This window comes from Massilia sp. CFBP9012, assembly GCF_034045115.1.
GTDB lineage: Bacteria > Pseudomonadota > Gammaproteobacteria > Burkholderiales > Burkholderiaceae_D > Telluria.
In genome coordinates this window covers 1-459,707 of the sequence record NZ_JAXCWM010000003.1, presented here as the reverse complement: position 1 = coordinate 459,707, position 459,707 = coordinate 1, and the positions used below count along the sequence as shown (strand labels likewise).

At 65.3% G+C, this 459,707-nt stretch carries 401 protein-coding genes, 9 tRNA genes and 1 riboswitch (1 of these 411 running past the window's edge); of the genes, 177 read left to right on the top strand and 233 right to left on the bottom strand.

All coding sequences use genetic code 11. The features are described from left to right. The 3 genes from SOM61_RS06965 to SOM61_RS06955 all read right to left on the bottom strand — a co-directional run. Nucleotides 1–2,280: the 5' portion of a DEAD/DEAH box helicase gene (locus SOM61_RS06965; RefSeq protein WP_320473395.1), read on the bottom strand. Its footprint begins 828 nt before the window's first position; the window shows 2,280 of its 3,108 coding nt (coding positions 1–2,280); its start codon is at nt 2,278–2,280; the stop codon falls past the left edge of the window. A 123-nt stretch (nt 2,281–2,403) separates the two neighbouring features. Then, nucleotides 2,404–3,495: a redox-regulated ATPase YchF gene (gene ychF / locus SOM61_RS06960; RefSeq protein WP_147936429.1), complete on the bottom strand. Its 1,092-nt coding sequence runs from the start codon at nt 3,493–3,495 to the stop codon at nt 2,404–2,406. A gap of 149 nt (nt 3,496–3,644) precedes the next feature. Beyond that, nucleotides 3,645–4,730 (bottom strand): patatin-like phospholipase family protein, encoded by a 1,086-nt coding sequence (locus SOM61_RS06955; RefSeq protein WP_320473394.1) that lies wholly within the window; start codon nt 4,728–4,730, stop codon nt 3,645–3,647. Between the two features lie 95 nt (nt 4,731–4,825). Here SOM61_RS06955 and SOM61_RS06950 point away from each other — a divergent pair, with 95 nt between their 5' ends. Then, complete coding sequence (locus tag SOM61_RS06950) at nt 4,826–6,706, top strand: DUF3857 domain-containing transglutaminase family protein (protein WP_320473393.1); 1,881 nt, start codon at nt 4,826–4,828, stop codon at nt 6,704–6,706. Between the two features lie 24 nt (nt 6,707–6,730). On the opposite strand, the gene pth is transcribed toward SOM61_RS06950, so the two are convergent. From pth to SOM61_RS06915, 7 genes are all read right to left on the bottom strand, one after another. Further along, a complete protein-coding gene (gene pth, locus SOM61_RS06945; RefSeq protein ID WP_320473392.1) occupies nt 6,731–7,315 on the bottom strand; it encodes an aminoacyl-tRNA hydrolase in 585 nt (194 codons plus the stop codon). A 124-nt stretch (nt 7,316–7,439) separates the two neighbouring features. After that, entirely contained in the window at nt 7,440–8,027 is a 588-nt protein-coding gene (locus tag SOM61_RS06940) for a 50S ribosomal protein L25/general stress protein Ctc (protein ID WP_320473391.1), read from the bottom strand. A gap of 323 nt (nt 8,028–8,350) precedes the next feature. Continuing rightward, on the bottom strand, nt 8,351–9,301 hold the full coding sequence (locus SOM61_RS06935) for a ribose-phosphate pyrophosphokinase (protein WP_109345370.1): 951 nt from the start codon (nt 9,299–9,301) through the stop codon (nt 8,351–8,353). A gap of 145 nt (nt 9,302–9,446) precedes the next feature. Beyond that, nucleotides 9,447–9,523: transfer RNA gene (locus tag SOM61_RS06930), tRNA-Gln, on the bottom strand. Between the two features lie 65 nt (nt 9,524–9,588). Further along, nucleotides 9,589–10,488, bottom strand: coding sequence for a 4-(cytidine 5'-diphospho)-2-C-methyl-D-erythritol kinase (gene ispE, locus SOM61_RS06925; protein WP_320473390.1), 900 nt, complete (start codon nt 10,486–10,488; stop codon nt 9,589–9,591). A gap of 3 nt (nt 10,489–10,491) precedes the next feature. Then, nucleotides 10,492–11,085 carry a lipoprotein insertase outer membrane protein LolB gene (gene lolB, locus SOM61_RS06920; protein WP_320473389.1) on the bottom strand — a complete coding sequence of 198 codons (594 nt, stop codon included), beginning with the start codon at nt 11,083–11,085 and terminating at the stop codon, nt 10,492–10,494. 242 nt (nt 11,086–11,327) lie between these two features. After that, on the bottom strand, nt 11,328–13,205 hold the full coding sequence (locus SOM61_RS06915; RefSeq protein ID WP_414674942.1) for a tetratricopeptide repeat protein: 1,878 nt from the start codon (nt 13,203–13,205) through the stop codon (nt 11,328–11,330). A 108-nt stretch (nt 13,206–13,313) separates the two neighbouring features. Between SOM61_RS06915 and mutM the strand changes: the two genes are divergently transcribed. The 3 genes from mutM to mutY are packed head-to-tail and all read left to right on the top strand — an operon-like array spanning nt 13,314 to nt 17,208. Then, the gene (gene mutM, locus SOM61_RS06910) at nt 13,314–14,147 is read left to right on the top strand and encodes a bifunctional DNA-formamidopyrimidine glycosylase/DNA-(apurinic or apyrimidinic site) lyase (protein WP_320473387.1); all 834 of its coding nucleotides are present in this window, start codon (nt 13,314–13,316) and stop codon (nt 14,145–14,147) included. 19 nt (nt 14,148–14,166) lie between these two features. Continuing rightward, complete coding sequence (locus SOM61_RS06905) at nt 14,167–16,065, top strand: dynamin family protein (protein ID WP_320473386.1); 1,899 nt, start codon at nt 14,167–14,169, stop codon at nt 16,063–16,065. An 18-nt stretch (nt 16,066–16,083) separates the two neighbouring features. Further along, a complete protein-coding gene (gene mutY / locus SOM61_RS06900) occupies nt 16,084–17,208 on the top strand; it encodes an A/G-specific adenine glycosylase (protein ID WP_147936438.1) in 1,125 nt (374 codons plus the stop codon). A 69-nt stretch (nt 17,209–17,277) separates the two neighbouring features. Here mutY and SOM61_RS06895 read toward each other — a convergent pair whose 3' ends face one another. From SOM61_RS06895 to SOM61_RS06845, 11 genes are all read right to left on the bottom strand, one after another. Further along, nucleotides 17,278–17,916 (bottom strand): NAD(P)H-dependent oxidoreductase, encoded by a 639-nt coding sequence (locus tag SOM61_RS06895; protein WP_320473385.1) that lies wholly within the window; start codon nt 17,914–17,916, stop codon nt 17,278–17,280. A 28-nt stretch (nt 17,917–17,944) separates the two neighbouring features. After that, nucleotides 17,945–18,733 carry an SDR family NAD(P)-dependent oxidoreductase gene (locus tag SOM61_RS06890; protein ID WP_320473384.1) on the bottom strand — a complete coding sequence of 263 codons (789 nt, stop codon included), beginning with the start codon at nt 18,731–18,733 and terminating at the stop codon, nt 17,945–17,947. Between the two features lie 128 nt (nt 18,734–18,861). Further along, complete coding sequence (locus SOM61_RS06885) at nt 18,862–19,743, bottom strand: LysR family transcriptional regulator (RefSeq protein WP_320473383.1); 882 nt, start codon at nt 19,741–19,743, stop codon at nt 18,862–18,864. Nucleotides 19,744–19,755: 12 nt separating this feature from the next. Next, a complete protein-coding gene (locus SOM61_RS06880) occupies nt 19,756–20,901 on the bottom strand; it encodes a deoxyguanosinetriphosphate triphosphohydrolase (RefSeq protein ID WP_320473382.1) in 1,146 nt (381 codons plus the stop codon). 10 nt (nt 20,902–20,911) lie between these two features. Further along, entirely contained in the window at nt 20,912–22,522 is a 1,611-nt protein-coding gene (gene aroKB / locus SOM61_RS06875; RefSeq protein WP_414674945.1) for a bifunctional shikimate kinase/3-dehydroquinate synthase AroKB, read from the bottom strand. Nucleotides 22,523–22,627: 105 nt separating this feature from the next. Beyond that, nucleotides 22,628–24,541: an Ig-like domain-containing protein gene (locus tag SOM61_RS06870; RefSeq protein WP_320473380.1), complete on the bottom strand. Its 1,914-nt coding sequence runs from the start codon at nt 24,539–24,541 to the stop codon at nt 22,628–22,630. A 28-nt stretch (nt 24,542–24,569) separates the two neighbouring features. Continuing rightward, nucleotides 24,570–26,777: a type IV pilus secretin PilQ gene (locus SOM61_RS06865; RefSeq protein ID WP_320473379.1), complete on the bottom strand. Its 2,208-nt coding sequence runs from the start codon at nt 26,775–26,777 to the stop codon at nt 24,570–24,572. Between the two features lie 12 nt (nt 26,778–26,789). Further along, on the bottom strand, nt 26,790–27,326 hold the full coding sequence (locus SOM61_RS06860; RefSeq protein WP_320473378.1) for a pilus assembly protein PilP: 537 nt from the start codon (nt 27,324–27,326) through the stop codon (nt 26,790–26,792). Further along, on the bottom strand, nt 27,323–28,027 hold the full coding sequence (locus SOM61_RS06855; protein WP_320473377.1) for a type IV pilus inner membrane component PilO: 705 nt from the start codon (nt 28,025–28,027) through the stop codon (nt 27,323–27,325). Before SOM61_RS06855 ends, SOM61_RS06860 begins: the two co-directional genes overlap by 4 nt. Beyond that, nucleotides 28,024–28,668, bottom strand: coding sequence for a PilN domain-containing protein (locus tag SOM61_RS06850; RefSeq protein WP_320473376.1), 645 nt, complete (start codon nt 28,666–28,668; stop codon nt 28,024–28,026). Before SOM61_RS06850 ends, SOM61_RS06855 begins: the two co-directional genes overlap by 4 nt. Continuing rightward, a complete protein-coding gene (locus SOM61_RS06845; RefSeq protein WP_320473375.1) occupies nt 28,668–29,690 on the bottom strand; it encodes a pilus assembly protein PilM in 1,023 nt (340 codons plus the stop codon). Before SOM61_RS06845 ends, SOM61_RS06850 begins: the two co-directional genes overlap by 1 nt. 362 nt (nt 29,691–30,052) lie before the next feature. Here SOM61_RS06845 and SOM61_RS06840 point away from each other — a divergent pair, with 362 nt between their 5' ends. Then, nucleotides 30,053–32,386: a penicillin-binding protein 1A gene (locus SOM61_RS06840; protein ID WP_320473374.1), complete on the top strand. Its 2,334-nt coding sequence runs from the start codon at nt 30,053–30,055 to the stop codon at nt 32,384–32,386. Nucleotides 32,387–32,446: 60 nt separating this feature from the next. Here the strand turns inward: SOM61_RS06840 and SOM61_RS06835 are convergent, their stop codons facing one another. Beyond that, nucleotides 32,447–33,538 (bottom strand): acyltransferase family protein, encoded by a 1,092-nt coding sequence (locus tag SOM61_RS06835; RefSeq protein WP_320473373.1) that lies wholly within the window; start codon nt 33,536–33,538, stop codon nt 32,447–32,449. A gap of 211 nt (nt 33,539–33,749) precedes the next feature. Then, nucleotides 33,750–34,079: an iron donor protein CyaY gene (gene cyaY / locus SOM61_RS06830; protein ID WP_320473372.1), complete on the bottom strand. Its 330-nt coding sequence runs from the start codon at nt 34,077–34,079 to the stop codon at nt 33,750–33,752. Nucleotides 34,080–34,120: 41 nt separating this feature from the next. On the opposite strand from cyaY, the gene lptM reads away from it, so the two are divergent. Both lptM and lysA read left to right on the top strand, forming a co-directional pair. Beyond that, nucleotides 34,121–34,312: an LPS translocon maturation chaperone LptM gene (lptM, locus tag SOM61_RS06825; RefSeq protein ID WP_320473371.1), complete on the top strand. Its 192-nt coding sequence runs from the start codon at nt 34,121–34,123 to the stop codon at nt 34,310–34,312. Next, complete coding sequence (gene lysA, locus SOM61_RS06820; RefSeq protein WP_320473370.1) at nt 34,312–35,589, top strand: diaminopimelate decarboxylase; 1,278 nt, start codon at nt 34,312–34,314, stop codon at nt 35,587–35,589. Before lptM ends, lysA begins: the two co-directional genes overlap by 1 nt. 28 nt (nt 35,590–35,617) lie before the next feature. On the opposite strand, the gene SOM61_RS06815 is transcribed toward lysA, so the two are convergent. The 5 genes from SOM61_RS06815 to SOM61_RS06795 form a co-directional block, all read right to left on the bottom strand. Next, the gene (locus SOM61_RS06815) at nt 35,618–36,247 is read right to left on the bottom strand and encodes a protein-methionine-sulfoxide reductase heme-binding subunit MsrQ (protein ID WP_320473369.1); all 630 of its coding nucleotides are present in this window, start codon (nt 36,245–36,247) and stop codon (nt 35,618–35,620) included. Next, nucleotides 36,247–37,227, bottom strand: coding sequence for a protein-methionine-sulfoxide reductase catalytic subunit MsrP (gene msrP / locus SOM61_RS06810; RefSeq protein ID WP_320473368.1), 981 nt, complete (start codon nt 37,225–37,227; stop codon nt 36,247–36,249). The genes SOM61_RS06815 and msrP overlap by 1 nt, the downstream gene beginning before the upstream one ends. 74 nt (nt 37,228–37,301) lie before the next feature. Beyond that, on the bottom strand, nt 37,302–38,480 hold the full coding sequence (gene ccsB / locus SOM61_RS06805; protein ID WP_320473367.1) for a c-type cytochrome biogenesis protein CcsB: 1,179 nt from the start codon (nt 38,478–38,480) through the stop codon (nt 37,302–37,304). Nucleotides 38,481–38,504: 24 nt separating this feature from the next. After that, nucleotides 38,505–40,598, bottom strand: coding sequence for a cytochrome c biogenesis protein ResB (locus SOM61_RS06800; RefSeq protein ID WP_320473366.1), 2,094 nt, complete (start codon nt 40,596–40,598; stop codon nt 38,505–38,507). A gap of 119 nt (nt 40,599–40,717) precedes the next feature. Continuing rightward, the gene (locus tag SOM61_RS06795; RefSeq protein WP_320473365.1) at nt 40,718–41,392 is read right to left on the bottom strand and encodes a c-type cytochrome; all 675 of its coding nucleotides are present in this window, start codon (nt 41,390–41,392) and stop codon (nt 40,718–40,720) included. A gap of 144 nt (nt 41,393–41,536) precedes the next feature. On the opposite strand from SOM61_RS06795, the gene yihA reads away from it, so the two are divergent. From yihA to SOM61_RS06760, 7 genes are all read left to right on the top strand, one after another. Further along, the gene (yihA, locus tag SOM61_RS06790; RefSeq protein ID WP_320473364.1) at nt 41,537–42,280 is read left to right on the top strand and encodes a ribosome biogenesis GTP-binding protein YihA/YsxC; all 744 of its coding nucleotides are present in this window, start codon (nt 41,537–41,539) and stop codon (nt 42,278–42,280) included. 19 nt (nt 42,281–42,299) lie between these two features. After that, nucleotides 42,300–43,310: a porphobilinogen synthase gene (gene hemB, locus SOM61_RS06785; RefSeq protein ID WP_320473363.1), complete on the top strand. Its 1,011-nt coding sequence runs from the start codon at nt 42,300–42,302 to the stop codon at nt 43,308–43,310. A gap of 10 nt (nt 43,311–43,320) precedes the next feature. After that, complete coding sequence (locus tag SOM61_RS06780; protein ID WP_320473362.1) at nt 43,321–44,223, top strand: AraC family transcriptional regulator; 903 nt, start codon at nt 43,321–43,323, stop codon at nt 44,221–44,223. 133 nt (nt 44,224–44,356) lie between these two features. Further along, entirely contained in the window at nt 44,357–44,968 is a 612-nt protein-coding gene (locus SOM61_RS06775; protein WP_320473361.1) for a (2Fe-2S)-binding protein, read from the top strand. 2 nt (nt 44,969–44,970) lie between these two features. Beyond that, complete coding sequence (locus tag SOM61_RS06770; RefSeq protein WP_320473360.1) at nt 44,971–45,990, top strand: FAD binding domain-containing protein; 1,020 nt, start codon at nt 44,971–44,973, stop codon at nt 45,988–45,990. Continuing rightward, nucleotides 45,987–48,167, top strand: coding sequence for a xanthine dehydrogenase family protein molybdopterin-binding subunit (locus tag SOM61_RS06765; RefSeq protein WP_320473359.1), 2,181 nt, complete (start codon nt 45,987–45,989; stop codon nt 48,165–48,167). Before SOM61_RS06770 ends, SOM61_RS06765 begins: the two co-directional genes overlap by 4 nt. An 11-nt stretch (nt 48,168–48,178) precedes the next feature. Continuing rightward, nucleotides 48,179–48,907: an MBL fold metallo-hydrolase gene (locus SOM61_RS06760; protein WP_320473358.1), complete on the top strand. Its 729-nt coding sequence runs from the start codon at nt 48,179–48,181 to the stop codon at nt 48,905–48,907. Here the strand turns inward: SOM61_RS06760 and SOM61_RS06755 are convergent. The 5 genes from SOM61_RS06755 to SOM61_RS06735 all read right to left on the bottom strand — a co-directional run bounded on the left by SOM61_RS06755 (nt 48,904) and on the right by SOM61_RS06735 (nt 56,601). Then, nucleotides 48,904–49,749, bottom strand: a complete 846-nt coding sequence (locus SOM61_RS06755; RefSeq protein ID WP_229493855.1) for a hypothetical protein — start codon at nt 49,747–49,749, stop codon at nt 48,904–48,906. The genes SOM61_RS06760 and SOM61_RS06755 overlap by 4 nt on opposite strands. A 303-nt stretch (nt 49,750–50,052) precedes the next feature. Further along, entirely contained in the window at nt 50,053–53,187 is a 3,135-nt protein-coding gene (locus tag SOM61_RS06750; protein ID WP_320473357.1) for an efflux RND transporter permease subunit, read from the bottom strand. Next, complete coding sequence (locus SOM61_RS06745; RefSeq protein ID WP_320473356.1) at nt 53,184–54,377, bottom strand: efflux RND transporter periplasmic adaptor subunit; 1,194 nt, start codon at nt 54,375–54,377, stop codon at nt 53,184–53,186. The genes SOM61_RS06750 and SOM61_RS06745 overlap by 4 nt, the downstream gene beginning before the upstream one ends. A 137-nt stretch (nt 54,378–54,514) precedes the next feature. Further along, the gene (locus SOM61_RS06740; protein ID WP_320473355.1) at nt 54,515–55,876 is read right to left on the bottom strand and encodes an ATP-binding protein; all 1,362 of its coding nucleotides are present in this window, start codon (nt 55,874–55,876) and stop codon (nt 54,515–54,517) included. After that, nucleotides 55,873–56,601, bottom strand: a complete 729-nt coding sequence (locus SOM61_RS06735) for a response regulator (RefSeq protein WP_109345397.1) — start codon at nt 56,599–56,601, stop codon at nt 55,873–55,875. Before SOM61_RS06735 ends, SOM61_RS06740 begins: the two co-directional genes overlap by 4 nt. A gap of 196 nt (nt 56,602–56,797) precedes the next feature. Between SOM61_RS06735 and SOM61_RS06730 the strand changes: the two genes are divergently transcribed. After that, the gene (locus SOM61_RS06730; RefSeq protein WP_320473354.1) at nt 56,798–57,331 is read left to right on the top strand and encodes a Spy/CpxP family protein refolding chaperone; all 534 of its coding nucleotides are present in this window, start codon (nt 56,798–56,800) and stop codon (nt 57,329–57,331) included. Between the two features lie 71 nt (nt 57,332–57,402). On the opposite strand, the gene dsbD is transcribed toward SOM61_RS06730, so the two are convergent. The 30 genes from dsbD to SOM61_RS06580 form a co-directional block, all read right to left on the bottom strand. After that, complete coding sequence (gene dsbD / locus SOM61_RS06725) at nt 57,403–59,238, bottom strand: protein-disulfide reductase DsbD (protein ID WP_320473353.1); 1,836 nt, start codon at nt 59,236–59,238, stop codon at nt 57,403–57,405. A 127-nt stretch (nt 59,239–59,365) separates the two neighbouring features. Continuing rightward, nucleotides 59,366–59,761 carry a 50S ribosomal protein L17 gene (gene rplQ, locus SOM61_RS06720; RefSeq protein ID WP_005663400.1) on the bottom strand — a complete coding sequence of 132 codons (396 nt, stop codon included), beginning with the start codon at nt 59,759–59,761 and terminating at the stop codon, nt 59,366–59,368. 179 nt (nt 59,762–59,940) lie between these two features. Beyond that, on the bottom strand, nt 59,941–60,918 hold the full coding sequence (locus tag SOM61_RS06715; RefSeq protein WP_159627930.1) for a DNA-directed RNA polymerase subunit alpha: 978 nt from the start codon (nt 60,916–60,918) through the stop codon (nt 59,941–59,943). Nucleotides 60,919–61,203: 285 nt separating this feature from the next. Next, nucleotides 61,204–61,827: a 30S ribosomal protein S4 gene (gene rpsD, locus SOM61_RS06710; RefSeq protein ID WP_123069949.1), complete on the bottom strand. Its 624-nt coding sequence runs from the start codon at nt 61,825–61,827 to the stop codon at nt 61,204–61,206. Nucleotides 61,828–62,088: 261 nt separating this feature from the next. Then, a complete protein-coding gene (gene rpsK / locus SOM61_RS06705) occupies nt 62,089–62,493 on the bottom strand; it encodes a 30S ribosomal protein S11 (RefSeq protein WP_005663404.1) in 405 nt (134 codons plus the stop codon). Nucleotides 62,494–62,507: 14 nt separating this feature from the next. Continuing rightward, nucleotides 62,508–62,873, bottom strand: coding sequence for a 30S ribosomal protein S13 (rpsM, locus tag SOM61_RS06700; protein WP_320473352.1), 366 nt, complete (start codon nt 62,871–62,873; stop codon nt 62,508–62,510). A gap of 14 nt (nt 62,874–62,887) precedes the next feature. Continuing rightward, on the bottom strand, nt 62,888–63,001 hold the full coding sequence (gene rpmJ, locus SOM61_RS06695; RefSeq protein ID WP_005663407.1) for a 50S ribosomal protein L36: 114 nt from the start codon (nt 62,999–63,001) through the stop codon (nt 62,888–62,890). Nucleotides 63,002–63,038: 37 nt separating this feature from the next. After that, nucleotides 63,039–63,257, bottom strand: coding sequence for a translation initiation factor IF-1 (gene infA / locus SOM61_RS06690; RefSeq protein WP_005663428.1), 219 nt, complete (start codon nt 63,255–63,257; stop codon nt 63,039–63,041). A 21-nt stretch (nt 63,258–63,278) separates the two neighbouring features. Continuing rightward, nucleotides 63,279–64,613: a preprotein translocase subunit SecY gene (secY, locus tag SOM61_RS06685; RefSeq protein ID WP_005663430.1), complete on the bottom strand. Its 1,335-nt coding sequence runs from the start codon at nt 64,611–64,613 to the stop codon at nt 63,279–63,281. Nucleotides 64,614–64,641: 28 nt separating this feature from the next. Next, complete coding sequence (gene rplO / locus SOM61_RS06680; protein WP_123069948.1) at nt 64,642–65,073, bottom strand: 50S ribosomal protein L15; 432 nt, start codon at nt 65,071–65,073, stop codon at nt 64,642–64,644. A 28-nt stretch (nt 65,074–65,101) separates the two neighbouring features. After that, the gene (gene rpmD / locus SOM61_RS06675; RefSeq protein WP_123069947.1) at nt 65,102–65,281 is read right to left on the bottom strand and encodes a 50S ribosomal protein L30; all 180 of its coding nucleotides are present in this window, start codon (nt 65,279–65,281) and stop codon (nt 65,102–65,104) included. Between the two features lie 11 nt (nt 65,282–65,292). Next, nucleotides 65,293–65,811: a 30S ribosomal protein S5 gene (gene rpsE / locus SOM61_RS06670; RefSeq protein ID WP_005663437.1), complete on the bottom strand. Its 519-nt coding sequence runs from the start codon at nt 65,809–65,811 to the stop codon at nt 65,293–65,295. Between the two features lie 12 nt (nt 65,812–65,823). After that, nucleotides 65,824–66,186 (bottom strand): 50S ribosomal protein L18, encoded by a 363-nt coding sequence (gene rplR / locus SOM61_RS06665; RefSeq protein ID WP_123069946.1) that lies wholly within the window; start codon nt 66,184–66,186, stop codon nt 65,824–65,826. An 11-nt stretch (nt 66,187–66,197) separates the two neighbouring features. Further along, on the bottom strand, nt 66,198–66,731 hold the full coding sequence (gene rplF, locus SOM61_RS06660; protein ID WP_137172336.1) for a 50S ribosomal protein L6: 534 nt from the start codon (nt 66,729–66,731) through the stop codon (nt 66,198–66,200). 10 nt (nt 66,732–66,741) lie between these two features. Beyond that, entirely contained in the window at nt 66,742–67,137 is a 396-nt protein-coding gene (rpsH, locus tag SOM61_RS06655) for a 30S ribosomal protein S8 (protein WP_123069944.1), read from the bottom strand. 14 nt (nt 67,138–67,151) lie between these two features. Next, nucleotides 67,152–67,457 carry a 30S ribosomal protein S14 gene (gene rpsN, locus SOM61_RS06650; RefSeq protein WP_123069943.1) on the bottom strand — a complete coding sequence of 102 codons (306 nt, stop codon included), beginning with the start codon at nt 67,455–67,457 and terminating at the stop codon, nt 67,152–67,154. 4 nt (nt 67,458–67,461) lie between these two features. Continuing rightward, nucleotides 67,462–68,001, bottom strand: a complete 540-nt coding sequence (gene rplE, locus SOM61_RS06645) for a 50S ribosomal protein L5 (protein ID WP_123069942.1) — start codon at nt 67,999–68,001, stop codon at nt 67,462–67,464. A 6-nt stretch (nt 68,002–68,007) separates the two neighbouring features. Then, complete coding sequence (gene rplX, locus SOM61_RS06640; protein WP_091877211.1) at nt 68,008–68,322, bottom strand: 50S ribosomal protein L24; 315 nt, start codon at nt 68,320–68,322, stop codon at nt 68,008–68,010. Nucleotides 68,323–68,331: 9 nt separating this feature from the next. Continuing rightward, nucleotides 68,332–68,700 carry a 50S ribosomal protein L14 gene (gene rplN, locus SOM61_RS06635; protein ID WP_005663451.1) on the bottom strand — a complete coding sequence of 123 codons (369 nt, stop codon included), beginning with the start codon at nt 68,698–68,700 and terminating at the stop codon, nt 68,332–68,334. 236 nt (nt 68,701–68,936) lie between these two features. Then, nucleotides 68,937–69,212 (bottom strand): 30S ribosomal protein S17, encoded by a 276-nt coding sequence (rpsQ, locus tag SOM61_RS06630; RefSeq protein ID WP_123069941.1) that lies wholly within the window; start codon nt 69,210–69,212, stop codon nt 68,937–68,939. Further along, entirely contained in the window at nt 69,209–69,400 is a 192-nt protein-coding gene (gene rpmC, locus SOM61_RS06625; RefSeq protein ID WP_123069940.1) for a 50S ribosomal protein L29, read from the bottom strand. The genes rpsQ and rpmC overlap by 4 nt, the downstream gene beginning before the upstream one ends. A gap of 12 nt (nt 69,401–69,412) precedes the next feature. Beyond that, nucleotides 69,413–69,832, bottom strand: coding sequence for a 50S ribosomal protein L16 (gene rplP, locus SOM61_RS06620; RefSeq protein ID WP_005663456.1), 420 nt, complete (start codon nt 69,830–69,832; stop codon nt 69,413–69,415). Nucleotides 69,833–69,834: 2 nt separating this feature from the next. Beyond that, the gene (gene rpsC / locus SOM61_RS06615) at nt 69,835–70,662 is read right to left on the bottom strand and encodes a 30S ribosomal protein S3 (RefSeq protein WP_123069939.1); all 828 of its coding nucleotides are present in this window, start codon (nt 70,660–70,662) and stop codon (nt 69,835–69,837) included. Between the two features lie 11 nt (nt 70,663–70,673). Then, on the bottom strand, nt 70,674–71,006 hold the full coding sequence (rplV, locus tag SOM61_RS06610; protein ID WP_170976705.1) for a 50S ribosomal protein L22: 333 nt from the start codon (nt 71,004–71,006) through the stop codon (nt 70,674–70,676). Beyond that, entirely contained in the window at nt 71,003–71,278 is a 276-nt protein-coding gene (rpsS, locus tag SOM61_RS06605; RefSeq protein WP_123069938.1) for a 30S ribosomal protein S19, read from the bottom strand. Before rpsS ends, rplV begins: the two co-directional genes overlap by 4 nt. Before the next feature lie 9 nt (nt 71,279–71,287). Then, complete coding sequence (rplB, locus tag SOM61_RS06600; protein WP_147936467.1) at nt 71,288–72,115, bottom strand: 50S ribosomal protein L2; 828 nt, start codon at nt 72,113–72,115, stop codon at nt 71,288–71,290. Continuing rightward, nucleotides 72,115–72,432 carry a 50S ribosomal protein L23 gene (gene rplW, locus SOM61_RS06595; protein WP_123069936.1) on the bottom strand — a complete coding sequence of 106 codons (318 nt, stop codon included), beginning with the start codon at nt 72,430–72,432 and terminating at the stop codon, nt 72,115–72,117. Before rplW ends, rplB begins: the two co-directional genes overlap by 1 nt. Continuing rightward, complete coding sequence (gene rplD / locus SOM61_RS06590) at nt 72,429–73,049, bottom strand: 50S ribosomal protein L4 (RefSeq protein ID WP_005663467.1); 621 nt, start codon at nt 73,047–73,049, stop codon at nt 72,429–72,431. The genes rplW and rplD overlap by 4 nt, the downstream gene beginning before the upstream one ends. Nucleotides 73,050–73,051: 2 nt before the next feature. Beyond that, entirely contained in the window at nt 73,052–73,708 is a 657-nt protein-coding gene (gene rplC / locus SOM61_RS06585; protein WP_320473351.1) for a 50S ribosomal protein L3, read from the bottom strand. A 274-nt stretch (nt 73,709–73,982) separates the two neighbouring features. Then, nucleotides 73,983–74,059, bottom strand: a tRNA-Val gene (locus tag SOM61_RS06580). Nucleotides 74,060–74,464: 405 nt separating this feature from the next. On the opposite strand from SOM61_RS06580, the gene ggpS reads away from it, so the two are divergent. Together ggpS and SOM61_RS06570 are read left to right on the top strand one after the other, a co-directional pair. Then, entirely contained in the window at nt 74,465–76,783 is a 2,319-nt protein-coding gene (gene ggpS, locus SOM61_RS06575; protein WP_320473350.1) for a glucosylglycerol-phosphate synthase, read from the top strand. Nucleotides 76,784–76,819: 36 nt separating this feature from the next. Beyond that, nucleotides 76,820–77,923: a mechanosensitive ion channel family protein gene (locus SOM61_RS06570; RefSeq protein WP_320473349.1), complete on the top strand. Its 1,104-nt coding sequence runs from the start codon at nt 76,820–76,822 to the stop codon at nt 77,921–77,923. Nucleotides 77,924–77,929: 6 nt separating this feature from the next. On the opposite strand, the gene SOM61_RS06565 is transcribed toward SOM61_RS06570, so the two are convergent. Next, entirely contained in the window at nt 77,930–78,643 is a 714-nt protein-coding gene (locus tag SOM61_RS06565) for a type 1 glutamine amidotransferase domain-containing protein (RefSeq protein ID WP_320473348.1), read from the bottom strand. Nucleotides 78,644–78,823: 180 nt separating this feature from the next. On the opposite strand from SOM61_RS06565, the gene SOM61_RS06560 reads away from it, so the two are divergent. Next, entirely contained in the window at nt 78,824–79,714 is an 891-nt protein-coding gene (locus SOM61_RS06560; RefSeq protein WP_320473347.1) for an AraC family transcriptional regulator, read from the top strand. 12 nt (nt 79,715–79,726) lie between these two features. Here SOM61_RS06560 and SOM61_RS06555 read toward each other — a convergent pair whose 3' ends face one another. Next, on the bottom strand, nt 79,727–80,191 hold the full coding sequence (locus tag SOM61_RS06555; protein ID WP_320473346.1) for a DUF2721 domain-containing protein: 465 nt from the start codon (nt 80,189–80,191) through the stop codon (nt 79,727–79,729). Between the two features lie 29 nt (nt 80,192–80,220). Further along, entirely contained in the window at nt 80,221–80,976 is a 756-nt protein-coding gene (locus tag SOM61_RS06550) for an SDR family NAD(P)-dependent oxidoreductase (RefSeq protein WP_320473345.1), read from the bottom strand. Nucleotides 80,977–81,263: 287 nt separating this feature from the next. Here SOM61_RS06550 and SOM61_RS06545 point away from each other — a divergent pair, with 287 nt between their 5' ends. The 9 genes from SOM61_RS06545 (at nt 81,264) to SOM61_RS06505 (ending at nt 89,833) form a co-directional block, all read left to right on the top strand. Further along, nucleotides 81,264–81,839: a TerD family protein gene (locus tag SOM61_RS06545; protein WP_123069930.1), complete on the top strand. Its 576-nt coding sequence runs from the start codon at nt 81,264–81,266 to the stop codon at nt 81,837–81,839. A 94-nt stretch (nt 81,840–81,933) separates the two neighbouring features. Further along, the gene (locus tag SOM61_RS06540) at nt 81,934–82,953 is read left to right on the top strand and encodes an ATP-grasp domain-containing protein (RefSeq protein WP_320473344.1); all 1,020 of its coding nucleotides are present in this window, start codon (nt 81,934–81,936) and stop codon (nt 82,951–82,953) included. Then, nucleotides 82,950–84,137, top strand: coding sequence for a phosphoribosyltransferase domain-containing protein (locus tag SOM61_RS06535; RefSeq protein WP_320473343.1), 1,188 nt, complete (start codon nt 82,950–82,952; stop codon nt 84,135–84,137). The genes SOM61_RS06540 and SOM61_RS06535 overlap by 4 nt, the downstream gene beginning before the upstream one ends. Then, nucleotides 84,115–84,879, top strand: coding sequence for a hypothetical protein (locus SOM61_RS06530; RefSeq protein ID WP_320473342.1), 765 nt, complete (start codon nt 84,115–84,117; stop codon nt 84,877–84,879). Before SOM61_RS06535 ends, SOM61_RS06530 begins: the two co-directional genes overlap by 23 nt. After that, a complete protein-coding gene (locus SOM61_RS06525) occupies nt 84,876–85,979 on the top strand; it encodes a cysteine protease StiP family protein (protein WP_320473341.1) in 1,104 nt (367 codons plus the stop codon). Before SOM61_RS06530 ends, SOM61_RS06525 begins: the two co-directional genes overlap by 4 nt. Further along, nucleotides 85,972–86,886, top strand: a complete 915-nt coding sequence (locus SOM61_RS06520) for an HpcH/HpaI aldolase/citrate lyase family protein (RefSeq protein ID WP_123069925.1) — start codon at nt 85,972–85,974, stop codon at nt 86,884–86,886. The genes SOM61_RS06525 and SOM61_RS06520 overlap by 8 nt, the downstream gene beginning before the upstream one ends. Then, complete coding sequence (locus SOM61_RS06515; protein WP_320473340.1) at nt 86,883–88,205, top strand: TerD family protein; 1,323 nt, start codon at nt 86,883–86,885, stop codon at nt 88,203–88,205. The genes SOM61_RS06520 and SOM61_RS06515 overlap by 4 nt, the downstream gene beginning before the upstream one ends. A 405-nt stretch (nt 88,206–88,610) precedes the next feature. Continuing rightward, nucleotides 88,611–88,970 (top strand): transposase, encoded by a 360-nt coding sequence (locus SOM61_RS06510; RefSeq protein ID WP_320473339.1) that lies wholly within the window; start codon nt 88,611–88,613, stop codon nt 88,968–88,970. Continuing rightward, nucleotides 88,898–89,833, top strand: a complete 936-nt coding sequence (locus tag SOM61_RS06505) for an IS3 family transposase (protein WP_320473426.1) — start codon at nt 88,898–88,900, stop codon at nt 89,831–89,833. Before SOM61_RS06510 ends, SOM61_RS06505 begins: the two co-directional genes overlap by 73 nt. A 267-nt stretch (nt 89,834–90,100) precedes the next feature. Here SOM61_RS06505 and rpsJ read toward each other — a convergent pair whose 3' ends face one another. The 6 genes from rpsJ to SOM61_RS06475 form a co-directional block, all read right to left on the bottom strand. After that, nucleotides 90,101–90,415 carry a 30S ribosomal protein S10 gene (gene rpsJ / locus SOM61_RS06500; protein ID WP_136219921.1) on the bottom strand — a complete coding sequence of 105 codons (315 nt, stop codon included), beginning with the start codon at nt 90,413–90,415 and terminating at the stop codon, nt 90,101–90,103. A gap of 190 nt (nt 90,416–90,605) precedes the next feature. Further along, nucleotides 90,606–91,796: an elongation factor Tu gene (gene tuf / locus SOM61_RS06495; protein ID WP_320473338.1), complete on the bottom strand. Its 1,191-nt coding sequence runs from the start codon at nt 91,794–91,796 to the stop codon at nt 90,606–90,608. Nucleotides 91,797–91,870: 74 nt separating this feature from the next. Beyond that, complete coding sequence (fusA, locus tag SOM61_RS06490; protein WP_320473337.1) at nt 91,871–93,976, bottom strand: elongation factor G; 2,106 nt, start codon at nt 93,974–93,976, stop codon at nt 91,871–91,873. Between the two features lie 129 nt (nt 93,977–94,105). Then, the gene (gene rpsG / locus SOM61_RS06485) at nt 94,106–94,576 is read right to left on the bottom strand and encodes a 30S ribosomal protein S7 (protein WP_137172371.1); all 471 of its coding nucleotides are present in this window, start codon (nt 94,574–94,576) and stop codon (nt 94,106–94,108) included. 137 nt (nt 94,577–94,713) lie between these two features. After that, entirely contained in the window at nt 94,714–95,097 is a 384-nt protein-coding gene (gene rpsL, locus SOM61_RS06480; RefSeq protein WP_005663517.1) for a 30S ribosomal protein S12, read from the bottom strand. Between the two features lie 275 nt (nt 95,098–95,372). Then, complete coding sequence (locus tag SOM61_RS06475) at nt 95,373–96,254, bottom strand: LysR family transcriptional regulator (RefSeq protein ID WP_147936211.1); 882 nt, start codon at nt 96,252–96,254, stop codon at nt 95,373–95,375. Between the two features lie 104 nt (nt 96,255–96,358). Between SOM61_RS06475 and metE the strand changes: the two genes are divergently transcribed. Then, the gene (metE, locus tag SOM61_RS06470; protein ID WP_320473336.1) at nt 96,359–98,638 is read left to right on the top strand and encodes a 5-methyltetrahydropteroyltriglutamate--homocysteine S-methyltransferase; all 2,280 of its coding nucleotides are present in this window, start codon (nt 96,359–96,361) and stop codon (nt 98,636–98,638) included. Between the two features lie 5 nt (nt 98,639–98,643). On the opposite strand, the gene SOM61_RS06465 is transcribed toward metE, so the two are convergent. From SOM61_RS06465 to SOM61_RS06445, 5 genes are all read right to left on the bottom strand, one after another. Further along, nucleotides 98,644–99,606 (bottom strand): alpha/beta hydrolase, encoded by a 963-nt coding sequence (locus SOM61_RS06465; protein WP_320473335.1) that lies wholly within the window; start codon nt 99,604–99,606, stop codon nt 98,644–98,646. Continuing rightward, complete coding sequence (locus SOM61_RS06460) at nt 99,603–99,833, bottom strand: hypothetical protein (RefSeq protein WP_320473334.1); 231 nt, start codon at nt 99,831–99,833, stop codon at nt 99,603–99,605. The genes SOM61_RS06465 and SOM61_RS06460 overlap by 4 nt, the downstream gene beginning before the upstream one ends. A 21-nt stretch (nt 99,834–99,854) precedes the next feature. Beyond that, nucleotides 99,855–100,346, bottom strand: a complete 492-nt coding sequence (locus tag SOM61_RS06455; RefSeq protein ID WP_320473333.1) for a hypothetical protein — start codon at nt 100,344–100,346, stop codon at nt 99,855–99,857. Between the two features lie 80 nt (nt 100,347–100,426). Continuing rightward, on the bottom strand, nt 100,427–101,476 hold the full coding sequence (locus SOM61_RS06450) for an AraC family transcriptional regulator (RefSeq protein ID WP_320473332.1): 1,050 nt from the start codon (nt 101,474–101,476) through the stop codon (nt 100,427–100,429). After that, nucleotides 101,473–102,336, bottom strand: coding sequence for a GGDEF domain-containing protein (locus SOM61_RS06445; RefSeq protein WP_320473331.1), 864 nt, complete (start codon nt 102,334–102,336; stop codon nt 101,473–101,475). Before SOM61_RS06445 ends, SOM61_RS06450 begins: the two co-directional genes overlap by 4 nt. A gap of 290 nt (nt 102,337–102,626) precedes the next feature. On the opposite strand from SOM61_RS06445, the gene SOM61_RS06440 reads away from it, so the two are divergent. Both SOM61_RS06440 and SOM61_RS06435 read left to right on the top strand, forming a co-directional pair. After that, nucleotides 102,627–105,158, top strand: coding sequence for a TonB-dependent receptor (locus SOM61_RS06440; protein ID WP_320473330.1), 2,532 nt, complete (start codon nt 102,627–102,629; stop codon nt 105,156–105,158). After that, nucleotides 105,158–106,996, top strand: a complete 1,839-nt coding sequence (locus SOM61_RS06435; RefSeq protein ID WP_320473329.1) for a phytase — start codon at nt 105,158–105,160, stop codon at nt 106,994–106,996. The genes SOM61_RS06440 and SOM61_RS06435 overlap by 1 nt, the downstream gene beginning before the upstream one ends. A gap of 135 nt (nt 106,997–107,131) precedes the next feature. Here SOM61_RS06435 and SOM61_RS06430 read toward each other — a convergent pair whose 3' ends face one another. Continuing rightward, on the bottom strand, nt 107,132–108,712 hold the full coding sequence (locus SOM61_RS06430; RefSeq protein ID WP_320473328.1) for a MutS-related protein: 1,581 nt from the start codon (nt 108,710–108,712) through the stop codon (nt 107,132–107,134). 222 nt (nt 108,713–108,934) lie between these two features. On the opposite strand from SOM61_RS06430, the gene SOM61_RS06425 reads away from it, so the two are divergent. From SOM61_RS06425 to SOM61_RS06390, 8 genes are all read left to right on the top strand, one after another. After that, nucleotides 108,935–110,713: a YbhB/YbcL family Raf kinase inhibitor-like protein gene (locus SOM61_RS06425; protein ID WP_320473327.1), complete on the top strand. Its 1,779-nt coding sequence runs from the start codon at nt 108,935–108,937 to the stop codon at nt 110,711–110,713. Nucleotides 110,714–110,884: 171 nt separating this feature from the next. Further along, nucleotides 110,885–112,153 carry an efflux RND transporter periplasmic adaptor subunit gene (locus tag SOM61_RS06420; RefSeq protein ID WP_147936222.1) on the top strand — a complete coding sequence of 423 codons (1,269 nt, stop codon included), beginning with the start codon at nt 110,885–110,887 and terminating at the stop codon, nt 112,151–112,153. A 27-nt stretch (nt 112,154–112,180) separates the two neighbouring features. Beyond that, nucleotides 112,181–112,894: an ABC transporter ATP-binding protein gene (locus tag SOM61_RS06415; protein ID WP_005663539.1), complete on the top strand. Its 714-nt coding sequence runs from the start codon at nt 112,181–112,183 to the stop codon at nt 112,892–112,894. 9 nt (nt 112,895–112,903) lie between these two features. Next, on the top strand, nt 112,904–114,211 hold the full coding sequence (locus SOM61_RS06410; protein ID WP_320473326.1) for an ABC transporter permease: 1,308 nt from the start codon (nt 112,904–112,906) through the stop codon (nt 114,209–114,211). A gap of 31 nt (nt 114,212–114,242) precedes the next feature. Then, a complete protein-coding gene (locus tag SOM61_RS06405; protein ID WP_320473325.1) occupies nt 114,243–115,475 on the top strand; it encodes an ABC transporter permease in 1,233 nt (410 codons plus the stop codon). Between the two features lie 25 nt (nt 115,476–115,500). Next, on the top strand, nt 115,501–116,832 hold the full coding sequence (locus tag SOM61_RS06400; RefSeq protein WP_320473324.1) for a sigma-54-dependent transcriptional regulator: 1,332 nt from the start codon (nt 115,501–115,503) through the stop codon (nt 116,830–116,832). After that, nucleotides 116,829–118,199, top strand: coding sequence for a sensor histidine kinase (locus SOM61_RS06395; protein WP_320473323.1), 1,371 nt, complete (start codon nt 116,829–116,831; stop codon nt 118,197–118,199). The genes SOM61_RS06400 and SOM61_RS06395 overlap by 4 nt, the downstream gene beginning before the upstream one ends. Nucleotides 118,200–118,249: 50 nt before the next feature. After that, nucleotides 118,250–119,020: a spermine/spermidine synthase domain-containing protein gene (locus SOM61_RS06390; protein WP_320473322.1), complete on the top strand. Its 771-nt coding sequence runs from the start codon at nt 118,250–118,252 to the stop codon at nt 119,018–119,020. On the opposite strand, the gene SOM61_RS06385 is transcribed toward SOM61_RS06390, so the two are convergent. Both SOM61_RS06385 and SOM61_RS06380 read right to left on the bottom strand, forming a co-directional pair. Further along, on the bottom strand, nt 118,983–119,492 hold the full coding sequence (locus SOM61_RS06385; RefSeq protein ID WP_320473321.1) for a hypothetical protein: 510 nt from the start codon (nt 119,490–119,492) through the stop codon (nt 118,983–118,985). The genes SOM61_RS06390 and SOM61_RS06385 overlap by 38 nt on opposite strands. After that, nucleotides 119,493–119,690, bottom strand: a complete 198-nt coding sequence (locus SOM61_RS06380) for a hypothetical protein (RefSeq protein WP_147936230.1) — start codon at nt 119,688–119,690, stop codon at nt 119,493–119,495. It abuts the gene before it with no gap. Nucleotides 119,691–120,039: 349 nt separating this feature from the next. Between SOM61_RS06380 and SOM61_RS06375 the strand changes: the two genes are divergently transcribed. Further along, the gene (locus SOM61_RS06375; protein ID WP_320473320.1) at nt 120,040–122,475 is read left to right on the top strand and encodes a TonB-dependent receptor plug domain-containing protein; all 2,436 of its coding nucleotides are present in this window, start codon (nt 120,040–120,042) and stop codon (nt 122,473–122,475) included. On the opposite strand, the gene SOM61_RS06370 is transcribed toward SOM61_RS06375, so the two are convergent. From SOM61_RS06370 to SOM61_RS06315, 12 genes are all read right to left on the bottom strand, one after another. Beyond that, nucleotides 122,463–123,419, bottom strand: coding sequence for an AraC family transcriptional regulator (locus SOM61_RS06370; RefSeq protein WP_320473319.1), 957 nt, complete (start codon nt 123,417–123,419; stop codon nt 122,463–122,465). The two genes, SOM61_RS06375 and SOM61_RS06370, sit on opposite strands and share 13 nt — an antisense overlap. A gap of 17 nt (nt 123,420–123,436) precedes the next feature. Beyond that, a complete protein-coding gene (locus tag SOM61_RS06365) occupies nt 123,437–124,450 on the bottom strand; it encodes an AraC family transcriptional regulator (protein ID WP_320473318.1) in 1,014 nt (337 codons plus the stop codon). Between the two features lie 151 nt (nt 124,451–124,601). Continuing rightward, nucleotides 124,602–126,137, bottom strand: coding sequence for a hypothetical protein (locus SOM61_RS06360; protein WP_320473317.1), 1,536 nt, complete (start codon nt 126,135–126,137; stop codon nt 124,602–124,604). After that, a complete protein-coding gene (locus SOM61_RS06355; RefSeq protein ID WP_320473316.1) occupies nt 126,134–128,236 on the bottom strand; it encodes a hypothetical protein in 2,103 nt (700 codons plus the stop codon). The genes SOM61_RS06360 and SOM61_RS06355 overlap by 4 nt, the downstream gene beginning before the upstream one ends. Beyond that, on the bottom strand, nt 128,220–129,203 hold the full coding sequence (locus SOM61_RS06350; RefSeq protein WP_320473315.1) for a BatA domain-containing protein: 984 nt from the start codon (nt 129,201–129,203) through the stop codon (nt 128,220–128,222). The genes SOM61_RS06355 and SOM61_RS06350 overlap by 17 nt, the downstream gene beginning before the upstream one ends. Before the next feature lie 3 nt (nt 129,204–129,206). Then, nucleotides 129,207–130,091: a DUF58 domain-containing protein gene (locus tag SOM61_RS06345; protein WP_320473314.1), complete on the bottom strand. Its 885-nt coding sequence runs from the start codon at nt 130,089–130,091 to the stop codon at nt 129,207–129,209. A 14-nt stretch (nt 130,092–130,105) separates the two neighbouring features. After that, nucleotides 130,106–131,110, bottom strand: a complete 1,005-nt coding sequence (locus SOM61_RS06340; RefSeq protein ID WP_320473313.1) for an AAA family ATPase — start codon at nt 131,108–131,110, stop codon at nt 130,106–130,108. A 3-nt stretch (nt 131,111–131,113) separates the two neighbouring features. Further along, nucleotides 131,114–131,737, bottom strand: a complete 624-nt coding sequence (locus SOM61_RS06335; RefSeq protein WP_320473312.1) for a DUF4159 domain-containing protein — start codon at nt 131,735–131,737, stop codon at nt 131,114–131,116. A 15-nt stretch (nt 131,738–131,752) separates the two neighbouring features. Then, nucleotides 131,753–133,090 (bottom strand): TldD/PmbA family protein, encoded by a 1,338-nt coding sequence (locus SOM61_RS06330; RefSeq protein ID WP_320473311.1) that lies wholly within the window; start codon nt 133,088–133,090, stop codon nt 131,753–131,755. A 10-nt stretch (nt 133,091–133,100) separates the two neighbouring features. Further along, nucleotides 133,101–134,738, bottom strand: a complete 1,638-nt coding sequence (locus SOM61_RS06325) for a TldD/PmbA family protein (RefSeq protein ID WP_320473310.1) — start codon at nt 134,736–134,738, stop codon at nt 133,101–133,103. Between the two features lie 184 nt (nt 134,739–134,922). Next, on the bottom strand, nt 134,923–136,257 hold the full coding sequence (locus tag SOM61_RS06320) for a TldD/PmbA family protein (protein ID WP_320473309.1): 1,335 nt from the start codon (nt 136,255–136,257) through the stop codon (nt 134,923–134,925). Between the two features lie 13 nt (nt 136,258–136,270). Beyond that, nucleotides 136,271–137,905 carry a TldD/PmbA family protein gene (locus SOM61_RS06315; protein WP_320473308.1) on the bottom strand — a complete coding sequence of 545 codons (1,635 nt, stop codon included), beginning with the start codon at nt 137,903–137,905 and terminating at the stop codon, nt 136,271–136,273. Nucleotides 137,906–138,235: 330 nt separating this feature from the next. On the opposite strand from SOM61_RS06315, the gene SOM61_RS06310 reads away from it, so the two are divergent. Both SOM61_RS06310 and SOM61_RS06305 read left to right on the top strand, forming a co-directional pair. Further along, nucleotides 138,236–139,021, top strand: a complete 786-nt coding sequence (locus tag SOM61_RS06310) for a class I SAM-dependent methyltransferase (RefSeq protein WP_320473307.1) — start codon at nt 138,236–138,238, stop codon at nt 139,019–139,021. A gap of 122 nt (nt 139,022–139,143) precedes the next feature. Next, a complete protein-coding gene (locus SOM61_RS06305) occupies nt 139,144–140,751 on the top strand; it encodes a S1C family serine protease (RefSeq protein ID WP_320473306.1) in 1,608 nt (535 codons plus the stop codon). Between the two features lie 193 nt (nt 140,752–140,944). On the opposite strand, the gene SOM61_RS06300 is transcribed toward SOM61_RS06305, so the two are convergent. Both SOM61_RS06300 and SOM61_RS06295 read right to left on the bottom strand, forming a co-directional pair. Further along, complete coding sequence (locus tag SOM61_RS06300; RefSeq protein ID WP_320473305.1) at nt 140,945–142,558, bottom strand: serine hydrolase; 1,614 nt, start codon at nt 142,556–142,558, stop codon at nt 140,945–140,947. Beyond that, on the bottom strand, nt 142,555–144,411 hold the full coding sequence (locus tag SOM61_RS06295) for a M1 family metallopeptidase (RefSeq protein WP_320473304.1): 1,857 nt from the start codon (nt 144,409–144,411) through the stop codon (nt 142,555–142,557). The genes SOM61_RS06300 and SOM61_RS06295 overlap by 4 nt, the downstream gene beginning before the upstream one ends. 184 nt (nt 144,412–144,595) lie before the next feature. Between SOM61_RS06295 and SOM61_RS06290 the strand changes: the two genes are divergently transcribed. Further along, nucleotides 144,596–145,171, top strand: a complete 576-nt coding sequence (locus SOM61_RS06290; protein WP_320473303.1) for a TMEM165/GDT1 family protein — start codon at nt 144,596–144,598, stop codon at nt 145,169–145,171. Here SOM61_RS06290 and SOM61_RS06285 read toward each other — a convergent pair. Then, nucleotides 145,168–146,778, bottom strand: a complete 1,611-nt coding sequence (locus tag SOM61_RS06285) for a CehA/McbA family metallohydrolase (protein ID WP_320473302.1) — start codon at nt 146,776–146,778, stop codon at nt 145,168–145,170. The two genes, SOM61_RS06290 and SOM61_RS06285, sit on opposite strands and share 4 nt — an antisense overlap. 138 nt (nt 146,779–146,916) lie before the next feature. On the opposite strand from SOM61_RS06285, the gene SOM61_RS06280 reads away from it, so the two are divergent. The 4 genes from SOM61_RS06280 to SOM61_RS06265 all read left to right on the top strand — a co-directional run bounded on the left by SOM61_RS06280 (nt 146,917) and on the right by SOM61_RS06265 (nt 151,764). Next, complete coding sequence (locus SOM61_RS06280) at nt 146,917–147,819, top strand: LysR family transcriptional regulator (protein WP_320473301.1); 903 nt, start codon at nt 146,917–146,919, stop codon at nt 147,817–147,819. Between the two features lie 62 nt (nt 147,820–147,881). Then, nucleotides 147,882–148,292, top strand: a complete 411-nt coding sequence (locus SOM61_RS06275; RefSeq protein WP_320473300.1) for a RidA family protein — start codon at nt 147,882–147,884, stop codon at nt 148,290–148,292. Nucleotides 148,293–148,424: 132 nt separating this feature from the next. After that, the gene (locus SOM61_RS06270) at nt 148,425–150,764 is read left to right on the top strand and encodes a GH92 family glycosyl hydrolase (RefSeq protein WP_320473299.1); all 2,340 of its coding nucleotides are present in this window, start codon (nt 148,425–148,427) and stop codon (nt 150,762–150,764) included. 16 nt (nt 150,765–150,780) lie between these two features. Further along, the gene (locus SOM61_RS06265; RefSeq protein ID WP_320473298.1) at nt 150,781–151,764 is read left to right on the top strand and encodes a LacI family DNA-binding transcriptional regulator; all 984 of its coding nucleotides are present in this window, start codon (nt 150,781–150,783) and stop codon (nt 151,762–151,764) included. Nucleotides 151,765–151,768: 4 nt separating this feature from the next. On the opposite strand, the gene SOM61_RS06260 is transcribed toward SOM61_RS06265, so the two are convergent. Together SOM61_RS06260 and SOM61_RS06255 are read right to left on the bottom strand one after the other, a co-directional pair. Next, nucleotides 151,769–159,910, bottom strand: a complete 8,142-nt coding sequence (locus SOM61_RS06260; protein ID WP_320473297.1) for a GH36-type glycosyl hydrolase domain-containing protein — start codon at nt 159,908–159,910, stop codon at nt 151,769–151,771. A gap of 176 nt (nt 159,911–160,086) precedes the next feature. Then, nucleotides 160,087–161,637: an aminotransferase class V-fold PLP-dependent enzyme gene (locus SOM61_RS06255; protein ID WP_320473296.1), complete on the bottom strand. Its 1,551-nt coding sequence runs from the start codon at nt 161,635–161,637 to the stop codon at nt 160,087–160,089. Nucleotides 161,638–161,789: 152 nt separating this feature from the next. On the opposite strand from SOM61_RS06255, the gene SOM61_RS06250 reads away from it, so the two are divergent. From SOM61_RS06250 to SOM61_RS06240, 3 genes are all read left to right on the top strand, one after another. After that, the gene (locus SOM61_RS06250; protein ID WP_123071687.1) at nt 161,790–162,275 is read left to right on the top strand and encodes an Lrp/AsnC family transcriptional regulator; all 486 of its coding nucleotides are present in this window, start codon (nt 161,790–161,792) and stop codon (nt 162,273–162,275) included. Between the two features lie 86 nt (nt 162,276–162,361). Continuing rightward, nucleotides 162,362–163,489: a branched-chain amino acid ABC transporter substrate-binding protein gene (locus tag SOM61_RS06245; protein WP_320473295.1), complete on the top strand. Its 1,128-nt coding sequence runs from the start codon at nt 162,362–162,364 to the stop codon at nt 163,487–163,489. A gap of 20 nt (nt 163,490–163,509) precedes the next feature. Beyond that, nucleotides 163,510–165,321 carry a DUF885 domain-containing protein gene (locus tag SOM61_RS06240; RefSeq protein ID WP_320473294.1) on the top strand — a complete coding sequence of 604 codons (1,812 nt, stop codon included), beginning with the start codon at nt 163,510–163,512 and terminating at the stop codon, nt 165,319–165,321. A gap of 180 nt (nt 165,322–165,501) precedes the next feature. Here SOM61_RS06240 and SOM61_RS06235 read toward each other — a convergent pair whose 3' ends face one another. The 4 genes from SOM61_RS06235 to SOM61_RS06220 are packed head-to-tail and all read right to left on the bottom strand — an operon-like array spanning nt 165,502 to nt 170,342. Beyond that, the gene (locus tag SOM61_RS06235) at nt 165,502–167,193 is read right to left on the bottom strand and encodes a M14 family zinc carboxypeptidase (protein WP_320473293.1); all 1,692 of its coding nucleotides are present in this window, start codon (nt 167,191–167,193) and stop codon (nt 165,502–165,504) included. A 5-nt stretch (nt 167,194–167,198) separates the two neighbouring features. Next, a complete protein-coding gene (locus SOM61_RS06230) occupies nt 167,199–168,740 on the bottom strand; it encodes a sensor histidine kinase (protein ID WP_320473292.1) in 1,542 nt (513 codons plus the stop codon). Further along, nucleotides 168,737–169,687 (bottom strand): hypothetical protein, encoded by a 951-nt coding sequence (locus SOM61_RS06225; protein ID WP_320473291.1) that lies wholly within the window; start codon nt 169,685–169,687, stop codon nt 168,737–168,739. Before SOM61_RS06225 ends, SOM61_RS06230 begins: the two co-directional genes overlap by 4 nt. Before the next feature lie 4 nt (nt 169,688–169,691). Next, complete coding sequence (locus SOM61_RS06220) at nt 169,692–170,342, bottom strand: response regulator (protein WP_123071681.1); 651 nt, start codon at nt 170,340–170,342, stop codon at nt 169,692–169,694. A 399-nt stretch (nt 170,343–170,741) separates the two neighbouring features. Here SOM61_RS06220 and SOM61_RS06215 point away from each other — a divergent pair, with 399 nt between their 5' ends. From SOM61_RS06215 to SOM61_RS06200, 4 genes are all read left to right on the top strand, one after another. After that, nucleotides 170,742–171,401, top strand: a complete 660-nt coding sequence (locus SOM61_RS06215; RefSeq protein ID WP_320473290.1) for an energy transducer TonB — start codon at nt 170,742–170,744, stop codon at nt 171,399–171,401. A 123-nt stretch (nt 171,402–171,524) separates the two neighbouring features. After that, nucleotides 171,525–173,768, top strand: coding sequence for a M28 family peptidase (locus tag SOM61_RS06210; RefSeq protein WP_320473289.1), 2,244 nt, complete (start codon nt 171,525–171,527; stop codon nt 173,766–173,768). Nucleotides 173,769–173,839: 71 nt separating this feature from the next. Continuing rightward, nucleotides 173,840–175,456, top strand: a complete 1,617-nt coding sequence (locus tag SOM61_RS06205; protein WP_320473288.1) for a M28 family peptidase — start codon at nt 173,840–173,842, stop codon at nt 175,454–175,456. A 170-nt stretch (nt 175,457–175,626) separates the two neighbouring features. Next, the gene (locus tag SOM61_RS06200; protein WP_320473287.1) at nt 175,627–176,475 is read left to right on the top strand and encodes an alpha/beta fold hydrolase; all 849 of its coding nucleotides are present in this window, start codon (nt 175,627–175,629) and stop codon (nt 176,473–176,475) included. A gap of 51 nt (nt 176,476–176,526) precedes the next feature. On the opposite strand, the gene sodC is transcribed toward SOM61_RS06200, so the two are convergent. After that, a complete protein-coding gene (gene sodC / locus SOM61_RS06195; RefSeq protein WP_320473286.1) occupies nt 176,527–177,048 on the bottom strand; it encodes a superoxide dismutase [Cu-Zn] SodC in 522 nt (173 codons plus the stop codon). Nucleotides 177,049–177,351: 303 nt separating this feature from the next. On the opposite strand from sodC, the gene SOM61_RS06190 reads away from it, so the two are divergent. The 3 genes from SOM61_RS06190 to SOM61_RS06180 all read left to right on the top strand — a co-directional run bounded on the left by SOM61_RS06190 (nt 177,352) and on the right by SOM61_RS06180 (nt 179,990). After that, a complete protein-coding gene (locus tag SOM61_RS06190; RefSeq protein WP_320473285.1) occupies nt 177,352–178,287 on the top strand; it encodes a class I SAM-dependent methyltransferase in 936 nt (311 codons plus the stop codon). Between the two features lie 159 nt (nt 178,288–178,446). Next, complete coding sequence (locus SOM61_RS06185; RefSeq protein WP_320473284.1) at nt 178,447–178,950, top strand: tlde1 domain-containing protein; 504 nt, start codon at nt 178,447–178,449, stop codon at nt 178,948–178,950. 668 nt (nt 178,951–179,618) lie between these two features. Continuing rightward, the gene (locus SOM61_RS06180; protein ID WP_320473283.1) at nt 179,619–179,990 is read left to right on the top strand and encodes a hypothetical protein; all 372 of its coding nucleotides are present in this window, start codon (nt 179,619–179,621) and stop codon (nt 179,988–179,990) included. Nucleotides 179,991–180,217: 227 nt separating this feature from the next. Here SOM61_RS06180 and rpoC read toward each other — a convergent pair whose 3' ends face one another. The 17 genes from rpoC to SOM61_RS06095 all read right to left on the bottom strand — a co-directional run bounded on the left by rpoC (nt 180,218) and on the right by SOM61_RS06095 (nt 200,490). Next, nucleotides 180,218–184,465 (bottom strand): DNA-directed RNA polymerase subunit beta', encoded by a 4,248-nt coding sequence (gene rpoC / locus SOM61_RS06175; RefSeq protein WP_320473282.1) that lies wholly within the window; start codon nt 184,463–184,465, stop codon nt 180,218–180,220. 227 nt (nt 184,466–184,692) lie between these two features. Further along, complete coding sequence (rpoB, locus tag SOM61_RS06170) at nt 184,693–188,799, bottom strand: DNA-directed RNA polymerase subunit beta (protein WP_320473281.1); 4,107 nt, start codon at nt 188,797–188,799, stop codon at nt 184,693–184,695. 296 nt (nt 188,800–189,095) lie between these two features. Continuing rightward, complete coding sequence (gene rplL / locus SOM61_RS06165) at nt 189,096–189,470, bottom strand: 50S ribosomal protein L7/L12 (RefSeq protein ID WP_123070150.1); 375 nt, start codon at nt 189,468–189,470, stop codon at nt 189,096–189,098. A 65-nt stretch (nt 189,471–189,535) separates the two neighbouring features. Next, nucleotides 189,536–190,069: a 50S ribosomal protein L10 gene (gene rplJ, locus SOM61_RS06160; protein ID WP_123070149.1), complete on the bottom strand. Its 534-nt coding sequence runs from the start codon at nt 190,067–190,069 to the stop codon at nt 189,536–189,538. A 308-nt stretch (nt 190,070–190,377) separates the two neighbouring features. Continuing rightward, complete coding sequence (rplA, locus tag SOM61_RS06155) at nt 190,378–191,079, bottom strand: 50S ribosomal protein L1 (RefSeq protein WP_320473280.1); 702 nt, start codon at nt 191,077–191,079, stop codon at nt 190,378–190,380. Further along, nucleotides 191,079–191,510, bottom strand: a complete 432-nt coding sequence (gene rplK, locus SOM61_RS06150; protein ID WP_123070147.1) for a 50S ribosomal protein L11 — start codon at nt 191,508–191,510, stop codon at nt 191,079–191,081. Before rplK ends, rplA begins: the two co-directional genes overlap by 1 nt. Before the next feature lie 183 nt (nt 191,511–191,693). Then, complete coding sequence (gene nusG, locus SOM61_RS06145) at nt 191,694–192,326, bottom strand: transcription termination/antitermination protein NusG (protein ID WP_147936280.1); 633 nt, start codon at nt 192,324–192,326, stop codon at nt 191,694–191,696. A 1-nt stretch (nt 192,327) separates the two neighbouring features. Then, nucleotides 192,328–192,714, bottom strand: a complete 387-nt coding sequence (secE, locus tag SOM61_RS06140) for a preprotein translocase subunit SecE (RefSeq protein WP_005663637.1) — start codon at nt 192,712–192,714, stop codon at nt 192,328–192,330. A gap of 36 nt (nt 192,715–192,750) precedes the next feature. Further along, nucleotides 192,751–192,826: transfer RNA gene (locus SOM61_RS06135), tRNA-Trp, on the bottom strand. 117 nt (nt 192,827–192,943) lie between these two features. Continuing rightward, nucleotides 192,944–194,134, bottom strand: a complete 1,191-nt coding sequence (gene tuf, locus SOM61_RS06130; RefSeq protein ID WP_159628094.1) for an elongation factor Tu — start codon at nt 194,132–194,134, stop codon at nt 192,944–192,946. An 86-nt stretch (nt 194,135–194,220) separates the two neighbouring features. Then, nucleotides 194,221–194,295: transfer RNA gene (locus SOM61_RS06125), tRNA-Thr, on the bottom strand. A gap of 33 nt (nt 194,296–194,328) precedes the next feature. Further along, a tRNA-Gly gene (locus tag SOM61_RS06120) sits at nt 194,329–194,402 on the bottom strand. A 37-nt stretch (nt 194,403–194,439) separates the two neighbouring features. Next, nucleotides 194,440–194,524, bottom strand: a tRNA-Tyr gene (locus SOM61_RS06115). Between the two features lie 351 nt (nt 194,525–194,875). Next, on the bottom strand, nt 194,876–196,420 hold the full coding sequence (locus SOM61_RS06110) for an HDOD domain-containing protein (protein WP_320473279.1): 1,545 nt from the start codon (nt 196,418–196,420) through the stop codon (nt 194,876–194,878). A 14-nt stretch (nt 196,421–196,434) separates the two neighbouring features. Beyond that, entirely contained in the window at nt 196,435–198,081 is a 1,647-nt protein-coding gene (locus SOM61_RS06105) for a response regulator (RefSeq protein WP_320473278.1), read from the bottom strand. Between the two features lie 165 nt (nt 198,082–198,246). Further along, a complete protein-coding gene (locus tag SOM61_RS06100; RefSeq protein WP_320473277.1) occupies nt 198,247–199,209 on the bottom strand; it encodes a J domain-containing protein in 963 nt (320 codons plus the stop codon). 132 nt (nt 199,210–199,341) lie between these two features. After that, complete coding sequence (locus SOM61_RS06095; protein ID WP_320473276.1) at nt 199,342–200,490, bottom strand: class I SAM-dependent methyltransferase; 1,149 nt, start codon at nt 200,488–200,490, stop codon at nt 199,342–199,344. A gap of 57 nt (nt 200,491–200,547) precedes the next feature. On the opposite strand from SOM61_RS06095, the gene SOM61_RS06090 reads away from it, so the two are divergent. From SOM61_RS06090 to SOM61_RS06060, 7 genes are all read left to right on the top strand, one after another. Further along, on the top strand, nt 200,548–201,345 hold the full coding sequence (locus SOM61_RS06090) for an SDR family oxidoreductase (RefSeq protein WP_320473275.1): 798 nt from the start codon (nt 200,548–200,550) through the stop codon (nt 201,343–201,345). Between the two features lie 9 nt (nt 201,346–201,354). After that, the gene (locus tag SOM61_RS06085; protein ID WP_147935116.1) at nt 201,355–201,753 is read left to right on the top strand and encodes a dihydroneopterin aldolase; all 399 of its coding nucleotides are present in this window, start codon (nt 201,355–201,357) and stop codon (nt 201,751–201,753) included. Next, nucleotides 201,750–202,697, top strand: coding sequence for a tRNA 2-thiocytidine(32) synthetase TtcA (gene ttcA, locus SOM61_RS06080; protein ID WP_320473274.1), 948 nt, complete (start codon nt 201,750–201,752; stop codon nt 202,695–202,697). Before SOM61_RS06085 ends, ttcA begins: the two co-directional genes overlap by 4 nt. Nucleotides 202,698–202,775: 78 nt before the next feature. Then, complete coding sequence (locus tag SOM61_RS06075) at nt 202,776–202,934, top strand: hypothetical protein (protein WP_320473273.1); 159 nt, start codon at nt 202,776–202,778, stop codon at nt 202,932–202,934. Between the two features lie 129 nt (nt 202,935–203,063). Further along, on the top strand, nt 203,064–204,275 hold the full coding sequence (locus tag SOM61_RS06070; protein ID WP_320473272.1) for an acetyltransferase domain-containing protein: 1,212 nt from the start codon (nt 203,064–203,066) through the stop codon (nt 204,273–204,275). A 79-nt stretch (nt 204,276–204,354) separates the two neighbouring features. Further along, nucleotides 204,355–204,891 (top strand): SixA phosphatase family protein, encoded by a 537-nt coding sequence (locus SOM61_RS06065; protein WP_320473271.1) that lies wholly within the window; start codon nt 204,355–204,357, stop codon nt 204,889–204,891. Nucleotides 204,892–205,029: 138 nt separating this feature from the next. Next, nucleotides 205,030–206,250, top strand: a complete 1,221-nt coding sequence (locus SOM61_RS06060) for a helix-turn-helix transcriptional regulator (protein ID WP_320473270.1) — start codon at nt 205,030–205,032, stop codon at nt 206,248–206,250. Between the two features lie 14 nt (nt 206,251–206,264). Here SOM61_RS06060 and SOM61_RS06055 read toward each other — a convergent pair whose 3' ends face one another. The 3 genes from SOM61_RS06055 to SOM61_RS06045 all read right to left on the bottom strand — a co-directional run bounded on the left by SOM61_RS06055 (nt 206,265) and on the right by SOM61_RS06045 (nt 213,539). Next, the gene (locus SOM61_RS06055; protein WP_320473269.1) at nt 206,265–208,034 is read right to left on the bottom strand and encodes a M14 family metallopeptidase; all 1,770 of its coding nucleotides are present in this window, start codon (nt 208,032–208,034) and stop codon (nt 206,265–206,267) included. Nucleotides 208,035–208,164: 130 nt separating this feature from the next. Then, the gene (locus SOM61_RS06050) at nt 208,165–209,790 is read right to left on the bottom strand and encodes a S41 family peptidase (RefSeq protein ID WP_320473268.1); all 1,626 of its coding nucleotides are present in this window, start codon (nt 209,788–209,790) and stop codon (nt 208,165–208,167) included. 134 nt (nt 209,791–209,924) lie between these two features. Next, complete coding sequence (locus tag SOM61_RS06045; protein WP_320473267.1) at nt 209,925–213,539, bottom strand: indolepyruvate ferredoxin oxidoreductase family protein; 3,615 nt, start codon at nt 213,537–213,539, stop codon at nt 209,925–209,927. 170 nt (nt 213,540–213,709) lie between these two features. On the opposite strand from SOM61_RS06045, the gene SOM61_RS06040 reads away from it, so the two are divergent. After that, nucleotides 213,710–214,219: an Lrp/AsnC family transcriptional regulator gene (locus SOM61_RS06040; protein ID WP_320473266.1), complete on the top strand. Its 510-nt coding sequence runs from the start codon at nt 213,710–213,712 to the stop codon at nt 214,217–214,219. A 39-nt stretch (nt 214,220–214,258) separates the two neighbouring features. On the opposite strand, the gene SOM61_RS06035 is transcribed toward SOM61_RS06040, so the two are convergent. The 6 genes from SOM61_RS06035 to SOM61_RS06010 all read right to left on the bottom strand — a co-directional run bounded on the left by SOM61_RS06035 (nt 214,259) and on the right by SOM61_RS06010 (nt 221,470). Further along, nucleotides 214,259–214,909, bottom strand: coding sequence for a GNAT family N-acetyltransferase (locus SOM61_RS06035; RefSeq protein WP_320473265.1), 651 nt, complete (start codon nt 214,907–214,909; stop codon nt 214,259–214,261). A 33-nt stretch (nt 214,910–214,942) separates the two neighbouring features. Next, nucleotides 214,943–216,469, bottom strand: a complete 1,527-nt coding sequence (locus SOM61_RS06030; protein WP_320473264.1) for a diguanylate cyclase — start codon at nt 216,467–216,469, stop codon at nt 214,943–214,945. Nucleotides 216,470–216,660: 191 nt separating this feature from the next. Beyond that, the gene (locus tag SOM61_RS06025) at nt 216,661–217,764 is read right to left on the bottom strand and encodes a multifunctional CCA addition/repair protein (protein WP_320473263.1); all 1,104 of its coding nucleotides are present in this window, start codon (nt 217,762–217,764) and stop codon (nt 216,661–216,663) included. 2 nt (nt 217,765–217,766) lie between these two features. Further along, nucleotides 217,767–218,486 carry a glutathione S-transferase family protein gene (locus tag SOM61_RS06020; protein ID WP_320473262.1) on the bottom strand — a complete coding sequence of 240 codons (720 nt, stop codon included), beginning with the start codon at nt 218,484–218,486 and terminating at the stop codon, nt 217,767–217,769. 16 nt (nt 218,487–218,502) lie between these two features. After that, on the bottom strand, nt 218,503–219,465 hold the full coding sequence (locus SOM61_RS06015; protein WP_320473261.1) for a complex I NDUFA9 subunit family protein: 963 nt from the start codon (nt 219,463–219,465) through the stop codon (nt 218,503–218,505). A 16-nt stretch (nt 219,466–219,481) separates the two neighbouring features. Further along, a complete protein-coding gene (locus SOM61_RS06010; RefSeq protein WP_320473260.1) occupies nt 219,482–221,470 on the bottom strand; it encodes a lytic transglycosylase domain-containing protein in 1,989 nt (662 codons plus the stop codon). Nucleotides 221,471–221,583: 113 nt separating this feature from the next. On the opposite strand from SOM61_RS06010, the gene SOM61_RS06005 reads away from it, so the two are divergent. After that, nucleotides 221,584–222,192 carry a 5-formyltetrahydrofolate cyclo-ligase gene (locus SOM61_RS06005; RefSeq protein ID WP_320473259.1) on the top strand — a complete coding sequence of 203 codons (609 nt, stop codon included), beginning with the start codon at nt 221,584–221,586 and terminating at the stop codon, nt 222,190–222,192. 30 nt (nt 222,193–222,222) lie between these two features. Here the strand turns inward: SOM61_RS06005 and metF are convergent, their stop codons facing one another. The 4 genes from metF to metK form a co-directional block, all read right to left on the bottom strand. Next, nucleotides 222,223–223,053 carry a methylenetetrahydrofolate reductase [NAD(P)H] gene (metF, locus tag SOM61_RS06000; protein ID WP_320473258.1) on the bottom strand — a complete coding sequence of 277 codons (831 nt, stop codon included), beginning with the start codon at nt 223,051–223,053 and terminating at the stop codon, nt 222,223–222,225. Beyond that, nucleotides 223,040–223,396, bottom strand: a complete 357-nt coding sequence (locus tag SOM61_RS05995) for a phage holin family protein (RefSeq protein WP_273027587.1) — start codon at nt 223,394–223,396, stop codon at nt 223,040–223,042. The genes metF and SOM61_RS05995 overlap by 14 nt, the downstream gene beginning before the upstream one ends. Before the next feature lie 113 nt (nt 223,397–223,509). After that, a complete protein-coding gene (gene ahcY, locus SOM61_RS05990) occupies nt 223,510–224,922 on the bottom strand; it encodes an adenosylhomocysteinase (protein WP_320473257.1) in 1,413 nt (470 codons plus the stop codon). 29 nt (nt 224,923–224,951) lie between these two features. Then, nucleotides 224,952–225,046: riboswitch (S-adenosyl-L-homocysteine riboswitch) on the bottom strand. Nucleotides 225,047–225,258: 212 nt separating this feature from the next. After that, nucleotides 225,259–226,425 carry a methionine adenosyltransferase gene (gene metK, locus SOM61_RS05985; protein ID WP_320473256.1) on the bottom strand — a complete coding sequence of 389 codons (1,167 nt, stop codon included), beginning with the start codon at nt 226,423–226,425 and terminating at the stop codon, nt 225,259–225,261. A 179-nt stretch (nt 226,426–226,604) separates the two neighbouring features. Between metK and SOM61_RS05980 the strand changes: the two genes are divergently transcribed. Genes SOM61_RS05980 through dapF form a run of 3 tightly spaced genes read left to right on the top strand, consistent with a single transcriptional unit; the run spans nt 226,605 to nt 229,200 of the window. Beyond that, a complete protein-coding gene (locus tag SOM61_RS05980) occupies nt 226,605–227,462 on the top strand; it encodes a lysophospholipid acyltransferase family protein (protein ID WP_320473425.1) in 858 nt (285 codons plus the stop codon). Then, nucleotides 227,459–228,322, top strand: a complete 864-nt coding sequence (locus SOM61_RS05975; protein ID WP_123068278.1) for an LpxL/LpxP family acyltransferase — start codon at nt 227,459–227,461, stop codon at nt 228,320–228,322. Before SOM61_RS05980 ends, SOM61_RS05975 begins: the two co-directional genes overlap by 4 nt. Nucleotides 228,323–228,339: 17 nt before the next feature. Then, nucleotides 228,340–229,200 carry a diaminopimelate epimerase gene (gene dapF, locus SOM61_RS05970; RefSeq protein WP_320473255.1) on the top strand — a complete coding sequence of 287 codons (861 nt, stop codon included), beginning with the start codon at nt 228,340–228,342 and terminating at the stop codon, nt 229,198–229,200. 84 nt (nt 229,201–229,284) lie between these two features. Here dapF and SOM61_RS05965 read toward each other — a convergent pair whose 3' ends face one another. Beyond that, nucleotides 229,285–230,973, bottom strand: a complete 1,689-nt coding sequence (locus SOM61_RS05965; protein ID WP_320473254.1) for a tetratricopeptide repeat protein — start codon at nt 230,971–230,973, stop codon at nt 229,285–229,287. A gap of 503 nt (nt 230,974–231,476) precedes the next feature. Between SOM61_RS05965 and SOM61_RS05960 the strand changes: the two genes are divergently transcribed. From SOM61_RS05960 to SOM61_RS05900, 13 genes are all read left to right on the top strand, one after another. Next, nucleotides 231,477–232,526 (top strand): porin, encoded by a 1,050-nt coding sequence (locus SOM61_RS05960; protein WP_320473253.1) that lies wholly within the window; start codon nt 231,477–231,479, stop codon nt 232,524–232,526. A gap of 175 nt (nt 232,527–232,701) precedes the next feature. Further along, nucleotides 232,702–233,982: a porin gene (locus tag SOM61_RS05955; protein WP_320473252.1), complete on the top strand. Its 1,281-nt coding sequence runs from the start codon at nt 232,702–232,704 to the stop codon at nt 233,980–233,982. 119 nt (nt 233,983–234,101) lie between these two features. After that, on the top strand, nt 234,102–234,767 hold the full coding sequence (locus SOM61_RS05950; RefSeq protein ID WP_320473251.1) for a DUF484 family protein: 666 nt from the start codon (nt 234,102–234,104) through the stop codon (nt 234,765–234,767). A gap of 10 nt (nt 234,768–234,777) precedes the next feature. Then, nucleotides 234,778–235,698 (top strand): tyrosine recombinase XerC, encoded by a 921-nt coding sequence (xerC, locus tag SOM61_RS05945; protein ID WP_320473250.1) that lies wholly within the window; start codon nt 234,778–234,780, stop codon nt 235,696–235,698. A gap of 154 nt (nt 235,699–235,852) precedes the next feature. Beyond that, entirely contained in the window at nt 235,853–236,917 is a 1,065-nt protein-coding gene (locus SOM61_RS05940; protein ID WP_320473249.1) for a CobW family GTP-binding protein, read from the top strand. A gap of 263 nt (nt 236,918–237,180) precedes the next feature. After that, entirely contained in the window at nt 237,181–237,630 is a 450-nt protein-coding gene (dksA, locus tag SOM61_RS05935) for an RNA polymerase-binding protein DksA (protein WP_123068270.1), read from the top strand. A 213-nt stretch (nt 237,631–237,843) separates the two neighbouring features. After that, nucleotides 237,844–239,103 carry an STAS domain-containing protein gene (locus tag SOM61_RS05930; protein WP_320473248.1) on the top strand — a complete coding sequence of 420 codons (1,260 nt, stop codon included), beginning with the start codon at nt 237,844–237,846 and terminating at the stop codon, nt 239,101–239,103. A gap of 423 nt (nt 239,104–239,526) precedes the next feature. Then, nucleotides 239,527–240,063 carry an ATP-dependent protease subunit HslV gene (gene hslV / locus SOM61_RS05925; RefSeq protein ID WP_137172479.1) on the top strand — a complete coding sequence of 179 codons (537 nt, stop codon included), beginning with the start codon at nt 239,527–239,529 and terminating at the stop codon, nt 240,061–240,063. Nucleotides 240,064–240,076: 13 nt separating this feature from the next. Next, nucleotides 240,077–241,417, top strand: a complete 1,341-nt coding sequence (hslU, locus tag SOM61_RS05920) for an ATP-dependent protease ATPase subunit HslU (RefSeq protein ID WP_320473247.1) — start codon at nt 240,077–240,079, stop codon at nt 241,415–241,417. A 20-nt stretch (nt 241,418–241,437) separates the two neighbouring features. Then, nucleotides 241,438–241,641, top strand: coding sequence for a hypothetical protein (locus tag SOM61_RS05915; protein ID WP_320473246.1), 204 nt, complete (start codon nt 241,438–241,440; stop codon nt 241,639–241,641). Between the two features lie 132 nt (nt 241,642–241,773). Beyond that, nucleotides 241,774–241,923: a type II toxin-antitoxin system HicA family toxin gene (locus SOM61_RS05910; protein WP_414674936.1), complete on the top strand. Its 150-nt coding sequence runs from the start codon at nt 241,774–241,776 to the stop codon at nt 241,921–241,923. Nucleotides 241,924–241,991: 68 nt separating this feature from the next. Then, on the top strand, nt 241,992–242,405 hold the full coding sequence (locus SOM61_RS05905; protein WP_320473245.1) for a type II toxin-antitoxin system HicB family antitoxin: 414 nt from the start codon (nt 241,992–241,994) through the stop codon (nt 242,403–242,405). A 201-nt stretch (nt 242,406–242,606) separates the two neighbouring features. Beyond that, nucleotides 242,607–243,338 carry a helix-turn-helix domain-containing protein gene (locus SOM61_RS05900; RefSeq protein WP_320473244.1) on the top strand — a complete coding sequence of 244 codons (732 nt, stop codon included), beginning with the start codon at nt 242,607–242,609 and terminating at the stop codon, nt 243,336–243,338. A 36-nt stretch (nt 243,339–243,374) separates the two neighbouring features. Here SOM61_RS05900 and SOM61_RS05895 read toward each other — a convergent pair whose 3' ends face one another. The 16 genes from SOM61_RS05895 to gpmA form a co-directional block, all read right to left on the bottom strand. Next, nucleotides 243,375–244,124 (bottom strand): hypothetical protein, encoded by a 750-nt coding sequence (locus tag SOM61_RS05895; RefSeq protein WP_320473243.1) that lies wholly within the window; start codon nt 244,122–244,124, stop codon nt 243,375–243,377. Between the two features lie 19 nt (nt 244,125–244,143). Continuing rightward, nucleotides 244,144–245,364, bottom strand: a complete 1,221-nt coding sequence (gene gspF, locus SOM61_RS05890) for a type II secretion system inner membrane protein GspF (protein ID WP_320473242.1) — start codon at nt 245,362–245,364, stop codon at nt 244,144–244,146. A gap of 42 nt (nt 245,365–245,406) precedes the next feature. Then, on the bottom strand, nt 245,407–246,828 hold the full coding sequence (gspE, locus tag SOM61_RS05885; RefSeq protein WP_320473241.1) for a type II secretion system ATPase GspE: 1,422 nt from the start codon (nt 246,826–246,828) through the stop codon (nt 245,407–245,409). A gap of 9 nt (nt 246,829–246,837) precedes the next feature. Then, a complete protein-coding gene (gspD, locus tag SOM61_RS05880; protein WP_320473240.1) occupies nt 246,838–249,246 on the bottom strand; it encodes a type II secretion system secretin GspD in 2,409 nt (802 codons plus the stop codon). Next, nucleotides 249,246–250,019, bottom strand: coding sequence for a type II secretion system protein N (gene gspN / locus SOM61_RS05875; protein ID WP_320473239.1), 774 nt, complete (start codon nt 250,017–250,019; stop codon nt 249,246–249,248). Before gspN ends, gspD begins: the two co-directional genes overlap by 1 nt. Beyond that, nucleotides 250,016–250,534 carry a type II secretion system protein M gene (locus tag SOM61_RS05870; protein WP_320473238.1) on the bottom strand — a complete coding sequence of 173 codons (519 nt, stop codon included), beginning with the start codon at nt 250,532–250,534 and terminating at the stop codon, nt 250,016–250,018. The genes gspN and SOM61_RS05870 overlap by 4 nt, the downstream gene beginning before the upstream one ends. Then, the gene (gene gspL, locus SOM61_RS05865; RefSeq protein WP_320473237.1) at nt 250,531–251,793 is read right to left on the bottom strand and encodes a type II secretion system protein GspL; all 1,263 of its coding nucleotides are present in this window, start codon (nt 251,791–251,793) and stop codon (nt 250,531–250,533) included. Before gspL ends, SOM61_RS05870 begins: the two co-directional genes overlap by 4 nt. 16 nt (nt 251,794–251,809) lie before the next feature. Further along, a complete protein-coding gene (gspK, locus tag SOM61_RS05860; protein WP_320473236.1) occupies nt 251,810–252,787 on the bottom strand; it encodes a type II secretion system minor pseudopilin GspK in 978 nt (325 codons plus the stop codon). After that, nucleotides 252,787–253,449 carry a PulJ/GspJ family protein gene (locus SOM61_RS05855; RefSeq protein WP_320473235.1) on the bottom strand — a complete coding sequence of 221 codons (663 nt, stop codon included), beginning with the start codon at nt 253,447–253,449 and terminating at the stop codon, nt 252,787–252,789. The genes gspK and SOM61_RS05855 overlap by 1 nt, the downstream gene beginning before the upstream one ends. Beyond that, nucleotides 253,446–253,826 (bottom strand): type II secretion system minor pseudopilin GspI, encoded by a 381-nt coding sequence (gspI, locus tag SOM61_RS05850; RefSeq protein WP_414674944.1) that lies wholly within the window; start codon nt 253,824–253,826, stop codon nt 253,446–253,448. Before gspI ends, SOM61_RS05855 begins: the two co-directional genes overlap by 4 nt. Before the next feature lie 14 nt (nt 253,827–253,840). Beyond that, nucleotides 253,841–254,332, bottom strand: a complete 492-nt coding sequence (locus SOM61_RS05845) for a GspH/FimT family pseudopilin (protein ID WP_320473233.1) — start codon at nt 254,330–254,332, stop codon at nt 253,841–253,843. A 12-nt stretch (nt 254,333–254,344) separates the two neighbouring features. Continuing rightward, nucleotides 254,345–254,782, bottom strand: a complete 438-nt coding sequence (gene gspG, locus SOM61_RS05840) for a type II secretion system major pseudopilin GspG (protein ID WP_313166910.1) — start codon at nt 254,780–254,782, stop codon at nt 254,345–254,347. A 194-nt stretch (nt 254,783–254,976) separates the two neighbouring features. Beyond that, nucleotides 254,977–255,735, bottom strand: coding sequence for a HesA/MoeB/ThiF family protein (locus SOM61_RS05835; RefSeq protein WP_320473232.1), 759 nt, complete (start codon nt 255,733–255,735; stop codon nt 254,977–254,979). A 165-nt stretch (nt 255,736–255,900) separates the two neighbouring features. After that, a complete protein-coding gene (locus tag SOM61_RS05830) occupies nt 255,901–257,367 on the bottom strand; it encodes a S41 family peptidase (RefSeq protein ID WP_320473231.1) in 1,467 nt (488 codons plus the stop codon). A 17-nt stretch (nt 257,368–257,384) separates the two neighbouring features. Beyond that, nucleotides 257,385–258,815, bottom strand: a complete 1,431-nt coding sequence (locus SOM61_RS05825; protein ID WP_320473424.1) for a murein hydrolase activator EnvC family protein — start codon at nt 258,813–258,815, stop codon at nt 257,385–257,387. Nucleotides 258,816–258,857: 42 nt separating this feature from the next. After that, nucleotides 258,858–259,604, bottom strand: coding sequence for a 2,3-diphosphoglycerate-dependent phosphoglycerate mutase (gpmA, locus tag SOM61_RS05820; protein WP_320473230.1), 747 nt, complete (start codon nt 259,602–259,604; stop codon nt 258,858–258,860). A 91-nt stretch (nt 259,605–259,695) separates the two neighbouring features. Here gpmA and SOM61_RS05815 point away from each other — a divergent pair, with 91 nt between their 5' ends. From SOM61_RS05815 to SOM61_RS05795, 5 genes are all read left to right on the top strand, one after another. Then, a complete protein-coding gene (locus tag SOM61_RS05815) occupies nt 259,696–260,097 on the top strand; it encodes a rhodanese-like domain-containing protein (RefSeq protein ID WP_320473229.1) in 402 nt (133 codons plus the stop codon). 47 nt (nt 260,098–260,144) lie between these two features. Further along, nucleotides 260,145–260,408, top strand: coding sequence for a glutaredoxin 3 (gene grxC, locus SOM61_RS05810; RefSeq protein ID WP_005663754.1), 264 nt, complete (start codon nt 260,145–260,147; stop codon nt 260,406–260,408). A 154-nt stretch (nt 260,409–260,562) separates the two neighbouring features. Further along, nucleotides 260,563–261,024, top strand: coding sequence for a protein-export chaperone SecB (secB, locus tag SOM61_RS05805; protein WP_159628228.1), 462 nt, complete (start codon nt 260,563–260,565; stop codon nt 261,022–261,024). Between the two features lie 125 nt (nt 261,025–261,149). Next, nucleotides 261,150–261,563, top strand: a complete 414-nt coding sequence (locus tag SOM61_RS05800; RefSeq protein ID WP_320473423.1) for an SH3 domain-containing protein — start codon at nt 261,150–261,152, stop codon at nt 261,561–261,563. A 17-nt stretch (nt 261,564–261,580) separates the two neighbouring features. Beyond that, a complete protein-coding gene (locus SOM61_RS05795; RefSeq protein WP_320473228.1) occupies nt 261,581–262,612 on the top strand; it encodes an NAD(P)H-dependent glycerol-3-phosphate dehydrogenase in 1,032 nt (343 codons plus the stop codon). Between the two features lie 193 nt (nt 262,613–262,805). Here SOM61_RS05795 and SOM61_RS05790 read toward each other — a convergent pair whose 3' ends face one another. Genes SOM61_RS05790 through mscL form a run of 4 tightly spaced genes read right to left on the bottom strand, consistent with a single transcriptional unit; the run spans nt 262,806 to nt 265,524 of the window. After that, complete coding sequence (locus tag SOM61_RS05790) at nt 262,806–263,183, bottom strand: cupin domain-containing protein (protein ID WP_320473227.1); 378 nt, start codon at nt 263,181–263,183, stop codon at nt 262,806–262,808. A gap of 11 nt (nt 263,184–263,194) precedes the next feature. Then, entirely contained in the window at nt 263,195–263,893 is a 699-nt protein-coding gene (locus SOM61_RS05785) for a DUF2461 domain-containing protein (RefSeq protein ID WP_123069257.1), read from the bottom strand. A gap of 27 nt (nt 263,894–263,920) precedes the next feature. Then, complete coding sequence (locus tag SOM61_RS05780) at nt 263,921–265,066, bottom strand: Do family serine endopeptidase (protein ID WP_320473226.1); 1,146 nt, start codon at nt 265,064–265,066, stop codon at nt 263,921–263,923. Between the two features lie 38 nt (nt 265,067–265,104). Then, on the bottom strand, nt 265,105–265,524 hold the full coding sequence (gene mscL / locus SOM61_RS05775; RefSeq protein ID WP_320473225.1) for a large conductance mechanosensitive channel protein MscL: 420 nt from the start codon (nt 265,522–265,524) through the stop codon (nt 265,105–265,107). A 224-nt stretch (nt 265,525–265,748) separates the two neighbouring features. Here mscL and petA point away from each other — a divergent pair, with 224 nt between their 5' ends. The 6 genes from petA to SOM61_RS05745 all read left to right on the top strand — a co-directional run bounded on the left by petA (nt 265,749) and on the right by SOM61_RS05745 (nt 270,038). After that, complete coding sequence (gene petA, locus SOM61_RS05770; protein WP_320473224.1) at nt 265,749–266,363, top strand: ubiquinol-cytochrome c reductase iron-sulfur subunit; 615 nt, start codon at nt 265,749–265,751, stop codon at nt 266,361–266,363. 1 nt (nt 266,364) lies between these two features. Beyond that, nucleotides 266,365–267,777, top strand: coding sequence for a cytochrome b (locus SOM61_RS05765; protein WP_320473223.1), 1,413 nt, complete (start codon nt 266,365–266,367; stop codon nt 267,775–267,777). Between the two features lie 28 nt (nt 267,778–267,805). After that, the gene (locus tag SOM61_RS05760) at nt 267,806–268,570 is read left to right on the top strand and encodes a cytochrome c1 (protein ID WP_320473222.1); all 765 of its coding nucleotides are present in this window, start codon (nt 267,806–267,808) and stop codon (nt 268,568–268,570) included. 119 nt (nt 268,571–268,689) lie between these two features. Continuing rightward, the gene (locus tag SOM61_RS05755; protein WP_005663771.1) at nt 268,690–269,301 is read left to right on the top strand and encodes a glutathione S-transferase N-terminal domain-containing protein; all 612 of its coding nucleotides are present in this window, start codon (nt 268,690–268,692) and stop codon (nt 269,299–269,301) included. Nucleotides 269,302–269,434: 133 nt separating this feature from the next. Next, a complete protein-coding gene (locus SOM61_RS05750; protein WP_320473221.1) occupies nt 269,435–269,935 on the top strand; it encodes a ClpXP protease specificity-enhancing factor in 501 nt (166 codons plus the stop codon). 27 nt (nt 269,936–269,962) lie between these two features. Continuing rightward, a tRNA-Thr gene (locus tag SOM61_RS05745) sits at nt 269,963–270,038 on the top strand. A 76-nt stretch (nt 270,039–270,114) separates the two neighbouring features. On the opposite strand, the gene SOM61_RS05740 is transcribed toward SOM61_RS05745, so the two are convergent. Both SOM61_RS05740 and SOM61_RS05735 read right to left on the bottom strand, forming a co-directional pair. Next, nucleotides 270,115–270,699 (bottom strand): acyltransferase, encoded by a 585-nt coding sequence (locus tag SOM61_RS05740; RefSeq protein WP_320473220.1) that lies wholly within the window; start codon nt 270,697–270,699, stop codon nt 270,115–270,117. A gap of 128 nt (nt 270,700–270,827) precedes the next feature. Beyond that, nucleotides 270,828–272,027, bottom strand: a complete 1,200-nt coding sequence (locus SOM61_RS05735; RefSeq protein WP_414674934.1) for a cation:proton antiporter — start codon at nt 272,025–272,027, stop codon at nt 270,828–270,830. A 268-nt stretch (nt 272,028–272,295) separates the two neighbouring features. Between SOM61_RS05735 and SOM61_RS05730 the strand changes: the two genes are divergently transcribed. From SOM61_RS05730 to SOM61_RS05690, 9 genes are all read left to right on the top strand, one after another. Next, nucleotides 272,296–273,546: an ABC transporter substrate-binding protein gene (locus tag SOM61_RS05730; RefSeq protein WP_320473218.1), complete on the top strand. Its 1,251-nt coding sequence runs from the start codon at nt 272,296–272,298 to the stop codon at nt 273,544–273,546. Between the two features lie 4 nt (nt 273,547–273,550). Next, the gene (locus SOM61_RS05725) at nt 273,551–274,444 is read left to right on the top strand and encodes a carbohydrate ABC transporter permease (protein ID WP_320473217.1); all 894 of its coding nucleotides are present in this window, start codon (nt 273,551–273,553) and stop codon (nt 274,442–274,444) included. 32 nt (nt 274,445–274,476) lie between these two features. Continuing rightward, nucleotides 274,477–275,337: a carbohydrate ABC transporter permease gene (locus tag SOM61_RS05720; RefSeq protein ID WP_320473422.1), complete on the top strand. Its 861-nt coding sequence runs from the start codon at nt 274,477–274,479 to the stop codon at nt 275,335–275,337. Between the two features lie 13 nt (nt 275,338–275,350). Beyond that, a complete protein-coding gene (locus SOM61_RS05715) occupies nt 275,351–276,397 on the top strand; it encodes an ABC transporter ATP-binding protein (protein ID WP_320473216.1) in 1,047 nt (348 codons plus the stop codon). 79 nt (nt 276,398–276,476) lie between these two features. Then, a complete protein-coding gene (locus tag SOM61_RS05710) occupies nt 276,477–277,538 on the top strand; it encodes a LacI family DNA-binding transcriptional regulator (RefSeq protein WP_320473215.1) in 1,062 nt (353 codons plus the stop codon). A gap of 127 nt (nt 277,539–277,665) precedes the next feature. Then, nucleotides 277,666–279,030 (top strand): GH1 family beta-glucosidase, encoded by a 1,365-nt coding sequence (locus SOM61_RS05705; RefSeq protein ID WP_320473214.1) that lies wholly within the window; start codon nt 277,666–277,668, stop codon nt 279,028–279,030. A 50-nt stretch (nt 279,031–279,080) separates the two neighbouring features. Continuing rightward, a complete protein-coding gene (locus SOM61_RS05700; RefSeq protein WP_320473213.1) occupies nt 279,081–281,603 on the top strand; it encodes a glycoside hydrolase family 3 protein in 2,523 nt (840 codons plus the stop codon). Between the two features lie 8 nt (nt 281,604–281,611). Continuing rightward, nucleotides 281,612–282,580, top strand: coding sequence for a glucokinase (locus SOM61_RS05695; RefSeq protein ID WP_320473212.1), 969 nt, complete (start codon nt 281,612–281,614; stop codon nt 282,578–282,580). A gap of 13 nt (nt 282,581–282,593) precedes the next feature. Beyond that, the gene (locus tag SOM61_RS05690; protein ID WP_320473211.1) at nt 282,594–283,898 is read left to right on the top strand and encodes a sugar MFS transporter; all 1,305 of its coding nucleotides are present in this window, start codon (nt 282,594–282,596) and stop codon (nt 283,896–283,898) included. 51 nt (nt 283,899–283,949) lie between these two features. Here SOM61_RS05690 and SOM61_RS05685 read toward each other — a convergent pair whose 3' ends face one another. The 3 genes from SOM61_RS05685 to SOM61_RS05675 all read right to left on the bottom strand — a co-directional run bounded on the left by SOM61_RS05685 (nt 283,950) and on the right by SOM61_RS05675 (nt 288,828). Continuing rightward, entirely contained in the window at nt 283,950–284,963 is a 1,014-nt protein-coding gene (locus SOM61_RS05685; RefSeq protein ID WP_320473210.1) for a cupin-like domain-containing protein, read from the bottom strand. After that, entirely contained in the window at nt 284,947–285,666 is a 720-nt protein-coding gene (locus tag SOM61_RS05680) for a SapC family protein (RefSeq protein ID WP_320473209.1), read from the bottom strand. Before SOM61_RS05680 ends, SOM61_RS05685 begins: the two co-directional genes overlap by 17 nt. Nucleotides 285,667–285,792: 126 nt before the next feature. Beyond that, nucleotides 285,793–288,828 carry a TonB-dependent receptor gene (locus SOM61_RS05675; RefSeq protein ID WP_320473208.1) on the bottom strand — a complete coding sequence of 1,012 codons (3,036 nt, stop codon included), beginning with the start codon at nt 288,826–288,828 and terminating at the stop codon, nt 285,793–285,795. 527 nt (nt 288,829–289,355) lie between these two features. Here SOM61_RS05675 and SOM61_RS05670 point away from each other — a divergent pair. The 3 genes from SOM61_RS05670 (at nt 289,356) to SOM61_RS05660 (ending at nt 292,368) form a co-directional block, all read left to right on the top strand. After that, complete coding sequence (locus SOM61_RS05670; RefSeq protein WP_320473207.1) at nt 289,356–290,225, top strand: polysaccharide deacetylase family protein; 870 nt, start codon at nt 289,356–289,358, stop codon at nt 290,223–290,225. 20 nt (nt 290,226–290,245) lie between these two features. Beyond that, nucleotides 290,246–291,064, top strand: coding sequence for a glycoside hydrolase family 16 protein (locus tag SOM61_RS05665; RefSeq protein WP_320473206.1), 819 nt, complete (start codon nt 290,246–290,248; stop codon nt 291,062–291,064). A 212-nt stretch (nt 291,065–291,276) separates the two neighbouring features. After that, the gene (locus tag SOM61_RS05660) at nt 291,277–292,368 is read left to right on the top strand and encodes an NADH:flavin oxidoreductase/NADH oxidase (RefSeq protein ID WP_320473205.1); all 1,092 of its coding nucleotides are present in this window, start codon (nt 291,277–291,279) and stop codon (nt 292,366–292,368) included. On the opposite strand, the gene SOM61_RS05655 is transcribed toward SOM61_RS05660, so the two are convergent. From SOM61_RS05655 to SOM61_RS05605, 11 genes are all read right to left on the bottom strand, one after another. Continuing rightward, nucleotides 292,359–293,417: a LytR C-terminal domain-containing protein gene (locus tag SOM61_RS05655; RefSeq protein WP_320473204.1), complete on the bottom strand. Its 1,059-nt coding sequence runs from the start codon at nt 293,415–293,417 to the stop codon at nt 292,359–292,361. The two genes, SOM61_RS05660 and SOM61_RS05655, sit on opposite strands and share 10 nt — an antisense overlap. Nucleotides 293,418–293,430: 13 nt before the next feature. After that, complete coding sequence (locus SOM61_RS05650; protein WP_320473203.1) at nt 293,431–294,366, bottom strand: type II secretion system F family protein; 936 nt, start codon at nt 294,364–294,366, stop codon at nt 293,431–293,433. 7 nt (nt 294,367–294,373) lie between these two features. Continuing rightward, the gene (locus SOM61_RS05645; RefSeq protein WP_320473202.1) at nt 294,374–295,366 is read right to left on the bottom strand and encodes a type II secretion system F family protein; all 993 of its coding nucleotides are present in this window, start codon (nt 295,364–295,366) and stop codon (nt 294,374–294,376) included. Between the two features lie 47 nt (nt 295,367–295,413). Continuing rightward, a complete protein-coding gene (locus SOM61_RS05640; RefSeq protein WP_320473201.1) occupies nt 295,414–296,766 on the bottom strand; it encodes a TadA family conjugal transfer-associated ATPase in 1,353 nt (450 codons plus the stop codon). Between the two features lie 42 nt (nt 296,767–296,808). After that, entirely contained in the window at nt 296,809–297,984 is a 1,176-nt protein-coding gene (locus SOM61_RS05635) for a CpaE/TadZ family protein (RefSeq protein ID WP_320473200.1), read from the bottom strand. Between the two features lie 40 nt (nt 297,985–298,024). Then, nucleotides 298,025–298,294: a hypothetical protein gene (locus SOM61_RS05630; RefSeq protein WP_320473199.1), complete on the bottom strand. Its 270-nt coding sequence runs from the start codon at nt 298,292–298,294 to the stop codon at nt 298,025–298,027. A gap of 14 nt (nt 298,295–298,308) precedes the next feature. Then, entirely contained in the window at nt 298,309–299,946 is a 1,638-nt protein-coding gene (locus SOM61_RS05625) for a type II and III secretion system protein family protein (protein ID WP_320473198.1), read from the bottom strand. An 18-nt stretch (nt 299,947–299,964) separates the two neighbouring features. Next, nucleotides 299,965–300,813 carry a Flp pilus assembly protein CpaB gene (gene cpaB, locus SOM61_RS05620; RefSeq protein ID WP_320473197.1) on the bottom strand — a complete coding sequence of 283 codons (849 nt, stop codon included), beginning with the start codon at nt 300,811–300,813 and terminating at the stop codon, nt 299,965–299,967. Next, nucleotides 300,810–302,258, bottom strand: a complete 1,449-nt coding sequence (locus SOM61_RS05615; RefSeq protein ID WP_320473196.1) for an ATP-binding protein — start codon at nt 302,256–302,258, stop codon at nt 300,810–300,812. Before SOM61_RS05615 ends, cpaB begins: the two co-directional genes overlap by 4 nt. Nucleotides 302,259–302,374: 116 nt before the next feature. Further along, nucleotides 302,375–302,923 (bottom strand): A24 family peptidase, encoded by a 549-nt coding sequence (locus tag SOM61_RS05610; protein WP_320473195.1) that lies wholly within the window; start codon nt 302,921–302,923, stop codon nt 302,375–302,377. Between the two features lie 65 nt (nt 302,924–302,988). Continuing rightward, a complete protein-coding gene (locus SOM61_RS05605) occupies nt 302,989–303,177 on the bottom strand; it encodes a Flp family type IVb pilin (RefSeq protein WP_109345586.1) in 189 nt (62 codons plus the stop codon). Between the two features lie 394 nt (nt 303,178–303,571). On the opposite strand from SOM61_RS05605, the gene SOM61_RS05600 reads away from it, so the two are divergent. Continuing rightward, a complete protein-coding gene (locus SOM61_RS05600) occupies nt 303,572–304,606 on the top strand; it encodes a GGDEF domain-containing protein (RefSeq protein ID WP_320473194.1) in 1,035 nt (344 codons plus the stop codon). 4 nt (nt 304,607–304,610) lie between these two features. Here SOM61_RS05600 and SOM61_RS05595 read toward each other — a convergent pair whose 3' ends face one another. From SOM61_RS05595 to SOM61_RS05575, 5 genes are all read right to left on the bottom strand, one after another. Next, nucleotides 304,611–304,733 (bottom strand): hypothetical protein, encoded by a 123-nt coding sequence (locus SOM61_RS05595; RefSeq protein WP_320473193.1) that lies wholly within the window; start codon nt 304,731–304,733, stop codon nt 304,611–304,613. 5 nt (nt 304,734–304,738) lie between these two features. Then, nucleotides 304,739–305,785 (bottom strand): MFS transporter, encoded by a 1,047-nt coding sequence (locus tag SOM61_RS05590; protein ID WP_320473192.1) that lies wholly within the window; start codon nt 305,783–305,785, stop codon nt 304,739–304,741. Nucleotides 305,786–305,902: 117 nt separating this feature from the next. After that, on the bottom strand, nt 305,903–306,832 hold the full coding sequence (locus tag SOM61_RS05585; RefSeq protein WP_320473191.1) for a LysR substrate-binding domain-containing protein: 930 nt from the start codon (nt 306,830–306,832) through the stop codon (nt 305,903–305,905). Continuing rightward, nucleotides 306,823–307,416 carry a 2-hydroxychromene-2-carboxylate isomerase gene (locus SOM61_RS05580; protein WP_320473190.1) on the bottom strand — a complete coding sequence of 198 codons (594 nt, stop codon included), beginning with the start codon at nt 307,414–307,416 and terminating at the stop codon, nt 306,823–306,825. Before SOM61_RS05580 ends, SOM61_RS05585 begins: the two co-directional genes overlap by 10 nt. Before the next feature lie 123 nt (nt 307,417–307,539). Next, the gene (locus SOM61_RS05575; RefSeq protein WP_320473189.1) at nt 307,540–308,769 is read right to left on the bottom strand and encodes an HD-GYP domain-containing protein; all 1,230 of its coding nucleotides are present in this window, start codon (nt 308,767–308,769) and stop codon (nt 307,540–307,542) included. 222 nt (nt 308,770–308,991) lie between these two features. Between SOM61_RS05575 and icmF the strand changes: the two genes are divergently transcribed. The 5 genes from icmF to SOM61_RS05550 all read left to right on the top strand — a co-directional run bounded on the left by icmF (nt 308,992) and on the right by SOM61_RS05550 (nt 317,346). Continuing rightward, a complete protein-coding gene (gene icmF, locus SOM61_RS05570) occupies nt 308,992–312,279 on the top strand; it encodes a fused isobutyryl-CoA mutase/GTPase IcmF (RefSeq protein WP_320473188.1) in 3,288 nt (1,095 codons plus the stop codon). A 30-nt stretch (nt 312,280–312,309) separates the two neighbouring features. Beyond that, complete coding sequence (locus SOM61_RS05565; protein ID WP_320473187.1) at nt 312,310–312,639, top strand: hypothetical protein; 330 nt, start codon at nt 312,310–312,312, stop codon at nt 312,637–312,639. Between the two features lie 169 nt (nt 312,640–312,808). Then, entirely contained in the window at nt 312,809–315,586 is a 2,778-nt protein-coding gene (gene prsT, locus SOM61_RS05560; protein ID WP_320473186.1) for an XrtA/PEP-CTERM system TPR-repeat protein PrsT, read from the top strand. A gap of 240 nt (nt 315,587–315,826) precedes the next feature. Next, nucleotides 315,827–316,426 (top strand): GNAT family N-acetyltransferase, encoded by a 600-nt coding sequence (locus SOM61_RS05555; RefSeq protein WP_320473185.1) that lies wholly within the window; start codon nt 315,827–315,829, stop codon nt 316,424–316,426. Between the two features lie 41 nt (nt 316,427–316,467). Next, complete coding sequence (locus tag SOM61_RS05550; protein WP_320473184.1) at nt 316,468–317,346, top strand: ThiF family adenylyltransferase; 879 nt, start codon at nt 316,468–316,470, stop codon at nt 317,344–317,346. 119 nt (nt 317,347–317,465) lie between these two features. Here SOM61_RS05550 and pepA read toward each other — a convergent pair whose 3' ends face one another. From pepA to SOM61_RS05525, 5 genes are all read right to left on the bottom strand, one after another. Then, nucleotides 317,466–318,266 carry a flocculation-associated PEP-CTERM protein PepA gene (gene pepA, locus SOM61_RS05545; protein ID WP_320473183.1) on the bottom strand — a complete coding sequence of 267 codons (801 nt, stop codon included), beginning with the start codon at nt 318,264–318,266 and terminating at the stop codon, nt 317,466–317,468. 180 nt (nt 318,267–318,446) lie between these two features. Then, nucleotides 318,447–319,112: a class I SAM-dependent methyltransferase gene (locus tag SOM61_RS05540; RefSeq protein WP_320473182.1), complete on the bottom strand. Its 666-nt coding sequence runs from the start codon at nt 319,110–319,112 to the stop codon at nt 318,447–318,449. A 79-nt stretch (nt 319,113–319,191) separates the two neighbouring features. Further along, nucleotides 319,192–319,920 carry a GNAT family N-acetyltransferase gene (locus SOM61_RS05535; protein WP_320473181.1) on the bottom strand — a complete coding sequence of 243 codons (729 nt, stop codon included), beginning with the start codon at nt 319,918–319,920 and terminating at the stop codon, nt 319,192–319,194. Between the two features lie 311 nt (nt 319,921–320,231). Further along, complete coding sequence (locus SOM61_RS05530; protein WP_320473180.1) at nt 320,232–320,837, bottom strand: XrtA/PEP-CTERM system exopolysaccharide export protein; 606 nt, start codon at nt 320,835–320,837, stop codon at nt 320,232–320,234. 191 nt (nt 320,838–321,028) lie between these two features. Then, nucleotides 321,029–321,796: a S1 family peptidase gene (locus SOM61_RS05525; protein WP_320473179.1), complete on the bottom strand. Its 768-nt coding sequence runs from the start codon at nt 321,794–321,796 to the stop codon at nt 321,029–321,031. A 401-nt stretch (nt 321,797–322,197) separates the two neighbouring features. Between SOM61_RS05525 and SOM61_RS05520 the strand changes: the two genes are divergently transcribed. Genes SOM61_RS05520 through SOM61_RS05475 form a run of 10 tightly spaced genes read left to right on the top strand, consistent with a single transcriptional unit; the run spans nt 322,198 to nt 335,231 of the window. Beyond that, a complete protein-coding gene (locus SOM61_RS05520) occupies nt 322,198–323,730 on the top strand; it encodes an XrtA system polysaccharide chain length determinant (protein WP_320473178.1) in 1,533 nt (510 codons plus the stop codon). Between the two features lie 26 nt (nt 323,731–323,756). Then, nucleotides 323,757–324,668, top strand: coding sequence for an XrtA-associated tyrosine autokinase (locus SOM61_RS05515; protein WP_320473177.1), 912 nt, complete (start codon nt 323,757–323,759; stop codon nt 324,666–324,668). After that, nucleotides 324,649–326,277 (top strand): TIGR03016 family PEP-CTERM system-associated outer membrane protein, encoded by a 1,629-nt coding sequence (locus tag SOM61_RS05510; RefSeq protein WP_320473176.1) that lies wholly within the window; start codon nt 324,649–324,651, stop codon nt 326,275–326,277. The genes SOM61_RS05515 and SOM61_RS05510 overlap by 20 nt, the downstream gene beginning before the upstream one ends. Before the next feature lie 27 nt (nt 326,278–326,304). Next, nucleotides 326,305–327,330, top strand: coding sequence for an XrtA/PEP-CTERM system-associated ATPase (locus tag SOM61_RS05505; protein WP_320473175.1), 1,026 nt, complete (start codon nt 326,305–326,307; stop codon nt 327,328–327,330). A gap of 36 nt (nt 327,331–327,366) precedes the next feature. Beyond that, a complete protein-coding gene (locus SOM61_RS05500; protein ID WP_320473174.1) occupies nt 327,367–328,251 on the top strand; it encodes an XrtA system polysaccharide deacetylase in 885 nt (294 codons plus the stop codon). After that, nucleotides 328,248–329,351 (top strand): FemAB family XrtA/PEP-CTERM system-associated protein, encoded by a 1,104-nt coding sequence (locus tag SOM61_RS05495; RefSeq protein ID WP_320473173.1) that lies wholly within the window; start codon nt 328,248–328,250, stop codon nt 329,349–329,351. Before SOM61_RS05500 ends, SOM61_RS05495 begins: the two co-directional genes overlap by 4 nt. A 4-nt stretch (nt 329,352–329,355) precedes the next feature. Next, nucleotides 329,356–330,549, top strand: coding sequence for a TIGR03087 family PEP-CTERM/XrtA system glycosyltransferase (locus SOM61_RS05490; protein WP_320473172.1), 1,194 nt, complete (start codon nt 329,356–329,358; stop codon nt 330,547–330,549). Further along, nucleotides 330,540–332,117, top strand: coding sequence for an exosortase A (gene xrtA, locus SOM61_RS05485; protein ID WP_320473171.1), 1,578 nt, complete (start codon nt 330,540–330,542; stop codon nt 332,115–332,117). The genes SOM61_RS05490 and xrtA overlap by 10 nt, the downstream gene beginning before the upstream one ends. Nucleotides 332,118–332,128: 11 nt before the next feature. Further along, nucleotides 332,129–333,313 (top strand): TIGR03088 family PEP-CTERM/XrtA system glycosyltransferase, encoded by a 1,185-nt coding sequence (locus SOM61_RS05480; RefSeq protein ID WP_320473170.1) that lies wholly within the window; start codon nt 332,129–332,131, stop codon nt 333,311–333,313. 22 nt (nt 333,314–333,335) lie between these two features. Continuing rightward, on the top strand, nt 333,336–335,231 hold the full coding sequence (locus tag SOM61_RS05475) for an XrtA/PEP-CTERM system amidotransferase (protein WP_320473169.1): 1,896 nt from the start codon (nt 333,336–333,338) through the stop codon (nt 335,229–335,231). A 39-nt stretch (nt 335,232–335,270) separates the two neighbouring features. Here the strand turns inward: SOM61_RS05475 and SOM61_RS05470 are convergent, their stop codons facing one another. Genes SOM61_RS05470 through SOM61_RS05460 form a run of 3 tightly spaced genes read right to left on the bottom strand, consistent with a single transcriptional unit; the run spans nt 335,271 to nt 338,546 of the window. After that, the gene (locus SOM61_RS05470; protein ID WP_320473168.1) at nt 335,271–336,173 is read right to left on the bottom strand and encodes a hypothetical protein; all 903 of its coding nucleotides are present in this window, start codon (nt 336,171–336,173) and stop codon (nt 335,271–335,273) included. Between the two features lie 13 nt (nt 336,174–336,186). Beyond that, nucleotides 336,187–337,182, bottom strand: a complete 996-nt coding sequence (locus SOM61_RS05465; protein ID WP_320473167.1) for an NAD-dependent epimerase/dehydratase family protein — start codon at nt 337,180–337,182, stop codon at nt 336,187–336,189. After that, a complete protein-coding gene (locus SOM61_RS05460; RefSeq protein ID WP_320473166.1) occupies nt 337,182–338,546 on the bottom strand; it encodes a UDP-glucose dehydrogenase family protein in 1,365 nt (454 codons plus the stop codon). The genes SOM61_RS05465 and SOM61_RS05460 overlap by 1 nt, the downstream gene beginning before the upstream one ends. A gap of 351 nt (nt 338,547–338,897) precedes the next feature. On the opposite strand from SOM61_RS05460, the gene SOM61_RS05455 reads away from it, so the two are divergent. After that, entirely contained in the window at nt 338,898–340,247 is a 1,350-nt protein-coding gene (locus SOM61_RS05455; RefSeq protein WP_320473165.1) for a putative O-glycosylation ligase, exosortase A system-associated, read from the top strand. Here SOM61_RS05455 and SOM61_RS05450 read toward each other — a convergent pair. Beyond that, a complete protein-coding gene (locus SOM61_RS05450) occupies nt 340,244–341,491 on the bottom strand; it encodes a pyridoxal-dependent decarboxylase, exosortase A system-associated (protein ID WP_320473164.1) in 1,248 nt (415 codons plus the stop codon). The genes SOM61_RS05455 and SOM61_RS05450 overlap by 4 nt on opposite strands. A 33-nt stretch (nt 341,492–341,524) precedes the next feature. Beyond that, nucleotides 341,525–343,096 (bottom strand): acyl-CoA ligase (AMP-forming), exosortase A system-associated, encoded by a 1,572-nt coding sequence (locus SOM61_RS05445; RefSeq protein ID WP_320473163.1) that lies wholly within the window; start codon nt 343,094–343,096, stop codon nt 341,525–341,527. Nucleotides 343,097–343,310: 214 nt separating this feature from the next. Between SOM61_RS05445 and SOM61_RS05440 the strand changes: the two genes are divergently transcribed. Both SOM61_RS05440 and SOM61_RS05435 read left to right on the top strand, forming a co-directional pair. Further along, nucleotides 343,311–344,519, top strand: a complete 1,209-nt coding sequence (locus tag SOM61_RS05440) for an aminotransferase class I/II-fold pyridoxal phosphate-dependent enzyme (RefSeq protein WP_320473162.1) — start codon at nt 343,311–343,313, stop codon at nt 344,517–344,519. Continuing rightward, nucleotides 344,516–345,538: a GNAT family N-acetyltransferase gene (locus SOM61_RS05435; protein WP_320473161.1), complete on the top strand. Its 1,023-nt coding sequence runs from the start codon at nt 344,516–344,518 to the stop codon at nt 345,536–345,538. The genes SOM61_RS05440 and SOM61_RS05435 overlap by 4 nt, the downstream gene beginning before the upstream one ends. A 31-nt stretch (nt 345,539–345,569) precedes the next feature. Here SOM61_RS05435 and SOM61_RS05430 read toward each other — a convergent pair whose 3' ends face one another. Then, nucleotides 345,570–346,613 carry a polysaccharide deacetylase family protein gene (locus SOM61_RS05430; protein ID WP_320473160.1) on the bottom strand — a complete coding sequence of 348 codons (1,044 nt, stop codon included), beginning with the start codon at nt 346,611–346,613 and terminating at the stop codon, nt 345,570–345,572. Between the two features lie 462 nt (nt 346,614–347,075). Between SOM61_RS05430 and SOM61_RS05425 the strand changes: the two genes are divergently transcribed. Continuing rightward, nucleotides 347,076–349,397, top strand: coding sequence for a hypothetical protein (locus tag SOM61_RS05425; protein ID WP_320473159.1), 2,322 nt, complete (start codon nt 347,076–347,078; stop codon nt 349,395–349,397). A 78-nt stretch (nt 349,398–349,475) separates the two neighbouring features. On the opposite strand, the gene SOM61_RS05420 is transcribed toward SOM61_RS05425, so the two are convergent. Continuing rightward, on the bottom strand, nt 349,476–350,465 hold the full coding sequence (locus SOM61_RS05420; RefSeq protein ID WP_320473158.1) for a hypothetical protein: 990 nt from the start codon (nt 350,463–350,465) through the stop codon (nt 349,476–349,478). A gap of 224 nt (nt 350,466–350,689) precedes the next feature. On the opposite strand from SOM61_RS05420, the gene SOM61_RS05415 reads away from it, so the two are divergent. From SOM61_RS05415 to SOM61_RS05390, 6 genes are all read left to right on the top strand, one after another. Continuing rightward, a complete protein-coding gene (locus SOM61_RS05415; RefSeq protein WP_320473157.1) occupies nt 350,690–351,661 on the top strand; it encodes a hypothetical protein in 972 nt (323 codons plus the stop codon). A 16-nt stretch (nt 351,662–351,677) separates the two neighbouring features. Beyond that, nucleotides 351,678–353,822, top strand: a complete 2,145-nt coding sequence (locus SOM61_RS05410) for an RIFT barrel domain-containing protein (protein WP_320473156.1) — start codon at nt 351,678–351,680, stop codon at nt 353,820–353,822. A gap of 296 nt (nt 353,823–354,118) precedes the next feature. After that, nucleotides 354,119–355,585 carry an oligosaccharide flippase family protein gene (locus SOM61_RS05405; protein WP_320473155.1) on the top strand — a complete coding sequence of 489 codons (1,467 nt, stop codon included), beginning with the start codon at nt 354,119–354,121 and terminating at the stop codon, nt 355,583–355,585. 11 nt (nt 355,586–355,596) lie between these two features. After that, entirely contained in the window at nt 355,597–355,860 is a 264-nt protein-coding gene (locus tag SOM61_RS05400) for an acyl carrier protein (RefSeq protein WP_320473154.1), read from the top strand. Beyond that, the gene (locus SOM61_RS05395; protein ID WP_320473153.1) at nt 355,857–356,708 is read left to right on the top strand and encodes a hydrolase 2, exosortase A system-associated; all 852 of its coding nucleotides are present in this window, start codon (nt 355,857–355,859) and stop codon (nt 356,706–356,708) included. The genes SOM61_RS05400 and SOM61_RS05395 overlap by 4 nt, the downstream gene beginning before the upstream one ends. Nucleotides 356,709–356,727: 19 nt before the next feature. Next, nucleotides 356,728–357,606, top strand: a complete 879-nt coding sequence (locus SOM61_RS05390) for a hydrolase 1, exosortase A system-associated (protein ID WP_320473152.1) — start codon at nt 356,728–356,730, stop codon at nt 357,604–357,606. A gap of 4 nt (nt 357,607–357,610) precedes the next feature. Here the strand turns inward: SOM61_RS05390 and SOM61_RS05385 are convergent, their stop codons facing one another. The 6 genes from SOM61_RS05385 to SOM61_RS05360 all read right to left on the bottom strand — a co-directional run bounded on the left by SOM61_RS05385 (nt 357,611) and on the right by SOM61_RS05360 (nt 366,155). Next, complete coding sequence (locus SOM61_RS05385) at nt 357,611–359,050, bottom strand: right-handed parallel beta-helix repeat-containing protein (RefSeq protein ID WP_320473151.1); 1,440 nt, start codon at nt 359,048–359,050, stop codon at nt 357,611–357,613. Between the two features lie 24 nt (nt 359,051–359,074). Further along, nucleotides 359,075–360,439 carry a PEP-CTERM-box response regulator transcription factor gene (gene prsR, locus SOM61_RS05380; protein WP_320473150.1) on the bottom strand — a complete coding sequence of 455 codons (1,365 nt, stop codon included), beginning with the start codon at nt 360,437–360,439 and terminating at the stop codon, nt 359,075–359,077. A gap of 14 nt (nt 360,440–360,453) precedes the next feature. Next, complete coding sequence (prsK, locus tag SOM61_RS05375; protein WP_320473149.1) at nt 360,454–362,562, bottom strand: XrtA/PEP-CTERM system histidine kinase PrsK; 2,109 nt, start codon at nt 362,560–362,562, stop codon at nt 360,454–360,456. 90 nt (nt 362,563–362,652) lie between these two features. Then, nucleotides 362,653–364,056, bottom strand: coding sequence for a TIGR03013 family XrtA/PEP-CTERM system glycosyltransferase (locus SOM61_RS05370; RefSeq protein WP_320473148.1), 1,404 nt, complete (start codon nt 364,054–364,056; stop codon nt 362,653–362,655). A 647-nt stretch (nt 364,057–364,703) separates the two neighbouring features. Continuing rightward, nucleotides 364,704–365,807, bottom strand: coding sequence for an acyltransferase family protein (locus tag SOM61_RS05365; protein ID WP_320473147.1), 1,104 nt, complete (start codon nt 365,805–365,807; stop codon nt 364,704–364,706). Between the two features lie 272 nt (nt 365,808–366,079). Next, nucleotides 366,080–366,155 (bottom strand) — tRNA-Arg (locus SOM61_RS05360). A 174-nt stretch (nt 366,156–366,329) separates the two neighbouring features. Here SOM61_RS05360 and SOM61_RS05355 point away from each other — a divergent pair. Then, nucleotides 366,330–367,232, top strand: coding sequence for a c-type cytochrome (locus tag SOM61_RS05355; protein ID WP_320473146.1), 903 nt, complete (start codon nt 366,330–366,332; stop codon nt 367,230–367,232). Nucleotides 367,233–367,334: 102 nt separating this feature from the next. Here SOM61_RS05355 and SOM61_RS05350 read toward each other — a convergent pair whose 3' ends face one another. Further along, a complete protein-coding gene (locus tag SOM61_RS05350; RefSeq protein ID WP_320473145.1) occupies nt 367,335–367,976 on the bottom strand; it encodes a PEP-CTERM sorting domain-containing protein in 642 nt (213 codons plus the stop codon). A 556-nt stretch (nt 367,977–368,532) separates the two neighbouring features. On the opposite strand from SOM61_RS05350, the gene SOM61_RS05345 reads away from it, so the two are divergent. After that, a complete protein-coding gene (locus SOM61_RS05345) occupies nt 368,533–369,978 on the top strand; it encodes a right-handed parallel beta-helix repeat-containing protein (RefSeq protein WP_320473144.1) in 1,446 nt (481 codons plus the stop codon). Between the two features lie 117 nt (nt 369,979–370,095). Here the strand turns inward: SOM61_RS05345 and SOM61_RS05340 are convergent, their stop codons facing one another. Together SOM61_RS05340 and SOM61_RS05335 are read right to left on the bottom strand one after the other, a co-directional pair. After that, nucleotides 370,096–372,171, bottom strand: coding sequence for a M13 family metallopeptidase (locus SOM61_RS05340; RefSeq protein WP_320473143.1), 2,076 nt, complete (start codon nt 372,169–372,171; stop codon nt 370,096–370,098). Nucleotides 372,172–372,248: 77 nt separating this feature from the next. After that, on the bottom strand, nt 372,249–374,339 hold the full coding sequence (locus SOM61_RS05335) for a M13 family metallopeptidase (protein WP_320473142.1): 2,091 nt from the start codon (nt 374,337–374,339) through the stop codon (nt 372,249–372,251). Nucleotides 374,340–374,907: 568 nt separating this feature from the next. On the opposite strand from SOM61_RS05335, the gene SOM61_RS05330 reads away from it, so the two are divergent. Continuing rightward, entirely contained in the window at nt 374,908–376,344 is a 1,437-nt protein-coding gene (locus SOM61_RS05330; RefSeq protein ID WP_320473141.1) for a S41 family peptidase, read from the top strand. Between the two features lie 120 nt (nt 376,345–376,464). Further along, complete coding sequence (locus SOM61_RS05325; RefSeq protein WP_320473140.1) at nt 376,465–377,586, top strand: beta-ketoacyl-ACP synthase III; 1,122 nt, start codon at nt 376,465–376,467, stop codon at nt 377,584–377,586. Between the two features lie 194 nt (nt 377,587–377,780). Here SOM61_RS05325 and SOM61_RS05320 read toward each other — a convergent pair whose 3' ends face one another. The 7 genes from SOM61_RS05320 to SOM61_RS05290 all read right to left on the bottom strand — a co-directional run bounded on the left by SOM61_RS05320 (nt 377,781) and on the right by SOM61_RS05290 (nt 385,486). Further along, complete coding sequence (locus SOM61_RS05320) at nt 377,781–379,826, bottom strand: NADPH-dependent 2,4-dienoyl-CoA reductase (protein WP_320473139.1); 2,046 nt, start codon at nt 379,824–379,826, stop codon at nt 377,781–377,783. 56 nt (nt 379,827–379,882) lie between these two features. After that, on the bottom strand, nt 379,883–380,338 hold the full coding sequence (locus SOM61_RS05315; protein ID WP_320473138.1) for a hypothetical protein: 456 nt from the start codon (nt 380,336–380,338) through the stop codon (nt 379,883–379,885). A gap of 20 nt (nt 380,339–380,358) precedes the next feature. Continuing rightward, nucleotides 380,359–380,844, bottom strand: coding sequence for a DUF2721 domain-containing protein (locus SOM61_RS05310; protein ID WP_320473137.1), 486 nt, complete (start codon nt 380,842–380,844; stop codon nt 380,359–380,361). Between the two features lie 79 nt (nt 380,845–380,923). Next, the gene (gene pip, locus SOM61_RS05305; protein ID WP_320473136.1) at nt 380,924–381,880 is read right to left on the bottom strand and encodes a prolyl aminopeptidase; all 957 of its coding nucleotides are present in this window, start codon (nt 381,878–381,880) and stop codon (nt 380,924–380,926) included. 57 nt (nt 381,881–381,937) lie between these two features. After that, nucleotides 381,938–383,281 (bottom strand): amino acid deaminase, encoded by a 1,344-nt coding sequence (locus SOM61_RS05300; protein WP_320473135.1) that lies wholly within the window; start codon nt 383,279–383,281, stop codon nt 381,938–381,940. A 196-nt stretch (nt 383,282–383,477) separates the two neighbouring features. Continuing rightward, nucleotides 383,478–384,218 carry an acetoacetyl-CoA reductase gene (gene phbB / locus SOM61_RS05295; RefSeq protein ID WP_320473134.1) on the bottom strand — a complete coding sequence of 247 codons (741 nt, stop codon included), beginning with the start codon at nt 384,216–384,218 and terminating at the stop codon, nt 383,478–383,480. Between the two features lie 89 nt (nt 384,219–384,307). Then, nucleotides 384,308–385,486 carry an acetyl-CoA C-acetyltransferase gene (locus SOM61_RS05290; RefSeq protein WP_320473133.1) on the bottom strand — a complete coding sequence of 393 codons (1,179 nt, stop codon included), beginning with the start codon at nt 385,484–385,486 and terminating at the stop codon, nt 384,308–384,310. A 332-nt stretch (nt 385,487–385,818) separates the two neighbouring features. Here SOM61_RS05290 and minC point away from each other — a divergent pair, with 332 nt between their 5' ends. From minC to SOM61_RS05270, 4 genes are all read left to right on the top strand, one after another. After that, nucleotides 385,819–386,613, top strand: coding sequence for a septum site-determining protein MinC (minC, locus tag SOM61_RS05285; RefSeq protein WP_320473132.1), 795 nt, complete (start codon nt 385,819–385,821; stop codon nt 386,611–386,613). Between the two features lie 36 nt (nt 386,614–386,649). Next, on the top strand, nt 386,650–387,465 hold the full coding sequence (gene minD / locus SOM61_RS05280) for a septum site-determining protein MinD (RefSeq protein WP_123070085.1): 816 nt from the start codon (nt 386,650–386,652) through the stop codon (nt 387,463–387,465). Nucleotide 387,466: 1 nt separating this feature from the next. Further along, nucleotides 387,467–387,718: a cell division topological specificity factor MinE gene (minE, locus tag SOM61_RS05275; RefSeq protein WP_005663943.1), complete on the top strand. Its 252-nt coding sequence runs from the start codon at nt 387,467–387,469 to the stop codon at nt 387,716–387,718. Nucleotides 387,719–387,925: 207 nt separating this feature from the next. Beyond that, nucleotides 387,926–388,462 carry a carboxymuconolactone decarboxylase family protein gene (locus SOM61_RS05270; RefSeq protein ID WP_320473131.1) on the top strand — a complete coding sequence of 179 codons (537 nt, stop codon included), beginning with the start codon at nt 387,926–387,928 and terminating at the stop codon, nt 388,460–388,462. Nucleotides 388,463–388,506: 44 nt separating this feature from the next. Here SOM61_RS05270 and SOM61_RS05265 read toward each other — a convergent pair whose 3' ends face one another. Continuing rightward, on the bottom strand, nt 388,507–389,121 hold the full coding sequence (locus SOM61_RS05265; protein ID WP_320473130.1) for a hypothetical protein: 615 nt from the start codon (nt 389,119–389,121) through the stop codon (nt 388,507–388,509). Between the two features lie 224 nt (nt 389,122–389,345). Between SOM61_RS05265 and SOM61_RS05260 the strand changes: the two genes are divergently transcribed. The 9 genes from SOM61_RS05260 (at nt 389,346) to SOM61_RS05220 (ending at nt 399,558) form a co-directional block, all read left to right on the top strand. Further along, on the top strand, nt 389,346–390,035 hold the full coding sequence (locus SOM61_RS05260) for a response regulator transcription factor (protein WP_123070088.1): 690 nt from the start codon (nt 389,346–389,348) through the stop codon (nt 390,033–390,035). A 74-nt stretch (nt 390,036–390,109) separates the two neighbouring features. Continuing rightward, complete coding sequence (gene hemA, locus SOM61_RS05255; RefSeq protein WP_320473129.1) at nt 390,110–391,384, top strand: glutamyl-tRNA reductase; 1,275 nt, start codon at nt 390,110–390,112, stop codon at nt 391,382–391,384. Nucleotides 391,385–391,492: 108 nt separating this feature from the next. Further along, nucleotides 391,493–392,569, top strand: coding sequence for a peptide chain release factor 1 (gene prfA / locus SOM61_RS05250; protein WP_320473128.1), 1,077 nt, complete (start codon nt 391,493–391,495; stop codon nt 392,567–392,569). 294 nt (nt 392,570–392,863) lie between these two features. Further along, on the top strand, nt 392,864–393,346 hold the full coding sequence (locus tag SOM61_RS05245) for a disulfide bond formation protein B (RefSeq protein ID WP_320473127.1): 483 nt from the start codon (nt 392,864–392,866) through the stop codon (nt 393,344–393,346). Beyond that, nucleotides 393,343–394,164, top strand: coding sequence for a peptide chain release factor N(5)-glutamine methyltransferase (gene prmC, locus SOM61_RS05240; RefSeq protein WP_320473126.1), 822 nt, complete (start codon nt 393,343–393,345; stop codon nt 394,162–394,164). The genes SOM61_RS05245 and prmC overlap by 4 nt, the downstream gene beginning before the upstream one ends. A 58-nt stretch (nt 394,165–394,222) precedes the next feature. Beyond that, nucleotides 394,223–396,277: a DUF885 domain-containing protein gene (locus tag SOM61_RS05235; RefSeq protein ID WP_320473125.1), complete on the top strand. Its 2,055-nt coding sequence runs from the start codon at nt 394,223–394,225 to the stop codon at nt 396,275–396,277. 77 nt (nt 396,278–396,354) lie between these two features. Continuing rightward, nucleotides 396,355–397,950 carry a glutamate--cysteine ligase gene (gshA, locus tag SOM61_RS05230; protein ID WP_320473124.1) on the top strand — a complete coding sequence of 532 codons (1,596 nt, stop codon included), beginning with the start codon at nt 396,355–396,357 and terminating at the stop codon, nt 397,948–397,950. Between the two features lie 49 nt (nt 397,951–397,999). Continuing rightward, nucleotides 398,000–399,052, top strand: a complete 1,053-nt coding sequence (locus SOM61_RS05225) for a histone deacetylase family protein (protein ID WP_320473123.1) — start codon at nt 398,000–398,002, stop codon at nt 399,050–399,052. Nucleotides 399,053–399,090: 38 nt separating this feature from the next. Continuing rightward, nucleotides 399,091–399,558, top strand: coding sequence for a GNAT family N-acetyltransferase (locus SOM61_RS05220; protein ID WP_320473122.1), 468 nt, complete (start codon nt 399,091–399,093; stop codon nt 399,556–399,558). A 12-nt stretch (nt 399,559–399,570) separates the two neighbouring features. Here the strand turns inward: SOM61_RS05220 and SOM61_RS05215 are convergent, their stop codons facing one another. From SOM61_RS05215 to SOM61_RS05175, 9 genes are all read right to left on the bottom strand, one after another. Continuing rightward, nucleotides 399,571–399,927 (bottom strand): hypothetical protein, encoded by a 357-nt coding sequence (locus SOM61_RS05215; protein ID WP_320473121.1) that lies wholly within the window; start codon nt 399,925–399,927, stop codon nt 399,571–399,573. Between the two features lie 93 nt (nt 399,928–400,020). Further along, nucleotides 400,021–401,364 (bottom strand): sensor histidine kinase, encoded by a 1,344-nt coding sequence (locus SOM61_RS05210; RefSeq protein WP_320473120.1) that lies wholly within the window; start codon nt 401,362–401,364, stop codon nt 400,021–400,023. Continuing rightward, the gene (locus tag SOM61_RS05205; RefSeq protein WP_320473119.1) at nt 401,361–402,035 is read right to left on the bottom strand and encodes a response regulator transcription factor; all 675 of its coding nucleotides are present in this window, start codon (nt 402,033–402,035) and stop codon (nt 401,361–401,363) included. Before SOM61_RS05205 ends, SOM61_RS05210 begins: the two co-directional genes overlap by 4 nt. Nucleotides 402,036–402,214: 179 nt before the next feature. Then, nucleotides 402,215–404,278 carry a PEP-CTERM sorting domain-containing protein gene (locus SOM61_RS05200; RefSeq protein WP_320473118.1) on the bottom strand — a complete coding sequence of 688 codons (2,064 nt, stop codon included), beginning with the start codon at nt 404,276–404,278 and terminating at the stop codon, nt 402,215–402,217. A 150-nt stretch (nt 404,279–404,428) separates the two neighbouring features. Beyond that, on the bottom strand, nt 404,429–404,623 hold the full coding sequence (locus SOM61_RS05195) for a hypothetical protein (protein ID WP_320473117.1): 195 nt from the start codon (nt 404,621–404,623) through the stop codon (nt 404,429–404,431). Nucleotides 404,624–404,758: 135 nt separating this feature from the next. Further along, entirely contained in the window at nt 404,759–405,193 is a 435-nt protein-coding gene (locus SOM61_RS05190; protein WP_320473116.1) for an FKBP-type peptidyl-prolyl cis-trans isomerase, read from the bottom strand. 143 nt (nt 405,194–405,336) lie between these two features. After that, nucleotides 405,337–406,824, bottom strand: coding sequence for an asparagine synthetase B family protein (locus tag SOM61_RS05185; protein WP_320473115.1), 1,488 nt, complete (start codon nt 406,822–406,824; stop codon nt 405,337–405,339). Nucleotides 406,825–406,925: 101 nt separating this feature from the next. Then, complete coding sequence (locus SOM61_RS05180) at nt 406,926–407,861, bottom strand: glycosyltransferase (protein ID WP_320473421.1); 936 nt, start codon at nt 407,859–407,861, stop codon at nt 406,926–406,928. A gap of 440 nt (nt 407,862–408,301) precedes the next feature. Continuing rightward, nucleotides 408,302–410,179, bottom strand: coding sequence for a potassium transporter Kup (locus tag SOM61_RS05175; RefSeq protein WP_320473114.1), 1,878 nt, complete (start codon nt 410,177–410,179; stop codon nt 408,302–408,304). Nucleotides 410,180–410,346: 167 nt separating this feature from the next. Here SOM61_RS05175 and rarD point away from each other — a divergent pair, with 167 nt between their 5' ends. The 3 genes from rarD (at nt 410,347) to SOM61_RS05160 (ending at nt 413,724) form a co-directional block, all read left to right on the top strand. Then, a complete protein-coding gene (rarD, locus tag SOM61_RS05170) occupies nt 410,347–411,228 on the top strand; it encodes an EamA family transporter RarD (RefSeq protein WP_320473113.1) in 882 nt (293 codons plus the stop codon). A 107-nt stretch (nt 411,229–411,335) separates the two neighbouring features. Beyond that, a complete protein-coding gene (gene ettA / locus SOM61_RS05165; RefSeq protein WP_147934926.1) occupies nt 411,336–413,003 on the top strand; it encodes an energy-dependent translational throttle protein EttA in 1,668 nt (555 codons plus the stop codon). A 175-nt stretch (nt 413,004–413,178) separates the two neighbouring features. Beyond that, nucleotides 413,179–413,724, top strand: coding sequence for an REP-associated tyrosine transposase (locus tag SOM61_RS05160; RefSeq protein WP_320473112.1), 546 nt, complete (start codon nt 413,179–413,181; stop codon nt 413,722–413,724). Between the two features lie 139 nt (nt 413,725–413,863). Here SOM61_RS05160 and SOM61_RS05155 read toward each other — a convergent pair whose 3' ends face one another. After that, on the bottom strand, nt 413,864–414,436 hold the full coding sequence (locus SOM61_RS05155) for a porin family protein (protein ID WP_320473111.1): 573 nt from the start codon (nt 414,434–414,436) through the stop codon (nt 413,864–413,866). Between the two features lie 176 nt (nt 414,437–414,612). Beyond that, nucleotides 414,613–415,209 carry an alpha-ketoglutarate-dependent dioxygenase AlkB family protein gene (locus SOM61_RS05150; RefSeq protein WP_320473110.1) on the bottom strand — a complete coding sequence of 199 codons (597 nt, stop codon included), beginning with the start codon at nt 415,207–415,209 and terminating at the stop codon, nt 414,613–414,615. A 63-nt stretch (nt 415,210–415,272) separates the two neighbouring features. Between SOM61_RS05150 and SOM61_RS05145 the strand changes: the two genes are divergently transcribed. Further along, nucleotides 415,273–415,857, top strand: a complete 585-nt coding sequence (locus tag SOM61_RS05145; protein ID WP_320473109.1) for a putative pterin-binding protein — start codon at nt 415,273–415,275, stop codon at nt 415,855–415,857. A 1-nt stretch (nt 415,858) separates the two neighbouring features. Here SOM61_RS05145 and SOM61_RS05140 read toward each other — a convergent pair whose 3' ends face one another. The 7 genes from SOM61_RS05140 to SOM61_RS05110 form a co-directional block, all read right to left on the bottom strand. Further along, nucleotides 415,859–416,221: a hypothetical protein gene (locus SOM61_RS05140; RefSeq protein ID WP_320473108.1), complete on the bottom strand. Its 363-nt coding sequence runs from the start codon at nt 416,219–416,221 to the stop codon at nt 415,859–415,861. A gap of 120 nt (nt 416,222–416,341) precedes the next feature. Continuing rightward, a complete protein-coding gene (locus SOM61_RS05135) occupies nt 416,342–416,719 on the bottom strand; it encodes an MAPEG family protein (RefSeq protein ID WP_320473107.1) in 378 nt (125 codons plus the stop codon). Nucleotides 416,720–416,743: 24 nt separating this feature from the next. Continuing rightward, nucleotides 416,744–417,574 carry a Rossmann-like and DUF2520 domain-containing protein gene (locus SOM61_RS05130; RefSeq protein ID WP_320473106.1) on the bottom strand — a complete coding sequence of 277 codons (831 nt, stop codon included), beginning with the start codon at nt 417,572–417,574 and terminating at the stop codon, nt 416,744–416,746. A 1-nt stretch (nt 417,575) separates the two neighbouring features. Then, nucleotides 417,576–418,154, bottom strand: coding sequence for a DUF924 family protein (locus SOM61_RS05125; RefSeq protein ID WP_320473105.1), 579 nt, complete (start codon nt 418,152–418,154; stop codon nt 417,576–417,578). A gap of 80 nt (nt 418,155–418,234) precedes the next feature. Next, complete coding sequence (locus SOM61_RS05120; protein ID WP_208279008.1) at nt 418,235–418,978, bottom strand: MgtC/SapB family protein; 744 nt, start codon at nt 418,976–418,978, stop codon at nt 418,235–418,237. A gap of 30 nt (nt 418,979–419,008) precedes the next feature. After that, nucleotides 419,009–419,269 (bottom strand): hypothetical protein, encoded by a 261-nt coding sequence (locus SOM61_RS05115; RefSeq protein WP_320473104.1) that lies wholly within the window; start codon nt 419,267–419,269, stop codon nt 419,009–419,011. A 1-nt stretch (nt 419,270) separates the two neighbouring features. Continuing rightward, complete coding sequence (locus SOM61_RS05110; protein ID WP_320473103.1) at nt 419,271–421,088, bottom strand: aminopeptidase P family protein; 1,818 nt, start codon at nt 421,086–421,088, stop codon at nt 419,271–419,273. A gap of 129 nt (nt 421,089–421,217) precedes the next feature. Here SOM61_RS05110 and SOM61_RS05105 point away from each other — a divergent pair, with 129 nt between their 5' ends. Next, nucleotides 421,218–421,802: a hypoxanthine-guanine phosphoribosyltransferase gene (locus SOM61_RS05105; RefSeq protein ID WP_320473102.1), complete on the top strand. Its 585-nt coding sequence runs from the start codon at nt 421,218–421,220 to the stop codon at nt 421,800–421,802. 3 nt (nt 421,803–421,805) lie between these two features. Here the strand turns inward: SOM61_RS05105 and SOM61_RS05100 are convergent, their stop codons facing one another. Together SOM61_RS05100 and SOM61_RS05095 are read right to left on the bottom strand one after the other, a co-directional pair. Further along, complete coding sequence (locus tag SOM61_RS05100) at nt 421,806–422,759, bottom strand: NAD(P)H-dependent flavin oxidoreductase (protein WP_320473101.1); 954 nt, start codon at nt 422,757–422,759, stop codon at nt 421,806–421,808. Between the two features lie 90 nt (nt 422,760–422,849). Next, a complete protein-coding gene (locus SOM61_RS05095; RefSeq protein ID WP_320473100.1) occupies nt 422,850–423,044 on the bottom strand; it encodes a DUF1289 domain-containing protein in 195 nt (64 codons plus the stop codon). Nucleotides 423,045–423,193: 149 nt separating this feature from the next. On the opposite strand from SOM61_RS05095, the gene SOM61_RS05090 reads away from it, so the two are divergent. Next, complete coding sequence (locus SOM61_RS05090) at nt 423,194–423,673, top strand: hypothetical protein (RefSeq protein WP_320473099.1); 480 nt, start codon at nt 423,194–423,196, stop codon at nt 423,671–423,673. Nucleotides 423,674–423,771: 98 nt separating this feature from the next. Further along, entirely contained in the window at nt 423,772–424,830 is a 1,059-nt protein-coding gene (locus SOM61_RS05085; protein WP_320473098.1) for an extracellular catalytic domain type 1 short-chain-length polyhydroxyalkanoate depolymerase, read from the top strand. A gap of 4 nt (nt 424,831–424,834) precedes the next feature. On the opposite strand, the gene SOM61_RS05080 is transcribed toward SOM61_RS05085, so the two are convergent. Continuing rightward, nucleotides 424,835–425,023, bottom strand: a complete 189-nt coding sequence (locus SOM61_RS05080) for a cysteine-rich CWC family protein (protein WP_320473097.1) — start codon at nt 425,021–425,023, stop codon at nt 424,835–424,837. A 121-nt stretch (nt 425,024–425,144) separates the two neighbouring features. Between SOM61_RS05080 and argB the strand changes: the two genes are divergently transcribed. The 5 genes from argB (at nt 425,145) to pabB (ending at nt 429,454) form a co-directional block, all read left to right on the top strand. Continuing rightward, entirely contained in the window at nt 425,145–426,074 is a 930-nt protein-coding gene (gene argB, locus SOM61_RS05075; protein WP_320473096.1) for an acetylglutamate kinase, read from the top strand. 40 nt (nt 426,075–426,114) lie between these two features. Then, nucleotides 426,115–426,189, top strand: a tRNA-Thr gene (locus tag SOM61_RS05070). Between the two features lie 104 nt (nt 426,190–426,293). Further along, on the top strand, nt 426,294–427,040 hold the full coding sequence (locus tag SOM61_RS05065) for a pyrimidine 5'-nucleotidase (protein WP_320473095.1): 747 nt from the start codon (nt 426,294–426,296) through the stop codon (nt 427,038–427,040). Between the two features lie 7 nt (nt 427,041–427,047). After that, nucleotides 427,048–427,626 carry a nucleoid occlusion factor SlmA gene (slmA, locus tag SOM61_RS05060; protein ID WP_320473094.1) on the top strand — a complete coding sequence of 193 codons (579 nt, stop codon included), beginning with the start codon at nt 427,048–427,050 and terminating at the stop codon, nt 427,624–427,626. A 10-nt stretch (nt 427,627–427,636) separates the two neighbouring features. Continuing rightward, complete coding sequence (gene pabB, locus SOM61_RS05055) at nt 427,637–429,454, top strand: aminodeoxychorismate synthase component I (protein ID WP_320473093.1); 1,818 nt, start codon at nt 427,637–427,639, stop codon at nt 429,452–429,454. A gap of 206 nt (nt 429,455–429,660) precedes the next feature. Here the strand turns inward: pabB and SOM61_RS05050 are convergent, their stop codons facing one another. Next, entirely contained in the window at nt 429,661–430,272 is a 612-nt protein-coding gene (locus SOM61_RS05050) for an OmpW/AlkL family protein (protein ID WP_147934944.1), read from the bottom strand. A 173-nt stretch (nt 430,273–430,445) separates the two neighbouring features. Between SOM61_RS05050 and SOM61_RS05045 the strand changes: the two genes are divergently transcribed. Continuing rightward, nucleotides 430,446–430,883, top strand: a complete 438-nt coding sequence (locus SOM61_RS05045) for an acetyltransferase (RefSeq protein WP_320473092.1) — start codon at nt 430,446–430,448, stop codon at nt 430,881–430,883. Between the two features lie 4 nt (nt 430,884–430,887). Here the strand turns inward: SOM61_RS05045 and SOM61_RS05040 are convergent, their stop codons facing one another. Continuing rightward, entirely contained in the window at nt 430,888–431,472 is a 585-nt protein-coding gene (locus SOM61_RS05040; protein ID WP_123068518.1) for a glutathione peroxidase, read from the bottom strand. 69 nt (nt 431,473–431,541) lie between these two features. Continuing rightward, complete coding sequence (locus tag SOM61_RS05035; RefSeq protein ID WP_320473091.1) at nt 431,542–431,964, bottom strand: CoA-binding protein; 423 nt, start codon at nt 431,962–431,964, stop codon at nt 431,542–431,544. A gap of 111 nt (nt 431,965–432,075) precedes the next feature. Here SOM61_RS05035 and SOM61_RS05030 point away from each other — a divergent pair, with 111 nt between their 5' ends. Further along, on the top strand, nt 432,076–432,702 hold the full coding sequence (locus SOM61_RS05030; protein ID WP_320473090.1) for a peptidoglycan recognition protein family protein: 627 nt from the start codon (nt 432,076–432,078) through the stop codon (nt 432,700–432,702). A gap of 36 nt (nt 432,703–432,738) precedes the next feature. Here the strand turns inward: SOM61_RS05030 and SOM61_RS05025 are convergent, their stop codons facing one another. The 3 genes from SOM61_RS05025 to SOM61_RS05015 all read right to left on the bottom strand — a co-directional run bounded on the left by SOM61_RS05025 (nt 432,739) and on the right by SOM61_RS05015 (nt 437,602). Next, the gene (locus SOM61_RS05025; RefSeq protein WP_320473089.1) at nt 432,739–434,433 is read right to left on the bottom strand and encodes a serine hydrolase; all 1,695 of its coding nucleotides are present in this window, start codon (nt 434,431–434,433) and stop codon (nt 432,739–432,741) included. Between the two features lie 80 nt (nt 434,434–434,513). Further along, a complete protein-coding gene (locus SOM61_RS05020) occupies nt 434,514–436,544 on the bottom strand; it encodes a DUF4214 domain-containing protein (RefSeq protein ID WP_320473088.1) in 2,031 nt (676 codons plus the stop codon). 89 nt (nt 436,545–436,633) lie between these two features. Continuing rightward, complete coding sequence (locus SOM61_RS05015) at nt 436,634–437,602, bottom strand: IS1595 family transposase (RefSeq protein WP_320473087.1); 969 nt, start codon at nt 437,600–437,602, stop codon at nt 436,634–436,636. 255 nt (nt 437,603–437,857) lie between these two features. On the opposite strand from SOM61_RS05015, the gene SOM61_RS05010 reads away from it, so the two are divergent. From SOM61_RS05010 to corA, 4 genes are all read left to right on the top strand, one after another. After that, nucleotides 437,858–438,715 (top strand): TonB C-terminal domain-containing protein, encoded by an 858-nt coding sequence (locus tag SOM61_RS05010; RefSeq protein ID WP_320473420.1) that lies wholly within the window; start codon nt 437,858–437,860, stop codon nt 438,713–438,715. Continuing rightward, nucleotides 438,712–439,527 carry a shikimate dehydrogenase gene (aroE, locus tag SOM61_RS05005; protein ID WP_320473086.1) on the top strand — a complete coding sequence of 272 codons (816 nt, stop codon included), beginning with the start codon at nt 438,712–438,714 and terminating at the stop codon, nt 439,525–439,527. Before SOM61_RS05010 ends, aroE begins: the two co-directional genes overlap by 4 nt. A gap of 2 nt (nt 439,528–439,529) precedes the next feature. Further along, a complete protein-coding gene (mtgA, locus tag SOM61_RS05000) occupies nt 439,530–440,246 on the top strand; it encodes a monofunctional biosynthetic peptidoglycan transglycosylase (protein WP_320473085.1) in 717 nt (238 codons plus the stop codon). 108 nt (nt 440,247–440,354) lie between these two features. Next, nucleotides 440,355–441,320 carry a magnesium/cobalt transporter CorA gene (gene corA, locus SOM61_RS04995; RefSeq protein ID WP_123072015.1) on the top strand — a complete coding sequence of 322 codons (966 nt, stop codon included), beginning with the start codon at nt 440,355–440,357 and terminating at the stop codon, nt 441,318–441,320. 216 nt (nt 441,321–441,536) lie between these two features. Here the strand turns inward: corA and hemL are convergent, their stop codons facing one another. Further along, complete coding sequence (gene hemL / locus SOM61_RS04990; protein WP_147933333.1) at nt 441,537–442,835, bottom strand: glutamate-1-semialdehyde 2,1-aminomutase; 1,299 nt, start codon at nt 442,833–442,835, stop codon at nt 441,537–441,539. A gap of 48 nt (nt 442,836–442,883) precedes the next feature. After that, nucleotides 442,884–443,693 (bottom strand): bifunctional hydroxymethylpyrimidine kinase/phosphomethylpyrimidine kinase, encoded by an 810-nt coding sequence (gene thiD, locus SOM61_RS04985; RefSeq protein ID WP_320473084.1) that lies wholly within the window; start codon nt 443,691–443,693, stop codon nt 442,884–442,886. A 98-nt stretch (nt 443,694–443,791) separates the two neighbouring features. Between thiD and SOM61_RS04980 the strand changes: the two genes are divergently transcribed. The 6 genes from SOM61_RS04980 (at nt 443,792) to SOM61_RS04955 (ending at nt 453,039) form a co-directional block, all read left to right on the top strand. Continuing rightward, nucleotides 443,792–443,944, top strand: a complete 153-nt coding sequence (locus SOM61_RS04980; protein ID WP_123072063.1) for a rubredoxin — start codon at nt 443,792–443,794, stop codon at nt 443,942–443,944. A 163-nt stretch (nt 443,945–444,107) separates the two neighbouring features. Then, nucleotides 444,108–444,503 (top strand): response regulator, encoded by a 396-nt coding sequence (locus SOM61_RS04975; protein ID WP_292031837.1) that lies wholly within the window; start codon nt 444,108–444,110, stop codon nt 444,501–444,503. 25 nt (nt 444,504–444,528) lie between these two features. Then, the gene (locus SOM61_RS04970; RefSeq protein WP_320473083.1) at nt 444,529–444,915 is read left to right on the top strand and encodes a response regulator; all 387 of its coding nucleotides are present in this window, start codon (nt 444,529–444,531) and stop codon (nt 444,913–444,915) included. After that, entirely contained in the window at nt 444,912–445,457 is a 546-nt protein-coding gene (locus tag SOM61_RS04965) for a chemotaxis protein CheW (protein ID WP_320473082.1), read from the top strand. Before SOM61_RS04970 ends, SOM61_RS04965 begins: the two co-directional genes overlap by 4 nt. 48 nt (nt 445,458–445,505) lie before the next feature. Beyond that, nucleotides 445,506–447,773 (top strand): methyl-accepting chemotaxis protein, encoded by a 2,268-nt coding sequence (locus SOM61_RS04960; RefSeq protein ID WP_320473081.1) that lies wholly within the window; start codon nt 445,506–445,508, stop codon nt 447,771–447,773. A gap of 7 nt (nt 447,774–447,780) precedes the next feature. Continuing rightward, nucleotides 447,781–453,039, top strand: coding sequence for a hybrid sensor histidine kinase/response regulator (locus SOM61_RS04955; protein ID WP_320473080.1), 5,259 nt, complete (start codon nt 447,781–447,783; stop codon nt 453,037–453,039). Nucleotides 453,040–453,219: 180 nt separating this feature from the next. Here the strand turns inward: SOM61_RS04955 and SOM61_RS04950 are convergent, their stop codons facing one another. Next, complete coding sequence (locus SOM61_RS04950; RefSeq protein WP_320473079.1) at nt 453,220–454,695, bottom strand: cryptochrome/photolyase family protein; 1,476 nt, start codon at nt 454,693–454,695, stop codon at nt 453,220–453,222. Between the two features lie 223 nt (nt 454,696–454,918). On the opposite strand from SOM61_RS04950, the gene SOM61_RS04945 reads away from it, so the two are divergent. Genes SOM61_RS04945 through SOM61_RS04920 form a run of 6 tightly spaced genes read left to right on the top strand, consistent with a single transcriptional unit; the run spans nt 454,919 to nt 459,501 of the window. Then, nucleotides 454,919–455,542: a YqgE/AlgH family protein gene (locus SOM61_RS04945; protein WP_414674943.1), complete on the top strand. Its 624-nt coding sequence runs from the start codon at nt 454,919–454,921 to the stop codon at nt 455,540–455,542. A 14-nt stretch (nt 455,543–455,556) separates the two neighbouring features. Next, nucleotides 455,557–455,961, top strand: a complete 405-nt coding sequence (gene ruvX / locus SOM61_RS04940) for a Holliday junction resolvase RuvX (RefSeq protein ID WP_320473078.1) — start codon at nt 455,557–455,559, stop codon at nt 455,959–455,961. Further along, the gene (gene pyrR, locus SOM61_RS04935) at nt 455,948–456,478 is read left to right on the top strand and encodes a bifunctional pyr operon transcriptional regulator/uracil phosphoribosyltransferase PyrR (RefSeq protein ID WP_320473077.1); all 531 of its coding nucleotides are present in this window, start codon (nt 455,948–455,950) and stop codon (nt 456,476–456,478) included. Before ruvX ends, pyrR begins: the two co-directional genes overlap by 14 nt. Then, nucleotides 456,459–457,433, top strand: coding sequence for an aspartate carbamoyltransferase catalytic subunit (locus tag SOM61_RS04930; protein WP_320473076.1), 975 nt, complete (start codon nt 456,459–456,461; stop codon nt 457,431–457,433). The genes pyrR and SOM61_RS04930 overlap by 20 nt, the downstream gene beginning before the upstream one ends. After that, on the top strand, nt 457,430–458,713 hold the full coding sequence (locus SOM61_RS04925) for a dihydroorotase (protein ID WP_320473075.1): 1,284 nt from the start codon (nt 457,430–457,432) through the stop codon (nt 458,711–458,713). Before SOM61_RS04930 ends, SOM61_RS04925 begins: the two co-directional genes overlap by 4 nt. Before the next feature lie 56 nt (nt 458,714–458,769). Beyond that, the gene (locus tag SOM61_RS04920; protein WP_320473074.1) at nt 458,770–459,501 is read left to right on the top strand and encodes a lysophospholipid acyltransferase family protein; all 732 of its coding nucleotides are present in this window, start codon (nt 458,770–458,772) and stop codon (nt 459,499–459,501) included. Nucleotides 459,502–459,707: the final 206 nt, after the last annotated feature.

The window sequence follows — 459,707 nt, the reverse complement described above, 5'->3', positions numbered from 1 at the left end:
GATCTGGAAGGTGTCGCCGACCACCATCGCGCGCCGCGCCAGGGCGAACATCGGCGCGCCGATATCGGGCGAAACCTGCCCTGCCTCGTCCACCACCAGCAGGTCGATCGTGTTCCAGAACGGCATGTCTTCGCCTTCCCAGGCGGTGAAGAACGACGGCGCCATGTGGAAGTTCGACACCAGGCAGGGAGAGAGCTTGGCGAAGCGGCGGTACTTCGCTTCGAGCTTGCTGCGACCCTTCGTATCCTTGATGCCGCTCCTGATACGGTGCCGCACTTCGAGGATCCACTGGCCCGACCAGTACCAGTCGGCGACGGCGAACATGCGTGAGCGTACCTTCTTGTCCAGGTGCTCGTTCAGGTTGGCCAGGCTGGCGTCGAGCAGTTCCGGATCGTCGCCGGCCACGTCGCGCCAGGCGGCGAAGGCGCTGGTGATGCGTGCGCGCTCCGTCTCGGCCCGCGCCATCTCCTGCTTGACCTCGTCCCCCTGGCGCGCGAGCTCCCCTTTCAAGGCGAGCAGCTCGGCCGCGGTATTGTTCTTGTGCTGCAGCGCTTCCTTCTTGAGCGTATGGAAATGCCCCGGCACGCCGTCGGCGCGGTGCTGGAGGTCGGCGGTCAGCGGATGCGCCATCAGCACCTGGCGGTCGCGCGCCATGCGGCGCCGGCGCACGGCCGGCACGAAACTGAAGAGATCGAGCCAGATCGAGGCGTCGGCGAGGTAGGCCGCCCATGCCTTCTCGGCCTGCATGATGTCGTCGCGGCGCGCCTCGTAGGCGCGCAAGGCGGCATCGGCGGCCTGTTCGCTCTCGTCCAGACGCGCGCGCAGCTGCGCCAGCTGTTCACGGCAACGCGTGAGTTCCTCGTTCAAGGTCGCCAGCAAGGCACGGTAGAAGGCGACGGCGCCGTCGTCGACATCCTGGCCGAGCGCATGGAACAGGGTATGGCGCGCCGCCACCAGCGTATCGAGGCGGGCGGCCAGCGCTTTCAGTTGGGCGTGCAGGTCGTGGACCACAGTGCCGACGCCATCGCCGCGCCGCCTGAAGTGCATCGCCGCGCAGTCGAGGTAATGGCGCTCCGCCGCCGCCAGCATTTCCGGCGTCTCGAATTCCTCGAAGGGGTGGCTCTTGCCGGTGCAGACCGGATGCTCGGTCTGGCGCGATTCGGACGCCAGGAACAGCCCGAAGCCGCGCCCGTAGGGATGCCAGCGCCGATGCCCGGTCTCGGCCGAAATCTTCGCGAAGCTGTCGAGCACGTTCTCGACCGCCTTCACATTGGTCGAGGCGACCACGATCAGCGGACAATCGCCGCCGGCCAGGGCCGCATCGACCCAGAGCTGGGCCACCACGCTGTGCAGCAAGGTGGTCTTGCCGGTGCCGGGCGGACCGTTCACCGCCAGGATCTGTCCCTCGCCCAGGCGCTGCAATTCGACCATCGCCGTGCGCTGGGACGGCGACAAGTGGTGCAGCGGATGCATGTGGCCGACCGTCTGGCCGTCGTACGGCGCGGTCTGCTGCAGCGGCAGCGGCGCGCGCGCCGGCCGGTCGGCGACGGTGCGCAAGGTGTCCAGCAGCGGCGTGGGCGGCCCCTCGGCGATGATCCGGTCGTACAGCTTCAGGAGATGCCGCGCGACGACCGGCGGCTCGTAGGGCATGCCGTGCCAGCCCGAGACCAGGCGGTGCTCGTCCAGCGCGAAGTCCGGCAGCCGCTGGCCTGACTCGGCCGGCGCCATTGCGCAAAGCCCGGGCAGCCCGGCGCCCGTCACGGCTTCGAACAGGCGCGCCGCCACGTGGAAGGTATCGCCCATGCCGCTGGCTTGTTCCGGCAGCGCGCCGATGAATGCGTCGACGCTGGCCAGCGCGCCGACCGACGTGCGCTGCAGGGTCGGCTCCAGCAGCTCGCGCGGAATCCACGGCATGCGCTCGGGGTCGGGCGACAACACGCCCTGGCGGTCGAGCAGGCACGGGATGCACAGCACCGAGGCGCCCTTGTGCAGCTCGGCGCCATCGTGCTTGGCGCCATGGCTCGCTTCCAGCGCCAGCCGGGCCGGGATCAGCACGAAGGGGATGCGGCCGGCCCGTTCCAGCTTGCTGGCACTGAACTGTGCCTCGATCCAGCTTGCCAGGTCGGGCGCGGCTTGCGCGACCCGCCACGCGCCGTCGTTTTGCGCGAGCACGATCGGTTTGCTGTCGGGTGCTACCTCGGGATGCAGCAGGCTGACTTCGGCCAGCGCGGCGCGCCAGTACGGCAACGGCAGCAAGCGGTTCTGGACTGTATCGTTCATGTTTTCCTGTAGCTCAACCGTATCCAGACGGCATGCCTTATTGTTTTTGTATAAGCCAAAAAGCAACAAGCCCTTCGGAAGGAAGGGCTTGCGTAGTATTGGGCGCAGCGCGCGCCCGGTGGATCAGACGTTGAACAGGAAGTTCAGCACGTCGCCATCCTTGACGATGTATTCCTTGCCCTCGGCGCGCATCTTGCCTGCCTCTTTCGCGCCCGACTCACCCTTGTAGGTCAGGAAGTCGTCATACGAAATGGTCTGCGCGCGAATGAAGCCGCGCTCGAAGTCGGTGTGGATCACGCCCGCAGCCTGCGGCGCGGTGGCGCCGATCGCCACGGTCCAGGCGCGCACTTCCTTCACGCCGGCGGTGAAGTATGTCTGCAGGCCCAGCAGCTTGAACGCCGCGCGGATCAGGCGATCCAGGCCCGGCTCGTCCATGCCCATATCGCCCAGGAAGTCGGCCTTGTCGGCATCGTCCATCTCGGCGATCTCGGATTCGATCGAAGCGCAGATGGCGACGATCGGGGCGTTCTGCTTGTTGGCGAACTCGGTCAGCTGGTCCAGCAGCGGGTTGTCCTTGAAACCGGTATCCGACACGTTGGCCACGAACATCGCCGGCTTGGCGGTGATCAGGTGCAGCGGATAGATGATCGCCATCTCTTCGGCATCCAGGCCGATGGTGCGCACCGGCTGGCCTTCGTTCAGGTGCGGCAGCACGCGTTCGAGCAGGGCGACCAGCTTGGCCGCGTCCTTGTCGCCCGAGCGCGCTTTCTTTTGCTCGCGGTGGATGGCTTTCTCGACGGTGCCCATGTCGGCCAGCGCCAGTTCGGTCTGGATGACTTCGATGTCGTCGATCGGGCTGACCTTGCCGGCCACGTGGATCACGTTCGGGTCTTCGAAGCAGCGCACCACGTTGACGATGGCGTCGGTTTCGCGGATGTGCGACAGGAACTGGTTGCCCAGGCCCTCGCCCTTCGACGCGCCGGCCACCAGGCCCGCGATGTCGACGAATTCGACGATGGCCTTGACCACGCGCTCCGGCTTGACGATGGCGGAGAGCGCGTCGATGCGCGGATCCGGTACCTCGACCACGCCCACGTTCGGCTCGATGGTGCAGAACGGGTAGTTTTCAGCCGGGATGCCGGCCTTGGTCAGGGCGTTGAACAGGGTGGATTTGCCAACGTTGGGCAGGCCGACGATGCCGCATTTGAGGGTCATGGATACTATTCCTAATTCGGTAAGCGCGAGCGATCGATCAACCGCCCTAAACCCTGCATTGTAACCCGGACCGGGCCGGCTGCTGCAAAAAACGGCGCTTTCCATGTCCGCCGCAACGGTCGGGTTTTCACTATGGCAAGCTGAATCAGCTAGATCGGCTTGATGCGCTCCAGGTCCGGCCGCAGGGCGAATTCGGCCAGCTCGTCGCGCAACCGCTCCCCTTCCCCGATCGCCCGCTTCCAGGTGCGCGCGCGCTCATCGTGATCCAGGCCGTAGAAGGAGAAATCGGCGCGGTCCGGCAGCTTTCCACGCGGCAGCGTGCGCAGGAATTCGTCGGACGGCGCCACCAGCAGCACGTTGTCGAGCCAGCCACGATTGGCGCCGCGCGCCGCCCTTCTCCACGGGAATCCCTTATCCAGCCAGCCCGGCACGATGTGCTCGGTGAAGTGCGGGTACAGCACCAGCTCGCCCTTGGCGCGCGAATACGGCAGCGCCAGGTGATAGTCGATGATGCCGCCGTCCCAGTAGCTGCCGGCGGGCGCCTCGGCGATGCCGGTCACCGCCTTCATGATCAGGGGCAGCGTGCCCGAAGCGAGCAGTCCGGCCGCCAGGTTGTCGCGCGTGAGCGTCGAGAAATGCGTATTGAAACCGTCAAAGCGCTGGCGCAGCCATGGCGCCGCGCTGCGCGCATCGCCAATCACCACCCGCTCCATCAGGCGCCCCAGCCAGGCGCGCGAGCCGGCGTTGTGCAGCGCCGCCGACAGGAAGCCGCGCATCTCGGCATAGCGGTGCGCCGGCGCCGCCAGCGAACGCAACCCGCGCACGGTCAGCAGGTGCAGCCGGTAATGCTCGTGGTTGACGATGTCGTCTTCATGCCCGCGCACCAGTTCGCCCAGCAAGGCTTGCACGACCTCGTCGATATCCTGCGGCGTAGGCTTGAGGCGCGTATAGCGCTGGCCCGCATACAGCTCGCCCAGCAGGGCAAATGCCTTGGCCGGATCCTTCTGGCAGGCGGCTGCCATGCGCCAGGCACCGATCGAGGCGCCGATCAGCGTGCGTTCGCGCGGGGCCGAAGGGAACCATTCGCCGAACATCCATTGGTCGAGCGACTGGAAGATCAGGCCCTTGGGGCCGCCCGCCGCGGCCGGGACGATGGCCACGTCCCGGGCCCGCAAGCCGTGTTCTGCAATCTGCGCCATGGCCAGCGGCCCGGCATGAAAAGTGAGCGCCTTCATGCCGAAATTATCGCAGGAAGCATGCACTTGCGCCCGATCAATCCTGTCACCGTACTGCTGCGTAACATGGGCCGGTCGCGTGTCCGGAGAGTGCCATGCCCCTGCGCTTCGTCGTCATGCTGTGTCTGCTTCTATGTCCAATGCTGTGCCTGCCTGCGTCTGCCAGCGCGCTCGAGGCCGACAGCGGCACCGATCGCTCGGTGGTGGTGGACCGTCACGTCCAGCATTTCGTCGTCGACGCCAGCGGCGGCTACACGCTCACGGTCGAGCAGGCCAAGACCATCGTCAACCGCGCGGCGCTGCACGAACACGCCCAGTTCTACATCGGCTACAACCAGTCGCTCGACGAAGTCGTCTCCGTCGAGGCGCATACCGAGAAGGCCGACGGCCGGCGCCTGGCGGTGCAGCCGCACCAGATCCGCGACCAGCAAGAAGCCGCCTCGCTCGACGCTCCGATGTTCCAGGATACGCGGCTCAAGATCGTCGTCTTTCCCGACGTCGAAGCGGGCGACAAGGTCGCGGTGCGCTACGTCGTGCGGCGCCACACGCCGCTGTTTCCCGGCCACTTCGAAGACCTGACGTCAGCGCGCTTCCAGCGCCAGCGCGACTTCCGCCTGATCTACGACATGCCGGCCTCGATGCCCCTGCATGCCGACGCGGTTGGCTTCGAGGCGATTGCCACCACAAGCACGCCCGCCCCTGCGCCCGGCAAGCGCCGCTATGCCTGGCGCTACGTCGACGGCGACAATGCGCGGCTGGAGGCCGATTCGGTCAGCTATCTCGACTACGGCAGGCGGCTCGCGGTCTCGACCTTCGCCGACTATGCCGCCTTCGCGCGCGCCTACCAGGAGCGCGCCGCCGGCAAGGCGCTGCCCGACGACACGGTGGCGGCGCTGGCGGCCAGCATCACGGGCGCCACCGTCGACCGCCGCACGCGCGCGATCGCCCTCTCCGACTGGGTGCGCAAGAACGTGCGCTATGTTGGCGTCTATCTCGGTCCCGGCGGCGTGGTGCCGCATGCGGCCTCGAGCGTGCTGGCCAACCGCTATGGCGACTGCAAGGACCACGCGACCCTGCTCGAGGCGCTGCTGGCCAGCTCCGGCATCGACAGCACGGTAGCGCTGGTCAATAACGGCGACGCCTATCGCCTGCCCGACGTGCCCACGCTCGGCGTGCTCAATCACGCGATCGTCTACATTCCTTCGCTGCAGCTGTATCTCGACCCCACCGCCGAATCGGTGGCGGGCGGCTTTTTGCCGGCGTCGCTGCTCGGCAAGCCGGCGGTGCTGGCGCGCTCGGGAGAATTCGCGATGATTCCCTTCTTCCAGCAAGCGCGCAGCCACACCTTTACCCAGTTCGACATCCAGCCCGACGGCGGCAGCCGCTTCAAGGTCACGCGCACCAGCAGCGGCGCCCAGGCCGAGCCTTACCGGCGCGTGGTGCGCGCAACGCCGGCGGCCGAACGCGACCGCTTTGTCGAACGGATGCTGCAAGGGCTGGGACAACAGGGGGGTGGCGTTCTGGAGCCGGGCGACACCGAAGGCGTGGCCGACGATTACACCCTGTCGTTCCGCGGCGCCAGCAGCGGCTTCACGCAACTGCCTGGCCCGGCAGGGCTGGCTACCACCTACAATTTCTGGGGAGGATTAGGCGACGCCGTGTTCGCATTCACGCAGGAGCCCGAGCGGCGCCAGGAGTTCGTGTGTCCGGCGATCGATGCCGAGGATGAACTACGCTTCCACCTGCCCAAGCGTGCACAGGTGCTGGCCCTGCCGCGCGCCGTCAAGGTGATCGACGCTAACTTCGCCTACCGCTCGCATTACCAGCGGCGCGGTGCGCTGGTGACGGTCAAGCGCCAGCTCAAGTTCAGGCACACAGCGGCCACCTGTTCGCCCGACGACTACCGGCGCATGCGGCCGGCGCTCGAACGCATGCTGCGCGACCTGCGCTCGCAGGTCGTGGTGCGGGGAGGATGAGCTGGAGAAGTGACGATCGCGGCGTCAGGCCGTATGCAACTGCATCGTCGCCACATCGAGCTTGCCTTCGCAGACGAGCGGGATGATGCGCAGGCTCTTGTCGATCGATTCCTCGATCAGGCTTTGTTCTTCCTTGCGCGGGCGGTGCAGCACGAAGTCGGCCACGCCCTGTTGCAGGCTCAGGCTGCGCGGATGGCCGATGCCGAGGCGCAGGCGCCAGTATTCCTGGGTGCCGAGGGCCGCGGTGATGTCTTTCAGGCCGTTGTGGCCGCCGGAGGAACCGCCCTTCTTGAGCTTGGCGACGCCGGGCATCAGGTCGAGTTCGTCGTGCACGACGAGGACTTCGTCCGGATTGATTTTATAGAAGCGCGCCAGCGCGCCGACCGACTGGCCCGAACGGTTCATGAAGGTCTGCGGCTCGAGCAGCCAGACGTCGTTGCCCGAGATCGAGGTCTTGGCCACCAGGGCGTTGAAGCGCGATTCACGCTGCAGGCGGCAACCCGGCAGGCTGTTGGCCAGGTTGTCGACCAGCCAGAAGCCGGCGTTGTGGCGGGTTTGTTCGTATTCCGGGCCAGGGTTGCCGAGGCCGACGATCAGACGGATAGACATGCGTGGGTCTTCTAGGAAAAACGCGATTATCGCTCAAACCTGCCGAGCACAAAAAACAAAACCCGCCGGGCAAGCCGCGGCGGGTCTTTTCGATGCGCCACCGAAGCGGCGCGATCAGCCGATATTACTCAGCAGCGGTTTCAGCAGTAGCTGCGCCGCGTGGGATCGAGGTGGTGGCGATGGTCAGGTTCTGGCCATGGGTCAGCACGGTCACGCCTTCTGGCAGGACCAGGTCGCCGGTGTGGATCGATTGGCCGGCTTCCAGCTTCGACAGGTCGACTTCGATGAACTCTGGCAGTTGACCTGGCAGGCAGGACACTTCGATTTCGTTCAGCACGTGCGACACGATGGCGCCGCTCAGCTTGACTGCTGGCGAGACTTCGGCGTTCACGAAGTGCAGGGTGACCTTGGTGTGGATCGCCTTCGAGGTGTCGACGCGCTGGAAGTCAGCGTGCAGGACCAGTTGCTTGAATGCGTGCATCTGGAAGTCACGCAGCAGCACTTGCTGGGTCTTGCCGTCGATTTCCAGGTCCAGCACGGAACCGTGGAATGCTTCTTTCTTGAGCGCGTGGTACAACGCGTTGCCGTCCAGGGCGATCAGTGCCGGGGCTTCGGTGCCGCCGTAGATGATGCCTGGGGTCTGGCCAGCGTTGCGCAGGCGGCGGCTCGCTCCGGTGCCCTGTTGAGTGCGGTTAAATGCGACTACTTTCATTTGAAACTCCAAAAAATAAATCGGGCCCGAATGTCGGGAAAAACGTTTCCCGGCCCGGTTGCCCAAGTGGCGACCATCCCCGCGACCAGGGATGGTCAAGAAAGAGCGCCAGGTTGCGCGCTCAAGAAAATCGATACTTCAGCACTACCACAACGTCGTTCCCGCGAAGGCGGGAACCCAAGTACTGCAAGCGATGTCGAGACGCTCGATAAATTAGGTTCCCGCCTGCGCGGGAACGACGTGCTTGGTGTAACTTATTCTGATACGGCAACGGCGCGCCGGCTGTGAGCCAGGCGCGCCGCGAATTTCAGCGACTAAAAAACTTAGTCGACGAACAGCGAAATCACCGAGTCGCCCTTGACGATCCGCTTGAAGGTCTCGGCCAGCAGCGGTGCGCAAGTCAGCTGGCGGATCTTGCCGCAAGCGGCGCCGGCTGGGCTCAGCGGGATGGTGTCGGTGACGACCAGTTCGTCCAGCGGCGAGTTCGCGATGCGATCGATCGCCGGGCCGGACAGGACCGGGTGCGTGCAATATGCAACAACTTTCTTGGCGCCGCGCTCCTTGAGCACTTCGGCGGCCTTGCACAGGGTGCCTGCGGTGTCGACCATATCATCCATGATCACGCAGTTGCGGCCTTCGACTTCGCCGATGATGTTCATCACTTCCGACACGTTCGCCTTCGGGCGACGCTTGTCGATGATCGCCAGGTCGCAGCCCAGGCGCTTGGCCAGGGCACGTGCGCGCACCACGCCGCCGACGTCAGGCGACACGACCAGCAGGTCGTCGTAGTTGCGCTTCTGCAGGTCGCCCAGCAGGATTGGCGATGCGTAGATATTGTCGACCGGGATGTCGAAGAAACCTTGAATTTGGTCGGCGTGCAGGTCCATGATCAGGACGCGCTCGACGCCGGCTTCTTCCAGCATGTTCGCAACGACCTTGGCCGAGATCGCGACACGCGCCGAACGCGGGCGGCGGTCTTGGCGGGCATAGCCGAAGTAAGGAATGGCGGCGGTGATACGGCCGGCCGAGGCGCGCTTGAGGGCGTCGACCATCAGCATGATTTCCATCAGGCTGTCGTTGGTCGGGGCGCAGGTCGATTGCAGGACGAAGACGTCCTTGCCACGCACGTTCTCGTTGATCTCGACCATGACTTCGCCGTCGGAGAACTTGGAAACGACGGCTTTACCGAGAGGAATGCCGAGGCTTTTTGCGACCCCCTCTGCTAGTGCCGGATTGGCATTGCCGGTAAAAACCATCAGGTTTTCGTAAGCCATGGGAGTCCTAAAGGGTAAAAAGCGTTTGAACGGTAGAAAAACAATCAGCCGGATTAACCGGCTGATTAGCTTGCTGACGCGGCGCACGGCACCGTATCGCGATTTTCTTGCTGGACGCCAAGGCATCGACAGAACAAGAAAACTTTGGCAGGGGAACAAGGATTCGAACCTTGGTATGCCGGAATCAAAATCCGGTGCCTTAACCAGCTTGGCGATTCCCCTACACGATCTTTACTGCTTGCCGCCAGCATTTTAACTTGCTGCTCAACGCTGCGACAGGCAGTATTTTATTCTACAACTCCCTGATTTTGCAAGAGCGATTTCATCAGCGGGTGTGTCTTCAGCGACTTCGCTTTCCATGCCGTCCACTTGCCCGGCACTTGCGCCAACACCTGGTCGGCAGCGTCTTCGCTGGAAAACGCGCAAAACACGCACGCCCCTGAGCCAGTCATCCTGGCATCGCCGTGGCCGCTCAACCATTCAACCGCCTCTGCTACCGGCGGGAACAGGCGCATCGCCACGTCCTGCAAATCATTTTTCCCAAAACCAACCGTACTGCATAAATCGGTGTGGCTGGAAAAGTCCGCTATTTTGACGGGCTTTGAATCCCTTGTCAAATCCGGCGCAGAAAAAATTGCGGGCGTTGGCACCGCGACACCCGGTTCGATCACCAGATACCAGCAATCCGGCCCCGGCACCGCCTGCAAGGCCTCCCCCACGCCCTCCGCGAACGCGGTTTCGCCGAACAGGAAAAACGGGATGTCGGCGCCCAGCGGCAAGCCCAGCGCCATCAATTCTTCGCGGCTCAAGCCAGCTTGCCAGAGCGCGTTGGCCGCCATCAAGGCGGTGGCCGCATCCGACGATCCCCCTCCCAGCCCGCCGCCCATGGGCAAGACCTTGTCCACCCTGACGGAGATGCCGGGTGGCAGCCGGCCATGGCGGCGCGCAAACTCGGCTTGCAGCAGGCGCAGCGCGCGCACGACCAGGTCCTGGTCTTCGGGAACGCCCGGCACGTCGTTGGTGCGGCGAATCTGCTCGTCGTCGCGCAAGTCGAAATGCAGGCGGTCGGCGCGGTCGATCAGCTGGAACACACTTTGCAGCAGGTGGTAGCCATCGGCGCGGCGGCCCGTGACGTGCAGGAACAGGTTGAGCTTGGCCGGCGCCGGGCAATCGTGCAGCGAACGCATGGATCAAGCCGCCGGCAGGATGACAATGCGGATCGCCAGGTCCGTGATATCGCCCGAGGCGGCGCGCTCGGCCTGGATCAGACGCGGCACCGGCTGGCTCGCCGCCGAATCTTGCCATTCGACGAAGCGCAACCGCCAGCCATCCTTGGTCGTGACGCTGTTATTGGCTGGCGAGGCGCGGAAGCGCTGCCCCTGCGCGTCCAGCGCATAGCCCTGCAACCAGTCACGCAGGCCGGAGACCGGCAGCGGCCAGCCCAGGGTTTCCTGGGTCAGGCTGTCGATGTCGCTCGCCGTGCGTTCCTGGCCGCCCTGGACCAGGGTCGCGGCCGTCGGCGTGACATTGATCGTGGCCACGGTCTGGCCCAGCGGAGAAATCAGGGCGACGTCGATCGCCTCGGGCCGCTGGTCCCAGTTGAAATTGCCGGTGATCGACTCTTGCCTGCCATCCTTCTGGTAATTGACCGACAGCTTGCCCGACAGGTCGATGGTGTCGCGGTAGTCGCCGACCGTGGCGGTGGACAGGTTGGCGGTGCTGGTGGCGCAGCCGGCCAGGATGGCGGCGCAGGCGAGCAGGGTGAGACGTCGGGTCAGCGGCATAGAAGAATGTCTGGAGTGCAGTTAAGAAAAAACATGAACGTAGCCAACAGCCTGATTGCTGTCAGCGAGTGCGGAAACGTCGTCCCCGCGAAGGCGGGGACCCAAGTTTTTCGCTCTGCCGCTTCGATTAAACACAGTGGCAGCGCATGCAACTTGGGTCCCCGCCAAGGCGCCCGGCGAGGGCGGGGACGACGTGCCTGTGCAGCTTACCTAAGCTGCACTACCCGCAAGAACGGATTATTTCACAAGGCAGGCCGCAACCGCGCCAGCGTGGTGCGCAGCGTGTCGTTTTGCGGATCCTTGGCGCGCGCCTCGCGCCACAGCTTCTCGGCCGCCGACTTATCGCCCTTCTGCCACAGCACCTCGCCCAGATGGACGGCGATCTCGGGGTCCTTGCGCAAATCGTAGGCGCGGCGCAGGAATTTCTCGGCTTCCACCAGATTGCCCATCCGATAATGGATCCAGCCCATGCTGTCCATGATGAAGGGGTCGTCCGGCGCCATGTCGAGCGCCTTGGCGATCAGGCCGTAGGCTTCCTGCAGGCGCACATTGCGCTCTGCCAGCGAATAGCCGAGGGCGTTATAGGCATGGTGGTTGTCGGGCGCTTGCGCCATCACTTCACGCAATTGCACTTCCATCACGTCGACCTTGCCCAGTTTTTCGGCCAGCAGCGCGAAGTCGTACAGCAGGTCGGGATTCTTCGGGAAGCGCTTGGTGGCCGCGTCCATGACCGTATAGGCTTCCTGCAGCTGGTTGGCTTCGCGCAGCAGTTGCGCCTCGGCCGCCATGAGCTGGGCCTGGCGCGCCGGATCGTCGGTCTTGATCTCGGTAAGCAAACGCCGCGCGCTGTTCAAGTCGCCACCCTTGCCGACCAGGTGGGCGCGGTGCAGCTGGACATTGAAGCTGGTTTGCGGATCCGTGCCCTCCGGCACCTTGTCCAGCCATTGCAGGGCGCCGACCAGGTCATTGCGCTCTTCCGCCAGTTGCGACAGGATCAGGAGCGCGCGCGAAGGATCGCGTTCGTCGTCCGGATTGCGCCCCAGCACTTCCACGAAGCGCGTGAAATATTGTTCGGCGCCGGGCGCATCGTTCATTTGCGTGGCCAGAATGCCCAGCGCATACAGATGGGCGACGTTGTCGGGCTGGGCCTTGACCAGCAGCTCGAACTCGCGCCGCGCGGCCGGATAATCCTTGCGGTTGACCAGCACCCGCGCATAGGCGGCGCGCACATCGTTCGCCTTCGGATAGCTCTTGAGGAATTTCTGCATCAAGGCCACCACTTGCGCCTCGTCCTCGGTCACCTGCGCCAGCATCAGGAGGGCGATCTCGGCATCGGGCTTGGCCGCCAGGGCCGCCTGGGCCTCGCTGCGGGCCAGCGCCTTGTCGCCCTTCACCAGCGCGATCTGGGCGCGCACGACGCGGGCTTCCATCGTCTTGTCATAGGGCGCGATCAGGCGCTCGAGCATGGCGATCGCCGCTTCCTTGTCCTTCGCACGGCCCAGCAATTGCTGGACCTGGAACAGCAGCACGCCGCGCCGGGCCGGGGTCGCTTCGCGCAGGCGCTGCTCGAAGATCGGCTCGAGTTCGGAGATCTTGTCGGACGTGACCGCCATGCCGACGAAATACTGGGTCGCTTCGTCGGATTCCGGGTCGAGCCGGTACCACAGGCGCACCGCAGCCAGGGTGTCGTCGGCCTGCTTGGCCGCCACCGCCATCTCGGCCGCGCGGCGCGCCAGGCGCGGATCGCGGGTGCGCTGGGCCAGGTTGTAGACGGTCAGATAAGGCCCCTGCCAGTCGCCGTTACGAAACGCGAATTCCGCCTTCATCAGCTGCTCGAGCATGACGGGCGTGAGCTCGACCTTGGGCAGGCGCGCTTCTTCCTCGGCCTTTTGCTTGGCGGCCAGCTCTTCTTCGTCCAGCTCAGGCTCTGCCTCTTGCTGTGCGGATTGCTGCTGGCCGAACTCGGCCTGCTCGCCGGCGGCGAGCGACTGCTGTTGCGGGGAGGCAGCACATCCTGAGAGCAGGCCTGCAAGCAGCCCGGAGACGGTTACAATGGCGAAAGCGTTTTTCAAAGCAAGTCCAAAATCCGAGTTGATGTTTTGATTTGATTCTACGCTCATGCGCAGGCGCCTGCCGCGCATGAGCTGCGTCAGGATTCCTGGCGCCAGCCCGGCCCACAGGCTGCCCAGCCGCGACGGCAACCCGACTTTACACGATTCGTCTCCCCCATGCCTGAACTGCCAGAAGTAGAAGTCACCCGGCGCGGTGTCGCGCCCCATATCGAAGGCCGCGTGGCCCTGCAGGTCGTCTGCCGCCGCGACGGCCTGCGCTGGCCCTTCCCGCCCGGCTTGTCCGCTCTGCTGGCAGGCCGCCGCATCCTGGCCACCGGCCGGCGCGGCAAATACCTGTTGATTCATTTCGAGCACGGCACGCTGATCGTCCACCTGGGCATGTCCGGCCACCTGCGCGTGCTGCCGCCAGGCATCGAACCACGCAAGCACGACCATTTCGACCTCGTCGTCAATGGCCCCGAAGGCGTGCAGGTGCTGCGCCTGCACGATCCGCGCCGCTTCGGCGCCGTGCTGTGGCATGCCAACGAGGATGGCGACCTGGAAGAACACATCCTGCTGCGCGGCCTGGGCGTGGAACCGCTCGGCGAGCATTTCAATGGCGCCCTGCTGCACCGGGAAACGCGGCGCCGCAGCGCGCCGATCAAGCAGGTGCTGCTGGCCGGCGATATCGTGGTGGGCGTCGGCAATATCTACGCCTGCGAGAGCCTGTTCCGGGCCGGCATCAGCCCCAAGACGGCGGCTTCGCGCATCAGCCGCGCGCGCTACGACCGGCTGGCCGAAGCGATCCGCGAGATCCTGGCCGCCGCCATCGTCCAGGGCGGCAGTACCCTGCGTGACTTTATTGCTGTAAACGGGCAGTCTGGATATTTCCAACAGACATATTTCGTCTATGATCGTGCTGGTGTGCCCTGCCGCCAGTGCGAGGCGCCGGTCCGCCAGATCAAGCAGGGCCAGCGCTCGACTTTCTATTGCGCGCAGTGCCAGCGCTAAGAATATAACGGGCTGAACGATGCAGGATCTACAACAGTATGGAGCGTGGCGGGCCGGCGTTGCCGCCAGCCTCGCGGGCTACGGCGCTGCCCTGCGCGAAGCCGGACTGATCGATGCCGCCGGCGAACAGGTGCTGGCGCGCGCGCTCGGACGCCTGCGCGACGACCGGCTGTCGGTCGCCTTCGTGGCCGAGTTCTCGCGCGGCAAGACCGAACTGATCAACGCCCTGTTCTTCGCCGACTACGGCCAGCGCATCCTGCCGTCCAGCGCCGGCCGCACCACCATGTGCCCGACAGAACTGCTGTGGGATGCCCAGCTGCCGCCCTGCATCCGCCTGCTGCCGATCGAGACCCGCGCGGGCCAGCTGTCCACGGGCGACTACCGCGACGATCCCGGCGCCTGGACCGTGTTGCCGCTCGACCTGGACGACCCGGGCGCGATGCACGAGACGCTGCGCCAGGTCAGCCAGACCCGCCATGTGGCGGCGAGCGAGGCCGAGCGCTACGGCCTGTTCGATCCGGAAGATCCCGACCTGGCCGCCAGCGCCGATGCGGACGGCCGTATCGAGATCCCGCGCTGGCGCCACGCCATCATCAACCTGCCGCACCCGCTGCTCAAGCAGGGCCTGGTGATCCTCGACACCCCGGGCCTGAACGCGATCGGCACCGAGCCGGAACTGACGCTGAACCTGATCCCGAACGCGCACGCGGTGCTGTTCGTGCTGGCCGCCGATACCGGCGTGACGCGCAGCGACATCGAGGTCTGGCGCACCCATATCGGCGCCGGGCCGGGCCGGCTGGCGGTGCTGAACAAGATCGACGCCATGTGGGACGAGCTCAAAAGCCCGGTCGCCGTGCAGGCCGAGATCGCGCGCCAGCAGCACGACGTCGCGCGCCTGCTCGGGCTGGACGCCGGCCAGGTCTATCCGGTCTCGGCCCACAAGGCGCTGGTCGGACGCATCGGCGGCGACATGGACTTGTTCGAGCACAGCCGCATGGGAGCGCTCGAATCGGCCCTGTTCCACCAGCTGATCCCGGCGCGGCGCGCGATCAATGCGCGCCAGTTGCGCGCCGACCTCGAGATTTTGGCGGCCGGCCAGCACGTGCTGGTGGCGGCGCGCCTGCGCGAACTGGTCGAGCAGTTGCAGGAGCTGCGCAGCCTGCGTGGCAAGAACCAGGGCATGATCGCCCACATGGTGCGCCGGGTGGAGGCCGAGAAGAAGGAATTCGACGCCGGCCTGTTCAAGCTGCAGGGCACGCGCGCCGTGTTCACACGCCTGTCGACCGAGCTGTACACCCTGGTCGGCATGGACGGCCTGCAGGACCGGACCGAGACCGTGCGCGCCGCAATGGGCGCCGCGCGCTTCGCCACCGGCATGCGCGCGCCGGTGCGCAACTACTTCGCCGGCGCGCGCGCCGGCCTGCTCGACGCCTGCGCCAAGGTCGACGAGATCAAGTCCATGATGGACGCCATGCACCGCCGCTTCGCGGCCGAACACGGCCTGTCGCTGGCGCTGCCGCAAGCCTTGTCGCTGACGCGCCACGTCGACGAGATCGACGCCATCGAAATGCTGTTCGAGCGCCAGTTCGGCACCGCGACCCTGTTGATGACCAGCCGCGCGACCTTGCTCGAACGCTTCTTCGACTCGATCGCCTCGCGCGTGCGGCGCGTCTACCGCGCCGCCAATGCGGACGTGGAGGCCTGGCTGAAGGTCGCCAACGCGCCGCTGGAAGCGCAGATCCGCCAGCACCGCGATAACCTGCGCCAGCGCCAGGCCACGGTCCAGCGCATCCACGACGCCAGCGACAGCCTGGAACAGAAGATCGGCGCCTTCGAGCACGGCCAGGCCGAACTCGAATCCACGCGCCAGCGCCTGGCCGCCATCGCGGCCGGCGTCACCATCACACTAGAGGCCTAGCGCCCCATACGACACCGCATGAAACGCCTCACCGAATTCGACCAGCTGGCCGATCCGACCTTCTCGAAGGCCGTGATCGACTGGCAGCGCAGCCATGGCCGCCACACCCTGCCCTGGCAAAACACCACTGACGCCTACCGCGTCTGGCTGTCCGAGATTATGCTGCAGCAGACGCAAGTGGCCGCGGTGCTCGGCTATTACGCCCGCTTCCTGGAGCGCTTCCCGACCGTCCACGCGCTGGCCGAGGCGCCATCGGAAGACGTGATGGCGCACTGGAGCGGACTCGGTTACTACACCCGCGCGCGCAACCTGCACGCCTGCGCCAAACGGGTGGTGCAGGATTACGATGGCGTATTCCCGAGCGACCCGGCGCTGCTGGCCGACCTGCCCGGCATCGGCCGCTCGACGGCGGCGGCGATCGCGGCGTTTTCCAGCGGCGTACGCGCCGCCATTCTGGACGGCAACGTCAAGCGCGTGTTCGCGCGCGTATTCGGGATCGACGCCTATCCGGGCCTCAAGCCCATCGAGGATGCGCTGTGGCGCCGCGCCGACGCCTTGCTACCCGAGGTGGCCGGCAACCCGGGCGCCATCGAGGCCTATACCCAGGGCCTGATGGACCTGGGCGCCACCCTGTGCACCCGTTCGCGGCCCGACTGCGGCCGCTGCCCGCTGCAGGCGCGCTGCGTGGCCTTCGCCACCGGCCGCACCGCCGAACTGCCGGTGCGCAAACCGAAGAAGGCGACGCCGGAAAAGCGCACCGCGCTGCTGGTCGTCATCGACCGCGGCGAAGTGCTGCTGGAACAGCGCCCGCAAACCGGCATCTGGGGTGGCCTGCTGTCGCTGCCGGAGGTGGGCGGGCATGTGCCGATGGATGAGGATGAAGCGCCGGTCTGTACCTCGGACGTCGCTGCTGCGGCCGGGCCGTTCGGCACGATCGACGAAGTGCGGCCATTGAGCCCGCTGGTGCATGTGTTTACTCACTACAAGCTGCACATTGCGCCGTTCGCGGTGACGCTGGCGACGCGCGCGGCCCTGCCGCCAGGCCACGTCTGGTGGAAACTCGATACGATCGGCGAGGCGCCGCTGCCGGCGCCGGTCAAGAAGTTGTTGCTGGATTTGGCAAGGCCAAGTTTGTTCGGATGATTCGCTTTCAATTTTTTCCGATTTTCACGGGCCGTGAAAATCAAAAATTATTGAAACGATCGGCGAACCTCAGCCAAAAGCGAGAACGAAGTCCTCGCGCGAACGCCGCACCTTCTTGAGCTTCACCAGCCAGTCGCCATCCGCATCGCGGTGGCCCAGCGCCAGCATGCTGACGCTGCGCAGGCCCATCGCTTCGAGTCCCAGCACCCGGTCCACGCCGGCCGGGTCGAAACCTTCCATCGGCGTCGCATCCACCCCTTCCATGGCGGCGGCCACGATGCCGGTGCCCAGGCCGATATAGGCCTGGCGCGCGGCGAACTCGAAATTGGCTTGCCTGCCTTGCGCCGCATGCTTGCTCAGCAACACCTTGCGATAGGCCTCCCAGCCCTCGTTGACGAAGCCGCGTTCGGTGTTCACCAGGTCGAACATCTTGTCGATGCGGGTCGGCGTCATGTCGTCCCAGGCCGCGAACACCAGCAGGTGCGAGCAGTCGGCGATCTGCTGCTGGTCGTTGGCGACCGGCTTGATGCGCGCGCGCAGCGCGGGATCGCTCACCACGATCAGGTCATACGGCTGCAGGCCGCTGGAGGTCGGCGCCAGGCGGATCGCCTCGACGATGCGGTCGACCTGTTCCTGGGCCGCCGGCCGCGCCGGATCGAATTTCTTGGTGGCGTAGCGCCATTCCAGGCGCGAGAGTAGTTGGTTCATCTTCCTGTTTCCTTCGGTAGTAGTTGGATTACGCGATGGTGTCGACCGTTCCACCGTCGACGCGCAGCGCGGCGCCGGTCGTGGCCGACGCCTGTTGCGAGCAGACGTAGACGACCATGTTCGCCACCTCGTCGGGCGTGGCCACGCGCTGCAGGATGGATGAGCTGCGGTGCTCTCTCACGAATGCGTTCGCCGCCGCCAGCGCGCTGGCATGGTCGCCGCCCGGCGCCACCATCTGCTGCACGCCTTCCGACAGGGTTGGCCCCGGCAGCACCGCATTGACCGTGATGCCGGTGCCGGCCATGCTCTTGGCCAGGCCGCGCGAGATGGCCAGGTTGCTGGTCTTGGTGAAGCCGTAGTGGATCATGTCGGCCGGGATGTTCAGCGCCGACTCGGACGAGATGAACACGATGCGGCCCCAGTCTTTCTCTTGCATGCCGGGCAGGTAGGCGCGGCTGGCGCGCACGCCGGACATCACGTTGATCTCGAAGAAACGGGTCCACTCTTCATCCGGGATCTCGGCGAAGGGTTGCGGGTTGAAGATGCCAACGTTGTTGACGAGGATGTCGGCGTGCGGCTCGGCCGCCTTGAGCGCCGCGACACCCTGGGCGGTGCCGAGATCGGCGGCGACGCCGCGCACCTGGGCGGCGGGGACGGCCGCGCGCAGCTGCGCCAGCGCCCGGTCGACCTGGTCCTGCTTGCGTCCGGTGAGCACCACGGACGCGCCGGTGCGCGCCAGTCCTTCGGCGATCGCGTAGCCGATGCCGCGGGTCGAGCCGGTCACGATGGCGGTCTTGCCGGTCAAGTCGATGTGCATGATGATTCCTCCTGTTCAGTAAGAAGAAATCATCTTAGACCTCGTCCGGCGGTGGAAACATCGGCCAAAGGACAAATCACCTTTCGAGATCCGGCGCGAATCAGCGCCGGGTTGCGCCGGCTTGCGCCCTACCCTGCCAGCGCCGTCGCCAGGTAATCGACCAGCGCCGCCACCCGCCGGCTGGGCGGGCTGACCGGGTACACGGCATACAGGTCGACCGGCCCCGCCAGAAAGTCGTCCAGCACGGCTTCGAGGCGCCCGGCGTCGAGGTCGCGCTGCACGTCCCAGCGGTTCTTGAAGGTCACGCCCCTGCCCTCCAGCGCCCAGTCGCGCAGCACCTCGCCATCGCTGGCCTGGCGGTCGCCGCTCACCTTGACGTTGAACGGCTTTCCGTCGGCCTGGAAATTCCAGGCGGCCAGCGGCGCATCGGGCCGCGCCAGCACCAGGCAGTTATGCCCGGCCAGCTGTTCGGGATGCGTCGGCCTGCCGGCGCGCTCCCAGTAGGCCGGCGCGGCGCATACCAGGCGGTCGCCGCGCACCAGCAGGCGCGCATGCAGGCCGGAATCCGGCAGCGGGCCGCTGCGCAAGGTCAGGTCGATGTTTTCGTGGATCAGGTCGACCGTGCTGTCGCTGAGCAGCAGGGTCAGGCGCAGGCCGGGGTGGAGCGCCTGGAAGGCGTCCAGCAAGGGGCGCAGTTGCTTGCGGCCGAAGTCGTTGGTGGCGCCGATGCGGATCGGCCCGGACAGCGGCCCGTCTTCCTTCAGCGCGGCCAGCAGGCCATCCCATTCGCCCACCAGGCGGCGCGCGTCCGCCACCAGTTGCTCGCCCTCATGCGTCAGGGCCAGGCGGCGCGTCGAGCGCTTGAGCAGGGCGATGCCGAACTCCTGCTCCAGCTGGTCGACCGCCAGGGTGACGGTGGAGATGGCGACGTTGCGCTGGCGCGCCACGCCCGAAAAGCTGCCGGTGCTTGAAACGTCGAGCAGCAGGCGCAGCGCATCGATCCGGTCCATGGCGGCCCGGGATCAGAAGTGATCGAGCGAAAAGATGCGCCGATGCTCGCGGATCGCGTAGCGGTCGGTCATGCCGGCGATGTAGTCGGCGATCTTGCGCGCCTGCTTGATCGGGTCGCCCTCGACCTGGTAGTCGTTCGGCAGCAGCACCGGATCGTCCAGGAAGGCCTGGAACAGCTCGCGCACGATGCGGCTGGCCTTCACCCGCATGCGGTTGACCTGGAAGTGGCGGTACAGGTTGGCGTACAGGAAGCGCTTGAGGGCCGTGGTCTCGGCCCGCATGGTGTCCGAGAAGCGGATCAGCGGCGGGCCCGCGCGCACGTCGTCGATGGTCTGCGGGTTGGCGTCCAGGATCCGCTGGGCCGAGGTCTCGACCAGGTCGGCCGTCATCGCCGTGATCATCAGGCGGATCGTCTCGTAGAGCGCGCGCCGTCCCGCCAACCCGGGGTATTGCTGTTCGACCTGCCTGCGAAGGCGCGCGAACAGCTCCACCTCTTCCATCTGCTTCATGGTCAAGAGGCCGGAGCGAAGGCCGTCGTCGATGTCGTGGTTGTTGTACGCGATTTCGTCGGCCAGGTTGGTCAGCTGCGCTTCCAGGCTGGGCTGGCTGCGGTCGATGAAACGCTGGCCCAGCTCGCCCAGCTGGCGCGCATTGTTGAGCGAGCAGTGCTTGAGGATGCCCTCGCGCGTTTCGAACGTCAGGTTCAGGCCATCGAAGGCGCCGTAGTGCTCTTCCAGATGATCGACCACGCGCAGGCTTTGCAGGTTGTGCTCGAAGCCGCCGAAGTCCTTCATGCAGTCGTTGAGCACGTCCTGGCCCACGTGGCCGAAGGGCGTGTGGCCCAGGTCGTGCGCCAGCGCGGTGGCTTCGACCAGGTCTTCGTTCAGGCGCAGGCTGCGCGCCAGGGTGCGGCCGATCTGCGCCACCTCAATGCTGTGGGTCAGCCGGGTGCGGAACAGGTCGCCCTCGTGGTTCAGGAACACCTGGGTTTTATATTCGAGCCGGCGGAAGGCGGTCGAGTGGATGATGCGGTCGCGGTCGCGCTGGTATTCGCTGCGCGAACCCGGACCCGGCTCGATGTGGCGCCGGCCGCGCGACTGCGACGAGTGCGCAGCAAAGGGAGCCAGGCTGGCGTCGAAGCTCCACGTAGCGTTCATCGTGTGCCCCTCAGCCGCTGCACGCCGCCAGGGTCGAGCGCAGGATGTCCAGCGGGGCCGTGGTGATCGACGGGCTGCCGAGCGGCTTGAGCAGGATGAAGCGAATCTCACCGCCCTCGTTCTTCTTGTCGACTTCCATCAGCTCGATCCAGCGCGCCTCGCCCAGATCGGGCGCCACGGCCGGCAGGCCGGCGGCGCGCACCAGGGCGCGCACGCGCTCGACGGCGGCGGGCTCGATCAGGCCCAGGCGCGCCGACATATCGGCTGCCATCACCATGCCGCAGCCGACCGCCTCGCCGTGCAGCCACTCGCCGTAGCCCAGGCCATTCTCGATCGCGTGGCCGAAGGTATGGCCGAAGTTCAGCACCGCGCGCAGGCCGCCCTCGCGTTCGTCCTTGCGCACCACCTCGGACTTGATCTCGCACGAGCGCGCGATCGCATAGGCAAGCGCTTGCGGCTCGCGCGCAAGCAAGGCCTCAACATTGGCCTCGATCCAGTCGAAGTAGGCAGCGTCGAGGATGGCGCCATGCTTGATCACCTCGGCCAGGCCGGCCGACAGCTCGCGCGCCGGCAGGGTGTCGAGCGTCGCGGTGTCGGCGATGACGGCGCGCGGCTGGTAGAAGGCGCCGATCATGTTCTTGCCCAGCGGGTGGTTGATGCCGGTCTTGCCGCCCACCGAGGAATCGACCTGGGACAGCAGGGTGGTCGGGATCTGCACGAAGGGTACGCCGCGCATATAGCTCGCCGCGGCGAAGCCGGTCAGGTCGCCGATCACGCCGCCGCCCAGTGCCACCAGCGTGGTCTTGCGGTCGCATTTGTGTTGCAGCAGCGCGTCGTACACCAGGTTGAGCGACTGCCAGTTCTTGTGCTCTTCGCCGTCCGGCAGCACGATCTCGAGCACGTCGCGGCCCGCGGCGCGCAGGTGGCCGGCCACCTTGGCCAGGTAGAGCGGCGCTACGGTGGTGTTGGTGACGATGGCCACCTTGTTGCCGCCGATGTGGCGCGCCAGCAGCGCCGCGTCGTCCAGCAGGCCGGGGCCGATCGCGATCGGATAGCTGCGTTCGCCGAGGTCGACGTTGAGGGTGATGTGGTCCTGTTCGTTCATCGATGTCCTTGCCAGCCGGCGCGCGCGCGCTGTTTCCTGCGCCGCCAGCTGATCCAATATGGTCTGTACCATCGATTGTACGTTAGGACGGCCGGTGTCGATGACGAGGTCCGCAATCTCGCGGTACAGCGGATCGCGCTCGGTCCACAGTTCTTCGAGTTTCGCGCGCGGGTCGGCCGTCTGCAAAAGCGGACGGTTCTTGTCGTGGGCGGTGCGTTGCAGGATGCTGCCGATCGAGGCTCGCAGGTAGATCACGGTGCCGCGCTCGGCCAGGAAGGCGCGATTCTGCGGGTTCAGCACGGCCCCGCCGCCGGTGGCCAGGACCAGACCCTGCTGGCCGGTGAGGTCGCGGATCACGTCCGCCTCGCGCCGCCGGAAGCAGGCCTCGCCCTCGATCTCGAAGATCCAGGGGATGGTGGCGCCGGTGCGCGCCTCGATCTCGTGGTCGGAATCGACGAAGCGGCGATTGAGCTTGCGTGCAAGCAATCGGCCGATCGTGGTCTTCCCCGCCCCCATCAGGCCAACAAGGAAGATATTGTCGTTCTTGGGATGTGGCACTACCAAACCCGCTCTGATAAAAAGACGGCCAGTATAGACTGGCCGCCTGTCAATCCGCCAATTTTATGGGCGGGAGCACGTGAAGGCCAGCTTGAACGGGATCGAGGTGATCTTGCCGCGTGGCGTAGTAGCCCGCACGTTGAAAGTGGCCGCGCTGGAGGTCGTGCACGGCTTTTCGCCGGTCGCGGCCACGGTGATGGTGTGGCTCGACCCGACGGCGCCCGTGCCGCCGCTGACGAAGATGCTCGGCACGGTTTCGGGGATGACTTCGACGCCGCTGGCATTGACCGCGCCGCTGACCGAGATCGTGGTGCCGGCCGGCAGCGGGTTGTCGTTCAGGTCGGTCAGCTTCAGCGTGAACACCTTCGATTCGTTGGCGTTGGCGCTGCCCAGGTCGATCGGCATGGTGGTCGCCGGCCGCGTCGCGTTATCGAGGTAGACGTTCGCCACATCGGCGTCGCTGAAGGTGATCGTGGTCTTGGCGAACTGGGTGTTGGCGCCGTCGGTCGTGCTGGCGCAGATCGTGGCCACGCCCCGGCGGTTGGTGTCCGACGTGGCGCCGGCACCAGTATTGCATGGGGTTGCCGGGGTATTCGGGATCGCCACGCGCGGCGCCTGGGTGCGGAACGGGACCGAGCAGCCGCCGTTGACGGTGGTGCAGCCGCCCTTGTCCGACGAGCCGATGGCGCCCATATTGGTCTGGAACACGACCGGGGTGCCGTCGGCGACCGGGTTGCCGAAGGCGTCGGCCAGCAGCACGCTGACGGTGGCGGCCGGCGTGACCGGACCGCTGTCGAAGGACCAGCCATCCACGTTACCCTGGGTCACGGAGAGCGAGAAGGCGCGCTGCACCGGCAGGCCGGTGGTCACGACGATCGAATCCGATGTGGTGGAGATGTCGGAACCATTGCCGCTGGCGGTGCCGGGCAGCACGGCGCGCACGCGGAACGAGGTCGGCACGGAGCCCGAGTTGACGGTGGTGATCACCTCGCCGTTCTGGTCGGTGCGGTCGGTGCTCTTGTTCAGGTTGACCAATCCCTCGGGCTCGATGAAGAACCGCACTTCCTTGTTGGCCAGCGGGCGGTTGAACAGGTCGAACACGCGGAAGCGCAGGGTTGCGGTCTCGGTGCGGTTGATGCCGCCCTGGCCGCGGATCACGATCGACTTGTCGGTCGGCAGCGCCTCGACGAGTTGCACCGATGCGGCGCCCGGCTGGGCGATCACGAGTGAGCCGGTGGCCGGGGTCGTGACGCCGTCGGCGGTCACGGTGATGGTATCGTTGTTGCCGCAACCCTGGTCGCGGTAGACCGTCTCGGCGATGCCGTTATTGGTGGCGACGACGGCGGCCAGCGTGGCCTTGCCGGCGGCGACGCAGGCCGACGTGAAGTTGACGTTGACCTGGCCCATGTACTTGGCGCCGTTGGCCAGCAGGTCGACCGAGATCTTGCTCGAATCATAGGCGTTGATGCTGGCCGGCTCCAGGCGCAGCGCGCTGAAGGTCAGCGCGGTGGCGTTGACCGCGTAGTTGGCGGTGCTGGTGGCGGCGGTGCCGGCCACGGTGGCGCTGGCGGTGACGGTGCCCGCGCCGCCGGCCGCCAGGCTGGCCACGCGCATGGTGATGCTGGCGGTGCCGCTGGCATCGGTCAGGGCGGTGCCGGCGCCGGGCGTGAACACGGCCAGGTCGGCGGCGGTGGTGAAGGTGACCAGCGCATTCGGTACCGGCTGCTTGTTGGCGTCGAGCACCAGGGCGCGCACCGTCAGCGGCGTGGCGCCGGACAGCGAGGTGCTGGCCGCGCCCGTGGCGCTGACCAGGCTCACGCCAACGGTCGGCGCGGCCGGCGTGACCGGCGTGCCGCCGTTGCCATTGCCGCCGCTGCCGCCCGGGGTGCCCGGATTGCCGCCGCCGCCGCCGCAGGCGGACAGGGTTGCGGCCAGGAGCAGCGCCAGGCTGCCATACTTGATGTGCTGGTTGTTCATATTATTATCGGTTGGGGTTAATGTCGGTTCAGCGCGTTCCAGCCACGTTTTCGTTCACGATCTTCGGGGTGATGAAGACCAGCAGCTCGGTCTTGCTATGTTCGGTGCCGGTGGTCTTGAACAGATAGCCCAGCAGCGGGACGTCGCCCAGCAGCGGCACCTTGGTCACGTTATTGCGCTCGGTCTGCTGGTAGATCCCGCCCAGCACCACCGTGCCGCCGTTCTCGACCATCACCTTGGTCTTGACGTGCTGGGTGTTGATCGCGAAGCCGGCGCGGGTCTCTTCACCCTTCGAATCCTTGTTGACGTCCACTTCCAGCACCACGTTGCCGTCCGGCGTGATCTGCGGCGTCACTTCCAGGCGCAGGTTGGCCTTCTTGAACGAGATCGAGGTGGCGCCGCTGCTGGTCGCCTGCTCGTAGGGCAGCTCGACGCCCTGCTCGATCACGGCGATCTGCTTGTCCTCGGTGACCACGCGCGGGCTCGAGATGATCTTGCCCTTGCCATCGGCTTCCAGCGCCGACAGTTCCAGGTTCAGGAAGCGGTTCGCGGCCGACGAGAACAGCGAGAACGCCAGCGTCGACGGCGCAATGCCGCCGATGCCGGCCGCCGGCAGGTTGACCATGGTGGTGTTGTCGATGCTGCTGGTGGCGGGCGTCTGGCCGGTGACCTGGCCGACGCCGACCAGGTTGCCGCCGATCGCGACGCGCTCGTTGCCGCTGATCTGCCAGCCGGAGTCGCCGCCGCGCTGGGTGCGCAGGTCGTTGAAGCCCAGCTTGGCGCCGAGGTTGCGCGAGAAGCCGTCGTTGGCCTCGACCAGGCGCGCCTCGATCAGCACCTGCTTGGAGGCGATGTCGGTCTTCTGGATCAGTTTGCGGATGTCCTCGATCTTGGAGGCGATGTCGGTCACGAACAGCTGGTTGGTGCGCGGATCGATGATCGCGCTGCCGCGCCGCGACAGCACGCGGTTGCGCCCGCCCGCATCGCTGCCCGAGGTCGCGCCGCCGGCGTCCAGGCCGAACACGTTGCGGAACGATTCCGCCTTCTGGTAATTGAGCTGGAAGATCTCGGAGCGCAGCGGCTCGAGTTCGGCGATCTGGGCGCGCTGCTCGAGTTCGAGCTTTTCCTTGGTCAGCAGTTCTTCCTTCGGCGCGATCCACACCACGGTGCCGTTGCGGCGCTGGTCCAGACCCTTGGCGGTCAGGATCACGTCCAGCGCCTGGTCCCACGGCACGTCCTTCAGGCGCAGGGTCAGCGAGCCGGTGACCGAGTCGCTGGCGATGATGTTCAGGCCCGAGATGTCGGCCACCGCCTGCAGCGCGGCGCGCACTTCGACGTCCTGGAACTCGAACGACAGCTTCTCGCCGCGATACCCCTGCGGGTTGTCGCGCGAGCCCGGGCTGCCGCGATTCGGGTCGCTTTCCACCTTGCGCACCTCGACCACGAGCTGGGAGTCGCTCTGGAATACCGACTGTTCCCAGTCGCCTTGCGCCTCGACCGTCATGCGCACATTGTCGCCCTGGGCCAGGGTCGAGACGCGGGTGACCGGCGTGCCGAAATCGCTCACGTCCAGGCGCCGGCGCAGCGTCTCCGGCAGGCGCGCATTGAGGAAGTCGACGGTCACGCCGCTGGCGGTCTGGCGCACGTCGACCGCCACCTGGTTGGCGGGCAGGTCGACCACGACCCGGCCGGCGCCATTGGCGCCGCGGCGGAAGTCGAGGTCGCGCAGTTGAGGACGCGCTGCGGGCAGCGCGGCCGGCGCGGCGGCAGCCACCGCCGGCATGCCGCTGGCGTCGAGCGCGCGCGCCACGCCGCCCGAGCCTTCCACCGTCACGATCACCGACTTGCCGTCGATCGTGGTCGCATAGTTGAGGGCGCGCGCCAGGTTCAGCACCAGGCGCGTACGCTCGCCGGCCTGCACCACGTTCAGGCTGCGCACGTCGCCCAGGTTCATCTCGTGCACCGTCTTGCCGGTGGCGTTGGCGGTGGCGCCGAAGTCGAGCGCAATGCGGGACGGATTGGTGATCGCAAAGCCGATCGGCGCACGTGCCGGGGCCTCGCGCATGGTCACGTTGATGACCACGTTGCTGCCCTGCTGGTTGGCCGTGATCGACTCGATCGCGTTGCCCTGGGCCAGGGCGGCGCCGGCGCCGGCGCACATCATGAGCATGAGTGCGGCCGCGGCGCGCGCCAGCCAGGCCGGCGGGGCGATGCGAATCTTGACGTTGAAGGTCATTTACTGCTCTCCTTATTTTGCCGCAGCTCGGTGCTGCAGCTCGATGTGGGCCATGCGTTCAACCCAGTCGCCAGTGGCGTCCTGCACCGATTCCTTGATGTCGATAGCGCCCTCGCTCACACGCGTGATGCGCCCATAGTTCTGTCCAATCCGCTGGCCGCTGCGCACCCGGTACAAGGAACGCTCGACCTGCACCAGCGCGTAATTCACGCCGCCCTTCTGGATCGTGCCGACCATCCGCATCGTGTCGAGCGGGAAGGTCTCCATCAATTCCTTCGGCCGCTCGAGGTCGGGCTGGTTGGCATTGCTGCTGGCCTGCGCCATGCGCGCCATCTCGCCCAGCAGCTTGCCGGGATCGAAGGGGTCGGGCGCCTGGCGCGCATCGTAGCCATAAGGCTCGAAGGTCTTCGGCTCCGGCAGCGGCTTGACCTTCGACACGGTCTGCTTTTCCACCTCTTTCATCCAGGCCCGGGTCTCGCCCACGCCGCCGTCGCCGCAGGCGGCCAGCAGGCCGCCTGCCAGCAGCACCATCAGTCGTGCGCGCATCATTTCTTGCCCCCGCTTTTGGCCTTGGCGCTGGTCTTGCCCTTACCCTTGCCCTTCTTCTTCTCGGCCGCGCGCGCGGCGCGCTGGGCCGCCAGCTCTTCCTGGTCGAGGTAGCGGAAGGTCTTGGCCACCGCCTGCATTCCCAGGCTGCCGTCCTTGCCGGCCTGCAGGGTCAGGTTGTTCAGGGTGACGATGCGCGGCAGGTTGGCCATGTCGGCGGCGAATGCGCCCATGTCGTGGTAACGGCCGCTCACCTTGATGTCGATCGGCAGTTCGGCGTAGTAGTCGCGCACCACTTCCTGGCCCGGCTTGAACAGCTCGAACTGCAGGCCGCGGCCGACGCCCGACTGGTTGATGTCGGACAGCAGCGAATACATTTCGGATTTGTTCGGCAACTGCTTCTCCAGGCGCACCACGTACTGGTCGACCTGGGCCTTCTGGGCCTTGAGCGCTTCCAGGTTGATCGCCTGCGCCATCTTGGTTTTGTACTCCGCGCGCAGCTTTTCCTCGTCGCGCGCGCCGCGTTCCTGGGCCGCGAACTGATCGCTCCAGTAAAAGTAGTAGCCCAGGCCGACGACCGCCAGCAGCACGACGGCGGCGCACAGCAGGCGCGGCGCCAGCGGCCACTGGCCGGGCGGACGGCCCTGCAAATCCTGGAACTGCGCCGCCAGCCGGGCGCCGAGGTCTTTGATGTCGATGTTCATGACTTCTCCGCCGCACGCTTGGCATTGGCGCCAGCCTTGGCCGGCTGCGCGCCGTCCAGCGCCTCTTCGCCCTCGTCGCTCAGGCGCGCGCGCTTGATCGACACGCCGAGCGTGAACTCGACCACCTTGCGGCTGGTCTTGCCCTGGGTCAGGCTGATGGCGCGGACCTCGGTCAGGTCCGGGTTCTGCAGCCACGCCGAGCCGCTCGACAGGTTGCGCAGCAGCTCGGCCACCCGCTCCTGCGACTGCGCGTTACCGGTCAGGATCACGCGCTGGCCGCTCTGCTTGACCGATTTCAGGTGCACGCCTTCCGGCGTCTGGCGCACCAGCTCGTCGAGCAGGTGGACCGGCTGGTTGCGGTCGCCCTGCAAGTCCTCGACCGCCTGCTGGCGCGCCTGCAGGGCCGCGATTTCTTCTTTCAGGTTGGTGATCTCGCCGATCTTCTTGTCCAGCTCCGCGCTGGCATTCTTCAAGACGTCGTTGCGCTGGTTCTGGACCGAGATCTGGCTGGCGTTATAGGCGCCGACCAGCATCACCACGATGGCGCCGAGCACGCCGCCCAGCGCCATCAGGGCGACGAAGGCGGTCTGCTTCTGCTTGCGCTTGGCCTCGCGGTGGGGCAGCAGGTTAATCCGGATCATCAGCCGAACCTCCGCAGCGCCAGGCCGCAGGCGACCAGGTAGGCCGGGCCGTCCTGGCGCAGCTGGTGTTCGCGCACGCCGGGGCCGAGCTGCATGCCCTCGAAGGGCGCCGCGAGGCTCACCGGGAGGCGGGTGCGGCCGGCCACGATGTCGAGGATTCCGGGCAGCAGCGCGCAGCCGCCGGCCAGGTACAGAGCGTCGATCCGGGTATACGGGGTCGAGGTGTAGAAGAACTGGATGGCGCGCGTGATTTCCAGCGCCGCGCTTTCCAGGAACGGCGCCAAGATGTCGGCGCGGTAGTTCTCGGGCAGGTCGCCCGCCTTCTTGCGCGTCTCGGCTTCCTCGAACGCCATGCCGTAGCTGCGCACGATGTCCTGGGTCAGCGCATTGCCGCCGAACGGCTGCTCGCGCTCGTAGACCGCTTCGCCACCCAGCAGCACCGATACGTGGGTGGCGTGGGCGCCGATCTGGAACAGGGCCACGATCTGGTCCTGCCGAGGCAGGGCGGCCTGTTCGAGCGCGCTGCGCGCGGCGTACGATTCGATGTCCATCACGGTGGCGGTGAGGCCGGCGGCTTCGGCGATCGCGACCCGGTCCTCGACCTTTTCACGGCGCGCGGCGGCCAGCATCACTTCCATGTCGTCGGGCGAATTCGGCGCCGGGCCGATCACGTCGAAGTCGAGGCTGACCTCATCGAGCGCGAACGGGATATACTGGCTGGCCTCGGACTCGACCTGCACTTCCAACTGGTCTTCCGATAAACCGGCCGGCAGGATGATCTTCTTGGTGATCACGGCGGCAGGCGGCATGCCGAGCGCCACGTGGCGGGCGCGGGTGCCGCTCTTCTTCCAGACCCGGCGCACCGCGTCGGCGACCTGGTCCATGTTTTCGATATTGCCGTCCACCACGGCGCCGCGCGGCAACGCCTCGGTGGCGTAGCGCTCCAGGCGCACGATACCCTTGCCGGCATCGGCCAGCTCGACCAGGCGGACGCCGGACGTGCTGATATCGAGCCCGACCATCGGCGGACTCGATTTACCAAACAAGGAACCCAGATTGATCACCAAATACACCCCTTGGCTGCAGAATGGGCTGAAATCGCCCGGAATCGGATATTGTCGTAAACAGAACAGTTATTTGCTTCTTATAACTTTCTTATAAAAATCCGGTACTTACGTGCAGCACCGCCTCGGATCGTAGCAACAAAGGATGACTACGGACAAGAAATTTCTGCACTGGAACACTCTATTCAGGGCGTGCGCGCCACACTCTGGCGTTTTCATTGCCAGGCCAATATTGCCCTTGCGTTCCATTAAGCTCCGGCCAGTATCGGGCTCCAAACCGCTGCCTTATAATGAGGCGGATCAACAAAGCGAAAGTCAGCATGAAAGAGAAACAAGCAGCATCCTCTTCTTCCTCGAAGTTCAGCCCCAAACGCCTGCTCCTGATGGCCGTCGCCGGCCTGTTCGGCCTGGGCGCCATCGGCGTGCTGGTGCTCGTGTTCGCCCTCGCGATGGCCTACCCGAACCTGCCGGCGCTGGACACGATCACCGACTACCGGCCCAAGATGCCGCTGCGCATCTTTACAGCCGATAACGTCCTGATCGGCGAGTTCGGCGAGGAGCGCCGCACCCTGGTCCACTTCAGGGACATCCCGGACGTCATGAAGAAGGCCGTGCTGTCGATCGAGGACGACCGCTTCTACGAGCACAGCGGCATCGATTACCTGGGCATCCTGCGCGCTGCCTTCCGCAACGCCACCGGCGGCGCGCGCCAGGGCGCCTCGACCATCACCCAGCAGGTCGCGCGCAACTTCTTCCTGTCGTCCGAACAGACCTTCAAGCGCAAGGCCTACGAGGCCCTGCTGGCCTGGAAGATCGAGAAGAACCTCTCCAAGGACCAGATCCTCGAGCTGTACATGAACCAGATCTACCTGGGCCAGCGCGCCTTCGGCTTCCAGTCGGCGGCCCAGATCTATTTCGGCAAGGACCTGCGCGACATCACCGTGGCCGAAGCGGCCATGCTGGCCGGCCTGCCGAAGGCCCCGTCGGCCTACAATCCCGTGGTCAACCCGACCCGCGCCAGGACGCGCCAGCAATACATCCTGCAGCGCATGCATTCGCTCGGCTATATCAACGACGCCCAGTTCGCCCAGGCGAAGGAAGAGCCGCTCAAAATCAAGACCGACAGCACCGCCTTCGGCGTGCATGCCGAGTACGTGGCCGAGATGGCGCGCCAGCTGGTCTACGAGCAGTTCAAGGAAGATACCTATACCCGCGGCCTGAACGTGTTCACCACCATCACCAAGGCCGACCAGGACGCCGCCTACCTGGCCCTGCGCCGCGGCGTGATGGACTACGAGCGCCGCCGCCCCTACCGCGGCCCCGAATCGTTCATCGACATCCCGGGCGCCAAGACCGAAGCGGACGAGGCGATCGAGGCCGAGCTGGCCGAGCATCCGGACAGCGACAACATCATCGCCGCCGTCGTGCTGCAGGCCTCCGCCACGCAAGTCCAGGCGACCATCGCCTCGGGCGACACGATCACCATTTCGGGCCAGGGCCTGGCCTTCGCGCGCGCCTGGCTGTCCGACAAGGCGGCGCCGAACCGCCGCGTGCGCCGCGGCGCCGTAATCCGCGTGATGCAGGACGACGAGTCGAAGTGGCTGATCACGCAAATGCCGGAAGTCGAATCGGCCTTCGTGGCGGCCAATACCGAGGACGGCTCGATCCGCGCCCTGGTCGGCGGCTTCGACTTCAACCGCAACAAGTTCAACCACGTGACGCAGGCCTGGCGCCAGCCGGGTTCCTCGTTCAAGCCGTTCATCTACTCGGCTTCGCTCGAGCGCGGCCTGTCGCCGGCGACGATCGTCAACGATGCCCCGATCAGCTTCGATGCCGGCCAGACCGGCGGCCAGGCCTGGGAGCCGAAGAACTACGACAACAAGTATGAAGGTCCGATGACCATGCGGCGCGGCCTGACCTCGTCGAAGAACATGATCTCGATCCGCATCCTGAACAAGATCGGCGCGCGCTACGGCCAGGAATTCGCCGGCCGCTTCGGCTTCGAGCCGGAGCGCAATCCAGCCTACCTGACCCTGGCGCTGGGCGCCGGCGCCACCACCCCGCTGCAGATGGCCGGCGCCTACGCGGTGTTCGCCAACGGCGGCTACCGCATCAGCCCCTACCTGATCTCGAAGGTCACGGACAGCGACGGCAAGGTACTGTCCGAGGCGCGCCCGGCGCGCGCCGGCGACGAGGCCAACCGCGTGATCGACGCGCGCAACGCCTTCCTGATGGACAGCATGCTCAAGGACGTGGTGCGCTACGGCACCGCGGCCAAGGCGATGGCGCTCAAGCGCACCGACCTGGCGGGCAAGACCGGCACCACCAACGATTCGATCGACGCCTGGTTCGCCGGCTACCAGCCGAAGGTGGTGGGCATCGCCTGGATGGGCTACGACAAGCCGCGCAACCTGGGCGCCCGCGAAACCGGCGGCGGCCTGGCGCTGCCGATCTGGATCGGCTATATGCAGAAAGCGCTCAAGGGCGAACCGAACGTCGAGCGCGAAGTGCCGGCCGGGCTGGTGCAGTATGGGTCGGATTACTATTACGCCGAGACGCCGCCGGGCAGCGGGGTCGAGACGCTGGACGTGGGCCCGCCACCGGCGCCGGAACAGCAGAAAGAGCGTGATGCGGTGAGGAACGAGTTGTTCTGATCGGCTTCAGCAACCAAGCAAGGGCGGCCCATGGCCGCCCTTGCTTTTTGCCGCGTCGGATCAGGCGATGCGTTCGGCGCGTCGCAAACGTGTGCGGAGGAAAGCGACACCGGTCGCACACAGCCGGCGATATTGCACATTGCGCTGTTCCGTCAGCGACCCCAGCAAGAAAATCCCTCCAGACAACAGCGCGCAAAACTGCCACGGCACGTGAATGCCCAAACCATTCCAGATCAAGACCGTCAGCGGCATATGGAACAGGTAGATGGACAAGGTGAACGAGGAGAGATGGCGGATCACCTCCTGGCATCGGGCCAGCCAGTCGAAACAATCGGTCAGGGCCCGCGCGGCAGCGAAATGCGCCGTTACCAGTACGCCCAGGATCAAGTCGCCGGCGAACTGGTTCGCGCCATTAAGCATGCTCATCATTTCGGGAAACATCTGGACCAGGCCAGCGCGCAGCAGGTGCGACGAACCGGTCCAGTAAAAGACGAAGGCGCACAGCGTCGTCAACACAAAGAGCGCAGCGGCCGTGCGCCGTCCCATCGTCAGCTTCGCACGATACAGCCACACGCCCATCAGCCAGATCGGAAACAGCGCCAGGATGCGCGGTCCCGCCGCAGCCATGGCAAGCAGCACGGCGAGCCAGCGCCAGCGACGGGGCGTGAACACCGCTGCCGCGAAAATCACGTAATACCAGACTTCGAACGACAGCGACCAGTACGGGCTATTGAATGGCGGACGTACGTTATTGGCCCAGGATTCACCGAGGAACAGCAGGTTGATCCAGGTCGCTTGCCAGATGTCGTTCGCCGAAGGCGACATATTGTCGATGAAGGGCATGCCCGGCGCGCCGGCAACGAAGGGGGCGATCAGGATCGACAGCGCGACCGCCGGCACGGATACGGACAGGATGCGGACCGCACGGTGCATGGCATAGCTACCCAGCGTGACACCGGGCCTGAAGGTGGCGAACGCAATGACGTAGCCGGACAGCACGAAGAACACGACGACGGCTTCGTGTCCGGGCCACGGCAAGGGAGACATGGGGAACAGTACAGGCCAGACGTGGCTGAGCAGGACGACGAAGGCGGCGCCGAACCTGACCACATCCAGGTAAAGCGACAGTCCCTTAGGTATGGTCTTTTCCATGATGTCCGATAAATGATTAATCGGACACTGTAGCTCAGCCGCAAATACCTAAAGTAGTTATTGTTTGCTCAATTTCACTTATGCTGCATCAATACAACGCATCGCAACATGTGACTAATGCATTGTAAAAAATTTACGATAAGTATTATCCGGGTGCTGGCGGATGACGCGCACTCAGACAAACATGACGGCCGCTTCAGCTACCCGCACATTACAGCAACGACACCTGCGCCCCGCCCTGCTCCCCCGCATACCTGGACAACGACGCGAAGAACTCGCTGTCATCCCGCGTATTGCGCCACTCGTCGCCCACGCGCTTGTAGTGGTAGCCGCCCGAGCGCGCCGCCACCCACATCTCCTGCAACGGCGCCTGGCTGTTGACGATGATCTTGGACCCGTTGTCGATGAACTCAATCTCCAGCACATTGCCGCTGCGCTTGCATTCGACGTCGATCACGTCCTCGTCGTTCAGGCGGTCGAAGGCTTCCTCGATCTGCTTGAGGGTCAGGTCGGCAAGGTCCAAAAATTCGGTTTCGGTCATGCTACACTCCAAAATCTGCTAATTAAACCGTGATTCTAATCGTGAAGTCCTCTCTTGCGCTTCTCCCGGCCGCTGTTTTGCTTGCCGCCCTGTCGGGCTGCGGCCAGACCGGCGACCTGTACATGCCGACGCCGCCGGCCAGACCCGCCTCGGCGCCGCCCGCGGCCCCGGTCGACCAGCTCCCCCAGCCCGTCCCTTCGAACAACGCCTCCACGCCCGCACCCCACCGCTGATGTCCTATTTTTCGCACCAAGACGGCGTCCTTCACGCCGAAAACGTTTCGCTGTCCGCCATCGCGGAACAATTCGGCACGCCGACCTACGTCTATTCGAAAGCCGCCCTGCTCGACAATTTCAGCGCCTACCACGACGCCTGCCAGGGCCGCGACGCCCTGGTCTGCTACGCGATGAAGGCCAACTCGAACCTGGCCGTGCTCGACCTGCTGGCGCGCCAGGGCGCGGGCTTCGACATCGTCTCGGGCGGCGAACTGCTGCGCGTGATCGCGGCGGGCGGCGATCCGGGCAAGACCATCTTCTCGGGCGTCGGCAAGACCGTCGACGAGATGCAGCTTGCGCTGGAAAAAGGCATCCTTTGCTTCAACGTCGAATCGATCCCCGAGCTGCACCGCCTGAACGAGGTCGCCGGCAAGCTCGGCATGCGCGCCCCGGTATCGCTGCGCGTGAACCCGAACGTCGACGCCAAGACCCATCCGTATATTGCGACCGGCCTGAAGGCCAACAAGTTCGGCGTGGCCTTCGACGATGCGCTGGACACCTACCGCACCGCCGCCAGCCTGCCGCACCTGGACGTGGTCGGCATCGACTGCCATATCGGCTCGCAGTTGCTGGACGACGCCCCGCTGCTCGAAGCCCTCGATAAACTGATCGAGCTGATCGACGCCCTGCACGCCGAGGGCATCCACCTGCACCACCTGGACATCGGCGGCGGCATCGGCGTCGACTACGGCGTGGCCGGCGACAAGCCGCCGGTGCCGGTGGGCGACTATCTTGGCCGCCTGTTCGCGCGCATCGACGCCTGGCGCGCCGAGAAGCACGGCGGGCAGCCGGTGAAGGTGATCTTCGAGCCGGGCCGCTCGATCCTGGCCAATGCCGGCGTGCTGCTGACGAAGACCGAATTCCTGAAACCGGGCGCCGAGAAGAACTTCTGCATCGTCGACGCCGCGATGAACGACCTGATGCGCCCGACCCTGTACCAGGCCTGGATGGGCGTGCAGCCGGTGACCCCGCGCGACGGCGAAAAGCTGGTGTGGGACATCGTCGGCCCGGTGTGCGAGTCGGGTGACTGGCTGGCGCGCGAACGCGAACTGGTACTTGAACAGGGCGACCTGCTGGCCATCATGACGGCCGGCGCCTATGGCATGACGATGGCGTCGAACTACAACACCCGCGGCCGCGCGGCCGAGGTGATCGTCGATGGGGATGTCACCCACCTGGTGCGCCGGCGCGAGACGCCGGCCGAGGTGTTCGCACTCGAGACGATAATCAAGTAAAAAACAGGCCCGCGCAATGCGGGCCTTTTCAATGTTTGGCGCGCACGGCTTGCGGTTTGCGCCTGAAATGCCAGAACACCCGCAGCGCCAGCAGCACGGCCACGATGGCCCCGAACAGGATCGGCTGCGCGAAGTCGCTCTTGCCCTCTTTCATCCACCAGTAGTGCAGGATCGCCAGCGGACCGATCGCGTAGATCAGCCGGTGCAGCCATTGCCAGCGCTTGCCGCCCAGGCGCTTGATCATCGCATTGGTCGACGTGGCCGCCAGAGGAATGAGCAGCACGAAGGCGATGAAGCCGACCAGGATGAACGGCCGTTTCACGACGTCGGCCAGCATCGCCGCGACATCGAAGAAATGGTCGAACCACAGGAAGGCCATGAAATGCACGAATGCATAGAAGAAGGTGAACAGGCCGACCATGCGCCGCAATCTGACCAGCCAGTTCCAGCTGGTCAGGCGCCGCAGCGGCGTGACGGCCAGGGTGATGCACAGGAAGTACAGCGCCCACTCGCCGCTGCCCAGGGTGATCTCCGCCAGTGGATCGGTGAAACTACCGGTGGCCGTGCCCCACACGAGGCGCGCGAAGGGCAGCAGGGACAGGATAAAAACCACCGCTTTTACCCATCCGAGCTGTTTGTTCGAAAGCTGCAAGGCCATCAGTAATAGCGCTTCAAGTCCATGCCGGTGTACAGCGAAGCGACCTGGTCATAGCCGTTGAACATCAGGGTCTTCTTCTTCGGCTGGAACAGGCCGGTCTCGCCGATGCGGCGCTCGCTCGCCTGCGACCAGCGCGGGTGGTCGACGTTCGGGTTCACGTTCGAATAGAAACCGTATTCGCGCGGCGCCGAGTCGTTCCAGGCGGTGCGTGGCTGGCGACTCACCAACCGGATGCGCACGATCGACTTGGCCGACTTGAAACCGTATTTCCAGGGTACGACGAGGCGCACCGGCGCGCCGTTCTGGTTCGGCAGCACCTGGCCGTACATGCCCATGCCCAGGAGGGTGAGCGGGTGCATGGCCTCGTCGATGCGCAAGCCCTCGACATAAGGCCAGTCGAGTACGCCGCTGCGCAGGCCCGGCATCTGCTTGCGGTCGGCCAGGGTGGTGAATTCGACGAACTTGGCGTTGCCGGTCGGCTCGACCTGCTTGAGCAGGTTCGACAGCGAATAGCCAATCCAGGGAATGACCATCGACCAGCCTTCGACGCAGCGCAGGCGGTAGATGCGCTCCTCGAGCGGGGCCAGCTTGAGCAGGCCGTCGATGTCGAGCGTGAGCGGCTTGTTGACCTCGCCCTCGATGCGCACGGTCCAGGGACGCGTGACCAGGGTGTGCGCGTTCTTGGCCGGGTCGTCCTTGTCGAGGCCGAACTCATAGAAATTGTTGTAGCCGGCGGCGTCCTTGAACGGGGTCTGTTTCTCGTCGGTGGACAGCGCCACGTTGGCGCGCGCCGCCAGCTTCTGGGCGGGGGCGGCCTGGGCAAAGGCTTCGCGGTTGGCCATCTCCCACACGCCGCCGCCGACTGCCGCCGTGGCCGCCATACGGGTGATGAACTGACGCCGCCCGGTATAGACCTCTTGCGGCGTGATTTCGGACGGGAACGGAAGATCGAGTCCGTTGGGATGACGTTTGAACAGCATGGCTGGCCCCGCGAGCTTAAGAGTCTTCACATTACACGAAGTTCCCTTAAGCCAGCGTTAGGCCACCAACACAGTTAGAGTTCGCCGTAGGAGTGCAAGCCCGACAGGAACATGTTCACGCCCAGGAAGGCGAAGGTGGTCACCAGCAAGCCCACCACCGCCCACCAGGCCGCCACGCGGCCGCGCAGGCCGGTCATCAGGCGCATGTGCAGCCAGGCCGCGTAGTTGAGCCAGACGATCAGGGCCCAGGTCTCTTTCGGATCCCACGACCAGTAGCCGCCCCAGGCCTCGGCCGCCCACAGGGCGCCCAGGATGGTGGCGACGGTGAAGAAGGCGAAGCCGATCGAGATCGACTTGTACATCACGTCGTCGAGCACCTCGAACGACGGCAGGCGGTCGGCCAGGATGCCGTGCGACTTGAGCAGGTAGGCTGTGGCGACCATCGCCGCCAGGGCGAAGGTGCCGTAGCCGATGAAGTTGGCCGGGACGTGGATCTTCATCCACCAGCTCTGCAGCGCCGGGACCAGCGGCTGGATCTGGGCGGCGTCGCGCGACACCGTGTACCACAGCAGGAAGGCGACCGCGGCGGCGATGATCAGCATCACGAACGGGCCCAGCTGGCGGGTGGCGTAGTGTTCTTCGTAGTACAGGTGGAACATCGCGGTGATGATCGCGAACAGGATGAACACTTCGTACAGGTTCGACACCGGGATGTGGCCCACGTCCGGCCCGATCAGGTAGCTTTCGTACCAGCGCACCATCATGCCGACCGAGCCGATCACGATCGCAGCCCAGCACAGGTTGGCGCCGACGTTGCCGCCGAACTTGCCGCGGCTGAACAGGCCGACCCAGTAGAACACAGTCGAGAACATGAACAGCGCGCTCATCCACAGGATGGCGGAACCGCTCGACAGCATGTATTTCAGGAAGAATTTCTGCTCGGCCGCCGCCAGGTTGCCGTCGTACATCGAGATCGCGCCCAGCGACAGCACGCCGACCAGCGGGAACAACCAGCGCATCGGCTTCCAGTACCAGCCCAACGCCGCGAATACCGGCGCGCTACAGATCAGGATCACCTCTTCATAGATGTCCATGAAATGGCCGTACTGGATTTGCGCGTACAGGGCCGCGGCCAGCAGCGCGATGCCGTACAGCCAGTCGGCCGCGGTCAGGCGGCGGAAGTAGCCGACCTGTTCCTGGTATTTGTCGGTCGAGCGCGTCGGGGCGCTGTTTTTCGTTTGGGACAGTTCCATCATTTTCTCCAGATCGTCGCCAGCTTACGCCGGTTGCGGCAGCTTGACCGACAATTCGTCGTATTCGCGCTCGAAATCGAGCGTCTTGCGCTGGGTGCTCATCGCCATCAGTGCCTCGGCACCTCCATCTACGTCGCGCACCCAGATCCAGACGCGGCGCTCGCGGATATAGAACATCGCGAACACGCCCAGCGTGAGCAGCAGGCAGCCGAAGTAGACCACATTCTTGCCCGGCGAACGCGTCATCTGCAGCACCGAAGCCTTTATTTCGGTGAAATCGTCGAGCTGCAAATACACCGGGGCGCCGTACAGGAAGCTGTCCGACAAGGCATTGGTGGCCAGTTGCAGGAAGCGGCCGTTCTCGTCGGTCGGCTTGGCCGCGGCGTCGCCATTTTTCTCGCGCGCCACCTGCCACAGCTCCCACAACGCGCCGTTGAGCATCTTCATGAAGATGCCGGCCGCCTTTTCCTGCTCGGCCTGCGGGATCTGTTCCAAAAAGCGGGCCACGCCAACGAAACCGCCGCGGCCGTCGCCGCCGGCGAAGATGTCGAGCGTGCGCGCGGCCGAATCCTTCAACTGGCCCGCCAGCGCGCCGCCGCCGCGCTGTTCCGCGCTCAGCGCGCGGCTGGCGTAGCGGGCGGCCGCCTCCTGGCGCGCGGCCGGGTCGGACAGCGCCGCGCGCAGGCGCATCCAGTCGCCAACGCCGTAGCGCTCGTCGGACGGGATGCGCAGGAAGCTGAAGTTCTCGGACGGGTTCGAACGCACGCCGGCCAGGTAGACCTGGGCGCCTTCGAGGGTCAGCGGCTGCATGTAGTTCATGTACTCGCGCGCCTGGCCCGTGTGGTCGCGCAGCTTGTATTGCACGCTGGGGCCGACGTTTTTCAGGTCCTTGTTGGCGTCCGGGTCGGCCGCCGCGCCGGAGGCCTTGCCCAGCGTGGCCGACAACTGCGCATTGAAGCCGATGTTCTTGCCCACCGCGCGCGCATCGTTGCCCTGGGCAACGTTCTCGACGTTGAAGGGACGGAAGCCCGACCACTCGATGGCATAGGTGTCCTTGCCGAACTTGAGCTCGGTGGCGCCATTGACGTCGCCTTCGATCGGGAAGCTGGCCGCGCTGGCGCCCGTCATCGGGAAGCCGGTCAGCCGCAGCTTGCTGCCGCCATCGTCGAAGCTCGACTGGTAGACGGCGATGCCCTTGTAGATCAGCGGATGGTTGACCTTGATGGTCGACTCGAATTTGTGGCCGGTCTCCAGGTCGTGCACCACGACGTCGCTGGCGAACAGCTTGGGCATGCCGGTCGAATAGAACTCGATGTGGAATTTCTTGAGCTCGATCCCGAACGGCAATTCCTGCACCAGCACGCCGGACGCTTGATTCAGGATCGCGGTATGGCTGGTCTGGCCCTCGGCGATCGCGGTATTGCCGCGGAAGCTGGGATTGCTGGTGCTCAGGCGATGCTGGGCCGGGATCTCGGCGATCACGCCGCTGCCGGTGAAGGGAGTTTTGCCGAAGAACCATTGCTGCACACGCACGGGGAGTTCCGAATCCAGCATGCCGCCCAGCAGGATCACGATGATCGAGGAATGGGCGAAGATATAACCGAATTTGTTGCCGGCGCCCTTCTTGGCCGACACCAGGATGGCCTGGTCTTTTTCCACGATCTTGGTCGCATAGCCGGCGTGGCGCAGGCGCAGCGCGCTTTGCTCGGCCAGCTCGGCGCGCGCCAGCGGCGCCTGCCATTCAGCCTTGTGGTGGAAATTGCGCAGCGAATCGACACGCACGTTTTCGCGCCAGCTGCGCATATCGCGCAGCATCTTCGGCGTGTTGCGCACCACGCACAGCCCGGTCGAGACGATCAGCACCACCAGGATGACCAGGAACCACCAGCTCGAATAGACGTTGTACAGGCCGAGCTTGTCGAAGATCTCGAACCAGAACGGCCCGAACTGGTTCACGTAATTGGGCATCGGCTCGTTCTGCTTGAGCACGGTGCCAATGACGGAGGCAATGGAAATGATGGTGAGCAGGCTGATCGCGAAGCGCATCGACGAGATCAGCTCGACCGCGTCGGCCAGCCAGCGGCGGCGGGTATTCAGTTCAATTCCGGTGGTACTCATACTCTACAACTTTCATCTTGCGCGAGACGGGGTCGGCGCGTGGAAAAAAGGGCGTCAGCTCGACGCTGCCGCCCTCTTCCGTTCATCTCATGCTCATGCGTAGCGCTAAAGCGACACTTTTAGCGCAAGCCGGCGATATAGTCTGCCACTGCGCGCATCTCTTCCGGCGACATCCGTTGCGACAGCACCGTCATCTGCGGGCTGTTGGCGCGGCTGCCGGTCTTGAATGCTTCCAGCTGGGCAGTGGTGTAATCCTGGTGCTGGCCGGCCAGGCGCGGGTATTGCGCCGGGATACCGTTGGCGGTGGCGCCGTGACAGCTGGCGCAGGCAGCTACGCCTTTTTCCGCGATGCCGCCGCGATAAATCTTGCGACCCAGTTCCACGGTCTCTTTATTTTTCGCCGCGCCAGGCTTGTGCGCCTGCGTCGCGAGCCAGGCTGCGATATCCTTCTTCTCCTGCGCCGTCAGCATCTTGGCATAGGTCGTCATGATGGGCTGCTGGCGGTGCGCGGTCGTGAAGTCGATCAGCTGCTTGTGTGTATACGTCGCGAACTGCCCGGACAGTTTCGGATTGATCGCGATCGACGAATTGCCGGCCGCGCCGTGGCAGGACAGGCAGGACGGCAGGCCGCGTGCGGGATCGCCGTTTTCGTACAGGGCGCCACCTTTGGCTGGATCGGCTTTGACCGCGGTAGCGGTTGCGGCGGACGCCGCCATCGCCGCCGGTAGTCCCCCAAAGACAGTCAGCGAAGTGACCAACAGTGTTTTGAGCAGGGGGGACGTCAACCGATTCATAACTGGCACCTTATAAAGTCAAATTAGAAAGTTCAGTGCAGCGACCTGATCTACCCGCCGATGGGCGGAGCAGTAATCAACCCCTTATTGTACAATAGCTTTGTTTCCCCAACGCCATTTCATGGCCCTTAATCCCTCTCCCCAATGTCCAGATTATGGCAAGCCCGGTTCTTCACGACCGTTAACCAGTTGCGCGATTTGCCCGACACGCAGGTACCGGAAATCGCCTTCGCCGGGCGCTCGAACGCCGGCAAATCCACAGCGATCAATATCCTGACCAACCAGAAGGGTCTCGCTTTCGCTTCCAAGACGCCTGGCCGTACCCAGCACATCAATTACTTCTCGATCGGTGGCGCCCACGTGGGCCAGCACCGCAAGGATGCGGTCCGGGTCGACGAGATCGAAGCGCTGCTGGTCGACCTGCCGGGCTATGGCTATGCCGAAGTCTCGGGCACGGCCAAGCTGCACTGGCAAAAGCTGCTGGGCGACTACGTCCAGCGCCGCGACCAGCTGGCGGCGCTCATCCTGATCATGGATTCGCGCCGTCCGTTCACCGACCTCGACGTCCAGATGCTCGAATGGTTCGCCCCGACCGGCAAGCCGATCCATTGCATCCTGACCAAGGCCGACAAGCTCAACCGCAACGAGTCGACCAATGCCCTGCGCGAAGCGCGCGCCGTGCTCGACAGCTATGTCGACGAGGATGGCAACGGCTTCCCGTTCACGGTGCAGCTGTTCTCGGCGCTCAAGCGCATCGGCATCGAAGAGGCGGACGCCAAGATCCTGGAATTGGCCGGACTGAACTCGGAAGAGGAAGAAGCAGGAGACGACATCGGCAACGAAGAAAGTGCTGCGCCGTCGGCGGACGACGATAACCCTGTCGCCTGATATAGCAAGGACTGTTGACATGACCATCATCACCTCCGCCTATCCGGCGGCCCGCCCGCGCCGCATGCGCCGCGACCCGTTCTCGCGCGCCATGATGCGCGAAAACACCATCACCTCCGCCGACCTGATCTATCCGGTGTTCGTGCTCGAAGGACAGAACCAGCGCCAGCAAGTGGCGTCGATGCCGGGCGTCGAACGCGTCTCGCTCGACCTGCTGCTCAAGGTCGCCGAAGAATGCGTTGCACTCGGCATCCCGGCCATGGCCCTGTTCCCGCTGGTCGACCAGTCGGTCAAGACCTATGACGGCATCGAGGCGACCAACCCCGACGGCCTGGTGCCGCGCGTGGTGCGCGAACTGAAGAAGAACTTCCCGGAACTGGGCGTCATCACCGACATCGCGCTCGACCCGTACACCACCCACGGCCAGGACGGCCTGCCGGACGAGAACGGCTACATCGTCAACGAACAGACGATCGAGATGCTGGTGAAGCAGGCGCTCACCCACGCCGAGGCCGGCGTGGACATCGTGGCGCCGTCGGACATGATGGACGGCCGCATCGGCGCCATCCGCAACGCCTTCGAGGCCCAGGGCCACATCCACACCCGCATCATGGCCTATTCGGCCAAGTACGCATCCGCCTTCTACGGCCCGTTCCGCGACGCCGTGGGTTCCAGCGCCAACCTGGGCAAGGCCGACAAGAACACCTACCAGATGGATCCGGCCAACAGCGACGAGGCGTTGCGCGAAGTGGCGCTCGACCTGGCCGAAGGCGCCGACATGGTGATGGTCAAGCCAGGCATGCCTTACCTGGACATCGTGCGCCGTGTGAAAGACGAGTTCAAGGTGCCGACCTTCGCCTACCAGGTCAGCGGCGAATACGCGATGCTCAAGGCAGCGGCGCAGAATGGCTGGCTCGATCACGACAAGGTCATGATGGAATCGATGATGGCGTTCAAGCGCGCCGGGGCGGATGGGGTGCTGACCTATTTCGCGCTCGATATCGCGCGCAAGCTGAAGGCGGGCGGCTGACGCGGCGGCCATGACGGACCACAGGGACAGGCTGGCCCGGCTGGTCGATCGCCAGGCCCTGCGCTACGGCCACTACACCCCGATCGAGGGTGTACTGGTCTCCCGTTCCGTCAGCCCCACCGAACCCATCACCACGGTCATGCGGCCGGTCTACAGCGTCATCATGCAAGGCATGAAGGAAGCGATGATCGGCAGCGGCCAGGTGCGCTACCGCGCCGGCCAGTCGCTGATCGCCGGCGTCGACCTGCCGGTCACCTCGCGCATCCTCGAGGCCAGCGAAGACAAACCCTATCTCTCGATCAGCATCGAAATCGACCGCGCGGTCCTGCTCGAGCTGCTGGCCGGGCAGTCGGCGCCGGCGGCGGCCGCGCCGGACACCGCGCTGTTCGACACCTGCGACTTCGATCTCCGCCTGGCCGATCCGCTGGCGCGCCTGCTGGAGCTGCTCGACTATCCCGAAGGCATTCCCGTGCTGGCGCCGCTGATCCGCCGCGAGATCACCTGGCGCCTGCTGCAAGGGCCGTTCGCCTCGGTGCTGCGCCAGCTGGCCTGGCCGCAGGGCGACCTCGGACGCATCGGCCGCGCCACCAGCTGGATCAGGGACAACTTCGCGCAACCCCTGCGCATCGCCGACCTTGCCGGAATGGTCAATATGAGCGCGCCCAGCCTGCACCGCCATTTCCGCACCATCACCTCGGTCTCGCCGCTCCAGTTCCAGAAGCACGTGCGCCTGCACCTGGCGCGCCGCCGCCTGCTGGCGTCGGAGGCCATCGGCTTCGTCGCCCACGACGTCGGCTATGAAAGCCTGTCGCAGTTCAACCGCGACTACCGCAAGCTGTATGGCGTATCCCCGAGCGAGGACCTGGCCGGCCTGCGCCAGGCGATGGGCGCGCCCGTTTCATCGCCCACCTGATCCGCCCACGGGCCGGCGCAATGCCGGCTGAAAGGATCCGCCCCATCTCTGATCGGAATTGCATATCCTGCGCGCCCGTGCGCGTGTCTACTTGACGGGTCGCGCCACGACGGCGCCCAGACCTGGATCCAGCATGGACAAACACGATACCCGCGCCGGCAATCGCCGCCGCTTCCTCATCGGCTCGGCCCTGGGCGGGGCCCTGCCGCTGATCGCACGCGAGGCCGCGGCAGGCACCGCGGCGGCGGCCCCGCCCCCCGCGTCCGGCGCCGCCCTCTTGCCGCTGGCGCTGCGCATCAACGGCGATACCCGGCAGGTGGCGGTCGACCCGCGCACCACCCTGCTCGACACGCTGCGCGAACACCTGGACCTGACCGGCGCCAAGAAAGGCTGCGACCACGGCCAGTGCGGCGCCTGCACGGTGCTGGTGGACGGCCGCCGCGAACTGTCCTGCCTGGCGCTCGCGGTCTCGCTGGCCGGGCGCGCAGTGACCACCATCGAGGGCGTGGCAGCGCCGGATGGCGGCCTGCACCCGATGCAGCAAGCCTTCATCGACCACGACGCCTTCCAGTGCGGCTACTGCACGCCGGGCCAGATCCTGTCCGCGATCGGCTGCGTGCGTGAAGGACAGGCCGCCAGCGCCGACGGCATCCGCGAAGCCATGAGCGGCAACCTGTGCCGCTGCGCCGCCTATCCGAACATCGTAGCCGCGATCATGCAGGCCCGCACGCGGATGGAGACCTGACCATGCGCGCCTTCGATTACGCCCGTCCGGCCTCGCTGGCAGAAGCGCTGCTGGACGCGCGCCAGGCGCTGGCGGCCGATCCGCCGGCCACGCCCGCCTTCCTGGCCGGCGGCACCACCCTGCTCGACCTCATGAAGCTCGACGTCTTGCGGCCGGGCCGCATCGTCGACCTGGGCGCCCTGCGCCAGGAATTCGGCCAGATACGGCCGGACCGCGACGCCCTGCACCTGGGCGCCTTCGCCCGCATGGCCGAGGTGGCGGCCCACCCCGGCGTGAACGCCGCCTACCCGGTCATCGCCCAGAGCCTGGCGCTGGCCGCCAGCGCCCAGCTGCGCAATATGGCCACCCTGGGCGGCAATGTGCTGCAAAGGACGCGCTGCGCCTATTTCCGCGACCCGTCCTGGCGCGCCTGCAACCGGCGCACGCCGGGCAGCGGCTGCGCGGCCCTCGATGGCGCCAACCGCGGCCATGCGGTGCTGGGCGCCAGCGACGCCTGCATCGCCACCTATCCCGGCGACTTCGCCCAGGCCCTGGTGGCCCTGGAGGCCTCGGTCGTCATCGCCGGCGCGCGCGGCCGCCGTGAGATTCCCTTCGCCACCCTGCACCGGCGCCCGGGGACGACGCCGCACCTGGAAACCGGCCTGCAGCCGGGCGAGATCATCGCCGGCTTCGTCGTCCCGGCACGGCCGTGGACGCGGCGCTCGCGCTACCTCAAGATCCGCGACCGCCAGTCCTACGAGTTCGCCGTCGCCTCGGCCGCCGTTGCGCTGGACCTGGACGGCGAGACGGTGCGCGACGTGCGCATCGCGCTCGGCGGCCTGGCCAGCGTGCCGTGGCGCGCGCACGAGGCCGAGGACGCGCTGCGCGGCCGGCGCCTCGACGAGGCGTCGGCCCAGGCCGCGGCCCAGGCGGCCTTCAGCGGCGCCGTCCCGCGCGCGCACAACGCCTTCAAGATTCCGCTCGGCCAGGCGACCCTGGTGCGCGCCCTGCTGGAAGTCAAATCGATGGAGATCACGCAATGAGCCAGTCCGCCACCACCAGGGAAGCGGCGCCGCCGCGTTACGAGGGCCGCGCCAAGGTCACCGGCGAAGCCCGCTATCCGGCCGACGTCCGGCTCGGGCGCACCGCCCATGCCTGCCTGCACACGAGCCGCATCGGCCTGGGCACGATCGAGGCCTTCGACCTGGCCGCCGCCCGGCGCGTCCCCGGCGTCATCGACATCCTCACCCACGAGACGGTCGGCGACCAGGTGCGCCAGGCGCCGGCGATCTTCCAGGGCGGCTACCTGTCCGACTCGTTCCGGCCGCTCGGTTCGGCCCGGATCGCCTACTGGGGCCAGCCGGTCGCGCTGGTGGTCGCCGAAACCTTCGAGGCCGCGCGCGAAGCCGCGCAGCGGATCGTCGTCCGCTACCGCGAGGGGGCGCCGGCCGCCGGCATCAACGGGCCCGGCGCCACGCCCCAGGCGCTGGCGCCGATGGCGATCGGCGCCGGCGACTTCGACCGCGCCTGGGCCGCCGCGCCGGTGAAGGTCGATGCGCGCTACGCCACCCCGGCCCAGCACCAGAATCCGATCGAGCTGTTCGCGACGCAGTGCGCATGGGAAGGCGACCGCCTGACGGTCCACGAACCCAGCCAGTACGTGAACAACGTCAAGTTCGGCCTGGCCGGCCAGCTGGGCATCGATCCCGGGCAGATCCGCGTGGTCAGCACCTACGTGGGCGGGGCCTTCGGCGCCAAGGGCTTCCTGACCCAGCGCACCGCCCTGGTCGCCCTCGCCGCGCAGCGCCTTCGGCGTCCCGTCAAGCTGGTACCCACCCGCGAACAGGGCTTCACCGTCTCGGGCTACCGGGCCGAGACGCGCCACCGCGTCCGGCTCGCGGCCGGGCGCGACGGCCGCCTGCAGGCGCTCGGGCTGGAGGGCTGGGAACTGACCTCGCGCGCCGACACGGTGGCCATGGGCGCCCTGTCGATGACGGCCCGGCTGTATGCCTGCAAGAACATCGCCGGCGCGGTCCATGCGGTGCCCGCCGACCGCGCCACACCCGGCTTCATGCGCGCGCCGGGCGAGATGCCGTATGCCTTCGCGCTCGAGACCGCGCTCGACGAACTGGCGTACGCGCTCGACATGGACCCGGTCGCGCTCCGGCGCGTCAACGACACCAGAACCGATCCGATCGGCGGCCTGCCCTATACCAGCCGCTCGCTGATGCGCTGCTACGACGCCGCGGCCGAGGCCTTCGGCTGGAACGGCCGGCCGTCCAGGCCCGGCGCCCTGCGCGACGGCGACTGGCTGGTGGGCCAGGGCTGCGCCACCGCCTTCTACCCGGCCCTGGCGGGCAATGCCTCGGTGCGGGTGCGGCTGGAGGCGGATGGCCGCGCCCACGTGGCCTGCGCCGGCCACGAGCTGGGCCAGGGGATGTACACGATGGTGGCCCAAGTCGCCGCCGAAGAGCTGGGGCTGGCAGTCGACCGGGTCACGGTGGCGCTGGGCGATTCCGACCTGCCGCCCACGGTCGTCAACGGCGGCTCGGCGGCGACGGCCAGCGTGGCGCCGGCCATCATGGCGGCCTGCGCCACGATCCGCAAGCGGCTGGGCGTCGGCGCCGCCGCACCGGGCAAGGTGGCGGCCGCCATGGCGGCGTCCGGCATGGGCGTCGTCGAAGAGCTGGCGGAAACCCGCGCCCACGGCAACGGGCCCGAGACCATGCGCGAGCTATACCGGGGCAAGTCGCTGCCGTCGGGTGGCGTTGGGCTGGCCGATCGGGTCCAGTTCGCCCTCGGCGCGCAATTCGTCGAGGTGCGGGTGCATGCGCGCACCCGCGAGATCCGCGTGGCGCGCGCGGTCGGCGCCTTCGCCTGCGGCCGCATCATCAACGCGCGCACCGCGCACGGGCAGCTGGTCGGCGGCATGATCTGGGGCATCGGCTCGGCGCTGCACGAACAGACCGAGATCGACGCGCGCAACGCCGGCTACATCAATGCCAACCTGGCCGATTACCTGCTGCCGGTGAACGCCGACATCCCCGACGTCCAGGCCATCATGGTGCCCGAGGAAGACCGGCTGGTGAACGCCGCCGGCGTCAAGGGCGTGGGCGAGATCGGCGTGGTCGGTATGGCCGCCGCCATCTCGAACGCCGTGTTCCACGCCACCGGCCGGCGCGTGCGCGACCTGCCGGTCCGGATCGAGGATTTGTTGTGAAAGGAAGCTTCATGCGCAAACACCTGCTCTGGCTGACCTTCGCCGCGCCCGCGGCGCTGGCCGCCGCCGAAGCCGACCGCTATCCGGCGAACGGTGGCGAGATCGTGGTGACGCCGGTCACCCAGGCGAGCTTCGTGCTGCAAACGCCCGGCATGGTGGTCTATAACGACCCGGTGGGCGGCAAGGCGGCCTACGCGGGCCTGCCCGCTCCCGGCCTGGTGCTGGTCTGCCACGAACACGAAGACCACCTCGACGTCGACACCTTGCGCGAGGTCGTCGGCCCCGACACGACGCTGGTTGTCAATCCGGCCTCGTTCGAGAAGCTGCCGGCGGCGCTCAAGGCAAGGGCCAGGACATTGAGGAATGGCGAAGCGATGCAGCTGGGCCCGATGCGGATCGAAGCCCTGCCGGCCTACCACACGGTGCCGGCCTATACCGGCTACCATCCGCGCGGCCGCGACAATGGCTACCTGCTGAGCGTCGCCGGCCGCCGCATCTATATCTCGGGCGATACCGACACGACCGCCGAGGTGCGCGCACTGAAGGACATCGACATCGCCTTCCTGGCGATCTCGCGCTGGACCATGTCGGCGCCGCGCGGCGTGGAGGCGGTGAAGGCGATCGGACCGCGCGTCGCCTATCCCTACCATTACGAGAGCGTGCGCGAGCGCGATGCCTTTGCCGAAGGCGTGCGTGCGGCGGGCGCGCCCACGCGGGTGATGCTCAGGGACTGGCGCTAGCGCCCAGGCACCGGCCTGTAATCCGGGAACATTTCCTTGTACAGGAATTCCACCAGCTGATCGGTATCCTGCGGCCTTGCGCTGAGTTTCACCACACGCCCCAGGCGGTGCGAGTCCCACTCGAAATCGCCCTTCTTCTCGCGCCGGATCAGCTCGATCATCTTCTTGATCACCGCGGTCTCGATATCGCGCTCGCTGCCCTGCTCCACCGTCACCGCCGTCAGCCAGCGCCGCTTGAAGCTCGGGTTCCAGCCGCGGAACTTGAGGTCCATGGTGTTGAAGGTCTTGTTCGACACCGAGAAGATGCCGCCCGTCTCGTTGCTGTCGTCGGTGCCGCGGCCGTTGATGGCGGCGATGTTCGCCAACGCGTTGCGGGTGCCGCGCGCAGCGTCGCTCTCCTGGGCCGGCACTTCGGCGCCGGTCGGCGCGCCGCGGCGCTCGCGCTGGGCCTTCACGTAGGCTGCCATGTCCATGTCGGGCGGCACTTCGGTCGGCGGCTGCTGGCGCTGCGGTTGCGGCGGCGCCGGCGGCGCGGGACGCTCGTCGGGGACCGTGATGGTGTCCGGCAGGCGCTGGACGATGATGCGTTCCTGTTCCACGCGCGGGATCGGCGGCGCCGGCAGGGGCCGCGGCGTCGGCCGCGGCGCCGCTTCATTGGGTGAGGTTTCGCGCAACGGCGCCACATAGACCACCTGGCTATCGCCCTGGTCTTCCGAGGCCGGCCGCGCCGTGCGCTGCTCCTGCTCCTTCGGCTCGTAGAACCACAGCAGCACCAGCAACAAGTGGACCGCGATCGTGCCGCCCACGCCGAAGCGGCTCGGTCCCTTGCGACCGTAATTCATCCCCAGCCCATAGCGCGGCCCCGAGGGCGGCAATGGCTGTCCACAGTGGGAACACACTTCACTGTCCTGGTCGTAGGTGTGGGAATGGTCACGCAAGATGGATCAATTTCCTGGTAGCTACGTCTAAAAAAACGGCAGAGAGCCGCAGTCTAACCGTTTTGCGGCGCAACCGCATCACGCTAGCCGCCCGGCCGCCCCATCCGATCCATTGATGGTTGTTACCAAATGTTTCCGGCCGCCAGTATCGGAACAATAATGTATCCGATACTGGCGGCCGGAGGGGGGCCTGCCGCGCTGCGCGGCTTACGCCGGGTGCACCGGATGGGCCGGTGGAGCCGTATGCGCCACGTGATCCTGGTCCGCCTTGGCGATCTGCTCATCGGTCATCGGACCAGTGCCGCTGTAGCGGTCCAGGTACAGGTAGATTACCGGGGTGATGTACAGGGTGATGACTTGCGAGAAGATCAGGCCGCCGCACACCGCCAGGCCCAGCGGCTGGCGCAGCTCGGCGCCGGCGCCGATGCCCAGCGCGATCGGCAGCGCGCCCATCAGCGCCGCCAGGGTCGTCATCAGGATCGGGCGGAAGCGCAGGATGCAGGCCTCGCGGATCGCCTCTTGCGGGCTCATGCCCAGGTTGCGCTGGGCGTCGAGCGCGAAGTCGATCATCATGATCGCGTTCTTCTTGACGATGCCGATCAGCATCAGAATGCCAATCATGGCGATCAGGGTCAGGTCCTTGTCGAAAATCCACAAGGTAATCAGCGCCCCGACGGCCGCCGACGGCAGGCCGGCCAGGATGGTCAGCGGGTGGATATAGCTCTCGTACAGCACGCCCAGCAGCACGTAGATGACGCCGATCGCCGTGATGATCAGGATCAGCTGGCTCGATTGCGTGTCCTGGAACACGGCGGCATCGCCGCCATAGGTGGCGATAACCGAGGCCGGCAGCTTCATCGCGCGCCCCAGCTCATCGATGTGGGCGGTGGCGTCGCCCAGCGACACGCCCGGCGCCAGATTGAACGACAGGGTGATCGCCTGCAGCTGGCCCTGGTGGTTGACCTGCAGCGGGCCGACCGTGCGGCGCACCGTGGCGATGCTCGACAACTTGACCAGTTCGCCCGATTTCGAGCGCACCGATACCCGCGACAGCGCCTCGTCGTAGTAGCGGTCGCTGGCGGCCGCTTCCAGGATCACGTAGTAGCTGGCGGCGGTCGAATAGATGGTCGACACCTGGCGCTCGCCGAAGGAGGCGTACATCACGGTGCGGATATCGTTCATTGTCACGCCCAGCAGCGCCGCCTTGTCGCGGTCGATGTCCACCGTCGCCTGCAGCGCCTTGTTCTGCGAGTCGCTATTGACGTCGCGGAAGCGCTCGTCCTTGCGCATGCCCTCCAGGAATTGCTCGGCCCAGCCGCCGATCTCGCCGCCCGACACGCTCTGCAGGGTGTACTGGTAGCGCGCCTTGCTCTGGCGACCGCCCAGTTGCAGGTTCTGCTGGGCCGACAGGAACACCTGCACGCCCGGCACCGCGCGCGTGGCCTTGCGCAGATCGTCGATCACCAGGTCCATCGGCGGACGCTCGCCGCGGTCCTTGAGCACCAGGAACATGCGGCCGGTATTGCCGCCGCCGCTGAACGAGGTGGTGTCCTTCACATAGGGATTGGCGCGGATGATGTCGACCACCTTGCCCTGCAGCTCGGCCAGCGCCATCGACGAGGTGTCTTCCGAGGCTTCGACCATCACGCGGATCTGGCCGATGTCTTCTTCCGGGAAGAAGCCCTTGGGCATCGTGGTGTACAGCACGCCGGTCAGCACGAAGGTGCCCGCCGCCAGCATGAGGACGATGAAGCGGAAGCGCAGCGCCAGATCGAGCGTGCGGCCATATCCATTACGCAGGCGGGTGAAGCCGGCTTCGAAGCGGCGGCCGATCCAGGACATGTCTTTCGGATCGACGTGGCCGCCATCCTTGAGCAGGCGCGAGCACAGCATCGGCACCAGGGTCAGCGAGACCAGGGCCGAGACCAGCACCGCCAGCCCGACGACGACCGCGAATTCGCGGAACAGCAGGCCGATCACCCCCGGCATGAAGAAGATCGGGATGAACACCGCCACCAGCGAGATCGAGATCGAGATGATGGTGAAGCCCACTTCGCGCGCGCCGATGAGGGCGGCGGCCATCGGCTTCTTGCCCATCTCCATATGGCGCACGATATTCTCGAGCACCACGATGGCGTCGTCGACCACCAGGCCGACTGCCAGCGTGATGCCGAGCAGGGAGATGTTATCCAGGCTGTAGCCGAACCAGTACAGCAGCGACAGCGCGCCGAGCAGCGAGATCGGCACCGTCACCGCCGGGATGAAGGTGGCCGCGGCGCGGTGCAGGAACAGGAAGATCACCAGGATCACCAGCAGCACGGTGCCGGCCAGGGTCAGGTTGACGTCGTGGATCGCCTCGCGGATCGACAGCGAGCGGTCGTTGACGAGTTCGATCTTGATCGACGCGGGAAGCTGTCCTTCAAAGCGCGGGATCAGCGCGCGCACCGCGTCGACCACCTGCACGGTATTCGCGTTCGGCTGGCGCTGCACCATCAGCGAGATCGAGCGCTCGCCATTCAGGCTGCCCATGGCCTTGACCGACTGGTAGCTGTCCTGCACCTCGGCGATGTCGCGCAAGCGCACCGGAAGGCCATCGCGGGTGGCGATGATCAGGTTGGCGAAGTCGGCCGCCCGCATCAGCTGGCCGCCGCCCTGGATGGTCAGCGCCTGGGTCGGGCCGTCGAGGATGCCCAATGGGGTATTCGAGTTGGCTGCGCGCAGCGCCGCCGCCAGCTCGTCCATCGAGATGTTGCGGGCGTTCATCAGGTCGGAACGGGCGCGTACGCGGACGGCGAAACGCTTGCCGCCGTTGATCGAGACCTGGGACACACCCTGCACCGTCGAGATCGCCGGCGAAATGAGATTTTCGGCGTAGTCGTTCAGCTCCGACAGGTCCATCGACGGCGAGGTCAGGTGCATGAACAGGATCGGGGCGTCGGCCGGGTTGACCTTGCGGTAGGCCGGCAATTCGGTCATTTCGAGCGGCAGGCGGCGCTGCGCCACCAGCAGCGCCGCCTGGACGTCCACCGCCGCCTTGTCGACATCGATCTCGTTGTCGAATTCGAGCGTGATATTGGTGTCGCCCTGGGTATTGCTCGAGGTGATCAGCTTGATGCCGGCGATGGTCGAGAACTGCTTCTCGAGCGGCAGCGCCACCGAGGACGCCATCGTCTCCGGGCTGGCCCCCGGCAGGTTGGCCGAGACGTTGATGACCGGCGTGTTATAGCTGGGCAGTGCGGCGACCGGGATCTGCATGTACGACAGGATGCCGACCAGCACCAGGCTGAGCGACAGCAGCACCACCATCACCGGACGGCGGATACACAGTTCGGACAGATTCATGCCTGCTCGCCCTTTTTGGGGGCCGGCGCGGCCGGCTTGGCGCCCTGCCCGGCCAGGCGCACCTTGCCGCCCGGACGCAGGTTCTGCTTGCCTTCGGTGATGACCTGTTCGTCGCCCTTGAGGCCGGTGACGGCGGCGCGGTCGCCGAAGGCGTACACGCGCTGCACCGGCACCTGGCGCGCCGAGTTGCCTTCTGCCAGCACGTAGACGAAAGTGCCGTTGGTCGCGGTGATGATGGCGGTCTGCGGGATCACCACCGCATTCTTCAGGGTTTGCACCACCACGTTGGCGGTCACGTACTGGCCCGGCCACAGGGAGGTATCGCGGTTGGCGAACTCGCCCTTCACGCGGATGGTGCCGGCCTGCGGATCGACGGCGTTGTCGATGAAGCTCAGGCGGCCGACCACCGGTGCGTCGTCATCCTTGCCGCTGCCGGCGCTGTTGCCCGAGTTTACGCGGACTTCGACGTTGCCAAGTTTCTGGGCCGCCAGCAGCGCGCCGAGCGTCGATTCCGGCAGGGTGAACGAAACGTTGATCGGATCGAGCTGGGTGATCGTGGTCAGCGAGGTGGTCATCTGCACCAGGGCGCCCGGGTGGACGTCGATGGCGCCGACCCGGCCCGTCATCGGCGCGCGGATCGTGGTGTAGCTGGCGCTCACTTGCGTGGCGCGGGCCGCGGCCTGGTTCGACTGCACCAGCGCGCGCTGGGCTTCGACCTGGCTGAGCAGCGAGTCGAGGGCGCTCTGGGCCAGGAAGTTCTGGGCCACCAGTTCCTGGCTGCGCTTGTACTGGCGCTCGAGGTCGGACAGCGTGGCCGAATCGCGCGCCACCTGCGCTTCGGCGCGGGCGACGTTGGCCATGTCGGCGCGGTCGTCGAGCGAGAACATCAGCTGGCCTTCCTTGACGAACTCGCCTTCGCGGATATGGACCTGGCGGATCGTGGTGACGGTCTGCGGATGCAGGTTGACGGTGCGCACCGGGGTCACGGTGCCGTTGGCGAACAGTTCGACGCCGACGTCGCGCCGCTCGGGCGCGACCACGTTGACGGTCACCGGCGGCGGGCCGCCCGCGCCTGCCGGTCCCTGGCTTCCACCCTCCGCCTTGGCATCGTTGCCCTGATTCAGATACCAGCCGCCAGCCACGACCAGCGCCGCGATTCCGGCGATGACGCCGACATTCTTCTTGTTCATTCTTGTCCCTTGCCGCCCGTTCCGGCGACTCCATCATTGATCGTGGTGGCCCTGCCGCACGCCCTGGAATGAGGGCGGCGCATTGTCCCACAGTGTTGTTACCGCTTCGTGTACTGCCTTATTGATTCACTATTCGTCTACGCTTTGTTCGGATAGTAGGCCGGCAGCATCAGGGTCACTTCCAGACCGCCTTCCGGGTGGTTGGTCAGCGTGATGCTGCCGCCGTGCTGCTCGGTGATGTTGCGCGCGATCGTCAGCCCCAGGCCGGTACCGCCCGATTCGCGCGAACGCGAGGTCTCGACCCGGTAGAACGGGTCGAACACCCGACCCAGCTCGCTCCTCGGGATGCCCGGTCCGCTGTCGCGGATGCGCACCCGCGCCGTGCCGTTGATGCGGTCGACGCAGACGTGCGCATCGCGGCCGTACTTCACCGCGTTGTCGATCAGGTTGCCCAGGCAGCGGCGCAGGTCGAGCGGCCGGCCCAGCACCGCCATCGTGGCCTTGCCCTGCAGCGTGACGTCCTGGCCGGCGTCGCTGGCGTCGGCGCACACCGCCTCCAGCAGCGAATCGAGGTCCAGCATCTGCATCGCCTCGGTGGTGTCCATGCTGCGCGCCAGCACCAGGCCTTCGCGCACCATTTCCTGCATGGCCGACAGGTCGCCGATCAGGCGTTCCTGCAGTTCGTTGTCCGATACCTTCTCCAGCCGCAGGCGCATGCGCGTGAGCGGCGTCTGCAGGTCGTGGGTGATCGCGGCCAGCATCTGCGTGCGCTGGAAGATGTACTGGCGGATGCGCGCCTGCATCGCGTTGAAGGCGGCGCTGGCCTGGCGGATCTCGCTGGCGCCCGTGAGGTCGAGCGGCGGGCGGTTGATGTCCTGCCCCAGGTCTTGCGCGGCCTGGGCCAGCTGCTTGAACGGCCGGGTGGTCATGCGCGCCACCAGGTAGGCCAGCCCGGCGATGCTGATCATGAACAGGGCCACCAGCATGCGCAGGTCGGTGTCGCCATCCCGGATCAGGCGCGGGGGCAGCACCGACAGGCGCAGCTCGGCGCCATCGCGCAGGTGCACGTTGAGCGATTCGCAGGCGCCGCCATAACCCATGCTGAGCAGGCCGTACATCATCGGCAGGCGCTGCGCGGCGTCGCAGGCGGCCGGGCGGGCTACGACCGATTCGACCTTGTAGCCCTTGCCCAGGCGCGAGGCCAGCTGCTGGGCGAAGGGCGTGGCGGGAGCCGGCGCCGGCAGCGTGTCGGCCACTTCGAGCTCCAGGCCGGGACGATTGGCGACTTCGAGGTAGATCGAACGCGCCTCGGCCGGCACGATCTCGGTGGCCATGACCATCTGCTCGGCGCGCTCCAGCCGGTGCTGGTCGAGCTGGCGCTCCCAGTCGCGCCAGCGCTGGTAGTCGGCAACCAGCTGGATCAGCGCGGCCGAGATCCACACGCCCAGCAGCAGCGTCAGGAATACGCGGCCCGTCATCGACCCGAAGAAATCCTTCACGCCGCCGGCTCCACCGTCACCTGGCCGGCCAGCACATAACCGCCGTTGCGCACCGTCTTGATGATCTGGGGCATGCGCGCATCCTCGCCCAGCTTCTGGCGCAGGCGGCTGATCTGGATGTCGATCGAGCGGTCGAACGGGTCGGCGTCGCGGCCTTGCGTGAGGTTGAGCAGCTGGTCGCGGTTGAGTACCCGATTCGGGTGCTCGAGGAACACGCGCAGCAGGCGGAATTCGGCGCCCGACAGCATGATCACGATGCCGTCCGGGTTGAGCAGGTGGCGCGCGGTCAGGTCCAGGGTCCAGCCCGAGAAGCGCATCTGCTGCACGTTCTCGGATGGGGTGTTCGATGGCATCGCGTGCGAGCGACGCAGCACGCTGCGGATGCGCGCCAGCAGCTCGCGCGGCTCGAAGGGCTTGGGCAGGTAGTCGTCGGCGCCCATCTCGAGGCCGAGGATGCGGTCCAGCGGCTCGTTGCGGGCGGTCAGCATGATGACCGGCAAGGTCGAGGTGGCGCGCAGCTTGCGGCACAGGGTCAGCCCGTCGTCGCCGGGCATGTTCAGGTCGAGCACGATGAGGTCGGGACGGGTTTCGTCGAGCGCCTTCCACATCGCCGTGCCGTCGGCGGCGGCCAGCGTCCGGTAGCCGTTCGACTCGAGGTAGTCGGCCAGCAGCGTCCGGATGTCGCGGTCATCGTCGACGATCAGAATCGTAGAGGGAGTATCCATGACCGCAATTATCCGAGTTTATGACAATGCCGGAGGAGCATTTTGTATCGCTGTGTATAAGCCTATAGGCCCGAAACATATTGATACAATGTCCGCGACAGGGGAAACCCCGTGGTTACAGTTTGTGCGCAAGATGGGAACCGTGCAGCGAGCGTTTCGGATGCACCTCAACCAGACTCTCACAAAAGGAAGAACCATGAATACCCTCCACAAGAACCTCGTGATCGCTCTTACCGCTGCCGGCCTGTTCGGCGCCACCGTCGGCGCCCAGGCCCAGACCGCCGCCCCGGCCGAAAGCCGTCCGGCCTTGACCGCCGAGCAACGCCTGGCCAAGAAGGCAGAGTGGCAGGCCAAGGCCGGCGAGCGCCGCGCCAAGATGGAACAGCACCGCGCCGAACGCCAGGCCAAGCTGCGCGATTCGCTCAAGCTCAATGCGCAGCAGCAGCCGGCCTGGGACGCCTTCGTCGCCAGCCAGGCGCCCCAGAAAAAGGGTGAGCGCGCCGGACGTGGCGACCGCGCCGCCTGGGCCAACCTGACCGCGCCGCAGCGCATGCAGAAAGGGATCGACCTGCAGAAGCAGCGCACCGCCCGCATGGAGCAGCGCCTGGCCGCGCTGAACAGCTTCTACGCCCAGCTGACGCCGGAGCAGCGCAAGACCTTCGATGAGCAGGCCAAGCACCGCAAGGGCCCGCGCCACCACGGCCACCACGGCCAGCGCGCTAACGCATGATCATGTGATGGCCCGATCGCATTGAGGTAGCGTGGACGGCCTTGCCGTCCACGCGTCCAAGGACAGCGGCGTTACCGCCCCAGCTTCTGCAACGAATTCAAGAACTTCTCCGCATTCTGGAAGCCGATCACCCGGCTATCCGCGATTTCCTTCCCCTGTCCATCGAACAGGATGATCCCCGGCGGCCCGAACAGGCCAAAGCGCTTGAGCATGGCCTTGTCGTCGGCATCGTTGGCCGTCACGTCGACCTGCAGCAGCACCGTATCGGCCAGCTTCTGCTGCACGGCCGGGTCGACGAAGGTGAGCTTCTCCATCTCCTTGCACGACACGCACCAGTCGGCATAAAAATCGAGCATCACGGTCTTGCCGGCGTTGGCGGCCAGCGCGGCGTCGAGCTGGTCCACGGTATTGACGCGGCTGAATGCCAGCCCGTGGTCCTGCGGCGCGCCCCCCAGGTGCGCCAGCGGCGCCCAGGCGTCGCGCCCGCCGCTGGCCAGGCCCACCAGCTGGGTCGCCCCCAGCACGGCAAAGGCGGCGCCGAAGGCCATCGCCGCCCAATGGCGGGTATGGCGCAGCAGATAGAAGCCATACCCCAGCAGCAGCGCCGCCCACAGCAGCATCTGGGCCACGGCCGGGATCACCGGCGACACCAGCCAGATCGCCATCGCCAGCATCAGCACGCCGAACAGGCGCTTGACCGATTCCATCCACGGCCCCACGCGCGGCAGCAGCGAGCCGGCCGACAGGCCCACCAGCAGCAGCGGGATGCTCATCCCCACCGCCATCGAGAACAGCGCCGCGCCGCCGATGAAGACGTCGCGCGTCTGGCTGATGTAGACCAGGGCGCCGGCCAGCGGCGCCGCCACGCAGGGGCCCACGATCAGGGCCGAAATGGCGCCCATGACGAACACCCCGAGCAGCTTGCCGCCCTGCTGGCTGTTGGATGCCTGCGTCAAACGGGTCTGCAAGGTGTTAGGCAGTTGTAACTGATAGAAACCGAACATCGACAGCGACATGGCCACGATCAGGGTCGCGAAGGCGCCCAGCACCCAGGGATTCTGCAGCGCGGCGGCCAGGCCTTCGCCGGCCAGGCCGGCAGCGATGCCCAGCAAGGTGTAGACGATCGCCATGCCCAGCGAATACGCCAGCGACAGCACGAAGCCGCGCGAGCGGCTCACGTGCTTGCCCTCGCCCACGATGATCGAGGACAGGATCGGCACCATCGGCAGTACGCACGGAGTGAACGCCAGGCCCAGGCCCAGCAGGATGAAGGCCGGCACGATGGCCAGGAGGCTGCCGCCGCCGAGGATGCCGGCGATGTTCGACAAGTCCGATGCCGGCGCCGGCGCCGGCGCCGGCGCCGCTGCTGTCGTGGCAGGCGCGCGGTCGGCCATCGGCTGCGAGGACAGCGGGGCCTGTCCCGCGCCGATCCCGATCGGCAGTCCGGACGCGGCTTGCGCGCCACCGGCGCCAAGGTTCACGCTGTGCTCCTGCGGCGGATAGCACAGGCCGGCATCGGCGCAACCCTGGCTGGTGGCGGTCAGGGTGAACGGGCCCGCGCCCTCGACCGGGATGCGGATGGTCAGGGTGCCGGTATGGGTCTCGAGATCCTTCTCGAAGGTCGGGTCGTACTTCACCTTGCCCTGCGGGATCTGCGGTTCGCCCAGCGTGACGCCGGCGCCATTGGCCTTGAAGGCGAAGCGCTCGCGGTACATGTAGTACGCGGGGGCGATGACGTAGGTGATCTCGGCGGTCTGCGGATCCGCCATGCGCGCTTCAAAACGGAAGGCGACGGCGGGGTCCAAAAAGTCCTGCTGGGCGCGGGCTGGCGTTGCGGTGAACAGGAGGAAGACGGCGGACAGCGTCAGGCAGGCCTGGAGCAGGCGGCGGGCGGAAAATCGAACCATAGTATCTCGTGGAAAGTTACTGCACCGGGCATGGTACACCGCTTGCCCGCGTCGCGCCGGAACTCATCCTTGGCATGGACGAAAAAAAACCAGGCACGAGGCCTGGTCTTTTCAAGTCGACAGTCGATTACTCGGCGGTCGGTGCTTCTTCAGCCGAGGTGACTTCTGGACGGTCCAGCAGTTCAACGTAGGCCATAGGAGCATTGTCGCCAACGCGGAAGCCCATCTTCAGGATACGCAGGTAGCCGCCGTTGCGGTTTGCGTAGCGAGGACCCAGTTCAGCGAACAGCTTCTGGACCATTTCGCGGTCGCGCAGGCGAGCGAAGGCCAGGCGCTTGTTTGCCAGGGTGTCGGTCTTGCCCAGGGTCAGGATCGGTTCGATGACGCGACGCAGTTCCTTGGCTTTCGGGACGGTGGTCTTGATGGCTTCGTGACGCAGCAGCGAAACAGTCATGTTGCGCAGCATTGCCAGACGGTGGGACGAGGTACGGTTCAGTTTACGAAGGCCGTGACGGTGACGCATGGTATTTCCTTTCGGGTGTTTTCAAATCCAGTTCTTCGATCGTTCACACTTGCGCGTGACCGCGGACCGGTTCGGTTTAGGTTTTTACTACGGTTTTTCCTCCAAAAAGGATCTGGCTTCGCCAGTCCTTTTTGGCTGTTACCACCCGAAAGCAGGGGTCCACTTTCGGGTGAATGCTATTACTTCTCCAGGCCGGCAGGCGGCCAGTTTTCCAGCTTCATGCCCAGGGTCAGGCCGCGCGAAGCAAGAACTTCCTTGATTTCGTTGAGCGACTTGCGGCCCAGGTTCGGCGTCTTGAGCAGTTCGTTCTCCGAACGCTGGATCAGGTCGCCGATGTAGTAGATGTTTTCTGCTTTCAGGCAGTTGGCCGAACGGACGGTCAGTTCCAGGTCGTCGACTGGACGCAGCAGGATCGGATCGACCAGCGGTGCGCGCGATGGTGCTTCGGCAGCGGCTTCGGTGCCTTCCAGGGCGGCGAACACGTTCAGCTGGTCGACCAGCACGCGGGCCGACTGGCGGATCGCTTCTTCTGGCGTGATGACGCCGTTGGTCTCGATGTTGATGATCAGCTTGTCCAGGTCGGTACGCTGTTCGACACGGGCCGATTCCACGGCGTACGACACGCGGCGCACTGGCGAGAACGATGCGTCCAGGATGATGCGGCCGATGGTCTTGTTGGTGTCTTCCGACAGGCGACGGACGTTGCCCGGCACGTAGCCGCGGCCTTTTTCGACCTTGATCTGCATGTCCAGCTTGCCGCCAGCGGTCAGGTGAGCGATCACGTGATCCGGGTTGACCAGCTCGACGTCGTGCGGCAGGTCGATGTCCGATGCCAGGACGGCGCCTTCGCCTTCCTTCTTCAGGGTCAGGTTGACCGAGTCGCGGTTGTGGACCTTGAAGACCACGCCTTTCAGGTTCAGCAGCAGGTCGACGACGTCTTCCTGCACGCCATCCAGCGACGAGTATTCATGCACGACACCAGCGATCGTCACTTCGGTCGGCGCGTAGCCCACCATCGACGACAGCAGCACGCGACGCAGTGCGTTGCCGAGGGTGTGGCCATAGCCACGCTCGAACGGCTCCATCACAACTTTCGCGTGGCCGGCGCCCAGTGCTTCGACGTCGATGATACGTGGCTTCAACAAACTATTTTGCATGAATGAGTCCTTTTCAATACCCTCGGCTCGTTACACCGATAAGGCTGATGGCTTTAAAGAGAACGCCTGCAATAGCAGGCGGTAAAACGAATTCTGTGCAACGGGAATAGGTAGAAGTATTGACTCTCTGCGGCGCCAACCCGAGGTTGCTGCAACCGCACTACCACTCCCGTCGTTCCCGCGTAGGCGGGAACCCAAGTTTCTCGACTTAGCCGGCAAACTGGGATCCCCGCCTGCGCGGGGACGACCGCTGGGAGCCGACTGCGTCGGCTCTGATGCGGTCGATTAACGCGAGTACAGTTCGACGATCAGCGCTTCGTTGACGTCAGCAGCGATTTCGTTACGCTCTGGGAACGAACGGAAGGTGCCTTCCAGCTTCTTCGCGTCGACCGAAACCCAGCTCGGGAAGCCGACTTGTTCAGCCAGCGACAGCGCTTCAGCGATACGCACTTGCTTCTTGGCTTTTTCACGAACAGCGATCACGTCGCCGGTCTTGACCTGGTACGAAGCGATGTTCACGACGTTGCCGTTGACGGTGAAGGCCTTGTGGCTCACCAGCTGACGCGCTTCCGAGCGGGTCGAGCCGAAGCCCATGCGGTAGGTCACGTTGTCGAGACGCGCTTCCAGCAGCTTCAGCAGGGTCTCGCCGGTGTTGCCCTTGCGGCGCGACGCTTCAGCGAAGTAGCGACGGAACTGACGTTCCAGCACGCCGTACATGCGTTTGACTTTTTGCTTTTCGCGCAGCTGGTTGCCGTAGTCCGAGGTGCGGGCACCCGACTTGACACCGTGCTGGCCTGGCTTGACGTCCAGTTTGCACTTCGAATCGAGCGAACGACGTGCGCTCTTCAGGAACAGGTCGGTGCCTTCACGGCGCGACAGTTTTGCTTTTGGTCCGATATAACGTGCCACGTTAGATTTCCTTTAATATTTGATCACGCCCCAGAGACGCATGGACAAATCCTATGCACCCAGGCGCTAGTCCAGCTCTGCATTCAGGCCGGACGTGGCTTACAACATCGCCCGCCATCAGGGACGGCAGGCGACAAGAGCCGGGCAGTATAACCCATTTCTGGGCAACTGCACCGGCTATTCTCTAAACACAACGGGGCTTGCGCCCCGTGCGTCGTTATCAAGACACGGATCGGGCGGCGAACCGCCCTGCCCCGGATCTTAGATACGGCGACGCTTCGGCGGACGGCAGCCGTTGTGTGGAACTGGGGTGACGTCCTGGATCTCGGTGATCTTGATGCCGAGGTTGTTCAGAGCGCGCACAGCCGATTCACGGCCTGGGCCTGGGCCCTTGATACGCACTTCCAGGTTCTTCACGCCCGATTCCTGAGCGACCTTGCCTGCAGCTTCGGCAGCGACCTGAGCCGCGAACGGGGTCGATTTGCGCGAACCCTTGAAGCCGGCGCCACCGGAGGTTGCCCACGACAGAGCGTTGCCCTGGCGGTCGGTGATGGTGATGATCGTGTTGTTGAACGAAGCGTGCACGTGGGCGATGCCCTCGGCAACGTTCTTCTTCACTTTCTTGCGCACGCGTGCTGCTGCTGCGCTGCTTTGTTGCTTGGCCATAGTCGGTTCCTAGATTATTTCTTGAGCGATTGAGCTGCCTTGCGCGGACCTTTACGGGTACGAGCATTGGTGCGGGTACGCTGACCGCGGACCGGCAGGCCCTTACGGTGACGCATGCCGCGGTAGCAACCCAGGTCCATCAGACGCTTGATGTTCATGGACAGCTCGCGGCGCAGGTCACCTTCCACGACAAACTTGCCGACTTCGTCGCGCAGTTTCTCGAGTTCGTTATCGTCCAGGTCCTTGACCTTTTTGTTGGTCGCGACACCGGTTGCGTCGCAGATCTTCTGCGAACGCGGACGGCCAATACCGTAGATAGCCGTCAGGCCGATAACGGTGTGCTGATGATTTGGGATGTTAACCCCTGCAATACGTGCCATTCGTTATTCCTCGATTAACCTTGACGCTGCTTGTGACGCGGCTCGACGCAGATCACACGGACCACGCCTTTGCGCTTGATGATCTTGCAGTTGCGGCAGATCCGCTTGACTGAAGCGTTAACTTTCATTTTGCACTCTCTTCGGTTCGTTTACTTGATGATGTTTTTACTTGGTGCGGAACACGATGCGGGCCCGGGACAGGTCATACGGAGTCAACTCCACCGTTACCTTGTCACCCGGGAGAATGCGGATATAGTTCATCCGCATTTTACCCGAGATATGCCCCAGGACCACATGGCCGTTTTCCAGCTTTACGCGGAACGTCGCGTTTGGGAGATTTTCGAGGATCTCCCCCTGCATTTGGATGACGTCGTCTTTTGCCATTCGCTCTATGCACTCCGTCGCTTATCGCGTCGGAACCCCACCCTTGAAGTTGGCCTTCCGCAACAGAGAATCATATTGTTGCGACATGACGTAGTTCTGCACTTGTGCCATGAAGTCCATCGTCACCACCACGATGATCAGGAGCGACGTGCCACCGAAGTAGAAGGGAACCTTCCACTGGGCGGTCATGAACTCCGGCACCAGGCACACCAGGGTGATATAGACTGCACCGGCCAGGGTCAGGCGCATCAGGATCTTGTCGATGTAACGTGCGGTTTGCTCGCCCGGACGGATGCCCGGAACAAACGCGCCGCTCTTCTTCAAGTTATCCGCCGTTTCCTTGCTGTTGAATACCAGCGCGGTGTAGAAGAAGCAGAAGAACACGATCGCCACCGCATACAGCAAAGCGTGGATTGGCTCGCCTGGCGCCATCGACGCCGCCAGATCTTTCAGGAACCCGATCACCGGGCCGGACGAATCCTTGCCGCGAGTGAACCAGTCGACAATCGTCGCCGGGAACAGAATGATCGACGATGCGAAGATCGGCGGGATCACGCCTGCCATGTTCAGCTTCAAGGGCAGGTGGCTGGTTTGGCCACCGTAGATCTTGTTGCCGACCTGACGTTTCGCGTAATTGACCAGGATCTTGCGCTGCCCGCGTTCCACGAACACCACCGCATACGTCACCGCAGCCACCAGGACCACGATCAGGATGGCCGAGAAGCTGCCGATCGAACCGTTCGAGACCAGGGTGAACAAGCCGCCCAGGGCCGAAGGCAGACCTGCTGCGATACCGGCAAAGATGATGATCGAAATGCCGTTGCCAAGACCACGTTCAGTGATCTGCTCGCCCAGCCACATGAGGAACATGGTGCCGGTCAGGAGGGTAACGACGGTCACGAAGCGGAAACCGAGACCAGGATCGATGACCAGGCCAGGTTGCGCCTCGAGCGCGACTGCGATGCCGAACGCCTGGAACAACGCCAGTGCCACCGTGAAGTACCGGGTGTACTGGGTGATCTTGCGGCGGCCGGCTTCGCCCTCTTTCTTCAACGCCTCGAGTTGCGGCGAGACGATCGATGCAAGCTGCATGATGATCGAAGCCGAAATGTAAGGCATGATGCCGAGCGCGAACACGGTAAAGCGGGACAAGGCGCCACCCGAGAACATGTTGAACATGCCAAGGATGCCGCCCTCGTTCTGCTTGAACAGCGCAGCGAGCTGCACCGGGTCAATCCCGGGAACCGGGATGTGAGCACCGATGCGGTACACGACCAATGCGCCAAGCAAAAACCACAGCCGGCCCCAGGGGAATCCGGAAGCGGCGCTTTTACCAAGTTGTGAATTAGTCGCCAATTTTTGCTCCGATCAGGCAGCGGTCGCTTTACGCGACCGAGCCGCCAGCTGCTTCGATCGCTGCTTTCGCGCCAGCGGTCGCTTTCAGGCCCTTGAGGTTCACCGCTTTGGTGATCTCGCCGGACAGGATGACGCGCACGTCGCGTGCCAGGACCGACAGGATGCCTGCCTGCTTGAGCACCATGATGTCGACATCGCCGACAGCCAGGTTGTTCAGGTCGGACAGACGAACTTCAGCCTTGAAGGTCGCGTTCAGCGATTTGAAGCCACGCTTCGGCAGACGGCGCTGCAGAGGCATCTGACCGCCTTCGAAGCCGACTTTGTGGAAGCCGCCCGAACGCGATTTCTGACCCTTGTGACCACGGCCGGCAGTCTTGCCCAGGCCGGAGCCAATGCCGCGACCAACGCGGCGCTTGTAGTGCTTGGCGCCGTCAGCTGGTTGAATGGTATTGAGTTCCATTGATTTCTCCGTTCACAAGCCCGAAGGCTTACGAAACAACTTTCACGAGGTACGAGACTTTGTTGATCATGCCACGCACGGATGGGGTGTCTTGCAGCTCGGAGACCGAGTTGACGCGACGCAGGCCCAGGCCGCGCACGGTGGCACGGTGGTCTTGACGGGTACCGATCAGGCCCTTGACGAGCTGAACTTTAACGGTGTTTGCCATGTTATTTCCCCTTAACCGACGATGTCTTCGACCGACTTGCCGCGCTTGGCAGCGATGTCAGCCGCGGTGCTCATCTTCGACAGACCGTCGAGAGTTGCGCGCACCAGGTTGTAAGGATTCGACGAACCGGTCGACTTGGCGACCACGTCGGTCACGCCCATCACTTCGAAGATAGCGCGCATTGCGCCACCAGCGATCACGCCGGTACCAGGTTTCGCTGGCATCATCATGACGCGCGAGGCGCCGTGACGACCGGACACGGTGTGATGCAGGGTACCGTTCTTGAGTGGCACCTTGATCAGGTTGCGGCGGGCTTCTTCCATCGCTTTTTGCACGCCGACTGGAACTTCCTTCGACTTGCCTTTGCCCATGCCGATGCGGCCATCGCCGTCACCGACAACGGTCAGCGCTGCAAAACCCATGATACGACCACCCTTGACCACTTTGGTCACGCGGTTGATCGCGATCATTTTTTCGCGCATGCCATCATCCGGCTTGTCGCTTGCCATTTTCGCTTGCATTTTTGCCATGACGATTCTTCCTTAGAACTTCAGACCGGCTTCACGCGCGGCTTCCGCCAGCGCCTTCACCCGACCGTGGTAACGGAAACCCGAGCGATCGAACGCAACTTCGGTGATTCCTGCTTTCAGTGCTTTCTCTGCGACGCGCTTGCCAACCAGGGCAGCTGCTGCAGCGTTGCCGCCGGCGCCGGTCTGGCCAGCCAGTTCGGCGCGCACTTCCGCTTCCAGGGTCGAAGCCGACACCAGTACTTTTGCGTCCGGGCTGATCAGGTTTGCGTAGATGTGCAGGTTGGTGCGGTGAACCGACAGACGGTTCACGCCCAGCTGGGCAATCTTGATGCGGGTCTGACGGCCACGACGCAGACGGGATTGTTTCTTGTCCATGTCTGCTCCGATTATTTCTTCTTGGTTTCTTTAAGCTTGACCACTTCGTCCGAATAACGGACGCCCTTGCCTTTGTAAGGCTCAGGGGAGCGGTAAGCGCGCACTTCAGCGGCAACCTGGCCGACCTTTTGACGATCGATACCCTTGATCAGGATCTCGGTCGGGGTCGGGGTCACTGCGGTGACGCCTTCAGGCATCGCGTGCAGCACCGGGTGCGAGAAGCCCAGCGACAGGTTCAGGGCGTTGCCCTGCACTGCTGCCTTGTAGCCCACGCCCACCAGGTTCAGCTTGCGCTCGAAACCCTTGGTGACACCGGTAACCATATTGTTGACCAGGGCGCGCAGGGTGCCCGACATGGCGTTCGATTCACGCGAATCGTCGATCACGTCGAAGGTCAGCGTGCCATTGTTGTTTTCTACTTTGACCAGGCCGTTCAGGGCTTGGGTCAGGGTGCCCAGCGGGCCCTTGACGGTGATCGACGACGCGTTGATCGCGACTTCGGCACCGGCAGGGACGGCGATTGGCATCTTAGCTACTCGAGACATCGTCTACTCCTTAAGCCACGTAGCAAATCACTTCGCCACCGACACCGGTAGCGCGTGCTTTGCGATCAGTCATGACGCCTTGCGGAGTCGACACGATTGCCACGCCCAGGCCGTTCATGACGGTTGGGATCTCGTCTTTGCCCTTGTAGATACGCAGGCCTGGACGGGACACGCGCTCGAGGCGCTCGATGACCGGACGGCCAGTGTAATACTTCAAACCGATTTTCAGTTCCGATTTGCCGTCAGCCGACGACACTGCGAAATCTTCAATGTAACCCTCGTCCTTCAGGACGTTGGCAATGGCAACCTTGACTTTCGACGACGGCATTGCGACCGTGGTTTTCTGGACGACTTGTGCGTTGCGAATGCGGGTCAGCATATCGGCGATAGGATCGCTCATACTCATTGCATATTCTCCTATTACCAGCTTGCTTTGGTCATACCCGGAATTTCGCCCTTCATGGCGAATTCGCGGAGTTTGGTACGTGCCAGACCGAATTTACGGAAAGTGCCACGTGGACGGCCAGTGATGGCGCAGCGGTTACGCTGACGGGTCGGTGCCGAGTTACGCGGCAGCGCTTGCAGCTTCAGGCGCGCTTCGTAACGTTCTTCTTCCGACTTCGACTGGTCGTCGATGATTGCTTTCAGAGCGGCACGCTTCGGGGCGAATTTCTCCACCAGGTCTGCACGCTTCTGTTCGCGGTTAATCAGTGCAAGTTTTGCCATGCTCTTAGTTCCTGAACGGGAATTTGAAGGCGGCGAGCAGCGCTTTGGCTTCTTCGTCGGTCTTAGCAGTCGTGGTGATCGAGATGTTCATGCCGCGCAGTGCATCGATCTTGTCGTAGTCGATCTCTGGGAAGATGATCTGCTCTTTGACACCGATGTTGTAGTTGCCGCGACCATCGAACGATTTACCATTGACACCGCGGAAGTCACGCACGCGCGGCAGAGCCACGGTGATGAAACGGTCCAGGAATTCGTACATGCGGGCGCCGCGCAGGGTCACCATCGTGCCGATCGGGTAGCCTTCGCGGATCTTGAAACCAGCGATTGCCTTGCGTGCCTTGGTGATCACTGGCTTCTGGCCGGCGATCTTGGTCAGGTCGCCAGTAGCGTGCTCGATGATCTTCTTGTCGGCGACTGCTTCCGACAGACCCATGTTCAGGGTGATCTTGGTCAGGCGTGGCACTTCCATCACCGATTTGTAACCGAATTTCTCGGTCAGCTCGGCGACGACTTTTTCTTTATAAATTGCTTGGAGACGGGCCATTTCTTCTTACCCTTTCACTACTTCGCCGCTCGACTTGAAGACGCGGACTTTTTTGCCGTCCTGGTCTTTGAAGCCAACGCGATCTGCCTTGCCGGTCGCTGCGTTGAACAGCGCGACGTTCGACACGTGAATCGGCATGGTCTTGTCGACGATACCACCAGTAACACCGGTCATCGGGTTAGGCTTGGTCGCTTTTTTAGCGACGTTGACGCCTTCGACGATGACGTGTTCAGCGTCTACACGCTTCTGAACGACGCCACGCTTGCCCTTGTCCTTACCGGCCAGAACGATGACTTCGTCGTTTTTACGAATCTTATCCATGTCGAATCCTTACAGAACTTCAGGTGCCAGCGACACGATCTTCATGAACTTTTCAGTGCGCAGTTCGCGCGTGACTGGTCCGAAGATACGGGTACCGATTGGCTCCAGCTTGGCGTTCAGCAGGACAGCGGCATTGCCGTCGAACTTGACCAGGGAACCATCCTGGCGGCGCACACCTTTGGCGGTACGCACAACCACGGCATTGTAAATTTCACCCTTTTTGACGCGGCCACGTGGGGCTGCGACTTTAACGGTGACCTTGATGATGTCGCCAATGCTCGCGTAACGGCGCTTCGAGCCGCCCAACACCTTGATGCACAGAACTTCCTTGGCACCGGTGTTGTCGGCTACTTCGAGCCGGCTTTCGGTTTGAATCATAGTAGTTTCTTTCCCAACTTAAGCCGTAGAAAACCCCACGGAGAACCGTGGGCCTGCGGTCAGTCTTGGTCCCGCCATGACGCCCCTGCTGGAGCCCCATGTTTGGGTGATGGACTTTCCAAAAACACTTTCGTTACAGGCCGCTGTACCGCGGGGGATAACTGCGGCAACACATGAACGAAGCCCGCTAGTATCTCAGATACCAGCGGGCCACGCAAGACAAATTTTATGGGTACTTACAGTACCTGTGCGACTTGCAACACTTTGGTCACAGTCCACGCTTTCGTCTTCGAGATCGGACGACCTTCTGCGATCTCGACGGTGTCACCGATTTTCGCTTCGTTCGCTTCGTCGTGCGCGTGATACTTGTTCGAGCGCACGATGATCTTGCCGTACAGCGGGTGCTTGACGTGACGTTCGATCAGGACGGTTACCGTCTTGTCCATTTTATCGGACACGACTTTGCCGACCAGCGTACGCTTCAGCGCCGTTTTGATGGTGGTGTCGGTCATTTGGCTTCCTTCGTGTTCATCACAGTCTTCACACGCGCGATATCGCGACGTACTTTCTTCAGCTGCGAAGTGTTACCGAGCTGCTGGGTGGCGACTTGCATGCGCAGACCGAATTGGGCCTTGAGCAGCTCGTTCAGCTCCTTCTGCAGCGCTTCCTGGTCTTTGCCGCGGAGTTCCGATGCTTTCATATTCAACTCCTGTTATTGGCCAACTTGGCGAACCACGAAAGTGGTAGCCAGTGGCAGTTTGGCAGCGGCCAGGCGGAACGCTTCGCGCGCCAGTTCTTCTGCGACGCCGTCCATCTCGTACAGGACTTTGCCTGGCTGGATTTCAGCGACGTAGTACTCTGGATTACCCTTACCGTTACCCATACGGACTTCGGCCGGCTTGTTCGAAATCGGCTTGTCCGGGAAGATACGGATCCAGATACGACCGCCACGTTTGATGTGACGGGTCATGGCGCGACGTGCCGCTTCGATCTGGCGTGCGGTGATACGGCCGCGGGCAACTGCCTTCAGACCGAATTCACCGAACGAGACCGCGGTGCCGCGGGTGTGCGAAATGCCGGTGTTACGGCCTTTCTGCTCTTTACGATACTTCCTGCGCGATGGTTGCAGCATGCTTATTCTCCTGCTTTCTCAGCGGGTGCAGCGGCAGCCGGGGTCGCCAGCTTGACAGCTGGGCGAGCGCGCACGGTTGGCGCGGCAGCTGGACGTGCACCGCCGGCTGGACGTGGACCGCGCGATGGCTTGCCGTCGTCACGACGTGGGCCGCGTGGCTTCTTCTCATCTGGCGGGGTGTCGATGACTGGTGCTTCGCCGGTGACCGAACGGTCGCCCTTGTAGACCCAGACCTTGACGCCGATGATGCCGTAGGTGGTCGATGCTTCGCTGGTGCCGTAGTCGATATCGGCGCGCAGGGTGTGCAGTGGCACACGGCCTTCGCGGTACCATTCGGTACGTGCGATTTCGATGCCGTTCAGGCGGCCCGACGACATGATCTTGATGCCGACGGCGCCCAGGCGCATTGCATTTTGCATTGCGCGCTTCATGGCGCGACGGAACATGATGCGCTTTTCGAGCTGCTGCGAGATCGAGTCGGCGATCAGCTGCGAATCGATCTCTGGCTTGCGGATCTCTTCGATGTTGACGTGCACGGGCACGCCCATGATCTTCGCCAGCGACGTTTTCAGCACTTCGATGTCTTCGCCTTTTTTACCGATCACGACACCAGGACGCGACGAGTAAATGGTGAAGCGTGCGTTCTTGGCAGGACGCTCGATGACGATACGGCCGACCGAAGCGTTCTTCAGCTTCTTTTTCAGGAAAGCGCGAGCTTCCAGGTCTTCCTGCAGCATCGAAGCGAAGTTGCCGTTACCAGCATACCAACGCGACGCCCAGTTACGGGTGACCGCCAGGCGGAAGCCGGTTGGGTGGATTTTCTGACCCATCGTATGACTCCTTAGTTACCGACAGTCACGTAAACGTGACAGGATTGTTTGGAAATGCGATCGCCGCGGCCTTTTGCACGTGCAGTAAAGCGCTTGAGGATCGGGCCCTTTTCGACATAGATCTGAACCACTTTCAGTTCGTCGATGTCGGCGCCATCGTTGTGTTCCGCGTTGGCGATAGCCGACTCGAGAACCTTCTTGATGATGGTCGCGCCTTTTTTCGGGCTGAATTGCAGAATGTTGAGTGCTGCGTCAACTTTCTTGCCACGAATCAGATCGGCGACCAGACGGCCTTTTTGTTCCGAAAGGCGTACGCCTTTGAGGATTGCTTTAGTTTCCATTATCGTTTCGCCTTCTTGTCAGCGGCGTGGCCCTTGAACGTACGGGTCAGCGCGAATTCGCCGAGCTTGTGGCCGACCATGTTCTCCGACACGTACACAGGCACGTGCACTTTGCCGTTGTGGACAGCGATCGTCAGACCGATGAAGTCTGGCGAGATCGTCGAGCGGCGCGACCAGGTTTTGACTGGCTTTTTGTCTTTGGTCGCTTGCGCGGTCTCGACTTTTTTCACCAGGTGGGCGTCAATGAACGGCCCTTTTTTCAATGAACGAGTCATTTTTTATCCTTATTTCTTGCCGCGGCGCGAAACGATCATCGACGACGTACGCTTGTTCGAACGCGTACGCTTGCCCTTGGTCTGCTGGCCCCATGGCGACACTGGGTGACGACCGGCTGCAGTTTTACCTTCACCACCACCGTGCGGGTGATCGACCGGGTTCATGACCACACCGCGGACGGTAGGACGAACACCGCGCCAGCGCATCGCGCCAGCCTTACCGATCTTGCGCAGGCTGTGTTCGGCATTGCCGACTTCACCAACGGTAGCGCGGCACTCGATGTGCACGCGACGGACTTCACCCGAGCGCAGGCGAACCTGGGCGTAGGTGCCTTCACGGGCCATCAGCACGACGCCGGCGCCGGCGGTACGGGCCATCTGGGCACCCTTACCTGGCAGCATTTCGACGCAGTTCATCACGGTACCGACCGGGATGTTGCGGATTGGCAGGCAGTTACCGGCCTTGATCGGAGCTTCCGCGCCGTTCATGATCGCGTCGCCGACAGCCATGCCTTTGGTGGCGATGATGTACTGACGCTCGCCGTCCGCGTAGCACAGCAGTGCGATGTGCGCGGTACGGTTCGGGTCGTATTCAATACGCTCGACCTTGGCAGGAATGCCGTCCTTCTGGCGCTTGAAGTCGACCAGACGGTAGTGCTGCTTGTGGCCACCGCCCTTGTGACGGGTGGTGATGTGACCGTTGTTGTTACGGCCGGCAGTTTTCGATTTCTTTTCAACCAGGGCTGCGAGCGGACGACCTTTGTACAGGCCTTCGGTCACAACTTTCACCATGCCGCGACGGCCTGGGGAGGTTGGCTTCATCTTTACGAGTGCCATTATTTAGCCTCCTCGACAAAATTGATTTCCTGGCCTGGCTTCAGGCACACGAAAGCACGCTTGGTGTGGTTGCGACGGCCGGTGAAACGGCCCGAACGCTTTTGCTTGCCTTCGCGGTTCACGGTTTGCACCGATTCCACTTCGACCTTGAACAGCATCTCGACGGCAGCCTTGATTTCTGGCTTGGTCGCGTCAGGCAGGACCTTGAACACGATCTGCTCGTTCTTTTCCGCAACGAAGGTAGCCTTCTCGGAAATGATCGGAGCCAGCAGCACCTTCATCAGGCGCTCTTCGCTGAATTTGATTGCGGCGCTCATGCGTACATCTCCTCGATCTTGGCCAGAGCAGCTTTCGTGACCAGGACTTTTTTGTAGAACACCAGCGACATCGGATCAGCGTGCTTCGGCTCGACGACCAGCACGTGCGGCAGGTTGCGCGAAGCCAGTTCCAGGTTCTCATCGATGGTGTCGGTGATCACCAGGACCGATTCCAGGCCCATGGTCTGCAGTTTTTGCGACAGCAGCTTGGTCTTTGGAGCTTCGATCGACAGGTTCTCGACCACGTTCAGGCGGCCTTCGCGAGCCAGTTGCGAGAAGATCGAGCAGATACCTGCACGGAACATCTTCTTGTTAACTTTGTGCGAGAAGTTCTCGTCCGGGGTGTTCGGGAAGATACGACCACCGCCGCGCCACAGAGGCGACGACGACATACCAGCACGAGCGCGGCCGGTACCTTTTTGGCGCCATGGCTTCTTGGTCGTGTGGTGGACTTCTTCACGGTCCTTCTGCTTGCGGTTGCCGCTACGTGCGTTGGCAGCGTAGGCGACGACGATCTGGTGGATCAGGGCTTCGTTGTATTCACGACCGAACACTTCGTCGGTTGCTGCAACGTTGGCGCCAGCTTGACCTTGCTCATTCAGGAGCTTCAGTTCCATGCTTACGCTCCTTTCTTGGCTTTGGTTTTGACAGCTGGCTTGACGACCACTTGGCCGTTCTTCGCGCCAGGAACGGCACCCTTGATCAGCAGCAGCTGACGTTCGGTGTCGATGCGAGCCACTTCCAGGTTCTGGGTGGTGACGGTAACGTCGCCCATGTGACCGGTCATGCGCTTACCTGGGAACACGCGGCCTGGATCCTGGGCCATACCGATCGAGCCAGGAACGTTGTGCGAACGCGAGTTACCGTGGGTCTGACGACCCGAGGCGAAGTTGTGACGCTTGATGGTACCGGCGTAGCCCTTACCGATCGAGGTGCCTTGCACGTCGATTTTCTGGCCCACTTCGAACAGCGAAGCGGCGATGACATCACCAGCTTTGAGTTCGGCGGCTTTGGTGGAATCGATGCGGAATTCTTTCAGCATCGTACCGGCTTCGACGCCAGCTTTGGCGTAGTGACCGGCAGCAGCCTTGTTCACGCGCGAAGCGCGACGTTGGCCGTAGACGACCTGAACTGCGGTGTAGCCATCAGTTTCAGGGGTTTTGATTTGTGCGACACGGTTGTTCGACACATCCAGCACAGTGACAGGGATCGAATCGCCGTCATCCGTGAAGATACGCATCATGCCAACCTTGCGACCGAGAAGGCCCAAGCTCATTTTTTCTCCATTCCCACCTACGATTGGGCGGGGGTAGTTGAACTACTAAATAATATGGGCAATAAAAGAGGCACCCATACCGAAGCCGGCTAGTATAACGCGCAAAAGGCTTCGGCGCAACAGGAAAAATCGGAGTCAAATCCGGCCTGTTGCGCTTTTCGCAGTATCTGGAGAAAGAAGAATCCGTTCTAGCTGAACGGCACAGAAAAGACACACCGCTGTGTCTTTTCTCTACAGGCTACAACCATTGCTGGGAGCCTGCGATCTGGAAGTCTGGTGGGCGGTGCAGGATTCGAACCTGCGACCCCTTGGATGTCGACCAAGTATTCTAACCAGCTGAACTAACCGCCCGGGGAGCCGAATTATAAGTGCCAGGCTTACAGTTTTGCAATACCTTTTTTCGCGTGCTCGTCAATTCCCTGCCCCGCGGAGAACGGCCGCGCCCGCATCGCTCAAGGAAATCGCGGGTTGAAGATGCTGGCGTGAAATGCTATTGTACAAATGTTTTTCGAGGGACGGCCGTGTCGCGCGCACCTGGCGCACGTGATTCCGGCAACCATGCCGGCGCTGCCCTCCCTCCTCCGCCTGGCGGTTCCCGACGTGTCGATCGCGCATTCAACTACAAGAGAGCGCAGGTCCCTGTCCCGCCTTTCTCCGGCCCGCGCGCCTCCCCGGCGAGCACCGTGGGCCCAGACCCGGTCCGCCACCCAACCCATGGTTCATGGGCGGACGCATCGCTGTAAAGGATGATCAAGAATGACTGTCATTGAAACCCGCCACTGGCCGCGCCAGCTCGATCCCTCGCGCCTGGTCCTGGCTACTGACCTGGACGGTACGCTGCTGGCCGGCACCCACGAGGCGCGGCGCCGCATCCGCGAACTGTTTTCCGGCGCCCTGCCGGAGGCGAAACTGGTGTTCGTCACCGGCCGCGGCCTGGAAACCGTCATTCCCCTGCTGTCCGACCCGACGGTGCCGCGTCCCCACTACATCATCGCCGACGTCGGCGCCACCATCGTCGACGCCGATTTGCGTCCGGTCGAACCCCTGGCCCATGACATCGCTTCGCGCTGGCCGGGCAGCCAGGCCGTATTGAAAGCGCTGGCCGACTTCCCGGACCTGGTGCGCCAGTCGGTGCCCCAGGAACGCCGCGTGTCCTTCTACGCCACCGAGGATGCCATCACGCCCGCGCTGCGCGCCGCCGTCGACGCCCTCGGCTGCGACCTGCTGTTCTCGGCCGGCCGCTACCTGGACGTGCTGCCGCGCGGCGTCGGCAAGGGCGTCGCGGTGCGCCGCCTGGCCGAAGTGGCGGGCTTCGATCCGGCCCATATCGTGGTGGCGGGCGACACCCTGAACGACCTGTCGATGTTCGAGGCGGGTTTCCGCGGCGTGGTGGTGGGCGCCGCCGAACCGGCGCTGGTGCAGGCGGTGCGCAAGATGCCGCGCGTGGTGGTGGCCGACGCCGCCGGCTGCGGCGGCATCCTGCAGGCGTTTGGCCGCCACGGCCTGCGCCTGGACGACGGTGGCGATGCGCTCGAGGCCACCTCGTATGGCGAGGCCGAGCTGGTCATGGTCTACCACCGCCTGCCCTATGACGAAGTGGTGGAAGGCGGCGTGACGTACCAGCGCCGCCCGAAAAGCCCGAACGGCATCATGCCGACCCTGCTCAGCTTTTTCGCCGGCGGGCGCAAGGGTTCGTGGGTCGCCTGGTCGCAGCAGGCCAGCCGGACGCCGAACGGGTTCATCCCGCACGTCGCCGTCGACGCGCAGCGCTACCCGCAGCTCAAGGCGGCCCGGATTCCCCTGACGGAGGACGACATCGACCAGTTCTACAAGAAGTTCTCGAAAGAGGCGTTCTGGCCGATCATCTTTTCCTTCCCCGATAAAGCCGAATTCCGCCAGGACCACTGGGAACGCTTCCTGGAAGTGAACCGCCTGTTCGCCGAGCAGACCGCGCGCGAGGCGGCGCCCGGCGCCACCGCCTGGATCCACGACTACAACCTGTGGATGGTGCCGGCCTTCCTGCGCCCGCTGCGTCCCGACCTGACGATCGCCTTCTTCCACCACACCGCCTTCCCTTCCAGCGACGTGTTCAACATCCTGCCGTGGCGGAACGACATCATCGGCAGCCTGCTGCAGTGCGACTACGTGGGCTTCCACATCCCGCGCTACGTCGAGAACTTCGTCGACGCCGCGCGCTCCTGCGCGCCGGTCGAGGTGGGCGACGCCGTGCCGTGCGCGCCACGCTACCTGACCTTCGGCTGCGCGCTCGGGGTCGACCGCATGCACACCGCGCTCGAAGTGGGCGGACGCCGGGTCACGCTGGGCGCCCATCCGGTGGGCACCAACGCCGGCCTGATCGCAGACCTGGTCAAGACCGACGACATCGGGCGCCAGATCGCCGAATGGGACGAGTACCTGAATGGCCGCACCGGCATCATCTCGATCGAGCGCCTCGACTACGTGAAGGGCTCGCTGGAGAAGCTGCAAGCGTATGAGCGCATGCTCGAACAGCATCCCGAGCTGCGGGGGAAAGTCATGCTGATCAATATCATCACGCCGGCGGCGTCGGGCATGGAGATCTATGACAGCCTGCGCGAGGAACTCGATCGCGTGGTCGGCCGCATCAACGGCCGCTTCTCGACCCTGGACTGGGTGCCGGTGCGCTACTTCTACCGATCGCTGCCGTTCGAGGACGTCGTGGCCCACTACGCCGCCTGCGACGTCGCCTGGATCACGCCGCTGCGCGACGGCCTGAACCTGGTGGCGAAGGAATACGTGGCCACCCGCCATGCTGTCGGCCGTCCGGGCACCCTGGTGCTGTCCGAATTCGCCGGCGCCGCCGTCGAGCTGCACGGCGCGCTGCTGGTGAACCCGTACGACAGGAATGCGATGAGCGCGACCCTGTATCACGCGCTGACCATGGGCGCCGACGAAGTGGCCTACCGCTCCGGACGCATGGCGGCGATCGTGAACGACCGCGACGTGGCGCGCTGGGGCGATGACTTCCTGGCCGCGCTGGCGCAACTGCCGGCATCCGGCGCCGACGAGACGGCGGACGAACGCTCCGCCGCCTGAATCCTGAACTTTGATTGAAAGGGAAATACGACAGTGATGGAATACCTCATCCTGAAGAATCCGGTCGCCGACTGGCTGGTCGCGCTCGTCGTGGTGGCCGCTGTCGCGGCCGGACTCGACGCCATCAAATCGATCCTGGCGCGGCGCCTGGCCGTGCTCGCGGCGAGCACCGACGCCAAATGGGACGACATCGCGGTGGCCGCGCTGCGCTCGACCAAGCTGCTGGTGCTGGTAGCCGTTGGCCTGTATGCCGGCGCCAGCTTCCTGACGCTGTCCGACAAGGCGCAGCTGTTCATCGGGCGCATCGCCATCACGGCAGTGCTGTTCCAGGTGGCGATCTGGGGCGACCACGCACTGCGCACCTGGCTCAAGGCCAAGCGCGCTGAAGGCAGCATCGACCCGGACCGGATCACCTCGTCGGCCGCGATCACCTTCCTGGTGCGGGTGCTGCTGTGGGCGGTGGTGGCCCTGATGGTGCTCGACAACCTGGGCGTGAACATCACCACCCTGGTGGCCAGCCTGGGTATCGGCGGCATCGCCATTGCGCTGGCGGTGCAGAGCATCCTGGGCGACCTGTTCGCCTCGCTCTCGATCGTGCTCGACAAGCCGTTCGTGGTGGGCGACTTCATCATCGTCGGCACCATGCTGGGGACGGTCGAGAAAATCGGCCTGAAAACGACCCGGGTTCGCAGCCTCTCCGGCGAGCAGATCGTGTTCTCCAATAATGACCTGCTCACCAGCCGGGTGCAGAACCTGCGCCGCATGGAATCGCGCCGCGTGGTGTTCCAGTTCGCGGTATCGCACCAGACGCCGGCGCCGGTGCTGCGCGAACTGTCCGAGATGATCAAGGAGATCGTCAGCGCCCAGCCGCAGGTGCGCTTCGACCGTGCCCACCTGAACAGCATCGCCGCCCCCAGCTTCAATTACGAGACGGTCTACTACGTCGACAACACCGACTATGCCGTCTATATGACGACACAGCAGGAAATCTACCTCGCAATCCTCGCCGGGCTTGAAGCGCGCGGCGTATCGCTGGCGCTGCCGATGCAGACGGTGCACCTGGCGCGCCAGCCGGCGCAGGCCGCACAGCCGGTGGAACAGGCCGCGTGGACCGGCGAGGACGACGCCAGGGCCGCGTAAGCTCCGTCAGGCGGTTTTGGCCAGGACCGCCAGCACGCCGTCCGCGGTCAGCGCGCTGGACGCCGGATTCTGGCCGGTGACCAGCTTGCCATCGGTGATCGCGAACGGCTTCCAGTCCTCGGCGCCGCGCTCGTAGTGCCCGCCCAGTTCGCGCATCCGCGAGGCCAGCAGCCAGGGCGCGTTCTCGGCGGTGCCGAAGGCGATTTCTTCTTCGTCGCTGAAACCGGTGACCCGGCGCCCGGCGAACAGCCAGCTGCCGTCTTCCTTCACCGCGCTGAGCAGCGCCGCCGGGCCGTGGCATACCGAGCCGATCACCTTGCCGCTGCGTTCGGCCTCGAACAGCACCCGCGCCATGTCGGCGTCGCGGACCAGGTCTTCGGCCGGGCCGTGGCCGCCCGGAATCACCACCGCCACATACCGTGAAACATCGACGTCGGCCAGCACCAGTGGACGAGCCAGGATATCGGCAATGCCATCCAGGTAGGCGGCGTAGCGCGGCGCTTCTTGTCCGCCATACTGGACGTCGAGGCTGCGCCAGTCGGCGGTCGGTTCGACGCCGCCCGGCGTGGCCAGGTCGACCCGGTAGCCGGCCTGCACGAATTTCTCGTGAATGACGACGAATTCCTCGGCCCAGTAGCCGGTTTCATACTTGCTGCCGTCGGTACGGGTCCAGTGATCGGCGGCCGAGAGGACGATCAGGATGGTGTCGGTGGTGTTCATGCTCAAGCTCCTTGTTGTCGGTGAAACTGCAGGGTGGGTGGCGCCGCCTTTTGTGTCTGCCACGCCGGTGAAGCCATCTTCGCGCCGCCAGCCATCCTGTCGTTACCGGAAACTCGACAATCTTTGCCCAATCCTCCAGGCGCGTTTTCAAGCGCGGCAAGCGGCGCTACTATTGGCGGCATGGACACCCAACTTCTCGACGCCGTGCTGCGCCACGCGCAAGACAATGCCGATGCCGGCGGCATTGCCCGCACGCCCATCCCCGGCCTGATCACGATTTATTCGACAGGCCGCACCGAGCTCAGTTACCAGATCCCCCGCCCCCTCGCCTGCCTGGTACTGCAGGGCAGCAAGCACGTGACGATGGGCAGCCAGTCGTTCACCTTCAATGCCGGCGATTCGCTGCTGATCATGGCCGACGTGCCAACCGTCAGCCAGATCACGCAAGCCAGCGCCGCCGCGCCTTACTGCGCGCTGGCGCTGGACCTGTCGCCCGAAGTCATCGCCGACCTGATGACCGAAATCGCGGTGGTGGAAGCGGGCGACGAGGCGCCGGTGCGCATCGAGCCCACCGAGAACCAGCTCGCGGACGTCACGCTGCGCCTGATGCGCATGCTCGAGCGGCCGGCGTCGATCCCGGTATTGAAAGGGGCCTTGATCAGGGAATTCCATTACTGGCTGCTGGCCGGGCGCCACGGCGCCGCGATCCGGCGCCTGGGGCTGCCGGACAGCCAGGTGCGGCGCATCGCCCGCGCGGTGGCGCTGCTGCGCACGAACTATGCCCAGCGCATGCCGGTGGAGCAGCTGGCGGCGCTGGCCGGCATGAGTCCTTCGTCCTTCCACCAGCACTTCCGCGCCGTGACCTCGCTCACGCCGCTGCAATTCCAGAAGCAGCTGCGCCTGATCGAGGCGCGGCGCCTGATGCTGGCCGAGGGCAAGAACGCGAGCAACGCCGCCCATGCGGTCGGCTACGAGAGCGTGCAGCAGTTTACGCGCGAATACGGGCGCATGTTCGGCATGCCCCCGGTGCGCGAAGTCGCGGCCCAGGCCCGGCTGCACGCCGCGGCCTGAGGCGCTGTGACGCTAGTCGAGGCGCCGGTGCAGGCGCATCAGGGCCGTACCGAGCGCGCTCTCGCGCATGAAGGCGGCGATGGCCGCCACCAGCAGGCACAGGCCTACGCCGCCGGCGCCCTCCATGACCCGGGCCGCCGCCGCGCCCCAGCCGGGATGACTTGCGGCGATGAAGGCGCCGAGCAGCGCGGCGAAGGTGGTCAGCCCGAACAGGCCCACCGTCGCATACAGCAGGTTCAGGCCACCTAGCAGCAGCGCGATCCGGCGCTCGACCAGCTGCGCCGCCAGCGCGGTGTCGGCATACAGCTGCGCGAAACGGTCGTCGCCGGCCGCCAGCGAGGCGCGGAATTCACGCAGGTGGGTGATCGCCAGGCTGTAGCGGATGGCGGCGCCGTTCTGCATGATGGCGCAGGCATTGGTCAGGATCGCCGGCCCCGCGATGAAGGACAAGGGCAGGAAGGGATTATCGGGGGTCATGGCGTTCTCCTCGCGTCGGTGGCCGCTGCTCAGATGACCTGGCCGCCCGAGACTTCGATCCGCTGGCCGGTGATCCAGCGGTTGTCCTCGCCCAGCAGGCTGGCGATCATCGGGCCGATATCGTCCGGCACGCCGACCCGGCCGAGGGCGATCATGCCGGCGAAGGCGGCGTTCATGTCCGGCGTGTCGCGCACCGCGCCGCCCAGAAAATCGGTCTCGATCGCGCCCGGCGCCACCGTGTTGACCGCGATGCCGCGGCTGCCCAGTTCGCGCGCCAGGTAGACGCTCAGGATCTCGACCGCCCCCTTGACCGCGGCATAGGCGCCGAGGCCCGGGTAGGAAACGCGCGTCAGCCCGGTCGACAGGTTGACGATGCGACCGCCGTCGGCCAGCAGCGGCAGCAGCGCCTGGGTCAGGAAGAACACGCCCTTGAAGTGGACGTCGACCAGGCGGTCGAACTGGGCCTGGGTGGTATCCTCGATCAGCGCCGCGTCGCCATGGCCGGCATTGTTGACCAGATGGTCGAAGCTGTCGCGGTCCCAGGTTTGCTTCAGTGCGGCGCGCAGGTGTTCGACGAACAACGGAAAGCCCGCGACGTCGCCGACGTCGAGCCGCAGCGCCAGCGCCTGGCGGCCCATGGCACGGATCTGGTCGACCACTGCCTGGGCGTCCTGCTCGCGGCTTTGGTAAGTGATGATGACGTCGCCGCCCTTTTTCGCGATGTTCAGCGCGGTATTGCGGCCAAGGCCACGGCTGGCGCCGGTGACGAGTGCGATCTTGTTCATGGTGTGCTCCTTCAGATGGGGTGGAAGAGCACCCAGTATCGGGTTGGCGCATGCTCTCGCGTTGCCGGAAGCTGGTTCGTTTTTGCCTGATCCTCCAAATCCCCAAATGTGACATTCCGTGCCCCAGGCGTGGCGTAAGTACGTACATCCCCCTATGAAAACTGTTGAAATCCGGGCGGCCCAGCCCCATGTACAATTGATCAATTACCGCCTATATTGGCGGATGCATCCCGATGGCGACGGCAGCATCGTCGTCCATTTCATCCCTCAACGGAAAAGGAGTTCGCATGGCAATCAGTCTGCAAAAAGGCGGCAACGTCAACCTGAGCAAGGAAGCACCGGGCCTGACCAAGGTCATCATCGGCCTGGGCTGGGATCCACGCTCGACCGACGGTTCCGCCTTCGACCTGGACGGTAGCGCTTTCATGCTCAAGACCGACGCCAAGGTACGTGGCGATACCGACTTCATCTTCTACAACAACCTGAAATCGACCGACGGCTCTGTGACCCACGCCGGCGACAACACCGACGGCCAGGGCGATGGCGACGACGAAAAGCTGACAATCGACCTGGCGCGCGTGCCGGCCGACATCGACAAGGTCTCGTTCTGCGTCACCATCCACGACGCCGATGCGCGCCGCCAGAACTTCGGGCAGGTGGGCAAGGCCTATATCCGCTGCCTGAACGCCGCCGGCGAAGCCGAGATCGCGCGCTACGACCTGTCCGAGGACAGCTCGACCGAAACCGCGATGATCTTCGGTGAGCTGTACCGCGCCGGCAGCGAATGGAAGTTCCGCGCCGTCGGCCAGGGCTTCAAGGGCGGCCTCGGTCCGCTGGCACGCTCGTTCGGCGTCAACGTCTAAGAGTCATACAGGGAGCTTCCCTGACGGTCCGCGCCGCCCGGCGCGGACCCTGCAACGCCACGCCAGTGGCCGATCACCCATCAAGAGAGCCCACATGCGCGTCTGGTACAACAGGACGTTTTCGTCCGTGAATGCGGCGATCAAGCTGATCCGCGAGGCCGATACCGAAGGCCGTTTCACCATCGTCCACAGCAACGCCAACCGCCATGCGCCGGCCGCGCGCCTGGCCCATGAATTCCACGTCGAGCCCACTGGCCTGAAAGGCGACGCCTACGTCGACTGGTGCCTCACGTTCTGCCGCGACCACGCGATCGACGTCTTCGTGCCGGGCCGCGAAGCCACCCTGCTGGCCGCCGAACATGCGCGCTTCGCAGATGTCGGCACCCGCGTGCTCAGCGCCGCGCCGCCAGCGCAACTGAAACGCATCCACGACAAGGCCGATTTCTATGCCGCGACGGTGCTGCCGGACGCGCCGGTGGCGGCCTTCCGCCCCTTCGAGACCCTGGAGCAGTTCGACGCCGCCTATGCAGAACTGCGCCCGCAGCATGCGAAGCTGTGCGTCAAGCCGGCGCACGGCATCTATGGCCTGGGCTTCGCCATCATCGACGAGGAACGCAGCAGCGCCGCGCTCCTGATGAAAGGCGTCGAATACCATATCGGCTACCAGGACCTGCGCCGCGGGCTGGGCGAACTGGACTCCTTTAATACCATGCTGCTGATGGAATTCCTGGACGGCCCCGAATACAGCGTCGACTGCGTGGGCGACCATGGGCGCCTGGTGGCGGCCGTGGTGCGCCGCAAACTGCCGCAAGCCGGCAGCGGCCAGCTGATTGACATGCGCCAGGACATCCTGGATGCGACCGCGCACCTAGCCGCCGACTACCAGTTGAATGGCGTGTTCAACGCCCAGTTCCGCGAAGGCGGCGGTCGTCCGCGCCTGCTGGAGATCAATCCGCGCATGTCGGGCGGGATCGGCATGGCCTGCCTGGCCGGCCCCAACCTGCCCTACATCGCACTGCGCGGCTTTGCCGAAGGCTATGAGGGTCTGGAGATTCCCGCGCCGCGCCACGGCATGCGCGTGGCCGAAGTCAGCGTCGCGACGGAGCTGGCATGAACGCGCCGCTCCCGACGCCTGTTCAGCGTATCGAGCTCCCGACCGGGACACTTGACCTGCGCATCGACAGCGGCGCATCCGAACTCGACGCCCTGCTCGGCTTTGCCGCGCGCGCCAACGCCAAGCGCGGCTTCCTGTTCCTCAGCAAGGTGCTGGGCAAGCACTGGCCGGCGCAGCCGATCGACATGCTGATGGTGCACGAGCGCCTGGCCGCGACCGTGCCGCCGCTGGGCGGCGCGGTGCAAGGCCCGGTGGTGTTCATCGCCATGGCGGAGACCGCGATCGGGCTGGGCCAGGGCGTGTTCGAAGCCTGGCTGCGCGCCCATCCGGGCCAGCAGGCGCTGTTCCTGCACACCACCCGTTACCGGGTCGGCGATGGCCCCCTGATCGAATTCGAGGAAGCGCACAGCCATGCGCCGCGCCAGTTCCTGCACACGCCCCTGGAGCCGGCGCTCCGAGATCTGCTGCTGGCCGCGCGCACCCTGGTGCTGGTCGACGACGAGGCCAGCACCGGCAATACCTTCGTCAACCTGGCCGCAGCCTGCCGCCGCCTGAATCCAGGCCTGGAGCGGGTGCACCTGGCCACCATCACCAATTTCATGGGCCGCGCCGCGACAGAGGCGCTGGACGCCCGCTTCGGCATGCCGACTACCTGCGGCGCGTTGGTCGAGGGCGAATTCAGCTTCGCGCAAGGCCCCTTGCCGCCCGACCAGGGCGTGGCGCAGCGCTATGAAGAAGACGCCGACCGCGGCGCCAGCGCCGCCTTCGGCCGCCTAGGCACGGCGCGCGCATTGAGGACGCCGGAGCAGCTGGCGGCGCGCCTGGCCGGTGAGTTTGCTCCCGGCAGCCGGGTGCTGGTGCTGGGCACCGGCGAATTCATGCACGTCTCGACCCTGTTTGGCGCCGCCCTGCAGCGCCAGGGCGTCGACGTGGTGGTGCAGTCGACCACGCGCTCGCCGATCCTCACCTGGGGCGCGGTGAACCATGCATTGACCTTCCCCGACAACTACGGCGAAGGCATTGCCAATTACCTGTACAACGTCGCGCCGGGCCAGTACGACCACGTGCTGGTCTGCCACGAGACCGCGCCCGGCCCGGCGCTGTTCACGCTGGCGCGCCTGCTGCAGGCGCGCCTGTTCCACTTCCAGTCCGAGGACCACGTTGAAGAAGTTCCTGTTCGCTGACCTGGACGACACACTGTTCCAGACCTTCGGCAAATGCGGCGCGCACCGGGACATCCCGGACGCGCTGGCGCCGGCCGCCTATTACAAGGACGGCAGCATCTGCTCGTACACGACGCCGGCCCAGCGTTCCTTCCTGGCCCTGCTGCAGGACGGAATGACGATGATCCCGACCACCGCGCGCGACCTCGACGGCCTGCGCCGCGTGTCCCTGCCGTTCGACAGCTACGCCGTCATCAACTACGGCGGCGTGGTGCTCGAGCCGGGCGGCGCGGTCGATCAACCCTGGCTGGACGGCATGCGCACGGCGATGCATGCCGCCCTGCCCGGCCTGCAAGAGCTGGCCGCCCACATCGATGCGCACTGTGCGCGCACCGGCTACGGCGGCCGCGCGCGCATGATCGAGGATTTCGCCACCCCGTTCTTTTTGGTGGTGAAGGATCCGGACAAACAGGCCGAGCGCCTGGCGCCGCTCGAGGAGGACGTGGTGCGCCCCTGGATCGCCGACGGCGACCGCGACTACTTCATCCACCGCAACGGCAACAACCTGGCCATCTTGCCGAAGGCGCTGAACAAGGCCAACGCGGTGGCCCACATCACCGCGCGCTTGAAGCGCGAATTCGGCGAGATCGTCACCTTCGGCATGGGCGACAGCCGCTCGGACGCGCGCTTCATGGCCGCCTGCGACTACGCCATCATCCCGCGCGGCACCCAGCTCGCCGGCATCACCGTGGGGGCGCTGTGAGCGACTGGGAAGACTTCTCCGGCAGCTACCGCAAGGGCGAGGTCAGCTTCCTGCTGCGCCGCCTGGCGCAGGAAGGCTTCGTCGACGTCGCCGAGAAGGAAGCGCTGATCCAGAGCGGCCAACGCCACTACAGCCAGATGCTGTCGCCCGAATCAAAACCGTCCGCGCGCTACATGGCATTGTTCGACGAGGCCTGCCGCGCCAACAATGCGCGCATGGCGCGCGACTGCCTGCGCCTGGCCCGCCTGATCGCCGCGCGCCCGCTGCACCGGCTGGCGCTGGTGTCGCTGGCGCGCGCCGGCACGCCGGTCGGCGTGGTGGTTGCCCGCCTGCTGCGCGAGCTGTTCGGGCGCGACGCCGTGCACTACTCGGTGTCGATCGTGCGCGACCGCGGCATCGACGCCGCCGCCCTGCGCCACATCCTGGCGCATGGGCACCAGCCCGATTCCATCGTCTTTCTCGACGGCTGGACCGGCAAGGGCGTGATCGCGCGCGAGCTGGCCAGCTCGATCGAGGTGTTCAACGTGCGCCACGGCACCCATATCGACCCCGGCCTGCACGTGCTGTCCGACCTGGCCGGCGCCGCCGCCTGCGCGGCCTCGTGCGACGACTACCTGATCCCGTCGAGCATCCTCAACGCCACGGTGTCGGGCCTGGTAAGCCGCACCGTCATGAGCGACGACATGCGCGCCGACGACTTCCACGGCTGCGTGTTCTACCAGCAGTTCGCGGAAGTGGACCGCTCGCAGGCGTTCGCCGACGAGCTGGTGGGGCTGGCGCTGGCGTTGGCGCAATCCGACACGCTGCCGCGAACGGAACCGATCGACGCCGCGGCGGCGCGCGAGCGCTCGCAGACTTATATCGGCGCGGCGATGCGGCGCTACGGCGTCGCCGACGTCAACCTGGTCAAGCCCGGCATCGGCGAAGCCACGCGCGTGCTGCTGCGCCGCGTGCCGCGCCTGGTCGTGCTGCGCGACCCTGCCGCCACCGAGGTGGCGCACCTGGCCGTGCTGGCCGAAGAAAAACAGGTGCCGGTCGAGATCGACCCGCACCTTCCCTATCACGCAGTATCCCTGATCAGGAGTGCATCGGATGGCTAAATCACTGGGCGCGTCGCTGTACGTGCCGGCCAATCACAAGAACCTGACCGCGATCGCCAACGGCGATCGCCTGCCGCACGCGCGCTCGCTGATCTTCTGCACCGAGGATTCGATCGCCGATCGGGAACTCTCCTGGTCGCTGTTCAACCTGTCGGTGGTGCTGGCGAATATGCGCCTGGACGTGGCGGCCGACCGCTTCGTGCGGGTGCGTAATCCCGAAGTGCTGGCGCGCGTGCTGGCCATGCCGGGCGCCGAGAAGCTGACCGGCTTCGTGCTGCCCAAGATCACGCGCCACAATTTCGACAGCTATTACAAGCTGGTGCGCCACACCGAACACGTCTTGATGCCGACCCTGGAGACGGCCGAGGCCTTCGACGACGGCGAGATGCAGGGCCTGCGCGCCGCGCTGGAGGCGCCGGGCGTGCGCCACCGCATCCTGGCGCTGCGCATCGGCGGCAACGACCTGCTGGCCCTGCTCGGCCTGCGCCGCCCGCGCGGCATGACCCTGTACCGCACGCCGCTCGGGCCGGTGATTTCGCGCCTGGTGACGACCTTCCGTCCCTACGGCTTCATGCTGACGGCGCCGGTGTTCGAATACCTCGACCTGCCCGAACTGCTGGACCAGGAAGTGATCGAAGACCTGGCCCACGGCATGGTCGGCAAGACCGCGATCCACCCGACCCAGATCGCGGCGATCGAGCAGCACTTCAAGGTGACGCCGCAAGACCTGGCGGTGGCGCGCGCCATCCTCGACGCCTCGAGCCCGGCGGTGTTCCGCATGGACGACGCGATGCAGGAGGTCGCCACCCACCGCGCCTGGGCCGAGCGCACCCTCGAGCAATCCCGCCTGTTCGGCTCGCGCGCCGAACTGGGCCACAAACCATTCCTGGAAGGAGAACCCTCATGACTACTCAATTTGGACGCGGCCAGAAAGGCAAGCTGGCCGACCTCGGCACCGGCAACGTCTTCAACGTCGACGTCGAGATCGCCGCCAACGGCGCCTCGGTCGACGTCTCGTGTTTCGGCCTGGACGCCAACGACAAGCTGTCGGACGACCGCTATATGGTGTTCTACAACCAGCTGGCCAGCCCGGAAGGCGCGGTGCGCCTGGACCTGGGCGGCGGCCGCGCGCGTTTTGCGGTGAATCTCGACTTGCTGCCCAGCTCGATCGCAAAGCTCGTGTTCGTGGCTGCGATCGACGGCGCGGCCACCATGCGCACCCTGGGCGCCAGCTCCCTGTCGCTGGGCAGCGCCGTGCGCTTCCCGTGGTCGGGCGCCGACTTCGGCGACGAGAAGGCCCTGATCGTGGCTGAGATCTACCGCCGCGATGGCCTGTGGCGCTTCGGCGCCGTCGGCCAGGGTTTCAATGGCGGCCTGTCGGCGCTGCTGGCCAACTTCGGCGGGACCGAGGCCGGCTCCTCGACGCCCGCGCCCGCATCCAGGCCTGCTCCTGCTGCCGCACCAACGCCCGCACCCGCGGCACGCACGGTGTCGCTGTCCAAGGTCACGCTCGACAAGCGCGGCGACAAGGTCTCGCTCGACAAGCGCCCCGGCGGCGGCTACGGCCGCATCCACGTCAACCTGAACTGGAACCAGGCCGCGATCGCGCCGCCGCCGGCCTCGCCACCGCCGCCATCGTCGGCCGCGCGCGGCGGCGGCTTCCTTGACCGCCTCACCAGCATGGCGGGCGACCTCGCCAACAAGGCCGGCGAAATGGCCAACAAGGCCGGCGCGGCGCGCAAGGGCCGCAGCGGCATCGACCTCGATCTCGGCTGCATGTACGAACTGGCCGACGGCCGCCGCGGCCTGGTGCAGGCGCTGGGCAACACCTTCGGCGACTACGAGCGCGAACCCTTCATGCAACTGGATGCCGACGACCGCACCGGCGCCGCCGCCAATGGCGAGAACCTGTTCATCAACGGCGAGCGTTTCGACCAGATCAAGCGCGCGGTGATCTTCTCCTTCATCTACGAAGGCGCGGCCAACTGGGCCGTGACCAATGGCGTGGTGACGGTGACTGCGCCGGGCCAGGCGCCGGTCGAAGTGAAACTCGATGGCGGCGACCGCCAGATCATGTGCGCGATCGCGCTGATCGAGAACCGCGGCGGCAACCTGGTGATCACCAAGCTGGCGGAGTACTTCCAGCAGCAGGGCATGACCAGTGCGCACGAGCTGATGGACCGCCATTACGGCTTCGGCATGCGCTGGAAGACGGGTAGTAAATAAGCGGGCAGTAAATAAGTCTGGTACGACAGGGCTGCTACCACCTGCAGCCCTTGCCGGTGATGGTGTCGATGGCGAGAGGGACCAGGAGCAGGATATTGGCCTTTTCGCCGCCGGCATACTTGGTCTGGCAATCCGGGGCCTTCGCCCTTCTCACCGCACGCGACAGCGCGCTGTCATCGCTGGCGCGTAGCGGTTCCAGTGCGACCTGACCGCGTTCGCTGTCCGCCTGACGCGCTGGACGTCGTACCGGTGAGCGTGGCGCGACAGCCGGCCGAGGGTCGGCGGGAGCGGCTGCTACGGGCACTGGCATCCTCGAAGCCAGGGTCACGAAGCTAGGGTCAGGTTGAGATGATCCGGATTTCATGGACTTCCGAATAGGGGACAATGTGCCCCGGGAGGATTTACATGACAAACAAGAAGTTGCCATCGAAGCGGGAGATCGTTCCCGCTTCATCCGAAGCCACCCCTCGCAAGCGGACCACCTATACCGATGAGTTCAAACGGACGACGGTAGCGCGGCTGCATTCGGGAGAGCAAAGCGCCACCGACTTGGCCATCGAACTGGGTATTCGCCGCAACATGCTCTACAAGTGGGCCGACAAGATCGAAAAGCAAGCGCCAGACAAGAAGCTGCGCGCGCCTGGCAGGCCAGCCACTGACGAGCTGAGCGAAATCGAGAAGTTGCGGCGCGAATTGGCCAAGACTCAAGAGGAGCTGGCCATCCTAAAAAAGTTCGATGCGTACTTAACTCGCCTAAAGAAGTAAAGTACGCATTCATCGACGAGCATCGCAACGAGTTTCCTGTGAAGGCGCTGTGCGATGGTCTCGAAATCAGCCGCAGCCTGTATTACGCGTACAAGAAGGCCACACCAAGCCTTCGTAGTCAGGAAGATCTGGCTTTGCGCGTCGAAATCGTCAGGATCAACGCAGCGCATCGCTGGGCGCCTGGCGCAGTCAAGATGTGGCGTTTGCTCAATGCCGAAGGCATCAAATGCGGCAAGCACCGCGTCAGGAGGCTGCGCAAGCTGGAGAATATCCAGACGTCTCGCATCAAGCGTTTTCGCGCCATTCAGGCGATGCAGCGCGTGCAGCCGCCAGCACCGAACCTGGTCAAGCGTCGCTTTGACGTCACCGCACCAAACATGATTTGGGTTGGCGACATGACAGCCATGCGCACCAAGGAAGGGTGGCTTCATCTGGCCATCGTACTGGACCTGTTTGCCCGTCGTGTCGTCGGTTGGGCGATGGATGCCACGCAAGCGACGACCTTGCCCATGGCCGCCCTGAACATGGCACTGGCACAGCGAAAGTCTAGGGCAGGATTGATCTTCCACAGCGACCAGGGAACCGTCTATGGATCGAACGATTACCGTGAATTGCTGCAAGCGAACGGCGTGCGGCCCAGCATGAGCCGCAAAGGCAATTGCTGGGATAACGCTGTTGCAGAGAGCTTTTTCTCGAACCTGAAGAACGAGGCAATGCACGACCGCCTCTTTGCATCCAGGGCCGAAGGAATGGCAGTGGTGAACGACTACATCGAGACGTACTACAATAAGCAGCGATTACATCAAACCTTGGGCTATCAAACGCCTGCCGCCGTCGAAGCCGCATTCCGTGTGCCTAAATAACTGTCCAGAAAGTCCGGACCACCTCAGGTCTGACATTTGAACACGAACTGAGCTTTCAAAAGCGTTTGTTGTCGAGGCCGTGTCTAAATGTCAGCCCTGACCCCGTCGTTTGTGATGACCCCGTCGTTTGTGCCCCCATCGTTTGACCCCGCCGTTGCGTCACTGGACCAGTCCAGGCGTCGCAAATGACAAGGGCCGGATCCCCGCGAACGGTCGATCCGGCCCTTGCAGCGCTGGCGGAAGCATCCGCCGGCACTTGATTTTGTATTACTGCAGCTTGATTTCGACGTCGACGCCAGCTGGCAGGTCCAGCTTCATCAGTGCATCAACGGTCTTGTCGGTTGGGTCCACGATGTCCATCAGACGCTGGTGCGTACGGATTTCGAACTGGTCGCGCGAGGTCTTGTTCACGTGTGGCGAACGCAGCACGTCGAAACGCTGGATGCGGGTTGGCAGTGGGACTGGGCCCTTGACGACGGCGCCGGTACGCTTGGCGGTGTCAACGATTTCCAGAGCCGATTGGTCGATCAGCTTGTAGTCGAATGCTTTGAGGCGAATACGGATTTTCTGGTTAGCGGACATGCTATTTCCTTTAAAGAACGTTCCGGCTGTTTGCCGGCAATGTGGTCAAGTCACTTCGGTACTGCTCAAGAGGCGGGAGTATAGCATCGTTCCCGCTCAAACAGATGGGGACAGACCAAAAAGTCTGTCCCCATCGTTGTGCCGGCAAGACGCTCCGGAGAGCGCCTACCTGCAATCAAGGCCTGATGAATTAGGCGATGATTTTTGCAACAACGCCGGCGCCGACGGTACGGCCGCCTTCGCGGATTGCGAAGCGCAGACCTTCTTCCATCGCGATCGGAGCGATCAGCTTGACGGTGATCGAGACGTTATCGCCTGGCATGACCATTTCTTTGTCTGCTGGCAGTTCGATCGAACCGGTCACGTCAGTCGTACGGAAGTAGAACTGAGGACGATAGTTGTTGAAGAACGGGGTGTGACGGCCGCCTTCGTCTTTCGACAGGACGTAGATCTCACCGGTGAAGTGGTTGTGCGGCTTGATCGAACCTGGCTTTGCCAGGACTTGACCACGTTGCACGTCTTCACGCTTGGTACCGCGCAGCAGCAGGCCGACGTTGTCGCCAGCTTGACCCTGGTCCAGCAGCTTGCGGAACATTTCCACGCCGGTGCAGGTGGTTTTCACGGTGTCGACGATACCGATGATTTCGATCTCTTCGCCGACTTTGACAACGCCGCGCTCGACACGACCGGTCACCACGGTGCCGCGACCCGAGATCGAGAACACGTCTTCCACTGGCATCAGGAAGGCGCCGTCAACAGCGCGCTCTGGCGTTGGGATGTAGGTGTCCAGGGCTTCTGCCAGACGGGCGATGCACTCTTCGCCCATTTCGCCTGGCTGGCCTTCGAGGGCCATACGTGCCGAACCCTTGATGATTGGCAGGTCGTCGCCTGGGAACTCGTACTTCGACAGGAGTTCGCGGACTTCCATTTCGACCAGTTCCAGCAGTTCTGCGTCGTCGACCAGGTCGCACTTGTTCAGGAACACGATGATGTATGGAACGCCAACCTGACGCGCCAGCAGGATGTGCTCGCGGGTCTGTGGCATTGGGCCGTCAGCGGCCGAGCACACCAGGATCGCGCCGTCCATCTGCGCAGCACCGGTAATCATGTTCTTGATGTAGTCGGCGTGGCCTGGGCAGTCAACGTGCGCGTAGTGACGGTTTTCGGTTTCGTACTCGACGTGCGCGGTGTTGATGGTGATGCCGCGTGCTTTTTCTTCCGGAGCCGCGTCGATCTGATCGTAGGCCTTGGCTTCGCCGCCGAATTTCTTCGACAGGACGGTAGCGATTGCAGCCGTCAGGGTGGTTTTACCGTGGTCAACGTGACCGATGGTGCCGACGTTGACGTGCGGCTTGGTCCGTTCGAATTTACCTTTTGCCATTTCCAGATTCCTTTAAGAGAAACGATATATTTGTTTAACTGGGGAGACGGGACGTCCCATCTCCCCATTATCTATTACTTGGACTTCGCGGTGACGATGGCGTCAATCACGTGCTTCGGAGCTTCCGAATAGTGCTTGAATTCCATCGTGTAGGTCGCGCGGCCCTGGGTCGCCGAACGCAGCGAGGTCGAGTAACCGAACATTTCCGACAGTGGCACTTCGGCTTTGATGATCTTGCCGCCGCCGCCTGGGATTTCGTCCATGCCTTGCACCATACCGCGACGCGACGACAGATCGCCCATCACCGAACCGGCGTAGTCTTCTGGCGTTTCGACTTCCACGGCCATCATCGGCTCGAGGATGACCGGGCTGGCTTTACGGCAGCCGTCTTTGAACGCCATCGAACCGGCCATGCGGAACGCATTTTCGTTCGAGTCGACATCGTGGTACGAACCGAAGGTCAGGGTGACTTTGACGTCGACCACTGGGTAACCGGCCAGCACGCCCGAAGTCAGGGTCTCGCGCACACCTTTTTCGACTGCAGGGATGTATTCGCGTGGAACCACACCGCCCTTGATCGCGTCGACGAACTCGAAGCCTTTACCTGGCTCTTGCGGCTCGATCGACAGGACTGCGTGACCGTACTGACCACGACCGCCCGACTGCTTGACGAACTTGCCTTCGACGTCGGTGACTGCCTTGCGGATGGTTTCGCGGTATGCAACCTGTGGCTTGCCGACGGTTGCTTCCACGTTGAACTCACGCTTCATGCGGTCAACGATAATTTCCAGGTGCAGCTCGCCCATACCACCGATGATGGTCTGGCCCGATTCTTCGTCGGTACGCACGCGGAACGACGGATCTTCTTGTGCCAGGCGGTTCAGCGCCAGGCCCATTTTTTCCTGGTCAGCCTTGGTCTTTGGCTCGACAGCCTGCTGGATGACCGGCTCAGGGAAGACCATTTTTTCCAGGGTGATGACAGCCGAAGGGTCGCACAGGGTTTCGCCCGTGGTCGCTTCTTTCAGGCCGACTGCAGCGGCGATGTCGCCGGCACGGACTTCCTTGATTTCTTCGCGCTGGTTAGCGTGCATCTGCAGAATACGACCCAGGCGTTCCTTCTTGCCCTTGACCGGGTTGTAGACGGTGTCGCCCGAATTGATCATGCCCGAGTAGACGCGGAAGAAGATCAGCTGGCCCACGAACGGGTCGGTCATGATCTTGAATGCCAGCGCCGAGAACTTCTCGTTGTCATCGGCCTTACGGGTGACCACTTGGTCATCTTCGTCGGTACCGGCGACTGGTGGGATGTCGATCGGCGATGGCAGGTATTCGATCACGGCGTCGAGCATGGCTTGCACGCCCTTGTTCTTGAACGCGGTGCCGCACATCATCGGGACGATTTCCGATGCGATGGTGCGCTGACGCAGGGCAGCCTTGATCTCGGCTTCGGTCAGGTCGCCTTCTTCCAGGTACTTGTTCATCAGCTCTTCGCTGGCTTCAGCAGCGGTCTCGACCAGCTTCTCGCGCCATTCGTTGGCTTGATCGACCAGTTCCGCAGGGATGTCGCGGTAGTCGAACTTCATGCCTTGCGATGCTTCGTCCCAGATGATTGCTTTCATCTTGACCAGGTCGACCACGCCCAGGAAGTTCTCTTCCGCGCCGATCGGAATTTGCAGAGGGATCGGGTTTGCCTTCAGGCGAGCGCGCATCTGCTCGTAGACCTTGAAGAAGTTCGCGCCGGTACGGTCCATCTTGTTGACGAAGGCCAGACGTGGAACTTTGTACTTGTTAGCCTGGCGCCACACGGTTTCCGACTGTGGCTGCACGCCGCCGACTGCGCAGTAAACCATGCAGGCGCCGTCGAGCACGCGCATCGAGCGTTCGACTTCAATGGTGAAGTCAACGTGGCCCGGGGTGTCGATGATGTTGATGTGGTGAGGCTCGAAGTTACCGGCCATACCTTTCCAGAAGCAGGTCGTCGCTGCCGAGGTAATGGTAATGCCGCGCTCTTGCTCTTGCTCCATCCAGTCCATCGTCGCTGCGCCATCGTGCACTTCGCCGATCTTGTGGTTGACGCCCGTGTAGAACAGGACGCGTTCGGTGGTGGTGGTTTTACCAGCATCGATGTGAGCCGAAATACCGATATTGCGGTAGCGCTCGATGGGGGTCTTGCGTGCCATAATTTTTCCTAAATCTTTGAATGGACAAAACCGAGCAACATCTTGACGATCAAAATGAGCTCGGCCTGAACAACAGATACTGCAAGGACATTAGATTGGGGCAAAAAGCCCCAAGCCAAGTCCTGATGCTTAGAAGCGGAAGTGCGAGAACGCCTTGTTCGCTTCTGCCATGCGGTGGACTTCGTCACGACGCTTCATCGCGCCGCCGCGGCCTTCAGCCGCTTCCAGCAGTTCACCACCCAGACGTTGCGGCATGGATTTTTCGCTGCGCTTGTTTGCGGCTTCGCGCAACCAACGCATGGACAGCGCCATACGACGAACCGGACGAACTTCCACTGGCACCTGGTAGTTGGCGCCACCGACACGGCGGGATTTGACTTCCACCAGCGGTTTAGCGTTGTTGATCGCGGTCGTGAACACTTCCAGCGGGTCTTTGCCCGACTTGGATTGAATGTGTTCGAATGCACCGTAGATGATGTTTTCTGCAACCGACTTCTTGCCGGACAGCATCAGAACGTTGACGAATTTGGCGACATCGGTGTTGCCGAATTTTGGATCCGGCAGGATCTCGCGCTTGGGTACTTCACGACGACGTGGCATTTCAATTCCTTCCTGTCTTCAGTTGAGTGCGGATTCCGCACTCGCGAAAGGTCCTCATGACCCTTCACTTACTCGGCCTTGCGGCCGGCTCAACTTATCTAATTAATGTGACGTGTCAATGACACGCACCTCGAAGATTACTTCTTCGCAGCCTTGGCACGCTTGGCGCCGTACTTCGAGCGCGCTTGCTTACGGTCTTTGACGCCCTGGGTATCCAGTGCACCGCGAACCATGTGGTAACGCACACCTGGCAAGTCTTTCACACGGCCGCCGCGCAGCAGCACGACACTGTGTTCTTGCAGGTTGTGGCCTTCACCGCCGATGTACGAAATGACTTCGAAACCGTTGGTCAGGCGCACTTTAGCGACTTTACGAAGTGCCGAGTTAGGCTTCTTCGGGGTGGTGGTGTACACACGGGTGCACACGCCACGTTTTTGCGGGCAGTTTTCCAGTGCCGGCGACTTGCTCTTCACAACCGCGGCTTCACGCGGCTTGCGAATCAGTTGATTGATGGTTGGCATCGTTCCTAATCCAACAAAATTGCTACTGAATTGACGACCCGGGACGGCGAACATGCTGGCCCGGGGACTAAACCTAGTCCCGTAAGAACTGACAGCGGAGGCGACGAAAGCCACTCAACGAAAGGAGCGGCTGCGAATGCGTATACGATGTGCAGAATAAAAACGAGAACTCGCGAATATACGCCGAATGTGACGACGGGTCAACCTATTTGCTGCCCTGTTAAGTCGTTACCGGCCGCGCGGCCGGTAAACCGTGGCGAATATGCCAGCGTTGCCTATGTACGACGAGCGATGTCGACGAAGGCCTCCAGGTAGGCGGTGCCGGCATCGACCTCGCGCGTGCCCAGGAAGATCTGCTTGAACACGCCCTCGGTCCCGAGCCGCACCGGCGCCACTGGCATCCGGCCCGCGTACTCATCCACCAGCCAGCGCGGCAGCGCCGCCACGCCGCGACCGCTGGCCACCATCTGCAGCATGATGTCGGTGGTCTCGATCGGCTTGCGCTGGCGCGGTGCGCAGCCGGCCGGCAGGAAGAACTGGTTGTAGATGTCGAGCCGCTCGATGTCGACCGGGTAGGTGATCAAGACGTCGTCCGACAGGTCGGCCGGCAGCACATGCGCGCGCCCGGCCAGCCGGTGGCCGCTCCCTACCACCAGCACCTGCTCGTAGTCGAATACCGGCACGAAGTTCAGGCCCGGTTTGAACAGCGGGTCGGGCGTGACCAACAGATCGATCTCGTAGCCGTGCAAGGCCTTGAGGCCGCCGAACTGGAAGCGCTGCTTGACGTCGACGTCAACCTCGGGCCACGCGGCCAGGTAAGGATCCACCACTTTCAACAGCCACTGGTAGCAGGGATGGCACTCCATTCCGATGCGCAGGGTGCCGCGTTCGCCGCGCGCGTATTCGTGCATCAGGCGCTCGGCATGCTCGAGCTGCGGCAACACCCGCTCGGACAGCGCCAGTAGATAGCGCCCGGCCTGGGTCAGGCGCAATGAGCGTCCCTCGCGCGTCCAGACCGGCGTGCCGAGCTGCTGCTCGAGCTTTTTCACCGTATGGCTCAGGGCCGACTGCGTCAGGCACAGCACGTCGGCGGCGGCGGTCAGCGAGCCACGCCGGTCGACCTCGCGAATAAGGGACAGGTGGATGCGTTCGATCATGTCACATGAACAGAATTAATGGATGGATGAAATCATACCAATTTTATTCATGAATCAAGCGGCCTATGATGAACTCATCCATTCTTTACCAGGCTGACACCATCATGACGACCACCCACACCCTCGGCTTTCCGCGCATCGGCGCGCGCCGTGAACTGAAATTCGCCCTCGAACGCTTCTGGAAGGGCGAAGCTACGGCACAGGAGCTCGGCGCCCAGGCGGCACAGCTGCGCCAGCGCCACTGGCAGCAGCAATCGAAGCTCGACTTCGCGCCGGTCGGCGATTTCTCCCTGTACGACCAGGTGCTCGACATGAGCTTCACGCTCGGGAACGTGCCGGAACGCGCTCACAGCCACCATGGCGATGCGCTTCACTCCTATTTCCGCGTCGCGCGCGGCCGCAGCCAGGGCGACCACGACCACGCCTGCGGCGGCGTCCATGCCGGCGAAATGACCAAGTGGTTCGACACCAACTACCACTACATCGTCCCCGAGTTCGGCGCCGACACCAGTTTCAGGCTCGACACCGCGCGTCTCGACGAACAGCTGGCCCAGGCGCGCACGCTGGGCGTCAAGGCGAAGCCGGTGATCGTCGGTCCCCTGACTTATCTGTGGCTGGGCAAGGCCAAGGATGGCAGCGACCGGCTCGACCTGCTGCCACGCCTGCTGCCGGCGTATGCCGAGCTGCTGGCCTGGTTCGTCACGCAAGGCATCGAATGGGTGCAGGTGGACGAGCCGGCGCTGGTCACCGAACTCGATGCGCGCTGGCAGGCCGCTTATGCGAGCGCCTACGACACGCTCCAGCACAGCGGCGCCAGGCTGCTGCTGGCGACCTATTTCGGCCGTCTGGAAGATAACCTGGCGCTGGCCTGCGCGCTGCCGGTCGATGGCCTGCACCTGGACGCGATCAATGCCCGCGCCGAGATCGCGCCGGTCATCGACGCCCTGGGCCAGGACAAGGTGCTGTCGCTGGGCGTGATCGACGGCCGCAATATCTGGAAGACCGACCTGCACGCGACGCTCGAATGGCTCGAGCCGGTGCAGCGCCAGCTGGGCCAGCGCCTGTGGATCGCGCCATCGTGCTCGCTGCTGCACGTCCCGGTCGACCTGCAGAACGAGACGGCGCTCGATCCCGAGATCCGCGCCTGGCTGGCGTTCGCCGTGCAGAAGCTGGAAGAACTGCGCATCCTGGCCCATGCGCTCGACCATGGCCGCTCGCAGGTGCAGCTCGAACTGGTCGAGAATGCCGCCGCGATCGACCGCCGGCGCGCCTCGAAGCGCGTGTCGAACCCGGAAGTGGCGCAGGCTCTGGCCGCGATCACTCCTCAGCTGGGCCAGCGTGCCAGCGGCCACGCCGAACGCAGCCTGAAGCAGGCCGCCCTGCTCCAGCTGCCCAGCTATCCGACCACCACCATCGGTTCCTTCCCGCAGACGGCGGCGATCCGCCAGGCGCGCAACGCGCATAAAAAAGGCGAACTGGATGCGGCGGCGTATGAAGAAGCGATGCGCGGCGAGATCGCGCGCTGCGTGCGCGAGCAGGAAGCGCTGGGACTGGACGTGTTCGTGCACGGCGAGGCCGAACGCAACGACATGGTCGAATACTTCGGCGAACAGCTCGACGGCTATGCCTTCAGCCAGAACGGCTGGGTGCAATCCTATGGCTCGCGCTGCGTAAAACCGCCGATCCTGTTCGGCGACGTGCGCCGGCCGCAGGCGATGACGGTCAAGTGGACCACCTATGCGCAATCGCTGACCGACAAGCCGATGAAGGGCATGCTGACCGGCCCGGTGACGATCCTGAACTGGTCCTTCGTGCGCGACGACCAGCCGAGGTCCGTGAGTTGCCGCCAGCTGGCGCTGGCCATCCGCGAGGAAGTGCTGGACCTGGAGCGCGCCGGCGTGCGCGTGATCCAGATCGACGAGGCGGCCCTGCGCGAAGGCTTGCCGCTACGGCGCGGCGAATGGAAGGACTACCTGGACTGGGCGGTCGAATCGTTCCGCATCACGGCCAACGGCGTGGCCGACGAGACCCAGATCCATACCCATATGTGCTATTCGGAGTTCAACGACATCATCGGGGCGATCGCCGCCATGGATGCCGACGTGATCACGATCGAGACCTCGCGGTCAAGCATGGAACTGCTGGACGCCTTCGATGACTTCAGTTATCCGAACGAGATCGGGCCGGGCGTCTACGACATCCATTCGCCGAACATCCCGAGCCAGGACCACATCGTGGACCTGATGCGCAAGGCCGCCACCCGCATCCCGGCCGAGCGCCTGTGGATCAATCCCGACTGCGGCCTCAAGACCCGCAACTGGGAAGAAGTGCTGCCGGCGCTGCGCAATATGGTGGCGGCGGCGCACACCTTGCGCGCCGCCTGAGACCCTTAATCGACCTTTTTAAGGAAGTCGCTCACTGCTTTTACCAGCAACGGCGAGACCGGCAAGCTCGGATCGCTGTAGGCCGCGGCCTGCAGCGCCGGGTCGGCCCGCACGTGCTTGAAGATATGGTTCATGCCGGGAATGATGGCCAGGGTCGCATCCGGCTTGGCGCGATACAGGCCATTGGCCTGGGCCACCGCCACCTGGATATCGGTATTGCCCTGGACGATCAGCACCGGCATGGTCAAGGCGGCGATGCGCTCCGACGGCACATACTTGAACCACGAGATCATATAAGGCTGGACACTCGGCCGGTACAGGGTCATGAGCGCAGGCGGCACCTGGTCGACCGGCGTGCCTTTCTCGAGCGATGCGAGGATGCGTTCGCTCTCCTTGTCCAGTTCGGGCGGCAACTTGCCGGCCAACTGCTTGCGCAGGACGGTGGACGGGCCATCGGCGATGCCGGCGATCGAGACGAAGGCCGCGGCGCCGGCCTGCTGCGCCGCCAGCATGCCGATCAGGGAACCTTCGCTGTGGCCGATCACGGCCACCGAGCCGAAGCGCGGGTCGGCCTTCAGCCTGGCGATCCAGGCCGCGGCGTCTTCCACATAGTTCTCGAAGCGCAGTTCGGATTCGGTCGGCCCAGCCGGCAGGCTGGCGCCAACGCCGCGCTTGTCGTAGCGCAGCGAGGCGATGCCCTCCCCGGCCAGCGCCACCGCCAGCATCCTGAGGCTGTCGTTGCGACCCGGGATCAGGGGGTTGTTGCCATCGCGGTCGGTTGGGCCGGAACCGGCGATGATCAAGGCGACCCGCGGCTTGCCCTCGAGGGCGGCCGGCAATTGCAGGGTGCCGGCGATGCGGCCGGTCGGTGTGTCGAGATCGATGTGTTCTTCACTCGTTTGGGCCGACGCGATGCCGGCGGCCAGGAACAGCAGCAGGGTGGCGATGACGCTGGTGGCGGATTTCATGCGCGCCCCACTGGGATCGTCCTGGGCGAGACCACCAGTATCACCAGCCAGCCCAGGAAGGCAAAGCAGCGCTGCAAGCCCATGAAACACAGGAACCAGACAGCCCATTGCGCGGCGCCGTATTGGAAGGGCGGGAGTCCGGCCGCGTGCAGCAACCCGATCGTCGACATTACCGTGAGCATGCTCACGGGTAGGGAAAACCACCACTTTTTTTCAAGCTCCGACATAGCACTCCTCATTAATATCATTCACGCCGCCACCGGCATGCCGCGCTGCGCCAGGCAGAAACCCTGGATGCGCTCCAGCGCCGCCTCGGCTTCACGCTGATCCAGCCCCGCCCCGAAATGGTAGCGATGGGTCGCGGTCTCGATCTCGATCCGGCCATGGCCGAAGCCGATGGCATCCCACTTGGCTTCCGGCGTCCACGCTTCCGGCACCGGCAGCAGGCGCACCGCGCGGATCTCGTCGGGCCGGAAGGCCAGCTCGATCGGCGGCAACTCGCCCGCATGGGCGATGTACAGCTCATCCCGGAACACGAAGTTGCGATACAGCGCCCAGGCAGCCACGCTGACGATGGACAGCGCGCAGGCGGTGAAGACGATGACACCGGGCGACAGGTCGCGCCGCGCGCCGCTCGCCAGGCCATAGGCCAGCAGGCAGACGAAGCAAAAGGACATGCACGCGGCAAAGCCGCGCTTCTGGGTTGGACAGACGATATGCAGGACCAGGCTGGCGCTCATTCCTCTTCTTCGAAAACGGCCTTGATTGTGAAAGATACCACTTCTCGAAGAATGGAAGATGCGCGAATTATCTCCTGAGCTTATATTCCGGGCTCCAGCGCACCCGTGAACCAGCCCAGCTCCCCGTCCAGCGCGGCCCGGATCGGCCCCGGCGTGAGGCCGGTCCAGCGCTTGAACGAACGCCGGAAATTGGCGGCGTCATGAAAGCCCAGGTAACGCGCGACCTGTTCGTTGTCGGCCCGTTCGACCTGGAACAGCCACAGCGCCACATGGGTGCGCACCCCGTCCAGCTCCCCCTGGAAATGGGTGTGGTGGCGCAGCAGCTGGCGCTTGAAGGTCGCTGGGCTGATGCCGAAATCGGCCGCCGTGCGCTCCAGCGTCGGCGCCATGCGCACATTTTCCAGAAGGTAGTCGTAGAGCGCGGCCAGGATGCCCGGTGCGCGCGATACTTCCTGCTCGGCCGACTGCAGCGCGAGGCGCGCCGCCATCTCGCTGGCGCGCGGCCACGGCCGGTCGAGCCAGCCGGCGGGCAGCAGCATGGCGTCGAGCTGGCAGCCGAAGCGCAGTTCGGTGCCCAGGTGGACGTGGTGCTGTTCGACGTGGCGCGGCGCGCCGCGGTTGAAGCAGAAGCGCCACGGCAGGCGCTCGCCACCCAGCCAGCGGCATAGCGCCACCACCGCCGTCATGTGCATCTCGACCAGGGCCGGCCGGATGCCGGGCGCGCCATAGGCATCGACCCAGTACAGCAACGCCACGTCGCCCCAGGTCTCGAAGCGCGGCCGCAACAGCGGCGTCAGGCGCGCATGGAAGCGGCACAGCGTCTGCAGCAGCGTGCGCAGGTTCGGCGCCTGCACCAGCGCGTGGCTGGCGGCGCCGTCGTGGCCGGGCAGCAGCAGCTGGCCCAGCATGAAACTGGTGTCGGGGCTGTCCAGGGTGCGCAGGGTGTTTGCCAGCTGCTGCAGGTATTGCGCCGGCGCGACCAGTCCGTCGGGATCCAGGCCGGCTACCAGCCCGGTGTCGCGCAGCAGGTCGGCATCATCCGCATCGCGCGAGCGCCCGTATTCCAGCGCCAGCGCGGGCTGCTGCCGCGCCGGGATCGAGGGTTCTCCGGCTGGCTGCCAGGCGATCACACGGCGTCCATCTGGCGGCACAGGGCGGCCAGCAGTGCATCCGGAGCACCCTGCGCGGGCGCGCAGCCATGGCGCAGGGAGATCCGCACCCGTCCGCCCGCCGCATGGTGGCGCATCGAGGACACCATGCGGCACAGGTGCTGGGCGGCGTCGCGCGCATCGAGCTCCGTCAGGCCCGGCATCAGCACCGCGAAGCGGTCGCCGGCATAGCGGCACAGCAGGTCTTCGTTGCGCAGGTTCAGGAGCAGCATGTGCGCCACCGCCTGCAGCACGCGGTCGCCCTCCGCCTGGCCGTGTTCGCGGTTGATGCGGTGGAATTCATCGATGTCGAACAGCACCAGCGCGCTGACGCCATCACCTTCCTTGTGCCGGCTCTCCAGGCGCAGTTGTTCGCGCAGATAGGCGGCGTCGGCCAGCTGGGTGATGCGGTCGAACGGGCGATGGTTGCGAAACAGCCGTTCGCGCTTGCGCATGTGGTCGGACAGCGTGGCCTGCTCCAGCTTCCAGTAATACATGCCGACGGTAAGGATCAGCATCCCCAGCGGCAGGAGCGACTCCAGCGCGTTGTCCCACAACGCCGCCTTGTCGATATTGACCACCTCGTCCAGGCAATCGGCCCAGGAGCCGAGCATGATGCAGGCCAGGCCGCCGGCCAGCAGGCGTGTGACCAGCCCGTCCGGCCGGCTGGACAGCACGATCAGGCACCACAGCACCGCCAGTAGCGAGGTGCCGCCCTCGCTCGCGATGTCGACCCAGTCCCATTCGGCCATCGGGATCGTCGTGCCGGCGCCGACGAACAGGAAGGCGAAGGCGCCGAGCAGCGCACCGATCAGCAAGGCATGGCGGATGACGTTGGACATGGGGAGAGCGTTGGAGGTGGATCGCCGGAACATAGCGCAGCCAGATGACCGCAGGATGACAGGATGGCAAAGCTGTCGCATCCGGGCACAGGGTCCGAACGGCTCACGGCAAATGGCGTCCCATCGAATTCATCCGGTCGCGCCATGCGTCCTGCGTCATGGGCGGAGGGTCATTTCAGCTCATGGTCGGCTCGACGGGGCTCGACAGGACGCCGGCGGTGGGAGGGCGTCACCAACTCGTCATATTGGGACACCAGAATCCGCCCCACTCCAACTATCTCCTTGCCCCCATGCGCTATCTCGCCCTCCCCGCCATCACCGCCAGCCTGCTGGCCGCTGCCGGCGTCCACGCTGCCCCTGCTTCCGCGCCGGCCGTCGAAACCAGCGTGGTCGTCACCGGCCAGCGCGCCAGCCTGGCGCGCGCCATCGCCGCCCAGGAACAGGCCGACAATATCGTCAGCGTCATCAGCAGCGACGACATCGGCCACCTGCCGGACAAGAACGCCGCCGAGGCGCTGGCGCGCGTGCCGGGCCTGTCGGTCCAGCGCGACCAGGGCGAAGGCCGCTACGTGGTGGTGCGCGGCCTGGACGCCGACTACAACAGCGTGACCATCAACGGCGCCATGGTGCCCTCGCCGGAAGCGACGCGCCGCGCGGTGGCGCTGGACGTGCTGCCGGCCGGCCTGGTGCGCTCGCTGGAAGTGACCAAGTCGGCTACGCCCGACCAGGACGCCAACTCGCTGGGCGGCACGGTCGAGGTCAAGACCCTGTCCGCCTTCGACCTGCCGGGCAAGCTGCTCAGCGTCGGCGTGGCCGCCAGCCACGACACCAATACCGACCAGAACAGCCCCAGCGCCAACCTGCTGTGGGCCCAGCGCTTCATGGACGGCAAGCTCGGCATCGCCGCCGGCCTGTCGGGCGAGAAGCGCAAGTTCGGTTCGGACAATGTGGAAACCGGCGGCGCCTGGGACGGCAAGCGCCTGGAAGGCTTCGAGATGCGCGACTACCTGCCCACGCGCGAACGCCGCGCCGGCGCCTTCAACCTCGACTACCGCCCGGACGCGGCCACCAGCTACGCCCTGCGCGGCTTCCTCAGCCGCTTCTCGGACGAAGAATCGCGCGACCGCATGACCGTGGGCGACTTCGAGAACGACGACGAAAGCGTGGTCGAAGGCGAACTCGCTCCCGCCACCATCGAACGCCGCCTGCGCCAGCGCAAGTACACGCAAGAGATCCGCTCGATCACCGGCTCGATGGACCGCCGCTTCGGCGACGCCTGGAAGATGCACCTGGAGGCCGCCACCAGCCGCGCCACCGACAAGACGCCGAACGCGATCAGCGACGCGCGCTTCACCAACATCGAGAGCTTCGCCGACGTCGGCTTTACCAACACCCGCGCCCCGCACCTGATCGCCCCTGCCGGCGTGGCCGATGCCGCCAACTACGAACTCGATTCGTTCGCGATCGAGCGCGCCTACGCCAAGGACACCAGCCACCAGCTGCGCCTCGACCTGCAGCGCGAATTCGACGCCGGCGACTGGAGCGGCGCGTTCAAGTTCGGCGCCAAGGCCACCCGCCGCGACAAGCGCACCGACACCGACGCCTGGGAATTCGGCAGCGACGACCCGGAAGACGGCGACTACTGGGGCGCCGGCCCGACCTCGATGGCGGCCTTCGTCAATGGCACCCGCATCGACTACCCGTTCGGCAACCTGGGCTACACGCTCGACCCGAACCTGGTACGCGCCCGCCTGGCCGGCCTGAACCGCGACGGCGCGCGCGCGATCGTCGACTCGGCGCTGGACGACTTCAAGCTGCAGGAAGACATCGACGCCGCCTACGTGCAGGCCAGCCTGCGCAGCGGCGCCTGGTCGCTGCTGGCAGGCGTGCGCGCCGAACGCACCCGCTTCAAGGCCGACGGCTCGCAGGTGACGGACGAAGAAGAAATCACGCCGCGCGTCGCAGCGCGCTCCTACACCAACTGGCTGCCGGGCATGCACCTGCGCTATGACATGGACCAGCACACCAGCCTGCGTGCGGCATGGAGCAATTCGGTGGTGCGCGCCAACTTCGCCCAGCTGGCGCCGGGCGTCAGCCTGGATGGCGACGACGAAGCCACGATCGGCAACCCGGACCTGAATCCGCTGCGCTCGCACAACCTGGACCTGGGCATCGAGCGCACCATCGGCGGCGACGGCGTGGTGTCGGCCTATGTCTTCACCAAGGCTATCCGCGACTTCACCTACGCGACCGACCTGGCCGGCCGCGGAGAATGGGCCGACTTCAATAGCGCGATCTCGTATGCCAACGGCGAAAAAGCGCGCGTGCGCGGCATCGAACTGGCCTGGCAGCAGCCGCTGCGCATGCTGCCGGCGCCGTTCAACGGCCTGCTGATCGGCATCAACGGCGCCATCACCCACTCGCGCGCCGACATCGACAGCGCCGATAAGGAAAGCAGTAGCGGCGGCGTGGCTTCGCGCAGCATCCGCATGCCGGGCCAGTCGAACCGCATCGGCAACCTGATGGTCGGCTACGAGTCCGGTCCGTTCAGCGCCCGCCTGGCAATGAACTACAAATCGCCCTACCTGCTCGAACTGGGCGAGGACGTGCTCGACGCGAGCCAGGACCGCTACGTCGACGCCCAGAAGCAGCTGGACCTCTCGATGTCGTTCAAGCTGGACAAGCGCTGGCAGCTGACTTTCGACGCCAGCAACCTGAACAACGAAAAATACTACGTGTACATGGGCGACAAGTCCCGCAACGCGCAACATGAACAATACGGCCGCACCTTCAAGATCGGCCTGAAAGCGAGCATCTTCTAATGAAAAAAATCGTATCCCTGGTTCTCCTCGCCACCCTGCACGCTGCTGCCGCCGCTGCACCGCAAGTACCGGCCTGGCTGGCCAAGACCGAAGCCCTGGCCGCGCTGCCGGGCGGCGCCTGGCTGGCGCTCGACAAGACCGCCCTGCGCCTGGTCGGCGCCGACGGCAGCGAACGCGCCAGCCTGGCCATCCGCGCCGAGCAGCTCGACCTGCGCCCCGTCGAAGGCGGCGTGATGGCCGTGATCATGGATTCCAACACCGAGCGCGTGCAGCCGGTGCGGGTCGACCTCGCGGCCGGCACGCTGAAGGCCTTGCCGCCGATGCCGGAAGCCGGCTTCGGCCTGGAAGCCGCCTGCATGTACCGCGACGCCCAGGGCCTGGACCATGTGTTCATGGTCGGCCCGGACGGCCAGGCGCAGCAGTGGCTGCTGGGCAGCGAGGCGCAGGGCGGCTATCGCCTGGTGCGCCGCCTGGCGCTGCCGACCGCGGTCACCCATTGCCGCGTCGACGATGCCCACGCCACGCTGTTCGTGGCCGAGGAAGGCATGGGCCTGTGGGCCTATGGCGCCGATGCCGAAGGTCCGTCGGCGCGGGTGCCGGTGGCGCTGCGCGCGCCGTACGGCAAGCTGGCCGGCGAGATCGAGGGCCTGGCCGTGCTGCCGGGCGGCGTGGCCGTCCTGGACGAGAAGGGTGACCTGTTGAGCTGGCGCCGCGCCGGCGCGGCCTGGACCGCGCTGCCGGCGCGCGCGCTGGGCGGCAAGCAGCTGGTGGCGCTGGGCGGCGCCTCGCTGCTGGTGCAGACGAAGAAAGGCTGGCAGGCGCCGGCGCTGGCATGGAAGGCCGGCACCCCGCCACCGCGCGCGCTGCCGATCGTGATGCCGCGCATGCAGACCGCGCCGGTCGCGCAACTGGGCGACGCCGCCGACGATCCGGCGATCTGGGTCAACCCGAAGGACGCGACCCAGTCGCGCATCCTCGGCACCAACAAGAAGCAGGGCATGCTGGTGTACGACCTGCAGGGCAAGCAAACCCAGTTCCTTCCGGCGGGCCGCCTGAACAACGTCGACGTGCGCCAGGACCTGCACTTCGGCGACGAGCGCTTCGACCTGGCCCTGGCCACCCAGCGCGACGAGAATTCGATGGTGCTGTTCACGATCGACGCCAAGGGCATGCTGGCCGAAGCGGCGCGCCTGCCGACCGGCCTGAATGACATCTACGGCACCTGCACCTACCGCACCGCAGCGGGCGGCATGGACGCCTTCGTGAACGACAAGGACGGCCGCTACGAGCACTGGCAGATCACCCGCAGCGGCGGCAAGTTCAGCGCCACGCTGGCGCGCCAGTTCAAGGTCGCGACGCAACCCGAAGGCTGCGTGGCGGACGACCGCAGCGGCCTGCTGTTCGTGGGTGAAGAAGACAAGGCGCTGTGGGTGACGTCGGCCAAGGCCGACCAGCCGGCCACGCTCAAGATGGTGATGCCGGTGGGCGAGTGGCTGCACGACGACATCGAAGGCATGGGCATCTATCACGGCGGCAAGCAGAGCTACCTGGTGGTATCGAGCCAGGGCAATAGCAGCTATGTGGTGTTCGATGCGGCCCCGCCGTTCAAGGTGCGCGGCGCCTTCCGGGTCGGCATGGACCCGGTGGCCGGCATCGACGGCGCGTCCGAGACTGACGGCCTGGAAGTCAGTTCGGCCAACTTCGGCGGCCCGTTCGCACGCGGCATGCTGGTGGTGCACGACGGCTTCAAGCGCATGCCCGATGCAGCCCAGAACTACAAGGCGGTGGCCTGGGACGATATCGCCAAGGCCTTGAAGCTGGATGAAGCACCAAAGTAAGTTGGCGTCATTCTTTCGTTAGCATCCGCACGTCGTCCCCACGAAGGTGTGGGGACCCAAGTTTGCCAGCGCACCAGCAGCAGCATCCGTAGTGGCTGATCGAAGGACTTGGGTCCCCGCCTTCGCGGGGAGTCGTTACTGCCAGTGGCAGTAACGACGGGATTCGGGCGCCGCGACCTCCGGTTCCACCAGGTGGCTGCTCAACCAGCGCGCCACCTCGGCCGCCCTGTTTTCAACCTCCCCTCCAAAACCCTGGCTCGCCAGCAGCGCGATGCCGTTCGGGTTGCTCAGCACGCCCGACGCCAGCACCGGCTGGCCGCTGGCGGTGTCGATGAAGAACGCCTCCAACTGCTCGCGCAGCAACGGCGCCAGCACCAGGTTGTGCGAGGACACCAGCACCAGGTCGCGGCCGGCCAGTCGTTCCAGCACCGCGCAGGCAGCCGACACCGACTCCAGGTGATTCGTCCCACGGAAGACTTCATCGATCAGGCAGATGCCCGGCGGCTGGCCGGCGGCATCCAGCAATTCCTTCGCCCGCCGCAGTTCTGCCATATACAAGCTTTCGCCGCCCAGCAGCGAATCCTCGTTCTGCATGCTGGCGCGCACCGGCACCGCCGGCAGGCAGGCCCGCGCCGCATAGCAAAAGCCGAAGGCGCGCGCCGCGATCGCGTTCAGGCCGACCATGCGCAGGAAGGTGCTCTTGCCCGAGGCGTTCTGGCCCGAGACGAAGGCGCCTTTTCCTTTCAGAGTCACCGACAGCGCAACGGGCTGCGCCATCAGGGGATGGATGCCGCCTTCCAGCACCAGCGTGCGCGCATCGCCGCGTTCTGCCCAGCACCAGCGCTCCAGGCACGCCAGATGGCGCGCCAGCGTCACGTCGGCCTCCAGGCTGGCGCAAGCGAGGTAGCATTCGCGCAGGAAGGCGCGTTCGGCGTGCACGATGCGCGCCGTCTTGAAGTAGTGCGCCACGTTGGCGGCCGCGAACCAGTCGGCGTACTGCTTCGCGCCAGGGATCATGCGCAGGCTCAGCGAGCGCGCCAGGCGCAGGTGCAGGCGTTCCGCCCTGGGGCGCGCCGCCACGAAAGGTTCCAGCAGCTGCCCGCCCTGCCCACCCAGCAGGCTGGTCGCGCGCAGCAGCGCGTGCAGCGCGCGGATGGTGGCGGCCCATTCCTCGAGCGGGCGGTGCAGGCGCATCTGCAGCGCCATCAGGGGCGTCAGCGCCGCCAGGGTCAACATCCAGCCCAGCGGCAGGGTCGCCAGGGCGGCCAGCGACAGCAGCAGCGCGAGCGGCAGCAGCCATAGCCAGCGCGGCCACCACGGGATGGTCGGCGCCGTATCCTGGAATAGCAGGCCGGCCACCTCGGCATCGGCATGGCGCAAGGGAGACAGGCTGGCGTCGATCGCATCCAGCCGCGCCGGGTCATCCATCAGCGCCTGCAGGCGCGCGCGCTGCGCGACGCATGCCGCATCGTCGATGCCGGCCCGCAGGCGCCGGTGCAGCACCTGGCGCGCGAAGATGCTGGCCCGGGGCGCCAGTTTCTCTTCGTACGATTCGAGCAGCAAGTCGTTCCAGGTCTGGTCGTCGATGCCGGCGGCGCCATCGAGGCGGTACAGGCGTTCGACTTCGTCCGGGATGAAGAAATGGCGTTGCGGAGGGGCGGGTGGGGCGAGCGCAAGGCTGCGCAACAGGTCTTGCAGGCGGTCGAACAACGACACTGATGAACTTTCTGGAGAACCGGCGGCGCCGGGTGCCAGTCCAATATACGGATCGATTGCCATCTTGCAAGATCGAAAACATTTATGGGCTGAAATTACCCGTGGCGCATGTTCAACATTGAATCCGACAATGTACGTTTCCAAACATACCGCGTTCCGAATCGCTGGCACGATCATTGGCGCAAGGCTCCCACCAACAACGACCAAGAAAGGCAGGCCCCAATGAAACGCGCTTCGCTCGCAGCCGCGCTGTGCATGGTGTTCGGCTCCGCTACCGCCCAGCAGGGCGACGGCACCATGTTCTCCACCAAGATCAACGTCTGGAAACCCAATAAGGTGGAGGCCACGCCGGAGCGCATCGCTGCCCTGAAGGCGCCGCCGGGCTTCACGGTCAGCGCCTTCGCGACTGGCCTCAAGAACGCGCGCATCATTGCGGTGGCGCCGAACGGCGACGTCTACCTGAGCCGGCGCGACCAGGGCGACGTGCTGCTGCTGCGCGACGCCAACGGCGACGGCCGCGCCGACGGCGCGCCGGTCACGGTGGCCAACCGCGCCGGCGCCCACGGCCTGGCGATCCGCGACAACAAGCTGTACCTGGTCACCGTCAAGGAGTTGTTCGTCGCCGACATCAAGCCCGACGGCCGCCTGGGCGAACTCACCATGCTGATCGGCGACCTGCCCGATTCGGGCCAACACCCGAACCGCACCATGGCCTTCGGCCCGGACGGCATGCTGTACCTGAGCGTCGGCAGCACCTGCAATACCTGCAACGAAAGCAATGTGGAAAACGCCACCCTGCTGCGCGTTTCCCCCGACGGCAAGAGCCGCACCATCTTTGCCAGCGGCCTGCGCAACCTGATCGGCTTCGGCTGGCATCCGGCCACGGGCGAGCTGTGGGGCTTCGACCACGGCATCGACTTCCTGGGCGACGACGTCCAGCCAGAAGAGATCAACAAGATCGAGCTGGGCAAGCAGTACGGCTGGCCGCACGTCTACGGGGCCGGCGAGATCTACCCGCAAAGCACGCCGCAGGGCGAGATCACCAAGGAACAGTGGAAGGAACGCAGCACGCCGATGGTGCTGGGCTATACCGCCCACGCGGCGCCGATGCAATGGGTCTGGGGCGCCGGCAGCGCCTTCCCGGCCGACTACCAGGGCGACGCCTTCGTCACCATGCGCGGTTCGTGGAACCGGGTGCCGGCGTCGGGCTACGAGATCGTGCGCGTGCGCTACCAGGACGGCCAGCCGAAGTCGGTCGAGCCTTTCGTCACCGGCTTCCTGACGGATGGCGGCAAGACCCATATCGCGCGCCCGGTCGGCCTGGCGCTGGCCAAGGACGGCGCGCTGCTGATGGCGGACGACGCCAACGGCGTGATCTACCGCATCGCCTACACCGGTGGCAAGGCGGCAGCGGCCACGCCGCCGAAGGCGCCGGCCGGCCCCATGGAGCAGCAGGTCAACAAGGGCAACAAGGTCCCGCTGGCGAACAAGCGCCCCGAGACCGAGGCCAAGGGCCAACTGAGCGTGACGTCGTCGAGCTTCAGCGCCAACGGGACGATGGACGATCGCTACACCGAGTATGCGGACGGCGTCTCGCCGGCGCTGTCCTGGAAAGCCGTGGCGGGCGCGAAATCGTACGCGGTCATCATGGAAGACCCGGACGCCAAACCGGTCACGCCCTTCGTGCACTGGGTGATGTGGAATATCCCGGCCACCATCACCAGCGTGCCGGAAGGCGTGCAGGAGCAGCCGCGCCTGTCCGACCCGGACGGCGTGCTGCAGGGCCGCACAACGCGCGGTGCGCCCGGCTACTACGGGCCAAGGCCGCCGGTCGGCGAGGCGGCGCACCGCTACCACTTCCAGGTGTATGCACTGGACAAGATGCTCGATGTGCCATTCGGCGCCGACCGCGACCAGGTGCTGCAGGCGATGAAGGGCCATGTGCTGGCCAAGGGCGAGATCGTGGGCAAGTACGGGCAGAAGCAGCAGCCGCAGAAGTAAGCGGCCAGCGCGGACGGTTCTGTCCGCGAACGACCGCGCGGAGGCCGGACGGACACCGCGGACAGCGGCGTCCGCCGGACACTCCTTTATGAATCAATAACTTAACAATGAAATAAGCGCTGGCACGGATCGTGCAATAACGACAGGAAACTCGTCGTTACTGGACACAACATGATCCGCGATACATCCCAACAAGACGCCGTCGTCGCCACGCCGGCGTCCCACAAGTTCAAGCGCCCCGCGCTGCTGATCGGTATCGCCGCCGCCCTGCTGGCCGCCAGCGTCGCCGTGTTCGCCGCCTGGAGCGGCAGCGAACATTCGGTCTCAGGCAGCCGCGTGCGCATCGCCGAAGTCCAGCGCGGCACCCTGGTGCGCGACGCCGCCGTCAACGGCCGCGTGGTCGCTGCCGTCAGCCCCACCCTGTATTCCACCGCCCCCGCCACCGTCAACCTGAAGGTCGCCGCCGGCGACACCGTCAAGAAGGGCGACGTGCTGGCGGTACTGGAGTCGCCCGACCTGAGCGACGCCCTCAAGCGCGAAGTCTCGACCTACGAACAGCTCAAGGCCGAAGTGGCGCGCCAGCAGATCCTGGCGCGCAAGCAGCAACTGCTGGCCAAGCGCGAAGCCGACACCGCCGAGATCGAACGCCTGTCGGCCCAGCGCACGGTGGAGCGCTACGACAGCGTGGGCGTGGTCGGCATCATCGCCAAGATCGACTACCAGAAGGCCCAGGATGCCCTCAACTCGGCCGGCATCCGCGCCAAGCATGCGGCGCAGGCGGCCAACCTCGAAGGCGACGACGTCCAGCTGGCGATCCGCACCAAGACCAACGAGATGGAGCGCGCGCGCCTGTCGATGGCCAACGCCCAGCGCAGGGTCGACGAGCTGACCGTGCGCGCGCCGGTAGACGGCTTCATCGGCACCCTGAACGTGCAGAACCGCATGGTGGTCATCGCCAATGCACCGCTGATGACGCTGGTCGACCTGTCCAAGCTCGAAGTCGAGGTCGAGGTGCCCGAAACCTATGCCGGCGACCTGGGCCTGGGCATGAGCGCCGAGATCACCCTGCCCTCGGGCCGCGCCACCGGCAAGCTGTCGGCGCTGTCGCCCGAGGTGGTCAAGAACCAGGTGCTGGCGCGGGTGCGCTTCGACGGCGAGCAGCCCAAGGGCCTGCGCCAGAGCCAGCGCGTCAGCGCGCGCCTGCTGATCGAAGAAAAGCAGAACGTCCTGATGGTGCAGCGCGGCCCGTTCCTGGAAAACGAAGGCGGCCGCCATGCCTATGTTATGCGCGACGGGATCGCCGTGCGCACCCCGATCCAGGTCGGCGCCACCAGCATCTCGGCGGTCGAGATCGTGTCAGGCCTGAAGGCCGGCGACCGGGTCGTCGTGGCCGGCACCGACGCCTTCGAGAGTGCCGCCAGCGTCTCCATCAACCAATAAACAACATCGTCCAACAAGGAGCCAACCATGCTGCGCATGACCAACCTGAGCAAGGTGTACCGCACCCACATGATCGAGACCCACGCGCTGCGCGGCTTCGAGATCCACGTCAGCCAGGGCGAATTCGTCACCGTGACCGGACCGTCCGGCTCCGGCAAGACCAGCTTTTTGAACATCGCCGGCCTGCTCGAGGAATTCACCTCGGGCGAATACGTGCTGGACGGCGTCAACGTCAAAGGCCTGGACGACGCGGCGCGCTCGCGCCTGCGCAACGAGAAGCTGGGCTTCATCTTCCAGGGCTTCAACCTGATCCCCGACCTGAACCTGTTCGACAACGTCGACGTGCCGCTGCGCTATCGCGGCTTCAATGCGCGCGAACGCAAGGAGCGCATCGAAGACGCGCTGGCCAAGGTCGGCCTGGCTTCGCGCATGAAGCACTACCCGGCCGAGCTGTCCGGCGGCCAGCAGCAGCGGGTGGCGATCGCGCGCGCGCTGGCCGGCAGCCCCAAGCTGCTGCTGGCCGATGAACCGACCGGTAACCTCGATACGCAAATGGCGCGCGGCGTGATGGAACTGCTGGAAGAGATCAACGCCGCCGGCACCACGATCCTGATGGTGACCCACGATCCGGAGCTTGCGGTGCGCACCCACCGCAACGTGCACATCATCGACGGCCAGGTGTCCGACCTGGTGCGGCGCTCGCCGTCGCTGGTCGACAGCGTGGCTTCCGTCCCAGCCTGAGGAGCGGCCATGTTCGGCTATTACTTCAAGCTCGGCGTGCGCAGCCTGCGCCGCAACCGCTACCTGACCTCCCTGATGGTGCTGACCCTGGCCATCGGCGTGGCCGCCAGCGTCTCGACGCTCGCCATCCTGCACGCGATGTCGGGCGACCCGATTCCCTCCAAGAGCGACCGCCTGTTCGTGCCCTTCATCGACAACGCCCAGCCCGAGGGCTATATCCCTGGTTCCGACCACATCGACATGCAGATGAGCTACCAGGATGCGATGAACCTGCTGCGCGCCAAACCGGGCGACCGTGGCACGGCGATGTTCGGCACCGGCATGCCGATCGAGCCGCCGCGCACCGACATCCCGGCCTTCAGCGGATATGGGCTGGCGCCGACGCGCGATTTCTTCGCCATGTTCGATGTGCCCTTCCTGCATGGACAGGCCTGGAGCGCCGAGCAAGAGGCGGGCGGCGCCAACGTCGTGGTGCTGAGCCGCGCAGTGGCAGAGAAGCTGTTCGGCGACGCCAGCCCGGTCGGCCAGCGCTTGCGCATGGGCGGCGAGCCGTTCACCGTGGTGGGCGTGCTCGACGAATGGAATCCGATGCCACGCTACTACAAACTGATCGGCAGCGGCCAGGCTACCGGCGAGGACTTCATGATTCCCTTCACCACCGCGGTGCGGCGCGAGATGCCGGCCTACGGCAGCGTGAGCTGCAGCGAACAGCGCGATTCCGGCTATGCCTCGCTGCTGGCCTCGGAGTGCACCTGGATCCAGCTCTGGCTCGAAACCCGCTCGGCCATGGACCGCGCCGACCTGCACGCCTTCCTCGAAAACTATGCGAGCGAACAGCGCAAGCTGGGCCGCCTGAAGCGCCAGGCCCCGGTCGAGCTGTACAACGTGATGGAATGGATGGAAAAGCAGAAGGTAGTGGGCAACGATACCCGGCTGTCGGCCTGGCTGGCGTTCGGCTTCCTGGTCCTGTGCCTGGTCAACACCGTCGGCCTGCTGCTGGCGAAGTTCTCGGTGCGCGCCTCCGAGGTCGGCATCCGGCGCGCACTCGGCGCATCGAAGAGCGACATCTTCCGCCAGTTCCTGATCGAGACCGGCGTGGTCGGCATGGCCGGTGGCGTGCTGGGACTGGCGCTGGCCTTCGGCGCCCTGGCCCTGATTGGCATGGAAAGCAAGAGCATGGCAGCTGTGGCGCGCATGGACTGGCAGATGCTGGCGCTGACCTTCGTGCTGTCGATCTGCGCCTCGCTGATCGCCGGCCTGCTGCCGACCTGGCGCGCCTGTCAGGTGACGCCGGCCATCCAGCTCAAATCGCAATGATCATCAGCGTATCAACCCGGGAGCAATGAATATGGAAATCCGACCCATCCTGTCCGCGCTGTTGCGCAACAAGACCGGCCCGATCCTGGTGGCGATGCAGGTCGCCCTGAGCCTGGCGATCCTGGCCAATGCCCTGCACATCGTGAACGAACGGCGCGAAGTGGCGGCGCGCCCCTCCGGCCTGGCCGACGAAGCGGCGACCTTCTACTTCGTGGTGCGCAACCTGAACCAGAACACGCCGGACCAGATGCTGGCCACCATCAAGCGCGAGCTGGAGGTGCTGCGCTCGGTGCCGGGCATGGTATCGGCGGGCCAGGTGTCCCAGATGCCGATGGCGCAAAGCGGCAGCACCACCAGCATCTCGGCCGATCCGCGCCAGGAGCGCGAGAGCGCCTACGCCTCGATCTACGCCACGGATGGCGCGATGGTCAAGACCTTCGGCCTGAAGCTGGTCGAGGGCCGCGACTTCCTGCCGCATGAAATCCCCGAGGTCAACCAGGCGGCTGAGAACAGGGCGCCGCAAACCGTCCTCATGACCCGTGACCTGGCCGAGAAACTGTGGCCGGGCGCGCCAGCGGTCGGCAAGATCATGTACTTCGGCACCGGCAACGAAGCGCGCGGGGCCCAGGTGGTCGGCGTGGTCGAGCGCCTGCAGAGCGTGCATGCCGAGGTGGGCATGGATGGCGAGTATTCGGTCGTGATGCCCGAGTTCTCATATGGCCGTCCGGGCACGATGTACGCCATGCGCGCCGAGCCGGGCCAGCGCGACCGTGTAATGCAGGAGGCCGAACAGGCGCTGCGCAAATCGTCGGCCACGCCCATGATCCTGCGCATCAAGACGGTCGATGGCGACCGCCAGGACCGCTACCGCGCCGACGTGGCGCTGTCGTGGATGCTGGTGACGGTGAGCGTGCTGCTGCTGCTGGTGACCTGCAGCGGCATCGTCGGCATGGCCAGCCTGTGGGTGACCCAGCGCCGCAAGCAGATCGGGGTGCGGCGCGCGCTCGGCGCCCGCAAGATCGACATCCTGCGCTACTTCATCCTGGAGAACGTCCTGATCACCAGCGCCGGCGTGTTCGGCGGCGTGCTGCTGGGCGTCGGCCTGAACCAGCTATTGGTGAGCAAACTGGAAATGACACGGCTGCCGCTGCCCTACCTGATCGCCGGCGCCCTGCTGTTCTGGGCAATCGGCATCCTCGCCGCCTACGGTCCGGCATGGCGCGCGGCCAGCACCTCGCCGGCGCTGGCCACCCGCAGCACCTAGGCGGGAGGGTGCTATGCTGGCGGCCATGCCCACAGTTCTCATCATTGACGACAATGCCGCCGTCGCCATGGCGCTCGAAGTGCTGTTCTCGCTGCACGATATCGCGGCGCTGCGCGCGGCCTCGCCCGAGGAGGGCCTGGACCTCCTCGGGCGTGAGCCGGTCGATCTGGTGATCCAGGACATGAACTTCACGGCCGACACCACGTCCGGCGAGGAAGGCGTGGCGCTGTTTCGCGAGATCCGCCTGCGCCATCCCGACCTGCCGGTGATCCTGCTCACCGCCTGGACCCACCTGGATGCGGCGGTCGACCTGGTCAAGGCTGGCGCCGCCGACTATCTTTCCAAACCCTGGAACGACGAGCGCCTGCTGGCCACGGTCAGCAACCTGATCGAGCTGGGCCAGGCCAACCGGCTGCTTGCCAGCCGCCTGCAACGCGAACACAAGGCCAAGCGCGAGCTCGAGCTGAACTTCGACCTGCGCGGCCTGGTGTGGCAGGACCCGGCCACCGAACGGGTGCTGCACCTGGCCTGCCAGGTGGCGCGCGCAGACGTGCCGGTGCTGATCACGGGTCCCAACGGCACCGGCAAGGAGCGCATCGCCGAAATCATCAAGGCCAATTCGACGGTGGCCGACGGCCCCTTCGTGGTGCTCAACTGCGGCGCCCTGCCGTCCGAACTGATCGAGGCCGAGCTGTTCGGCGCCGACGCCGGCGCCTATACCGGCGCATCTAAGGCGCGCGAAGGCAAATTCGAGGCGGCCGACGGCGGCACCCTGTTCCTCGACGAAATCGGCAACCTGCCGCTGGCGGGGCAAATGAAACTGCTGCGGGTGCTGGAAACCGGCCGCTTCGAGCGGCTCGGCTCGAACCGCGAACGGCAGGTCAAGGTGCGCGTGATCAGCGCCACCAATGCGGATCTCTCCGCGATGATCCGCGCCGGGACCTTCCGCGAAGACCTGTACTACCGCCTGAACGTGATCGAGCTGCGCCTGCCTCCGCTCGCGAGCCGTCCGGGCGACATCCTGCCGCTGGCGCAATCCTTCCTGGCGCACGGCAAGACCCTGCATCCGTCGGCCGAAGCGGCCCTGCTGGCCCACCCCTGGCCCGGCAATGTGCGCGAATTGAAGAACGTGATGGCGCGCGCCAACCTGCTGTCCAGCGGCGACACCATCACGGTGGCGGACCTCGGCCTGCCGGCGGCCAGCCTGCCGGCCCAGGAGACGGAGCCCGACCGCGACGCCATCGTGGGAGCGCTGGCGCGCGCCGGCGGCGTGGTGGCGCAGGCGGCGAACGAGCTCGGGTTGTCGCGCCAGGCGCTGTATCGCCGCATGGAGCGGTTAGGAATCGAACGTCCATGAGCCAGGCGCCGACCCGGACCAGGTTCTCTCTCGTCACGCGCCTGTCGGCGCTGGTCGGCACCCTGCTCGTGCTGGCCATGCTGGCCGCGCTCGGCCTCGACGCCCTGTTCCCCGGCCGACCGCTGCTGGTCGCGGGCCTGTGCCTGCTTGGACTGCTGCCGGTGGCGATCATCACCCTGCGCGCGCAGGTCCAGCCAATCCTGTCGCTGTTTCGCGCGCTGGAAGGCACGGTGGACAGCTACCGCGACGGCGACTTTTCCTTCAGCCTGCATTGGCCGCACAACGACGAGCTGAGCGACCTGATCGCGGCCCATAACCGGCTGGGCGCCGTGTTGCGCGAGCAGCGCCTGGGCCTGGTGCAGCGCGAACTGCTGCTCGACTCGATGGTGCAGAACACGCCGGTGGCGATGCTGCTGGTGGCCGATTCCTCCGCCCACGCGGGCGAGCACTCGGGTGTCATCGTGTACGCCAACGTCGCCGCGCGCCAGTTGCTGGCGCATGGCCGCAAGCTCGAGGGACACGCCCTGCGCGCCGTGCTCGACGACGCCGCGCCGGCCCTGCGCGAAGCGCTGGCGCGCGGTGGAGATGGACTGTTCAGCGCCGGCGAAGGCGAGAACGAAGAGGTCTATCACCTGGCGCGCAGCACCTTCAACCTGAACGGGCGCCGCCACGAGCTGCTGCTGCTGCGCCAGCTGACGGCGGAACTGCGGCGCCAGGAAGTGCAGACCTGGAAAAAGGTGATCCGCGTGATCAGCCATGAACTCAACAACTCGCTGGCGCCACTGGCTTCGCTGGCCCACTCCGGCGCCGAGCTGGTACGGCGCGGGCAGGTCGAGCGCCTGCCGCAGATCCTCTCGACCATCGGCGAGCGCACCCGCCACCTGGAGAGCTTCATCCTCGGCTATGCGCGCTTCGCCAAGCTGCCCACGCCGCGCCTGGAAGCCTGCCCATGGCCGGACCTGGTCGGACGCCTGTCCGGCCAGGTCGATTTTTCGGTCGAAGGCGAGCTGCCGCCAGACCCTGCCTGGGTCGACGCCGCCCAGTTCGAACAGGCGCTCCTGAACCTGCTCAAGAACGCCCATGAATCCGGCTCGCCGCCGGAACACGTCGGGCTGCAGGTGCGGCGCGTGCAGGACCAGCTGCGCATCGACGTGCTCGATCGCGGCAGTGGCATGAGCGAGGCGGTCCTGACCCAGGCCCTGGTGCCCTTCTATTCGACCAAGCGCAGCGGCACCGGCCTGGGGCTGGCGCTGGCGCGCGAGATCGCCGAAGCGCACGGCGGCCGCATCCTGCTCGCCAACCGCGACGGCGGCGGGCTGGCGGTGACGCTGTTCCTGCCGGCGCTATCCGCCCCGCCATCCGGCTGAACCCCGGCGCGCTCTGGTAAGATCGGCTTTGATTTTGCCTCGTTGCGACCATGCCGCCGTCCACCATCGATCCCCGTTTCGCCCAGCCCGGCCATCCGCCCGCCACCATCGACGAATTCGAAGGCGTGCGCTTCCTGCACCTCGGCACCTCCTGGGTGCAGGGCGCGATGCGCATCGCCAAGCCGGACACGATCGAGCTCGAATACGTGCAGATGATGATGATGTGGACGCTGTTCCAGCGCGCGCCGCGCCACATCGCCCAGCTCGGGCTGGGCAGCGCTGCGCTCACCAAGTTCTGCTACCAGCGCATTCCCGAGGTGAAGGTCACGGCGGTCGAACTCAATCCCAATGTGATCGCGATCTGCCGCGCGCTGTTTGGCCTGCCCGACAACGATGCGCGCCTGGACGTGCGCGAGATGAATGCGCTGGACTTCGTGCTCGACCGCGGCAACCACGGCAAGTTCGACGTGCTGCAGGTCGACCTGTACGACCAGGACGCGCGCGGCCCGGTGCTCGATTCGGTCGAGTTTTACCAGGGCTGCCGCGATTGCCTGGCCCCGGGTGGCCTCATGACCGCCAATGTGTTCGGCGACTTCAGCAACTACGACAAGAACTTCCTGCACATGGAGCAGGTCTTCGACGCCGTCGCCTGGCTGCCCGAGGTGCACGACGCCAACGTGGTGGTGCTGGCCTTCAAGGATGCGCCCCAGATCGACTTCGCGGTGCTGTACGAGCGCGCCGGCGAGATCAAGCGGCGCCTGAACCTGCCGGCCAAGGACTGGGTCAACGGCCTGAAAGAGTGGATGCGCGACCACTCGTAAGCCGATGGCGCGGCGTGGGCGGGCGGCGGTCCGGCAGGTGGCCGCTGACGCCCAGTTCGGACGCCGGCACCGGCGCGCCCAGCACGGCGAACACCGTGCCACAGGGTTCGCGCTCCAGCCCCAGCACCGGGAACACCCGTTCGAGGTTGGCGTACTTGGCCCAGGCGCCGGCCCCGCGCGACTGGCTCGGCGGGATCGACATCGCGGCAAAGCCGCGCGCGCCCTTCTCGACCGCTGCGATGCTGCGCACGCGGGCGGCATGCGCCTCTTCATCGGGTTCTTCGTCCTGACCGGCATCCATGCAGCGCACCCGCAGTTGCGCGCCGGGCAGCGGATGGTCGTCGATCTTCTGGTTGGGAGCGTGCCAGAGCTGCATCAGCACGATGCCGGTCGGCCCGTGGGCATCCCAGGCGCTTTCGAGGCTGCCGTGGTGTTCCAGGCCGTAGCGCTTGCATAGCTGGGTGATATTCATCTAGTCGTTCCGTTGCCGTTGGCGCCGCTCGCGGTTGCGGCGGGCGGCGGGATCCTGCATGGCGCGCAGCAGGATCTCTTGTGAGACGTTGCAGCTCTCGAGGTACACCAGCCCCGCCGACACGCCACGCGTCTCGGCCAGGAACAACGCATATTCGGTAGCGAGCGCGGACCGCTCGTCGATTCGTCGTTGGATCATGATGTGGCTGCCTACGAAGTGCGGCGAAAGCGCCGTCTTGAGACCTATGCTAAAGCCACTGGGCAGCGCTCCATTGGAAATCTTGTTAGAGAACGTAACAATCCAGCAAACTCTTTTCTACAACATTTCTCACCAAAAACTTCTTTATTCTCAATGCATTACCCGACACTCATGAAAATGTCGTGAACTGCAGGAGTACGTCTCTTTTGCGCCACGGACATCCCATCTATTTACCTTCGTATTTACTTATTTCAATATCTTCGTAGTGTACGGACATATCCCATTGCTAACATCAAATGACATCCGAACAAGCGGATGACATGACATAACTCATTGCAGGGGGTAGAGGATGACCATGAAGTTGAACAAGAAAATACTGCCGCAACGCGCCCTGCTGGCGTCGGCACTGATGGCGGCATTGGCGCCCGTTGGCGCCCAGGAGACGGACAACAGCATGTCGCAGGTCGTGGTGCTCGGCTCGCGCACCCAGGCCAAGACCGCGCTCGATACCGCGGTCCCGGTGGGCCTCATCAACAGCAAGGACATCCAGTCCGCCGGCACGCTCGAACTGGGCAAGGTGCTGCAAGACCTCGACCCCTCGTTCAACTTCACCAGCACCTTCGTGAGCGACGGCACCGACATCATCCGCCCCGCCACCCTGCGCGGCCTGGGCCCGGACCAGCTGCTGGTGCTCATCAACGGCAAGCGCCGCCACCAGCAAGCCCTGGTCAACGTGCAGCAGACCATCGGCCGCGGCTCGGCCGGCACCGACATCAATGCGATCCCGCTGTCGGCGATCCAGTCGATCGAGGTGCTGCGCGACGGCGCCGCGGCGCAGTATGGATCGGACGCGATCGCGGGCGTCATCAACATCATCCTCAAGAAGGGCGCCGGCAACGGCACCCTGAGCGCCAGCGCCGGCACTACCGACGAAGGCGATGGCGACACCTATTCGGCCAGCGCCAACCGCGGCTTCGCGCTGGGCGCCGACGGCGGCTACCTGAACCTGTCGGTCGAGGCCAGGAAGCGCGACGAAACCAATCGCGCCGGCCCGGACACCCTGCGCGTCAACCCGCCGCGCGTGACCCAGCGCCTGGGCGACAGCAACGCGAAAGACTATTATCTGTGGCTGAATTCGGCCATCCCGACCGCCGGCGGCGAACTGTATGCCTTCGGCGGCGCCTCCAAGCGCAAGGGCGATTCGGGCGGCTTCTTCCGCCCGGCCGAAGACTCGCGCAACGTGCCCGAGATCTATCCGAACGGCTTCCTGCCGAATATCGTGACCACGGTGCAGGATGCCTCGCTCGCCGTCGGCTACCGCCACGACCTGCCGAACGGCTGGAACGCCGACGCCAGCGTCAACCACGGCCGCAGCCAGCTCAAGTTCCACGAACGGAACTCGATCAACGTCAGCTACTGGTACGAGAACGGCGAGTCGCCGACGTCGGCCGACACCGGCACGCTCAAGTTCGAGCAGACCACCTTCAACCTCGATTTCAAGGGCCCGGTGAACGTGCTGGGCGGCGAGCTGTTCGTGGCCGCCGGCTTCGAATGGCGGCGCGATAACTACGAGATCGAGGCCGGCGATCCGGTCTCGTACCAGTACGGCCGCACCAACAATCCCGCCATCATCATCCGCGACCAGAACGGCGGCATCGCCGCCTCGGGCATCCAGGGCTTCCCCGGCTACACCCCGAGCACGGCGGTCGACGAGGGCCGCCACAACACCGCCTACTACCTGGACCTGGAGCGCAAGTTCGGCGCCAACGTCACGCTCGGCGCCGCCGCGCGCCATGAACGCTACTCGGACTTCGGCAACACCACGATCGGCAAACTGAGCCTGCGCTGGGACCCGAGCCGCACGGTCGGGATCCGCGGCAGCGCCTCGACCGGTTTCCGGGCGCCGGGCGTGCAGCAGAAGTTCTACAGCTCGGTGTCGACCAACCTGAACGCCGCCGGCGTGCTGACCGAGACCCTCACCGCGCGCGAAGACAGCGCCGTCACGCGCGCCTTCGGCATCGCGCCGCTGCAGGAAGAAACCTCGAAAAGCGCCAGCATCGGCATGATCCTGCGCCCGACCCAGGGCTTCTCGCTCACCGCCGACGTGTATCGCACGAAGATCGACGACCGCATCGTCTTCTCCAGCAATATCGCGCCCGAGTCCGGCCCGTGCGCGACGCCGGCCGCCTGCCCGATCCGCAACATCCTCGATCCGCTACGCGTAGGCCAGGCCCAGTTCTTCACCAATGCGATCGACACCACCACCACCGGCCTGGACCTGGTGGCGCAGCAGACCATCAAGGGCCAGGGCTCGACCCTGGTGCTGTCCGGCCAGCTGGGCTTCAACAAGACCGAGGTCGATGATCGCCACTCGCAGTCGCCGGTGCTCACCGGCGCCCAGCTGTTCGACGACGCCCAGGTGACGCTGATCGAACGCGGCCAGCCGCGCAAGCACCACGTGGTGTCGGCCGACTACACCACCGGCCCGTGGAACGTGACGGCGCGCGCCAACTACTTCGGCGAGGTGCAGGGCCAGGGCTTTACTGCTCCATTCGTGCAGACCTGGGAAGCGAAGTGGATCGTCGACCTGACCGGGCGCTATACCTTCAACAAGAACCTGGCGCTGTCGGCGGGCGTGAACAATCTGTTCGACACCTATCCGACGCGCTGGAACCCCGAGCGCGCCGCGCCCTTCCCGCAGATGGGCTTCACGCACTGCTGGGAGACCTGCCCGTTCGGCATGAATGGACGCTCGGCCTACGTGAAGGCGGACTATACCTTCTGAAGCTGGCCGTCCGGCGCGCCGGACGCGGGCTGCAACAGGAAGGAACGCAGCTCGCGCACGTCCTGCGAGGGACTGATGCCGAAGGCGCGTGTGTACTCGCGACTGAATTGCGAGGCGCTTTCATAGCCCACCCGGTGCGCCGCGCTGGCCACGGTGGCAACCTCGAACACCAGCAGGCGGCGCGCCTCCTGCAGGCGCAGCTGCTTCTGGTATTGGAGGGGCGTCATCCTGGTGGCCAGCTTGAAGTGATGATGCAGCGACGACTGGCTCATATTTGCCGCCTGCGCGATCTCCTCCATGCGCAGCGGCTCCTTGTAGCGCAGCGTGATCTGCTGGGCCGCGAGCCGGATGCGGTGCGGCTGGGTGCCGGGCGTCATGAAATGCGCCAGCTGCCAGCCGCCTTCGCCGATCAACAGCCGATACATGATTTCGCGATAGACCAGCGGCGCCAGCTGGCGGATATGGCGCGGCGTCTCGAGCAGCCGGCACAGGCGCAGCACGGCGTCGAGCAGGTCGTCGTCGGTGCTGGCGGTATGGATGCCGAAGGTGGCGTCCACGCCCACCGGCAACGGCGCGGCCTGCTGCGCGTCCTCCAGCAGCAGGCTGGAGACCACCGCTGGATCGATGTCGAGCCAGACGCACAGATAGGGCTTCTCGGGCGACGCCTCGGCCACTTGCCCGGACACCCGGACATCTTGCGCGAACACCATATGGCGTGCGCTGTCGTGGACGATACGGGCATCGCCCACGAGCAGCTGTTTCGATCCCTGCGCCAGCAGGCAAAGGCCGGGCTGGTACAGCACCTGGCCCAGCGCGGCCGGGCCGGAGACGCGGACCAACTTGAGTTTCGGCACCTTTGTCACGTGCACGCCATCATGCGGCGCGATGCGCAGCAGGAGCTCGATCAGGCGCTGTTGCGCGTGATGGGATGGTTGCCCTTGCATGCCGATGCCCTCCTCGATCAGGCCTCTGGGTCGGCCGTGACGGCCTGGCCCACGGCGGCCCAGGTGGCGCGCTCGGCCTGGCTCAATTCGTCCAGGCCCGGCGGCCTGCCGCCGCGCGACCGGAACAGGGAAGAACGCAGTTCGCGCACGTCCTGCGAGGGACTGATGCCGAACGCGCGCGTGTACTCGCGGCTGAACTGCGATGCGCTTTCGTAGCCGACCCGGTGCGCTGCGCTGGCCACGCTGGTGGCCTCGAACACCAGCAGGCGCCGCGCCTCCTGCAGCCTCAGTCGCTTCTGGTACTGCAGGGGCGTCATATTGGTGGCCAGCTTGAAATGGTGGTGCAGCGAGGACTGGCTCATGTTCGCCGCCTGCGCGATGTCGCCCATGCGCAGCGGCTCCTTGTAGCGCAGGGTGATCTGCTGGGTGGCGACGCGCATCCGGTGCGACTGCGTCCCCGGCGTCATGAATTGCGCCAGGCGCCAGCCGCCTTCGCCGCTCAGGAGGCGATACATGATCTCGCGGTAGACCAGCGGCGCCAGCTCGGGGATGTGCTGGGGCGTCTCCACCAGCCGGCACAGGCGCAGCACCGCGTCCAGCAGCGCCTCGTCGGTGCGCGCGGTATAGATGCCGAGCGTGACGTCGTCATGCTCCGGCGCGGGCGCTGCCGGCACGCCCTGGCCCAGCAGGAGCGAGCCCACCACCACCGGGTCGATGTCGAGCCAGACGCTCAGGTAGGGGGCGTCAAGCGATGCCTCGACCACCTGGCCCGAAACCGGAATGTCATGCACGGCGACCAGGTGCTGCGAGCGGTCGTAGTCGATGTGCGCTTCGCCCACCAGCAACTGCTTGCGTCCCTGGACCAGCAGGCACAAGGCCGGTTCGTACAGCACCTCGGCCATCGACGACGTGCTGGACGCGCGCAATAGCTTGAGCTTCGGCACCGCCGTGATGTGCAGGCCGTCGCCGGGCGCCGCGCGCCGCAGGCACCCGACCAGCTGTTGCCGCAATGCATTCAGGGTTCGGGACATAGGGAGTCAGGTCGAAAAATCGGGATCGAACTCTGCAGATGGTAGACGTGGCCCGATCCCGCACGAATGCCCGTTCTTCTGGAGTTCTTGCCTAATACTCTAACCGGAAAGGAGAAGCTGCGGAGTCGCGCGCGGGCGACTCCGGGGCTTATCAACGGCGCTCGCGCCACCACAGCGCCAGCAGCGCCGCTGCGAAGGCCAGGGCGAACGGCCAGGCCGGCATCGGGCGTGTCGGTCCTTCCTGGGCGACAAGCGGCGTGCGGGCGGCATAGCGCGCCGTGGCGTCGCGCCGTTGCATGGCCTGCCATTGCGGCCAGTCGTTGGCCGCATACACGTAGACGGCATGTGCGCCCGCCTTGCGGTCCGCGATCTGCAGCCAGCCGGACTTCTGCGGCCACAGCGCAACGCAGGAAGCATCGATGCGATCGGCGCGGGCTTGCCAGCGCAAGACCTGTTTCAGTTCGGGGAAGGCGACCTCGCCATCGACGCCGCGGGCGCAGACTTCCAGGCGCTTTCCGGGCAGCGGCATCTCGGCGGCAGCCAGCCATTCGGTCTCCTGGCGGCGCTCGACGCCGACGCGGTCGAGCACACCCTGCCACCACAGCGCCAGCTTGCGCGGTTCGGCGATCGCGTGGCGATGCCATTCGCTCACGCCCAGCCAGGCGATGCGCCCCTTCTTCCAGTCGCGGGTCCAGACCATGTCGTCGGATCCGGTCCAGGGGCCGGCGGCGCGCGCCGTCGGCAGCATCGGCGCCAGCGGCATCTCCAACGGCGCCTCCAGCATGCCCCCCAGCGGCTGCACACGCAGCGGCAGTTGCAGGGTGCGCGACCAGACGCCCGGGTCGTTCGCATTCCCGCCCAGCACCAGCAGCGGCATGCCGTCGGCCACGCGCCCCAGCAGGGACGCGCGTTCGCCGGCGCCCATGCGCTCGAAGCGGGCGGCATCGATCACCATCAGGTTCGGCGCCGTCATCTCCTCACGTGGCGCCTCGGTGCGGGTAACGTCGCGGCCCAGCGTGACCTGCCAGTCGAGCAGCGCGCCGCTGCCGGCCATTAAATCGTTCAGCACGCGCAGGTCGAACGATGGCGCGCCGAAGCGGCCGACCACCTGCAACTGCACCGGCTCATGCACGGTGAACGGCACCGGGCCTTCGGCCACGACCTTGTCCTTCCCATCCAAGAGGCGCGCCTTGAGGACGACACGTTCTGCCACCGGCGGCATCCACTCGACGGTCAGCTTGCCCGTGCCGCGCGCCTGCGCGATCGGCTGGCCGTTCTCGGCCAGCAGTTCCAGGCGCGCTTCGGTCTTGTCTTCGCGCTCGACCGTCAGGGTGAACAAGCGGCCCAGGGCCAGCTGGCTCGGGAAGTCCAGGCGCAGCGCGCCACCCTTCGGCGCGTTCCAGGCGAGCGGCAGGGCCGGCAGATCGTTCCATGCGGCGGCGCGCAGGCCGTCGCCTTCGAGACGCAGGGCATTCACCCCTTCCAGCGATCGCGGCGGCGCGGCCGGGTCGATGGCGAGCGTGCGCCCGGCCTCGCCCGGCACGCGCAGGTCGGCCGCGAACAGGCCCAGGGCGGTGGCCGCGACGACGGTCAAGAGCGCGTCCAGCCATTGGCGGCGGCGCAGGTAGAGCGCGGCGCTGACGATGCCGGCCAGGGCGATGAGGCCGATGAGCAAGGCCTGGTTCATGGCGCGCCCGCCTCGCGCCAATGGCGTGCGAACGGGGTCTCGACCTTGCTGCTGGCCTGCAGCAGCACCTGGCCCTCGCCGGCGCCGGTGCGCAGCCAGGCGCGCAGCACCGGGCGGCAGGCGATGCAGCCGTCGGCCACGTCCTGGATCGCGCGCTGGGCAGACAGGCGCTGTTCGTCGTCCTGCAGGCGCGTACGCACCCAGTCGTTGGCGGTGCGCATCCACAGCGACGGCAATGCGGCTTCGCCGGACAGGGCGGCCACCAATGCGCGCAGCTCTTCCGGCAGCGGCGAACCCTCGCCGGCCTGTTCACGGCGGTAGCTGGCGGCGCCCGCCATCTCGCCGGTCATGCGTTTTTCTTCCTTGATCGGTGGCGGGGTGAAGGCGGTCTTGTGCAGGTAGATACGTTCGGCCTGCTGCAACTCCTTGATCGCTTCCAGCGCCCTGTGCTCGGGCGGCAAGGCGGTCTTCGGTACGATGGCGCGCAGCGACTTCTCGGCATCCCACATCGCCACCAGTGCGCGGCGCAATACCTTCTTGGTGCCCTCGTCGTACATCGTCGCGTTCTCGGCCTCGTCGTGGGCATGGCCGTAGGTTTCCAGGATGTGCTGGGTTTCGTTGCGGATCGCGCTCTTGCGGGTGTTCGGGCTACCGTGGTCATGACCGTGGCCTTCCTCATGCGGATGCTCGCCGGGGGCGTGGTCATGGCCTTCATGATCTTCATGGTCGTCGTGGCCGTCCGCTTTTTGCGCGCCGGCCATGCCGGAGCTGGCGTTGTCGGCGAACAGCGACGATTCCTCGCCCAGGAACTGGCCATAGCGCCGGCGCAGCTGCGCCTGGTCGTTGGCGATGCGTTCGCTGCGGTCGCGCGCATCAATGGCCGCAATCTTCGTGCCGCGCATGTCGGCGATCAGCTGTTCTGTGTCGATGATGATCTGGCGCTGGCTGCGCAGCGACGCCGGCTTGACCAGCGACGGCATCGCCGCACTCTCTTCTTCCGCCTCCTGTTCCGGCGCCGGCCGACGCACGGTGTAGGTGGGCGACTGCACGGTCTGGGGCCGGCCGGCGTTGTCGGTCGCGCGCACGAAGAAATACAGCTCGTCGCCCGGTTCCATTTCCAGCTCGGCGAGCGACCATTGCTTCGACCAGTCGCGCCGCTTCCGATCGCTGGAGGCCGGCAGCGGCATCTCGCGGTCGGTGAACTTGACGTTCTCGCCGCTGCCGCGCGCCAGCGTCATGTGCAGGGTGGCGCGCCGGATCGCGTAGTCGTCGCGGATCTGGATCGCCATCGCGGCGCCGGTCGCGTTTTCGCGCAGGTCCTGGATCATCTGGGTCGGCGCGGTGATCGTGATCTCCGGCGGCTGGTCAGGGACTACGCGCAGTGTGTGACGATTGCCGCGCCAGCGCCACACCACCGACTCGGTGGCGGTCCAGCGCGCGCACTCCTTGCCCGGCTCGAGCACCTGGCCGTTGCCCAGTTCTATCTTGTTGTTGCCCGCCGTGCCGTCCTTCAGGCACCAGCTGACGACGGTCTGTTCCGGCACCTGGAGGTCGCCCGGGCCAGATTCGGATGGTCTGACGCCGGTATAGTCCGGCGGCGCCAGCTTGATGGTGAGCTGGGCCAGCGTGGCAGCGGTCGCGCTGCCGACCGGGCTCGGCGCCACATGGGCCGAGCCATCCGACGGCCTGGTGGTCGCATACCACACCATCCCCGCCAGCACGGCGCTGACCAGGATGATCGGGTAGCCGCTCGAAACGTGGCGCGCGACGATCTGGCGCAGCTGGGCCGGCGAGATGACGGCGTCCAGGCGGTCGAACAAGCGCTGCTGCTGCAGGCGGGCGATCGGCGAATCGGCTGCCTCGAGCAGGGCCGCGCTGTCTTCCATCTCGGGCACGGCGCCGTCCAGCCAGGCGGTCCACTCGAAGGTGACGCGGCGGCGCAGCTTGACCCAGTCCAGCGCGCACCAGCCGGCCCAGGCCAGCAGGCCCGGCCCCGAAGGAATCGCCAGCCAAGGCAGCGCGCCCACTATCCACAGCGGCAGGCGGCGCAGCTGGGCTGCGCGCCATACCCGTTTGGTGATCTCAACGCCTCCGTGCATGCGTGAGACTCCTTTCCAGTACAAAAAGTGCGGCCAGGATGGCCAGCAGGACACTGCGCAGCGCGCCGCTCGGTTCCGGCGCATTGGCGCCATCGACCGCCGCGAACGTCTGCGGCGCCAGCATGAAGTGGCGCGGGCCTACGTGCAGTTGCTGCCAATCGTCGAGCAGCGCACGCGCGGCATCCGCGTCGCGTGGCGGCCAGTCGGCATGATGCCACAGGCGGCCGCGCGCGCTGTCGGCGTAGCGCAGGCCGTCGACTGCGCCTGACTTGGCCAGCTCGGGGAAGGCCGACGGCTGCGTCACCCACCACAGCGGCGCGCGCAGCGCGGCGGGCGGGGCTTCAGCGCGGTCCCACACGATCAGCGAGGTCGCGGCGCCCGGCGCGTCATCGATGATGACGGTCTCGGGACCGCCCTGCGCCGCGAACATGCGGCGCCATTCGGCCGCACGCTCGCTGGCGATATAGACATGGCGCTCGACCTTGGCGGGTGCGGCGGCCTGGCTAAGCACCTCGACCGCCCGGCCGAACGCCGGCCTGGCGGCCGGCATCGGCACGTCGCCCAGCACCAGCAGCCGCGCGTCCGATCGCCACTCGCGCTCGTGCGTGTGCACCCAGCCCAGGGCCTGTGCGGCGGGCAGCGTGACACGCTCGGCGTTCGCCAGGCCGACTTGCGTCGCTTCACGCTCGACCCATGCGGGATCGGTGCCTTGCGTCACCACGACCGTATCGCCGCGCCACGGATAGACCGGGTCGGCCAGCCAGGCGATGAGGGTGGCCAACAACAGACAACGAAGCAACAGCAACAGAGGATCGCTCCAACGCCAGACACGGGTCTGGCGCGGCTCGGTGCGCGGCAGGAAGCGCGCGGTCGCCATCGGCGCCGCCTGGTTCTGCACGCGCTTCTTGCGGTGCCACCAGATCGGCAGGATGAGAATGGGCAGCGCGAGCCACCAGAGTGCATTCATGAGTTACCTTCCGGGACGCCGCAACCAGCGCCGCAGCACCTCGATCGGCGACTGCTCGATCGCGGCCAGGGTCAAGGGCATATCGTTCTTGCGGCACTGGGCCGTCACCCCGCTGAAGTGTTCTTCGCGGTTGCGGCGGTAGCCTTCCTTCAGGTCGGCGCCGAAGCGGAACACGCCTTCTTGACGTTCCGGATCGCGGTAGGCCAGGTCGCTGGAAAAGCTGGCGTCGACCTCGGCCTGGGTCTGCAGGCCCAGCACGCGCACGTCGTGGCGCATCTGGCGCAGGCGCGTCAGGGCAACCGACAGCGGCGACGGCCAGTCGAGCAGGTCGCTGGCCGCATAGATCGCGCTCGGCGACTGGGCGAAGTGCAGGCTCGCCTTGAGGGTCGCGGCATCCGGCAGTTCGCCATCCGGTTCGGCGCGCTGGAGCTGGGACAGCACGCGCTGCAAGTGGCGCGGTCCGCGCAAGGCCGGCGTGAACGCCACCTTGCCGCCACCGAGCACCACCAGGCCGAAGGCATCGCCCTGGCGCTGGGCGATCGCGGCGACGCAGCCGAGCAGCATGCGCGCGTAGGCCAGCTTGTCGAGGCCGTCGACGCTGCGGCTTGGTTCGGCCATCGAGGCGCTCGCATCGAGCACCAGCCAGACCGCGACATGGCTGTCGCGCTCGGCCTCGCGCACGAAATAACGGTCGGCGCGCGCCGCCAGTTTCCAGTCGACCCGGCGCCACTCGTCGCCGGGCACATAGGCGCGGTATTCCGAGAACTCGACACCCGCCCCGCGTTCGCGTCCGGCGTGGATGCCGTGGCCCAGGCCGGCCAGCACGTGGCGGATGACGAGGTCGAGCTTCCTTGTATGCGCGATCAGCGCGGTGTTCGCAAGCGACATGGTACGAACGCCGGTTACGGCACCTTGACTTCGTTGCGCAGGGCCTGCAGCACGTCGGCGATGGCGATGCCGTCGGCTTCGGCCTCGAAGTTGCGCAGCACGCGGTGCGCCAGCACCGGCAGCAGCATGGCCCCGATGTCGTCGCGGGTCACCGCCAGCCGGCCCTGCATCAGGGCGCGCGCCTTGGAGGCCAGCACCAGCGCCTGGCCGGCGCGCGGGCCGGCGCCCCAGCCGATGTGCTTTTTCACCGCCTCGACCGTGGTCTCGCTCGGGCGCGTTGCGCGTACCAGGCGCGTCGCATAGCGCACCAGGTGGTCGCCGATCTCGATGTCGCGCACCAGCTGCTGCAGGCGCAGCAGGGTCTCGACGTCCATCACCGGCTCGGCGTCCGAGAGGCCCGCGTGGGTGGTGCGCGAGACCATCAGCACTTCTTCGTCCTCGGTCGGATAGACCACGTCGATGCGCAGCAGGAAGCGGTCGAGCTGGGCCTCGGGCAGCGGATAGGTGCCGGCCTGCTCGATCGGGTTCTGGGTGGCCAGCACGAAGAAAGGACGCGGCAGCTTGTGGGTCTGGCCGGCGAAGGTCACCGAACGCTCCTGCATCGCCTCGAGCAGCGCCGACTGGGTCTTGGGCGGGGCGCGGTTGATCTCGTCGGCCAGCAGCACCTGGGTGAATACCGGGCCGGGCTGGAAGCGGAACACGCGCTGGTGGGTCGCGGCGTCTTCTTCCAGGATCTCGGTGCCGACGATATCCGACGGCATCAGGTCGGGCGTGAACTGCACCCGGCGGAACTGCATGTCGGTGGCTTGCGACAGCGACTTGACGAGCAGGGTCTTGCCCAGCCCCGGCACGCCTTCGACCAGCGCGTGGCCGCCTGCCAGCAGGCAGGTGACGAGCAGGTCGACCACCTCTTCCTGGCCGATGATCACACGCGCCATGCTCGCTTTCAGCGCACCCACTTTCGCCGTCAGGGCGGCGATATCCTGTTCATTCCACGCTACTGCATCTTGTTGCGACACTGGTCATGCTCCCAACGCATATTGAATGATGTTCACCGCGAAGCGGGTGTTGTCGACCGCGAGAAAACGCTTGTTGCGGAAGTCGTAATCCCATTCGCAGCCATAGTCCTTGTTCGAGTACAGCACGCGCGCGCGCCCACCGATCTCGATCGCCTTCAGGTACTCGTGCACCAGGTCGTCGCCCCAGCCATTGAGTTCCATCGACGTCGTCGGCGGCCCGTCCTCGAACTTGAAGAAGCACGAGTACAGCGGATGGTTGTTCGGGATCTTCTTGAGCGCCTGGGCGCCGAAGATCTTCGCCATCTCGGCCTCGAACGACTTGGCGAACAGGCCGTCGATGTCGTGGTTGCAGTCGTCCACGAAGACAAAGCCGCCGCCGCGCACGTACTTCTCGAAATTGCTCCGTTCGGCCGGGGTGAACTGCACCAGCTTGTGGCCGGCCAGGTAGCAGAACGGCGCCTGCAGCATCTTCGGATCCGACAGGGCCACCATGCGCTCGGTCGTATCGACCCGCAACGTGGTGTACTCCACCAGGGAGTTCAGCACGTTGCTGGGCATGCGGATATCTACGTCCCAGTTGCCCGATTCGTACATCAGGCGCGTGAAGTAGAAGTCGTAACTCGCCATGTAAACGCTCTATCGCTAGACCGCGTCGGACAGCGAGGTGAAGTTGAAGTCGCGCACCTTCATCGGCGGCAGCACCATCTGGAACGGCACTTCGTCGCCGCCGATGATCTGCGGCTTGCCCAGTTCGTCGATATTGTTCAGGATCGTGACCGGGCTCTCGTTGAAGCGGAAGTTCTTGAGCGGGTACTTGATCTTGCCGTTCTCGACATAGAAGGTGCCGTCGCGGGTCAGGCCCGTGAGCAGCAGCGACTGCGGATCGACCATGCGGATATACCAGGTGCGGGTGACCACGATGCCCTTCTTGGTGCCGGCGATGAGCTCTTCCAGCGACTTGCTGCCGCCTTCCATGATCATATTGCCGTGGCCCGCGGTGGCGCGCTTGCCGGTCTTCTGGGCCCAGTAGCGCGAGTAGTCGAGCGAGGCGATGCGGCCATCCTTGACCAGCTGGGTGCGTTCGCGCGCCAGCAGCGATTCGTTGTCCCATGGCGCCACCGGCACGTCCTTGTCCCACGGATCGGCCCAGATATTCACCTGGCTGTCGAACAGCTTGTCGCCCAGGCGGTTCTTTCCTCCGGCCTTCGACAGGAAGCTGCGACCCTCGTCGGCCGAGCGCGCATCGAAGGCGCTGAACATATTGCCGAGGATTTCAGAGGTCGCCGCCGGTTCCAGGATCACGGTATAGCGGCCCGGTTCCAGCGCACGCGCCTCGACCGAACGCAGCGCCTTCTCGATCGCCACTTCCGCCGCCTCGCGCGCGTCGAAGCGCGCGGCGTCGACCGCCGAGCGGGTCACCCAGCCCGAACCGCGGCCGTCTTCGGTGCGCGCGGTCAGGGTGAACGACAGGTCGGTGAAGTCCTGGTGGCCGAACACGCCGTTCGAGTTGGCCATGGTCGCAAAGCGTGTGCTGTCGACAAAGTATCCGGCGGTGACCAGCTTGTTCTTGCGCGCCAGCTCGATGCAGGTTGCCGCCACCTCGGCCCGGAAGTCCGGGTCGATCGCCGCGGTCTTGGGTACGAAGGTCGTGGTGGCGCGGTATTCCTGCTTCGCGATGGCCGGCATGAACTCTGGATTCTCGGGCGCCAGCTTGGCCAGTTCCTCGGCGCGGCGCACGGCTTTTTCCAGCGACTTGTCGTCGAACTCATTGACCACGGCGGTGCCGCTGCGCTTGCCGAACGCCACGCGCACGTTCAGCTGCATGTCTTCGGTCAGGCCGGCGGTCGACACGCTATTGCGCGCGAAGCGCACGTTGCCGACACGGCTGCCTTCGATCGCCACCGTGCACTCGTCGGCTTTCGACAACGCCAGCACGCGATCGGTGATGCGTTTTGCTTGCTCTTGATTCAGCGCTTTCATCCTGGTCTCCTTATCCGATCTTGCGTGCGGTATTGATGACGTTGATGCCGTTGAAGCGGGTGGTGCTCGATCCGTGCGACACCGCGCTCACCTGGCTTGGCTGGCCCTTGCCATCGAAGAAGGAACCGCCCATGCGCCAGTCGCGCTCATCGCAGATGGCCGAGCAGGCGTTCCAGAATTCCTGGGTATTGGCCTGGTACGCCACATCTTCGAGCGGGCCGGTGATCTTGCCGTTCTTGATCTCGTAGTACAGCGTACCGCCGAACTGGAAGTTGTAGCGCTGCTGGTCGATCGAGTAGGAACCGCGGCCCAGGATGTAGATGCCCTTCTTGACGTCCTTGACCATCTCGTCCGGCGTCAGGCGCGCTTTGCCCGGCTCCAGCGAGACGTTCGGCATGCGCTGGAATTGCACCGTGCTCCAGCTGTCGGCATACGAGCAGCCGTGCGATTCCTTCTCGCCGATGATGTGTGCCTGGTCGCGCGTGGCCTGGTAGTTGACCAGGATGCCGTCGCGGATGATGTCCCATTGCTTGGCCGGCACGCCCTCGTCGTCGTAGCCGATCAGGCCCAGCGAGCCCGGCGTAGTGCGGTCCGCCACGAAGTTGACGCGCTCGGCGCCGTACTTGAATTTCTTGCTCTGCCACTTGTCGAGACCCACGAAGCTGGTGCCGGCGTAGTTGGCTTCGTAGCCGAGCACGCGGTCCAGTTCCGTCGGGTGGCCGACGTTCTCGTGTATCGTCAGGAACAAGTGTTCGGGCGAGAGCACCAGGTCGTACTTGCCCGGCTCGACCGACTTGGCGCTGAGCTTCTCGCGTGCCTGCTTGCCGGCCAGGCGGGCATCCTCGACGATGTCGTAGGACTTGGTGTACAGCGTGGTGACGCCGCCGGCGGCGCGCACCTTGTCTTCAGCGCGGGCGTCGAAATATTCATAGCCCATCGAGGCGGGGGCGCCCAGACCGCCGCGCGAGCGGAACTTGCCGGTCTTCTGGTCGACGGCAGTGGCATTGATCGGGGCCCACAGGCGGTGCACGTCCTGGTCGATGTAAGAGCCGTCGGTCGACGCGAAGTATTTTTGCTGGTTGATCTGGAACAGCGAGGCGGTCATGAAGTTCGCGCCCGCATCCAGGCCGGCCTTGTTGGCGGCGATCAGCATGTCGGCCTTTTCCTTGACCGGCAGGGTGCGCCAATCCTTCTTGATCGGCGTGGCCCACGCCACTTCGCCGACGCCCTTCACCGGCGCCAGGCGCACCGGTTCGGTCTGCAGTTTGGCGTTGGCCTTGGCGATCGCCACCGCCTGGCGCGCGGCCTGGGCGATACCGTCCGCGGTCATGCTGTTGGTCGAGGCGAAGCCATAGGCGCCGTCGGCGATCACGCGGATGCCGACGCCACTCGATTCGGTGTTGTTGATGCTTTCGACGTTCAGGTCGCGCGTGATGATGAACTGGTTCAGGTAGCGGCCGATGCGCACGTCGCAATACGACGCGCCGGCTTGCGTGGCCGCGCCCATCGCGGTATCGGCCAGGACCTTCTTGGCGCTTGCCGCCATCGGTTTGAGCAGGTCTTCGGCCGCGATCGCGTTGCCGAATACCGGAATGAGCAGGGCGCCAGCGGTGCCGGCGCCGATCTGCAGGAATTGTCGACGTTCCATGTGTGTCTTATCCGTTTGCGTTTGCATGTGCTCGCGTTGGCGCTTGCACTTGCGTTAGCGTTGGCACGTCGTTCCCGCGCAGGCGGGAACCTAAGTTTGCATGCGCAGCCACTGCGCTGAAGAACTTGGGTTCCCGCCTGCGCGGGAACGACGGTGCCGGGGTCGCAGGCTAGTCCAGGCCTTGTTACACCGCGTCCGACAGCGACGTGAAGTTGAAGTCGCGGATCTTCATCGCCGGGATCAGCATCGAATAACGCGCTTCATCGGCGCCGATCACGGCCGGCTTGCCGATTTCCTCGATATTGTTCAGCATCGAGACCGGGCTTTCGTTGAAACGGAAGTTCTTGATCGGATGCTTGATCTTGCCGTTTTCGACGTAGAAGGTGCCGTCGCGGGTCAGACCGGTCAGCAGCACCGATTGCGGGTCCACCATGCGGATGTACCAGGTGCGGGTGACCAGCACGCCCTTCTTGGTGTTGGCGATCAGCTCTTCGGTGGTCTTGTTGGTGCCGGCCATGATGATGTTGCCGGCCGCGCCCACCGCGCGCTGCTTCTTCTGCTGCGCCCAGTAGCGCGAGTAGTCGAGGGCGTTGATCTTGCCGTCCTTGACCAGCTCCACGCGTTCGCGCGGCAGCATGTTCTCGTCCCACGGCAGCACGGCGACGTCCTTGTCCCACGGGTCGGACCAGATATTGACCTGGCTGTCGAACAGCTTGTCGCCCAGGCGGTTCTTGCCGCCGGCCTTCGACAGGAAGCTGCGGCCCTCGTCGGCGCGGCGCGCGTCGAAGCCGCCCAGCATAAAGGACAGCAGGTCCGACGTCGCCGCCGGCTCCATGATCACGGTGTAGCGGCCCGGCTCCAGCGCCTTGGCGTCGACCGAGCGCAGTGCCTTCTCGATCGCGATCTCGGCCGCTTCGCGCGGGTCGAACTTGGTGACATCGCGCGCCGAACGCTTGACCCAGCCCGAACCGCGACCGTCTTCGGTACGCACGGTCAGGGTGAAGTCGAGCGAGCTCGAATCCTGGTGGCCGAACAGGCCGTTGGAGTTGGCGATGGTCTCGAAGCTGGTGCGGTCGGTGAAGAAGCCGGCCGAGACCAGGCCGCGCTTGCGGCAGCCCTCGATCGCGTAGGCGGCGGCTTGCGCGCGGTATTCCGGATCGATGTCGGCGGTCTTCTGGACGAAGGTGTCCGACTTCTTGTACTCGGTCTTGGCGATCGCCGGAATGAATTCCGGATTGTCCGGCGCCAGCTTCGCCAGGTCTTCGGCGCGGCGCACCGCGCGCTCGATCGACTTGTCGTCGAATTCATTAATGGTGGCCGTGCCCTGCTTCTTGCCGAAGGCGACCTGCACCTGGATGCGGGTGTCGTCGGCCAGGCCGGCGGTCGACACGGCATTGCGCGCGAAGCGGATATTGCCGATGCGGCTGCCTTCGATATTGACGATGCACTCGTCGGCCTTGGTCAGCGACATCACGCGGTCGCTGATCTTTTTCGTTTGTTCCTGGGTCAAGATGCTCATGTGCGTCCCTGCCTTAGCCGATCTTGCGAGCGGTGTTGATCACGTTGATGCCGTTGAAGCGCGCGGTCGACGAACCGTGCGAGACGATGCTGATCTGCGGCGGCTGTCCTTTGCCGTCGAAGAAGGAGCCGCCCATGCGCCAGTCGCGCTCGTCGCAGATGGCGCTGCAGCCGCCCCAGAATTCCTGGGTGTTCGACTGGTAGGCCACGTCTTCCAGCATCTGGCCGATCTTGCCGTCCTTGATCTCGAAGAACAGCTGGCCGCCGAACTGCGAGTTGTAGCGCTGCTGGTCGATCGAGAACGAACCGTCGCCGATGATGTAGATGCCCTTCTTGATGCCCTTGACCATCTCGTCCGGGGTCAGCCTGGCCTTGCCCGGCGCCAGCGACACGTTCGGCATGCGCTGGAACTGCACCGTGTTCCAGCCGTCCGCGTATGAGCAGCCGTGCGATTCCTTCTCGCCGATGATGTGGGCCTGGTCGCGCGTGGCCTGGAAGTTGACCAGGATGCCGTCCTTGATGATGTCCCAGCGCTTGGTCTTGACGCCTTCGTCGTCGAAGCCGATCGCGCCCAGCGAACCCGGGGTTGTCTTGTCGGCGTACAGGTTGACGATCGGGGCGCCGTACTTGAAGGTCTTGGACTTGAGCTTGTCGACCGTGGCGAAGCTGGTGCCGGCGTAGTTGGCCTCGTAGCCCAGCACGCGATCGAGTTCGGTCGGGTGGCCGACGTTCTCGTGGATGGTCAGCCACAGGTGTTCCGGCGACAGCATCAGGTCGTACTTGCCCGGCTGGACCGACTTGGCGGTCAGCTTGCGCTTGGCGTCGCGGCCTGCGGCGCGCGCGTCCTCGACGATGTCGTAGGTCTCGGTGTACAGGGTGGCGACGCCGCCGGCGGCCTTGATCTTGTGCTCGGGGCGGGCGTCGAAGTATTCATAGCCCTTGCCCACCGGGGAGCTCAGGCCGTCGCGCGAGCGGAACTTGCCGGTGGCCTTGTCGACCGCGGTGGCCGACAGCGGCGCCCACAGGCGATGCACGTCCTGGTCGATATACGAGCCGTCGGTCGATGCGAAGTACTTCTGCTGGTTCACCTGGAACAGCATCGTGCGCATGAAGTTGGCGCCGCCTTCCATGCCCGCCTTGTTGGCGGCGATCAGCATGTCGGTCTTCTCCGCGATCGGCACCGTGCGCCAGTCCTTGGTGTACGGCGTGCTCCACGAAACCTCACCGACGCCCTTGACTGGTGCAAGCTGCACCGGTTCGGTCTGCAGTTTCGCGTTCGCCTTGGCGATCGCCACGGCCTGGCGCGCCGCGTTGGCGATGCCGTCGTTCGACATGTCCGAGGTCGCGGCGAAGCCGTAGGCGCCATTCACGATCACGCGCACGCCGACGCCGGCCGATTCGGTATTGGCCACGTTCTCGACGTTCAGGTCGCGGGTGGTGATGAACTGGTTGAGGTAGCGGCCGAGGCGTACGTCGGCGTAGCTGGCGCCAGCCTTGGTGGCGGCGTTCAGCGCGACGTCGGCCAGGGCCTTCTTGGCGGCGACGGGCATCGTGCTGACCAGTTCCTCGGCAGCGATCGCGCGACCGAATGGCAGCAGCATCGAGGCTGCGGCCAGGCTGCTGAGATTGAGAAAGGTACGGCGTTCCATGTGTTCTCCTGAATGACCTACTTCCGGGCAGCGGTTCCGCAAAACAGCTCGGCGCCGCTCTTGTATGTACATCGCTTTTGTTGTGGATTTGCCTGTGTGCCACGCGGCAAACCTCTCAACGATAGCATCGACTTAACGTTTTGAATAGGCAATCTTTGTGCCACCTCAATGCAGTGTTCTCTGCCTGTGCTAGGCACTGTCTGTACGATGAACGTTCTTCGTATATGTATATACGGGGAACGCTTGACTATGGAGGTTGCCTGTTCGATCATCTTCGGGTTGACGGCGGCGAACCGCCTGCCGTCCGACCCACCACGGAGACCTCGCACGATGAAACGACTGATCCTGGCCGCGATGCTGGCAACCGGCCTTGCCGGCGCCGCGCACGCGGACGACGCCCTGAAATCCGCCATCGCCGGCGAACACCGCGCCGCCGCCAACAAGGCCCGCGACACCTACCGCCATCCTTACGAAACCCTGACCTTCTTCGGCATCAAGCCGACCATGACGGTGATCGAGCTGTCGCCGGGCGGCGGCTGGTACACCGAGATCCTGGCGCCCTACCTGCGCGACCAGGGCAAGCTGTATGGCGCCGTGCCGGACGCCGAAAGCCGAGGCGGCAAGGCCTTCCGCGACAGGCTGGCGGCCAATGGCGCCGTGTACGGCAAGGTGACCCCGGTCCAGTTCGCGCCACCAGGCAGCATCGCGCTGGGCGCACCGAACAGCGTCGACATGGTGGTCACCTTCCGCAACCTGCACAACTGGCTGGGTAACGGCGAAGACGCCGTGCTCACGGTCCTGAAAGAAGCGCACAAGGTCCTGAAACCGGGCGGCGTGCTGGGCGTGGTCGAGCACCGCCTGCCGGCGAAGATGGAGCAGGATGCCAAGGCCTCGAGCGGCTACATGCACGAGGCATATGTGATCCGCATGGCTGAACGCGCTGGCTTCAAGCTGGCCGCCAAGTCGGAGGTGAACGCCAATCCGAAGGACACCGCCGACCATGAAAAAGGCGTGTGGACCCTGCCGCCGGTGCTGTCCAACAAGGACAAGTACCGCGAGAAGTACCTCGCCATCGGCGAGAGCGACCGCATGACGCTCAAGTTCGTCAAGCAGTAAGCATCGCCGCCACGTCGCGGAGGAAGGCCATGCCATCCTCCGCGACGATTCTCGTGTTTCCTTTTGCGCCGCCTGTAGTTATTCTTCTGGATGCATCCTGAACCGTCCAACCGAAGGAAACCATGAAGACTCTGCCGACATTGCGCCTGGCCGCCCTCGCCCTAGCCGTCTGCGGCGCCGCGCACGCCCAGGATACCGTGCCGCCCGAAGCCCAGGCCATGCCTGCTCCAGCGCCCGCCCCGGCGCCCGCCGTTGCTCCCGCCGTTGCTCCCCCTGCCGCCAAGAGCGCCGTGCCCGCGCCGGTCCTGCCCGCGGTCGAGAACTCGGTGGTGAAGATCTTCGCCACGATCCGCCGCCCCGAACCCTATAAACCCTGGACCAAGGCGGCGCCAGCCTCGGTCACCGGTTCCGGCGTCATCATCGAGGGCAAGCGCATCCTGACCAATGCCCACGTGGTCGGCTATGCCAGCCAGGTCGAGGTGCAGGCCAGCCAGTCCGGCGACAAGGTGGCGGCCAAGGTGATCGCGCTGGCGCGCGGCATCGACCTGGCCGTGCTGGAACTGGAAGACCCGTCCTTCTTCGACAAGCGTCCGCCGGTGCCGCGGGCGCCCGTGCTGCCCGACGTGCGCCAGCAGGTGTTCGCCTATGGCTATCCGGTCGGCGGCAACTCGCTATCGACCACCACCGGCATCGTCTCGCGCGTGGAGTTCGTCAACTACGGCGCCTTCAGCTCGGGCCTGCGGATCCAGATCGACGCCCCGATCAATCCCGGCAACAGCGGCGGCCCGGTGATCTCGGGCGAGCGCATGGTCGGCCTGGCCTTCGCTGGCGCGGCCAATGCCCAGAACATCGGCTATGTGATCCCCAACGAGGAAATCGAACTGTTCCTGCGCGACGTGGCCGATGGCCGCTACGATGGCAAGCCGCTGCTGCACGACAGCGTGCAGACGCTGGAGAACCCGGCGCTGCGCCAGTTCCTCAAGCTCGACAAATCGGTCGAAGGCGCGGTGGTGCACCGCCCCTACCGGGTCGACGCCAGCTGGCCGCTGAAGGAATGGGACGTGATCACCCATATCGGCGAGTACGCGGTCGACAACCAGGGCATGGTCAAGCTGGGCTCGAACCTGCGCGTGCGCTTCCAGTACCGCATCCAGCAGGTGGCGAAGAACGGCAAGGTGCCGATGACGATCATCCGCGGCGGCAAGGAGAATAAGGTCGAGGTGCCGGCCACCGGCCCGCGCCCACTCCTGATCTCGGACCTGGACGGCGGCTATCCGTCCTATTTCATCTACGGCCCGGTCACCTTCTCGCGCGCCACCAGCGAATTCATGGCTTTCGTGGCCGGCAGCGCGCCGGGGATGAACGCGTATGCCTTCAACGCCAGCCCCCTGGTCACGCGGCGCGGCGATTCGCCCACGCCGGAGCGTGAAGAACTGGTGGTGATCAGCGCGCCGTTCTTCCCGCACAAGCTGGTGAGCGGCTATAACAACCGCTTCGGCTCGGTGATCGAATCGGTAAACGGCCAGCCGGTACGCAGCCTGCGCCACCTGGTGGAACTGCTGCGCGACCTGAAGGACGACCAGGTGGTGCTGCGCTTCGACCAGCGCTATGGCGAGACCATGATCCTGCCGCGCCAGGCGACGCTGGCGGCGACCGAGTCGATCCTGTCGGATAACGGGATCAGGACGCAGGGGTCGGAGGATATGATGAAGGTGTGGGAGCGTAAATAAGCGCTTGTGATACGCGTGCGAACTTGGATCCCCGCCTGCGCGGGGACGACGTACCAGCTCATGCGGCTAGAGGATGCACTATTGCCCGCTGCCCATGCACGTCGTTCCCGCGCAGGCGGGAACCCAAGGCCCACGAGCCGCCACAAACTCGACGCACACAAGAAAACGCCCGCATATCCGCGGGCGTTTTTGCTTACTTCGCCTTTTTCACCGGCGTAAACAGCAAGTCCTGGAAGTCGTAGCTGAAGTCCGTCTCGGTCGACACCGGCTTCATCCGCATCCGCTCGATCGAGCCGTCATGGTCCAGCGAGAAGGTCGCATAGGCGTCGGCGTTGAAGTTGCGTTCCTTCCAGCGCACGATGAAGGTATCGTGCTGGAAGTGCTCCATCTCGCCGGTCAGGTCGGGGGTGCGCGAGAACGTCATTACCAGCTTGCTGCCCTGGCGCTTGACGATCGCCTTGCCATACCACGCATCTTCGTACTCGCCCTCGTAGTCCCACAGCGGCAGCGACGGCTTCGAAGCCTTGGCGCGGCTGGCGGTCTCGGTCTTCACGCGCGCCGCTTCCTTCTGGCTCGCTTCCTCGGCAACGGCGGCGATGCGGCCGATCCAGTCGGTCGGCGCCACGCCCAGGTACTGGTCCAGCAGGCGGTATTGCAGCGCATTGAGCGACGGGCCGCTTTCGGCATTGGTGAAGATCGCGATGCCCAGCTTCGCTTCCGGCACCAGCAGCACTCGGGAATAGAAGCCCTGCAGTGCGCCACCGTGCATCGCCACCAGCTTGCCCTGGTAGTCGCGTAGCTGGAAGCCCAGGCCATAGGCGAAGAAGTTCGGCTTGGTCGCCGCCAGCGGCGGACGCGGCTCGTTGATCTTCATCGGCGTCTGCGCGGTCCACATCTCGCGCGCCTGTTTCTCGGACCACAGACGCACTTCCTTGCCGCCGGCAGCCTGAGGGACGCGGCCCTGGTCGAGCAGCACGTTCATCCAGCGCGCGATGTCCTCGGCATTGGTGTTGATGCCCACCGCGCCGATCGCGTTCGCCACCGGCATCGGTTTCACCACTGCCGCCTTGCCATCGATCTTGCTGTGCGGCGCCGACACGTTCATGCCCGGCTTGTGCTGGTCCAGGCTGGTGGTGGTGGCCTGCATGCCGACGGGATCGAGGATCCACTCGCGCATGGTCGCGCCCCAGTCCTTGCCGGATTTCTGGGCGATGATCTTGCCGGCCACGATGTACAGCAGGTTGTCATAGGCGTAGCTGTTGCGGAAGCTCGTCGCCGGCTTGATGTAGCGAAGATTGTGGATGATCTCGTCGGTGCTGAAGGTGGTGGTCGGCCACCACATCAGGTCACCGGCGCCCAGTCCCAGGCCGCTGCGGTGCGTGAGCAGGTCGCGCACCGTCATCTCGGCCGTCACGTACGCATCGTACATGCGGAAATCCGGCAGGTGCTTGATCACCGGGTCATCCCATTCCAGCTTGCCCTGGTCGACCAGCATCGCCAGCCCCGCCGCTGTGAAGGCCTTGGAGTTGGATGCGATCTCGAAGATGGTCTTGCCGTCGACCGGCGTCGGTTCGCCCAGCTTGCGCACGCCAAAGCCCTGGGTGACGACGACCTTGCCGTCCTTGACCACCGCGATGGCGATGCCGGGGACGTCGAAGGTTTTCAACACACGACTGACGTCGGCTTCCAGGTTGTAGGCAGGCGCCGCCGCGGCGGCGGCTGGCGCAGCGGCGGTCTGCGCATTGGCGCCGCCGGCCGCGCACAGGGCCAGCAGCAGCGCACCGGCGAGTCGATTCATGATCATCATTGCTTGCCCATCGCCTTGTCGACGCTCGACTGCGTCTCTGGGTGATAACGCTCGCGCGCCTTCTTGTAGATGCCTTCGGCCCAGGCGCGGTCTTCCGGTTTCTCGCGCAGCGCGGCGTACAGCGGCACCACGAACTTCTGGCGGCCCACGCTCATCAGGAACGCTTCGAGCTGCCCACGCACGGCGCGGTAGCCGGCGTGCACCGAGGCGCGGTAGAAGCGGAACGCGACTTCGTTGTTCTTCGTGTTGGCCAGGTCATAAACGCGGTCCAGCTCTGCGAGCTTGTTCGCATCGGCCTTGTTGTCGATATCGTTCAGGAACTTCATCCACTCGGCGGCATTCCAGTCCTTGGCCTTCAGCTGCTCGGTCGAGACAGTTCCCTTGACCCAACCGTCGATCGAGGCATTCAGCTGTGCCAGGCGCTGCGACACGGCCTGCTTCCCGCTTTGCGGGATGCCGGGACCGTAGATCCACTCATCCAGCTCGGCCTCGCTCATGATCTTTGGATTCTTGGCCAGCAGATTCTTGCGCAGGTAGTCCAGGAACTGGTCGTTGGTCACGCTCTGGAAGGCGTGGCCGTCGAACCAGCCGCGCAGGAAGGTGTCGAAGGCGGCGCGGCCGGCGCGCTGCTCGAGCGTGTGCAGGAACCAGGCGCCCTTCGGATAGGCCAGCGAGGTGTCCGGATAGTACTCGGCCGAGGTGTCCGGCTGGCGCGAGACCAGCGCCTGCTTGGCGGGCGGCAGGTCCTTCAGCATCTCCAGCGCCTCTTCCTGCTCCAGCTGCAGGTTCATGAGGGCGGTTTCCTTGCCGTAGATCTCCTCCAGGATGCGGGTGGTGACGTAGGTGGTGAAACCTTCGTTGAGCCACCAGTGCTTCCAGGACGAATTGGTCACCAGATTGCCCGACCAGCTGTGCGCCAGCTCGTGGGCGATCAGGTCGACCAGGCTGCGGTCGCCCGCGATCATGGTCGGGGTCAGGAAGGTCAGGCGCGGGTTCTCCATGCCGCCGATCGGGAACGATGGCGGCAGGATCAGCATGTCGTAACGTCCCCAGCGATACGGACCGTACAGCTTCTCGGCCGCTTCGACCATCTTCTCGGTGTCGGCCAGCTCGTATTCGGCGGCCTTGATCCGTTGCGGCTCGGCGTAGACGCCGGTGCGTCCGCCCAGCGTGGCCGCTTCGAGCTCGCCGATGCCGATCGCCAGCAGGTAGGAAGGAATCGGCTGCGGCATATTGAACTTCCAGCCACCCTTGCCGGTGGCCTTCATGTCGTTATCGGCGCTCATCACCACGCGCAGGCCTTGCGGCGCCTCGATGCGCGCGCTATAGGTGAAGCGCACTGCCGGCGTATCCTGGATCGGCACCCAGGAGCGGGCATTGATGGCCTGCGACTGGCTGAACATGAACGGGTACTTGCCCGACATCGTCTGCACCGGCTGCAGCCATTGCAGCGCGGTGGCGGTCGGCGCGGTGCGGTAGTGGATGCGCACTTTCTTCTGCTGGCCCGGCAGCTTGACGTGCAGCGGCTGGCCCTTCTCTTCGTCGAACTTGCCGAGCGAGTAGTCGGCCTTGCGCCATGCGCCTTTCGCATCCTGCGCCTCGATCTTCGAGATCGTCAGCTCGCGCGTGTCCAGGTCGAGCGTGGTCGCCTTCTTGTCCAGCCAGTCCAGGGTCAGTTCGGCATAGCCGTCCAGGCTTTTCTTCGCGAAGTCGGCCTTCAGGTCCAGGTGCAGCGCCGTGGTCTTGACCTGGTCGTATTTGGCGTAGCTGAGGGGATCGAGGGCGAAGGCGTAGGCGCTCCAGGCGCTCAGGAAGGCGGCGGTACTCGCGCGCAGCAGGGTGCTTTGGTTCATGGTCTCTCGCAGGGGAAGGTGTGCCCGGCAGGCCGGGGGCGGGTGCAGGATAGCATGCACGCCTGGGCGGCGGAAGCGGGCCGGCGTCGGCATCGCGCCCGATAAATACGCGTGCGGACGGGCGAAAACGGGGCAGGCTCTGCTATGATCGCGGCCTTCCTCCTGCTGTGTAATCACCCGACTGATGGACGCCTTTCTCGTCTCGACCGGCATCGTGGGCCTCGCCGAGATCGGCGACAAGACCCAGTTGCTGGCCTTCCTGCTCGCCGCGCGCTTTCGCCGCCCACTGCCGATCGTGCTCGGCATCTTCGTCGCGACGGTGGCCAACCACGCCTTTGCCGCCGCCGTCGGCGCGCTGGTCAGCCAGCTGCTGGGCGCCGGCACGATGCGCTGGGTGCTGGGCCTGTCCTTCCTCGGGATGGCCGCATGGGTATTGACGCCGGACGAGATCGACGCCGAAGAAGCGCAGCTGGCGAAGTACGGCGTGTTCCTGACCACCCTGATCGCCTTCTTCGTGGCCGAGATGGGCGACAAGACGCAGGTCGCCACCGTGGCGCTGGCCGCACGCTATGAATCGATGGCCGCCATCGTCGCTGGCACTACCTTCGGCATGATGCTGGCCAACGTGCCGGCCGTGTACTTCGGCGAACGCATCGCGAACCGCGTGCCGCTCAAGCTCGTGCACGGCATCGCCGCGCTGATCTTCGCGGTGCTCGGCATCGCGACCCTGCTGGGGATGGGCGAAGGCCTGGGGTTTTAGTCTTCCTGCGTGATCCACACCGGCGCCGACCACAGCACGTTGCCATCGTCCTGGGTCACTTTCGCATAATAGAAGTGCGCCCCCGGGATCGGGGTGAAGGTGGTTTCGGCCTGGTCCGACATCTGCGTGACCGTGCCCTTGCGGCCAGGGACGCCTTCCATGATCGCGACCGAAGCTGCCTTTTTGCCTGTCGAATTCGCAAAGTTCGCCACCAGCGCGAGCGGCCCGCGATTGGTGAAGCGCTCGCCCATCAGGCGGCCGTTCGCGGTCAGGACCAGTTGCGAATCCTTGTCCATCGTTGCGAACACGCGGCGCGCCTTGAGCGCCTCGACGAAGCTGGCACGGCTCAGGACCGTGTTCGACGGCAGCAGCACGCCGGTGCGGTTGGTGAAGGATGCCCCCCAGTTGGCGCAGTGGTTGTCCTGGTTGGTGCTGAAGGCCAGGCGATAGCCCGCTTCCAGCAAACGGTTGCAGGCGCCTTCGAAATTGCTGCGGCGGGTCTCGGTCTCGCTGACGTTGGTCGAGAACGCGGTGCTGTTCATCACCTCGCACAAGGCCATCGCCTCGCCGCCGTCCTCGGTGTAGGCCAGCGGCACGCCATCGACCTGGAACTGGCCCGAGTGCGCCGGATGGTTGAACTGCCCTACCCAGCCACGCTCGCGCATCAGCGTGTACAGGGCCGCGTAGTCGCCGCGCGGCGTGCGCGTGTCGGCCATCAGCTCGCCCTTCGCATTGGTCTCCCAGCCCAGCAGCTCGTCGCTGTTGAAGATGTTGATATGGCCGCCGTTGTTGATGACGCCCCATTCCAGGCCGTACACCGCGAGGAAATCCGGGTGTTTTTTGGAGAAGCCGGCGGCGCTTTCCAGGCCGGCGCGGTACAGGGCCCTGGCGGCGGCGGGGTCGGCGTCCGGCGCGCTGCCTTCGGAGCCGTCGTACATGTGGTTGTGTTCCGAGGCGACCAGGATGTCGAGGCCGCGGCCGCGCGCATAGGCGAAGGCATCATCCGGGCCGTGCGGCGCCTTCAGGGGCGATTGCGAGCCCTTGCATTCGGCGATGTCGGCGCCGCCGTCGCTGTGGTTGGTCTGGCTGTGCAGGTTGCCCAGATAGACCGTGTAGGGCAGCGCGCCGGGCGCGGCGACGGCCGCCGGCTCGAAGGCGCGCGGCAGCGGCGAGAAGGCCGGCATGGCAGGCAGCAGCGGCGCGCCGACCGCGATCTCCCAGTCCTGTTCTATTTCTTCATGTCCGTCGCCGCGCACGGTCGCGCGCAGCCGGACCCGGTAGATGCCGCTCGGCGCCGGAGACAATCCCAGGCGGCCGGACCAGGGCACGGCGACCGTCATTTCATCGCCCGTGAACGGCGCCGCGCCGCGCCAGCGCAGGGCGACGCGGCCGTCGGGGCGCATCAGTTCCACCCGCCAGTCGACGGTGTCCGCGCGCGCCAGGCCGGGATAGGCGAAGTGCAGGGTGAAGGTCCGCCCCTGGGCCGCGCCGGCCTGAAACGGCGCGAGCAGGGTGGCTTCGAATTCCTGGTGTTCTGCGGGGGCGGCTTGCGCCAGGCTGCAGCACAGCGACAGGGCCAGAAGTGGGGGCAGGAATGAGGTTTTCATGATGCAATTTTTGCAATTTCATGCCTCATTCATATTGACCAGTCTCCCGAGAAAATTGTCATTTCGTCCATTTAATTTGATGAATTTCAATCATGACAACTTGCACCGCGCGGAATAGCCGTTTATGTTGACTGCCTCATGATCGACAAGCTCGAAATCACCCACCTGCGCACGCTCGACGCCTTGAACCGCTTCGACACCATCTCGGCGGCGGCCGAGCACCTGGACGTCTCGCAGCAGGCAGTCAGCCTGCAGCTGAAGAAGATCCGCACCATCCTGGGCGACCCGCTGTTCGTGCGCACCGGCCAGGGCATGGCGCCGACGCCCTATGCGAAACTGATCGCGCCGCACATCGGCCAGGTGCTGGCCCAGTTGAACGGGATTCCCCTGCCCTTCGAGGTCCGCCCCGAACACGCCGAACGCACGCTGATCATCTCGGGCACCGACTACACCCAGAAGTTGATCGTGGCCGACCTGGTGCGCGTGCTGCGGCGCGAGGCGCCGAAGGTGAAGGTGGCGGTGGTCGACATCGAGGTCAGCGCCCTCACCCGCAAGCTGCACCAGGGCGACATCGACCTGATTTTCACGGTGGACGGTTATGTCGCGCCCGGCCTCGTCACGCAGCCGCTGTTCATCGAGCAGTACCGCTGCGTCACCGGCAACCGCGCACTGGCCGGCGGCGGCGCCATGCCGCTCGAGCAGTTGGTGGAGCACGACTTCATCGTCACCAACCCGGGCATGGCCAGTTTCACGGGATCGGCCGACGGCTGGTTCGCGCGCCAGGGATTGCAGCGGCGGGTGGTGGCGTCGGCGCCGTCCTTCTTCATGGCGCTGGAATACCTGAAGGGATCGAATCTCGTCGCCTTCATGCCATCGCGCCTGCTGCCCTGCGAGGGCGTATTCGAGATCGCGCTGCTGAAGTACCCGCCGGGCTACCAGGTGGTGGCCGCCCACCATTCGAATGTGCAGAACGATCCCTTCATTGCCTGGCTGCTCGAGCGGGTCAAGGCCCGCCTTGTATCGGCTACAAGCGAGGCTTGATTGCCACGGCCCGTCTGCTTGCCTAAGCTGACGCCCTTCCCATCAACGGCAAAGGTCCCCGCATGAGCATCGAACGCATCAATCCGCCTGCACTGTACGACGGCGCCCCGCATGGCCTGTCCCACGCAACCATCGACCATGACACCAGCCTGGTGTTCGTGTCGGGCCAGGTCGACTGGGACCGCGAGTACAAGGTCAGGCACACCACCCTGGCCGAGCAGACCGAAGGCGCGGCGCGCAACCTGATCGCGGTGCTGGAGGCGGCCGGGTCCTCGGTCGAGCAGATCCTGCAGCTGCGCGTCTACGTGCGCGGCGAGATCGGCGAGCACCTCGAGACCGTGGCGCCGATCCTGGTGCAGCACCTCGGCCTGCCGCGCCCGGCCCTGACCGGCATCGGCGTGGCCTCGCTGGCGTCGCCCGACACCCTGGTCGAAATCGAGGCGGTGGCCAAGCGTCGCGCGCAAAATGTTTAGTAAACCGGCTAAACAGATGGGCTGAAAGACGGTAAGGATTGCCCGGAAACCAGTCTCCACATATAAGTTGCATTTGGGTATAGTGCAAAAAAACAGGCGGCGCCCATCGCTGCCGCCACGCGTGGAGACCTCATGACGGCCAGACTCACTTTCGGACAACTCTCGATCGCCGCCAGTGCGGCATTCCTGTTTAGTGCAACTCCCGCCCTGGCCGCCCCGCCGGGCAGCCCGGCCGAAGCCGTGGACGTCTTCATCGGCACCGGCGGCGATGGCCACACCTTCCCCGGCGCCAGCCGCCCCTTCGGCATGGTGCAGCTTAGCCCCGACACCCAGCATCGCCACTTCAGGCAGAGCTATCCCTGGGCCTCGGGCTACAACTACACCGACAGCTCGATCCTCGGCTTCTCGCACACCCACTTCTCGGGCAGCGGCCACTCCGACCTGGGCGACGTGCTGCTGATGCCCTACAGCGGCGAGACCAAGCTGGAGCCGGGCTATCCGGAGCGTCCGTTCTCGGGCTACCGTTCGCGCTTCTCGCACGACCAGGAAAAGGCCGAACCGGGCTACTATGCCGTGCGCCTGAAGGACCATGAAGTCGACGTCGAGCTGACCGCCAGCGAGCGGGTGGGCCTGCACCGTTATAAATTCAAGGCCGGCGAGCCGGCCAAGGTGCTGCTCGACCTACGCACCAGCATCTACAACTACGACGAGAAGAACCTGTGGGCGCGCCTGCGCGTTCGCAACAGCACCACCATCACCGGCATGCGCGAGACGCGCGGCTGGGCGCCCGGCCGCCAGGTGCACTTCGCGATCCAGTTCTCGCGCCCGATCGACACCCGCCAGCTCCTGAACCGCGAAGAGGCGATCCCCTACCGCGGCTTCGCCCCGCCGGGTAAAACGCCTGGGGACAAGGCGCTCGTCGAAGGCAAGCAGCTGATGGCCGACTTCAACTTCGGCGTGCCGCAGGACGGCACGCTGCTGGTCAAGGTCGCCCTGTCGGCGGTGAGCGAAGACAATGCGATCGCCAACCTGGCCGAGATGCCGGGCTGGGACTTCGACCAGGAGCGCGAGCGCGCCGGCAAGGCCTGGAACGACGCGCTGGGCGCGGTGAAGGTCGAGGCCGAAGGCCCGATGCGCACCAAGTTCTACACCGCCCTGTACCACACCATGCTTGCGCCGTCGCTGTTCATGGACATCGACGGCAGCTACCGCGGCCCGGACAACCAGGTGCACAAGGCGAAGAACTTCCGCTTCCACTCGACCTTCTCGCTGTGGGACACCTACCGCGCGCTGCACCCGCTGCTCACCATCGTCGCGCCCGAGCAGCGCAATGCCGACTTCGTGAACTCGCTGATCGCCTCGCAGCAGCACAGCCCCTACGGCATCCTGCCGGTATGGCAGTTCCACGGCCTGGAAACCTGGTGCATGATCGGCTACCACGCGGTGCCGGTGATCGCCGACGCCTACATGAAGGGCATCCGCGGCTTCGACGCCGACAAGGCCCTGGCCGCGATGACGGCCAGCGCCGAATACGGTCCCTACGGCGGCCTGGAACACTATATGAAGCTGGGCTACGTGCCGATCGACCTCGAGAAGGAAGCGGCATCCAAGACCGTCGAATACGCCTTCGACGACTGGACCATCGCGCGCATGGCCGAGAAGATGGGCAAGAAGGACATCGCGGCCCGCTATTACAAGCGCGCCCAGAACTACCGCAACGTGTTCGACAAGGAGACCGGTTTTATTCGCGCCCGCAAGTCCACCGGCGAATTCCGCACCCCGTTCAATCCGGAGCAGTCGAACTTCGGCAGCGATTACACCGAGGGCAGCGCCTGGCAGTATTCCTGGTATATGCCGCACGATAACGCCGGCCTGATCTCCTTCCTGGGCGGCGACACCAAGCTGGTGGAGAAGATCGACCAGGTCTTCGACGCCAAGGTCGACGAGACCGTGTACGCCCACATGGAAGACATCTCGGGCCTGATCGGCCACTACGCCCACGGCAACGAACCCTCGCACCACGTGGCCTACCTGTACAACTACGCCGGCGCGCCATGGCGCACCCAGGAACGCCTGGCCAACATCATGGCCACCCAGTACAGCGACAAGCCGGACGGCCTGTCGGGCAACGACGACCTGGGCCAGATGTCGGCCTGGTTCGCCTTCACCGCGCTCGGCTTCTATCCGGTGGCCCCGGCCAGCAACGAGTACGTGATCGGCCGCCCCTTCCTGGACAAGGCGACCCTGAACCTGCCGAACGGGAAGCGCTTCACGGTGCGCGCCGACAACCTCTCGAGCGACAACGGCTACGTCGGCCGCGTGACCCTGAACGGCAAGCCCCTGAACCGCACCTTCATCCGCCACGAGGACATCATGGCCGGCGGCGAACTGGTGTTCACCATGCAGGCCACGCCGAACAAGGACTGGGGCAAGGAGCAGAACGCCCGCCCCTACACGCAAACCCAGTATTGACGAAGGAAAGCGCGCCATGGCCGTCACGATCCGCGACATCGCCCACGCCACGGGCTACTCGATCGGCACGGTCTCGCGCGCGCTGAAGAACCAGGATGGCCTGACCGACAAGACGCGCGAACGCATCTGCGCCGTGGCGCGCGAGATGGGCTACGACTTCGCCAAGCTGCGCGATGGCGACGTGCGCCGCATCGCCTTCTTGTTGCACCGCCAGCACAACACGCAGTCGGCCAGCCCCTTCTACCTGCCGGTGCTGCACGGCGCCGAGGACGCCTGCCGCAAGCGCGGCATCGCGCTCTCGTTCGTGGTGGTGGGCCCGGCCGAGCCGGTGCTCGACCTGGTGCGCCTGCACCAGCCCGACGCCCTGCTGTGCGCCGGCTTCTTCGAACCGGAACTGGTGGCGGCGCTGCGCGACACCGGCAAACCAATGGTGCTGCTCGACATGCGCCTGCCCGGCTACCGCTCGGTCAATCCCGACCACGCCCTGGGCGGCTATCTGGCCACGCGCCACCTGATCCGGCAGGGCCGGCGCCGCATCGCCATGCTCACCGGCCCGCTGGCCCACCACAGCATCCTGGAGCGCTACCGCGGCTTTCGCAAGGCCTTGTTCGAGGCGCGCATGCTGGGCGATCCCGACCTCGAGGTCCAGCTGCCCAGCATCGGCAACAGCCTCGATAACGTGCGCCAGGCGGTCGACGCCCTGCTGGCGCGCCAGCCGCGGCCGGATGCGCTGTTCTGCTACAACGACAGCACGGCGCTGGCCGCCATGCGCCACTGCCTGGAGCGCGGCCTGAAGATCCCGCACGACATCGCGATCGTCGGCTTCGACGACATCAGCGCCGCCTCCAGCGCGATCCCGCCGCTGACCAGCGTCCAGATCGACAAGGACTTGCTGGGACGGATGGGCATCGACTCGCTGCTGGAGAAGGCGGACAGCGCCAGCCTGGAGCAGACGCTCGCGGTCCAGCTGGTGGTGCGCGAGAGCAGCAACGACGACTGAGCTCCTATACCTCGGGGGCGCCAGGGGTGCGCGCAACCCGCATTTCTATCTTGTGGTCACGCCGGTCGTCGCGCAGCGCGATGGTCCAATCGGGGCAGGGTTGGCCGTCCAGCAGCATTTCTTCGGCGCCCTCCGTGGCGCGCACCGTGATCTCGTAGAACGCGCCGCGATGACGGTAGCGCAGGCTGAAACCATCCCAGCCCGGCGCCAGGCGCGGTCTCATATGCAGCGCATCGCCATGGCGTTCCAGGCCCAGCAGCGCTTCGACCATCAACAAGCAGGTCCACGCCGCCGCCGGAGTAGCAAAGCCGCCGATGGCGCGGCCGGCATGCGGCGCGATCGTGCGCAGGCCGCCGCTCATCAGGTAGGGAGGCCCGTCGCCATGCGCCTGCGGGTCGAGCATGCGCGCCAGCTGCCATGCGCGGCCGGCATCGCCCAGCCGTGCGAATCCGGCCGCGGCCCAGGCGGTGGCGCGGTGCTCCTGGCCGGGGCTCGCGCTTACCCGCTCGCTCCATTCGCCATCCACCGGCGGATCGCAGCGCGGCACGGCGCCATCGCTGCGCAAGCGTTGCACCGCCGCGCGCAGCGCCTGCGGCGCCTGCCCTGCGCCGGCCTCCAGCGCCCAGCACTGGGTCGACAGCTCGACGCGGCAGGCGGCATTGGCGATGGAGCCGAGGGCAGTGCTGCTGTCCAGCCAGGTCCAGCGGTACCAGTCGCCATCCCAACCGTGTTCTTCGCACTGCGCGCGCAGCGCCAGCGCCGCGCCGCGGCAGGTGGTGGCGAAGCCGAAGTCGCCGCGCCGGTCTGCCACCTCGGCAAAGCGCTGCAGCACGGTCGCCATGAAGAAGCCCAGGCGCACGCTCTCGACGCGGCCGGCCACGCCCTCCTCGTGCAGGCGCCCCGCTGCCGGCGGCAGGCCGCGCGGCCCGAAACGCAGGCAACCGCGCAGGCCGTGCACGCAGTGCTGATACAGATCGTCACGCTCCGACAGGGGTACGGCCAGCAGCGCATGGTCTTCCGTCACCGTCAGATAGTGCGTCAACGCGTAAGGCAGCCACAGGAAATCCTCGACATGGGCACCCGTCGTGAACGCAGGCGCGGCGCGCAGCAAGGCCTCGCGCAGCAGTTCGGGGCGGGCGTGGGCAAAGGCCAGGGCCGACTGCAGGCGCAGCGCCGGATCGCGCTCGCCCATCATCGCGCCGATCGCCTGACAGGGCAGCCAGCCATTCAGGCGCAGGTCGAACCCGGGATCGGGCGTGTGCACGGCGACGGCGCCGAGCGTGTGCTCCCACCAGTCGCGCAGGCGCTGCCATGCGGCCGCGGCGGCTTGCGCCGTGCCATGACGCTGCACGACCGCGCTGGCGTCCAGGCTGCCGGGGCCGGCCACGCCCAACACGAAGACCAGTTCGCACTCGGCCCCCGGTTCCAGGGTGACGCCGACCTGCAGCGCCGCGCACGGGTCGAAGCCCGCGCCGGCGGCGTCCGACAGAGCGGCACCTCCCAGCGACGCCGGCCGCGCGATGGAACCCAGGCGGCCGATGAACTCCTGGCGGTCGCAAGTTACGGTGACCTGCTCGGCGTCGACGTGGAAGAACGCGACCTTGTCGTGGAAGCCCGCGCCGAAGGCATTGCGCGCCAACAGCGCGCCGCTGGCGAGATCGCGTCCGGTCACCACCTGCAGGCCGGGCGGCGCTTCGCGGTCGTCGAGCAGCCATTCCACATACCCCGTCGCGCTCAGACGGCGCGGCGCATCGCTGTCATTACGCAGGCGCAGCACGCTGTACTTGAGCGGCGCATCCTGGGCAACGAAGCAGCGCAGCGCGGAATGAATGCCGTGGGCACGGTGCTCGAACACGCTGTAGCCGATGCCGTGGCGCGTCGTGTACGCCTCTGGCGACGGCGCCGGCCACGGTGTTGGCGACCAGACGGCGCCGCTGTCCTCGTCGCGCAGGTAAAAGGCTTCGCCGCCCTGAGGCGCGACTGCGTCTTCGTCCCCCGCCGTCAGGCGCGTGGCGCGTTCGCCGCTCCAGCTGACGGCATGGCCGCGCTCCGAGACGATGCTGCCGAAGGCCTCGTTGGCCAGCAGGTTGATCCACGGCGCGGCGGGCGCGGCGATCCCCGGACCGCTGCGCACCACGTATTCGCGGCCGTCCGGCGTGAAGCCGCCGACACCGTTGTCGAACATCAGCTCCGGCGCGGCCTGGTTCAAGGGTTCCGCGGTCCAGGCCTGCGCTGGCGTAGTAGCGACGAATGGCGGCGCCACGGCGCCCGCCGCGCGCTCGGCGCGGCGTAGCTGGTCGGCCAGGTCGCCGCGCGCGCCCGAGAGCAGCACGCTGGCGGCGGCGCGCAACAGGATGCGGTCTTCGTGCGGCACGTCTTCCTTCAGGTGCAGGTGCAGTCCGCCGGGCTGGTCGAAGCTGGACGGATCGACCAGCGGCACCGCCAGGTGCATCAGGGCTTCGCGCGTCGCGCGGCTGTCGCACAAGACCAGCAGATCGACCGCCAGGCCGTGGCCGCGCCAATAACCGTGGGCTTGCAGCAGCTGGCGCGCAAGACCGGTGTCCGCTCCCTCGCCCAGTTGCAGCAACAGCAGTGGCAGGTCGCCCGTGATGCCATACGCCGGCAAGTCGGCCCGCCCGCGCAGGTTGCGGGCGATGACGGGGGGATCGGCGCGCAGCGCCAGCGCGGGCTGCAGCAGGCAGCCGGCCAGGCGGTTGATCAGCTGGGCGTCGGCTTCGCCGATCTCGGCGCGGCGCAGCTCGGCCTGGGCCAGGGTCCAGGCGGCCTCGATCGCGTGGTCCACCTCGTGAGCGACGCCATAGCGCGCCGCCAGCTCGCGCGCCAGCGCACGGCTGGAGGCGGCGCCCAGCATCAGGTCGACCGTGATCTCCTGCTGCGGCGCCAGGGTCACGCTGCGCCGCAGCGCCAGCAATGCTTCGTCGGGCTCCGGGTCCAGGCCGGGCAGCACGCCTCCCTCCATCACCGCCTGCGGCCGGTACAGGTCATGGCCGCGCCCGATGAAGCGCGCGCGATTCGTTTCCACGCTCGGCTGCCCCGCCCTCTCGCGCACCGCATCACGCACCGTCATGCGGTGCACGAGCACGGGCGCGCTTGCCGCCGTCAGGCACAGCAGGCTGCCGGCGGCGCCGTCGAATTCGATCCGGATGCCGCTGCGACCGCCCTCTTCCAGCGGAGGCCCGGCAAGGGCCACGCAGCCGGTCAGTTCCAGGGTGCGTGTTTCGGGCGCGCGATTGACGATGCGGATGCGGCGCAGCTCGACGTCGTCGCCAGGGGCCACCACCGCATCGGTGCGCATCTCGATGCCGTGGTCCACGCGGCGCAGGCTGGCCCGCCCTTCGGCCAGCACCGCCTCGGCCTCGTCGGGCGCCGGCGCGCCGGGCAGCAGGACGTTGGCCCAGGTGGCGCCGGAGGCCGTATCGCGCACGTGAAGGGCCAGGCCGGTCTCGCCGGCATCGGCGCGCGTCAACCCAACTCCCTCCCAACGGCTGGCGCCGGCACCCGCGCTGTCGACGACCAGGTGGTAGCGGCCATTCGACAGCAGCTGGACTTCCGGCAGCGGCGAAGCATCCGGCGCGAGCACGCGCGAATAGGGGCGGGTCGCCGCGACGCCATCGGGCGCCACACCGGCCTCATAGCGCAGGGGCGGCTCGGCGCCGGCCGCCGGCGCCGCCTCTAGCAGCAGGCCGAGCGCGGCGCGCAGTTCGGGATCGCGCATGAAGCGGCGCTGCATCGGTTCACCCTGCAGGTGGCGCGCCAGCGCCAGCAGGGTCGTGGCCTGGTGGCGCGCGAGCTGGGCCCGCACCACCGCCTGGCGTTCGCCTTGCGGCAGGCGCGCCGGAGCATAGTCGAGCGCCTCATGAAAGCCGGTCTCGCCCAGCAGGCCTTGCTCCGCCATGCGGCGCAGATTGGCCGCCGCCAGCGCCGGGGCCACGCTGAGTGCCAGCGCGGCGCCATGGGGTGCGGCGACCAGGTCGTCGCCCGCGCGCCGCTGCAGGGCCGCGGCGTCCAGTCCGAAGCGCCCGACGCGATAGCGCGCCGTCGCATCGACCGCGTTGCAGCCCGATTCCGTATAACCCCACAGCAGCCCCCGGCCCTTGGCGTGGGCCGCCTGCAGGCGCGCCACGGTCCGGCCGGCGTCATCCAGCAGGGTGTCGCGGAACAAAGGCATCACGAGGTGCGGCGCCAGATAGTCCGCCAGCGCGCCCGTACGCGACAGCAGCAGCGCGCCGCCCCCCGTCATGCGCAAGGGACGGCCGAGCGACCACCAGTGCTGCTGCGGCAGCTGGTCCTGGGCGACGGCGGCGAAGCTGGCCATGCGCGCCTCGGACGCCAGCAGGTCGCAGCTGTCGCCGTCCAGGCGCCCGTTGCCCCCCTCGCGCACGTGACAGCCCGTGGCCAGCAGGCCGGTGGACGGATCGACCAGCGCGCCGAAATCCATGCGCGCCGCTTCCCGCGCCTGCGCGGCCAGGCGCGCGACGGTCTCCATGCGTTCGCGCGCGCAGTCGCGCCCCTGTGCGACCAGCTGGGCCAGGCCCGCGTTGCCGCCTTGCGCTTCGAACGCGGCCAGCTCGCGCAAGGTCGGGATGCGGGTCAGGCCGGCATCGAGCACGTATTCCTGCACCGCGCGGGTCCAGGGCGTGAGCGCATGCAGGTCGTCCAGCTGCGCCGCGCACTGCCGCGCCAGGCGCGCCGTCCAGGCGCGCAGCGCGGGGGCGGCGTCGTCAGGCAAGCCGGCGTCCAGCTCGGCCGTCCTGGCCGCGACCATGCGAAGGCAGTCGGCCAGGCCCGGCAAGGTATCGGTGGCGCGAAGGCAACCCGGCGCCAGGGATTCATCCAACGCGTCCAGCGCCGGCAGCAGGCCCGGCGGCGCGTGCTCGCGCACCACGTACAGCGTGGTGCGGATGCCATCCAGCTCGGCGGCGTCGAAGATCGGCCGGTCCGGCAATTCATCGAGGCCGGCGGCGAAAGTGCGCAGCGCCAGCGCCAGGCCGCCGCTGGACGCGGTATCGACATGGGCCGGTTCGAGGGAAGCGAGCGTGACGCCGTCATACCATTCGAAGGGGTGGCCATGCCAGCGTTCCAGCAAGGCCATCGACGCCAGCGCCTGCTCGCTGCGTGCGAGCAGGCTTCCCAGCGGCAGATAACCGAAGTCGCGCGCGCTCAGCGTCGCCAGCAGGGCCGCGCCCATGCTGGCGGGCGACACCCGCTCGTCGACGGTAGGTTCGGAATGGTCGAATACGGCTTCCGGCGCCAGGCCGTGCCGGCCCACGCCGTGCTGTTCGAAGAAGGCCCAGCTGCGACGCGCCACCGTGCGCAGGAACAGGGTCTGCCCCTTCGCCAGGCGCATGCCGCGCCGCGACGGCTGGCTGACCCACCACGCCAGCACCGGCGACAGGAACCACACCAGCAGCAGCGGCGCGGTCGCGAACAGGGCGTACGGGTTGGCGAAGGTCAGCAGCACCGCGACGCCGACCGCCAGCAGCGGCGCGAACCACATCGTGCGCCAGTTGTTCTCCATCGCGCTGCTGGCGCGCGCCAGTGCCGGCGGACGCAGCTCGAGCAGCTTGCGGCGGCTCACGTCGCGCCGCCACAGGCCGCGCACGACCGCGTCGGCGTCGAGCCAGGCCCGGTGCGGCAGGAAGGCCAGCGCCAGCGCGGCGCGCACCAGGGTCGTGCGCGCGCCGCGCGCCCAGGCGTCCAGGTGCTGGCGCAGCGGCGCATCCGGCGCGCGGCCGGTCAGCGTGGCCAGCATGTCGAGCAGCGCCGGCAACCACAGCGGCGCCAGGATGGCCGCGGTCCAGAACACGGGCGCGGCCAGCAGGCTCCAGGACAGCACGAGCAGCGCGATCGACGCCGGCGCGGCCAGGCTCCCGGCCAATGCATCGAACAGGCGCCGGCGCACGCGCGCAGCGCGCAGGCAATCGGCGCCCCGGCCCAGGCGGCGCGCTTCCTGCCAGGCGGCGCGCAAGGCGCGATGGCGGCGCAACACGTGTTCGCCATAACTGCCGGGATGCGCGGCATCCAGCCGCAGATCGTCCACGCGCGCGGCGCGCAGGCGGTCCTCTTCGATCGCGCCGGGCTGCGCCCGGCCCTCGTCGCGCAGCTCGAGACCCATCGCGCGGCGCCAGGCATCGACGTCATAGATCGCGGCCCAGCCACCGCCACCGTCAGGCCTCAGGCGCTGGTAGCGCATGGCGCCCAGGCGCGGCAAGGCGGTTCCGCGCCGTGGCAGCAGCATGGCATGGCCTTCCAGCACCCGGCCCGCTTCGTCCTGCAACGGCCGGTGCAGCGGGTGCGCCATCGCCGCCACCAGGCTGCGCGCGGCGTCGCGCGGCAGGCCGGTATCGGCATCGAGCGCGATCACATAGCGCATCTCGGCCGCGGCGCCGAGATTCCCGGCCGCGAGCGTGAAGCGTTCGCGCACGCCGCACAGCCACGCATTCAGGTCGGCCAGCTGGCCGCGCCGCCGTTCGCGGCCGATCCAGGCCTGCTGGTCTTCGCTCCAGGCGCGCGCACGCGCCAGCAGCATGAAGGGGCCGTCCTCTTCGTCACCCAGCGTACTGTACTTGCGGTTGAGCGCCTCGATCGCACCGCCCGCCTGGGCCAGCAGGGCGGCGTCGACAGGCATCGTTGCTTCCGGCGAGTCGGGCAGGTCGAGCAAGAGGCAGAAACGCAGGCGCGGATCGCGGTTGCCCAGGTAGCGCACTTCGAGGTCCTGGCACAGCGCCGCGAGCTGCGCGGCATCGGCCGGCTGCGCCGACACGGCCACCAGCGTGCGCGCATCCTCGGGGATGCCGGCCGATACGTCGATGCGCGGCGTGACCGCGGGCCGGGCCAGCCAGCTCCCTGCCATGCCCATCAGGGCGCGCGCCAGGGCGCCGGCCACCGGCAGCGCCAGGATGCCCATCAGGACCAGCAGCAGCGGCCCGGCCCCGCCCTGCCAGGCATGGACCAGGCCCGCGCCCGTGAACAGCAGGGCCAGCGCCGCCGTGGCGCCCGTATGCATGCCGGGGGACGCGTCCTGCAGCGTGGCGCGAGCACGCGGCGCCCATCCACGCCGTCCGCGCAGCCTGGCCTCGAGCGTCGCCAGGCCAGGGCCGGCCAGGTAGTGGCCCACGTGGCGGATGCGCGTATCGAGCCCGCCCTCGCCCGGCGCGCGATGGACGCCGGCCAGCGCAATCGCCTCTTGCGCCACCGCGGCCTCGCTCACGCCGAGGGAGTCCGCCAGGCGCGCGACCGTGTGGCGGTAGCGGTCGCGCGTGGCGCCGTCCATGCGCGCATAACTGCCGTCCGGATCGTCGCGCAGCAGCGCATCGACCACGCCCAGTCCCTCGGCGAAGGCGCGCCAGTCGACGCCGCCCAGCGCGCGCAGGCTGGCCAGGGCATTGCCCGCCACGATGGCGTCCTGCGCTCCGTCGCTGCGCTCGTCCTGCATCAAGCCGGCGATGCTGCCCTGTCCATCCGCCAGGCGCGCGTCGATCCAGTCCAGTACCTGCGCCAGCGGCGCGCCGCGGCCTTGCAGGCGGCGCGCCAGTTCGGCGATGAAAGCGCCGTTGTCCGCGTCCTGGCTGCGCGCCATGTCGGCGAACAGCAGCACCAGGTCGCCCGGGCGGGCCTCGGCGGTGTCGAGGAAGCGCCCGGCCCAGGCAGCGGCGCGTTCGCGGCCGGCGCAGGCATGCGCGGCACGCGCCGCCAGGGCGGCCAGCCGGTCGATCAGCGCGAGACGCAACAGCGCGGGCAGCGCATCGAGTTCGGCGACCCGGAGCAGCGTGTCTTGCTGGCTGGCGGCCAGGACGCGCGCCAGTTCTTCGGTGTCGACGACGCCGTCGGCGCGCGCCACCATATCGGTCACGAGCCCCCAGACACGCGCGGCGCCCTCCTGGGTGGCGACCTGCCGCGCTTGCGCGCGCGCCAGCCGCAGCTGGGTATCGAGCAGGTGGTAGCCGTCGAGCAGGCGTGCGCCGGCGGGAGGCAGTTCGAGCCCGGCGCGCATTGCGCGGTCGAGCGTATCGCATGAACGAACGATGGCCTCCGCATTCGCGGCCAGCAGCGCCACTGGGGCGGTGGCGCCGGCGCCATGTGGCGCATGCTGCCCGGAGGGCATCTTGTCGTTCTCAACTTTCAACGGGGACCTCGGGATGGAGGCGTGCGCGGCGGACCGCCGGAGGACGGGACAGCCTGATGCTAATCAGGGCAAGGAACCAGACAAACAATGCTGGGCGCGCACGGCTGACTCCATGCTAGGGAAAGGACCGGAAAGTGACCGTGCGCTGGCGTACACACACCGCCTGCCGGGAAGGCTTACACGGCGAGCGCGAAACCACCGGCCAGCGAGCAGGCACGCGGATGGCCCAGCGCACGCAGGGTGCGCGCGGCGCGGGCGCTGCGTGCGCCGCTGCGGCACACGAACAGCAATGGGCGAACATCGGCGCCCAGCCAGGCGGCGGCGTGTTCGGCCACGCTCGCCAGCGGCACGTTGAGCGCCATGCGGCCGTGCAGTTCCACCTGGCCGGCGACGCTGTGCTCGCGCACGTCGCGCACGTCGACCACGATGGCGTCGGGATGGGCCGCCAGCCAGCCACGGGCCGCGATGGCGTCGAGCTCCATGCCGGCGTCCAGCACGGCATCCAGCTGCGCTGCCTCGGGCGGAGCCGCCGGTGCTGACGATGCTGCCGGCATTGCCAGCGCCGCCCCGCAGCGCGCGATGCGCTCGCACGCCTGCTCCAGCGCGGCGGCGTCCAGCAGCGGCCCGATCGACAGGCGCACCGCCGACGCGCTGCGCCAGGCCGGCAAGCCCATCGCGTCGAGCACATAGCTCGGCGCGGCCTTCGACGCGGCGCAGGCCGAACCGGCGCTGACGCGCATGCCGGCGGCATCGAACAGGTCGAGCAGCTCGGCGCTGGCGACGCCGGGAATCGAGAAATTGAGCGTGGTCGGCAGAGCATATGCCGGCGGCGCGTTGAACACGATGCCGGGGAAGGCAAGGGTCAAGGCGTCCGCCAGGCGCACGCGGCAGGCCTGCAGCGCCTGATGGCCAAGAAAGGTATCGCCGCGCTCCAGTGCTTCGAGCACCGCGCCCAGCGCCGCGATACCGGCCATGTTCTCGGTGCCCGAGCGTTGATTGTCTTCCTGGCCGCCGCCGCAGATCAGCGGCGTAAACGGCGCGCCTTCGCGCACGTACAGCATGCCGATGCCCTTCGGCGCATGCAGCTTGTGGCCCGAGAACGGCGCGTAGTCGATGCGGCTCGCGCCCAGGTCCAGCGGCAGCTTGCCGAGCGCCTGCACGCAGTCGACCATCCACAGCGCCGGACTGGCCGTCTCGTTCAGCACCGCCGCGATGCCGTCCAGGTCGGACACGACACCGGTCTCGTTGTTGGCAGCCATGGTGCAGACAAAGGCGAGGCGAGGCGCCAGCGCGCGCAGCACGTCCAGGCGGTGGCGGCCGTCGCCGTCGACCGGCAGCACGCGCAGTTCGAGGCCCGTTCCCAGCAACCGGTTCCAGTGCGCCAGGCTTTCGGACACCGCCTTGTGTTCGGTGGCGCCGACCAGTACCACGTCGCCGCAGGCCTCGCCGCGCGCGCGCCGTTCGCGCACCGCGCACAGCACCGACAGCACCGCGGTCTGGATGCCCTCGGTGGCGCCGCTGTTGAACATCAGCCGTCCGCTCGGGGCGCCCAGCACCCGCCGTGCGCAGGCGCGCGCGCCCTCGCGCAGCGCGCGTGCGCGCAAGCCGCTCGCATGGCTGCTGCTCGGATTACCGAAACACTCCTGCAGCGCGGCCATGGCTGCAGTGGCGGCGGCAGGCAGCACCGGCGAAGTCGCGTTGGCGTCGAGATAGATTTCGGTGATCATTGATTAGCTGCCAAAGACATAAAAAAAGGTGTCGCACAACACGTTATTGTCCAGTAATATGGTACGGAGTTACGCCGATCAAAACGTCCCAAATTTCTCGATTTGCGGGCTGTTAATAGAATAATTATTCTTATAAACAAGCTTTACGGAATATGAACTCACTCGACAAGTTTGATTGTGCGATTCTCGCCGCCTTGCAGGCGGATGCAACCCTCTCCATCTCGGGCCTGAGCGAAAAGGTCGGCCTTTCCAGCACGCCCTGCTGGAAACGCGTCAAGCGCCTCGAGGAAGACGGCTATATCGAAAGCCGCGTCAGCATCGTCAATCGCCAGAAAGTCGGCTTGCCGGTCACCGTTTTCGTCAGCATCAAGACCACCGAGCACGACGAAAAATGGCTGGCGCGCTTCGCCGCCGCCGTGATCGCCCTGCCCGAAGTGCTGGAGTTCCACCGCATGAGCGGCGACGTCGACTATCTGCTCAAGGTCGTCACCACCGATATCGCCGGCTACGATCGCTTCTACAAAAAGCTGATCAAGACCGCGCGCCTGACCGGCGTGTCGTCCGCCTTCTCGATGGAACAGATCAAGTCGACCACCGCCCTGCCGCTCGAACTGATCTCGCACGGCGTGCCGGCCTGAGCGTCTTTACGCCGACGCCTGGCGCTTTCGCGCGGCGTGCGATCGTGCGATGATGGCGGCCGTTGACATCAACGGAGACCAAGGGAATGCGATCGAAAATAAAGATGGCGCCGCTGGCGCTGGCGGCGTTGTTCGCCGCTCAGGCAACCGCCGCGGAACAAATCGTGAAGATCGGCGTGAGCGGCCCGCTGTCGGGTTCCAACGCCTTCGCCGGCAAGGACAATGAGAACGGCGTGCGCCTCGCCATCGAAGAACTCAACGCGCAGAAGATCCAGGTGGGCGGCAATGTGCTGCGCTTCGTGCTGCAGTCCGAAGACGATGCGGGCGACCCGAAACAGGGCGTGACCGTGGCCCAGAAATTCGCCGACGCCGGCGTCAAGTACGTGCTCGGCCCGTACAACTCGGGCGTGGCGATTCCGGCCTCGCGCGTCTACAACGACAACGGCATCCTGATGTCGACCGTCGGCACCAATCCCAAGATCACGGCCGCCGGCTACCCGACGGTGTTCCGCATCGTGGCCAGCGACACGCAGGTAGGCGCGTCGGTTGCCGGCTATGCCGCCAAGGAGCTCAAGGTCAAGAATGTCGGCGTGATCGACGATCGCACCGCCTTCGGCCAGGGCATCGCGATGGAATTCAAGCGCCAGGCGCAGCAAGCCGGCATCAAGGTCGCGGGCCACGAATTCACCAACGACAAGGCGAGCGACTTCGCCGCCATCCTGACCTCGCTGCGCGCGAAAAAGGTGGACGCGATCTTCTTCGGCGGCTACGCCCCGCAAGGCGCGCCGATGGTACGCCAGATGAAGCAACTGGGCCTGAACGTGCCGCTGCTGGGCGGCGACACCCTGTGCAGCCCCGAGATGGCCAGACTGGGCGGCGCCGCGGTGGGCGAGAACGTGCGCTGCGCGCAGGCCGGCGCCATCGTCGCCCAGCAGCCGGGCGGCCCGGCCTTCCTGGCCAGCTACAAGAAGCGCTTCGGCCGCGATCCGGATGTCTACGCGCCATCGTTCTACGACCAGACCAAATTCATCGCCCAGGCAATCGGCCAGGCGAAGTCGGTCGATGCCAAGCAGGTCGGCGCCGCGATGCACGCGATCAGCTACCAGGGCGTGGTCGGCGCCTACGGCTACGATGCCAAGGGCAACCTCAAGAAAACGGCGGTGACCGTGTACACCTTCAAGAACGGCGCGTTGACGCCGCTGGCCAGCTACTGACCACCACAAGGAAAAACAGGATGAGAGAGATCTTCAAACTCGGCGCGCTGGCGGCCAGCGTGCTGCTCGCGTGCGCGCCCGCAGGCGCGGCCGCCACGGCCTCCGACGCCGCACCGGCCAAGACCCGCGTCGCCACGACCGAAGCCGGCAAGGCGATCAACAAGCTGGTGGACGACTACTATGAAGCCTATGCCCGCTTCGAGCCGGTGTGGGCGACCGAGAGCGGCGACGGCCGCTTCTTCGACCAGCTCGGCCTGTCGATCGCGCCGAAGAAGCGCGATGCGCAATTCGCGCTGTACCGCGGCTACCTGAAGCGCCTGGCCACGATCCCGCGCGAGCGCCTGAATGCGCACGAGCAGGCCAGCTACGACATCGTCAAGTTCGAACTCGACAACGCACTGCGCCTGGGCGCCTTCCCCGAACACCTGCTGCCGATGGACCAGATGTTCAATATGCCGGCCTTCATTGCGAACTACGCCGGCGGCGAAGGCGCGCAGCCGTTCGCCACGCCGAAGGACTACCGCAACTACCTGAACCGCCTGGAACAGATGGTGGCCTACATCGACCAGTCGATCGCGAACATGCGCGAAGGCGTCAAGCGCGGCGTCGTGCATCCGCGCCAGCCGATCGAGTCGTTGCTGCCGCAGCTCAAGCAGCTGCAGGCCAAGAGCGCGGAAGCCAGCATCTTCTACACCCCGATCAAGAAGCTGCCGGAAGGCTTCTCGGTCGCCGACAAGCGCAGCCTGACGGATGCCTATCGCAAGACGGTCGGCAAGCTCAATCCGGCCCTGGACCGCCTGGCCAGCTATGTCGAGAAGGACTACCTGCCGAAAACCCGCACCAGCGCCGGCTGGAACGCGCTGCCGAACGGCGCCGAGTGGTACAAGGCGCGCGTGGCGGCAATGACCACCACCGATATGACGCCCGAGCAGATCCACGCGATCGGCCTGAAGGAAGTGGCGCGCATCCAGGGCGAATACGGCAAGATCGGCCCCAAGATGGGCTATACCGGTCCGGCCGCCGGCCTGCCGAAGTGGGTCTCGGAGCAGCCGAAGTACAAACCGTTCACCACCGACCAGCAGGTGATCGAGGTGTTCCAGAAGCTGGACACGCAAGTGCGCACCAAGCTGCCGGCCCTGTTCACCCTGATGCCGAAGGCGCCGCTGGAAGTGCGGCTGGAGCCGGAACTGACGCGCGAGACCGCGTCGGACCACTATTCGGCGCCGGCCGCCGACGGTTCGCGTCCGGGCGTGTTCTGGTCGGTCGTGAACGACCCGACCAAGTACGGCCGCACCGGCATGGTCACGCTGTACCTGCATGAAGGCCAGCCGGGCCACCACTTCCACATCGCGCTGCTGCAGGAGCTTGGCCTGCCCAACTTCCGCAAGTTCGGCGGCAATACCGCCTTCACCGAAGGCTGGGCGCTGTATGCCGAGACCCTGGGCAAGGAGATGGGCCTGTTCGAGCAGCCGGAGGATTACTTCGGCCACCTGAACGACGAGATGCTGCGCGCCGCGCGCCTGGTGGTCGACACCGGCCTGCACACCAAGGGCTGGAGCCGCGACCAGTCGATCGCGTATTTCCGCGATACGCTGGGCTACTCGGAACTGGAAGCGCGCGCCCAGATCGAGCGCTATATGGTGATGCCGGGCCAGGCGCTGGCGTACAAGATCGGTTCGTTGAAGATCATGGAACTGCGCCAGCGTGCGCAAGCGGCGCTGGGCGATAAATTCAGCCTGCCGAAGTTCCACGAGGTCGTGCTGGACGAAGGCACCTTGCCGCTGGCGGTGCTGGAGGCGAAGGTCGATCGGTGGATTGCGGCGTCGAAGTAAGCGCTATTACGCCACCAGTTCACTAAACCAACGTCGTCCCCGCGCAGGCGGGGACCCAAGTTTTGCTTGCGCCGCCTACCTATCAAGCGAAGTGGCTGCGCAAGCAGGCTTGGGTCCCCGCCAAGGCGCCCGGCGAGGGCGGGGACGACGTTCATCTGGCGCGGTTGAAAGCTTGGTTCATCAACGCGCAATCATGAACACCGGATAGCGGTTCCACTCCGGCTCGCGATACCGCGCGCAGTTCGCATAGATGAAGTCCAGCACGGCCTCCTGGCTGGTCAACAGCCCAGGATTCGCAGCCTTCCACTCGGCGAACTTCGCCGCCAGCGCTGGCTCATCCGCCAGCAATTTCTCGGCCTCGTCCTCGAACACATAATCCGAGTAATGCTCTTTCTTCTCCAGCACGCTGTTGAAGAATCCCCAGCGGAAGAAGCTGTCGTGCGCCAGCGGTTCGAGCGTCTCGACCGCATAGCGCGCCCGGTCCTGGTCCAGCGGCACGAGGTAGTCGCCGGCGCGCAGCAGGACCTGGCCGATACGGCGCTCCAGCGCCACCTCATCATGGAACATATGGCCTTCATAGGCCGACGGGCGCGAGGTCACCGACCCGATCTGGTAATACGTCACTTCCTGCACGCGATCCGCCTCGACCCGCTCCATGCGCACGCCATTCCACTCCAGGCGCTCGATCGCCTCACGCCACTGCTGCGGCACGACATAGGCTTGCGGGGCCGGCACCGCGACGTCGACCGGGAAGCTGTTGTAATAGGCAATGTCGCGTTCCCACGGGCTGCTGCGGTCGTAGTACAGGCGGGTATAGTCGCCGATGGCGCTCTTCTTGTACTTGGCCTCGTAGCCCTTGAAACGGAAGCTCGCCGGATTGGCTTCGTCCATCTTCCAGCGCACCGGCCATTCACTTTGCTTGCGGCCTTGATCGCGCGCCGCGCGGCGCAGCGCCTGGATGCGGTCGGCGTTCTTGACGGTGAACTCCAGCGCCACTTCGACCAGCGCCACCATCGACTCGTAGCGGTCCTTGAACGGCTTGAGCATGTGCGTCTCGGGCATGAAGCCGATCGTGTGGTGCAGCGCCGCGTAGCCGGTCGAGAAGCGCGCCGTCTCGAGGAATTCGGCGATGCCGTGGTCCGGGCTGTCCTTGACCGGGTTCACATAGGGGCAGGTCGGCCAGCCGCGTGCATCCATGCCGGCGTACATCGCGGGCAGCATCTCGGCGCGCAGGAAATCGCCCAGGCCGCCGCCCAGTTTGTCGGCCTGGGTGTGGATCAGGGTCATCGTGTAGCTGTAGTCGGCGCCGTTGGAGGTATGGGTGTCGACCATCACGTCCGGATCCCAGCTCGTGAACAGCTGATTGAACGTGCGCGCGGTCAGGGTGTCGCACTTGACGAAGTCGCGGTTCAGGTCGAGGTGGCGGCTGTTGCCACGGAAGCCGAACTGCTCCGGTCCGTCCTGGTTCACGCGCGAGGTGTCGGCGCGGTTGAAGCTGCCGTCCACGTTATAGAGCGGGACGAACAGGAACACGGTCCGGCCCAGCGCCGCGAGCTTGGCGGGCTGCAGGCAGAAGTCGCGCACGATCGCCATGCAGCCGTCGACGCCTTCCGGCTCGCCCGGGTGAATGCCGTTATTGTTGAAGAAGACCGGACGGCCGGCGCGCTTGATCGCCTCGCGTTCGAACACGCCGTCGCTGCTGACCACGCCCGCGTGGATCGGCACGCCCGCATCCGACACGCCCACCTTCTCGAAGCGCAGCACGGAAGGGAAACGGCGCGCGAGGTCTTCGTACCAGGCGATGCACTCGGCCCAGGTGGTGGTCTGGTTCAGGTTGCCCTTCTCGTAGGGCGTCAGCAGTTCAGTGGACATGGATCTTATCGTTGTGAGGTTGATGCTTCGGAAATCGTTGACGGCACGCTTGGTGCATGGACCGGCAGGTTGAGCGGCAGCGCGATCGCGACGTCGGTGCCTTCGCCCGGGCTGGAACGCACCTCGATCGTGCCCTGCAGCGCATAGACGCGCTCGCGCATGCCGATGATGCCGATGCCTTCCGAGGCACTGGCGGTGTCGAAGCCGGCGCCGTCGTCGACCACGCGGATGCGCAGCATGCCCTTGCCTTCGTCCAGCAGCAGGCTGACGTGGGCCGAGCGCGCGGCGGCGTGCTTCATGACGTTGGACAGGGCTTCCTGCACGATGCGGTAGGCGGAAATCGCCAGCTCGTTCGACAGGCGCGCGAAATCGCCCTCGCTGTGCAGGTCGAAGCGGCAGCCGGAGGTGGTGTCGTAGTGGCGCACCATCTCTTCCACCGCGCCGTGCAGGCCCAGCATGTCGAGCACCTCGGGACGCAGGCGGCGCACCAGGCGCCGGCCGTTGGCGTACAGGTCGAGCGCCAGCTTGGTGATGGCTTCGGACTTGCGCCGGATCTCGTCGACTTCGGGCCCGGGCGGCGCCTTGGCCGCCAGCAGGCCGATCGACTGCGCCTCGAGGCGCGCCGCGATCAGCGACGCATTGAGCTCATCGTGGATCTCGACCGCGATGCTCTTGCGCTCGTCCTCGATGATCTCGTTGACCTTCTGGATCAGCTTGCGCTTGTCGGCGTCGGCGCGCAGCGCCTCGTTGCGCGAGGCCAGCAGGTCGCGCGTGCGCTCGGCCACCTTGTTCTCGAGGTCGCGCTTGGATTCGTCCAGCGCCAGCGACATCTCGCCGATCGAGGCCTGCAGCTCGCCGATCTCGCCGCCGGTGGTGACCGGTGGATGCACGCGGTAGTTGCCGCCCCGGATCTGGCGCAGGGTGCCGATCGCCTCGCGCAGCGGCACGATCAGCGAGCGCGCCAGCACCCAGGCCAGGATGCCGCTCGCGGCCAGCGCCAGCGCCGCCATCGACAGCTCGATCTGGAAGCGGTCGGTCTGCTTGGCCATCATGTTCGCCGGCGACATCGTCACCCGCACCCAGCCGACGACTTCGGTGGTGAGCGTGGGCGGGCGCGAATCGCTCGATGCCGACACGTGCGGCGTGCCGTTGTCAGAGAACAGGTTGATCCACACGACTTGCTTGCGGATCGGCGCCTCGTAGTAATGGGCCTGGGCGTCGCTGGCCGAATCGGACACCACGCGCACCGCGGCGCGGCCGCTGCCGTCGATCACGTCGACCTTGTAGATGCTGCGGTCGGACTGCACCAGGCCGTTGATGGTCAGGCGCAGGTCGGACAGATTGCCCGAGATGACGTTGTATTCGGACGTCTCGGCAAGCGCGCGCGCCAGGATGCGTCCGCGCTCGGCCAGCTCCTCGGCCACCTGGGCCCGGTGCGCATACCAGGAATACCAGACGAAGGAGGTGAACAGCAGGATCACGGGCAGCATGGTGATGACTGCCATGCGCCGTCCGACACCCCAGCCGCGCCAGAAACGCAGGTTCATTGCGGGGCCGGCGCGCGCCGTGCGAAGTTGCGGGCGCCGTCGGTCACGCGCAGGTCGAGCGAACTGGCCACCCCTTCGTTGATGATGGTGCGGAAGTAGCGCGGGAACTGCGGCGGATCGAGTTCGCCGGTGCGCACGAAGTCGGCGGCCAGCTCGGCCACCTGGGCATTGATCTCCTCGATCTCGGAGTAGGTGGTGGCGAGCGCGCCCACCTTGACCATGTCGGCCGAGAAGCCGATCACGCCCTGCTTGCGGCGGTAGGTCGAGAGCAGGATATTGCGCACGTTCTCGGCGTTGTAGATGTCGCTGTCGGGCAGCGCCAGCAGGGTCTCGGCGCGCGTCATGCTGTTGAGCGTGTGATTCAGGTCGTCGCCCGGCGCATACATCTGGATCTCGGTCGCATCGGTCAGCGCCGGCTTCAGGAAGGCGGTGTCGGGGCCGAGCAGCACGCCGACCCGCACCGGGCGGCCGTACAGCAGCTCGGCCAGGCGCATCTGGTCGTTCGGCGCCGGCTCGGCATAGATCGCTGTCATGGCCATGCGGCGCGGCTTGGGCAAGCGCGCGGTAAGCGTGCGCCACACCTGGCTTGAGGTATACGCCGAGATCACCACGCAATCGCAGCGGCGCGACAGCGCGTCGCGCAGCGCGGTCGGGCCGATCGCCACGTACAGCATGCGGCGCTTCTGCGCCAGCTCGGTGCGAAAGGCCGCGAAGGTGGGCACCAGGCGCTTGTACAGGTCGTCGGCGATGCGATGGGTGACGGCGCTGTCGTCACCGGTCAGGATCTGGAAGCGGTAGCCCTGCGTTTCTTCGCGTTCGCGTTCCGCCTGCTGGGCGGCGTGGACGCTGCCGGCCGACAGCGCCAGCATGAAGGCAAGGACCAGCAAGGGCGCCAGCGCGGGCGCGCGCCTGCGCTGGTGGGGCATGCGGCGCGGGAGGATGGCCATCGCGTCAGGGCTCGATCAGGCCGTGCTTGACCGCCAGCAGCGTGATGCTGGCCTGGCGGTGCACGCCCAGCTTTTCCTTGATCGACTGGCTGATATTGCTGATGGTCTTGGTCGACAGGTCGAGGCGCTCCGCGATCTCGGCATTGGTCATGCCCTCGGCCATCAGCTTGAAGATTTCCAGTCCGCGCTCGTCGAGCTGCGACTGCGGCGTGACTTCGCCGCGCACCGCCATGCTGGCCAGGCGCGACGCGATGTGCGGCAGGAAGTACAGCTTGCCCTCGTGGGCGTGGCGCACCGCGGTGGCCAGGTCGGCCGGGTCGCAATCCTTGGTGACGAAGGCATGGGCGCCGAGGCGATAGGTTTCCTTGATCAGGCTGTCCTGGTCAAACTGGCTCAGGAAAACGATCTTGGCCGACGGGTCGGACTTGAGGATGGCCTGGGCCGCGTCCATGCCGGTCAGCTCGGTGCCGAAGCGCATGTCGAGCACCGCGACGTCGGGATGCTCGGCGGCGTACAGCGCGGTCGCCTCGCTCGGAGTCTTGGCCTGCCCCACCACCTGCATGCCGGCCGCTTCGAGCGACATGGCGAAACCGGTCATGACGATCGGGTGATCATCCGCGAGCATGACGCGGATGGGTTTGTTCTGTTCTGCCAATTTGATTCTCCTGGCGCGTGGCCGGTGTGCTTTGCCAGTGTCTGGCGTGGGTCTGGCTTCTGCCGAGGCCGGGGCGAAAAGCCACGGCACAGTTGGGAATTATTTCATACAACGGGCGGGGAAGCGAATGGAAAGGCGGAGAACTTTTGTGCTCTGCGGCAGGCGTTTTTGAGGCGCTTCCTTTTGCTGGACGCGTGGACGGTGGGGCCGTCCACCCTACGGCTGGCATCGCTTGGTACGTTGCCGCACACACAACTGGAAACAAATTTACTAGAGTATGGATTTGCATTCTGCTAGGACATAGCATATATTGATTCTAACGAGCTGTAGATATGCATTCTTCCAAGGTAGTAAACCTGGCCATCCCGAGGGATGCCGGAACGAATAAAGGAGGTTGCCATGCATTTTTCTGACATCAATCAAGGTGCCGGCAAGGCCGGCAAGTTCGCCCTGGTGGCCGGCCTGCACGTACTGGTGGCGATGGGCGTCATCAGCACCATGAACGCCAAGTCGCTCTCGCTGCCCGCCATGCTGGAAGACAAGCTGGTGTGGATCCAGCCGGAGGCGCCACCGCCTGCCCCGCCACCCGAACCACCGAAACCCGTCGCCAAGGCCGCACCGCCCGATATCGTGGTGCCGGACGTGGAAGTCGAGGTGCCCGCGCCGCCGATCGAGCAGGCGATAGAGGCAAGCACGGAGCCATCGCCCGAACCGGCCCAGCAAACCCAGTCCGAAGCCCCGCCGCAGCCGGCCGCCACGCCGTCGTCGAACAGCGGCGAGATGCGTAGCGCGGTGCTGGCCGACGCCAACGGCTGTGCCAAACCCGATTATCCGGTGCGCGCTGCGCGCAATGGCGAGACCGGGACCGTGACCTTGGCGCTGCTGGTCGGGACCGATGGCCGGGTGCAGGACTCCCGCATCCAGTCTTCCAGCGGCTCGCGTGAGCTCGATCGCGCCGCCGTGCATGCCCTGAGCATGTGCAAATTCCAGCCGGCGATGAACGGCGGCACAGCCGAATCCGGGTGGGCACAGCTCGCCTATGTCTGGACACTCGAGTAAGACCGTCTTCCCCTCTTGAGCCCGCCAATCTTCATCCGGCGGGCTTTTTTTCGCCCCTATGACTGGTGCATAGACGCCGGCACGGGCACGCATTCGATCACAACAACAATGGAGAGAGAACACATGGATGCAGAAAGCGCACCGATACCGGCGATACGTCTCACCGGGTTCATGCACGCCCTTGCCGGCTGCCTGGGACTGGCCGTGCTGGCCATCCTGGGCTGGATGGCCTTGACGCAGCCGCCCGCGCCCGAACCGAAGATAGAGACCGCGGCCGGCAGCTGGAACGCCCGCGTGCAGGAGCATATGCGGGTGCTGGCGGCCACTCCGCGTTCGATCGCGACCGAGGGCAATGCCCAGGCGCGCGCCTATCTGCTGTCGGAACTGCGGGCGATGGGGCTGGCGCCGGCGGTGCAGCGCGCCACGGTGCGCAAGTCGGTCGTCTACTATTTTGGCGCCATCCACAACACGGTCGGCGTCGTCCACAACGTCGTCGCCAGGATTCCCGGCAGCGCGCCGGATGCGGGCCGCCGCCCGGCACTGCTGCTCACGGCGCACTACGACAGCGGCAACGCCGTGCACGACGCGGTGGGCGGCGCCACCACCATGGCAGCCCTGCTCGAAACGGCGCGCTCGCTGCGCGCCGCGCCGCCCGCCAACGACGTCGTGCTGCTGTTCGCCGACGGTCACCACGTCGGCGCGCTGGGCGCCAAGGGCTTCGTTGAACAGCATCCGCTGGCCCCCAACATCGGCCTGGCGCTCAAGTTCGATCCTTCCGGCGATGCCGGGCTGCGCATGCTTGAAACCAGCGGCGCGGGCGGCGCCGCGCTGGCCGGCTGGATGCGCGCCGCGCCCGAGCTGCGCGGCTCCTCGCTCGAGACGACCCTGGCGCGCATGCTGAACGACGCGCCGCACGTCGGTCCGCTGGCGGCGCTCGATACGCCGGTGCTGCTGTTCGCCGGCGGCGAGGGAAACCCGCGGCAGTTGGGCGATGCGATGCTGCGCCTGGCGCAAGCCTATGGCAACACGCCGCTGACGCGTGGGGCGCAGACGGCGGCCGCCTATTTTTCGCTGCCCATCGTGGGCTTGGTGCAGCACCCGGCCTGGCTCGCCTGGGTACCCACGATCCTGTCCTGCCTGATGCTGGGCTTCGCCTGGCGCCGCCTGTTCGGCGCGGACGGCGCGACCGAGGCGGCGCAAGGCATGTTTGGCGTCTGCTTCCTGCTGCTCGTGGTGCGCGTCGGCAGCTGGACCTGGCGCGAAGAGATCGCCGCCGCCGGCCTTGCGGGCGAGCACCGCCTGCCGCTGGTGGTGATGGTGGTCGCGGCCTGCGTCTTCGTCGCCGGGCTGTATCTGCTGCGCCGCTGCGTCGGCGCTGCGGCGATGGTGCTCGGCGCGCTGGCCTGGCCTGCGCTGGTGCTGCTGCTGGTCGTCTTCTTTCTGCCCGGCGCCGCCTACGTGCTGGCCTGGCCGCTGGCAGCGGCGCTGGCCGCCTTGCTCATCCTGCAGTCGCGCTGGGGCGGGCGCCAGGCTTTCGCTTTGCGACTGCTGATACTGGTGGCCGGGCTGGCGCCGGCCGCAGCATTGTTGCCGCCGGCGCTGCGCGATGCCTGGCTTCTGCTCGCGCCGCACCATATGTACCTGCCGCCGATGCTGATGGCGTTGCCGATGCTGTGCTTCGCCAGCCTGTTGCTGGTACTGTCCATCGCGCCGGCCGTCGCGGCCATGCTGGCGCTGCTGGCCGCAAGCTGTTTCGCCCTGCCGGGACAGGCGGCGCCGCGCGCCGCGCCGCCGCCCGCATCCGATGGCCTCGAACGCCTGGTCTATTACAAGGATGCGAACACCTGGCGCGCATACTGGCTGCTGCCGGAGCAGGCACAGGGCGACTGGATCCGCCAGCTGTTCCCCGGCCGCCAGCCGACCATCTTCGTCGAAGTCTTCGGCTGGAACAGCCCGCGCCAATGGTATGCCGAAGCGCCGCGCGACGATGCGGTCGCCTTCCCCGAATGCTTCGCCCTGCGCAACACCGTCGGCAAGGTGCGGCGCGCCACGTTCACGGTGCGTTCAAAAAACCGCGCGCCGCACATCGAGCTGCGCATGTCGGGCGCCAAGGCGCTGCGCTCGCGGCTCGACGGCGTGCCGTTGACGTCCAAGGAGGCGCCATGGCTGCTGTCGCTGTACGGAATGGAAGACCGCGTGCTGCACTTCGAGATCGAGAGCGCGCCCGAGGAGATTTTCGCGATCACCGTGCAGGAGCGCATGCCCGGCCTGCCGCAGCATCTTCTACCTGCGCGCGAGGAAGGCGCCCCGTATTTACGGGAGCAATCGGGAATGACGATGTCGACCGATATCCTGCGATTTTATTGAGAACTTGTCATAGAATGTTCCGCGCACGCCACGAACGTGCCCTTCCCGATCAACTCAAGTCGCAGGATTTTATGTACAAGATCGTCTCTTCCCTCGTCCTTACCGCGCTCGCCGGCAGCCTGGCGCTGGCCTATCCGGCCCATGCGCAAACCGTCCAGGAAGCGCCGCTGCGCGCGCACCTGGCCCACCTGTCCGCCGACGCCATGGAAGGCCGCGGCACCGGCCAGCGCGGCGGCGAGCTGACCGTCGCCTACCTCGAGGCGCAGGCGAAGGCCGCTGGCCTGAAACCGGCCAACGGCAACAGCTTCCGCCAGGCGGTCAAGATCGCCGGCGTGCGTTCGCTGCCGGCCAAGAGCGACATCGCGATCACCGCCGGCGGCAAGGCGCTGCCGCTGCAGTTCGGCGCTGACTGGGTCTGGGGCCCGGGCGACGGCAAGGCAGATCACAAGCTGGACGCCGACCTGGTCTTCGTCGGCTACGGCACCGTGGCGCCAGAAGAAGGCGGCTGGAACGACTTCAAGGGCATGAACCTGAAGGGCAAGGTGCTGGTGATGATGGTGAACGACCCACTGCCGACCGCAGCGGAACCGAATCGCTTCAACGGCGAAGGCCTGACCTACTACGGCCGCTGGACCTATAAATTCGAGGAAGCGGCGCGCCAGGGTGCGGCCGGCGCCATCCTGATCCACACCGACAAATCGGCCTCGTACGGCTGGAGCGTGGTGCAGAACAGCTGGGCCAACGCCGAGCGCTTCCAGCTCACCGAAGGCAAAGTGGGCACCGGCCTGCAGGGCTGGATGACCGATGACACCGCACGCAAGGTGTTCGCCGCCGCCGGCCAGGACCTCGATAAGCTGCGCGCCGCCGCCGAAGACAAGAACTTCAAGCCGGTGACCCTGAAGGCCCGCCTGAAAGGCACCGCGCGCGCAGAAGTACGCAAGCTCGAAGAGTTCAACGTGGCCGGCGTGGTGCCGGGCACCGATCCGAAACTCAAGGACGAAGTGGTGATCTACAGCGCGCACTGGGACCACATGGGCAAGCAGGGTACCGAGGGCGACACCATCTTCAACGGCGCCGTCGACAACGCGTCGGGCACCGGCGCGCTGCTGGCGATGGCCGAGCAAGCCGTCAAGCACCCGGCCAAGCGCAGCCAGATGTTCCTGTGGGTAGCCGCAGAAGAGCAAGGCCTGCTGGGTAGCGCCGCCTACGTCGCCAAGCCGCTGTGGCCGATCGCGAAGACCGCCGCCAACCTGAACCTGGACAGCCTGAACTGGGTGGGCCTGGTAAAGGACGTCAGCGTGCCGGGCAGCGAGCGCACCGAACTCGGTGCGATGGCCGCCGCCACCGCCCAGGCCATGGGCCTGACCGTTGCGCCAGCCAAGCCCGACCTGGCCGGCGGTTACTTCCGCAGCGACCACTTCAGCTTCGCCAAGGCCGGCGTGCCGGCCTTCTCGGTGGGCGCGGGCCGCAGCTGGGTGAAGGACGTCGAAGCCAACAACGCCAAGGCCGCGACATACCGCGACAAGTACCATCAAGCGTCGGATGAATACGATCCGAGCTGGGACCTGTCGGGCATGGTGCAGCAGGCGCAGTACACGCTGAACCTGGGCCGCGCAGTGGCCGACGCGCCGAAGATGCCGGCGTGGAAGGAAGGCGATCCGTTCGGTAAAGCGCGCGCGGCGAAGTAATCGCACCCGCCAAGCCTCAAGTTTAGTCAGCACCACCACGTCGTTCCCGCGAAGGCGGGAACCCAAGTTTGCCAGCGTCTTCGTAACGCGAGAAACTTAGGTTCCCGCCTCCGCGGGAACGACGCGTTTGGGCCAACGATTTTTCGATCCACTGACGAGAGAGGCGAACGATGCGGGAAGAAGACCTGGTGCTCGGCGACGGGCGCACGCTGCACTTCTACGACCTGGCGCCACCCGGCGAGCAGGAGCTGGCCGTGTTCTGGCACCACGGCACGCCGAACATCGGTCGCCCGCCCGAGCCGCTGTTCGCCCTCGCGGCGCAGCTGCACATACGCTGGATCGGCTACGACCGCCCGGCCTATGGCGGCTCGTCGGAACGCAGCGGGCGGGACGTCGCCTCGGCGGCCTTCGACGTCGAGCGCATCGCCGACCGGCTGGGCATCCGGCGCTTCGCGGTGATGGGGCATTCGGGTGGCGGGCCGCATGCGCTGGCTTGCGCCGCCCTGCTGCCGGAGCGGGTGGTGGGCGCGGTCAGCATTGCGGGCCTGGCGCCGCCCGATGCACGGGGACTCGACTGGTTCAAAGGCATGGGCGCATACGGGGTGGCAGCGCTGCGTGCGGCGGCGCAGGGGCGCGCGGCCAAGGCATATCATGAGGCGCTCGGGCTCGCGTTCGACCGGGAGATGTTCACACTTGAAGACTGGGACGCGCTGGCGGGGCCGTGGTCATGGTTCGACAGCGTGGTGGGACCTGCGGTGGCCAAGGGGCCGGACGGCTTGATCGACGACGATATCGCCTATGTGACGCCGTGGGGATTCGATTGCACGCGCATCGCCTGTCCGACGCTGTTCGTGCACGGGATGCAGGATCTCGTGGTGCCGGCCTCGCACAGCGAATGGCTGGCGCGTCACTGCCGTTCGGCCGAGCTGTGGCAGCGGCCGGACGATGGGCATATCTCGGTGATGAACTACGCCGCGTCGAGCCTGGTGTGGCTGCGCGGGCAGTTGCGCGTGGATTGATCGCGGACGGCGTGCCTTGCGCTGCCATCCGCTTTCAGTGAGCGTCGAAGCTTACTGGATCACGCCGCAAGCCATGCGGCCGCCTCCGCCACCCAGCGGCGCCGGGTGATCGGAGTGGTTGTCGCCGCCGACGTGGACCATCAGGGCCTTGCCTTTGATGTCCGACATCTTCAGGCGTGGGGCCAGGACCGGGTTGGTGGCGGCGCCCTTGGCGTCGACGGTCAGCGCAGGCAGGTCACCCAGGTGGCCGTCGCCCCATGGGGTGCCGTGTTTGCCCGTCTTGGCAGGGTCGAGGTGGCCGCCCGCCGCGCCGGCCGGGACGGTCTTGCCGTCAGCCTGGTTCGGCGCGCAGCTGCCGTTGGCGTGGATGTGGAAGCCGTGCAGGCCGGGCGTCAGGTCCTTGAGGTCGGGCGTGAACACGACGCCGAACTTGGTTTCGTTGAGCGTCACGGTGCCAACGGTGGCGCCATCGCCTTTGTCGGTGGCCAGCTTGAGAGTCACGGTATTGTCGGCGGCACTGGCCGTAGCGCATACGGCGCTCAGCAGTACGGCGCTCATCCATCGCATTTTCATTGTTTGCTCCTTCGAAGAACTACAGGGATAGTAAAAAGCCAACCCAGTGTAGAACAATCCCATGCATTGGGGCGTCCTGCTGACTTGGGTATGCCTGCCGACAGAGGTTCTGTTCGAACTTAAGCCAGTGCTGCCGGGATACAGGAGTTACGTGGAGCAACGATTATTGGATGCGATCGACTACGGCGCACGTTGGAATGCAAGTGCGCACGTTTGAGGAGGGGCAGATTGGCACAACCACCGCTTGCTACGCTGACCAGCAACGCCACTTGACCGATCAGGACTCCGCCATGAGAGGACGTTATGCCTGAGCGCATTTGTCCAGCATGCCATGCCGATGATACCAAGGCCGTCGACTCAGTCGATCGGAAGGACCTGATCCGCAGCTATCGCCAGAAAGGCATCGACGTCAGTGCCTATCTTCATGGCGACAGCGTCACCTTATGCCACTGCAACCACTGCGAACTGGGCTTTTTCGATCCAGCCTGTGTGGGTGATGGTTTCTTCTACGAGCAGCTGCAGACACAGGACTGGTACTACCAGGACGACAAACCGGAATACGCCCATGCGGCGAAGCTGATTCATCAGGATAGTTCGGTCCTCGAAGTCGGCTGTGGAAAGGGAGCATTCCGGCGCTGGTTGCCGCAATCGATCCGGTACACCGGGCTCGAGTTCAATGACGAGGCCGTACAAAAGGCGCGTGCTGCCGGGCTGGACGTCAGGAAACAGCCGGTCGAGGAGCATGTTGCCGCAAGTCGCCGCTACGATGTCGTGTGCGCGTTCCAGGTACTGGAACATGTGGAGCATCCCAAGCAGTTCTTCCACGCCTGCGTCCAAGCGCTCAAGCCCGGCGGCACCCTGCTGATCGCCGTGCCAGCCCAGGACAGCTTCCTGGCGATCGCACCGAACTCTCCGCTCAATATGCCGCCGCATCATGTCACGCGCTGGACTGACCGTGCGCTGACCAATCTGGCCCGCAGTGAAGGTTTCAGCAAGACCGACATCTGGCACGAACCCGTGGCCGACTTCCACAAGGAGTGGCATGCGACGACGCTGGCCTATCACGCGTTGACGCGGTTCGGTCTCTATCGTCCTCGCTTGATCGATAACGGCATGCGCTATCGACTGCTTGGTCACCTGGTTCGCAGATCTATGCTGCGCCGGTATCTCATGCGGAGTGCGCTTAGGGCTAGCCCAAGACTGACGGTCGGACATACAGTTATGCTGGCTGCTTCGTAACCTGAAGGATCGAACCTGCTCTGGCCCTCCACCCACCATTGAACGTTGCCGTTCACTGGCGAGCATCTTCTGTTAACTTGAGTAGGAATAAATTAGACCTTCGCAGAATGACCAATCATCCATTGGCGGCAAGCACATGCTCAAGCCGATCTATCGAGGATGCGGATGATGGCAAGATATGCTGAGGAAAGAGGATTCCCGCGCTCGCCAGCGTGTGCAAAATCAAGCATTTCGTTGAGATTTGATGGAAAAACGCTACACGCCTTCGGAACCAAAGCGTCATTGGTCTTCCCCGCAGCGTCAGGAAAGCCGAACGGGAGAGGACACTTCGACTACTCGACAGAGCGGCAACGCATTCCTTTCCACGGCCCTATCCCTGCTGGTCAATACTGGATCCAGCCATCCCAACTATGGGAAAACAACTGGATCAAGAGCGCTCTTCATTCACCTCGAGGAGCTTGGGGTAATTTTCGACTTACAATCCATCCATATCCGCATACGCAGACACATGGTCGAGGAGGCTTCTTCATCCATGGGGGTGCCGTGGCGGGCAGTGCAGGCTGCATCGATCTAGTCCAGTATATCGACAGGTTTGTTGAGCGCCTCAAGCAGGAGCTCGGAGGACTTCCGGAATGCTATGTCATTCTCACCGTGCAATACTAGCGCTCGCCTGCCTTTTCTATCCCGCAGTTCTACAAGCTGAAGTAAGCGATAAGGAGCCTAGTGCTGTCCTTTTTTGGCAGGTGGGTTTGGCCGCAGCGCTTCTATGCCTCTTCACCGCTCGCTTCAGGCCATGGCTCGGCGCGATTTGCTTTGCGCCGGCGGCGATCTGGTTTACCGGTCTATTCCTGGAAATACACTCGCCTGACGTTGGGCCGTATCTGCGATTGGAACAGGGCAACGGTTACTACCTGCAAGCGTATGCGGCATGCGGACTTGTTGTCTCTGGACTCATCGGAGGCTATTTCTTGCACAGGCGCAAACCGTCCTGACTTATCTCCATCCACTCGCGATCGCAACAAGAACCACAGGATACAGCTGAGGTCGTGTCCGGATGTCAGACCTGACCGCGTCCAGGAATTCCAGCCTCATCGTTCACATCGAGATGGGCTTCAAGTAGATGTCCGCACAATCCGAAAAGACAGTCGTGAAGTTGGATGCAGCATCGGTGATCCGCAATATGATCAAGCAGCAACCGCTGTCTTGATTGGGCTATTCCTGCGCCACCCTTACGTTCAAGGGATACTTTTCAATGACGCGTCCATCACTGGCGTCCGGCCCAGCCGTGGGCACGACGACCATTTTCATGTTGGGCTAGCTTGAGGCAGGCGATGAACATTCTACTCTTGCATCTTTTATTTATCCTGTTGACCCCGCCCGTTGCTATCGCCAGCGACAATCTCGGACCATATAAGCCCGCAACGGTCTCGTACTGGCTGTATGGTGGCGGACTTGGAGATCCCATTCCCCCCAAGGCGAACGACAAGAAGATTGCGTTCTCTATTGAAGGAGAAGCGGCCCAGCAGATCTTCGATGCGATTGGGCCAGACAAACATGATGCTTGCACCGAAGGAAGTGGGACGCGATTTCGCGCCAGAGATAACGAGAATCTCTCGTGCACGCGCAGCAAGGATGGCGACTACGTCTGCAACTTCGGCTTCGATCTCGTCACCGGGAAGAGCATCGGTGGAAGCATTTGCTGAATATCTTCGAGCGCTTCGACCAGATGCCTGCTTTGTAGAATGCGTCTCACAATCACAAGGCAGTAGCTACTACCTGCACGCCTATGGTGCATTCGCACTTGTCATAGGCGGACCAGCCTCAGGCCATCTCTGGCATCGACGTAGGTAATCGTGACCGACGCCGCGAATTCATCGGACAAAAAAAACGGCACCCCTCAGGGTGCCGTCTTCACTAACAACTTACGCGATCACTCGCCGTCGTTATGCTGCTCAGCCGAAGCCGATGCAGTTTGCTGGTCTTCCATCGCTTGCAGCTCGGCAGCCATATTGGCTTTCTCTTGCTGCAGCAGTGCCTGACGCTCTTCCGCTTCCCACACTTCCTTCTCTTTGCGGGCGCGGTGGAATGCCAGACCGGTACCGCCAGGGATCAGGCGGCCGACGATGACGTTCTCTTTCAGGCCGCGCAGACCGTCGCGCTTGCCCATAATCGCCGCTTCGGTCAGCACGCGGGTGGTTTCCTGGAACGATGCGGCCGAGATGAACGAATCGGTCGACAGCGATGCCTTGGTAATACCCAGCAGCACGTTTTCATACTGTGCCGGCAGCTTGCCGACGGCGTTCACGCGGTCGTTCGCGTCCAGCAGTTCCGAACGTTCCACCTGCTCGCCGACGATGTAGTCGGTGTCGCCTGCTTCGGTGATCTGAACACGACGCAGCATCTGGCGAACGATCACCTCGATGTGCTTGTCGTTGATCTTCACGCCTTGCAGACGGTACACGTCCTGCACTTCGTCCACGATGTAGCGAGCCAGCGCTTCGATACCCAAGAGGCGCAGGATGTCTTGCGGATCGGCCGGGCCGTCCACGATCATCTCGCCCTTGTTCACGACTTGACCGTCGTGGACCAGCACTTGCTTGTCCTTGGTGATCAGGAACTCGTGCTTGTTGCCGTCCATGTCGGTGATCTCAAGGCGTTGCTTGCCCTTGGTCTCTTTACCGAACGCCACGGTACCGGTCACTTCAGCCAGCATGCCCGCGTCTTTCGGCGAACGTGCTTCGAACAGTTCGGCAACGCGCGGCAGACCACCGGTAATGTCGCGAGTCTTCTGCGATTCGGTCGGGATACGTGCCAGCACTTCACCAACGGTTGCTTGCTGACCGTCCTTGACCATGATCAGCGCGCCGACCTGGAAACCGATCGTCACGGCGTGTTCGGTGCCGGCGATCTTCACTTCCTGGCCTTCTTCGTTCAGCAGCTTGACCTGCGGACGCACAACCTTGCTGGCCGAACCACGACGCTTCGGATCGATCGCGACCAGGGTCGACAGACCGGTCACTTCATCGACCTGGCGAGCAACGGTGACGCCCTCTTCCACGTTCTCGAAGCGGATGGTACCGGCGTACTCGGTGATGATCGGACGGGTCAGCGGATCCCAGGTTGCCAGGGCGATACCAGCCTTGACGGTCTGGCCGTCCTTGACCAGCAGGGTCGCGCCGTACGGCACCTTGTGACGCTCGCGCTCACGGCCGTGGTCGTCGGTGATCAGCACTTCGCCCGAACGGGTAATGACGATTTGCGCGCCTTTACCGTTGGTGACGTAACGCATGGTCGCGGTGAAGCGAACCGTACCGTTCGACTTGGCTTCGACCGACGATGCCACTGCTGCACGCGATGCCGCACCACCGATGTGGAAGGTACGCATGGTCAGCTGGGTACCCGGCTCACCGATCGACTGTGCAGCGACCACACCGACTGCTTCGCCGCTGTTGACCAGGCTACCGCGGCCCAGATCGCGACCGTAGCACTTGGCGCACAGGCCGAAGCGCGTGTCGCAGTTCAGCGGGGTGCGGACCTTGACTTCGTCGATGCCGACGCGTTCGATCTCTTCGACCATGTCTTCGTCCAGCAGGGTGCCGGCTTCGTACAGGGTTTCCTGGGTTTCAGGATTGACGACATCGGTGCCGGTCACACGGCCGAGGATACGGTCGCGCAGGGCTTCGATGACTTCACCACCTTCGACCAGCGCCTTCATGTGCGTGCCGTTGTTGGTGCCGCAATCGTCTTCGATCACCACCAGATCTTGCGTCACGTCCACCAGACGACGGGTCAGGTAACCCGAGTTCGCGGTCTTCAGTGCCGTATCCGCCAGACCTTTACGAGCGCCGTGGGTCGAGATGAAGTACTGCAGAACGTTCAGGCCTTCGCGGAAGTTCGCGGTAATCGGCGTTTCGATAATCGAACCGTCCGGTTTCGCCATCAGACCACGCATACCCGCCAGCTGGCGAATCTGGGCTGCCGAACCACGGGCGCCCGAGTCGGCCATCATGTAAATCGCGTTGAACGATTCCTGGGTGCCTTCGGTGCCGTCGCGCTTGGTGACCGGCTCGATTTTCAGCTGGTCCATCATCGCCTTGCCGACTTCATCCGAGGTCTTGCCCCAGATGTCGACGACCTTGTTGTAACGCTCGCCGGCGGTGACCAGACCCGAGCTGTACTGCTGCTCGATCTGTTTCACTTCGGCTTCGGCGGTCGCGATCATGCCCTTCTTGACGTCCGGGATCAGCATGTCGTCGACAGCGATCGAGATACCGGCGCGCGTTGCCAGGCGGAAGCCCGACTGCATCAGCTTGTCGGCGAAGACGACGGTCGCACGCAGGCCGCACTTGCGGAACGACGTGTTGATCAGCTTCGAGATTTCCTTCTTCTTCAGCGAACGATTCAGCACCGAGAATGGCAGGCCTTTCGGCAGGATCTCGGACAGGATCGCACGGCCGACCGTGGTCTCGTAGCGGGTCAGGGTCTGGTCGAAGCCGCCTTCGGCGTTGCGTGGGAATTCCACGATACGCACGGTGATGCGGGTCGCCAGTTCGACTTCCTTGTTATCGTACGCGCGGATGACTTCCGACACGTCCGGGAACATCATGCCCTCGCCCTTGGCGTTGATCGCCTCGCGCGATGCGTAGTACAGACCCAGCACGATATCCTGGGACGGCACGATCGACGGTTCGCCGTTCGATGGGAACAGGATGTTGTTCGACGCCAGCATCAGCGTACGTGCTTCCATCTGCGCTTCGATCGACAGCGGGACGTGGACTGCCATCTGGTCACCGTCGAAGTCGGCGTTGAACGCCGCGCAGACCAGCGGGTGCAGCTGGATTGCTTTACCTTCGATCAGGACTGGCTCGAACGCCTGGATACCGAGACGGTGCAGCGTAGGCGCACGGTTCAGCATGATCGGGTGTTCTTTGATGACTTCTTCCAGGATGTCCCAGACCACTGGCTCTTGCACTTCGACCAGCTTCTTCGCCGCCTTGATGGTGGTCGCGAGACCCATCAGTTCCAGCTTGTTGAAGATGAACGGTTTGAACAGTTCCAGGGCCATCAGCTTCGGCAGACCGCACTGGTGCAGTTTCAGCTGTGGACCCACCACGATGACCGAACGGCCCGAGTAGTCGACGCGCTTACCCAGCAAGTTCTGACGGAAACGACCGCCTTTACCCTTGATCATTTCAGCCAGCGACTTCAGCGGACGCTTGTTGGCGCCGGTCATCGCTTTACCGCGACGGCCGTTGTCCAGCAGCGAGTCCACTGCTTCCTGCAGCATGCGCTTTTCGTTACGCGTAATGATTTCCGGAGCGCGCAGTTCCATCAGGCGCTTCAGGCGGTTATTACGGTTGATGACGCGGCGATACAGGTCGTTCAGGTCGGACGTGGCGAAACGGCCACCGTCCAGAGGGACGAGCGGACGCAGCTCTGGCGGCAGGACCGGCAGAACTTCCATGATCATCCACTCAGGCTTGATGCCCGAACGCTGGAACGCCTCGAGCACTTTCAGGCGCTTGGCGTATTTCTTGATCTTGGCTTCGGATTTCGACTCTTTCAGCTCGACGCGCAGGGCTTCGGCATCGCGGTGGATGTCGATCGAGCGCAGCAGTTCACGGATGCCTTCGGCGCCCATGAATGCGGTGAAGTCGTCGCCGTACTCTTCGTACTTGGCGGCGTAGTCGTCTTCCGACATGATCTGGCTCTTCTTGAGCGGGGTCATGCCAGGATCGGTTACCACGTATGCTTCGAAGTACAGCACGCGTTCGATGTCCCGCAGGGTCATGTCCAGGACCATGCCCAGACGCGACGGCAGCGATTTCAGGAACCAGATGTGCGCAACTGGCGACGCCAGTTCGATGTGGCCCATGCGCTCACGACGCACCTTGGCCAGGGTCACTTCAACGCCGCACTTCTCGCAGATCACACCGCGGTGCTTCAGGCGCTTGTACTTGCCGCACAGGCATTCGTAGTCCTTGATCGGGCCAAAGATCTTGGCGCAGAACAGGCCGTCACGCTCAGGCTTGAACGTACGGTAGTTGATGGTTTCCGGCTTCTTGACTTCGCCGAACGACCACGAACGGATTTTTTCAGGCGACGCCAGGCCAATCTTGATGGCGTCGAAACTTTCGTTTTGCTGAACTTGCTTGAATAGATCGAGCAGTGCTTTCATGTATCACTCCAAAGGTGATTGATTCTGTACTGAGTACTACTGCCGCCGCTTCTCACCGATTTTCGCCGGTGCTTGCGCGGTCCGCTAACCCTTAAAACGGTCATTCCCGCGCAGGCGGGAATCCAAGTTTGCCGGCAAACCACCGGGCTTAGGTTCCCGCCTGCGCGGGAACGACAATTCAAGAGCAGCAGGCCGGGCCCGAAGGCTGGCGGCCATGCTGGCCCTGCTTAGTTGCGCTCGAGATCGATGTCGATACCCAGCGAACGGATTTCCTTGACCAGCACGTTGAACGATTCCGGCATGCCGGCGTCGATCACGTGGTCGCCCTTGACCAGGTTCTCGTACACCTTGGTACGGCCGTTCACGTCATCCGACTTCACAGTCAGCATTTCCTGCAGCACGTACGATGCGCCGTACGCTTCCAGTGCCCACACCTCCATCTCACCGAAGCGCTGGCCACCGAACTGGGCTTTACCGCCCAGCGGCTGCTGCGTCACCAGCGAGTACGGACCGGTCGAACGCGCGTGCATCTTGTCGTCGACCAGGTGGTGCAGCTTGAGCATGTGCATGAAGCCGACGGTAACCTTGCGCTCGAACGCTTCGCCGGTGCGGCCGTCGAACATGGTGACCTGGTTCTTCGACGGCGTCATGCCCAGGTGGGCAGCGATGTCGTCAGGGAAGGCCAGGTCCAGCATGCGGCGGATGTCTTCCTCGTGGGCGCCATCGAACACCGGGGTCGCGAACGGCACGCCGTTCTTGAGGTTCGCCGACAGGGTCAGGATTTCTTCATCGCTGAAGCTGTCCAGGTCTTCCTTGCGGCCGGTTTCGTTGTAGATCTTGGCCAGGAACGGACGCAGATCTGCCGCCTTCGCTTGCGCCTGCAGCATTTCGCCGATGCGCCAGCCCAGACCTTTGGCTGCCCAACCGAGGTGGGTTTCCAGGATCTGACCGACGTTCATACGCGACGGAACGCCCAGCGGGTTCAGCACGACGTCGGCTGGACGACCGTCCGCCATGAACGGCATGTCTTCCACCGGCACGATACGCGAGACCACACCCTTGTTACCGTGACGACCGGCCATCTTGTCGCCCGACTGCAGGCGGCGCTTGACGGCCAGGTAGACCTTGACCATCTTTTGCACGCCAGGCTGCAGCTCGTCGCCTTGCGTCAGCTTCTTGCGCTTCTCTTCGAAGGCCAGGTCGAACTGGTGACGCTTCTCGTTGATCGATTCCTTGATCGCTTCCAGCGCGTTCGCGGTGTCGTCTTCGGCCGGACGGATGTCGAACCAGTGGAACTTGTCCAGGTCTGCCAGGTATTCCGCAGTGATTGCCGCGCCCTTGGCCAGCTTCTTCGGACCGCCGTTGACGATCTTGCCGATCAGCATACGCTCCAGACGCTCGAAGGCATCGCCCTCGACAATACGCATCTGGTCGTTCAGGTCCAGGCGATAGCGCTTGAGTTCATCGTCGATGATCTGCTGAGCGCGCTTGTCGCGCTGGATGCCTTCGCGGGTGAACACCTGGACGTCGATCACGGTGCCGACCATGCCCGAAGGCACGCGCAGCGAGGTGTCTTTCACGTCCGACGCTTTTTCGCCGAAGATCGCGCGCAGCAGCTTCTCTTCTGGAGTCAGCTGGGTCTCGCCTTTTGGCGTGACCTTACCGACCAGCACGTCGCCGGCTTGCACTTCGGCGCCGATGTAGACGATGCCCGATTCATCCAGGCGCGCCAGCTGGTTTTCTGCCAGATTCGAGATGTCGCGGGTGATTTCTTCCGCGCCCAGCTTGGTGTCGCGAGCGACAACCGACAGCTCTTCGATGTGGATCGAGGTGTAACGGTCGTCCTTGACGACGTTTTCCGAGATCAGGATCGAATCCTCGAAGTTCAGGCCGTTCCACGGCATGAACGCCACCAGCATGTTCTGGCCCAGTGCCAGCTCGCCCAGGTCGGTCGATGCGCCGTCGGCAATCACGTCGCCACGGGCAACGCGGTCGCCAACCTGCACGATCGGACGCTGGTTGATGTTGGTGTTCTGGTTCGAACGGGTGTACTTGATCAGGTTGTAGATGTCGACGCCGACTTCACCAGCCGTCGCTTCTTCATCGTTGACGCGAATCACGACACGACCTGCATCGATGTAGTCGACCACACCGCCACGCAGTGCCTGCACGGTGGTGCCCGAGTCGACCGCAACGGTGCGCTCGATACCGGTGCCGACCACGGCCTTTTCAGGACGCAGGCAAGGCACGGCCTGGCGCTGCATGTTGGCGCCCATCAGTGCACGGTTCGCGTCATCGTGTTCCAGGAACGGAATCAGCGATGCTGCGACCGACACGATCTGGCCTGGGGCGACGTCCATGTACTGGATGCGCTCTGGCGAGACCAGGATCGTTTCGCCGGCTTCACGCGCCGAGACCAGTTCGTCGACCAGTTGGCCTGCGTCGCTGATTGCCGCGTTCGCCTGGGCGATGATGTAGCGGCCTTCTTCGATCGCCGACAGGTATTCGATCTTGTCGGTGACTTTCGAATCGTCGACCTTGCGGTACGGGGTTTCCAGGAAGCCGTATTCGTTCAGGCGGGCGTACAGTGCCAGCGAGTTGATCAGGCCGATGTTCGGGCCTTCAGGCGTTTCGATCGGGCACACGCGGCCGTAGTGGGTCGGGTGCACGTCGCGCACCTCGAAGCCGGCACGTTCGCGAGTCAGACCGCCAGGTCCCAGTGCCGAGACGCGGCGCTTGTGGGTGACTTCCGACAGCGGGTTGGTCTGGTCCATGAACTGCGACAGCTGCGACGAACCGAAGAATTCACGGATCGCGGCCGAGATCGGCTTGCTGTTGATCAGGTCGTGCGGCATCAGGTTGTCCGCTTCGGCCTGGCCGAGGCGTTCCTTGACGGCGCGCTCGACGCGCACCAGGCCGGCACGGAACTGGTTCTCAGCCAGTTCGCCGACGCAACGGACGCGACGGTTACCCAGGTGATCGATATCGTCGACTTCGCCGCGGCCATTGCGCAGCTCGACCAGGATCTTGATCACGGCCAGGATGTCTTCGTTCGACATGGTCATGTCGCCGGTCAGTTCGTCACGGCCGATACGGCGGTTGAACTTCATGCGGCCGACAGCCGACAGGTCGTAGCGTTCCGGCATGTAGAACAGGCCGTTGAACAGCGCTTCGACCGATTCTTCGGTTGGCGGTTCGCCAGGACGCATCATGCGATAGATCGCCACGCGTGCGGCGGTCTGGTCGGCGGTGTCGTCGGTGCGCAGGGTTTGCGAGATGTAGCCGCCCTGGTCCAGATCGTTGGTATACAGGGTCTGGATGTCGGTCACGCTGGCGTCGCGCAGCTTGCCCAGCAGTTCTTCGGTCAGCTCGTCGTTGGCCACGGCGATGATTTCACCGGTGTCCTGGTCGACGATGTTCTTGGCCAGCACGCGGCCCAGCAGGTAGTCTTCTGGCACCGAGATCGACTTGATGCCGGCAGCTTCGATGTCACGGACGTGCTTGGCGTTGATACGCTTGTCCTTGGTGACGATGGTCTTGCCCGACTTGTCGACGATGTCGAAACGTGCGACTTCGCCGCGCAGACGCTCGGAAACGAACTCGAGTTCGCCGCCATCGTTGCGCAGGGTGAAGTTGTCGAAGACGAAGAAGTTCGCCAGGATCTGCTCCGGCGTCATGCCGATGGCCTTCAGCAGGATCGTGACCGGCATCTTGCGGCGACGGTCGACGCGGAAGAACAGGATGTCTTTCGGGTCGAACTCGAAGTCGAGCCACGAGCCGCGGTAAGGGATGATGCGTGCCGAGAACAGCAGCTTGCCCGACGAGTGGGTCTTGCCGCGGTCGTGTTCGAAGAACACGCCAGGCGAACGGTGCAGCTGCGACACGATGACGCGCTCGGTGCCGTTGATCACGAACGAACCGTTCGTGGTCATCAGCGGCAGCTCGCCCATATAGACTTCTTGTTCCTTCATTTCCTTGACGACCGGCTTGGTCGGCGATTCCTTGTCCAGGATCACCAGACGCACCTTCGCGCGCAGCGGCGACGCGAAGGTCAGGCCACGTTGCTGGCACTCTTTCACGTCAAACGCAGGGTCGCCCAGCACATACGACAGGAACTCGAGGCGCGCAAAACCATTGTGCGACACGATAGGGAAAATCGAAGAGAAGGCCGATTGCAGGCCTTCGGCCTTGCGTCCCGACGGGGCTGCATCAGCCTGCAGGAAGTTCTCGTAGGATTCCAGCTGGGTAGCCAGCAGGTAAGGAACGTTGTGAACGTTGGCGCGTTTCGCGAACGACTTGCGAATACGCTTCTTCTCAGTAAATGAGTAGTGCATGGACACTCCGTGAGTGACAGAAAGGATGAAGAATTCAGGATTTGCCAGTGGCGAACGCCACTACCACACACAAGTCCTGAAGCCTCTTACTCTTTCGCGCCAGATGAAAAGGACAAGCAAACTGCTGTGATACGATGCTGCTGAAACGGTACTGCCTGTTCCCTGTCGCCACTAGATTCTGACGTTTGCCGCAGGGACGACAAAAGAGCCAAAGCAGCAATTCCTTCCTTCCGGAAGGTTTTGCAAGCTTTGACTCCCGCGCTGGGCACTTGTATCAAGTGCCCGGTGCATATGTATTACTTCAGCTCGGCCTTGGCGCCAGCTTCTTCCAGCTTCTTCTTAGCGGCTTCAGCGTCAGCTTTCGGCAGGGCTTCTTTCACGGTCTTCGGTGCGCCATCGACCACGTCTTTGGCTTCTTTCAGGCCCAGACCGGTGATTTCACGGACGGCTTTGATGACGCCGACCTTGTTCGCGCCGACTTCGGTCAGGACGACGTTGAATTCGGTCTGCTCTTCAACTGCTGCACCAGCGGCTGCGCCACCGGCTGCAGGAGCTGCCATTGCAGCTGCCGACACGCCGAACTTCTCTTCGAATGCCTTGACCAGTTCGTTCAGGTCCATGACGGACATTTCGCTCACTGCGTTCAGGATATCGTCTTTGCTAATTGCCATTTGAAACTCCAGTTTTGATTTGTGTGTAGTTCAGTTAGTACTTGAGAAAAAAGGCTGTGCTTAAATTAAGCAGCAGCGGTTTCTTCGGCTGCCGGAGCTGCCTCGGAAGAACCTTCGCCTTTTTTCGCTGCCAGTGCAGCCAGACCACGTGCAAAGCCCGACACCGGAGCCAGCATGACGCCCAACAGCTGCGAGATGAGGACTTCACGGGATGGGATGCTTGCCAACGCGGTAACACCAGCTACGTCGAGCTGCTTACCTGCGTAGTTACCGGCTTTGATGACCAGCTTGTCGTTGGTTTTAGCGAAGTCATTGATGACTTTTGCTGCAGCAACGGCGTCGTCCGAGATCGAGTAGATCAGCGGACCGGTCATGGAATCAGCCAGCGAGGCAAACTGCGTGCCTTCGACAGAGCGACGAGCCAGCGTGTTCTTCAGAACACGCAGGTACACGCCCTGGGCACGTGCGGTTGCACGGAGCTTGGTCAAGTGACTAACCTGGATGCCACGGTACTCAGCCACGACGATGGTTTGCGCAGTTGCTACTTTTGCGGAAACTTCTTCGACGACGACCTTTTTGTCATTCAGATTAAGACCCACGGTCAATCTCCTTAAATGATAGGGACGAGATGTCCTTATCGGTTCGAACACACGGCGTCCGAAGTTAAGAAGTCTTAAAACTGGGCGGATAAACTCACACAGCTGGACTACAAAACTTGTTCGGGTACACCATCTGCGTTGGGTGGTTTATTAACCGTCAGCTCAACCTCTGCTTTCGGCCCAACGGTCTTTGATTGCCTGCCGGAGCGGTGTGTTGCTCCGACAGCCCAAAGATGCGCCTCGTGATATTGCGTACGAGGACTTAATTCTTGCGAACTTAGGTTCCCGCCTTCGCGGGAACGACGTTCTTAGGCAGCAGCCGAGATCGAAGCGTGGTCGACGCGAACGCCGGCACCCATCGTCGACGACAGGGCGACCTTGCGCAGGTACACGCCTTTCGAGGTCGCTGGCTTGGCCTTGTTCAGGGCGTCGATCAGGGCAACCAGGTTGCTCTTCAGATCTGCGTCGCTGAACGACTTGCGGCCGATGGTCGCGTGGATGATGCCCGACTTGTCGGTACGGTACTGGACCTGACCGGCTTTGGCGTTCTTGACGGCGGTAGCGACGTCTGGGGTCACGGTGCCGACTTTCGGGTTAGGCATCAGGCCACGTGGGCCCAGGATCTGACCCAGGGTACCGACGATACGCATGGTGTCTGGCGAAGCGATGACGATGTCGAACGGCATGTCGCCGGCCTTCACGCGCTCTGCCAGGTCTTCCATACCGACCACGTCGGCGCCGGCTGCTTTAGCAGCTTCAGCCTTGTCGCCCGAAGCGAACACAGCGACGCGCACGGTCTTGCCGGTGCCAGCTGGCAGCACGACCGAACCGCGAACCACCTGGTCCGACTTCTTCGGGTCCACGCCCAGTTGAACGGCGACGTCGATCGACTCGTTGAACTTGGCAGTGGCGAATTCCTTGACGATCGACACAGCGTTGTCGAATTCGTAGACCTTATTACGGTCAACTTTTGCTTTGATTGCTTTAACGCGCTTGGACAGCTTAGCCATTACAGACCCTCCACCGTGATGCCCATCGAACGTGCCGAGCCAGCGATGATACGCACTGCTGCGTCCATGTCGGCGGCGGTCAGGTCCGGCTGCTTGGTTTTTGCGATTTCTTCAGCCTGGGCGCGGGTCAGCGACGCAACCTTGTCGGTGTGCGGCTTTGGCGAACCCTTGGTGATGCCGGCGGCTTTCTTGATCAGGTAGGTTGCCGGTGGGGTCTTCATCACGAAGGTGAAGGACTTGTCGGCGAACGCGGTGATCACGACCGGGATTGGCATGCCTGGCTCGACACCCTGGGTCTGGGCGTTGAACGCCTTGCAGAATTCCATGATGTTCAGACCGCGCTGACCCAGTGCTGGACCGATCGGTGGGGATGGGTTTGCTTTACCAGCTGGAACTTGCAGCTTGATAAAGCCAATGATTTTCTTTGCCATGAAAGGCTCCTATCTTTGACTTGAGTAGTAGCGCCCCACCACGACTACTCGTCTCGGCGGGGCTCCTCTTACCGGATTCCGCCTGACTACTGCGACGTTCCAGTTATGACGTTAAAGTGTTGGGGACAGAGTACCGCTCCACCGCGCTGCGCGCGGCTCCGCTTAACTCTTTCCCGCAATGCTTCATACTTTCTCTACTTGCCCGAACTCCAGTTCCACCGGAGTTGCGCGGCCGAAGATGGTGACTGAGACACGCACCTTCGATTTTTCGTAGTTCACTTCCTCGACGTTGCCGTTGAAGTCGGTGAACGGGCCCTCTTTGATCCGGACCTGCTCGCCCACTTCGTACAGCACTTTCGGACGAGGTTTTTCGACGCCCTCTTGCACTTGCTGCATGATCTTGTCGATCTCGCGTGCTGGGATCGGGGTCGGCTTGTTCGATTTGCCGCCGATGAAACCGGTGACCTTGCTGGTGTTCTTCACCAGGTGCCAGGTTTCGTCGGTCATTTCCATCTCAACCAGCACGTAGCCCGGGAAGAAGCGGCGCTCGGAAACGGCTTTGGTGCCGTTGCGCATCTCGACGACTTCCTCGGTCGGCACCAGGATCTGGCCGAACTGTTCTTGCATGCCAGCGCGCTCGACACGCTCGGTCAATGCGCGCATCACGCTCTTTTCCATGCCCGAATAGACATGGACGACGTACCAGCGCTTGTTGCTGACCGGGACGCTCACTGGAGCGGCAGCCGGCTGTTCACCAGCGTCAGAGGCCGGGACATCGCCCGGCACTGGTGCATTTTCTTGCACGTTATCGCTCATGTTATTTCCAACCCAGGACAAAGTCGTACAACAGGAGCTCGAGAAGCTTATCCGTGCCCCACAGGAAAATCGCCATCACGACCACGAAGGCGAACACGATGCCAGTGATCTGCATGGCTTCGCGACGGGTAGGCCAGACAACCTTCTTGGTCTCGCGCACCGACTCCTTGGCAAAGCTCAGGAAATCGCGGCCAGTGGTGGAAGTCCACAAAAGCAGGACGGCAAAAACTAAACCAGCCACGAGGGCGCCTGCGGCGACCAAGGCTGGTTTGTTCTGGCCAGTCAGGTAAAAGAACCCGACGACGCCTGCAATCGCTGCAACCACCGCCAGCGCGACCTTGAACTTGTCATTCGAGGTGCTGACAGTTTGCACGGATTGATTAGACATTCTTCTTTACTTTCGGTGCTGCGCACCAGAATTCGGTGGCAGGGGCGGAGGGAATCGAACCCGCGACCTTCGGTTTTGGAGACCGACGCTCTGCCAATTGAGCTACACCCCTACGAAGACTTTACTGCTGAATCCAGCATTATACAGCAAGCGCGCGCTCACTGGCAATGCTGTTCGAGGGAAACAGGCCGGCTTTGCAACCCTGCCCGCCTCCCTCTACCTTGGCGTATTAGGCCAGGATCTTGGCAACCACGCCGGCGCCGACGGTACGGCCACCTTCGCGGATTGCGAAGCGCAGACCTTCTTCCATCGCGATCGGAGCGATCAGCTTGACGGTGATCGAAACGTTATCGCCTGGCATGACCATTTCTTTGTCTGCTGGCAGTTCGATCGAACCGGTCACGTCAGTCGTACGGAAGTAGAACTGAGGACGATAGTTGTTGAAGAACGGGGTGTGACGGCCGCCTTCGTCTTTCGACAGGACGTAGATCTCACCGGTGAAGTTGCTGTGCGGCTTGATCGAGCCTGGCTTTGCCAGAACTTGACCACGTTGCACGTCTTCACGCTTGGTACCGCGCAGCAGCAGGCCGACGTTGTCGCCAGCTTGACCTTGGTCCAGCAGCTTGCGGAACATTTCCACGCCGGTGCAGGTGGTCTTGACGGTGTCGACGATACCGACGATTTCGATTTCTTCGCCGACTTTGATGATACCGCGCTCGACACGACCGGTCACGACGGTGCCGCGACCCGAGATCGAGAACACGTCTTCGACTGGCATCAGGAAGGCGCCGTCAACAGCGCGCTCTGGCGTTGGGATGTAGGTGTCCAGGGCTTCTGCCAGACGGGTGATGCATTCTTCACCCATTTCGCCTGGCTGGCCTTCCAGCGCCATACGTGCCGAACCCTTGATGATTGGCAGGTCGTCGCCTGGGAACTCGTATTTCGACAGGAGTTCGCGGACTTCCATTTCGACCAGTTCCAGCAGTTCTGCGTCGTCGACCAGGTCGCACTTGTTCAGGAACACGATGATGTATGGAACGCCAACCTGACGCGCCAGCAGGATGTGCTCGCGGGTCTGTGGCATTGGGCCGTCAGCGGCCGAGCACACCAGGATCGCGCCGTCCATCTGCGCGGCACCGGTAATCATGTTCTTGATGTAGTCGGCGTGGCCTGGGCAGTCAACGTGCGCGTAGTGACGGTTTTCGGTCTCGTACTCGACGTGTGCGGTGTTGATGGTGATGCCGCGTGCTTTTTCTTCTGGTGCCGCGTCGATCTGGTCGTAGGCCTTGGCTTCGCCGCCGAATTTCTTCGACAGGACGGTAGCGATTGCAGCCGTCAGGGTGGTTTTACCGTGGTCAACGTGACCGATGGTGCCGACGTTGACGTGCGGCTTGGTCCGTTCGAATTTACCTTTTGCCATTTCAGACTCCTAAGATCTAACGATATATTTGGGGATTACCAGGCACACCTGACGGACGAGTGCAACGCGACTGCCGTACGAAATTCTGGTGCCCTTGACGTGGATTGAACACGTGGCCTCTCCCTTACCAAGGGAGTGCTCTACCACTGAGCTACAAGGGCTGATATTTGCGATGTAGAAACCACCGCACTAACTGGAGCGGGTGAAGGGAATCGAACCCTCGTCGTAAGCTTGGAAGGCTTCTGCTCTACCATTGAGCTACACCCGCGAGGTACAACTTCTATCCGACTTCACGATCTTCTTTTTGGTGGTGGGGGCTGGATTCGAACCAGCGTACTCAGAGAGGGCAGATTTACAGTCTGCTGCCTTTAACCACTCGGCCACCCCACCGCGAAGAACCGCAGAGTATGAAGCAAGCTCAACGTACTGTCAATCAGACTGCGGTAGAAACTTTTTCCACTTCGCCTGACAGCGTTGCTTCGGGGCGTGATTGTAACGGTCGGACTGTAAAGCTGCAAGGGTGATTTTGCCAAGTGCGAAAAAATCTTTATGAACATACTTGGAATTGTTCTGCCTGCACCTCCGCACCGTTAAACCACGTCGTTCCCGCGGAGGCGGGAACCCAAGTTTTGATGCGTATTGTTGCGGCGGAGAGAAGCGCTATCGGGGCGCGGCGGACTTGGGTTCCCGCCAAGGCGCCCGGCGAGGGCGGGAACGACGGTCTTGGGGCAAACGGGGAGATCAGGGCTGGGGGGTGTTCGCGCCCGCCGGCGCCAGGGCCGCCAGCACTTGCGCCTTGAGCGCCTTGATCAGCGCCGTTTCGTCAGGCGCCACGCCCTCGGGGGCGGTGAAGATGCGGTCGGCGTAGATCAGGCCCAGGCGGGCCTTGCCGACCACGAGCGGCAGCACGATGAAACTCTCGGCGTCCGGCAGCAGGGTCTTGTACCAGGCCGGCAGCAGGTCGCGGATCTTGGGGCTGAAGGCGTCCGCGATCATCATGTCGGCATCGTTCTCCAGGGCGAGATGGAACAGGTCGCGAGTAAAGGCGCAGGGGAAAACGAAGCCGTCCTGCAGGTCGACGCTGCCCTCGCCCAGCGACACCCGCGCGCGGAACTGTTTTGTCCGTACATCGCGCAGGCACACGGTGGCGAAGCGGAAGCCCAGCGCGCCATACAGGGTCTCGAGCACGGCCGTGATCACGTCATTGACGCCGGCGCCGGACCCGCCCAGCAGGGTCACGTCCTGCACGCCCGCCAGCAGCAGGTCGCGCGCATTCTTCGGCTTGCCGCTGGGGTGGAACTCGCCTTCGTCGTCCTCGCCCGCGTCCAGGGTGGCCAGCGCCAGCACGTTCGGCAGGCTGCTGGCGGCCTTCGGATCGTGCTTCGGCGCGCGCTCCAGGTTCATGCTCTGCAGCATGCCGTTCATGCCTTCCTGCACCTCGTCGTACAGCGCCACCATGGCCGGATGGTCGACGCCCAGCGCCGGGCCATAGCGCGTGATGAGCTCCTGGGTTTCCGGCGCCGCCGCCGGATCGTGGTGGCGGCCCATCAGGCGCGCCACGTCGCGGCTGAAGGCGGCCACCTGCCGCATCCATTCGTCGCGCTCGGGCGCGGTCTCGAGCGGGCCCGGCGGCAGCGCCGCCTGGGCCTGCACGATCAAGCCCGGCATCTGCCACTCGCGCAAGATCGCCTCTGACAGGTTCTCGAAGCTGCAGCCCAGGATCAGTTGCGCAGCCTGGCTGGAGGTGTGCTTGCCGGCCGCCACGATCGCGGCGATTTCGCGGTAGCGCTCCGGCTCGTGGCTGGCCAGCAGCAGCGGGCCCAGGTTCTTGAACAGCGCGCAGATCGCCGCTTCCTCGGCGCCGGGGATCGGGCTGTGGCGGGCCAGCTCGCGGCCGACCAGGCTGGCGCACAGGGCGGCTTCGAGCTCCACCCGCACGCCGTGCTCGGCGGTGTCGAGCGCATCGACCAGCAGCATCGCCAGCGCGGCGGCGCGCACATTGTCGAAGCCGAGCAGGGAAATGGCGCGCGAGATCGTCGTCACCGGCGTGCCGGACAAGGTGCGGTACTGGACCGTGTTGGACAGGCGCAGGATGCGCTGGGTCAGTGCGACGTCGGACACCACGTAATACGCGAGGTCGGCCGTGCCCAGGTCGTCGCTATAGCCCATGCCGATCACGTGCATGATGGCGCCGCCCAGGGTGAACATGCGTTCGGTGCCGCTGAGCTTGCGCATCAGGGCGGGTCGCACGCGGCGCGGGGCGCCGTCCTGGGAAATGTCGGTCATGGCGCCCTATCCGCTCAGCCGGCCTTGCGCAGCGGCGCGGCCGCGTGCGCGCCCTGTTTGTATTGTTTCAGCACCTGCTGGTGCAGCGCCGCCAGCGCCGGCAGCTTGGGATTGAGCGGGTCGAGCTTGCGCACATTGCCGATCAGACCCGGCACCTGCGCGCCGAGGCGGTTGTCCCAGCCCTCGTGCTCGAGGCAGCGCAGCACCGCCAGCGCGGCATTGAAGGCCACCGCCGGATTGCTCGGCAACTTGGTTGCCGCTTCCAGCATCAGCCGCACCGCGCCCTCATAATCGCCGTTCTTGGCGCGCGCGGCGCCGCCGGCGACCAGGTCGACCACCTGCTGGCGGCTCTGCTGCGCCAGCGTCTGCGCCAGCTCGCCCTTGCCGGCCTGCTCCAGCACGCCCATGGCGCGCGTGACCATGGCGTCGCTCGAGGCATTGCTCATCACCTCGCGCACGATCTCGGAAGCGCCTTCTTCGCGGCCATTGTCGATGCAGGTGCGCGCCAGCTCGAGCTTGAGGTCGGCCGACAGATTGGGCGCATCCTTGGCTGAAGCCAGGGCCGTGCCCAGCGCTTCGCCCAGGCGCTGCTCGTTGCCGGTGTACTCGTGCACCAGCGCCGAGGCGATCGCGCTGCACAGCGGGGTATTGGCGCGCCCGCCCATCGAGCGGTCGAGGTCGCGCACCACGGCGGCGGCCCCGACGGGATCGCCCTTGTGCACCAGCGCCCGCACCAGCTTGACGTGGTCTTCGGGGTCGCGGAATTCGGAATATTTGGCCTTGCTCACCACCTGGCGCAGGGCTTTTTCGGCGGTGTCGATGTCGCCCGCCTCGAAGGCGGTGTCGGCCAGGGTGCGCAGGCGCCGCACGGCATGCGGCGACACCGCCACCGCGTCGCTCAGCACCGTCTGCGATTTCTGCAATTGGCCGACCGCGGCGTGGGTGCGCGCCAGCCAGTCGTAGGCATCGACGAAGTTGCGGTTGGTGTCGACCAGGTCTTCCAGGATGTCGCGCGCCTCGGTGAATTGCTTGCGCACAAACAGGGTCTTGGCCAGGCCAAGCCGGGCCCAGGCGATCGCCTTGATGTCGACCAGGTGGCGGTAGATCGGCTCGGCCTGGTCGGCCTGGCCCAGGAACATGTGCAGCTCGGCGCGCAGGCGCAGGAAGTCGATCGCGTAGCGCGCGTGCAGGCGCTGGCCTTCGATGCAGGCGGCGATCGCCTCCTCCTGGTCGCCGGCCTCCATCAGGTTGTACACCGGCAGGAAGGCATTGCGCTTGTCGAGGGCGCGCCCGATGCGCTCGAGCAGGCGGTCGGCCGTGAACGGCTTGAGGATGTAGTCGGTCGGCGCCAGCTCGGCGGCGCTGACCACCTTGCTGTGGTTGCCTTCTGCCGTGACCATGAAGAACATGGTGGCCAGCTGCATCAGCTTGTGGTGGCGCAGGTCTTCCAGCAATTGCTGGCCATCCTGGCCGCCTTCCAGGTCGTATTCGCACAGGATCATGTCGAACTGGCGCAGGCCCAGGTGTTTCACGGCCTGGTTGGAGGTGCTGGCGTGCTCGATCCGGGTCAGGCCGCACAGCGTAAGCATGCTGTGGATGCTGGCCCGCATCCCCGCGTGGGGCTCGATGATCAGGGCCGTCAGGCCTTCCAGTTCGTTCATATTGGTCCGTATGAGCCTGCGTTGGGCATGGCGCCGTGGCTGCATGGGCACGCGGCGTCGGCCAGTATATTACGGCGCGGAACGAAAATAATGAAATCGGGTAAGGTCCTGACACGAGAAAGTGTCAGTACGCCGAAAAAACGACAGGTAGACTGGATTAACGGATTACTGGATATCGGCCGCGGCCTGGCGCAGGGCCGTATGGCGGCTGTCGCATTCGGACTTGCTGGCGCCGTCGACCACGTTCTGGTAGCGCACCTCGTACTTGCCGGCGGCCAGCTTGTCGAAAGTAAAATTCGAGCGCTGCTGCACGAAGGCGTGCCTGACGTTGGCGCGGCGGTCGAGGTCGTACAGCTTGACGAAGACCGGCGCCGCGTTGGCGCTGTTGTCGATCACGACCTGCATCTCTCCCCCCTCGTTGCCGACCGGGTAGCCGGGCACATAGGAAGACTCGAGCGGCCACGGATCGCCACTGGGCGAGGCCAGGGTCTGCAAGTCGGTGCTGCAGTCGGGGGCACGGGCCGGTACCGCCAGCTGAGTGACGGCGAGTGCGCGCACCGCGGGCGGCGGGCCCTTGGCGCCGTCCGGACCGATGCGGCGGGCCCAGTCGTCACGGCTGGCGTCGACGCCCAGTGCGTCGGGACGGCCGGTCTTGACGGGGTCTGGCTGGGCGATGCCGCCCCAGGCCAGCGCGCTGGGGATGATGTCAGGCTGTTGTTCGATCGTCAGCACGGCGACGACGGCGCCGGCCACGAAACAACCGGACATGCCCAGCCACCAGCGCGGATCGCGCCACAGGCGCTTGCGGCGCGGCTTGGGCGGCGGCTGCCCATCCCAGTTGTCGGCGGTCTTGCGCGGCTGGCCTTCCTTGGCGTTCGAGCTTTCCAGCCACTCGACTTCCCACTCCTCGGCCGCGATCCATTCGTCGTGTTCCTTGCGGCGAATCGGATCGGACAGGACGTTGTAGGCGGTATTGACGACCGCCATGATGCGGGCGGACTTTTCGTCGCCCGGATTCTTGTCAGGGTGATACTTCTGGCTCAGGGCCTTGTAGGAAGCACGAATGACTTCCTGGGGCGCATGACGCGACACCTTCAGGTTGTCATAATGTGTGTGAATCTTGGCCATGATCTGTCAAGTCTACCCGCTTCTACCCTGCGCGTTCTGTCTGTCCTCGGCCGAAGCCCGTCATGTGACGAGACGCGGGAATATCTCACAGCTTAGCCGGATTTGTGTCCGCTGTGCAAGATATCATAAAGTCTACAAGCGATGGCTGCGGTCCGCATGCACGATTGCATCTGGCAATTCTACGTCCTGTCCGACCACCAGGACCTTGAACAATTCGCCCATTTCAGCAGGAGAAACCAGCTTTTGCACGGCCCGCGATTGCGGCAGGAAATGCTTGGCATCCTCGGGGTCGTTTTCCAGCAACAGTTCGCCGATCCCGGCGCCGAGCAGGAAGGCGGCCTGGCTCATATAGGCCAGCACCGGCAGCCCGGCATCCTGGGACGCCAGCGCCATCTCCGTGAAATCGACGTGGGCCGTGATGTCTTGCAGGCCGGGCAAATAAAAGGGATCCGGGTGCGCATGGTGGCGGTAATGACACATCAAGGTGCCGCCGATGCGCTGGTCGAGGTAATACTCGTGGGCCGGGAAGCCGTAGTCGAACAGGATCGCGGCGCCGCGGCCGCCGGCGAACATCGCCGCCAGCGAGCGCATGAAGCCGGCGCCGACCGGGTGCAGTTCCGTAACATAGCCCTCGATCATCTGCTCGTGCTCCGGCACCTGGCGCACCAGCTGCTCGCCGAGCTCATCGCCGAGCGGCGCCTGGACGAAGGCGAAGGCGCCGTCCTCGACCGTGACCATTTGCCGGCGCCAGCCGTCGCCGGTGCGGATCACCAGCTCGACCGGCATGGCGTCGAGCACCTCGTTGGCCAGCACTACGCCGCTGAACCGGTCCGGCATCGCGTCCAGCCAGCGCATCTGCGGCAGGTCGGCCAGGTTGGCCTGCTGGCGCGCGCGCAATTCGCCGGACAATTCGATGATGGTATAGGAGCGTACTTCGACGCCCTGCCTGGCCAGCTCGGCAAGGACGTCGCGCGCCAGGCGGCCGGTGCCGGCGCCGAACTCGATGATGTCGGGCGCGCTTTGGGCGATAATAGCGGCTGCCACGCGCGCCACGGCCGCCCCGAACAGCGGCGTCATCTCGGGCGCGGTGGTGAAATCGCCGCTCGCGCCGAGCTTGGCTGCGCCGCCGCTGTAATACCCGAGCCTTGGCGCGTACAGCGCCAGTTCCATGAAACGAGAGAATGCGATCGCGCCGCCGTGCCGTTCGATGTCGGCGGCGATCAGCTGTTGCAGGGAATGGGACGCGGCCAGGGCGTCGGTATCGGGTGCGGGCAGGGACATGCCGGCATTGTAGCCAGAATAGCTTTTATCAACAATTTACAGCCTTCAACCAATTCAATGACGGATAGCCCTTCGATCTCCCTGCCCCGGGTCGCGCTCGTGACCGGCGCCGGCCGCCGCCTGGGCCGCGCGATCGCGCTCGGCCTGGCCCAGGCCGGCTGGGACCTCGCCCTGCACTACCGCCATTCCGAAAGCGACGCGATCGCGACCCGCGACGCCATCCTGGCGCTCGGCCGGCGCGCCGCGCTGCTGCAATGCGACCTGTCCGACGAGGCAGCGGTGCGGCAACTGGTCGGCCAGGCCAGCGCCGCGCTGGGGCCGCTGTCTTGCATCGTCAACAACGCTTCGTTGTTTGAATACGACAGCGCCACTGCCTTCTCCTGGGAGCTGCTCAACACCCATATGCAGGCGAACGTGGCCGCGCCGGTGCTGCTGGCGCAGGAACTGCATGCCGCCACCCCGGATGGCCGGCAGGCCGTCGTGGTCAACTTGCTGGACCAGAAACTGTACAATCTCAACCCGGATTTTCTGTCGTACACATTGTCGAAGGCGGCCCTGCACACGGCGACCACGATGCTGGCGCAGGCGCTGGCGCCGAAGGTGCGCGTGGTCGGCGTCGCCCCCGGCATCACGATGGTGTCGGGCGACCAGAGCGAGCAAGGCTTCGCCGCGGCGCACCAGATGACGCCGCTGCAGCGTTCGTCGACCCCGCAGGACATCGCCGACGCCGTGGTCTACGCCGCGACGGCGCGCGCGCTGACCGGCACCACCCTGCTGGTCGATGGCGGCCAGCACCTGATGCCCTCGCAGCGCGACGTGATGTTCCTGACCGAACCGAATAACTCCACCAAATAAGGCTATCCCATGTTGTCCGCCCTGTCCCACCCGAGCTTGCGCGATTGCCGCCGGCTGTTCCTGCGCAATTACGAAGTGATGATCAATATCGGCGTGCACGATTTCGAGAAGAAGGGCGAGCAGCGTGTCCTGATCAACGTCGAGCTGTACATTCCGCTGGAGCTGTCGACGCCGAAGGCCGACCAGCTGGCAGAAGTGGTCGACTACGATTTCATGCGCGAGACCATCGCCCGCCGCATCGCCAAAGGCCACATCCACCTGCAGGAAACCCTGTGCGACGACGTGGTGGCCGCCATGCTGACCCACCCGCGCGTGCGCGCCGCCGGCGTGTCGACCATGAAGCCGGACGTCTATCCAGACTGCGAAGGCGTGGGCGTCGAAGTATTCAGGATCAAGGAAGCAGCATGAACGAGACGGTGATTGAACGCGTCGTCGAAGACGACTTCCCGACCGCCGAGGCCGGTATCGACGCGAAGAAGCAAGAGAAGATCGCGCGCGAGGACAACAAGCTGCACAAGCGCCTGTGCCGCCTGGTGGGCCAGGCGATCGGCGACTTCAATATGATCGAGGACGGCGACAAGGTGATGGTCTGCCTGTCGGGCGGCAAGGATAGTTACGCTTTGCTCGACATCCTGCTCACCTTGCGCGAGCGCGCGCCGATCCATTTTGACATCGTCGCGGTCAACCTCGACCAGAAGCAGCCGAATTTCCCGGCGCATATTCTCCCGGCCTACCTGGACAAGCTCGGCGTGCCCTATCACATCGAAAACCAGGACACCTACAGCATCGTCAAGCGCCTGGTCCCGGAAGGCAAGACCACCTGCTCGCTGTGCTCGCGCCTGCGGCGCGGCATCCTGTACCGCGTGGCCGATGAACTCGGCTGCAACAAGATCGCCCTGGGCCACCACCGCGACGACATCCTCGAGACCTTCTTCCTGAACATGTTCTTCGGCGGCAAGCTAAAAGGCATGCCGGCCAAGCTGGTGTCGGACGACGGCAAGCACATGGTGATCCGCCCGATGGCCTATGTGAAGGAAGCCGACACCGAGCGCTACGCCGAAGTGAAAGGCTTCCCGATCATCCCGTGCGACCTGTGCGGCTCGCAGGAAAACCTGCAGCGCAAGCAGATCAAGAACATGCTGCGCGAATGGGAAAAGAAGCATCCGGGCCGGGTCGAGAATATCTTCTCGTCGCTGTCGACCGTGGTGCCGTCGCATCTGCAAGACCGCGACCTGTTCGACTTCGTCGGGCTCAAGACCGATGGCGTGCCGAATCCGCTGGGCGATATCGCGTTCGACGAGGAACCGTGTTCGACGCCAGCGGCGAACACGATTTCGTTGACGCAGCTCTGACGGCCGCGTATGGATGAAAGCAGAGGCCGCGCCTCTGCTTTTTTTTCGTCCTGTTTTTTGTCCTGACTGTACGAAGCGATGACCGCTAGTTCTGGCAGCCTGCAAGAACATTACAACACGATGTGGGAACACGCCTTCGTCGCGATCGCGCGTGGGGATGTCGACTGCGACATCAATGACTGGTATATGTCCAGCCAGTCGCTGGTGCGGGTGGCTGCCTTGCCGCTGCGCGCATGACATCGGACTGCAAGAGCGCAGACCGGCAATAACGGTAATCCTCAGGCCCAAGCATTAACGATAATGGAGTATCATTATCATCGATAATGATCAGGCGACGTGCATGCGCGGACGTCAAAGCGAATTCCGATGAAACAAGCCACCCCTTACGTATTTGATCAACCGGTGTCCATCACCCCGGTAGAGCAGGCCGCCGTCAATCGGCGTCGCCTGCAGAGCCTGGATGCGCTTCGCGGCTTCGTGATGGTCATCATGTTGCTCGACCATATTCGGGAAAACTGGTACCTGTACATGAACGTGCCGGACCCGGTGAATCCGGTGACCGTGGAGCCGGTCATGTTTTTCCTGCGTATCGTCACCAATTTATGCGCCCCGGTGTTCGTCGCCCTGACCGGGCTCGGCGCCTACCTGTATGGCCAGAATCACACCCGGGCCGAGACCGCCGCCTACCTGGTCAAGCGCGGCCTGCTCCTGATGGCGATCGACGTCACCCTGCTCACCTTCGCCTGGACGGTCAAGCTGCCGATGACGTTCTGGCTCCAGGTGATCTGGGCGATCGGTGTGTGCATGATTGCGCTGGCCGCCCTGATCTACCTGCCGAAGAAACTGCTGCTTGCGCTCGGCCTGTTGATCGTGGCCGGCCACAATCTGCTCGACGGCATTCGCCTGGTACCGGGCGAGCCCGGGTTCGTGGCCTGGGCGCTGCTGCACCAGCGCGACATGATCGCGTTGCCGTTCGGCGCATTCGCCAGGACCTCGTATCCGGTGCTGCCGTGGATCGGCGTGATCGTGCTCGGCTACCTGCTCGGCAGCTGGTACGAACGCGACAAGAGCAGCGCCGCGGACAGCGGGCGGCGTGTACGGCGCCTGCTGGCATTGGGAGTCGGCATGCTGGCGGCATTCGTCGTGCTGCGCGCGCTGAACGTGTATGGCGACAAGCCGTGGGTGGCGGGCGACTCCGCGCTGCACACGATGATGGGCTTCATCGCGCTGACAAAGTATCCGCCGTCACTTCTGTTCCTGCTGCAAACTCTGGGCGTGGGCGTGATCCTGCTGGCCTTGTTCGAACGCTGGGAAGGCCATCCCTGGCTGACCGCGCTGGCGGTATTTGGCGGCGCGCCGATGTTCTTCTACATCCTGCACATCTACGTGCTGCGCGCGCTGTACCACGTCGCCTTCATGATCTGGGGACCGACCCACGGCGTGAGCTTCGGACTGGATAACGTCAACTGGCTCTGGCTATGGTACGCGCTGCTGCTGCCGGTGCTGTATGTGCCGACCGCATGGTATTCGCGCCTGAAGGCGCGCCGGCGCGACATCGCCTGGCTCAAGTATTTCTAGAACGCTGCGGTGCACGCCTGGGGTGCAGGGCGTCAGGATCGTGCTAGGCTTGTCCTGAATTGACTCACCAAGGAACGGCATGCACTTGCCCTCGATCCAGCCTGCGCGCCTGCTACGCGATCTATCTTTGGCCCTCGCCATGCTCGTGCCGGGCATGGCCTTCGCCGAACCCAGCGCGATCTACCTGGTCCGCCACGCCGAAAAGGCCAGCATCGGCAAAGACCCGGCGCTCACGCCGCAAGGCCAGCTGCGCGCGCAGAACATCGCGACGATCCTGCACCGCACCGGCATCCAGGCCATTTTCAGCACGCCGACCGCGCGCACGCTGCAGACGGCGCAGCCACTGGCCCGGCAGCTGGGGTTGCAGGTCGAGCAATACGAGCCGGCCACGCCGAAAGCGCTGGTCGACAAGGTGAAGGCGCTGCGCGGTCCGGTGCTGGTGGTCGGTCACTCGAACACGCTGCCGGAACTGGTGCGCCTGTTCGGCGGCGAGCCCGGCCTCGATATCGCGGATGACGAATACGAGCGCCTCTACCAGCTCACGCCCGGCGCCGGCGGCGCGGTCAGGACGGTCGTCCTGAGCTCGCTGCCCGCGTCCACCACCGGCACGCCCTGAGCGGCAACTGCGGCGTTCTGACAACAGTGAGTGTCTTACGTTTTCCACAATTAATAATTGTCTCAACATTGTATCGACCAAGAGTCGAATGCCCGATAGCATTGATATTTATGCAAAACAAATATCGGGAGAGAAATTGTGGATCTGTCGCAGGCGCGCTTCGACCGTATCGTCAATCTCATCTACGACACGCTGGATAACCGGGGCGCCTGGCGCCGCATGCTCGACAGCCTGCATGAGGCGATCGGCGGGCGCGCCGTCCACATGCTGGCCTTCGACGGCGAGCGCGGCGCGCTGTCGTACAGCGACGGCGCCGCCATGGCGCCGCAGATCGACCTCGAATACATCCAGAAATACCAGTTCATCGATCCCCGCGCGGGCCTGCTGCGCCAGCGATCCACGGGCGACTGGCTGCACTGCCATGAGCACTTCGACGATGGTTTCGCTGCCACTCACCCCTTCTACCAGGAATTCCTGATCCCGCATGGGGCGCGCTATGTGTCGGCCTGCAAGCTGGTCGATACGCCGGAGGCGACCGTCATCTTCTCCTGCCTGCGCAGCAGCGGCGAGGGCCCACTGCCAGCGGACGCCCTGGCCTTCCTCGATCGCCTGCGCCCGCACATGGAGCGCGCGGTGCGCATGGGCCTGGCCCAGTTCGTGTACTCGACCCAGGCCCTGGTGGGCCATGCCCTGGTCGACAAGCTGCGCCAGCCGGTGATGCTCCTGACCGCGACCGGCGATGTGGTATTGGCCAACGCTGCGGCGCGCGGCCTGCTCGCGTCCACCAGTCTGGTGCAGGTGGCCAATGGCAAGCTGGTGCTGCCGCAGCGCTACCGCACGTCCTTCCTGATGCAGTGCGGCGAGCTGGAAACCCGCGTGCGCAACGCCGTCGCGCAGGGCAAGCCGGATAACAAGGAATCGCGCGCGCTGCATATGCGCAGCGAGGCCGGCGCGGGTGTGGCAGCCGATGCGCTGTATGCCTTCTTCACGATGCTGGTCCCGGAGCACACGCTCGGCAGCTTCGGCCTGCGGCCGCTGGTGATGCTGTTCTTCTACCACCCGACCTCGGTCCAGGTGATCGATTCGACGCTGCTCACCGCCGCCTTCGGCCTGTCGCACGCCGAATGCAGGGTCGCTTCGATGCTGGCCGACGGCGTGCCGCTCAAGACCATCGCCGACCTGCTCGGTGTGCAGTACGACACGGTGCGAAAGCAGCTGCTGTCGATCTACCAGAAGACGGCCACCAACCGCCAGCCCGAGCTGGTGCGGCTGTTGATGAACTTGCCGGCGTCAACGCTGCAGCACGCGCTCAGGGACGGCGACGGCGGCGGTCGGCGCCTCGACGGAAATGGCGCCTGACCGCAGGCAAGGCGTCAGGGAGCGACGTTCGCGCGCAGCACCGGATACAGGTTCAGGCGCTCGTCATACGACGAATGGCGCTTGGCGAAGAATTCCAGGCGCGCTTGCGGGTTCCTGGCGAAGGCCGGATCGCTGTCCAGGCGTTCCTGGAACGCCTTGGCCACGGCCGGATCGGCCGCCATCTGCTCGCGCGCGACCTCCTCGGCCACGTAGTCCTCCATGTATTCCTTGCGCTCGAAGGCCGTGTTGAACGCGCCCCAGGCCAGCAGCGAATCCGGCGCCTGCGGCTCCAGCATCGCCACCACCAGGCGCGCTTTCGGCTGCGCGATCGGCACGAACAGCGAACCTGGCGCGATCGAGCGCTGCTCCGGCTTCCATTTGCCCTCGACGGTCAGGCGCTGGTGGCCTTCGACAGAAGCGGCGGCCTGGGTTGCCTTGTCGGCGCGGAAGGTCTCGGCTTCATAGCGCTCGACCGTCTTGTCCAGCGTGCGGAACTCGACGCCGTGCTGGCGCAGCTTCTCGCCCACGATCGCGGCGTAAGCGGCAGGCACGATGTAGCCGGCGCGCGGTGCGGTGATCTGGAAGTCGGCCACGATGTCCTGCCACAGCGGCACGCGCCACACCTGCGGGCGGGTTTCGTCGTAGCGCGTCATCAGGGCGCCCGAGACTTCCGACGGCGTGCGGGTGTAGGCGTAGCCGTTAAAGTTGACCATCTCCTTCTTGTCGCTGGCCTTGTACGACAACGCCACCGGCTGGTTGCCCAGCTTGGCGGCGCGCGCGTCGGCAGCATACGCGGCCTGCTGCCATCCTTTGCCGTTCTTCGCCACCTGGTCCAGCACCGACACCACGGTGTTGCGGGTGATGCGCACGCGCACCGGGTATTCCTTCCACGAGTGGGTTTCCACCAGCATCGCCATGCGGTTGCGCAGTTGGAAGTAGCCGGTCGAGAAGCGCGGATCGGACACGCTGTCCATGAAGCCCGACATCGGGTCGTCATGCTTGACGAACGACATGTAATAGGACTGCGGCGTCGAGCCTTCCCTGGCGATGTCCTTGATCACGTTGGTGCGCAGGGCCAGGCCGGCCTTGCGGAATTCCGGGTCGCCCGAATACACCGGCTCGACCTGGATCGAGATATCGTGCTGGAACTTGGCGCCGTTGGTCGCGTGCAGATCGACATAGACCAGCGGATCCCAGGCGTTCACCAGCGCCAGCATGGCCTGCATCTCGGGAGCGTCGGCCTTCAGGTAGTCGCGGTTCAGGTTGTAGTTCTGGGCGGTGGTGCGCCAGCCCATCTCGACCGGGCCGCGCTGGTTCGGGCGGTTCCACTTGCCGAAGCGCTCGTGGCCATCGACGTTGAACACCGGGACGAAAATGAATACCTGCTTGTCGAGCGCGCCCTTGGCCGCGCGGCCTTCGAGCGCTTCGCGCAGCGCCAGGAAGCCGGCGTCCTTGCCGTCGATCTCACCGGCATGGATGCCGCCCTGCATCAGGGTCACGGGCAGGCCCGCCTGCTTCGCCGCCTGCGGAGTGAACACGCCCTTGCCGTTCACGACCAGCGCCTTCATCGGACGGCCTTCCGGCGTGATGCCGAAATCGATGCACTGCACCTGCTTCGGATATGCCTGCTGAAACGCGGCGCACAGCGCGATCGTCTCGTCGTAGCGGCCGGTGGCGGTGAAGCCCGAGCGTTCCGACACGGTGCTCAGGTCGGGGGCGGCGTGGACGGATTGGCTGAGGGGAATGGCCGACAACAGGGCCAGCAGTAACGCAGAACGGATCATCGACAAGCTCCGGCAAGGACAGAAGGAAGCCGACGATTATAGACGTGTTCTTAGCGCAACAGTTCGGCCATGGAAACACAACGGGCGGGCGGCATATGACGCCGCCCGCCCGTCAATACAGGCATGTCGCTCAGCGCGGCGGCGCGCCCGGCGTGGTGTGGATCGAGATCGCCTTGACCTCCGGCCGCACGATCTGCATCGGCACCACGCGCGCCCTGGCCGTGGCTGAGGCAGTGGTCGAGACCGGGCAGGCGCCGCTGGCGCGGTAGGCCAGGGCCGTGGCCAGCAAGCCTTCGTTCTGGTCGCCCACCGGCCGCGACAGGTCGTCGCTCGCCTGGCAGGTGGGCGTGAAGCCGTCGGTGAAGTCGCCGAAGCCCTTGTGGTTCACACCCTCGAACTCGATCGAGAAATAGGTCGTGCCGCAGTTCGGCACCGGCGTGAAGCCGTAGGGCTTGCCGCAAGTGGTGCCGCCGACCTGGATCACTTCGATGTCGGCGCCGCGCAGGCCGTTGATCACCGATTCGCTGGCCGAGCAGGTGCCCTCGGTGCTGAGCACGGTCACGCGCTTCAGGCCCAGGGTCGGCAGCGGCGTGCCGGTGCGCAGCGGATTGTTCGAGGCGAAGCCCCAGGCGGTCGAACGGAACATGATCGGCTGGTAGGCCGGCGTCTTGTCGTTGTAGCGGGACCGCTCGAACACCTTGCCGCTCGTCGACGCGGGGCCGGCGATCATATAGGCCAGCTGGCTGGCGATGTACAGCAGGCCGCCGCCGTTGTAGCGCACGTCGAGCACCAGATCGTTGACGCCGGCCTGCTGGAAGGTCACGAAGGCGTCGTACAGCTGTTTCTCGGACACGGCGTTGAAGTTGTCGAAGGTGAGATAGCCGACCTTGCCGCTGGCGGTCTCGATCACCTTGACGTTCTTCACCGGCGCCAGCACCACCTCGGCTCCGGCCAGCGTCGCATCGAAGGCCACCCCGCCGCGCCGCAGCGTGAACACGTGGGTGGCGCCGGCCGTGGCGGGGAACAGGCCGGCGTTGATCCGGTCGACCGAGGCTTCGTCCTCGGCATTGACGAAGTCGACGCCATCGACCTTGAGCAGCATGTCGCCGCGCAGCAGGCCGGCGGCGGCGGCGGGCGAACCCGGCTCGACCGCCGTGATCAGCCAGGTGCGCGGCGCCAGGCCGTCGGCGTTGCGGCTCCAGGTGATGCCATAGCCCAGGTCGATGCCCTGGGTCTGCATCGCGTCCCACTCGGCGGTCGGATAGGTGAAGTGATAACGGTCCTTCGGCTGGCCGCTGGCGGTCAGGGCCGGCGTCCTGAGCACCTCGAAGTAGTCGAGCGCGCTCTTGAAGTCGGCCATCTTGTAGGTGTTCGGGATTTCGTTGTACCAGAGGTAGTACTGGTTGGCCCAGGCGCGCAGGAATTTCAGTTCGTCGAGCAGGGTGCCCTGCACGTCCGGATACGGCTTGCCGCTCGCATCCAGGCCGGCGCGCGGGGCGGCGCACTTGTTCCAGTAGCTGCCGTAGGCGTCGCCCAGCAGGTTCGGATTCAGGTCTTCCGGTGTCGGCTGGGTGGCGACCGGTGGAGGCGGAACCGGTGTCGGTGTCGGCGCCGGCTCTTGCGCCACCGGCGGCGGCCCGCCCACGTTCGGTGAACCGCCACCGCCGCCGCAACCGGCGAGGACGAGCAGCGCGGCGAGCGTGCTGGAAATCAAACGCAGAGAAGAGGTCTTGCGGAAGGTAGATGGCGTGCTCATGCGTCCGATTATAGACGCCGCCATTCGCTGGGAATACCACCAACTGTCACAGTTGAGGCTAGCCGACAACGACCGATATCAAGCGAACAATGATCGGCCGCGTGGACGGCTCGGCCGTCCACGCACTGCGCCAGTCAAGCCGCCCTTGGCGTCACATCCGGCGCATGAAACGCCGCCACCAGCGCCGCCTCTTTCTCCCTGGCTGCCTTCAGGTGACGTTCCTTGACGTGGCCATAGCCGCGGATGTCTTCCGGAATGCTGGCGATCGCCACCGCCTGCGCCAGCTTGTCCGCCGTCAGCTTCGGCAGCAGCGCCGCCACCGTCTCGCGGTATTGCCCGATCAGGGCGCGCTCCGTCTTGCGCTCGGCCGTGTAGCCGAACACGTCGAAGGCGGTGCCGCGCAAGCCCTTGAACTTCGCCAGCACGCCGAAGGCGCTCATCATCCACGGGCCGTACTCGCGCTTGATGGCGCGGCCTTCCTTGTCGTGCTTGGCCATCAATGGCGGCGCCAGGTGGAACTTGAGCTTGGTGTCGCCTTCGAACATGGCGCCGATCTTGTCGCGGAAGGCCGGATCGGTATGCAGGCGCGCGACCTCGTACTCATCCTTGTAGGCCATCAACTTATAAAAGTAGCGCGCCACGGCTTCGGTCAGGCGCGTGCCCTTGCCGAGCTGTTCTTCCTGCGCGCGCACCTGGTCGACGAAGGCCTTGTACTGGCCGGCATAGGCCGCGTCCTGGTAGGCGGTGAGCAGCTCGATGCGGCGGCTGACGACGTCGTCCAGGGTCTGGATGCGCTTGAACTCGACCACCTTCGATGGCAGGGCGGCACGGCTCACCGCGGCCAAGTCGTGCGCTGCGCTGCGGCCCCAGTTGAAGGCCGCCTTGTTGAAGGCGACCGACACGCCATTGAGCTCGATCGCCTTGAGCAGCGAATTTTCTTGCAGCGGCACATGGCCCTTCTGGAAAGCATAGCCGAGCATGAACATATTGGTGGCGATGGTGTCGCCCATCAGGGCGGTGGCGATCTGGCCGGCGTCGATGAAGTCGACGTTGTCCTTGCCGCAGGCCTGCTGGATGGCGCCGCGCGAACCCTCGGCCGGGAACTGCCAGTCCGGGTTCTTGACGAAGGCCGCGGTGGTGGCGCCGCTGGCGTTGACCGCGGCCCAGGTACGGCCCTCGCCCATGCGGCTCAGGGCGTCGCGGCTGGCGGTGACGATCTGGTCGCAGCCGATCACGAGGTCGGCGCTGCCGGTGCCGACGCGGGTCGAGTGCAGATCGGCCTGACGTTCGGCCAGGCGCACGTGCGACATCACCGGACCGCCCTTCTGTGCCAGGCCGCTCTGGTCGAGCACGATCGCGCCCTTGCCTTCGACGTGGGCCGCCACGGCCAGGATCTGGCCGACGGTCACCACGCCGGTGCCGCCGACGCCGGCGACCAGGATGCCGTAGGGCGTCTCGACCGACGGGATGGCCGGCATCGGCAAGGCGGGTGGCGCCGCTTCGGACGTCGTCGTTTTCTTTGGCTTCTTGAGGCCGCCGCCTTCGACGGTGACGAAGCTCGGGCAGAAGCCCGACACGCACGAGTAATCCTTGTTGCACGAGGACTGGTTGATCTGGCGCTTGCGGCCCAGTTCGGTTTCCAGCGGCTCGACCGACAGGCAGTTCGACTGCACCGAGCAATCGCCGCAGCCTTCGCACACGGCTTCGTTGATCACGACGCGCTTGGCCGGGTCGGGGAACTCGCCTTTCTTGCGACGGCGGCGCTTCTCGGACGCGCACGTCTGGTCATAGATCACGGCCGACACGCCCGGCATCTCGCGCAGCTCGCGCTGCACGTCCATCAGCTCGGAACGGTGACGCACCGTGGTGCCCGGCGCCCAGGCATAGTCGCTCGGGTATTTATCGGGTTCGTCGGTGACGACGATGATCGGCGTGACGCCTTCGGCCGCGATCTGGCGGCTGATCATGCCCGGGTCGAGCGGGCCGTCGACGTTCTGGCCGCCCGTCATCGCGACCGCGTCGTTGTAGAGAATCTTGTAGGTGATGTTGACCTTGGCCGCCACCGCGGCGCGGATCGCCAGGATACCGGAGTGGAAGTACGTCCCATCCCCCAGGTTCACGAACACGTGTTTTTCGTCGGTGAACGGCGACTGGCCGATCCAGGTCGTGCCTTCCGCGCCCATATGCGTGAAGGTCGACGTTTCGCGGTCCATCCACAGCACCATATAGTGGCAGCCGATGCCGGCCATGGCGCGCGAGCCTTCCGGCACCTTGGTCGAGCTGTTGTGCGGGCAGCCCGAGCAGAAATACGGAATGCGGTCGGTCTGCGGATTCGGTTTCGCCGGAATGCTCTTGAGCACCAGCTCCTTCGCTTCCAGGAAGGCGATGCGTTCCCTGACCCGCTCGGCCACCGGATGGCCGGCGCAGTAGTGCGAGATGCGCGAGGCGATGGCGCGCGCGATCTGCGCCGGATTGAGTTCATAGGTCGCCGGCAGCAGCCAGTCGCCGTGGCCCATGCGGTTCTTGTTGCTCCATTCGCCGGTATCGTCGAACTTGCCGACCACGCGCGGACGCTCGCCGTCCGGCAGGTTGTACAGCTCTTCCTTGAGCGCGTATTCCATCACCTGGCGCTTCTCTTCGACCACCAGGATCTCGTCGAGGCCGCGCGCGAACTCGTGCACGCCTTCGGCCTCGAGCGGCCAGGTCATGCCGACCTTGTACAGGCGCAGGCCGATGTCGCGCGCGGCCTGCTCGTCGATGCCGAGGTCGGCCAGCGCCTGGCGCGTGTCGAGGTAGCTCTTGCCGGCGGTGATGATGCCGATCTTCGGCTGCGGGCTGTCCCAGATGATGCGGTTGAGCTTGTTCGCGCGGGCATAGGCCAGCGCGGCATACCACTTGTGGTTGCTCATCCGCACTTCCTGGTCCAGCACGGCGTCCGGCCAGCGGATGTTCAGGCCATCCGGCGGCAGCTGGAAGTCGGTCGGGGTGACGATCTGCACCCGGTCCGGATCGAGGTCGACCACGGCGCCCGATTCGATGATGTCGGTCACGCACTTCATCGACACCCAGAGGCCCGTGTAGCGGCTCATGGCCCAGGCGTGCAGGCCGAAGTCGAGGTATTCCTGGACCGAGGACGGGTACAGCACCGGGATGCCGCAGTGGGTCAGGATGTGGTCGGACTGGTGCGCGGTGGAGGACGACTTGGCCGCGTGGTCGTCGCCGGCCAGCACCAGCACGCCGCCATGCTGCGAGGAGCCGGCGTTGTTGCCGTGCTTGAACACATCGCCGCAGCGGTCCACGCCCGGGCCCTTGCCGTACCACATGGAGAACACGCCGTCGTACTTCGCGTCCTTGTAGAGGTTGGTCTGCTGGGTGCCCCAAACTGCGGTGGCAGCCAGATCTTCGTTCATGCCGGGATGGAACTTGACGTGGTGGGCGTCGAGGTGTTTCTTCGCCTTCATCGCGGTCTGGTCGACGGCGGTGACGGGCGAGCCGCGGTAGCCGGTGATGTAGCCGGCGGTGTTCAGGCCGGCCTTCAGGTCGCGTTCGCGCTGCAGCATCGGCAGGCGGATCAGGGCTTGGGTGCCGGTCATGAAGGCGCGGCCGCGCTCGAGCGTCCATTTGTCGTCGAGCGTGATGTCGTGTTGCGGTTGGTCGGGCTGCGCGGCCTGCGACTGCGTCGGCTGCGATGGCGCGGGCGGGGATGGCTCCAGCGGCGCCAGATGGGCGCGGTCCGTGGGTGCGTTCATGGTGTCTCCAAGATTCTCATGGCGGATACGTCGCGGCGCATTTCCTGCATCTCGCTGACCGTATGTGAGCCAGTATAGTCCTGCCCCCCAAGCATTAAATTCCAAACAATTCCCCCGTCTTCTTGAATTGCGCAATAAAATTGCCATACAAAAGTCTGATTGGGGTGGGTATGTCGAAGATTGAGCTGGATAAAACAGACCGCAAGATTCTGGAGATCTTGCAAAGCGATGGCCGGCTGTCGAACCAGGACGTGGCCGAAAGGGTAAGCCTCTCGCCCTCGCCCTGTCTGCGCCGCATCAAACGCCTGGAAGAAGCGGGCGTCATTCGCCAGTACGTGGCGCTGCTCGACCCGGACAAGATCGGGCTTGGGCTACTGGCGTATGTGAATGTGCGGCTGGAAAAGCACAGCGAGGTGGCCAGCACCACCCGCCAGCCGGGCTTGCCGGCGACGTCGCCGCGCAACGATTTCGCGGTGTCGGTGGGAACCTGGCCCGAGGTCGTGGCCTGCTATGCGATGACCGGCGACATGGATTTCCTGCTGCGCGTGCACGTCGAAGACATGGACCATTTCTCGCGCTTCATGATGGGCACCTTGCTCAAGCATCCGGCGGTGCTGGACGTGAAGTCGAGCTTTGCGCTGCAGCGGATCAAGGAAACGACGGCGATGCCGCTGGTGTGATCGTCATCCCCGCGTAGGCGGGGATCCAAGTTGCCTTTACTATTTCTTAGGCGTGAAAAACTTCATCGCCGCGCGGGTATTGGCCTTGACCGTGTAGTCGATCGCCGCGAACTGCTCTTCCAGCGCCTCGGCCATCACGCTGCCCGGGCTGGGCGGCGGCAGTTCGAGGTGGGCGTCGGCCTCGCCGTACTCGCGCTTGATGCGCATGCCGGCCTTCTTGGCGATATGCATCATGGTCTGGTTCGAGGTCAGGCATTGCATGTAGAGCGTGTCGACGTCGGAATTGCGGCAGTGGGTCGCCGCGCGCTGGAACAGGCGCGTGCCTACGCCCTGGCCGCGCGCCGACTTCGACACCGAGACACCGAACTCGGCCACCTGCTGCTTGGTCGTCGACTTGCGCCCCTCGGCCGAGGCGAAGGCCAGATGGCCCATCCCGACCAGCTGGAAGACATTGTTGACCACGCCGAACACGATGTCGCGCGAGAAATCGATCTTCCCGACGTAGACCGCGATCTGTTCGTCCGGGATCATGCTGCCGAAGCGCAGCAGGCGGTCATCGCTGTCCAGCGCCAGCAGATGGCGCAGCACGCGACGGCGGTCGCGCTCACCCAGTTCCTTGACCAGCACCGGCGGCTGGCCCTTCTTGCCTCTCAGGCCCTGGATCCAGCGGCGTAACGGATTGTCCAGCATTTCGATACCTTCACATACTGCAACATCCTGATTCTAGCTGATCGGGTCGGCATTGGCGGCGCGGTCCGTATTGTCGTGCGTGACACCGTCCAGCGCCAGCCCCAATGGATGGTCCTGGCCCAGCCATTGCGACTCCGGGCTGAGCACGAAACGTCCCTTCCCGGCCTGCTTGGCCGCGTACATGGCCTTGTCGGCGTCCGCCAGCAGCGCTTCCTGCCCACGCGCGGCGCCCGCCTGGCCGCGCGCGCTGGCAATGCCGATGCTGGCCGAGATCGTCACCGCGTGGCCGTCGGCCTCGGTGATCGATTCGATTTCGGCCAGGGCCAGGCGCGCCACCCGCAGCGCGCCGGCCTCCGAGGCCACGTCTTCGAGCAGGATCACGAATTCGTCGCCGCCCAGGCGCGCCAGCGCATCCTCGGCGCGCAGCTTGGCCTGCACCCGGCGCGCGACCATCTGCAGCACCAGGTCGCCAGCCGCGTGGCCCCAGGTATCGTTGACCGCCTTGAAGCCGTCCAGGTCGATGAACATCAGCACCACCACGCTGTCGCGGCGGTCGGCGCGCGCCAGCGCCCGCTCCAGCAGGCGGGTCAGCTGGCGATAGTTGATCAGGCCGGTCAGGCTGTCATGCTGGGCCAGGCGCTCGAGCTGGCGCGATTGCGCTTCGAGTTCGGCGGTGCGCTCGGCCACGCGCTGCTCCAGCGTCTCGTTGGCCGATTGCAGGCGGCGGTTGACGACGCCGATGATGCGGTAGCTGCGGCGCAGCCGCGCGCCGGCATATACCAGCAGCACCATCAGCACCGCGCTGTAGGCGAACAGGTAGCCGCGAAAACGCTGGCGCTCGGCCAGCACGGCGTCGAAGGAACGGTCGAACTCGCGCTCCAGGCGGTCCAGCGCGGTGTCGCTGCCGGCCGCGGCGATCTGGGCCTCGAGCAGGTTTTCCAGCGGGCGTTTTTCCAGGATCACACGGCAGCTGGCGATCACGGCATCCATCTTGTCGTTCACGGCCGGCGAGAACGCGATCTGCTGGGCCGCGACGTCGCCCAGGATTTCGTCGATGCGCGCCGCCAGCGCCGGGCTCGGCGCGATGTTGTAGCGCAGGGTCTCGGTCAGCAGCGCGTTCAGGGTGGTGTCGAGCCGCACCACGATGCGGCCCGGCGCCAGCGCGCCTTCGATGCCCGAAATCTCGGTCTTGAGGTCGGCCACGGCCGGCGGCATGTGCAGCAGCGCCGCCCTCAGCGGCGGATTGTGCCTGGTGAACTGGGCCACCAGTTGCTCCTTGCCCTGCAGCGCCACCTGCAACTGGGCGTAGGCGGCCTGGGCGGCGCTATCGCCGGTGAGCGGCAGGGTGTCGCCCAGGCGCGCCATCAGGTCGTGCATGCGCGGCAGTTGCGAGCTGAGGTCGAGCGGGGTGGCGACGCGCCCGGTATGCGCGCGCAGGATGTTGGCGTCCCATTCGGCGTCGAGCTTCTCGAGCTCGCGCAGGTTGAGCATGACACTGTTGCGGATTTCCGGGTCCACCGCGTCGGTGCGGATATAGAGAAACACCAGCACCGCGCTCATGAATATGACCGCCAGGCTTGCCAGAAGCACACGACGGCGCCGGCACCAACTTGCAACACGCCGTGCCAGCAAGGTGAACATCGATTTTCTCCAACGCAACAATTTACAGTTACTGAAGGATAGCAAAACGATGGACCGCACTGCACGCACGGTGTAACTACATGTAACAGAAAGCCGTAAATACAGGTGATTTAGTTAGCTTGATGCAACACTCGCTGAACGGCCCCGACCCGCGCGGCATGGACGGCCCCCGGAATCTCGGCCTTGCGCTCGGCGTGGCGCGCCGCAACCTCACCCGCGTTGACGGCGCGCGCCGCGTCCAGCGCGCGCGCCAGGTACGGCCCCTGGCGCAGATCTTCAGCCGCGCAGGCGGCCGCCAGCAGCATCTGGGCGAAGCGCTCTGGTTTACGGAAAGCGTCGCTGCGCTCGAACAGGGTGACGATCGCCTCGGCGGACAAGTCCAGGGCGCGCTTGAGCTCGTCCTGCTCGCGCGCCGTCATCACAGCCAGGTCGCGGCACTCGTTGGGCACCTTGAGGCGCTTGCAGACGGCCTGGATCGGCTCGACGGCTGCCAGGGCGCGCATCAGCACGGCGAAGCGGACTTCCAGCGGGTGGTCCAGCGCGGCGGCATGGTCGATCGTGCGCAGCAGGGGCTCGCTCCACAGCACGTCCAGTTCGGGCAGGATGCGCGCCAGCGCGCCGCAGTCGCGCAATACCTCGAGCATGCGCGACGGCCGGCGTTCCATCAGGCCGCGGGCGAGCTCCTGCCAGACACGCTCGGGCACCAGGGCGTCGACCTCGCCCTCGTCGACCATGCGGCGCATCAGGGCATTGGTGTCGTCGGCCACCGTGAAGTCGGGCAGGCGCGCGGCGAAGCGGGCGATGCGCAGGATCCGCACCGGATCCTCGGCGAAGGCATCGGACACGTGGCGGAACAGGCGCGCCTGCAGGTCTTGCCTGCCATTGTGCGGATCGACGATGCTGCCGTCCTCGGCCTGCGCCATGGCGTTGATGGTCAGGTCGCGCCGTACCAGGTCTTGCTCCAGGGTGACGTCGGGGGCGGCGTGGAACACGAAGCCATGGTAGCCCGGCGCGGTCTTGCGCTCGGTGCGCGCCAGCGCGTATTCCTCGTGCGTGTGCGGATGCAGGAAAACCGGGAAATCCTTGCCGACGGCGCGAAAGCCCGCCTTGATCATTTGTTCGGGAGTGGCGCCGACCACCACGTGGTCATGGTCTTTCACGGGCAGGCCCAGCAAGGCGTCGCGCACGGCGCCCCCGACGACATAACTGCGCATCGTCATTCGCCCGGCAAATCGGCGTCGTGGAGCGGGGTCGGGTCGGTCTCGGCCATGGCGTCCTTGACCCAGCGCGCCACCGCCGGGTGGGCCAGCACGCGCTCGCAATAGGCCTGCAATGCCGGGGCCAGCGCCACGCCATAGGTCTTGAAGCGGCACACCACCGGCGCATAGAAGGCGTCGGCGATCGAGAAATCGCCGAACAGGTATTGGTGGTGACCGAAGCGCGACAGGCAGTCTTCCCAGATCTCGCAGATGCGGCCGATGTCGGCCTGGGCGCCGGGCGTGCGTCCGCGGCCGGGCAGGCGCGCCTGGATATTCATCGACATATGGGTGCGCAGCTCACCGAAGCCGGAATGCATCTCGGCCACGATCGAGCGCGCCAGCGCGCGCGCGGCCACGTCCTGCGGCCACATATGTTTATCGGGGAACTGCTCGGCCAGGTATTCGACGATGGCCAGGCTGTCCCAGACCGTCATATCGCCCGACATCAGGACGGGCACCCGGCCCGCGTGCGAATAGCGTGCGATCTGGTTGGCGGTGTCGGGCTGGTCGAGCAGGACTTTCACTTCGGTGAACGGAATGCCGAAGGCGACCGCCGCGACCCAGGGCCGCATCGACCACGAGGAGACGTTCTTGTTGCCGATGATCAGGGTTAAACCGGGGTTACGGGTCGCGTCGAGCGTGCGTGCAAGAATGGGGTCGCGTTCGATGGTCTGCATGGTTGTCGTTGGTCTTTCAGCGTCCGGCGTGGGTGCGGTGGGAGCGGTCGTGCCGGTTGAGGTAGTGCGGCGCGGCCGACTCGATCGACGTGAGCTTGATCCCCAGCGACTCGGCTGTCAAGGCGTGGGTGTCGGCAGCGACGACATTATCGACCAGCATCGAATCGAGGTTGTCGCGGCTGACGAGGGGATCGCCCGGCAACAGTTCGAACAGCCGCGCCTGCAGGCGCGCCGCCCAGTCGGGCAAGCCCAGCACCGGGCGCTCGCGGCCGGCGAAGCGGCCGGCCAGCCGCACCAGCTCGCCCAGGGTGTACACCGCCGGGCCGCCCAGCTCGATCGTGGCGTCGCGCAGGTCTGGCCGGGCCAGGGCGATGGAAAAGGCGGCGACGACGTCGCCCACGTGCACCGGCTGGAAGCGCGCGTGGCTGGCCGCGAGCGGCACCAGCGGCAGGTGGCGCTGCAGGCGCGCGAACATGGTCAAAAAATGGTCGCCGGGACCGAACACCACCGAGGGACGCAAGACGGTGGCCGCGACCGTCGGCTGGCTGCGCGCGGCCAGTTCGCCGTCGGCCTTGGAGCGGCCATACATCGAAGGACTGGAAGCGCTGGCCCCGAGCGCACTCATGTGCAGGTAGCGCGGCACGCCGATGTCGGCGCAAGCGGCGGCGATGCGGCGCGGCAGCTCCACGTGCAGGTGGCGGAAGCCCTCGCCATAGGGCTGGCCGTGGCCGCCGTGCAGCACGCCGACCAGGTTGATCACGGCGTCGCGCCCGGCCAGCAGCCTGCGCAAGACGGCGTCGTCGTGGATATTGGCCACGTCGACGTCGACACCCGGCAGCATGGTCAGTTGCTTCGCGCTTTCGTAGTGGCGCGCCAGGACCAGCACGCCCACGCCGTCGTCGGACAGCCGCGCGGCCAGGTGCTGGCCGATGAAGCCGGTGCCACCGATCAGCACCACGTTCAGTGGCCGCGCGCTCATGCCTGTGCTCCTCTATTCAGTCCAGGACCGAGCCGCTGCTCTGGCGCGGGCTGATCGTGCCCAGGCGCGCCTTGAGGGATTGCGGCTTGCCCTCGAAGATCGACGCATAGTTGGTGGCATTGGCCATGACGTTGCGCACATAGCCGCGCGTCTCGGTGAAGGGGATGCTCTCGACGAAGATCGCGCCTTCCATCGGCGCGTCGAGCCGGCCGCGCCAGGTGCGCGAGCGCCCCGGGCCGGCGTTGTAGGCGGCCGTGGCCAGCACCTGCGAGCCTTCGAAGTTCTCGAGCACCATATTCATGTAGTTGGCGCCGAGCGTGATATTCGTATGCAGGTCGTTTAGCATGGTGTGCACAAAATTATCCAGGCCAATCTTGGCCGCCACCCACTTGCCGGTGGCGGGCATCACCTGCATCAGGCCCGAGGCGCCGACGCCGGAACGGGCGTCGCGGATGAAGCGCGACTCTTGCCGGATGAGGCCATACACCCAGGCTTTATCCAGGCTCAGGCCCTGGGCGGTGGGCTTGAGGACCTCGAGATGGGGCGCCGGGAAGCGCTGGTCGTAGCTCTGTTCGGTGCGCGTGCGCAGCGAGGTCTCGACCATGCGGTCGAGGTGCTCGTTGCGGCGCGCCAGCTCGGCGGCGGCCAGCAGCTGACGTTCAGACAGCCCGCGCAAGCCCCAGTTCCATTCGCGGTTGCCCTCCGCGCGCAGGCTCAAACGGTAGAACTTCAGGGCCCGCTGCAGGCTCGGATTATTGGTCGCCTGCGACAGTTCCGGCGCCGTGATCGGCGCGACCGGCGGCGGCGCGACGACCTGGTTGCCCAGTTCTTCATACGCCAGCTGGGTATAGAAGGTGGTCTGAGCGGCGATACCCTGCCACAGCGCGCGCGCCTCTTGCGTGCGGCCCTCGGCCTGCATGGCGCGGCCCAGCCAGTAGATCCAGGTCGAATCGGCGCGCAGGTTCGGCGGCATCGCCTCGATGGTGGCGCGCACTTCCTTCCAGTCGCCGCGGCGCAGCGCCATGCGCGTCTTCCACTGCATCTGGAATTCGGTGAGCGTCGCGCCCTTGGCGCGGTCCCAGTAGCCGTGCGCCTCGGGCGCCAGCGCGATCGAGGCTGCCAGCGCCACGCTGGCCCAGCCGATGGCGCGCTCTTCGCTGGACAGTTGCGGCCCGTTCTTTTCCAGGCTCGCAACGGCGATCCTGAGCGTGGTGCGCGCCATGCGGCCGACCGCCACCAGGTACAGTTCGCGTTCGGCGCGGGTCTTGCCGACGCCGCGCGCCAGCGCCACCGCCGGCAGGTCGACCGCCTGGGCGGCGCGCGTTTCGGGCAGGCCCAGCAGCACGGCGACGCGCCGCGCGGGCCCGGTGGTATTGTCCAGGCCGGCAATGCGCAACTGCCACAGCAAGTCGGCCTGGGTGAACTGGCCGTTGCCCGCCAGTTGCGCGATCAGGCCGCTGCAGGCGTCGCCATAGCCGGCCGGCGTTTTCAACAGTGCGCGCGCTTCGTCGGCCACCCGCTCGCCGCGTTCGGCGCGCGACAGCAAAGCGTAGCAGCGGACCTGCAGGCTGCCGGACTGGGCCAGCGTACCGGCTTCGCGCTCGAAGGTATTCCATTCACGCCGCTTGCCCAGTTCCATCAGCCACTCGGCGCGCAGCTGCTCGGCGACGGCCGTGCCTTCGTGACGGCGCAGCACCTGCACCACCTCATCCTGGATGGCATCGCGCAAACGGGGTTTCAGACGATAATAGTCGACATAGGATGCCAGCGAGTAATTTGACGGCAGGCGCGAGGCGATCGCATTGACGCGCGCGCCGTCGTTCTGGCGCGCCGCTTCGCGCAGCAGCAGGAAGTTGTCGTCATCGGCGCGGTTGTCGGCCACCAGGGTCGGCCCGCCGGCAGCGGGAACGCCCACCGTGCCCGCGCCCGGAACGGACGGCGCACCGGCCGGTATGGGCGGCAGCGCCACGTCGGGCGCGGGTGCATCGGGGTCTTCCTGGGCCATCACACCTGCAGGCAATGCGCAGGACAGAACAAGGGCAATAGCGGCCGGCCACAAGCCGGCTGACAATTTCGATTGATACATCCACAACTCTCACATTACGCTGCATTGAAACCATGACCGGCGACCCAAGAATACCACGCGCCACTGGGGCACTACCAGACTCGGCAGCGAGCAAACTTGCCCAGCAACAGGCCAAGGCACTGCTACGCAACACCCTCAAGGCGCTGCGGCGCGCGATCGATCCTGCCACCAGGCATGCCTGGGACGACCGTATCGGCGCGCGGGTGATTGCCTGGTGCCGGGCGCATCCCCACGAAACGCTGGGCGTGTACTGGCCGCTGGCCGGCGAACCGGACTTGCGTCCAGCCTACGCGGAATTGGCACAGGCAGGCGTACGGCTGGCATTGCCGGTGGTGGTCGAGCGCGATGCGCCGCTGGGATTTGCCGAGTGGATACCGGGGGAACCGACGGTAACGGACCGGCTGGGGGTGGCGGTGCCAAGCGAGCTGCGGATGATCGAACGGCCACCGGCTTTACTGGTGCCCTGCCTTGGATTCAATGCCCAGGGATATCGCGTGGGGTATGGGGGTGGGTTTTATGACCGGACCCTGGCGCCGGCGCCAAGGCCGTGTACGGTGGGAATTGCGTACGCGTGCCAGCAGGTGGATTTCGCGGGCGACGCCCACGACATACCCCTGGATAGTGTGATTACCGAGGAATGACGGCCGGGCCTGGGCCCGGCCGTCATTGGATCAGGCCCGCAGGCGCTGCCAGATCGCCGTGGTCGGCGCCGCCTGGTTCATGCTGTAGAAATGCAGTCCCGGCGCGCCGCCTTCCAGCAGGCGTTCGCACAGCCCCGTCACGACGTCCAGCCCGAAGGCCTTGATCGAGGCGCTGTCGTCGCCGAAGCTGGCCAGCTTGAGTCGCACCCAGCGCGGGATCTCGGCGCCGCACATATCCGAGAAACGCATCAGCTGCATATAGTTCGTGATCGGCATGATGCCGGCCACGACCGGCACATCGACACCCAGCTTGCGCACATTGTCGACGAACTGGAAGTACGCATCGGCATTGTAGAAATACTGGGTGATGGCGGCATTCGCCCCGGCCTGCACCTTGCGCGCGAAGGCTTGCAGGTCGTCCTGCGGCGAACGCGCCTGCGGGTGCATCTCGGGATAGGCCGCGACCTCGATGTGGAACCAGTCGCCGGTTTCCTGGCGAATGAATTCCACCAGCTCGCTGGCATAGCGCAACTCGCCCGCGCCGCCGTAGCCGCTCGGAAGGTCGCCGCGCAAGGCCACTACCCGCTTGATGCCGCTGTCCTGGTATTGCTTGAGGACGTCGCGGATCGACTCGCGGGTGGCGCCGATGCACGACAGGTGGGGCGCGGCCTCGTGGCCGGCGGCCTGGATCTCGCGCACCGTCGCCAGCGTGCCTTGCTGGGTGCTGCCGCCGGCGCCAAAGGTCACCGAAAAATACTTGGGGTTCAGCTCGGCCAGCTTGGCGCGCGCGATCCGCAGTTTCTCAGCGCCTTCAGGCGTCTTGGGCGGGAAGAACTCGATACTGAAATCAGGAGTTTCCATCTTTGTCGGAAAGAAGCAAGGTTGAAAGCGCCCACGAAATGATGCTGTACAGGATGGCTGCCAGGAAGGCCGACCAGAAACCCGCCACCTCGAACCCGCCGACCACATTCGACACCAGCCAGAACAGCAAGGCATTGATAACCAGGATAAACAGGCCCATCGAGACCAGGGTGACCGGCAGGGTCAGGAGCACCAGCACCGGACGGATCAGGGTATTGACCAGCCCGAGCACCAGCGCCGCGATCAGGGCGGTGCCGATACTGGAAACTTCGACGGAGTGCATCAGGTAAGGAAGGGCCATCAGGGCCGCGGCATTGATCAGCCAGGTAATCAGCAAGCGCATCGGTACAGACTTTCGTGGTGCGCGTACGCCGCCTTACGATGAATGCGACGCACGGTGTTTAGATAAGCGAAACGTCCCGAAGGACGTTTCACATGACTATAAACCGCTACCGATCAATAACGGTAGTGTTCCGGCTTGTATGGGCCTTCCTGGCTCACCGAGATGTAGTTCGCCTGCTCGTCGGTCAGCGTGGTCAGCTGGGCGTTGAGCTTCTTGAGCTGCAGGCGCGCCACTTTTTCGTCCAGCTTCTTCGGCAGCGTGTACACGCCCACCGGATACTGCGCGGTGTTCATGAACAGCTCGATCTGGGCGATGGTCTGGTTCGCAAACGACGAGCTCATCACGTACGACGGGTGGCCGGTGCCGCAACCCAGGTTCACCAGGCGGCCTTCGGCCAGCAGGATAATGCGATGGCCATCAGGGAAGATGACGTGGTCGACTTGCGGCTTGATGTTGTCCCACTCATATTTCTTGAGCGCGGCGACTTCGATTTCGTTGTCGAAGTGGCCGATATTGCAGACGATCGCCTGGTCCTTCATCTTGAGCATGTGCTGCTCGGTGATGACGTGGTAGTTGCCGGTGCAGGTGACGAAGATGTCGCCGTGTTCGGCGGCGTAGTCCATGGTCACGACGCGGTAGCCTTCCATCGCCGCCTGCAGCGCGCAGATCGGATCGATCTCGGTGACCCACACCTGCGCCGACAGCGCGCGCATGGCCTGGGCCGAACCTTTACCGACGTCGCCGTAGCCGGCGATGACGGCGACCTTGCCCGCGACCATCACGTCGGTGGCGCGCTTGATGCCGTCGACCAGCGATTCGCGGCAGCCGTACAGGTTGTCGAACTTCGACTTGGTGACCGAGTCGTTGACGTTGATCGCCGGGAAGGCCAGCTTGCCTTCCTGGTGCATCTGGTACAGGCGGTGCACGCCGGTGGTGGTTTCTTCGGTCACGCCCTTGATTTCAGGCAGGCGCTTCGAGTACCACGACGGATCACGCGCCAGGCGGCCCTTGATCGCGTTGAACAGGCAGATTTCTTCTTCCGAGCCTGGCTTGTCCAGAACCGAGATGTCTTTCTCGGCGCGCACGCCCAGGTGCAACAGCAGGGTTGCATCGCCGCCGTCGTCCAGGATCATGTTGGCGTGGTTGTCGCCCGGCCATTCGAAGATGCGGTGGGTGTATTCCCAGTACTCGTCCAAGGTCTCGCCCTTGATGGCGAACACGGGCGTGCCGACCGAGGCGATGGCCGCGGCAGCGTGGTCTTGCGTCGAGTAGATATTGCACGATGCCCAGCGCACGGTGGCGCCCAGGGCTTCCAGGGTGCGGATCAGGACCGCGGTCTGGATGGTCATGTGCAGCGAACCGGCGATGCGCGCGCCCTTGAGCGGCTGGGTCGCGGCGTATTCTTCCTGGATCGACATCAGGCCCGGCATCTCGGTTTCAGCGATGCGGATTTCCTTCTCGCCCCAGGCAGCCAGGGAGATGTCGGCAACGATATAGTCTTGGGAATCTTTGAGTACGGCGTTCATCACGCCCTCCTTTCAATGTTTAGAAAAAAGTAACGTGAGCGCAGTTGCTGGACATCCGAGCCTGGCAATAACGTGTTTCCCGCCTATGCGGGAACAAGCTCATGTCGCAACGCTCCTCGGAACGGGGTAGTTTAGCACGCTTGACCGGTCGTGGATACCTCGCTGGCGTGCAAATGACTTGGGTTCCCGCCTTCGCGGGAACGACGTGCTTGCTGTGTGTCCGAAGTCGATTTATCGATGTCCGTACACTTCAAACAACGTCGTTCCCGCGAAGGCGGGAACCCAAGTACACGCCGCAGACCAGACGTCCCCGTCAGCCCACGGCGCACATGCAAATTACGCCAAACCCGCAGCAGCGCGCAGCTCAGCCGCCTTGTCGGTACGCTCCCAGCTGAATTCCGGCTCTTCGCGGCCGAAGTGGCCGTAGGCCGCGGTCTTGCAATAGATTGGGCGCAGCAGGTCGAGCATCTGGACGATGCCTTTCGGGCGCAGGTCGAAGTGCTCGTTGACCAGGGCCGCGATCTTGTCGTCCGGGATCACGCCGGTGCCTTCGGTGTACACGGTGATGTTGATCGGACGCGCCACGCCGATGGCGTAGCTGACCTGCACCTGGCACTGGCGCGCCAGGCCGGCGGCGACGATGTTCTTGGCGACGTAGCGCGCGGCGTAGGCGGCCGAGCGGTCGACCTTCGACGGGTCTTTACCGGAGAACGCACCGCCGCCGTGCGGGGCTGCGCCGCCGTAGGTGTCGACGATGATCTTGCGGCCGGTCAGGCCGCAATCGCCCTGAGGACCGCCGATGACGAAGCGGCCGGTCGGGTTGACCAGGAAGCGCGTTTCGTTCAGCCACTCGCGCGGCAGGGTGGTCTTGATGATTTCTTCGATGACGGCTTCTTCGATCTGCGAATGGGTGACGTCAGGGTGATGCTGGGTCGACAGCACGACGGTGTCGACCGCGACCGGACGGCCGTCGACGTAGCGCAGGGTGACTTGCGACTTTGCATCCGGACGCAGCCATGGCAGGCGGCCATCCTTGCGCAGCTGCGACTGGCGCTCGACCAGGCGGTGCGCGTAATAGATGGCGGCTGGCATCAGCTCTGGCGTTTCGTCGCAGGCATAGCCGAACATCAGGCCCTGGTCGCCCGCGCCCTGGTCGAGATCGATGCCGGCGCCTTCGTCCACACCCTGCGCGATATCCGGCGACTGCTTGTCGTAGCAGACCATGACGGCGCAACCCTTGTAGTCGATGCCGAAATCGGTGTTGTCGTAGCCGATGCGCTTGATGGTGTTGCGCGCCACCTGGATGTAGTCGACGTTGGCGTGGGTGGTGATCTCGCCTGCCAGCACCACCAGGCCGGTGTTGCACAGGGTTTCGGCGGCGACGCGCGCGGTAGGATCTTGCTCGAGGATGGCGTCGAGGATGGCGTCGGAAATCTGGTCAGCGACCTTGTCCGGGTGGCCTTCGGAAACGGATTCGGAAGTGAAGAGGTAATCGTTCGACATGTAGGCTCCAGTTACTGATTCATAGAATTGCCGCAGCAACTATTGCCTGCGACGCTTTAGCGAAATTTATATTCCGCTTCGCAAGTTGTCTGTTAACTCGGCGGATCCAGCATAAAGTGGTATTTTACGCTTCCTAAGAATTTTGGTGTGGAAACGCATACCGCGCTCGACACCCATCAATCGACATGTTAGTAGTAATTTTCCGAATATTATCTGTTTTCCCCTTGCCAATGCTGCACGCCTTGGGCGCTGCGATGGGCTGGCTGGTCTATTGGCTGTCGCCGTCGTACAAGCGCCGCCTGCGCGCCAACCTGGCCCAGGCCGGCTATGACGCACACTGGAAACAGGCCGTGTCCGAAGCCGGCAAGGCCGCGATCGAGCTCGCCTTCGTATGGTGCGCCAGGCCGGAGCGGGTTGCCAGGCATGCCACGGTGGAAAACTGGGAACTGGTCCAGGAAAAACTCGACGCGGGCCGCGGCATTGTGTTCCTCACGCCACACCTGGGCTGCTTCGAAATGACGGCGCAGCAGATCGCGCTCAAGACGGCGTTGACAGTCATGTATCGCCCGCCGCGCAAGGACGCGCTGCGGCCGCTGGTCGAAGGCGCGCGTGCGCGCCACAACCTGCACCTGGCGCCGGCCAACCTGTCCGGCGTGCGCATCCTGGCCAAGACCCTCAAGGGCGGCCAGCCGATCGGCTTGCTGCCAGATCAGGTGCCGCAAGAAGGCGAAGGCGTGTGGGCGCCCTTCTTCGGCCGCAACGCCTATACGATGACCCTGCCGGCCAAGCTGGCCCAGCTGGGCAAGGCCGACATCCTGCTGGTGTACGCCGAGCGGCGCCCGGGCGGCGCCGGCTACATCGTGCGCTTCGTGCCCTTCGACGGCGACCTCAGCGGCAGCGCCACCGACCAGGCGGCGGCGATCAACCGCGCCATGGAGCAGCTGATCGCGCGCGCGCCGAGCCAGTATTTCTGGAGCTATAACCGCTACAAGCAGCCGGACGGCGTGGCCGGTCCGGACAGCGAGGTTGGGGCATGAGGATTCTGCTTGGCTTCATGTGGCTGCTGCATTTCTTGCCGCTACCCATCCTGGGTCGCTTCGGTGAAGCGATCGGCAGCCTGATGTTCATGATCATGGGCAAGCGCCGCAAGATCACGCTGACCAATCTGCGCCTGACCATGCCTGAACTGAGCGACGGCGAACGGCGCGATATCGCGAAACGGCATTTCCGCGCCTACGCGCGCAGCATCTTCGAGCGCTCGATCCTGTGGTGGGCGCCCGAGGAACGGGTGCGCAGCCTGATCAAGGTCGAGCCGGCGGTGCCGCAGGCCGCGATGGAAGACGGCCCCACGATTCTGCTGTGCCCGCACTTCGTGTGCCTGGACGTGGCCGGCGTCGCCTCGCGCGTGATCCCGGTGTGCAGCATGTACGTGCCACAAAAGAACGAGGCCTTCGACCGCCTGCTGCGCCATGGCCGCGAACGCTATGGCCCGGTGCGCCTGGTGACGCGCAAGGAAGGCATCAAGCCCATCCTGCGCGCGCTGCGCGACGGCCTGCCCTACTTCATGCTGCCGGACATGGATTTCGGCGAGAAGGATGCCGAATTCGTGCCCTTCTTCGGCGTGCAGGCCGCAACCCTGACCGCACTGGGACGCATCGCCGCGACCACCGGCGCCAAGGTGATCCCGGTGATCGCGACCTATCTGCCGAACTACCAGGGCTGGCGCGTGCGTTTCTATCCTGCGTGGGAAAATTACCCGGGCGACGATATGGTCGAAGCGACCCGCCGCATGAACGCCTTCATCGAAGAGCGCGTGCGTGAGGCACCCGAGCAGTATTTCTGGACCCATAAACGCTTCAAGACCCGTCCGCCGGGTGAACCTTCGCTGTACGATTGAACAGGATCGAACTGAGCATGAAACTGAAATTCACCAAGATGCATGGCGCGGGCAACGACTTCGTCGTGATCGACGCCATCAACCAGCAGATCGACGTCGACGGCATGACTGCGGACCAGTGGCAGCGCCTGGCCGACCGCCGCTTCGGCATCGGCGCCGACCAGATCCTGGTCGTCGAGCGCCCGAACGAGGAAGGCGTGGACTTCCGCTACCGCATCTTCAACAACGATGGCAGCGAAGTCGAGCAGTGCGGCAACGGCTCGCGCGCCTTCGTGCGCTTCGTGGTGGAGAAGGGTTTGACGCAGGAACGCAGCATCCGCGTGCGGACCATGTCGGGCATCATCAACCCGCGCCTGGAAGACGACGGCAGCGTGACGGTGGACATGGGCGCCCCGCGCCTGGAGCCGGCCGAGGTGCCGTTCGACAGCGCCGGACTGGATGGCAAGCCCGAGGGCGAAGAAACCCTGTGGCCACTGCCGGTCGGCGGAGAGGCCACGCAGATTTCCGTCGTCTCGATGGGCAATCCGCATGCGGTGCAGGTGGTGCACAACGTCGACACGGCGCTGGTGGAACAGACCGGCCCGCTGATCGAACACCATGAGCGCTTCCCCAAACGCGTCAACGCCGGCTATATGCAGGTGGTCGACCGTGGTCACATCCGCCTGCGCGTCCACGAACGCGGCGCCGGCGAAACGCTGGCCTGCGGCACCGGCGCCTGCGCGGCGGTGGTGGCCGGCATCCGGCGCGGCCTGCTCGATTCGCCGGTGCGCGTCTCGGCCCGTGGCGGCGAACTCAGCATCGCCTGGGCGGGAGCGGGCCAGCCGGTCTACCTCAGCGGACCGGCGGTATCGGTGTTCGAGGGCGAAGTCGAGATCTGACGCCGTTGGGGCGCCTTCCGGGCGCCGCCATCGCATGACCGGGCGCCGCTGGCGCCCTTTCTATTTGCCGGGTATGCGCCGGCTTCAGGCCGCCAGTTCGATGTCGGCGCCGCCGTCGGCGTCGTTGCCCGGGATCGCCACATTGAGCAAGGTGCGCAGCCGGTACAGGCGCTGCCGATAATTTCCTTCCGGCCCAGCCGGGCCGCAATCTACTTGTTCGAACAGGCGCACGATGCGGTCCAGAGCCTCGCGCTCTTGCGCCGATTCCACCATCACCAGCCGCCGCTTGCTGCGTCCGTAGCTGGCGCGGATGTCGATGACGAGGCAATGGCCCTGGTCGGCGGCGCCAACGTCCAGCAGCAGCGCCTCGGCGCGCGACAGGTCGAACAGCGCCGCCAGCTCGATGCGCGCGGCCAGCAGCGGATGCGCAGCCAGTGCATCGGTGTGGCTGGCCAGCAATCGCCCGGTCTCGGTGTACGGCGTGGCCGTGGCGCGCGGCGCGATCTTGCGCAGCAGCTCGACGGCCTCCGGCGAGCCCTGGGCCGCCGCCTGCTGCAGCCAGTACACGGCGCGCACGTCATTGTTCTCGTTCTCGCGGCGCGCGCGCCAGGCATTGTGCCCGCATTCGAGCTGGGCATCGCGATACCCCATCTCGGCGGCCCGCTCCAGGTAGCGCTGGGCATCGGCCACGTTACGCTGCGAAAACTCGGGCTTGATATAGATGCGCGACAGCGCATACCAGGCCTCGGCCAGGCCCTGCTCCCCGGCCAGGTTCAGCCAGCGAATCGCTTTCTTGAAGTTGGCCACTTGCGCGTGGGCGACATGCACATCCGCGACCGGGCCGTTGGCCGTCCCGCCGCCATTTGTACAACGCCTGCCATCGACCCGCATGCGCGCGCAGCGCAAACCCAACGCCAGCTGTGCGTGGGGGTCATGCTCGGCCGCGGCAAGCTCCCAGAACACAGCGGGTTCGCCCGGTTGGCAACACGCCGCCGCCGCGCCGGCATCCAGGGCCTGCAGGCCGCTGACGCCATCGAGCGCCGGGTCGAGCAGGCGCGCGCAACGCGACAGCAGGGTGATCTCGTCGGGGGCGAAACGACGCATTTCCCCCTGCTCGCCACGCTCGCCGATCAACGCGCGCGCCTGCGGCAATGCGTGCGCGAGGTAGTCGTCCCGGCGGCGCGCCGTCCATGCCTCGTCGAGCGCGGCGTACTGCGCCGCGCCGGCGCCTTGCGGACGCCGCGCCCGTTCATGGCCCGACTGGCCGGCCGGCGGGCGCTCTGCGGCCCTGGACGCGGGCGCCGGCTGGGCCGCGCCGCTCGACGGCGCCGCCCGCGTACCGGGCTGGGCCGCGGGCGGCCTGCCCTGGCGCTGCGACAGCAACCATTGCGCGTGCGGGAAGCCGGCGCGCGCCGCGTCCTCGAGCGCCTGCACGGCCTTCGGATGCTGCTGAGATGGCGTTGCCGGATCGAGCACCAGCTGGGCAAACACCAGGCCCGCATGCAGGCTGCCGTCGTCATAGGCGCGCTCATACCACTGGGCGACGGCGGTGGCGTTATGCTGGGCAAGCTCAAGAGGAATATGGTTACCGATCAACTGCCACGCAGGTGGACAGTCTTGTCGAGCCGCACGCTCGAGCCAATGCAGCGCCGTCGGCAGGCTCTGCGGGAGTCCGGCGCTGCCGAACAAATACAGCTTGCCCAGCTCGAGCTGGGCCGCCACCTGCCCGGCGCGGGCGTTGCGAATGATCGCCAATTCTTCGCGGTTAGCCATTGTTGGAATACATAAAAGAGTGAGTCGGCAACACGCAGCGGCGACGGCATTACGACTGCCCGGCCCATGGGGCAGGCCAGCCTGGCGAGCTTGCCAATATACAAGGTATTGACAGGGCCCGTCGCTGCTCATGCAAATTTGGCCAAAGTCTAAGCTGCTGCCGCCGGCGATTCGATTCGATTCCGGGGTGAGTTGACGGGGCGCAAAGCTGGTTCAAGCGGATGAAACCGGCCACCGTGGCCGCACGACATCGAAACATGCTCGCGGTCGCTTATGGAAGAACGCCACAGTCCATTTCTCGGATGCAAAAAAGAAAGCTTTGTGTCATGCATATGGAATACGTTTCAAAAATACAACAGCACGATTGGATTTATTAGCGATCTACCAAGCGCGCCACTGATAATTGACCAAATAGCCAGCCCTGAAGTTTGAAACAATCAAGGTGACCCGAGCGCCCTCTACGCTCCGCATGCGCGCACCTCGATCCTGGGAACACGCCGACAATGAAGAAATCTCTCCTGGCCGTCGCACTGCTTGGCGCTTGTGCCGGCGCGGCCCATGCGCAGACGTCGGTGCAGGTCTACGGCAACGTCGATGCCGGCATCGTCAAGCGCAGTGGCGAGAACGTCAGCATCGGCAAGCGCGCCGCCAACACGCTTGGCATCCGCGGCACCGAAGACCTGGGCAATGGTTTCAAAGCCCTGTTCCACCTTGAAATGCGTTACGAGCCGGATACCGGCAGCAGCGAGATCGGTCTCGGCGGCAATCAGCGCCAGCTGTTCCAGGGCCAGAGCCGGGTCGGCCTGCAGGGCGACTTCGGCATGCTGCGCATCGGCCGCGGCCTGACCCCTTTCCATGAAACCATCGGAAACTTCGAACCCTTCCATGCGATCCCGACCGCAGGCGGCTTCTATACCGACCTGAGCGTCGCCGGCTACAGCTCGCAGCCGCTCGACCCGGTCGGCGCCTCGGGCAACCGCTGGTCGAACGCCATCTGGTACAACTCGCCGGTGGTCAATGGCTTCCAGCTCAACACCGCGATCGCGACCAAGGAAAACAATGGCGGCGTCGCCGTGATCGGCCGCGGCAGCGCCGGCGCGCCGCAGTATCCGGCCGGCGCCGAAGCCTCGGCCAATCCGTTCTCGGTCTCGGCCACCTACAACAACGGCCCCGCCGCCCTGATGGCGGCCTATGAGCGCAATGCGATCGAATCGAAGGTCTGGTCGGTCGGCGCCGCGGTCCAGGCGACCCCGGAACTCAAGCTCATGGGCACCTTCACCAGGCTGGACGACGACCATACCCGCGTCTTCAACAACGATACCTCCTCGTGGGTGCTGGGCGCCAACTATGCACTTGGGCCTGGTAAGTTCTTGGCGGGCTATGGCCAGAAAGACACCGACGGGCTGGAGAAGGTCAGGCAGCTGTCGCTGGGCTATGAATACAGCCTGTCGAAGCGCACCTATCTTTACATCGACGCCTCGCGCAAGAAGGGTCTGCCCACCAGTCCGGGCACCGTCAACCAGTACGACATCGGCATCAACCATTCGTTCTAGGTCTTCTTGCGCAAGCAGGAGCCGCGCGTCTTCATCGCGATCCATGTAGTGTTTTCACAACGCCTGATCCTCCACGGCGCATCCGCGAACGAGCGTTCTGTACAGTGCGCCATGGCAATGGCATATTGGTAGAGCGAGCTCAAGCATCGCGACAAGAAAATAATATGGAGACACGATGAAGAAAAGCCTGATCGCCGCCCTGCTCGGCACTACGTTTGCATGCTCCGCCCTGGCCCAGACCAGCGTCCAGATCTATGGCATCGCCGATGCCGGCGTGATGTGGCAAAAAGGGGGACCGACCAAGGTCTATAGTGGCGGCGCCGACGGCTCGCGCCTCGGCATCCGGGGTAGCGAAGACTTGGGCAATGGCTACAAGGCCATCTTCAATGTCGAAGCCCGTGTCGAACTCGATAACGGTTCGCAGCAACCGGCCCTGATGAACGACAATCCGGGCGTCTACCTGCTGCGCGGCATGAACCAGATTCCGCAAGCCATCCGCGACCGCCTGCAGGCGGCCATCCAGCCGCCGGGCGCCCCGGCCGTCAACCAGGAAAAAGCCCTGTTCGACCGCACGTCGATGGTCGGCCTGATCACCCCGATCGGCGCCGTGATGCTGGGCCGCATGTACACCCCGGGCTACGAGGTGTTCAATATGGCCGACGCCTTCGAATCGGGCACCGCCGGCACCTGGGGCCACATCACCGGCGGCACCGCCGGCTTCACCGCGCTGGGCGCCGACATCCGCTCGCAGGAAGCGATCCAGTACCGCATCGCCCTGCCGAACGGCCTGGGCGGCTCCGTCATGTATGGCGCGCGCAATTCCGGCTACCTGGGCCGCTACAAGAAATTCCGCGCCGGCGCCATCACCTATAAGGCCAATGGCTTCGACGTCGGCGTGGGCTACAACCACGGCTACGATATGGAGAACCGTCCGAGCCTGCGCACCCTGACGGTCGGCGGTTCCTACACCCTGGGCGAGAGCTGGAAATTCTTCGCCGGCTTCCACAGCCAGCGCAACCAGAACTCGGCGCTGCTGCCCGATTACCTGGGCGGCTGGAACCAGGCCGTGCTGCCGGCGCTGATCGCGCAAGGCGTGCCCGAGGGCACCCGGAATGCCCTGCTCGGCATTTTCCAGACCAATATCAAGGCCAACACCCAGCAGGACGCAAACAGCTACCAGGTCGGCGCCCACTACAAGATCGGCAACGGCCGCATCGTGGCCTCGTACGCGCACCAGAACGACCGCACGGCATCGAACAGTGACGCCAACCTGTATGCGGTGGGCTACAACTACTTCCTGTCCAAGCGCACCGACCTGTACACCGCGCTGGCCTTCATCAAGAACGACAACGAGGCGCAGTATTCGCCGGGCACCTCGGGCAATCCGGGTGGCTTCACCGAAGCACCGGGCGCCGACGGCCGTGCCCTGCAGCTGGGTGTCCGTCACCGCTTCTGACCGTTTGCCGCTCCCCCGGAAAGACGCCTGCGGGCGTCTTTTTTTGTCATCCGTTAAAACTTCGGCGCCCTGCCCGCGTCGGGTAAAATGGTCCGATTCATTCCAATACCCAATTCCCCATGAGCACCGCCCCACTGGACGCCAGCGCCGTCGCGCAATACCTGATCGATCACCCGCAATTTTTCCAGGAGCATGCCGGCCTGCTGGGCGAAGTGAAACTGTCGAGCCCCCTGACCGGCCGCGCCGTGTCGCTGCAGGAACGCCAGATGGAAGTGATGCGCGATAAATTCCGCGCACTCGAACTGCGCCTGTCCGACCTGTCGCGCCGCGCCGAAGAAAACGCCGGCATCGCCAACCGCTTCCACGCCTGGACCCAGGCCTTGCTGGTGTCAAAGGGTGGCGCCGCCATGGCGCGCGACCTGGCCGACGGCTTGCGCACCCATTTCATCGTCCCGCAAGTGACCCTGCGCCTGTGGAATGTGGCGCCGGAACATGCCGGCGAGTGGTTCGCCCAAGACGTGTCGGACGACGCGCGCATCTTCGCCAACAGCCTGCGCGCGCCGTATTGCGGCCCCAACAACGACTTCGAAGCGGTGCGCTGGCTGGACGATGCGGAATCGATCCGCTCGACCGTCATGCTGCCGCTGGGCCAGCCGGGTCAGAGCTTCGGCCTGCTGGTGCTGGGCTCGCCCGATCCGGCGCGCTTCACCACCGCGATGTCGACCGATTTCCTGGTCCATATCGCCGCCACCTCGACCACCGCGCTGGCGCCGCTGCGCGCCTGAGCCAGCGGCCATGGACTGGGTCGCGCGCTACCTGGGCGAACTGGCTACCGGGCGCCAGCTGTCGCCGCACACGGTCGACGCCTACCGCCGCGACCTGGCCGAGCTGGCCACACTGGCCGGCCACGACGACTGGTCCCGGCTGACCCATGTCGATATCCGCCGCTATGCCGCCAGGCTGCATGCGGGCGGCCAGTCGGCGCGCACGATCGCGCGCAAGCTGTCCGGCTGGCGCGGCTTCTATGCCTGGCTGTCGAACCAGACCCCGCTGGCCGCCAATCCGGTCGACGGGGTGCATGCCCCGAAACGCCCCAGGAGCCTGCCCAAGGCGCTGGCCGTCGACGATGCCGTGCAATTGATGGATGCAAATACGCGCGGTCACGCCGAACCCTTCGAGCTGTGCAACCGCGCCATGTTCGAGCTGCTGTATTCGAGCGGCTTGCGGGTGTCGGAACTGGCCGGCCTCGACGTCGCCTGGCAGGATGCGCGCGCCGGCCAGCCGGCCTCGCTCGGCTGGCTCGACCTGCAGGCCGGCGAAGTGGTGGTCACAGGCAAGGGCAACAAGATGCGCCGGGTGCCGGTCGGCGGCCCGGCGCGCGAGGCGCTGGCGGCCTGGCTGGCGGTGCGGCCTGCCGCGCGCGACGGCGGCGCCGCCCTGTTCCTGTCGGCGCGCGACACCCGCATCTCGCCGCGCGTGGTGCAGAACCGGCTCAAGCAGCATGCGCTGCGCGCCGGCACCCCGGTGCATGTGCACCCGCACGTGCTGCGCCACTCCTTTGCCTCGCACCTGCTGCAATCCTCGGGCGACCTGCGCGCGGTGCAGGAATTGCTCGGCCACGCCAGCATCACCTCGACCCAGATTTACACGGCGCTCGATTTCCAGCACCTGTCGAAGGTGTATGACGCGGCCCATCCGCGCGCCAAGGCCAAGTGATCGCACGGCCGGCGTAGGCGCGCCATTCCGGCCACATTGTCCGATGGTTGGTTTGAACTCGATCAACACCAAACACGCTTGATGGTGAGCTTGCAAGAATTGCGGCATAATCCCCCGGTTCTTTTGTCCAACCCCCAACACGAGTAGCGTACCAATGGACCTGATTCCCAGCACCATCCTGACCGGCTTCCTCGGCGCGGGCAAGACGACCCTGCTCAACCGCATCCTGCAGGAAGATCACGGCATGCGCATCGCCGTCATTGAAAACGAATTCGGTCAAGAAAATATTGACAACGAAATCCTGGTACAGGATTCGAGCGAGCAGATCGTCGAGATGAACAACGGCTGCATCTGCTGCACCGTACGCGGCGACCTGATCGTGGCCTTGACCAGCCTGGCGCAGAAACGCGCCGCCGGCGAGATCCAGTTCGACCGTGTGGTGATCGAAACCACCGGTCTGGCCAACCCCGGCCCCGTGGCCCAGACCTTCTTCGTCGACGAAGAAGTGGGCGCCAACTACCTGCTCGACGCCGTGGTGACCGTGGTCGACGCCCGCCATGCGATGGACCAGCTGACCCAGAACGAGGAAGCCCAGCGCCAGGTCGGTTTCGCCGACAAGATCCTGCTGTCCAAGACCGACCTGGTCGATGCCGCCGCCGTCGAGGCCCTGAAGGCGCGCCTGCACCGCATCAATCCGCGTGCGCCGATCGCAACCAGCGACTTCGGCCGGGCGCCGATCTCGGACGTGCTCGACCTGCGTGGCTTCAACCTGAACGACAAGCTGGAGCTGGATCCGGACTTCCTGCAAGTCGAAGAAGGCCATGACCATGAGCACGGTCACGACCACGACCACGCCCATTGCGGCCACGACCATGCACATGGCGAAGCCTGCAACCACGATCATCACCACGGCCACCACAGCGACGACATCGCCGCCTTCGTGTTCAAGAGCGAGCGCGCCTTTGACCCGGAACGCCTGGAACAATTCCTGGGCAGCCTGGTGCAGGTATTCGGTCCGCAAATGCTGCGCTATAAAGGCGTGCTGCGGATGGAGGGCGTCGACCGCAAGGTGGTGTTCCAGGGCGTGCACCAGATCATGGGCAGCGATGTGGGACCGAAATGGGGCGAGAACGAGACACCCGCCACCAAGATGGTCTTTATTGGTAAGAATTTACCAAAAGACGTATTTGTCCGCGGACTTGAACAATGTTTGGTATAAACTGTATCGGTTTGACCGGCCTGTTTCAGGTTGCATGACGACCCGTTGCGACAGTTTGTCGCGACCGACTCGCCGGACTGACCGGTGCGCTATATACTAGCCGCCAGCCTGCTGTAGCGAACTGTCCTTGCTGCATATGCGGCGCGGCCAGAGAAGGGATGGCGCCAGGTCGCCATCAAGGCAGCTTGCCTCATGCACACCTTTCCTAGGTGCAACTGTTGGCAAGCTGATAAAATGAAAACCTCTGTCGTATCGAAGGCATCATGACTAAAACAACGAAATCCACTACCGCCCAGCCTGAAGATCGCCTCCTGACGGAAGAAGAGATCCGGGCGATGAGCGATGACGACTACATGAATCCGGCTCAGCTCGCGTTCTTCAAGAACCGCCTGCAGGAACTCGAGAAGGAACTGCTGAAAAACGCCGGCGAAACCACGGAACACCTGCGCGAGACCGTGCTGGTTCCCGATCCGGCCGACCGTGCGACGATCGAAGAGGAACACGCACTGGAACTGCGCACCCGCGATCGCGAACGCAAGCTGCTCAAGAAGGTCCAGCAGTCGATCCAGTCGATCGACGGCGGCGAATACGGCTGGTGTGAAGAAACCGGCGAGCCAATCGGCATCCCGCGCCTGATCGCCCGCCCGACCGCCACGCTGTCGCTGGAAGCCCAGCAGCGTCGTGAGCTCAAGCAAAAGCTGTACGGCGACTGATTTATCGCCGTAGCCATCAAAAAAAGCATGCGAGGTATCGCATGCTTTTTTTGTATCCGCGTCCGTTTTCTGCATAACCGCGCACGGTTCACGCGCCATGCATACCCTCTCGTTTCCCATCGGATACACTAGCCTGCACGGCGTGTGCACAGCACACCGGCCGGAGGTTCGTGCTATGGTCTGGCACGGCTAGCCTAATTGACAACGGTGAGCATGGGGCTTTTCTCCTTCCTGAAGAGAAAGAACGACGATGCAGGGGTGCGCGATTGGCCGCCGCCCGAGTCGCGCCTGCGCGGCGAGCCGTCGCGCCTGGACACCGGGGCCGAGCGCGAACGTCAGCGCGAGATCGCGCGCGCCACCGCCGCCAAGATCGACGAGATCGAACTCGCCTTCGCTTCCGACATGTTCGATGATGAACCGGCCTGGGGCAGCGGCGTGCGGCGCCCGGCCGCTGGCGTCGCGCATCAGGAACAAGACATTCCATCCCAGACCGCAGCGCCCGCCAGTGCGCCGGCGATCGACGAAAGCGCCATCCTGTACGCCAACGGCCAGTCGGACGCTGCCGAACAGTTGCTGCGCGCCTGCCTGCCGACCCTGGGCCGCACCGAGCGCCTGCCGTGGTGGATGCTGTTCGACCTGTACCAGGCGGATGGCCGCGAAGACGCCTTCGAAAGCATCGCCATCGACTATGCCAGCCATTTCGAGACCTCGCCGCCGGCCTGGAAGCCGCTGCCGGCGGCGCCCGATGCGGCCCGTCCCGGCCCTGGCCTGGCTGCGGTCGAGGCCTTCGGCCCCACGGTCGATGCCGGCGTCGCGGCGCGCTTGACCCGCGTGCTGGATGCGACGGCGCCGGTCGTGCGCCTGGACTTCGGCCGGGTGACGGCGATCGATGCCGACGGCGCGGCCTGCCTGCTGGCGGCCTTGCAAACATTACGCCTTCAGCAGACCGGCGGCCGCGAGCTGGTGCTGGCCGGCGCCGACACCTTGCTCGACACCTTGCGTCCGCTGCTGGTCATCGGCCAACGCGCGACCAGCCCGGCGCCGTGGCTGCTGCTGCTCGAGCTGCTGCTATTGACGCACCGCGAAAAACAATTCGAGGAAGCGGCGATGGATTACTGCGTCACCTACGAAGTGTCGCCGCCCTCGTTCGAGGCGCCGCTGCGCGTGTCCACCGCCGCGCCGGCGCCCGGCCATGGCGACCGCTTCATGTTGCCGGCTGTCGTGAGCGGTCCGGACGACGCCTTGCTGGCGGCCATCGATGCCTATGCCCAGGAGCGCGAGACCTTGGTGCTGGATTGCTCGCGGCTGGCGCGCATCGACTATGCCGGCGCCGGCAGCCTGCTGGCGCGACTGGATGCGCACGGCGCCGCCGGCCGCACGGTCGAGCTGCGCGAACTGAACCATCTCGTCGCCACCCTGCTGCGCCTGCTCGGGGCGGGCGATGGCGTGCGGCTGTATCCGCACCGCTACTAACGTTTTTCAGGCGCTTAGAACCTATCCCGGTAAGTGGGGGAAGTTCATGGCGATGCATGGCGAGCGTGAGCAAGGCGCGAGGAGGCCGCATGGCTAGCCATGCAACGACGAGCAACGCAGCGCACGCTTGCCAGGCGCAGCAGGAACGACTCCCACCTACCGGGATAGGTTCTTAGAGCCAGCCAAAGGCCAGCAACAGCAGCAAGGTCACGACCAGCGACACGAGGATCGAGCCAAGACAGCCCAGCTTGTTGGAAAAGAAGAAAAACATCGCGTGCCGTTCATGGTGTGGGCGTACTGACAGCGTACAGTCCGCTGCTGACGCCAGGCGCACACTTGGTCAGGGGCATTTAAGGCTGAGCTAATCTTGCAATCCCACGCACGATCCCCACCTGCTGTTGGCTAGAACATCACGAGGTCAAAATGGAACAATTTCACGGTACAACCATCGTCAGTGTGCGGCGCGGCAACCAGGTCGCGCTGGGTGGCGATGGCCAGGTCACGCTGGGCAATGTCGTCATGAAGGGCTCGGCGCGCAAGGTGCGCAAGCTGTATCAGGGCAAGGTCCTGTGCGGCTTTGCGGGCGGCACCGCCGACGCGTTCACCCTGCTGGACCGCTTCGAAGGCAAGCTGGAAAAACACCAGGGCAACCTGCTGCGCGCTTCGGTCGAGCTGGCCAAGGACTGGCGCACCGACCGTGTGCTGCGCCGCCTGGAAGCGATGCTGCTGGTGGCCGACCGCGAGTCGACCCTGATCATCACCGGCAACGGCGACGTGCTGGAGCCGGAAGACGGCATCGGCGCCATCGGTTCGGGCGGCATCTACGCCCAGTCCGCCGCCAAGGCGCTGTACGAGAACACCGACATGGCCCCAAGCGAAGTCGTCAAGAAGGCGCTGACCATCGCCGGTGAGCTGTGCATCTACACGAATATGTCCCACATCATCGAGACCCTGGACTGATATGAGCAGCATCATGAACATGACCCCACCGGAAATCGTCTCCGAACTCGACAAGCACGTGGTCGGCCAGGGCAAGGCCAAGAAGGCGGTCGCGATCGCCCTGCGCAACCGCTGGCGGCGCCAGCAGGTCGAAGAGACGCTGCGCCACGAGATCACGCCCAAGAACATCCTCATGATCGGCCCGACCGGCGTCGGCAAGACCGAGATCGCGCGCCGCCTGGCCAAGCTGGCCGACGCGCCCTTCATCAAGATCGAAGCGACCAAGTTCACCGAGGTGGGCTATGTCGGCCGCGACGTCGACACCATCATCCGCGACCTGATCGACATCGGCGTCAAGCAGACCCGCGCCAGCGAAGCCAAGAAGGTGCGCCAGCGCGCCGAGGACGCGGCCGAAGACCGCATCATCGACATCCTGGTGCCGCCGGCGCGCGACTTCGGCTTCAACACCAGCAACGGCGCGGCCGATTCGAAGGAAGGCGAAGCCACGCGCCAGACCTTCCGCAAACGCCTGCGCGAAGGGGCGCTCGACGACCGCGAGATCGAGATCGAAGTGCTTGACGCCGCACCGCAGATGGAAATCATGGCGCCGCCGGGCATGGAAGAAATGACCGAGCAGATCAAGTCGATGTTCGCCGGCGTGGGCAATGCGCGCAAGAAGCCGCGCAAGCTCAAGATCAAGGACGCGATGAAATTCCTGGTCGACGAAGAAGCGGGCAAGCTGCTCAACGAGGACGAACTCAAGCAGAAGGCGATCGCCAACGTCGAGCAGAACGGCATCGTGTTCCTGGACGAGATCGACAAGATCGCGACCCGCTCCGAGAACGGCGGCGCCGACGTCTCGCGCGCCGGCGTGCAGCGCGACCTGTTGCCGCTGGTCGAGGGCACGACGGTGAACACCAAGTACGGCATGATCAAGACCGACCACATCCTGTTCATCGCCTCCGGCGCGTTCCACCTGGCCAAGCCATCGGACCTGATCCCGGAACTGCAGGGCCGCTTCCCGATCCGCGTCGAACTCGAATCGCTGTCGATCGACGACTTCAAGAGCATCCTGACCTCGACCCACGCCAGCCTGACCAAGCAATACGAGGCGCTGCTGGCGACCGAGGGCGTCAAGATCGAGTTCGTGGACGAAGGCATCCACCGCCTGGCCGAGATCGCGTTCTCGGTCAACGAGCGCACCGAGAACATCGGCGCGCGCCGCCTGTACACGGTGATGGAAAAGCTGCTGGAAGAAATTTCGTTCAGCGCCGGGTCCGAAAAAGACCAGGTGGTGCGGATCGACGCGGCCTATGTCAATGAGCGGCTCGACGCGCTGGCGGTCAACGAAGACTTGTCGCGCTACGTGTTGTAACGATCCTGGCGGAGGCCCGCATGGCGAACAAGGCATTGGCGACACGGCAAAAAATGCGCCTGCGCGCCCTGCCCTCGCAGCAGTTCGGCAAGCCGCGCAATCCGCTTGCGGCGCTGGCCAAGGCGCGCGCGGCCGGGCCGCATGCCAAGCCGCTGTCGAGCGAACGGCATGAGGCCAAGCAGGCGCTCAGGAAGGCCAAGCTGGTGGCGGACGAGGACGACTGAGCCTGCGCCAGCCCGATCAAGAACTTCTCCTTGCGGACACTTCGGTGTCCGCTTTTTTTACACACAACTACACATGGTGTTTAGTTTGTGTGTGAAATTACACACACCAAGACGAGGGCAAGGAGAATCCTGATGGATTCCAGAACCTTGATTCGGATGCTCACAGCTGCAGGATGGCGAGAAGTTCGTGTGGCAGGAAGCCATCACATCTTCAAGCACCCCGAACATACGATGATACTCACGGTGCCTCACCCGAAGAAAGATTTACCGATTGAACGGTGAACAGCATTCTCAAAAAAGCCGGGTTAAGATAGTCCGGCCTTCGTGACCTTCATATGATGGGATTCAAAATGGAAATGCCGATCGCAATTCACAAGGATGAGAATAGCGTTTATGGCGTGACGGTTCCTGATCTTCCGGGGTGCTATTCCTGGGGCGATACGGTTGACGAAGCAATCAAGAACGCCCGCGAAGCGATCTACAGCCATTACGAGGTGTTGGCGGAAAGTGGGGAAACCCTGAGATTCAAGACCTCGAAGATTCAGGATCTTGTATCGAATGAAGAGTTTTTGGGGGCGATCTGGGCCTTGGTCGATATCGACGCATCCAAATTCGACTCCAAGCCGGAGAGAATCAATATTTCCATCCCGCGTTTCGTGTTGAAAAAGATCGATAGCTTTGCAGAAGCGAGGCACGAAACGCGCAGCGGCTTCATTTCGCGCGCAGCCTTGGCAATGATTGCTGAGGAAACAGAACACGCGTAGTCGCCAAGCTCCCTAAGCAAAAACTTGCTCGACAGGGACCTCCGGCGGCTGAGGGTTGTACAGCCACGACGTCAGGAATCACAATCCTGTGCTCCACCCTGCTCCAGCTATTCGTCGGCCCTGGATGCCATTCGTCGCTTACGTCTTGTTCACATCCTTATTCAACGTTAGAGTCATCCGTCGTCATTCATCACGGATTTTATGAGCTCACCCGACCTGATCCTCGACGCTCTGCGCGCCCGCCTGCGCGCGGCCGGCGTCACCTACAAGCTGCTGGCCGATCGCATTGGCGTGAGCGAATCGAGCGTGAAACGCATGTTTGGCCAGAAGGATATGGCGTTGTCGCGGCTGGCCGAGATCTGCCAGGCGACCGGCATACCGCTGGAAGAATTGCTGCGTGGCGCGCTCGACACCCGGCCCCAGCTCGATGCCCTGAGCCTTCCGCAGGAGCGCTCGCTGGTGGCCAATCCGCGCCTGCTGCTGATGGCGATCTGCTGCCTCGGCCACTGGAACGTGGAACAGGTCATCGACACCTACAAGCTGAGCGAGGCCGAGTGCATCACCCTGCTCGCCGAGCTCGACCGGCTTGGACTGATCGAACTCAAGCCGCTGAACCGTTACCAGTTGCGGGTGTCGAACGCATTCCGCTGGCTGCCGGATGGGCCGGTGCAGCACTTCTTCCGCGAACACGTGGTGGAGGATTATTTTGCCGGACACTTCGACGGGGCGGGCGAGACGCTGATGTGCCTGCCGGCGCGGCTGTCGCCTGCCAGCGCAAAAGAGTTGTCGCTCAAGATCGAGCAACTGGCGGCGGAACTGGCGCGGCTGCACCTGAACGACCGGCGCCTGCCGGCCGGCGAACGCGAGGGCTATACCTTGCTGCTGGGGTTCAGGTCGTGGGAACTGGCGGCATTTACCGCGCTGCGACGCTGATGGGCTCGGTGTGGTGAAGAGGCGTTAACGGCCTGCTTACTGGGTAATCGGCTGCTGGGTCTGGTTCATCGGCGGGGCATTCGGCGGCATCTGCACATTGCGGCTCTGCTGCGTCGGGTCGCCCTGCTCCGGCGGCGGATCCTGCGGCTCTTGCGGCGCCTGCTGGTCTTGCGGCGCCTGCTGCTCTTGCGGCACTTGCGCATTCTCCGGCGTGGTGGGCGTGCCCTGCGGACCGCCGCCCGGTGGCGGCACGCTGCGCATGGTGGGCGGCGGGTTGACCACGCCCGGCGCGGTCTGCGGTTCCACGGCGGGCGCCGCAGTCATCGGTTGCGGCATCTGCTGCTGCATTTGCTGCTGCATGCGCGGCTCCGGCGGCATGATCGCCGTCGACTGGCCCGTATCGGCCGCCAGCTCCACCCGCTTCATCACGCCGCCATCCGACAACATCACGTAGCGCCGGTGCACTTCGGCCACGGTCACGCCCGGCGCGATCTCGCGGCCGATGCGCACCGCCTTCGGCGGCTGGCCGTCGGCCACCAGGATGACCGCGCTATTGGCGCCGGCCGACACCACGCCGGTGAGCTGGAAATTGGAAATCACCGCCGTCGGCTGGCCGCCGAACAGGGTCGCCGCGGCCTCCGGGCTCGGCGGGGGCTGGGTGGCGACCGGCGCCGCCGCCAGCGGCCGCTGCTCCGGCTTGTACAGCTGCAGCACCCAGTAGGCAATCGAGGCCGCCAGCAGGATCAGGGCCAGCAGGCTGAGAAGAAGAGGCAAACGCTTGTTCATATTATTGACTGCCATTGTTTTACTGCACCAGCTGGTTGATTTCGATGATCGGCATCAGCACCGCCAGCACGATCAGCAGCACGACCAGGCCCATGGCCAGGATCAGCACCGGTTCGAGCAGGCCGGCGATGGTGAGCGTGCGGCGTTCGAGGTCGGCCTGCTGCGAATTGGCGGCGCGCTCGAGCATGGCCGGCAGTTCGCCGGTGATCTCGCCGGCGCGGATCATGTGCACCAGCATCGGCGGAAAATGTTTTTGCGCCGACAGTGCGCGCGCCAGGCTCACGCCTTCGCGGACGCTGGCCGTGGCCTGCTCGACCAGCTCGGCCATCGCCACATTGGACAGGGTCTCGCGGCTGGTGTCGAGCGCGCGCAGGATGGGCACGCCGGAGCCGGTGGTGATCGCCAGGGTGCTGGCGAATCGCGCCGTATTGAGGCTGCGCTCGAACTTGCCGTAGATCGGGGCCGTCAGCAGCCAGGTATGCCAGCGCCGCTTGAGGTCGGGATTGCGCAGCGCGCGCCGCCACAGCCAGAACGCGCCGCCGATCAGGATCGCGCAATAGATGCCGTAGGCGCGCACGAAGTCGGACACGGCCAGCATGACCACCGTGAGGAACGGTAACTTTTGCTTGGTGTTGGCGAACACCGAGACGATCTGCGGCACCACATAGGTGAGCAGGAAGATCACGATCGCGAACGCGACCACGGTCACGATCGCCGGATAGGTAAACGCCAGCCGCACCTTCTGCACCAGGGCATTGCGGCGTTCGATGTAGTCGGCCAGGCGCGACAGCACGCGCGCGAGCTGGCCGATCTGCTCGCCCGAGGAGACCAGCGCGCGGTAGATCTCGGCGAAGTCACGCGGGTGGTGCGATAGCGCGGTGGAAAATGATGAGCCGCCGATGACTTCGGAACGGATCGAGGCGATCAGGTCGCGCATATAGGCGCGCTCGGCCTGCTCCAGCAGCGCGGTGAAGGCTTGCTCGAGCGGCAGGCCGGCCTCCAGCAGGCTGGCCAGCTGGCGCGTGAACAGGGCCAGCTCGTTCTGCGACAGGCGCTCGCCGATACTGCGCGCGCGGGTGACGCCCGAGGCGTCGACCTGGGCGCTAATGGCCTCGACGCTCAACGGCGTCAGGCCTTGCGTGCGCAGGTCGGCGCGCGCCGCGCGCGGGCTATCGGCGTTGACCACGCCCTTGCGGGTGGCGCCGCCGGCGTCAACGGCTTCGTAGCGAAATGCCGGCATCAGTCAGTTCCCATCCTCGCGATTCCCATCCTGGTCCGCATCTTAATCCTTCGTCACCCGCACCAGCTCGGCGCGCGTGGTGGTGCCGTCCGCCAGCCAGCGCTCGCCGTCGTCGCGCATGGTCTTCATGCCGGTCGCCAGCGCGGTATCGCGGATCTCGGCTTCGGAGGCGCGGTTGTGGATCTGCGAGCGGATCTTCTCGGTGGTCTCGAGCAGTTCGTAGACGCCGACCCGGCCGTGGTAGCCCGTGTGGCCGCAGCGCTCGCAGCCGACCGCATGCCAGGTGGAACCGTCGAAGGTCTTGCATTGCGAGCAGAGCTTGCGCACCAGGCGCTGGGCCATCACGCCCAGCAGCGACGAGGACAGCAGGAACGGTTCGATGCCCATGTCCAGCAAACGCGTCACCGCCGAGGCGGCGTCATTGGTGTGCAGGGTGGCCAGCACCAGGTGGCCCGTGAGCGAAGCCTGCACCGCGATCTGCGCCGTTTCCAGGTCGCGGATCTCGCCGATCATGATGACGTCGGGGTCCTGGCGCAGGATGGCGCGCAGCGCTTTGGCGAACGTCATGTCGATGCGGGCATTGACTTGCGTTTGGCCGACGCCGTTCAGGTCGTACTCGATCGGGTCTTCCACCGTCATGATATTGGTGGTGGACGCGTTCAGGCGCGACAGCGCCGCGTACAGGGTGGTGGTCTTGCCGGAGCCGGTCGGGCCGGTCACCAGCACGATCCCGTGCGGCTGGTTGATCAGTCGGTCGAACTGCGGCAGCATGTCTTCGGCCATGCCCAGGTGCGACAGGTCGAGGCGCCCCGCTTCTTTATCGAGCAGACGCAGCACGGCGCGTTCGCCGTGGCCCGTCGGCAGGGTCGAGACGCGCACGTCGACTGGTTTACCGCCCACGCGCAGGGTGATGCGGCCGTCCTGCGGCAGGCGTTTCTCGGCGATGTCGAGCTGCGACATGATCTTGATACGCGAGATCAGCGAGGCGTGGATCGCCTTCTTGGGGCGCACGATGTCGCGCAGCGCGCCGTCGATGCGAAAACGCACCACCGAGGTCTGTTCGAACGGTTCGATGTGGATGTCGGACGCGCCTTCGCGCAGCGATTGCGTGAGCAGCGCATTGATCATGCGGATCACCGGCGCATCGTCGGACGATTCGAGCAGGTCTTCGATGGCCGGCACGTCCTGCAGCAATTTGGTCAGGTCGAGGTCGGCGTCGAATTCGTCGACCACCTGCGACGCATCGCCGCCGCCGCCGGCATAGGCGCCGGCGATGGCCGTGTCGAGCTCGTCGCGATCGAGGCGGCGCAGCTGGATGCGGCCGAAACGGCGCGACACCTCGGCGATGGCGGCGGGCGCGGTGGCGCTGGACACCAGCACTTCGACGCTCTGGCCCGGTTCGCCATTACCGCGCGCCAGCACGCCGTGGTCGCGGGCGAAGGCGTAGGGCAAGAGATTGTTCATGATTTACTCTCAGTTCGGTTGCTGCACCGGACGGCTTGGCGCGCTTGGCACTGCCGCGCCGGGCATGACCGCGCCCGATCCTGGCTCAGACACGCCCGCCCCCGGCGCGGTTCCTTGATGGCGGGATGCCGCGCCATCGTTGGATGCGCCCGGCGCCGCGTTCGGCGCCGGCTGGCGCTGCACCGGCACGGTCGCCATGCCGCCACCGGCCGGCGGCTGACCGCTCACCAGCGGCGGCAGTTGCGGCGCGCCGAGGTCGCGCAGCAGCGGCGTCGATTCGAGCTGGGCGGCGGCGCCGGCCGCGCGCATGTAGTCGTAGCGGTCCATCGCGATCGAATTCGAGGCTTCCTTGCTGCGCACCACCACCGGCCGCAGGAACACCATCAGGTTGGTCTTGGTGCGGCTGCGGGTGCGGTACTTGAACAGGTTGCCGATCACCGGGATGTCGCCCAGGCCGCGCACTTTCTCTTCGCCATCGCCCTCGCTGTCCTCGATCAGGCCGCCGAGCACGATGATCTGGCCGTCGTCGGCCAGGACATTGCTCTCGATCGCGCGCACGTTGGTGGTCAGGCCCGATTCGGCATTGCGGGTCGAGGCGTCCACGCTCGAATTCTCGTGGTAGATCGCCATCTTGATGGTACCGCCTTCCGAGATCTGCGGCCGCACGCGCAGCAGCAGGCCCACGTCTTGCCGGTCGACGGTCTGGAACGGGTTGCCGCCGCCGGTGGTGCTGTTGGTCGCGAACGAACCGGTGATGATCGGCACGTTCTGGCCGACCTTGATGGTCGCCAGCTCGTTGTCGAGCGTGATCATGTTTGGCGTCGACAGGATGTTGGCGTTGCCGTCGGTTTCCAGCGCACGCGCCACCGCGCCCAGGCCCAGTTCGCCGCCCACCTGGCGGAACAGGCCGAAGGTCAGGCCGGTCGGCAGGCTCGGCACTGCGGTAGCGCCGGTGCCGCCGCTCGTACCCTGGGCCGCCGCCAGCGCCAGGTTGACGATGCTGTTGCCCGAGCCGCCGCCGGTGAAGTTCTGCAGGCCGCCGAAGCGGTATTTGCTGTCGGAGTCGCCGGTGGCGCCGACCCACTGCACGCCGAATTCGGAGGCTTTGTTGGAGGTGACTTCGACCACCAGCGCCTCGATGTAGACCTGGGCCCGGCGCACGTCGAGCTGGTCGATCACGGAGCGCAGGTTGCGGTACACCGCGTCCGGCGCGGTGATGATCAGGCTGTTGGTCGAGGCGTCGGCCTGGATGAAGCCCGAGCCCTGGCCGCCGCCGCTGCCCTGGGCGCCTTGCTGGCCCTGCTGGCCGAAGGTGTTGCTGGCGCCGCCGATGCTGGTGCCGCCCTGCAGGCCCTGCTGACCGCCGCCGAGGCCGCCCTGCCCACCCTGGCCCGCCTGGCTGCCGGTGCCGGACGTGATCGAGCTGCCCTGGGTGCCTTGCTGCACCTGCAAGGCCGATGAGTCTTGCGAGACCACGGCACGCAGGGTCTGGGCCACGCGCGTGGCTTCCGCGTTCTTGAGGTAGACCACGTGGATATTGCCCTTGCTTGAGCTCTCTTGATCGAGGCGGGCGATCAGGCTCTTGGCCAGGTTGGCGCGCGCCTGCGACGGCGCGCGGATCACGACCGAGTTGGTGCGCGGATCGGCCAGCACCGTGACCCGGCCCGAATCGCCGCCGGCCGCCGGTTCCATCAGTCGCGTGACGAGCGTGGCGATGTCGCTGGCGATCGCGTTGCGGATCGGGACCACGTCGAGGTCGGCCGCCACCGGCGCGTCGAGCGCGGCGATAATGCGCGCCAGGCGGCGCAGGTTGTCGGCGTAGTCGGTGACGACCAGCGTGTTGTTGCCCGGGTTCGCCATGATGGAGTTATTGGGCGAAATCAGCGGGCGCAGCACGGCGGTGAGGTTGGCGGCCGACTCGTAGGACAGATAAAACACCTGGGTCGCGATCTGGTCGCCGGTGGCCTTGCTGGAGCGCACGCCGCCGACCTGGGTCGGCGAGGACTGCAGCTTGGCCTCGGCCTCGGGCACAACCTTGGCGTAGCCGTCGCCGCTGGTGACCACCGCGAAGCCCTGCAGGCGCAGGGTCGAGGTGAGCAGGCCGAAGGCTTCGGACTTGCTCAGCGATTTCTCGGACACCAGGGTGAGCGTTCCCTTGACCCGCGGGTCGATGATGAAGGTCATGCCGGTGTAGTGACCGATGGCCTTGATCACCGACTCGATGTCGGCATTGACGAAGCTCAAGGCAGCGGCGTTCGCGCTTTCTTGCGCCAGCGCGGGCAGCGGCAGCGCGATCATGGTGGCGGCGCAGCACAGCATGGCGCCTGCGGCCAAGCGCTGGGCCCGCAACTGCAGGGCCGGCAACTGCAGGGCCGACAGGTCGAGGTGCGCGGAGGTGGAGCGGTCTGTTTTCTTCATTATCTGAACTCGAGTGCGATTACGTTTTTGCCGTTCACCATCCGGCGCTGTCCCAGCAGGTTCAACATGGTCCCCAGCTGGTCCTCATAGCCATCGGCGGCGCTGGCCTGGCCCGAAAAGCGCAGGCGTCCATTTTGCAGTACACCCGCACCCGACAGCAGCAAAGCGCCACGCACGGTGCGCAGGGTCAAATCGGCCTGCGGTCCACGCCAGTCCATGATCATTTCATAACTGCCAAGCGGCTTGATGGGCGACATGCGCGAACCCATATCGCTCATCGACAGGACGGTGCGCCCCTGCACCGTCACGGTGTTCTGCTGGCGCAGCAGATCGAGCGCGTTCCAGGACAGCCGGATGCAGCCGCTCGGCGCCAGCGTATTGAGCGGCGCGCCCAGGCCTGACAGCCCTTCGGCCGGCAGCAGCAGCTCGCCGGCATTGACCTGCCAGCGCGACCAGCTGCCTTCGACCCGCACCGGGTTGGACAGCGCCTGGGGATTTTCCAGGCTCATGCTGACCTGGCCCAGCACCACCAGCGGCGACAAGGTCCAGGAAAAACGGCCCGGCAGCAAAGGCGTGACCGCCCCGCCCGGCCCCGGCGCCCCGCCGATAAAGGCTGAGCCGCGCCAAAGCGTACCCTGCGCATCCCCCAGCGTCAATCGACCGCCGGTCTGGCGCTCGACCATCGGGCCGAGCCAGGCCGCCGGCAGGAAAGCCAGCACCGTCGCCACTACCGCCAGGATGACCAGCAAGCCCCACGTCAGCGCCCGCCTCATGAAGCCGGATCGCTTCGCTGGCGCAGCGTGAGCGTGGCGTCGACCTGGCCCAGCGCGGTCTGGGCGCTGAATTGAGCGTCTTGCACCATCAGGCGGCTCTCGCGCCGCTGGGCGTCGAGCCAGGCCATCAGGTTGGCAAAGGAAACATTGTTGAGCTGAACCTTGGTGTATTCGCCGCTCACCGACAGCGAGGTCGGCTTGAGGCCGCGCGCCGCCATGCTGGCGCCGAGCGACTCGTTCGTGACCGGCGCGACGGCCGGCGCCGGCTCGCTGGCCGCGGCCCGGGCTTCGCCGGCCAGGGTCTCGAGCTGGGCCGCCTGCTGGCGCAGTTCGGGCAAGGACTGGCGCAATTGTTCGCGGCCTTCGAGCGCGGGCTCGAGCAGGACCAGGTAGAACAGCGCCAGCGCGGCCACGGCGCCGCCGACGATCAGGAATTTGCGTTCCTGCTCGGTGCGCGCGATCCAGTAGGCGGTTGCGCGTTCGCGCAGGCCGCTGATTTTGCCGGCGATATTCATTGCATGCCCCCCGATTGCGTGACTCCAGATTGCGAGGCGCCACTGCTGCGGATCAACCAGGTGTTGGCGTCGGGCGCTTCCAGGCTGAGGTGGCGTGCCGCCAGGGCCGGACGCAGCTGGTCTGCGACGCCGGGGTTGGCGGATTCAGGTTTGACGCGCACCGTGAGGGCGCGTTCGCGATACTCCATTGATGCAATCGCAGGCCGCACGCCGAGGCCGCCAAGGGCTTCGCCGAAGGCGGCCGCCATGAAGGTGAATTCATCGCCGCCCACCTCGCCGCTGCCGGCCCTGGCGCGCGCGATGTTCTGCTGCATCTGCGCCACCGGATCGATCGCCGGCTGGCCTGGATACACCGAGCGGAACGTCTGGCTCATTTGCTGGCGCACGGCATCGGCCTCGCGCTTCAGGCCCAGCCACTCGACGTTCAGGCCGATGACGTTGACCACCAGCGCCGCCAGGGCGAGCCGGATCGGCCAGCGCCAGCGGCGCCAGTCGCGCCGGGCCACGCCAGCCGTGCCCAGGCCGGGCACCAGGTCGAGCACGGGGCCGACGGCGCCGCCGTTGTTGCTGCCCCGCGCGCCGGCGATCCAGTGCGCCCAATTGTCGCTCTCGAGGGTGACGCCGGGGCCGGCCTCGGCCAGCAGTGCCTGGTATTCGCCCATCTGCTCGTGCTCGACGTACAGCACCAGCGGCGCGTCGCCCGCCAGCGCGCGCGCCGTCTGCAGGGCCACCACCGGGCTGCCGTCGAGCGCCAGGCCGAGGCCTTCATACTGGCTCTGGCGCAGGATCAGCTCGCCCTTGCCGAAGGCGGCGCTGACGCTGCCTGGGTGCAGGGGCAGGCACAATTGTTCGGGCACGGCCACCACCGCGCGCGCGCCCATGTCCAGGAGTTTACGCACCAGCGGCTCGAGCCAGGCCTGCTGCACCACGGCCACCGGACGGCGGCCGTCGGCCATGGCCGGACCGGCCACCAGCACGCAATCGAGCGGGTCGCCCAGGATGTATTCTTCGACCAGGGCCGGCAGCGCCGCGCGCAGGCGTGCGCCGGCCAGCGGCGGCGCTTGCACCGCCAGCAGGGTGACGTCGCTGGCGGCCAGGATCAGCACCACGCGCCGGCTGGCCGCGACCACGTCGCCCAGGTTGCGCAGCACGCCTTCGCCCTGCTGTCCGATGGCGCCGTTGTCGCCGACCAGCGCGAACCGGCATAAAGCGCCTTCGCCTTCGCTCCTGGCCGGATGCCGGATATAAAGAGTAGTCAAACCGTCTCGCTTTCTTCTAATTCTGGCGGGTCCAGATCACGCTCACACCACCGGCGGCGCCCAGGTTGGCCAGGCTGCCTTTCTGCACCAGCGACTCCGCGTCCAGCGCCGCGCGATCCAGCCGGATGCGGCTCTGCACCAGGAAATAGTTGCTGGTGATGCTGATCTTTGGCTGTGCCACCGCTTCATCCCTACATTGCACTTCGCTCAAAAACTGCTGGACGTCGTTCCATGGCACCCGCTTGCGCTGCTCGACCAGGGCATTGGTCTGCGAGACCGAACAGCCGGACAAGACCGCCGCCAGCACTTCGGTCGGCGCCGTGTTCACGTTCACCGTCGTCCCTTGCGCTGGCAGCACGATCACGAACGGGCGCAAGGCCTCGACCGTTTCGGGCTTGACGCCCGGCACCGCCAGCAGGTCGTCCACCCGCAGCACCGGCATCGGGTTGCCCTTGCGCGGCGTCTGCGCGGTCTTGTCCGGCTCGTCCATATCCACTGTCAGCGCCTGGCCGGCGGCGACGAAATCGGCGATCGGCCGCGCCAGCCGCGGCTCTTGCCGCACATTGGTCAGCAGGCGGCCGAGCACCTCGGTCTCTACGGGATCGCGCTTGCCGCCCGCCGCCAGGTTGTTCAGATTGTATCGCGCCGTGGCGTCGTATACCTGACCCGACAGGGATGCATTGAAATTTTCTCCCTGGACCCGCTCGCGTTCGATGTACTGGTCGAGCCGGGTCTCGGCCAGCGGCGTGGCCCATATCTGCTCGAGCGAGATGCGGCCGCCGAAGGGCTGGCGCAGGATCACGCTGGACCAGTCGAGGGCGCCGCGCTGGATCCATTTGGTCTGCAGCTGCAGGCGCTGGTTTTCCATCGAGCGCACCTGCACCTGCTGCTGCCAGAACAGGCTGGCGACGATCGAGATCGCCAGCGTGGTCAGCAGCAGCGCCGTGACCACGGCAACGCCGCGCTGGCGGCGTGGATGGCTCAACAGACGCATCAAGTGCCTCCCAGCAGGAAGGACTTGACCATCGGCTGGCCCAGGCCCTGCACGGTGAGCGCCACCTGCACGCCGGTGGGCTCGCGCGAGCGGGCCGGGCCCAGGGACGGATCGAGCGGCGGGGATTGCTGCTCGCCATTACCACCGACCGCGGTCGGTTCATTACGCCAGGCATTGTTTTGCCAGCCTTGCACCTGCATGCCGGTCACGCCGACCTGCAGCGCAACCGACGGCGAATTCTCTGCCGGCGCATCGGATGCGATCGCCTGCCACAGCTGGGCGATCTGGTCGAGGTCGCGCGTGCCGGGCGACTCGCGCCGCATCAGCTGGCCATTGACCACGCGGTAGCTGATCACCTGCAGGCGCGACGGCTCGTGTTCGACAAACACCTTGCGCACCAGGGTCAGGCGGTCGGCATCCCACAGCAAGGCCGGACGGCCGCGCATGATGTCGTTGCCGGCCGCGTTCTCGCAATCGTTCTGCATCTGGGCGAAGGCCAGCTGCATGCCGCGCGTGATTTCCATTTCGTGCGTGAGCGCCACGCGCGCGCGCACGATGCCGTCCAGCCCGCGCCAGCCGAGCACGGCCACCATGGCCAGGATGCCGATCGCCACCAGGAGTTCGACCAGCGTGAAGCCTGCATGCCGCGACCTGGCGCTCATATCGGGGAAGGCCTCAAAACCAGTTGGATGAGTTTGACAATGCGGCGCCCCGGGTTGTCGGCGTCGAACACCGAGACTTCGATCCTGCGCAACAGCGGGTTGGGACTGACCAGCACTTCTTCTTCACACATCAGGTTCAGGTCGCCTTGCGGGCAGGGAAAGCTGCGCTTGCCGATCTCGGGGAACTCGCGGCCCAGGCGGATCTGCACCAGCCGGTTCTCGGCCGACCAGGTCGCCATCATCGAGGCGCGCAGGCCGGCGCTGTTGGTCGTCAGGCTGCCCACCGCGCGCAGGCCGGCGGCCAGCGCGGTGCCGACGATGACCAGCGCCACCAGCACTTCGAGCAGGGTGAATCCGGAGCCTCTGCGAGACAGCATCATGGTCCTCGGCGTCATTCGACGGTAAAGTGGCCGACGCCGTCGGCGCGGATCGCGACCGCATTGGCGCCCGAGGCCAGCGTCAGCACGAAGGGACGGTCGACCGGTTCGCGGCCGAAGGTGATGCGCAGCATGTCCGGGCCGCCGCTTCCAGCTCCACTTCCGGACGGTTCGAGCACCAGCCGCAGCGGCGGATTCTTGAAGCTGCGCTCGCGCAGCAAGTCGTCGCGCGTGACCGGCTCCCAGCCGGTATCGCCGCGCACCATGAAGCGGTAGCGCTCGCCGTTGGCCTCGAACGCAACCAGGCGGTTGCGCACGATGGCTTCGTCGCGCGCCAGCTGCAGCAGCAGCGCGATGCGCTTGGCCTCGTTCTCGAGGTCCTGGCGTGGACTCGGGAGAGCGTTCAGCGTAGCCAGTCCCAGCGTGATGCCAATGATGACCATCACGACCAGCAGCTCCACCAGGGTGAAGCCGGAGGACAAGCCCCGCGCGCGCCAGGCCGGCATGGGAAAAATTACTTAGTGCCAGGAACCGACATCGGCGTCCTCGCCGTTGCCACCCGGCTGGCCGTCGGCGCCGTAGGAGAACACGTCGATCTCGCCTTTCACACCCGGCGACAGGTATTGGTAGGGGTTGCCCCACGGATCCTTCGGCAGCTTCTCGATGTAGCCGCCTTCTTTCCAGCCGTTGGCGGCCGGGCCGGAGGTCGGCTTGGCGATCAGCGCGTTCAGTCCCTGCTCGGTGGTTGGATAGCGCTGGTTGTCGAGCTTGTACAGCTTGAGGGCCTGCATCATGGTGGCGATGTCGACCTTGGCGGCAGTGACGCGCGATTCTCCCGTGCGGCCCAGCAATTTAGGCACGACCAGGGCGCCGAGGATGCCGATGATGACCACGACGACCATGATCTCGACCAGGGTGAAGCCGCGGGCGCGACGTTGTGTTCGTTGGAAATTCATATGCAGTGTGATTAGGCTGGTGAATCGGTGGAGCCGGAACAGTATAAGTCCGAAATATGACAGGACGATACTATGGATGAAACTGCGTACAAAACTGTGCGAATGGTTACATCGCTACCGGCGGCGGGTGTGCAATTGTAAGCTACCTACGCCTGTCATGACACCTTGGATCCGCGCGATTAAGGCAGGCTTCATCAAACCTCGTTCCGCCTGGCGCACACCGGGCAATCGGGATTGCGCGCGACCTTGACGCCAGTCCATTCCATGTATTTCCCGTCCAGCATCAGGAGGCGGCCGACCAGGGGCTCGCCGACGCCCGCGATCAGCTTCATCGCTTCAGCGGCCTGAACCGCGCCGACGATGCCGACCAGCGGGGCGAATACTCCCATGGTGCTGCAGGCAACGTCCTCGAAGCCGCTGTCTTCCGGGAACAGGCAGGCATAGCACGGGGCATCGGGCTGGCGCGGGTCGAATACGGACAGCTGGCCGTCGAAACGGATTGCCGCCCCCGACACCAGCGGCACGCCGGCTGCAACGCAGGCGCGGTTGACGGCGTGGCGGGTGGCGAAGTTGTCGCTGCAGTCGAGCACGACGGTGGCCGTACGCGCCAGCGCCAGCAGGCGCTCGGGACCGGCCCGTTCGTTCAGGGCAACTACCTCGATCTCGGGATTGATCGCCAGCAGGGCCGCGCGCCCGGACTCGACCTTGGGCTGGCCGATGCGCTCGGTCGTGTGCATCACCTGGCGCTGCAGGTTGGTCAAATCCACCGTGTCGTCGTCGACCAGGGTGATGCGGCCGATGCCGCCCGAGGCCAGGTAGAGGGCGGCCGGCGAGCCCAGGCCGCCGGCGCCGATCACCAGTGCATGGGCCTCGAGCAGGCGCTGCTGGCCTTCGATGCCGATGTCGTCGAGCAGGATGTGGCGCGAGTAGCGCAGGAGTTGGGTGTCGTTCATGGTTTTAGGGGCGGGGGTGATGCTGGCTGGACTTGGGTCCCCGCCTGCGCGGGGACGACGTTGATCAGAGATGAAGGATTCGTCGCAGCTCGACTTCGGCCACGTCCCTGAGCACGTCATCCCCGCGCAGGCGGGGATCCAAGCTCAACCCACACCACCCCAACATCATTTCTTCGCCGGCGCCTTCAATTCAGGCAATTTATGCTCCGCCCCCGGCAGCGGCGCCGGCGCGGGTTTGTCTTCATCGGGCACGCCCTTGGCCAGTTGCACCGGCTGGCCCTTGAAGTGATTGATCGCCTGCGCCAGCTGGAAATCGTCCTGGCCGCCGAACTCGATCGGCTTGCGGTCCTTCAGCAGGGCTAGCGCGCGCTGCTGCTGCGCCAGGCTGGGGTTCTGGTCCTTGGGTGCTTCCTTCTCGCCTTCGGCCGCCAGATGGCGCTGCAAGTCCGCTTCGCGCACGCGCAGGGCGTTCAGCAGGTCGCCCTCGGCACTTTCGTCGACCCGCATATCGGGTTCGATGCCGGTGGCCTGGATCGGCCGACCTTTCGGCGTGTAGTAGCGCGCCGTGGTCAGCTTGATCGCGGTGTCTTCCGACAGTTGCCGCAAGGTCTGCACCGAACCCTTGCCGAAGGTGCGGCTGCCCATCACGATCGCGCGCTGGTAATCCTGCAGCGCGCCGGCCACGATTTCGGAAGCCGATGCCGAGCCGCCATTGACCAGCACCACCATCGGCACCGATTTAAGGCCGGCCGGCAAGCCCGCCAGCGGGTCGCCGCGCTGGGCATAGAACTCGCGCCGGCCATAGAAGGCCTGGTTCGAATCCGCGACTTGGCCCTTGGTGGACACGATCACCTGGTCCGGCTGCGGCAGGAAGGCGGCCGAGACACCGATCGCGCCCGGCAGCAGGCCGCCCGGGTCGTTGCGCAGGTCGAGCACCAGGCCCTTGATGTCGGGTTGTTCGGCGTACAGTTCCTTGGTTTTCTTGGCCAGCTCGTCCAGGGTGTTTTCCTGGAACTGGCTGATGCGCAACCAGGCGTAGCCGGGCTCGACCATCTTGGCCTTGACGCTGACGACCTTGATTTCCTGGCGCGCGATCGGCACCACCCAGGGTTTGTCTTCTCCGGGACGGGCAATGGTGAGCGTGACCTTGCTGCCGACCTTGCCGCGCATGCGCTTGATCGCCTCGTCGGACGACATATTGCGCACGGGGACATTATCGATGCGGGTGATCAGGTCGCCCGGCTTGACGCCGGCCTTGAAGGCGGGCGTATCCTCGATCGGCGACACCACCTTGATATAGCCGTCCTCGTTCGAGATCTCGACGCCGACGCCCACGAACTTGCCCTGCACCGCCTCGCGCATGTCACGGAAGGCCTTGGGGTCGAGGTAGACCGAGTGCGGGTCGAGCGAGGCGACCATGCCGCCGATCGCTTCCGACAGCAGCTTTTTATCTTCCACCGGCTCGACGTAGTCGGTCTTGATCAGGCCATACACGTCGGCCAGCTGGCGCAGCTCGTCGAGCGGCAGGGGCGCGCCGGCCTTTTGCGCATGGGCCGACAGCTGGAACGATGCCGCCACGCCAACCAGCACGCCCACGCCGACCAGCCCGAAATGCTTTGCTTTCATGCCCATGTTGACCCTTGTTGTACCTAGAACCGGACCCAGCCCGCCGGATCGATGGCCTTGCCACGATGCCTGAGCTCAAAGTATAGCCCCGATTCCTCGTTGCCACCGGTATTGCCGGCACTGGCCACCGCCTCGCCGGCGCGCACGCTGTCGCCGGGACGCTTGAGCAGCGACTGGTTATTGCCATAGATCGACAGGTAGCCGTCGCCGTGGTCGATGATGATCAGGTTGCCGAAGCCGCGCATCCAGTCGGCGTGGACCACCCGGCCCGGCGCCACGGCGCGCACCTCGGATCCTTCGGCGGCCTTGATGAAATTGCCCTTCCAGGTCGGGCCGTCGCCGCGGCGTCCGCCGAAGCGGGCCACGACGCTGCCGTTGACGGGGCTGGCCATGCGGCCCTTGAGCGCCGTGAACGAGCCACTGGCTGCGGCCGGCCCCAGGATCGGCGGCGGCGGTTCGCTCGGACCGGGGTCTTCCTGGTCCGGCTCCTGGGCCAGGATCGGTGCTTCCTTGATCGGCTCGGGCATCGGTTTGGGCTTGGCGCCCGGCTTGGCGTTTTCGCGCGCGATGCGCTCGCGTTCGCGGTCGCGCTCGGCCTTCTCGGCTGCCGCTTTCGCGCGCGCGGCCGCCAGCGCCTTCGCTTTCGCCTCGGCCGCGGCTTTTGCTTTCGCACGCTTCTCGGCCAGGGCCGCCTGACGCTTGCGCTCGGCTTCTTCCTGCTCGCGGATCAGGCGCTCGAGACGGGTGACCAGGCCCACCATGCGTTCTTCGTCCTGCGCCAGGCGGCTGGCCTCTTTGCGCTGGTCGGCCAGGCGGGTCGACAAGGTGTTGAGCAGCGCGGAGCGCTTGGCTTTTTCCTTCTCCAGCAGCGCCTTCTGGTCGAGCTGCTCCTGGGCGATTTCTTCCAGCTCTTGCTGGGCGTTCTCGACCTTGTCGCGGTTGGCCTCGACCTGCACCAGGTTGCCGCGCAGCGAACCGAGCAGGCGCGCCTGGGCCTGAGAGACATAGGCCATCAATTGCAGGTCGCGGCTGATGCGGTTCGGGTTGTCGCCCGACAGCAGCAGCTTGATCCGGTCTTCGTTGCCAGCCACATAGTGTTCGCGCAACAGCTTGGACAGCTGCTTCTGCTGGGCGGCGATGGTCTGGTTCAGCTGTTCCTGCTGCGCGGCCAGGTCTTGCAGGCGCGTGTTGGTGGCGCCCTGCTCTTCCTGCAGGTCGCGCAGCGCCCGGTTGGCGTCGGAAATGGCGGCCTCGGACTCGGCCAGCGTGTCGGCCGCGTCTTCCCTGGCGCTTTCGGTCTGGCTGATGTCGCGCTTGATCGCCTGCAGCTTTTGCTGGATACCGGCGCGCTGCTTCTCGGCCGCCGCCTTCTGGCGGCTGCGCTCGGTCTGGCGCTGGGCCCAGGCATCCGTTGCGAACGCGCTCGACAGCGCGACCGCCAGCAACGTACTCATGAGCACGCTACCGGCTCCCTTCATGAATGGCAAACGCAAGACTTACTTTGCCTTCCCTTGGTTGGCCACGGCCGCCATGGCGGCGGCGATCGCTTCCTGGTCGCCCAGGTAGTAGTGCTTGATCGGCTTCAGGTCGGCGTCCAGCTCATACACCAGCGGCTGGCCGTTGGGGATGTTCAGGCCGACGATGTCGGCGTCGCTGATATTGTCCAGCATCTTGATGATGGCGCGCAGGCTATTGCCGTGGGCCGAGATCAGGATCTTCTTGCCGGCGCGGATCGCGGGAGCGATTTCGTCGCTCCAGGCCGGCATCACGCGCGCCACGGTGTCTTTCAGGCATTCGGTCAGCGGGATCTGCTCGTCGGTGAGCGCTGCATAGCGCGGGTCGCCGAACGAGGTGCGTTCGTCGTCCTTTTCCAGCGCCGGCGGTGGGGTGTCGTAGCTGCGGCGCCAGACCAGCACCTGCTCGTCGCCGAACTTGGCGGCGGTCTCGGCCTTGTCCAGGCCCTGCAGGGCGCCATAGTGGCGTTCGTTCAGGCGCCAGTCGTTCTTGACCGGCAGGTACATGGCGTCCATCTCGTCCATCGCCAGCCACAGGGTGCGGATGGCGCGCTTGAGCACCGAGGTATAGGCCACATCGAAGGTGAAGCCGGCTTCCTTGAGCACGCGGCCGGCGCTTTTCGCCTCGGCCACGCCTTTTTCGGTCAGGTCGACGTCGGTCCAGCCGGTGAAGCGGTTTTCCAGGTTCCAGGTGGATTCGCCGTGGCGCATGAATACGATCTTGTACATTAGTCTCTTCTTCTCGAAAAAATTCTGGTTGAAGTCCGGTCCGGCATCTATTTTATAATGCCCCGATTCAGTTCAACCAATCGGAACCCTTGTGAATTTCTTACTCGATAATATCTTCGTTGTTGCGATCGCTGTGATTTCGGGCGTCGCCCTGCTGTGGCCGGCACTGGCGCCGCGCGGAAAACGCGCGACGCCGCTGCAGGTGACGCAGATGATCAACCGCGGCAAGACCACCGTGGTCGACGTACGCAGCGCGGAAGAATTCGCGGCAGGCCACCTGCGCGACGCGAAACACATCCCGCTGGCAGACTTGGGCAATCGCCTCGGCGAACTGGACAAGTCGAAGAACCGTACCGTCGTGGTGGTGTGCCAGACCGGCGCCCGTGGCGACAAGGCCGCACGCCAGCTGCAGGCGGCCGGTTTCGAAGACGTCCACAGCCTGGAAGGCGGCCTGACGGCCTGGACGGCTGCAGGACTGCCGGTCACCAAGTAAACCCGCCGGCCCGATATTTGGGCCCGGCAGACACGAAAGGATTCAGCATGACAGCCCACGTCGTTCTCTACCACACCGCAGCCTGCCCTTATTGCGTGCGCGCCGAGCGCCTGCTCGAAGCCAAGGGCGTGCATGACATCGAACGCATCCGCGTCGACCTCGACCCGGAACAGCGCCAGATCATGATGCAGCGCACCGGTCGCCGCACCGTGCCGCAGATCTACGTTGGAGACACCCACGTCGGCGGTTTCGACGACTTGTATGCGCTGGACCAGGCAGGACGCCTGGACCCGATGCTCAAGGGCGAGTAAGCTAATTGGGCTGAACGCGGCGGCAGGCGGACAAGCCGCTATTGCTTCCAAGTTGGTTTTGCTACAATTGTCGTCGCGTTTGACCGCGAAGTCGCGCTCGACCAAAAGCACCCGGGATGGCCAGCCGTTCCTCACTATTATTAGAAAGCGTTCCATGTCTGACGAAACTCTGCAACCAGTATTCCAAATCCAACGCGTCTACCTGAAAGACATGTCGCTGGAGCAACCGAATTCGCCATCGATCTTCCTGGAACAGGAAGCGCCGGCAATCGAAGTGTCGCTCGACGTCGGCGCTGAAAGCATCGCCGAAGGCATCTATGAGTCGACCGTGACGATCACCGTCACCGCCAAGGTCAAGGACAAGGTTGCGTTCCTGGTGGAAGGCAAGCAGGCTGGCATCTTCGAAGCCCGCAACATTCCTGCCGAGCAGATGGATCCGCTGCTGGGCATCGGCTGCCCGAACATCATCTACCCATACCTGCGCGCGAACATCGCCGACGTGATCAGCCGTGCCGGCTTCCCGCCAGTGCACCTGGCCGAGATCAACTTCGAAGCGTTCTACCAGCAGCGCGCCGCGGCCATGGCCGAAGCAGCTGCCGCCGCACCGGCAAACTAAGCACCATCATGACGGACGCGGCCCAGGTCGCGTCCGTGCCAGCCCTTCGGCGTCGCGGTTCCACCTACAACCCCAGGCCCGCCATGCTCCCTTCCCGACTTCTTGCAGCTGCTCCACTGTTGGCGATGACAGTGCTGGCCGCGCCGAGCGCTCACGCCTTCGATTTCAAGACGGTCGGCACCGCCCCGGCGATCCTGTACCAAACGCCATCGGCCAAGGGAAACAAACTCTATCTGGCGCCGCCCGGCATGCCGCTGCAGGTCATGATCGCCTATGGCAATTGGGTCAAGGTGCGCGACATGAACGGCGACGTGGCCTGGACGCCGGCAAATTCGCTGGCCGCCCGACGCAATGTGCTGGTACGCACGCCCGGTAGCCGGGTCCATTCCGGCCCCGATGAAACCTCGGCGGTCCTGATGACGGCCGACAAGGGCGTTTTACTTGAACTGGCCGATCCCCATGCCCTCGTCTGGGCGCGCGTGCGCCATCGCGACGGCATCATCGGCTATATCAAGGTCTCGGACATCTGGGGCCTGTAATCCACTCCAGGAGTTCCATGCAACAGAATAAACCCAACACCAAGATCACCGTCCTCGGCGCCGGCGCCTGGGGCACCGCGGTCGCCATCGCCCTGGCCGCGCGCCACGATGTGCTGCTGTGGGGCCGCAATCCACAGCAAATGGCGGATACCGAGGCCGCGCGCGACAACCTGGCCTACCTGCCGGGCCATCCGCTGCCGCCAGCCTTGCGCGTGAGCGCCGATTTCGAGGCGGCGATCGCCCACGTGGCGTCTGGCGCAGCAGAAGACGCACCGCTGCTGATCCTGGCCTGCCCGGTGGCCGGCCTGCGCCCGCTGCTGGAGCAGTTGCGCGGTCGCGCCATCCCGAACGTCGTCTGGCTGTGCAAGGGCTTCGAAGCCGGCACCGGCCTGCTGCCGCACCAGGTGGTGGCGCAGGTGCTGGGCGAGACCGTGCCGGGTGCGGCGCTGTCCGGCCCCTCGTTCGCGCAAGAAGTAGCGCGCGGCCTGCCGTGCGCTCTGACCGTGGCCTCGACGTCGGCCGAGCTGCGCGAGCGCGTGGTGGCGGCGGCCCATGGCGACAATCTGCGCGTTTACTCGCACGACGACCTGGTCGGCGTGGAAGTGGGCGGCGCGGTCAAGAACGTGATGGCGATCGCCACCGGCGCCGCCGATGGCCTGGGCCTGGGCCTGAATGCTAGAGCCGCGCTGATCACGCGCGGCCTGGCCGAGATCACCCGCCTCGGGCTGGCGCTCGGCGCGCAGCCGGGCACCTTCATGGGTCTGTCGGGAATGGGCGACCTGATCCTGACCTGCACCGGCGACCTGTCGCGCAACCGGAGAGTCGGCCTGGCGCTGGCCGAAGGCAAGGCGCTGGCCACGATCGTGGCGGACCTGGGGCATGTGGCCGAAGGCGTGCCGTGCGCGAAGGCGGTGCGCGAGCTGGCGCGCCGGATGGAGGTCGACATGCCGATCACCGAGGCGGTGGCCAGCGTGTTGTTCGATGGGGTGGATGCGGCGCAGATGGCGGCGCAGTTGCTGGCGCGGGATCCGCGGGTGGAGCTGGCGTGATTTCTTGAGGTGGGCGGCCGGATCGGGGGATCGGGCTGCTCATGGTGACTTGGGTCCCCGCCTTCGCGGGGACGACGTGCGAAGGTAGCGGGACGTTGCCAGGTTCGTAGTTTGCAGCGTTAAAACGTCGTTCCCGCGCTCGCCGGGCGCCTTGGCGGGAACCCCAGTTCAGCCGCAAACCACCAACTTCAAATCAGTTAGGCGGCGCCCCGGACGGATCATCGCTCGGCCCACCCGAACGCTGCGGTCCCATCAAAATAGTCATCAACGCCACCGCATCGCTGACCGCGCGAATCGTATGCGGCACACCACCCGCCAGATAAAGCATCTCGTTCGGCTGCAAGCTCGTCGTCTTGTCGTGGGCGTCGATCGCGATCTCGCCTTCCAGGCAGACGATGGTCACTTCGCCGTCGACCCGGTGCTCGGGGATCGGCCGTTCGACCGGCAGCACCAGCCGGATCAGTTCCATGTGCTCGGTCTTGACCAGGGCCACCGAGGTGAAATGGGCGATGTCGTCGTCGCCGCGTTGCAAAGCAATCTTTTCGCCGGATACTGCGTGATGCAAGGCCATGTCGCCCTCCTCTATTCGTTTGTCGCTTCCTCTTGCGGTTCCGGCACGCTGCGCAGCCAGCTGACCAGCGCATAGGCGTCCTGGAATCCTTGCGCCAGCCGCGGCACCAGTTGATCCGGTGCGTTCAGGTCCAGTTTCACCTCGGTCCACACGAAGAAGCTTTTCAGTTTCAGGTAATCGACATGCGGATGATCGGGGTCGAAGCCCTTGGGTGGACGCTGCAACTTGTCCTCTTCCAGCATGTCATTATAGGTGGCGCGAAGATGCTTATTCTTCAATACTTTGGCGAAACCCGTCGCATCGTTGACGACGTGCTCGCGGATCGCCTTCAGGCGCGGCGCCGGCGGCAGGTACTCGCCCACGCCGAAACCCAGGGTGCCATCGCGTTCGATATGAAAATAATAGGTCGAGCCGCCGCCCGCACTCGGACGGCGCTTGTCGTGCGGGGTGATGCCGGCCGAGAAGCGGGTTTTATAGGGCGTCTTGTCCTTCGAAAAGCGGGTGTCGCGGTGGATGCGGAACATCGCCTTCTTGGGATTGCAGGCCGCCACCTGCTTGTCGAACTTCGTCAGGGCCTTGATCAGTTCGGTGACCGTTTCCTCGAACTCGGTGCGCAGGATGTCATAGCGCGGTTTATTCCAAAGGAACCAGGGCCGGGTGTTGTTTTCGCTCAGTTCAGTGAGAAATTGCGTCAGGTCGCGCAGATGCATGGTGGTTCACGGTGTCGATAGAAGAGTTCAGGGCGCCTGGCGCGGCCGGCGGCCCACGGTCACGTCGACCGTGGCTTCGCGCCGTTTGCGCAGGATCGTCATTTGCGTCTTGGCGCCGGGCGCGAGCTGGGCGATCAGGTTCAGCATCTCGCTGGTGTCCGCCACCTGCTCGCCGCCGACTGCCACCAGTATATCGCCCGGCAAGATGCCGGCGCGGTCGGCCGGCCCGCCGCGCACCACGCCGGCGATGATGGCGCCGCTGCGCTTGGCCAAGCCAAAACTGTCCGCCAGCTCGGGCGTGATGTCCTGCGATTCGATGCCGATCCAGCCACGCACCACGCTGCCATGCTTGACGATCGAATCGAGCACGTTCTTGGCGGTGGACACGGGAATCGCGAAGCCGATCCCGACCGAGCCGCCAGTCTGCGAATAGATGGCCGCATTAATGCCCAGCAAATGGCCATCGGTATCGACCAAGGCCCCGCCCGAGTTGCCGAAATTGATCGCGGCATCGGTCTGGATGAAATTCTCGAAGTGGTTGATGTGCAGGTTGTTGCGGCCCAACGCCGAGATGATGCCCAGGGTGACGGTCTGGCCGACGCCGAACGGGTTGCCGATCGCCAGCACGACGTCGCCCACGCGCGCGCCTTCGGGGTCGCCCAGCACCATCACCGGCAGGTTGCGCTCGCTCACGCGGATCACGGCCAGGTCGGTCTCGGGATCGGTGCCGACCAGGCGCGCCGCGGCCTTGCGGCCGTCAGCGAGACCGACCTCGATCGCGTCGGCGCCGTCGATCACGTGGAAATTGGTCAAAATATAACCGTCGCTGCTGACGATGACGCCGGAGCCGAGGCTGGCCAGCTGCTCGTCGGGCGGCGCGCGGTCGCCGAAGAAACGGCGGAAGAACGGATCTTTCAGCAAGGGATGCGACTGGCGCGAAGCCTTGCTGGTATAGATATTGACCACGGCCGGCATCGCCTTGGCGGCGGCGTCGCGGAAGCTGCCGCCCGCCGCCCGCGGCGGCGCCTGCAGCATCGGCACCGGGTTGCCCGGGGTGCCGACCGCGACGCTATCTGGCCTGTCGAGCCATTCGGGCCGCATGGCGGCCACCACGAACCAGGCCGCGAGCGCAATCGTTACCGCTTGCGCGAACAGCAACCAAAAGCGTCGCAAAGGATGTGGACGCCGCAGTTCGTGGACCAGGTCGTCTTTCACTTTTTGAGGGAATCCCGGATTTCGCGCAACAGGATGATATCTTCCGGCGTCACTGCGGCAGCAGGCTTGGCCTCCTCGGCCGGGCCGCGCAGGCGGTTAATCACACGTACCATCTGGAAGATGATGAAGGCGAGCAGGATAAAGTTCAGCAAGATGGTCAAGAAATTACCGTACGCCAACACAGCACCGGCCTTTTGCGCCTCTGCCAAGGGGAGGTTATAGCCCTGATTATTGAGAGGAATATAATAGTTGGCGAAGTCGAGGCCTCCGAGTACGGCGCCGATCGGCGGCATGACGATGTCCTTGACCAGCGAGTCGGTGATGCGCGCGAACGCGCCACCGATGATCACACCGACGGCAAGGTCGATCACATTGCCGCGCATCGCAAACTTCTTGAACTCTTCCATCATCGCCATTTGGGACTCCTCTGGTTGTTGTTGATACAAGCCTTTGCATGATACCCGAACGCTCCGGGGGCTGTCTTTCGGTCAAATGCTGCAGGAGCACAAAAGACCATTCTGCTAAAGCGTGTAGCCCAGACAATTTTTTTCCCTCAGGTATTGCCGTTCACATATAATTTTGGATGCTGGAAGCTCGCTATTAATTCTTAAAATTCGTATATTCACGGAGTGGGGTTGGTATGAGTAATGAAAAGCAGGTCGATCCGGGTCGACGCGGATTGCTGGTCGCGACGTGCGCGGCCGGTGGCGTCGTCGGCGTGTCCACGGCGGGAGCCCTGGTCAGCACCTTCCAGCCTTCCGAGCGCGCAAAAGCGGCGGGAGCCCCGGTTGAAGTCGACATCTCCGACGTCGCTCCCGGTGAAATGAAAGTCGTCGAATGGCGAGGGAAACCGGTCTGGATCCTGCGCCGCACGCCCGAAATGATGGCCACGCTCGAGAAGGACCAGGGCGAACTGGCCGATCCCGCCTCCGACAAGGTGTTCCAGCTGCCGATGCCGGAATACTGCAAGAACCCGTTCCGCTCGCGCGCCGAGCACAAGGAAGTGCTGGTCACGGTGGGCATTTGCTCCCACCTGGGCTGCTCGCCCTCATCGCGCCTTTCCGCCGGCCCGCAGCCGAACCTGCCCGACAACTGGCCGGGCGGCTTCCTGTGCCCTTGCCACGGCTCGACCTTCGACCTCTCTGCGCGCGTGTTCAAGAACAAGCCGGCGCCGACGAATATGGATGTCCCCCCGTACATGTATCTGTCCGATAACAAAATGGTGATCGGTAAAGACGAGAAAGGCGAGGCATAAGATGGGTGCATTCAAGGAGACCAAGCTACCGGCCGACGCGCCGGTAGCAGAGAAAGCCCTGGCCTGGGTCGATGACCGCTTCCCCGCATCGAAACTGTGGAACGATCAATGGGGCAAGTACTACGCCCCCAAGAATTTCAACGTCTGGTATCTGTTCGGTTCGTTGTCGGCCCTGGTGCTGGTGCTGCAGATCGTCACCGGCATCTTCCTGACCATGCACTACAAGCCGGACGCCGCGCTGGCCTTCGGCTCGGTCGAATACATCATGCGTGAAGTCCCGTGGGGCTGGCTGGTGCGCTACCTGCACTCGACCGGCGCCTCGGCCTTCTTCATCGTGGTCTACCTGCACATGGCGCGCGGGCTGATGTACGGCTCTTACCGCAAGCCGCGCGAGCTGGTGTGGCTGTTCGGCTTCGGCATCTTCCTGTGCCTGATGGCCGAGGCTTTCTTTGGCTACCTGCTGCCATGGGGGCAAATGTCGTACTGGGGCGCCCAGGTGATCGTCAACCTGTTCGGCGCCATCCCCGTGATCGGCGAAGACCTGTCGCTGTGGATCCGCGGCGACTACGTGGTCTCCGACGCCACCCTGAACCGCTTCTTCGCCTTCCATGTGATCGCGCTGCCGCTGGTGATCATCGGCCTGGTGGTCGCCCACCTGACGGCGCTGCACGAAGTGGGCTCGAGCAACCCGGACGGCATCGAGGTCAAGGAACACCTGGGCCCGGACGGCCATCCGCTCGACTCGATCCCATCGCACCCCTACTACACCACCAAGGACTTGTTCGGCGTGTCGGTGTTCCTGCTGCTGTTCTCGGCGGTCGTGTTCTTCGCACCAGAGATGGGCGGCTACTTCCTGGAGTACAACAACTTCTTGCCGGCCGACTCGATGAAGACCCCGGCCCACATCGCGCCGACCTGGTACTTCACCCCGTTCTACTCGGTGCTGCGCGCCACCACGGCCGACTTCATGTACGTGCTGATGGCCGGCGTCGCCCTGTACGTGGCCTTCATCTGGCTGAAATCGCGCCTGGCCTTCCGCACCAAGGCAATCATCGCCGTGGTCGGCCTGCTGCTGGTGATCGGCATGCTGCCGCAGGTGCTGGACGCGAAATTCTGGGGCGTCGTGCTGTTCGGCTCGTCGGTGATGATCATCGCCGGCCTGCCATGGCTCGACCACTCGCCGGCGAAATCGCTGCGCTACCGTCCGAACTGGCACAAATGGGTGTACGCCCTGTTTGCGCTCGTGTTCGTGACCCTCGGCTACCTGGGCACCCAGTTGCCGACACCTGCTTTCACTCTCCTGTCGCAAGTGTGCACCCTGGCCTACTTTGCGTTCTTCCTCCTGATGCCATGGTGGAGCACGATGGGCACCTTCAAGCCGGTGCCGACCCGTGTCACCTTCACCCCGCATTGATCACCGGACAAGAGCACAAGGACACGACATGAAATTGTTTGCAAAGAAACTGATTGCAGTCCTGGCGCTGGTGCCGGGACTGGCTTTCGCCGCCGAGGGCGGCATACCACTGGACCGTGCACCGGACCGCAACGACATGGCGTCGCTGCAGAATGGCGCCAAGATCTTCGTCAACTATTGCCTGAATTGCCACGCAGCGGCCTCGATGCGCTACAACCGCCTGCGCGACCTGGGCCTGTCGGAAGACCAGATTCGTGACAATCTGTTGTTTTCTGCCGACAAGGTCGGCGACATGATGACGACGGCGATGCGCCCGAAAGATGCAGCGGCCTGGTTTGGCGCGGTGCCGCCGGACCTGTCGGTGATCGCGCGCGCAAAGGCCTCGCCGGCCGGATCGGGCGCCGACTACCTGTACACCTATCTGCGCAGCTTCTACCAGGACGAAGCGCGCCCGACCGGGTGGAACAATATGGTGGTGCCAAATGTTGCGATGCCGCATGCGATGTGGCAGCAACAGGGGATTCGTACCGCCAAGTTCGCCGAGGAAGCCGATCCGCATGAGCCGGGCAAGATGGTGCAGAAGTTCGCCGGCTTCGAGCAAGTGTCGCCGGGCACCATGAGCGAGCAGGAGTTCAACGCAGCCACTGCCGACCTGGTCGCGTATATGGTCTGGATGGCCGAACCGGCCCAGGCCACCCGCAAAAAGCTGGGCGTGATCGTGCTGCTCTTCCTGTCCGTATTCGTGTTTTTGACCTGGCGTTTGAACGAATCGTACTGGAAAGAAGTGAAGTAATTCGTTTTCCTTGCCCGGTTGGCTATAATACGGGCAATCATTTTTCTGGGGTGAGTGTTAGGGAGCCACTAAAGTTCCCCTGGCGCTACACCCCTTTGTTTCTTAAGGAACTATAAACCATGATGGTTCTCTACTCCGGCACCACGTGCCCGTTCTCCCAACGCTGCCGCCTCGTCCTGTTCGAAAAGGGCATGGACTTCGAAGTGCGCGACGTCGACCTGTTCAACAAGCCGGAAGATATTTCGACCATGAACCCGTACGGCCAGGTGCCAATCCTGGTCGAGCGCGAACTCATCCTGTACGAATCGAACATCATCAACGAGTACATCGACGAGCGCTTCCCGCACCCGCAACTGATGCCGGCCGACCCGCTGATGCGCGCCCGTGCCCGCCTGATGCTGTTCAACTTCGAGAAAGAGCTGTTCGTCCACGTGCACACGCTGGAAAGCGAGCGCAACAAGGCGAACGACAAGAACCACGACAAGGCCCGCGCAGAAATCCGCGATCGCCTGACCACGCTGGCTCCGCTGTTCCTCAAGAACAAATACATGCTGGGTGACGAGTTCTCGATGCTGGACGTGGCAATCGCCCCGCTGCTCTGGCGCCTGGACCACTACGGCATCGAGCTGTCGAAGACCGCGGCGCCGCTGATGAAGTACGCCGAGCGTATCTTCTCGCGTCCGGCCTACATCGAGGCGCTGACCCCGTCCGAGAAAGTGATGCGTCGTTGATGTGTTCTGGGGTGGGATGCTTTTGCGTTCCGCCCCTGTTCGCTGTATCGCTTCACACGCGCCGGTTTTGGACGTCCGTCGGACGATTTCCGGTAAACTGGCGCAAACGCCTGTATTTCTAGACAACATCACCATGGCAGAGATCTCCACCAAACCCTACCTGCTGCGCGCCATCTACGAATGGTGCACGGACAGCGGCTTCACGCCCTATATCGCCGTCAAGGTCGATGGCGGGACGACCGTGCCGATGGAATATGTTCGTAAGGGCGAGATCATCCTCAACATCAGCTACGGCGCGACGTCGGGGCTGAAGATGGACAACGACGCGATCCACTTCCGTGCGCGCTTCAATGGCGTGTCGCGGGAGATCTATATCCCGGTTCATAACGTGTTGGCGATTTATGCCAATGAGAATGGACAGGGGATGGCGTTCGAGGTGGGTGCGGCGCCTGAGGCTGATGAACAGGCGTCGGGTACCTCCGTTGAGAGTGCGCCGGCTGCGCCTGCCTTGTCGGCGGTGCCGTCGAAGGGTGTGGATTCGCCGGTGGTGGCGGATGCGCCTCCCACTATTCCTGGCGGAGATGATGAGCCGCCCAAGAAGGGTGGACGTCCGACCTTGACCCGGATTAAATAGCGTATAATTGTTGTTCAACGATCATGTGCCGACTTAGCTCATCAGGTAGAGCAGTTGATTTGTAATCATCAGGTGGCGGGTTCGAGTCCTGCAGTCGGCACCAATTGAATCAAATACTTAGCCCAGCAATCGCTGGGCTTTTCTCGTTATTCCAGTAGAAAATTGCGCGTCAACGGCCGTCAGATATGTTTGATGAACTTGGCTGGAACGCCGCCGGCAAGAGAATGATCGGGAATGGGCTTCACCACGACACTTCCAGTGGCAATCACGCAGCGATTACCCACATCGTCGCCGATGACACTATTACTGCCAATCCAGACATCCGAACCGATCTTGATGACACGCCGTCCCTTACCAGGCGTGTCCCAGATCAGGCGGTCCGGATCGTGAAATCCATGCTGCTCCATTCCGGATAACAGGTTGACATTCCCACCGATAAGTACGTGGTCGCCAATATCCACTTCCCCAATTGTGTTGAAATAACCGATCAGGACGCGGTTGCCTACCCGAGCTTTGCGGTACTGAAAAAATGCGCCATATCGGAACGTCACGTCGGTACCAACGGAGATGAGCAGTCGTCGATAAAAGAGGTAACGCGCCCGCTCGCCCACATGGAAAGGAACTCTGGAGATGACCAGGGCAGCCTGCGTGATTTCGTTCTTCAATCGATGACTGATCAAGGCCAATCCAATCATTGGCCAGGCGATCAGGGGCGCAAGCAACCAATAGGTGAGCAAGCGATAGCATTTGTGTAGCTTGTACATTGAGGTCGTCGCTCCAAGTATCAGATGCAAGATTATACTTAGCAATCTTTGTAATTTTGCATTTTTTGAGATGCCCCGATGTGCCTGCCGGGGCCGGGAACGGCTTCGTGTTGATGAACGGCTGGCGCTCATCTGGCTTTCAGCAATAGCTCTGCCCCCTGCCGCAGCTTGGGATACACCACCGGAATCGTCATCATCGTGCTGCCGATCGCCATCAACAGCAGCGCCGTGAACGTCTCACTCGTGATAACCCCCTTGTCGAGCAAGATGTTCGAGAAAATGATCATGATGAGCGCCTTGGTCTGCAACAGCCACCCAATGATCGAGGCCTCTTCCCTGCTCCAGCCAAGAACGCGCCCGGCAATCCGCACTCCCATCAGCTTGCCCGACACCGATGCCGCCAGCAACACCGCCGCGGCAATGAAAACCGCTGCCCCACCCACTGCCCAATTGGTGCGCAGCCCAGTGCTCAAGAAATAAACAGGCATCAGCACCAGCAAGACGTTGTGACGCAGGAAATCGAGCTGCTTCTGATCAAACCAGTCCGCATCCATCACCGCGCCGGCCAGGAACGCCCCCACCATATAGTGCAGCCCGGCCCAATCGGCAGCAAAGCCGCAAATCACCAGCCACACCAGCATCACGAACCACCGATCCCGCTCCGGAATACTCACCATCAAGCGCCGGAACAATTTGGTCGCCACGATAAACACCAGGAAGAACCCCAGCTGCCGCCCCACCCGCTCCCAATCGAGCAGGATCAGCGCCAGCACGCCCCAGATGGCGATATCGTCCAGGCTCGCATACCGCAAAATCCTCTGTCCCAGCGGCTGTCTTAAAATCTCCAGCTTCTCCATCAGCAGGATCAGGATAGGCAGCGCGGTTACCGCACAAGCCATCCCCACCCCAAGCACGAACTGCCATCCCTGCGCCTGCGGGCCGATCCAGCCAGCAAACCCCAGCATGCCCGCCGCGACGACGCTACCGAACACCAGCGGCACGCCCAGCGCCAGCCCGGCCGTGATACTGCTCTCGCGCCGATGCTCCCACGCCTTCTTGAGATCGAGCTCGATCCCCGCCAGCATCACGAAGATCATCACCGCCCACCAGGCGATCCCGTTCAGCGATTGAATGACCTGGGGATTGAAGACGAAGCTGTAATACTCCGGATACGCCTTGCCCAGCACGCCAGGTCCCAGCAGCACACCGGTAATGATCTGCACGATGACCAGCGGCGCCCAGTAATCTGTATTGCCGAGCCGCCAGATCAGGTAGGGAACGGCGAAGATCAGCAGCATCGCGATCAGGTAAATTTCGGTGGTGGCCATTGCGCTGTGCATGGTCGGTCTCTCGGATAATTATTATGATGATGAGGTCGCCATACGACGGCATAGCGATACCTCCAGCTCCCCGGGAGTATCCTCGTAAATATGAAGCCTAAGCAACGCTCACCCTGAATCATTTCTGAAGATTCATGCCAAAATGACATATTGCAAGTTTAATTTGACCCTGAATTAACGCGATGCTATAGTCGGGCCAAGCCGATGGTAACGTTTCCAAACTTACCAAAACAATAACGGCATCAATGGAGACAAGATGGTCACACCCCGCAACCTGGCTGCAGCCCGCGCATGGCTGTGCGCCGCTGCTTTCGCGCCAGGCTTCGCACTGGCCAACGCTGCCGCGCCCAAGGCGGAAGTCATCCACTGGTGGACCTCCGGCGGCGAATCGAGCGCCGTCAAGCAGGTCGCCCAGGCCTATCGCGCTGCCGGCGGCGTGTGGATCGACAGCGCCATCGCCGGCGGCGACCAGTCGCGCGCCGTCACCATCAACCGTATCATCGGCGGCAATCCGCCGACCGCCGCCCAGTTCAACACCTCCAAGCAGTTCACCGACGTCATCGAGCAGGACATGCTCAACAACGTCGACCTGGTCGCCAAGGCCCAGGACTGGGACCGCATCCTGCCCGAGCCGCTGATCGACGTGATCAAGCACGACGGCCACTATTACGCGGTGCCGCTCAACATCCACATGCAGACCTGGATCTGGTACTCGAAGGCCGCCTTCCAGAAAGCCGGCATCGACAAGGAGCCGGCCAGCATCGACGAACTCTTCGCCGCCCTCGACAAGCTCAAAGCCGCCGGCCTGGTGCCGCTGGCCCACGGCGGCCAGTCGTGGCAAGAGACCGTGCTGTTCTCGGCCCTGCTGGCCAATATCGGCGGGCGCGAACTGTATCTGAAAGTGATCCGCGACCGCGACCAGGCCACCATCCTCTCACCGCAGTTTCGCAACGTGCTGCTCACCTTCAAGCGCATGAAGTCCTATGTCGATCCCGGTTCGCCCGGCCGCAACTGGAACGACGCCACCGCGATGCTCATCAGCGGTAAGGCCGGCTTCCAGGTGATGGGCGACTGGGCCAAGGGCGAGTTCACCAATGCCGGCCAGCTGCCCGGCCAGCACTACGGCTGCATCCCCGGCCTCAAGCCCGACACGCCCTACCTGATGCAGGGCGACGTCTTCGTCTTCCCACGCACGAACAAGGCCGACGCGATCAAGGCCCAGCAGCTGCTGGCCAACGTGGTGTCGCAGCCCGAGCTGCAAGTCTCGTTCAGCAAGCTGAAAGGCTCGATCCCGGTGCGTACCGACGTCGATGCGTCGCAGCTCGACCTGTGCGCGCAGAAGGGCATCGAGATCATCAAGGATCGCAGCCGCCAGCTGGGCGTCACCGAGGTCTATCTGACCCCGGACCAGAACGGCGCCATGCAGGACATCCTGACCGCCTACTGGAATATGGACATGAACGTCGACCGGGTCCAGCGCAGCATCGCCAACGCCCTCAAATACTGACGCCATGCTCGCCCAACGCCTCCACGTCCGCCTCGCTCCTCACTTCGCTCTGCTGCCGATGGCGCTGGTGGTGCTGGGCGCCTACATCGGCGGCGCACTATGGACCTTGCGCACCTCGTTCACCGCCTCGCGCACCTTCCCGTCCGATAACTTCATCGGCGCGGCGCAGTACGTGCGCCTGTTCGACAACGAGCGCTGGCTGCTGTCGCTGCATAATCTCGCTGTCTACGGCGTCGCCTTCATCGTTGCCTGCATGGTCATCGGCTTCCTGCTGGCCGTCTTCATCGACCAGAACGTCAAGGGCGAAGGCCTGCTGCGCACCGTCTTCCTGTACCCGTACGCGATGTCCTTCATCGCCACCGGCCTCGTATGGCAATGGTTGCTGGCGCCCGGCAGCGGCATCGAAGGCGCCGTGCGCCAGATGGGATTTCCAGGCTTCTCGTTCGACTGGATCGTGCACCAGGACCTGGTGATCTACACCGTCGTCATCGCCACCGTGTGGCAGGCCTCGGGCCTGGTGATGGCGCTGATGCTGGCCGGCCTGCGCGGCATCGATCCGGAAATTTACAAAGCCGCGCGCCTGGATGGCATCCCGGCCTGGCGGGTCTATCTGCAAATCGTGCTGCCGATGCTGGGGCCGTCGGTCGCCACCGTGTTCCTGCTGCTGGCCACCGCGGTCGTGAAACTGTTCGACGCCGTGGTCGCGATGACCCAGGGCGGTCCCGGCATCGCCAGCGAAGTGCCGGCCAAGTTCATCATGGACCACCTGTTCCTGCGCTCGAACATCGGCCTGGCCTCGGCCGGCGCGGTCACGCTGCTGCTTCCCGTGCTGGCCCTGCTCGCGCCGTATGCCTATGCCCGCAGCCGCCGCGCGCGCCTGAACGGAGGCCATGCGTGAGCCACCATTCGCTGCAGGCGGTCGCGCCCCCCATGTCCGGCCACGCTGCCCAAGCGGCGCCCCGCAAGCGCCTGTTCACGCCGGCGCGCATCGGTGTCTACGCCTTCCTGTTCAGCGCCGCCCTGTTCTTCTTGCTGCCGCTGTACGTGATGATCATCACCTCGTTCAAGCCGATGGACGAGATCCGCATGGGGAATGTGTTCGCCCTGCCCGCTGCCGCCACGCTCGAGCCATGGCGCGCGGCCTGGGGCGCGGTCAGCCACGGTTTCTGGAATTCGGTGGCGATCGCCGTGCCCAGCACCGTGATCCCGATCCTGCTCGGCGCCGTCAACGGCTACGCGCTGTCGTTCTGGCGCCCGCGCGGCGCCAACCTGCTGTTCGGCGTGCTGCTGGCCGGCGCCTTCATTCCGGTGCAGGTCATGATTTATCCGTTGGTGTGGATGATGGCGCATGCGGGCGTGTTCGGTTCGCTGCCGGCGATCGTGGTGGTCCACGTCATCTTCGGCATGCCGCTCATGACGCTCCTGTTCCGCAACTACTATGCCTCGGTGCCGCACGAGCTGTTCCAGGCCGCGCGCATCGACGGTGGCGGCTTCTGGCGCATTTTTATTCAAGTGATGCTGCCCATGTCGCTGCCGATCATCGTCGTGGCCGCGATCATGCAGGTCACCGGCGTCTGGAACGACTACATCCTGGGCCTGGTGTTCGCCGGTCGCGAGAACCTGCCGATGACGGTCCAGCTGAACAACGTGATCAACACCACCACCGGCACCCGCCTGTACAACGTCAATATGGCCGCGACCATCCTGACGGCCGCGGTACCGCTGGCGATCTACTTCATCTCCGGACGCTGGTTCGTGCGCGGCATCGCCGCCGGCGCCGTGAAAGGCTAGGGTTAAGCTCGACATGTCCAACGTCCACCTGCGCAAACTGTGCATCACCCGCGGCAGCAACGAGATCATCCGCGATCTCGATTTGCAGATCGAGCCGGGCGAATTCCTCGTGCTGCTCGGCCCTTCGGGCTGCGGCAAGTCGACCCTGTTGCACAGCATCGCCGGCCTGATCGACCTGTCCGGCGGCGCGATCGAGATCGGCGGCCGTGACATGAGCTACGCCGATCCGAGCGAGCGTGGCATCGGTATGGTGTTCCAGTCGTATGCGCTGTATCCGACCATGACGGTCGAGAAGAATATGTCGTTCGGCCTCAAAATCTCCGGCACGCCGAAGGCGGAAGTGCAGCGCCGCGTGCGCGAGACGGCCGAGATGCTGCAGCTCGACGCCCTGCTCGATCGCAAGCCATCGCAGCTCTCGGGCGGCCAGCGCCAGCGTGTGGCGATCGGTCGCGCGCTGGTGCGCGAAGCCGGCGTCTACCTGTTCGACGAGCCGCTGTCGAACCTCGACGCCAAGCTGCGCGCCGAACTGCGGCGCGAACTGAAAATGCTGCACCAGACGCTCGGCTCCACCATGATCTACGTAACCCACGACCAGGCCGAGGCGATGACGCTCGCGACCCGCATCGTGGTGATGCAGGCGGGGCGCATCCAGCAGATCGGCACGCCGGCCGAGGTGTATGACACGCCGGCCAACCGCTTCGTGGCGGGCTTTCTCGGCTCGCCGTCGATGAATTTCATCGATGGCAGCGTCGATGCGCAAGGCCGCTTCAGCGCCGGTGCAATCACCTTGCCACTTGCAGGCGGTGCGTCGGCCGGCGCGGTAACGCTGGCCGCGCGTCCGGAACACATCCACATCGACGACAACGGCCCCTTGACCGCGACGGTCACCCTGGTCGAGCCGATGGGCAATCACCAGGTGGTGTGGCTCGACTGCGGTGAGCAGGCGCTGTCGTGCATCGAGCACGATGGACGTTCGCTGGCATCCGGCCAGGCGGTGCGCTTCGCGATCGACACCGGCCGTGTTTCCTTGTTCGATCCTAAAAACGGCCACAGGCTGTGAGCTAGGGATGCGATGTGCACGCGGATGCAGTATGCTTGACGGTTGTTTTGATTAACTCATTGAACGGATAGGATCGCGGGTGGCGACAATCAAGGACGTAGCGCGGCTGGCTGGAGTAGGTCTCGGCACCGCCTCGCGCGTGGTCAGCGGCAAGGGCTCGGTATCGCCGGCCACGCTCGAACGCGTGCGCAAGGCAATCGACGAGCTGGGCTTCCGACCCTCGCACGCGGCGCGCGCCCTGCTGTCCGGCACCAGCCGGATGGTCGGCGTCTACATCCCCGTGTTGTCCGGCACCTTCTACACGCCGATCCTGCAAATCATCGACACCGAGCTGCGCGCGGCTGGCCTGCACATGGTGGTCGCCTTCGGCGTCGGCCTGGGCGACGCGCGCAACCAGGCGATCGAGGGCATCGAGTTCCTGATCGAGCGCGGTTGCGACGGCCTGATTATGATGACCAGCGCCCTGCTCGACGAAGACATCGCGGCCCTCGGCGGCAAGCGGCGCCTGATCGTCGCGCTGAACCACGATTTCAAGGACATCCCGGAGCAGTGCTTCACGGTCGACCATGCGCAAGGCGGCCGGCTGGCGGCGCAGACCCTGCTCGAGCATGGCCACCGCGACATCGCCGTCATCGCCGGCCCCAGCGCGCTGGTCGACAACGTGGCGCGTATCGACGGCTTCATGCACGAACTGAAGGCCGCTGGCGTCGACACCGACAAGGTGTGGCTGGTCGAAAGCGACTTCTCGCCGCAGGGCGGCTGGCATGCCGCCAAGGCCCTGGTCGAATCGAAGACGCCGTGCACCGCCCTGTTCTGCGCCAATGACGAGATGGCGGTCGGCGCCCTGTCGTACTTCCAGGAGGCCGGCATCAGCGTGCCGCGCGACCTGTCGGTGATCGGCTACGACGACACGCCGAGCGCGCAATTCTCGGCGCCGCGCCTGACCTCGGTGCACATGCCGTGGCGCGAAATGACGCAGAACGGCATCAACGCCCTGCTCAACCGCTGCTACGACCTGAAGCGCCCGGTGGCGCGCAGCTTCCCGGTCGACGTGACCATGCGCGCCTCGCTGGCCAGGGTTGGCGCCAAAGCCAAAAGCGACAAGAGCGGCAAGAGCAAAGGCAAAGGTAAAAGTGAGTGAGGCGTGTTTGCCTCATCCACGGCCGCATGCGGCCATTTTTTTGGCGCCGGACTGGAAAGCTTTCCAATGTCTTGTTAAGCTGTCCCAAAATTTAATTGAGTACAACACCAAAACCTGAAGCGAGACCATGACCACTGCCAACCGACCCGAGCCTTCCGCGCCGCAGCGCAGCGATTTCGCCCGCGATTTCCTGTGGGGCTGCGCCACCTCGTCGTACCAGATCGAAGGCGCCGGCCGTGAAGACGGCCGCGTGGAATCGATCTGGGACCGCTTCGCCGCCACCCCCGGCACGATCCGCGACGGCTCCGATGGCCTGGTGGCCTGCGACCACTATCACCGCTGGCCGGAAGACTTCGACATCGCGCGCGGCATGGGCCTGAACGCCTACCGCTTTTCGTTCGCCTGGCCGCGCATCTACACCGGCGTGAATGGCCAGCCGAACCAGCAAGGACTGGACTTCTATTCGCGCCTGGTCGACGGCATGCTCGAACGCGGTCTGCAGCCATGGGCCACCTTGTACCACTGGGACCTGCCGCAGGCGCTGCAAAATGCCGGCGGTTGGGAAAACCGCGCCACCATCGACGCCTTCCTCGAGTACACCGACGCCATGACGCGCACGCTGGGCGACCGGGTCAAGCACTGGATCACCCACAACGAACCGTGGTGCACGGCCATCATCGGCAACTTCGAAGGCTGGCATGCGCCGGGCAAGACCGACCTCAAGGCCGCGCTGCAGGTCGCCCACAATGTGCTGGTCTCGCATGGCAAGGCAGTGCCGCTGATCCGCGCCAACGTGCCGGATGCGAAAGTGGGCATGGCGGTCAGCCTGCACCCGCTGCGCGCCGCCAGCGACAGCGCAGAAGACAAGGCCGCGATGGAGCGCCACGACGGCCTGCGCTACCGCTGGTTCCTCGACCCGCTGTTCGGCCGCGGCTACCCGGAAGCCACGCGCGAACGGTTCGGCGCCGCGGCGCCCGACGTCGCGCCGGGCGATATGGAAGCGATCGCCGTCAAGACCGACTTCATGGGCGTGAATTACTACTTCCCCGAAGTGATCAGGCATGAAGCCGGCCACGCGCCGCTCGACGCGAAAGTGCTGCCGACCACCAGCGGCGAGATCACCGCGATGGGCTGGCCGGTGTCGCCGGAAGGCTTCACTGAACTGCTCACCCGCATCGAGAACGACTATCATCCGGGTCCGATGTACGTCACCGAGAACGGTTCGGCCTTCGAGGATGCCGTCGGCCCGGATGGCGAGATCGACGACGTCCAGCGCCGCCACTACCTGATGCGCCACCTGGCCGCCATGAAGGATGCGATCGACCAGGGCGCGCCGATCAAGGGCTACTTCGCCTGGAGCCTGCTCGACAACTTCGAATGGGCCGAAGGTTATCTGCGCCGCTTCGGCCTGGTGCACATCGATTACGCCACCCAGCAGCGCCGCCTGAAGAACAGCGGCAAATGGTATGGTTCCTTCCTGCGCCAGGAATGAGCCTCTACGAATAAGCGTTTACTTCAACGAACAATAAAGCGAGACAACCCATGACCTTCAAGCTTCGTCCTTCCACGCTGGCCCTTTCCATCGCCCTGGCCCTGCCGGCCATCTGCGGCGCTGCCGCTCCAGTCGACACCAGGCTGGCCGACTGGCCGCGCGTGACCAGCGCCATCAAGAAGGACGACGCGATCGAGAAGCGGGTCCAGGAAATCGTCAGCAAGATGACCCTGGCCCAGAAGGTCGGCCAGATGACCCAGCCCGAGATCAAGACCACCAAACCCGAGGATGTGACCAAGTACTACCTCGGTTCGGTCCTGAACGGCGGCGGCAGCTGGCCAAACAATAACAAGGCGGCCGACGCCAGGGAATGGCTGGCGCTGGCCCAGGCCTACCACGAGGCCTCGATGAAGACGGACATGGCGATCAAGGTGCCGGTGGTGTGGGGAACGGATGCGGTCCACGGCCACAACAACGTGCCGGGCGCCACCCTGTTCCCGCACAATATCGGCCTGGGTGCGGCGCGCAATCCGCAGCTGATGCGCGAGATCGGCGCCGCCACCGCCAAGGCGGTGCGCGCGACCGGCATCGCCTGGGTGTTCGGCCCGACCCTGGCCGTGGTGCGCGACGACCGCTGGGGCCGCACCTACGAAAGCTATGCCGAGCATCCGGAAGTCGTGCGCAGCTATGCCGGCGAATACGTGAAGGGCATGCAGGGCGCGTTCAAGGACGACGCCAACACCATCGCCACCGCCAAGCACTTCATCGGCGACGGCGGCACCAGGAACGGCAAGGACCGCGGCGTCACCGAGACCACCGAGCGCGACCTGATCAACATCCACGGCGCCGGCTACTTCCCGGCCCTGGAGGCGGGCGCCCAGACCGTGATGTCCTCGTTTAACAGCTGGACCGACACGGCCAGCGGCAAGGCGTACGGCAAGCTCCATGGCAGCAAGTACGCGCTGACCGACATCCTCAAGACCAAGATGGGCTTCGACGGCTTCGTCGTCACCGACTGGAACGGCATCGGCGAAGTGACGGGCTGCCGCAACGACAGCTGCGCCCAGGCGATCAACGCCGGCAACGACATGATCATGGTGCCGGACGACTGGAAGGCCTTCATCGCCAACACCATCAAGCAGGTGGAAAGCGGCGAGATCCCGATGTCGCGCATCGATGACGCCGTGTCGCGAATCATCCGCGTCAAGCTGCGCGCCGGCCTGTTCGACAAGAGCCCGGTGCAGAACGCCCATGCCGGCAAGGACGACGCGATGCAGGCGCGCGCGCTGGCGCGCCAGGCGGTGCGCGAATCGCTGGTGCTGCTCAAGAACGAAGGCCCGGCCCTGCCCTTGAAGCGCGGCCAGAAGATCCTCGTGGTCGGCAAGAGCGCCGACGAGCTGTCGAACCAGAGCGGCGGCTGGTCGATCACCTGGCAGGGCACCGCCACCACCAATGCCGACTTCAAGAATGCCGACACCATCCTGACCGGCATCCGTGAAGCGGCCGGCAAGGACAACGTCACCTTCAGCCTCGACGCGAAAGGCGTCGACGTGTCGAAGTTCGACGTCGTGGTCGCCGTCATCGGCGAGCGTCCGTATGCCGAAGGCGACGGCGACATCCACCCGTCAGGCACCTTGCGCCACAGCAGCCGCTATCCGGAAGATCTCGCCGTGCTGAAAGCCGTCGGCGGCAAGGGCAAGCCGGTGGTCACGGTGATGGTCACCGGCCGTCCGGTATTCGCCAACGACCTATTGAATCTCTCGGACACCTTCATCTCGGCCTGGCTGCCGGGCTCCGAGGGCAAGGGCGTGTCGGACCTGCTGGTCGAAGGCCAGCAGCGCCACGACTTCCGCGGCGTGCTGCCGTTCTCGTGGCCGAAGTCGGCTTGCCAGATCAAGCTGAACGTCGGCGACAAGGATTACGCGCCGCTGTTCGCCTACGGTTATGGCTTGAAGGTCGCGACCCGCTCCAAGCTGGGTAAACTCGATGAAAGCTATCCGCAAGGCGGCTGCAGCGCCGGCAACACCTTCCCGGTGTTCAGCCAGGCCGACCGCCTGAGCTATCCACTGGCCATTCGCAGCGGCCAGCAAACCACCGTGCTCGGCGCCGACCTGAACGCCAGCTTCAAGCTGCCGAACATCACCGTCACCACCGCCCAGGTCAACACCCAGCAAGACGCCAAGCTGGGCGCCTGGACCGGTCCGGCCACGCTGGAAGCACGCGGCGCACGCGCCATCACGCTGCCGGCGGCAGCGGTCAAGGATGGCGCGCTGCGCTTCGACACCATCGTCGCCAAGGCGCCGGCCGGCAAGGTGACGCTGTCGATGCGCCAGGGTTCCACCAGCGTCGACCTGGATGCGACGGCCCTGTTCAAGCGCCTGGCCGTCGGCGCCAAGAACACCGTCGCGATTCCGCTGGCCTGCTTCCAGGCCAAGGGCCTCGACCTGGCCAAGGTCGATACGCCGTTCGCCGTCACCAGCGATGCCGCATTCTCGGCGGCCTTCGCCAATATCGAGATCGCCGGCGGCGCGGCGAAGGAAGCAGGCGCCGTGCAGTGCGGTGAACTGAAATGACGCAAGAGGTGACCACTGAGCTGCGGCTGCTGGCCGACGTCGGCGGCACCAACGCGCGTTTCGCCCTGCAGTCGCTTGCGGGCGCGGGGTTCGACGACATCGAGGTGCTGGCGGCCGCCGGCTACCCGAGCCTGGGCGAGGCGATGCGCGCTTACCTGGCCAATGCCAGGGTGCGCGGATTCGCGGTCGACACCGTTCGCCATGCGGCGATCGCGATCGCCAATCCGGTCGAGGGCGACGAGATCAGGATGACCAATCATCACTGGAGCTTTTCGATCGAAGCCTTGCGCGTCGAACTGGGTTTGACCACGCTCTTGATGGTGAACGACTTCGCCGCGCTGGCGATGTCGCTGCCGCACCTGGCCCAGGACGGCCGCCGGCAGATCGGCGGCGGCATCGAGCTGCCGAACCGGACAATCGGCCTGCTCGGCCCCGGCACCGGCCTTGGCGTCTCGGGTGTGGTGCCGGCCGGCGAGCGCTGGATCCCGCTGTCCGGCGAAGGAGGGCACGTCAGTTTCGCGCCCGTCACCCGCGACGAAGTGTCGATCCTGGAAGCGCTGTGGGGAGAGTACGGCCACGTCTCGGCCGAGCGCCTGCTGTCGGGGATGGGCATGGAGCTGATCCACTGGGCCCGCACCGGCAAGCGTCTCAAGGCGGCCGACATCACGGCGGCGGCGCTGGATGGGTCATCGATCGACTGCCGCGGCTCGGTCGACGTGTTCTGCGCCATCCTGGGCAGCGTGGCCGGCAACGTCGCGCTGACCCTCGGCGCGACCGGCGGCATGTATATTGGCGGCGGCATCGTGCCACGCCTGGGCCCCATCTTCGAACAATCGGCGTTCCGCGCACGCTTCGAGGACAAGGGGCGTCTTGGTGACTATCTGTCGCGCATTCCGACATACTTAATAACCGAACAATATCCCGCGCTGCGCGGGGTTTCGGCTATGCTGTCGGGTCATATCGCTACTCTGCAATAACAACGGAGACTCCATGCAGAACCCAATCCAGAACCCCACCGTGGCCAGCGCGGCCGTGGAAGGGGAGCGCAACCAGCACACCGGTGCGCTGGTCATCGTCACCATCCTGTTCTTCATGTGGGGCCTGATCACGTCGCTGAACGACGTCCTGATCCCGCACCTGAAGTCGATCTACACCCTCACCTATATGCAGGCGATGCTGGTGCAGTTCTGCTTCTTCGGCGCCTATTTCATCGTCTCGCTGCCGGCCGGCGCACTGATCCGCCGCCTGGGCTACCAGAACGGCGCCGTCACGGGCCTCCTGATCGCGGCCGCCGGCTGCGCCCTGTTCTACCCTGCCTCGAACGGCGGCTACGGCATGTTCCTGTTCGCGCTGTTCGTGCTGGCCAGCGGCATCACCATCCTGCAGGTGGCGGCCAACCCCTACGTCACCGCCCTCGGACCGGCGCGCACCGCGGCCAGCCGCCTGACCCTGACCCAGGCCTTCAACTCGCTCGGCACCACCGTGGCGCCGGCGCTGGGCGGCATCCTGATCCTGTCGACGGTCGTGCTCTCGGCCGACCAACTGGCGTTGCTGCCGGCGGCCGAACAGGCCGCGCACCGTGCGGCCGAAGCCGCCGCCGTGCAAGGACCTTACCTGGGCCTGGCCGCCGCACTGGTGCTGCTGGCGGTGATGTTCGCCATGGCGCGCCTGCCGAAGATCGCCTTCGAAGACACCACCACCGCGGTCGATGCCAAGGGCGGCGCGATGTCGTACCGCCACCTGGTGCTGGGCGCGCTGGGCATCTTCCTGTACGTCGGCGCCGAGGTGAGCATCGGCAGCTTCCTGATCAACTTCATCGGTGAGCCGCACATCGCCGGTCTGTCGCACGCCGATGCGGCGCGCTACGTCAGCATGTACTGGGGCGGCGCCCTGGTCGGCCGCTTCATCGGCTTCGCGGTGATGCGTTATGTGAGCCCGGGTAAATCGCTGGCGGTCACCGCGCTCGGTTCGATCGCGCTGGTCCTGACCGCGACCTTCACCGAGGGCAGCCTGGCGATGTGGGCGATCGTGGCCGTGGGCCTGTGCAACTCGATCATGTTCCCGACCATCTTCAGCATGGCGCTGCATGGCCTGGGCAAGTTCACCGGCCAGGGCTCGGGCATCCTGTGCATGGCCATCGTCGGCGGCGCCGTGGTGCCGTTCGCGCAGGGCATCCTGGCCGACACCATCGGCCTGCAGATCTCCTTCCTGGTGCCGGCGGCCTGCTACCTGTTCATCATGTACTACGGCGTGAAGTACGCCAAGCTGCATAAAGAGAAGATCGCCGCCGAGTAATCGACGTCGACGCAAGAAAAAAGGCCCGCAGCATGCTGCGGGCCTTTTCTATTATCGGTTCAGGCGCTTGAGCAGCTGCGCGCGCACCATGCGCGAGGCATCGTCGTCGAGCGGCGCCAAGAGGCCGCGTGCGGCTTCCGGGATGTGGGCCGCGGTCTCGGCATCGGCCTCGAACACGTAGTGGCGGAACAGTTCGGCCCAGGCCGCGCGCTGGGCTGGCGGCAGGTCGCGCACCGTCATCAGGGCGTGCATCAGGGCGTTGTTGGGCGTGTCCATCCAGTCCGGCGACTGGCGCCACCAGTAATTCACCAGCACATTGAAGCCATCGAGCGCCTCGACGTGGTGCCACCACATGCTGGGCACGAAGATCGCGTCGCCCGGTTCCATCTCGGCCACCTGGGCCTGTTCCAGCGCCTGGGCAAAGCGCGGAAAGCGTTCGAGATCGGGATTCCTGAAATCCACCAGGCTGATGGGCTGGCCGGCTGGGGTCAGGTCGATCGGGCCGACGTAGAGATTGTGCTGCTGGCCTGGCGGGAACAGGGTGAAGCGGCGGTGGCCGGCGCCGATGCAGGCCAGGTTGTCGGGCAAATCGTAGTGGGCCGAGATGCGGGTGCGGTTGCCGATCCAGATGCTGGCCAGCGGATCGCGCGGGCCCAGGTCGACATCGTTCTCGCCCCTGAAGCCCGGCAGCGCGCCGTCGATCGTGGTGGAACCAACGTAGATCGCCGGAGGCTTGGACGTGGCCAGGTGCTTTTCCAGTTCATCGAGCACGGCATCGAGCCGCACCCGCATGGGCTGGAAATTGAAGCCGTCCAGCGCCTCGTTGTAGAAGAAGCGGCCGTCGATCTCGGGCGCGCCGAGCATGGCATTGACGGTGGCGTCGACATACCAGCGGCGCAGGTAGGCGATGGCGGCCTGCGGTGACGAGCGCGCGGCCTGTACCACCGGCCAGTCGGCCACCAGGCCGCGCAAGAGCAGCGGCTCGGTGGATGCGAGGATCTCGGGGCCGAGGTCGGCGGGACGCAGCCCGGCGACCTCGCGAACAGCTTTAACGGGCGCCGCCATCGCGCGCGTTCCTGCGGTTCTTGCGGTCGATCAGGTCGCGGAAGTGCGACAGCGAGGCCAGCGCGAAGTACATCGGCGCCAGGTAGCCGGCCGCATGCAGTTCGGCGATCGCGGCGCCGTCGAGCGCGCCCAGGCGTTCTTCATGGATGGTGAAGAAGCCGCCCACGCGGGCTTTTTCACCGTTGTCGAACTCGATGTCGAGCACGAAGGCATCGAGCAGCTCGTAACGCTTGAGGGCCTCGAGGAAGCCCGCGTTGGCCTGCACGCCGTTGTGGATGTTCGACAGCGTCTGGCTCATCTTCTCGAGCAAGTCGGTATTGCCGCCATGCGGCTTGAACACCGGTTCACCCTCGGTCGTGCTGATGCGCGGGTGATCCAGGTCGACCTGGATCATCAGTTCGTCGCCGTTGCGGCCGATGTAGAACGGCAGGCGCTCGTGCAGCCACGGCACCAGCGGCGCATCCCAGCGGCCGTCCTCGAGGAACAGGTTCTCGTCTTGCTGGAAGCCGAGCAGCGCGATCGCCTCGTAGTTGGCGCCGTCGTCCAGCTGGCGGAAGATGATCGGATAGTGCGCCTGCAGAGAGCGGAATTCGTCGGCGAAGGTCGGCACCCAGGCGACCTCGCTGCCCAGGCCAGCGCGATGGCCGTGGATGATGCGCAGGTCCTTGTGCTCGATATTGTTCAGCAGGGCGATGTTGGGCATGGATGTCTCGTTATCTTGTAATGGGTGTCAGTGAAACGACAACGGCGGGCCGGCTGTTGCCGACCCGCCGTCAATACCGTCATCCGGGAAGTCTACTCCCGAACGACGGCACAGGCAAAGCCCCGATCAGAACTTGTAGCGTGCGGCCACCATGTAGCGTGGGCCCGACTGCGTCACGAACAGCACCTGGTTCTTGGTGCGGCCGTGGGTGCGCTGGATCTCGTCGGTCAGGTTGATGCCTTCGAAGGACAGCGACAGGTTGTCGTTCACGTTGTAGCCGACGCTCACGTCCAATTGGCCGTATTTTTCGACATAGTTCGGGTTAGGGCCCTGGCCGTCGAAGGTCGACGACAGGAACTCGTCGCGCCAGTTGTAGGCCACGCGCGCATTCCACTTGTCGTTCTCGAAGATACCCACCAGGTTGGCCGAGTCGCCCAGGCCGACCAGCGCGAACTGCTCGCCGAAGCTGTTGTTGTTGTACTTCAGGCCCGAATTGACGTAGGTGTAGTTGGCCTGGACGCCGAAGCCGCTGTTGCCGAACATGTGCTGGACGTTGAATTCCAGACCGCGGATGCGCGCCTTCTTCTGGTTCGAGTACGAGGTGATGCGGAAGTCCGCGATCGGATCGGAGCCGATCGCGGTGATGGTGCCGGTGGCGTCGCCAGTCGCGTTGTCCGGTCCGCGCACCACGCCTTCCTGGCCGTTGAAGTTGCGGAAGATGTAGTTGCGGATGCAGGTGGTATCCGCGACCACGCAGCCGTTGGCCAGCGCCGCGTTCCAGTAGGCGCCGCCCACCGGGGTGCGCACGCCGAACGGCTGGGCGATGATCTGCGACTGGCCGGCGTAGTTATCCAGGTGCTTGCGGAAGTGGTTGATCGAGACGAAGCTCTGGCGGCCGTAGTACCACTCGAGCGCCAGGTCGATGTTCTTCGACTTGACCGGCTCCAGCGCCGGGTTGCCCTGCGAACCGGTGCCGCCTTCGACGCGCGCCAGCGTGTCAAGGACCTGGCCGCCGGCGATCTGGTCGTAGCGCGGACGACCGATGGTCTCGCCGTAGCTGAAGCGGCCCTTGAAGTCGGGACGGAACGCGATATCGGCATCGAAGCTTGGCAGGACGTGGTTGTAGCTGCCGTCCAGCGTGGTAAAGCCCGAGTCGCCGAACAGCACCGGCAGCTCGTTCTGCGAGACCCAGCTGATCGCGGTCGGCACCTGCACCAGCGCGCTCGACCTGACGTCGGTCTTCTCGTAGCGCACGCCGAACGCGGTATTGATCGGGTAGCGGGTATCCCACTCGGTGTTGAACTGCAGGTACAGGCTCTTCGACTTTTCCTCGGTACGACGGTCGGTGTCGTAGGTGGTCTTCGGCAGGTACAGGTGCGGCAGGCCCGAGGCTTGCGCCACGATGTCGCGGATCTGGCCGAAGTTGAAGGTGTGGAAGCGGTTGAACAGGTTCGGATTGCCGCTGCCGTCGACCTGGTCGAAGTACTTGGAGAGGCTATCCGGCGTGAACAGGCTGGCCGGGTAGTCGGACGCCTGGGTCGCGCCGCCCCAGGTGTCGCGCTGCTGTACCGAGAAAGCCGAGCGGTATTTCACCTTGGTGGCGCCGACGCCGAACTTGAATTCGGACGCTTCCAGCACCTTCCAGCTGCCGTGGGTCTGGATCTGGTCGACTTCAGTCTTCATGTAGCCGTTCTCGAACACCGAGCCGGTGACCTGCTGCGGCGAACGCAAAAAGTCCGCGCCTTCGATCGAGAGGACCGGGAAGTCCTGGGTGAAGTCGGCGGTGGTGTTGCCGCGGCTGAAGCTCGCCGTGCCGATCACATTGCTCGAACCCCATGGGCTGTCCGGCGTCGATTCGGCCGACGAGCTGTGGGCGTCGAGTTCGAGGCGCAGGGCCGAGTTCACGCGCCATGCGGTGTTGAAGCCGAGCGACTTGTTCTCGCTCTTGGTGGCGAAGTCGGAGGCGCCCATGGCGATGTCGTTGACGCCGAGCGGGATGATCTCGGTGTAGGTCAGCGGCGCGGCGAACGGACCGTCGGTCCAGCTGCTCGACGACGGGCCGAAGTTGAACCACGCCGACATGTCGTTGCGGCGGGTGTGGATCCTGTTTTCCGAGTAGGTGTAGTCGAGGGTGGTGGTCAGGTCCTTGTTCGGGGCGAACTGGAACACCACCTGGCCGTTGGTGCGCTCGCGCTGCACGCCGGAGAGGTTGTAGTTCAGGTTCTGTGGCACCTGGTACAGGTCGTTCGGACCCGGACGGTTGACGATGCCAGGGGTCGCGCCGGATGCATCCGGTTGCGGGATCGTGCCCCACTGGGTGTCGTCGCCGCGGAACGGGCCTTTCCAGCCATTCGGCACCGAGGCGCGGTTGTAGCCCAGGTTGCGCTCCTGGTAGCTGGCCGAGATGCCGATGCCGAAGCGGCCATCGGCCGAGGTATTGGAGTAGATGCCCGAGACTTCAGGGGTGACCTTGTCGCCGCTCTGCAGGCCGTCCGGCAGGTTGGTGGCCGAGGTGTCGTGCACGCCCTTGACGCCGATGCTGGCATGCATGCCCGGGCGCGACAGCGGACGCGCGGTGATCACGTTGATGGTCGCGCCGACGCCGCCGGTCGGGGTCTCGGCGCGGCTCGATTTGTAGACCTGCAGCTGCGAGATCGCTTCCGATGCGATGTTGGCGAAGTCGAAGGCGCGGCCGTTACGGTCGCCCAGGTTCGAGACCGGCATCTGGCGGCCGTTGAGCAGCACCAGGTTGAAGTCGGGGCCCACGCCGCGCACGGTGATCTTCGAGCCTTCACCGATTTCGCGGTCGATCGACACGCCCGAGATACGCTGCAGCGATTCGGCCAGGTTGGTGTCGGGGAATTTGCCGATGTCTTCGGCGACGATGCCGTCGACGAAGCCCTGCGCATTGCGCTTGAGGTTCAGCGACGATTCGAGACTGGCGCGAATGCCGGTCACGACCACGGTCTGGGCGCCCGGCTGCGCCGGGCCGGTGATCGAGCCGGTGGGGTTGCTGGCGGCGTCGGTTGCCTGGTTAGGGGCGCTGGTCGCGGTCTCGGCCGGCGTGGTCGCCTGTTCTTGCGCGAATGCCGGGATGAATGCCGAACATGCGCTGGCAACTGCCAGGCTGATCAGAGTCTTTTTCGCCTTCGGGTAGTACATGTCTTCTCCTGTTTTTTTATAAATATGACCGTCGCCTAGCTACGGTGTCTCCGCCAAATCGGACGCACTGCGGCATGCGTCGTGTTTCCGCTACTCGCTGCTACATCCTTGCCTGGTCACCTCCCGACCAGGAAAACCTGCGGCGCGCGCCAAGCGGCGCGACGAGGCCGCCGGCTGGTGCCGGTGGCCTCGTCGCGTGGATTGCCCGGTGCGCGTCGCGCTGTTTCATGTGTCCTCGGCTCCTGGGCCTGGTCGGCCATTTGGGGGAACGAAGCTGACTTGTTCGCGTCATGGAAACGTTTCCATGAATTTGACTGAATATTAGGGTTAGGAAAAAAAATTGTCAACCGAATATCCATGGTGCGTTTCCGATGTTTGACGTAGTTTTGCAACACTTTGGTGCAGCACAAGAGTGAGCGCCGATTACGGAAAAACCGTGCACCCTGTCGTTTCCCTCGTTGACACCTATTTTTCGGCGATGCTATAGTCGGTTGACGTTATGGTAACGTTTCCAAAATGGAGCATGGATGCACCACTTGATTGCCTGCGCTACTGCTCGACCTTTTGCCCGCCTCATCACCCGGATCGCCGTGCTCGTGGCCGGCGTTACCTTCGTCGTCGCTGGCCCTGCACATGCGCAGGACGCCACCTTTGCCTGGCCCGGCGGCGCGCGGGCGGCGGTCAGCCTGGCCTATGACGACGCCCTCGATTCCCAGCTCGACAACGCCATCCCGGCGCTCGACCGTCACGGCATCAAGGGCACGTTCTTCCTGCAGCTGTCCAGCGAGCCGGTGGCCGGGCGCATGGAGGACTGGCGCGCCGCGGCCAGGGGCGGCCATGAGCTGGGCAACCACAGCCTGTTCCACCAGTGTTCCGGCGCGGGGCCGGACCGTGCCTGGGTCGCTCCGCACCGCAACCTGGACACCACCACGCGCGAACAGATGCAAGACCAGGTCCTGCTCGCCAACACGATGCTCACTGCGATCGACGGCCGCCGCGAGCGCACCTATACCGCCCCCTGCTTCGACGTACAGGCCCTCGGCGGCGACTACCTGCCGGCGCTGCACGCGAGCTTCGTGGCGATCAAGGCCGGCCCCGGTCCCGGCGTGCCGGCCTCGATGGCGGCCGTCGATCCCTACCGGGTGGCCTCGGTCGCGCCGGTCGGCGCGAGCGGCGCCGAACTGATCGCGCTGGTGAAGCAGGCGGGGGAACGCGGCACCATGATCGCGTTCACCTTCCACGGTATCGGCGGCGATCATCTGAGCGTGTCATCGCAGGCGCACGAGGAGCTGGTCCGCTTCCTTGCCGCGCATCGCCGGGAGTACTGGACCGACACCTTCCTCAACATCATGAAGCACGTCAGGCAGCAGCGGGCGACGACGCCCACGGCGCGATGACTGCTCGCCAAAGGAGACATATGAAGACTTTGACCCAGCTGGCCGCGCTGCTCGCGCTGGCCGCCAGCGCAGGCTGCGCCACACAATCCGCCACCACCGCTACCGCCACCAGCAGCCTGCCCGGCTGGACCCTCGAATGGAGCGATGAATTCGACGGCGCCGCGCTGGACCGCACTAAATGGCTCCCCGAGACCGGTGGCCATGGCTGGGGCAACAACGAGATGCAGTTCTACACCGACCGGCCCGAGAACGTGCGCGTGGAAGACGGCCACCTGGTGATCGAGGCGCGCAAGGAAAGCCATGAAGGCAAGGATTACACCTCGGCGCGGCTCAAGACGGCCGGGCTGAAGGAAACGCAGTACGGCCGCTACGAGGCGCGCATCAAGGTGCCGAAGGGCCAGGGCATCTGGCCCGCGTTCTGGATGCTGGGGGCGGACATCGGCCAGGTCGGCTGGCCCAAGAGCGGCGAGATCGACATCATGGAAATCATCGGCAAGGAGCCGGCCAATGCCTACGGCACCCTGCACGGGCCGGGCTACTCGGGCGAGCACGCCAACAGCCGCGCCAGCGCACTCGAGGGCGCGGAGTACGGCGACGACTTCCACGTGTTCGCCGTCGAATGGGAGCCGCAACAGATTCGCTGGTACCGCGACGGCATCCACTACCATACCGCGACGCCCGCGACGGTCAAGGGTGAATGGGTATTCGAGCATCCCTTCTTCGTGCTCCTGAACCTGGCCGTGGGCGGTTACTGGCCGGGCTATCCGGACGCCACTACACCGTTCCCGCGCAAGATGCTGGTCGACTACGTGCGCGTGTATCGCAAGGCCGCGCCCTGACGGCCCGGGCGGGCGGCCAGCATTTATGGCCGCCTCCTGCAGACAATCCGCATCGGTGCGAGAATACGGCCAGGCACGCAACCCTGACACAGGGTGCATGCCAGGACCGATTCGACAATCCCCGATCTTCTTCCCACAGCGACCACAGACCCGGGCGGCCATTTGCCGTGCGGCGCGCCGTTGCGTGTCGAAGCATCACCTGGAAAGCACCAATGACCGCATTATTCACGCCCTTCACCCTCAAATCCGTCACCCTGCGCAACCGCATCGCGGTGCCGCCGATGTGCCAGTACAGCGCCATCGACGGCGTCACCAATGACTGGCACCTCTCCCACTACACCTCGATCGCGCGCGGCGGCGCTGGCCTGGTGATCGTCGAGGCCACGGCCGTCACGCCGGAAGGCCGCATCACCCCGGGCTGCACCGGCCTGTGGAACGACGGGCAAGTGGCCGGCATGGCCGCCATCGCCGCCGGGATCAAGGCCGCCGGCGCGGTGGCCGGCATCCAGATCGGCCACGCCGGCCGCAAGGCGAGCGCGAACCGTCCATGGGACGGCAACGCGCACATCCCGAACGACGCGCCGGACGGCTGGCAGACCATCGCCCCATCCGCCCTCGCCTTCGGCGGCGACCTGCCGAAAGTGCCGCAAGAGATGACCCTGGACGACATCGCCCGCGTGCGCCAGGGCTTCGTCGACGCCGCGCGCCGCGCCCTGGCCGCCGGCTTCGAATGGCTGGAGCTGCACTTCGCCCACGGCTACCTGGCGCAATCCTTCCTGTCGCCACATTCGAACCGTCGCGATGACCAATACGGCGGCGACCTCGATGGCCGCGGACGCTTCCTGCTCGAGACCCTGGCCGCGGTTCGCGAGGTGTGGCCAGAACACCTGCCGCTGACGGCGCGCATGGGCGTGATCGAATACGACGGCCGCGACGAAGAGACGCTGGCGGAATCGATCGAGCTCACCCGCCGCATGCGCGAAGCCGGCCTGGACATGCTGAACGTGAGCGTCAACTTCACCGTCCCCGACGTCAAGATTCCCTGGGGTCCGGGCTTCCTGGCGCCGGTCGCCAGGCGCGTGCGGGACGAGGCCGGCCTGCCGGTGGCGTCGTCCTGGTATATCGGCGACCCGCAGGTGGCCAACCAGGCGGTGGCCGGGGAGCAGATCGACCTGGTGATGATCGGCCGCGAGCACCTGGCCGATCCGCACTACGCCTTCCGCGCGGCCAAGGAGCTGGGCGTCGAGAACCCGTTCGCCATCCTGCCGCCGCAATACGGCTGGTGGCTGGAACGCTACCGGTAAGCCAGCTGCTGGTCCGCGGCCGGCGCGGGCGGGGCCAGGCGCAGGGCCGTGCCGTGGCGCGCCTGGTCGCGGCCCAGCACCAGCCGCAGGTTGACGGGCGCGCCGGGGTCGACTTCGCGCAGCTGGGTGCTGCCCAGGCGCTGCGCCAGCCTGCGCGCGGCGTCGGCATGGGACGCCTCGTATTCGATGCGGGTGTGCGACACCGCGAAGCCCGGCTCGTTCGACAGGCGCGTCACCCGGATGCCCGGTTCGTCGATGCGGTTCGACAGCGCGCGCGCCATGCCGGTCACGCCATTGCCGTTGCGGATTTCCAGGCGCGCTACCGCAGCCGGCGCCGGCGCCTCGCGTGCTTCGTGTGCCAAGCGTGCCCCTTCCACCCGCCGTAACTCCATCATGCCGTCCACGCCGACATGGATATAGGACTGGGACCAGTCAGGGTGGGCCTGCGGCTTTGGTGCGGCCAGGGCCTGGCCGAGCGGCGCCACCCCGGTCTTGCCGCCGGCGGCGGCGAAGTCCGCGCGCAGGTCGTGCTGGCGCAGCGCCGCCGCCTGCCGGTGCATCTGCGCGGCGCGCTCGGCCTGTCCCGATCCCGCCAGGGCGTCGCCCAGCAGCTGCCAGGCGCGCGGATTGAGCGGGTCGAGCAGGCAGGCCCGCTCCAGCGCGCCCCGCGCTTGCCCATGTTCGCCATTGAGCAGGTAAGCCTGCCCCAGGTTGGCGAACAGGTAAGCCTTGCCCGGTCCCGCATCCAGGCCGATCGACGCGGTCAGCTCGCGCCAGATGGCGATCGCCCGTTCCAGATAACGTGATTCGGCGTGCAGGGTCGCCAGGCCGTTGCGCGCGCCGGGATGGCCGGGTTCCAGCCGCAGCACGGCCTCGTAGGCGGCGCGGGCGGCGTCCGTCTGTTGCGCCAGATGCTGGGCGCGGCCGGTGCGATAGGTTTGCTCGGCCTGCGCGCCGCTGTCGAAGGCGGCGCGCCAGCCGAACGGCGAGCACGCCATCAGGCCCGCGCACAGCAGCGCCAGGCGGGTCATCTTGAGGGTGCGTCCCATGGGTTCACTCCTTTCAGCGCGCGAAGGGCATGGAACCCAGGGTGCGCGAGATCTGGATCGCGGCCGGTCCGAGCAGGACCATCAGCAGCGTCGGGAAAATGCAGAAGATCAGCGGGAACAGCAGCTTGAGGCCGATTTTTGCGGCGGTTTCCTCGGCCATCATGCGCCGCTTGTGGCGCAGGTTCTCGGCATGCACGCGCAGCGAGTCGCCGACGCTGGTGCCGAAGCGTTCGGACTGGATCAGCATCGCGACCAGGGTGTCGACGTCGTCCACACCCGAGCGCAGCGCGAAGTTGCGCAGCGCCTTTTCCTTGGAAAAGCCCGCGCGCATCTCCATCAGCACCAGCTGCAGCTCCTGCGACAGCACCACGCTCTTGATGTGGATTTCGGCCGCCACCTTGACCAGCGCCCGCTCCAGGCTCAGGCCGGCCTCGACGCAGACGGTCAAGAGATCGAGCGCATCGGGGATGGTCTCGAAGATCTCGCGCCGGCGGCGCTGCACCAGGCGCTCGAGCACCACGTTGGGCGCGTAGTAGCCGAAGGCGGCGCCCAGCAGCAGGATGCCCAGCACCTTGCTGCCGCTCAGGGACGAGCCATACAGCACCAGGAATGGCGCGCACACGGCCGGCACCAGCAGCGCCAGCGCGGTCTTGGACGCGAAGTACAGCGTCGGCGCCGACAAATGACGCCAGCCGGCGTTCATGAAGCGGGTGCGCAGGGTCGATTTTTCCCAGCCTTCCTCGGGGATCGACAGCCTGGTGAGGGGACGGGCGACGCTGGCGACGCGCTCGATCCAGCGCACGCCCGCTTCCGGACCAGTGCGCGGACCGAGGAAGCGGCGCAAACGCTCGCGCAGGGCCAGCGGCGCGAACAGCACCAGCGCGACCCAGGCCAACAGGCAGACGACGGCGAAGACGATCAGCAGGAAAAACAGTTGGGAAAAGTTCATGGGAGCCTCACACGCGGATGCGGATGGTCCTGCGCAGCCACAGCACGCCGAACACGATCATGCCCAGGCCGTACCACAGCAGGCGTACCCCGGATGGATCGGTCCACAGCATGCGCACGTAGTCCGGGCTGCTGACCAGCATCACCCCCATCACGCCGAACGGCAGCAGGCCCAGGATCCAGGCCGACATGCGGCCCTCGGCCGACAGCACGCGCACGTGCGCCACCAGCTTCAGGCGGGCGCGGATGATCTGGCTGATGTTACCGAGGATTTCAGCCAGGTTGCCGCCCGATTCGCGCTGGATCAGCACCGCGATGATCAGGTAGCGCAGGTCGGTCAGCGGGATGCGCTCGGCCAGGCCGTGCAGGGCCTCGTTCATCGGCACGCCGTAATTGATTTCCTCGCGCGTGATGCGGAACTCGCCGGCGAGCGGCTCGGGCAGTTCGTTGCCGACGATTTGCAGCACATTGGTGAACGAGTGGCCGGCGCGCAGCGCGCGTGCGATGAAGTCGGCCGCCTCGGGCAGCTGGTGCTCGATGCGCACCAGGCGCCGCATGCGCATGCGGTGCAGCAGCCACCACGGCAGGACCAGGCCGCCGACGCAGGCCAGCAGGCGCGCCGGCAGCGGCACGGTGAAGGAGCTGACCGCATCGGAGGTGAGCACCAGGGCCGCCACCAGGCAGGCCAGCGAGCCGGCGAGGAACTGGCCGACCGACCAGGTGGCGCCGGCCTGCACCAGCAGCGCATCGATGCGCTGCGCCGGCTTGAAGCGATGCAGCAGGCGGTCCAGCCCCGGGAAACGGCTGTAGCGGCGCTGCTTGAGGATCGAGATCCGTTCGCCGCTGCGGCCGCTCACGCCGCCGGACATGATCTGCAGGCGGCGCGCGATGCGGCGCGCCGCCGCGCCATGGGTGCTCATCCACCACAGATAGAAGCCCTCGACCGCCAGGATCACGGCCGCGAACACCAGCACCACGAAGCCATAGAACAAGCCGTCCATATGCGCCCTCAGTCGATCAGCTCAGTCACTCGGTTCATTCACCCGGTTCAGTCAAACCTGCGGTCGGGATCGAAGGAATCGTCCGACACCGGGACCCCGAACAGCTTGAGGCGGTCGGCGAAGCGCGGGCGCACGCCGGTGGCGCTGAAGTGACCCAGCACCTTGCCGTCGACGTCGACCCCGCTCTGCTCGAAGCGGAAGATCTCCTGCATCGAGATGATCTCGCCTTCCATGCCGGTGATTTCCTGCAGGCTGACCAGCTTGCGCGTGCCGTCGGTCAGGCGCGAGACCTGCACCACCACCGTCACCGCCGACACGATCTGCTGGCGGATCGCGCGCGGCGTCAGGTTCACCGCCGCCATGCTGACCATGTTCTCCAGCCGCGACAGCGCGTCACGCGGGGTGTTCGAGTGGATGGTGGCCAGCGACCCTTCGTGGCCGGTGTTCATCGCCTGCAGCATGTCGAGCGCTTCCGGGCCGCGCACCTCGCCCAGGATGATGCGGTCGGGCCGCATGCGCAACGCGTTGCGCACCAGCGCGCGCTGAGGCACCTCGCCCTTGCCCTCGATGTTCGGCGGGCGCGTCTCCAGGCGCACCACGTGCGGCTGGCGCAGCTGCAGCTCGGCCGCGTCCTCGATCGTCACCACCCGTTCGGTGGCCGGGATGAAGCCCGAGATCAGGTTGAGCAAGGTGGTCTTGCCGCTGCCGGTGCCGCCCGAGATCAGGATGTTGACCTTGGCCGTGCCCAGCCCTTCCAGCACCCGGATCATGGGCGTGGTCACGCTTTTATACTCGAGCAGGTTCTCCACCGTCAGCGGGCTGCCGCCGAAGCGGCGGATCGACAGGATCGGCCCGTCCACCGCCAGCGGCGGAATGATCGCGTTCACCCGCGAGCCGTCCGGCAGCCTGGCGTCGACCATCGGGCTCGACTCGTCCACCCGGCGGCCCACGCGCGAGACGATCTTTTCGATGATCTTCATCAGGTGGGCGTTGTCGTGGAAGGTGATCTCGGTCAGCTCCAGCCGGCCGCGGCGCTCGACATAGACCTTGTTCGCGGTATTGACCAGGATGTCCGAGATCGAAGGATCGGATAGCAGCGGCTCGAGCGGGCCGAAGCCCAGCATCTCGTGCTGGATGTCGAGCACCAGGTGGTGCCGCTCGTGCTGGTTCAGGACGATGCGCTCGTCCTCGATGATGCGCTGGACCAGCAGCGCCAGCTCGTGCTTGAACTGCTCGGCGGTCAGGCGCTTCAGGCGCTCCAGGTCGATCCGGTCGAGGATCATCTGGTGCATCAGCTTCTTGAGTTCCTGGTAGGCCTGGTTGGGCGCATCCTGCAGCTCGGCGCCGCCGCCGGTGATGCGCTCCTGGCCGGACAAGGCAAGTCGTTCGCGAAGGGACATGGGCGTCTTTCGTGGCTGGCTCGGTAATGGGTCAGTGATAGATCAGTAATCGGCGTCCTGGCGCCCGAACAGGCGGTCCAGCAGGCCGCGGCTTTCCTGGACCCGGTGCGCGGTCACCAGCTCGACCATCTCGGCCAGGCTGCGCGCGGCAAAGCTCGAGCGCGACAGCTGCAGCACCGGCACGCCCTGGTTCACCGAATCGGTCACCGCGACGTAGTCGTTGGGGAAGGTGTGCACCACCTCGCAGCCGAGCGCCGCATGCAGGTCTTGCAGGCGCAGCTTGCCGCCCTTTTCGTAGCGGTTGACGATCAGGCGGATGTTGTCCAGCACGTAGCCCAGCGAGCGGAAGATGTCAAGCAGGCGCCGCGCGTCGCGGATGTCGGGCAGCGCCAGCTGCAGCACCGGATAGATAGTGTCGGTCACGTCCAGCGCGCGCAGCGACACCGCGTCGATCTGGCGCCCGACGTCGAGCAGCACGTAGTCGTAGTTCTGGCGCGCCACGCGCAGGATGGTGTCGATGTGTTCCGGCTTGGCCTCTTTCACGTGGCCAGGATCGTCGGCCGCGGCCAGCACGCCGAAGCCGGGCGTGACGTGCACCAGGCACGATTCGAGGAAGGGCCCGTCCACGCGCGCGATCTGGGCGCACACGTCCGACATCGTCATGGCCGGCTTCTGGTCCGACACGTACAGGGCGGCGTCGCCGAACTGGCCGTGCAGGTCGATGAGCAGGACCTTCTTGCCCGCCAGCGTGGCCAGCGCGTAGCCGAAGTTGGCCGAGATGAAGGTGGCGCCGCTGCCGCCCTTGCAGGCGATGAAGGCCAGCACCTTGCCTTCGCGCAGGCTCGACACGCCGGCGGCGGTGGCGATCCGGTCCATCGCCTCGTGGAAGGCGCGGTGCACCAGCGGCAGTTGCAGCAGCTCGCGCACGCCGGCGCGCATCGCCGTGATCAACAGGTCGGGCTGGTGCTGGTTAGTCAGCAGCATCAGCTGCGAACCCGGATACTGGCGGCCCAGGCGCTCGAGCAGGCCCGATTCGGACGGTTCCAGCCCGCTGGCGTCGACGATCACCAGTTGCGGGGCGTCGGGTTCGGGGCGGTCGAGCGCCTCGCGCAGGCTGGCGCGGGTGGCGGCCAGGTGCAGCGGCGGCACCCGCGCCGCGCCCTGCGAGGCCAGCTCCGCGTACAGGTGGCTGTCACGGCTGATCAGGAGCGCTCTCATGGCAGCCCCGGACGGAGGACCTTTGCCGCGCGCGCGTCCATCACTGGTCCACCATCGCCGCCGGCTGGCCGGTTTCGGGCCGGGCGAACGAGCGCTGGTAGTTGTCGATGGCGGCGCGCGCGGCGCGGCCATCGAGGCCCAGGGCGGGATTGCCGCTGGCGGCGGCGCTCGGGTCGATCACCTGGGCCGCCAGGTTGTTGCGGGTGGCCGCGCCGAAGCGCGCATCCCAGTCCGGCGTGGTCGAGACGCATCCCGGCGCGCCGCAGGCGAGCAGCGCCAGCGCCGCCCAGCGTGTGAATGTGGTTCGCATCGCATTCCCCTATATCAGTTCGAAGCCGCCGGCGTCAGTTCGAAGCGCCCGGTATCCGCGCCTGCGGTCTGCCCCGCAGCCGGTGGTGTGGCCGGTGACGTGGCCGACGCGCCGGAAGGCGCCGCGGCGGCGGGGGACTCCCCTTCCAGCCGCCCGCCCAGCATCAGGCCGGCGCGCGACGGCACGACATGGCCGTCGGTGGGCAGCACGTGGCTGCCGCCCGGCAGCGGCTTGACCAGGCGCGCCGTGATCACGAACACCAGCTCGGTGCGGTCCTGCTGGTAGTCGGTGCTGCGAAACAGCGCGCCCAGCACAGGAATTTCGCCCAGGCCCGGCAAGCCCTTCATATTGGCGATCAGGTTGTTGCGCACCAGGCCGCCGATCGCGAAGCTCTGGCCGTCGTGCAGCTGCACCGTGGTGCTGGCGCGGCGCGTGGTCACCAGCGGCATGATGGCGGTGCCGGTGATGCCGTTGGCAGTGATGCCGATCCCTTCGCGCGACAGTTCGGACACCTCGGGCGCCACTTTCAGGTTGATGCGCCCGCCCGACAGCACGGTCGGGGTGAAGCGCACGCCGATCCCGAATTCCTTCTCTTCCAGCGTCACGCGGTCGTCGTCCTGCGACACCGGGATGTAGAACTTGCCGCCGGCCAGGAAGGAACCTTCCTGGCCGCTGATGGCCAGCACGTTCGGCTCGGCCAGGATGCGCACCAGGCCATCGAGCTTGTCGGCCTCGACGGCGAAGCGATTGCCATTGGTCTTGAGTCCCGACAGGCTGCCGCCCGCCAGGCCGCTCAGGAAATCGGTGGCCAGGGTGGTGGTCCAGCTGCCGGAGCCGAAACTGAAGCGGGTGCCGGTCTCGAGCCGTTCGAGCAGGGTGCGCGAGACCTCGGCCACCTTGACCTCGAGCTGCACCTGCTGCGGCGCGCTCACCGCCAGCAGATTGACCACCCGGGCGCCGGCGCCGCTGGCCCCACCGCCGCCCCCGCCGGTGGCGCCACTGCGACCCACCACGATCACGCCGTCGGTCTCGTTATCCTTGTCGGCCGCCGGCAGCTGGCGCAGCGGGCGCCGCACATAGGCGCCGGCCAGCTCCACCGCGCGCTGCACTGCGGTGGCGTCGCTGACGGTGCCGGTCAGGATCAGGCTGTCGTTGGCCGCCATCACGCGGATGTCCTGTTCGTCCGGCATCGCGGCCTTGAGCGTGGCTTCCAGCCCGCTCGGGTCCATCGCGATGGTGATGTCGATCACGCTGCACAAGCCGCTGCGGCCCTGCACGATCATATTGGTGCTGCCGACGTCGACCCCGGCGATGTACAGGGTGTCGGGGGCGACCAGCATGGCCTGCACCACGGCCGGGTCGCCGACGCTGCGCCGGGCTACCTTCTCGGGCAGGCGCAGCATGGTCGACTTGCCCATCTGGAGCGCCATCGCGGCCGGCCGCGCCGCCTCGCCGCGGCAGCCTTCGGTGATGTGCGCGGGCGGCTCGCTCGCGGTGCGGGCCGGCGCCGGTTTCTTCGGCGCCGGCTTCGGTTCCGCCGCCTTTTGCGCGGCGGCGGTGGCGGGCGCGGCAGTGGCCAGGGCAGGGCCTGCCAGCGCTGCAAGGACGGCGACAAGGGAAGCGCGCAATATGATCGAGGGACGTCGTTTCATGATCGATCCAGTCGGTGGTCAGAAGCATTCCTGCGAAGCGTGCAGGCCGTTGATGACGCTGATGCAGTCGCGCTTGGGTGGGGCCGGCGCGCGCACCTGTTGCACGCGCGGCCGCGGCGGGGCCCGCACCACCGGCGGCGGCGCGGCGGCGGCGATCGCGGGCAGCAGGTTTTCCTTGGTCGCGCCGAGGGTGGCGGCGGCGGCCGGATCGACCTGGTTGCGCAGCGCCAGCGACAGCGTGCCCACGCTGCGCGCCAGGTCCAGTTTTTCGGCCTCGGCCGGGGTCACCTCGAGCGTGACGGCATTGACCACCTTGGGCTTGGTCTCGTCGCGGTTGACTTCCTGCGCCACCGCCAGCACCAGGATCCGCTCCAGCACGATCTTCGAGATGCTCTGCTCGCGCGCCCGGGTCGCATTGGGGTCGGGCATGGTCTCGGTGCTGACGATGATGTCGACGTAGTTACCCGGCAGGGTGAAACCGGCCACCCCGATCACGTCGTTGACACGCACCGTGATCGCGCGCTTGCCCTCGGTGATCAGGGCCGACAGGCCGCCCAGGGTGCCGGCCGGGGCCAGCTTGGCTTCGCTGATCGGTTCTCCCGCGAGCAGGCTGCTGCGCAAGACCCGCCCGCTCAAAGGCGCGGGGTCGGTGAAGGCGCCCTTCGGCACGCTGTCGGTCGGCCAGTCGACCAGCTTGAACATCTCGGGCGTCAGGCGCTGGCCGATGTCGACGTCGGCCCTGGCGACGACGATCCGGCCGGCAGTCGCGCCCGGGGCATTGAGCAGCCAGCTTGCCGCCAGCGCCACCGCCAGCAGGCCCAGCACCACCGCCAGTGCCATCATGATCACGGCACGTTTGTTCTTCATCGCGCACCCCCTTCATTGTCTTCCCGCTTCACCGCCGCTGGGTTCGATGCACAAGGCAGCGCGGGCGGCAGGGCGCTGGCTCCGAACAGGCTGCTCCAGGCCTGGACCAGGCCGTCCACGTCGCAGCGCGGCGCGCGGCCGGCGCAGCCGGCGAAATCGGCGATCCGCCCCAGCAGCTCGTGCGGCCAGGCGGCCAGCAGCGGGCGCCGGGTACGGCGGTGCAGTTCGTCGATCAGATAGTCGAACGCCGCCTCGTCGACCTCGATGCGGCGCAGCCGCGCCTGGCGCCGCAGCAGCGCGCGGTAACTCGCTTCGGACAGCGGCCCCACGGCGATGCGGTAGCCGATGCGGCGCAGGCAGGCGTCGTCCAGCACTGATTCGGGCGCCAGGCTGGTGGCCAGCACCAGGCCGACGTCGAACGGCAGCGCGTGGCTCGGGCCGTGCGGCACCGTCACGTGGTCCTGGCCGGCCTCGAGCGCGCCCAGCCAGCGATGCAGCAGCTCGCCGGCCGGCATCCGCTGGCGGCCCAGGTCGTCCAGCACCAGCAGGCCGTTATTGGCCAGGATATGAGGCGGCGCGCGCAGCACGCCACTGGCGGCGTCCACCCGCAGTTCCAGCATGTCGCGCGTGAGCTCGGCGCCGACGTGCACCAGCGGCCGCTGCGACAACTGCCAGCGGGCGTCGCAGCTGCGGCGTTCTTCCAGGCCGCGCATCTGCAGCGGCGCCGGATGCAGGGCCGGGTCGTGCAGCTGGACGATCTCGTGGTTGACCAGCACCGCGTACGGCACCGCGATCGGATCCTGGCGCAGGCGCGCGAACTTGCGCGCCAGCGTGGTCTTGCCGCTGCCGGACGGGCCGTACAGCAGCAGCGGACGGCTGGAATACAGGGCCGCGCCGATCAGTTCGCGCGTCGCCGGTTCCAGGCCGTCGCCGTCGAGCACCGCCTCGAGTTCGGTGCGCGCCACGCGCGGCGCATCCGGCTGGCGCTGCGACTGCTGCGCCACCACCGCACGCCAGGCCGCCAGCGTCACCGGCGCCGGGCCGGCATAGCGCGACTCGGCCAGGTGCTCGCCGGCGGCGCGCGCACCGGCGACGGTGAGCTGATAGTGCACGTCGAGATCGGTATCGCCCGAATAGGCGACTTCGGCCTGCTGGCCGGCGACCAGGCCCTGCAACACTTCGCGCACCACGCTGACCGACAGCCGCAGGCGCCCTGTGAGCCTGGACAGGGGCGTCTTGCCGCCCGCATGCAGGACCTTGAGCACCAGCCCCGTCACCAGGCACGGATCGAGCCCGGTGTCGCGCACGGTGCGCGGCTGGCGCGGCAGCACGGCGGTCACGTCGCCATCGCTTGACGACGCGCTGGCCCCGGTCCCGAACGCAGACACAGAGGCAGACGCATCGAGCCCGGCGGCGGCCGTGGTGGCCGACAACATTCCAATCATGAACCCTCCTGCCCATGAAAATGTTTCGTAAGATCTTGATTTGATTCTAGCGAGCAGCCTCGACAGACACTTGATACCTGACAAATAGCCAATAAAGGCAGAGCAAGGACCGGATTTCAGAGAAGCGGACGATCGGCATAACGGCTGACCAGCAGGGCGATGGCGCCGCCGGCGATCGCCACCCCGTAGGGAATCGATCCGGCGCTGGGCGGGCCGCCGGCGCTGCCGGGCATCGGCGCGCGCGGCAGGCGCAGCAGCGTGGGCCGCACGATCCCCCACAGGTTCGACAACACCATGCGCAGGCGGCCCTTGAAGACGATCACGGCGAGCGCCATCACGCCGCCCGCGCACCAGGCCAGGATGGCGATGCGCAGCGCGTCGCCGGGGCCGGCGAAGGCGCCCACGGCCGCCATCATCTTGACGTCCCCGGCTGCCATGCCGCGGACCAGGTAAAAGGGAAGAAAGACCGCGAGTCCGGTCGCCGCCCCGCCCAGCCAGGCGAGCAGCCCATCCACCGGTTGCGGCGACAGCAAGTGCAGGACCAGGGCGCCGAACATGCCGGAGGCCAGCAGCCGGTTCGGGATGCGGCGACTTTCCAGGTCCTTGAGCGCCGCCGCGGTGACCAGCAGCAGCAACAGCGTATCGAGGTAAATTGCGACAGCCATGATCGGATTCCCCGAGATAAAAAAAAGCCCCCCAGGGCCGAACCGCGTCCCGGGGGGCAGGCAGATTACGGAGCAGTTGGAGTGTCGAACTGGTCTCGGATGTACTCGAAGGCCTGCTTGATCTCATCGCCGACTTGACCGGCGACACCGGCCATCACCACGCCGATGAGGGCGGCGATCAGGCCATACTCGATGGCCGTCACACCGTTTTCGTCAGCGAAAAATGCTTTGATGGCGGAGGTAATCGTGCTCATGACAAACTCCTTATGATGGTTGAGGAAATACTGGCTGCGACTGGGCCCCGTCGCTACTGCTGTGTTGCGATTGCCAGTGAGTTCACTGTACAGATTAGTGCCGTAAGGCAAGTTGACCATCCACAACTTTTCCACGCGGAAACGCGGGATTCTGATAAGAAACAAACTCGCAGCGCGATGTGTCACGCTGCGGGAAACCATGAATAAAAATTGTTAAGAATAGTTGCCGGTAATACAAAAAAGTATTATGCTGTTTTGCTTGACCGCTGAAAAATGCGGCACCGCCGATCATGGCGCGCTGGACGCCCATCCAGCGCAGCCCGCCCCGTGCGCCACGCCCTGCGCGGAACGGTCCCTCCCGGTACCTCTTATTGCTTGGTCTGATAACGACGACATGGATTCCCTGCTGCGACACATGGTGGACATGACCGGCCACCGCGATCACACCATGCTGGACATCTCCGTCATTTCGGCGGTCCAGGAATTGTCGGGCGCGGCCCGCACCCGGGTGCTCACCATCTCCAGCGTCGGCGAACAGTACTTCGTGCGCTCGCGCGCCTGCATCCATGCCGGCGGCGTGGCCTGCCCCGAAGAGCCGCAGGACAGCGGCCCCGGCGAACCGATCGCGCTCTATCCCGAACTCGGCGCCTGCCTGCGCCACCATGAACCGCGCGCCGAGAGCATCGGCGCCGACGGCTTGCGTCGCCTGTGGCTGCCGATCTGGTTCGGCGACAAGGCCGACACCTGTCTCGAGATCGTGCACGCCGAACCGTTCACGCCCGAGGCGCTGTACATGGTCAACGGGATTGTCAGCGTGTACCGCAACTTCCAGAACCTGCTCGACTACAGCGAGCGCGACTCGCTCACGGGCCTGCTCAACCGCAAGACCTTCGACGACCAGCTGGCGCGCATGCTGCACGCCTCCGAGACCGACGCCACCGCTCCCGGCCAGGCCGAGCGGCGCCACCACAACGGCGAAGAAAAGCAGTGGCTGGCGGTGGTCGACGTCGATCACTTCAAGGGCGTCAACGACCGCTTCGGCCACCTGTATGGCGACGAGGTGCTGATCCTGATCGCCAACCTGCTGCAGTCGTCGTTCCGCGCCCAGGACCGGGTGTTCCGCTTCGGCGGCGAGGAATTCGTGGTGCTGCTGCGCTCGACGGACCTGGAGAACGCGCACCGCATCATCGAGCGCTTCCGCGCCGACGTCGAGAGCCATGACTTCCCGCAGGTGGGCCAGGTCACCGTCAGCATCGGCTTCACCAGCGTCAGCGCCGCCGATTCACCGGTGGTCACGCTCGGCCACGCCGACCAGGCCCTGTACTACGCCAAGGCCCACGGCCGCAACCGCGTGTGCCACTACGAAGAGCTGGTCGCGGGCGGGCTGCTGCAGACCGTGGCCGCTAACGACACCGCCGAATTCTTCTGATCCGCTAGCACAGCGTCAACACCGCCAGCAAGACCAGGGCGCTTTCCGGACGCAGCATGCGCGCCAGCGCCCAGCCGAGCGCCAGCACGAACGGCAGCAGCATCAGCACGGCTTTCCAGCGTCGCATCGCGCTCACGCCGGCCGCAGCGACAGCGCGGCCGGCGCTTCGCTCAGCGGCCAGTGCAGGGCCGCCGCCACCAGCCCGATGGCGACGGTGGCGCACCACACCAGGTCGTACGAGCCGGTGGCGTCGAACACCAGCCCGCCCAGCCATACCCCGCAGAAGCTGCCCGCCTGGTGGCCCAGGAACACCAGGCCGAACATGGTCGCCAGGTAGCGCACCCCGAACACGCCGGACACGATGCCGTTGGTCAGCGGGACCGTCCCCAGCCACAGCACGCCCATCACGACCGCGAAGGCATACAGGGTGGCCGCGCCCGGCGGCGCCAGCACGAACAGGGCGATCGCCAGCGAGCGCACCAGGTAGATAACGGCCAGCACCCGCCCCTTGCGCAGGCGCGCGCCCAGCACCGAGCACAGATAGGTGCCGCCGATATTGGCCAGCGCCACCAGCGACAGTGCGATCGCCGCGTGGCGGCCGCTCATGCCGCGCTCGAGCAGCCAGGCCGGCAGATGGGTCGCGATGAAGGCCAGCTGGAAGCCGCAGGCGAAGAAACCCGCGGTGAGCATCCAGAACCCGGGCCGGCGCGCCGCCGCGCGCAATACCGGCGCCAGCGGCTGGTCGGGGACGGCGGCGGCGCGCTGCCCCGGCGCTGGGGTGGGCACGCCACGGTCGTCGAGCGCCAGCGCGCACACGCACAGCATCGCGATCCCGGCCGCCAGCAGCAGGAGCGCGCCCGATATACCGAAGGACCCCACCGCGCCCTGGGCGGCGGGAATCGATGCGAACTGGCCCACCCCGGCCGCGGCCCCGGCCAGGCCCAGGCCCCAGCCGCGCTGCTCCGGCGCCAGCATGCGGCCCAGCGCGCCGTAGATCGCGCCGAAGGCGGTGCAGGCCAGGGCGATGCCGATCACCAGGCCGGCGCCCAGGTTCGCCGCCAGCGGCACCATGAACAGGCCCTGGGCGTGGCGGATGCCGAGCGCGGCGCCCATGACCAGGCCGCCCAGCAGCACGAGCGCCAGGGGGGACGGCGGACTGAAACGGATCGATGACGGCATGGCGGCTCCTCGCGCTGGATCGAAGCCTCAGTATCGCGAGCGCGCCGGGCGGCGGCAAACGGCATTTTTTCAGCCCAGCCATGCGCAGCGCGCATGAGTCGGCTCATGACCGCAGTGTCACGCGTCCGATACGCCGTAGTCCTCGATCCGCGCGCGGCTCTGCGCCAGCTCGTGCAGCAGCCAGGCGCGAAACAGCGCCACGTCGGCACGCCCGGCGTCAGGGCCGTCCAGCAGCCAGTAGCCGCGGCCCGGCACGCGCCGCGTTTCGTCGATCTGCGCCGCCAGGCGGCCGGCGCCGAGCATCGGCTCGACCAGCGCCAGGCGCCCGAGCGCGACCCCATGGCCTTCGAGCGCCGCCTGCACCACCTGGTCGTACTGGTTGAAGTGCAAGGCGCGCGAGGGTTTGCGCCGGATGCCGCGCGCGCGCAGCCACGCATGCCAGTGCAGCCAGGTGCGCGGCGCGTCGTCCAGTTCGAGCAGCGTGTGTTCGAACAGGGCCGCCGGACTGGCGAAGGCGCGCGCCGCCAGCGCCGGGCTGGCGACCGGCACCACGATCTCGTCGAACAGGTGCAGCGCGCCGGGCGGCGCCTGCGCCGCGTCGCAGTAGCGGATCGCCAGGTCGATGCCCTCGCGCTCCAGGTCGGACAACGCATTGCCGGCCGCCAGCCGCACGTCGACGCCGGGATGCAGGGCCTGGAAAGCGCCCAGGCGCGGCAGGATCCACAGCGCCGCCACCCCGATGCCGGCCGCGATCGTGACCGGGTTCGACTGCGGCGCGGTGCGCAGCGCGGCGGCGAAGTCGGCCAGCTGGGACAGCATCGGCGCGGCGATCGCATACAGCCCTTCCCCGGCCGCGGTGAGCGCGATGCCGCGCTTGCCGCGCACGAACAGCGGCGCGCCGAGGCGCTGCTCCAGGCTCTGGATCTGGCGGCTGACGGCCGACTGGGTCAGGCACAGTTCGTCGGCCGCGGCGGTGATGCTGCCGCGCCGCGCGGTGGCCACGAAGCCCTTCAAGGCGTCGAGCGGCGGCAAGGCATTCAGGCGCATGCCGCCTCCAGCGCGTCGTCCAGCCGGTCGTCGCCCCAGAACAGTTCGCCGTCCACGATGAAGCTCGGGCCGCCGAAGATGCCGCGCCGGCGCGCATCGATGGTCTGTTCGCGCAGCGCGGCCTTGGCGGCATCAAGACCGGCGCGCGCCACCAGCGCCTGCGGATCCGGCGCCAGGCTGGCGAGCGCCTCGAGCACCGGCGCGGGGTCGTCGATCTCGCGGTCCTCGGCCCAGGCCATGCGCATGATGCGACGGCAGTACTCGCCCATCCAGGTTTCGTGGGCGGCGAGCAGCGCCACCCGCATCGGCAGCAATGCGCGGCGCGGAAACACGCTCGGGCGCCGGAACGGCAAGCCGTATTTCCCCGCGCGGCGCGCCATGTCGCGCCACACGTACTCGCCTTTCTCGCGCTGGACCAGGAACGGAGAACTCTCCCAGCCCAGTTCGCGGAACACCGGGCCGAGCAGGAACGGCCGCCAGGCCAGCGGCACGCCGGCCGCGCGCGCGGCCGCTTCGATGCGCATCGCGCTCAGGTAGCTGTAGTTGCTGCCGAACTCGAACCAGAATTCGATCGGGGATGGCATGGCGCCTCCAGTGGAATCACGTCCGCACAGTATAGGAACAACGATAGCAGGGTATGGCGCCGATTTGTCATGTCACCCATGCGTGACGCGCATGGATGGCATGCGCCGGCGGATTGCAGGCGCTCAGGCCTCGGCCAGCTGCATGAAACGCAGTGGTTCGACCTGCCACTTGGCGGCCGACTCGTGGCGCACGATCCGGTCGCCGCCGCCGAAGCCCACCGCGCGCGACAGGTCGACCGTCTCGGGGCGGATATACACCTGTCGCTTGGCATGGAAGAACACGTTCACCTTCGGCGTGAGCAGGCTCGATTCGTGCGGCTCGACCACCACGCCCAGCCGGCCCGATTCCAGCAGCACCAGGGTGCCGACCGGGTAGATGCCGACGCAGCGCATGAATTCCTGGGTCAGCGCCGGATTGAAGTGGTGCTTGCTCCATTCGTAGATCTTGCGCAGCGCCTCGGCCGGTGGGATGCCCTTGTGGTAGCAGCGGTCGGACGTGATCGCGTCGTACACGTCGACGATGGCCGCCATCTGCGCCAGCTCGCTGATGCCGTCCCCGACCTGGCGGTCCGGATAGCCGCTGCCGTCGCGCCGCTCGTGGTGATGCAGCGTGATGTCGAGCGGCACCGGGCCGATGCCCGCCGTGCGCACCAGGATGTCGTGGCCGTCGCGCGGATGGCGCTTGACGATGTCGAATTCGTCGTCGGTCAGGCGGCCCTGCTTGTTGAGGATGGCGTCCGGCACCATGGCCTTGCCGGTGTCGTGCAGCAGGCCGCCCAGGCCGGCCTGGTAGATGGTGTCCTCGTCCATGCCGCGCGAGCGGCAGAAGGCGACCAGCAGCGCGCACACGCTGACCGAGTGCAGGAAGGTGTAGTCGTCCTTGTTCTTGAGCTGCAGGAGGCTGGGCAAGGCCCCCGAGTTGCGCAGGATCGATTCGGTAATGCTCTGCACCACCGGGCTCACCTGGTCCAGCTCGACGGCCTTGCCCAGGCGCGCATCCTGCATCACGGCGCGCACCAGGCCCTCGGCCTGGCGCTGCACATGGACGGCGCGCTGCAATTCTTCGGCCAGCGGCACCCGCGTGCGTCCGGAGGCGGTGGCTACCTCCGCCAGCGCCGTCACCTCGGCCTCGGTGGCGGCCACGCTTTCGTCGACAGTCGGCGCATCGACGTCCAGGCCGCGGCGGCAATCGATCACCACGCCGCGGATGCGCGCCTCGACGATCTTGCTGATCTCGGCCTCGTTGGTGATCAGGAACTGGTTGCGTACGAACGGATGCTCCATCCAGCCGCAATCGAGGTCCTGGATGAACATGCCCACCCTGAGCTGTGAAGAATCCACTTTTTTCAGCATCTGTCGTGTCTCTTCTCGTGCATGAATTCCCGGCGCCAGGCGCCCCTTATGCTTTGAGTATAACAAGTAGCTTGCGCAATGGAACCTAATGTTGCCCCAGAGATACGCAATGTGAAATGGATCGAATGAGGCCGTATTACTTCGGCGCGAGCTTGACGTTAACGTTAACGTCATATAACTTACCAGCATCCCGTCCTCACCGATCTCAAGGACCCTCCCCTCATGAACGACATCACTCCCGTAGCGAAGCTCGACCTGCCCGAACAGCCACGCCTGGCCAACAAGGTCCGTTTCGTCACCGCCGCCTCGTTGTTCGATGGTCACGACGCCTCGATCAACATCATGCGCCGCATCCTGCAATCGAACGGCGCCGAGGTGATCCACCTCGGCCACAACCGCTCGGTCGACGAGGTGGTCACCGCGGCGCTGGCCGAGGACGCGCAGGGCATCGCCATCTCGAGCTACCAGGGCGGCCACGTCGAATACTTCAAATACATGATCGACCTGCTGCGCCAGCGCGGCGGGGCCCACATCAAAGTGTTCGGCGGCGGCGGCGGGGTGATCGTCCCGAGCGAGATCGAGGACCTGCACGCGTATGGCGTGACGCGCATCTTCAGCCCGGAAGACGGCCAGCGCATGGGCCTGGTCGGCATGATCCGCTCGATGCTCGAAGCTTGCGACGTCGACCTGTCGCCCTACGCCCCGACTTCGCTCGCGGCCCTGCGCGAAGGCGAGATCGCGGCGCGCCACCGTCCGCTGGCCCAGCTGATCACGGCGCTGGAAAACGATCGGGTCGCCCCCGGCCTGCGCAAGGAGATTCTGGACACGGCCGACACGCTGCGCGTGCCGACCCTGGGCATCACCGGCACCGGCGGCGCCGGTAAATCCTCGCTGACCGATGAACTGATCCGCCGCATCCGCCTCGACCAGGGCGACCGCCTGAACATCGCCGTGATCTCGATCGACCCGTCGCGCCGCAAATCGGGCGGCGCCCTGCTGGGCGACCGCATCCGCATGAATGCGATCAATCCGTGGAACGGGCAGCAGCGCGTGTTCATGCGCTCGCTGGCCACGCGCGAAGCGGGCTCCGAGATCTCGCAGGCCCTGCCCGACGTGATCGCGGCCTGCAAGGTGGCCGGCTTCGACCTCGTGATCGTCGAGACCTCGGGTATCGGCCAGGGCGACGCCGCCATCGTGCCGCATGTCGACACCTCGATGTATGTGATGACCCCGGAATTCGGCGCCGCCTCGCAGCTCGAGAAGATCGACATGCTCGATTTCGCCGATCTCATCGCGATCAACAAGTTCGACCGCAAGGGCGCGCTCGACGCGCTGCGCGACGTGGCCAAGCAATACCAGCGCAACCGCGAACTGTGGTCGATGAGCCCGGACCAGATGCCGGTCTACGGCACCCAGGCCTCGCGCTTCAACGACGACGGCGTGACCGCCCTCTACCACGGCCTGCTGCCGAAACTGGCGGCGCTGGGCTTGACACTCGAAAGCGGCAGCCTGCAGGCGCCGGCGCAGCGCTACTCGAGCGGCAAGAACGTGATCGTGCCGCCCGCGCGCAGCCGCTACCTGGCCGAGATCGCCGACACCGTGCGCGGCTACCACCGCCGCGTCGGCAAGCAGGTGACACTGGCGCGCGAGCGCCAGCAGTTGCAGGAAGCGCAGCGCATGCTGGCTGCGGCGGGCAAGGATGCCGACTTCGACGACGTGATCGCGCAGCGCGACAACGCCATGGACGGCGAAGCCAAGGCGCTGGTGGCCTCCTGGCCGCAGCTGCAGGCGACTTACGCCGGCGAAGAACACGTGGTGAAAATCCGCGACAAGGAAATCCGCACGCGCCTGGTCTCGACGACCTTATCCGGCAATCCGGTGCGCAAGGTGGCGTTGCCGCGCTTCGAGGACCATGGCGAAATCCTGCGCTTCCTGATGCTGGAGAACGTGCCGGGTTCCTTCCCCTACACCGCGGGAGTATTCCCCTTCAAGCGCGAGGGCGAGGATCCGACCCGGATGTTCGCTGGCGAAGGCGACGCCTTCCGCACCAACCGCCGCTTCAAGCTGGTATCGACCGGCATGGACGCCAAACGCCTGTCGACCGCCTTCGATTCGGTGACCCTGTACGGCGCCGACCCGGCACTGCGTCCCGACATCTACGGCAAGGTCGGCAACTCGGGCGTGTCGATCGCGACCCTGGACGACATGAAGGTGCTGTACGACGGCTTCGACCTGTGCAGCCCATCGACCTCGGTCTCGATGACCATCAACGGCCCGGCCCCGACCATCCTGGCGATGTTCATGAATACCGCCATCGACCAGCAGATGGACAAGTTCGTCGAGAAGAACGGGCGCCAGCCGACCGGCGCAGAGACCGAGGAAATCCGCGCCTGGGTGCTGACCGCCGTGCGCGGCACCGTGCAGGCCGACATCCTGAAGGAAGACCAGGGCCAGAACACCTGCATCTTCTCGACCGAGTTCTCGCTAAAGGTGATGGGAGACATCCAGGAATATTTCGTGACGCACGGCGTGCGCAACTTCTACTCGGTGTCGATCTCGGGCTACCACATCGCCGAAGCCGGCGCGAACCCGATCTCGCAGCTGGCCTTCACCCTGTCGAACGGCTTCACCTTCGTCGAAGCCTACCTGGCGCGCGGCATGCACATCGATGACTTCGCGCCGAACCTGTCGTTCTTTTTCTCGAACGGCATGGACCCGGAATACACGGTACTGGGCCGCGTGGCGCGCCGCCTGTGGGCGGTGGCCATGCGCGACAAGTACGGCGCCAACGACCGCAGCCAGAAGCTCAAGTACCATATCCAGACCTCGGGCCGCTCGCTGCACGCGCAAGAGATCGACTTCAACGACATCCGCACCACCCTGCAGGCGCTGATCGCGATCTACGACAACTGCAATTCGCTGCACACGAATGCCTATGACGAGGCGATCACCACGCCGACCGACGAATCGGTGCGCCGCGCCCTGGCGATCCAGCTGATCATCAACCGCGAATGGGGCCTGGCCAGGAACGAGAACCCGAACCAGGGTTCCTTCATCATGGACGAGCTGACCGACCTGGTCGAAGAGCAGGTGCTGCAGGAATTCGAGCGCATCGCCGAGCGCGGCGGCGTGCTGGGCGCGATGGAGACCGGCTACCAGCGCGGCAAGATCCAGGAAGAGTCGATGCTGTACGAACACCGCAAACACGACGGCAGCCTGCCGATCATCGGCGTCAATACCTTCCGCAACCCGAAGGGCGCGGGCGCGCCGGCCACGATCGAACTGGCGCGCTCGACCGACGACGAAAAACAATCGCAGCTGCAGCGCCTGGACGATTTCCACGGCCGCAACGCCGATACGGCGCCCGCCGCGCTGGCCGCCCTGCGCCAGGCCGCGATCGACAACGAGAACGTGTTCGCGCGCCTGATGGACGCGGTGCGCGTGTGCTCGCTGGGCCAGATCACGACTGCGCTGTTCGAGGTCGGTGGGCAATATCGGCGCAATATGTAGAATGGTTCCGTGTCCCCCACGGAGTCACCCATGTCCATCCAGCCAGACCAGCTCGCCGCCCTGATGCGCGAAGTCGAACGGGAAGACCCGATCGACTTCGCCGACCTGCCCTTCCCCGAGGACGAGATGCGCGCCATCGTCGCCAACCACCTGTGCGAGATGGCGGCGGCGATGGAGAGCTTCAGCGAGGAAGACCGCACGCTGACCTTGCTGGCCGTGTCGGCCAAGCTGGTGCTGGAAAACCTGGTGCTGCACGTGCAGCTGTTGCGGCGCCATGGCCTGCCGGTGGGCGAGAACGTGGAAGCCCTGCTGGGCCGGCTGCGCCGCGATCCGGGCCCGGCAGGCGGCGGCGAGGGATAATTTTCCCGTGTGGTAATTTTTTCAACATTCATGCAACACGCATCGGATAAGTTTTGCAATAGCTGTGTCCGTTTGTACACTGGTTGCGCGGTTCCTTCAGGTATGATTTGTTGTTGAGAATTTCGCTTACCCGGCGAAACGACCGTCTCCACTGCCTGAGGAATTCCACATGCCGCGCCATCCCACCAAGCTTAAACTCACCGCCGCCATCCTGACCGGCGCCCTCCTGACCGTCGGCCTGGCCGGCTGCAACCGGACCCAGTCGACCGAAACCCTGCTGGCGGAGGCGTCCGAGTACCAGCAAAAAGGTGATATCAAGGCTGCCCTGATCCAGCTCAAGAACGCCGTGGCGAACAGCCCGGAAGACGGCGAAGCACGCCTGGCGCTGGGCACCCTGCAGCTGTCCACCGGCGACAACGTCTCGGCCGAGAAGGAACTGGGCCGCGCGCGTTCGCTCGGCATCACCGACGAGCGGGTGCTGCCGCTGCTGGGCCAGACCCTGGCGCAGCAGGGCAAGTTCAAGGAGGTGCTGGAACTGATCACACCGGAAAAGGCCGGCAAGTCGGCCGCGCTGCTGTCGCTGCGTGGCGACGCCCTGCTGGGCAGCGGCAAGCCCGACGAGGCGAAGCAGGCCTACGAGACGGCCCTGGCCTCGAACGCCAATTCCGGCGACGCCCTGATGGGCCTGGCACGCCTGTCCGCCGTACGCGGCCAGCGCGATGCCGCCCTCCTCTACGTCGACCAGGCGGTGGCCAAGGATCCGAAAAATCCCGAAGTCTTCATCATGCAGGGCGCCATGCTGCGTTCGATGAACAAGCCGGACGAAGCCCTGGCCGCCTACGACAAGGCGCTGGCGCTCAAGCCGGATCACCGCGGCGCCCACATCGAGAAAGCCTATATCGAGATCGCGCGCGGCAAGTTCGACGCGGCGAAGAAAGAAGTCGAGGCGGCGGAAAAGAACTCGCCGGGCAGCCTGCTGGTGGTGTACACCCGCGCCCTGTATGAATTCTCGCAAGGCAAGCACTCGGCGGCGAAGGATGCGCTGGCCAAGATCCTCAAGGTCGCGCCCAACCATTATCCGAGCATCCTGCTGGCCGGCGCCTCCGAGCTGCAGCTGGGCGGCACCCAGCAAGCCGAGCAGCATCTGCGCAAATACCTGGAAGCCAATCCGAACAACGTCTATGCGCGCAAGCTGCTGGCCCAGGCCCAGCTCAAGAATTCCCAGCCGGCCGATGCCGCCGCCACCCTGGCGCCGGCCCTGAAAGCGGCGCCGCAGGATGCGCAGCTGCTGGCCCTGGCCGGCGAATCGTATATGCAGGTGCGCGACTTCGACAAGGCCAGCAACTACCTGCAGCAGGCCGCCACCCTGGCGCCGGAAGCGGCCGCCGTGCGCACCTCGCTGGGCCTGTCGCGCCTGGCCCAGGGCGACCAGGCGCGCGCGCTGAGCGACCTCGAAATGGCCGCGACGCTCGACCCCAAATCGCTCCAGGCCACCATGGCCCTGGTGCAAACCGAGATGGGCATGAAGCGCTACGACAAGGCGCTGGCCGCCGTCAATGCGCTCGAGAAGCAGCAGCCTGACAGCCCGCAAGTGCAGCAGCTCAAGGGCGCTGTCTACATGGTCCAGGGCAAGAACACGGAGGCGCGCACCGCCTTCGAGAAGGCGCTGTCGCTGCAGCCGAGCTTCCTGCCGGCGGTGACCAACCTGGCGCGCCTGGACGTGCAGGACAAGAAGCCGGACGCCGCCAAGGCCCGCTTCACCGCCTTCCTGGACAAGAACAAGGACAACGTCGAGGCCATGACGGCGCTGGCCGAGCTGGCCACGCTGCAAAAGAACCCGGCCGAGGCCACGAGCTGGTACGAGAAAGCCAGCGCGGCCCAGCCGAGCGCCACCGCGCCTGCGCTCAAGCTCGGCGCGCACTACCTGGCCACCGAACAGGCGCCCAAGGCGCTGGCGCTGGCGCGCAAGCTGCAAACCACGCATCCGACCGATGCCGGCGTGCTGGAACTGCTCGGCCAGTCGCAGGCCGCAAACAAGGACTTCAACGGCGCGCTCGACACCTACAGCAAGCTGGTCAACGTACTGCCGAAGGCGCCCGGCGCCCAGCTCCGCCTGGCCCAGGTGCAATTGGCGCTGAAGAACGAATCCGCGGCCGCCAACCACCTCAAGCGCGCGGTCGACCTCCAGCCCGACTTCGTGCCGGCGCGCCTGATGCAGGTCGAGCTGGCGCTGCGCGGCAAGCGTCCGGACGAGGCGCTGGCGGTGGCGCGCGCGCTGCAGAAGGCGGCGCCCAAGGCGCCGGTCGGCCACGTCGTCGAAGGCGACGTGTTGATGTCGCAGCAAAAATTCGCCCAGGCCGAGCAGTCCTATGAAAAAGGCCTGTCCCTGGCGCGCTCGTCGGAACTGACGGTCAAGGTGATGCAGGCCATGCAGGCCGGCGGCAAGAGCAAGGAAGCGCTGGCGCGCGGCCAGGCCTGGCTCGCCGCCCAGCCGGACGACGTGCGCGTCTCGCTGCTGGTGGCCGAACTGAACCTGTCAGCCAAGGATTACAAGGGCGCCATCGCCAAACTCGAGAACGCGCAGAAGCGCGCTCCCGAGCATCCGCTGGTGCTGAACAACCTGGCCTGGGCCTACCAGCAGGTGAAGGATCCGCGCGCGCTGGCGACCGCCGAGAAGGCCTACAAGCTGGCCGGCGACAGCCCGGGCGTGATGGACACCCTGGGCTGGGTGCTGGTGGAGCAAGGCGACACCGCGCGCGGCCTGCCACTGCTGCAGAAGGCCAGCAGCCAGGCGCCGAACTCGATGGAGATCCGCTACCACCTGGCCCAAGCCCTGCACAAGAGCGGCGACAAGGCCGGCGCACGCCGCGAGCTCGACAAGCTGCTGGCGTCGGGCACGCCGTTCGCCCACGCCGACGAGGCGCGCGCGCTGCTCAAATCGCTGTAAGCGGGGCGTTCGCCGCGGGGCCTTGCCGGGCTCCGCGGCGAACCCGCCGGCGCGTCACCGCCCCCGTCAATAAAGGCACGCTGCGGGCACGCCAGGGATGCGCAGCCTCATCCTATCGAACGCTGGATTTATTAATGTCGCGATAAGATAACGTTCTCCTAAATGAGGATGTTTATCGTGGACGACGATTCGTACGGAATCCGGCTTACCGATACTTCGGACGGTCGTAACACGGCCAGTATGCTGATCAACAGGATGTATGCCTGGCGCGGCTACACCGGAGATCACCAGCCCAGCAGCGACCCCAACCGCATCACCCTGACCGCCACCGACAAGGGCGACGTGGTCGGCACGCTCAGCATCGGCATCGACTCCGAGGTCGGCCTGATGGCCGACGAAATCTTCAAGGACGAACTCGACGCCCACCGCGGGCGCGGCGCGAAATTGTGCGAGTTCACCAAGTTCGCCTTCGACCCTTCGGTGCGCTCCAAGACGGCGCTGGCCAATGTGTTCCACCTGGCCGTGATCTACGCGCGCGACATGCATGGCTGCACCGACATCGTGATCGAGGTCAATCCGCGCCATCGGCGCTTCTACGAACGCATGCTGGGCTTTCGCAAGGAAGGTGAACTCAAGGTCAATCCGCGGGTCGATGCGCCGGCCTACCTGCTGCGCGTGAACCTGGTCTTCGTCACCGAACAGATCGCCCTGTTCGGCGGCAGCTACGCCGCCGAGGGCGAGACCGAGGAGCGCTCGTTCTATCCATATTTCTTTTCCCCACGCGAAGAGCGTGGCATTATCAATCGCCTGTTGCGCATGGATGAATCGCATCCGGCATGAGGGCCGGCGCCCTTGTTCCCCACTTCTTTCCTGAACCGTCAATGAATAAACCGTTCAACTACGAACAGGCGTTCTCGCGCAATATCGGCTGGGTCACGCCGGCCGAACAACAACAGCTGCGCGGCAAGCGCGTCGCCATTGCGGGCGGCGGCGGCGTCGGCGGCGTCCACCTGCTGACCCTGGCGCGCCTGGGCATCACGCGCTTCCACATCGCCGATTTCGACAGCTTCGACATCGCCAACTTCAACCGGCAAGTCGGCGCCATGATGTCGACTGTCGGCCAGCCCAAGGCCGAGGTGCTGGCGCGCATGGCGCGCGACATCAACCCCGAGATCGAGATCGCCATCTTCCCCGACGGCGTCCACAAGGACAACCTGGACGCCTTCCTGGACGGCGTCGACCTGTACGTCGACGCGCTCGATTTCTTCGCCTTCGATGCGCGCCAGCAGACCTTCGCCGCCTGCGCCCGGCGCGGCATCCCGGCCACCACCGGGGCGCCGCTGGGGATGGGCGCGGCCCTGCTCAACTTCATGCCGGGCAAGATGACCTTCGAAGAGTATTTCGGCTGGGGCGACCTGCCGGAGCAAGAGAAGGCGATCCGCTTCGTGGTCGGCCTGGCGCCCGCCGGCCTGCACCGGCCCTACCTGGTGGTGCCGGAATCGGTCAACCTGGCCGAGCAGCGCGGCCCATCGACCTTCATGGCTTGCCAGCTGTGCGCCGGCATCTGCGCCACCGAGGCGCTCAAGATCCTGTTGCAACGCGGCGACGTGCTGGCCGCGCCCTGGGGCATGCAGTTCGACGCCTACCGCAACAAGCTCAAGCGCACCTGGCGCCCGGGCGGCAACCGCCATCCGATCCAGCAGCTGATGCTGGCGATCGGACGGCGCCAGTTCGCGCGCATGGCGGCGGCCGGACGCTGAAGCACGCCGGCGCCGCGCCGGCCTCGTGAACGCCCGACGTCAAAAAGCCACTGCCGGATCGCTCCGGCAGTGGCTTTTTACCTTGCAGCGCTGGGCCTGCGACGCAGGCCCGTGCGTACTTAGGCGGCTTTCTTGTTGCGGCGACGGGCGGCGTACAGGCCCAGCATGCCCAGGCCCAGCAGGCCGACCGATGCAGGCTCAGGCACTTCGGCCACGTTGCTGAAGACCACGTCCAGCGAACCGTTGATTTCCTGGGTGCCGACCGGGTCGAAGTTGTTCAGCTGGCCCGACTGGAACGACAGGTCGTAGAACGGGTTTGGCGAGGTGAAGAACTGGGTACCGAAACCGGCCAGGGCGAAGCTCGAGCTGGCGCCGAAGCTGCCGCAGTTGATGCCGCTAGGACCGCAGGTCGGCAGGGTTGGGTCGAGCACGCCGAAGCCCGACAGTGGATCGCCTTCGGCCAGCAGCAGGTCGTCGTCGCTGTTGCCAACGGAGACCGGCGTGGCGCCGCTGCCTGGCATGGTGAAGGTCGAGTCCAGGTTGGCGTCCAGGTACATTCCCAGGCGGCCGCTGCCTTCGTCGAAGCGGAACACGTTCTTGCCGCCTTCGAAGGCGAAGGTGCCCGACGCGGTGTACAGGGCATACAGACCATAGTCGTTGTTCAGGCCGGTGCGGTTGACCGGGGTGGTGCCGCCGTTGGTGACGAATTGGCCGGCGTTCCACACCAGCGACACGTTGAAGGTGCCGTCGGTGTTGAAGGTGGCGATCTCGTTGTAGTTACCGGTGATCTTGTCGGCGGTGAACGAGCGGCCGTCGTATTCTACGGTGAACGGGTTGAAGTTATCAGCGTGGGCGGCGGCGCCGAACATCGAGGTAGCAGCGATTGCGCAAGCGATAATGGTCTTCGAAACTGCTTTCATCTTGGATCTCCTGGTTGTAGGGTTCGTACTAACAACCTCTATCTAGCAACCATCGTGCCAGCTAATCAGTTTCCTTTTAAATCAAACACTTAGATGGTTGTTTCGTAATAGAAATTATAACACTGTAAAAGATCCCGACACCCACATTTAAGAATTTCTCGCGCAGCTGTGGGTCTCGTCCTACAGGGGTTTCCGGAGCACCACATTCCAGGTGTTTCCGGAGGTGAATTCGCTGGCGATCTCGTAGCCCGCCGCCAGCACCTTGGCGCGCAGCTCTTCCACGTGGAAGGGGCTGTACAGGATGCCCTTGCGGATGCCCCAGTCATTGATCTTCTGCGCCGCCCAGCGCAGCGGGGCGAAGCCTGACGGATACAGCAGCACGTTGGCGGCCAGGGTCCCGCCCGGCTTGAGCACGCGCAGGATGTCGCGCAGGGCGCCATCGACGGTCGGAAAGCAGTGGATCGAGTTGGCGATATTGGCGGTGTCGAAGCGGTTGTCGGCGAACGGCAGCTGGGCCGCGTCGGCATGCTGCACCTCGACCAGTGGATTGCCGGCGAAGCGGCGCCTGGCGCCGGCCAGCATCGAGGGCGCATAGTCGATCCCGGTTACCTTGACCGGCGCGAGCTTGCGGCGGCGGCGCCAGTTCAGGACCATCTCGAGCAGGGTGCCGGTGCCGCATGCCACTTCCAGGTGATCCGGTCCGAAATTGGGCCCGAAGAAGCGCATCTGGGTGCCGATCGTGCTGTTGTAGGCGAAGGTGAGAATGAAAAAGCCGCGCAGGTCGTACCACCACGGTTCGGATGAATAGGCTTCGGCGATTTCATCCCTGGTCTTACCGGTCGTCATGGAGCGTCCTCATTGGATTGAAGTGAAGCGAGAAATATAGGGCGTTAATGACCTGCGGGCAAGCGCGGATCGATGCGGCTCAGCCCAGCTGGCGCAGGCGGTTGACGATGCCCGCCTCTTCGCGCGGCGAAAAGAACCACGGGAACAGCGAGCGCTCGCCCACCGCCTTGTCCTGCATGCCGCCCCATTTCTCCACTTGCTCGGTGCCGAAGGCGGTGTCGACGCGCAGCAGGACCGCCGGCGCCTGCACCCGCGGATTGGGGCGCGACTCGCACACGGTCTGGAAGCCGAGCATGGCTTCGTAGAAACGGCGATGGCGCGGATTGACTTCGATGAAGATGTCGCGGCAGCCGTTCAGGTCGCGCGCATAGATCAGGGCCACGTGGAATAGCGAGGCCAGCACCGCCTTGGACTTGACCGCCGGGTCGACCGCGAGCTTGGTGATCTCGCACACCCGGCCGTTGCCGCGGCGCACGTCGATGCAATCCTTGAACACCTGGTCGGCCAGCAGGCCAATGTCGGAATCCAGGCCCAGGCTCAGCGTGCCGAACACCTGGCCGTGGTCGGATGCCGTCAGCGTGATCCGGTTGGGATCGCTATGCACCTGGTGGTTGCCGCTATAGCCGCGCCAGGAATACATCTTACTGATGAGCATGCTCGCGGAATTACGCTGGGAATCGATGTCGGCTGCGCGAATGCCGAACACGCGCTCATTGATGGCGACGTCGATAATGCTGGGCATGCTGGAAGCAGCCGCATCGTCGCCGCCCGGACCGGCGCAGAAGGCCGGCGCTATTGTCTCGATCATGGTCTTTCTCCAGGCAGGACCGGCGCCTCTTGCGCCCGTAGCAATCCTGATCATCATAGCATCGGAAATTACAATTTATCAATTGTATTAACAAAAAGTATTTGCCGTTTTGACATTTATAACGCAGACCCAATACCGCGACGATAGCAGTTTACGCAGGCTCTGCGGCGCGCACGGACAAGAAGATGCGTAGATCACGGCCGCATGGCAGCCGGAATACTGGAAAACAGGAAGGGAGCGGCGACTAGCCGCGTCGGCAAGATTGCCGGCGCAAGAGACCGGCTGCAAAGCCGGTCTTGCAGGGGAAGGGCTTAGAAGAAGCTTTCCGGGATCACCAGGATATCGCCAGGACGCATCATGATGTTCGCCGAGATATCGCCGTCATTGATCAGGTCGTCAAGGCGGACATTGATTTTTTCCTGCTTGCCTTCGACGGTGCGCACGATGCTGGCCTTGTTGCCCGAGGCGAATTCAGTCACGCCGCCGACCGCGATCAACACATCCATCAGCGACATTTCGCGGCGATATGGCAATGCCTGCGGACGGGCGGCCTGGCCGATCACGCGGATCTGCTCGTTGAAGTTGCCGACAAAATTGGTCACGACCACGGTGACCACCGGCTGCTGGATGAACTGGGCGAGGGCCTGTTCGATGTCGCGCGCCAGCTGGGTCGAGGTCTTGCCGGCGGCAGGGAGGTCTTCAACCAGCGGGGTCGTGATCTTGCCGTCAGGACGGACCGGCACCGACATCGACACTTCCGGATTACGCCAGACAATGATGTTGACGGCATCGCCAGGCCCGATCAGGTAGTCCGGGTTGACCGGCGCCAGCGCGGCGGTGCTGGGTGGCACCGGGGTGGAACAGCCGCCCAGCAGGAGCATGCAAGCGGCGGCGCCGGCTGCCAACAGATTCTTCATGGTTTTCGTCATCATCGCGTTCATCCCCTCGCGCCTTACCTGTCCCATGGACTAGTGTTTGGCGTGAATCAAAAATTGTTATTTCGCCATCATGGCCCGCGCTATTGTAGCGCAGACGGCCGCGTCGGCAAGCCGTGCACAATTGAAATCTTTTATCTTGCCGCAAGTAGTTACATCGCCATCGGATGGCGCTAGCGATCCAGCAGTTCCTGCACGTGCCGCACCGGGATGGCATACGTGATCCCGCTTGGGGCCGAGATCGCGGACTCCTTCAAGCCTTTCACGAATACCATATTGATCACGCCCAGCACCATGCCGGTCTCCGGATCGTACAGTGGCGAGCCGCTGTTGCCGGGATAGGCTGTACCGTCGAGCTGGTAGATACTGAACGGGCTGCGCTGCAGCCGGGCCGCCGCGCGCGCGTCGAGCCGGCGCGCGTTGAGCGAAGGCTGCATCACCGGGGTGACCGCTGCCAGCAGCGCGCGATGGGTAGCCGGGTGCAGGCCCAGCACCATCCCGAGCGGGAAGCCGGTGAAGGCCAGTGCCTGGCCCTCTGCCGCCCCGGCCGCATTCCCCAGGCGCAGGGCCGGGAGCGGCGCGCCTTCCAGGCGCAGGTGCGCCAGGTCGTGCTCCCGGTCCAGGGCGACCAGCTGCGCCGGACGGAAACGCACGCCGGCGCCATCCGGCAAGACCACGCCAAGCTGCTCCATGCGAGCGGCATCGAGCTTGTCGGGCACGACGTGGGCATTGGTAATCACGCTCAGGCCGTCGCCGACCACGAAGCCCGTACCGCTGAACACGATCGCCGGGCTGCGCGTTTGCAGCTGGGTGCCGACGCCCACGATCGACGGCTTCACCGCCGCTACCGTCTGCGGCAGGGTCGCCGCCCGCGTCAATCCCCCCGCCAGGCACAGCAGCGCAGCGGCCACCACGTATCTTCCAAACAAACGTCGCGTCATCAAAACATCACAATCTTCAGGTAGTTGTAACAGGCGTGAGGCAATCGTACGGCCCCTTTCCTTTTTTAAACATTACAATAAGCTTCTTTGAATTTCAGCAACTATTTGAGATCACGCGGCGCGCGGCCTGGACTGGGCGGTACATCCCGAATCCTCAGATCGTTACGTGAAATACCACAAGCGCATTCCTTAAATGTTTGCGATAATGCAACAATGACGTTGCGATGCACCATTCCGCATCGTTCTGTCCGAATGAAGTAGTGTTGCAAACCGATGGCATCGGTGACCGAGAATCGCTAGATTCCCCTACCCTCAATTGCAATTGCTTAGGGTACAAGCGATCATGCTTATTGTTTTTTGTTGCCCCTGCACGCCAGGCCCTGACCAACGAGATCGACACGATGGCTGAAATTACATCCCAGATTCTTCACTTATTAAAAGCCATCGGCAAGTACCGCTGGCACGCAGTCGCGATCACATGGGTCGTCGCACTGGTTGGCTGGGGGATGGTCTACCAGCTACCCAACCAGTACGAGGCAAAGGCGCGCGTCTATGTCGACACCCAGACCATTCTCAAGCCGCTGATGTCGGGCATGACCACACTGCCGAACCTGAACCAGCAAGTCCAGTTCATGCGTCGCACGCTGCTCAGCCGCCCCAACGTGGAACGGGTGGTGCGCGACCTCGACCTCGATGTCAATTCCAGCAGCGGCAAGGAGTTCGACAAGGTGGTCGACGACCTGATCTCCAAGATCAAGATGGTCGGCACCGGTCGTGACGACATCTACACGATCAGCTATACCGGCACCAGCGCGCAGCAGGCGAAGGACGTGGTGCAGGCCTTCCTGACCATCTTTGTCGAAGGCAGCTTCGCCGGCAAGAGGCAGGATTCCGAGAAGGCTGTCCAGTTCATCGACGAGCAGATCCGCAGCTACGAAGAGCGCCTGGCCGCGGCCGAGAATTCGCTCAAGGAATTCAAGATCAAGAACATCGGCATGCTGCCGCGCGAAGGCGCCGACTACGGCGCGCGCATGATGTCGTCCAGCGAAGCCCTGAACCAGGCGCAGCTCGACCTGGCCGAGGCCGAGCAGGCACGCAACGCGATCCGCCGCAAGATTTCGGGCGACAACAGCGGTGGCGGCAGCCGCAGCGTCCCGGTCGTGCAAGACCCGGCGCTGGATGAGCGCATCGCCAGCGTGAACAAGAACCTGGACGGATTGCGCACGCAGTACACCGAACAGCATCCCGACATCGTCGCCAACCGCCGCCTGCTCGAGCAGTTGATGGAGCGCCGCGCCGAGCTGGCCAAGAACCCGGCGCCGAGCAGCGATCCGGGCGCCAACTACAGTCCGATGCTGCAGCAGCTGAACGTGCAGCTGTCCGAAGCCGAGGCGCGCGTGGCCTCGCTGCAGGCGCGCGTGGCCGAATTCAGCGCCCGCGTGACCCGCCTGCGCGGCCAGAGCGAGCAGGTGCCGGAAGTCGAAGCCCAGCTGGCCCAGCTCAACCGCGACTATGAAGTCAACCGCGCCAACTACCAGCGCCTGGTCGAGCGGCGCGAGTCGGCCAAGCTGTCGGGCGAAGTGTCGTCGGTGACCGATATGCTGACGTTCCGCGTGATCGATCCGCCGACCGCCCCCGCCATCCCTGCCGGTCCCAACCGCCTCCAGCTGTTCACCTTGGTCTTCCTCGGCGCCCTTGGCGCCGGCCTGGCCAGCGCCCTGCTGCTGAGCCAGCTGCGGCCGACCTTCCTGAGCCCGGCCGCGCTGCGCGAGACCACCGGCCTGCCGATCCTTGGTTCGGTAAGCATGAACTGGACGTCCGAACAGACCGTGCTGCGCAAGCGCCGCCTGATCATGCTTGCCGCCTCGGTGCTCGTGCTGTTCTGCGCCTATGCCGCCGGCATCGCCGCCATCCTGATCCGCCCTACGATGTAAGGCCGGCTGGCCTACAAGGAGTGAATGTGAGTATTATCGAAAAAGCGGCCAGCCGCATCGACAAGCAGCGCCAGAACGCCGCCCCCGCCGTCAACCATTTGCCGGCCGAGGCCGGCGCGGATGCCGCGCCCGCCGCCGTCCTGGTGGAAGTGCCTGCGACGGAAGCCGCGCAAGCGCTGCCGGGCGCCGCCCCTGGCGCAGCGCCTGCCCGCACGCGGCGCGTCGAACTCGACCTGAACCGGATGCGCGAACTGGGCATGGTCACCGCCGCTGGCGGCCGCACCAACCTGCTGGAAGAATTCCGCATCATCAAGCGTCCGCTGCTCAAGCGCGCCTTCGCCGAGCGCGGTCCGAAGGACAACCCGGCCAACCTGATCATGATCACCAGCTCGCTGCCCGGCGAAGGCAAGACCTACTGCGCGATCAACCTGGCGATGAGCATCGCCATGGAGCTCGACCATACCGTGCTGCTGGTCGATGCCGACGTGGCGCGCCCATCGGTGCTGCGCACCCTTGGCCTGCCAACCCAGCGCGGCCTGATGGACATCCTGGTGGACAAGGAACTCGACCTGGCGGACGTCATGCTGCGCACCAACGTCGATACGCTGGCCATCCTGCCGGCTGGCACCGCCACGCCGCGCGCCACCGAACTGCTGGCCAGCTCGACGATGACGGCCATGCTGAACGAGCTGGCGAACCGCTACCCCGACCGCATCATCATCTTCGATTCGCCGCCGCTGATGCTGACCAGCGAAGCGCGCGTGCTGGCCAGCCACATGGGCCAGATCGTGGTGGTGGTGGAAGCCCAGACCACGACCCAGCATGCGGTCAAGGAGTCGCTGCACCAGCTCGAAGGCATGAGCAACGTCAATCTCATCTATAACAAGACCAGGGACATTCCCGGCATCGAAGAAACGTATGACTATCACTACGGCTAAGCTTTCCGCCGCCAGCATCGGCGCCGGGCGCGGGACCTTGCGTCTGGCGCCGATGGCGGCCGCGCTGCTGCTGGCCTCCGTTCCCGCGCATGCCGACTGGCGCGTGACGCCGACCATGACACTGAGCGAGATCTGGACCGACAACGTCAACCTGACCGATGATTCACTCGCGCACAGCGAACTGATCACCCAAGTGTCGCCAGGCTTCGAGGTCACCCAGCGCAGCCGGCGCCTGACCGTGAACGCGGCAGCCCAGCTGCACGCCTTCCACTACCTGCACGATAGCGACGAACGTGGCCTCGACGGCAGTCCCGGCGCGGACGAGGATGGCGCCTTCCGCAGTCCGGCCACCATCCAGCGCAGCTACCGCGGCAACCTGCGCGGCGAGCTGGCCCGGGACCTGTTCTTCATCGACGCGAGCGCCTCCCGCGGCCAGCAGAACATCTCCGCCTTCGGCCCCCGGATCAACAACGATGCGTATTCGCGCAACAACCGTACCGACATCGAAACCTGGAGCATCAGCCCATACCTTGTGCACCGCTTTGGCAACACCGCTTCCGGCCAGCTGCGCTACACGCGCGACTCGGTGGGCGGCGGCGAGAACGTCGGATTCCGGCGCACCGGCGGCGACACCCTGCAAGCCATGCTGGCCAGCGGTCCGTCGTTCCGCACCATCGGCTGGGGCATCAACTACAACAAGCAGGAGCTGAAAGGCGACCGCTATGGCGACTCTTCCAGCGAGACCCTGGCGGCCAACCTGAGCTACATGGTCAGCGGCCGCCTGGCGCTGCTGGCCAACGGAGGCTACGACCGCTACGAGTTCGAGGGCCTGGGCGGCGGCGACCAGGGCGCCAACTGGTCGCTGGGCTTTCGCTGGACGCCTTCGGCGCGCACCAGCCTGCAGGCCACGGCCGGACGCCACTTCTATGGCAATACCGGCAGCCTGCTGGCCACGCACCGCACCCGCCGCACCAGCTGGAACCTCACCTACGCCGACACGATCACCACCTCGCGCCAGCAATTCCTGCTGCCGTCGACCATCGACACCGCCGGCCTGCTCGACCGCATGTTCGCGACCGCCTACCCCGATCCGATCGAGCGCGCGCGGGTCGTGCAGGCCTATCTGCAGCAGACCGGCTTGCCGCCGTCGCTGTCGGAAAGCGTCAATTACCTGAGCAACCGCTTCATGCGCCAGAAGATGCTGCGCGCATCGATGGTGTACCGCAAGGGACGCAGCAGCGCCTCGCTCTCGGCCCACGTCAGCGACCGCAACGCGATCTCCGACCAGCAGAGCGACAGCCCCTTGCTGGGCAGCCAGCAGGGCCGCTTCAGCGACAACGTGCGCCAGCATGGGCTCACCGGGTATTACACCTACCGGCTCAACTCCCAGTCCAACCTGGTCGCCGGCTACGATCTCGACGAAAGCGAATCGCGCAACACCGATTACCGCAACTACCAGCGCACGATGCGCGTGGGCCTGACGCGCCGCTTCGGCGATGCCCGGGCCTCGGTCGACGTGCGCCGCCGCAGCGGCGATCTCGGCAACCGGACCAGCGCCGGCACCTATACCGAGAATTCGGTATCGGCCAGCCTGATGATGATGTTTTAAGCGCAACGGAACCAGAACGGAACCACGATGTACGAATCCTATTATGGCCTGTCGGCCAAGCCCTTCCAGCTCCGCCCGGACCCGCACTTCTTCTTTGGCTCCAAGGGCCACAAGCGCGCCATGGCCTACCTCGAATACGGCCTGTCGCAGGGAGAGGGCTTCATCGTCATCACGGGCGAAGTGGGCGCCGGCAAGACCACGCTGGTGCGCAACCTGCTGGGCCACATCCCGCTCGACCAGATCGTGGCGGCGCACATCGTCAACACCAGCCTCGATCCGGAAGACACGCTGCGCATGGTGGTCTCCGCCTTCGGCCTGCCCTACGAGGGCGCCAGCAAGGCCGAGCTGCTCAATCGCCTGGAACAATTTTTGCGCTCGGTCGACCGCCAGGGCAAGCGCGCCCTGCTCGTAATCGACGAGGCCCAGAACCTGAACGCGCGCACGGTCGAGGAACTGCGCATGCTGTCCAACTTCCAGACCGACGACCGCTCGCTGCTGCAAACCTTCCTGCTCGGACAGCCGGAATTCCGCGCCACGCTGCACAGCCCCACCATGCAGCAGCTGCGCCAGCGCGTGATCGCCAGCTACCACCTGGGGCCGATGGATGCGCCGGAAACCCGCGCCTACGTCGAGCACCGCCTGGCCACGGTCGGCTGGAAGGGCGATCCCGCCTTCGACGACAGTGCGCACGCGGTGATCTACGCCTACAGCGGCGGCATCCCGCGCAAGACCAATACGCTGATGGACCGCGTGCTGCTGATGGGCTACCTCGAAGAGCTGCATGGATTCACCGGCGCCCATATCGAGGAAGTGGTGCGCGACATCTCGGACGAGTTCCAGGCCCCGGATGGACTGGGCGAGCCGGATCCGGCGTCCATGCGCGCTGCCTCAGGCCAGCACGACCTGCAGCACGGCGAACGGCGCACCGCCAGCGTCGAGCAGCTCGACGAACGCATGATGCGCCTCGAAAAATCGATCGTCTCGGTGCTGTCGATCCTCAAGAAGATCGCCGCCACCCCGCCCGGCTCGCAGCGCCAGCTGGACCAGGAATAACCCGGAACTAGCCCCCTTTTCAGGAATGGACTTGGCATGAAAATGACCGCTCCCGCCGCCCGCCCGCGTCCCGCGCCGGGCGAACAGATCCGCAATGCGATGACCTGCGACGTCGAGGATTACTTCCAGGTCTCGGCCTTCGCCCCCTATATCGACCGCGCCAGCTGGCCGACCCGCGAATGCCGGGTCGAGGCCAATATGGAACGCATCCTGGCGCTGTACGAGCGCCACGGCGTACGCGCTACCTTCTTCACCCTGGGCTGGATCGCCGAGCGCTATCCCGCCATGGTGCGCCGGATCGTCGATGCCGGCCACGAACTGGCCAGCCACGGCTACGGCCACCTGCGCGCCTCGGACCAGAGCCGCGCCGAATTCGACAACGACATCCGGTCGAGCAAGGCGCTACTGGAAGACATCGGCGGCCAGGCCGTGGTGGGCTACCGCGCGCCGAGCTTCTCGATCGGCCACGCCAACCTGTGGGCGCTGGACGCGCTGCACGAAGCCGGCTACCGCTACAGCTCGAGCATCTATCCGATCGCCCACGACCACTACGGCATGCCGGACGCGCCGCGCTTCGCCTTTTACCCGAACGGCCCGGACGGACTGCTGGAAGTGCCGATCACCACGGTCAAGATGGCGGGCCGCAACCTGCCGGCCGGCGGCGGCGGCTACTTCCGCCTGCTGCCCTACGCGCTGTCGCGCTGGATGATGGAAAAGGTCAACCGCGAGGACGGCGAACCGGCCCTGTTCTACTTCCACCCATGGGAAGTCGATCCCGGCCAGCCGCGTCCCGAAGGCCTGGGCGCCAAGGCGCGCTTCCGCCACTACGTCAATATCGACCGCATGGAGCGGCGCCTGGAACAGCTGGCGCGCGACTTCAAGTGGGACCGCATGGACCGCATCTTCCTGGACAAGCCATGAACTCGATCATCGAAGCGGCGCAGGCCAGGCGCGCGATGCCTTCCACCGCAGGCACCGCCAGCGCCCAGACCCTGCGCCTGATGCAGCCGCAGGATTGCGCGCGCTGGGACGCTTTCGTGCGCGCCTGCCCCAACGCCACTTTCTTCCACCTGTCGGGCTGGCAGAAAGTCATCGAGCAGTCGTTCGGCATCAAGACCTGGTTCTACTTCGTGGAACAGGACGGCCAGATCGAGGGCGTGCTGCCGCTGGCCGAGATCAAGAGCCGCCTGTTCGGCCATTCGCTGGGCGCGATGCCGTTCTGCGTCTACGGCGGCGTGGCGGCGCTGAACGACGGCGCACGCGCGCTGCTCGACGAAGCGGCCGACCTGCTGGCCAAGAAGCTCGGCGTGGGCCACCTGGAATACCGCGGCATGCACCGCGCCCATCCGGGCGACGCTTCCTGGCACACCAAGGAACTCTACGTCACCTTCCGCAAGGAGATCACGGGCGACGACGAGGCCAATATGAACGCCATCCCGCGCAAGCAGCGCGCCATGGTGCGCAAGGGGATCAAGCTCAACCTGAAAGGCGTGGTCGAGGACAACGTCGACCGCATGTTCGAGGCCTATGCCACCAGCGTGCTGCGCCTGGGCACCCCGGTGTTCCCGAAAAAATACTTCGCCCTGCTGCAGACGACCTTCGGCGACGAGTGCGAGGTGCGCACGATCCTGACCGAAGACGACCGCCTGGTCGGCTCGGTGCTGTCGTTCTACTGGCGCGACGAAGTGGTGCCCTACTACGGCGGCGGCACCGACCTGGCGCGCAGCGTGGCCGGCAATGACTTCATGTACTGGAACCTGATGCAGGCCGCCGCCGCGCGCGGTTGCCGCATCTTCGACTTCGGCCGCAGCAAGCTGGGCACCGGCGCCTACGACTTCAAGAAGAACTGGGGCTTCGAAGCCCAGCCGCTGCCCTACGAATACAAGCTGTACGCATCGACCGCGCTGCCGGACAACAATCCGCTGAACCCGAAGTACCAGCTGTTCATCAAGATGTGGAAGAAGCTGCCCATGCCGGTGGCGAACTTCCTCGGTCCCTACATCGTGCGCAACCTGGGGTAATGCCGTGCAAGACCTGCTGCTCCTGATCCACCGCATCCCCTACCCGCCCAACAAGGGCGACAAGATCCGCTCGTACAACCTGCTCAAGCACCTGGCGCGCGACTACCGGGTGCACCTGGCCACCTTCGTGGACGACGCCGACGACTGGCAGCACGTGCCCAAGGTGGAGGCGATGTGCGCCAGCAGCCATTTCGCAGCGCTCAATCCCCTGCTGGCGCGCGTGCGCAGCCTGGGCGCGCTGGTCAAGAACCGCTCGCTGTCGCTGGACTACTACCAGGATGCCGGCATGGCGCGCTGGGTCGAGCAGACCGTGGCCGCGCATGGCATCAAGCGCGTGATGGTGTTCTCGTCGCCGATGGCGCAATACGTCGACCACCATCGCGACGCGCGCCGCGTGATCGACTTCTGCGACGTCGACTCGGACAAATGGCGCCAGTACGCCGACAAGAAGTCCTGGCCCATGAGCTGGCTGTACCGCCACGAGGCGCGCCAGCTGCTGCGCTACGAGCGCCAGGTGGCCAGCCAGTACGACGCCTCGCTGTTCGTCTCCAAGCCCGAGGCCGACCTGTTCCGCCAGCTGGCGCCCGAGAGCGTGGCGCGCATCGGCCACTTCAGCAACGGGGTCGACACCGATTACTTCTCGCCCGAGCACGAGCTGGCCAGCCCGTTCGCTCCGAATGAGCGGGCGCTGGTGTTCACCGGCGCCATGGATTACTGGCCCAATGTCGACGCCGTGCAGTGGTTCTGCGACGACGTGTTCCCGGCCCTCGCCGCGCACGACCCGGCGCTGCGCTTCTACATCGTCGGCTCGCGCCCGAACCCGCAGGTCCAGGCCCTGGGCCAGCTGCCCGGCGTGACCGTGACCGGCACCGTGCCCGACGTGCGTCCCTATATCCGCCACGCCACGCTGGCGGTGGCGCCGCTGCGCATCGCGCGCGGCATCCAGAACAAGGTACTCGAGGCGATGGCCATGGGCACGCCGACGGTGGTCTCGCCGCAGGCGCTGGAAGGCATCGACGCGGTGCCGGACCAGGAGCTGGCGGTGGCCGACGGCGCCCCGGCCTGGATCGCGGCCCTGGGGACCCTGCTGGCGCGCAGCAACCATGACATGGGCCGCGCCGCACGGGCGCGGGTAGAACATCATTACAGCTGGCCGAGCAACCTGGCCTGCATCGAGGAGCGACTGGAATGCTCGTGAACCCACCCAACGACCTGGCCGCCGCCGCACCCGGCGTCGCCGCGACTCCGCTGGCGCCCTCGAGCGCGATGCTGATCGCGCTCGCCCTGCTGGCCCCCTTCTTCCTCTACCTCGGCACCGCCCAGTCGCTGGTGACGATCTGGAACAGTTCCGAGACCTTCGCCCACGGCTACGCCATCCTGCCGATCAGCCTGTGGCTGATCTGGCGCCGGCGCGCGGTGTTCAATGCGGTGCCGGCGCGGCCCTGGGCCCCGGCCCTGCTGCTGCTGGCCATGCTGGGCGCCGGCTGGCTGCTGGCGCGCATGGGCGAGGTGCAGGTGGTGATGCAGTACGCCTTCGTCTCGATGTTCCCGGTGATCGCGCTGGCCATGCTGGGCCCGCGCCTGGCGGGGGCACTGGCTTTTCCCCTTCTTTTCCTGCTGCTGGCCGTCCCGTTTGGCGAAGTCTTCGTCGGCCCCCTGATCAACCTCACCGCCGACTTCACCGTGTGGGCGGTGCAGGCCACCGGCATCCCGGTGCTGCGCAACGGCACCCGCTTCGAGCTGCCGACCGGTTCCTGGTCGGTGGTCGAAGCCTGCAGCGGCGTGCGCTACCTGATTTCCTCGTTCACCCTGGGCTGCCTGTACGCCTACCTGACCTACCGCTCCACCAAAAAGCGCCTGCTGTTCGTGGCGGTGTCGATCGTGGTGCCGATCATTGCCAACGGCTTGCGCGCCTACATGATCGTGATGATCGGCCACCTGTCGGGCATGGAACTGGCCACCGGCGTCGACCACCTGATCTATGGCTGGGTGTTCTTCGGCCTGGTGATGCTGCTGATGTTCTGGGTCGGCAGCTTCTGGCGCGACGACGACGAGCTGCCGGTCGCTGATGCGGCCACGACGGCCGCCGCTACCGTGCCGGGCAACCCGGCGCCGGCCTCGATGGCCCGCATGGCGGCAATGTGCGCCGCCGTGGTGGCGCTCACCGCCGTGTGGCCGGGCTTCGCGCGCTACAACGACGCCGCCAACCTCAATCCGCAGCCGGTGCAGCTGTCCACGGTGGCGGTGAGCTGGCCGCAGGTGGCGCCATTCGCCAGCTGGACCCCGCGCTGGGTCAACCCGGACGCGACCTACCGCGCCACCTTCCGCAACAGCGAAAGCATGCCGCCGGTCGCGCTCGACATCATGTACTACCGCAACCAGCGCAACGGCAAGGCCCTGATCAGCTCCGTCAACACCCTGGCCACCTCGGACGATGCCTGGCATGCGGTCGGCGGCGCGCTGCGCAGCGAAACCCTGGGCGGCCAGCCGCTGACCCTGCGCGAGACGCGCCTGAACGGCCCGGGCGGCCAGATCCTGGTGTGGCAGTGGATGTCGATCGATGGCCACCTGACGGCCAACAACTACGTCGGCAAGCTGCTGCAGGCCCAGGCCAAGCTGCGCTTCCGCGGCGACGACGGCGCCGTGGTGCTGCTGTCGGCGCCGGTGCGCGACAATCCGGAAGCCGCGCGCGCCGCCCTGCGCGCCTTCCTGGCGGGCCAGGGCCAGGCGGTCGAGCGCGCGCTGGACCATGCGCGCACCCATTGACGCGCACGACCATGCATAGCGAGCTGTCCGTCCTGAATGCCCAGCGGCCCCTGGTCGTGCACCTGGTCTACTCGCTCGACGTGGGCGGGCTGGAGACGCTGCTGGTCGACTGCATCAACCGCCTGCCGTCCGAGAAATACCGGCATGCGGTGGTGTGCCTGACGCGTTATTCGGATTTTTCCCAGCGCATCACCCAGCCCGGGGTCGAGTTGTTCGCCCTGAACAAGCCGCCCGGGAACGGCGCGCAAGTGCACGTCGACTTCTGGAAGCTGATGCGGCGCCTGCGTCCGGCCATCCTGCACACCTATAACCTGGCGGCGATGGAGTTCTGCTTCACCGCGGCCCTGGCCGGGGTGCCGGTGCGGATCCATGCCGAGCATGGCCGCGATGCATCCGACCCGCATGGCCTGAACCCGAAGCACAACTTCCTGCGCCGCCGCCTGTCGCCCTTCATCGACCGCTACATTCCGGTCTCCGATGATTTACAGCGCTGGCTGGCCGACGTGGTCCGGATACCGGCCGCGAAGAACCACCCGATCAAGAACGGCGTCGACACCGAACGCTTCAAGCCGCGCGCGGATGCGCTCACCGCAGCTCCCTGGGCGCCGGACGATATCGTGATCGGCGCCGTGGCGCGGGTGCAGGACGTCAAGAACCACCGCAGCCTGGTGGCCGCCTTCGCCCTGCTGCGCGAACGCCTGCCCGCCCTGCGCGCGCGCCTGAAACTCACCATCGTCGGCGACGGCCCGCTGCTGGGCGCGATCCGCGAACAGGTGGCGCAAGCCCGCCTGCAGGACGCGGTCTGGCTGCCCGGCGCGCGCGCCGACGTGGCCGAGCTGCTGCACGGCTTCGACGTGTTCGCCCTGCCCTCGCTGGCCGAGGGCACGCCGGTCTCGCTGCTGGAGGCGATGGCTTGCGGCCTGCCGTCGGTATGCTCGAACGTCGGCGGCATCCCCGAAGTGGTCGCCGATGGCGTGCACGGCCTGCTGGTGCCGGTCGAAACAGATGCGTTGGCCGAGGCGCTGGCGCGCTACGTGCAGGACCCAGACATGATGGCGCGCCATGGCGCCGCCGCACGCGCGCGCATCGAAGAGAAATACAGCATGGACGCCATGCTGCGCGCCTATATGGCGCTGTACGACGGCCTGGTCGCGCGCAAGGCGCCGGCCCGGCTGCATCAACCCTTGAATACCTAAACAACGCAGGAAGTGAACGAGCATGTGCGGAATCGTCGGCATTTTTGATACCCAGGGAACACGCGAGATCGACCGCGGAGCGCTGGGCCGCATGAACGAGAGCCAGCACCACCGCGGCCCGGACGAAGGCGAGCTGTATCTGGAAACGGCGCTCGGCATGGGCCACCGCCGGCTGTCGGTGATCGACCTGGCCAGCGGCCAGCAGCCGATCCGCAACGCCCAGGGCGACGTGGTGATGGTGTTCAACGGCGAGATCTACAACTACCGCGAACTGCGCGACGAGCTGGTCGCGCTCGGCTTCGCCTTCCGCACCAAGTCGGACACCGAGGTGCTGCTGCACGCCTACCAGGCCTGGGGCCAGGACTGCCTGCAGCGCCTGCGCGGCATGTTCGCCTTCGCCATCTGGGACCGGAAAAAGCAGACGCTGTTCCTGGCGCGCGACCACCTGGGCGTCAAGCCGATGTTCTATGCGCTGCTGCCGAACGGCCTGTTCGTGTTCGGCTCCGAGCTGAAATCGATCATGACCCACCCCGAACTGTCGCGCAAGCTCAACCCGCGCGCGGTTGAGGATTACTTCGCCTTCGGCTACGTGCCGGAACCGCACACCATCTTCCACGGCGCCTTCAAATTGGCGCCGGGCCACCGCATCACCCTACGCGCGGGCGACACCGAGGTGAAACCGGAGCAGTACTGGGACATCCCGTTCCAGCGCGGCCAAGAGCGCCCGATGCAGGAAATCGAACAGGAACTGACGGCGCGCCTGCAGGAATGCGTGCAGAGCCAGATGGTGGCCGACGTGCCGCTGGGCGCCTTCCTGTCGGGCGGCGTCGATTCGAGCGCAGTGGTGGCGATGATGGCGCAGCAGAATCCCGACTCGGTGGTCACCTGCTCGATCGGCTTCGACGACCCTGAGTACGACGAATCGAAGTATGCCAACGAAGTCGCCACGCGCTACCGCACCACCCACCACGCCCAGATCGTGGACAAGGACGACTACGGCCTGATCGACACCCTGGGCCGCCTGTACGACGAACCCTTCGCCGACAGCTCGGCGATCCCGACCTACCGCGTGTGCCAGCTGGCACGCAAGCACGTCACGGTGTCGCTGTCGGGCGACGGCGGCGACGAGAGCTTCGCCGGCTACCGCCGCTACCGCTTCGCGATGGCCGAACAGCGCGTGCGCGACAAGGTGCCCGCCGGCCTGCGCAAACCCGTGTTCGGCACGCTGGGCCGGCTGTATCCGAAGGCCGACTGGGCGCCGCGCATGTTCCGCGCCAAGACTACCTTCGAGGCGCTGGCGCGCGACACGGTCGAGGGCTACTTCCATGGCGTGTCGAAGATGCCGGACCGGATCCGCGCCCAGCTGTTCTCGGACGCGTTCAAGCGCGAGCTGCAGGGCTACGAGGCGATCCAGGTATTCCACGAGCACGCGGCCAAGTCGCCGACCGACGATCCGCTGTCGCTGATCCAGTACCTCGACTTCAAGACCTGGCTGCCGGGCGACATCCTGACCAAGGTCGACCGCGCCAGCATGGCGCACTCGCTCGAGGTGCGGGTGCCGCTCTTGGACCATACCTTCGTCGAATGGGCCTCGACCCTGCCGCCAGACATCAAGCTGGGCGGCGGCGAAGGCAAGTACATCTTCAAGAAGTCGCTCGAGCCCTTCCTCTCGCACGACGTGCTGTACCGCGCCAAGAAGGGTTTTTCGATTCCGCTGGCGGCCTGGCTGCGCGGCCCGCTGCGCGACAAGCTGCGCGCCGCGGCGCTGTCCCCGCTGCTGCTCGACACCGGCATGTTCAACGAGCGCTTCCTGCGCGAGATGGTCGAACAACACATCGCCGGCAGCAAGGACTACAGCACCCCGCTGTGGTCGGTGCTGATGTTCGAGACCTTCCTGCGGGTCAGCGCCGAGGCCTGACAAGAAAACGGGGGCTGTCGAAGCCCCCGGTCGTTCCGCTCAGGTCTGCGCCCGGCCCGGGCGCAAGGTGCGCGTGACCCGGCCCAGATACCATTTGGCGATCGAGATATAGTGCTTGCGGGTCTGGCGTAGCCAGGCCCGGGGCGGCTTGATCGGATGCCAGAGCAGGTCCTTCTCGCGTCCGGCGCGCAGGCGGATATTCATGGTCCCGAAGCTGCCGCGTTTCTCGAAACCGTCGTTGGCCACACCCTGGTAGCGCTTGTTGCGATCTTCCTCGGCCACGAATTCGCCCGCGCCGCCGAAGTCCACCACATTCATGCCACCGTGCTTGAGGATGGTGGCCCAGGCGTTCTCGCTGTGCGCGTTCCAGCCCTCGCGGTAGTAGCGGTCGATGAGGTCGAGCGCGGCCCCGCTGATGCGGTAGAAGGTCAGGAAGACCAGCCAGCTGCTGGCCGGGGTGATGTCCGTGCCCGGTGCGCGCAGCATCGAGGAATAGGTCCAGCCGTCGTAGCCGCGCGCCAGGTGGGCGGCGAGCAGGTCGGCCTTGCGATCGGCGAGGCCGGCGAACAGCGCGTGGATGTCGCCCGAATACTCGACGTCGTCCTCGACTACCCAGTATTGCCCGAACTGCGGCTGCCCGCGCCGGAACAGCAACGGCGGCAGGTCGCAGTTGCCGGGAATGAGCTTGAATGGACGCGCCGCGCCCTTGGCGGGATAGCCGAGGGTGTCCATCGCGTCAGGTCCGTAGACGTGGTGCTCGATCTCGATCCCGTCCAGCACCACGCGGCGCACCTCGGTGCGCGCCGACGGCGCGTACGAGATCGCGGCGAACCGGCAGTGCGGTCCCAGCTTCAGGAAGGCGGCCCGGAAGCGCAGCAGGCGCTTCTTCACCATGGCCGGGTCGGTGGTCTGGAACAGCAGGATTTGCGGCTGGTCGTTCATGCGCATTCCCGTCTCAGTTGCGTCCCGGCGCCCAATCGCGGTACCAGGTCCAGAAGTTCGCCAGGCCGGTGGCCAGCGGCGTGGTCGGCGCGAAGTCGACCCACGCCTTGAGCTTGTCGATCGCGGCATGCGTGGCAGGCACGTCGCCCGGCTGCATCGGCAGGAACTCCTTGCTCGCTTCGATGCCCATCACGCTTTCCAGCGTCTGGATGAATTCCAGCACCCGCACCGGATTGTGGTTGCCGATGTTGAACACCGCGTGCGGCGCGCTCGTATCGCTGGCCGGCGTCGGCTTGAACAGCAGCCGCACCACGCCTTCGACGATGTCGTCGATATAGGTGAAGTCGCGCGTGAGCAAGCCCTCGGCGAATACGGGGATCGTGGCGCCGCGCGCCATCTTCTCGGCGAAGCTGAAGTAAGCCATGTCAGGCCGGCCCCACGGTCCGTAGACCGTGAAGAAGCGCAGGCCCGTGGCCGGCAGCTTGAACAGGTGGCTGTACGAGTGCGCCATCAGCTCGTTCGACTTCTTGGTCGCGGCGTACAGGGAGACCGGGGCATCGACCTGGTCGTCCTCGCTGAACGGCACCTTGGCGTTGGCCCCGTACACGCTGCTGCTGCTGGCGTACAGCAGGTGTTCGATCTTGCCGTGGCGGCAGGCTTCGAGGATGTTGCCGAATCCGACCAGGTTCGATTGCACGTAGGCGGCCGGGTTCTCGAGCGAGTAGCGCACCCCGGCCTGGGCCGCCAGGTGCACCACGAGCGTTGGCCGCTCGCGTTCGAACAGCGCCGCGACCTGGGCCGCATCGGCCAGCTCCACCGTGTGGCAGGCGACGCCGGCGGGCGCCAGCAGGGCCGCCACGCGGTCGTGTTTCAGGCGCGGATCGTAGTAGTCGTTGAAATTATCGCAACCGACCACCTGGTGGCCCATGGCCGCCAGGCGCGCCGCCACGAAGCTGCCGACGAAGCCGGCGGCGCCCGTGACCAGGATGCGGTGGCTGCCCCCGATCATCAGGCGGCCTTCCGGCTGACGCGGCCGATACCTTCATAGGCCAGGCCAGCCTCGGCGACTTCCGCCGGGTCATAGATGTTGCGGCCGTCGAAGATGGCCTTGCCACGCAGGGTCTGGGCCAGGTGGCGGAAGTCCGGGGCGCGGAATTCCTTCCATTCGGTCACCAGCACCAGCACGTCGGCATTGTCGACCGCGGCGGTGGCCGAGCTGGCGATGGTCAGCATTTCCTCGACGCGGGCGGCGCCGTGGTCGCGTTCCAGCACGCGCAGCGCTTCGCTGCTGGCCACCGGATCGTAGGCGCGCACGCGGCAACCGGCGGCGAACAGTTCCTTCAGCAGGATCAGGCTTGGCGCTTCGCGCATGTCGTCGGTGTTCGGCTTGAACGACAGGCCCCACAGGGCGATCGTCTTGCCGCTCAGGTTTTCCACGCCGCCGTAGAAGCGCGACAGCTTCTTGAACAGCACGTTCTTCTGGTTATCGTTGACGCGCTCGGTCGCTTCCAGGATGTGCAGGGTCTGTTCGTGGTCGGCGCCGGTCTTGACCAGGGCTTTCACGTCCTTCGGGAAGCAGGAGCCACCATAGCCCATGCCGGCGTACAGGAATTGCGAGCCGATGCGCGGGTCCAGGCCCATGCCGTGGCGCACCGCCTCGATGTCGGCGCCGAGCACTTCGGCCAGATTGGCCAGCTCGTTCATGAAGCTGATGCGGGTGGCCAGCATGGCATTGGCCGCGTACTTGGTCAGTTCGGCGCTGCGCACGTCCATCTCGACCAGTTTTTCATGGTTGCGGCTGAATGGCGCATACAGTTGGCGCATCAGGCGCGTGGCGCTGGCGTCGTCGCTGCCGACCACGATGCGGTCGGGACGCATGAAGTCCTCGATCGCCGCGCCCTCTTTCAGGAATTCTGGATTGCTGACCACCGAAAACGCGACCTTGCTGCCGCGCTTGTCGAGTTCGCCCTGGATGGCGGCGCGCACTTTGTCCGCAGTGCCGACCGGAACGGTCGACTTGTCGACCACCACCACCGGCTGCTCGATGCGCTGTCCGATCGAACGGGCTGCGGCCAGGATGTGGGTCAGGTCGGCGCTGCCGTCCTCGTCGGGCGGGGTGCCGACCGCCAGGAACACGCACTCGGCGTGGGCTATGGCTTCGTCGTAGCTGGTCGAGAACAGCAGGCGGCCGGCGGCCGCGTTGCGTTCAACCATGGTGTCCAGGCCCGGCTCATGGATAGGAATGACGCCGTTCTTGAGCATCGCGATCTTTTCGTCGTTGACGTCTAGGCAAAGGACGGTGTTGCCGACATCGGCAAAACATGCACCCGAAACCAGGCCGACATAACCGGTGCCAATGATAGTGATCTTCATAATTTATCTTGGAAAAGGAATAACTGAACGAAAAAAGACTGAGTACAACAGCAGCATAGGAGCAGCTGTGTTTCTCTTGGGTGAGTGCAAATCCGCAGGACAGTTGCCACAAGTAACAATGCCAGCTGGAACTGAATTTATAGTACCATGGTTGTCAAAAATTTATGCGTCCACCGTCAATCGTGCTGCCGTTTGGAAAAATTTTTCGCATAATAGAGTTATTGCTTTTATTGCATAACCGCCGATGTCCGGGGCCGATGCCGTACTCTCCAGCCATGACCACATCCGCCCCGACCACCTCCTACTCCGGCGCCCTGCTGCATGGCGCCACTCTCGCGAGCCTGCCGAACCGTGCGTGACCTGATATTGCTGTTCGCCTTCGTGGCGATCATTCCCTTCATCTTCAAGCGCCCGGTGGTGGGCGCGCTGGCCTATGCGCTGGTGAGCCTGATGAATCCCCACCGCATGGCCTATGGCTTCGCGCAGAACTTCCCATTTGCCATGCTGCTCTGTGTCATCACCCTGGCAGCCGTCGTGATATCGAGGGAGCCCAAGAAGCTGCCGATGTCGCCCGGGGTGCTGATGCTGCTGATATTCTTTTCCTGGACCACGATCACGACGATCTTCGCCCAGATGCCAGCTGCGGCATGGAGCGACTGGGACCGGGTCAGCAAGATCATGCTGATGATCTTTGTCACCATCATGACGGTGCGCACCCGCAAGGACGTCCAGCTGCTGGCAGCGGTAGTGGCGCTGTCGCTGGGTTTCTGGGGGATCAAGAGCGGATTGTTCGTGATCTTCAGCGGCGGTGGCGAAGGCGTGCTCGGGCCCAAGGCGAGCTTCATCAGCGACAACAACACGCTGGCGCTGGCGCTGGTGACGATCACGCCGCTGCTGGTCTACCTGCTCACGCAGACCCACACGAAATGGACCCGGCGCGCGGTGCTGGGCATGGCCGCCCTGACGGTGCTGGGGGCGATCGGCTCCTATTCGCGCGGCGCCCTGTTGGGCGCCTTCATGATGGGCTTCTTCCTGTGGCTCAAGTCCACCCACAAGCTCAAGACCGGCATCGCCTTCCTGCTGCTTGTGCCGGTCGTCGTGCTGTCGATGCCGGAAGAGTGGATGGGAAGGATGCACACCATCCAGACCTACAGCGAGGACGCATCGGCCATGGGCCGCATCAATTCCTGGCAGTTCGCCGTCAACATCGCCAACGAATTCGTGCTGGGGGGCGGGCCGAACGTCTTCTCTCCCTATATGTTCATGCTGTACGCGCCGGATCCGGAGCGCTATTACGACGCCCACAGCATCTACTTCCAGATCATCGGCGAGCAGGGCTACATCGGACTGGCGATCTTCCTGACCATGTTCGCCGTCGCCTGGCGAACGGGTTCACGCGTGATCCGCTTCTGCCGCGGCAAGGACGACCTGGCATGGGCGCTGACGCTGGCGCGCATGTGCCACGTGAGCATCATCGGCTACCTCACCGCGGGCGCCTTCCTGACCCTGGCCTACTATGACCTGATCTACTATGTGATGGCGATCCTGATCACGCTCGAGAAAGTGCTGATCCGCCTGCCGCAGAAGGACGACATCCCGCCGATGCGCATCCCGTTCCTGCAGGATCGCATCGACCGCTGGCTGGGCAAGACCCCTGCCACGAAGGCGCCGGCCGGCGCACCGGCATCGGCGCTGTACTAGACCAGCACTTCCAGCGCCGGCGGATGCCCCAGGAATTGCGCCGGGCTGGCGCTGGCGCCGTAGGCGCCGGACTGGAACACCACCACCAGGTCGCCGACTTGGGCGTGGGCCAGCGGCATGCGGTCGGCCAGGATGTCGAGCGGGGTGCATAGCGGGCCGGTGGCCGAAGCCGGGCCGCTGTCCGGCGCGTCGCCCGCGGCGTTCATGCGGTTGCCGACCGCCACCGGATAATTCTTGCGGATCACCTGGCCCAGGTTGCCCGAGGCGGCCAGGTGGTGATGCATGCCGCCGTCCAGCACCAGGAATACCTCGCCGCGCGAGACCTTGCGGTCGATCACGCGCGCCACGTACACGCCGGCCTCGCCCACCAGGTAGCGTCCCAGTTCCAGCGCCAGCCGCGCCTGCGGCAGCGCCGCGGCCAGGCGCGGCAGCCAGGCGGCCAGGTGTTCGCCCATCGGCGCCGGATCGATGCGCGCCTCGCCCGGGAAATACGGGATACCGAGGCCGCCGCCGATATTCAACTGGCGCAGCGCCAGCGGGCTGTCGCCGGCCAGCCGCATGGCCAGCTCGATGCTGCGCGACTGCGCCTCGACGATGGCGTCCAGGCGCAGGCTCTGCGAGCCGCTGAAGATGTGGAAGCCCTGGAAATCCAGGCCCAGGGCGGCCACCTGCCGCAGCACGGCGCTCGCTTGTTCCTCGTCGATGCCAAAGGGCTTGGCGCCGCCGCCCATCTTCATGCCCGACGATTTCAGTTCGAAGGCCGGGTTGATGCGCAGCGCCACGCGCGGCGTGATGCCGAGCGCGTCGCCGATGCGCGCGGCGCGCGCCAGTTCGTGTTCGGACTCGATGTTCAGGCACACGCCGGCGGCGATCGCCTGGCGCAGTTCGGCATCCGTCTTCGCCGGACCGGCGAAGCTGATGTGGGCCGGGTCCTTGCCGGTATCGAGCGCGATCTTGAGTTCGCCGCTGGAGGCGACGTCGAGGCCGTCGACCAGGCCCGCCATGTGCTGCACCAGGGCCGGCATCGGATTGGCCTTGATCGAATAGTGCAGCGCCACCTGCGGCGGCAGGATCGCGCGCAGGCCCGCGACCTTCGCGCTGCACACGGCGCGGTCGACGGCGAAGAACGGCGTGCGGCCGACGCGCTCGGCCAGCCGGGTGAGCGGGATGCCCCCCACTTGCAGGACGTCGTCGACGGTCGGAAAATGGATCTGGGGAGCGTGCTGGGGCTTGGTGCCGGTCATGGGAATGGTCTGGAATGCGGTAAGGCCCGGCCTTTACTGGCCCTGGCCGGGCTGGAAGGTCGTGCGCAGCAGGTTGCGGTCGATCTTGCCGTTCGGGTTGCGCGGCAGCGCCGCGTCGCGCACGACGATGTGGGCCGGGATCATATAGGCCGGCAGGCGGCGGCGGCATTCGGCCAGCAGGGCGGCGCGGTCGACCGCATCAAGGTCGGCCACCGCCACCGCCACGATGGCCTGGCCCAGCGTCTCGTCGGCGATGCCGAACACCGCCACCTCGCTCACCAGGCCGCTGGCATGCAGCACGCTCTCGACCTCGGTCGGGCTGATGCGGTAGCCGGAGACCTTGATCATCTCGTCGCTGCGGCCGATGAAGTACAGGTAGCCGTCGGCGTCGCGCCGCACGGTGTCGCCCGACCACACGGCCAGCTCGGGCAGCGGCAGGGCCGGATCCTGGCCCGGGGCCGGGCGGAAGCGCTGGGCGGTGCGCGCCGCGTCGTTCCAGTAGCCCAGCGCCACCAGGGCGCCGCGGTGCACCAGTTCGCCCGGCTCGTCGGCCTCGCACAGGCTGCCGTCGGGCCGCACCACCAGCACCTCGGCATTCGGGATCGCGCGTCCGATCGAATCGGGGCGACGCGCCAGTTCGGCCGGCGGCAGATAGGTCGAGCGGAAGGCTTCGGTCAGGCCATACATCAGGTACACCTCGGCGCGCGGCAGCGCCGCCCGCAGCGCCTCGACCGTCACCACCGGCATGGCGCCGCCGGAATTGGTGATGAAGCGCAGCGTGCAATCGGCCGGCCACTCCAGGCGCGACAGGGCGATCCACAGCGGCGGCACCGCGGCCAGGCCGGTGATGCGCTCGGCGCGCACGGCGTCCACGATATCCTTCGGGAACAGGTAGTTCATCAGCACCACGCAGGCCCCGCGCAGGAAGGCCGTGGTCAGCTGGCTCAGGCCATAGTCAAAGCTCAGCGGCAGCACCGCCAGCAGGCGGTCGTCGGCCCGCAGGCCGAGGTAGCCGGCCACACTGGCGGCGCCGGCCACCATATTCCGGTGCGACAGCACCACGCCCTTGGGGGCGCCGGTGCTGCCCGAGGTGTACAGGATGGCCGCCATATCGGTGTCGATGCGGCGGTGCGGGGCGGACGGTTCCGCCGTCCCAAGCTGCGACCAGCGCAGCAGCGCCTGGCCCGCGGCAGGCGGCGCCGGCTGGGGGCCATCGGTAAGCAGCAGCGCGCGCAGGTCGGGGCAGCCAGCCAGGCTGGCGGCCAATTGGGCCTGGCGTTCGGGCGTCGTCACCAGCAGGCGCACATTGCAGTCGGCCAGGATGTAGGCCACCTGCTCGGGTTTCAACAGCGGATTGACCGGCACGAACACGCAGCCGGCGGCGGCCGCGCCGAACATGGCCACCACGTTCTCGATGCGCTTTTCCATGTACACCGCGACCCGCTCGCCCGGCTGCAGTCCCTGGGCCAGGAACAGGGCGGCCGCCGCTTCCACCTGGCCGGCCAGTTCGCGGTAGGTGCAGCGCGCCGCGCCATAGGCCAGGGCCTCGGCCTCGGGGGTGCGCGTCGCGCTGTCGAAGATGCTGTCGTGGATCAGGTGGTTCATTGCATATGGGGGTCTGGTGGCTGCATGGCGTGAAATGGCGCTGCGCATTCTTCACGCATCTGCAATCTTACCAGTTCGGGCCGCGCAACAAGGGGATTGCATGCTTTTTCGACATCGCTTCATGCGCGTACGCAGCGCCGCCGGTGCGCGGAAACGGCGAGGCCGCATGTTATATTTAAATCATGCCGAGAATAAACACACCAGCAGCGCCAGCATGACTGACACCCGCACCATTCCCTCCGTTCCCGTCCTCTCGCTCGGCACCTTCGCCGGCCGCCGCGCCACCCTGCCGGCGCTGGACGACGCGCCGGCGGTGCAAGCCGTCACGAGCGGCCGGATCGCGATCGGGATGGCGTTGCGCGCGCTCGGCGTCGGGCCCGGCCACCGGGTGCTGGTCCCTGCCTACCACAGCCCCTCGATGATCCCGCCGGTGCACTGGCGCGGGGCCGAGGTCGTGTTCTACCGGGTCCATCCCGACACCACGGCCGACCTGGACGACGTGGCGAGCAAACTCGGTCCCGGCGTGAAGGCCGTCATGGCCACCCATTTCTTCGGCTTCCCGCAAGACTTGCGCGCCCTGCGCGCGCTGTGCGATGCCCACGGCGCCGGCCTGATCGAGGATTGCGCCCACTGCTTCTTCGGCGAGCGCGATGGCGTCGCGGTCGGTGCCAGCGGCGACTACGCGATCGGCAGCAGCATGAAATTCTTCCCCATTTTCGAAGGCGGCTGCCTGGTCTCGCACCGCCATCGGCTGCCGGACGCCCTGACCGGCGCCGGCGCCGGCTTCGAGGCCAAGGCCGCGCTGGCCGCGCTGGAGAACAGCTTTGACCACGGCCGCCTGCCCGCGCTGCGTGCTGCGCTGGCCTTGCCACTGCGCCTGAAGACCGCGCTTTGGAATCGGGTCAAGGCACGGGGCGCGAATCGTGGTGCAAATCCGGGCGCAAGCACGGCCCCGGCACTGGCCCCGTCCTCTTCAGACAGCAGCTTTGCCTTCGATCCGCACTGGCTCGACCGGCGCTCGTCCTGGTTCTCGCGCGCCGTGTTGCGGCGCGCCGGACGCGCGCGCCTCGTCGAGGGCCGGCGCCGCCACTACCTGGAACTGGAACGCGCGCTGGCCGGCGCGCCGGGCTGGCGGCCGCTGTTCCCCGCCCTGCCCGACGGCGCCTGCCCTTGGGTATTCCCGCTGCTGGCCGACCATCCGGAGGCCCTGTTCGCGCGCCTGCGCGCTGCCGGGGTGCCGATGGTGCGCTTCGGCAGCAGCCTGTGGCCGGGAGTCGACGACGCCGTCTGCGCCAACAGCATGGAGCTGGGCCGGCGCCTGTTCGGCCTGCCCGTGCACCAGGAACTGCGGGACGCCGAACGCAGCCGGCTGGCGGCCGCCGTGCGCCGTGCGCTGGAAGACAGCGCGGGAGTGCCGGCATGAGCTGGACCGTAGTCCCGGCGGCCGAGATGATGGCCCGTCCCGACCTGCTGGAACGCTGGCGCCGCCTGCAGCGCGATGCCGGCGGCTCGCCGCTGCTGGCGCCGGAATTCGTCACGCCGCTGCTCGCCGTGTTCGGCACGGGACGGGAGCGGCTGGCCTGGCATGAACAGGACGGATCGACCGACGTCATGGCGGTCCTGGCGCCGACGCGCCCCGGCGCCTGGGACACCTTCCAGCCGGCGCAGGCCCCGGTCGGCCTGTGGCTGCAGCGCGATGCGCGCCCGCGCCCGGAGCTGTTGCCAGGGCTGCTGCGGGCCCTTCCCGGCCCGGCCCTGATGCTGGGCCTGACCCAGTGCGACCCGATGCTGATGGAACGCCCCGCCGCCGGCGCCGGCCTGCGCACCCTGGACTATATCGAGACCGCGCGCGTGACCCTGCCGGCCAGCTTCGACGCGTACTGGAACACGCGCGGCAAGAACCTGCGCGGCAATCTGCGCAAGCAGCGCAAGCGCCTGCAGGACGACGGCGTGCTGACCCGGCTTGAGGCCTGCCGCGCAGTGCACGAGATGGCGGCCGCGGTCGAAGACTACGGCCGCCTGGAAAGCGCGGGCTGGAAGGCGAAGGACGGGACCGCCGTCAGCGCCGGCAACGAGCAGGGCCGCTTCTACCGCGCGATGCTGGAAGCCTTCGCCGCCATCGACGCGGCCTGCGTCTACCGCTACTACATCGGCGAGCGGCTGGCGGCGATGGACTTGTGCGTCGAGGGCGGCGGTTGCATCGTCGTGCTCAAGACGGCCTACGACGAAGGCATCGGCAACGGCCTGTCGCCGGCGCTGCTGATGCGCGAGGAAGCCACGCGCGACATCATCGAAGCGCGCCGCTTCGAACGCATCGAATTCTATGGAAGGGTGATGGAGTGGCACCTGCGCTGGACCGGCGAGGTGCGCACCATGTACCACCTGAACGCCTATCGCTGGCCCTGGCTGGGCCGGCTGCACGCCCGCGCTGCAGGGCGCTGAGCGCGCGCGCGGCCGACGGCAGGTGCGCGGTTCAGCGCGCCGCCTCCAGCGCGCGTGGCGTGGCCTCGGCCGCCGGCGCCAGCGCCGCCCCGACCTGCGACAGCGCCATGAACTGGCCGCCGATCTCGTCGCGGAACCAGGCGCAGTAGTCGTGGATCGTGGAGATCAGGCGTTCGCGGTCGGCCGCATCGCGCACATATGGCGTGTGGCCAGGGACCAGCGAGGGGCTGTGATAAGTGAGCGAGAACACTTCACAGCCGCCGCCACGCAGGGCGCGCGTCAGGCGCCGCATCTCGTCGCCGCTGGCTACTTCGGGACTGAGGCGGATGCGCTCGAGCGCCCGGGTGCGCGCCAGGACGCCGCCCATGCGCAGCGCGCGGCCGGCCGGGCTGCGCGCCAGGTCGAACAGCTGCGGTCCCATGCCGCGCAGCCAGCCGGCATAGCCGGTGGTCACGGGCAGCTCCAGCAGGCGCCGTCCGCCGGCCTCGAACCAGTAGGGATGCTCGTCAAAGGCGCGAAAGTCCGGAGCGCCATCGTCTTCGAAGCGGGTATGCGGCACCACGCTGGCATCGATCTCGTAGCCCAGCGCGGCCACCGCCTCGGCGCTGTGCGGCCCCAGGCCGTAGCGGCCTGACTTGAAGGCAGTCGGCGCGCGTCCGAAGGCGTCGCCGATGGCGTTGGTGAGCATGCGCAGCTTGGCCAGTTCCAGCTCGCGCGGCAGGTTGCCGGCATAGGAATTGAAGCGCGTGACCCGCTCTTCATAGGGCGGCGATACCCATGGGTGGAGCTGGGTGCCGATATCGCAGCGTCCTTCCTGCATCAGCTGGCGCAGGGTGGCGACGGCCTGCGGGGCGGTAGCCACCGGCCAGTCGACCATATACGCGGGCACGATGCCGAAACGGTCGAACACCCGCTCGTGCATCAGGGGCTGGGCCGCGACCGAGGCGGTATCGACGTTGGCGCGGTCGAACGGCCGGTCCCAGGCGAATTCTTCCTCGGTATCGACAATCACGATCAGGACCGGCGGCCGGCCCGGCGCCAGTCGCGCCTTTGCATGATTTGTTGTGCTTAGCATTGCATCATTTCCGCGAAGCCCGGGTACGTTACATGGGTGCAGCACAACGGCCGGCACTATGTGCTTGGTTACAAGTGCCGGCGATGTCACCGGTCCGTGTTGTCATCCTATCACATCGGGAGATTATTCAATGTCAACTTCACAAGTGTGCATAGCTCCCTGATACTAAAATTCAGCAAATACGATAGTGCCAATCTACTGGTTTGTGTGTTTTTCTGCTTAGTCTCTTAAAAAAGCGGTTCAAAAGTATATAAAAACCAAGATTATTGTAGCTTTTTCACCTTTTCCTTTTGAAATCTCTTGACTTTGTTGTCGAAGATTATTTCAAACTCACTATTTCCGTTGTTTTTACGCAGGAAATCAGCAAAATCTGTTCAAAATTGGCCCATGGAAAGTTTATCGGAGTAAAGTTCAGTTCCACACGGAAATTAATTTCCCTTGAGAACTGCTACCTCTACTTACATGACCATCGATCAGATCCCGAGCCGCGCGGTACGTGGCAATGTCAACGCCGCCCAGCCAACCCGTCTGCCGCTGCGCACCGCCCTCGCCGCCATCCTGAGCGCAGCCCTGCTGAGCGCCTGCGGCGGAGGCGGCGGCGATGTCACGGCCGAGACCGTGTCGTACGCCGACTCGAATACCTCGCTGGCCAAGACCACCACCGGGTTCAAGCCGACGCCGACCACGCCGACCGTGCTCACCCCGGTGCCGTCGAACAATCCTGCAACGATCGTCGTCGGCGCGACCATCACCGACGTCGAGATCCAGAACCTGGGCGCGGCCCGGACCAACGTGCCCTTCACCTTCGGCCAGGTGGTCGCGGCCGGCCAGATGGGCGCGAACGAGGGCCTCGCGGCGCGCCTGTCGAACGGCACCGTGATGCGCCTGCAGACCGACGTCAAGGCAACCCACGCTGACGGTTCGGTGCGCCACATGGTTGTCTCCGGCGTCCTCCCGACCCTGGCCGCCGGCCAGATCGAGAAGATCGAGCTGGTCAAGTCCACCGCGCAGCAGAAAAGCGCGCTGACCGTGCAAGACCTGGTCGCCAGCGGACTGACCAGCGAGGTGGTGGTCAAGCAGGACGGCCTGCAATACACCGCATCGCTGAAGGATGCGGTGGTTGCCCCGAAAACGGTGAACTGGCTCTCCGGCCCCGTCGTCAACGAATGGATCATCACCGCGCCGCTCAAGACCGCCAACGGCGTCGTGCACCCGCGCGTCGGCGTCAGCTTCGCCGTGCGCTGGTATCCGACCCTCGACAAGCAGGCCCGGGTCGACGTGATCTTCGAGAACACGATGACGTTCAAGGCTTCGCACAATATGGTCTACGACGTGAACGTCGACGTCGGCGGCCGTTCGATCTTCTCGCGCCCCGCGATGTCGCATCTGCACCATACGCGCTGGCACCAGAGCGGCTGGTGGAATGGCGCCAGCGCACCGGACATCCATGTGCGCCCGAACACCGCATACCTGATCGCGTCGAAGGCCGTGTCGAACTATAACCAGGCCAGCAAGCCGGGCGAAGCCACGCTCGCCTATATGGGCAAGCAGATCACCCCCGACAACACCGGTCCGATGAAGATCGGTCCCCTGGCCGCCGCCATGGGCGGAACCGGTGGCCGTCCGGACATCGGTCCGCTGCCGATGTGGAGCGTGTCCTATCTGCTGTCGCTCGATATGCGCGCACGCAATGCCATGATGTCGGTCGCCGACGGCTCGGGCACCTGGTCGATCCACATGCGCGACGAGAAGACCGGCTATCCGCTGCGCGTTGACAACGACGCCTACAAGAACACGTCGACCCACATGAACCTGGCGAACAAGGGTCCGCTGCCGGTGCCGCGTTGCGTCAATAACGACAAGGTCCTGTGCGGTTCGAAATACACCCACGATACGGCCCACCAGCCGTCGATGGCCTACCTGCCTTACCTGCTGACCGGCGACTACTATTATCTGGAAGAGCTGCAGTTCTGGGCCGCCAGCAATCCGCTGGAAACCGACCCGTCCAATTCCGGCTACGGCCAGGGCCTGGTGCGCTGGCAGCAGATTCGGGGCCAGGCCTGGTCGCTGCGCACGCTGGGCCACGCCGCCTACATCACGCCGGATGCGCATCCGCTCAAGGGGTATTTCGTCAAGCAGCTCGACAACAACCTGAATTTCTACCACGCGACCTATGTGGCGGGTAACCCGAACCAGCTGGGCGTGTACGACGGCTCGGGTACCGGCTCGTTCAAGGTGGTGGCCTCGGCGCCGTGGCAGGACGACTTCCTGACCTGGAGTTTCGGCTACCTGGCCGAGCTGGGCTTCGAGAAGGCGTTGCCGATCCTGCAATGGAAGGCGAAATACGCGGTCGGCCGCCTGACGACGCCAGGTTACTGCTGGATCCAGGCTTCGGCCTACCACCTGGAATTCCGCCCAAGCGCCAAGGAACCGATCTTCAGCGACCTGGCCACGATGCACGCGTCTAACTTTGGCGGCGACAAGATCCTGAACGAGAGCCGGCAGCTGAGCCATCCGAATGGCCTGAAGTACATCGACCAGCCATGCGCCAGCCAGGCCCAGAGCGATTGGCTCCGCGCCGCCACCAAGGGTCACTGGTCGCCAGGCCGGATGTCGGGGTTCTCGGATTCGAACATGGGCTATCCGTCCAATATGCAGCCGGCGCTGGCGGTGGCGACGTCTTCGGGGATCGCCAATGCGGCCCAGGCCTGGACCGTGTACAGCGGCCGCGCCGACAAGCCGGATTACAGCAAGGGCGCCCAGTGGGACATCATCCCGCGCTGATACGATAGCTGCGATATCGTCCGGCTTGCCCAGGCCGGCTGCCGAAGGCGCTGCCACCCCCGGGTGGCAGCGCCTTTGTCATGTGGGTCCGCCCGTGCGCCAGGCCCTGGCCCGGCAGCGCAGGCTGCGCCAGCCCAGCCGGGCCAGCACGACCGGCATCGGCGCGCGGCGCGCCGGAATGGTCTCGAACAGCAGGGTCGCCCAGGTTTGCGTGCAGCACTGGGCGCGTACTTCGGCGGAACGCAGGCGCGCATTCTCGACCATGGCGCGGTACAGGGCCGTATCCGCGGCCAGGCGCGCGATGGCGGCCGCGGCTTCGGCGGGCGAGGCCGCTTCGATGTAGTCGAGCGGAGAACGGCGCAGTTCCCGGTAGGCCTGCTCCGGGCCGAGGATCGCGGGCACGCCGGCCAGCCAGGCGTTGATCAATTTGCTGGCAGGTTTTTTCACGTGCAAGTGCGACAGGTCCCTGCGCATGGCCACGACCAGGTCGATGTCGCTGTAGTCGTTCCAGCTGGTCTGGTAGCTGGCGGCATTGCCGCCCCACTCCACCGCGTCACACCGCCATGCGATTGCCTGGCGCGCCAGCGCGTCCGCCCACTCGGGCGCAGCCAGTTCCGGCGCCATCTCGCCGACCGTTCCCTTGAACGCGACGGTGCGGACTTCGTCGCCGCGCGCGGCATTCCTTGGCACCAGGCCCGGTTGCGGCCAATGCTGAACGTGAAACACCGTGTCCGCATCGGCGCCCGCGGCGTTCTGCACGATTTCCCAGTCGGCGTAAGGTTGCCGCGGCCGGTCCGCGCGGGCCGCCACGATGGTCAGGGGAGCACGCCAGCGGCGCCGGCGCAGCAGCTGCGCCACGTGGTCGGCATGGGCGACCACCAGGCCGGCCTCGGGCACCGTATCGGACAGGGAAACCGGATATCCGGCCTGTTTCAGGCGCAGGTAGGTCTGTCCGATCCAGACATGCACGCCAGTATTGAACAACCGCCAGTCCCGGTCGGGATCGGCCTCGCGGAACAGGCTGACCTGCTGCCGATCGGGGATATAAAACACGACTTGTCGACTCACCTGTTCTCCAGCCTGGATAGCTTGATCCTGAAATTTTCGTATATTGATTGCAATGAAATATTCCTGTTGACAAACATGCAGCAAGGAACGCGTGCGCAGGTGGTTTCATCATATAATGACTGCGCTTCATTGCAAGGATAGCAAGAGTAACACGCCAGCTCAGCCAAATTTCAATCCGGCGCCGCGCGTCATGCGCCCGATTGCCGATACAGGAGTCAATAAGGATGTCTTTAATCACCAGGATCTTTCAGCGCCTGCGCCGCGATTATTTCCGCGCGAGGCACCAGAAAGCGATCCGGCAGATCTTGTCGACCCGTCCTGTGGAGCGCGGCAACCTGCCGTTCGTGCTGCTGTCGATGGTCCATGCCCGCGATGTCCAGGCCTACCTGGTCGCGGTCAAGTCCTTCGTGCATTTCATGAATCCGGAACGGATCGTGGTCGTATGCGACCCGTCCATCACCGAACAGGACCAGGCCGTGCTGCGCCAGCACGTGCCGCACATTGAACTGCGTCCGGCCGATGAGTTCACCCATCCCGACATCCCGCGCGGGGGCACCTGGGAACGGCTGTATGCGATCGCCGGCCTGGTGCGGGACAACTACGTGATCCAGCTCGATGCCGACACCCTGACCGTGCAGCCGATCCCGGAAGTGCTGGAATCGGTGCGCAACGGCGTCGGCTTCGTGCTGGGCGAGATCCCCGACACGCCGATCCGCCTGCTGCCGGCGGTGCGCGAGCGCGCGCTGGCCTGGCTCAAGCCGGGCGCCCACATCCAGACCATCACCGAAAGCGAGATGGTCAATGTCGGCTTGCCGCCGGACGCGCTGTATGTCCGCGGCTGCTCCGGCTTCACCGGCTTCCCGCCCTCGCAGACCATGCGCGACACGATGACCGATTTCTCGCGCCGCATGACGGCCAAGCTCGGCGACGACTGGAAACGCTGGGGCACCGAGCAGGTGACTTCGAACTACCTGGTGGCCAATGCCCATGGCACCCGCTCGCTGCCCTTCCCCAAGTATGGCACGCCCGATTGCGCAACCACCGACACGGCGTTCTACCACTTCATCGGCTCGATGCGCTTCATCAACGGCCAGTACGAGACGACCTCGCGCGAAGCGATCCGCATGATCGAGGCGGCGTCCGCCGCCGGCACGGCGCTCGGCCAGCCGGCAGCCAACCCGGTGCGTCCCTGCTAGCAGGAGGTCCGGCGCCATGCGTTTTTCCATGCCTGTCCGCCTGGCGGCGGCGATCCTGGCCGTCCTGATCGCACCTTCCGGCATGGCCGCGCCGGGCGGCGCGATCGTCGGGTTCCGTGTCCAGAACCTCGGCGCGCAACAGTCGGGCGTGCCGTTCACGTTCGGCCAGGTGTTCGCTCCCGGCGACGTCGGCAGGAAAGCGGCCCTGGCGGCGCGACGGGACGATGGCGAGCTGCTGCCATTGCAGGTCGACGTCAAGGCCACGCATGCCGACGGTTCGGTGCGCCACGCCATCCTGTCCGGTGTCCTGCCTCGGCTGGAGGCGCGCGCCAATGCCGCCTTCGACCTGGTGAAGGCCGACGGCCCGGCAGCGCCACCCGCCGCCGAACCGACCCTGGCGCGCCTGCTTGCCAAGGGGCTGGACGCCGGCGTCGAGATCACCCTGGACGGCGTCACCTACCGCGCCGTGCTGAAGGATGCCATGGCCGGGGCCGGGAACCCATGGCTGGATGGCGCCATTGCCAAGGAATGGCGCGGCGCGGCGCCCTTCAGGACGAGTGCCGGCGCGCGCCATCCGCTGCTCGACGCGCGCTTCGCCGTGCGCTGGTATCCGGGCCTCGAGAAACAGGCGCGGATCGAAGTGGTGGTCGAGAACACCAGAACCTTCCAGCCGGGCGCGCGCAATCTGCACTACGATGTGGAGGTCAAGGTAGCCGGGCGCACGGTGTACACGAAAAAGGACCTGCGCCACTACCACCACGCGCGCTGGCGCCAGCTGGCCTGGTGGGACGAGCAGCGCGCGCCTTCGCTGCACCTCCGGCCCGACAGCGCCTACCTGATCGCCACCAGGGCCGTGCCCAACTACGACCAGGGGATCAAGCCGAGCGAACGTTCGCTGGCCTTCCTGGCCAAGACCCTGCCAGACGAAAAGACCGGTCCGATGAAAATCGGGGCGGTCAATCCGCACATGCCGGCCACCGGCGGGCGCAACGATATCGGACCGCTGCCGGGCTGGGCGGTGCAATACCTGCTGTCGACCGATATGCGGGCGCGCAATACCATGATTGCGGCGGCCGAGGGTTCGGGAAGCTGGTCGATCCACCTGCGCGACGAGCGGACCGGATATCCTTTGCGCACCGACACCCCGGCCAATCGCCGCGTATCGACCCATATGAACCTGGCGAACCGGGGACCGTTGCCGGTCCCGCGCTGCGCCGGCAAGGGCCTGTGCGACACGCCCTACAACCACGATACGGCGCACCAGCCTTCCCTCGCCTACCTGCCGTACCTGTTGACCGGCGACTACTACTATCTGGAAGAATTGCAGTTCTGGGCCGCCGCCAATCCGCTGGAAACCGATCCCGCCAATTCCGGCGAGGGGCAAGGCCTGGTGCGCTGGCAGCAGGTGCGCGGCCAGGCCTGGTCATTGCGCACGCTGGGCCACGCTGCCTACATCACGCCGGATGCGCATCCGCTCAAGGGCTACTTCGGCAAGCAGCTCGACAACAACCTGGCCTTCTACGATGCCGCCTACGTCAAGGGTAATCCGAACCGCCTGGGCGTCTACGACGGCTCCGGCGCCAACGCGTTCAAGGTCAAGGCCTCGGCGCCCTGGCAGGACGACTTCCTCACATGGAGCTTCGGCCATCTGGCCGAACTCGGGTTCGAGCGGGCGCTGCCGATCCTGCGCTGGAAGGCGAAATACGTGGTCGGGCGCATGACCGCGCCCGGCTTCTGCTGGATCCAGGCGTCGGCCTACCACCTCGAATTCCGTCCCGGACCCGGGAAGCCGCTGTTCGGCGACCTGGCCGCGATGTATCAGTTTAACTTTGGTGGGGACAACATCCTGAACGAAAGCAGGAGGCTGAAGCATCCGCAAGGCCTGAAGTACATCGACCAGCCCTGCGCGAGCCGCGAACAGAGCGACTGGCTGCGCGCCGCCAGCAAGAACCACTGGGCGCCGGGACGGATGTCGGGATTCGCAGATTCGCCGCTGGGCTATCCAGCCAATATGCAGCCAGCGCTCGCAGTGGCGGCGACGTCCGGCATCCCGCATGCGCAAGAAGCGTGGGAACGCTTCGAGAAACGCGCCGACAAGCCGGATTACACCAAGATGCCGGGCTGGGCGATAATTCCGCGCACAGCCTCGCCGGAGCGTTGAAGCGATCATGTCCGTGACCTTGCGCTGCGCTTTCTGGCATGAAAGCGTATCGTGCGCATCTGTCGGATGAGCCGCCCCATATAATATTGTGCGTTACAGCAATCGTCACAGGCGCTGCCGGTATCCGGCAGCCATGGCGCTGATTGGGATTGCCCATCGAGAAAGAGATTCGCAAGCATGTCGTCACCAGATAATACGATCCAGTTCCGCCGCGACCGGCGCCTGCCCAAGCCTTGCACAGGGCAAGAGGCATGCTCCGCACGGCTGGACGCCGGCATCGTGACGGTCCAATCCTGATGGCCGCCGCAAACCTGCGCCGCGCGCTGTTCATCACCTTTTGCTCCTCGACCGGAGCAACGGTGCTCAAATTCATCGTCAGCGTCCTGCTCGCACGCATTCTCAGTCCGAGCGAGATCGGCGTATTTTCGATGACCGTGGTGTTCGTGAATTTCGCGCACGTATTCCGCGATTTCGGCGTCAGCCAGTACATCCAGCGCGAAAAAGAACTGACGCCCGACAAGCTGCGATCGGCGGGCGGCGTGCTGTTTTCCTCGTCGTGGTTGATTGCCCTGGCGCTGTACCTGGCCAGCGGTCCGATCGGCGCCACGTTCGACGAGCCGCAGATGGTCCCCGTCATGCAAGTGCTGGCCCTCGGTTTCGTGTTCATTCCTTTCGGTTCGATCACGAACGCCATGCTCTCGCGCAGCTTCCAGGCCGAGAAGCAGGCCTATGTGAACGCAGCCGGTACGCTGAGCTATTGCGCCAGCTGCCTGGTGCTTGCCAAGATGGGATTCGGCAGCCTGAGCCTGGCATGGGCGAACCTGATCAATATTCTGGTGTGCGTGCTGGCGCTTGCGCCACTTCGCCGACGCGACATGCCATGGCTGCCATCGTTTTCCCACTGGCGCGGCGTCGTCAATTTCGGCGCCGGTTCGCTCATCTCGAGCACCGCCGTGGCAATCAACAACGCCATTCCGGACATCCTGCTCGGCAAGCTCGGTTCCGCAAGCCAGGTCGGCTTGCTCAGCCGCGCCAACTCGACGGTCCAGATCTTCATCCACATCGCCGGCTCCACCATGACCTATGGGGCGATTCCCTACATGGCGCAGATCTTCCATCGCGGCGAGTCGCTGGCGCCCGTGCTGACGCGCGCGACCGTCCTGCTGACCGGCGTCGGCTGGACTGCCCTCGGCCTGACGGCCGTGCTCGGGCACGACATCGTGCAGGCGCTGTACGGTCCCACCTGGCTCGAGGCGGTGCCCGCCATCCTGCCGCTGACGCTGGCGGCGGCTTCGGTGATGACGTTCCAGTATGTCAGCTTCGCTCTGACCGCAATCGGCCGGCCTTACATGAGCGCGGTATTCACGCTGGCCGTCCTCGCTGCGCGCGTGGGATTCGGCGTGTGGATGTACGATGGCTCGCTGGTGCGCTTCGCCTGGGCGATGTGCCTGGCGACGATCCTGACCATGCCGCTGCGGGCCTATATGCAGCGCCGCTTCTTCGACCTCGGCATCTTCCGCCTGCTGCGGGCCCTGGTGCCGAGCGCCGTGGTGGCGCTGGGCACCTGCGCCACGGCCATGCTGCTGGTGCTGGCCCTGCCCTCTTCGCTGGCGTCGCTGCTGCGCCTGCTCGCGATGGCGCCGGTCCTGGCCATCGCCTGGTATCTGCTGCTGCGCCTGACGCGCCACGAACTGCTGGGCGAAGTGCACCGTCTGGCGGCACCGATCAAGTCCCGGCTGGCGCTGCTGCGCCCCAACCCGTGAATGGAATCCGCATGAACTTCGACCAAACCACGATAGACCAGATCAAGACCCTCCTCACCGACGTGCTCAGCCTGGGCGACGCCGGCCGCCAGCTGAGCGCCGACTCGCCCCTGCTGGGCGCGCTGCCGGAACTCGATTCGATGGCGGTGATCAGCCTGATCGCCGCACTGGAAGAACAGTTCGACATCGCGATCGACGACGACGACATCAGCGCCAGCACCTTCTCTACCCTGGGCAGCCTGGCCGCTTTCGTGGACGACAAGCGCGGCGCATGAAGGCCGCCGCCTGCGCGCCGGCCGAACCCTTCTTCCTGAAGGCGGATGGCGGGCAGCGCTTCTGCCTGTATCACCCGCCGGCCGGCCCGGCGCGCGGGGCGCTGCTGTACGTGCATCCCTTCGCCGAAGAGCTGAACCGCGCGCGCCGCATGGCGGCGCTGCAGGCGCGCGCCTTCGCCGCGGCCGGCCACGCCGTGCTGCAGATCGACCTGGCCGGCTGCGGCGACAGCAGCGGCGACTTCGGCGACGCCCGCTGGGAACGGTGGCAGGCCGACCTGGCGCTGGCCGCGGCCTGGCTGCAAGACAGAACCGACGCACCGCTGCGGCTGTGGGGCCTGCGCCTGGGCGCCCTGCTGGCGCTGGACTATGCGCGCGCGGCCACCCACCCGGTGGCCGGCATGCTGCTGTGGCAGCCGGTGCTCAAGGGCTCCACCTACCTGACGCAGTTCCTGCGCCTGCGCCTGGCCGGCGCGCTGCTGGCCGATGGCGACGCCGGCCCGGGCGTAAACACGTCGGCGCTGCGCACGGCGCTGCAGAACGGCGAGACGCTCGAGATCGCGGGCTACGACCTCGATCCGCGCCTGGCGGCCGCGCTCGATGCGCTCGATCCGCTGGACGCCTTCCGCCCGGCCTGCCCGGTCGACTGGATCGAGGCGGTGGCGCAGCCCGGAGCGGGCCCGGCGCCAGGCGCCGCGCGCGCCGCCAGCGCCTGGCAGGCGGCCGGGATCGACCTGCGCCTGCACCCGGTCCACAGCGCGCCGTTCTGGACCACCACCGAGATCACCGAGAGCGCAGCCTGGCTGGACGCCGGCACGGCCGCCCTGGAGGCGCGACTGCATGGTCATTGAAGACATGGAGACGAGGCAGATGCAAGCCGCTACCGGTCCGGACCCGCAGCTGGAAGAACGCGCGCTCGCCTTCGACTGCGGCGGCGAGCGGCTGGTCGGCATCCTGAGCCTGCCGGGCAATGCCGCGCCGGGCGCGCGCGGCGTGCTGGTGGTCGTCGGCGGCCCGCAATACCGGGCCGGCAGTCACCGCCAGTTCACTCTGCTGGCGCGCGACCTGGCGCAGGGCGGCGTGCCGGTGCTGCGCTTCGACTACCGCGGCATGGGCGACAGCGAAGGCGCCATCCGTCCGTTCGACGACGTCGAGGACGACCTGCGCGCCGCGCTCGACGCCTTCATGGCGGCGGTGCCCGGCCTGCGCGAAGTGGTGCTGTGGGGCTTGTGCGACGCCGCCTCGGCGATCGGCATGTATGCGGCGCGCGACCCGCGCGTGGCGGGCCTGGTGCTGCTCAATCCCTGGGTGCGCACCGAGGACGGCCTGGCGCGCGCCACCCTGCGCCATTACTACCGGGCGCGCCTGCGCGACCCGGCGTTCTGGAAGCAGCTGCTGCGCGGAGGACTCGACTGGCGGCGCTCGTTGACGTCATTGGTGGCGCTGCTGCGCAAGGCCAGGGGCGGGCCTGCCGCTGTTAGTGCAGCCACCACCACGGCCTCGCTGCCGGAACGGATGCGCGCCGGCCTGCAGGATTTTCGCGGACAGGTGCTGCTTGTAATCTCCGGCGCCGACCTGACGGCGCGCGAATTCTGCGACCTGGCCGATGCCGACCACGCCTGGAAAGGCGTGCTGGCCCCGCCGCGCGTGACGCGGCGCCAGATCGACGACGCCGACCACACCTTCTCGCGCCGCGCCTGGCGCGACCAGGTCGCGCGCTGGACGGCGCAGTGGTTGCGGTCCTGGTAGATCCTCAGCGGCGCCGGCAGGCGCCGAAATCCTCGAAGGCGCCGTAAGCCTTCGCCTGGCTGCGCGCGGCGCCGCACAAATCGACGCCATCCTGGCGTGGCGTGGAGCGCGCCGGCGCCTCGCCGTGCCAAAGGAAGTCAGCGCCCGCCGGCGCCGCAAACAGGGAACGCACCGGATGCAGTCCCGCATACGAACGCCACAAGGCCGCATCGCGGTTGTCCCCAAGGTGCAGCAGGCCGCCGTCGCGGCTGCGGATCGGGCCGTCGACCAGGTTGCCGTCGATGTGCGCACTGCTGGTGGCAAAGCGCACGTCGATGCCGGCGGTGTCGACCAGGGTGTTGTCCTCGATCCGGGTATCGGCCGCGCTGTTGAGGTAGATGCCGACATCGGAACAGCCGACGATCAGGTTGGCGCGCAACACACTGCGCTCCTGTTCCATAATGCAGCGGCCATCGCGGCAATACGGCTTGCCGGTGCCGCCGCCACCCAGCGACAGGCCGACGCGCTGGCCGGGCTGGCCGGCCAGCGCCGCCTCGCACCACACCAGATTGCGCTCGAACAGATTGCCGCTGCCGCCGCCCTTGGCGAAGGCGCCGTAGCTGATGCCGTCGCCACCGGCCTTGATGAAGTCGCGGATGATGTTGCCGCGCACCGTCCAGTCGCTGGCCGCGACCAGGTCGATCGGGGTTACCGGCTTACGCGTCGCGCGCGGCGCCGGATTGGACAGCGTGTTCGCTTCGATCAGGCCCTGGTCGGGAAAACGTCCGCCGGCGCCGTTGATCTTGAAGTGGGCGTTGAAGCCCTGCAGGGTGTTGTTGACGGCCGCGAAATGGCTGGCCGCGCCGGTCACCTGGAAGGCGTGCTCGCAGTCGTCGTGGGCGGCGCAGGCGCCGTCGATGGTCAGATTTTCGAAGCGCCAGTGCGGGGTATTGACCCGGATTGCGACCGGCACGTTCGAACGCAAGGTCACCGTGCCCGGCTGGGCGGCGCGCACCACGACCGGCGCCTGTGCGCTGCCGGGCCGGCTGGCTTCCAGCGCACGGTGTTCGATGGGGTAGCTGCCCGGCGCCAGCGTGATCGTCGTGCCCGGCGTGGCCGCGGCCATGGCGGCGCGCAGGCCCGCGACGTCGCGCACCAGGCCCGCGTCCAGCCCCGGCGCGCCGGCGGCCTGCGGCTGGGCGCCCAGCGTCAGGGCCGCCAGGTCAGGCGCAAGGTCGGGCGCGGCAACGCCGCCCGATGCGCCGCGGTCCAGCGCCAGCAGGCTGCGGCTGGCGAACTGGCCGGCGCCGACGATGACGGCATTGTGGCCGCTGCTGCGCTTTTCGATATAAGGCGCCAGGGTGCGCGGCATCACGCCCGCGCGTTCGGCCGCGAACAGCCCCGCCGCCACGCCGCAACCGGCCAGTACGGTGGCCGCCAGCGCCAGACGGGCGTTACGCCTCATGGGGAGCACATAATAGGGCGCACTTCAGGCGCTGCTCTTGATGCCGTGCCGGCTCATCAGGTCATACAGGGTCGGGCGGCTCACGCCCAGTACCTCGGACGCCTTGACGATATTGCCGTCCACCCGCGCCAGCGCGCGCACGATGGCCGCGTGTTCGGCCTCGTCGCGCACCTGACGCAAATTCAGCGGTTCTTCGACCTGCGTGCCATTGTCGGGCAGGCCCAGGTCGTCGGCCACGATGGTGGGACCGTCGGCCATGATCACGGCGCGCTTGACGCAGTTTTCCATCTCGCGCACATTGCCCGGCCACTCGTAGGCCTCGATGGCGGCGATCGCGTCGGGGGCGAAATGCAGGGTCGGGCGCGATTCCTGGGCGCAGAACTTGTTCTTGAAGTGGTGGGCCAGCAGGGCCGCATCGCCCTGGCGCGCGCGCAGCGGCGGGATCGTGACCACGATTTCCGACAAGCGGTAATACAAGTCTTCGCGGAAGCGCCCGGTGCTGCACAATTCCTTGAGCTTCTGGTGGGTGGCGCACACGATACGCACGTCGACCGGGATTTCCTCGTGGCCGCCGATGCGCTCGATCACGCGCTCCTGCAAAAAGCGCAGCAGCTTGGCCTGCAGCGCCATCGGCAGGTCGCCCACTTCATCCAGGAAGAAGGTGCCGCCGTTGGCCAGTTCGACCTTGCCCTTGGTCTGCTTGACGGCGCCGGTGAAGGCGCCCTTCTCGTAGCCGAACAATTCGCTCTCGAGCAGGTTCTCGGGAATCGCGGCGCAGTTGATCGCCACGAAGCGCTCCTTGGCGCGCGGCGACAGCGCGTGCAGCGCGCGCGCCAGCACTTCCTTGCCGGTGCCCGATTCGCCCAGCACCATCACCGAGGCCGAGGTCGGGGCCACCTTCTCGATATTGCGGCAGACCTTGAGCATGCCGGCGTCGCGGCTGATCACGCCCGCCATCGGCGAATCGGCCTGGTTCGACTGCATGCGGCGGTTTTCCATCTGCAGGTTATGCAAAAAGAACGCGCGCTGGATCACCAGGTTCAGCACCTCGGGTTCGCACGGCTTCTGGTGGAAATCGTAGGCGCCCATGGCGATCGCCTTGACCGCGTTGGCGCGCTCCTGGTTGCCGGTCAGGACGATCACGCGGGTGTCCGGCGCCAGCGCCAGGATCTGCTCGAGCGTGGCCAGGCCTTCGGTCGAGCCGTCCGGATCGGGCGGCAGCCCGAGGTCCATGGTGACCACCGCCGGCTCGTGGCGGCGGATCTGCGCCAGCGCGCTTTCGCGGTCGCCGGCGACGACCACGTCATAGGCATCGAAGCTCCAGCGCAGCTGCTTCTGCAGGCCGGGGTCGTCCTCGATGATCAACAGTTTCGGTTTGTTTTGGGTCACGGCTATTCCTCAGTTCACGCTGCGCGATCGATGGCGCCGGCGGCGATGCCCGCCCCAGCCTCATGGTACAACGGCAGCGTGACGGTAAAAGTGGTTCCGACCGAGGGCGTGCTGGTCAAGTCCAGCGCGCCGCCCAGTTCAGTGATGTATTCGCGGCTCTCGAACACGCCGATGCCCATGCCGGCCGGCTTGGTCGATTCGAACGGCTTGAACAGGCGCTCGCGAATGAATTTCTCGGTCATGCCGGCGCCGGTGTCGGCCACCGTGATCGCCACCCGGTTGCCCTGGCGGCGGATGCTCACGTTGACGCGGCCGCTCTTGGGCGTGGCCTCGATCGCGTTCTGGATCAGGTGGCCCAGCACGCGCTCGAGCCGCTCGCGGTCGGCCAGCACCTTCAGGCCCTGCTGCTCGACCTGCAGCGACGGATGCGGCTCGAGGGCGCTCTTGAGCGCGATCGCCTGGCCCACCACCGCCTCGACCGACAAGGCGCGCGGTCGCGCCGGGGCATCGTTGCGGCTCAGTTTTTGCAGCATCGACGTCATCTTCTGGATCGAATGGTCGACCGTGTCGAGCATGTCGCGCTGGAACTCTGGATTGTCGCGGTGCTTTTCGGCGTTGGCGTTCATCAGCGACAGCTGGGACACCAGGTTCTTGAGGTCGTGCACCACGAAGGTCGACATGCGATTGAACGAATCGAACTGGCGCGCCACCATCAATTCGTTGGCGGCGTCCTGCTGCGCCAGGTAGCTGGCGGCCTGGCTGCCCGCGATCTCGAGCAGGTCGAACACTTCCCAGTTCAGGGCCACGGTGCTGCGCGCGTCCTGCAGCACCACGAAGCCGAACAGTTTCGAATGCATGATCAGGGGCACCACCAGCCAGCCGCGCGGGAATTCCTTGAGCCAGGCCGGCAGTTCGAGGTCGCCGTACTTCTCGGGCAAGGCCTTGTATTCGTGCAGGTCGATCACCCACTGGGTGGTTTCCAGGAAGCGGCAGAACTTCGAATCGGCCGGCTCGACGGCGCTGCTGGCGGCCTGCCAGCCGGCCACCGGCCGATAGGTGCTGGCCCCGCCGCTGTCAGGCTCCCCGTCGCGGCGCTGCCACAGCACCCCGCCCGGGCTTTCGACCAGGGCCCCGACCGCCTCGATCGCGCGCTCGCCGATATTGGCGCTATGCTCGGACAGAGTACGCGTGAAGCGCATCCATTCCTCGCGGTAGTCGTAGCCGTAGCTGTAGAAATGCTTGCTGATGAAGACCTTGAGCCAGGCGCGGAAGGTGCCCGAGAACAGGGTCCCGGCCAGCACCAGCAGCGCGCCGCACAGGAACACGACCTGCATCACGCCGCCCCAGCTGCCGCCGAAGTAGCGCAGGTAGTAGCCGGCGAAGCCCATCGCCATCAGGTAGAGCGCGGAGCCGAACAGCGCGGTCGAATGGAACATCACGCGCCGCGACAGCGCCAGCGCATTGGCGCGCGAGGTGCCGCGCTTGACCGCGGTGCCGATCAGCGGCATGGCCAGGGCATTGACGATGCCGCGCGCGGCCCAGGTGTCCTGGTGCATTTCGTGGAACAGCATCGCCTGGCTGTACATATAGAAGTCGTAGGCGAACATGGCGCCGATGCCCAGGCAGGCAAACTTGATGGCCCAGCGCTCCTGCACCGTCTTGTTGCGGTACACCTGCTCGACCAGCAGCATGCCCAGCACCGCCTGGCACACGCGCACCGTCACGTTCGGCAGCAGGCCGTCGATGTTGAGCATCAGGTCGGTGCGCATCAGCGCCGTCGCCAGCAACAGGCCCAGGTAGACCATGCTTCCCGCGAACACCGAGGTACGCAGGCCGAATGGCCAGCGGCTGCCCGGATCGCGGTAGTTGCCCAGTAACAGAACCAGTACGACGCACCAGGCGCCGCTGCGCAGGATCTCGAGCTTGTCGGTCCAGACCGACCACAGCCCGAGGCCGGACGCGGCTTCCAGGGCCAGGGCGCCGGACCAGAGCGCGGTGAGCGCGCAGGCGATCGCGACCGGCGCGACGTGGCTGCGGCCGCGCCAGATCGTCAGCAGGAGACCGATCAGCAGGAGGAAACCGATGGCTGCGACGCTGTAGCTATAGACGGCAATGCTGGTCAACGTGCGCCATCCATGAGAACGTGCATTGAAAAAATCCGGGTAAGGAGGCCACACCGATGCCTGGCCCCGGTGCTGCCCGGGGCGTGGTCATCAGCGCCCGCTGCGGAACAGCACGACCTTGAGTGTATTGATCAGGACCAGCACGTCGAGGAACAGGCTGTTGTTCTTGACGTAGTACAGGTCGTACTGCAGCTTTTGCAGCGCATCCTCGGCCGAGGAGCCGTAGCCGTAACGGACCTGGGCCCAGCCGGTGATGCCCGGCTTGATACTATGGCGCACATTGTAATACGGCACCACCTCGATCAGCTGCTCCACGAAGTAAGCACGCTCGGGACGCGGGCCGACGAAGGACATGTCACCCTTGAGCACATTGAACACCTGGGGCAGTTCGTCGATGCGGGTCTTGCGCATGAAATTGCCGACGCGGGTGACGCGCGGATCGTTCTGGGCCGCCCACTGGGGCTTGCCGCCTTTTTCGGCATCGGTGCGCATGCTGCGGAACTTGTGCACCCGGAAGATCTTGCCGTCCTTGCCGACCCGTTCCTGCGAATAGAACACGGGGCCGCGGTCTTCCATCCAGACGGCAATCGCCGCCGCCAGCATGATCGGCAGGGTCATGACCATGATCAGGGTGCTGCACACCAGGTCGAAGCCGCGTTTCATGAAGGTGCGGATATAGCTCTGGTCAAAGCCGCCGCCGAACACCAGCCAGCTCGGCTGCAGGGAGTCGACCCGGATCTGGCAGGTTTCACGTTCGAAGAAGGTGGCGGCGTCGGTGACCTTGAGGCCTTGCAGCTTGCAGTCGAGCAGCTCCTTGATCGGGAAGCTGCCGCGGCGGTTCTGTACCGAGACCACGATTTCCTGCACGCCGTACTGCTTGGCGACCTTGACCAGCGAATCGCCGTCGCGCACCTTGAGCAGGTTGCCTGTAGGCACGCAGACCTCTTCGCTGGCGACCGGGATGAAGCCGGCGATATTGTAGCGGTGGTAGCTGGTCTTTTTCTGCGCCAGCTCGCTGCACTCCTTGGCCAGCGGACCGCTGCCGAGGAACATGATGCGCGACTGCATCAGGCGCATTTCAGAGGTCTTGAAGAAGATGATGCGCGCCGTAAAAATGCCGACCGCCGCCAAGCCGAACACCAGCAGCAGGATGCCGCGGCCGAAATACAGATCGGGGGCAATATAGAATACCAGGGTCAGGATCAGGAAGCCCATCAGGAAGGCGGGCATCAGCTTCATCAGGAAGGGATGGCGCAGGCCTTCGTCGAAATCGAGCTGGTACATGCCCATGGCGCTCATGCTGAAGCTCACCGCCACCGCGAAGGCGATCGCCGAGGCCATGAAGTGATCGAGTTGCAGGGCCGTCACCGGCGCACCAACGTCGAGAAAACGCATGGCGGCGCCGGCATAAGCGGCGCCAAGCAGGATCAACATCTCTACAAACAGAAGGACGAATACGATCTTCGACACGTAGTGGTTAGAGATCCGAAACATGTTATTCCCCAGAATTTATTATTGCTTCACTGCTTGCTGAGTTGGCAAAAAACGACCACTAGGCAACAGCTACATCGACAGCAGCGCGCGCATGGTCTCATACAATAGCTATAACGTGTCGCGCTCGCCAGGACCTGTTGTATTTACAACAAACGACGTCGTCGTCCGCCTCCAGGTTAACAAAATTTCCTGCGCAACATTATCAATATAGCAAAGATTGAGATTTGTTTCTTTATTGCTAGATCTGCCGTGCGCAGGGCTGAGCAGATTTCTTTAATGCAATAGCGTTGGCGACACACTTTCTTGGCGGCGTCAGCTGCCAGCTGGTTGCACGCCATGGTAAGTCAGCGCTGTGTAAGCTCGATGACTTGTCGCCTCCACAACTAAATCTCAACAAGAATTGTTAAATAGTGTCTTTTATACATCGTTTGCGATGCAGTTTTTTGCTATATTTTTAACAGTCAATATAGCATGGAAACATAACCGGACTCAACGACGGTTCACTGCGGCGTCAGGTCAATGCAACACGGGTACAACACCAGCGGTAACACCCACTTGCGATATGGGAAAGAAATTTTAGCATCGACTCAACAGTATGCAGCGCAACGATGGATATCGTGCGCTATTGTTTTAAAGCCAATATTGATTTATAGCAAGTGTGTGTCGCAGAGTTTCGCCCCGGCGGCCTGGGGCTGATCCACCACCGGTATGGCATCAGCGGCCGGCGCCGGCTGGCGCGCACGCCGTCCTGCGCCGATGAGCAGAGGAAACAGCTGCGGCATCAGGACGGCGGCGATACGGTAGACGCCGACCAGGATGGCCGTCACCAGCACCGGCGCCATGAGCCAGTACACGGGGTATGGCAAGGCGCTGCCATAGCGGCTGTACAGAAGCCAGGTCAGCAGCAGTAGCGGGGCATGCGCCAGGAACATGAAGAAGCTGTACTTGCTCATGCCGACCAGCCAGGGGCCAAGCCGGGACGACGCCAGCCAGGCGGTGGCCGGCCAGATCAGGAATGGCGCAACCAGGCGCAGATAGGTCGTGTTCGCGACACGGAAATGCACGATGGCGGCGCAGGCGAGCAGGAATAACAGGAAGCACAGCAGTGCATGACGGTCGAGCAGGCGCAGGTTCCAGCCGCGCACCGCGGCCATGCCGCCAATATAGAACAGCACCGCCATCAGGTCGCGCAGCACCAGCGCACCGTCATAGTTATTAAAGAACACGACCGACACCAGCACCAGGCCCGGCCAGGCGTAATTGCGCAGCAGCCAGCCGAACGCGGGCGCGAGCAGGATCAGCACCAGCAGGTCGCGCAAGAAATTCAATGGGTAGTTGATGGGCGAAGCGGTCAGGCCGAAGGCCGCATTGAGCCAGGCCATCGGTTCGAACGGCCACAATTGCGCGGACATCTCGACACCAGCAAACAGTTGCGCTCCCAGTGCCAGCGGCACCAGCGGCAGGTTGAAGCACAGGAAGGGCAGCAGGATCGTGCGCGCCTTCTTGCTGAACAGGCGCGCCGGCGCACGGTCGAGGGCGGCGCCGAACAGCAGGAAGCCGGAGATGACGGTCAGCACCGGGACGGTGGCGCGAAACACGGCGAGCTGGAAAAAGGCCTTGGTGGCATCGAACCAGCCATCGCCGATCTCGGCCATCGGCACGTACTGCGGCGTATGCAGCATGATGACGCCGAAGATCATGACGAAGCGCAAAAGGGCGACACGGTGGCGAAGACCATGGTCGAGAGTCATGGAAGGTCCTCTTTCAAGAGTGCGGCGCATGCGCGGAAAGGTCGTCGCGCGTGGCACGCGGTAGTGCCGGATCAGGCCTGCCGGCAATGAAGAACCTGCCAACTACTACTTACCTTAAAGTCAACAACCAGCAATGTCAATTGTGCGCATGCACCATTACACAAAAGTGCGCAAGCCAGCATGACGGCAGAGTACGGACGCGAGGCGGCGGCATGCCGGCGCATGCGGGACGATCGGGAGGGGAAGGAAAAACGACGGCAATGATGCCGGAATGGCGCGGCTGGCTGGGATCGAACCAGCGACCCTTGGCTTCGGAGGCCAATACTCTATCCACTGAGCTACAGCCGCGCTGGAGGTGTGACGAAGGATACAGTCTTTCCGCAAGTACGTCCATGGGGAGAGGCGGAAAAACCCCTACACCAAAGCAGGATTACACTATAATAAGATGCTTGACGGCATTTGCAAAAAGCCACTAAATCGCAGTGCCCAGTGGCTGGTTTTTTTAATTGAATTAAGGAAATCATGAGCGACGCACACAACGAACATCAATCCCTCATCCGCACGCCAAAGCAGCTCGTCGTTGCCGTCACGGCATTTTTCCTGGTTATCGTTCTAGGTATTATTTTGCTGGTGGTCTTCGTGACCAGCACCGCCACCACCGGCGCCGGCACCGACAGCCAGAGCGCCGAAGCGATCTCCAACCGTATCCGCCCCGTCTCCGAAGAAGGTTTCATCCTGGTCGACGCCAATGCGCCGCGCGTGCTGCAGGCCGGCGGCGCCGTCTATGCCGCCACCTGCGCGGCCTGCCACGATAGCGGCATGGCCGGCGCGCCAAAGACCGGCGACAACGGCGCCTGGGGCGCACGCCTGGCGCAAGGCTATGACACCGTCCTCAAGCACGCCATCGAAGGCATCCGCGCGATGCCGGCCAAGGGCGGCAATCCGGACCTGGACAATCTCGAGGTCGAGCGCGCCGTCGTCTTCATGGCCAACAAGAGCGGCGCCAGCTTCAAGGAACCGGCCGAACCCGCGCCTGCCCCGGCCGCCGCCGAGGCTCCAGCCGACGCCGCCGCTACCGCCACAGCACCAGCAGCAGCAGCAAGCCCGGCCGCAACGCCCGCTCCAGCCGCGGCCACTGCCGCTGCCCCGGCAGCCGCGCCAGCCATTGCCAGCGCCGACCTCGGCAAGAAAGCCTATGACTCGGCCTGCATCGCCTGCCATGGCGCAGGCATTGCCGGCGCGCCGAAGTTTGGCGACAAGGCAGCGTGGACCGCGCGTCTCGGCCAGGGCGCCAACGTGATGTACGAGCACGCGATCAAGGGCTTCCAGGGCAAGACCGGCTTCATGCCGCCAAAAGGCGGCGCCACCATCCCCGATGCAGAGGTCAAGGCCGCGGTCGATTACATGGTGGCCGCCGTCAAATAAGACGCGCGACGGCTCCAATAAAAAAGCACCCGATTGGGTGCTTTTTTGTTTCAAAGATCATGAACGTTGTTGCAGCGCAACCCAGCAATAAGCCCGTTTCGATCACTGCGAACGGCGGCGACGCATGGTCAGCATGGCCATCAAGCCAAGCCCCATCAACAGCGCGCCAGCCGGCTCGGGGACTGCGGCCGGTTCGGTGCTCACGAAGAAATCGAAGTTAATTCCCAGCACGCCGAGACCGCCCACTCCCTCGGTACCGAAGGCGTCATTCGTCGCCGGGAAATAACCGTCCCAGGGATTATTCTGATAAACGTCACCGGCGAGATTGCCGCTATCGACCAGCACCTTATTACCGGCATCGAGGAAAGAAACGCGGGCCTCATACAGGGAAACCGCGCTGGTCAGCATCAGCGGAAAATCGAAAAGGCCGATTCCGTAGATCGCAGTTTCTCCCAAGAACGGGAATAAATCACCGACACTGCGAATCTGTATACTGATGAGCGATTGACCATTGCCAAGATCTGTTTCGGACTCGTTCACCGTGAACGCACCGGTGTTGCGAAAACCTTGTTCCGCCACGCCATCGAATGCGGCAATACCGGTATAGGCATTATCGCTTTCCTCGCCTTGCAGATAGAAGGAATAGGTGGAGCCAGCTGCGACGAGCGGTGCGGCAACCGCAGCCTGCGCTCCCAGCCCCATTGTCGCCATGACAATAAGAATCGATCCAATAAATTTACGCACGGTTTCCCCTTAGTATGAAAATGCTATGTTTGATATCAATGCAAGTTTCATGCCGGTAAGAAATTTATCGATAAAAATCAACTAATTAGCGCAAAGCACCAGTTACTGACAGGTGCTCCCTGTAAATTATTCCGACATCAGCTTTTGGTAGAGACCTCTTTCAAACTACCAGTTCGATTTTCTCTCCGAACATCATTCTGCCTTCCTTGGGCCATCCATTACCCCTGCCAGCTTGCTGGCTTCCCCCAGCGATGGTCCTTTACCCACACGTTTTCGAAACATTTACCTGTGTTAATTCAGATCTTTTAATTTCCGGGATTACATATTCAAATTCTTTTCTAAAAGAAATAGAAGAGTGTATATAAACACTACGATTCTGTTACAAAAAATTCTTGCAAGAAATAGTTTGCAGACATGCTAGTGAATGTATATTTGTTAAATATTTCCATAATGCACTGTCACAATTAGTTACAAGTAGGCCGTCGTAAATATCGTATCCTTCAAAACTTTCCAACCGGAACAAATTCCAATCGGAATTTTTTACAGGATAAATATCATGCAATTCTGCAACTCTGCTTCGACCAAACACCACGCCTTTCGCTTGAACGCCGCGCTGCTGATGTCGCTGGCAGCCGTTGGCAGCGCCTCAGCCGCCACCCTGTCCGTGGGCCCAGGCAAGACCTACGCGGCGCCCTGCGCCGCCTTTGCGAAGGCCAAGGCGGGCGATATCATCGAGATCCAGGGAGGTAAGACCTATAGTGGCGACGTGTGCGCGATCTCCGTCCATGATCTGACCATCCGCGGCGTCAATGGCCGTCCAAAGATCAATGCCGCCGGTAAGAATGCCCAAGGCAAGGCGACCTGGGTCGTCAAGGGCAACAATATCATCGTCGAGAACGTCGAGATGTACGGCGCCAGGGTGCCGGACAAGAACGGCGCCGCACTGCGCCTGGAAGGCACCAACTTCACCTTGCGCTCGTCCTTCCTGCACGATAACGAGAACGGCATCCTGTCCGGCGCCAACGCCAACAGCAATGTCGTGATCGAGTACAGCGAGTTTGGCTATAACGGCTATGGCGATGGCTATTCGCACAACCTGTACATCGGCAATATCGCCAGCCTGCTGTTCCGCTTCAATTATTCGCACGACGCCAACGTCGGCCACAACCTGAAGTCGCGCGCCAAGCTCAATACGATCACCTACAACCGCTTCTCGAGCACGCCGTCCGGCCAGACCGGTTCGACCAAGAGCGGCAAGCCGAGCTACGAGATCGACCTGCCGAACGGTGGCACATCGTATGTGATCGGCAATGTGATCCATCAACCGTCGGCTCACAACAACCCGGGCATGCTGGCCTATGGACTGGAAGGCGCGACCAACCCAGGGCAAGACCTGTACGTGGTCAACAACACCTTCCTGAACGAGGACAGCTCGCGTGGCACGTTCGTGCTGATCGGCGGCAAGGTGACGAAGGCAGCCCTGATTCAGAACAATATCTTCGGTGGTACCGGTACGGTGACCGGCCAGGCGAGCGCTGTTCAGAAAAGCAATTTCCGCTCTGTGGCGCCAGGCTTCGTCAACCGTGCGCAGTTCGACCTGCGTCCTACCGCCAATGCGCTCGTGATCGGCGCTGCTACCGCGCCGGGCAAATCGGCATCCGGCTTCAGCCTGGCGCCTACCGCACAGTACAAGCATACGGCAGCCAGCGAGACCCGTCCGGCCTCGGGCGCCATGGATATCGGCGCCTATGAGAGCGCGACCTCGACGACACAGCCGCCGGCCCCTCCACCATCGGCGCCATCGGCCCCGGTTACCTGGAGGGTCTGTGCGCCCGAAGGCGGTACTTGCTCCTTCACCGGCACCCGTGAAGTGCGCTTCGGCGCTCCCGGCTACTACAAGACCAAGGTCATCACTGCCAAGACCCCCTGCACCAGCACGGTCTTCGGCAATCCGAAGGATGGCGTCTACAAGTCCTGCAGCTACTCGAGCCTGGCAAAGTGATCGCAGCGCCTGGTAGCCTGTGCTTCAGGCAACCAGGCGCCGCTTGCCGGCAAGGACGATTCGCAACACATCGAAGGTCTTGATAAGGGACATTGCCGGTGGCCGATCCAGGATCGCTTACCAGATGATCACGCGATCCTTCGGCGCCAGGTACATCTTGTCGCCCGCCTTGACCCCGAACGCCTCATAGAAACCAGGCTGGTTCTTCAGGGTGCCGTTGGCGCGGTACTGCGCCGGCGAGTGCGGGTCGGTCTTGATCTGGGCGATCTGCGCCGGCTCGCGCATCTTGGTGCGCCACACCTGGCCCCATCCCATGTAGAAGCGCTGGTCGCCGGTGAGACCGTCGATGACGGGCGCCGGTTTGCCCTTCAGCGAGATCTTGTAGGCTTTGTAGGCGATCGCCAGGCCCGAGTTGTCGCCGATGTTCTCGCCCAGGGTCAGTTCGCCGTTGACGTGATAGCCTTCCAATGGGCTGAAGGCGGCGTACTGCGCGATCAGCGCGCGGGTCTTCTCGCCGAAACGCTTGCCGTCTTCTTCGGTCCACCAGTTGCGCATATTGCCGTCGCCGTCGTACTGCGAACCCTGGTCGTCGAAGCCGTGGCTGATCTCGTGGCCGATCACGGCGCCGATGCCGCCGTAGTTGACCGCGTCGTCGGCATTGGCGTCGAAGAACGGCGGCTGCAGGATCGCGGCCGGGAACACGATCTCGTTCAGTTCCGGGTTGTAGTAGGCGTTGACGGTCTGCGGCGTCATGCCCCATTCGTCGCGGTCGATCGGTTTGCCGAGTTTGTTCAGTTCGCGGTTGTACTCCACTTCGCGCGAACGCATCACGTTGCCGACCAGGTCATCGCGCTTGACGGTGAGCGCGGTGTATTCCTTCCACTTGTTCGGGTAGCCGATCTTCGGCGTGAACTTGGCCAGCTTGGCCTGCGCTTCCTTCTTGGTCGCGGGGCTCATCCAGTCCAGGGTGTCGATCGACTCCTTGTAGGCGGCCAGCAGGTTGTTGACCAGGACTTCCATATGCGCCTTGCGCTCGGCCGGGAAGTGCTTCGCCACATACAGCTTGCCGACCGCGTCGCCCAGGCTCGACTCCAGGGTCGAGACGCCGCGCTTCCAGCGCGGTTCCAGTTGCGGGATGCCGGCCAGGGTGGTGCCGTTGAAGGCGAAGCGCTGGTCGACGAAGGCCTTCGACAGGTAGTTGGCGTAGCCGTTCACGGTCTGGAACTGCAGATAGGCTTTCCAGGTTGCCAGCGGAACACGATCGAGGACGTCAGCAAAGCCTTTCAGGTAGGTCGGCTGGCTGACGATCAGGTAGTCGGCCTTGCCCTGCAGGCCCGAGGCCTTCAGCCACTGCTGCCAGTCGTAGCCCGGCGCCAGCGCGGCCAGCTTGTCCAGTTCAACCTTGTTATAGGTCTTGATCGGATCGCGGTTCTCGACCTTGGTCCACTGCACCTTGGCCAGCTCGGTTTCCAGCTCGACGATGGCTTTCGCATCCGCCGCGGCATTCTTGCCGCCGGCCAGCGCCAGCATCTTCTCGACGTGCTGCTGGTACTTGGCGCGGGTGTCCGCCAGCTTGGCGTCGTCCAGCTTCAGGTAGTAGTCGCGGTCGGGCATGCCCAGGCCGGCCTGGTACAGGTCGGCCACGTACTTGGTCGAATCCTTGGCGTCCTGGTGGATGAAGAACACGAAGGGCACGTTGACGCCGATGCGGCCCAGGTGGGCGAACATCGCAGGCAGTTGGTTCTTGTTCTTGATCGCGGCGATCTTGCCCAGCTCACCGGCCAGCGGCTTGGCGCCCAGCTGTTCCAGGCGCGCCTCGTCCATATAGCTGGCGTAGAAGTCGCCGATCTTGCGCGCCTCGGTGCCGTTGGCGGCGCTGCGTTCCATCGCGGCTTTCTCGATGACGGCGCGCAGCTGCGGCAGGGTATCGTCGCGCAGCTGGTGGAAGGCGCCCCAGGTCGACTTGTCGGCCGGGATCTCGACGCTCTTGAGCCACTTGCCGTTCAGGTGGGCGAAGAAGTCGTCCTGGGCACGCACGCCGGCATCGATGTACTGGGTGGCGATGCCGGACGAAGCTCCCGCCTTGGCTGCGCTGGCCGTGGCAGGGGTGGCAGGGGCGGCGGCGCCGGATCCGGCGTGCGCGAACGAAGCTACCAGCACGAGTGCGGCAGCGCTGAACAGATGACGTTTCATGTTCTCTCTCTCTCTTTATTGTGAGTGCAATGCAAAACGGGCCGGCGCTCGTGACGCCGGCCCGCTGTCGGACTAATTTACCAGATGATGACGCGTTCTTCAGGCGGCAGGTACATCTTGTCGCCCGGCTTGACGTCGAAGGCCTTGTAGAACTCGGCCATATTGCGCACGGTGCCGTTGGCGCGGAACTGGCCCGGCGAGTGCGGATCGGTCTTGACCTGGTTGATCTGCTGCGCTTCGCGCATCTTCGAGCGCCACACCTGGCCCCAGCCCATGAAGAAGCGCTGGTCGCCGGTGAGGCCGTCGATCACCGGCGCCGGCTTGCCGTGCAGCGAGATCTGGTAGGCCTTGTAGCCGATCGCCAGGCCGGCGTTGTCGCCGATGTTCTCGCCCAGGGTCAGCTCGCCGTTGACGTTATAGCCAGGCAGCGGGCTGTAGCCGTTGAACTGGTTGACCAGCTTGTCGGTGCGCGCCTTGAACGCGGTCTTGTCCTCGGCGGTCCACCAGTTGCGCAGATTGCCGTCGCCGTCCGACTGGCTGCCCTTGTCGTCGAAGCCGTGGCCGATCTCGTGGCCGATCACGGCGCCGATCGCGCCATAGTTGACGGCGTCGTCGGCGCGCATGTCGAAGAACGGCGGCTGCAGGATCGCGGCCGGGAACACGATCTCGTTCATCGTGCTGCGGTAGTACGCGTTCACGGTCTGCGGCGTCATGCCCCACTCGGTGTGATCGATTGGTTTACCCAGCTTGCCGATATTGCGCTCGTACTCGAAGGTCGAGGCGCGCATCGCGTTGCCGACCAGGTCGTCGCGCTTGATGGAGAGGCGCGCATAGTCGCGCCACTTGTCCGGATAGCCGATCTTCGGCGTGAACTTGGCCAGCTTGGCGCGCGCTTCCTTCTTGGTCGCGGGGCTCATCCACTCCAGGTTGTCGATCGACTGGCCGTAGGCGATGATCAGGTTCTTCACCAGCTCTTCCATGCGCGCTTTGCGCTCGGCCGGGAAGTGTTCTTTCACGTACAGCTTGCCGAGCGCCTCGCCCAGCGCGCCTTCGACGGTGGCCACGCCCTTCTTCCAGTCCGGACGCTGCTCGGTCACGCCGGTCAGCGCGGTGCCGTAGAAGGCGAAGTCCGCGTCCACGAAGGCCTTCGACAGGTAGGGCGCGTATTCGCGCAGCAGCTGCCATTCGAAGTACGACTTCAGCGTCGCCAGCTCGGTCTTGCCCAGCAACGCATTCAAGCCCGTGAAGTAGCTCGGCTGGTTGACGATGATGTAGTCAAGCTTGTTGCCCACGCCGGCGGCGCCCAGGGCCGCCTTCCAGTCGTAGCCCGGCGCCAGCTTGGTCAGATCAAGCACGCTCATCTTGTTGTAGCGCTTGACCGGGTCGCGGTTCTCGACCTTGGTCCACTGCACCTTGGCCAGCTCGGTCTCGAAGTCGACGATGGCCTTGGCCTGGGCCGCGGCGTTCTTCTCGCCGGCCAGCGCCAGCGTCTTTTCGACGTGCTGCTGGTACTTGGCGCGCACTTCCGCCAGCTTGGCGTCGTCGAGCTTCAGGTAGTAGTCGCGGTCGGGGAGCCCCAAGCCGCTCTGGCTGATGTAGGTGGCGTACTTGGTCGACTCGCGCATGTCCTGGCCGACGTAGATGCCGTAGGGGCTCGAGACGCCGATCTTGGCCAGGTGGGCGGCCAGGGCCGGAATGCCCTTCTTGTCCTTCAGCGCGCGGATGCGCGACAGCTCGCCGGTCAGCGGCTTGTAGCCCAGGGTTTCGCGGCGCTCGGCGTCCATGAAGCTGGCGTACAGGTCGCCGATTTTCTTGGTCTCGGTGCCGGCCTTGGCGCCCGTGTCCTTCTGCGCTGCCTCGATGATCGCCAGCAGCTGCGGCGTGGTGTCTTCGCGCAGCTTCATGAAGGTTCCCCAGCTCGAACGGTCGCTCGGGATCTCGGTCTCCTTGAGCCACTTGCCGTTCAGGTGAGTGAAGAAGTCGTCCTGCGGACGCACGCTGGTGTCGATGTACTGGGTGTCGATGCCCGAGATGACGCCGGCCGGCGCGGAGGCGGTGGCGGCGGTGGCCGGTGCAGTATCGGCGGCGGCGGCCATGGCCGGTGCGGCATTGACAACTGCGGCGGCCATCAGGGACAGGGTCAGGGTGCTCAGGAGGTGTCGCTTCACGTGATAAATCCTTACTTGCAGTGCGATTGCAGTGGGTGAATCGGTTCCGGCCGGATGGTCGGCAAAAAAATCATTCTAGCGGTTAGGCAATAAACCTCGCTGACGGCGCACGGATTTTTACTTTTCGATACACGGCACACATGTGTTTTCGCGTATGCATGTGTTGGGAGATGACAACAGGATGACAGGTGCAGCCCATGGGGGAATGTACAATCTGTGCAGAGGCAGCCGACTAGATCGCACCATGTGCGAAAACGGGACCGGAAAGAAAAAAGCCCGCGGTGGAGGCCGCGGGCAAAGACCACTTCAAGAGTGGAGAGAGAGAAAAACTGGTTCAACTATAGGCTGCCTCATCCGCACGCCCTCCTACTCTTACAATTACTTACCATCGTAAGACCGGGTGCAACAACTTCCCCGCCCCCTCCCCCACCGTATTTCCAGGTTAATAGCTTTTGCGCCGCCGCCCGCAGCCGTGCACGAACCGGTTTATACTGGCCTTGCGCTACCTCAGGCATAAGCTCGCGCCTGCCGGTTCGGTGCGCAACGCGTGCGTCAACGGATCAACACCATGGGTTCCACCTTCAAGAATTCCTGCCTCGTCGGCTTGGGCGTGATCGCCGGGGTCGGCCTGACCATGCAATTCTCCGCCCTCGCCTTCAAGCCGCCGGTCGATGCCAGCATGCCGATCGCCGAGTTGCGCCAGCTGGCCGACGTCTACGGTGTCATCAAGTCCACCTATGTCGAACCGGTAGAAGACAAGGCCCTGCTGTCCGAGGCGATCGCCGGGATGGTCGCCTCGCTCGACCCGCATTCGGCCTACCTCGATCCGCGCGCCTACCGCGAGCTGCGCGAGGGCACCGAGGGCCGCTTCGTCGGCGTCGGCATCGAGATCGCCGTGAGCGAGGACGGCTATATCGAGATCGTCACCCCGATGGAAGATTCGCCGGCCTACCATGCCGGCATCAAGGAGGGCGACCTGATCACCCGCATCGACGGCCACCCGGTCCAGGGCACGCCGATCGACGACGCCATCAAGCGCATGCGCGGCGAGCCGGGCACGCGCGTGACGCTCACGGTCGCGCGCAAGGACGCGCCCGAGCCGCTCGAATTCACCATCGAGCGGCGCGAGATCGTGCAAAAAAGCGTCAAGGCGAAGATGGTGGAGCCGGGCTACGCCTGGCTGCGCATCGCGCAATTCCAGGAACCGACCGTGGACGACATGGCCGCCAGGCTGCAGGCGCTGTACCGCGAAGACCCGGACCTGAAAGGCCTGGTGCTCGACCTGCGCAACGATCCGGGCGGCCTGCTGCAGGGCGCGATCGGCGTTGCCGCCGCGTTCCTGCCGAAGAACGCCGAGATCGTGTCGACCAACGGCCAATTGGCCGATTCGCGCCAGCGCTTCTATGCGCGGCCCGAGTTCTACATGCTGCGCAGCGGCGCCGACCCGCTGGCCACCCTGCCCCCAAGCTTCAAGAACTTGCCGATGGTCGTGCTGGTCAATACCGGCTCGGCCTCGGCCTCCGAGATCGTGGCCGGCGCCCTGCAGGACTACAAGCGCGCCGCCATCCTGGGCAGCCAGACCTTCGGCAAGGGCTCGGTGCAGACCATCCGCCCGATCGGACGCGACGCCGCAGTCAAGCTGACCACGGCGCGCTACTACACCCCGGCCGGGCGCTCGATCCAGGCGCGCGGCATCGTGCCCGACTTGCCCGTAGACGAAACGCTGGAAGGCGACGGCCTGAATGCGCTGCGCATGCGCGAAGCCGACCTGCGGCACCACCTGTCGAACGGCGCGGGCCCGGAAGTGGCCACGCGCGAGGACGACATCGAGGAGCAGACGCGCCTGCTCGCCGAGGCGCGCACCCGCAAGCCGCTCGACTACGGCAGCACGGACGACTTCCAGCTGGCCCAGGCCCTGCGCCACCTCAAGGGCCAGGAAGTGGTGCTGTCCAAGCGCGCCGAGCCCTCCACCACCTTGGCCCAGCAAGGGCACAAGGGCGAATAAGCTCCCTGCGAGCTCCCTGCGAGCTCCCTGCGGCAGCCGATTCCCAGGCATGCGCCGAGCGTGTAGAATCGGCGCATCTTGCGGACAACCCCGCTTATTTTCCCTGAAAGTTTGCTGAATATGAAACCTGTCGTCATCAGCGGCACCGGCCTGTTTACCCCGCCGCATTCCATCTCGAACGACGAGCTGGTGGCAGCCTTCAACGCCTATGTCGAACTGCACAACCAGGAACATGCCGCGCAAATCGCAGCGGGCGAGGTAACGGCGCTGGAACCGTCGAGCAGCGGCTTCATCGAAAAAGCGTCGGGCATCAAGTCGCGCTACGTGATGGAAAAGAGCGGCATCCTGGACCCGAGCCACATGACGGCGCGCATCCCGGAACGGGCCGACGACGAGATCTCGGTGCAGGCCGAGATGTGCGTGGCCGCCGCGCGCGAAGCGCTCGAACGCGCCGGCAAGGAACCGCAGGACATCGACATGGTGCTGGTCGCCTGCAGCAATATGCAGCGCGCCTATCCGGCGATGGCGGTCGAGGTGCAAGAAGCGCTGGGCATCGACGGCTTCGGCTTCGACATGAACGTGGCCTGCTCCTCGGCCACCTTCGGCATCGCCACCGCGGTCGATGCGGTGCGTAACGGCCGCGCACGCGCGGTGCTGGTGCTGAACCCTGAAATCACCAGCGGCCACCTGAACTTCCGCGACCGCGACAGCCACTTCATCTTCGGCGACGCCTGCACCGCGATCGTGATCGAGGCCGCGGAGACGGCAAGCGGCGCGCACCAGTGGGAAATCCTCGACAGCCGCCTCAAGACCAGCTTCTCGAATAATATCCGCAACAACTTCGGCTTCATGAACCGCTTCGACGAAGCCGGCATCGGCCAGCCGGATAAACTGTTCCGCCAGCAGGGCCGCAAGGTGTTCAAGGAAGTCTGCCCGATGGCGGCGGCCACCATCGCCGACACGCTCACGGCGGCCGGCCTGGAAACGAAGGACGTCGCGCGCTACTGGCTGCACCAGGCCAACCTGAACATGAACCTGCTGATCGTGCGCACCCTGCTGGGCCGCGATGCCGAGCCAGGCGAAGCGCCGGTGATCCTGGACAGCTATGCCAACACCTCGTCGGCCGGCTCGATCATCGCCTTCCACAAATACCAGGATGACCTGCCGGCGGGCGCCAATGGCGTCATCTGCTCGTTCGGCGCGGGGTATTCGATCGGTTGCGTGGTGGTGCGCAAGAAGTAAACCATGCGCTTGCGGCGCCTGGGGACGATCGGGTTTTCGGGCTGACTTGGGTCCCCGCCAAGGCGCCCGGCGAGGGCGGGGACGACCTTTCGAGGTAATTGGCTAAAGTGTTAGCCGATCATTGTCCGCCGTATTAATCAACGTCGTCCCCGCGAAGGCGGGGACCCAAGCTCGCCTGCTCACCACCCTCCCCCTCAAAGCCGAGCCGCCAGCTCTGCCCCTTCGCGGATCGCACGCTTCGCATCCAGCTCCGCCGCCAGCGCCGCGCCGCCGATCTTGTGGAAGCGCGGTCCAGCAGTGTCTCCTTCGGCCGGCATCAGTTCCACCAGGCTTTCCTGCCCGGCGCAGATCACCACATTGTCCACCTCCAGCAGGCGCGCCTCTCCCCCGACCGTGATGTGCAGGCCGGCGTCGTCGATGCGGTCATACTGCACGCCGGCCAGCATGGTCACGCCACTGCGCGCGAGCGTGGCGCGGTGCACCCAGCCCGATGTTTTCCCCAGGCCGGCGCCGGGCCGCGTGGTCTTGCGCTGCAGGAGCCAGACCTGGCGCGGCGGATGCGGTGGCACGGGCGGCGCCAGTCCGCCGGGCGTGGCCACCGCCGGGTCGACACCCCACTCCTTCATCCAGTGCCCCGCCGGCACCGGCAGCGCTACCCGAGGATCGTGCACCAGGAATTCGCCGGTGTCGAAACCGATGCCGCCGGCGCCGATGATCGCCACCCGCGCACCGATTGGACGGCCGCCCTTGAGCACGTCGATATAGCTCGCCACCATCGAATGGTCGATGCCGGGAATCGCTGGTTGTCGCATGCGGATGCCGGTCGCCACGATCACGTCGTCGAAACCCTGCGCCAGCAATTGCTCGCGCGTGACCCGACAGTTCAGGCGAGTGTCGACACCCAGCAGTTCGAGGCGGCGGCCAAAATAACGGATCGTTTCCGCGAATTCCTCCTTGCCCGGAATGCGCATTGCGATATTGAACTGGCCGCCGATGCGGTCCTGGCCATCGAACAGGGTCACCTGGTGCCCGCGCTCGGCCGCCACGGTTGCCGCCGACAGGCCGGCCGGCCCGGCGCCGACCACCGCGATGCGGCGCACCGTGGTGGCCTTGCGGAACACCAGTTCGGTTTCGTAGCAGGCGCGCGGGTTGACCAGGCAGGTCGCGCGCCGGTTGGAGAAAGTATGGTCCAGGCAAGCCTGGTTGCAGGCGATGCAGGTATTGATCTCGTCGCTGCGGCCGGCAGCGGCCTTGGCGACGAAATCGGCGTCGGCCAGGAAAGGCCGCGCCATCGACACCAGGTCGGCGTCGCCGCGCGCCAGGATGCGTTCTGCCTCGGCCGGCACATTGATCCGGTTCGAGGCTACGACGGGAATGCCGACTTCCTTGCGCAAGCGCCCCGCGATCTCGGCGAAGGCGGCGCGCGGCACCGAGGTGACGATGGTGGGAATGCGCGCCTCATGCCAGCCATAGCCGGTGTTCAGGATCGTCGCGCCGGCGCCTTCCAGCGCCTTGGCGGACAACACGATCTCGTCCCAGGTATTGCCGCCATCGACCAGGTCCAGCACCGAATGGCGGTACATCAATATGAAATCCGGCCCGACCGCGGCGCGGATGCGGCGCACCACCTCCACGGCGAGCCGCATGCGGTTCTCGATCGGCCCGCCCCAGCGATCGGTACGGCGGTTGGCGCGCGCGCACAGGAACTGGTTCAGCAGGTAGCCTTCGCTGCCCATGATCTCGACGCCGTCGTAGCCGGCCGTACGCGCCAGCGTTGCGCAGCGCACGTAGGCTCGGATCGTCGATTCGATGCCGGCCTCGGTGAGGGCCTTCGGCTTGAAGCGCGAAATCGGCGACTTGATGCTGGACGCCGACACCACGAAGGGCTGGTAGCCGTAGCGGCCGGCGTGCAGGATCTGCATCAGGATCTTGCCGCCCTCCTCGTGCACCGCGCGCGTGACGCGCCGGTGGTTGGGCACGTCGAAGAGGGAGTTCAGGGTCCCGCCGAAGGGCAGCAGCCAGCCCTGGCGATTGGGCGAGATGCCGCCGGTGACGATCAGGCCCACGCCGCCGCGCGCGCGTTCGCGGTAGAAGGCGGCCAGCTTGCCGTAGTTGTAGAAACGGTACTCGAGCCCGGTGTGCATCGAGCCCATGATCACGCGGTTCTTCAGGGTGGTGAAACCGAGATCGAGCGGCGCCAATAACTGGGGAAATGCGTTGGGATAGGCGGAAGTAGTCATCGCGGCATTACACCGCGAATTTCTGGAGTCGTGCGTCTAAACGACCCGAAGGCGCATCAAGCCAGGTGGCTTTCGCGGTCGCGCAGTTCGGCGAAGCTCTCGATGCTGCCGATGCTGACCACCACCGGATTCAGGCTGGCGCCGGGCGACATCGGGCGCCAGGCGAACTGCCATTCCTTTTCGCGCGACTGGCCCAGGCTCTTGGTGAAGGCCGCGCCCAGCGGCGAACGGGTGCCGTACTCGATGGCGCCGTCGATGCCGGCCCAGTTGGGCAGCAGGCGCTGCACGGCGCGGTGCAGGCGTTCGCCGAATTCCTCGGTATTGTGGATCACCAGGCAGGCGTCGCTCGGCGTGATGATGTCGAACAGGCGCTTGTCCCAGACGGTGGAAAACGCGACGTGCAGGAAGCCGCCATTGGGCTCGAGGCGGAACTGGCCGGTCTTGAGCGCGTTTTCGAGTTCGGTGCGCAGCGCGTAGCGGTGCAGGGTCGGAGGGCGTTGGTAGTCGTGCATGGGATTCTTTCTTGCCGCGCTCAAGGCTGCGCAGTTGGCGACGCTGGCGGCGGCGGTGGTGGCGATTGCAGCATCATGATGGCCTGGTGCTGCATGCGCATGAACTTCGATGCGATGAAGATCTCGCGCAAGAAATAGACGAAGCTGCTGATCAGGGCGATCATCGCGAACACGAAGCAGGCGGCGATGTACTGGTCGAGCGGGATGCCGGTGGTATCGCCCGCGAACAGCATCGCGATGACCACGCACACCAGCAGGCCGCAGGCGGTGCTGGAGGCGATCGCGAAGTTGATCAGGTGCGAGCGCTGGTAGAGCAGTTCGAGTTCGCTGGAAAACTCGGCATTGGGGCTGACCTTGAGCCGGTCCTCGAGCACACGCGTGCGGTCGATGATGCGCGCCAGCCGGTTGGTCAGCACGGTCAGCTTGGTGGCCACGCCGGTGAGCAGGAAAACCGGCGCGATCGCCAGCTGGATGACGTGGCCGATGTCGCTGATCTGGATATTCATAAGAACACGTTTCGAATTGTTGTAATGTGCCTGGTACCTCTAAAGCATAGTGTAACAGCCAGCAGCATCCCACCCCTTCTCATTCAAACCGGCGCAGCCGCTTGAACTGCTCGGTCGCCGCCACCAGCGCGCGCGCGATCCCCGCCTCCAGCGCGCCATGGCCGGCATCGGCGATCATCTCCAGCTTCGACCCCGGCCACGCCGTGTGCAGGCGCCAGGCCGACAGCGGCGGGCAGATCACGTCGTAGCGGCCCTGCACGATCACCGCCGGCAGATGGGCGATGCGCGCCAGGTCGCGCAGCAGCTGGTCTTCTTCCAAAAAGGCGCCGTTGAGCATGTAGTGCGATTCGAGCCGGCCGACGCCCAGGTCGAGCGTATCGTTCGCCACTTCCTCGGGCTGCGGCAGCAAAAAGACGCGCCGGCCCTCGAAGCGGCTCCAGGCGCGCGCGGCCGGCCAGTAGACATCCGGATCGTGGCACAGCAGGCGGCGCGCATAGGCTTTGAGCAGGTCGTGCCGTTCTTCTTGCGGAATCGGGGCCACGAATTGTTCGTACAGCTCGGGATAGAACCAGCGCACCTCGTTGATGAACCAGTCCACCTCGGCCTGGGTGCACAGGAAGATCCCGCGCAGCACGAAGCCCAGGCAGCGCTCGGGATGGGCCTGGCCATAGGCCAGCGCCAGGGTCGAGCCCCAGGAGCCGCCGAACACCAGCCACTGTTTGACGCCGAACAGCTCGCGCAGGCGCTCGATGTCCTCGATCAGGAGCTGGGTCGTGTTGTTGCGCCACTCGCCCAGCGGCGTCGACTTGCCGGCGCCGCGCTGGTCGAACAGGATCACGCGGTAGGCGCGCGGATCGAAGAAGCGGCGGTGCTGGGGCGACAGGCCGGCGCCGGGGCCGCCGTGCAGGAACAGCACCGGGATGCCGTCCGGATTGCCGACTTCTTCCCAGTAGATCGTGTGCGTTTCGTCGACCGCCAGCATGCCGTGGCGGATGGGCTGGATCGGCGGGAACAGCGACGGCGGCGTGACGGGCATGGCGGCTCTTGTTGGCAGTGATTCAAGAAGCCGATTGTAGCGTACCGACAGCCGCTTTTAGAAGAAGGTATTGAGCGCGTAGCGCACCGTGTAGGCGTCGTCGACCGCCAGCAGCAGCGGCCACTTGTCGAAGGTGGTGCAGGGGTGGGAGATGCCGCAGCCGACCAGGTCGCCGACCGCCAGGCTGTCGCACAGCGGGTCGCCGTCCGGCAATCTCAGGTAGGCATGCTGGTCGTTCATCTTGAAGATCGTGCAGCCGGGCGGCAGCGCGGCCGGCGTCGCATCGCCGTCGGGGCGCGCCGTGTACAGCGGGATCGGCAGATCGGCGTCATAGGAAGCGTCGCGCTTGCCCATGGTGAGGATGGCCAGGTTCGGTTCGGGGCGCGACTGGACCATGCTCCAGACTTCGAGCGCCGGCCGTAGCCCTTCTTGTAACCCTTCCTGCAAGCCGTCCTGCCCGCCTTCCCTCACATTCAGCTCGTCGATATGACGGCGGTACATGCCATGGTCGCTCGTCAGGTAGCAGCCGCTGCGCAGGATGGGGCGCAGCGGACGTGACAGGCCGTCCACGCCCTGGAAACCCCGCGCCACCAGGTCGAAATAGGAAGAGCCGCCGGCCGACACCAGGATCTCGGGCGCGGCAAACAGGCCCTCGCCATCGGCGCCGCGCACGAGGGCGACCAGTTGAGCCAGGAAATCGTCGACCTGGCGCAGGTCGGCGGCGCGGTCGTCGCTGACGAGCAGGCCTTCGTAACCCTCGAAGCCGGCAAGCGCCAGGCCATCGGCTGCCGCGACAGCGCGCGCCACCTCGATCGCTTCCTGCGACGTGCGGCAGCCGGCGCGCTTGCCGGCCAGGCCCAGCTCGACCAGCACCGACAGCGGACGCGCCAGCCTGTGCGCGGCGACCGCCTGCGCCAGGCGCGCCACGCCGGCGTGAGAATCGGCCAGCACGATGCACTCGAAATCCGGATCGCCATGCAGCAGGGCCAGCACGGCGTCGATATCGCTGCGCGCCACCAGCTGGTTGGCCAGCAGCACGCGACGCACGCCGAAGCGGTGCGCCACCTGGACCTGGATCGCGGTCGCGAGGGTGATGCCCCAGGCGCCATTGGCCAGTTGCGCGCCGAACAGCTGCGGGCTCATCGTGGTCTTGCCGTGCGGCGCCAGGGTGACGCCGTGGCGCTCGCAGAAGGCGCGCATCCAGGCCAGGTTGTGGCGCAGGCCCGATTCCCTGAGCACGGCGACCGGGTAGCTCGTATCGCCGCGCAATACGTTCCAGCCCTGCACGCCGATCGCGCCCTGGCGCAGCGGTTCACGCAGCGGCAAGCCCTTGGTGCCGGGGAGCAGCAGCTGTTCGTCGAGGCTGGACAGGGCGAGGCCGCCGTGGGGCAAGGTGTGCATGGGTTGCTCCGATAAGTGATCGATCGACCGTCATTTTATGACGTCCCGCTAGCGCAAAAAACGTCGTCCCCGCGCAGGCGGGGACCCAAGTTTTCACGCATACCACTTATGCACAACAAAGTGGCTACACAAGAGACTTGGGTCCCTGCATGCGCGGGGACGACGTGCTAAGGAACTGAAGCTACTGCCCTGACGATCAGGACATATGCTGCCCGCCATTGATGGCGATATTCGCGCCGGTAACGAATGCCGCCTCGTCCGACGACAGATACGCCACCAGGCCCGCCACCTCTTCTGGCTTGCCAAGGCGCCCCATCGGAATCTGCGGGATGATCTTGGTTTCCAGCACTTCGCTCGGGATGTCCATCACCATCTTGGTGCCGATATAGCCCGGCGAGATGGTGTTGACGGTCACGCCCTTGCGCGCCACTTCCAGCGCCAGCGCCTTGGTGAAGCCATGCATGCCGGCCTTGGCCGCCGAGTAGTTGGTCTGGCCGAAGGCGCCCTTCTGGCCATTCACCGACGAGATATTGATGATGCGGCCCCAGCCGCGCTCGACCATGCCGTCGCAGACCGGCTTGGTCATATTGAACACTGAATCGAGGTTGGTCTTGATCACGGCGTCCCAGTTGACCTTGTCCATCTTTTTGAAGGTCATGTCGCGGGTGATGCCGGCGTTATTGACCAGCACGTCGATCGGGCCGACGTCGGCGATCACCTGGCGCACGCATTCCTGGGCGGCGTCGTAGTCGGCCACATCGCAGGCATAGGCCTTGAAGTCATAGCCCTGCTCTTTCATGGCGCCGAGCCAGGAGTCGACCTTGGAATTGCCTGGCGAAAAAGTGGTGACGACCTGATATCCCAATGCGGCCAGCTTGATGCACACCGCTTCGCCCAGGCCGCCCATGCCGCCGGTTACTAATGCTACTCGAGCCATTGTCTTCTCCAGTTTTATTGTGTCATTTCACATTGCTTGAAACCGACGGCGCCGCCAGGCGGGCCGTCGCTACTCTCGTCAGGCCAGCGTCAGTCGCGCTCGACCGCCAGCGCCACGCCCATGCCGCCGCCGATGCACAGGCTCGCCAAGCCGCGCTTGGCGTCGCGGCGGATCATTTCGTGCAGCAGGGTAACCAGCACGCGGGCGCCGGAAGCGCCGATCGGGTGGCCCAGGGCGATCGCGCCGCCATTGACGTTGATCTTGGACGTGTCCCAGCCCATCTGCTTGTTGACGGCAATGGCCTGGGCGGCGAAGGCTTCGTTGATTTCCATCAGGTCGACGTCTTCGTGGGTCCAGCCGGCCTTCTTGAGGCACAGCTGCGAGGCCGACACCGGGCCCATGCCCATGATCGACGGGTCGAGGCCGGACGACGAATAGGCCTTGATGCGCGCCAGCGGGGTCAGGCCCAGCTCTTTCGCTTTCGCCGCGCTCATCATGATCACGGCAGCGGCGCCATCGTTGATGCCGGAAGCGTTACCGGCGGTGACCGAACCTTCTTTGTTGAACGCCGGACGCAGGCTGGCCAGCGCCTCGAGGGTGCTGCCCGCTTTTGGATATTCATCGGTGTCGAAGACGGTCGTGCCCTTCTTGGTCACGATCTCGACCGGGATGATCTCGTCCTTGAACTTGCCTTCTTTTTGAGCAGCTTCGGCCTTCAGCTGCGATTGCAGCGCAAATTCGTCCTGCTCGGCGCGCGAAATATCATATTTCTTGGCGACGTTCTCGGCGGTGACGCCCATGTGGTACTGGTTGTAGACGTCCCACAGGCCGTCGACGATCATGGTGTCGGTGAGCTTGGCGTCGCCCATGCGGAAGCCGTCGCGCGAGCCGGCCAGCACGTGCGGCGAGGCGCTCATGTTCTCTTGCCCGCCGGCGATGACGATCTGGGCGTCGCCGCAGCGGATCGCCTGGGTCGCCAGGTGGGTGGCCTTGAGGCCGCTGCCGCAGACCTTGTTGATGGTGTAGCCGGGCACCATGTCGGGCAGGCCGGCCTTGATGACGGCCTGGCGCGCCGGATTCTGGCCCACGCCGGCGGTGAGCACCTGGCCCATGATGACTTCGCTGACGGATTCGGGGGCGATGCCGGTCTTGGCCAGCAGGTGCTTGATCACTTGCGCGCCCAGTTCGGCGGCTGGAATCTTGGCAAGGGTGCCGCCGAATTTGCCGACGGCCGTACGACCGGCGGCGACGATGACTACGTCTTCCATGTTCAATCTCCGTTCAGCCGGCCGCGGCCGGCAACATTCAGAATTCCCTCGGACTCGGCCCGTCATTCTGTGATGGCGGACTTTGTGCATGGGATCGATAAAAACCTCAAGTTACGGAATGAGGAGCCCATGCTGCTGTTAAAGCATCAGCAATCTTAGCAGTTTATTCATCAAAAACAACAGGCCAATCGTGTGGGTTTGATCTAGCGCATGACTTAATTTTTGGTTGCTGACAAACGTTCAATTTCTGTTAGGAATGATGCGTGCGCTTCTGTCCTTTTCTACAATTTTCACAGTAGAATGCACAAGCGCAACGCCAACTACACCGCTTTATGCCTAAAACCACGCTTCCCATCGAAATCAAGATTTCCACGGTCGTTGCCATTTCCACGATCCTGCACTCGGCCGACCCGGAAGCCATCGACTCCGCGCTGGAGCAGATGACCGGCGGCGTATCGGACTTCTTCGAGGACGAGTTCGCGGTGATCGACGTGGCCGCGATCGCGCCCGAAGCGCCAGGACTCGACTGGGCGGCGCTGGTGTCGCTGCTCAAGAAATACCGCCTGAACGCGGTCGCCGTGCGCGGCGCCAGCCCGCCGATGGTGGAAGCGATCCGGGCCCAGGGCCTGGCGCTGGACGACGGCTCGAGCGGCGTACGCGCCAGCGGCCATGCAGCCCCGCCACCGGCCCCTGCCGCGCCCGAATCGGCGCCCCCCGCGGCTCCGGCAGCGGCGGCGCCCGCGCCGACGCCGGCCCCGGAAGCGGTCGCTGCCCCGGCCGTCGTGCCGATGATTATCGACACCCCGGTGCGCGCCGGCCAGCGCATCTATGCGCGCGGCACCGATTTGATCGTCACCGCCGTGGTCAACAATGGCGCAGAATTGATCGCCGATGGCAGCATCCACGTGTATGCGCCGCTCAATGGCCGCGCACTGGCGGGCGCCTCCGGCAACCCCGATGCCCGCATCTTCGCGCTGTCGATGCAGCCGGAGCTGGTCTCGATCGCCGGCGTGTACCGCACGTTCGACGAAGGTTTTCCGTCCGACCTGTCGCGTCAGCCAACGCAGATCCGGCTGGTCGGCGACCGGATCGACATCCAATCGCTGGCTCCGGCACCCCGCGCCTGATCCCCGAACTGAACAGATACTGTAAAGGACTTTTTTGTGGCAAGAATTATTGTTGTGACGTCCGGCAAGGGCGGTGTGGGCAAAACGACCTCGAGCGCCAGCTTCTCCACCGGCCTGGCGATGCGCGGCCACAAGACGGCGGTGATCGACTTCGACGTCGGCCTGCGTAACCTCGACCTGATCATGGGCTGCGAACGCCGCGTGGTCTACGACCTGATCAACGTCGTCAACGGCGAAGCGACCCTGAACCAGGCGCTGATCAAGGACAAGCACTGCGACAACCTGTTCATCCTGCCGGCTTCGCAGACGCGCGACAAGGACGCCCTGTCCGAAGAAGGCGTGGAGCGCGTGCTCAACGACCTGGTCAAGATGGACTTCGAGTTCATCATCTGCGATTCGCCGGCCGGCATCGAGCACGGCGCGCTGATGGCGCTGACCTTCGCCGACGAGGCGATCGTGGTCACCAATCCGGAAGTCTCGTCGGTGCGCGACTCGGACCGCATCCTGGGCATCCTCCAAGCCAAGTCGCGCCGCGCCCAGAGCGGCAGCGAGCCGGTCAAGGAACACCTGCTGATCACCCGCTACTCGCCGAAACGCGTGGAAGCGGATGAAATGCTGTCTTACCAGGACGTGCAGGAAATCCTGCGCATCCCGCTGATCGGCATCATTCCGGAATCGGAATCGGTGCTGCACGCCTCGAACCAGGGCAACCCGGCGATCCATTTCAAAGGCACCGACGTGGCCGATGCCTACGAGGACGTCGTGGCGCGCTTCCTGGGCGAAGAACGCCCGCTGCGCTTTACCAACTACGAAAAGCCGGGCATATTCCAGCGCATTTTCGGAGCCAAGTGATATGGCATTGCTTTCATTCCTCTTCCCCGAAAAAAAGAAGAGCGCGACAGCCGCCAAGGAACGCCTGCAGATCATCATCGCACGCGAACGGACCAACCGCGCCGGTCCGGATTTCCTTCCGGCCCTGCACCAGGAGCTGATCGCGGTGATCTCGAAGTACGTCAAGGTCAATCCCGACGACATCAAGGTCTCGCTCGACCGCCAGGGCAACCTGGAAGTGCTGGACGTAAACGTGGTGCTGCCGGATACCTGAGCGGCGCCGCCCTTGGCCCGACGATGCCCGCCCCGTGCGGGCATTTTCTTTGGCGCCGGGCATATTAGTAGTGAGACGATCGGGCAATTTTTAGTTGAATGCGAGCATTCAAAGTATCGATGGGCCTGCCTATACTGGGTTCATGGCTGCAACACATCGGACAGCCAGCCAAGCAAACCCAACGATATTTTGACAAGGAGCTTCAGCATGACCCGTCTCGCCTCCCACCCCGTCTCGGACGCCACCGGCGCCGCCGCCCAACTGTTCAGCGCCATCCAGGGCGCCGTCGGCAAGGTGCCGAACGCCTACCGCGACATCGGCAGCAACAGCCCGGTGGTCCTGGAATCGGTGCTGTCCCTGGACGCCAGCCTCAAGAAAACCACGCTGTCGGCGCGCGATATCGAAGTCATCAAGCTGGCGGTCAGCGCCGTCAACGGTTGCGACTACTGCGTGGCCGCCCACAGCCTGATGGGCAAGATGGCCGGCCTGCCCCCCGATGCGCTGGCCGCCGTGCGCCAGGGCCAGGCCACCGGCAATGCCCGCGAAGATGCGCTGGCCGACTTCGCGCGCCACCTGGTGACGACCCGCGGCACCGTGGATGCAGGCGTGATCGAGGCGGTGAAGGCGGCCGGCGTGAGCGACGCCCAGATCGTCGACCTCACCCTGGCGATCACGGCGATCACCCTGACGAATCTGTTCAACCGGATCAACGATACGGTGGTCGATTTTCCGAAGGTGGCTTGAACCTGTGGGAGGCTCGGCCTCCTACAGGTTCCGCCAACCTTACGTTACATCACCAGCACCGGCTCTTTCGCCGGCCCGCTGACCGCCCCGCCATTGACCGGCGTGGCGGTCGTGTCATCCTTCTCCTCCACCGGCTGCGGAGCCTCGCCCGCGGACTCGGCCCGCTCCAGCTCCTGCACCACCTTCACGCAGGCTTCCACGTGCTGCGCCCCCATGCGCTTGAACAGCGTATAGCCGATCGCCGCCGACGCGATCTGGCCGGCCAGCGGCACCATCTTGGCCGTGGTCTTGACCGCCATCCGGCCGGCCACGACCCGGAACAGGCGCGCCACCGCCCCGCGCGTCACCAGTTTGCCGACCAGCATGCCGCCTACCGAGGCCGCCGCCTTGTAGGCGATCACGCGCATGCGCGGATGCAGGCGCTCGATCTGCTTCTGGGTCAGGCCGAATTCGGCATTGATCTGGTCGACCAGGGCGGCGAAGCCCGTGATGTCGGCCAGCAGGTCGAGGCCGGGCACCGGCACCGCGGCCACCGCCGCCGAGATGGCGGCGCGTTTCTTGACCAGGGCCAGGCAGCGGGTGCGGGTGGTGTCGATCTCGGCGCCGCTCACGGGCACGCGATCCTCGGACACAGTGATGTTTTTGCGTGTAAACAACATAATTTCCCCCTCTACATTATCTGAATGACATATAAATTTCAGTCTACGCCTATGGGGAGATTTTCTGCGTGGTCCCTTTAACACAACAGTCTTATAGTACAAATGTCACCTTTTGGTGTCCAAGCGAAGTTTATCAGTAGCATCGTTTTGTGAAAGTCTGATATATTTGGTTTAACTTTGTAGGAATCTTCCTACATAGGCAACCACACAACATTTCGCCCGTCATGAAGATCGCCGTCCTGGAGCAAGACCGTCCCCAAGCTGACCTGATTTGCCAGGTCCTCAGCGCTGCTGGCCACAGCTGTCAATCGTATGACAGCGCCAAGGAACTATTAGGACAGTTACGCAAGGACAGTGCCGACATGCTGGTGATGGACTGGAATGTTCCCGATATGGAAGGCGCCGAAGTACTGCGCCGTGCCAAGGAAAAGCTGGCGTCCACCGCGCCGACCATGTTCCTGGTCGGGAATAACGCAGAAGACGACATCATCGCCGGCGTCACCGCCGGCGCCGACGACTATCTGGTCAAGCCGCTGCGCCGCGGCGAGCTGGTGGCGCGCGTCTCGGCCCTGCTGCGCCGCGCCTATCCGTCGCAGAACAGCGCCGAGCAGCTGCAGTTCGGCCCGTACACCTTCGAGACCCGTCCCGGACGGCTGCTCAGGGACGGTTCGGTGATCGACGTGACCCAGAAAGAATTCTCGCTGGCGCTGCTGTTCTTCAGGAATATCGGCCGCCCGCTGTCGCGCGCCTACATCCACGAATCGGTGTGGGTCCGCGAAAACGACGTGCCGTCGCGCACCATGGACACCCACGTTTCGCGCGTACGCAACAAACTCCATCTGCGGCCAGAGAACGGCTTCCGCCTTGTGCCGGTCTACAGCTATGGCTATCGGCTGGAAAAGCTCGGCGCCTAGGCGGCCCCGCCTGAAACCCTGAAGGCAAGAGGGTATAATGGCGCTAGTCCATTGACCCTCGCCCTCCCCCCGAAATGCAACTGCTTGCCGTCGGCCTGAACCACACCACAGCACCGGTCTCGCTACGCGAGCAGCTGGCGCTCGCGCCCGACCAGATCGGCACGGCGGTGCAGTCGGCGCGCGGCTGGTTCGCGCGCCAGGGTTCCACCGGCGGCGAAGAGGCGGCGATCCTCTCGACCTGCAACCGCACCGAGATGTATGCGGCGATCAAGCTGCCTGATCCGCTGGACGCTTCCGCCCAGTTCCTGGCGCATTATCACGCACTCAACTACGCCGAGCTGCGCCCCCACCTCTACCTGCTGCCGCAGGACGACGCCGTGCGCCACGCCTTCCGCGTCGCTTCGGGCCTGGATTCGATGGTGCTGGGCGAGCCGCAGATCCTGGGCCAGATGAAGGATGCGGTGCGCACCGCCGACGCCGCCGGCGGCCTGGGCACCTATCTGCACCAGATGTTCCAGCGCACCTTCGCGGTCGCGAAGGAAGTACGCACTACCACCGAGATCGGCGCCCACAGTGTGTCGATGGCCGCCGCCGCGGTACGCCTGGCGCACCGCATCTTCGACCGCATCGCCGACCAGCACGTGCTGTTCATCGGCGCCGGCGAGATGATCGAGCTGTGCGCGGCCCACTTCGCGGCCCAGAACCCGAAATCGGTCACCATCGCCAACCGCACCATGGAGCGCGGCGAGGCGCTGGCCACCCGCTACAACGGCCGCGCGATCCGCCTGGCCGACCTGCCGGACAATCTGCAGCAATTTGACATCGTCATCTCGTGCACCGCCTCGACCCTGCCGCTGATCGGCCTGGGCCTGGTCGAACGCGCCGTCAAGGCGCGCCGCCACCGCCCGATGTTCATGGTCGACCTGGCCGTGCCGCGCGATATCGAACCCGAAGTCGCGCGCCTGGACGACGTGTTCCTGTACACGGTCGACGATCTGGCCCAGGTGGTGCAGACCGGCATGGAAAGCCGCCAGGCCGCCGTGCGCCAGGCCGAAGCCATCATCGAGACCCGGGTCCAGTCCTTCATGCACTGGGTGGGCGACCGCGCCGTGGTGCCGGTGATCCGCGACCTGCACGAATCGGGCGAGGCCTTGCGCCAGGCCGAGCTGGAACGCGCGCGCAAGATGCTGGCGCGCGGCGACGATGCCGAAGCCGTGCTCGAAGCGCTGTCCAAGGGCCTCACCGCCAAGTTCCTGCACGGCCCGCAACAGGCCCTGCACCAGGCTGAGGGCGACGACCGCGCGCGCCTGGCCACTCTGCTGCCGCAGCTGTTCCGCGGCCGCCGTTAGCGCCCGATTCTCCCGGCGGCCCCGCCCGCCATGCGCGCCAGCTCGCGCAAACCCGCGCAACCCGGCCCTTCCCGCGGCCATCCGACCATCTTCATACCGAGACTGCCCATGAAACCTTCCATGCTGTTCAAGCTGGACCAACTCGCCAACCGCCTCGTCGAGCTGGATGAACTCCTGATGAGCGAAGGCGCCACCGCGAACATGGACAGCTACCGCAAGATGTCGCGCGAACGCGCCGAACTGGCGCCGCTGGTCGACGTGTACCGCCAGTACCAGGGGGCGCTCGGGGATACCGAGGCGGCCCGCGAGCTGCTGCAGGATCCCGACATGAAGGACTTCGCCCAGGAAGAAATCGAAGCCGCGAAAGAACGCATGGCGGGCCTGGAGCTCGAGCTGCAGAAAATGCTGCTGCCGAAGGACGCCAACGACGAGCGCAATATCTTCCTCGAGATCCGCGCCGGCACCGGCGGCGACGAGTCGGCCCTGTTCGCCGGCGACCTGCTGCGCATGTACACCCGTTTCGCCGAGCGCAATCGCTGGCAGGTCGAGATGGTGTCCGAGTCGCCGTCCGACCTGGGCGGCTATCGCGAAGTCATCGTGCGCCTGGTCGGCAACGGCGCCTATTCGAAGCTCAAGTTCGAGTCGGGCGGCCACCGCGTGCAACGGGTGCCGGCCACCGAAACGCAGGGCCGCATCCACACCTCGGCCTGCACGGTGGCGGTAATGCCCGAGGCGGATGAAGTCGAGGACGTCGACATCAACCCGGCCGACCTGCGCATCGACACCTACCGCGCCTCCGGCGCCGGCGGCCAGCACATCAATAAAACCGACTCCGCGGTGCGCATCACCCACTTGCCGACCGGCCTGGTGGTGGAATGCCAGGACGACCGCAGCCAGCACAAGAACAAGGCCTCGGCCATGAAGGTGCTGGCCGCGCGCCTGAAGGACGCCCAGCTGCGCGAGCAGCAGTCGAAGGAAGCGGCCACCCGCAAGAGCCTGATCGGCTCGGGCGACCGCAGCGAGCGCATCCGCACCTACAACTTCCCGCAGGGCCGCCTGACCGACCACCGCATCAACCTGACCCTGTACAAGCTCGACTTCATCATGGACGGCGACCTGAAGGAGCTGACCGAAGCGCTGGCGCAGGAACACCAGGCCGAATTGCTGGCTGCGCTCGGTGACTGATTGACGCAACTGAGTGACTTAAGTCATTGTTAAGTTGCCAGATTGAAAATGGCGAAGCGTCGCTAGCAACGTTTATGCGAAAATAAGCGCATGCCTGCCTCCCGTTGGCGCCCGCGTCATACGCTGGCCTAAGCACGTCGTTCCCGCGCAGGCGGGAACCCAAGTTGATTCGCGTCGCCATCGTCATCTACCGCAGTCGATGCGCTGGCGAACTTGGGTTCCCGCCTGCGCGGGAACGACGGGTCCGAAGATCACTGGAAGCGCATCCGCACCGGTCCACATCGAGAAAAATCCATGCCCACCAACCGCCAGATCCTGTTCGCCATCTCGTCGATCTCGTTCGCGCTGATCGCCGTCGCCCTCTATCTGCAGCACAGCATGGAAATGCGGCCCTGCCCGCTGTGCGTGATCCAGCGCTATATGTTCCTCGCCATCGGCGTGTGCGCCCTGGTCGGCGCCATCGGCGGCAAGGTGCGCGCAGCCACGATCCTGGCCCTGCTGGCAGCCTTCGGCGGCCTGGTCACGGTCGGCAAGCACCTGTATGTGATCGCCAATCCCGGCTTCTCGTGCGGCATCGATCCGATGGAGACGATGCTCAACAAGATCCCCACCGCCGAATACCTGCCGTGGCTGTTCCGCGCCGACGGCCTGTGCGAAGGCGCGACCGACACCATCCTCGGCCTGGCGATCCCGCAATGGTCGGCGGTCTGGTTCGTGGTGCTGACCGTGCTGCTCGGCTGGACGCTGCTGCGCCACTCCCGCGCCAAGCGGGCATGATCGAGGCCGGCGCCACCCTCGGGCAGGTGCGGCTGTCGCTGCCGCTCGATCCGCTCGAAAACCGCATCCTGCTATGCCATGCGCTGCGCCTGCCGCGCGTGGCCCTGATCACGCAATCGGAACGCGTGCTCACGCCTGAAGAAGCGGCGCAGTTGGAAGCGCTGGTGCGGCGCCGCCTGGACGGCGAACCGATCGCCTACATCGTCGGCGAGCGCGAGTTCTTCGGGCTGCCGTTCACGGTGACGCCGGCGGTGCTGATCCCGCGTCCGGACACCGAATTGCTCGTCGAACTCGCGCTGGAGCGCCTGGCGCCGCAACAGCGCGTGCTCGACATGGGCACCGGCAGCGGCGCGATCGCCGTCGCCATCGCCTATACGCGGCTAGATGCCGACGTCACGGCGCTCGACGTCAGCGAAGAAGCGCTGGCCGTCGCGCGCGCCAATGCCGCCGCCAACGACGCGCGCGTGCGTTTCCTGCGCAGCGACTGGTATCAAGCGCTCGGCGCCGAGCGCTTCCACCTGATCGTCTCGAACCCGCCGTATATCGTGGCCGGCGACCGCCACTTGGACGAGGGCGACCTGCGCTTCGAGCCGATCGACGCCCTCACCGACCATGCCGACGGCCTGTCCGACCTGCGCACCATCGCCGATGGCGCCGCCGCGCACCTGGAACCCGGCGGCTGGCTGCTGCTCGAGCATGGCTACGACCAGGCCGAGGCGGTGCGCGGCCTGTTGACCGCAGGCGGCTACGGCGAGGTGCAGAGCTGGCGCGACCTGGCCGGCATCGAGCGGGTCAGCGGAGGCCGCCGCAGTGCCTAGGGCGCGCACCCCTCGGGATGGGCTTGTTAAAATGACCAGTCCTGATTCCGGAGCATGCATGCGCATCCTGTTCGCCTCCCTCGTCCTGCTCGCGCCGCTGCATGGCGGCGCCGCTGCGGTGATACCGCCCGCGCCGCCTGCTGTCACCCAGGATGCGTCCGCTGAGCAGTCACCCGTGCAGCCGTCCGTGCTGGCCGCCCGGCTCTACGAGCGCGACTGGCAATGGCAGTTGCGCCATGCGCCCGAGAAGGCCACCGCCCTGGGCGAGCATCGCTACAACGCGTTCTTGAGCGACACCTCGCTGGCGGGACGCGCGGGGGCGCTCGGGCACGAACGCGCCATGCTGGCGGCGGCGCAGAAAATCGACCGCGCGCAGCTGGACGGCGAAGACCAGGTGTCGTACGACCTGTTCGTGGCCGACAAGGAGCGCCTGATCGCCGCCGGCGCGCTGCGTCCTTTCGATCCGCTCCCGATCACCGCCTACGATGGCCTGCAGGTGCGGCTGCCGCGCCTGGTCGCGCAGATGCCGTTCGCGAACGACGCCGACTACCTCACCTATCTGGCGCGCCTGCAGGCGCTGCCGGCTCATGTCGACGGCCTGATCGAACAGCTGCGCGCCGGCAAACAGGCCGGCTGGACGATCCCCAGGACCGCCATCGCGCCGGTGCCGGATGCCTTGCGCGCGCTGCGCGAAAAAATCGCCGACGGTGCGCTCGGCGCGCCGTTCCAGCGCATCCCGGCGACCATCGTCCCCGAGGTGCGCGACCAGTTGCGCGCGGCCGGCAAGGCGGCCCTGGAACAGCAGGCGGCGCCCGCCCTGCGCAAGCTCGAGGACTTCCTGCGCCAGGACTACGTTCCGACCGCGCGCGACAGCATCGGCGCCGCGGCGCTGCCGGGCGGCCCGGCGTGGTACGCCCAGCTGGTGAAGGACAGCACCACCACCGCGATGACCCCGGCCCAGGTGCATGCACTCGGCCGGCAAGAAGTGGCGCGCCTGCGCGCCGAGATCGAGGGCCTGATCCCGCGCACGGGCTTTCGCGGCGGCTTCGCCGAATTCATCGTCTTCGCGCGCAGCGACCGGCGCCTGTTCTTTGTCGACGCGGCGGCCCTGCTCGACCGCTACCGGCGCACCCTGGCGCTGGCCCAGGGGCGGCTGGGCCGCGTCGCGACCGTGATTCCGGCGGCGGGCATCGTGGTCAAGCCGATGGGCGGCGATGGCGCTGGCCAGCCGGCCGCCTATTACGAGGCCGGCAGCGCGGCGCGCACCGCCGCGCTGGTGGTCGACACGGCGCGCCTGAACGCGCGCCCGATCTGGCAGGTCGACACCGTGGCCCTGCACGAGGGCGTGCCCGGCCACCACCTGCAGGTGGCGCGCGCCCAGGAACTCGCGCTGCCGGCGTTCCGGCGCAACGGCTGGTACGACGCCTACGGCGAAGGCTGGGCCACCTATGCCGAGAGCCTGGGCCCCGAGCTCGGCCTGTTCCAGGATCCGTTCTCGCTGTTCGGCCACCTCAACGAAGAGATGTTCCGCGCCGCGCGCCTGGTGGTCGACACCGGCATCCATTCGCTCGGCTGGACGCGCCAGCAGGCGCTCGACTACCTGAACACGCATACCGCCAATCCGCCGGGCGACAACGAGGCCGAGGTCGACCGCTACATCGCGCGCCCGGGCCAGGCGCTGGGCTACAAGATCGGCCAGCTGCGCATCCTGGCGCTGCGCACCCAGGCGCGCGCCACGCTGGGCAAGCTGTTCGACCTGCGCCGCTTCCACGACGCCCTGCTCGGCGGCGGCGCGCTGCCGCTGGCCGAACTGGAACGCCGCATGGGCCGCTGGCTCGCGGCCGAGAAGGATCCGGCGACGCGCGCCAATGCGCCGCAGGCCGCGGCCAGAGCAAACGCCGACGGCGACGGCGACGCCGCATTCAATGCCGCATCCGAACCGGTATCGACCTGGGAACCGGCCTTCGAATTCGACTTCGTGCTCGACGGCGAACTGCCGCCCGGCTACGACCCCGGTCCATCGCCCGATTTCGAGCCGCCTGCCCCACCGGCGCCGGCGCCGGCCCGCAAGTCCTTCAGCGCGCCGCCCTGGCTTGCGCCTTTGCTTGAATGAGGGGCGCCCGAACGCGCAGTCCGATTTTCGGTTAATCTCTGCACCAACCGAACTGGCAGTATAAGAAAGGAAACACTGTGTCGAACCAATTCAACCGCCGCCTGGCACTGCTCGACGACGACGACCACCGCGCCTTGCTGGGCCAGGGCTTGCGCGGCATCGAGCGCGAAACCCTGCGGGTCGACGCGGCGGGCCAGCTGGCGCGCACCCCGCACTCCCCGGCACTCGGTTCGGCCCTGACGCACCCGCACATCACGACCGACTACGCCGAGGCGCTGCTGGAATTCATCACGCCGGCCGAGCACGACATCGCGCTGGCGCTGCACCGCCTCGATGCGATTCACCGCTACGCCTATGCCAAGCTGGGCGACGAGATGTTGTGGGGCGTGTCGATGCCGGGCGAACTGCCGCCCGAGGAAGATATCGAGATCGCCTGGTACGGCAAGTCGAATATCGGCATGCTCAAGCACGTGTACCGGCGCGGCCTGGCGCTGCGCTATGGCAAGGCGATGCAATGCATCGCCGGCATCCACTATAACTATTCGCTGCCGGAACAATTGTGGCAGCTGTTCGCGCAAGAAGAAGGGATCGCCGAGGAACGCCGCCACGCGCTGCGCGACTTCCAGTCGGAAAGCTATATCGCGATGATCCGCAACTTCCGCCGCTATTCCTGGCTGCTGATGTACCTGTTCGGCGCGACGCCTGCGCTGACCACCAGCTTCCTGCGCAGCCGCGAGCACAATCTCGAGACGCTGTCCGACGACACCCTGTACCTGCCGTACGCGACCAGCCTGCGCATGAGCGACCTGGGTTACCAGAACGACGCCCAGTCCGGCCTGCGTCCGCACGAGAACAGCCTGGAGAGCTATGTCACGAGCCTGATGGATGCGGTCAACCGTCCCTACGAGCCCTACGCGAAACTGGGCACGCAGAAGGACGGCGAATGGATCCAGCTGTCGACCAATGTGCTGCAGATCGAGAACGAGTATTACTCGACCATCCGTCCCAAGCGCGTGATCCGCACCGGCGAGCGTCCGGTGCAAGCCCTGTGCAACCGCGGCGTGCAGTACATCGAGGTGCGCTGCCTCGACGTCGATCCGTTCGAGCCGGTCGGCATCGCCCTGGACACCGGCCGCTTCCTGGACGCCTTCCTGCTGTTCTGCGCGCTCGAAGAAAGCCCCCTGATCAGCGCCCACGACAGCCAGCTGCACGCGCGTAACTTCGCGCGCACGGTCAAGGAAGGGCGCCGCCCCGACCTGACCCTGACCCGCGACGGCCTCGAAGTGCCGTTGAAGGAATGGGCGCTGGAACTGATCGAGCGCATCCGCCCGGTGGCCCAGCTGCTGGACGACGGGCATAACGAAGGCGACGTGCACCAGGCTTCGCTGGCCAGGCAGAAGGCGAAGATCGAGGATCCATCGCTCACCCCGTCGGCGCGGGTGCTGGAAGAAGTGCGCGCGCTCGGCTCGGCCGCGGCCTTCGGCCTGCAGCAGAGCCGCCTGCATGCGGCCACCTTCCGCGACAGCCCCCTGATGCCGGCCGAGGAAGCGCTGTTCGACGAGATGGCGGCCGGCTCGCACGCCGAGCAGGTGAGCATCGAAGCGATGGACACCGGCAGCTTCGACGACTTTGTTGCGGCGTATAACAGCAGTAAGCTATGCTCCAACAACTGAGATAGGCGCCAATCGCGGCGCCGATCGAATCCGCAGCCGCGAGGACCACTTGCTCACGTTTTACAACGAACACCATGCCCAGCATGACGGCCGCGGCCACGTCGCGCTCGAGCGCGGCGAGCTGGCGCCTTGTTCCGAAAAACCCGAGCGCGTCGCCATCGTGCTGAAGGAATGCGAGCGGCGCGGCCTGGGCGCCATCGTCACGCCGCACGGCGTGCCGCTCATGACGCTCGAGCGGGTGCACACCCCGCGCTACCTGCATTTCCTGCGCAATGCCTGGAGCGAGTGGATCGGTCTCGATCCGCGCAATGCCGGCAAGGACGCCTTCCCGGCAGTGTGGCCGGTGCGCACGCTGCGCGCCGATGTCGAACCCGAGAATTTCAGCGCCCGCCTCGGCCTGTATTCGATGGACGCCGGCACCCCGCTCACGGGCGGCACCTGGATCGCGGCCAAGACCGGCGCCGACTGCGCCGTCAACGCAGCCCACGCCCTGCAACGCGGCGAGCGCGGTACCTTCGCGCTCACGCGCCCACCCGGCCACCATGCCGGCAGCGATTTCTTCGGCGGCGCCTGCTTTTTGAACAATGCCGCGCTGGCGGCCCAGCACCTGCTGGACGACGGCCTGGAGCGGGTTGCCATCCTCGACCTCGACTACCACCACGGCAACGGCACCCAGAGCATTTTTTATCACCGCAACGACGTGCTGTTCGTCTCGATTCACGCCGACCCGCGCGTCGCCTATCCGTTCTACCTGGGTCACGCCGACGAAACCGGCAGCGGCGCCGGCGCCGGCTACACGATGAACATCCCGCTGGCGCCCGGCTGCGGCAGCGGCGCCTGGTTCGCGGCGCTGGAAAGCGCCTGTCTCAAGATTTCCATGACCCGGCCGCAGGCGCTGGTGGTCTCGCTCGGCGTCGATATGGCCGCGCAGGGACCAGATCCGCGCTTCGGCCTGCAGGGCGGCGACTTCCTGCGCATCGGCGAACGCATCGCCCACCTCGGCCTGCCGACGGCCTTCGTGTTCGAGGGCGGCAACGCCAGTCCCGAACTGGGCATCCACACGGTCAATGTGCTCGAGGGTTACGAGACCGCCGCCGAATAAGCATCCGCCACACACTTCACAACCATCGCTTCGCATCCATGACCACTCCTAGCCTGATCGACTGGCAATTCTCGCGCTTCGCCGACCTTTCTCCGTTCGACCTGCATGAAGTGCTGGCCCAGCGCCAGAACGTCTTCATCCTCGAACAGACCTGCCTGTATCCCGACATCGACGGCCAGGACCTCGATGCCCACCACCTGCTGGGCTGGCGCACCGTCGATGGCAAGCGCAGCCTGGCCGCCTACCTGCGCGTGCTGGCCCCGGGCGCCAAGTACGACGAGATGTCGATCGGCCGCGTGATCACCACCCCAGCCGCGCGCGGCATCGGCGCCGGCCGCGCCCTGATCGGCGAGGGCATCCGCCAGGCCGAGGCGCTGTATCCCGCCCACCGCATCCGCATCGGCGCCCAGCAATACCTGGAGCGCTTCTACGCCAGCTTCGGCTTCCAGACCGTCTCGGAACCGTATGACGAAGACGGCATCATGCACATCGATATGCTGCGCTAGGAATCTGATTCGTCAGTCGCAGCGGCGCGGCCGCAGGCCCGCTTCGCGCTCTTTCCTGGCCTCGCGGTCGCACTCGATCTTGCGCACCATCTCGAGGCTGTCCTTGCTGTTCTGGGTCGAGATGCGCTGGCGCTCGAGCGCATTGAGCTTTTCGTTGTCGCGCCGGGTTTGCTGCGAGAGCATGCACTCGGTGTATGCGCGCGAACCCTGGCGCGCGCCGAAATCGGCGCAGGTGCCGGTGTCCTCGGCGAGATGAATGGCTCGCCGCTGCTCGGGCGACTGGCATGCCGCCAGGCCCGCGCCCAGCATGGCCACGAGGCCCAGCGTCATGAGGGGGCGGCAAGCCGCGCCCAGATATGGTCGATTCATAGTGTTCTCCTGTCTGACATTCGGTGGCCGGCCGCGTGGCCGGAGGCGACAACGTCGCCATGCAGGACAGTAGAACAGCGCGGGATTGCGGGATCATGGAGTGCGCGGCGAAGCCGGCCGCGCCGGCGCCAGGTCGACGCGCGCAATCGTGCCGCCGCCGGGCGCGCCGAGGATGGCCACGTGGCCGCCGTGGCGCTCGACCACCTGCTGCACCAGGTGCAGGCCAAGGCCGCTGCCGGCCGATCGCGGCCGCAGGCGGTGGAACGGTTCGAACACACGCTCGCGCTCTTCCGGCGGAATACCCGGCCCGTCGTCCTCGACCTCGAACCCCGGACCCCGCACGCGCACGACCACGTGACGCCCGCCATGTTCGATCGCGTTCTGCACCAGGTTCGTCACCACCCGCTCGATCGCCCCGGAGTCACCCCGCACCGTCTGCACCGCATCGACCTCGACCTCGATCGAGCGGTCGGCGGCGATCAGGAGCGGCGCCAGGTCGGCGGCCACGCGCCGCACCAGCGCAGCCAGGTCGATCTCTTCGTCGCGCCGCGCCGTATCCAGGCGCTGCAGATCGAGCATCTGTTCGGTCAGGTTGGCGAGCCGCTCGACGTCGCTCCCGAGCCGGCGCGTGTCGGGGTCCAGGGAGGCATCGACCTTGACCCGCAGGATCGCGATCGGCGTGCGCAATTCGTGGGCGGCGGAGGCGATGAAGCGCCGCTGCCGCTCGTATCCCTCGTCGAGGCGGCCGAGCGCATCGTTCACCGCCCGCACCAGCGGCGCGATTTCGCTCGGCACCTGCGCTTGGCTGAGCCGCACGCCGCGCCGGTCGACGTCGATGCATTCCGCCTCGGCGGCGATCCTGGCGACGCCGGCCAGCGAACGCCTGACGATCCAGGGGATGGCGATCAGCGACATCAGGACCATCAGCAGAAAGATCGGCAGCGCGGCGACGTTGGACGCCGCCAGGACGGTAAAGCCCACCTGCGTCAGCTTGCCATGCCCGAGGATCGTCACCGGACCGGCGGGCGAGTCTTCTCGGCGGATCACGGCGCTCAGTGCATGCGGCGCGAAGCGGTCGCGCACATGGCCGTAGGAGAGATTGCGCAGCAGGCTGGTGGCCGCTGCATATTGCGCCGGCACCTGGCCGAAGCTGAGGCGGCGGCCATGGTCGTCCTCGGCCACGAACCACAGGTTCGGCGTCTCGGCGCGCAGCGCGGCCAGTTGCTTCGTCATGCGCAGCGCCAGGGCGCCGTCTTGCGCGCGCACGATGGCGGCGGCGATGACGGGCGTGATCCGCTCGTCGGTATACGGCCCACCGCTATCGGCGCGCAGCGCCAGCGCGACGAGGAGCGGGAAGCAGATGAACAGGATGGCGAACTGGAACAGCAGCGGCTGGACGATCAGCGGCCGCTTGAGCGAGGGCGGCCTGCGGCTCACGGCCGCGCCTGCAGCAGGTAGCCGACGCCCTTGATGGCGTGGATCTCGATGCCGGCATCGATGGCGGCCAGCTTGCGGCGCAGGCGCGAGATATGGGAGTCGAGCGTGTTCGACTGGATGGCGTCGTCGAAGCCATACACGGCCTGTTCGAGCGATTCGCGCAGCACGGTGCGCCCGCGCCGCTTGACGAGCGTCGCCAGCACGCGCAGCTCGCGCCGCGCGAGGTCCAGCCGCACGCCCGCCACGCTCGCCTCGTCGTTGGCGACATCGAACACGAGCGCGCCGACGTGGATTTCCTCGGGACCGAGTTCGGCGGGACGACGCCGCACCGCGCGGATGCGCGCAAACAGTTCTTCGAGCGCGAACGGCTTGACGAGGTAATCGTCCGCGCCCTCGTCGAGGCCGGCGACGCGGTCAGTGACTTCGCCGCGCGCGGTCAGCATGATGACGGGCAGGCCGGGATTGCCGGCGCGTAGCGACGGCAGCAGGGACAGGCCATCGCCATCGGGTAAGGTTCGGTCGAGCAGGACCAGGTCGTAGGAATTCAGGCGGCTGGCCTCGCGCGCCAGCGCCAGCCGGTCGGCATGGTCGACGACGTATTTTTCGCGCTCCAGCGCGCCGCGCACCGTGTCGGCGAATTCGGTTTCGTCCTCTACCAGCAGAATTCTCATCGGGGCATCTTCCATGGACAGGTGGCTTGGCTCGAATGAGCATACCTGCCGCGCATTGCGGCAACATGGCGTGCGCCCTCCTGTTCAGGTCCGGATAGCTGCCCTTGCTCCCTTCCAAAGATACACTACCGCCCGCCTGCCGCCGGCGGCGCGGACGCGCCCGTTCACATGACCAGTGGTCAGCAACCGCAGGGCGGCGGATCGAGCCGCACGTACAGGCAATCTTCCTGATTGCAGGCCTGCGCCAGGATCTGGCGCGCATCGCTGATGTCGGTCGCGCTGACCAGGACCCAGCCCGTGGGCAGCGCGGCCAGCTCGTTCAGGTCGCGCATCGCGCCTTTTTCGTACAGGAAGGCGTGCGACGCCGGCCCCTCGGGCGTGATCGCGGTCGAGGAACCCACCACCGAGGCGGCATTGTTCAGGCCCCAGGCAGCACCGTAGTTGCCGCCCAGGGAACCCAGGCTACTCATGACGCCGCCCGCATACAGGAAGGGCAGTTCCATGAAGTAGCTGCCGTCGACGACGATGCCGGTATCGGCGATGCCGACCACCTCGCCGGCATCGTTGATGTCGAAGGCGCTACTGTTCTTGCCGCCCAGCGTGCCCAGGCTGCGCATGATCTGGTCGCGGTAGACATAGGCGAGATAGTGCGGCGCCGGGAAGGCGTCGCCCGTGACCGATGCGGTGCCGGTCACGGCGCCGTGCCGGTTGATCGCGGCGGAGCCGCCCCAGGTGCCGCCGAACGTGGGGATGATGCGCGTGATGCCGTTGGCGACGACAAAGCCGCGGCCACGCTCGCCGACGCCGCAGGCGGCATTGCCGGACACGGCGCCGCTTTCGTTCAATCCGCTCGCCGAGTTGAAGCCGACCAGCACCCCGCGCCCGGCATTGCGCAGGCCGGCCGGAGAGAACACGTGGGCGGCATCGACATAGGCCCCGGCCAGGTGGCCATGGCCGTTGATGGCGGCCGCGCTCGAACCCGGCGCCAGGGCGGCGTAATCGCGTACGGTGGCGCCATCCCACACGGCGGCCGCGCCGTTGCTGCCGGCCACATGGCCCTTGCCGTTGATGGCCCTGGCATTGAGTTCGGCCGGAAGGAAGGTGACCCGGAACCGCCCCGGCGCGTCCTGCGCCGCTTGGGCCGGCGGTGCGGCCGCCGCCAGCGGCGCCGTCAGCGATCCCATCAGGAGCGTCGGCGCCATCCAGCGCAGGCGCGCGCGCAAGCGCCTGCGCGCATGCCAGCCCAGCAGCACCAGCCCCGTTCCCAGCATCGCCCAACTGCCCGGCTCGGGCACCGCAGTGACCAGGTCGAGCCGCACCGCACGGCAGTCGCCCAGCCCGTTGCAGGCCTGGGCCAGGATCTGGCCGGCATCGTTGACGTCGAGCGCATTCACCAGCTGCCAGTCGCCGCGTTCGCCCACCAGCGCATTCAGGTCCAGCATGCCGTCGGCCCCGCTGTCGGCCCCATACAGGAAGGCGTGGTAGCCGAAGCCGCCCACGCTGCCGATGCCGGACAGGCCCACCACCACCCCGGCATTGTTGAGCGCATTGGCGCGCCCGGACACGCCGCCCAGCGTGCCGAGATCGATCATGCGATTCTCGTCTGGCGAGAACAGGAAGGGCCGCTCGCTGAAATTGTCCTCGAGCCCGGACCAGCCGGCGACGAAGCCGGCGTCGTTGATGTCGTTCGCTTCGCTGAACCAGCCGCCCAGCGAGCCGAGGTCGTGCTGGATGCCGTCGCGATAGACCGAGGCGGTGCGGCGCGGATCGCCCCAATCGTCGCCATCGCCGGCGCGGCTGGCGAAGCCGGCGATATGGCCGCTGGCATTGATCGCGTTGGCCACGCTGATCGTGCCGCCGAAGCTGCCCAGCTGGGTCACCACGCCCGACTGGTACAGGAAGGCATAGGTCTCGGAAAAGCCCACGGCGCCGAAGCCCGCCACCTGGCCGGCGTCGTTGATGGCGGTGGCCCAGGTGCCGTAGGCCGGTGGCACGTTGAAGATCGAGAAGGCGCCGCCGGCATACACGAAAGCGTCGCTGCCCACGCGGCCGACGATGAAACCGCCATTATTGATCGCCAGGCCTTCGCTGCCGGGCAGCAGCGAATTCAGGTAGGTGGTGCCGCCCGTCGACCACACTGCCGCCCCGCCCTGCGCGGTGCCGACCACCCGCCCGGCGCCGTCGAGGCCGGCGGCGGTGAAATCCTGCGGCAGCCAGGTCATGCGGTAGAGCGGCTCTGCCATGGCCAGGCCCGGCAACACCAATATAGCCAGCAACAATTTATTTAAGAAATGTTTGCGCAGGGACATGATCGATCCTTCCGGAGGCCGGCGAATCTCAACGATGTCGCAAATAAAGCGGGGCCGTTCTGCGCCAGCGCAGGCGCGCGCCGGTCACGAGGCGGCCAGGCGGCCGGCCCCGAGCAGCAGCACCGCGGCCGCCAGCAGTAGCCAGGCGGGCGGGTCGGCGGCGAGTAGGGGATCGACGACGACGCAGGCGGGGAAGGTTGGCGCCGGCGCGGGTGCGGCGGACGCGGCGCCGGGACAGATGGGCAGCAGGCAGACGGCAAACTGGAAAGAGGAACGCATGGTCGGCTCGGCATGAAAAGCCCCGAGCATCGCCCGCCACCGCCCCGCAGGCCGTGCGCCAGGTCAGCCGTGCGCGCAAAAAAAAGACCGGGGCAACGCCCCGGTCCGGTACCTCATTGGTCAAGCCTGAATGGCTTACTCGACCTTGGTCAGGGTGATTTCGTACACCAGGCCCGAGTTTCCTGGAATCGGACCGTTGCCCGCAGGGCCGTAGGCCTGGTTGGACGGGATCAGGACCGTGCGCTTGCCGCCGACCTTCATGCCGATCACGCCCTGGTCGTAGCCGGGAATCACGCGGCCGCTACCGATAACGTAGGCTGGCAGGTCGCCTGCCTCCAGGCGCGCGCCCTTGAAGTCGGTCGCCTTGTCGTTGTACAGCCACAGGACGTACTGGGTGCTGACGCGCTTGCCGGTGATCGCCTCGGCGCCGGTGCCGACCGTGATGTCGGTCTTCGTCAGCGTCGCCGGGCTGCTGACGGCTGGCTTGTTGTCGTCGCTCCCGCCGCCGCCGCAGGCGGTCAGGGCGAGCATGGCGGCGAAGGCTGCGATCAGGGGGAACTTCAGTTTCATGGGGTGTCCTCGACTGGGAAAAGCAAATAAGGTTTGTGTAACGCAACCTCGTACCTTATCGAATCAGTCCTATGAAACTGTCTGGAATTTGTCTGATAATTGTCACGCCGGCATCTGCAATAGACGTGCCCGTTCCGCAGCGCTCAGCGACGCGATGCGATATCGAGCTGGTCGAGATAAAGTGCTAACGGACTGTACCAGTGCGTAGACGCGCTGAATGCTGAACTGAACAGGGTCCGCATGGCGCGCGGAAGGGCAAAGCGCTTGTTGATCAGTCGTGATGTGGGGCGAAGCAGCAGGCGCTTGGCTACCTGTTTGCCAAAATCTGCATGAAGCCGCATGAAGTCTGGCGAATCGGCTCGCTTACCCTTGTCTTCATAGGGAAGACCTGCATGCGCGGGATATGCGCGGCTTATTGTATCTGTATGGAAGGTATGATCGATCAGCATTTCTACAGGCAGTCCGGTAAGGAAGTCGTAGAGATCATGATCCAGGAATGGCGCATACACCGTTGGCACATCTCCCATCAGGCCATATGGCACCAAGGCAATCTCGCGCCGTGTACGGTTCCAGAAGAAGAACGATCCGACCGGATTTGGACTATCCAGATGCGTCTTTACTTCTTTCTCCAGATGGCTGATAGCGAGTTCCAGGCTTGTGTTCCGGTATAACTGCGGCGTGAGAAGATTGCTGAGTTTCCTCTCGGCTTTGCTAAGGAGCTGTGTTGCGATCTCGTTGGGAGTAGCGGTCTGGAATAATCGCAGCCGCTCCTCTGTCAGGAAAACGCTTTGAGAAAGAACATCTCCTGCAATACCGTCATAAACAACACGATCTCGCTGGCGAATATTGGATACTGTCTCCAGATACCAGGAGTGTTCATCGGTGCAATAACTAGTCAACGGATTTTTCGCCGCTTCCGCTTTGTAAAATGAGCCGGATTGCGCAATGATGTCATGCTTCAAGCCGAATTCTTGCGTAAGCATGGTAGCGATGCGCGCATCTTCGTTTCCCCGTGGTGGGAAGTGGAGTGCAGTAATGCAGCGACCAGGCTTATGTCCTTGGCGGAGCAGTTCAAACAAGATATGTCGTGAATCGCGCCCTCCGCTCAATGGCACAGCGAAATTCGCATCGGAGGGAGCCCGCCGGGTCATCGAACAGCGGAAAAGTTCGTTATAGGTGTCGAGCGCAGATGTGCGAGATTCGCCACGACTGGGGGCGCCACGGGCCCTGGTCGCGCGTTCAAGACGCAACTCGCCATCCCAACTCAGTGTTGCCGCTGGCGGCAGTGCGCGGATGTGGCGGAAAGGTGTATCTTCGCCGATAAAAAAACCGAGCCTGAAGAATACAGACAGCGCCGTTTCATCCAGTTCGGGACTGGCACCGGCATTGAGAAGCTGATCGATGGACGAGGATATCGCGAATTCCCCGTCGCGTGAGTAATAAAAAACCGGGAACATCCCGTAGCGGTCGTTGCGCGCAGTTAAGCACTTCCCATCCCAATTCCACTCGACGTAGATGCCATCGGGATTACCCGATTCTCGTGCGATCTGGTGGCCAAGAGCACAATGCGCTTTTCCCCGAGCATCAAACCCTTTAGTCAGCCGTTTGACGTGGAAAAATGATTCGTTCATTCCAATATCCAATTCATGAGTAGATTGCTGCGCAAGTTCTATATCACAATCCGTTCAACGATCCAGTCTTGCGATGCCCGGTTGAGCCCGCTAAGGCAAGCTCATTGTTTCCGCGATGCTGCGTTTTTCAGATCATGTGCCTGATGCAAGAATCCGCGCGTGTGATGGTAGTGGAAGCGCGCCTTGAACTTGGCTTCACGATCGCCACGCAAGGTTGCCAAGGCGATTTGCAGCGCATGACGCATTTTTTTCGTATATAACCAGCGGGGTACGCCAAACAATGTGGGGAAATGCGTCAGATCGCCGGTTTCCAGACATGTACCTCGTCCTCCGCGGAAAGCGCGACCCAGGCAAAACTCCTCGGTCAACTGATGTGGACGAATAAAATGGTTGACTCGCGCATTGTTGCAGAACCAGGCCTTATGGCCTGCGGCGACGACACGTTTATTGAATTCCGTCTCGCTACCCATAATATAGTTACCGCGGTTCGGTCCTACATTCGGGTTGAAGCGGTGTCCGGCGTCGAACACTTTGCGGCGCACCGCCATATTCGGCCCCCATATGGCGCCGGGCTGAATCGGGCCGTCGCTGAAGTTGGTGATTGCGAACGCTAGCCCAAGTGGAACGTGACGCAATACCCAGTCAGGAGGTGGCGCGCCCCAATCGGGCAATATTGCACCGCCAAACAAGTCATAGTCAGCGTTCTCCAGCATACAAGCCTGCATCGCAACAAGCCATCCGCGCTCAGGCGTGGCGTCATCGTCTGTCATCACGAACAACTCGGCGGCCGGCCGACGTTGGAGCGCCAGCTCGACGCCACGGTTGAGCGCGGCATTCTTGCCGCTTCGCTCCTGATGAACGTATTCGATCGGCAATAATTTTGCGTAAGATTCGACGATCGAACGGGTCGCGTCATCGCTACCGTCATCCACCACGATGGCCGACCACCCGCCTGCAGGTTGTGCAAGGTTCGCATATCCTTCCAACACTTTTGGCAACGTCTTTGCCCCGTTGCACGTTGCCATAATAATGATCATGGACAAGATTTATCTCCTATAGTCACCTGAATCTTCGTGAGTGTGGCCTGATAACTGCCAGCCGCAAGGGTAGTGAGGAGGGGCGGTTTCGGCTTCAAGTCCAGAAAGCGGCAAGTGTCTTCAGGCCAAGTAGCAGGCATCGCCGTACTTACCCGCGGCCCGTGGAACCTGGTTGGCACCTCATGCGGATACGATTCTGCTTCACTCTCACGAAATTGATGGCGTCAGGCATCTGCAGTTTTGCATGACCATACCCAAAGGTCCCCCTGGCCATCGGTAAAAAATTGTCAACAATCTTAGCATTTTTCTGCCGTGTGATCTTTCCGGGAGAAAATCATGTCAACTAGCCATTGGTCTGCCCGACATCGAGCGTCGCGGACCCTGTGATCGTGGCGCCGGCGTGGTCACGCATGCGGACTGCCGGCAGGCAGGCGGTCTACTCAGATCTCGATCTGCGTGCCCAGCTCGATCACCCGGTTGCTGCGGATCTGGTAATAGTCGGCCGCGCTGCGCGCATTGCGCGACAGCGCCACGTACAGGTGCTCGCGCCATGGCGCCATGCCGCCGCCCGGGGCCGAGATCACCGTCTGGCGCGCGATGAAGAACGAGGTTTCCATCATCTCGAACGAGAGGCCGAGCGCGCCGCAGCGGTCGAGGATGTCCGGGATATCGGCCTCGTCCTTGAAGCCATAGTGGATGTTGAGCTGGTAGCAGTTGTGGCCCAGGTCGACGATGTCGATCTGCTCCTCGAACGGTACCCACGGTTCCTCGCGCATGTGCACGGTCAGGAACACCACCCGCTCGTGCAGTACTTTGTTGTGCGACAGGTTGTGCAACATCGCATGCGGCACGCCGTCGCTCTCGCCGCGCAGGAAGATGGCGGTGCCCGGCACCCGCGTCGGCGGCGCCACGAACAGCGATTCCATGAAAGCCTCGAGCGGGATCGCGTGCTTCTGCAGGTTCTCGAACACCAGCCCACGGCCGCGCTTCCAGGTCAGCATCAGGGTCAGCAGCACGCCGCCCATCAGCAGCGGGAACCAGCCGCCGTGGAAGATCTTGGTGGTGGTGGCCGCGAACAACATGAGATCGATCGTCAGGAAGAAGCCGGTCGCGGCCAGGCAGACCCACAGCGGCAGGCGCCAGCGGAAGCGGGTCACGAAGAAGGTGAGCACGGTGGTCATCATCATGGTGGCCGTGACCGCGATGCCATAGGCGCCGGCCAGCTCGTCCGACGAGCCGAAGCCAACCACGGCGATCAGCACCACCGCCAACTGCAGCCAGTTGACGGCCGGGATATAGATCTGCCCGATCTCGCTTTCCGATGTGTGCAGGATGCGCATGCGCGGCAGCAGGCCGAGCGCGATCGCCTGCTTGGTCATCGAATACGTGCCGCTGATCGTGGCCTGCGAAGCGATCACCGCCGCCATGGTCGACAGGATCACCAGCGGGATCACGCTCCAGCTGCCGAGCTGGTGGTAGAACGGGTTTTCCACCGCGCCGGGATCGGCGATCAGCAGGCCGCCCTGGCCCAGGTAGTTCAGGGTCAGCGCCGGATAGGCGATCAGGAACCAGGCCATGCGGATCGGCTTGGCCCCGAAGTGGCCCATGTCGGCATACAGCGCCTCGGCGCCGGTGATCGCCAGCACCACCGCGCCCAGCGCGATAAAGGCCAGCAATTTATTGTCCAGCATGAAGTGGGCCGCATGCCAGGGATTGAGCGCGTTCAGGATTTCCGGCGACTGGACGATGTTGACGATGCCCATCGCGGCCAGGGCCAGGAACCAGACCAGCATCACGGGGCCGAAGAAGCGGCCGATGCCGGCCGTGCCATGGCGCTGCACGCTGTACAGGGCCACCAGCACCACCACCGCCAGCGGCACCACATAGTGCGACATGCCGGGCGCCGCCACCTCGAGACCCTCGATCGCGCCGAGCACCGAAATCGCCGGCGTGATCACGCTGTCGCCATAGAACATGGTGGCGCCGATGACGCCGATGGCCAGCAGCGGGAAGCTCCAGCGCGAGTTGCGCGCCACCGAGTTGGTCGCCAGCGCCATCAGGGCCATGATGCCGCCCTCGCCACGGTTGTGCGCGCGCAGCACCAGGGTCACGTACTTGAGCGAGACGATGACGGTCAAGGCCCAGAAGATCAGGGAAATGACGCCGAGGATATTGGGGGTGTTCAGGGGCAGGCCGTGGGTGTCGTCGAACACCGCGCGCAGCGTGTAGAGGGGGCTGGTGCCGATATCGCCGTAGACGATGCCGACCGCGGCCAGGGTGAGTGCCGCCAGGCTGCTTTTCTTGCTATCTGATGTCAAGATTACACCATCGCTTTTGTATTGGTGCGGCGCACCATAAAATAGTGGCTGGAAAAAAGCAAGAATATTTCGTGGTGCATCATACACCCGTGCAAAAAGAGGCACGCTCCAGCAGCCGTGTAAGTATTCAGGGATAATGTCATTCCTGCAATCCAGCCTCCATTCCCATGCGTTCCGGCATCATTTACGCGGCCCTGGCCTTCCTCTGCTGGGGCCTGTTCCCTATTTATTTCCACGCGCTGGATGGCGTGCCGCCGCTGCAGATCCTGGCGCACCGCATGCTGTGGTCGCTCGGTTTCCTGGTGATCATCCTGCTGTTGCGGCGCCAGTGGAAATGGCTGAACGTGGTGCGCCAGCCGCGGGTATTCTTCAGCTTCGTGCTGTCGGCCCTGCTGCTCAGCGCCAACTGGCTGGTGTATATCTGGTCGGTTACCAACCACCACGTGATCGAAGCCAGCCTCGGCTATTTCATCAATCCGCTGGTCAACATCATGCTGGGCTACCTGATCCTGAAGGAGCGCCTGCGCACCGTCCAGTGGGTGGCGATCGCGATCGCCGCGCTGGGCGTGGCCTGGCTGACCTGGCAGACCGGGACAGTGCCCTGGATCGCCCTGTTCCTGGCCTTCTCCTTCGGCAGCTACGGCCTGCTGCGCAAGACGGCGGCGCTCGGCGCGCTCGAGGGACTGTCGTTCGAGACCATCGTGCTGTTCCCGCTGGCGGCGGCCTACGTCATCTGGCTGACGATGCAGGGCCAGAACGTGTTCATCAACACCGACTCCGACACCACCCGCGTGCTGCTGGTGATGGCCGGCCCGCTCACCGCGATCCCGCTGCTGCTGTTCGCCAGCGGCGCGCGCAAGATCCCGCTGTCGATCCTGGGGTTGCTGCAATACCTGTCGCCGACCCTGCAATTCCTGCTCGGCGTGTGGCTGTTCAAGGAAGCGTTTACCGCCGACCGCCTGGTCGGCTTCGTGCTGATCTGGAGCGCGCTGATCCTGTTCGCCGGCGAAGGCCTGCTGCGCCGGCCGCCTGCGCCTGCCAAAACCTGATCGCGCGCAGCACCCGCACGGGATTTCCAGGCATCGGCCAAGAAATCCTGTGTCGGGCGCGGGTTCTGTCGTATCCTGTGCACCTTAAACAACACCAGAGTCAAAGCATGGCCAATTACGTCTATACGATGAACCGCGTGGGCAAAATCGTCCCGCCGAAACGTCAAATTCTCAAGGACATCTCTCTGTCCTTCTTCCCAGGCGCCAAGATCGGCGTGCTGGGCCTGAACGGCTCGGGCAAGTCGACCCTGTTGAAAATCATGGCCGGCATCGATACCGACATCCAGGGCGAAGCACGCCCGATGCCGGGCCTGAACATCGGCTACCTGCCGCAGGAACCGCAGCTCGACCCGGAAAAAACCGTGCGCCAGGAAGTCGAATCCGGCCTGGGCGAAGCCTTCGAGGCGCAAGCCAAACTCGAAGCCGTGTACGCCGCCTACGCCGAAGAAGATGCCGATTTCGACGCGCTGGCCAAGGAACAGGAGCGCCTGGAAGCGATCATCTCGGCCTCCGACGGCGGCAACCTGAACCTGCAGCTGGAAATGGCCGCCGACGCGCTGCGCCTGCCGCCATGGGACGCCAAGATCGGCGTGCTGTCGGGCGGCGAGAAGCGCCGCGTGGCGCTGTGCAAGCTGCTGCTGTCGAAGCCCGACATGCTGCTGCTCGATGAGCCGACCAACCACCTGGACGCCGAATCGGTCGAGTGGCTGGAGCAATTCCTGCTGCGCTTCCCGGGCACCGTGGTCGGCATCACCCACGATCGCTACTTCCTCGACAACGCCGCCGAATGGATCCTGGAACTGGACCGCGGCCATGGCATCCCATGGAAAGGCAATTATTCGTCATGGCTGGACCAGAAGCAGGCCCGCCTGAAGCAGGAAGAATCGACCGAATCGGCGCGCCAGAAGGCGCTGCAGAAAGAACTCGAATGGTCGCGCCAGAATCCGAAGGCGCGCCAGGCCAAGTCAAAAGCCCGCCTGGCCCGCTTCAATGAACTGTCCGAGTTCGAATACCAGAAACGCAACGAGACGCAAGAGATCTTCATTCCCGTGGCTGAACGCCTGGGCAATGAAGTCATCGAATTCAAGAACGTCTCGAAAGCCTTCGGCGACCGTCTGCTGATCGACAACCTGTCGTTCACCGTCCCGCCAGGCGCCATCGTCGGCATCATCGGCCCCAACGGCGCCGGTAAATCGACCCTGTTCAAGATGATCGCCGGCAAAGAACAGCCGGACAGCGGCGAAGTCGCGATCGGCAAGACCGCCCACGTGTCGCTGGTCGACCAGCACCGCGACGAGCTGGCCAACAGCAAGACCGTGTTCGAAGATGTCTCGGGCGGCGCCGACATGCTGAGCGTGGGCCGCTTCGAAATGCCGTCGCGCGCCTACCTGGGCCGCTTCAACTTCAAGGGTTCCGACCAGCAAAAAGTCGTGGGCAACCTGTCGGGCGGTGAACGCGGCCGTCTGCACCTGGCCAAGACCCTGCTGCAAGGCGGCAACGTCCTGCTGCTGGATGAACCGTCGAATGACCTGGACGTCGAAACCCTGCGCGCGCTCGAAGATGCACTGCTCGAGTTCGCCGGCAGCGTGATGGTGATCTCCCACGATCGCTGGTTCCTGGACCGCATCGCGACCCATATCCTGGCCTTCGAAGGCGACTCGCAAGTCACCTTCTTCGATGGCAACTATCAGGAATACGAAGCCGACAAGAAGAAACGCCTGGGCGAAGAGGGCGCCAAGCCGAAGCGTATCCGCTACAAGCCACTGACCACCTGATTGGTGGACAGAATCCAAGCGCTTGTTTCGTAAGGGAAAGCCCGCATCCGCGGGCTTTTTTTATTAGCGGAAACGGAACGGGGTCGGTGTGTAAGATGTGTGACACTCTTGCGGATGAGGACTCCCGGAAGCCTGTCGACCGCAGCCGCTTCGTGCGCGCGGTGGCGGCCAGACCATGCTTAGCTACCCCAATAGTTACCGCGATAACCGCGTCCCTGGCGGGACCTTCTTTTTCACGGTGCGCCTGCTCGACCGCGGCAGTCACCTGTTGACCGAACATATCTCCGCATTCGGCGAAGCCATGCGGCTGGCGCGTGCGCGCCGTCCTTTCCACGTCGACGCCTGGGCAGTTCTGCCCGATCATGCTCATGCGATCTGGACCCTGCCACCGGGCGACCACGACTGTTCAAGCCGCTGGCGCACCGTCAAGATCGCGTTTTCGAAGGCACTGCGCAAGACTGGCCAGTCCGGGATGGACGATGGCGCGCTCTGGGAACGCCACTACCGCCACTACCGGGTCGGCCTGGACGACGACTACGCGGCACTGGTCGACTACGTCCACACCGACGCCGTGCGCCATGGCCATTGCCGCGAGCCGCGCGACTGGCCGTGGTCGTCGCTGCACCGTTTCATCTCGGCCGGACATGCGGCGCCCGAACCGGCGATCATCGTGCCGCCCTGGGTGCAGCGGCCACAGAGCCTGGCGCTGGCACGGCTATGAAGCGCCTCCCGCGTTCGTAGCGTGGAAGGCTCGGCCTTCCACGCATTCAATCACCGGATGCGTTACGTACATTTCGCACGTTTTGTACAGACAACAAAAAAGGCCCCGCAGGGCCTTTTTCGTTCACTACACACTCGGCTTAGAACGAGTATTTCGCGCCGATGGTCAGTGCGTTTGGACGCACGCCGAAGTCGCGCGAGCCGCCGAAACGTTCGTATTCGGCGATCACTGCCACGTCCTGGTTGATGTTGTACTGCACACCCAGGGCGCCGTAGGCGTTGTTGTCGCTGTCGCGACGGTTCAGGACCGTATTGGCGGCAGTCAGTTCGTTCACGTCATGCGACACGCCCAGCTTGGCGTAGCCGACCAGCTTCTCGGTCAGCGGCGAGCTGAACTTGGCGGCGACATAGGTCGAACGGCCATCGACGACACCGCTGGCGTTCGTGGAACCCAGGCTGTAGTAGATGTCGGCGCTACGGTAGTCGGTGTGGCCGACTTCGACTGCCCAGTTCGGGGTGAATTCGTAGCCGCCAAACAGCTTGGCCGATGCCTTGATGGTATCGATGTCGGCGGTAGTTGCACCTGGGACGCGCTTTTCATAATCGGTAGCCACCACACCGGCGCCAACATAGGCGCGTGGGGTGAATTCTTGTGCCTGGACAGCCGAGACAGCGGCGGTGGTAGCGAGCAGTGCAACGATCAGCTTTTTCATCTCAATTCCTCTTCTTGTTCATCTGGCTCGTGATTCCCAACGAATCGCGATGTGATCAAGATAGCACTGGCGCCAGAGCAAGTCCGTGCCGATTCCGTAAGAACTGTAAGAAAGTGTAACTTAATGACCGGCCGGTTATTAATATTTCCGCGTGGATCGCTGAGGTTGCACGCAGTTTAAACGATTTTCCTGAAAGTTAGATTGACCCGCGCTTGTAACGTGCGTGTCATCTTATTGATGCCATGCAACCAATATTCCTGAGTTTTACCGCGCATCAGCAACAAACTGCCGTCGGTCAATTCCAGCCGGACAGTCTTTTTGTCGTATTTATGCTTCAGGATAAAGGTGCGGGCAGCGCCAAGGCTGAGCGAGGCGATGACCGGTTGCGGTCCCAGTTCCGGCTCATCGTCGCTATGCATACCCATGCTGTCGCGCTCGTTACGGTAGAGATTCAGCAGGACGCTGTTGAAGCTGTGGCCGCTCGCCGCTTCGACCGCCTTGCGCAGGGTATCGAGCAGGGGCGTGAACGGCGCCGGCTGCAGGCGCAGGCCGGAATAAGTATACGCCGCATCGCCATACCAGGCGCTCAGGCGCGGCTGCAGGTGGTGCTTGCCGTATACCACCACCGTTTCTTCGCGCCAGTCGGTCTCATGCAACAGGCGGGCCATGACCTCGGCATTGGTCCCGGGCAGTGGTAGCTGTGGCATCCAGGCGAGCTCGCCGTCTTCGAGGGGGATCGAACTGAGCACGGAGTCGTCGGCAAATAAGTCCATGGTCAAACCATACGCAAAATTGACGGCTATGATGGAGAACTTTCCATCACACCGCATTCTCGCATGGACAAACGCCATTTCCTCGGCGCCGCCGCGCTGGCCGGCACAGCACCCGCCTTCGCCAGCCGCAGCACGGTCCCGGGTCCGGCCACAGGGCCGACACTGCTGACCATCACCGGCGCCATCACGCGCAGCAACCGCGGCGCCCTCGATCCGGCGCTCGACCAGATGATGGCCAAGCAAAAGCTGGCGTTCGACCGCGCCTATGGCCTCGATTTCGCGGCCCTGACCGCCTTGCCGGCGCGCACCATCCGTCCGACGCTGGAATACGACGGCAAACCGCACACCTTGCGCGGACCGCTGCTGGCCGATGTGCTGGCCCAGGCCGGCGCGAAGCCGCGCGATGCCGCCAAGGTGCTGATGCGGGCGGTCGACGGCTATGCTGCGGTACTTGAAATGCGACAGTTGCGGGCGTGCAATTACATCGTCGCCACCCATCTGGATGGCAAGGCTATGCCGCTGGGTGGACTGGGGCCGCTATGGGCCGTGTACGATGCCGACCGGGTTCCGGAAATGGCGGCGCTCCCGGTGGCGCAACGTTTCGGCGCCTGCCCATGGGCCCTGTATCACCTCGAAGTGATGGCCTAGATCAGGCGTACGCTTCCGCCAGGCTCATCACGCGCGGCGCCACCTTGATGCCGACGTTGCCAAACAAGGCGTCGATGGCGGCCAGGTTGACGCTGCATTCGTCCGCCTTCCAGCCCTTGAACATATCGGTGCCGTCCTTCTGGAAATGCAGGTCGAGCACCTTGCCCTTGTCGCGGTGCACATAGTTTTGCTGGTGGACGTTCTGGAAACCCAGTTCGGCCAGGCCGGCAAGCACGGTGTGCGGCGGATTTTCCGGGTCGGTGGCCAGGAAGACGCCAAAAGTCTTGCCTGGCGGCTTGGCTGCGACGTCGACCTCATAGATCCCTGGCGCCTTGGTTACACTCGTGCTCTTCAGAAACAACATATTGTTCTCCTGGCGCGCCAGTGACCATCAGGACAGGACGCGCAATGCTAATTAGTAGTCAGTCCTCAAGCATATTTCCATAAGGGAACTTTGTCGATCTTTGTATTCGCTTTTTTCGCTTTAACGCATTAATAAGCCGAAAACTGTGGCGCCGATTAACGCGGCACAAGCCAGCATGCCCAAAATGAAGCCAGCTTCGCGCTTTGCCGGGTCGCGGTAATAGCCGACCGCATACAGGATGCGGCCCAGGCACCACAGCAGGCCGCCAGCCGCCGCCCACAGGTCGCCCAGGAAGGTGGCGCACAGCCACAAGGGCACCAGCACCAGCGGCAGCATCTCCAGGGTGTTCATCTGGACCCGGTGGGCGCGCTGGAAGGCCTCGGGACCGTCCATCGATGGCGCCGGCATCTTGTAGCGCACGCGGGCATAGCCGGCAACGCCCCAGGTCCAGAAATAGACTCCCAGTACGGCCAGGGTGGCCCAGGCAGTGAAGAACATCGTGTTTTCCTTATTGTCTTGAAGTCATGAAGCGGCGTGCTTGCGCCGCGCCAGGTCGGCCGTCAACGGCACCAGCGCCTCGTACAGCTTGCCGGTCGCCTCGTCCCAGTCGAGCAAGGCCTGCTGCTGGCGCGCCACGGTCGCGTGGTCGCCGCGCGCCACCGGCCCGCTCAGGGCCGCCGCCGAGCCGAGGCGGAACACGTTGGCCATGGTCTCGCTGGCGAGCGGCCGCGCCAGTTCGCGCGCGATCGGCTCCGGCACGCCGGCCGCCTGGTATGCGCGCAGGGCGGCGTCGAGCACCGTGGTCAGGTAATTCGACGCGAACACCGCCGCCGCGTGATAGACCGTCTTGGCCGCGGCATCGATGGTCACAAGGCGCGCGCCGATCGTCTCGAATGCCGGCGCCAGCCGCGCTAGCGCTTCCGCCTCGCCCTCGATGCCGCAGAAGGTGCCGGCGAACTCGCGCGCCACGGCGTCGGGATCGGCGAAGCTGCGGATCGGATGCACGCTGGCGACCAGCGCCCCCTGGTCCGACAGCGCCTGCAATTGACTCGACGCCTTGGCGCCGCTGCAGTGGAACACGACCGCACCCTTGACCTCATGCGCCTGCGCCAGTGCGGCAGCCATGGGCGCGATCTGGTCGTCATTCACGGCCAGCAGCCAGATGTCGGCCGGACGCAGTTGCGCGAGGTCGGCGCAGGCGCGGCCGGCGTCGATGAAATCGACCGCCGCCCGGGCGCTGGCGGGTGAGCGGGTCAGCACGTCCTGCACCACGCAGCAGCCGCTGGCCGACAGCAGGCGCCCCAGCACCTTGCCGACGTGGCCGGCGCCGACCAGGTTCAGGCTGGCAACCACCTTAGAAACCCGAACCCGGCGTGGCCAGGTAGTCGAGTTCTTCGGGCGTCGAGGCGCGGCCCAGGATCGTATTCCGGTGCGGGAAGCGGCCGAAGCGCGCGATCACGCCGCGGTGGCGGTGCGCGTAGTCGAGCTGCTCGTTGAAGCCTTCGTGGCTTGCGGCCAGGTCGGTGAACAGCTCGACCGATTGCTCCTGGGTGCGCGCGTCTTCCGCGTGCTCGAACGGCATATAGACGAAGACCCGCTCGAGCGGCGACAAGGCCAGGTGCCCGCCAGACGCCACCAGCTGGCGCGCGGCGTTCAGCGCCAGCGCGTCGCCGGCGAAGGATTCCGGCGTGCCGCGGTAGGCATTGCGGGTGAACTGGTCGAGCACCAGGATACGCGCCAGCACGCCGCGCGGGCCCTCTTCGTCCCACTCGCGCAGGCCGCCGGCAATGGCGTGGTTGATGGCGGCGCCGAAGCGTTCGCGGATAGCGGCATCGAACGCGTCGTCCTTGCGGAACCATTCGGCGCGCTGCTTGCCATGGCCAGGATCGGAAGGCGGCAGGAACCAGAAATCGAGAACTTCTTGTGCGTCCATTGGAAAACCCCGTTTGGCATTGTTATTGGTGTTGCGAGATTGAAGCGCGGCTTCGTTTCAGTGGCGCGTCACGCGGTGCATCAATTACGCGCATGCGACAGCTGGAACGAGTCGACGCCGTCGAAGGCGGCCAGTTCGCGCGCCAGTTCCGACAGCGGCGCGCCGGTCTTGCGCGACAGCGCCAGCGCCACGAAGCGCCATTCCTGGCGGCCTTCGTCGCTGCTGATGGTCAGCGAGCTGCCGGCGATCTCGTAGCCGCGCTCGAGCGCCACCTTGCGGATCGCGTCTTCGCGCGGCATGAATTCGGGCCTGAAGCGCATCCGCACCGCCACCGCGTGGCGCGACGGCAGGAAGGTTTCCAGGCGGTTCAGGTAGATCATGATCATCGCCGACAGGAAGGCCAGGCCCATCGCGGCGAGATAAAAGCCGATGCCGATCAGGATGCCGATCGCCGACGAGGCCCAGATCGAGGCCGCCGTGGTCAGGCCGCTGATATTGAAGCCGTCGCGCATGATGACGCCGGCGCCGAGAAAGCCAATGCCGGTGACCACGCCCTGGATGATGCGGGTCGGATCGATCGGCGCCAGCAGGCCCGCATGGCCGCCGTACCACAGGTCCGGATAGCCGGCCAGGATGGTCAGCGCCGCCGAGGCCATGCACACCAGGCCATAGGTGCGCATGCCGGCGGCGCGCCCGTGATAGGCGCGCTCGTAGCCGACCAACAGGCCGAGCAGCAGGGCTCCGACCAGGTGCAACAGGATCAGGCCATTGGTGAACAGCTCGTGCTTCGACCAATAGGCCGCGAACAGGTTGGTTTCCGTCATGCGTGAATCGTGTTCATGGTCGGCGGGCGGTCAGGGCTTTTTCTTGACCAGCTGCTTCTCGAAGGCCAGGTCGTTCTTGCTGATGCGCGGCTGCTCCTGCGGACCCAGGCCCTTGACGAAGACGACGAAGTCGTCGAGCTCCATCGGCGCGCACAGCGGCGGGCTGCCGGGCGCTTCGGACAGGTAGAAGTGGCCGTCGCCGGTGCGCGCCATCGAGTACAGATTGTTCCCGGTACGCTGCTTCAGGCGCTCGACGGCGGTGCTGGCGCGGGTGGAACGTGAGCTGGCCATATCAGATCGCCTCCGTGCGCTGCATCAGCCACTCGAATGCCCGGCCTTCGACGTGTGGCGTCAGGCGTGCGCGCACGGTCGCGTGGTAGTCGTTCAGCCACGCGATTTCGTCAGGCCGCAGCAGGCTGCGATCGATCGGGCGCGTATCGATCGGGCACAGGGTCAGGGTTTCGAAGCCGAGATACTCGCCGAACTCGGACGTCTCGACGTGCTGGTTCAGCACCAGGTTCTCGATGCGGATGCCCCAGCGTCCCGGACGATAGATGCCCGGCTCGATCGAAGTGATCATGCCCGTCTCCATCGCGGTATGCGGCTCCGGCGGCACCGCCGGCGAAATCGTCTGCGGGCCTTCGTGCACATTGAGGAAGTAGCCGACGCCGTGGCCGGTCCCGTGGCCGTAGTCGATGCCGGCGGCCCAGATCGGGGCGCGCGCGATCGCGTCCAGCATCGGCGCGCGGGTGCCGCGCGGGAAGCGCGCGGCCGACAGGTTGATCAGGCCTTTCAGCACCAGCGTGTAGTCGCGCATCTGCGCCGCGCTTGCCGTGCCGACCGGGATCACGCGCGTGATGTCGGTGGTGCCGCCCAGGTACTGGCCGCCCGAATCGATCAGCAGCAGGCCGTCGCCTTCGATGACGGCGCAGGTGGCGCTCTCGGCGCGGTAGTGCATGATCGCGCCATTGCTGTTGAAGCCGGCGATGGTCGAGAAGCTGGCGCTGACGAAATTCGGACGCCGCGCACGGCTTGCCGTGATGCGGGTGTCGATGTCGACTTCATTCAGAGGCGCGCGGTTCGGGTCCGCCAGCAACGGCTCGAGCGCGGCGAAGAATTCGCACAGCGCCGCGCCATCCTGCTCCATCGCGGCGCGCACATTGACCGCCTCGCTTTCCAGCTTGCGCGACTTGGCGAAGGTGGTCGGGTTGATCGCCTCGACCACGTTCACGCCCTGCGCCACGGCGGCGCGCATGCCGGCGGTGACGCGGCGCGGATCGAGCAGCAGGGTCGCGCCTTCCGGCAGCGATTCGAGCGCGTGCACGGCATTGGCGTACGGCGCCAGGTGCACGTCGTCGGCTTCCAGGCGGGCGCGCACGTCTTCAGGCACCTTGCCTTCGAGGACGAACAGGGTCGCGTCGCCGCGGCCGATCAACGCATGCGCCAGGAACACCGGATTGAAGCTGACGTCGGCGCCGCGCAGGTTGAACAGGTAGGCGATGTCGTCCAGCGTCGAGATGAAATGAAAGCCCGCGCCGTGTGCCTCCATCGCGGCGCGCGTGGCATGCAGCTTGTCGGCGCGGGTGGCGGTGGCGTAAGGGGGCAGGTGTTCGAACACCGGTTCAAGCGGCAGCGACGGACGCTCGCTCCACACTTCGTCGAGCAGGTCGATGTCGGTACGCAGGGTCACGCCCTTGGCGGCCAGCGCATCTTTCAACAGGCGGGCGCCGGCCAGGCCCAGAACGCGCGCATCGACGGCGGCGGTCTGGCTAGAGGCCAGGTTGGCGGCCAGCCAGTCGACGTGCAGCAAGCTTGCGGCGCCCGGGATCTTCATCAGCGCGATTTCGGAGCCGGCCAGCTCGGTCTCGGCCTGGGTGAAGTAGCGGCCATCGGTCCAGACGCCGGCGAAACCGGCGGTGGCGATGAAGGTGCCGACCGAGCCGGTGAAGCCGGACAGCCATTCGCGGCCCTTCCAGTGGCCGGGCAGGTATTCCGACAGATGCGGATCGCTCGACGGGACGATATAGGCGTCGATGCCGTGGCGCGCCATGGCGGCGCGCAGTTGCGCGAGGCGGCCTGCACGTGCGGCCTGGAATTCGTTATGGGACATGGCTGAATGCGTCGGTTTGGTTTTCCAAGCCACGTATCATACGCCGCAATCCTCTCGAATGGCCAACCGGAACGCATGGCTGGCGACGGATGACGCATAATGGTCCCGCACTCAACTGAACTGAAGACCATGCACGATTTCCACCATGAGCGCGCGCGAGCGCTACTGGCGAATGCCACCCAGATTGTCGAACCCGTCGAAGTCAATGCCGCCGTGCGGCGTGTCGCCGACGAACTCAATGCCCGCTTCGGCGCCGAAGGCGCGGCCGAATTCCCGCTGGTGCTGGGCGTGATGGGCGGCGCGGTGGTATTTACCGGCCACCTGCTGCCACAACTGAGCTTCCCGCTCGACTTCGACTACATCCACGTGAGCCGCTATGGCGACGAAGACCGCGGCGGCGAGATCGTGTGGAAGGTGATCCCGCGCCAGAACGTCGTCGGCCGCAAGATCGTGGTGGTGGACGATATCCTGGACGAAGGCGAGACCCTGGCCCACGTCAAGCAGCGCCTGCTCGACATGGGCGCCAACGAAGTCATCGTCGTGGTGTTCGCCGACAAGGACCTGGGCCGCGCCAAGCCGATCCAGGCCGACCTGGTGGGCCTGACCTTGCCGAATAAATTCGTGGTCGGCTTCGGCATGGACGTGTATGGCTACTGGCGCAACCTGCCGGGCCTGTGGACCATTCGTCCGGAAGACCTGAAGCCGGCGGATTGAGCGTTACAGCGCCAGCCGCGCCCGCGCGGCGTCGTACTCGCGCTTGAGCCGCTCGACCATCTCGGCCACCGTCGGCACGTCGTCCATCAGGCCCACGCCCTGGCCCGCGCCCCAGATGTCGCGCCAGGCCTTGGCCGCGCCCGAGCCGAAGCTCATCTTGCTCTTGTCCGATTCCGGCAGATTGTCCGGATCCAGCCCGGCCGCCACGATCGATTTTTTCAGGTAGTTGCCGTGCACGCCGGTGAACAGGTTCGTGTACACCACGTCCGCCGCGCGCGATTCGACGATCGCGTCGCGGTAGTCGTCGCTGACGTTCGATTCCTTCGTGGCCAGCCAGCGCGAACCGATATAGGCGAAATCGGCGCCCATCGCCTGCGTCGCCAGGATCGCGTCGCCGGTCGCGATCGATCCGGACAGGGCGATCGGCCCCTTGAAGAACTTGCGCACCTCGCCCACCAGCGCGAACGGCGACAGCGCGCCGGCATGGCCGCCGGCGCCGGCCGCCACCAGGATCAGGCCATCGACGCCCGCCTCCAGCGCCTTCTCGGCGTGGCGGATCGAGACCACGTCGTGCAGCACGATGCCGCCATACGAATGCACGGCATCCATCATCTCGCGCGGCGGCGCGCGCAGCGACGAGATGATGATCGGCACCTGGTGCTTCACACACACCTCGACGTCGTGCGCCAGGCGGTCGTTCGATTGATGGACGATCTGGTTGACCGCGATCGGACCGACTTTCGCGCCCGGATTGGCGGCCGCGTACCCGGCCAGCTCGCGCTGCAGATCGGTCAGCCAGGTGTCGAGCAGCTCGGCCGGACGGGCATTGAGCGCCGGGAAGGAACCGACGATGCCGGCCTTGCACTGGGCCGCTACCAGGGCGGGACCGCTGGCGATGAACATCGGCGAAGCGATGACGGGAAGGGACAGGTCTTGCAGCACGGCGGGCATCGTCATGGGCAGCTCTCGGTGGTTAGTTGACGAGGCATTATAGCCTCGAAAAAAGAACGATCGTGCTAGATTTCTCCCTCTAAAGATCTACCTGCCTCAGTTACCGAACAGCGTGGCTTCGCGGCGCCGGATCTCGGCCCAGATCGCGCGCTTCTCGTCCTCGCTGGCATTGCGCCAGGCGCGGATCTCGTCGATGGTGCGCATGCAGCCCTGGCACAGACCGGTTTCCGGGACCATCTTGCAGATATTGATGCAGGGCGAAGGGACGGGGGTTTGCAGTTCTGGATCCATTGCCTGAAGCCTAAGCGTATATGTCGGAGGCGGCATTATCGCGCGTCCGGCAGGCCAGCGCCGTTTTTGCATGTGAGTCACTATACTCGTCAATACGCACTATCCCTAGAACAGTGCCGCATCGATCAACTTGCTGCATGAGGAAGCCCATGAAAATTCGTTTCATCGTCATGACCGCCCTGCTGGGCGTATCCGCCACGGCCTCGAGCCAGGTGCTGTCGCCCGATGGCTACGGCAAGATCCAGTTCGGCCAGCGCCTCGACCAGGTCGAGCGCAAGCTGGGCCAGCGCGCCACGCCGCGGCCGCTCGATCCATCCTGCCCCATCGTCCGCTTCAAACGTTATCCACAGGTGAGCTTCATGGTCGAGAACGGCGTGATCGTGCGCGCCGACGCCAGGACCGTGGTGCGCAACAGCGCCGGCATCACGGCGCGCATGTCGGCCAAGGAGGCCCTGCGCCACGTACCCGGGCTGCGCAGCGAACTCCACAAATACGACGAGCAAGGCCAGGTCCTGGTCTTGCCAAAAGGCGAAAACAAGGCGCTGATCGTCGAAGCCAGCAAAGGAAAACTGACGACCATGCGCGCCGGCATCAAGCCGGCCGTCGACTACGTGGAAGGGTGTGGGTAATCCGTCGCATAAATACTGCAGCAACAGCCAATCGGCAACGATTGACAGGTTAGTGTAAGCTCGTGGCGTGAAATTGTGCAGCGCACAAAAGGAATGCCATGAAACTCAATCGACTACTGCTGGCCCAGATGCGCGCCGCCACCCGATCGCTGTGGCGTGTTGGGCCAGCCGCGCCCGGCGCCGCGGTACAGCAGGCCCTCAAGAATGCGGCGGCCATGCAGCGCGTGGCCCAGCGCCAGATGCGCGACTTCGCTCCGCCTGCCACACCAATACCAACGCCAGCGCAGGCGCAGCCGCCGCGCGAAGCCCGACCCGGAACCTTCGTCGACGGTCACCACGCCAACGCCGCCGGCCGCCGCGACTACAAGCTCTACGTGCCCGGCAGCGTGGCGAGCGCGGAGGCCGGCACGCCGGCGCCGCTGCTGGTGATGCTGCACGGCTGCACCCAGGATCCGGACGATTTCGCCACCGGCACCCGGATGAACGTGCTGGCCGAAGAGATCGGCTGCCTGGTGCTGTATCCGGCGCAGAGCAAGGGCGCCAATCCTTCGCGCTGCTGGAACTGGTTCAATGCGGTCGACCAGCGCCGCGACGAAGGCGAACCCTCGATCATCGCCGGCATGACGCGCGCGATCATGGACACCCATGCGGTCGACCCGGAACAGGTGTATGTTGCCGGCCTGTCCGCCGGCGGCGCGATGGCGACCATCATGGGCACGCTGTATCCGGACCTGTATGCGGCGGTAGGCGTGCATTCCGGCCTTCCCTTTGCCTCGGCCAACGACCTGTCGTCGGCGCTGGCGGCGATGAAGGGTGATTTCCGCCGCAGCACGACGAGCGGGCAGCCCTTGCCGATCATCGTCTTCCACGGCGACCGCGACACCACCGTGCATCCGGCCAACGGCGAGGAACTGGTCGCGCAAGGCGCACGCCACCTGGCCAGTCCCGGCATGGCCGAACCCGGCCACGTGCCGGACGGCCATGCCTACACGCGCACCCTGTATCCGGACGACGACGGCACGGTGCGGGCGGAACACTGGGTGGTGCATGGCGCCGGCCACGCCTGGTTCGGTGGCAATGCGCGCGGCAGCTATACGGACGGCAAGGGTCCGGATGCCAGCCGCGAGATGATGCGCTTCTTTCGCACGCGGCGCTGAGGTGTCAGCCCACCTTAGCTGCTGGCATGGGATGCGCGGCAATATGGGCGCGCAGGCAGTCCGGACACCAGCAGCCGAGCGCCTCTTGCGGCACGGCGACCGCCGGCGGCAGGGCCGTGCACCAGCACGGCTCTCGTGCGCCATCCGTCATCGCGCATCCAAATTCGGCGCCGCAGCGCGTACAAATACTCATACCTGATAAAGTAACGATTGCTGCCATAAAATACAACAGGACGCCGCCCTTTCCCCGCAAGGTTTACGCTGCCTTTACGACATTGGCTGTAAAATCTCGCGACATTTATTTCGGACCCTCCATGAACGCTCAAGTGACCAGCCTGAACACCGACGACCAACCTGACGACTTGACCGCCGTTTCGACGGCGCTGAAAGCACAGATCCTGGCCGAAGCGCTTCCCTACATCCGCAACTTCCACGGCAAGACCATCGTCATCAAATACGGCGGCAATGCCATGACCGACGAACGCCTGAAACACGGCTTCGCGCGCGACGTCATCCTGCTCAAGCTGGTGGGCATGAACCCGGTCGTGGTCCACGGCGGCGGCCCGCAGATCGACAATGCGCTGAAGAAAATCGGCAAGCAGGGCACCTTCGTGCAAGGCATGCGCATCACCGACGAAGAAACCATGGAAGTGGTGGAGTGGGTGCTGGGCGGCGAAGTTCAGCAAGACATCGTGATGCTGATTAACCACTACGGTGGCCAGGCAGTCGGCCTGACCGGCAAGGACGGCGGCCTGATCCGCGCACGCCGCATGGCGATGCCCGACAAGGAAAAGCCGGGCGAGTTCCTCGACATCGGTTTCGTCGGCGAGATCGAAGCCATCAACCCTGCTGTCGTAAAAGCGCTGCAGGACGACGCCTTCATCCCGATCATCTCGCCGATCGGTTTTGGCCAGGACGGCCAGGCCTACAACATCAATGCCGACGTCGTCGCAGGCAAGATCGCGGAAATCCTGAAAGCCGAAAAGCTGATCATGATGACCAACATCGCCGGCGTGCAAGATAAAGCGGGCAATCTGGTGACCGACCTGTCGGCGCGCGAGATCGACGAGATGTTCGCGGACGGCACGATTTCGGGCGGCATGCTGCCGAAAATCTCGTCGGCGCTGGACGCCGCGAAGTCGGGCGTGAACACCGTGCACATCATCGATGGCCGCATCGAGCACTCTTTACTGCTGGAAGTCTTGACCGAACAGGCTTTTGGCACTATGATCCGGTCTCACTAAATTTTTTGTGGCGGCAACTGTCGCCACGGAAAACCAAGTTGCCCTTGTAGCTCAGTGGTAGAGCACTCCCTTGGTAAGGGAGAGGCCACGTGTTCAATCCACGTCAAGGGCACCATTTCTTCCTGCAGTACCCCTCCCCTCTGTTTTCACCCCGCTCCATGACGTTGTCATGCGCCGCTGGCATAATCGCGTGTTGCCATCACTGCGATTCGATTTTCCGTGTCCACCTCATCCCTCCAAGCACCGGTCTGGCTGTTCGACCTCGATAACACCCTGCACGACGCTTCGCACGCGATCTTCCCGGCGATCAGCGCCAATATGAACACGTATATCGCGCGCGTGCTGAGCATCGATGGCGTGGCGGCCACGCAAGAGATGGTCGACGCCGCGCGCCTGGGCTACTGGAAGCGCTACGGCGCCACCCTGCTCGGCATGATGCGCCACCACCAGGTATGCGCAAAAGATTTCCTGCACCAGACCCACGACATCGGCCCGCTCGACGCCCTGCTGCGCGCCGAGCGCGGCCTGGCGCGCCTGCTGCGTCGCCTGCCGGGTCGCAAGATCTTGCTGACCAATGCGCCGAACAGCTATTCGACCGAGATCGTGCGCCGCCTGAAGCTGCACAACCATTTTTCGAATCACGTGGCGATCGAGCACATGCACGTGCACGGGCAGTTGCGGCCGAAACCGTCGAAGCTGATGCTGCGCCGCCTGTTGCGCAAACACGGCATCGCGGCCCAGCGCTGCATCCTGGTCGAAGACACGCTGGCCAACCTGCGCACCGCGCGCCAGCTGGGCTTGCGTACCGTCTGGGTCACACAATACCTCCGGATGAGCGATCCAATTGGAAAAGCACCACTGCCAAGGACCCTGAAATGCCCCGGTTACGTCAATGTCAAAGTAAAATCCGTGCGGCAACTTCCGACGCGGCTCTCCGGGCTGCGCCGCTCCAATAACAACTCCTAGGGATCCCATGGCAAGCACGAAGCCAGGCCAGCGCAAGCTGCAAATCCTCCAGGCCCTGGCCTCGATGCTCGAGCAGCCCAAGGGCGAGAAAATCACGACCGCCGCGCTCGCGGCGCGCCTGTCGGTGTCCGAAGCGGCGCTGTACCGCCACTTCGCCAGCAAGGCGCAGATGTACGAGGGACTGATCGAGTTCATCGAATCGTCGGTGTTCGGCGTGATCAACCAGATCACCGAGAAAGAAGAAGGCGGCATCGAGCAGGCACACGCGATGCTGCAGATGCTGCTCGGCTTCGCGGCCAACAACCCGGGCATGACGCGGGTGCTGATCGGCGACGCGCTGGTCAATGAAGACGAGCGCCTTCAGCTCCGCATGAATCAGTTCTACGACAAGGTCGAACTGGCGTTCAAGGGCGCGCTGCGCCTGGCCGTCACGCAGGGACACGGCCAGGAAGCCGACGTCGCCGCGCGCGCCAGCCTGCTGGTGAACTACGTCACCGGCCGCTGGCACCGCTTCGCAAAGACCGGGTTCAAGCTCAATCCGATGGAGGGCACGTCGCTGCAGCTGTCCCTGCTGCTGGCGGCGTAAAATCCGCAGGATGGATACCGGCGAAGTCTTCGCGCTGCTGGACGATGCCCGCGCCACGCAGGAGGCCCGCTCGCGTCTGTACAGCGGGCATGCGGGCACGCTGAGGTGCGAGGACGCGGCCGGCTGGCCGCAACTGGTGGCGGCGCTGTCGCAGGCGCTGCAGGGCGGCCTGTACGCCGTGCCGCTGCTGAGCTATGAACTGGGGGCGCACCTGGAAGGCTTGCCGGCCCGGCCACTCGCCGGCCCGCTGGCGCAGGTGCTGCTGTTTACCCACTGCGAGTCCATGACGGGCGAGCAGGTGGCATCGTGGCTGGCAACGCGCAGCATGGACCTTGAGCCGGCCGGCGTCGCCGGCATGTCCGCGAATGTCGATCAAGCGCAGTTCACCGAGGCGATCGGCCGCATCCGCGACTACATCGCGGCCGGCGACACCTACCAGGTCAACTATACCTGGCGGCTGCGCTTCGACGCCTTCGGTCCGCTGCTCGCCTTGTACACGCGCCTGCGCGCGCGCCAGCCGGTGCCGTATGGCGCGCTGGTGACGCTGCCGGACGGCGGCGCCGTGCTGTCGTTCTCGCCCGAGCTGTTCGTGCGCCACGAAGCGGGCATGCTGGTGGCGCGGCCGATGAAGGGCACGGCGCCGGCCAGCGGAGACATCGAGGTCGACGCCGCGCGCGCGCAGGCGCTGGCGCAAGACACCAAGAACCGCGCCGAAAACCTGATGATCGTCGACCTGCTGCGCAACGACCTGGGTCGCGTGGCACAGACCGGCAGCGTCGAGGTGCCGGCCCTGTTCGAGGTACAGCGCTATGGCGCCGTGCTGCAGATGACGTCGACCGTGCAGGCACGCCTGCGCTTTGACGCGGGCCTGGAAGAGATCTTCAAGGCCTTGTACCCCTGCGGCTCGATCACCGGCGCCCCGAAGCGGCGCACGATGGAGATCATCCACGAACTCGAACCCGATGCGCGCGGCATCTATACCGGCGCGATCGGCTGGTTCGATCCGGCGGCGCCTGGCCGCGCCTACGGCGATTTCTGCCTGTCGGTGCCGATCCGGACGCTGGCGCTCGGCGCACCCAGGGAGGGTATCCGGCGCGGCGAACTGGGCGTGGGCGCCGGCATCGTCTACGACAGCGATGCGCAATCCGAATACGCCGAGTGCCAGCTGAAGGCGCGTTTTCTCACGGGCCTGCACAACGAGTTCACCATCTTCGAGACCATCCGCGCCTCGCGCGAGCATGGCTGCCGGCACCTGGAACAGCATCTCGACCGCATGGAAGCATCGTGCGCCTACTTCGGCTTTACTTTCGACCGCGGCGCGGCGCATGTGGCGCTGCTGGAAGCCAGCCAGGCCCTGCCCTCCGATGCGCTGCACCGCCTGCGCCTGGCGGTGGACCATGCCGGCGCGCTGACGCTCACGTCGGGCGAGCTGGCTCCCTTGCACGAACCCGTGACCTTGCTGCTGGCCCAGGAGCCGACGCACAGCGGCGACGTCTTCCTGCGCCACAAGACGAGCATCCGCGGCCGCTACGACGCGGCGTGGAAGGCGGCCGAGGCGCAAGGCGCCTTCGATATGCTGTTCTTCAACGAGCGTGACGAGTTGACGGAAGGAGGACGCAGCAGCGTGTTCCTGCGCTTCGGCGAGGAATGGCTCACGCCGCCGCTGTTGGCCGGCGTGCTGCCGGGTGTGATGCGCGGCGTGATGCTGGCCGCGCCCGCGTGGCATGCGCGCGAAGCCGTGATCTCGCGCGCGATGCTGGCGCAGGCCGACGACATCGTCGTCTGCAATGCCCTGCGCGGACCGCTGCGCGCGGTGCTCGCAGCGTAACGCAGCAGATTCGCCGCGCTGAATATAAGGCGTGGGTCGCGCCCCGCCCGTTCCCATATTCGATACTTTTGCTGGAAGCTCGCCCATGGAAGACGGGCAGGACGCGATCACGCGCAAGAGGTGGAGAGGCTCATACTGCTTGACGGCATATGCATGGTCCTCTGTCGCGCCGGCCCGCGAGTCGCGAACCGGCGTGAGCTTAAAACTTAGAAACGGTAGCCGACACCCAGGCCGAACAGCACCGGATCGACCTTCAGGTGGCTGGCCTTGGCGCCGCCGACGTACACGTCGCTGCGCAGGTTGACCTTCTTGACGTCGGCATTGATCGACCAGTGTTCGTTCAGGCGGAAGTCGACGCCGGCCTGCAGCGACAGGCCCCAGCTATCGTTTTCCAGGTCGCCGGCGCCGTCGAGCAGCTTGACGCTCGACATGCGGGTGTAGTTCACGCCGGCGCCGATATAAGGGCTGATAGCCGCGCCGGGGGTGAAGTGGTATTGCAGGTTCAGGGTCGGCGGCAGATGCTTGAAGGTGCCGATCTCGGCGCCGTCCAGGCGGGCCTTGTGCTTCTGTGGATAAGTCAGGATCAGTTCGGCCGCGATGTGCGGGGTGAAGAAATAGCTGATGTCCAGTTCGGGAATGGTCTTGCTGCTCACCTCGAGGCGGTCCGCCGCGCCGACGCCGCCGACGGGCGTCGATTTGTTGTCCGGGTCGACGTGCACGGCGCGGGCGCGCACCAGCCATGGGGATTCCTGGGCCATCGCTTGCGAAGCGGTCACGGCAATCAGGGCCACCAGCACGGTTTTCATCGTCGTTTTCATCTTTTTCTTACCTTTCTTCGTTTTATGTCATCTGCGACGAAGGTAAGCTTATTGATGTGTGGAAAAACAAACTATGATGTACATCAAAATGACCATGCTATTAGTGTGGTTTATAAAACACCTATCTCCTAGGGTATATCTCTGAGACGAAAGAATCATTCGGAAGGAAAGCCATGCAAAGCATCACCATCGCCGCCAACGACGACCTCCCGCGCCTGTTCGACATCTGGGAAGCGTCCGTGAAGGCGACCCACGACTTCCTGCATCCGGACGATTTCCTGCTACTGGTGCCGATCGTGGAGCGCACCTTGCGCGAGTTCACGCCGCTGCACTGCGTGCGCGACGAGGCCGGCCAGCCTTGCGCCTTCATCGGCGTAAGCGAAGGAATGATCGAGATGCTGTTCGTGGATCCGCGCCACCGCGGCCAGGGCGCCGGACGGGCCCTGGTGGAATTCGCGATCGCGCAGCTAGGCGCCACGCAGGTGGACGTCAATGAGCAGAACCTGCAAGCGCTCGGCTTCTACGAGCGTATGGGCTTCGCAGTAGCAGGAAGATCCGAGCAGGACCCGTTCGGCAAGCCCTACCCGATCCTGCACCTCGCACTGCGTTAGACGATTACAGTGCCGCTTCGATCTTCCCGGTTAGCTGCGGATCTTCCGGCGTGACCTTGCTCGGGAAGTAGTCAAGCACCTTGCCGTCACGGCCGATCAGGTATTTGGTAAAGTTCCACTTCGGTTCCTGGCCGGTGGCCTTGATCAGCTGCGCATGCAGCGGATTGGCTTGCGGGCCCTTCACCGAGCTCTTGGCAAACATCGGGAACTTGACGCCATAGGTGTTGAAGCACAGGTCGGCGATTTCCTTGGCGCTGCCCGGTTCCTGCTGGCCGAAGTCGTTCGACGGGAAGCCCAGGATCACCAGGCCGCGGCCGCCGTACTTGGCGTAGATTTTTTCCAGGCCTTCGTACTGCTTGGTGAAGCCGCAGTAGCTGGCCGTGTTCACCACCAGCACCACCTTGCCGGCGTACTGGCAAAGGTCTTGCGGCGCTTCGTCCTGCAGGCGCTTGAAGCTGTGCTTGAGCACGGCCGGGCAGGCGGCCGGACTCTTGGTCAGGGCGGCGACCGGCGCGGCCTGGGCGCGTGCCGGTTGGGTGACACTGACAGCGGCCGTGGCGGCGAGCAGCAGGGCGATGGTCTTGATCATGGCGTGGTATTGACGACGGTTAAGGTGCGTCGATTGTAGCGCAAGCCAAGCCGCCGTAGACCGCGCCGATTACCCTGCCAGGCCGCGGTGCTCGATCTTGATGCAGTGGTTCATGACCACGTCGAGCCCGGCGGCGCGCGCCAGGTCGGCGGCGGCCTGGTTCTCGATGTCGAGCTGCATCCACAGGCAGCCGGCGCGCACGGCGATCGCGTCGCGCGCGATCGGCCCGATGTCCTCGGATTTGCGGAAGCAGTCGACGATGTCGATGCGCTGGCCGCTGCTGGCCAGGGCGTCGGCGGCCTCTTGCAAGGTCGCGTACACGGTCTCGCCGTGGATGGTCTGGCCGGCATAGCTGGGGTTGACCGGCAAGATGCGGTAACCGTTGTGCTGCAAGTAGGCGCCCACTTCGTTGCTGGCGCGGTCTTCTTTATTCGACATGCCGACGATGGCGATGGTCTTGCTGTCGCGGAGGATTTGGGCAATGGTTCTCATGCTGTCTCAGGACGTTGTTATCGTTGGAGCCAGCTTATCAGGTTTGCATGCTCTGGCGTTGCACGGTCAAACGTGGAAAGATGGCGGCTCATCCATCCTGAATATGTGCCCATGAACCTAGCACCTGTTTCTCGTCTCGGCGCCTTGCTTGCACTGGCCCTCTCGATAGGCAGCGCACACGGCGCCGAATCCCTGCCTGACGTCGAACGCGCCATCGTACCGGTCGCCGCCTGGGGCGGCACGCCGTCCATTGATGCGAAGGCGCGCCGCCACCGCATCACCCACATCACGCTGCACCACCAGGGCGAGCCGTTCAAGCCGGGGACCGATCCGCAAGCCTACCTGCGCCGCCTGCAGACCTGGTCGCGCGCCGAGAAGGGCTGGCTCGACATCCCCTACCACTACGTGATCGACCTTGACGGCCGCATCTACGGCGCGCGCGACATCGCCTATGCCGGCGACACCAATACCGAATACGATCCGAAGGGACATGCGCTGATCGAAGTGGTCGGCAATTTCGAGGAGGTCGAGCCGAACCAGCAGCAGCTCGATGCGGTGGTGAGCCTGATGGCCATGCTGGCCGCGAAGCACCAGGTCTCGCTCGACGACATCCAGAGCCACCGCGATTATTCGGACAAGACCGTGTGCCCGGGCGAGAACCTGTACCGCTACGTGAAAGACGATTATTTCAGGCACAAGGTGGCCTTGCGCCTGGCGCAGGAGCAGGCCGCGAAGTGAATCGCGGCCTGCTCATTGAGTACTCTCAGTTAGCGCTTACTGCAGCCGCGTGCCCCGCGTGGCCTGGCCGTTCTGGTGCAACACGGCCACCGGTGCGCCATCGGCGGCTTGCTCGAATCGAAGTTCGGCATTCACGTCGCGCGAGAAGAACACGTCCTGGCTGGCCGGGAAGATCTCGATCTTCCGCTGTCCGGTCGCCTGCGCATAATAACGTTCACCCTCGCGGCTCACCGTGATCGTGAACTGCGGCGCAAGCTGGTAGGCGCCGGCGCGCGCATCGAAGCCGGCGTTGTCGATCTTGACCGCCTCGCGTTCTGCCGGCGCATCGCCAACGCGTTCGTTGCGTGTCCGCTCGCCCGCGTTGTCGACCGTGACGTGGGTGACCTTGCCTTGCGCATCCCGTTCGAACTCGAAGCGCGCCAGCGTACCCGGGAAGAAGAAGCCGTACTTCGAATAAGGCGTCAGCGCGGCCGGGGACCGGTCGCCGCGCGCCATCATGAGCTTGCCGTCGCGGCTGGTGAAGGTGCGCTTTTCCTTGCCGTCACGCTGTTCATTGCCGATATCGTAGACGCCCGTGAATGCATCGAGGGCCCTGGCATCGAGCTTGAATTCCTTCGGCTCCATGAACGGCTTGCCGATCGCCAGCGCCGCCGCCTTCTTGGCCAGCACCTCGGGATTGGCATTGCCGCTGTCGGCATTGCTCAGCACCGCCACGAACACCTTCTGCTCCGGCAGCCGCAGCGCATGGGTGCGGAAACCATTGATGCCACCGCCATGATCGACCATCGGCGTGCCTTGCAGCGTGCCGACGCCCCAGCCGTAACCATAATCGGTCGACTTCTCGGGACTCAGCTTGTACGAGGTGAAGGCCATCTTCCAGCTCGCGGGCTTGAGCAGCTTGCCGGAGGCGATGGCGGCATCCCATTTCGCCAGGTCGTCCACGGTCGACACCAGCGCGCCGGCCGCGTACGGCTGGCTCATGGACAAGGGCTGCGCCGGTGCGAACCCCTTCTCTTGCGCGCTGTAGCCAACCGCGCGCGGCGCGCTCGAACGCTCGACGCCTTCATACGCGGTGTCCTTCATGCCCAGCGGCGTAAAGATGCGCTGCTCGAGGAAGCTGGCGTAGCTCGTGCCCGACACCCGCTCGATGATCGCGCCAAGCAGGAAGTAGCCGCTATTGTTGTAGCGGAACTGGGTGCCAGGTTCGAACTCGAGCGGGTCGTTCCTGAAGCCGTCGATCATCTGGGCGACGGTCAGGTCTTTCGCCATCGTCGACACATAGCCCGACTTGCCGGTATAGCTGACAATGCCCGAGGTATGGGTCAGCAGGTGCTCGACGGTGATGACCTTGCCCTGGGTCGGGTAGTCGGGAAAAAACCGCGTGATGGGATCGTTCAGGGCCAGCTTGCCCTCCTCGGCCAGCATCAGGATCGCCACCGCCGTGAACTGCTTGGTGATCGAACCGAGGCGCAGCACGGTGCCGGGTGTCAGCGGCGTCTTCGCCGCCACGTCGGCAGCGCCATAGGCCTTCCTGAACACCGTCTTGCCGTTTTTGACCACGATGACCGTAGCGCCCGGGTCGTCCGCCTTGTACTGGGGCTTGAACAGCGCGTCGAGCCTGGCGGCCAGCGGCTGCGCTGCAGCAGCCTTGGTGGCCGGCTGCTGCGCTTGCGCGAGCACGGGATTCGACAGCAGGATGACGGCAACAGCGACGGCGGAGAGTTTCAGCATGACGGCTACCCTTCTTGACGAGTTGTGATTCTGCTACTGTAACCTCACTGGACCGACTGCGGCCGGCTTAGGTGAAAAATTCAGCCGACGTACGGCGTGTAGGCGATGCCGTGTCCGATGGTGACGATCAGCGCGTCCTGGTTCTCCGGCGATTCGCTGAAGCTCTCCAGCACCTGGGCGCGCGATAATCCGTCCTTCTCCATCGCCGCGATCCAGTAGTCGCGCCCGGCGGCATCGGATGCGCGGTGCAGCACATGCTGGTACATCTTGTCGACCAGCTGGGCGTTATCCGGGTTCGCGCCGAACACGGTCTTGAATTCCAGCGAGTCGACGAAGTGCCGCGCCACCTGGTCCAGCGCCATCCCGGCCGACATGCGAGAGATCCAGTAGCCCAGGCCTTCCAGGTCGGGCTTGCGGTCGAAGGCCGCCTGGTAGATGCGGTAGGCGCGCGCCGCGATGCCGTCGGTGTCGAAGGTGACGTCGGCATCGGCGAATTGCAGGTGTTCGATGTCGTGCAGGTAGCTGACGCTTCCGTCCTTGGCCTTGACCTCGTGGCGCCAGGTGGCCTTGTTGAGGGTGTAGTCCTTCACCGAGCCGGCGAAGCGGCCGATGTCGAAGCCGGCGTCGCCGTACAGTGTGTCGCCGCCGCCGGCGCCATCGAGGATGTCGTTGCCATCGCCGCCGCGCAGGACATTGCTCCCCGCCGTGCCGCGGATCAGGTTATCCAGCGCGTTGCCGGTGGCGTTGCGCGCCAGGCCGGTCAGCTGCAGGTTTTCCACGTGATCGGGAAGCGTGTAGTTGTCGAGCGACGTGATGACCGTATCGGTTCCCTGCCCTGCATATTCGACGACGATATCGCCGCGATGGTTCACCTCATAGGTGTCGTTGCCCAGGGCGCCGGTCAGCGTGTCGGCGCCGCTGCTGCCGACGTGGCGTCCGTCGATGGCAACGGTGGTGAACTCGGGACGCGGCGCCACGAAGGTGTGGAATACGGGGTGCAGCGTCGGCAGGTCTTCCATCTTCGCACCCATATAGGCCACCATGGAGCCATCGGCCGAGATGTCGGCCGATGAGTAGCCGATGAGGTCGACCTCCGGCGCGCGGGTGACCAGGCCTACGCCGCCGGTCTGCACGTCTTTCACGTAGAGGTTGGCCATATAGGGCTGAACACCGTCGAGGTCCATGTCGGCACTGGTCTCCAGCGTCACGTAGCGGCCATCGGCCGAGATGCTGTACATCGTGGCGTAGTTGAGCGGCCGGCCGGCGGCATCCTCGGATACGCGCACGATCGCGCCCGTGACCAGGTCCTTGACGTAGACGGCGGAAATAGTGGTGGCGCCATCGGGCACCAGGTTGGTCGCGTTCGATTCAAAGGCCACGTAGCGACCGTTGGCCGACAGCGCCGACCTGAAGATATAGCCATCGCCGATGACACCGGCGGTATTCGATTGCACGGCCACGGTCTTGCCGGTCAGCATATCGTGGACGAAGTGGTCGGTCCGCTCGTTGGTATCGTTGGGAATGACGTTCGACGCATAGCTCTCGAACATGACCATGCGGCCATCGTTCGACACGCTCCAGGCATGAGGCTTGCCCTCGTTCAGGGTCTTGTTCAACGCATCGATGGTGCGCGTTTCGCCGGTTAGCCGGTCGCGCAATTGCAGGGTGCCGAAATACGCCCCTGGAAGCGCTTCGGTATCGGCCAGAATATAGCGGCCATTGCTGGAAACGGCCCCAACGTACGGAGTCGGGTCTCCCGCCGCGCCCGTGCCCAGCGGCGGCGCGAGCGAGGTCTGGCCGGTCACGAGATTCGTCGCGTACGCGGTATAGACGGCAGCCTCGTCCCTGGCCTCGAAGAACACCTGGCCCGTTTCCCAGTTGGCGCCGAGGAAGTGCGGATATTCATTGCCGCCGCCCGCGGGTGGGCGCATCGGCACCACGCTGCCATCGGCGAGGTCGAGCACGACCATGCCCTTGGTGTAGTCGCTGCCGCCGATAAATTCCGTGGCGCCCTCGACCCAGACCACCAGCCAGCGGCCATCGGGCGACAGGTAGGGCCGCGTGGCGTATTGGGGAACGGTCAGGACATGGGTGAGCGAGGTGATCGCCATAGGAAAAAGCTCGGCTGAATGAAAGGACGTAAATATACCAAACAGACAAGCTTAATTTTCATTTACCAATAAAAAAGGCGCTGTACCCATTAGCTGTTGATGGCCCCGAATGCGATGCGAAGCAATTGCTCGACGGATGTAACCCTCCCGCCATCGAGCGCCCAATGCCAGCCCAGATAGTTGGGCAGGCGGCGCGATGCCACACCATGGAAGCGCGCCAGCCAGTCCTTGAAGCGGCGGTGGTAGGCGTTCACGTTTTGCACATGGATGGCCCCTTCGGCGCCGTTGCGGACGCGTTCGCCGGCGCTGAGGTTGACGGCCTGGTGCGCGACGCCATGGGCACGGGCGAAGGCGGGATAGGCGGCGTTGGCGTCGGTGACCAGCAGCGCCTGGGGATCGAGTTTCGGCAGCAGGTGCCTGACCAGTTGGGTCACTTTCAAGGCGCCGCGGCCGGTCACGGCGTCGATGGTCTGGCCACTGCGGTCGCGCGCCACCAGGATGCAGTCTAAATGGTGCGAAATCCCGCGCAGCGCGGCCCTGCCACCGCGCTTGCGCGGCTTGCGATCGAGCTTGCGTGCCCCTTTCTGTGATTCGAGCAGGAACATCTCGTCGGCCTCGACGATGCCGACCAGGCGCTCGGGCCGGTCGTTCTTGACCCGGTCGAGAAAGCGGTGACGCCAGCGAAACGTGGTGTTGGGATGCACCCCGACACGCTTGGCCGCAGCGCGGACAGTGCGGGAATCGAGCACCGTGTCCAGGTAATCGAGCCACTTGCCCTTGTGCCTCAATCGCGCCAGCGGTGTGCCGGTCAGATCATTGAAGGTGCGGCCGCACGTGCAACAGCGAAAGCGTTGCAAGTCGTTAGCGTGACCGTGCCGGTGGCAACGCTCGCAGCCGCAATCGGGGCAGCAGCGCCCCTTTGACCGGATATCGCCGATGAGGGCGACCACCCGGTCGAGCCCGGCTGCCGGATGCAGGGCGGCGAGCACCCGCTGACGCTGCGGCTGGTTCAGCAGCGATAGCTGGGCGAACAGCTTCTCGAACTTCGGCGCTTTCATTGAGCGCTCCCGATCGATGGCGGCAGGGATTGGACCGCGGGTCAGCTCAGCAGTTCAATGCTCATCCATATTTAACGAGTACAGCGCCAAGTCTTTAGTCACTAAGCGTTATCGAACCGACCACGTTCCGGGTCCTTCACGTTTTCAACCTCCCTCAACCGTTCCTGCCGGGTTAGAATTGGTCAATTCTCTGATTCAATTGCCTCACCAGGCCACCCGTAGCGCGTGAAGTCTTTCCTCCAAAACCGTCCCCTGATGATCGCCCTGGCCGTATCGGTGGCAGCCCACGCGGGCCTGCTGGCGCTGCGGTTCGCCGCGCCGGAGGCTTTCCGCCACCAGCCGGCCGATCCCGGACTGGAAGTGGTGCTGGTCAATGCCAAGCACGACCGGGCGCCAGCCAAGGCCGACGCGCTGGCCCAGGCCAACCTGGATGGCGGCGGCACGGCCGAGGCCGGCCGGGCCAAGTCGCCGCTGCCCGACCTGCGCAAGGTCGAGGATGGCGACAGCATCAAGGCCCTGCAGCGCCGCATCGCCGAACTCGAGCGGCTGCAGCAGAACGTGCTGACGCGGGCTCGCGGCGGCGGCAATTTCACCGCGCCGCCGGTCACCGAGCGCGAAAAGCCCGATCCGACCCACACCGGCAACGACAATATCGACACCACGCGCGCCATCTCGCGCACCAGCGCCGAGATCTTCGAGCGCATCGAGGAAGAAAACCGCCGCCCCAAGCGCACGCAGATCACGCCCAGCACGCGCCAGGTCGGCTACGCGCTGTACTACAAGACGATGCAAAAGCGCATCGAGGAAGTCGGCACGCTGAATTTCCCGCAGCAGGCGGGTCGCAAGCTGTATGGCGACCTGGTGGTCTATATCCCCGTGTTCCAGGACGGCACCCTGTACCTGGGCGATGGCGGCCCGCGCATCGAGCGCAGCTCGGGCAACCCGGCCCTCGACAAGGCCGCGCTCGAGATCGTGCGCCGCTCGGCCCCGTTCGGCGCCTTCCCGGCCAATATGCGTACCGAAGGCAAGGACGACCTGTGGGAAGTGTTCACCCGTTTCCGTTTCACCCGTGAGGACAAGATGCAGGCAACCCTTGGAGAAGCCGCCAAATGAGCGACCGCTATTGCGTCATCGGCAATCCGATCGCCCACAGCAAATCCCCGCAGATCCACGCCGCCTACGCGCTGCAGACCGGCCAGGACCTGACATATGAACGCTGCCTGGCGCCGCCCGACGGCTTCGAGGCCACCGTGCGGCGCCTGGTCGCCGAAGGTTATCGGGGCGCCAACGTCACGCTGCCGTTCAAGCTCGACGCGGCGCGGCTGGCGACCCGGCTGGCGCCGCGCGCCCAGGCCGCCGGCGCCGTCAACACCCTGATTTTCGACCAGGGCGAGATCGTCGGCGACAACACCGATGGCCCCGGCCTGGTGGCCGACATCGTGCGCAATGCCGGCGTGCCGCTGGCCGATAAACGCATTCTGATGCTGGGCGCCGGCGGCGCCGCGCGCGGTGCGCTGCTGCCGCTGCTGATGGAGAACCCGCGCCAGATCGTCATCGCCAACCGCACCTTGGCGACCGCCGAACGGCTGGCGGCCGATTTCGCGGCGCATGCGGACCGGCTGGCGGTGAGCGGTTTCGCCGACGTGGAAGGCAGCTTTGACGTCGTCATCAACGCCACCTCGGCCAGCCTGGCGGCCGACGTGCCGCCCGTGCCGGCAACGGTATTCGGCCCCGGCGTGCTGGCGCTGGACATGATGTATGCGAAGGAACCGACCGTGTTCATGGCATTCGCCGCGAGTCATGGCGCTAACGTGCGCGATGGCCTGGGCATGCTGGTCGAGCAGGCGGCCGAAGCCTTCCTGCTATGGCGCGGCGTGCGGCCGGAGACGGACGCCGTGCTGGCCGCGATGCGCCAGGCAGGCTGACCATGGCCAAGTCGCGCAAGGCCGCGCCGATCGGGCGCCGCTGGATCAAGTGGATCTTCCTGGCCCCGCTGATGCTGGTGCTGCTGGTCCAGCTGTATTTCTTTGCGATGGTGTGCTGGTATTCCCAGTTCAATCCCGGCTCGACCAGTTTCATGCGCGAGCAGCTGTCCCAGCTGCGTGAAAAGAATCCGAACGCGACCCTCAAGCACCAGTGGGTGCCGTACGAGCGCATCTCGCGCAACCTCAAGCGCGCGGTGGTGGCCTCGGAAGACGCAAACTTCAGCGTCCACGGCGGCGTCGACTGGGAAGCGATCGAACGCGCCTATGAGCGCAACAACCGGCGCAGCAAGGTGGTCGGCGGCGGCTCGACCATCACCCAGCAGCTGGCCAAGAACCTGTTCCTGTCCGGCTCGCGCAGCTATGTGCGCAAGGGGCAGGAAATGGTGATCACCTTCATGCTCGAGACAGTGATGAGCAAGGAACGCATCCTCGAGCTCTACCTGAACGTGGTCGAATTCGGCCGCGGCGTGTTCGGCGCCGAGGCGGCGGCGCGCTACTACTATAAAACGTCGGCGGCCAACCTGAACCAGGCTCAGGCGGCCCGGCTGGCGGTGATGCTGCCCAATCCGCGCTACTACGACAAGCACCGCTCGACCAATTACCTGGAGCGGCGCACCAACGCCATCCTGCGCCAGATGCGTTTCGCCGAGGTGCCCTGACGCGAAATTCTCGTTACTGAGTTGGCTCAGTGCACGGCGAACGGTTACACTTGCGCTACTTTCCGACCCGGCCAAAGATTTGCAAGAACAGCGAACGAGACCCAGCGCATGATCAACGTATTTGTCCTACAGAATGGCCGCCTGAACCAGGCAACGATCGCTTCCCGGGAAGACCTGGAGAACGTCGCGCCGGTCTGGGTCGACCTGACCGATCCGGACGAAGAAGAGCGCACCTGGGTCAAGTCCAAGTATGGCGTCACCCTGCCGGGGGAGGACGAGGTGCAGGACATCGAAGCCTCGGCGCGCTACTACGAGGCCGAAAACGGCGACCTGCACCTGCGCACCGACTTTTTGCTCGAAGAAGAAGACGGGCCGTCGCGGGTGGTGACGGTGGCCTTCATCCTGTCCGGCAAAATCCTGTTCTCGGTCCATAACGACGACTTGCCCGTGTTCCGCCTGGTGCGCATGCGCGCGCGTTCGCGGCCCGGCTCGATCGAAGACTATATGGACGTGCTGCTCGACCTGTACGCGACCGACGCCGAGTACTCGGCCGACGCGCTGGAAGGCATCTACGAAAGCCTCGAAGAAGTCTCGACCCGCGTGCTGCAGAAGGAATTCACCGACAATGACGCGGCCGCCGCGCTGAACGCCATCGCGCACGAGGAAGACTTGAACGGCCGCATCCGCCGCAATATGATGGACACGCGGCGTGCGGTCAGCTTCCTGATGCGCGGCCGGCTGCTCAACTCCGACCAGTTCGAGGAAGCGCGCCAGATCCTGCGCGACATCGAGTCGCTCGACGGCCACACGTCCTTCCTGTTCGACAAGGTGAACTTCCTGATGGACGCCACCGTCGGCTTCATCAACATCAACCAGAACAAGATCATCAAGATCTTCTCGGTGGCCTCGGTCGCCTTCCTGCCGCCGACCCTGATCGCCAGCCTGTACGGCATGAACTTCGCCCTGATGCCGGAGCTGAACTGGCGCTTCGGCTATCCGTTCGCGATCGCCCTGATGGCGGCCAGCGCGGTGGCGCCGTTGTTGTACTTCCGTCGGCGCGGGTGGTTGAAGTAACGTTCACCTGGGCTCAGGTTCGCAGACCCGCACCGGCATTATTCCTCTAACCGCTGAATCGTCATTCCCGCGCAGGCGGGAATCCAAGTCCTGTGCGCTGCCGCTACGATATGCCTAAGTGGCGGATCGAAAAAACTTAGGTTCCCGCCTGCGCGGGAACGACGTGTCCAGGCTAACAATCAAATAAACAGAACGGCATTGCGCCGTCCCCGATCTTCAGCCGATCCGCTTGAACACGCGCCGCGCCGCTTCGATCGTCTCGTCGATCACGGCGTCGTCGTGCTGGATCGACACGAACCCCGCTTCGAACATGGCCGGCGCGAAGTACACGCCTTCCTCCAGCATGCCGTGGAAGAAGCGGTTGAAGCGCTCCTTGTCGCCCGCCATCATCTCGCTATAGCTGCCGGGCACGTCCTTCGAGAAGTAGAAGCCGAACATGCCGCCCACCGAGTCGCCGCAGAAATCGATGCCGGCTTCCTGCGCAGCCGCCGTCAGGCCCGTCACCAGGCGGTCCGCCGTCGCCGTCAGCTGCTCGTAGAAGCCGTCTTCCTGGATCAGCTTCAGGGTGGTCATGCCGGCCGCCACTGCCACCGGATTGCCCGACAGCGTGCCGGCCTGGTACACCGGGCCGATCGGGGCCATCTTCTGCATCAGGTCCGCGCGCCCGCCGAAGGCCGCCACCGGCATGCCGCCGCCGATCACCTTGCCCAACGCGGTCAGGTCAGGGGTGATGCCGTACATTCCCTGGGCGCCTTCGAGGCCCACGCGGAAGCCGCACATCACCTCGTCGAAGATCAGCACCGCGCCATGTTCGGTACACAGTTCGCGCATGCGCTGCAGGAACTCCGGGGTGGCGCGGATCAGGTTCATATTGCCGGCCACCGGCTCCACGATCACGCAGGCGATGGTGTCGCCCATCGAGGCGAAGGCGTCTTCCAGCTGCGGCACGTTGTTATAGTCGAGCACCAGGGTGTGCTTCACAAAATCTTCCGGCACGCCGGCCGAGGTCGGGTTGCCGAAGGTGAGCAGGCCGCTGCCGGCTTTCACCAGCAGCGAGTCGGCGTGGCCGTGGTAGCAGCCTTCGAACTTGACGATCTTGTCGCGGCCGGTGGCGCCGCGCGCCAGGCGCAGCGCGCTCATGGTCGCCTCGGTGCCGGACGAAACCAGGCGCACCTGTTCGATCGACGGCAGCAGGCGGCAGATTTCCTCGGCGATCTCGATCTCGCCCTCGGTCGGCGCGCCGAACGAGAGACCATTCTCGGCCGCGGCCTGCACCGCCTTCACCACCTCAGGACGGGCGTGGCCGAGGATGGCCGGGCCCCAGGAACCGATGTAGTCGATGTAGCGCTTGCCGTCGGCGTCCCAGAAATGCGGGCCCTTGGCGCGCTCGATGAAGCGCGGGGTGCCGCCCACCGAGCGGAAGGCGCGCACCGGCGAATTGACGCCGCCAGGGGTCGACTGCTGGGCGCGGGCGAACAGGGTGTCGTTGCGCGAGGTGGTGTGTTCAGTGGTCATGATCGATGCTTCGTGAATGAAAAGAACCCGTCCGCGCGCTATGCGTGACTACGGACGGAAGAATTTACTGGGAATGAACTTGCCCATGCCGAAGCGCTGTGCATGCTCGAGCGCGCCGGTGGTGTATTCCTGCGCCAGGACCAGCGCCTGCGGCGCATCCATGCCGCGCGCCAGGCAGGCGGTGAAGGCAGCCGAATAGGTGTTGCCGGCGCCCAGGAAGGGGCCGGGCAGGTGCTGCCAGTCGACCCGCGCGACTTCGCCGCTGGCGTCGTACAGGCGGTTCGAGCAGGCGCCGTGTTCGTCGCGGCTGCCGGTCACCAGCACGTAATGCAGGCCGCTCGAGGTGAGCTCGGCCACGTCTTCCTCGAAGTCGCCGTCCTTGCCCTCGGCGCCATCGCGCCACAGTTCGGCCATGCGGCCCAGTTCGGACTGCGACAGGATCAGGGCGGTGGCCTGCGGCGCCAGGATCGAGCGCAGCGCGGACAGCATTTCCTCGTCGCCCAGGCCAGCGTCGGGCAGGGCCGACAGGAAGGGATCGAGGACCAGCGGCGCGTCCGGGTAGTCGGACACGATCTCGGCGATCGCGGCCAGGTGCAGGGCCGAGCCGACGGCGCCGACCTTGAAGGCGGCGATCGGCATGTCTTCCAGTAAGGTGCGCGCCTGCTCGGCCATCCAGTCGCTGTCGAGCTCGTACATATTCTCGATGCGTGCGCTGTCCGAGACCAGCAGGCCGGCGATGGCCGACAGCCCATGGCATCCAAGGGCGGCGAAGGCGGCGCAATCGGCCTGCACGCCGATGGCGCCGACGGGATCGCAGACACCGAAGCTCAGGATGAGGGGGAACGTTTGGTTTTGCACGTCGGGTAGATTAAGATGCCGGATTCCGATTCCACATTTTACTAGATACGAGGACCAATACTGTGAGTACCGAATCCACCGCGCCTTTCCAGACCTGGATGTGCCTGATTTGTGGCTGGGTCTACGACGAGGCTACCGGTTCGCCCGACGACGGCATCGCTCCCGGTACGCGCTGGGCCGACGTTCCGATGAACTGGACCTGCCCGGAGTGCGGCGCGCGCAAGGACGACTTCGAAATGACAATGATCTGAACTTCGATTCATGCAATAAAGATCACAATGTGATCAGCTTGATAATGGCATCTCGTCCACTCTCGGGATGCCATATTACGGGGTAGTTGACTCCCTGCAACACTTTGCGCACAAGAAAGATGCGCTGTGCTATCGTGGCGCTTCAAGCCGAAGTGAAACGAAAATGACGACATCGCCGCAATCCACGGCCCTGACCATCATGGTAATCGACGACAGCAGCACGATCCGCCGCTCCGCCGAGATTTTCCTGAACCAGGCCGGTTACCAGGTGGTGTTGGCCGACGACGGCTTTGACGCCCTGGCCAAGATCAACGACCATCATCCTGCGCTGGTGTTCTGCGACATCCTGATGCCGCGCCTGGATGGTTACCAGACCTGCGCCCTGATCAAGAAGAGCGCGCGTTTTCGCGCGACGCCGGTCCTGATGCTGTCGTCCAAGGATGGCCTGTTCGACCGCGCGCGTGGCGCGATGGTCGGCGCCAGCGCCTATCTCACCAAGCCATTCACCAAAGACAGCCTGCTGGCGGCCGTGCGCGAGCACGCCATGCCCCAGGCCTGACCTACCTACCGACCCGGAGCCGTAAGTGGCCATCAACAAGATCCTCATCGTCGACGACTCCCCGACCGAACGACTGTACCTGACCGACATCCTGGTGAAGAACGGCTTTGCCGTCAGCACCGCCGTGAATGGCGACGAAGCGATCGAGCGCATCCGCGCCGAACGCCCCGAACTGATCCTCATGGACGTGGTCATGCCGGGCGCCAACGGCTTCCAGGTCACGCGGGCCATCGCGCGCGACCCGGAGCTGGCGGCACTGCCGGTCATCATCTGCAGCAGCAAGAACCAGGAAACCGACCGCATCTGGGGCCTGCGCCAGGGCGCGAAGGACTACCTGGTCAAGCCGGTCGATCCCGAGCGCCTGCTGGCCAGCATCGCGGCCCTGGCGACCGCCGGCGGCGTGAGCGCATGACGGTCGCGGTGGGCGATGTCAACGAGAGTGAAGAGGGCGGCCGGCGCGATCCCGCGGCGCGCCGTACCCGCCTGCGCCTGTACCAGGAGCAGTTGCTGGAAAAGATGCAGGCGGCCAAAACCGGCGCCGGCGCCAGCGCCGGCCAATTGGGCCTGGCGATCGGCGCCACGCGCTACCTGGTCGACCTGCTCGAGGCCGGCGAGATCGTCGCACCCCCGCCCCTGACCGCCGTTCCGCTGACCCAGCCCTGGTACCTGGGCCTGGCCAATGTGCGCGGCAGCCTGCTGGGCGTTATCGACCTGGCGCGCTACCTGGGCGAGGAAGCAGCGCCCGATGGCCCCGCGACGCCGCGCCTGGTGGTGTTCGCACCGCATCTCGGCTTCAACTGCGCCTTGCTGGCCTCGAACGTCTACGGACTACGCCAGGCCAGCGTGATGGAGCGCGTGGGGGATGCCTTGCGCGACGCCGACGGCAACACCTGGACGCCGCTGTCGCTCGCGGCGCTGGTGCGGGAAGAACGCTTCCTGCAAGTCGCACGCTAGTCACAACCACAACCATATTCATCACTACAGCGGCAACAGGGAGTAGCAATGGGATTCGCTTCGAAACTGACCACGAATTTTTTCGCCAAGGACGATGCCGCCATTGATGCGGCCGCGCCAGGCGAGTCCCCGCAGGACGCCGACAGCGGCGGTTCGGCCGCCGCGGCCGCGCGCCGGCTCGGGGGCTTTCGCAGCCGCAGCGCGAGCGAGGCGCTGGCAGCGGAAAGCGCCGGCGACCTGCGCGCCGCGCCGATCGGCGTGCAGTTCCAGCCCGGCCGCCTGAACCTGCTGCTGGGCGTCTTCGTCGGCGGCGTGCTGCTGACCATGCTGGCGGCCTGGCAGAATTCGGCGCACGACGCGCGCCTGGCCGGCCAGAGCCAGGTGACCGGCGACGCCGTGATGCACTCCCAGCGTTTCGCCAAGGCGGCGCCGATCGCGCTGCGCGGCGATGCCGCCGCCTTCGACCAGCTCGAAGACAGCCGCACCCAGCTGGGCCGCGAACTGGACCTGCTGGCGCGCGGCGGCCAGTCGCCGACCGGCCGCATCCCGGCCGCCAGCGGCCAGCGCGCCGACGACCTGCAAAAGGCGATCGTGCTGTGGAACGCCTCGTCCAAGGCGGCCGCCAGCATCATCGCCAACAAGCGCAACCTGCTGGCCTTCGGCGTCAGCCTGCGCCAGTATGAAGAGGTGGGGCCAGAGTTAACCGCGATCGCCGAGCGTCTGCAAAGGGACGAGTCGAGCGACGCCCGGCGCCAGGTGGCGGCGCTGAGCATGCAGTCGCTCGCCCAGCGCCTGTCGGCCGGCACCCAGACCTTCACCACCCCGGGCTCGGCCCAGAACGCGGTGACCTACATCATGGGCGACATCGAGTCGCTGCGCGCGATCGTCGACGGCCTGCTCGACGGCGGCGGCAAGCTGGGCCTGGCGCCGCTGACCGACCTCGAACAGCGCATGCGCCTGGCGCGCACCCGCGACAGCTTCGACGAATACGTCAAGACCATCACCCCGCTGCTGGGCAATCTCACCAACTACGCCAGTGCGCGCGCCGCCGAGCGCGTGATCTCGCGCGACAGCGAACAGCTGCGCGTCATGCTGGCCAAGCTGCACGGCGACTACCAACGCGACCAGGCCGGCACCAGCGGCTGGTTCTGGCTGACGGTCGTCGCCGCCCTGTTCACCCTTGTCGCGGCGCTGGCCATCTCGCGCGCCATGCTGAACGATGCCGCCGCCCGTGCGCGCGCCGCCGAGGAACGCCGCCGCGAAGCGGAAGCGATGCGCCAGCTGGCCCAGGCCAAGGAAGAAGAAGCCAAGGCCACCAACGACCAGAACCAGGCCGCGATTTTGCGCCTGATGAACGAGCTGCAAGAGGTGGCCGACGGCGACCTGACGGTGCAGGCCACGGTGTCGGAAGACATCACCGGCGCGATCGCCGACTCGGTCAACTACACGGTCGAGGAATTGCGCGAGCTGGTGGTGCGTGTCATCAAGACTTCGGAACAGGTGGCGCGCGCTTCGAACGGCGCGCAGCAGGTCTCGACCGAGCTGCTGGGCGCGGCCGAACGGCAGTCGAGCGAGATCCAGGAAGCGTCCAGCACCACCATACGCCTGGCCGGCCTGATCACCGACGTGTCGCGCTCGGCCTTCGAGTCGGCCAATGTGGCGCGCCAGTCGGTGGCGGCGGCGGAGCAGGGCGCAACCGCGGTGCAGAACGCGATTCGCGGCATGCAGGAAATCCGCGACCAGATCCAGGAAACCTCGAAGCGCATCAAGCGCCTGGGCGAATCCTCGCAAGAGATCGGCGAGATCACCGAGCTGATCTCGGACATTACCGAGCAGACCAACGTGCTGGCGCTGAACGCCGCGATCCAGGCCGCATCGGCCGGCGAGGCCGGTCGCGGCTTTTCGGTGGTGGCCGAAGAGGTGCAGCGCCTGGCGGAACGCTCGGGCGAGGCGGCCAAGCAGATCGGCGCGCTGGTGCGCACCATCCAGACCGACACCCACGACGCGGTGGCCGCCATGGAAAAATCGACCCAGGGTGTGGTCGAGGGCGCGCGCCTGTCGGACGCCGCCGGCGCCGCGCTGTCGGACATCTCGCGCGTGTCGAACCGCCTGGGTGAACTGATCGGCGACATGTCGCACGCCACCGAGCGCCAGGCCACCAAGGCCACCGGCGTGGCCGACAAGATGCAGGAGATTCTCTCCATGACCGAACATGCCCAGCAGGGTACCCGCCAGACCGCGCAGTCGATTCATGAACTGGCCACCCTGGCCCAGGAGCTCAAGGATTCGGTGTCGCGCTTCCGCGTGGTATCCTGAGCGGCCCATGGCTACCCCGATCCCGACCTTGCAACGTTCCAGCTTCGACACCGGCCCGCTGTCCTGGGTCATCGGCGAAATCCGCGACGCCCTTGCGCGCGCGGCCACCGCCTTGCGCGAGGCCGCCGGGCGTTCGCCGGAGGCCCAGCCTACCCTGCTGCTGCACGCCAAGACCCACCTGCACCAGGCGCACGGCGCCCTGCAGCTGGTCGACGTCGAGGGTGTCGGGGTCTACACCGGCGCGGCCGAGGCGGTGCTCGATGGCTTCAAGAATGGGGAACTGCCATGCACCGTGGATAGCGTGCAGGTGGTGCTGGACGCCTTCGGGGCGCTCGGCGAATACCTCGACGAACTGCTGGCCGGCATGCCGCAACAGCCGGCGCGCCTGTTCCCGTATTACCGCGACATGGTCGAACGCCAGGGCGAGCGCAAGGTGCATCCATCCGACCTGATGCCGCTCGACCTGTCGGTGCTGCCCGGGTTGCCGGCGCCGGAGGGTGACGACCAGGTCGATATCGCGGCCTGCCGTGGCCGATTCGAAAAAGCCTTGTTGCCCTACCTGAAGGCCGAGGACGACGCCGGGCGAAAGAATCCCGCCGCCGACCTGGTGGCCGCGATCGCGCCGATCGCAGCGACGCAAGCCGAAGGGCGCGCGCGCCTGTTCTGGCAGGCGATGCATGCCTGCGCCACCGTGGTGGCCGACGGCCAGGTCGAGAGCGATCTCTACATCAAGCAGCTGTTCGGCCAGGTCAACCTGCAATTGCGGCGCCTGGTCAAGGGCGAGACGGACGCGCCGGAAGCGATGCTGCGCGACGCGCTGTTCTTCATCGCCGCCGCGCGCGAACCGGGACCGGAGGCGCGCGCGCTGCGCCAGGCCCTGGGCCTGGATGGCGCCGTGCCGCCCGACTATGCCGAGCGCCGCTACGGCAAGCTCGACCCGCAAGCCCTGCAAGAGGCGCGCGAAGCGCTGGCACGCACCAAGTCGGACTGGGACCGCATCGCCGGCGAGGGCAAGCCCGACGCCCAGGTGGAGAGCGACTTCAACGACGCGCTGGCACGCCTGGCCGGCGCCAGCGAAAAGCTGGGCGCCCCCGCGCTGGCCCAGCTGCTGCGCGAACTGGGCCGCGCAGCCAGCGACTCGGTGCAGTCGGGCCGCGACGACCAGTTCGGGCTCGAGATGGCGGCCGCCATGCTGTTCGTCGAGAACGGCCTGGACCAGCTGCGCCAGCTGCCCGACGATTTCTCCGAGAATGCCGAAGCCGTCGGCGCGCGCCTGCTGGCGCTGGCCGCCGGTGAGACGCCACCCGACGCCCCGCACTGGCAAGGCGAGCTGGCGCGCCAGATCCAGCAGGGCCAGACCGTGGCCGTGCTGGCGAACGAAGTCAAGGCAGGCCTGCGCCAGATCGAGAAGCTGCTCGACGATTACTACGACGACCCCTCGAAACGCCAGGTACTCGGGCAGGCGGCGCCTATCCTGCACCAGCTGCAGGGAGCGTTCGCCATCCTCGACCAGGACCAGGCGGTGCTGGCCGTGCGCCACGTCGAGGAAGCGGTGCGGGCCTTGGCCGCCAGTGAGGCCGACGTGACCGACCAGCACGCGTCGCTCCACAACATCGCCCAGAACATCGGCGCGCTCGGCTTCTTCGCCGACCTGCTGGCCCAGGACAGCGAGGCCGCGCGCGGCCGCTTTACCTTCGACCTCGACAAGCTGCTGCTGCGCGAGCTGCCGTTCGAGTTCGTCGAGGCTCCGGCCGAAGCTGAGCCGGTGGCTGAACCGGCGAAGGAGATCGCGTACGGTGTCGACGCCGAACTGCTCGGCATCTTCATCGCCGAAGCGCAGGAAGTGCTGGCCTTCGTGGTCGAAACGCTGCCGCGCGCGGCCGACGAGCCGTCCAACCAGGAAATCCTGACCCAGCTGCGCCGCGCCTTCCATACGCTCAAGGGCAGCAGCCGCATGGTGGACCTGGAGGCCTTCGCTGCCACCGCCGCCGCCATCGAACGCGTGATGAACGTGTGGCTGGCCGACGGCCGTTCGGCCACCGCCGACCTGCTGGCCCTGCTGGCCCATGCCTATGCCGAACTCGATGCCTGGGTGGCCGAGCTGGCCGCCGGCCGCACGCCCGACCGCGATGGGGCGGCGCTGATCGAGGCTGCCGGAAGGGTGCAGGAGGGCGGGCCGTTCGAGCCACTGACCGAAGAGCCATTGGTGCTGGACGACATCATCGAAGCGCCGGCGCTCGACGACATTCCGCTGCTCGACGAACCCCTGGAGATGCAGGGCGACGATGGCGTGAAGCGCGTCGGCGACCTGGCCATCCCGCAGGCGCTGCACGACGTCTACCTGGGTGAAACCGAGACGCTGTGCGCCACCCTCGAACAAGGCTTCGACGCGCTGCGCCGCGGCCTGGACAAGCAGGTGGTGCAGGACGCGGTGATGGCGGCGCATACCTTGTCCGGCACCTCGGCCACGGTCGGCTACGGTGCCCTGCGCGACCTCGCGCACGAGCTGGAGACGACGCTCGAGAAGCTGGCGGCGCCGGGCACGAAGCTCGAGGACTCCCAGTTCGAGCTGTTCGATGCGACCCTGTCGCGCATGCGCACCATGCTGCAGGTGTTCACCCTGGGCGAGCTGGCCCCCGGCCAGCCCGACCTGGTGGAACAGCTGGCGACGCTGCGCGAGCGCCTGGCCAGCCAGCAGGCGGCCGCCTTGTATGGCGAGGCCGATCCGGCCCTGGCCAGCCAGCTCGACGCGCTGTTCGCGGCCGCCTACGAGCAGTTGCTGGCCGCGCCGCCCGCATTCGAAGCGCGCCAGGCGCCAGAGGCCGCGCCGAAGACGGCCGTGACCGACGATATCGACGACCTGTTCGATTCTTTCCTCGACGATACCTTCGCCGCACCGGAACTTGATCAGGCAGCTCCGCAGGGGCAGGAAGCCGCGCCGGATGCCGCGCGGGCAGCCGATTTCGTGGCCGTCACCCCTGACGAAGCGGTGCTGGCCGAAGCGGTGCCGGAGGCCGAACCTGAACTTGAGTCGGAGCCCGAGCCCGAACTGGTCGGCGCCAGCTATGCCGACGAGATCGACCCGGATCTGCTGCCGGTATTCCTGGAAGAGGCTGCGGACCTGTTGCCGCGCATCGGCCACGACCTGCGCCAGTGGCACTCGGCGCCGACCAATACCACGATCGCGCAGGGCATGCAGCGCGACCTGCACACGGTCAAGGGCAGCGCGCGCATGGCCGGCGCGATGCGCCTGGGCCAGCACGCGCACGAGCTGGAAACCCAGATCGAGAACATGGTCCACGCCGGCACGTCCACCTTGCCGGCCACTGCCTTCGACGAGCTGCTGGCCAACTACGACGCGGCGATGCTGCTGTTCGAGGCGTTGCAGCAACCGGCCCAGGCAGAAGCCGCACCGGAGCAGGCGCAAGCGCACACACCGGCGCCGGCCGAGCCGGTCCGTTCGCCGCTGGTGCGGGTGCGCGCCGACATCCTCGACCGCGTGGTGAACCAGGCCGGCGAGGTATCGATCACGCGCTCGCGCTTGGAAAACCAGATGGGCGCGCTCAAGGGTTCGCTGGGTGACTTCTCGGACAACGTGGCGCGCCTGCGGCGCCAGCTGCGCGAGATCGAGATGCAGGCCGAATCGCAGATCGCATCAAAGCTGTCGATCTCGGGCGAGCGCGAATTCGATCCGCTCGAATTCGACCGCTTCACGCGCCTGCAGGAACTGACGCGCATGCTGGCCGAGAGCGTCGACGATGTCGCCTCGTTCCAGGAAAGTCTGGCGCGCACGGTCGACGGCGCCAACGAGGAACTGGCCAGCCAGGCGCGCATGACGCGCGACCTGCAGCGCGACCTGATGCGGGTGCGCATGGTGCCGTTCGCGAGCCTGTCGGAACGCCTGTTCCGCGTCGCGCGCCAGACCGCCAAGGAAACCGACAAGCGCGTCAACCTCGATATCCGCGGCGGCGCCGTGGAGATCGACCGCGGCGTGCTGGAACAGATGGCCGCGCCCTTCGAACACCTGCTGAGGAATGCGATCGTGCACGGCATCGAGCCGCGCGCGGCGCGCCAGGGAGCGGGCAAGGCGGAGACGGGAGAACTGCTGGTGCAGGTCAGCCAGCACGGCAACGAAGTCATGATCGTGTTCGGCGACGACGGCGCCGGTCTGGACCTGGAGCGCATCCGCGCCAAGGCGCAGGCCAACGGTCTGCTGGCCGACGGCGAAGACGCGTCCGACCAGGACGTGACGGACCTGATCTTCGAACCGGGCTTCTCGACGGCGGACACGCTGACCGAGCTGGCCGGCCGCGGCGTCGGCATGGACGTGGTGCGCTCCGAAGCCCAGGCGCTGGGCGGACGGGTGGCGGTGACGTCCGAGCCGGGGCAGGGCGCGCAATTCACGATCACGCTGCCGCTGACACTCGCTGTCGCCCAGGTCGTGCTGGTGACGGCCGGCGGGCGCACGCATGCGGTGCCGTCGACCCTGGTCGAGCGGGTGGAGCAGGTGCGCGCGCTGGATCTGGCGGCGGCGATCGAGGCCGGCCATATTTCCCTGGCCGGCGCGACGCTGGCGCTGCACGCCTTGCCCGGCCTGCTGGGCGAGGACGAGGACGAGGACGAGGACGAGCGCACCGCGAACCAGCGCTCGACACCGGTGCTGGTGCTGAACGGCGGCGCCAGCCGCATCGCGCTGCGCGTGGACGAGGTGCTGGGCAACCGCGAGGTGGTGGTCAAGCACATCGGCCCGCAGCTGTCGAGGGTGCCGGGCATCGCCGGCGCGACGGTGCTGGGGTCGGGCGAGATCGTCCTGATCCTCGATCCGCTGGCGCTGGCGCAGCAGCCGCAGGCTGCCGCGCAGGTGAAGACGGAAGTGGCGCGCCAGGTGCGGCGCCCGACCGTGATGGTGGTCGACGACTCGCTCACGGTGCGCCGCGTGACCCAGCGCCTGCTGGAGCGCGAAGGCTATCGCGTGCAGCTGGCCAAGGACGGCGTCGAGGCCCTCGAACTCATTGCGCAGGGCGCGCCCGACCTGATGCTGGTCGATATCGAGATGCCGCGCATGGACGGTTACGATCTGACGCGCAATGTGCGTGGCAACGAGGCCACCAGGGACATCCCGATCATCATGATCACCTCGCGCACGGCGGACAAGCACCGCAATGTGGCGCTGGGGCTGGGGGTGAATGCTTATTACGGCAAGCCGTATCAGGAGTCGGTGCTGTTGGCGGCGATTGAGGGGTTGTTGAATCGCGACGGGGCGTGATGTGGTGGCTGGGTGACGGACTTAGGTTCCCGCCTTCGCGGGAACGACGTGCGACGGCAGCAGGTGAAAGCACGCCGCCTGGTCGTTTGTACTGCCAACCTTAAGACCGTCGTTCCCGCGCAGGCGGGAACACTGCCACTGGCAGTGTTCCCCCCAAGTCAACACACCCAGCCACCACCATCAATCGTCACCCGCATCCCCCTCAACACCAACCGTCTTCTTCACCACCGCAAACCGCTCCAGCGTGCGCCTGCGCGCCGCGTCGTGGTCCACGACCGGCGCCGGATAATCCTGGCCCAGCACCACGCCGCGCTCGGCCAGCGCTTCCGGCTTGACCAGCCAGGGCGCGTGGATCTGCTTCGCATCCAGCTTCGCCAGTTGCGGCAGGTAGCGCCGGATGAATTCCCCGCGCGCGTCGAAGCGTGTCGATTGCGTCACCGGATTGAAGATCCTGAACCAGGGCTGGGCATCGCAGCCGGTCGACGCCGCCCATTGCCAGCCACCGTTGTTCGAGGCCAGCTCGTAGTCGTTCAGCGTCAGGGCGAAATAGGATTCTCCGCGCCGCCAATCGATGCCGAGGTCCTTGGTGAGAAAACTGGCCGTCACCATGCGCAGCCGGTTGTGCATGAAGCCGGTCGTGTTCAGCTGCACCATGGCCGCATCGACCAGCGGATAACCGGTGCGGCCCTCGCACCAGGCCGTGAACAGCGCATCGGCGTCCGGGCCAATGTCCCACTGCACCGCGTCGAAGGCCGGCTTGAAGGAGCGCTCGACCACGTGCGGGTTCTGGGACAGCACCATCGCATAGAAGTCGCGCCAGATGAGTTCTGACAGCCATACCGAGGCGCCAGTGCCGCCCGCGCCCGACAGCATCAATTGCTGGGCCGTGCGCACCAGGTGGCGGATCGAGGTGGTGCCGAAACGCAGATGGGTCGACAGCCGCGACGTGCCATCCTCGGCCGGGAAGTCGCGCGCGCGGCAGTAGTCGGCGATGTCTTCCACGAAGGCCTCGAACAAGGCTTCGGCCCCTTCCATCCCGGCCGGCAGCGGCGGTTCGCCGGCCTCGAAGCCGATGTCTTCCAGCGCAGGCAGGGCGGACGGTGCGGCGGGCGGCGCGAACGCATGCGCATAGGCATCGACCGGATATGCCGCCAGCGTCTCGGGACGCGCCGCCAGCCGCTTGAGCCAGGCGTTCTTGTAGGGCGTAAACACCGAGTACGATTGCCCCGCCAGGGTCAGCACTTCATCCTTCTCGAAGATGACCTGGTCCTTGTACGAGTGAAAGGCGCGGCCTTGCGCCGCCAGCTGCTGCGCCACTTCGGTGTCGCGCGCGATCGCTGCCGGTTCATAGTCGGTACAGGTATGCACCGCATCCACGCCGAGTTCATTCGCCAGCGCATGAACCTCATCCCGGGCGCTGCCATGGCGCACGATGAGGTAGCCTCCAAGACGTCGCAATTCCTCATCCAGGCTGGCCAGGGTGGCGTGAATGAAACGCAGGCGCCGATCGTCGCGCGACAAGCCGTCGAGGATGTCGGTGTCATACACGAAGACACAGAACACCTGTTGTGAACAGCGCAAGGCGTGGTGCAGCGCGGCGTGGTCGAATGCGCGCAGATCGCGCCGGAACCAGACTAAAGACTTGCTCAAATTCATCATTGTGTGCAGGGTCAAGGCGGGAGCAGATTTTACTGTCTAGGATCGGATCGTGGTGTGTGCGTCGTGATGGTTCCGAGGGTCCTGCGGCCAAATGGGTGTAAACTAGGGAAAAGCGTAACGTTGTGCTGCAGAACGTTGGCAGTCGATCATGTATTAACGCAAGAGTGCGCCTTTTGAGAGTATCCGTATGAAAAAAACCAAAGTTGGCAAAACTCTACCGATGCCGGGCATGCCCCGGGAGCAGGATGAATCGCTCGCCAAGGCCGGTCCGGCAGCATCTGGGCTTAATCTTGCGAATCATTTCCTGATCGCCATGCCATCGATCCAGGACCCGATCTTCGGCGGCACTGTCGTCTATGTTTGCGAGCACAACGACAAGGGCGTGCTGGGCGTGGTCATCAACAAGCCGACCGATATGACGATGGAAACGCTGTTCGACCGCGTCGACCTGAAGCTGGCCGAAGGCCTGCGCGCGACCGTGGTCGACGAGCCGATCATGTTCGGCGGGCCGGTCCAGGACGACCGCGGCTTCGTGCTGCACTCGCCGGGCGGACGCTATTCCTCGTCCCTCAACGTCACCGACGACGTCGCCTTCACGACCTCGATCGACGTGCTCGAAGCCGTCGCCAGCGGCGGCGGCCCCGCGCGCATGCTGGTCTCGATCGGCTACGCCGGCTGGAGCCCCGGCCAGCTCGAAGAAGAACTTTCGCGCAACGGCTGGCTGACGGTGGGCGCCGACGCGCGCGTGCTGTTCGACCTGCCGATCGAGGAACGCTACAACGCCGCCATCAAACTGCTGGGGATCGATCCCTTCATGCTCGCCACCGAAGCCGGCCATGCTTGACCTGACGTACCAGCATGGTTGACATCGTTCTTGGCTTCGACTTTGGCGTCAAGCGGATCGGCATCGCCATGGGCAACACCCTGACCGGGCAGGCTCAGCCGCTGCGCGTCATTGCCGCCATCGACAACGCCACCCGCTTCAAGATCATCGGCGAGCTGATCGCCGAGTGGTCGCCGGCGCGCCTGGTGGTGGGCGAGCCGCGCCATCCCGATGGCGCCGAGCACGACATGACCCTGCGCAGCCGCCGCTTCGCCAATCAATTGCATGGCCGCTTCAACCTGCCGGTCGAGCTGGTCGACGAGCGCTATTCGTCGGCCGTGATCGCGTCCAAGCGCGGCGACGTCATCGACGACAAGGCGGCCGCCATCATTCTGCAACAATACTTTGACGCATTTTCCCCACCTAATGCCAACTTCTAACCTCAACCTCGACGCCGAAGCGCTCTATCGCGAGCTGCTGGGCCAGGTCCGCGCGGGCCTGGACGGCGTGTCCGATGCCGCGGTCGTCGGCATCCATTCCGGCGGCGCCTGGCTGGCCGAACGCCTGGCGCGCGACCTCGACCTCACCGCCCGCCTGGGCTCGATCGACGTGTCGTTCTACCGCGACGACTATGCGCGCAAGGGCCTGCACCCTGACGTGAAGCCGACCCACATCCGCTTCGCCGTCGACGGCGCCACGGTGGTGCTGGTCGACGACGTGCTGCAGACCGGCCGCACCACGCGCGCCGCGATCAATGTGCTGTTCGACTACGGCCGGCCAAGCTGCATCAAACTGGCCGCGCTGGCCGACCGCGGCGGGCGCGAGCTGCCGGTGGCGGCCGATTTCGTCGGCACCCGCGTGTCGCTCGCGGCAAACCAGTCGCTGTGCCTGCAGCGCGACGAAACAGGCCAACTCTCGCTGACCATCGAAGAAGACAATGCCGACCCTGCACAATAATCCGCAACTGAACAAGAACGGCGAGCTGCAACACCTGCTCACCATCGAGGGACTCAAGAAGTCGCACATCGACCACATCCTCGACACCGCATCGAGCTTCGTCGGCATCTCCGACCGCGAAGTCAAGAAGGTCCCGCTCATGCGCGGCAAGAGCGTGTTCAACCTGTTCTTCGAAAACTCGACGCGCACCCGCACCACCTTCGAGATCGCCTCGAAGCGCCTGTCGGCCGACGTCATCAACCTGAACATCCAGGCCTCGTCGACCACCAAGGGCGAGTCGCTGCTCGACACCATCGACAACCTGGCCGCGATGCACGCCGATATGTTCGTGGTGCGCCACGCGCAATCGGGCGCGCCCTACATGATCGCCCAGCACCTGAACCGTACCCGCTCCGATGTGCACGTGGTCAACGCCGGCGACGGCCGCCACGCCCACCCGACCCAGGGCCTGCTGGACATGTACACGATCCGGCACTACAAGAAAGATTTTACGAACCTGCGCGTGGCCATCGTCGGCGACATCCTGCACAGCCGCGTGGCGCGCTCGGACATCCACGCGCTGACCACGCTGGGCGTGCCCGAAGTGCGCGCCATCGGCCCGCACACGCTGCTGCCGGGTGGTCTAGACCAGATGGGTGTTCGTACCTTCACGGACATGGATGAAGGACTAAAAGATGTCGACGTCATCATCATGCTGCGCCTGCAGAACGAGCGCATGAGCGGCGCGCTGCTACCTTCGGCACAGGAATACTTCAAGAGCTATGGCCTGACGCCGGAGCGCCTGGCGCTGGCGAAACCGGACGCGATCGTGATGCACCCGGGCCCGATGAACCGCGGCGTCGAGATCGACTCGGCGGTGGCGGACGGCGCCCAGGCGGTGATCCTGCCGCAGGTGACTTTCGGGATCGCGGTACGGATGGCGGTGATGAGCATTTTGGCAGGAACCCACGCATGAAACTTCATATCAAGAACGGGCGAGTGATCGACCCGGCGAACGGCATCGACGCAGCGCAAGACCTGTTCATCGTCGACGGCAAGATCGCGGCCCTCGGTACTGCGCCGCAAGGCTTCACCGCCGACCAGACCATCGATGCGGCGGGCCTGGTGGTCGCCCCCGGCCTGGTCGACCTGTCGGCGCGCCTGCGCGAGCCGGGCTACGAATACAAGGCCACGCTCGAGTCCGAATTGCAGGCTGCGATGCAGGGCGGCGTGACCACGCTGGTGTGCCCGCCCGACACCGATCCGGTGCTCGACGAGCCTGGCCTGGTAGAGATGCTCAAGCACCGCGCGCGCATGCTCGACCAGGCCAATGTGCACCCGCTGGGCGCGCTGACCGTGGGCCTGAAGGGCCAGGCGCTGACCGAGATGGCGGAATTGACCGAGGCCGGCTGCATCGGCTTCGCCCAGGCCGAGGAACCGGTCCTGGACACGGTCGTGCTGCTGCGCGCCATGCAGTACGCCAAGACCTTCGGCTATACCGTGTGGCTGCGTCCGCAAGACGCCCACATCGGCCGCGGCGGCGTGGCCCACAGCGGCCCGCTGGCGTCGCGCCTGGGCCTGTCGGGCGTGCCGGTGATGTCCGAGACCATCGCACTGCACACGATCTTCGAACTGATGCGCGCCACCGGCGCACGCGTGCACCTGTGCCGCATCTCGTCCGCCGCCGGCCTGGAGCTGATCCGCGCCGCCAAGAAAGAAGGCCTGGACGTCAGCGCCGACGTCGGCGTGCACCACCTGCACATGACCGACGCCGACATCGGCTTCTTCGATTCCAACGCGCGCCTGACCCCGCCGCTGCGCTCGCAGCGCGACCGCGATGCAATTCGCGCGGCGGTGCTGGACGGCACCGTGGACGCGGTCTGCTCCGACCACACCCCGGTCGACGACGACGAGAAGCTGCTGCCGTTCGGCGAAGCCTCGCCCGGCGCTACCGGCCTGGAACTGCTGCTCAGCCTCACGCTCAAGTGGGCTCAAGACCAGCAGGATGCTGACAAGGCGCTGGCCCTGGCGCTCAGCCGCATCACCAGCGACGCCGCCCGCATCGCCAGGCTGCCGGCCGGCACCCTGGGCATCGGCGCCGCGGCCGACGTGGTGCTGTTCGATCCAAACGCGCGCTGGAAGGTGGAGGGCAAGACCCTGGCCAGCCAGGGCAAGCACACGCCTTTCCTCGGCTATGAACTGGCCGGCCAGGTCAAGGCCACCATCGTGCGCGGCCGCGTGGCGTACCAGCGCTGATTCACACCGGACGGCAAGGCTCGCATGAAGCTGCCGTCCTTCGCTCCTTTCGCATCTTGAAAATTCGCCTTGCCTGGCGCCTCGCGCGCGTCGTCGTCCACCTGTGCGAGGGCCTGGCGACCTGCGCGCTGGTGTTTCCCTTCGCTTCGTCCCCGCTGCGCATGCGCCTGACGCGCGGCTGGTCGCGCCGCCTGCTGCGCCTGTGCCGGGTCGAGGTCGAGCATCGCGGCGGCGTCCCGGCGCTGGAGCACGCGCTGGTCGTCGCCAACCACGTGTCCTGGCTCGACATCTTCGTCATCAACGCCCTCGATCCCTGCCGCTTCGTGGCCAAGGCCGAGATCCGTTCGTGGCCGGTGATGGGCTGGCTGGCGGCCGGCGCCGGCACCGTGTTCATCTCGCGCGGCAACCGGCGCGAGCTGCGCCACGTGTTCAAGGGACTGGTCGAGGTGCTGCAAAAAGGGGAACGGGTCGCCCTGTTCCCGGAAGGGACCACCGGCCTGCAGGGCGGGGTGCTGCCCTTCCACGCCAACCTGTTCGAGGCCGCGATCGACGCCGGCGTGCCGGTGCAGCCGTATGCGCTGGCCTATATCGACGCCGCCGGCCGGCATCATCCGTCGATCGAGTACATCGGCGACACCAGCTTCGTCGACAGCCTGTTCAGGATCCTGCAGGGCCCGCCGGTAACGGCGCGCCTGGCCTGCCTGGCGCCGCTCGAGAGCGTCGGCGCGCACCGGCGCGAACTGGCGCTGGCGGCGCAGGAGGCGGTGGGGGCGGCAGTGGCGCGGTAAGCCCCGCTGCAGTCGCATTCCGCCGTCGTTCCCGCCCTCGCCGGGCGCCTTGGCGGGAACCCAATCCATCAGCATACCAACCACGCGAGCGATATTGGCTGCGCACGCACACTTGGGTTCCCGCCTTCGCGCACTGGTGTCCGGAATAATTTCGGGCGCTTGAATAAGCCCGCTTCATAGGAAAAACCACGTCGTTCCCGCGGAGG

Bases quoted from the DNA above. Each gene is read 5' to 3' on its own strand.
- SOM61_RS06730 (WP_320473354.1), top strand. From the start codon at position 56,798: ATGAATACCCTCCACAAGAACCTCGTGATCGCTCTTACCGCTGCCGGC.
- pth (WP_320473392.1), bottom strand. From the start codon at position 7,315: ATGTCTATCCGTCTGATCGTCGGCCTCGGCAACCCTGGCCCGGAATAC.
- SOM61_RS05500 (WP_320473174.1), top strand. From the start codon at position 327,367: ATGAAAATGACCGCTCCCGCCGCCCGCCCGCGTCCCGCGCCGGGCGAA.
- SOM61_RS05785 (WP_123069257.1), bottom strand. From the start codon at position 263,893: ATGCATCTGCGCGACCTGACGCAATTTCTCACTGAACTGAGCGAAAAC.
- SOM61_RS05605 (WP_109345586.1), bottom strand. From the start codon at position 303,177: ATGAGCACGATTACCTCCGCCATCAAAGCATTTTTCGCTGACGAAAAC.
- SOM61_RS06855 (WP_320473377.1), bottom strand. From the start codon at position 28,027: ATGAACATCGACATCAAAGACCTCGGCGCCCGGCTGGCGGCGCAGTTC.
- SOM61_RS05760 (WP_320473222.1), top strand. From the start codon at position 267,806: ATGAAATTGTTTGCAAAGAAACTGATTGCAGTCCTGGCGCTGGTGCCG.
- SOM61_RS06100 (WP_320473277.1), bottom strand. From the start codon at position 199,209: ATGGCCAAGATTCACACACATTATGACAACCTGAAGGTGTCGCGTCAT.
- SOM61_RS06225 (WP_320473291.1), bottom strand. From the start codon at position 169,687: ATGGCCATCCTCCCGCGCCGCATGCCCCACCAGCGCAGGCGCGCGCCC.
- rpmC (WP_123069940.1), bottom strand. From the start codon at position 69,400: ATGAAAGCATCGGAACTCCGCGGCAAAGACCAGGAAGCGCTGCAGAAG.
- SOM61_RS05590 (WP_320473192.1), bottom strand. From the start codon at position 305,785: ATGCCGTCATCGATCCGTTTCAGTCCGCCGTCCCCCCTGGCGCTCGTG.
- SOM61_RS05355 (WP_320473146.1), top strand. From the start codon at position 366,330: ATGAGCGACGCACACAACGAACATCAATCCCTCATCCGCACGCCAAAG.
- SOM61_RS05600 (WP_320473194.1), top strand. From the start codon at position 303,572: ATGGATTCCCTGCTGCGACACATGGTGGACATGACCGGCCACCGCGAT.
- rpoB (WP_320473281.1), bottom strand. From the start codon at position 188,799: ATGCACTACTCATTTACTGAGAAGAAGCGTATTCGCAAGTCGTTCGCG.
- SOM61_RS05765 (WP_320473223.1), top strand. From the start codon at position 266,365: ATGGGTGCATTCAAGGAGACCAAGCTACCGGCCGACGCGCCGGTAGCA.
- SOM61_RS06715 (WP_159627930.1), bottom strand. From the start codon at position 60,918: ATGCAAAATAGTTTGTTGAAGCCACGTATCATCGACGTCGAAGCACTG.
- SOM61_RS06940 (WP_320473391.1), bottom strand. From the start codon at position 8,027: ATGAAAGTAGTCGCATTTAACCGCACTCAACAGGGCACCGGAGCGAGC.
- SOM61_RS06005 (WP_320473259.1), top strand. From the start codon at position 221,584: ATGACCGGCGACCCAAGAATACCACGCGCCACTGGGGCACTACCAGAC.
- SOM61_RS06800 (WP_320473366.1), bottom strand. From the start codon at position 40,598: ATGAGTACCACCGGAATTGAACTGAATACCCGCCGCCGCTGGCTGGCC.
- SOM61_RS06850 (WP_320473376.1), bottom strand. From the start codon at position 28,668: ATGATCCGGATTAACCTGCTGCCCCACCGCGAGGCCAAGCGCAAGCAG.
- SOM61_RS06475 (WP_147936211.1), bottom strand. From the start codon at position 96,254: ATGATCGAACGCATCCACCTGTCCCTTATTCGCGAGGTCGACCGGCGT.
- SOM61_RS05425 (WP_320473159.1), top strand. From the start codon at position 347,076: ATGACCATCGATCAGATCCCGAGCCGCGCGGTACGTGGCAATGTCAAC.
- SOM61_RS06305 (WP_320473306.1), top strand. From the start codon at position 139,144: ATGAAGACTCTGCCGACATTGCGCCTGGCCGCCCTCGCCCTAGCCGTC.
- SOM61_RS06055 (WP_320473269.1), bottom strand. From the start codon at position 208,034: ATGATCCGTTCTGCGTTACTGCTGGCCCTGTTGTCGGCCATTCCCCTC.
- SOM61_RS06040 (WP_320473266.1), top strand. From the start codon at position 213,710: ATGTCGAAGATTGAGCTGGATAAAACAGACCGCAAGATTCTGGAGATC.
- SOM61_RS05260 (WP_123070088.1), top strand. From the start codon at position 389,346: ATGAAGATCGCCGTCCTGGAGCAAGACCGTCCCCAAGCTGACCTGATT.
- SOM61_RS05345 (WP_320473144.1), top strand. From the start codon at position 368,533: ATGCAATTCTGCAACTCTGCTTCGACCAAACACCACGCCTTTCGCTTG.
- SOM61_RS05310 (WP_320473137.1), bottom strand. From the start codon at position 380,844: ATGAATATCCAGATCAGCGACATCGGCCACGTCATCCAGCTGGCGATC.
- SOM61_RS06860 (WP_320473378.1), bottom strand. From the start codon at position 27,326: ATGATGCGCGCACGACTGATGGTGCTGCTGGCAGGCGGCCTGCTGGCC.
- SOM61_RS05200 (WP_320473118.1), bottom strand. From the start codon at position 404,278: ATGGCAGAGCCGCTCTACCGCATGACCTGGCTGCCGCAGGATTTCACC.
- SOM61_RS05955 (WP_320473252.1), top strand. From the start codon at position 232,702: ATGAAGAAAAGCCTGATCGCCGCCCTGCTCGGCACTACGTTTGCATGC.
- SOM61_RS05690 (WP_320473211.1), top strand. From the start codon at position 282,594: ATGCAGAACCCAATCCAGAACCCCACCGTGGCCAGCGCGGCCGTGGAA.
- SOM61_RS06570 (WP_320473349.1), top strand. From the start codon at position 76,820: ATGGAATACCTCATCCTGAAGAATCCGGTCGCCGACTGGCTGGTCGCG.
- ahcY (WP_320473257.1), bottom strand. From the start codon at position 224,922: ATGAACGCCGTACTCAAAGATTCCCAAGACTATATCGTTGCCGACATC.
- rplF (WP_137172336.1), bottom strand. From the start codon at position 66,731: ATGTCTCGAGTAGCTAAGATGCCAATCGCCGTCCCTGCCGGTGCCGAA.
- SOM61_RS06325 (WP_320473310.1), bottom strand. From the start codon at position 134,738: ATGGAACGTCGACAATTCCTGCAGATCGGCGCCGGCACCGCTGGCGCC.
- hemB (WP_320473363.1), top strand. From the start codon at position 42,300: ATGACCATCATCACCTCCGCCTATCCGGCGGCCCGCCCGCGCCGCATG.
- aroE (WP_320473086.1), top strand. From the start codon at position 438,712: ATGAGCGACCGCTATTGCGTCATCGGCAATCCGATCGCCCACAGCAAA.
- SOM61_RS05830 (WP_320473231.1), bottom strand. From the start codon at position 257,367: ATGGGCATGAAAGCAAAGCATTTCGGGCTGGTCGGCGTGGGCGTGCTG.
- mscL (WP_320473225.1), bottom strand. From the start codon at position 265,524: ATGGCGATGATGGAAGAGTTCAAGAAGTTTGCGATGCGCGGCAATGTG.
- SOM61_RS05145 (WP_320473109.1), top strand. From the start codon at position 415,273: ATGGACAAACGCCATTTCCTCGGCGCCGCCGCGCTGGCCGGCACAGCA.
- SOM61_RS05470 (WP_320473168.1), bottom strand. From the start codon at position 336,173: ATGAACGACCAGCCGCAAATCCTGCTGTTCCAGACCACCGACCCGGCC.
- SOM61_RS05630 (WP_320473199.1), bottom strand. From the start codon at position 298,294: ATGCGAACCACATTCACACGCTGGGCGGCGCTGGCGCTGCTCGCCTGC.
- rplL (WP_123070150.1), bottom strand. From the start codon at position 189,470: ATGGCAATTAGCAAAGACGATATCCTGAACGCAGTGAGCGAAATGTCC.
- SOM61_RS06455 (WP_320473333.1), bottom strand. From the start codon at position 100,346: ATGAGCGCCAGCCTGGTCCTGCATATCGTCTGTCCAACCCAGAAGCGC.
- SOM61_RS05330 (WP_320473141.1), top strand. From the start codon at position 374,908: ATGGGTTCCACCTTCAAGAATTCCTGCCTCGTCGGCTTGGGCGTGATC.
- SOM61_RS05940 (WP_320473249.1), top strand. From the start codon at position 235,853: ATGGACCTGATTCCCAGCACCATCCTGACCGGCTTCCTCGGCGCGGGC.
- SOM61_RS05615 (WP_320473196.1), bottom strand. From the start codon at position 302,258: ATGATTGGAATGTTGTCGGCCACCACGGCCGCCGCCGGGCTCGATGCG.
- SOM61_RS06270 (WP_320473299.1), top strand. From the start codon at position 148,425: ATGACGGCCAGACTCACTTTCGGACAACTCTCGATCGCCGCCAGTGCG.
- SOM61_RS05325 (WP_320473140.1), top strand. From the start codon at position 376,465: ATGAAACCTGTCGTCATCAGCGGCACCGGCCTGTTTACCCCGCCGCAT.
- SOM61_RS05100 (WP_320473101.1), bottom strand. From the start codon at position 422,759: ATGACGATGCCCGCCGTGCTGCAAGACCTGTCCCTTCCCGTCATCGCT.
- SOM61_RS04960 (WP_320473081.1), top strand. From the start codon at position 445,506: ATGGGATTCGCTTCGAAACTGACCACGAATTTTTTCGCCAAGGACGAT.
- SOM61_RS06380 (WP_147936230.1), bottom strand. From the start codon at position 119,690: ATGATCCAACGACGAATCGACGAGCGGTCCGCGCTCGCTACCGAATAT.
- SOM61_RS06935 (WP_109345370.1), bottom strand. From the start codon at position 9,301: ATGGCTTACGAAAACCTGATGGTTTTTACCGGCAATGCCAATCCGGCA.
- rpoC (WP_320473282.1), bottom strand. From the start codon at position 184,465: ATGAAAGCACTGCTCGATCTATTCAAGCAAGTTCAGCAAAACGAAAGT.
- SOM61_RS06750 (WP_320473357.1), bottom strand. From the start codon at position 53,187: ATGAATCTGTCCGAACTGTGTATCCGCCGTCCGGTGATGGTGGTGCTG.
- rpsK (WP_005663404.1), bottom strand. From the start codon at position 62,493: ATGGCCAAGCAACAAAGCAGCGCAGCAGCAGCACGCGTGCGCAAGAAA.
- SOM61_RS05090 (WP_320473099.1), top strand. From the start codon at position 423,194: ATGAAAATTCGTTTCATCGTCATGACCGCCCTGCTGGGCGTATCCGCC.
- hslV (WP_137172479.1), top strand. From the start codon at position 239,527: ATGGAACAATTTCACGGTACAACCATCGTCAGTGTGCGGCGCGGCAAC.
- icmF (WP_320473188.1), top strand. From the start codon at position 308,992: ATGAACGACATCACTCCCGTAGCGAAGCTCGACCTGCCCGAACAGCCA.
- SOM61_RS06030 (WP_320473264.1), bottom strand. From the start codon at position 216,469: ATGAGCGCGGTGCTGGTGTTTCTCTATATCCGCACCGACGCGGTGGAC.
- SOM61_RS05410 (WP_320473156.1), top strand. From the start codon at position 351,678: ATGCGTTTTTCCATGCCTGTCCGCCTGGCGGCGGCGATCCTGGCCGTC.
- SOM61_RS05750 (WP_320473221.1), top strand. From the start codon at position 269,435: ATGGCAGAGATCTCCACCAAACCCTACCTGCTGCGCGCCATCTACGAA.
- SOM61_RS05465 (WP_320473167.1), bottom strand. From the start codon at position 337,182: ATGATCGGGGGCAGCCACCGCATCCTGGTCACGGGCGCCGCCGGCTTC.
- SOM61_RS05680 (WP_320473209.1), bottom strand. From the start codon at position 285,666: ATGCCCAACATCGCCCTGCTGAACAATATCGAGCACAAGGACCTGCGC.
- SOM61_RS05740 (WP_320473220.1), bottom strand. From the start codon at position 270,699: ATGTACAAGCTACACAAATGCTATCGCTTGCTCACCTATTGGTTGCTT.
- SOM61_RS06465 (WP_320473335.1), bottom strand. From the start codon at position 99,606: ATGAAATCCGCCACCAGCGTCATCGCCACCCTGCTGCTGTTCCTGGCC.
- metF (WP_320473258.1), bottom strand. From the start codon at position 223,053: ATGGAAACTCCTGATTTCAGTATCGAGTTCTTCCCGCCCAAGACGCCT.
- SOM61_RS05475 (WP_320473169.1), top strand. From the start codon at position 333,336: ATGTGCGGAATCGTCGGCATTTTTGATACCCAGGGAACACGCGAGATC.
- gspG (WP_313166910.1), bottom strand. From the start codon at position 254,782: ATGAATTTCCAACGAACACAACGTCGCGCCCGCGGCTTCACCCTGGTC.
- SOM61_RS06865 (WP_320473379.1), bottom strand. From the start codon at position 26,777: ATGACCTTCAACGTCAAGATTCGCATCGCCCCGCCGGCCTGGCTGGCG.
- SOM61_RS05715 (WP_320473216.1), top strand. From the start codon at position 275,351: ATGTCCAACGTCCACCTGCGCAAACTGTGCATCACCCGCGGCAGCAAC.
- SOM61_RS06895 (WP_320473385.1), bottom strand. From the start codon at position 17,916: ATGAACCAACTACTCTCGCGCCTGGAATGGCGCTACGCCACCAAGAAA.
- SOM61_RS05905 (WP_320473245.1), top strand. From the start codon at position 241,992: ATGGAAATGCCGATCGCAATTCACAAGGATGAGAATAGCGTTTATGGC.
- rpsH (WP_123069944.1), bottom strand. From the start codon at position 67,137: ATGAGTATGAGCGATCCTATCGCCGATATGCTGACCCGCATTCGCAAC.
- SOM61_RS06200 (WP_320473287.1), top strand. From the start codon at position 175,627: ATGCGGGAAGAAGACCTGGTGCTCGGCGACGGGCGCACGCTGCACTTC.
- SOM61_RS06350 (WP_320473315.1), bottom strand. From the start codon at position 129,203: ATGAATGCACTCTGGTGGCTCGCGCTGCCCATTCTCATCCTGCCGATC.
- SOM61_RS05150 (WP_320473110.1), bottom strand. From the start codon at position 415,209: ATGGACTTATTTGCCGACGACTCCGTGCTCAGTTCGATCCCCCTCGAA.
- SOM61_RS05580 (WP_320473190.1), bottom strand. From the start codon at position 307,416: ATGCCATCCCCGATCGAATTCTGGTTCGAGTTCGGCAGCAACTACAGC.
- SOM61_RS04955 (WP_320473080.1), top strand. From the start codon at position 447,781: ATGGCTACCCCGATCCCGACCTTGCAACGTTCCAGCTTCGACACCGGC.
- SOM61_RS05540 (WP_320473182.1), bottom strand. From the start codon at position 319,112: ATGACGACCGGTAAGACCAGGGATGAAATCGCCGAAGCCTATTCATCC.
- rplC (WP_320473351.1), bottom strand. From the start codon at position 73,708: ATGAGCTTGGGCCTTCTCGGTCGCAAGGTTGGCATGATGCGTATCTTC.
- SOM61_RS06335 (WP_320473312.1), bottom strand. From the start codon at position 131,737: ATGGCGAGTTACGACTTCTACTTCACGCGCCTGATGTACGAATCGGGC.
- SOM61_RS06560 (WP_320473347.1), top strand. From the start codon at position 78,824: ATGGACACCCAACTTCTCGACGCCGTGCTGCGCCACGCGCAAGACAAT.
- SOM61_RS06745 (WP_320473356.1), bottom strand. From the start codon at position 54,377: ATGAACAAGAAGAATGTCGGCGTCATCGCCGGAATCGCGGCGCTGGTC.
- SOM61_RS06775 (WP_320473361.1), top strand. From the start codon at position 44,357: ATGGACAAACACGATACCCGCGCCGGCAATCGCCGCCGCTTCCTCATC.
- cyaY (WP_320473372.1), bottom strand. From the start codon at position 34,079: ATGACCGAAACCGAATTTTTGGACCTTGCCGACCTGACCCTCAAGCAG.
- SOM61_RS05020 (WP_320473088.1), bottom strand. From the start codon at position 436,544: ATGGCGATCACCTCGCTCACCCATGTCCTGACCGTTCCCCAATACGCC.
- SOM61_RS05675 (WP_320473208.1), bottom strand. From the start codon at position 288,828: ATGTACTACCCGAAGGCGAAAAAGACTCTGATCAGCCTGGCAGTTGCC.
- SOM61_RS05530 (WP_320473180.1), bottom strand. From the start codon at position 320,837: ATGAAGAATCTGTTGGCAGCCGGCGCCGCCGCTTGCATGCTCCTGCTG.
- SOM61_RS05095 (WP_320473100.1), bottom strand. From the start codon at position 423,044: ATGGATCCAGAACTGCAAACCCCCGTCCCTTCGCCCTGCATCAATATC.
- SOM61_RS05640 (WP_320473201.1), bottom strand. From the start codon at position 296,766: ATGTCCCTTCGCGAACGACTTGCCTTGTCCGGCCAGGAGCGCATCACC.
- SOM61_RS06760 (WP_320473358.1), top strand. From the start codon at position 48,179: ATGCGCAAACACCTGCTCTGGCTGACCTTCGCCGCGCCCGCGGCGCTG.
- SOM61_RS06095 (WP_320473276.1), bottom strand. From the start codon at position 200,490: ATGTCCCTGCCCGCACCCGATACCGACGCCCTGGCCGCGTCCCATTCC.
- SOM61_RS06050 (WP_320473268.1), bottom strand. From the start codon at position 209,790: ATGAGCACGCCATCTACCTTCCGCAAGACCTCTTCTCTGCGTTTGATT.
- SOM61_RS05660 (WP_320473205.1), top strand. From the start codon at position 291,277: ATGACCGCATTATTCACGCCCTTCACCCTCAAATCCGTCACCCTGCGC.
- xrtA (WP_320473171.1), top strand. From the start codon at position 330,540: ATGCTCGTGAACCCACCCAACGACCTGGCCGCCGCCGCACCCGGCGTC.
- SOM61_RS05115 (WP_320473104.1), bottom strand. From the start codon at position 419,269: ATGGCCAGCTCACGTTCCACCCGCGCCAGCACCGCCGTCGAGCGCCTG.
- rplQ (WP_005663400.1), bottom strand. From the start codon at position 59,761: ATGCGTCACCGTCACGGCCTTCGTAAACTGAACCGTACCTCGTCCCAC.
- ttcA (WP_320473274.1), top strand. From the start codon at position 201,750: ATGAACGAGACGGTGATTGAACGCGTCGTCGAAGACGACTTCCCGACC.
- SOM61_RS06300 (WP_320473305.1), bottom strand. From the start codon at position 142,558: ATGATGATCATGAATCGACTCGCCGGTGCGCTGCTGCTGGCCCTGTGC.
- metE (WP_320473336.1), top strand. From the start codon at position 96,359: ATGACGACCACCCACACCCTCGGCTTTCCGCGCATCGGCGCGCGCCGT.
- SOM61_RS06885 (WP_320473383.1), bottom strand. From the start codon at position 19,743: ATGGACCGGATCGATGCGCTGCGCCTGCTGCTCGACGTTTCAAGCACC.
- SOM61_RS05190 (WP_320473116.1), bottom strand. From the start codon at position 405,193: ATGAAACTGAAGTTCCCCCTGATCGCAGCCTTCGCCGCCATGCTCGCC.
- mtgA (WP_320473085.1), top strand. From the start codon at position 439,530: ATGGCCAAGTCGCGCAAGGCCGCGCCGATCGGGCGCCGCTGGATCAAG.
- pabB (WP_320473093.1), top strand. From the start codon at position 427,637: ATGGATACCGGCGAAGTCTTCGCGCTGCTGGACGATGCCCGCGCCACG.
- SOM61_RS06550 (WP_320473345.1), bottom strand. From the start codon at position 80,976: ATGAACAAGATCGCACTCGTCACCGGCGCCAGCCGTGGCCTTGGCCGC.
- SOM61_RS06065 (WP_320473271.1), top strand. From the start codon at position 204,355: ATGCACTTGCCCTCGATCCAGCCTGCGCGCCTGCTACGCGATCTATCT.
- SOM61_RS05290 (WP_320473133.1), bottom strand. From the start codon at position 385,486: ATGGAAGACGTAGTCATCGTCGCCGCCGGTCGTACGGCCGTCGGCAAA.
- SOM61_RS05450 (WP_320473164.1), bottom strand. From the start codon at position 341,491: ATGACCGGCACCAAGCCCCAGCACGCTCCCCAGATCCATTTTCCGACC.
- SOM61_RS05010 (WP_320473420.1), top strand. From the start codon at position 437,858: ATGATCGCCCTGGCCGTATCGGTGGCAGCCCACGCGGGCCTGCTGGCG.
- SOM61_RS06045 (WP_320473267.1), bottom strand. From the start codon at position 213,539: ATGAACGCACCCACGGACCGCGCCCATCTGGCGCCGCTGGAGCCATCC.
- rpsC (WP_123069939.1), bottom strand. From the start codon at position 70,662: ATGGGTCAGAAAATCCACCCAACCGGCTTCCGCCTGGCGGTCACCCGT.
- SOM61_RS05965 (WP_320473254.1), bottom strand. From the start codon at position 230,973: ATGGCTAACCGCGAAGAATTGGCGATCATTCGCAACGCCCGCGCCGGG.
- SOM61_RS05340 (WP_320473143.1), bottom strand. From the start codon at position 372,171: ATGAAACGTCATCTGTTCAGCGCTGCCGCACTCGTGCTGGTAGCTTCG.
- SOM61_RS05015 (WP_320473087.1), bottom strand. From the start codon at position 437,602: ATGAAAGCGCCGAAGTTCGAGAAGCTGTTCGCCCAGCTATCGCTGCTG.
- SOM61_RS06445 (WP_320473331.1), bottom strand. From the start codon at position 102,336: ATGTCCAACGTCATCCGCCATGCCTTGCTGATCGGTGCGCTGCTCGGC.
- SOM61_RS06290 (WP_320473303.1), top strand. From the start codon at position 144,596: ATGGACGCCTTTCTCGTCTCGACCGGCATCGTGGGCCTCGCCGAGATC.
- SOM61_RS06780 (WP_320473362.1), top strand. From the start codon at position 43,321: ATGACGGACCACAGGGACAGGCTGGCCCGGCTGGTCGATCGCCAGGCC.
- fusA (WP_320473337.1), bottom strand. From the start codon at position 93,976: ATGGCACGCAAGACCCCCATCGAGCGCTACCGCAATATCGGTATTTCG.
- SOM61_RS06010 (WP_320473260.1), bottom strand. From the start codon at position 221,470: ATGGCCCAGGAAGACCCCGATGCACCCGCGCCCGACGTGGCGCTGCCG.
- aroKB (WP_414674945.1), bottom strand. From the start codon at position 22,522: ATGGGGGCGGGGAAGACCACGATCGGCCGATTGCTTGCACGCAAGCTC.
- SOM61_RS06020 (WP_320473262.1), bottom strand. From the start codon at position 218,486: ATGCAGACCATCGAACGCGACCCCATTCTTGCACGCACGCTCGACGCG.
- SOM61_RS05040 (WP_123068518.1), bottom strand. From the start codon at position 431,472: ATGATCAAGACCATCGCCCTGCTGCTCGCCGCCACGGCCGCTGTCAGT.
- SOM61_RS06295 (WP_320473304.1), bottom strand. From the start codon at position 144,411: ATGAACCAAAGCACCCTGCTGCGCGCGAGTACCGCCGCCTTCCTGAGC.
- SOM61_RS06735 (WP_109345397.1), bottom strand. From the start codon at position 56,601: ATGGATACTCCCTCTACGATTCTGATCGTCGACGATGACCGCGACATC.
- infA (WP_005663428.1), bottom strand. From the start codon at position 63,257: ATGGCAAAAGACGACGTCATCCAAATGCAGGGGGAGATCCTCGAAAAT.
- SOM61_RS06955 (WP_320473394.1), bottom strand. From the start codon at position 4,730: ATGAAGGCGCTCACTTTTCATGCCGGGCCGCTGGCCATGGCGCAGATT.
- SOM61_RS05185 (WP_320473115.1), bottom strand. From the start codon at position 406,824: ATGAACGAATCATTTTTCCACGTCAAACGGCTGACTAAAGGGTTTGAT.
- slmA (WP_320473094.1), top strand. From the start codon at position 427,048: ATGGCAAGCACGAAGCCAGGCCAGCGCAAGCTGCAAATCCTCCAGGCC.
- SOM61_RS06385 (WP_320473321.1), bottom strand. From the start codon at position 119,492: ATGAATATCACCCAGCTATGCAAGCGCTACGGCCTGGAACACCACGGC.
- SOM61_RS05365 (WP_320473147.1), bottom strand. From the start codon at position 365,807: ATGACTCTCGACCATGGTCTTCGCCACCGTGTCGCCCTTTTGCGCTTC.
- SOM61_RS06015 (WP_320473261.1), bottom strand. From the start codon at position 219,465: ATGAGCGCGCGGCCACTGAACGTGGTGCTGATCGGTGGCACCGGCTTC.
- rplX (WP_091877211.1), bottom strand. From the start codon at position 68,322: ATGGATAAGATTCGTAAAAACGACGAAGTCATCGTTCTGGCCGGTAAG.
- tuf (WP_159628094.1), bottom strand. From the start codon at position 194,134: ATGGCAAAAGGTAAATTCGAACGGACCAAGCCGCACGTCAACGTCGGC.
- SOM61_RS06515 (WP_320473340.1), top strand. From the start codon at position 86,883: ATGACTACTCAATTTGGACGCGGCCAGAAAGGCAAGCTGGCCGACCTC.
- rplP (WP_005663456.1), bottom strand. From the start codon at position 69,832: ATGCTGCAACCATCGCGCAGGAAGTATCGTAAAGAGCAGAAAGGCCGT.
- SOM61_RS06250 (WP_123071687.1), top strand. From the start codon at position 161,790: ATGAACTCACTCGACAAGTTTGATTGTGCGATTCTCGCCGCCTTGCAG.
- SOM61_RS06535 (WP_320473343.1), top strand. From the start codon at position 82,950: ATGAACGCGCCGCTCCCGACGCCTGTTCAGCGTATCGAGCTCCCGACC.
- SOM61_RS06410 (WP_320473326.1), top strand. From the start codon at position 112,904: ATGTTCGGCTATTACTTCAAGCTCGGCGTGCGCAGCCTGCGCCGCAAC.
- SOM61_RS06845 (WP_320473375.1), bottom strand. From the start codon at position 29,690: ATGGTCGGGCTCGATATCAGCACGTCCGGCGTCCGCCTGGTCGAGCTG.
- dapF (WP_320473255.1), top strand. From the start codon at position 228,340: ATGAAACTGAAATTCACCAAGATGCATGGCGCGGGCAACGACTTCGTC.
- SOM61_RS05140 (WP_320473108.1), bottom strand. From the start codon at position 416,221: ATGTTGTTTCTGAAGAGCACGAGTGTAACCAAGGCGCCAGGGATCTAT.
- SOM61_RS06070 (WP_320473272.1), top strand. From the start codon at position 203,064: ATGAAACAAGCCACCCCTTACGTATTTGATCAACCGGTGTCCATCACC.
- SOM61_RS06460 (WP_320473334.1), bottom strand. From the start codon at position 99,833: ATGTCGGAGCTTGAAAAAAAGTGGTGGTTTTCCCTACCCGTGAGCATG.
- ychF (WP_147936429.1), bottom strand. From the start codon at position 3,495: ATGACCCTCAAATGCGGCATCGTCGGCCTGCCCAACGTTGGCAAATCC.
- SOM61_RS06285 (WP_320473302.1), bottom strand. From the start codon at position 146,778: ATGAAAACCTCATTCCTGCCCCCACTTCTGGCCCTGTCGCTGTGCTGC.
- SOM61_RS06330 (WP_320473311.1), bottom strand. From the start codon at position 133,090: ATGAAAGCGCTGAATCAAGAGCAAGCAAAACGCATCACCGATCGCGTG.
- phbB (WP_320473134.1), bottom strand. From the start codon at position 384,218: ATGGCTCGAGTAGCATTAGTAACCGGCGGCATGGGCGGCCTGGGCGAA.
- SOM61_RS06370 (WP_320473319.1), bottom strand. From the start codon at position 123,419: ATGCAAGGGCAACCATCCCATCACGCGCAACAGCGCCTGATCGAGCTC.
- SOM61_RS06360 (WP_320473317.1), bottom strand. From the start codon at position 126,137: ATGAACCAGGCCTTGCTCATCGGCCTCATCGCCCTGGCCGGCATCGTC.
- SOM61_RS06915 (WP_414674942.1), bottom strand. From the start codon at position 13,205: ATGAGCGTAGAATCAAATCAAAACATCAACTCGGATTTTGGACTTGCT.
- SOM61_RS05120 (WP_208279008.1), bottom strand. From the start codon at position 418,978: ATGACGGAAACCAACCTGTTCGCGGCCTATTGGTCGAAGCACGAGCTG.
- SOM61_RS05870 (WP_320473238.1), bottom strand. From the start codon at position 250,534: ATGAATATCGCCGGCAAAATCAGCGGCCTGCGCGAACGCGCAACCGCC.
- rpmD (WP_123069947.1), bottom strand. From the start codon at position 65,281: ATGGCAAACACCGTTAAAGTTCAGCTCGTCAAGGGCCTGATCGGTACC.
- gspE (WP_320473241.1), bottom strand. From the start codon at position 246,828: ATGAACAATCTCTTGCCCTACGCCTTCGCCCGCGACCACGGCGTGCTG.
- SOM61_RS06280 (WP_320473301.1), top strand. From the start codon at position 146,917: ATGATCGACAAGCTCGAAATCACCCACCTGCGCACGCTCGACGCCTTG.
- SOM61_RS05245 (WP_320473127.1), top strand. From the start codon at position 392,864: ATGCCCACCAACCGCCAGATCCTGTTCGCCATCTCGTCGATCTCGTTC.
- SOM61_RS05520 (WP_320473178.1), top strand. From the start codon at position 322,198: ATGGCTGAAATTACATCCCAGATTCTTCACTTATTAAAAGCCATCGGC.
- SOM61_RS05700 (WP_320473213.1), top strand. From the start codon at position 279,081: ATGACCTTCAAGCTTCGTCCTTCCACGCTGGCCCTTTCCATCGCCCTG.
- SOM61_RS05110 (WP_320473103.1), bottom strand. From the start codon at position 421,088: ATGTCCCATAACGAATTCCAGGCCGCACGTGCAGGCCGCCTCGCGCAA.
- SOM61_RS05370 (WP_320473148.1), bottom strand. From the start codon at position 364,056: ATGTTTCGGATCTCTAACCACTACGTGTCGAAGATCGTATTCGTCCTT.
- SOM61_RS04925 (WP_320473075.1), top strand. From the start codon at position 457,430: ATGAAACTTCATATCAAGAACGGGCGAGTGATCGACCCGGCGAACGGC.
- tuf (WP_320473338.1), bottom strand. From the start codon at position 91,796: ATGGCAAAAGGTAAATTCGAACGGACCAAGCCGCACGTCAACGTCGGC.
- SOM61_RS06540 (WP_320473344.1), top strand. From the start codon at position 81,934: ATGCGCGTCTGGTACAACAGGACGTTTTCGTCCGTGAATGCGGCGATC.
- SOM61_RS05385 (WP_320473151.1), bottom strand. From the start codon at position 359,050: ATGAGGCGTAACGCCCGTCTGGCGCTGGCGGCCACCGTACTGGCCGGT.
- SOM61_RS06545 (WP_123069930.1), top strand. From the start codon at position 81,264: ATGGCAATCAGTCTGCAAAAAGGCGGCAACGTCAACCTGAGCAAGGAA.
- SOM61_RS06555 (WP_320473346.1), bottom strand. From the start codon at position 80,191: ATGACCCCCGATAATCCCTTCCTGCCCTTGTCCTTCATCGCGGGGCCG.
- SOM61_RS05535 (WP_320473181.1), bottom strand. From the start codon at position 319,920: ATGATCGAGACAATAGCGCCGGCCTTCTGCGCCGGTCCGGGCGGCGAC.
- SOM61_RS06185 (WP_320473284.1), top strand. From the start codon at position 178,447: ATGCGGATGATGGCAAGATATGCTGAGGAAAGAGGATTCCCGCGCTCG.
- SOM61_RS06365 (WP_320473318.1), bottom strand. From the start codon at position 124,450: ATGTCCCGAACCCTGAATGCATTGCGGCAACAGCTGGTCGGGTGCCTG.
- SOM61_RS05215 (WP_320473121.1), bottom strand. From the start codon at position 399,927: ATGAATCGACCATATCTGGGCGCGGCTTGCCGCCCCCTCATGACGCTG.
- SOM61_RS05855 (WP_320473235.1), bottom strand. From the start codon at position 253,449: ATGAGCGCCAGGTCGCGGCATGCAGGCTTCACGCTGGTCGAACTCCTG.
- SOM61_RS05160 (WP_320473112.1), top strand. From the start codon at position 413,179: ATGCTTAGCTACCCCAATAGTTACCGCGATAACCGCGTCCCTGGCGGG.
- SOM61_RS05265 (WP_320473130.1), bottom strand. From the start codon at position 389,121: ATGTTGTTTACACGCAAAAACATCACTGTGTCCGAGGATCGCGTGCCC.
- SOM61_RS05525 (WP_320473179.1), bottom strand. From the start codon at position 321,796: ATGACGCGACGTTTGTTTGGAAGATACGTGGTGGCCGCTGCGCTGCTG.
- SOM61_RS05665 (WP_320473206.1), top strand. From the start codon at position 290,246: ATGAAGACTTTGACCCAGCTGGCCGCGCTGCTCGCGCTGGCCGCCAGC.
- SOM61_RS05415 (WP_320473157.1), top strand. From the start codon at position 350,690: ATGTCTTTAATCACCAGGATCTTTCAGCGCCTGCGCCGCGATTATTTC.
- SOM61_RS06190 (WP_320473285.1), top strand. From the start codon at position 177,352: ATGCCTGAGCGCATTTGTCCAGCATGCCATGCCGATGATACCAAGGCC.
- nusG (WP_147936280.1), bottom strand. From the start codon at position 192,326: ATGAGCGATAACGTGCAAGAAAATGCACCAGTGCCGGGCGATGTCCCG.
- SOM61_RS06390 (WP_320473322.1), top strand. From the start codon at position 118,250: ATGCCGCCGTCCACCATCGATCCCCGTTTCGCCCAGCCCGGCCATCCG.
- SOM61_RS05900 (WP_320473244.1), top strand. From the start codon at position 242,607: ATGAGCTCACCCGACCTGATCCTCGACGCTCTGCGCGCCCGCCTGCGC.
- dsbD (WP_320473353.1), bottom strand. From the start codon at position 59,238: ATGGTTCGATTTTCCGCCCGCCGCCTGCTCCAGGCCTGCCTGACGCTG.
- rpsE (WP_005663437.1), bottom strand. From the start codon at position 65,811: ATGGCAAAAATGCAAGCGAAAATGGCAAGCGACAAGCCGGATGATGGC.
- SOM61_RS05730 (WP_320473218.1), top strand. From the start codon at position 272,296: ATGGTCACACCCCGCAACCTGGCTGCAGCCCGCGCATGGCTGTGCGCC.
- SOM61_RS05155 (WP_320473111.1), bottom strand. From the start codon at position 414,436: ATGAAAAAGCTGATCGTTGCACTGCTCGCTACCACCGCCGCTGTCTCG.
- rpsL (WP_005663517.1), bottom strand. From the start codon at position 95,097: ATGCCAACCATCAATCAACTGATTCGCAAGCCGCGTGAAGCCGCGGTT.
- rplR (WP_123069946.1), bottom strand. From the start codon at position 66,186: ATGGACAAGAAACAATCCCGTCTGCGTCGTGGCCGTCAGACCCGCATC.
- SOM61_RS06355 (WP_320473316.1), bottom strand. From the start codon at position 128,236: ATGCACGGAGGCGTTGAGATCACCAAACGGGTATGGCGCGCAGCCCAG.
- prmC (WP_320473126.1), top strand. From the start codon at position 393,343: ATGATCGAGGCCGGCGCCACCCTCGGGCAGGTGCGGCTGTCGCTGCCG.
- SOM61_RS05045 (WP_320473092.1), top strand. From the start codon at position 430,446: ATGCAAAGCATCACCATCGCCGCCAACGACGACCTCCCGCGCCTGTTC.
- SOM61_RS05930 (WP_320473248.1), top strand. From the start codon at position 237,844: ATGGGGCTTTTCTCCTTCCTGAAGAGAAAGAACGACGATGCAGGGGTG.
- dksA (WP_123068270.1), top strand. From the start codon at position 237,181: ATGACTAAAACAACGAAATCCACTACCGCCCAGCCTGAAGATCGCCTC.
- SOM61_RS05795 (WP_320473228.1), top strand. From the start codon at position 261,581: ATGCAACAGAATAAACCCAACACCAAGATCACCGTCCTCGGCGCCGGC.
- rpsM (WP_320473352.1), bottom strand. From the start codon at position 62,873: ATGGCACGTATTGCAGGGGTTAACATCCCAAATCATCAGCACACCGTT.
- SOM61_RS05125 (WP_320473105.1), bottom strand. From the start codon at position 418,154: ATGGACGCACAAGAAGTTCTCGATTTCTGGTTCCTGCCGCCTTCCGAT.
- ccsB (WP_320473367.1), bottom strand. From the start codon at position 38,480: ATGGAACTGTCCCAAACGAAAAACAGCGCCCCGACGCGCTCGACCGAC.
- SOM61_RS06880 (WP_320473382.1), bottom strand. From the start codon at position 20,901: ATGAACGCTACGTGGAGCTTCGACGCCAGCCTGGCTCCCTTTGCTGCG.
- msrP (WP_320473368.1), bottom strand. From the start codon at position 37,227: ATGCTGTTCAAACGTCATCCCAACGGACTCGATCTTCCGTTCCCGTCC.
- gpmA (WP_320473230.1), bottom strand. From the start codon at position 259,604: ATGTACAAGATCGTATTCATGCGCCACGGCGAATCCACCTGGAACCTG.
- xerC (WP_320473250.1), top strand. From the start codon at position 234,778: ATGGACTGGGTCGCGCGCTACCTGGGCGAACTGGCTACCGGGCGCCAG.
- SOM61_RS06755 (WP_229493855.1), bottom strand. From the start codon at position 49,749: ATGAATTACGGTCGCAAGGGACCGAGCCGCTTCGGCGTGGGCGGCACG.
- SOM61_RS05025 (WP_320473089.1), bottom strand. From the start codon at position 434,433: ATGCTGAAACTCTCCGCCGTCGCTGTTGCCGTCATCCTGCTGTCGAAT.
- SOM61_RS05220 (WP_320473122.1), top strand. From the start codon at position 399,091: ATGACCACTCCTAGCCTGATCGACTGGCAATTCTCGCGCTTCGCCGAC.
- SOM61_RS06320 (WP_320473309.1), bottom strand. From the start codon at position 136,257: ATGAGCATCTTGACCCAGGAACAAACGAAAAAGATCAGCGACCGCGTG.
- SOM61_RS06815 (WP_320473369.1), bottom strand. From the start codon at position 36,247: ATGGCCTTGCAGCTTTCGAACAAACAGCTCGGATGGGTAAAAGCGGTG.
- SOM61_RS05915 (WP_320473246.1), top strand. From the start codon at position 241,438: ATGGCGAACAAGGCATTGGCGACACGGCAAAAAATGCGCCTGCGCGCC.
- SOM61_RS06510 (WP_320473339.1), top strand. From the start codon at position 88,611: ATGACAAACAAGAAGTTGCCATCGAAGCGGGAGATCGTTCCCGCTTCA.
- SOM61_RS05480 (WP_320473170.1), top strand. From the start codon at position 332,129: ATGCATAGCGAGCTGTCCGTCCTGAATGCCCAGCGGCCCCTGGTCGTG.
- rarD (WP_320473113.1), top strand. From the start codon at position 410,347: ATGCGTTCCGGCATCATTTACGCGGCCCTGGCCTTCCTCTGCTGGGGC.
- SOM61_RS06315 (WP_320473308.1), bottom strand. From the start codon at position 137,905: ATGGAACGCCGTACCTTTCTCAATCTCAGCAGCCTGGCCGCAGCCTCG.
- SOM61_RS05845 (WP_320473233.1), bottom strand. From the start codon at position 254,332: ATGCCGGCCTGGCGCGCGCGGGGCTTGTCCTCCGGCTTCACCCTGGTG.
- SOM61_RS06375 (WP_320473320.1), top strand. From the start codon at position 120,040: ATGACCATGAAGTTGAACAAGAAAATACTGCCGCAACGCGCCCTGCTG.
- SOM61_RS05735 (WP_414674934.1), bottom strand. From the start codon at position 272,027: ATGGCCACCACCGAAATTTACCTGATCGCGATGCTGCTGATCTTCGCC.
- rplO (WP_123069948.1), bottom strand. From the start codon at position 65,073: ATGGAACTCAATACCATTCAACCAGCTGACGGCGCCAAGCACTACAAG.
- gspN (WP_320473239.1), bottom strand. From the start codon at position 250,019: ATGAGGCGGGCGCTGACGTGGGGCTTGCTGGTCATCCTGGCGGTAGTG.
- ruvX (WP_320473078.1), top strand. From the start codon at position 455,557: ATGGTTGACATCGTTCTTGGCTTCGACTTTGGCGTCAAGCGGATCGGC.
- SOM61_RS05080 (WP_320473097.1), bottom strand. From the start codon at position 425,023: ATGAGTATTTGTACGCGCTGCGGCGCCGAATTTGGATGCGCGATGACG.
- minC (WP_320473132.1), top strand. From the start codon at position 385,819: ATGCCTAAAACCACGCTTCCCATCGAAATCAAGATTTCCACGGTCGTT.
- SOM61_RS05635 (WP_320473200.1), bottom strand. From the start codon at position 297,984: ATGAGAGCGCTCCTGATCAGCCGTGACAGCCACCTGTACGCGGAGCTG.
- SOM61_RS05995 (WP_273027587.1), bottom strand. From the start codon at position 223,396: ATGCGCTTGCTGATTACCTGGCTGATCAATGCCGCGGCCCTGATGGCC.
- SOM61_RS05505 (WP_320473175.1), top strand. From the start codon at position 326,305: ATGTACGAATCCTATTATGGCCTGTCGGCCAAGCCCTTCCAGCTCCGC.
- gspK (WP_320473236.1), bottom strand. From the start codon at position 252,787: ATGCGTCTGTTGAGCCATCCACGCCGCCAGCGCGGCGTTGCCGTGGTC.
- rplA (WP_320473280.1), bottom strand. From the start codon at position 191,079: ATGGCTAAGCTGTCCAAGCGCGTTAAAGCAATCAAAGCAAAAGTTGAC.
- SOM61_RS05565 (WP_320473187.1), top strand. From the start codon at position 312,310: ATGTCCATCCAGCCAGACCAGCTCGCCGCCCTGATGCGCGAAGTCGAA.
- SOM61_RS05510 (WP_320473176.1), top strand. From the start codon at position 324,649: ATGACTATCACTACGGCTAAGCTTTCCGCCGCCAGCATCGGCGCCGGG.
- SOM61_RS06840 (WP_320473374.1), top strand. From the start codon at position 30,053: ATGAAAGAGAAACAAGCAGCATCCTCTTCTTCCTCGAAGTTCAGCCCC.
- mutY (WP_147936438.1), top strand. From the start codon at position 16,084: ATGAAACGCCTCACCGAATTCGACCAGCTGGCCGATCCGACCTTCTCG.
- SOM61_RS05595 (WP_320473193.1), bottom strand. From the start codon at position 304,733: ATGCGACGCTGGAAAGCCGTGCTGATGCTGCTGCCGTTCGTGCTGGCG.
- rpsG (WP_137172371.1), bottom strand. From the start codon at position 94,576: ATGCCACGTCGTCGTGAAGTACCCAAGCGCGAGATCCTGCCGGATCCA.
- SOM61_RS06425 (WP_320473327.1), top strand. From the start codon at position 108,935: ATGAAACGCGCTTCGCTCGCAGCCGCGCTGTGCATGGTGTTCGGCTCC.
- SOM61_RS05975 (WP_123068278.1), top strand. From the start codon at position 227,459: ATGAGGATTCTGCTTGGCTTCATGTGGCTGCTGCATTTCTTGCCGCTA.
- SOM61_RS05685 (WP_320473210.1), bottom strand. From the start codon at position 284,963: ATGGCGGCGCCCGTTAAAGCTGTTCGCGAGGTCGCCGGGCTGCGTCCC.
- SOM61_RS05405 (WP_320473155.1), top strand. From the start codon at position 354,119: ATGGCCGCCGCAAACCTGCGCCGCGCGCTGTTCATCACCTTTTGCTCC.
- SOM61_RS05435 (WP_320473161.1), top strand. From the start codon at position 344,516: ATGAGCTGGACCGTAGTCCCGGCGGCCGAGATGATGGCCCGTCCCGAC.
- SOM61_RS04965 (WP_320473082.1), top strand. From the start codon at position 444,912: ATGACGGTCGCGGTGGGCGATGTCAACGAGAGTGAAGAGGGCGGCCGG.
- SOM61_RS04980 (WP_123072063.1), top strand. From the start codon at position 443,792: ATGTGCCTGATTTGTGGCTGGGTCTACGACGAGGCTACCGGTTCGCCC.
- petA (WP_320473224.1), top strand. From the start codon at position 265,749: ATGAGTAATGAAAAGCAGGTCGATCCGGGTCGACGCGGATTGCTGGTC.
- secE (WP_005663637.1), bottom strand. From the start codon at position 192,714: ATGTCTAATCAATCCGTGCAAACTGTCAGCACCTCGAATGACAAGTTC.
- SOM61_RS06400 (WP_320473324.1), top strand. From the start codon at position 115,501: ATGCCCACAGTTCTCATCATTGACGACAATGCCGCCGTCGCCATGGCG.
- rpmJ (WP_005663407.1), bottom strand. From the start codon at position 63,001: ATGAAAGTTAACGCTTCAGTCAAGCGGATCTGCCGCAACTGCAAGATC.
- gspF (WP_320473242.1), bottom strand. From the start codon at position 245,364: ATGCCGGCATTTCGCTACGAAGCCGTTGACGCCGGCGGCGCCACCCGC.
- SOM61_RS05610 (WP_320473195.1), bottom strand. From the start codon at position 302,923: ATGGCTGTCGCAATTTACCTCGATACGCTGTTGCTGCTGCTGGTCACC.
- SOM61_RS06765 (WP_320473359.1), top strand. From the start codon at position 45,987: ATGAGCCAGTCCGCCACCACCAGGGAAGCGGCGCCGCCGCGTTACGAG.
- rplD (WP_005663467.1), bottom strand. From the start codon at position 73,049: ATGGAACTGAAGCTCCTGAATGAGCAAGGTCAAGCTGGCGCCAACGTT.
- SOM61_RS06255 (WP_320473296.1), bottom strand. From the start codon at position 161,637: ATGATCACCGAAATCTATCTCGACGCCAACGCGACTTCGCCGGTGCTG.
- SOM61_RS06905 (WP_320473386.1), top strand. From the start codon at position 14,167: ATGCAGGATCTACAACAGTATGGAGCGTGGCGGGCCGGCGTTGCCGCC.
- SOM61_RS05655 (WP_320473204.1), bottom strand. From the start codon at position 293,417: ATGGGACGCACCCTCAAGATGACCCGCCTGGCGCTGCTGTGCGCGGGC.
- SOM61_RS06090 (WP_320473275.1), top strand. From the start codon at position 200,548: ATGACGGATAGCCCTTCGATCTCCCTGCCCCGGGTCGCGCTCGTGACC.
- SOM61_RS05950 (WP_320473251.1), top strand. From the start codon at position 234,102: ATGAGCACCGCCCCACTGGACGCCAGCGCCGTCGCGCAATACCTGATC.
- SOM61_RS05315 (WP_320473138.1), bottom strand. From the start codon at position 380,338: ATGCACGACTACCAACGCCCTCCGACCCTGCACCGCTACGCGCTGCGC.
- SOM61_RS06415 (WP_005663539.1), top strand. From the start codon at position 112,181: ATGCTGCGCATGACCAACCTGAGCAAGGTGTACCGCACCCACATGATC.
- SOM61_RS05445 (WP_320473163.1), bottom strand. From the start codon at position 343,096: ATGAACCACCTGATCCACGACAGCATCTTCGACAGCGCGACGCGCACC.
- SOM61_RS06035 (WP_320473265.1), bottom strand. From the start codon at position 214,909: ATGCTGGACAATCCGTTACGCCGCTGGATCCAGGGCCTGAGAGGCAAG.
- SOM61_RS06235 (WP_320473293.1), bottom strand. From the start codon at position 167,193: ATGTCCACTGAACTGCTGACGCCCTACGAGAAGGGCAACCTGAACCAG.
- SOM61_RS05645 (WP_320473202.1), bottom strand. From the start codon at position 295,366: ATGGACGGCTTGTTCTATGGCTTCGTGGTGCTGGTGTTCGCGGCCGTG.
- SOM61_RS05835 (WP_320473232.1), bottom strand. From the start codon at position 255,735: ATGAACGACACCCAACTCCTGCGCTACTCGCGCCACATCCTGCTCGAC.
- gspI (WP_414674944.1), bottom strand. From the start codon at position 253,826: ATGCTGTCTCGCAGAGGCTCCGGATTCACCCTGCTCGAAGTGCTGGTG.
- SOM61_RS06890 (WP_320473384.1), bottom strand. From the start codon at position 18,733: ATGCACATCGACTTGACCGGCAAGACCGCCATCGTGACCGGCTCGACC.
- SOM61_RS06405 (WP_320473325.1), top strand. From the start codon at position 114,243: ATGGAAATCCGACCCATCCTGTCCGCGCTGTTGCGCAACAAGACCGGC.
- rplE (WP_123069942.1), bottom strand. From the start codon at position 68,001: ATGGCCCGTCTCCAAGCAATTTATAAAGAAAAAGTCGTCGCCGAGCTG.
- SOM61_RS04975 (WP_292031837.1), top strand. From the start codon at position 444,108: ATGACGACATCGCCGCAATCCACGGCCCTGACCATCATGGTAATCGAC.
- SOM61_RS06835 (WP_320473373.1), bottom strand. From the start codon at position 33,538: ATGGAAAAGACCATACCTAAGGGACTGTCGCTTTACCTGGATGTGGTC.
- SOM61_RS06950 (WP_320473393.1), top strand. From the start codon at position 4,826: ATGCCCCTGCGCTTCGTCGTCATGCTGTGTCTGCTTCTATGTCCAATG.
- SOM61_RS05085 (WP_320473098.1), top strand. From the start codon at position 423,772: ATGAAACTCAATCGACTACTGCTGGCCCAGATGCGCGCCGCCACCCGA.
- pip (WP_320473136.1), bottom strand. From the start codon at position 381,880: ATGCCCGTCACGCCGCCGTCGCTGTTCCCGCCGATCCAGCCCATCCGC.
- SOM61_RS05205 (WP_320473119.1), bottom strand. From the start codon at position 402,035: ATGAGAATTCTGCTGGTAGAGGACGAAACCGAATTCGCCGACACGGTG.
- SOM61_RS05725 (WP_320473217.1), top strand. From the start codon at position 273,551: ATGCTCGCCCAACGCCTCCACGTCCGCCTCGCTCCTCACTTCGCTCTG.
- SOM61_RS05135 (WP_320473107.1), bottom strand. From the start codon at position 416,719: ATGTTCTTCACTGCCTGGGCCACCCTGGCCGTACTGGGAGTCTATTTC.
- SOM61_RS06345 (WP_320473314.1), bottom strand. From the start codon at position 130,091: ATGTCGCTTGCGAACACCGCGCTGATCGCGCATACAAGGAAGCTCGAC.
- SOM61_RS05495 (WP_320473173.1), top strand. From the start codon at position 328,248: ATGAACTCGATCATCGAAGCGGCGCAGGCCAGGCGCGCGATGCCTTCC.
- SOM61_RS06395 (WP_320473323.1), top strand. From the start codon at position 116,829: ATGAGCCAGGCGCCGACCCGGACCAGGTTCTCTCTCGTCACGCGCCTG.
- SOM61_RS06565 (WP_320473348.1), bottom strand. From the start codon at position 78,643: ATGAACACCACCGACACCATCCTGATCGTCCTCTCGGCCGCCGATCAC.
- gspD (WP_320473240.1), bottom strand. From the start codon at position 249,246: ATGAAGAAAACAGACCGCTCCACCTCCGCGCACCTCGACCTGTCGGCC.
- SOM61_RS05825 (WP_320473424.1), bottom strand. From the start codon at position 258,815: ATGAGTACGTTGCTGGCGGTCGCGCTGTCGAGCGCGTTCGCAACGGAT.
- yihA (WP_320473364.1), top strand. From the start codon at position 41,537: ATGTCCAGATTATGGCAAGCCCGGTTCTTCACGACCGTTAACCAGTTG.
- SOM61_RS05235 (WP_320473125.1), top strand. From the start codon at position 394,223: ATGCGCATCCTGTTCGCCTCCCTCGTCCTGCTCGCGCCGCTGCATGGC.
- SOM61_RS05720 (WP_320473422.1), top strand. From the start codon at position 274,477: ATGTCCGGCCACGCTGCCCAAGCGGCGCCCCGCAAGCGCCTGTTCACG.
- rplN (WP_005663451.1), bottom strand. From the start codon at position 68,700: ATGATTCAAACCGAAAGCCGGCTCGAAGTAGCCGACAACACCGGTGCC.
- SOM61_RS06520 (WP_123069925.1), top strand. From the start codon at position 85,972: ATGGCTAAATCACTGGGCGCGTCGCTGTACGTGCCGGCCAATCACAAG.
- SOM61_RS05650 (WP_320473203.1), bottom strand. From the start codon at position 294,366: ATGAACTTTTCCCAACTGTTTTTCCTGCTGATCGTCTTCGCCGTCGTC.
- pyrR (WP_320473077.1), top strand. From the start codon at position 455,948: ATGCCAACTTCTAACCTCAACCTCGACGCCGAAGCGCTCTATCGCGAG.
- SOM61_RS05395 (WP_320473153.1), top strand. From the start codon at position 355,857: ATGAAGGCCGCCGCCTGCGCGCCGGCCGAACCCTTCTTCCTGAAGGCG.
- SOM61_RS05030 (WP_320473090.1), top strand. From the start codon at position 432,076: ATGAACCTAGCACCTGTTTCTCGTCTCGGCGCCTTGCTTGCACTGGCC.
- SOM61_RS06265 (WP_320473298.1), top strand. From the start codon at position 150,781: ATGGCCGTCACGATCCGCGACATCGCCCACGCCACGGGCTACTCGATC.
- SOM61_RS06870 (WP_320473380.1), bottom strand. From the start codon at position 24,541: ATGAACAACCAGCACATCAAGTATGGCAGCCTGGCGCTGCTCCTGGCC.
- SOM61_RS05790 (WP_320473227.1), bottom strand. From the start codon at position 263,183: ATGGCCTTGCATCACGCAGTATCCGGCGAAAAGATTGCTTTGCAACGC.
- ggpS (WP_320473350.1), top strand. From the start codon at position 74,465: ATGACTGTCATTGAAACCCGCCACTGGCCGCGCCAGCTCGATCCCTCG.
- ettA (WP_147934926.1), top strand. From the start codon at position 411,336: ATGGCCAATTACGTCTATACGATGAACCGCGTGGGCAAAATCGTCCCG.
- sodC (WP_320473286.1), bottom strand. From the start codon at position 177,048: ATGAAAATGCGATGGATGAGCGCCGTACTGCTGAGCGCCGTATGCGCT.
- SOM61_RS05035 (WP_320473091.1), bottom strand. From the start codon at position 431,964: ATGAGAACCATTGCCCAAATCCTCCGCGACAGCAAGACCATCGCCATC.
- SOM61_RS05550 (WP_320473184.1), top strand. From the start codon at position 316,468: ATGAATAAACCGTTCAACTACGAACAGGCGTTCTCGCGCAATATCGGC.
- SOM61_RS06420 (WP_147936222.1), top strand. From the start codon at position 110,885: ATGATCCGCGATACATCCCAACAAGACGCCGTCGTCGCCACGCCGGCG.
- SOM61_RS06110 (WP_320473279.1), bottom strand. From the start codon at position 196,420: ATGACCGACATTTCCCAGGACGGCGCCCCGCGCCGCGTGCGACCCGCC.
- SOM61_RS05705 (WP_320473214.1), top strand. From the start codon at position 277,666: ATGACCACTGCCAACCGACCCGAGCCTTCCGCGCCGCAGCGCAGCGAT.
- minE (WP_005663943.1), top strand. From the start codon at position 387,467: ATGGCATTGCTTTCATTCCTCTTCCCCGAAAAAAAGAAGAGCGCGACA.
- rpsN (WP_123069943.1), bottom strand. From the start codon at position 67,457: ATGGCAAAACTTGCACTGATTAACCGCGAACAGAAGCGTGCAGACCTG.
- corA (WP_123072015.1), top strand. From the start codon at position 440,355: ATGATCAACGTATTTGTCCTACAGAATGGCCGCCTGAACCAGGCAACG.
- SOM61_RS04945 (WP_414674943.1), top strand. From the start codon at position 454,919: ATGCCGGGCATGCCCCGGGAGCAGGATGAATCGCTCGCCAAGGCCGGT.
- SOM61_RS05390 (WP_320473152.1), top strand. From the start codon at position 356,728: ATGCAAGCCGCTACCGGTCCGGACCCGCAGCTGGAAGAACGCGCGCTC.
- SOM61_RS06310 (WP_320473307.1), top strand. From the start codon at position 138,236: ATGAAACGACTGATCCTGGCCGCGATGCTGGCAACCGGCCTTGCCGGC.
- rplB (WP_147936467.1), bottom strand. From the start codon at position 72,115: ATGGCACTCGTAAAGATGAAGCCAACCTCCCCAGGCCGTCGCGGCATG.
- mutM (WP_320473387.1), top strand. From the start codon at position 13,314: ATGCCTGAACTGCCAGAAGTAGAAGTCACCCGGCGCGGTGTCGCGCCC.
- cpaB (WP_320473197.1), bottom strand. From the start codon at position 300,813: ATGAAGAACAAACGTGCCGTGATCATGATGGCACTGGCGGTGGTGCTG.
- SOM61_RS06795 (WP_320473365.1), bottom strand. From the start codon at position 41,392: ATGAATCGGTTGACGTCCCCCCTGCTCAAAACACTGTTGGTCACTTCG.
- SOM61_RS05585 (WP_320473191.1), bottom strand. From the start codon at position 306,832: ATGCGCCTGAATGCCTTGCCGCCGCTCGACGCCTTGAAGGGCTTCGTG.
- SOM61_RS05320 (WP_320473139.1), bottom strand. From the start codon at position 379,826: ATGACTACTTCCGCCTATCCCAACGCATTTCCCCAGTTATTGGCGCCG.
- hslU (WP_320473247.1), top strand. From the start codon at position 240,077: ATGAACATGACCCCACCGGAAATCGTCTCCGAACTCGACAAGCACGTG.
- SOM61_RS05960 (WP_320473253.1), top strand. From the start codon at position 231,477: ATGAAGAAATCTCTCCTGGCCGTCGCACTGCTTGGCGCTTGTGCCGGC.
- secB (WP_159628228.1), top strand. From the start codon at position 260,563: ATGTCTGACGAAACTCTGCAACCAGTATTCCAAATCCAACGCGTCTAC.
- SOM61_RS05300 (WP_320473135.1), bottom strand. From the start codon at position 383,281: ATGCACACCTTGCCCCACGGCGGCCTCGCCCTGTCCAGCCTCGACGAA.
- SOM61_RS06105 (WP_320473278.1), bottom strand. From the start codon at position 198,081: ATGAACGAACTGGAAGGCCTGACGGCCCTGATCATCGAGCCCCACGCG.
- SOM61_RS05400 (WP_320473154.1), top strand. From the start codon at position 355,597: ATGAACTTCGACCAAACCACGATAGACCAGATCAAGACCCTCCTCACC.
- argB (WP_320473096.1), top strand. From the start codon at position 425,145: ATGAACGCTCAAGTGACCAGCCTGAACACCGACGACCAACCTGACGAC.
- lolB (WP_320473389.1), bottom strand. From the start codon at position 11,085: ATGCCGCTGACCCGACGTCTCACCCTGCTCGCCTGCGCCGCCATCCTG.
- SOM61_RS05755 (WP_005663771.1), top strand. From the start codon at position 268,690: ATGATGGTTCTCTACTCCGGCACCACGTGCCCGTTCTCCCAACGCTGC.
- SOM61_RS05195 (WP_320473117.1), bottom strand. From the start codon at position 404,623: ATGCGTTCCTCTTTCCAGTTTGCCGTCTGCCTGCTGCCCATCTGTCCC.
- SOM61_RS05105 (WP_320473102.1), top strand. From the start codon at position 421,218: ATGCACGATTTCCACCATGAGCGCGCGCGAGCGCTACTGGCGAATGCC.
- SOM61_RS05460 (WP_320473166.1), bottom strand. From the start codon at position 338,546: ATGAAGATCACTATCATTGGCACCGGTTATGTCGGCCTGGTTTCGGGT.
- rplK (WP_123070147.1), bottom strand. From the start codon at position 191,510: ATGGCAAAGAAAATCATTGGCTTTATCAAGCTGCAAGTTCCAGCTGGT.
- metK (WP_320473256.1), bottom strand. From the start codon at position 226,425: ATGTCGAACGATTACCTCTTCACTTCCGAATCCGTTTCCGAAGGCCAC.
- SOM61_RS05050 (WP_147934944.1), bottom strand. From the start codon at position 430,272: ATGAAAACGACGATGAAAACCGTGCTGGTGGCCCTGATTGCCGTGACC.
- hemA (WP_320473129.1), top strand. From the start codon at position 390,110: ATGCAACTGCTTGCCGTCGGCCTGAACCACACCACAGCACCGGTCTCG.
- SOM61_RS06240 (WP_320473294.1), top strand. From the start codon at position 163,510: ATGAGAGAGATCTTCAAACTCGGCGCGCTGGCGGCCAGCGTGCTGCTC.
- SOM61_RS06245 (WP_320473295.1), top strand. From the start codon at position 162,362: ATGCGATCGAAAATAAAGATGGCGCCGCTGGCGCTGGCGGCGTTGTTC.
- prsT (WP_320473186.1), top strand. From the start codon at position 312,809: ATGCCGCGCCATCCCACCAAGCTTAAACTCACCGCCGCCATCCTGACC.
- SOM61_RS05180 (WP_320473421.1), bottom strand. From the start codon at position 407,861: ATGATCATTATTATGGCAACGTGCAACGGGGCAAAGACGTTGCCAAAA.
- SOM61_RS05625 (WP_320473198.1), bottom strand. From the start codon at position 299,946: ATGAAACGACGTCCCTCGATCATATTGCGCGCTTCCCTTGTCGCCGTC.
- rpsQ (WP_123069941.1), bottom strand. From the start codon at position 69,212: ATGACCGACACCACCATCAAAACGGCGCTGAAGCGTACGCTGGTCGGC.
- SOM61_RS04950 (WP_320473079.1), bottom strand. From the start codon at position 454,695: ATGAATTTGAGCAAGTCTTTAGTCTGGTTCCGGCGCGATCTGCGCGCA.
- pepA (WP_320473183.1), bottom strand. From the start codon at position 318,266: ATGAAAGCAGTTTCGAAGACCATTATCGCTTGCGCAATCGCTGCTACC.
- SOM61_RS05670 (WP_320473207.1), top strand. From the start codon at position 289,356: ATGCACCACTTGATTGCCTGCGCTACTGCTCGACCTTTTGCCCGCCTC.
- SOM61_RS04930 (WP_320473076.1), top strand. From the start codon at position 456,459: ATGCCGACCCTGCACAATAATCCGCAACTGAACAAGAACGGCGAGCTG.
- ispE (WP_320473390.1), bottom strand. From the start codon at position 10,488: ATGCGTTCGCTGCACGATTGCCCGGCGCCGGCCAAGCTCAACCTGTTC.
- SOM61_RS06275 (WP_320473300.1), top strand. From the start codon at position 147,882: ATGAGCATCGAACGCATCAATCCGCCTGCACTGTACGACGGCGCCCCG.
- SOM61_RS06025 (WP_320473263.1), bottom strand. From the start codon at position 217,764: ATGCGCAGTTATGTCGTCGGGGGCGCCGTGCGCGACGCCTTGCTGGGC.
- SOM61_RS05555 (WP_320473185.1), top strand. From the start codon at position 315,827: ATGCTGATCAACAGGATGTATGCCTGGCGCGGCTACACCGGAGATCAC.
- lysA (WP_320473370.1), top strand. From the start codon at position 34,312: ATGTCCTATTTTTCGCACCAAGACGGCGTCCTTCACGCCGAAAACGTT.
- SOM61_RS06435 (WP_320473329.1), top strand. From the start codon at position 105,158: ATGAAAAAAATCGTATCCCTGGTTCTCCTCGCCACCCTGCACGCTGCT.
- SOM61_RS05895 (WP_320473243.1), bottom strand. From the start codon at position 244,124: ATGAACAAGCGTTTGCCTCTTCTTCTCAGCCTGCTGGCCCTGATCCTG.
- rplW (WP_123069936.1), bottom strand. From the start codon at position 72,432: ATGAGCGCCGCAATCAAATTCAGCGAAGAGCGCCTGATGAAGGTGCTG.
- SOM61_RS05575 (WP_320473189.1), bottom strand. From the start codon at position 308,769: ATGCTGAAAAAAGTGGATTCTTCACAGCTCAGGGTGGGCATGTTCATC.
- SOM61_RS06230 (WP_320473292.1), bottom strand. From the start codon at position 168,740: ATGAACCTGCGTTTCTGGCGCGGCTGGGGTGTCGGACGGCGCATGGCA.
- rpsS (WP_123069938.1), bottom strand. From the start codon at position 71,278: ATGACTCGTTCATTGAAAAAAGGGCCGTTCATTGACGCCCACCTGGTG.
- SOM61_RS05270 (WP_320473131.1), top strand. From the start codon at position 387,926: ATGACCCGTCTCGCCTCCCACCCCGTCTCGGACGCCACCGGCGCCGCC.
- SOM61_RS06205 (WP_320473288.1), top strand. From the start codon at position 173,840: ATGTACAAGATCGTCTCTTCCCTCGTCCTTACCGCGCTCGCCGGCAGC.
- prfA (WP_320473128.1), top strand. From the start codon at position 391,493: ATGAAACCTTCCATGCTGTTCAAGCTGGACCAACTCGCCAACCGCCTC.
- hemL (WP_147933333.1), bottom strand. From the start codon at position 442,835: ATGACCACTGAACACACCACCTCGCGCAACGACACCCTGTTCGCCCGC.
- SOM61_RS05910 (WP_414674936.1), top strand. From the start codon at position 241,774: ATGGATTCCAGAACCTTGATTCGGATGCTCACAGCTGCAGGATGGCGA.
- SOM61_RS06085 (WP_147935116.1), top strand. From the start codon at position 201,355: ATGTTGTCCGCCCTGTCCCACCCGAGCTTGCGCGATTGCCGCCGGCTG.
- rpsJ (WP_136219921.1), bottom strand. From the start codon at position 90,415: ATGTCCGCTAACCAGAAAATCCGTATTCGCCTCAAAGCATTCGACTAC.
- grxC (WP_005663754.1), top strand. From the start codon at position 260,145: ATGACAGCCCACGTCGTTCTCTACCACACCGCAGCCTGCCCTTATTGC.
- SOM61_RS06075 (WP_320473273.1), top strand. From the start codon at position 202,776: ATGACCGCTAGTTCTGGCAGCCTGCAAGAACATTACAACACGATGTGG.
- SOM61_RS06215 (WP_320473290.1), top strand. From the start codon at position 170,742: ATGCATTTTTCTGACATCAATCAAGGTGCCGGCAAGGCCGGCAAGTTC.
- SOM61_RS05430 (WP_320473160.1), bottom strand. From the start codon at position 346,613: ATGCTAAGCACAACAAATCATGCAAAGGCGCGACTGGCGCCGGGCCGG.
- SOM61_RS06770 (WP_320473360.1), top strand. From the start codon at position 44,971: ATGCGCGCCTTCGATTACGCCCGTCCGGCCTCGCTGGCAGAAGCGCTG.
- SOM61_RS06210 (WP_320473289.1), top strand. From the start codon at position 171,525: ATGGATGCAGAAAGCGCACCGATACCGGCGATACGTCTCACCGGGTTC.
- SOM61_RS06180 (WP_320473283.1), top strand. From the start codon at position 179,619: ATGAACATTCTACTCTTGCATCTTTTATTTATCCTGTTGACCCCGCCC.
- SOM61_RS05440 (WP_320473162.1), top strand. From the start codon at position 343,311: ATGACTGACACCCGCACCATTCCCTCCGTTCCCGTCCTCTCGCTCGGC.
- SOM61_RS05800 (WP_320473423.1), top strand. From the start codon at position 261,150: ATGACAGTGCTGGCCGCGCCGAGCGCTCACGCCTTCGATTTCAAGACG.
- SOM61_RS06440 (WP_320473330.1), top strand. From the start codon at position 102,627: ATGCGCTATCTCGCCCTCCCCGCCATCACCGCCAGCCTGCTGGCCGCT.